At 70.3% G+C, this 461,373-nt stretch carries 385 protein-coding genes, 16 tRNA genes, 1 other RNA gene, 4 pseudogenes and 2 riboswitches (1 of these 408 running past the window's edge); of the genes and pseudogenes, 220 read left to right on the top strand and 186 right to left on the bottom strand.

The features are described 5' to 3' along the window. Positions 1-170: 170 nt before the first annotated feature. Complete coding sequence (locus PSQ21_RS15040; protein ID WP_274031012.1) at positions 171-728, bottom strand: MarR family winged helix-turn-helix transcriptional regulator; 558 nt, start codon at positions 726-728, stop codon at positions 171-173. 166 nt (positions 729-894) lie between these two features. On the opposite strand from PSQ21_RS15040, the gene PSQ21_RS15045 reads away from it, so the two are divergent. Next, positions 895-2,277, top strand: a complete 1,383-nt coding sequence (locus PSQ21_RS15045) for an MFS transporter (RefSeq protein WP_274035784.1) — start codon at positions 895-897, stop codon at positions 2,275-2,277. A 23-nt stretch (positions 2,278-2,300) separates the two neighbouring features. On the opposite strand, the gene PSQ21_RS15050 is transcribed toward PSQ21_RS15045, so the two are convergent. Continuing rightward, entirely contained in the window at positions 2,301-4,052 is a 1,752-nt protein-coding gene (locus PSQ21_RS15050; RefSeq protein ID WP_274031013.1) for an ATP-binding SpoIIE family protein phosphatase, read from the bottom strand. A gap of 411 nt (positions 4,053-4,463) precedes the next feature. Beyond that, entirely contained in the window at positions 4,464-5,834 is a 1,371-nt protein-coding gene (locus PSQ21_RS15055; RefSeq protein ID WP_443334422.1) for an NAD(P)/FAD-dependent oxidoreductase, read from the bottom strand. Positions 5,835-6,258: 424 nt separating this feature from the next. Between PSQ21_RS15055 and PSQ21_RS15060 the strand changes: the two genes are divergently transcribed. Next, positions 6,259-7,203 (top strand): TetR/AcrR family transcriptional regulator, encoded by a 945-nt coding sequence (locus PSQ21_RS15060; protein WP_443334392.1) that lies wholly within the window; start codon positions 6,259-6,261, stop codon positions 7,201-7,203. Between the two features lie 525 nt (positions 7,204-7,728). Continuing rightward, positions 7,729-9,729: a sigma-70 family RNA polymerase sigma factor gene (locus tag PSQ21_RS15065; protein ID WP_274031015.1), complete on the top strand. Its 2,001-nt coding sequence runs from the start codon at positions 7,729-7,731 to the stop codon at positions 9,727-9,729. A gap of 131 nt (positions 9,730-9,860) precedes the next feature. Here the strand turns inward: PSQ21_RS15065 and PSQ21_RS15070 are convergent, their stop codons facing one another. Beyond that, positions 9,861-11,972 carry an asparagine synthase-related protein gene (locus PSQ21_RS15070; RefSeq protein ID WP_274031016.1) on the bottom strand — a complete coding sequence of 704 codons (2,112 nt, stop codon included), beginning with the start codon at positions 11,970-11,972 and terminating at the stop codon, positions 9,861-9,863. An 874-nt stretch (positions 11,973-12,846) separates the two neighbouring features. On the opposite strand from PSQ21_RS15070, the gene PSQ21_RS15075 reads away from it, so the two are divergent. The 4 genes from PSQ21_RS15075 to PSQ21_RS15090 all read left to right on the top strand — a co-directional run bounded on the left by PSQ21_RS15075 (position 12,847) and on the right by PSQ21_RS15090 (position 18,314). Next, the gene (locus PSQ21_RS15075; protein WP_274031017.1) at positions 12,847-14,436 is read left to right on the top strand and encodes a sporulation protein; all 1,590 of its coding nucleotides are present in this window, start codon (positions 12,847-12,849) and stop codon (positions 14,434-14,436) included. Positions 14,437-14,559: 123 nt separating this feature from the next. Next, positions 14,560-15,816, top strand: coding sequence for an L-2-hydroxyglutarate oxidase (gene lhgO, locus PSQ21_RS15080; RefSeq protein WP_274031018.1), 1,257 nt, complete (start codon positions 14,560-14,562; stop codon positions 15,814-15,816). Continuing rightward, positions 15,809-16,726 carry a tRNA (guanosine(46)-N7)-methyltransferase TrmB gene (trmB, locus tag PSQ21_RS15085; protein WP_274031019.1) on the top strand — a complete coding sequence of 306 codons (918 nt, stop codon included), beginning with the start codon at positions 15,809-15,811 and terminating at the stop codon, positions 16,724-16,726. Before lhgO ends, trmB begins: the two co-directional genes overlap by 8 nt. Before the next feature lie 73 nt (positions 16,727-16,799). Then, positions 16,800-18,314, top strand: a complete 1,515-nt coding sequence (locus PSQ21_RS15090) for a PrsW family intramembrane metalloprotease (protein ID WP_274031020.1) — start codon at positions 16,800-16,802, stop codon at positions 18,312-18,314. A 216-nt stretch (positions 18,315-18,530) separates the two neighbouring features. On the opposite strand, the gene PSQ21_RS15095 is transcribed toward PSQ21_RS15090, so the two are convergent. From PSQ21_RS15095 to PSQ21_RS15115, 5 genes are all read right to left on the bottom strand, one after another. After that, entirely contained in the window at positions 18,531-19,562 is a 1,032-nt protein-coding gene (locus PSQ21_RS15095) for a M23 family metallopeptidase (protein WP_274031021.1), read from the bottom strand. An 11-nt stretch (positions 19,563-19,573) separates the two neighbouring features. Then, positions 19,574-19,726: riboswitch (cyclic di-AMP (ydaO/yuaA leader) on the bottom strand. A 282-nt stretch (positions 19,727-20,008) separates the two neighbouring features. Then, positions 20,009-21,229: a PP2C family protein-serine/threonine phosphatase gene (locus tag PSQ21_RS15100; protein ID WP_274031022.1), complete on the bottom strand. Its 1,221-nt coding sequence runs from the start codon at positions 21,227-21,229 to the stop codon at positions 20,009-20,011. A 141-nt stretch (positions 21,230-21,370) separates the two neighbouring features. Further along, on the bottom strand, positions 21,371-22,117 hold the full coding sequence (locus PSQ21_RS15105) for a MerR family transcriptional regulator (RefSeq protein ID WP_274031023.1): 747 nt from the start codon (positions 22,115-22,117) through the stop codon (positions 21,371-21,373). A gap of 108 nt (positions 22,118-22,225) precedes the next feature. After that, positions 22,226-22,299 (bottom strand) — tRNA-Met (locus PSQ21_RS15110). A 597-nt stretch (positions 22,300-22,896) separates the two neighbouring features. Next, entirely contained in the window at positions 22,897-23,499 is a 603-nt protein-coding gene (locus tag PSQ21_RS15115; RefSeq protein WP_274031024.1) for a hypothetical protein, read from the bottom strand. 974 nt (positions 23,500-24,473) lie between these two features. On the opposite strand from PSQ21_RS15115, the pseudogene PSQ21_RS15120 reads away from it, so the two are divergent. Continuing rightward, positions 24,474-25,275: pseudogene (locus PSQ21_RS15120) on the top strand (IS5 family transposase). A 42-nt stretch (positions 25,276-25,317) separates the two neighbouring features. Here PSQ21_RS15120 and PSQ21_RS15125 read toward each other — a convergent pair. Beyond that, on the bottom strand, positions 25,318-25,890 hold the full coding sequence (locus PSQ21_RS15125) for a hypothetical protein (protein WP_274031025.1): 573 nt from the start codon (positions 25,888-25,890) through the stop codon (positions 25,318-25,320). A gap of 529 nt (positions 25,891-26,419) precedes the next feature. Here PSQ21_RS15125 and PSQ21_RS15130 point away from each other — a divergent pair. Continuing rightward, positions 26,420-26,833: a hypothetical protein gene (locus PSQ21_RS15130; protein ID WP_274031026.1), complete on the top strand. Its 414-nt coding sequence runs from the start codon at positions 26,420-26,422 to the stop codon at positions 26,831-26,833. Here PSQ21_RS15130 and PSQ21_RS15135 read toward each other — a convergent pair. Further along, complete coding sequence (locus tag PSQ21_RS15135) at positions 26,814-28,466, bottom strand: Shedu anti-phage system protein SduA domain-containing protein (protein ID WP_274031027.1); 1,653 nt, start codon at positions 28,464-28,466, stop codon at positions 26,814-26,816. The genes PSQ21_RS15130 and PSQ21_RS15135 overlap by 20 nt on opposite strands. A gap of 259 nt (positions 28,467-28,725) precedes the next feature. On the opposite strand from PSQ21_RS15135, the gene PSQ21_RS15140 reads away from it, so the two are divergent. The 4 genes and pseudogenes from PSQ21_RS15140 (at position 28,726) to PSQ21_RS15155 (ending at position 31,683) form a co-directional block, all read left to right on the top strand. Further along, complete coding sequence (locus PSQ21_RS15140) at positions 28,726-29,436, top strand: HAD-IA family hydrolase (protein WP_274031028.1); 711 nt, start codon at positions 28,726-28,728, stop codon at positions 29,434-29,436. 119 nt (positions 29,437-29,555) lie between these two features. Beyond that, positions 29,556-29,846 carry a hypothetical protein gene (locus PSQ21_RS15145; protein ID WP_274031029.1) on the top strand — a complete coding sequence of 97 codons (291 nt, stop codon included), beginning with the start codon at positions 29,556-29,558 and terminating at the stop codon, positions 29,844-29,846. Beyond that, positions 29,843-31,104 (top strand): annotated as a pseudogene (locus PSQ21_RS15150) (site-specific integrase). Before PSQ21_RS15145 ends, PSQ21_RS15150 begins: the two are co-directional and overlap by 4 nt. 81 nt (positions 31,105-31,185) lie before the next feature. Beyond that, complete coding sequence (locus tag PSQ21_RS15155; RefSeq protein ID WP_234307071.1) at positions 31,186-31,683, top strand: hypothetical protein; 498 nt, start codon at positions 31,186-31,188, stop codon at positions 31,681-31,683. Positions 31,684-31,830: 147 nt separating this feature from the next. Here PSQ21_RS15155 and PSQ21_RS15160 read toward each other — a convergent pair whose 3' ends face one another. From PSQ21_RS15160 to PSQ21_RS15190, 7 genes are all read right to left on the bottom strand, one after another. Next, positions 31,831-33,822, bottom strand: a complete 1,992-nt coding sequence (locus PSQ21_RS15160; protein WP_274031030.1) for an ATP-dependent nuclease — start codon at positions 33,820-33,822, stop codon at positions 31,831-31,833. 250 nt (positions 33,823-34,072) lie between these two features. Continuing rightward, positions 34,073-34,146, bottom strand: a tRNA-Lys gene (locus tag PSQ21_RS15165). A gap of 229 nt (positions 34,147-34,375) precedes the next feature. Continuing rightward, a complete protein-coding gene (locus tag PSQ21_RS15170; protein WP_274031031.1) occupies positions 34,376-36,730 on the bottom strand; it encodes a DEAD/DEAH box helicase in 2,355 nt (784 codons plus the stop codon). Positions 36,731-36,970: 240 nt separating this feature from the next. Next, positions 36,971-37,546, bottom strand: a complete 576-nt coding sequence (locus PSQ21_RS15175) for a hypothetical protein (RefSeq protein ID WP_274031032.1) — start codon at positions 37,544-37,546, stop codon at positions 36,971-36,973. 228 nt (positions 37,547-37,774) lie between these two features. Beyond that, positions 37,775-38,149, bottom strand: coding sequence for a fluoride efflux transporter FluC (locus PSQ21_RS15180; RefSeq protein WP_274031033.1), 375 nt, complete (start codon positions 38,147-38,149; stop codon positions 37,775-37,777). Beyond that, positions 38,146-38,637, bottom strand: coding sequence for a FluC/FEX family fluoride channel (locus PSQ21_RS15185; RefSeq protein ID WP_274031034.1), 492 nt, complete (start codon positions 38,635-38,637; stop codon positions 38,146-38,148). The genes PSQ21_RS15180 and PSQ21_RS15185 overlap by 4 nt, the downstream gene beginning before the upstream one ends. Beyond that, entirely contained in the window at positions 38,634-38,984 is a 351-nt protein-coding gene (locus tag PSQ21_RS15190; protein WP_030298144.1) for a metallopeptidase family protein, read from the bottom strand. The genes PSQ21_RS15185 and PSQ21_RS15190 overlap by 4 nt, the downstream gene beginning before the upstream one ends. 112 nt (positions 38,985-39,096) lie before the next feature. Here PSQ21_RS15190 and PSQ21_RS15195 point away from each other — a divergent pair, with 112 nt between their 5' ends. The 4 genes from PSQ21_RS15195 to PSQ21_RS15210 all read left to right on the top strand — a co-directional run bounded on the left by PSQ21_RS15195 (position 39,097) and on the right by PSQ21_RS15210 (position 41,092). Continuing rightward, positions 39,097-40,728: a metallophosphoesterase family protein gene (locus tag PSQ21_RS15195; protein WP_274031035.1), complete on the top strand. Its 1,632-nt coding sequence runs from the start codon at positions 39,097-39,099 to the stop codon at positions 40,726-40,728. Positions 40,729-40,808: 80 nt separating this feature from the next. Then, positions 40,809-40,881 (top strand) — tRNA-Glu (locus tag PSQ21_RS15200). A gap of 38 nt (positions 40,882-40,919) precedes the next feature. Beyond that, a tRNA-Asp gene (locus PSQ21_RS15205) sits at positions 40,920-40,994 on the top strand. A gap of 21 nt (positions 40,995-41,015) precedes the next feature. Continuing rightward, positions 41,016-41,092: transfer RNA gene (locus tag PSQ21_RS15210), tRNA-Phe, on the top strand. A 178-nt stretch (positions 41,093-41,270) separates the two neighbouring features. Here PSQ21_RS15210 and PSQ21_RS15215 read toward each other — a convergent pair. From PSQ21_RS15215 to PSQ21_RS15230, 4 genes are all read right to left on the bottom strand, one after another. Then, on the bottom strand, positions 41,271-41,762 hold the full coding sequence (locus PSQ21_RS15215) for a hypothetical protein (RefSeq protein WP_274031036.1): 492 nt from the start codon (positions 41,760-41,762) through the stop codon (positions 41,271-41,273). Positions 41,763-41,912: 150 nt separating this feature from the next. Then, positions 41,913-42,803, bottom strand: a complete 891-nt coding sequence (locus PSQ21_RS15220) for a cytochrome c biogenesis CcdA family protein (RefSeq protein WP_274031037.1) — start codon at positions 42,801-42,803, stop codon at positions 41,913-41,915. Then, entirely contained in the window at positions 42,800-43,630 is an 831-nt protein-coding gene (locus PSQ21_RS15225) for a DsbA family protein (RefSeq protein WP_274031038.1), read from the bottom strand. The genes PSQ21_RS15220 and PSQ21_RS15225 overlap by 4 nt, the downstream gene beginning before the upstream one ends. Positions 43,631-43,687: 57 nt before the next feature. Then, the gene (locus tag PSQ21_RS15230) at positions 43,688-44,197 is read right to left on the bottom strand and encodes a hypothetical protein (RefSeq protein WP_274031039.1); all 510 of its coding nucleotides are present in this window, start codon (positions 44,195-44,197) and stop codon (positions 43,688-43,690) included. 131 nt (positions 44,198-44,328) lie between these two features. Here PSQ21_RS15230 and hrpA point away from each other — a divergent pair, with 131 nt between their 5' ends. From hrpA to PSQ21_RS15245, 3 genes are all read left to right on the top strand, one after another. Beyond that, positions 44,329-48,261 (top strand): ATP-dependent RNA helicase HrpA, encoded by a 3,933-nt coding sequence (hrpA, locus tag PSQ21_RS15235; RefSeq protein WP_274031040.1) that lies wholly within the window; start codon positions 44,329-44,331, stop codon positions 48,259-48,261. Positions 48,262-48,388: 127 nt separating this feature from the next. Next, positions 48,389-48,463 (top strand) — tRNA-Asp (locus PSQ21_RS15240). Positions 48,464-48,615: 152 nt separating this feature from the next. Continuing rightward, positions 48,616-48,924 carry a DUF6274 family protein gene (locus tag PSQ21_RS15245; RefSeq protein ID WP_274031041.1) on the top strand — a complete coding sequence of 103 codons (309 nt, stop codon included), beginning with the start codon at positions 48,616-48,618 and terminating at the stop codon, positions 48,922-48,924. A gap of 697 nt (positions 48,925-49,621) precedes the next feature. On the opposite strand, the gene bldC is transcribed toward PSQ21_RS15245, so the two are convergent. Together bldC and PSQ21_RS15255 are read right to left on the bottom strand one after the other, a co-directional pair. After that, on the bottom strand, positions 49,622-49,828 hold the full coding sequence (gene bldC / locus PSQ21_RS15250) for a developmental transcriptional regulator BldC (RefSeq protein ID WP_003949541.1): 207 nt from the start codon (positions 49,826-49,828) through the stop codon (positions 49,622-49,624). A 678-nt stretch (positions 49,829-50,506) separates the two neighbouring features. Continuing rightward, positions 50,507-51,352 carry a hypothetical protein gene (locus tag PSQ21_RS15255; protein ID WP_274031049.1) on the bottom strand — a complete coding sequence of 282 codons (846 nt, stop codon included), beginning with the start codon at positions 51,350-51,352 and terminating at the stop codon, positions 50,507-50,509. A gap of 174 nt (positions 51,353-51,526) precedes the next feature. On the opposite strand from PSQ21_RS15255, the gene PSQ21_RS15260 reads away from it, so the two are divergent. Together PSQ21_RS15260 and PSQ21_RS15265 are read left to right on the top strand one after the other, a co-directional pair. Then, positions 51,527-52,609 (top strand): Leu/Phe/Val dehydrogenase, encoded by a 1,083-nt coding sequence (locus PSQ21_RS15260; protein WP_274031050.1) that lies wholly within the window; start codon positions 51,527-51,529, stop codon positions 52,607-52,609. A 291-nt stretch (positions 52,610-52,900) separates the two neighbouring features. Continuing rightward, the gene (locus tag PSQ21_RS15265; RefSeq protein ID WP_007447468.1) at positions 52,901-53,158 is read left to right on the top strand and encodes a DUF3073 domain-containing protein; all 258 of its coding nucleotides are present in this window, start codon (positions 52,901-52,903) and stop codon (positions 53,156-53,158) included. A 129-nt stretch (positions 53,159-53,287) separates the two neighbouring features. Here the strand turns inward: PSQ21_RS15265 and purM are convergent, their stop codons facing one another. The 9 genes from purM to purS all read right to left on the bottom strand — a co-directional run bounded on the left by purM (position 53,288) and on the right by purS (position 62,816). Further along, positions 53,288-54,361, bottom strand: a complete 1,074-nt coding sequence (gene purM, locus PSQ21_RS15270; protein WP_274031051.1) for a phosphoribosylformylglycinamidine cyclo-ligase — start codon at positions 54,359-54,361, stop codon at positions 53,288-53,290. A 60-nt stretch (positions 54,362-54,421) separates the two neighbouring features. Next, entirely contained in the window at positions 54,422-55,948 is a 1,527-nt protein-coding gene (gene purF, locus PSQ21_RS15275; protein ID WP_274031052.1) for an amidophosphoribosyltransferase, read from the bottom strand. Between the two features lie 331 nt (positions 55,949-56,279). Next, positions 56,280-57,140, bottom strand: a complete 861-nt coding sequence (locus PSQ21_RS15280; protein WP_274031053.1) for an META domain-containing protein — start codon at positions 57,138-57,140, stop codon at positions 56,280-56,282. Between the two features lie 108 nt (positions 57,141-57,248). After that, positions 57,249-58,052 carry a maleylpyruvate isomerase family mycothiol-dependent enzyme gene (locus PSQ21_RS15285; protein WP_274031055.1) on the bottom strand — a complete coding sequence of 268 codons (804 nt, stop codon included), beginning with the start codon at positions 58,050-58,052 and terminating at the stop codon, positions 57,249-57,251. Between the two features lie 36 nt (positions 58,053-58,088). Next, positions 58,089-58,988 carry a M23 family metallopeptidase gene (locus PSQ21_RS15290; protein WP_274031056.1) on the bottom strand — a complete coding sequence of 300 codons (900 nt, stop codon included), beginning with the start codon at positions 58,986-58,988 and terminating at the stop codon, positions 58,089-58,091. Between the two features lie 36 nt (positions 58,989-59,024). Further along, complete coding sequence (locus tag PSQ21_RS15295; protein ID WP_274031057.1) at positions 59,025-59,531, bottom strand: ArsR/SmtB family transcription factor; 507 nt, start codon at positions 59,529-59,531, stop codon at positions 59,025-59,027. Between the two features lie 110 nt (positions 59,532-59,641). Continuing rightward, complete coding sequence (gene purL, locus PSQ21_RS15300) at positions 59,642-61,891, bottom strand: phosphoribosylformylglycinamidine synthase subunit PurL (protein ID WP_274031058.1); 2,250 nt, start codon at positions 61,889-61,891, stop codon at positions 59,642-59,644. Beyond that, on the bottom strand, positions 61,888-62,568 hold the full coding sequence (gene purQ, locus PSQ21_RS15305) for a phosphoribosylformylglycinamidine synthase subunit PurQ (protein ID WP_274031059.1): 681 nt from the start codon (positions 62,566-62,568) through the stop codon (positions 61,888-61,890). The genes purL and purQ overlap by 4 nt, the downstream gene beginning before the upstream one ends. Beyond that, positions 62,565-62,816 carry a phosphoribosylformylglycinamidine synthase subunit PurS gene (purS, locus tag PSQ21_RS15310; protein WP_274031060.1) on the bottom strand — a complete coding sequence of 84 codons (252 nt, stop codon included), beginning with the start codon at positions 62,814-62,816 and terminating at the stop codon, positions 62,565-62,567. Before purS ends, purQ begins: the two co-directional genes overlap by 4 nt. 422 nt (positions 62,817-63,238) lie before the next feature. On the opposite strand from purS, the gene PSQ21_RS15315 reads away from it, so the two are divergent. The 8 genes from PSQ21_RS15315 (at position 63,239) to PSQ21_RS15350 (ending at position 68,138) form a co-directional block, all read left to right on the top strand. Beyond that, a complete protein-coding gene (locus PSQ21_RS15315; RefSeq protein ID WP_026290384.1) occupies positions 63,239-63,574 on the top strand; it encodes a histone-like nucleoid-structuring protein Lsr2 in 336 nt (111 codons plus the stop codon). A 268-nt stretch (positions 63,575-63,842) separates the two neighbouring features. Then, a tRNA-Gly gene (locus tag PSQ21_RS15320) sits at positions 63,843-63,914 on the top strand. Between the two features lie 79 nt (positions 63,915-63,993). After that, positions 63,994-64,066: transfer RNA gene (locus PSQ21_RS15325), tRNA-Gly, on the top strand. A gap of 167 nt (positions 64,067-64,233) precedes the next feature. Next, positions 64,234-65,259, top strand: coding sequence for an ABC transporter ATP-binding protein (locus PSQ21_RS15330; protein ID WP_274031061.1), 1,026 nt, complete (start codon positions 64,234-64,236; stop codon positions 65,257-65,259). Next, positions 65,256-66,077 (top strand): ABC transporter permease, encoded by an 822-nt coding sequence (locus PSQ21_RS15335; RefSeq protein WP_274031062.1) that lies wholly within the window; start codon positions 65,256-65,258, stop codon positions 66,075-66,077. The genes PSQ21_RS15330 and PSQ21_RS15335 overlap by 4 nt, the downstream gene beginning before the upstream one ends. A 1-nt stretch (position 66,078) precedes the next feature. Further along, positions 66,079-67,425 (top strand): sensor histidine kinase, encoded by a 1,347-nt coding sequence (locus PSQ21_RS15340; RefSeq protein WP_274031063.1) that lies wholly within the window; start codon positions 66,079-66,081, stop codon positions 67,423-67,425. After that, on the top strand, positions 67,422-68,042 hold the full coding sequence (locus PSQ21_RS15345) for a response regulator transcription factor (RefSeq protein WP_007447446.1): 621 nt from the start codon (positions 67,422-67,424) through the stop codon (positions 68,040-68,042). Before PSQ21_RS15340 ends, PSQ21_RS15345 begins: the two co-directional genes overlap by 4 nt. Before the next feature lie 23 nt (positions 68,043-68,065). After that, positions 68,066-68,138 (top strand) — tRNA-Gly (locus PSQ21_RS15350). 56 nt (positions 68,139-68,194) lie between these two features. Here PSQ21_RS15350 and PSQ21_RS15355 read toward each other — a convergent pair. The 6 genes from PSQ21_RS15355 to ffs form a co-directional block, all read right to left on the bottom strand. Continuing rightward, a complete protein-coding gene (locus PSQ21_RS15355) occupies positions 68,195-69,109 on the bottom strand; it encodes a phosphoribosylaminoimidazolesuccinocarboxamide synthase (protein ID WP_274031064.1) in 915 nt (304 codons plus the stop codon). 127 nt (positions 69,110-69,236) lie between these two features. Then, positions 69,237-70,691, bottom strand: a complete 1,455-nt coding sequence (locus PSQ21_RS15360; RefSeq protein WP_274031065.1) for a N,N-dimethylformamidase beta subunit family domain-containing protein — start codon at positions 70,689-70,691, stop codon at positions 69,237-69,239. A 247-nt stretch (positions 70,692-70,938) separates the two neighbouring features. Beyond that, on the bottom strand, positions 70,939-72,678 hold the full coding sequence (locus PSQ21_RS15365; RefSeq protein WP_274031066.1) for a hypothetical protein: 1,740 nt from the start codon (positions 72,676-72,678) through the stop codon (positions 70,939-70,941). 497 nt (positions 72,679-73,175) lie between these two features. Further along, on the bottom strand, positions 73,176-74,426 hold the full coding sequence (purD, locus tag PSQ21_RS15370) for a phosphoribosylamine--glycine ligase (protein ID WP_274031068.1): 1,251 nt from the start codon (positions 74,424-74,426) through the stop codon (positions 73,176-73,178). Positions 74,427-74,603: 177 nt separating this feature from the next. Next, positions 74,604-76,838 (bottom strand): DNA polymerase III subunit gamma and tau, encoded by a 2,235-nt coding sequence (locus PSQ21_RS15375; RefSeq protein ID WP_274031069.1) that lies wholly within the window; start codon positions 76,836-76,838, stop codon positions 74,604-74,606. 77 nt (positions 76,839-76,915) lie between these two features. Further along, positions 76,916-77,012: signal recognition particle sRNA small type (ffs, locus tag PSQ21_RS15380), an RNA gene on the bottom strand. A gap of 144 nt (positions 77,013-77,156) precedes the next feature. On the opposite strand from ffs, the gene PSQ21_RS15385 reads away from it, so the two are divergent. Further along, positions 77,157-77,244, top strand: a tRNA-Ser gene (locus PSQ21_RS15385). Between the two features lie 288 nt (positions 77,245-77,532). On the opposite strand, the gene PSQ21_RS15390 is transcribed toward PSQ21_RS15385, so the two are convergent. Continuing rightward, positions 77,533-77,829, bottom strand: coding sequence for a hypothetical protein (locus PSQ21_RS15390; protein WP_274031070.1), 297 nt, complete (start codon positions 77,827-77,829; stop codon positions 77,533-77,535). A gap of 171 nt (positions 77,830-78,000) precedes the next feature. On the opposite strand from PSQ21_RS15390, the gene PSQ21_RS15395 reads away from it, so the two are divergent. The 3 genes from PSQ21_RS15395 (at position 78,001) to PSQ21_RS15405 (ending at position 81,981) form a co-directional block, all read left to right on the top strand. Beyond that, positions 78,001-80,703, top strand: a complete 2,703-nt coding sequence (locus PSQ21_RS15395; RefSeq protein WP_274031071.1) for a helix-turn-helix domain-containing protein — start codon at positions 78,001-78,003, stop codon at positions 80,701-80,703. Positions 80,704-80,845: 142 nt separating this feature from the next. Beyond that, positions 80,846-81,322 (top strand): hypothetical protein, encoded by a 477-nt coding sequence (locus PSQ21_RS15400; RefSeq protein WP_274031072.1) that lies wholly within the window; start codon positions 80,846-80,848, stop codon positions 81,320-81,322. Beyond that, a complete protein-coding gene (locus PSQ21_RS15405; RefSeq protein ID WP_274031073.1) occupies positions 81,319-81,981 on the top strand; it encodes a hypothetical protein in 663 nt (220 codons plus the stop codon). Before PSQ21_RS15400 ends, PSQ21_RS15405 begins: the two co-directional genes overlap by 4 nt. 96 nt (positions 81,982-82,077) lie before the next feature. Here the strand turns inward: PSQ21_RS15405 and PSQ21_RS15410 are convergent, their stop codons facing one another. The 3 genes from PSQ21_RS15410 to PSQ21_RS15420 form a co-directional block, all read right to left on the bottom strand. Further along, positions 82,078-83,844 (bottom strand): tyrosine-type recombinase/integrase, encoded by a 1,767-nt coding sequence (locus PSQ21_RS15410; RefSeq protein ID WP_274031074.1) that lies wholly within the window; start codon positions 83,842-83,844, stop codon positions 82,078-82,080. Further along, positions 83,841-84,137 (bottom strand): helix-turn-helix domain-containing protein, encoded by a 297-nt coding sequence (locus PSQ21_RS15415; protein ID WP_274031075.1) that lies wholly within the window; start codon positions 84,135-84,137, stop codon positions 83,841-83,843. Before PSQ21_RS15415 ends, PSQ21_RS15410 begins: the two co-directional genes overlap by 4 nt. Before the next feature lie 163 nt (positions 84,138-84,300). Beyond that, positions 84,301-84,795, bottom strand: a complete 495-nt coding sequence (locus PSQ21_RS15420) for a helix-turn-helix transcriptional regulator (RefSeq protein WP_274035788.1) — start codon at positions 84,793-84,795, stop codon at positions 84,301-84,303. A gap of 322 nt (positions 84,796-85,117) precedes the next feature. Between PSQ21_RS15420 and PSQ21_RS15425 the strand changes: the two genes are divergently transcribed. From PSQ21_RS15425 to PSQ21_RS15455, 7 genes are all read left to right on the top strand, one after another. Further along, positions 85,118-86,638 (top strand): DnaB-like helicase N-terminal domain-containing protein, encoded by a 1,521-nt coding sequence (locus tag PSQ21_RS15425; protein ID WP_274031076.1) that lies wholly within the window; start codon positions 85,118-85,120, stop codon positions 86,636-86,638. A gap of 250 nt (positions 86,639-86,888) precedes the next feature. Beyond that, positions 86,889-88,250, top strand: a complete 1,362-nt coding sequence (locus PSQ21_RS15430; protein WP_274031077.1) for a hypothetical protein — start codon at positions 86,889-86,891, stop codon at positions 88,248-88,250. A gap of 323 nt (positions 88,251-88,573) precedes the next feature. Continuing rightward, positions 88,574-88,915, top strand: a complete 342-nt coding sequence (locus tag PSQ21_RS15435) for a plasmid mobilization relaxosome protein MobC (protein ID WP_274031078.1) — start codon at positions 88,574-88,576, stop codon at positions 88,913-88,915. Continuing rightward, the gene (locus PSQ21_RS15440) at positions 88,912-90,630 is read left to right on the top strand and encodes a relaxase/mobilization nuclease domain-containing protein (RefSeq protein ID WP_274031079.1); all 1,719 of its coding nucleotides are present in this window, start codon (positions 88,912-88,914) and stop codon (positions 90,628-90,630) included. Before PSQ21_RS15435 ends, PSQ21_RS15440 begins: the two co-directional genes overlap by 4 nt. Before the next feature lie 108 nt (positions 90,631-90,738). Further along, complete coding sequence (locus tag PSQ21_RS15445; protein WP_274031080.1) at positions 90,739-91,104, top strand: hypothetical protein; 366 nt, start codon at positions 90,739-90,741, stop codon at positions 91,102-91,104. 296 nt (positions 91,105-91,400) lie between these two features. Then, the gene (locus PSQ21_RS15450) at positions 91,401-92,012 is read left to right on the top strand and encodes a hypothetical protein (RefSeq protein WP_274031081.1); all 612 of its coding nucleotides are present in this window, start codon (positions 91,401-91,403) and stop codon (positions 92,010-92,012) included. Positions 92,013-92,109: 97 nt separating this feature from the next. Continuing rightward, a complete protein-coding gene (locus PSQ21_RS15455; protein ID WP_274031082.1) occupies positions 92,110-94,731 on the top strand; it encodes a valine--tRNA ligase in 2,622 nt (873 codons plus the stop codon). Positions 94,732-94,809: 78 nt separating this feature from the next. Here PSQ21_RS15455 and PSQ21_RS15460 read toward each other — a convergent pair whose 3' ends face one another. Genes PSQ21_RS15460 through PSQ21_RS15470 form a run of 3 tightly spaced genes read right to left on the bottom strand, consistent with a single transcriptional unit; the run spans position 94,810 to position 97,838 of the window. Then, positions 94,810-95,727: a glycosyltransferase family 2 protein gene (locus PSQ21_RS15460; RefSeq protein WP_274035789.1), complete on the bottom strand. Its 918-nt coding sequence runs from the start codon at positions 95,725-95,727 to the stop codon at positions 94,810-94,812. 5 nt (positions 95,728-95,732) lie between these two features. After that, on the bottom strand, positions 95,733-96,449 hold the full coding sequence (locus PSQ21_RS15465) for a class I SAM-dependent methyltransferase (RefSeq protein WP_274031083.1): 717 nt from the start codon (positions 96,447-96,449) through the stop codon (positions 95,733-95,735). Between the two features lie 42 nt (positions 96,450-96,491). Further along, complete coding sequence (locus tag PSQ21_RS15470) at positions 96,492-97,838, bottom strand: hypothetical protein (RefSeq protein WP_274031084.1); 1,347 nt, start codon at positions 97,836-97,838, stop codon at positions 96,492-96,494. Between the two features lie 445 nt (positions 97,839-98,283). On the opposite strand from PSQ21_RS15470, the gene PSQ21_RS15475 reads away from it, so the two are divergent. The 3 genes from PSQ21_RS15475 (at position 98,284) to PSQ21_RS15485 (ending at position 101,837) form a co-directional block, all read left to right on the top strand. Beyond that, a complete protein-coding gene (locus tag PSQ21_RS15475) occupies positions 98,284-99,057 on the top strand; it encodes an aminotransferase class IV family protein (RefSeq protein ID WP_274031085.1) in 774 nt (257 codons plus the stop codon). A 65-nt stretch (positions 99,058-99,122) separates the two neighbouring features. Beyond that, positions 99,123-100,064, top strand: a complete 942-nt coding sequence (locus tag PSQ21_RS15480) for an SUMF1/EgtB/PvdO family nonheme iron enzyme (RefSeq protein ID WP_274031086.1) — start codon at positions 99,123-99,125, stop codon at positions 100,062-100,064. Between the two features lie 471 nt (positions 100,065-100,535). After that, a complete protein-coding gene (locus PSQ21_RS15485; RefSeq protein ID WP_274031087.1) occupies positions 100,536-101,837 on the top strand; it encodes a hypothetical protein in 1,302 nt (433 codons plus the stop codon). Here PSQ21_RS15485 and PSQ21_RS15490 read toward each other — a convergent pair. The 4 genes from PSQ21_RS15490 to PSQ21_RS15505 form a co-directional block, all read right to left on the bottom strand. Beyond that, a complete protein-coding gene (locus PSQ21_RS15490; protein WP_274031088.1) occupies positions 101,767-102,609 on the bottom strand; it encodes a PE-PGRS family protein in 843 nt (280 codons plus the stop codon). The two genes, PSQ21_RS15485 and PSQ21_RS15490, sit on opposite strands and share 71 nt — an antisense overlap. A 249-nt stretch (positions 102,610-102,858) precedes the next feature. Then, complete coding sequence (locus PSQ21_RS15495; RefSeq protein ID WP_274031089.1) at positions 102,859-103,701, bottom strand: Eco29kI family restriction endonuclease; 843 nt, start codon at positions 103,699-103,701, stop codon at positions 102,859-102,861. Positions 103,702-103,819: 118 nt separating this feature from the next. After that, the gene (locus tag PSQ21_RS15500) at positions 103,820-104,614 is read right to left on the bottom strand and encodes a very short patch repair endonuclease (RefSeq protein ID WP_274031090.1); all 795 of its coding nucleotides are present in this window, start codon (positions 104,612-104,614) and stop codon (positions 103,820-103,822) included. Further along, the gene (locus tag PSQ21_RS15505; RefSeq protein ID WP_274031092.1) at positions 104,611-105,924 is read right to left on the bottom strand and encodes a DNA cytosine methyltransferase; all 1,314 of its coding nucleotides are present in this window, start codon (positions 105,922-105,924) and stop codon (positions 104,611-104,613) included. Before PSQ21_RS15505 ends, PSQ21_RS15500 begins: the two co-directional genes overlap by 4 nt. 116 nt (positions 105,925-106,040) lie before the next feature. Here PSQ21_RS15505 and PSQ21_RS15510 point away from each other — a divergent pair, with 116 nt between their 5' ends. Together PSQ21_RS15510 and PSQ21_RS15515 are read left to right on the top strand one after the other, a co-directional pair. Then, a complete protein-coding gene (locus tag PSQ21_RS15510; RefSeq protein WP_051874432.1) occupies positions 106,041-106,880 on the top strand; it encodes a GIY-YIG nuclease family protein in 840 nt (279 codons plus the stop codon). Between the two features lie 83 nt (positions 106,881-106,963). Beyond that, on the top strand, positions 106,964-107,152 hold the full coding sequence (locus PSQ21_RS15515; RefSeq protein WP_274031093.1) for an AbrB/MazE/SpoVT family DNA-binding domain-containing protein: 189 nt from the start codon (positions 106,964-106,966) through the stop codon (positions 107,150-107,152). A 1,501-nt stretch (positions 107,153-108,653) separates the two neighbouring features. On the opposite strand, the gene PSQ21_RS15520 is transcribed toward PSQ21_RS15515, so the two are convergent. From PSQ21_RS15520 to PSQ21_RS15555, 8 genes are all read right to left on the bottom strand, one after another. Next, positions 108,654-108,803 (bottom strand): hypothetical protein, encoded by a 150-nt coding sequence (locus PSQ21_RS15520; protein ID WP_274031094.1) that lies wholly within the window; start codon positions 108,801-108,803, stop codon positions 108,654-108,656. 206 nt (positions 108,804-109,009) lie between these two features. After that, the gene (locus PSQ21_RS15525) at positions 109,010-111,073 is read right to left on the bottom strand and encodes a hypothetical protein (RefSeq protein WP_274031095.1); all 2,064 of its coding nucleotides are present in this window, start codon (positions 111,071-111,073) and stop codon (positions 109,010-109,012) included. An 889-nt stretch (positions 111,074-111,962) separates the two neighbouring features. Further along, on the bottom strand, positions 111,963-112,250 hold the full coding sequence (locus PSQ21_RS15530; protein WP_274031096.1) for a helix-turn-helix transcriptional regulator: 288 nt from the start codon (positions 112,248-112,250) through the stop codon (positions 111,963-111,965). Then, on the bottom strand, positions 112,247-112,891 hold the full coding sequence (locus PSQ21_RS15535) for a hypothetical protein (protein ID WP_274031097.1): 645 nt from the start codon (positions 112,889-112,891) through the stop codon (positions 112,247-112,249). The genes PSQ21_RS15530 and PSQ21_RS15535 overlap by 4 nt, the downstream gene beginning before the upstream one ends. Before the next feature lie 119 nt (positions 112,892-113,010). Beyond that, complete coding sequence (locus tag PSQ21_RS15540) at positions 113,011-114,336, bottom strand: hypothetical protein (protein ID WP_274031098.1); 1,326 nt, start codon at positions 114,334-114,336, stop codon at positions 113,011-113,013. Continuing rightward, the gene (locus tag PSQ21_RS15545; RefSeq protein WP_274031099.1) at positions 114,333-116,339 is read right to left on the bottom strand and encodes a hypothetical protein; all 2,007 of its coding nucleotides are present in this window, start codon (positions 116,337-116,339) and stop codon (positions 114,333-114,335) included. The genes PSQ21_RS15540 and PSQ21_RS15545 overlap by 4 nt, the downstream gene beginning before the upstream one ends. After that, positions 116,336-117,148, bottom strand: coding sequence for a toll/interleukin-1 receptor domain-containing protein (locus PSQ21_RS15550; RefSeq protein WP_274031100.1), 813 nt, complete (start codon positions 117,146-117,148; stop codon positions 116,336-116,338). The genes PSQ21_RS15545 and PSQ21_RS15550 overlap by 4 nt, the downstream gene beginning before the upstream one ends. A gap of 169 nt (positions 117,149-117,317) precedes the next feature. Further along, positions 117,318-118,541, bottom strand: coding sequence for a helix-turn-helix domain-containing protein (locus tag PSQ21_RS15555; protein WP_274031101.1), 1,224 nt, complete (start codon positions 118,539-118,541; stop codon positions 117,318-117,320). Positions 118,542-118,818: 277 nt separating this feature from the next. Here PSQ21_RS15555 and PSQ21_RS15560 point away from each other — a divergent pair, with 277 nt between their 5' ends. Beyond that, positions 118,819-119,727, top strand: coding sequence for a hypothetical protein (locus PSQ21_RS15560; protein WP_274031102.1), 909 nt, complete (start codon positions 118,819-118,821; stop codon positions 119,725-119,727). A gap of 340 nt (positions 119,728-120,067) precedes the next feature. Here the strand turns inward: PSQ21_RS15560 and PSQ21_RS15565 are convergent, their stop codons facing one another. Both PSQ21_RS15565 and PSQ21_RS15570 read right to left on the bottom strand, forming a co-directional pair. Next, on the bottom strand, positions 120,068-121,234 hold the full coding sequence (locus PSQ21_RS15565; RefSeq protein ID WP_274031103.1) for a serine hydrolase domain-containing protein: 1,167 nt from the start codon (positions 121,232-121,234) through the stop codon (positions 120,068-120,070). A gap of 53 nt (positions 121,235-121,287) precedes the next feature. Beyond that, a complete protein-coding gene (locus PSQ21_RS15570; protein WP_274031104.1) occupies positions 121,288-122,481 on the bottom strand; it encodes a serine hydrolase domain-containing protein in 1,194 nt (397 codons plus the stop codon). Between the two features lie 140 nt (positions 122,482-122,621). Here PSQ21_RS15570 and PSQ21_RS15575 point away from each other — a divergent pair, with 140 nt between their 5' ends. Together PSQ21_RS15575 and PSQ21_RS15580 are read left to right on the top strand one after the other, a co-directional pair. After that, a complete protein-coding gene (locus tag PSQ21_RS15575; RefSeq protein WP_274031105.1) occupies positions 122,622-123,863 on the top strand; it encodes a sensor histidine kinase in 1,242 nt (413 codons plus the stop codon). Further along, complete coding sequence (locus tag PSQ21_RS15580) at positions 123,860-124,567, top strand: response regulator (protein WP_274031106.1); 708 nt, start codon at positions 123,860-123,862, stop codon at positions 124,565-124,567. The genes PSQ21_RS15575 and PSQ21_RS15580 overlap by 4 nt, the downstream gene beginning before the upstream one ends. 79 nt (positions 124,568-124,646) lie before the next feature. On the opposite strand, the gene PSQ21_RS15585 is transcribed toward PSQ21_RS15580, so the two are convergent. Both PSQ21_RS15585 and PSQ21_RS15590 read right to left on the bottom strand, forming a co-directional pair. After that, complete coding sequence (locus PSQ21_RS15585; protein ID WP_274031107.1) at positions 124,647-126,059, bottom strand: tetratricopeptide repeat protein; 1,413 nt, start codon at positions 126,057-126,059, stop codon at positions 124,647-124,649. 168 nt (positions 126,060-126,227) lie between these two features. Further along, positions 126,228-126,722, bottom strand: coding sequence for a hypothetical protein (locus tag PSQ21_RS15590; protein WP_274031108.1), 495 nt, complete (start codon positions 126,720-126,722; stop codon positions 126,228-126,230). Positions 126,723-127,133: 411 nt separating this feature from the next. Between PSQ21_RS15590 and PSQ21_RS15595 the strand changes: the two genes are divergently transcribed. Then, positions 127,134-131,102, top strand: a complete 3,969-nt coding sequence (locus tag PSQ21_RS15595; RefSeq protein WP_274031109.1) for an nSTAND1 domain-containing NTPase — start codon at positions 127,134-127,136, stop codon at positions 131,100-131,102. 59 nt (positions 131,103-131,161) lie between these two features. Here PSQ21_RS15595 and PSQ21_RS15600 read toward each other — a convergent pair whose 3' ends face one another. Next, positions 131,162-132,103, bottom strand: coding sequence for a hypothetical protein (locus tag PSQ21_RS15600; protein WP_274031110.1), 942 nt, complete (start codon positions 132,101-132,103; stop codon positions 131,162-131,164). 429 nt (positions 132,104-132,532) lie between these two features. Here PSQ21_RS15600 and PSQ21_RS15605 point away from each other — a divergent pair, with 429 nt between their 5' ends. From PSQ21_RS15605 to PSQ21_RS15655, 11 genes are all read left to right on the top strand, one after another. Next, a complete protein-coding gene (locus PSQ21_RS15605) occupies positions 132,533-134,344 on the top strand; it encodes a lysyl oxidase family protein (protein WP_274031111.1) in 1,812 nt (603 codons plus the stop codon). 421 nt (positions 134,345-134,765) lie between these two features. Then, complete coding sequence (locus PSQ21_RS15610) at positions 134,766-135,488, top strand: Crp/Fnr family transcriptional regulator (protein WP_274031112.1); 723 nt, start codon at positions 134,766-134,768, stop codon at positions 135,486-135,488. A 96-nt stretch (positions 135,489-135,584) separates the two neighbouring features. Further along, entirely contained in the window at positions 135,585-136,457 is an 873-nt protein-coding gene (locus tag PSQ21_RS15615; protein WP_274031113.1) for a hypothetical protein, read from the top strand. 2 nt (positions 136,458-136,459) lie between these two features. Beyond that, on the top strand, positions 136,460-139,228 hold the full coding sequence (locus PSQ21_RS15620; protein WP_274031114.1) for a hypothetical protein: 2,769 nt from the start codon (positions 136,460-136,462) through the stop codon (positions 139,226-139,228). Further along, on the top strand, positions 139,221-140,303 hold the full coding sequence (locus PSQ21_RS15625; protein ID WP_274031115.1) for a hypothetical protein: 1,083 nt from the start codon (positions 139,221-139,223) through the stop codon (positions 140,301-140,303). Before PSQ21_RS15620 ends, PSQ21_RS15625 begins: the two co-directional genes overlap by 8 nt. Next, positions 140,300-140,851 (top strand): Pycsar system effector family protein, encoded by a 552-nt coding sequence (locus PSQ21_RS15630; RefSeq protein ID WP_274031116.1) that lies wholly within the window; start codon positions 140,300-140,302, stop codon positions 140,849-140,851. Before PSQ21_RS15625 ends, PSQ21_RS15630 begins: the two co-directional genes overlap by 4 nt. A gap of 125 nt (positions 140,852-140,976) precedes the next feature. Beyond that, on the top strand, positions 140,977-143,253 hold the full coding sequence (locus tag PSQ21_RS15635) for a VWA domain-containing protein (protein WP_274031117.1): 2,277 nt from the start codon (positions 140,977-140,979) through the stop codon (positions 143,251-143,253). Between the two features lie 132 nt (positions 143,254-143,385). After that, a complete protein-coding gene (locus PSQ21_RS15640; RefSeq protein ID WP_274031118.1) occupies positions 143,386-147,315 on the top strand; it encodes a tubulin-like doman-containing protein in 3,930 nt (1,309 codons plus the stop codon). Next, positions 147,312-149,966, top strand: coding sequence for a hypothetical protein (locus tag PSQ21_RS15645; protein ID WP_274031119.1), 2,655 nt, complete (start codon positions 147,312-147,314; stop codon positions 149,964-149,966). Before PSQ21_RS15640 ends, PSQ21_RS15645 begins: the two co-directional genes overlap by 4 nt. After that, complete coding sequence (locus PSQ21_RS15650; protein ID WP_274031120.1) at positions 149,963-152,017, top strand: hypothetical protein; 2,055 nt, start codon at positions 149,963-149,965, stop codon at positions 152,015-152,017. Before PSQ21_RS15645 ends, PSQ21_RS15650 begins: the two co-directional genes overlap by 4 nt. Then, positions 152,014-154,149 carry a hypothetical protein gene (locus PSQ21_RS15655; RefSeq protein WP_274031121.1) on the top strand — a complete coding sequence of 712 codons (2,136 nt, stop codon included), beginning with the start codon at positions 152,014-152,016 and terminating at the stop codon, positions 154,147-154,149. Before PSQ21_RS15650 ends, PSQ21_RS15655 begins: the two co-directional genes overlap by 4 nt. Positions 154,150-154,276: 127 nt before the next feature. Here the strand turns inward: PSQ21_RS15655 and PSQ21_RS15660 are convergent, their stop codons facing one another. Together PSQ21_RS15660 and cobN are read right to left on the bottom strand one after the other, a co-directional pair. Continuing rightward, positions 154,277-155,449, bottom strand: coding sequence for a hypothetical protein (locus PSQ21_RS15660; RefSeq protein ID WP_274031122.1), 1,173 nt, complete (start codon positions 155,447-155,449; stop codon positions 154,277-154,279). A gap of 63 nt (positions 155,450-155,512) precedes the next feature. Next, entirely contained in the window at positions 155,513-159,118 is a 3,606-nt protein-coding gene (cobN, locus tag PSQ21_RS15665; RefSeq protein ID WP_274031123.1) for a cobaltochelatase subunit CobN, read from the bottom strand. Between the two features lie 92 nt (positions 159,119-159,210). Next, positions 159,211-159,290, bottom strand: a riboswitch (cobalamin riboswitch). Positions 159,291-159,592: 302 nt separating this feature from the next. On the opposite strand from cobN, the gene PSQ21_RS15670 reads away from it, so the two are divergent. From PSQ21_RS15670 to PSQ21_RS15680, 3 genes are read left to right on the top strand one after another with little or no spacing between them, the layout of a single operon-like run. Further along, on the top strand, positions 159,593-161,014 hold the full coding sequence (locus PSQ21_RS15670; protein ID WP_274031124.1) for a cobalamin biosynthesis protein CobG: 1,422 nt from the start codon (positions 159,593-159,595) through the stop codon (positions 161,012-161,014). Positions 161,015-161,070: 56 nt separating this feature from the next. Then, positions 161,071-161,700 carry a precorrin-8X methylmutase gene (locus PSQ21_RS15675; RefSeq protein ID WP_274031125.1) on the top strand — a complete coding sequence of 210 codons (630 nt, stop codon included), beginning with the start codon at positions 161,071-161,073 and terminating at the stop codon, positions 161,698-161,700. Next, on the top strand, positions 161,697-163,238 hold the full coding sequence (locus tag PSQ21_RS15680) for a precorrin-2 C(20)-methyltransferase (RefSeq protein ID WP_274031128.1): 1,542 nt from the start codon (positions 161,697-161,699) through the stop codon (positions 163,236-163,238). Before PSQ21_RS15675 ends, PSQ21_RS15680 begins: the two co-directional genes overlap by 4 nt. A gap of 12 nt (positions 163,239-163,250) precedes the next feature. Here PSQ21_RS15680 and PSQ21_RS15685 read toward each other — a convergent pair whose 3' ends face one another. Beyond that, positions 163,251-164,003, bottom strand: coding sequence for a cobalt-precorrin-6A reductase (locus PSQ21_RS15685; RefSeq protein ID WP_274031129.1), 753 nt, complete (start codon positions 164,001-164,003; stop codon positions 163,251-163,253). Positions 164,004-164,020: 17 nt separating this feature from the next. Between PSQ21_RS15685 and PSQ21_RS15690 the strand changes: the two genes are divergently transcribed. From PSQ21_RS15690 to PSQ21_RS15700, 3 genes are all read left to right on the top strand, one after another. Continuing rightward, positions 164,021-165,142 (top strand): cobalt-precorrin-5B (C(1))-methyltransferase, encoded by a 1,122-nt coding sequence (locus tag PSQ21_RS15690; RefSeq protein WP_274031130.1) that lies wholly within the window; start codon positions 164,021-164,023, stop codon positions 165,140-165,142. 184 nt (positions 165,143-165,326) lie between these two features. Continuing rightward, positions 165,327-166,550: an AAA family ATPase gene (locus PSQ21_RS15695; protein WP_274031131.1), complete on the top strand. Its 1,224-nt coding sequence runs from the start codon at positions 165,327-165,329 to the stop codon at positions 166,548-166,550. Continuing rightward, the gene (locus PSQ21_RS15700) at positions 166,547-167,221 is read left to right on the top strand and encodes a hypothetical protein (protein WP_274031132.1); all 675 of its coding nucleotides are present in this window, start codon (positions 166,547-166,549) and stop codon (positions 167,219-167,221) included. Before PSQ21_RS15695 ends, PSQ21_RS15700 begins: the two co-directional genes overlap by 4 nt. 137 nt (positions 167,222-167,358) lie before the next feature. Here the strand turns inward: PSQ21_RS15700 and PSQ21_RS15705 are convergent, their stop codons facing one another. The 3 genes from PSQ21_RS15705 to PSQ21_RS15715 form a co-directional block, all read right to left on the bottom strand. After that, on the bottom strand, positions 167,359-167,724 hold the full coding sequence (locus tag PSQ21_RS15705; RefSeq protein ID WP_274031133.1) for a hypothetical protein: 366 nt from the start codon (positions 167,722-167,724) through the stop codon (positions 167,359-167,361). Between the two features lie 259 nt (positions 167,725-167,983). Then, a complete protein-coding gene (locus PSQ21_RS15710) occupies positions 167,984-169,063 on the bottom strand; it encodes a hypothetical protein (RefSeq protein WP_274031135.1) in 1,080 nt (359 codons plus the stop codon). Between the two features lie 396 nt (positions 169,064-169,459). After that, positions 169,460-169,918, bottom strand: coding sequence for an NUDIX hydrolase (locus tag PSQ21_RS15715; protein WP_274035790.1), 459 nt, complete (start codon positions 169,916-169,918; stop codon positions 169,460-169,462). Between the two features lie 18 nt (positions 169,919-169,936). Between PSQ21_RS15715 and PSQ21_RS15720 the strand changes: the two genes are divergently transcribed. The 5 genes from PSQ21_RS15720 (at position 169,937) to PSQ21_RS15740 (ending at position 173,541) form a co-directional block, all read left to right on the top strand. Continuing rightward, a complete protein-coding gene (locus PSQ21_RS15720) occupies positions 169,937-170,716 on the top strand; it encodes a GntR family transcriptional regulator (RefSeq protein WP_274031137.1) in 780 nt (259 codons plus the stop codon). Positions 170,717-171,047: 331 nt separating this feature from the next. Next, positions 171,048-171,374, top strand: a complete 327-nt coding sequence (locus tag PSQ21_RS15725) for a hypothetical protein (protein ID WP_274031139.1) — start codon at positions 171,048-171,050, stop codon at positions 171,372-171,374. After that, complete coding sequence (locus PSQ21_RS15730) at positions 171,362-172,480, top strand: radical SAM protein (protein ID WP_274031140.1); 1,119 nt, start codon at positions 171,362-171,364, stop codon at positions 172,478-172,480. Before PSQ21_RS15725 ends, PSQ21_RS15730 begins: the two co-directional genes overlap by 13 nt. Beyond that, positions 172,477-172,614 carry a hypothetical protein gene (locus tag PSQ21_RS15735; protein WP_185299620.1) on the top strand — a complete coding sequence of 46 codons (138 nt, stop codon included), beginning with the start codon at positions 172,477-172,479 and terminating at the stop codon, positions 172,612-172,614. The genes PSQ21_RS15730 and PSQ21_RS15735 overlap by 4 nt, the downstream gene beginning before the upstream one ends. Before the next feature lie 105 nt (positions 172,615-172,719). Beyond that, positions 172,720-173,541, top strand: a complete 822-nt coding sequence (locus PSQ21_RS15740) for an aminoglycoside phosphotransferase (RefSeq protein WP_274031141.1) — start codon at positions 172,720-172,722, stop codon at positions 173,539-173,541. A gap of 119 nt (positions 173,542-173,660) precedes the next feature. Here PSQ21_RS15740 and PSQ21_RS15745 read toward each other — a convergent pair whose 3' ends face one another. Both PSQ21_RS15745 and PSQ21_RS15750 read right to left on the bottom strand, forming a co-directional pair. Continuing rightward, positions 173,661-174,146: a hypothetical protein gene (locus PSQ21_RS15745; protein WP_274035791.1), complete on the bottom strand. Its 486-nt coding sequence runs from the start codon at positions 174,144-174,146 to the stop codon at positions 173,661-173,663. A 207-nt stretch (positions 174,147-174,353) separates the two neighbouring features. Continuing rightward, positions 174,354-174,998, bottom strand: coding sequence for a dihydrofolate reductase family protein (locus tag PSQ21_RS15750; RefSeq protein WP_274031142.1), 645 nt, complete (start codon positions 174,996-174,998; stop codon positions 174,354-174,356). 145 nt (positions 174,999-175,143) lie between these two features. Between PSQ21_RS15750 and PSQ21_RS15755 the strand changes: the two genes are divergently transcribed. The 4 genes from PSQ21_RS15755 to PSQ21_RS15770 all read left to right on the top strand — a co-directional run bounded on the left by PSQ21_RS15755 (position 175,144) and on the right by PSQ21_RS15770 (position 178,394). Next, positions 175,144-175,698, top strand: coding sequence for a flavoprotein (locus tag PSQ21_RS15755; RefSeq protein ID WP_274031143.1), 555 nt, complete (start codon positions 175,144-175,146; stop codon positions 175,696-175,698). A gap of 257 nt (positions 175,699-175,955) precedes the next feature. Beyond that, positions 175,956-176,426: a cation:proton antiporter regulatory subunit gene (locus PSQ21_RS15760; protein ID WP_274031144.1), complete on the top strand. Its 471-nt coding sequence runs from the start codon at positions 175,956-175,958 to the stop codon at positions 176,424-176,426. Positions 176,427-176,428: 2 nt separating this feature from the next. After that, a complete protein-coding gene (locus PSQ21_RS15765; RefSeq protein ID WP_274031145.1) occupies positions 176,429-177,748 on the top strand; it encodes a cation:proton antiporter in 1,320 nt (439 codons plus the stop codon). Positions 177,749-177,938: 190 nt separating this feature from the next. After that, positions 177,939-178,394: a tellurite resistance TerB family protein gene (locus PSQ21_RS15770; protein WP_274031146.1), complete on the top strand. Its 456-nt coding sequence runs from the start codon at positions 177,939-177,941 to the stop codon at positions 178,392-178,394. A 212-nt stretch (positions 178,395-178,606) separates the two neighbouring features. Here the strand turns inward: PSQ21_RS15770 and PSQ21_RS15775 are convergent, their stop codons facing one another. Next, a complete protein-coding gene (locus PSQ21_RS15775; RefSeq protein WP_274031147.1) occupies positions 178,607-179,680 on the bottom strand; it encodes a PucR family transcriptional regulator in 1,074 nt (357 codons plus the stop codon). A 449-nt stretch (positions 179,681-180,129) separates the two neighbouring features. Here PSQ21_RS15775 and PSQ21_RS15780 point away from each other — a divergent pair, with 449 nt between their 5' ends. From PSQ21_RS15780 to PSQ21_RS15795, 4 genes are all read left to right on the top strand, one after another. Beyond that, a complete protein-coding gene (locus PSQ21_RS15780; RefSeq protein WP_274031148.1) occupies positions 180,130-180,816 on the top strand; it encodes a hypothetical protein in 687 nt (228 codons plus the stop codon). 191 nt (positions 180,817-181,007) lie between these two features. Next, positions 181,008-183,146 (top strand): flotillin family protein, encoded by a 2,139-nt coding sequence (locus PSQ21_RS15785; protein WP_274031149.1) that lies wholly within the window; start codon positions 181,008-181,010, stop codon positions 183,144-183,146. Between the two features lie 399 nt (positions 183,147-183,545). Further along, the gene (locus tag PSQ21_RS15790; protein ID WP_274031150.1) at positions 183,546-188,624 is read left to right on the top strand and encodes a DNA repair ATPase; all 5,079 of its coding nucleotides are present in this window, start codon (positions 183,546-183,548) and stop codon (positions 188,622-188,624) included. 29 nt (positions 188,625-188,653) lie between these two features. Next, complete coding sequence (locus PSQ21_RS15795) at positions 188,654-190,687, top strand: NAD-binding protein (protein ID WP_274031151.1); 2,034 nt, start codon at positions 188,654-188,656, stop codon at positions 190,685-190,687. A 119-nt stretch (positions 190,688-190,806) separates the two neighbouring features. Here the strand turns inward: PSQ21_RS15795 and trpS are convergent, their stop codons facing one another. Further along, positions 190,807-191,880: a tryptophan--tRNA ligase gene (trpS, locus tag PSQ21_RS15800; protein WP_274031152.1), complete on the bottom strand. Its 1,074-nt coding sequence runs from the start codon at positions 191,878-191,880 to the stop codon at positions 190,807-190,809. A gap of 242 nt (positions 191,881-192,122) precedes the next feature. Beyond that, the gene (locus PSQ21_RS15805; RefSeq protein ID WP_176739478.1) at positions 192,123-192,263 is read right to left on the bottom strand and encodes a DUF6126 family protein; all 141 of its coding nucleotides are present in this window, start codon (positions 192,261-192,263) and stop codon (positions 192,123-192,125) included. Positions 192,264-192,437: 174 nt separating this feature from the next. Between PSQ21_RS15805 and PSQ21_RS15810 the strand changes: the two genes are divergently transcribed. From PSQ21_RS15810 to PSQ21_RS15825, 4 genes are all read left to right on the top strand, one after another. Continuing rightward, the gene (locus tag PSQ21_RS15810; RefSeq protein ID WP_274031153.1) at positions 192,438-193,628 is read left to right on the top strand and encodes an LLM class flavin-dependent oxidoreductase; all 1,191 of its coding nucleotides are present in this window, start codon (positions 192,438-192,440) and stop codon (positions 193,626-193,628) included. A 5-nt stretch (positions 193,629-193,633) separates the two neighbouring features. Beyond that, positions 193,634-194,293 (top strand): FMN reductase, encoded by a 660-nt coding sequence (locus PSQ21_RS15815; protein WP_274031154.1) that lies wholly within the window; start codon positions 193,634-193,636, stop codon positions 194,291-194,293. Between the two features lie 144 nt (positions 194,294-194,437). After that, positions 194,438-194,860 carry a universal stress protein gene (locus PSQ21_RS15820; protein WP_274031155.1) on the top strand — a complete coding sequence of 141 codons (423 nt, stop codon included), beginning with the start codon at positions 194,438-194,440 and terminating at the stop codon, positions 194,858-194,860. Positions 194,861-195,099: 239 nt separating this feature from the next. Further along, a complete protein-coding gene (locus tag PSQ21_RS15825; RefSeq protein ID WP_274031156.1) occupies positions 195,100-198,828 on the top strand; it encodes an AAA family ATPase in 3,729 nt (1,242 codons plus the stop codon). 169 nt (positions 198,829-198,997) lie between these two features. Here the strand turns inward: PSQ21_RS15825 and PSQ21_RS15830 are convergent, their stop codons facing one another. The 5 genes from PSQ21_RS15830 to PSQ21_RS15850 form a co-directional block, all read right to left on the bottom strand. Next, positions 198,998-200,281 carry a MerR family DNA-binding transcriptional regulator gene (locus PSQ21_RS15830; protein WP_274031157.1) on the bottom strand — a complete coding sequence of 428 codons (1,284 nt, stop codon included), beginning with the start codon at positions 200,279-200,281 and terminating at the stop codon, positions 198,998-199,000. A gap of 127 nt (positions 200,282-200,408) precedes the next feature. Beyond that, positions 200,409-201,266, bottom strand: a complete 858-nt coding sequence (locus tag PSQ21_RS15835) for an ABC transporter permease (RefSeq protein ID WP_274031158.1) — start codon at positions 201,264-201,266, stop codon at positions 200,409-200,411. Further along, positions 201,263-202,234, bottom strand: a complete 972-nt coding sequence (locus PSQ21_RS15840; RefSeq protein ID WP_274031160.1) for an ATP-binding cassette domain-containing protein — start codon at positions 202,232-202,234, stop codon at positions 201,263-201,265. Before PSQ21_RS15840 ends, PSQ21_RS15835 begins: the two co-directional genes overlap by 4 nt. 58 nt (positions 202,235-202,292) lie before the next feature. Continuing rightward, positions 202,293-202,901 carry an NADPH-dependent FMN reductase gene (locus PSQ21_RS15845; RefSeq protein WP_274031161.1) on the bottom strand — a complete coding sequence of 203 codons (609 nt, stop codon included), beginning with the start codon at positions 202,899-202,901 and terminating at the stop codon, positions 202,293-202,295. 234 nt (positions 202,902-203,135) lie between these two features. After that, positions 203,136-203,543 (bottom strand): hypothetical protein, encoded by a 408-nt coding sequence (locus PSQ21_RS15850; RefSeq protein WP_274031162.1) that lies wholly within the window; start codon positions 203,541-203,543, stop codon positions 203,136-203,138. A gap of 131 nt (positions 203,544-203,674) precedes the next feature. Here PSQ21_RS15850 and PSQ21_RS15855 point away from each other — a divergent pair, with 131 nt between their 5' ends. Next, the gene (locus PSQ21_RS15855) at positions 203,675-204,613 is read left to right on the top strand and encodes a hypothetical protein (protein WP_274031163.1); all 939 of its coding nucleotides are present in this window, start codon (positions 203,675-203,677) and stop codon (positions 204,611-204,613) included. A 215-nt stretch (positions 204,614-204,828) separates the two neighbouring features. Here the strand turns inward: PSQ21_RS15855 and PSQ21_RS15860 are convergent, their stop codons facing one another. Then, entirely contained in the window at positions 204,829-205,230 is a 402-nt protein-coding gene (locus PSQ21_RS15860; RefSeq protein WP_274031164.1) for an RNA-binding S4 domain-containing protein, read from the bottom strand. Between the two features lie 61 nt (positions 205,231-205,291). Next, on the bottom strand, positions 205,292-207,361 hold the full coding sequence (locus PSQ21_RS15865) for a PhoX family protein (protein WP_274031165.1): 2,070 nt from the start codon (positions 207,359-207,361) through the stop codon (positions 205,292-205,294). A gap of 293 nt (positions 207,362-207,654) precedes the next feature. On the opposite strand from PSQ21_RS15865, the gene PSQ21_RS15870 reads away from it, so the two are divergent. Beyond that, complete coding sequence (locus PSQ21_RS15870) at positions 207,655-209,379, top strand: VWA domain-containing protein (RefSeq protein ID WP_274031166.1); 1,725 nt, start codon at positions 207,655-207,657, stop codon at positions 209,377-209,379. Here PSQ21_RS15870 and PSQ21_RS15875 read toward each other — a convergent pair. Both PSQ21_RS15875 and PSQ21_RS15880 read right to left on the bottom strand, forming a co-directional pair. Beyond that, the gene (locus tag PSQ21_RS15875; protein ID WP_274031168.1) at positions 209,313-210,626 is read right to left on the bottom strand and encodes a sensor histidine kinase; all 1,314 of its coding nucleotides are present in this window, start codon (positions 210,624-210,626) and stop codon (positions 209,313-209,315) included. The genes PSQ21_RS15870 and PSQ21_RS15875 overlap by 67 nt on opposite strands. After that, positions 210,623-211,276, bottom strand: a complete 654-nt coding sequence (locus tag PSQ21_RS15880; RefSeq protein WP_274035793.1) for a response regulator transcription factor — start codon at positions 211,274-211,276, stop codon at positions 210,623-210,625. Before PSQ21_RS15880 ends, PSQ21_RS15875 begins: the two co-directional genes overlap by 4 nt. Before the next feature lie 181 nt (positions 211,277-211,457). On the opposite strand from PSQ21_RS15880, the gene metG reads away from it, so the two are divergent. Beyond that, the gene (metG, locus tag PSQ21_RS15885) at positions 211,458-213,071 is read left to right on the top strand and encodes a methionine--tRNA ligase (RefSeq protein ID WP_274031169.1); all 1,614 of its coding nucleotides are present in this window, start codon (positions 211,458-211,460) and stop codon (positions 213,069-213,071) included. Positions 213,072-213,141: 70 nt separating this feature from the next. On the opposite strand, the gene PSQ21_RS15890 is transcribed toward metG, so the two are convergent. The 3 genes from PSQ21_RS15890 to aspS form a co-directional block, all read right to left on the bottom strand. Beyond that, positions 213,142-213,723, bottom strand: coding sequence for a Uma2 family endonuclease (locus tag PSQ21_RS15890; RefSeq protein WP_274031170.1), 582 nt, complete (start codon positions 213,721-213,723; stop codon positions 213,142-213,144). A 97-nt stretch (positions 213,724-213,820) separates the two neighbouring features. Continuing rightward, a complete protein-coding gene (locus PSQ21_RS15895) occupies positions 213,821-214,612 on the bottom strand; it encodes a hypothetical protein (protein WP_274031171.1) in 792 nt (263 codons plus the stop codon). Between the two features lie 264 nt (positions 214,613-214,876). Next, positions 214,877-216,676 carry an aspartate--tRNA ligase gene (aspS, locus tag PSQ21_RS15900; protein WP_274031172.1) on the bottom strand — a complete coding sequence of 600 codons (1,800 nt, stop codon included), beginning with the start codon at positions 216,674-216,676 and terminating at the stop codon, positions 214,877-214,879. Between the two features lie 194 nt (positions 216,677-216,870). Here aspS and PSQ21_RS15905 point away from each other — a divergent pair, with 194 nt between their 5' ends. Next, a complete protein-coding gene (locus tag PSQ21_RS15905; RefSeq protein ID WP_274031173.1) occupies positions 216,871-219,081 on the top strand; it encodes an ATP-binding SpoIIE family protein phosphatase in 2,211 nt (736 codons plus the stop codon). A gap of 92 nt (positions 219,082-219,173) precedes the next feature. Here PSQ21_RS15905 and PSQ21_RS15910 read toward each other — a convergent pair whose 3' ends face one another. Both PSQ21_RS15910 and PSQ21_RS15915 read right to left on the bottom strand, forming a co-directional pair. Next, entirely contained in the window at positions 219,174-220,325 is a 1,152-nt protein-coding gene (locus tag PSQ21_RS15910; protein ID WP_274031175.1) for an AI-2E family transporter, read from the bottom strand. 91 nt (positions 220,326-220,416) lie between these two features. Further along, a pseudogene (locus PSQ21_RS15915) lies at positions 220,417-221,160 on the bottom strand (pirin family protein); the annotation flags it as partial. Between the two features lie 25 nt (positions 221,161-221,185). On the opposite strand from PSQ21_RS15915, the gene PSQ21_RS15920 reads away from it, so the two are divergent. From PSQ21_RS15920 to PSQ21_RS16145, 48 genes are all read left to right on the top strand, one after another. Beyond that, on the top strand, positions 221,186-223,003 hold the full coding sequence (locus PSQ21_RS15920; protein WP_274031176.1) for a recombinase family protein: 1,818 nt from the start codon (positions 221,186-221,188) through the stop codon (positions 223,001-223,003). Between the two features lie 380 nt (positions 223,004-223,383). After that, a tRNA-Lys gene (locus PSQ21_RS15925) sits at positions 223,384-223,456 on the top strand. Positions 223,457-224,208: 752 nt separating this feature from the next. Then, positions 224,209-224,358 carry an HNH endonuclease gene (locus PSQ21_RS37875; protein ID WP_443334423.1) on the top strand — a complete coding sequence of 50 codons (150 nt, stop codon included), beginning with the start codon at positions 224,209-224,211 and terminating at the stop codon, positions 224,356-224,358. Positions 224,359-224,600: 242 nt separating this feature from the next. Continuing rightward, positions 224,601-224,987, top strand: a complete 387-nt coding sequence (locus PSQ21_RS15930) for a phage terminase small subunit P27 family (protein WP_274031178.1) — start codon at positions 224,601-224,603, stop codon at positions 224,985-224,987. Between the two features lie 90 nt (positions 224,988-225,077). Further along, positions 225,078-226,643: a terminase large subunit domain-containing protein gene (locus PSQ21_RS15935; protein ID WP_274031179.1), complete on the top strand. Its 1,566-nt coding sequence runs from the start codon at positions 225,078-225,080 to the stop codon at positions 226,641-226,643. Positions 226,644-226,689: 46 nt separating this feature from the next. Next, positions 226,690-228,054, top strand: a complete 1,365-nt coding sequence (locus tag PSQ21_RS15940; protein ID WP_274035794.1) for a phage portal protein — start codon at positions 226,690-226,692, stop codon at positions 228,052-228,054. Next, the gene (locus tag PSQ21_RS15945) at positions 228,038-228,682 is read left to right on the top strand and encodes an HK97 family phage prohead protease (RefSeq protein WP_274031180.1); all 645 of its coding nucleotides are present in this window, start codon (positions 228,038-228,040) and stop codon (positions 228,680-228,682) included. Before PSQ21_RS15940 ends, PSQ21_RS15945 begins: the two co-directional genes overlap by 17 nt. A 10-nt stretch (positions 228,683-228,692) precedes the next feature. Beyond that, complete coding sequence (locus PSQ21_RS15950) at positions 228,693-229,871, top strand: phage major capsid protein (RefSeq protein WP_274031181.1); 1,179 nt, start codon at positions 228,693-228,695, stop codon at positions 229,869-229,871. Positions 229,872-229,954: 83 nt separating this feature from the next. Further along, positions 229,955-230,323 (top strand): hypothetical protein, encoded by a 369-nt coding sequence (locus PSQ21_RS15955; protein ID WP_274031182.1) that lies wholly within the window; start codon positions 229,955-229,957, stop codon positions 230,321-230,323. Positions 230,324-230,332: 9 nt separating this feature from the next. Next, positions 230,333-230,770: a hypothetical protein gene (locus PSQ21_RS15960; protein ID WP_274031184.1), complete on the top strand. Its 438-nt coding sequence runs from the start codon at positions 230,333-230,335 to the stop codon at positions 230,768-230,770. Between the two features lie 14 nt (positions 230,771-230,784). After that, positions 230,785-231,768: a phage tail tube protein gene (locus PSQ21_RS15965; RefSeq protein ID WP_274031185.1), complete on the top strand. Its 984-nt coding sequence runs from the start codon at positions 230,785-230,787 to the stop codon at positions 231,766-231,768. Between the two features lie 59 nt (positions 231,769-231,827). Then, complete coding sequence (locus tag PSQ21_RS15970) at positions 231,828-232,199, top strand: hypothetical protein (RefSeq protein ID WP_274031186.1); 372 nt, start codon at positions 231,828-231,830, stop codon at positions 232,197-232,199. Between the two features lies 1 nt (position 232,200). Further along, entirely contained in the window at positions 232,201-232,482 is a 282-nt protein-coding gene (locus tag PSQ21_RS15975) for a hypothetical protein (RefSeq protein ID WP_274031187.1), read from the top strand. A gap of 210 nt (positions 232,483-232,692) precedes the next feature. Further along, complete coding sequence (locus PSQ21_RS15980) at positions 232,693-234,882, top strand: phage tail tape measure protein (RefSeq protein ID WP_274031189.1); 2,190 nt, start codon at positions 232,693-232,695, stop codon at positions 234,880-234,882. Between the two features lie 80 nt (positions 234,883-234,962). Next, the gene (locus tag PSQ21_RS15985; RefSeq protein ID WP_274031190.1) at positions 234,963-235,769 is read left to right on the top strand and encodes a phage distal tail protein; all 807 of its coding nucleotides are present in this window, start codon (positions 234,963-234,965) and stop codon (positions 235,767-235,769) included. Positions 235,770-235,814: 45 nt separating this feature from the next. Continuing rightward, complete coding sequence (locus PSQ21_RS15990; protein WP_274031191.1) at positions 235,815-236,870, top strand: hypothetical protein; 1,056 nt, start codon at positions 235,815-235,817, stop codon at positions 236,868-236,870. Further along, on the top strand, positions 236,854-237,465 hold the full coding sequence (locus PSQ21_RS15995; RefSeq protein ID WP_274031192.1) for a hypothetical protein: 612 nt from the start codon (positions 236,854-236,856) through the stop codon (positions 237,463-237,465). Before PSQ21_RS15990 ends, PSQ21_RS15995 begins: the two co-directional genes overlap by 17 nt. Beyond that, positions 237,465-237,761 (top strand): hypothetical protein, encoded by a 297-nt coding sequence (locus PSQ21_RS16000; RefSeq protein ID WP_274031193.1) that lies wholly within the window; start codon positions 237,465-237,467, stop codon positions 237,759-237,761. The genes PSQ21_RS15995 and PSQ21_RS16000 overlap by 1 nt, the downstream gene beginning before the upstream one ends. Beyond that, positions 237,745-239,781 carry a hypothetical protein gene (locus PSQ21_RS16005; protein WP_274031194.1) on the top strand — a complete coding sequence of 679 codons (2,037 nt, stop codon included), beginning with the start codon at positions 237,745-237,747 and terminating at the stop codon, positions 239,779-239,781. Before PSQ21_RS16000 ends, PSQ21_RS16005 begins: the two co-directional genes overlap by 17 nt. 80 nt (positions 239,782-239,861) lie before the next feature. After that, positions 239,862-240,671, top strand: coding sequence for a peptidoglycan-binding protein (locus PSQ21_RS16010; RefSeq protein WP_274031195.1), 810 nt, complete (start codon positions 239,862-239,864; stop codon positions 240,669-240,671). 243 nt (positions 240,672-240,914) lie between these two features. Beyond that, positions 240,915-241,505 carry a deoxynucleotide monophosphate kinase family protein gene (locus PSQ21_RS16015; protein WP_274031196.1) on the top strand — a complete coding sequence of 197 codons (591 nt, stop codon included), beginning with the start codon at positions 240,915-240,917 and terminating at the stop codon, positions 241,503-241,505. 132 nt (positions 241,506-241,637) lie between these two features. Next, positions 241,638-243,347, top strand: coding sequence for a hypothetical protein (locus tag PSQ21_RS16020; protein WP_274031197.1), 1,710 nt, complete (start codon positions 241,638-241,640; stop codon positions 243,345-243,347). Positions 243,348-243,417: 70 nt separating this feature from the next. Beyond that, positions 243,418-243,645 (top strand): hypothetical protein, encoded by a 228-nt coding sequence (locus tag PSQ21_RS16025; RefSeq protein ID WP_274031198.1) that lies wholly within the window; start codon positions 243,418-243,420, stop codon positions 243,643-243,645. Then, positions 243,642-244,157, top strand: coding sequence for a hypothetical protein (locus PSQ21_RS16030; RefSeq protein ID WP_274031199.1), 516 nt, complete (start codon positions 243,642-243,644; stop codon positions 244,155-244,157). Before PSQ21_RS16025 ends, PSQ21_RS16030 begins: the two co-directional genes overlap by 4 nt. A 12-nt stretch (positions 244,158-244,169) precedes the next feature. Beyond that, positions 244,170-244,349: a hypothetical protein gene (locus PSQ21_RS16035; RefSeq protein WP_274031200.1), complete on the top strand. Its 180-nt coding sequence runs from the start codon at positions 244,170-244,172 to the stop codon at positions 244,347-244,349. A gap of 318 nt (positions 244,350-244,667) precedes the next feature. Next, positions 244,668-245,459 carry a hypothetical protein gene (locus tag PSQ21_RS16040; RefSeq protein ID WP_274031201.1) on the top strand — a complete coding sequence of 264 codons (792 nt, stop codon included), beginning with the start codon at positions 244,668-244,670 and terminating at the stop codon, positions 245,457-245,459. Beyond that, positions 245,459-245,710: a hypothetical protein gene (locus tag PSQ21_RS16045; RefSeq protein ID WP_274031202.1), complete on the top strand. Its 252-nt coding sequence runs from the start codon at positions 245,459-245,461 to the stop codon at positions 245,708-245,710. Before PSQ21_RS16040 ends, PSQ21_RS16045 begins: the two co-directional genes overlap by 1 nt. 247 nt (positions 245,711-245,957) lie before the next feature. Further along, positions 245,958-246,176 (top strand): hypothetical protein, encoded by a 219-nt coding sequence (locus PSQ21_RS16050; protein ID WP_274031203.1) that lies wholly within the window; start codon positions 245,958-245,960, stop codon positions 246,174-246,176. A gap of 175 nt (positions 246,177-246,351) precedes the next feature. Then, complete coding sequence (locus PSQ21_RS16055) at positions 246,352-247,086, top strand: recombination directionality factor (protein WP_274031204.1); 735 nt, start codon at positions 246,352-246,354, stop codon at positions 247,084-247,086. Between the two features lie 181 nt (positions 247,087-247,267). Next, positions 247,268-247,558, top strand: a complete 291-nt coding sequence (locus PSQ21_RS16060; protein WP_274031205.1) for a hypothetical protein — start codon at positions 247,268-247,270, stop codon at positions 247,556-247,558. A 440-nt stretch (positions 247,559-247,998) separates the two neighbouring features. Next, positions 247,999-248,175, top strand: coding sequence for an HNH endonuclease (locus PSQ21_RS37880; protein ID WP_443334393.1), 177 nt, complete (start codon positions 247,999-248,001; stop codon positions 248,173-248,175). 202 nt (positions 248,176-248,377) lie between these two features. Continuing rightward, positions 248,378-250,798: a phage/plasmid primase, P4 family gene (locus PSQ21_RS16065; protein ID WP_274031206.1), complete on the top strand. Its 2,421-nt coding sequence runs from the start codon at positions 248,378-248,380 to the stop codon at positions 250,796-250,798. Between the two features lie 98 nt (positions 250,799-250,896). Then, positions 250,897-251,397 carry a DNA cytosine methyltransferase gene (locus tag PSQ21_RS16070; protein ID WP_274031207.1) on the top strand — a complete coding sequence of 167 codons (501 nt, stop codon included), beginning with the start codon at positions 250,897-250,899 and terminating at the stop codon, positions 251,395-251,397. 61 nt (positions 251,398-251,458) lie between these two features. Continuing rightward, a complete protein-coding gene (locus tag PSQ21_RS16075; protein WP_274031208.1) occupies positions 251,459-251,950 on the top strand; it encodes a DNA (cytosine-5-)-methyltransferase in 492 nt (163 codons plus the stop codon). Between the two features lie 237 nt (positions 251,951-252,187). Next, complete coding sequence (locus PSQ21_RS16080) at positions 252,188-254,062, top strand: DNA polymerase (RefSeq protein ID WP_274031209.1); 1,875 nt, start codon at positions 252,188-252,190, stop codon at positions 254,060-254,062. Positions 254,063-254,524: 462 nt separating this feature from the next. Further along, on the top strand, positions 254,525-255,706 hold the full coding sequence (locus PSQ21_RS16085) for a sigma-70 family RNA polymerase sigma factor (protein WP_274031210.1): 1,182 nt from the start codon (positions 254,525-254,527) through the stop codon (positions 255,704-255,706). Positions 255,707-255,797: 91 nt separating this feature from the next. Continuing rightward, on the top strand, positions 255,798-255,971 hold the full coding sequence (locus PSQ21_RS16090; protein WP_274031211.1) for a hypothetical protein: 174 nt from the start codon (positions 255,798-255,800) through the stop codon (positions 255,969-255,971). 124 nt (positions 255,972-256,095) lie between these two features. After that, positions 256,096-256,167 (top strand) — tRNA-Ser (locus PSQ21_RS16095). Between the two features lie 35 nt (positions 256,168-256,202). Next, the gene (locus PSQ21_RS16100) at positions 256,203-256,601 is read left to right on the top strand and encodes a hypothetical protein (RefSeq protein WP_274031212.1); all 399 of its coding nucleotides are present in this window, start codon (positions 256,203-256,205) and stop codon (positions 256,599-256,601) included. Then, positions 256,598-257,002, top strand: a complete 405-nt coding sequence (locus tag PSQ21_RS16105; protein WP_274031213.1) for a hypothetical protein — start codon at positions 256,598-256,600, stop codon at positions 257,000-257,002. The genes PSQ21_RS16100 and PSQ21_RS16105 overlap by 4 nt, the downstream gene beginning before the upstream one ends. A gap of 226 nt (positions 257,003-257,228) precedes the next feature. Next, positions 257,229-257,501, top strand: a complete 273-nt coding sequence (locus tag PSQ21_RS16110) for a hypothetical protein (protein ID WP_274031214.1) — start codon at positions 257,229-257,231, stop codon at positions 257,499-257,501. Between the two features lie 283 nt (positions 257,502-257,784). Next, the gene (locus PSQ21_RS16115) at positions 257,785-258,060 is read left to right on the top strand and encodes a hypothetical protein (protein WP_274031215.1); all 276 of its coding nucleotides are present in this window, start codon (positions 257,785-257,787) and stop codon (positions 258,058-258,060) included. 71 nt (positions 258,061-258,131) lie between these two features. Next, positions 258,132-258,350: a hypothetical protein gene (locus PSQ21_RS16120; protein ID WP_274031216.1), complete on the top strand. Its 219-nt coding sequence runs from the start codon at positions 258,132-258,134 to the stop codon at positions 258,348-258,350. 847 nt (positions 258,351-259,197) lie between these two features. Next, positions 259,198-259,848: a hypothetical protein gene (locus PSQ21_RS16125; RefSeq protein ID WP_274031217.1), complete on the top strand. Its 651-nt coding sequence runs from the start codon at positions 259,198-259,200 to the stop codon at positions 259,846-259,848. Between the two features lie 66 nt (positions 259,849-259,914). After that, positions 259,915-260,694, top strand: a complete 780-nt coding sequence (locus PSQ21_RS16130) for a hypothetical protein (RefSeq protein ID WP_274031219.1) — start codon at positions 259,915-259,917, stop codon at positions 260,692-260,694. An 88-nt stretch (positions 260,695-260,782) separates the two neighbouring features. Next, positions 260,783-261,043 (top strand): hypothetical protein, encoded by a 261-nt coding sequence (locus PSQ21_RS16135; protein ID WP_274031220.1) that lies wholly within the window; start codon positions 260,783-260,785, stop codon positions 261,041-261,043. Positions 261,044-261,439: 396 nt separating this feature from the next. After that, the gene (locus tag PSQ21_RS16140; protein WP_274031221.1) at positions 261,440-261,700 is read left to right on the top strand and encodes a hypothetical protein; all 261 of its coding nucleotides are present in this window, start codon (positions 261,440-261,442) and stop codon (positions 261,698-261,700) included. Positions 261,701-262,037: 337 nt separating this feature from the next. Beyond that, positions 262,038-262,343 carry a hypothetical protein gene (locus PSQ21_RS16145; protein ID WP_274031222.1) on the top strand — a complete coding sequence of 102 codons (306 nt, stop codon included), beginning with the start codon at positions 262,038-262,040 and terminating at the stop codon, positions 262,341-262,343. Positions 262,344-262,690: 347 nt separating this feature from the next. Here PSQ21_RS16145 and PSQ21_RS16150 read toward each other — a convergent pair. Beyond that, positions 262,691-262,924, bottom strand: a pseudogene (locus PSQ21_RS16150) (pirin family protein); the annotation flags it as partial. 200 nt (positions 262,925-263,124) lie between these two features. Next, positions 263,125-263,592, bottom strand: coding sequence for an SseB family protein (locus PSQ21_RS16155; protein ID WP_097867155.1), 468 nt, complete (start codon positions 263,590-263,592; stop codon positions 263,125-263,127). A gap of 167 nt (positions 263,593-263,759) precedes the next feature. Between PSQ21_RS16155 and PSQ21_RS16160 the strand changes: the two genes are divergently transcribed. From PSQ21_RS16160 to PSQ21_RS16185, 6 genes are all read left to right on the top strand, one after another. Further along, positions 263,760-265,586: an acyl-CoA dehydrogenase gene (locus PSQ21_RS16160; RefSeq protein WP_274031223.1), complete on the top strand. Its 1,827-nt coding sequence runs from the start codon at positions 263,760-263,762 to the stop codon at positions 265,584-265,586. 120 nt (positions 265,587-265,706) lie between these two features. After that, complete coding sequence (locus PSQ21_RS16165) at positions 265,707-266,321, top strand: Uma2 family endonuclease (RefSeq protein ID WP_274031224.1); 615 nt, start codon at positions 265,707-265,709, stop codon at positions 266,319-266,321. 60 nt (positions 266,322-266,381) lie between these two features. Beyond that, positions 266,382-267,680, top strand: coding sequence for a M18 family aminopeptidase (locus PSQ21_RS16170; protein WP_274031225.1), 1,299 nt, complete (start codon positions 266,382-266,384; stop codon positions 267,678-267,680). Between the two features lie 101 nt (positions 267,681-267,781). Continuing rightward, the gene (locus tag PSQ21_RS16175; protein ID WP_274031226.1) at positions 267,782-268,003 is read left to right on the top strand and encodes a DUF6458 family protein; all 222 of its coding nucleotides are present in this window, start codon (positions 267,782-267,784) and stop codon (positions 268,001-268,003) included. Positions 268,004-268,238: 235 nt separating this feature from the next. Continuing rightward, positions 268,239-270,974 (top strand): AfsR/SARP family transcriptional regulator, encoded by a 2,736-nt coding sequence (locus tag PSQ21_RS16180; protein ID WP_274031227.1) that lies wholly within the window; start codon positions 268,239-268,241, stop codon positions 270,972-270,974. Positions 270,975-271,138: 164 nt separating this feature from the next. Beyond that, positions 271,139-271,855: a DUF4232 domain-containing protein gene (locus PSQ21_RS16185; protein ID WP_274031229.1), complete on the top strand. Its 717-nt coding sequence runs from the start codon at positions 271,139-271,141 to the stop codon at positions 271,853-271,855. Between the two features lie 114 nt (positions 271,856-271,969). On the opposite strand, the gene PSQ21_RS16190 is transcribed toward PSQ21_RS16185, so the two are convergent. Beyond that, complete coding sequence (locus PSQ21_RS16190) at positions 271,970-273,787, bottom strand: NHL domain-containing thioredoxin family protein (protein WP_274031230.1); 1,818 nt, start codon at positions 273,785-273,787, stop codon at positions 271,970-271,972. Positions 273,788-273,851: 64 nt separating this feature from the next. Between PSQ21_RS16190 and PSQ21_RS16195 the strand changes: the two genes are divergently transcribed. Beyond that, positions 273,852-274,343: an LURP-one-related/scramblase family protein gene (locus PSQ21_RS16195; protein WP_274031231.1), complete on the top strand. Its 492-nt coding sequence runs from the start codon at positions 273,852-273,854 to the stop codon at positions 274,341-274,343. Positions 274,344-274,501: 158 nt separating this feature from the next. On the opposite strand, the gene PSQ21_RS16200 is transcribed toward PSQ21_RS16195, so the two are convergent. Continuing rightward, a complete protein-coding gene (locus tag PSQ21_RS16200) occupies positions 274,502-275,293 on the bottom strand; it encodes a carbon-nitrogen family hydrolase (protein WP_274031232.1) in 792 nt (263 codons plus the stop codon). A gap of 221 nt (positions 275,294-275,514) precedes the next feature. Here PSQ21_RS16200 and PSQ21_RS16205 point away from each other — a divergent pair, with 221 nt between their 5' ends. Next, the gene (locus PSQ21_RS16205; RefSeq protein WP_274031233.1) at positions 275,515-276,339 is read left to right on the top strand and encodes a maleylpyruvate isomerase family mycothiol-dependent enzyme; all 825 of its coding nucleotides are present in this window, start codon (positions 275,515-275,517) and stop codon (positions 276,337-276,339) included. A gap of 106 nt (positions 276,340-276,445) precedes the next feature. On the opposite strand, the gene PSQ21_RS16210 is transcribed toward PSQ21_RS16205, so the two are convergent. Further along, positions 276,446-277,753: an MFS transporter gene (locus PSQ21_RS16210; RefSeq protein WP_274031234.1), complete on the bottom strand. Its 1,308-nt coding sequence runs from the start codon at positions 277,751-277,753 to the stop codon at positions 276,446-276,448. Then, entirely contained in the window at positions 277,750-278,433 is a 684-nt protein-coding gene (locus PSQ21_RS16215; protein ID WP_274031235.1) for a GntR family transcriptional regulator, read from the bottom strand. The genes PSQ21_RS16210 and PSQ21_RS16215 overlap by 4 nt, the downstream gene beginning before the upstream one ends. Before the next feature lie 28 nt (positions 278,434-278,461). Here PSQ21_RS16215 and PSQ21_RS16220 point away from each other — a divergent pair, with 28 nt between their 5' ends. From PSQ21_RS16220 to PSQ21_RS16240, 5 genes are all read left to right on the top strand, one after another. Next, a complete protein-coding gene (locus tag PSQ21_RS16220) occupies positions 278,462-279,844 on the top strand; it encodes an AAA family ATPase (RefSeq protein ID WP_274031236.1) in 1,383 nt (460 codons plus the stop codon). Between the two features lie 4 nt (positions 279,845-279,848). Beyond that, a complete protein-coding gene (locus tag PSQ21_RS16225; protein WP_274031237.1) occupies positions 279,849-280,322 on the top strand; it encodes a hypothetical protein in 474 nt (157 codons plus the stop codon). A 94-nt stretch (positions 280,323-280,416) separates the two neighbouring features. Further along, positions 280,417-280,752 carry an ArsR/SmtB family transcription factor gene (locus PSQ21_RS16230; protein ID WP_274031238.1) on the top strand — a complete coding sequence of 112 codons (336 nt, stop codon included), beginning with the start codon at positions 280,417-280,419 and terminating at the stop codon, positions 280,750-280,752. Beyond that, positions 280,752-281,426 (top strand): cation transporter, encoded by a 675-nt coding sequence (locus PSQ21_RS16235; RefSeq protein WP_274031239.1) that lies wholly within the window; start codon positions 280,752-280,754, stop codon positions 281,424-281,426. Before PSQ21_RS16230 ends, PSQ21_RS16235 begins: the two co-directional genes overlap by 1 nt. Positions 281,427-281,510: 84 nt before the next feature. Then, entirely contained in the window at positions 281,511-282,410 is a 900-nt protein-coding gene (locus PSQ21_RS16240; protein ID WP_274031240.1) for a D-alanyl-D-alanine carboxypeptidase family protein, read from the top strand. A gap of 76 nt (positions 282,411-282,486) precedes the next feature. On the opposite strand, the gene PSQ21_RS16245 is transcribed toward PSQ21_RS16240, so the two are convergent. Together PSQ21_RS16245 and PSQ21_RS16250 are read right to left on the bottom strand one after the other, a co-directional pair. Beyond that, positions 282,487-282,678, bottom strand: a complete 192-nt coding sequence (locus PSQ21_RS16245) for a DUF397 domain-containing protein (protein ID WP_274031241.1) — start codon at positions 282,676-282,678, stop codon at positions 282,487-282,489. 5 nt (positions 282,679-282,683) lie between these two features. Next, complete coding sequence (locus PSQ21_RS16250) at positions 282,684-283,565, bottom strand: helix-turn-helix domain-containing protein (protein ID WP_274031242.1); 882 nt, start codon at positions 283,563-283,565, stop codon at positions 282,684-282,686. A gap of 258 nt (positions 283,566-283,823) precedes the next feature. Here PSQ21_RS16250 and PSQ21_RS16255 point away from each other — a divergent pair, with 258 nt between their 5' ends. Beyond that, positions 283,824-284,252: an ATP-binding protein gene (locus PSQ21_RS16255; RefSeq protein ID WP_274031243.1), complete on the top strand. Its 429-nt coding sequence runs from the start codon at positions 283,824-283,826 to the stop codon at positions 284,250-284,252. 59 nt (positions 284,253-284,311) lie between these two features. Here the strand turns inward: PSQ21_RS16255 and PSQ21_RS16260 are convergent, their stop codons facing one another. The 3 genes from PSQ21_RS16260 to pdhA (PSQ21_RS16270) are packed head-to-tail and all read right to left on the bottom strand — an operon-like array spanning position 284,312 to position 287,915. Continuing rightward, positions 284,312-285,760 carry a dihydrolipoamide acetyltransferase family protein gene (locus PSQ21_RS16260; RefSeq protein WP_274031244.1) on the bottom strand — a complete coding sequence of 483 codons (1,449 nt, stop codon included), beginning with the start codon at positions 285,758-285,760 and terminating at the stop codon, positions 284,312-284,314. Positions 285,761-285,771: 11 nt separating this feature from the next. After that, positions 285,772-286,752: an alpha-ketoacid dehydrogenase subunit beta gene (locus tag PSQ21_RS16265; protein WP_007447173.1), complete on the bottom strand. Its 981-nt coding sequence runs from the start codon at positions 286,750-286,752 to the stop codon at positions 285,772-285,774. 2 nt (positions 286,753-286,754) lie between these two features. Continuing rightward, a complete protein-coding gene (pdhA, locus tag PSQ21_RS16270) occupies positions 286,755-287,915 on the bottom strand; it encodes a pyruvate dehydrogenase (acetyl-transferring) E1 component subunit alpha (protein ID WP_274031245.1) in 1,161 nt (386 codons plus the stop codon). A 347-nt stretch (positions 287,916-288,262) separates the two neighbouring features. Between pdhA (PSQ21_RS16270) and PSQ21_RS16275 the strand changes: the two genes are divergently transcribed. The 3 genes from PSQ21_RS16275 to PSQ21_RS16285 all read left to right on the top strand — a co-directional run bounded on the left by PSQ21_RS16275 (position 288,263) and on the right by PSQ21_RS16285 (position 290,819). Beyond that, positions 288,263-288,922, top strand: coding sequence for a response regulator (locus PSQ21_RS16275; RefSeq protein ID WP_274031246.1), 660 nt, complete (start codon positions 288,263-288,265; stop codon positions 288,920-288,922). A gap of 90 nt (positions 288,923-289,012) precedes the next feature. Further along, entirely contained in the window at positions 289,013-289,489 is a 477-nt protein-coding gene (locus tag PSQ21_RS16280) for a pyridoxamine 5'-phosphate oxidase family protein (RefSeq protein ID WP_274031247.1), read from the top strand. 298 nt (positions 289,490-289,787) lie between these two features. Next, positions 289,788-290,819 carry a phosphotransferase gene (locus tag PSQ21_RS16285; protein ID WP_274035796.1) on the top strand — a complete coding sequence of 344 codons (1,032 nt, stop codon included), beginning with the start codon at positions 289,788-289,790 and terminating at the stop codon, positions 290,817-290,819. A 77-nt stretch (positions 290,820-290,896) separates the two neighbouring features. Here the strand turns inward: PSQ21_RS16285 and PSQ21_RS16290 are convergent, their stop codons facing one another. Next, a complete protein-coding gene (locus tag PSQ21_RS16290) occupies positions 290,897-292,486 on the bottom strand; it encodes a protein kinase domain-containing protein (protein ID WP_274031248.1) in 1,590 nt (529 codons plus the stop codon). Positions 292,487-292,823: 337 nt separating this feature from the next. Between PSQ21_RS16290 and PSQ21_RS16295 the strand changes: the two genes are divergently transcribed. The 6 genes from PSQ21_RS16295 to PSQ21_RS16320 all read left to right on the top strand — a co-directional run bounded on the left by PSQ21_RS16295 (position 292,824) and on the right by PSQ21_RS16320 (position 300,672). Beyond that, positions 292,824-294,467 (top strand): protein kinase domain-containing protein, encoded by a 1,644-nt coding sequence (locus PSQ21_RS16295; RefSeq protein WP_274031249.1) that lies wholly within the window; start codon positions 292,824-292,826, stop codon positions 294,465-294,467. Positions 294,468-294,726: 259 nt separating this feature from the next. Beyond that, positions 294,727-295,440, top strand: coding sequence for a hypothetical protein (locus PSQ21_RS16300; protein WP_274031250.1), 714 nt, complete (start codon positions 294,727-294,729; stop codon positions 295,438-295,440). 81 nt (positions 295,441-295,521) lie between these two features. Further along, the gene (locus PSQ21_RS16305; RefSeq protein WP_274031251.1) at positions 295,522-296,148 is read left to right on the top strand and encodes a PadR family transcriptional regulator; all 627 of its coding nucleotides are present in this window, start codon (positions 295,522-295,524) and stop codon (positions 296,146-296,148) included. 230 nt (positions 296,149-296,378) lie between these two features. Next, entirely contained in the window at positions 296,379-297,161 is a 783-nt protein-coding gene (locus PSQ21_RS16310; RefSeq protein WP_274031253.1) for an ABC transporter ATP-binding protein, read from the top strand. Next, entirely contained in the window at positions 297,158-300,013 is a 2,856-nt protein-coding gene (locus PSQ21_RS16315) for an FtsX-like permease family protein (protein WP_274031254.1), read from the top strand. Before PSQ21_RS16310 ends, PSQ21_RS16315 begins: the two co-directional genes overlap by 4 nt. Before the next feature lie 110 nt (positions 300,014-300,123). Then, on the top strand, positions 300,124-300,672 hold the full coding sequence (locus PSQ21_RS16320) for a bacterial proteasome activator family protein (RefSeq protein ID WP_274031255.1): 549 nt from the start codon (positions 300,124-300,126) through the stop codon (positions 300,670-300,672). A gap of 113 nt (positions 300,673-300,785) precedes the next feature. Here PSQ21_RS16320 and PSQ21_RS16325 read toward each other — a convergent pair whose 3' ends face one another. The 7 genes from PSQ21_RS16325 to pdhA (PSQ21_RS16355) all read right to left on the bottom strand — a co-directional run bounded on the left by PSQ21_RS16325 (position 300,786) and on the right by pdhA (PSQ21_RS16355) (position 309,470). After that, on the bottom strand, positions 300,786-301,778 hold the full coding sequence (locus PSQ21_RS16325; RefSeq protein WP_274031256.1) for an NAD(P)H-quinone oxidoreductase: 993 nt from the start codon (positions 301,776-301,778) through the stop codon (positions 300,786-300,788). A 31-nt stretch (positions 301,779-301,809) separates the two neighbouring features. Then, positions 301,810-302,946, bottom strand: a complete 1,137-nt coding sequence (locus tag PSQ21_RS16330) for a potassium channel family protein (RefSeq protein WP_274031257.1) — start codon at positions 302,944-302,946, stop codon at positions 301,810-301,812. Next, positions 302,904-304,481 (bottom strand): molybdopterin molybdotransferase MoeA, encoded by a 1,578-nt coding sequence (locus tag PSQ21_RS16335; protein WP_397989289.1) that lies wholly within the window; start codon positions 304,479-304,481, stop codon positions 302,904-302,906. Before PSQ21_RS16335 ends, PSQ21_RS16330 begins: the two co-directional genes overlap by 43 nt. 143 nt (positions 304,482-304,624) lie before the next feature. Further along, a complete protein-coding gene (locus PSQ21_RS16340) occupies positions 304,625-305,593 on the bottom strand; it encodes a DUF6457 domain-containing protein (protein WP_274031258.1) in 969 nt (322 codons plus the stop codon). Positions 305,594-305,692: 99 nt separating this feature from the next. Continuing rightward, positions 305,693-307,282 (bottom strand): dihydrolipoamide acetyltransferase family protein, encoded by a 1,590-nt coding sequence (locus PSQ21_RS16345; protein WP_274031259.1) that lies wholly within the window; start codon positions 307,280-307,282, stop codon positions 305,693-305,695. Then, positions 307,282-308,313, bottom strand: a complete 1,032-nt coding sequence (locus tag PSQ21_RS16350) for an alpha-ketoacid dehydrogenase subunit beta (RefSeq protein ID WP_274031260.1) — start codon at positions 308,311-308,313, stop codon at positions 307,282-307,284. The genes PSQ21_RS16345 and PSQ21_RS16350 overlap by 1 nt, the downstream gene beginning before the upstream one ends. Next, complete coding sequence (gene pdhA, locus PSQ21_RS16355) at positions 308,310-309,470, bottom strand: pyruvate dehydrogenase (acetyl-transferring) E1 component subunit alpha (RefSeq protein WP_274031261.1); 1,161 nt, start codon at positions 309,468-309,470, stop codon at positions 308,310-308,312. The genes PSQ21_RS16350 and pdhA (PSQ21_RS16355) overlap by 4 nt, the downstream gene beginning before the upstream one ends. A gap of 239 nt (positions 309,471-309,709) precedes the next feature. Between pdhA (PSQ21_RS16355) and PSQ21_RS16360 the strand changes: the two genes are divergently transcribed. Further along, positions 309,710-310,297 (top strand): Lrp/AsnC family transcriptional regulator, encoded by a 588-nt coding sequence (locus tag PSQ21_RS16360; RefSeq protein WP_397989401.1) that lies wholly within the window; start codon positions 309,710-309,712, stop codon positions 310,295-310,297. A gap of 76 nt (positions 310,298-310,373) precedes the next feature. Here the strand turns inward: PSQ21_RS16360 and PSQ21_RS16365 are convergent, their stop codons facing one another. Next, positions 310,374-310,970, bottom strand: a complete 597-nt coding sequence (locus tag PSQ21_RS16365) for a TetR/AcrR family transcriptional regulator (RefSeq protein ID WP_097868890.1) — start codon at positions 310,968-310,970, stop codon at positions 310,374-310,376. 156 nt (positions 310,971-311,126) lie between these two features. Here PSQ21_RS16365 and paaN point away from each other — a divergent pair, with 156 nt between their 5' ends. Next, positions 311,127-312,827: a phenylacetic acid degradation protein PaaN gene (gene paaN, locus PSQ21_RS16370; RefSeq protein WP_274031264.1), complete on the top strand. Its 1,701-nt coding sequence runs from the start codon at positions 311,127-311,129 to the stop codon at positions 312,825-312,827. Positions 312,828-312,991: 164 nt separating this feature from the next. Here the strand turns inward: paaN and PSQ21_RS16375 are convergent, their stop codons facing one another. From PSQ21_RS16375 to PSQ21_RS16385, 3 genes are read right to left on the bottom strand one after another with little or no spacing between them, the layout of a single operon-like run. Beyond that, positions 312,992-313,759 carry a TrmH family RNA methyltransferase gene (locus PSQ21_RS16375; RefSeq protein ID WP_274031265.1) on the bottom strand — a complete coding sequence of 256 codons (768 nt, stop codon included), beginning with the start codon at positions 313,757-313,759 and terminating at the stop codon, positions 312,992-312,994. Then, the gene (locus PSQ21_RS16380) at positions 313,756-315,117 is read right to left on the bottom strand and encodes an HTTM domain-containing protein (RefSeq protein ID WP_274031266.1); all 1,362 of its coding nucleotides are present in this window, start codon (positions 315,115-315,117) and stop codon (positions 313,756-313,758) included. Before PSQ21_RS16380 ends, PSQ21_RS16375 begins: the two co-directional genes overlap by 4 nt. Then, positions 315,114-315,935 (bottom strand): DUF5819 family protein, encoded by an 822-nt coding sequence (locus PSQ21_RS16385; RefSeq protein WP_397989290.1) that lies wholly within the window; start codon positions 315,933-315,935, stop codon positions 315,114-315,116. Before PSQ21_RS16385 ends, PSQ21_RS16380 begins: the two co-directional genes overlap by 4 nt. Positions 315,936-316,050: 115 nt before the next feature. Between PSQ21_RS16385 and paaA the strand changes: the two genes are divergently transcribed. The 5 genes from paaA to PSQ21_RS16410 are packed head-to-tail and all read left to right on the top strand — an operon-like array spanning position 316,051 to position 319,695. Further along, the gene (gene paaA / locus PSQ21_RS16390; protein WP_274031268.1) at positions 316,051-317,145 is read left to right on the top strand and encodes a 1,2-phenylacetyl-CoA epoxidase subunit PaaA; all 1,095 of its coding nucleotides are present in this window, start codon (positions 316,051-316,053) and stop codon (positions 317,143-317,145) included. Continuing rightward, positions 317,142-317,432 (top strand): 1,2-phenylacetyl-CoA epoxidase subunit PaaB, encoded by a 291-nt coding sequence (paaB, locus tag PSQ21_RS16395; protein ID WP_007447213.1) that lies wholly within the window; start codon positions 317,142-317,144, stop codon positions 317,430-317,432. The genes paaA and paaB overlap by 4 nt, the downstream gene beginning before the upstream one ends. Beyond that, the gene (gene paaC, locus PSQ21_RS16400) at positions 317,429-318,145 is read left to right on the top strand and encodes a 1,2-phenylacetyl-CoA epoxidase subunit PaaC (RefSeq protein WP_274031270.1); all 717 of its coding nucleotides are present in this window, start codon (positions 317,429-317,431) and stop codon (positions 318,143-318,145) included. The genes paaB and paaC overlap by 4 nt, the downstream gene beginning before the upstream one ends. After that, entirely contained in the window at positions 318,139-318,636 is a 498-nt protein-coding gene (gene paaD, locus PSQ21_RS16405) for a 1,2-phenylacetyl-CoA epoxidase subunit PaaD (RefSeq protein ID WP_274031271.1), read from the top strand. Before paaC ends, paaD begins: the two co-directional genes overlap by 7 nt. Then, positions 318,637-319,695, top strand: a complete 1,059-nt coding sequence (locus PSQ21_RS16410; protein ID WP_274031272.1) for a 2Fe-2S iron-sulfur cluster-binding protein — start codon at positions 318,637-318,639, stop codon at positions 319,693-319,695. 288 nt (positions 319,696-319,983) lie between these two features. On the opposite strand, the gene PSQ21_RS16420 is transcribed toward PSQ21_RS16410, so the two are convergent. The 6 genes from PSQ21_RS16420 to PSQ21_RS16445 form a co-directional block, all read right to left on the bottom strand. Beyond that, positions 319,984-320,328, bottom strand: a complete 345-nt coding sequence (locus tag PSQ21_RS16420) for a rhodanese-like domain-containing protein (protein WP_097868899.1) — start codon at positions 320,326-320,328, stop codon at positions 319,984-319,986. Positions 320,329-320,413: 85 nt separating this feature from the next. Beyond that, complete coding sequence (locus PSQ21_RS16425) at positions 320,414-321,397, bottom strand: J domain-containing protein (RefSeq protein ID WP_274031273.1); 984 nt, start codon at positions 321,395-321,397, stop codon at positions 320,414-320,416. A 125-nt stretch (positions 321,398-321,522) separates the two neighbouring features. After that, entirely contained in the window at positions 321,523-322,821 is a 1,299-nt protein-coding gene (locus PSQ21_RS16430; protein WP_397989402.1) for a DUF2252 domain-containing protein, read from the bottom strand. A 469-nt stretch (positions 322,822-323,290) separates the two neighbouring features. After that, the gene (locus PSQ21_RS16435; protein ID WP_274031275.1) at positions 323,291-323,656 is read right to left on the bottom strand and encodes a winged helix-turn-helix transcriptional regulator; all 366 of its coding nucleotides are present in this window, start codon (positions 323,654-323,656) and stop codon (positions 323,291-323,293) included. 163 nt (positions 323,657-323,819) lie between these two features. Then, positions 323,820-324,650 carry a ScbR family autoregulator-binding transcription factor gene (locus tag PSQ21_RS16440; protein ID WP_274031276.1) on the bottom strand — a complete coding sequence of 277 codons (831 nt, stop codon included), beginning with the start codon at positions 324,648-324,650 and terminating at the stop codon, positions 323,820-323,822. Between the two features lie 880 nt (positions 324,651-325,530). Then, a tRNA-Leu gene (locus PSQ21_RS16445) sits at positions 325,531-325,613 on the bottom strand. A 315-nt stretch (positions 325,614-325,928) separates the two neighbouring features. Here PSQ21_RS16445 and PSQ21_RS16450 point away from each other — a divergent pair. From PSQ21_RS16450 to pknB, 6 genes are all read left to right on the top strand, one after another. Next, positions 325,929-326,771 (top strand): FhaA domain-containing protein, encoded by an 843-nt coding sequence (locus PSQ21_RS16450; protein WP_274031277.1) that lies wholly within the window; start codon positions 325,929-325,931, stop codon positions 326,769-326,771. Between the two features lie 10 nt (positions 326,772-326,781). Further along, the gene (locus tag PSQ21_RS16455) at positions 326,782-327,297 is read left to right on the top strand and encodes an FHA domain-containing protein FhaB/FipA (protein WP_030701387.1); all 516 of its coding nucleotides are present in this window, start codon (positions 326,782-326,784) and stop codon (positions 327,295-327,297) included. Between the two features lie 135 nt (positions 327,298-327,432). After that, complete coding sequence (locus PSQ21_RS16460; RefSeq protein WP_274031278.1) at positions 327,433-328,932, top strand: PP2C family protein-serine/threonine phosphatase; 1,500 nt, start codon at positions 327,433-327,435, stop codon at positions 328,930-328,932. Between the two features lie 22 nt (positions 328,933-328,954). Beyond that, positions 328,955-330,355 carry an FtsW/RodA/SpoVE family cell cycle protein gene (locus PSQ21_RS16465; RefSeq protein ID WP_274031279.1) on the top strand — a complete coding sequence of 467 codons (1,401 nt, stop codon included), beginning with the start codon at positions 328,955-328,957 and terminating at the stop codon, positions 330,353-330,355. Continuing rightward, a complete protein-coding gene (locus PSQ21_RS16470) occupies positions 330,352-331,809 on the top strand; it encodes a peptidoglycan D,D-transpeptidase FtsI family protein (protein WP_274031280.1) in 1,458 nt (485 codons plus the stop codon). The genes PSQ21_RS16465 and PSQ21_RS16470 overlap by 4 nt, the downstream gene beginning before the upstream one ends. 171 nt (positions 331,810-331,980) lie before the next feature. Continuing rightward, positions 331,981-333,984 (top strand): Stk1 family PASTA domain-containing Ser/Thr kinase, encoded by a 2,004-nt coding sequence (gene pknB / locus PSQ21_RS16475; RefSeq protein ID WP_274031281.1) that lies wholly within the window; start codon positions 331,981-331,983, stop codon positions 333,982-333,984. Between the two features lie 230 nt (positions 333,985-334,214). Here pknB and PSQ21_RS16480 read toward each other — a convergent pair whose 3' ends face one another. The 5 genes from PSQ21_RS16480 to PSQ21_RS16500 form a co-directional block, all read right to left on the bottom strand. Next, positions 334,215-334,949 (bottom strand): class E sortase, encoded by a 735-nt coding sequence (locus tag PSQ21_RS16480; protein WP_274031282.1) that lies wholly within the window; start codon positions 334,947-334,949, stop codon positions 334,215-334,217. A 25-nt stretch (positions 334,950-334,974) separates the two neighbouring features. Next, positions 334,975-336,432 carry a class E sortase gene (locus PSQ21_RS16485; RefSeq protein WP_274031283.1) on the bottom strand — a complete coding sequence of 486 codons (1,458 nt, stop codon included), beginning with the start codon at positions 336,430-336,432 and terminating at the stop codon, positions 334,975-334,977. Continuing rightward, complete coding sequence (locus PSQ21_RS16490) at positions 336,429-337,067, bottom strand: aminodeoxychorismate/anthranilate synthase component II (RefSeq protein ID WP_274031284.1); 639 nt, start codon at positions 337,065-337,067, stop codon at positions 336,429-336,431. The genes PSQ21_RS16485 and PSQ21_RS16490 overlap by 4 nt, the downstream gene beginning before the upstream one ends. After that, a complete protein-coding gene (locus PSQ21_RS16495) occupies positions 337,064-337,252 on the bottom strand; it encodes a hypothetical protein (protein WP_003967905.1) in 189 nt (62 codons plus the stop codon). Before PSQ21_RS16495 ends, PSQ21_RS16490 begins: the two co-directional genes overlap by 4 nt. Before the next feature lie 133 nt (positions 337,253-337,385). Next, on the bottom strand, positions 337,386-338,153 hold the full coding sequence (locus PSQ21_RS16500) for a DUF881 domain-containing protein (protein WP_274031285.1): 768 nt from the start codon (positions 338,151-338,153) through the stop codon (positions 337,386-337,388). A gap of 142 nt (positions 338,154-338,295) precedes the next feature. Between PSQ21_RS16500 and crgA the strand changes: the two genes are divergently transcribed. Beyond that, on the top strand, positions 338,296-338,550 hold the full coding sequence (gene crgA, locus PSQ21_RS16505; protein WP_097865620.1) for a cell division protein CrgA: 255 nt from the start codon (positions 338,296-338,298) through the stop codon (positions 338,548-338,550). 270 nt (positions 338,551-338,820) lie between these two features. On the opposite strand, the gene PSQ21_RS16510 is transcribed toward crgA, so the two are convergent. Together PSQ21_RS16510 and PSQ21_RS16515 are read right to left on the bottom strand one after the other, a co-directional pair. Next, a complete protein-coding gene (locus tag PSQ21_RS16510; RefSeq protein ID WP_274031286.1) occupies positions 338,821-339,723 on the bottom strand; it encodes a rhomboid family intramembrane serine protease in 903 nt (300 codons plus the stop codon). Positions 339,724-339,890: 167 nt separating this feature from the next. Then, the gene (locus PSQ21_RS16515; protein ID WP_274031287.1) at positions 339,891-340,418 is read right to left on the bottom strand and encodes a peptidylprolyl isomerase; all 528 of its coding nucleotides are present in this window, start codon (positions 340,416-340,418) and stop codon (positions 339,891-339,893) included. A 280-nt stretch (positions 340,419-340,698) separates the two neighbouring features. On the opposite strand from PSQ21_RS16515, the gene PSQ21_RS16520 reads away from it, so the two are divergent. Next, a complete protein-coding gene (locus PSQ21_RS16520; protein WP_274031288.1) occupies positions 340,699-341,424 on the top strand; it encodes a DUF5324 family protein in 726 nt (241 codons plus the stop codon). A 148-nt stretch (positions 341,425-341,572) separates the two neighbouring features. Here the strand turns inward: PSQ21_RS16520 and PSQ21_RS16525 are convergent, their stop codons facing one another. Then, a complete protein-coding gene (locus tag PSQ21_RS16525; RefSeq protein ID WP_274031289.1) occupies positions 341,573-342,157 on the bottom strand; it encodes a TerD family protein in 585 nt (194 codons plus the stop codon). A gap of 208 nt (positions 342,158-342,365) precedes the next feature. Next, positions 342,366-342,438, bottom strand: a tRNA-Ala gene (locus PSQ21_RS16530). A gap of 178 nt (positions 342,439-342,616) precedes the next feature. Here PSQ21_RS16530 and PSQ21_RS16535 point away from each other — a divergent pair. Both PSQ21_RS16535 and PSQ21_RS16540 read left to right on the top strand, forming a co-directional pair. Then, positions 342,617-343,165, top strand: coding sequence for a helix-turn-helix domain-containing protein (locus PSQ21_RS16535; protein ID WP_274031290.1), 549 nt, complete (start codon positions 342,617-342,619; stop codon positions 343,163-343,165). 139 nt (positions 343,166-343,304) lie between these two features. Continuing rightward, positions 343,305-344,723 (top strand): serine/threonine protein kinase, encoded by a 1,419-nt coding sequence (locus PSQ21_RS16540; RefSeq protein WP_274031291.1) that lies wholly within the window; start codon positions 343,305-343,307, stop codon positions 344,721-344,723. A 17-nt stretch (positions 344,724-344,740) separates the two neighbouring features. Here PSQ21_RS16540 and PSQ21_RS16545 read toward each other — a convergent pair whose 3' ends face one another. Both PSQ21_RS16545 and PSQ21_RS16550 read right to left on the bottom strand, forming a co-directional pair. Then, on the bottom strand, positions 344,741-346,090 hold the full coding sequence (locus PSQ21_RS16545) for a hypothetical protein (RefSeq protein WP_274031292.1): 1,350 nt from the start codon (positions 346,088-346,090) through the stop codon (positions 344,741-344,743). 338 nt (positions 346,091-346,428) lie between these two features. After that, positions 346,429-346,563 (bottom strand): DLW-39 family protein, encoded by a 135-nt coding sequence (locus PSQ21_RS16550; protein WP_003958712.1) that lies wholly within the window; start codon positions 346,561-346,563, stop codon positions 346,429-346,431. A gap of 291 nt (positions 346,564-346,854) precedes the next feature. On the opposite strand from PSQ21_RS16550, the gene PSQ21_RS16555 reads away from it, so the two are divergent. Further along, positions 346,855-347,223, top strand: coding sequence for a DUF6344 domain-containing protein (locus tag PSQ21_RS16555; RefSeq protein ID WP_274031294.1), 369 nt, complete (start codon positions 346,855-346,857; stop codon positions 347,221-347,223). 190 nt (positions 347,224-347,413) lie between these two features. Here the strand turns inward: PSQ21_RS16555 and PSQ21_RS16560 are convergent, their stop codons facing one another. After that, complete coding sequence (locus PSQ21_RS16560) at positions 347,414-348,181, bottom strand: SDR family oxidoreductase (RefSeq protein WP_274031295.1); 768 nt, start codon at positions 348,179-348,181, stop codon at positions 347,414-347,416. A gap of 173 nt (positions 348,182-348,354) precedes the next feature. Here PSQ21_RS16560 and PSQ21_RS16565 point away from each other — a divergent pair, with 173 nt between their 5' ends. Beyond that, positions 348,355-349,302: an RNA polymerase sigma-70 factor gene (locus PSQ21_RS16565; protein ID WP_274031296.1), complete on the top strand. Its 948-nt coding sequence runs from the start codon at positions 348,355-348,357 to the stop codon at positions 349,300-349,302. A gap of 137 nt (positions 349,303-349,439) precedes the next feature. Here the strand turns inward: PSQ21_RS16565 and PSQ21_RS16570 are convergent. The 9 genes from PSQ21_RS16570 to dnaA form a co-directional block, all read right to left on the bottom strand. Further along, positions 349,440-349,513 (bottom strand) — tRNA-Ile (locus PSQ21_RS16570). 71 nt (positions 349,514-349,584) lie between these two features. Beyond that, positions 349,585-350,208 (bottom strand): DUF3566 domain-containing protein, encoded by a 624-nt coding sequence (locus PSQ21_RS16575; RefSeq protein WP_274031297.1) that lies wholly within the window; start codon positions 350,206-350,208, stop codon positions 349,585-349,587. 93 nt (positions 350,209-350,301) lie between these two features. Then, on the bottom strand, positions 350,302-352,941 hold the full coding sequence (gene gyrA / locus PSQ21_RS16580) for a DNA gyrase subunit A (protein ID WP_274031298.1): 2,640 nt from the start codon (positions 352,939-352,941) through the stop codon (positions 350,302-350,304). A gap of 47 nt (positions 352,942-352,988) precedes the next feature. After that, positions 352,989-355,058: a DNA topoisomerase (ATP-hydrolyzing) subunit B gene (gene gyrB / locus PSQ21_RS16585; RefSeq protein ID WP_274031299.1), complete on the bottom strand. Its 2,070-nt coding sequence runs from the start codon at positions 355,056-355,058 to the stop codon at positions 352,989-352,991. Positions 355,059-355,494: 436 nt separating this feature from the next. Beyond that, positions 355,495-355,998, bottom strand: a complete 504-nt coding sequence (locus PSQ21_RS16590) for a DUF721 domain-containing protein (RefSeq protein WP_337961698.1) — start codon at positions 355,996-355,998, stop codon at positions 355,495-355,497. Positions 355,999-356,195: 197 nt separating this feature from the next. Then, positions 356,196-357,326 carry a DNA replication/repair protein RecF gene (recF, locus tag PSQ21_RS16595; protein ID WP_274031301.1) on the bottom strand — a complete coding sequence of 377 codons (1,131 nt, stop codon included), beginning with the start codon at positions 357,324-357,326 and terminating at the stop codon, positions 356,196-356,198. Between the two features lie 67 nt (positions 357,327-357,393). Continuing rightward, on the bottom strand, positions 357,394-358,278 hold the full coding sequence (gnd, locus tag PSQ21_RS16600) for a phosphogluconate dehydrogenase (NAD(+)-dependent, decarboxylating) (protein WP_274031302.1): 885 nt from the start codon (positions 358,276-358,278) through the stop codon (positions 357,394-357,396). Between the two features lie 161 nt (positions 358,279-358,439). Then, positions 358,440-359,570, bottom strand: coding sequence for a DNA polymerase III subunit beta (gene dnaN / locus PSQ21_RS16605; protein ID WP_030115122.1), 1,131 nt, complete (start codon positions 359,568-359,570; stop codon positions 358,440-358,442). A gap of 1,027 nt (positions 359,571-360,597) precedes the next feature. Continuing rightward, positions 360,598-362,490 (bottom strand): chromosomal replication initiator protein DnaA, encoded by a 1,893-nt coding sequence (dnaA, locus tag PSQ21_RS16610; RefSeq protein ID WP_274031303.1) that lies wholly within the window; start codon positions 362,488-362,490, stop codon positions 360,598-360,600. 388 nt (positions 362,491-362,878) lie between these two features. Between dnaA and rpmH the strand changes: the two genes are divergently transcribed. The 9 genes from rpmH to PSQ21_RS16655 all read left to right on the top strand — a co-directional run bounded on the left by rpmH (position 362,879) and on the right by PSQ21_RS16655 (position 369,805). After that, the gene (rpmH, locus tag PSQ21_RS16615) at positions 362,879-363,016 is read left to right on the top strand and encodes a 50S ribosomal protein L34 (RefSeq protein ID WP_003967884.1); all 138 of its coding nucleotides are present in this window, start codon (positions 362,879-362,881) and stop codon (positions 363,014-363,016) included. Positions 363,017-363,037: 21 nt separating this feature from the next. After that, complete coding sequence (rnpA, locus tag PSQ21_RS16620; protein ID WP_274031304.1) at positions 363,038-363,409, top strand: ribonuclease P protein component; 372 nt, start codon at positions 363,038-363,040, stop codon at positions 363,407-363,409. Continuing rightward, positions 363,406-363,765 (top strand): membrane protein insertion efficiency factor YidD, encoded by a 360-nt coding sequence (gene yidD / locus PSQ21_RS16625; protein WP_006125986.1) that lies wholly within the window; start codon positions 363,406-363,408, stop codon positions 363,763-363,765. The genes rnpA and yidD overlap by 4 nt, the downstream gene beginning before the upstream one ends. Before the next feature lie 3 nt (positions 363,766-363,768). Then, the gene (gene yidC, locus PSQ21_RS16630; protein WP_274031305.1) at positions 363,769-365,034 is read left to right on the top strand and encodes a membrane protein insertase YidC; all 1,266 of its coding nucleotides are present in this window, start codon (positions 363,769-363,771) and stop codon (positions 365,032-365,034) included. A 14-nt stretch (positions 365,035-365,048) separates the two neighbouring features. Continuing rightward, entirely contained in the window at positions 365,049-365,564 is a 516-nt protein-coding gene (locus PSQ21_RS16635; protein WP_097865601.1) for a Jag family protein, read from the top strand. A 109-nt stretch (positions 365,565-365,673) separates the two neighbouring features. Next, entirely contained in the window at positions 365,674-366,390 is a 717-nt protein-coding gene (gene rsmG, locus PSQ21_RS16640) for a 16S rRNA (guanine(527)-N(7))-methyltransferase RsmG (RefSeq protein WP_274031306.1), read from the top strand. Positions 366,391-366,717: 327 nt separating this feature from the next. Continuing rightward, positions 366,718-367,794, top strand: coding sequence for a ParA family protein (locus PSQ21_RS16645; protein WP_012380081.1), 1,077 nt, complete (start codon positions 366,718-366,720; stop codon positions 367,792-367,794). Continuing rightward, positions 367,791-368,885 carry a ParB/RepB/Spo0J family partition protein gene (locus PSQ21_RS16650; protein ID WP_274031307.1) on the top strand — a complete coding sequence of 365 codons (1,095 nt, stop codon included), beginning with the start codon at positions 367,791-367,793 and terminating at the stop codon, positions 368,883-368,885. The genes PSQ21_RS16645 and PSQ21_RS16650 overlap by 4 nt, the downstream gene beginning before the upstream one ends. A gap of 302 nt (positions 368,886-369,187) precedes the next feature. Further along, the gene (locus PSQ21_RS16655; RefSeq protein WP_274031308.1) at positions 369,188-369,805 is read left to right on the top strand and encodes a GNAT family N-acetyltransferase; all 618 of its coding nucleotides are present in this window, start codon (positions 369,188-369,190) and stop codon (positions 369,803-369,805) included. 95 nt (positions 369,806-369,900) lie between these two features. Here the strand turns inward: PSQ21_RS16655 and trxA are convergent, their stop codons facing one another. The 7 genes from trxA to PSQ21_RS16690 all read right to left on the bottom strand — a co-directional run bounded on the left by trxA (position 369,901) and on the right by PSQ21_RS16690 (position 379,589). Continuing rightward, positions 369,901-370,233, bottom strand: coding sequence for a thioredoxin (gene trxA / locus PSQ21_RS16660; RefSeq protein ID WP_274031309.1), 333 nt, complete (start codon positions 370,231-370,233; stop codon positions 369,901-369,903). A 46-nt stretch (positions 370,234-370,279) separates the two neighbouring features. After that, the gene (trxB, locus tag PSQ21_RS16665) at positions 370,280-371,251 is read right to left on the bottom strand and encodes a thioredoxin-disulfide reductase (RefSeq protein WP_274031311.1); all 972 of its coding nucleotides are present in this window, start codon (positions 371,249-371,251) and stop codon (positions 370,280-370,282) included. Between the two features lie 126 nt (positions 371,252-371,377). After that, the gene (locus PSQ21_RS16670) at positions 371,378-372,346 is read right to left on the bottom strand and encodes an anti-sigma factor family protein (protein WP_274031312.1); all 969 of its coding nucleotides are present in this window, start codon (positions 372,344-372,346) and stop codon (positions 371,378-371,380) included. Continuing rightward, positions 372,343-373,059, bottom strand: coding sequence for an RNA polymerase sigma factor SigM (gene sigM, locus PSQ21_RS16675; RefSeq protein WP_274031313.1), 717 nt, complete (start codon positions 373,057-373,059; stop codon positions 372,343-372,345). Before sigM ends, PSQ21_RS16670 begins: the two co-directional genes overlap by 4 nt. A 162-nt stretch (positions 373,060-373,221) precedes the next feature. Continuing rightward, the gene (locus PSQ21_RS16680; protein WP_274031314.1) at positions 373,222-374,952 is read right to left on the bottom strand and encodes a protein kinase family protein; all 1,731 of its coding nucleotides are present in this window, start codon (positions 374,950-374,952) and stop codon (positions 373,222-373,224) included. Between the two features lie 129 nt (positions 374,953-375,081). Next, positions 375,082-377,244, bottom strand: a complete 2,163-nt coding sequence (gene murJ / locus PSQ21_RS16685) for a murein biosynthesis integral membrane protein MurJ (RefSeq protein ID WP_274031315.1) — start codon at positions 377,242-377,244, stop codon at positions 375,082-375,084. Between the two features lie 50 nt (positions 377,245-377,294). Continuing rightward, on the bottom strand, positions 377,295-379,589 hold the full coding sequence (locus PSQ21_RS16690; protein WP_274031316.1) for a DUF6049 family protein: 2,295 nt from the start codon (positions 379,587-379,589) through the stop codon (positions 377,295-377,297). Positions 379,590-379,769: 180 nt separating this feature from the next. On the opposite strand from PSQ21_RS16690, the gene PSQ21_RS16695 reads away from it, so the two are divergent. Next, positions 379,770-381,212 carry a CCA tRNA nucleotidyltransferase gene (locus tag PSQ21_RS16695; protein WP_274031317.1) on the top strand — a complete coding sequence of 481 codons (1,443 nt, stop codon included), beginning with the start codon at positions 379,770-379,772 and terminating at the stop codon, positions 381,210-381,212. Between the two features lie 106 nt (positions 381,213-381,318). On the opposite strand, the gene PSQ21_RS16700 is transcribed toward PSQ21_RS16695, so the two are convergent. From PSQ21_RS16700 to PSQ21_RS16710, 3 genes are all read right to left on the bottom strand, one after another. Continuing rightward, positions 381,319-382,587: an MFS transporter gene (locus PSQ21_RS16700; RefSeq protein WP_274031318.1), complete on the bottom strand. Its 1,269-nt coding sequence runs from the start codon at positions 382,585-382,587 to the stop codon at positions 381,319-381,321. A gap of 127 nt (positions 382,588-382,714) precedes the next feature. After that, positions 382,715-383,797, bottom strand: a complete 1,083-nt coding sequence (locus PSQ21_RS16705) for an inositol-3-phosphate synthase (protein ID WP_274031319.1) — start codon at positions 383,795-383,797, stop codon at positions 382,715-382,717. A gap of 59 nt (positions 383,798-383,856) precedes the next feature. Continuing rightward, positions 383,857-384,564, bottom strand: a complete 708-nt coding sequence (locus tag PSQ21_RS16710; protein WP_274031320.1) for a PadR family transcriptional regulator — start codon at positions 384,562-384,564, stop codon at positions 383,857-383,859. A 400-nt stretch (positions 384,565-384,964) separates the two neighbouring features. On the opposite strand from PSQ21_RS16710, the gene PSQ21_RS16715 reads away from it, so the two are divergent. Together PSQ21_RS16715 and PSQ21_RS16720 are read left to right on the top strand one after the other, a co-directional pair. Further along, positions 384,965-387,682: a transglycosylase domain-containing protein gene (locus PSQ21_RS16715; protein WP_274031321.1), complete on the top strand. Its 2,718-nt coding sequence runs from the start codon at positions 384,965-384,967 to the stop codon at positions 387,680-387,682. 169 nt (positions 387,683-387,851) lie between these two features. Next, positions 387,852-389,366: a glycosyltransferase family 87 protein gene (locus PSQ21_RS16720; RefSeq protein ID WP_274031322.1), complete on the top strand. Its 1,515-nt coding sequence runs from the start codon at positions 387,852-387,854 to the stop codon at positions 389,364-389,366. A gap of 41 nt (positions 389,367-389,407) precedes the next feature. On the opposite strand, the gene PSQ21_RS16725 is transcribed toward PSQ21_RS16720, so the two are convergent. The 3 genes from PSQ21_RS16725 to PSQ21_RS16735 all read right to left on the bottom strand — a co-directional run bounded on the left by PSQ21_RS16725 (position 389,408) and on the right by PSQ21_RS16735 (position 392,161). Beyond that, the gene (locus PSQ21_RS16725) at positions 389,408-390,439 is read right to left on the bottom strand and encodes an alanine racemase (protein WP_003967862.1); all 1,032 of its coding nucleotides are present in this window, start codon (positions 390,437-390,439) and stop codon (positions 389,408-389,410) included. A gap of 90 nt (positions 390,440-390,529) precedes the next feature. Continuing rightward, the gene (locus tag PSQ21_RS16730) at positions 390,530-391,648 is read right to left on the bottom strand and encodes a lipid II:glycine glycyltransferase FemX (protein WP_097865582.1); all 1,119 of its coding nucleotides are present in this window, start codon (positions 391,646-391,648) and stop codon (positions 390,530-390,532) included. Between the two features lie 171 nt (positions 391,649-391,819). Beyond that, on the bottom strand, positions 391,820-392,161 hold the full coding sequence (locus tag PSQ21_RS16735; protein ID WP_274031323.1) for a hypothetical protein: 342 nt from the start codon (positions 392,159-392,161) through the stop codon (positions 391,820-391,822). A 331-nt stretch (positions 392,162-392,492) separates the two neighbouring features. Between PSQ21_RS16735 and rpsF the strand changes: the two genes are divergently transcribed. From rpsF to rplI, 4 genes are all read left to right on the top strand, one after another. Continuing rightward, entirely contained in the window at positions 392,493-392,783 is a 291-nt protein-coding gene (gene rpsF, locus PSQ21_RS16740; RefSeq protein ID WP_018957345.1) for a 30S ribosomal protein S6, read from the top strand. A 74-nt stretch (positions 392,784-392,857) separates the two neighbouring features. Continuing rightward, positions 392,858-393,475, top strand: coding sequence for a single-stranded DNA-binding protein (locus tag PSQ21_RS16745; RefSeq protein WP_274031324.1), 618 nt, complete (start codon positions 392,858-392,860; stop codon positions 393,473-393,475). A 43-nt stretch (positions 393,476-393,518) separates the two neighbouring features. Beyond that, positions 393,519-393,755 carry a 30S ribosomal protein S18 gene (gene rpsR / locus PSQ21_RS16750; protein WP_003967857.1) on the top strand — a complete coding sequence of 79 codons (237 nt, stop codon included), beginning with the start codon at positions 393,519-393,521 and terminating at the stop codon, positions 393,753-393,755. Between the two features lie 18 nt (positions 393,756-393,773). Then, positions 393,774-394,220 (top strand): 50S ribosomal protein L9, encoded by a 447-nt coding sequence (gene rplI / locus PSQ21_RS16755; RefSeq protein ID WP_003967856.1) that lies wholly within the window; start codon positions 393,774-393,776, stop codon positions 394,218-394,220. A gap of 129 nt (positions 394,221-394,349) precedes the next feature. Here the strand turns inward: rplI and PSQ21_RS16760 are convergent, their stop codons facing one another. Then, positions 394,350-395,687 (bottom strand): MATE family efflux transporter, encoded by a 1,338-nt coding sequence (locus PSQ21_RS16760; protein ID WP_274031325.1) that lies wholly within the window; start codon positions 395,685-395,687, stop codon positions 394,350-394,352. 458 nt (positions 395,688-396,145) lie between these two features. Here PSQ21_RS16760 and dnaB point away from each other — a divergent pair, with 458 nt between their 5' ends. After that, a complete protein-coding gene (dnaB, locus tag PSQ21_RS16765; protein WP_026290418.1) occupies positions 396,146-397,621 on the top strand; it encodes a replicative DNA helicase in 1,476 nt (491 codons plus the stop codon). 44 nt (positions 397,622-397,665) lie between these two features. On the opposite strand, the gene PSQ21_RS16770 is transcribed toward dnaB, so the two are convergent. Beyond that, a complete protein-coding gene (locus tag PSQ21_RS16770; RefSeq protein ID WP_274035799.1) occupies positions 397,666-398,400 on the bottom strand; it encodes a dienelactone hydrolase family protein in 735 nt (244 codons plus the stop codon). A 227-nt stretch (positions 398,401-398,627) separates the two neighbouring features. Then, positions 398,628-399,203: a TetR/AcrR family transcriptional regulator gene (locus PSQ21_RS16775; RefSeq protein ID WP_274031326.1), complete on the bottom strand. Its 576-nt coding sequence runs from the start codon at positions 399,201-399,203 to the stop codon at positions 398,628-398,630. A gap of 156 nt (positions 399,204-399,359) precedes the next feature. Between PSQ21_RS16775 and PSQ21_RS16780 the strand changes: the two genes are divergently transcribed. Both PSQ21_RS16780 and PSQ21_RS16785 read left to right on the top strand, forming a co-directional pair. Then, on the top strand, positions 399,360-399,944 hold the full coding sequence (locus PSQ21_RS16780; RefSeq protein WP_274031327.1) for a dihydrofolate reductase family protein: 585 nt from the start codon (positions 399,360-399,362) through the stop codon (positions 399,942-399,944). A gap of 51 nt (positions 399,945-399,995) precedes the next feature. Next, complete coding sequence (locus PSQ21_RS16785; RefSeq protein ID WP_274031328.1) at positions 399,996-401,372, top strand: serine hydrolase domain-containing protein; 1,377 nt, start codon at positions 399,996-399,998, stop codon at positions 401,370-401,372. Between the two features lie 56 nt (positions 401,373-401,428). On the opposite strand, the gene PSQ21_RS16790 is transcribed toward PSQ21_RS16785, so the two are convergent. Then, positions 401,429-401,881, bottom strand: a complete 453-nt coding sequence (locus PSQ21_RS16790; RefSeq protein ID WP_274031329.1) for a GNAT family N-acetyltransferase — start codon at positions 401,879-401,881, stop codon at positions 401,429-401,431. A gap of 134 nt (positions 401,882-402,015) precedes the next feature. After that, positions 402,016-402,474 (bottom strand): MarR family winged helix-turn-helix transcriptional regulator, encoded by a 459-nt coding sequence (locus tag PSQ21_RS16795; protein WP_097865574.1) that lies wholly within the window; start codon positions 402,472-402,474, stop codon positions 402,016-402,018. A 140-nt stretch (positions 402,475-402,614) separates the two neighbouring features. On the opposite strand from PSQ21_RS16795, the gene PSQ21_RS16800 reads away from it, so the two are divergent. Beyond that, positions 402,615-403,826: an MFS transporter gene (locus PSQ21_RS16800; protein ID WP_274031331.1), complete on the top strand. Its 1,212-nt coding sequence runs from the start codon at positions 402,615-402,617 to the stop codon at positions 403,824-403,826. 78 nt (positions 403,827-403,904) lie between these two features. Here the strand turns inward: PSQ21_RS16800 and PSQ21_RS16805 are convergent, their stop codons facing one another. The 5 genes from PSQ21_RS16805 to PSQ21_RS16825 form a co-directional block, all read right to left on the bottom strand. Beyond that, positions 403,905-404,828 (bottom strand): GNAT family N-acetyltransferase, encoded by a 924-nt coding sequence (locus PSQ21_RS16805; RefSeq protein ID WP_274031332.1) that lies wholly within the window; start codon positions 404,826-404,828, stop codon positions 403,905-403,907. Between the two features lie 4 nt (positions 404,829-404,832). Beyond that, the gene (locus PSQ21_RS16810; protein WP_274031334.1) at positions 404,833-405,360 is read right to left on the bottom strand and encodes a DUF2269 domain-containing protein; all 528 of its coding nucleotides are present in this window, start codon (positions 405,358-405,360) and stop codon (positions 404,833-404,835) included. 118 nt (positions 405,361-405,478) lie between these two features. Continuing rightward, positions 405,479-405,958, bottom strand: a complete 480-nt coding sequence (locus tag PSQ21_RS16815) for an NUDIX domain-containing protein (protein ID WP_274031335.1) — start codon at positions 405,956-405,958, stop codon at positions 405,479-405,481. Positions 405,959-406,002: 44 nt separating this feature from the next. Further along, a complete protein-coding gene (locus tag PSQ21_RS16820; protein ID WP_274031336.1) occupies positions 406,003-407,127 on the bottom strand; it encodes a cystathionine gamma-lyase in 1,125 nt (374 codons plus the stop codon). A gap of 105 nt (positions 407,128-407,232) precedes the next feature. Then, positions 407,233-407,610: a phage holin family protein gene (locus tag PSQ21_RS16825; RefSeq protein WP_007453829.1), complete on the bottom strand. Its 378-nt coding sequence runs from the start codon at positions 407,608-407,610 to the stop codon at positions 407,233-407,235. 87 nt (positions 407,611-407,697) lie between these two features. On the opposite strand from PSQ21_RS16825, the gene PSQ21_RS16830 reads away from it, so the two are divergent. From PSQ21_RS16830 to PSQ21_RS16845, 4 genes are all read left to right on the top strand, one after another. Further along, entirely contained in the window at positions 407,698-408,015 is a 318-nt protein-coding gene (locus tag PSQ21_RS16830) for a cupin domain-containing protein (RefSeq protein ID WP_274031338.1), read from the top strand. A 153-nt stretch (positions 408,016-408,168) separates the two neighbouring features. Continuing rightward, positions 408,169-408,381, top strand: coding sequence for a DUF5326 family protein (locus PSQ21_RS16835; protein WP_097865633.1), 213 nt, complete (start codon positions 408,169-408,171; stop codon positions 408,379-408,381). A 426-nt stretch (positions 408,382-408,807) separates the two neighbouring features. After that, entirely contained in the window at positions 408,808-409,584 is a 777-nt protein-coding gene (locus PSQ21_RS16840) for an IclR family transcriptional regulator (protein ID WP_274031339.1), read from the top strand. A 101-nt stretch (positions 409,585-409,685) separates the two neighbouring features. Next, positions 409,686-410,123 (top strand): SsgA family sporulation/cell division regulator, encoded by a 438-nt coding sequence (locus PSQ21_RS16845; RefSeq protein ID WP_024263706.1) that lies wholly within the window; start codon positions 409,686-409,688, stop codon positions 410,121-410,123. Positions 410,124-410,147: 24 nt separating this feature from the next. On the opposite strand, the gene PSQ21_RS16850 is transcribed toward PSQ21_RS16845, so the two are convergent. Further along, positions 410,148-411,494 carry a YibE/F family protein gene (locus PSQ21_RS16850; RefSeq protein ID WP_274031340.1) on the bottom strand — a complete coding sequence of 449 codons (1,347 nt, stop codon included), beginning with the start codon at positions 411,492-411,494 and terminating at the stop codon, positions 410,148-410,150. Positions 411,495-411,690: 196 nt separating this feature from the next. On the opposite strand from PSQ21_RS16850, the gene thiC reads away from it, so the two are divergent. Together thiC and PSQ21_RS16860 are read left to right on the top strand one after the other, a co-directional pair. Then, positions 411,691-413,511: a phosphomethylpyrimidine synthase ThiC gene (gene thiC, locus PSQ21_RS16855; protein ID WP_097865565.1), complete on the top strand. Its 1,821-nt coding sequence runs from the start codon at positions 411,691-411,693 to the stop codon at positions 413,509-413,511. Positions 413,512-413,795: 284 nt separating this feature from the next. Beyond that, on the top strand, positions 413,796-414,152 hold the full coding sequence (locus PSQ21_RS16860; protein WP_274031341.1) for a DUF805 domain-containing protein: 357 nt from the start codon (positions 413,796-413,798) through the stop codon (positions 414,150-414,152). Positions 414,153-414,249: 97 nt separating this feature from the next. On the opposite strand, the gene PSQ21_RS16865 is transcribed toward PSQ21_RS16860, so the two are convergent. From PSQ21_RS16865 to PSQ21_RS16875, 3 genes are all read right to left on the bottom strand, one after another. Beyond that, positions 414,250-415,080 (bottom strand): hypothetical protein, encoded by an 831-nt coding sequence (locus PSQ21_RS16865; protein ID WP_274031342.1) that lies wholly within the window; start codon positions 415,078-415,080, stop codon positions 414,250-414,252. A gap of 203 nt (positions 415,081-415,283) precedes the next feature. Next, a complete protein-coding gene (locus PSQ21_RS16870) occupies positions 415,284-416,444 on the bottom strand; it encodes a metallophosphoesterase (protein ID WP_274031343.1) in 1,161 nt (386 codons plus the stop codon). Between the two features lie 174 nt (positions 416,445-416,618). After that, entirely contained in the window at positions 416,619-417,731 is a 1,113-nt protein-coding gene (locus PSQ21_RS16875) for a LacI family DNA-binding transcriptional regulator (protein ID WP_097865632.1), read from the bottom strand. A 404-nt stretch (positions 417,732-418,135) separates the two neighbouring features. Between PSQ21_RS16875 and hisC the strand changes: the two genes are divergently transcribed. The 5 genes from hisC to PSQ21_RS16900 all read left to right on the top strand — a co-directional run bounded on the left by hisC (position 418,136) and on the right by PSQ21_RS16900 (position 427,422). Continuing rightward, positions 418,136-419,215 carry a histidinol-phosphate transaminase gene (gene hisC, locus PSQ21_RS16880; protein ID WP_274031344.1) on the top strand — a complete coding sequence of 360 codons (1,080 nt, stop codon included), beginning with the start codon at positions 418,136-418,138 and terminating at the stop codon, positions 419,213-419,215. Between the two features lie 257 nt (positions 419,216-419,472). Then, on the top strand, positions 419,473-420,984 hold the full coding sequence (locus tag PSQ21_RS16885; protein ID WP_274031345.1) for a cytochrome ubiquinol oxidase subunit I: 1,512 nt from the start codon (positions 419,473-419,475) through the stop codon (positions 420,982-420,984). Between the two features lie 16 nt (positions 420,985-421,000). Continuing rightward, entirely contained in the window at positions 421,001-422,002 is a 1,002-nt protein-coding gene (gene cydB / locus PSQ21_RS16890; RefSeq protein WP_274031347.1) for a cytochrome d ubiquinol oxidase subunit II, read from the top strand. An 87-nt stretch (positions 422,003-422,089) separates the two neighbouring features. After that, positions 422,090-425,617: a thiol reductant ABC exporter subunit CydD gene (gene cydD, locus PSQ21_RS16895; protein ID WP_274031348.1), complete on the top strand. Its 3,528-nt coding sequence runs from the start codon at positions 422,090-422,092 to the stop codon at positions 425,615-425,617. Positions 425,618-425,715: 98 nt separating this feature from the next. Continuing rightward, on the top strand, positions 425,716-427,422 hold the full coding sequence (locus PSQ21_RS16900; protein ID WP_274031350.1) for a sensor histidine kinase: 1,707 nt from the start codon (positions 425,716-425,718) through the stop codon (positions 427,420-427,422). A gap of 119 nt (positions 427,423-427,541) precedes the next feature. On the opposite strand, the gene PSQ21_RS16905 is transcribed toward PSQ21_RS16900, so the two are convergent. Beyond that, the gene (locus PSQ21_RS16905; protein WP_274031351.1) at positions 427,542-428,399 is read right to left on the bottom strand and encodes an HAD family hydrolase; all 858 of its coding nucleotides are present in this window, start codon (positions 428,397-428,399) and stop codon (positions 427,542-427,544) included. 148 nt (positions 428,400-428,547) lie between these two features. Here PSQ21_RS16905 and PSQ21_RS16910 point away from each other — a divergent pair, with 148 nt between their 5' ends. Continuing rightward, a complete protein-coding gene (locus PSQ21_RS16910) occupies positions 428,548-429,450 on the top strand; it encodes an LLM class flavin-dependent oxidoreductase (RefSeq protein WP_274031352.1) in 903 nt (300 codons plus the stop codon). Positions 429,451-429,478: 28 nt separating this feature from the next. On the opposite strand, the gene PSQ21_RS16915 is transcribed toward PSQ21_RS16910, so the two are convergent. From PSQ21_RS16915 to PSQ21_RS16930, 4 genes are all read right to left on the bottom strand, one after another. Continuing rightward, the gene (locus PSQ21_RS16915) at positions 429,479-430,033 is read right to left on the bottom strand and encodes an RNA 2'-phosphotransferase (protein ID WP_274031353.1); all 555 of its coding nucleotides are present in this window, start codon (positions 430,031-430,033) and stop codon (positions 429,479-429,481) included. 248 nt (positions 430,034-430,281) lie between these two features. Next, positions 430,282-431,220 carry a MerR family transcriptional regulator gene (locus PSQ21_RS16920; RefSeq protein ID WP_274031354.1) on the bottom strand — a complete coding sequence of 313 codons (939 nt, stop codon included), beginning with the start codon at positions 431,218-431,220 and terminating at the stop codon, positions 430,282-430,284. Beyond that, positions 431,217-432,989 carry an SDR family oxidoreductase gene (locus PSQ21_RS16925; protein ID WP_274031355.1) on the bottom strand — a complete coding sequence of 591 codons (1,773 nt, stop codon included), beginning with the start codon at positions 432,987-432,989 and terminating at the stop codon, positions 431,217-431,219. Before PSQ21_RS16925 ends, PSQ21_RS16920 begins: the two co-directional genes overlap by 4 nt. After that, positions 432,986-433,372 carry a M24 family metallopeptidase gene (locus tag PSQ21_RS16930; protein WP_274031356.1) on the bottom strand — a complete coding sequence of 129 codons (387 nt, stop codon included), beginning with the start codon at positions 433,370-433,372 and terminating at the stop codon, positions 432,986-432,988. The genes PSQ21_RS16925 and PSQ21_RS16930 overlap by 4 nt, the downstream gene beginning before the upstream one ends. Before the next feature lie 370 nt (positions 433,373-433,742). Here PSQ21_RS16930 and PSQ21_RS16935 point away from each other — a divergent pair, with 370 nt between their 5' ends. From PSQ21_RS16935 to PSQ21_RS16955, 5 genes are all read left to right on the top strand, one after another. Further along, positions 433,743-434,738, top strand: coding sequence for an ABC transporter ATP-binding protein (locus PSQ21_RS16935; RefSeq protein ID WP_274035800.1), 996 nt, complete (start codon positions 433,743-433,745; stop codon positions 434,736-434,738). Beyond that, positions 434,728-435,636, top strand: a complete 909-nt coding sequence (locus PSQ21_RS16940; RefSeq protein WP_274031357.1) for an ABC transporter permease subunit — start codon at positions 434,728-434,730, stop codon at positions 435,634-435,636. The genes PSQ21_RS16935 and PSQ21_RS16940 overlap by 11 nt, the downstream gene beginning before the upstream one ends. Next, the gene (locus PSQ21_RS16945; RefSeq protein WP_274031358.1) at positions 435,633-436,544 is read left to right on the top strand and encodes an ABC transporter ATP-binding protein; all 912 of its coding nucleotides are present in this window, start codon (positions 435,633-435,635) and stop codon (positions 436,542-436,544) included. The genes PSQ21_RS16940 and PSQ21_RS16945 overlap by 4 nt, the downstream gene beginning before the upstream one ends. 30 nt (positions 436,545-436,574) lie before the next feature. Beyond that, positions 436,575-437,294, top strand: a complete 720-nt coding sequence (locus PSQ21_RS16950) for an ABC transporter permease (protein WP_274031359.1) — start codon at positions 436,575-436,577, stop codon at positions 437,292-437,294. A 317-nt stretch (positions 437,295-437,611) separates the two neighbouring features. Then, the gene (locus tag PSQ21_RS16955) at positions 437,612-438,304 is read left to right on the top strand and encodes a hypothetical protein (protein WP_274031360.1); all 693 of its coding nucleotides are present in this window, start codon (positions 437,612-437,614) and stop codon (positions 438,302-438,304) included. Between the two features lie 63 nt (positions 438,305-438,367). On the opposite strand, the gene PSQ21_RS16960 is transcribed toward PSQ21_RS16955, so the two are convergent. The 9 genes from PSQ21_RS16960 to PSQ21_RS17000 all read right to left on the bottom strand — a co-directional run bounded on the left by PSQ21_RS16960 (position 438,368) and on the right by PSQ21_RS17000 (position 448,445). Next, a complete protein-coding gene (locus PSQ21_RS16960; RefSeq protein WP_274031361.1) occupies positions 438,368-439,183 on the bottom strand; it encodes an HAD family hydrolase in 816 nt (271 codons plus the stop codon). Further along, on the bottom strand, positions 439,180-440,457 hold the full coding sequence (gene serS, locus PSQ21_RS16965; RefSeq protein ID WP_274031362.1) for a serine--tRNA ligase: 1,278 nt from the start codon (positions 440,455-440,457) through the stop codon (positions 439,180-439,182). The genes PSQ21_RS16960 and serS overlap by 4 nt, the downstream gene beginning before the upstream one ends. 701 nt (positions 440,458-441,158) lie before the next feature. Beyond that, positions 441,159-442,094 carry a prephenate dehydratase gene (gene pheA / locus PSQ21_RS16970; RefSeq protein WP_274031363.1) on the bottom strand — a complete coding sequence of 312 codons (936 nt, stop codon included), beginning with the start codon at positions 442,092-442,094 and terminating at the stop codon, positions 441,159-441,161. Between the two features lie 106 nt (positions 442,095-442,200). Beyond that, the gene (efeB, locus tag PSQ21_RS16975; protein ID WP_274031364.1) at positions 442,201-443,571 is read right to left on the bottom strand and encodes an iron uptake transporter deferrochelatase/peroxidase subunit; all 1,371 of its coding nucleotides are present in this window, start codon (positions 443,569-443,571) and stop codon (positions 442,201-442,203) included. Between the two features lie 5 nt (positions 443,572-443,576). After that, a complete protein-coding gene (locus PSQ21_RS16980) occupies positions 443,577-445,523 on the bottom strand; it encodes a copper resistance CopC/CopD family protein (protein ID WP_274031365.1) in 1,947 nt (648 codons plus the stop codon). A gap of 12 nt (positions 445,524-445,535) precedes the next feature. Then, positions 445,536-445,985 carry a copper chaperone PCu(A)C gene (locus PSQ21_RS16985; RefSeq protein ID WP_274031366.1) on the bottom strand — a complete coding sequence of 150 codons (450 nt, stop codon included), beginning with the start codon at positions 445,983-445,985 and terminating at the stop codon, positions 445,536-445,538. Further along, positions 445,982-446,641 carry an SCO family protein gene (locus tag PSQ21_RS16990; protein ID WP_274031367.1) on the bottom strand — a complete coding sequence of 220 codons (660 nt, stop codon included), beginning with the start codon at positions 446,639-446,641 and terminating at the stop codon, positions 445,982-445,984. Before PSQ21_RS16990 ends, PSQ21_RS16985 begins: the two co-directional genes overlap by 4 nt. 45 nt (positions 446,642-446,686) lie before the next feature. Beyond that, entirely contained in the window at positions 446,687-447,433 is a 747-nt protein-coding gene (locus PSQ21_RS16995) for a YcnI family copper-binding membrane protein (protein WP_274031368.1), read from the bottom strand. A gap of 151 nt (positions 447,434-447,584) precedes the next feature. After that, entirely contained in the window at positions 447,585-448,445 is an 861-nt protein-coding gene (locus tag PSQ21_RS17000; RefSeq protein WP_274031369.1) for a hypothetical protein, read from the bottom strand. Positions 448,446-448,737: 292 nt separating this feature from the next. On the opposite strand from PSQ21_RS17000, the gene PSQ21_RS17005 reads away from it, so the two are divergent. Next, positions 448,738-449,256, top strand: coding sequence for an ATP-binding protein (locus PSQ21_RS17005; protein ID WP_274031370.1), 519 nt, complete (start codon positions 448,738-448,740; stop codon positions 449,254-449,256). A gap of 36 nt (positions 449,257-449,292) precedes the next feature. Here PSQ21_RS17005 and PSQ21_RS17010 read toward each other — a convergent pair whose 3' ends face one another. Together PSQ21_RS17010 and PSQ21_RS17015 are read right to left on the bottom strand one after the other, a co-directional pair. Then, a complete protein-coding gene (locus PSQ21_RS17010) occupies positions 449,293-450,771 on the bottom strand; it encodes an aminopeptidase P family protein (protein WP_274031371.1) in 1,479 nt (492 codons plus the stop codon). A 176-nt stretch (positions 450,772-450,947) separates the two neighbouring features. After that, the gene (locus PSQ21_RS17015; RefSeq protein WP_274031372.1) at positions 450,948-452,435 is read right to left on the bottom strand and encodes a PP2C family protein-serine/threonine phosphatase; all 1,488 of its coding nucleotides are present in this window, start codon (positions 452,433-452,435) and stop codon (positions 450,948-450,950) included. Between the two features lie 621 nt (positions 452,436-453,056). On the opposite strand from PSQ21_RS17015, the gene PSQ21_RS17020 reads away from it, so the two are divergent. Then, the gene (locus PSQ21_RS17020) at positions 453,057-453,800 is read left to right on the top strand and encodes a bifunctional DNA primase/polymerase (protein WP_274031373.1); all 744 of its coding nucleotides are present in this window, start codon (positions 453,057-453,059) and stop codon (positions 453,798-453,800) included. A gap of 467 nt (positions 453,801-454,267) precedes the next feature. Here PSQ21_RS17020 and PSQ21_RS17025 read toward each other — a convergent pair whose 3' ends face one another. The 3 genes from PSQ21_RS17025 to PSQ21_RS17035 all read right to left on the bottom strand — a co-directional run bounded on the left by PSQ21_RS17025 (position 454,268) and on the right by PSQ21_RS17035 (position 457,019). After that, a complete protein-coding gene (locus tag PSQ21_RS17025; RefSeq protein ID WP_274031374.1) occupies positions 454,268-455,233 on the bottom strand; it encodes a DUF5926 family protein in 966 nt (321 codons plus the stop codon). Between the two features lie 127 nt (positions 455,234-455,360). Further along, positions 455,361-456,107 (bottom strand): ATP-binding protein, encoded by a 747-nt coding sequence (locus PSQ21_RS17030; protein ID WP_274031375.1) that lies wholly within the window; start codon positions 456,105-456,107, stop codon positions 455,361-455,363. An 84-nt stretch (positions 456,108-456,191) separates the two neighbouring features. Next, entirely contained in the window at positions 456,192-457,019 is an 828-nt protein-coding gene (locus PSQ21_RS17035; protein WP_397989293.1) for a glycerophosphodiester phosphodiesterase, read from the bottom strand. Between the two features lie 210 nt (positions 457,020-457,229). Between PSQ21_RS17035 and PSQ21_RS17040 the strand changes: the two genes are divergently transcribed. Continuing rightward, positions 457,230-458,948 (top strand): S1C family serine protease, encoded by a 1,719-nt coding sequence (locus tag PSQ21_RS17040; protein WP_274031376.1) that lies wholly within the window; start codon positions 457,230-457,232, stop codon positions 458,946-458,948. 86 nt (positions 458,949-459,034) lie between these two features. Then, positions 459,035-459,124 (top strand) — tRNA-Ser (locus tag PSQ21_RS17045). 136 nt (positions 459,125-459,260) lie between these two features. On the opposite strand, the gene PSQ21_RS17050 is transcribed toward PSQ21_RS17045, so the two are convergent. Next, positions 459,261-460,517 (bottom strand): tyrosine-type recombinase/integrase, encoded by a 1,257-nt coding sequence (locus tag PSQ21_RS17050; protein WP_274031377.1) that lies wholly within the window; start codon positions 460,515-460,517, stop codon positions 459,261-459,263. After that, positions 460,514-460,900: a GntR family transcriptional regulator gene (locus tag PSQ21_RS17055; protein ID WP_337961699.1), complete on the bottom strand. Its 387-nt coding sequence runs from the start codon at positions 460,898-460,900 to the stop codon at positions 460,514-460,516. The genes PSQ21_RS17050 and PSQ21_RS17055 overlap by 4 nt, the downstream gene beginning before the upstream one ends. A 300-nt stretch (positions 460,901-461,200) precedes the next feature. Here PSQ21_RS17055 and PSQ21_RS17060 point away from each other — a divergent pair, with 300 nt between their 5' ends. Next, on the top strand, positions 461,201-461,373 hold the 5' end (the start) of the coding sequence (locus PSQ21_RS17060; protein ID WP_274031378.1) for an NACHT domain-containing protein. It continues 3,646 nt past the right edge of the window; the window shows 173 of its 3,819 coding nt (coding positions 1-173); it begins with the start codon at positions 461,201-461,203; its stop codon lies off the right edge, out of view.

The raw sequence follows: 461,373 nt of genomic DNA on the forward strand, positions 1-461,373 counted from the left end.
CCGAAATCATCCCGAGTGGGAGATCGTGCTGAAGTTTGGTTGCCGCGTTCGCGGCGGGATCGCTGCCGCAGGACCGTTCCGGCTCCGTGACAACTCGGAGAACTTTACGGATCCACCAGGGGTGTGTCAACCCTCCCCCGGTGGCCTCCGCAAGGCCGCCGACCTGGCCTTCAGTCCAGGTCGGTGAGCCGGCCGCCGGCGTCCGGCTGGGCGTGTTCCACACGGCGCAGGAGGCGGACCAGCAGTTCGCCGAGGACGCCGCGTTCGTCGCCGGACAGGTCCTGGAGGAGGTCCTCCTCGAAGTCGGTCGCCATGCGCATCGCCTCGAGCCACTTCGTACGGCCCTCGTCGGTCAGCTCGACGATGACGCGTACCCGGTTGTTCTCGTCGCGGTCGCGGGTGACCAGGCCCTCGCCGGCCATCCGGTCGACGCGGTGGGTCATGGCGGCCGGGGTGAGACCGAGACGCTTCGCCAGTTCGCCGGGGCCCAGGCGGTAGGGGGCGCCCGACAGGACCAGGGTCTTGAGGACCTCCCATTCGGCGTTGCTGATGCCGAGTGCGGCGACCTGCCTGCCGTACGCGACGTTCATCCGGCGGTTAAGACGGCCCAGCGCGGAGACGACCTGTTCGACCTGGGGGTCGAGGTCGCGGAACTCGCGCTGGTAGGCGGCGATCTGTTCGTCGAGGCTCGGCTCGCTGGGGCCGGGCTCCTCGGGGCTCTCAGACATGGCGGGCAGTATGGCACGCCCCCACCCTCGTTGAAGTCCTTCAGTCTGAAGTTTTCACCTTCTAACTTTAGTGCTAAAGTCTTCGAGTCTGATTTCTTCGTGTCAGGTCTCGATGCTCCGCGCTCGAGGCCTCGAGTTCTTGAGGTAGGTGAGTGTGACCAGGGAGATGGGCGCAGCGCTGCGGCGGATCCAGCTGGGCAGCGCGCTGAGCGCGTTCGGGCTCGGGTTCACCGTTCCGTATCTGTACGTCTACGTGGCGCAGGTACGGGATCTGGGCGCCGGGACGGCGGGGGTCGTCCTGGCCGCCTTCGCGATGGCGGCGCTGGCCGTTCTGCCGTTCACCGGGCGGGCCATCGACCGGCGGGGCCCGTTGCCCGTGCTGGTGGTGGCCTCCGTTCTGGCCTCTGTCGGTGCGGTGGCCCTGGGGTTCGCGAGCAGTGTTCCGGCCGCCGTGCTGTCCGCCGCCGTGCTGGGCGCGGGTACCGCCGTCATGCAGCCGGCCCTCGCCACGATGCTCGTGTGGTGTTCCAGCACCGCGACCCGGACGCGGGCCTTCGCCACGCAGTTCTTCCTGCAGAACCTGGGGCTCGGTCTCGGCGGGCTCGTCGGCGGGCAGCTGGTGGACGTGAGCCGTCCGGCGAGCTTCACGATGCTCTTCCTGATCGAGGCCGTGATGTTCGTGGTGCTCGGCGTCGTGGTGACTACGGTGCGGATGCCTCGTCCGGCTTCGCTCGGCGGGACCCGCCCGGGGGACGGGTCCGCCGCCGAGGGCGGGCTGCGGACACTGCTCTCGCACCGGGCCATGGTGCAGCTGTGCGTGCTGGGGTTCGTGCTGTTCTTCGCCTGCTACGGGCAGTTCGAGTCCGGCCTGGCCGCGTACGGCACGGAGGCCGCCGGGATCGAGCCGTCCACCCTCGGTTTCGCGCTGGCCGCCAACACCGCGGTCATCGTCGTGGCGCAGTTCGTCGTGCTGCGGCTCGTGGAGCGGCGGCGACGCAGCCGGGTCATCGCCGCGGTCGGCCTGATCTGGGCGTTCGCCTGGATCGTGGCGGGGTACGCGGGGCTGGGCCACGGCAGCCAGGCCATGGCGACGGCCGCGTTCATCTCGACGTACGCGCTGTTCGGGCTCGGTGAGGCGATGCTGTCGCCGACCGTCGCCCCGCTGGTCGCCGATCTGGCGCCGGAGTCGATGGTCGGGCAGTACAACTCGGCGTTCGCCCTGTGCAAGCAGCTCGCGCTCGCGGTCGGTCCGGCCGTCGGCGGGCCGATGGGGGCGTCGCTGCACGGCCCGTACATCGTGACCTTCGTGCTGTTCTCGCTGGGCATCACGGTGCTCGCGCTGCGGCTGGGCCGTCGGCTCACCCCCGTGCAGGACCAGCCGTCGCTCGCCGGCGCTCCGTCCCGGGTGGTGGCGGTGTCACTGCCCGAGCGCGGGGAAGGCGCGGAGACCGGGGCCACCGGGCCCGGGGCTCCCTCGGCCTCCACCACGGCCGCTTTCACGGCCTCCGCCACGACCTCCACCACGGCCTCCGCTTCCGCCGGTCACTGAGCGGGCGCCGGGGAGCGCCCTGCTCACCGCGGCAGGGCGAACTCGCACCAGACCGCCTTGCCGCCGCCCGGCGTACGTCGGCTGCCCCACGAGGTGGCGATCGAGGCGATGATCGAGATGCCGCGTCCCGCCTCGTCCGCCGGTTCGGCCTGGCGGCGGCGCGGCAGGTGGTCGTCGCCGTCGGTGACCTCGATGATCAGCCGGCGGTCCGTACGCCGCAGTCCCAGGCGCATCGGCGGGGTGCCGTGCTGGAGGGAGTTCGCGACCAGTTCGCTGGTGGCGAGGACGCCCAGGTCGCGGAGTTCGACGGGGAAGCGCCACGAGGTCAGGACCCCGGTGGCGAATGCGCGGGCGCGCGGGGCGGCCTCGATGCCGCCGAGGAGTTCGAGCGCGGCGTTGTGGAACAGCTCCGCGTTCGCTCCCGTACGGGCGGGGTGCTGCACCACCAGGACCGCCACGTCGTCGTCGTGCTCGGCGGTCACGCCGAGGGAGCGGATCAGCCGGTCGCAGACCACCTGCGGTGTTCCCTTGGCGCCCGCGAGGGCGCGGGCCAGTGAGGCGACGCCCTCGTCGATGTCCTCGCTGCGCCGTTCGACCAGGCCGTCCGTATAGAGGACCGCCGTGGAGCCGGGCGGCAGCGCGATGGTGCCCGAGGTGTGGACCCAGCCGCCGGTGCCGAGCGGGGGGCCGGTGGGCTCGGCGGCGCGGTGGACGGTGCCGTCCTCGTCGCGGACGAGGATCGGGAGGTGCCCGGCGGAGGCGTAGACGAGCTGCCCCTCGTTCGGATCATGGACGGCGTAGACGCAGGTCGCGATCTGGTTGGCGTCGATCTCGGCGGCGAGGCCGTCGAGCAGCTGGATCACCTCGTGCGGCGGGAGGTCGAGCCGGGCGTAGGCGCGGACGGCGGTGCGGAGCTGGCCCATCACGGCGGCGGCCCGGACCCCGCGGCCCATCACGTCGCCGATGACCAGGGCGGTGCGGCCCGCGCCGAGGGTGATGACGTCGTACCAGTCGCCGCCCACCGCGGCGTCGGTTCCGCCGGGCTGGTAGGTGGCGGCGATGCGGAGGTCGTCGGGCTGTTCCAGCTCCTGCGGGAGCAGGGAGCGCTGGAGGGTGACGGCCGTTTCGCGGTGGCGGCGCTCGCTGGTGCGCAGGCGTTCGGCGGCTTCGGCGTGGTCGGTGACGTCGGCGGCGTACACGAGGACGCCGCCTTCTCCCTTGCCGTCTCCTCTGTCCCCTCCTCTGCCGTCTCCCCTGTCTCCTCTTTCTCCCCTCTCTTCCTCGTGCTCCGTGCGGCCCCAGGCGGCGACCGGGGTGCAGGTCACGGTGTACGAACCGCCCTCGGCGGTCCTGCGGGACTTGACCGTACGGGCGGTGCCGCTGCGCAGGACCTGGTCGAGCAGCGGTACCACGCTGAGCTGGGCGAGCTCGGGCATCGCCTCGGCCGCGGGAACACCGGACGGGCGGGGGCCGAACGCGGCCTCGTACGCGTCGTTGACGTACGCGATCCGGTGGTCCGGGCCGTGCAGCAGCGCGACGGGGGCGGGGAGCCGGCCGAGGATTTCGCGGGCGGAGAGGTCGTCGAGGGCGGGCCCGGGGAGCGCCTCCGTCGAGGCGGGGGCGGAAGGCGCCGGGGAGGCGTCGTCCGGCAGGGCGGGCGTGCCGTCCGCCCCGGCGTGTCCGGCTCGGGCCGGCGGCACGGAACTACGATCGTCCCGCGCGGCGGCTCGGCGCTGTGTTCCGGGAAGGCGGGCGCTCCAACGCGTGAAGTTCACGGTATTTCTGGCCTCGTGTGTCGGTCTGGTCCGCTCGGGCGGGCTGCTTCTTCTGCCGTGTTCGGGAGCACCGGGGGCCGTGCCCCCGGGATGGCGCAGCCGGGCCTCGTCGTGCGGTCGGTGCGTCGCTGCTGGTCACTGTTGGTCACTGCCGACCGGGTCACTCTGTGCAGGTGTGGGCCCACCTATGGTCACACGTCCAGTGTGACCGACCGTACTGACAGTTGCCGCCCGGCCGCCGCTCCGACCCTCGATCGGTCGGGTGCCGGACTCGGTCGGATGTGCGGTCGGAGGCTGGGCCGGCTGCCCGGTCGGGGCCGTGCCGGTCGCCCCGTCAGTTGCCCGGGCGTTGCCCGTCAGTTGTCCGCCCGTCAGCTGTCGGTCGTCCGTCAGTTGCCCGTCGGTTGTCCGTCAGTTGTCCGTGCGGCGGTCGTCCGGGGTTTCTCCGGGACCCTTCGGGCGGCGGGCGGGGCCGGGGAGCCCCGGGGTGCCGGAGCCGCCTCCCGCCGCGAGTTCGAACTCGGCGCGGGGGTGCTCCAGCGAACCGAGGGAGACGATCTCGCGTTTGAAGAGTCCGGCCAGGGTCCATTCGGCAAGGACGCGCGCCTTCCGGTTGAACGTCGGGACCCGGCTGAGGTGGTACGTACGGTGCATCAGCCAGGCCGGGTAGCCCTTGAGCTTGCGGCCGTAGACGTGGGCGACGCCCTTGTGCAGGCCGAGGGAGGCGACCGATCCGGCGTACGCGTGCCGGTACTCCCTGAGCGGCCGGCCGTCGACCGAGGCGAGGACGTTGTCGGCGAGGACCTTCGCCTGGCGCACCGCGTGCTGGGCGTTGGGTGCGGTCTCGCGGCCCGGTTCGGAGGCCGTCAGGTCGGGTACGGCCGCGGCGTCGCCGGCGGCCCAGGCGTGCGGCGTGTCCTCGACGCCGAGGGTGGCGGTGCAGCGGATCCGGCCGCGCTCGGTGAGGGGCAGGTCGGTGGCGGCCAGCAGGGGGGCCGGTTTGACGCCCGCGGTCCACACGAGGGTGCGGGTCGGGAAGCGGGAGCCGTCGCTGAGGACGGCGACGCGGTCCTCGCAGGTGTCGAGCCGGGTGTCGAGACGTACGTCGATGTTCCGGCCGCGCAGCTCCCCGATGGCGTACGTGCCCATGGCATCGCCGACCTCGGGGAGGATGCGTCCGGAGGCCTCGACCAGGATCCATTTCAGGTCGGCCGGCTTGATGTTGTGGTAGTACCGCGCCGTGTAGCGGGCCATGTCCTCCAGTTCGGCCAGCGCCTCCACACCCGCGTAGCCGCCGCCGACGAAGACGAAGGTGAGAGCGGCGTCGCGGATCGCGGGGTCGCGGGTCGCGGAGGCGATGTCCATCTGCTCGATGACGTGGTTGCGCAGCCCGATGGCCTCCTCGACGGTCTTGAAACCGATGCCGAATTCGGCGAGGCCGGGGACGGGCAAGGTGCGCGAGACGGACCCGGGGGCGATGACGATCTCGTCGTAGGCGATCTCCAGCGCTCCGGTGCCGTCCTCGCCGGTGGCGAGGGTGGTGACGGTCGCGGTCCGTTTGGCGTGGTCGACGCGCTGGGCCTCGCCGATGACGATCGTGCAGGCGTTCAGGACGCGGCGCAGCGGCACGACCACATGGCGCGGCGAGATCGAGCCGGCCGCCGCTTCGGGGAGGAAGGGCTGGTAGGTCATGTACGGCTCGGGCGTGACGACCACGATCTCGGCGTCGCCGCTCTTCAGTCTCTGCTTCAACTTCCGTTGAAGACGCAGCGCTGTGTACATCCCGACGTAGCCACCGCCGACGACGAGAATGCGCACACCTGGCCGGGTGCCGGGGGTCGTCCCCCGGGAATCTGGAGCCATCACCACCCCATGACGCAACGGAGTCAGGGGTTTGTCCACAGGCCCGGCAAATTGTGTGACTGGAGGTTCCCCCACGGCACGCGGGGCGCGTGGGAGGCGAGGGGCGACAGCCGCGCAGGTCAGGCACTACGTCCGGGGTGAGCGGAGGGGTGATGTTCCGGCGTCGATCGGATCCTGGTCCGATCGGGGGGCGCCCCATGCGGAACTAGCCCCTTCTGAATTGACGCGGGCTCAACTATGTTCGTAACCCGTCGGGGTGTCGGGTGCGGATTTCGTTGTGCTCCGCTCCCCGGCTGAAACGGCGGGAAGTCTCCGGGGGGAGACGTCATAACCGGGGGAAGTTATGCATATTCAGGATACGCATGGCCAGGCTGCGCTCTCGCGCGCGTCCGAGGACCAGGGACGCCTCGGCTCCGTGGGAGCGCTCGGCGTCATGAGCTCGGCGGACGCCGTTCGTTCCGCGGCGGCGGTGAGTGCCGCGGCGATGGGTTCGGCCGCTGCCGGACACGCCCCGAGCGGGGCGACGACGTCGGGAACGGCGACGGTGGCAGCGGCGGGGACCGCGAGCGCGCCGCGCTCGGCTCCGTTGCGCGTCGACGCACAGCGCAATCTGGAGCACGTACTGCGGGCGGCGCGCGAGGTGTTCGGGGAGCTGGGTTACGGCGCTCCGATGGAGGATGTGGCGCGTCGCGCGCGCGTCGGCGTGGGCACCGTCTACCGGCGGTTCCCGAGCAAGGACGTGCTGGTGCGCCGGATAGCCGAGGAGGAGACCTCCCGGCTGACCGAGCAGGCGCGTACGGCGCTGGGGCAGGAGGAGAAGCCCTGGTCGGCCCTCTCCCGCTTCCTGCGTACGTCCGTGGCTTCGGGCGCGGGCAGGCTGCTGCCGCCGCACGTGCTGCGGGTCGGGGTCGACGGGGAGGAGCCGGACGCGCCGGCGGCTTCCGGGGCGGCCTCGACTCCGGGCGCGGTGGACGAGACCCGCGTGCCGCAGCAGCGGCAGGGCGTGGGCCAGGAGGACTTCCGCACCGTCGGCCGGCGCTCCGGCGGCGCCGACGGGCTGGACGGCCTCGGTGAGGACACCGGTGCGGTCGAGCTGCTGGAGGTCGTGGGGCGGCTGGTGGACCGGGCGCGGGACTCCGGTGAGCTGCGCCGGGATGTGACGGTGGCCGATGTGCTGCTGGTCATCGCGACGGCGGCTCCTTCGCTGCCGGACGCCGCTCAGCAGGCGGCGGCTTCGGCCCGGTTGCTGGAGATCCTGCTGGAGGGTCTGCGGTCGCGTCCGGCGTGACGTCCGGGGCCGCGGGCCCCACCCGTCCCGCATCGGTCGTCCGGTGCCGACCGTCCCGCACACCGGGTCGTCCGGTGCCGTCTGTCCCGCACACCGGGCATCCGGTGCCATCCGTCCAACACATCGGTCGTCCCGGTGCCGGCCGTCCCGCACATCGGGTCGTCCGGTGCCGGCCGTCCCGCACACCGGGTCGTCCGGTGCCGGCCGTCCGGTGTCGCTCATCGGACGAGGGCGCGCGGCTCCGGTGCGGACGGCCTGGCGCGGCGCGCGGACTGCGGGACGCGGGGGCGCGGACGGCCGGGAGCGGGGCGCGGACGGCGGGCACGCGCGGCCGGAGAGGGCGGGCGGGGGCGGTTCGGGGGACGAATCAGCGGAGACTCATTCCCCGAAAGTAGGGCCTCTAGTACCCGCATTCGAGAGAACGCCCCGGATGAGTGGTTGGCGAGGCTGAGGGGCCAGCGCGATTGAGCCATGTGGCAGTCTTGGCCGGTATTCGGGTCCGAGGGTGTAACGGGGGCTTCCGCGATGAGCGGTAACGAGCAGCAGGAAGAGCCGCTCGGCGAGATCGCAGCGGCCGACAGGGACACGAAAGCGGACGGGCTGTCCGCCGGGCAGGTGCCGGCCCAGGCTGTGCGCGGCCCGTCGGAAGGTGCGGCCGAGGGCGGCACCGTCCTGCCCGGCCCGTGGCCCGCCGTCGCCGACGAGGACGCCACCGGGCCGGTCGGTGCGCACGCGGTTCCGCAGCAGCGCGCGGGCCGCGGCGGGGCTCCCGAGCTCGGGCTGTCCGACGCCCGGCTGATCGAGGACATGCGCGCCGGCGACGACCGGGCCTACGAGGAGCTGTTCCTGCGGCATTCGGGCGCCGTCCTGCGCTACGCCCGCAGCTGCTGCCGGGACGCGCACACCGCCGACGACCTGACGGCCGAGGTGTTCGCACGCACGCTCCAGGCCGTACGGGGCGGAAAAGGGCCGACCGAAGCGGTCCGGGCCTATCTGATGACCGCCGTCCGCCATGTCGCCGCCGCTTGGACGAAGAGCGCGAAGCGTGAGCATCTGGTCGACGACTTCGCGGTGTTCGCCGCACAGGCCTCCCGTTCCTCCGAGCTCTCCGACGACGGCACCCTCGACCTCGGCGCCGACGTGCTGGCGATGCGCGAGGCCGATCAGACGATGGCGATGCAGGCGTTCCGGAGCCTTCCCGAACGCTGGCAGGCGGTCCTGTGGCACACCACGGTGGAGGAGGAGTCGCCGAGCGAGATCGCCCCGTTGTTCGGCCTCACCGCCAACGCCACCGCCGTCCTGGCCAGTCGCGCCCGCGAAGGGCTCAAGCAGGCCTACCTCCAGGCCCACGTCAGCCAGGCGCTCACGACCGGCGGGGACTGCGCGCGGTACGCCGACCGGCTCGGCGCCCACGCCCGGGGCGGCCTGCGGACCCGGGCCGAGCGCGGGCTGCGCAAGCACCTCGACGCCTGCGCCAGGTGCCGGGTGGCCGCGGGCGAGCTGGACCAGGTGAACGCCGGGATTCCGGCGCTGCTGCCCGTCGCGGTCATCGGATGGTTCGCCGCCGGGTATTCACTCAAGGCCGCGGGCATCGTGGCCGGTGGCGCGGCCGGGGCCGCAGGCGCGGGAGCCGCCGCGGCGGCCACCGGGTCCGGTTCCGCCGGTGGGGCCGCCGGGGGCGCGGCGGGCTCCGAGGCGCTCGGCGCGCCCGCCAAGGCCGGGATCGCCGCCGCCGTGGTGGTGGCCGCCGCGGCCGGTCTGGTGTGGGCGCTCGTCGGCGACGAGCGGCCGAAGACGGAGCCCAGGCCGGTCGCCAAACCGCCGGTCGTGGCGCCCGCTGTGCCCACGCCGCCTACCCCTCCGTCCCCGAAGCCGCCACCGAAGCCGAAGCCGGCGCCTCCGGCCGCACCCGCGCCGCCCGCGCCCGTGGCCCCGGCGCCGAGCCCGCCGCCGTCCCCGAAGTCGACTCCGCCGCCGAAACCCACGCCCTCCCCCGAGCCGCCGCCGAAGCCCGCGCCCCCGGCGCCGAGCCCGCCGCCGTCCCCGAGGCCGACTCCGCCGCCGAAGCCCACGCCGCCCCCGCCCGCCCCGGAGGTGTACCAGGTCAGCGAACTGGCGTACTCCGTGTTCGGCGACAGGAGCGAGCCGGAGGTCGTGATGGGGCAGAGCAGTTGGGTCTGGCAGCGGTCGAACGTGTCCATCGCCTCCACCCGTTACGCACACGGCGTGACCGTGCACGCCCGCTCCTCGGTCACCATCCAGCTGAACCGCCCGTGCACGAGCTATCAGGCCATGGTCGGGGTGGACGACCTGACCATGGGGCTCGGCGCGGTGCGCTTCTCCGTGTTCGACGGGGACGGGGCCCGGCTCTGGCGCTCCCCGGTGATGGAGGGCGGCGATCCCGCCGTCCCCGTGAGCGTGAACATCGCCGGCCAGTCCTCGATCCGCCTCGTGGTGGAGCCGGAGACGCCGTTCGGTGGGGTGGCCCTGGCCGACTGGGCGGACTCCCGGATCAGCTGCGCCTGAGCCGTACGCGCGCCCGGGCCGGGCTTCCCGGCGACGCCCTCCGGCCAGAACGGGAGCGTGCGCCGGTCAGGACGGGAGCGTGTATCGGTCAGGACAGGACCGTCCGCCGGTCAGGACGGAACGTGTTTCGGTCAGGACTGGAGCGTGCGCCGAGCGGGCATCACACCGCCCGCGACCGCGCGCTGGCGCGGAGCGGCCGTACCCGTCCAGCAGGTGCCGCGCCGGGCCAGCAGGCGGCGCAGCCACAGTTCGGTGGAGGCCAGGTCGGCCAAGCCGTCCAGGGGCAGCGGCTCGCCCTCGGAGGCGGCTCGCAGGGCCTTGCGGACCACCCGGGCCTCGACCAGGCCCGCGTCGGCCAGCAGCGGGGCGTCGAAAAGGGCCATCAGGTCGGGCAGCGCGAGGCGCAGGCCGGTGCGGGTGACAGCGGTGGAGGTGGCCTGGGAGGGCGTGCCCCAGCCGGGCGGCAGATCGTGGATGCCCGCCCCGCCGAGCACCCGGCGCAGGATCGCGGCCCGTGCGCCGGGCTGGACCCGGAGGGACTCGGGCAGGGCACGGGCCGCCCGGACCACCTGGTTGTCGAGGAACGGGGCGTGCAGGCGCTGGCTGCGGATCTCCGCGGCCTGTTCCAGGATCCGGTGGTCGGCGGCCCCACGGGCGAGGGCGGCGCGCGCCCGGGCCTCCCCCGGGCGCTGCACGGAGGCGGGCCGGATCGCGGCCTCCTGGAGACGAACCGATACTTCGGCCAGCGCCTCCCCCGTCAGCCAGCGCGCCGCCGGACCCGGGCGCGACCAGGCGAGGGCGGCGAGCGAGGCGTCGGCGGGGGTCGCGAGGTCGGGGGCGTAACGGTTGGCGTCGGGGAGGAGCCCGGCGGCGGACTCCAGGCCGGTGCGGTACGACGTACGGGCCAGGCGGCGGGCGGCGCGGTAGACCGTCAGCGGGACGAACAGCGAGTGCGCGGTAGGGCCTTCGGCCTTGGTCAGGGCGGCGACGGGGCGCAGGAGGTGGCGTCTGCGCCGGTCCATCAGGAGGTCGGCGAGGCGGGCCGGGTGGGCGTCCAGGACCTGTCGGGCCCCGTGTCCGACGAGGTGGTCGGCGCTGCCCGCGGACAGCCGGCGGCGGTGGCGTTCGGCGAGGACGAGGGAGGGGGCCGGTTCGTCGGTGAGCGCGCCGGTGCCCAACGAGGCGTACGGCAGGGCCTCTTCGCCGGCCGCGACGACCACGTGGTGCAGGCGCGGGTTGGCGGCGATGGCGCGGGCCCGCTCCAGCTCGTCCTCGTCGCCCCGGGTGGTGAGGTCGTTGAAGGTGACGGCGAGCAGCCGCTCCCCCGCGCCGGTGCCGTGGCCGAGGAGGGTGCCGGGGAGCCCGGGCAGTCCGGAGGCGAGCAGGGCGAGGGTGGCGGACGCGCTGCCGCCGGAGAGGTCGGCGCCGATGCCCGCCACGGGGCCGCCCCGGGCCGCGCGCCGGTCGGCGGGGCCCATGCCGGGGACGGGCCCCGGGTCCGGGGGCTGGGTTTCCGGCGCGTGGCGCGGGGCCGTGAGCCGGGCGCGTACGGCTTCGACGAGCGCGTCCCGTACGCCCTCCACGGCGTGCACCGGGTCGGCCTGGGGTGCGGCGACGGCGAGCGAGGCGACGGCCTCGTACCCGGTGATCTCCCGCGAGCCCTCCCGGAGGATGAGCGCGTGGCCCGGCGGGACCCGCTTCACGCCCACGTAGGGTGTGCCGTCGCCGAGGGCCTCGGGGGTCTCCGGGCAGGCGAGCAGGGCGGCGAGGTGCCCGATGTCGAGCTGGGCCTCGATGAGGTCGGCGAGCGGCAGGGCGGCGGTGGCGAAGGCGGTGCCGTTGGCCCAGGGGGTGTGGAAGACGGGCCGGGCGCCGGCCAGGTCGCCCGCGACGGTGATGCGGCGGCCGATCTGCACGACGGCGGTGTAACTGCCGGGCCAGGCGGTGAGATGGCGCATCGCGCCACCGCGTGCGGCGAGCAGCCCGACGCGCAGTTGCTCGTCGGTGGCGCCGCAGCAGCCGAGGACCGCGAGGCGGGCGGTGGGCGCCCCTTCGGGGGTCGCGACGCCGATGACGCGGATCTCGTCGGGCCGCCAGTCGCCGACCGCCCACAGCGGATCCGGGTCTCCCCACAGGAGTTGGGAGCCCACGGGGTGAACCGTGCGCCCCTCTCCGCCGTTTCCGACGGCGCCGACCGTGCCGAAGCTCGCGGCGATACTGCTCCATCCCACCAACCAACGCATCGCCGCCTCCACAGGCTGTGGACAAACGGCGCAGTTGACGAGCGAAACGCCGCTGCGGGACATGCTGCCACGACAATGCCGCACGAGAGGGTGTACGGGCAGCGCACGCCGGAAGAGCATGCGCCCCTGGCACAGGCCCGGCGTGATCTTCACCGCGACGACAACAACGGAACTGCCGGTTCCGGAAGTTCCGGAAGTTCCGGGAACTCTGGGGGCGGGGCCGTCCGGTCTCCGCGCCGCACCGGCCCGCCCCCGCGGAAGGGAGGGAGGGCCGGTGCCGCCCGGAAACAGCGCCGATATCCGGCCATAGGAGGACCATTGGCCAGACCTTCACCGGACCGTCGCTATTCGGCCATTCTCTCGAAGCGCCACCCTGCGCGCATGTCGCGCCGCGCCCCCCTGGCGGACCCTTCCACGCACAGTCCGGGAGGTGGGCCTCACCTCCCGGACCGGTCCACCGCCCGCGGGGAATGGAGCGGCGGATTCCCCCAGCCCACTGAGTCCAGTGCAGCGGGCCGACCCACGCAGGTCCCAGACAAGCCTTCCGGCCATCGCCGGGCCAGAGCGCACGGCCGGGCGCACGGCCACACGCCGGGAGCACGCCGCACCCCGGTCCGCGCGCCGCCGCACGGGAGGCCCGGACCGCCCGCACGGACAACAATCCCGCCATCCGGACGTCTGCCCCTTAACGGTAGGGATAGGGAGAACTACGCTGTGTTTACTGGTGTTCTCGGCAGGGGGGCATATTCCTCGGGGCTCGGCCACATGCGTGTGCAGGCGGAGTACGGAGGTTCGAACCTGGGGAGTCATCGGTACGAATGCCGCGCGCCGTCCCCGGTGACGCGGCGGCCGTCTGTGTGTCGAGGGGTGGCGCATGTCCAGGGAGCAACGCGGGCCGAACGAGAAGCTCGGCACGGTTCTCGCCCTCGCGGGAATCAGTAACGCCGGGCTCGCCCGGCGGGTCAACGACCTCGGAGCACAGCGCGGTCTGACACTTCGCTACGACAAGACCTCGGTGGCCCGGTGGGTCGCCAAGGGAATGGTGCCGCAGGGCGCGGCGCCGCATCTCATCGCCGCGGCGATCGGGGCCAAGCTCGGCCGGCCCGTCCCGCTGCACGAGATCGGCCTCGCCGACGCGGATCCGGCCCCGGAGGTCGGCCTCGCCTTCCCCCGGGACGTGGGCGAGGCGGTCCGGTCGGCGACCGAGCTGTACCGCCTGGACCTGGCCGGGCGGCGGGGCGGCGGTGGGATCTGGCAGTCCCTGGCGGGATCGTTCTCGGTGAGCGCCTACGCGACACCCGCGTCGCGCTGGCTGATAACCCCCGCCGATCCGTCGGTGGCCCGGGACCCGACGGCGGCGCAGGCAGCGATCCTCGGGGCGCGTGGCGGCGGATCCGAGAGCCCTCGCGGGGCCGGCCCCCGCGGCCCCGGGGCCGCGCCGGATGCCCGGGGCGCACACATCCTCCACACCGGCGGCTCCACCCCCGGCGTGGCGGGCTCCGTTCCGCTCCAGCCCGGCCCGGACGCCGTGGCGGACGCCTCACCGCTGCGGGTCGGGCACAGCGACGTGACGAAGCTGCGCGAGGCGGCGCAGGACGCCCGGCGCTGGGACTCCAAGTACGGCGGCGGCGACTGGCGCTCCTCCATGGTTCCCGAGTGTTTACGCGTCGATGCCGCACCGCTGCTCCTCGGCTCGTACACCGACGAGGTCGGCCGGGCCCTGTTCGGCGCGTCGGCCGAGCTGACCCGGCTGGCCGGCTGGATGGCCTTCGACACCGGCCAGCAGGAAGCCGCCCAGCGCTACTACATCCAGGCGCTGCGCCTGGCCCGGGCCGCCGCCGACGTCCCGCTCGGCGGCTATGTCCTCGCCTCGATGTCCCTCCAGGCGACCTACCGGGGCTTCGCCGACGAGGGGGTCGACCTCGCCCAGGCGGCCGTCGAGCGCAACCGCGGTCTCGCCACCGCCCGCACCATGAGCTTCTTCCGGCTGGTGGAGGCCCGTGCCCACGCGAAGGCCGGCGACGCACCGGCCGCGGGGGCCGCGCTCAAGGGCGCGGAGAGCTGGCTGGAGCGGTCCCGGGCGGGCGATTCGGACCCGTCGTGGCTCGGCTTCTACGGCTACGACCGGTTCGCCGCCGACGCCGCCGAGTGCTACCGGGACCTGAAGGCCCCCCGCCAGGTGCGGCGCTTCACCGAGCAGGCGCTGTCCCGGCCGACCGAGGAGTTCGTCCGCAGCCACGGGCTGCGGCTCGTCGTGTCCGCCGTCGCCGAGCTGGAGTCGGGCAATCTGGACGCGGCCTGCGCGGCGGGCACCCGGGCGGTGGAGGTCGCCGGCCGGATCTCCTCGGCCCGCACCACGGAGTACGTGCGCGATCTGCTCCACCGCCTGGAGCCGTACGGGGACGAGCCCCGCGTCGCGGAGCTGCGGGAACGGGCCCGCCCGCTGCTGGTCACCCCGGGCTGAACCGGGCCGCGCACCGCGCCCGGCAGGAGGCCCGCCGGGCGCGGTGTGCGCCACACCCTGCCCGGCTCGGGTTTGAGCCGGTTGTCAGTGGGCCAGTGCACTATCGGGGTGGGAGGTGGCGTGATGATGACGCACGCGGCGTACGACTGCGATGTGCTGGTGATCGGCGGCGGGATCGTCGGTCTGTCGACCGCGTATGCGCTTCTACGGTCCGCGCCGGGCACACGGGTCACGGTCCTGGAGAAGGAGGGCGGCCCCGCCCGCCACCAGACCGGCCGCAACAGCGGCGTGATCCACAGCGGCATCTACTACCGCCCCGGTTCCCTCAAGGCCCGGTACGCGCTGCGCGGCTCCGCCGAGCTGGCGGACTTCTGCGCCGAGCACTCCATCGCCCACGCCACCACCGGCAAGCTGATCATCGCCACCGAACGCTCCGAGCTGCCCCGGCTGCACGGCCTGGTGCAGCGCGGCCGCGAGCACGGACTGCCCGTGCGGGAGCTGGGCCCCGCCCAGATCGCGGAGTACGAGCCGGAGGTCCAGGGCCTGGCGGCGATCCGGGTCGGCACGACCGGCGTCTGCGACTTCACCGCCGTGGCCACCCGCTTCGCGACCGAGATCACCGCGGCGGGCGGCATCGTGCGGTACGGCGCGGAGGTCACCGCGATAGACCGGCGACCCTGGGGCGTCGCGGTGCGCACGGCGGACGGCCTGGTCGTGCGGGCCAGGGTGCTGGTCAACTGCGCGGGCCTCCACTGCGACCGGGTGGCCCGCCTCGCCGGGGACGACCCGGGAGTGCGGATCGTGCCGTTCCGGGGCGAGTACTACACGCTGGCCCGCCCCGAGCTGGTGCGCGGCCTGGTCTACCCGGTGCCGGACCCGGCCTTCCCCTTCCTGGGCGTCCACCTCACCCGGGGCGTCGACGGCTCCGTCCACGTCGGGCCGAACGCGGTCCCCGCCCTGGCCCGCGAGGGATACACCTGGCCCCGGGTCCGCCCCGCCGAACTGCTGTCCACGCTGAGCTGGCCGGGCACCTGGCAGATCGCCCGCAGACACTGGCGGTACGGGGCGGGCGAGGTGCACCGCTCGCTGTCCCGGTCCGCCTTCACCCGGGCCGTCCAGCGGCTGCTGCCCGCCGTCACCGAGGACGACCTGCGCCCGTCGCCCGCCGGGGTCCGGGCCCAGGCGGTGCTGAAGGACGGCACGCTGGTCGACGACTTCCTGATCCGCGAGGCCCCGCACACCGTGCACGTGCTCAACGCCCCGTCGCCCGCCGCGACGGCGTGTCTGCCCATCGGACGGGAGGTGGCGCGGCGCGCGCTGCGCCGGGCTCGGGAGACGGGGTGGAAGCCGCCCGCCGTAGAATCCGGTCATTGTGTCTGAGCAGCCCCTGAACCCCACCCCCGCCGCGGCCCCCGACGACGCCCCCGACACGGCGCCCACCGGCTCCACACCGGCCGGCCCCACACCGGCCGGCCCCACGGCAGCCGATGTCGTGGCAGCCGATGGAGCGTCCGACGAAGCCGCCGCACTGCGGGCCGCCTCCTTCGAGCGCGCGCGCCGGCTGCGCCAGGAGCCCCGCTTCCCCGGCGGCCCCGCCGCCGATCCCGCCGGCTCGCACCACGAGCGCCGGATCCGCAGCTTCCAGCCGCGCCGCAGCCGGGTCACGACCGGCCAGCAGGACGCCCTGGAGCGGCTGTGGCCGAAGTGGGGCCTGGACATCGACGGACAGCGCGTCCTGGACCTGACCGACCTGTTCGACGGTCTGCCCGTCGTCCTGGAGATCGGCTTCGGCATGGGCGAGGCCACCGCGCAGATGGCGGCCGACGACCCGGGCACCGGCATCCTCGCGGTCGACGTCCACACCCCCGGCCAGGGCAATCTGCTGGGCCTCGCGGACAAGGCGGGCTCGACCAACGTACGGGTGGCCAACGGCGACGCGGTCATCCTGCTGCGCGAGATGCTGGCCCCGGAGTCGCTCGACGGACTGCGGGTCTACTTCCCCGACCCGTGGCCCAAGGCCCGGCACCACAAGCGCCGCCTGATCCAGCCCGAGTTCCTGGACCTGGTGGCCCCGGTGCTGAAGCCCGGAGCGATCGTCCACTGCGCGACCGACTGGGAGCCGTACGCCGAGCAGATGCTGGAGGTCCTCACCGCGCACCCCCGCTTCGAGAACACCGCGGCCGACGGCGGGTACGCCCCGCGTCCCGCGTTCCGGCCGCTCACCCGCTTCGAGGGACAGGGCCTGGACAAGGGGCACGTCGTCCACGACCTGCTGTTCGCCCGGGTCTGACACACCGTGTGCGGCCGCGTGCCGGCCACACGCGCCGTCGCCGGGTGTCGGTGCTCCTCGTTAGGGTCGAGAGGTGTCCGACCCCTCCGTGCAGCATCAGCAGGCGCGCCCCGCCGTCCCGGTCCTCCATGAGCGGCGGCCCGAGGAGGTCCTGGGCGCCGCGCCGGAGGGCGGCCGAGCGCGCTACCGGCCGCGCCGCGTCGGCATGGTGTGGCGCAGCAAGGTGTTCCGCGCCGGGGCCGTGATCGTCGCGCTCGTGCTGTGCGGGCTGGTGATCCTCGCCCTCGTCCGCGAACAGACCGGCCCGGAGGGGTTCCTGGTCGGTCTCGGCCTGGCGGTGCTGCCGGTCCCTCTGCTGATGGCGGCGTTCCGCTGGCTGGACCGGGTCGAGCCGGGCCCCTGGCGCAATCTGATCTTCTCGTTCGCCTGGGGCGCGTGCGCCGCCGCGCTCGTGGCGATCATCGCCAACTCGTTCGCGACCCGCTGGATAGCCACCGCCACGGCCGACCCGGCGAGCGCCGACACCCTGGGGGCGACGGTGATCGCCCCCGTGGTCGAGGAGAGCGCGAAGGCGGCGGCCGTGCTGCTGATCTTCCTGTTCCGCAGACGGGAGTTCAGCGGGGTGGTGGACGGCGTCGTCGTCGCCGGCTTCACCGCGACGGGCTTCGCGTTCACCGAGAACATCCTCTATCTGGGCAACGCCTTCGGCGAGGACCAGCAACTGGGCAGCTCCGGGCTGGCCTCGGTGACGGCCGGGACGTTCTTCGTGCGGATCGTGATGTCGCCGTTCGCGCACCCCCTGTTCACGGTCCTCACCGGCCTCGGCTTCGGCTTCGCGGCCGTCAGCGCCCGCCGCCACCGGGCCCGGCGCATCGCCCTGCCGCTGGTGGGGCTGCTGCTGGCAATGGGTCTGCACGCCCTGTGGAACGGCTCCTCGGCCTTCGGCCCGTACGGCTTCTACGCGGTGTACGGCATCGTCATGGTCCCGGCGCTCGGCCTGGTGACCTGGCTGGCGATCTGGACGCGCCAGCGGGAGCTGCGCACCCTGGCGGCCGAGCTGCCCGCCTATGCGGCGGCCGGCTGGCTCACCCCCGCCGAGCCGTCGGCGCTCTCCTCCATGCGGGCCCGGGGCATGGCCCGCGACCTGGCCCGCCACTGGCAGCAGGACCGGACCCGGGGCCGGGCGGCGGCCCGCGCGGTCGCGGAGTACGAGTCGTTCGCGACCTCCCTGGCGGGCCTGCGCCGCCGGGCCCGCCACGGCGCGGTGGGCCCGGACTTCGGCGCGCGGGAGCGGGAGTTGCTGCACCACCTCTGGCAACGCCGGGAGATCGCGGCCCCGGCCCTCGCCCACGCGGCCCGCCTGACGGCGCGCACGGCCGCCCACCACGCTCGCCCCACGCCGAGGGCGTACGGAAACGGACAGGCCGCCGGGTACGGGTACGGATACGGGTACAGCGGCCCCGGACCCGCGCCCGGATACGGACAGGCGCACGGACACACATCCGGACCCGGCCCCGGCGCCTACCCGCCGCCCCAGCCGTACGGCAGCGCACCGCACAGCCACCGACGCCCACCGGCGCAGCCATAGCCGTAGCCGCGGTGTCGGCGGACGACGGGTCCGCCCGGGGCGGCCTGCCCCGTCCCGCGGAGACGCGACGGGCCGGTGCGGGAATGCCGCTCCGCCGCCGCCCTGCGCGACCTCCCGCCCCCGGACGGACCGGCAGCCCTGACGTCGGGGGGTGTGCGTCAGGGCTGCCGGGGTTCCGGGGCGGCGACGGAGAACGTCAGCCGCGGGGCGGGGAGGTCAGACGTTGATGCCCTTGCTGGCCAGCCAGGCCATCGGGTCCATCGCGGAACCGCCCGCGGTGCGGACCTCCAGGTGGAGGTGGACGCCGGTCACGTTGCCGCTGTCGCCCATGCGGCCGATGGTCTGGCCGGTGGTGACCTTCTGGCCGACGGAGACCTCGATCGAGGACTGGTGGGCGTACCAGATCTCCGTGCCGTCCTCGAGTTCGAGGACCGTGCGGTAGCCGTACGAGCCGGAGTAGCCGGCCGACGTGATCGTGCCGCTGTGCACGGCCTTGAGCGGCGCACCGGCCGACCCGGCGAAGTCGAGGCCGGTGTGCTGGCCCGAGGACCAGAGCGCGCCGGACTGACCGTAGGTCGAGGTGATCGTGTACGAGAAGGTGGGGAGGGAGAAGCTGGCGGCGAGCTTGGCGAGCCGCTCGGCCTCCTTCTTCTTCTTCGCCGCTTCCTCCGCCGCCTTCTTCTTCGCGGCGGCCTCGGCCTCGGCCTCGTCCTGCTGCTTCTTGGCCTCGGCGGCGGCGGTCTCGGCCGCTGCCTTCTCGGCGGCGGCCTTGGCCTCGGCGTCCGCGCTGGCCTGCTGCTGCTCGGCCTGCTGAAGGATCCGGGCGCGCAGCGCCTCGCCGGCGCCGGTGCCCTGCTCCGCCTCGGCGGTGGTGAGGCCGGCGGTGGTGAGCGGGGCGGACGCGGCGACCGGGACGGTCTCCGCGTCGTCGGACATCAAGGACCCGACGCCGGGGAGGGACTTGGCGTCGGGGAGGTTGTCCGCGATGGAATCGGGAAGAGAGATGGAGACCGGCGCCTTGTCCTGCGCGGTGGCCATGCCGCCCGCACCGACGGCCGCTATGACACCGACCCCGAGGACGGTGGAGCTACGGGCCAGACCACGCTGCTTGGCTACGCGGTGCTTGCCGCGCACGGGTCGGATGGACTCCGCGGTGGGGTTCCATTCCTCCCAGGTGCGCTCCTCGCCACCGAAGGTGTCGGCACCGAAGGGTGACGGGGCCTCAGGGGCAGGCTTGTTGGACGCCACGTGGGCGCACTCCTTTCCTTCCTTCTCGCCTACCGGGTTAGCTGACGGGTTCGGAGCAGGAAGGTCTCCTACGGGCCCCTCCGTCTCTCACGAGACGCAGGCGTCCGATTCACCCCATGTAGGTGGTTCCCCGGTTCCCTTGCGGAATTCGGCGCTCGCGCGCGGCGCCGCCTCTGACGACGGCTGTGACGACCGCGCTGCGTTATCGAACGTTAATAGACGGACGGGCCCGATTCCAAGCTGTTCCTGTTGATCATTAACGGACACGGCAGGGATGTACGGGGCACAAGCGGGCGGAATCGGGCGACTTGACCGTCGCTCAGCCACATCACTTTTTCTGACGGTGTGTCAAATGTTATGCGGAGCGATGCCCTTCGGTCACGCACCGTGTCATTGCCCCGCGGACGCTCTGCCGCCCGCCGTCCTGCCGTCCTGCCGTCGCCCCGTCATCGGTCGGCGTCGTCGCCCCGGCCCACGATCTTCACCGTCGTCCGGCGGACGGGCTGCCCCTCCGCCGGACGGCCGACCGCGATGAGCGCCATGTCGTCCGTGGTCCGCCCGCCGGTGTGCAGCCGTACGTCGTCCGTCAGCGCCGACAGCAGTTCCTCCGGGCCCGGGAAGATCCGGCCGCGCAGCCGGGCCGCCGGATCGTAGAAGACCCCGTTCGCGTCCCGGGCCTCGGACAGGCCGTCCGTGAAGGCGAGGAGCGTCGCCCCGGCGGGCATCACCCACGCGTCGGCCCGGTCCGGCCACACCCCCAGGTCCATCCCCAGCGGCAGCGCGGGCACCGAGGGCGCCAGCACCTCCAGGGCGCCGTCGGCGTGCAGCAGGATCGGCTCGGGGTGACCACGGTTGACGATGCGCAGCGAGTCCGAACCGGGCGGGATCTCGGCCAGCACGGCGGTGATGAACCCCTCCATGGCGTCCAGCCCGTACCGCCGCGTCCCCTCCCGGGCCAGCGCCCGCTCCAGCCGCTGCGCGACCCCCTCCAGCGAACGCTCCTGCTCGGCCGCCTCCCGGAACGCCCCGATGATCACCGCCACCGCCTCGACGGCGCCCAGGCCCTTGCCGCGGACGTCGCCGACCACCAGACGTACGCCGTAGGGGGTGTCCGCGACGGCGAACAGGTCGCCGCCCACGAACTCGTCCGCCTGTGCCGCCTCGTACCGCGCGGCCACCTGGAGCCCGCCGATCCGCTCGGCCGGGGTCGGCAGCACGGCCCGCATGGCGGTCTCCGCGATGACCCGGGCCGAGGCCAGCTGCTCGCTGCCGCGCCGCACGACGCCGTTGATGACGAGGGCCAGCACCGAGGCCGTGAGCACCGTGATCAGCTCGATGACCGGGACCACCTGCGTGGACGTCCCGTCGGACAGCCGCATCGCGATGACGGAAAGGACCGCGGCGATCCCCGTACGGACGGTCCGGGACCGCGAGAAGAACGGCGCGGCGATCAGCGGGGCCGCGACGAACAGGGGAACGGCGGTGAAGTTGGGCGGAGTCAGCGCGTCGAGCACCAGCCCGCCGAGGATCAGCAGGGCGGGCAGCATCCGGACGAGCCGCCCGGTGCGCCGCCCGTCGGACGTCAGTTCGCCCTCCCGGGACCCGAACACCGCTCGGCCCACGGCCTCGGCGCCCCCCGCCGCGCTGCTACGCCGTCTCTCGGCCATCCCCACCTGTGCGCTCCTGCCCGGTCCACCCACGGCTGCGGACGGTACCGCGCCCCGCCCGGGCTTCCCGGAGCCGCGCCGAGCGGCTGCTCAGCATCGGCCGGATAGGGGGAAGGCGGACGGCGGTCCGGCCTTCCGTGGTCAGTCGGAGAGCCGGTGTTCCGCGTATACCGTCAGTGCGTCCCGTACGAAGGCGGCGGTGCCGTCCCCGTAGCGATCGTAGTTCTTTCCGAAGCGGGGATCGGCGACATACATCTCGCCGAGGCCGATCACGTACGAACGGCTGGGCTTCTTGGCCGACGACAGCCACGCGCAGTGCCGTCGCGCGAGGTCCTGCGCCTCGGCCCCGTCGGCGGCGAGCCCGGCCTCCCTCGCCCGGCCCCAGTCCCGTGCGATGGCCTCGTGCTCCTCCTGGAAGGCCTTCCGCCGCTCGGGCCCGAGCGAACGCCACCAGCGGTCGCCCTCCTCGTACGCGTCCCGGCCCCAGCGCTCGGTGACCTCCTGCTCGTGGGCGGTGTGGTCGAAGCCGTCGAACACTTCGTCAGCCATGAGTTCCATCCCCTCTCGCGTCTTGTGGAGAGTGGTCCGCACCGAGGCGATCTGCCGCCCGATGCGCGCCTGCTCCTGTTCGAGCAGCCGCAGATGCGCCCGCAGCGCCACCTCCGTGTCCCGCTGCCCCGCGAGCACGTCCTTGATGGCGGGCAGCGAGAGACCGAGCTCCCGCAGCAGCAGGATGCGCTGCAGCCGGACGAGGGCGTCCTGGTCGTAGTAGCGGTAGCCGTTGCTCCCGATCCGGCTCGGCGTGAGGAGACCGAGGTCCCCGTAGTGCCGGAGGGTGCGGCTCGTGGTGCCGGCCTGTCTGGCGATTTCCTGAATGGACCACTCCATGCCGGAAACGCTAGATCTTTACGCTGCGTCAAGGTCAAGCCGCATCAGCACGACGCCGGAAAACGACGCGGGCCCGGCACGCTGTGCGTGCCGGGCCCGGATCTTCAGTAGCGGGGACAGGATTTGAACCTGCGACCTCTGGGTTATGAGCCCAGCGAGCTACCGAGCTGCTCCACCCCGCGTCGGTAAACACCACTCTACGGCATTCCCGGCGCGCCTCCGACCAATTGCGGCGGGGGCCGCCTCTCGCCCGCGGTGAGCACCGCCGAAAGGGCCGGCTGTGAGCGCCTGCCGTGAGCGCCTGCCGTGAGCGCCCCCGCACAGCGAGACGCCCCGGCCCGCCGGAGCAAACCGAGGCGTCTCGTGTCGGGCCGCGGGAGGTTCCCTCGCCCGGTGACCGGTAGGCCGTGTGGGACTCGAACCCACAACCAACGGATTAAAAGTCCTGGTCAAGACCGGGTGAGTGGTACCGGGCGGTACTGCTCTATCCGGGAGCGCCTGGTCAGACAGGATGAACGGTGCCGCACGATCCGGGCGGAACCGGGTTGTGCCGGAACGTCCGCTCACGCATCGCTCACGCACTGAGGGCGCGGCGCTCCACCGTCGACGTTGGCCCTGAGCGGCACCCCATCGGATGAATCCAGCGTGTGGAGTCCGGCTATCTCACCGAATCGCGCCGGTATCGTCAGCTGCAACCGGTCTGCGGAGGCGATGATGCCCGCGAGACCGTAGTCCGGTCCCTGAACTTGCTCCCGTATGACTGTCAAAACGACCTACGGCTACGGTGTCCCACCACCGCCGGGAAGCACACCAAGGGTGTCGCGGACGAGAGCAACGCGGGTGGCCGCCCCGTTCTGTCCGTAGGTGAACAAGAAGACCGCAGCGAACACAGCAGCGAAGACAGCGAGCCCAAACCATGCAGGCAACAAGGGACCAACCAGGCGTACCGTGACGGCGGTAACCGCGGCGGCGAGCGCCAGGCTGCCGAGCACGACCACGGCAAGACGGCGGCCGTCGACGCGGTCTCGCCCAGGGTCTTCGCCGAGCTGATCCTCTGGCAGCAGCGCCAGGTATCGACCATGAGCGCATGCCTGCATGATATGTAGAGCGGCGGCGGCGAGGTCTTTCGGTGCATCAGGTTTACCTGCGGTGAGCTGTTCGACCAGACCGAATAGCGCGTCGGCTACCCGTCGCGTGTGCGGCTCCATCACGCCCCGAAGACGGATACGCATGGCGCGGTCGAGACCTCGGTTGGTCGCAAACCCGAGGGTAAACGAGCCAGTATTGGTATTCATCGTCACGTTCGCCTGTCGACTGTGAGGCGCCATGTCAGCCGCGCAACGGCCGGTCACGACGACCGCCTCGGCAAGAGCCGCGCCCATGCGATGCGCGTCTCTCAGCCAGCGAGCGCGTTGTGGACCCGCTTCAGCACCAGTCAAGGCCGAGGCGGCGAAGAGGAGCCCGAGGCCGACGGACACCGGAGCGTCCGCTCTGGAATATCTGAATGCACACCAACGCGCTGTCCACCGACGGCGAAGCCACCACACCGTAAGGATGCCGTGCAAGCCGACGACGACTCCGACAGCGCCCGCCCTGTCGGACGCGGTGGCATCCGGTGATGAGTTGAGCCAGTGTGGAGCCGAAGGACCGGTGACGTACCACGCCAACAGCGCAGAAGAAACGAGACACAGGAAAGCGCCCACCGCTTCGCGGGCATAGTCCCGCAGGGCTGAGGGAGGCAACTGTGCGGCGGCTATCGCTCGCCAATCGACCGCGTCCGTATCGAAGCCCAGACGCGTGCAGGCGTGCCGCGAGGCGTAGAGCATGTGGCCAACTGAGGACTCTCGACGGCTCAGCGCCCTGCGACGTAGCTCAGCCGTGCTAGACGGTAAGTGGACCACAACGCGCTGGCACAGATTTCGGTGCGAGCAGTCGTAGTAGGCGCACAAGTTTCGCACGTAGACCCGATTGGCCTCGCGAACCCGCCTGCTTCGAAGCCCCAGGGTCCATGCCCACGGAGTGCCCGCCCGCACGGGCTCGCCTGTCGCTATGGAAGCCGTACGAGCGCGCAGATACCGCACTGTGAGGACCGGGATCCAAAAACTGACGACCACGATCGGAAGGGAGACCAGCCCCCGTAAGAATGCGACGATCACGATTCCCCTTAATAGTCACGTGAGCGGCAAGGTAGCGAAAGCCAAGCCGGGTGCCAACGGCACCCGGCTCGCACGAACCACAGTGATTGACGAGTGAAGCGTGCACCTGCTCACGGTGCTTGGCTTTCGTCTACAGCCCATAAGGGCAAGCCGGTTGACCTAGACGGTGTCTCGATTGGTGCTGGCTCGTTGCTCCCGGCATGGACATAGTTCTGCGTCTGGTGCCGGACAGGCTGTGGGAGATCTTCCAGGATGTGGCGCCGGAGCCTCCGGTACGCGCCCAAGGCGGAGGCCGCCGGCGATGTGATGATCGTGCGGTGTTGGCCGCGATCATCTTCGTCGCCACGTCGGGCTGCACCTGGCGGCAAGTGCCACCAGTCTTCGGAGCTTCCTGGCAGACGATCCACCGCCGCTTCACCGATTGGTCCGCGGCGAGGGTCTGGGCAAAGTTGCACCGTGTGGTCCTTGACCAGCTCGGCAGGAACGGTGAGCTGGACTGGTCGCGCTGCGCGATCGACTCGGCCAGCGTCCGAGCGGTCAAAGGGGGCCTCTGACCGGACCGAATCCGACCGATCGTGGCAAGCTCGGATTGAAGATGCACGTCATCTGTGACCGCAACGGGCTGCCGATCTCGGTGGGTATCTCCGGCGCCAACCTCCATGACAGCCAGGCTCTGGTCCCGCTGATGCGCGGTATCCCGCCGATCCGCTCCCGCTTCGGGCCCCGGCGTCGCCGCCCGGCCAAGCTCCATGCTGACAAGGGATACGATCTGACCACCTACGCGGATGGCTTCGGCGTCGGCAGATCGTGCCGCGCATTGCCCGCCGCGGCATCGAACCCTCCGACCGTCTCGGCCGACACCGCTGGGTGGTCGAGAGGACGATGTCCTGGCTGAACGGCTGCCGCCGACTGCACCGACGCTACGAGCGGAAGGCCGAGCATTTCCTAGCTTTCGTTGGCATTGCCAGCGCCCTCATCTGCTTCCGCCGACTCATCCGATGAGAGTGGCTGCCTTCCGCGGCTCGGCGCCGGAAGCTCCGCGGCCTACTGGTGACGCCAGACTTCTGCAGGAGTGATGTCCCAGGAGGTACCAGCGATCTCTCCTGTGTTGAAGAACGATGCCCAGCTCACGACCGCATCGCCCGCGCGCTGCCCGCCTCGATCGAACTCGAAGTCGGGCCAGCAAAGGTCCCCCGAGAGGCAATACATGATGCCGAGGCCACGTTCAACAGCGCATGCTTCCATCTCCGAGTCCAGCTCCGAGGGCACACGGCCGATCAGGCGGATCCCCTCGCAGATGACCTGGGGACCGCGGAGCCCATCAACAAGCACACAAGTCAAGCCCACGCCCTCGACGAAGTAGGACTTCACTGCAGGTCGATGCGTGTCGGACCCCGCCCTGGCAAACTCCACGCGCCACTGAGCCCGCTGCGGATTCCACCGCTCAATCTCGCGCTCCTCGGCAGTGAAGCCATGTCCGGCCATGATCGCTACTGCTTCACGTTGATCGGCTCCGAAGGCCAGGGGACCAACCAACTGACGGGGAACATACCCCCACTGCTCTCGCTTCGAGTCCTCGAGCACCGCCCAGCCGTTCATGTCCATGTCCATGTCCATTGGCTCATGATCGTCTACTCGGCGCTGCCGACACAATCCGGCCGAGAAAGCAAGGAAGCACACGGGTTCATCCTCCCCACTCCCGTCTTTTCTCAGCCAATCAAGACGACGTCCTAATCACCACAGATCGAAGGCCCTTGGGGCCTTCGAGCAGGCCGGTTGGAGCGGGCTAGGCGCACGGTGAAGGACAGGGGTAGTCAACACGTGGAGGTGCGGGATCGTTCTGGCAACTCGCGGTGGATCCGGCGAACCGGGGGATTGGGCAGCGACTTCTGGCCTTTGTGGAGAAACGTGTCGTCGCGCTCGGCCTTACGCAGATTGTGTTCGGCACGTCGGCCACGGCGTTCAACTTGGTTTGCTGGTATCGCAGGTTCGGCTACATGCTAGTCGGGTCCTGGCAGTGGGACGTGACGAACTACTAGAGCGTCGTGCTTATGAAGGAGCTGGGGCTGGCGGACGCGATGGATGACGCGGCTGGCCGGTGCCGTACGCGACGGCACCTGCCAGCCCCGCGCTCCTGACCGAGGGTATGGACAGCGTCCTGAACGGCGACGCTGAGGGCTTCGTCGAGCGCCTCGGCTCGGCGCCCGCCGGCGCTGGCGACGGGCCCTTGCCGCCGGCTCCGCCCCCGACCGCACGGGCGGCCGGGGTGAGGATGCGGCTTGCGCCGATATCGGCGTCGTGGGGGTTGCGGGTGAGTGCGGCAGCCAGGAGCGCCTTGCCGTCGTGCTCGGTGCCGAGGATGGCAATGGCGCGGGTAGTCGCGGCCAGCGACTTCCTGGACCGTGGCGAGGGTGGGCCGCAGGAGGTCGGTGCCGCACACGTTCTCGACGTCCTGGAGGATCGCGGCGAGACGACCGAGGCCGATGTCGATGCTCTGATAGGAGCACAGAAGACCTCCTACTGTCGGATCAAGAAATTTTCTACGACTCTGGCACAGTGAGATCAATCGACCGCTGAGCATTTTCGATCAATTGATCATAGGTTGTCACAGTGACCCGAGAGCGATCGGAATTGTAGGTACGCATAACCTCGTCCACTTCTCGCCTTGTAACGTCAGCCCCCACGAAATTCGTGTGCCCAATTACAACTGTCATGGAGGCACGACGACAGTCGATTCCCAAATCTGCGAGAATCTGAGAACGATGCTCGTCGAGCTCGCGCAGGTAGTTGTTAGCCTGACAGATTGCTTGATGCACTTCCGGGCCCGGAATAAGATGGCTTCGGTGGCTAGTCGCGAGTTTCTTGATGTTGGCCTTCTTCAACTCGACTCCGTGCAAAGTTCCATCAGGGCGGACCAGCGCCAAGTCAAGCTGATCTCGCAGTGTCAGATTACGTCGAACCGTGCCGGGATCGAATTCGCTACCGAAGATCCAGGTCATGCGTTGGATAATCTTCTGAAGGTCAGTTTCCTTGGTTTTCGAATCCTCCACCGCCGCCCTCAGCTCATTCAAATCATCCTGCCTTCGAGTTCGTTGCAGAATTATTGCAAGCAGCTGCGTCTCAGGAACACTCCCTAGTGACGTTGCAAGCCCCGACTCTCCCTCCAGCAGGTCTAGCAACCGACGGATCTCTCCGCCAACCCGGGCATCACTGGAAGGGTGGAGACCCAAAGTAATCCTCGGAGCATTTCGAAAAATTTCTTCATCGATCACATCGAAAGAAATCCCACTGAGCTGACGAAGCCTCAATACCGGCTCCCTAATGACTCTCACATTCGCCTTATCCCATCGACGGGACCGCTCACCGACAGCGACCCATTCTTGAATAGGTCGCTTCGAATCGATGGCGAATTCCCCGATGTAGAGGCACTCAGAATTTCGAGAAATGAATACCCTAAGCGGCGTTCCGCGACGCACATGCGCCAATGCTGCTAGGTTCTCCATTGAAGGGTCGTAGCCATCCTGCCCCTGCCCAGGCGCCAGAAGGACGGAACCGTCACTCTGCAGGAATCGGCAGCTTTCCTGGTTCTCAGGACCTGCCTCTAGGAAAAGAAAGGCGTTTGGGGTCCTCCCACTGGAGGAAGCCTTGACCAGATGATTTCCGCCGTACACCGAATGCAGCTCTCCCCGCCTCACCACGGAACCTGATGAGATGTTCCACATGGACGGCCAAGGATTAGGATTCTGAATTTCACTGGAGAATTTATTAAACTCCATCCACTCGGAATCCGAGAAATCAACCTCTCTAAGGTCATGCACCACACCTTTAGATCGCACAGCCTTTACGATTTGCTGGAATCCAGAATCCTTTAGACACTGCTCAGAAATCGGAGAAGAGAGAAGCAATTTATGGAAATCTAGGGTCACCCTCACGGGGTTCACCTCGGACTTCCCCTCGCGGCGCACACGCATCTGATGCAGGTAGAGTTCGGTTTGATTTAGAGAAAGCTTTTTGCTGACTTCACCAAGGGCAACGAGGCCGCCGCCTCGCCCTCCGCGCCAGAGAAATACCGCATCGCCCACTTCGGCGTCGGCCCTGGAAACTGCAGAGATGGTCATATCCAACTTTTCTGCCCCTCGGGCCACGGCATACGCAGCTGACTTGTTTTCGGCAGTCAAGATCCAGTACTTCATGCGCTTCTCCACTCCGTCGTGTTCAGCTCTATCTTCCCAGTCAGCACTGACAGTCGAGCGCTAGACCCACTTCTCTGGTGCGCGAGATCAGGAAAGAAGTTGCACGCTCGGCCAGATCACCAGGTGGTTGACCTCATGGACCAGCCGGAACATGTAGGAGGCCAAGGCCAGTTAGGGTTTCCTCACGCCTTCGGCCACGTGAAACGCTGTAGCGTCGCCAAGAGAACGCAACAGCGATGAGTGAAGGGAAGGTCGTCGGATGCCGCACGGAGCCGAAGCCGCCGACAATCGAGGCCTGATCCTCGACTTCGCCGGAGTGCTCACCGCCAGCCCCGTCGATGTCCACCGAGCCTGGTGCGTCTCCGAAGGACTAGCCCCCGGAGCATGGCGCAGCACTCTCAACGATCACCCTGAAGGCCGTCGTCTCTACGCAGCGTTGGAGATCGGCGAGATAGGGCAAGCCGAGTGGAACCAGAGCACGGCCCCGCTTCTCGGTGAGCGCATCGATCCCGTGAACCTTATGGGGCGAGCCTGGGCCAAGGTGCCTGTGGCTAGTCGTATGGTCGCGCTTGCTCGCGCCGCGCGGGCGTCCGGTCATCGGCTCGCGTTGCTTTCCAACAGCTTCGGCCTCGATCCGTTCAACCCGTACGAACACGTCGGCATCTGGGACCTGTTCGACGTACACGTGGTGTCCGAGCTCGTGGGGCTGGCCAAGCCCGACCCCGCCATCTATCAGCTCACTCTCGAACTCATCGGCGTCCCAGCCGAGCAGTGCGTCTTCGTGGATGATCACGCGGTCAACCTCCCGCCGGCTGCCGAGCTGGGCATCACCACCGTCCACGCGACCGACGAGGACACCTCGGTGGCCGAGCTGGAGGCGCTCCTCGGCGTCCCACAGCAGAAACGTGCCGCCGGGCGGGCGGGGACCTTCGGGCCCCCGCCCGCCCGGCGTTTCCGTATCCCCGCCTGATCTACCCCGTCGGCTACGTCGACGAAGTCCGCCAACTCCCCTACGAAGACCGGCAACCGGCCTGGGGCGCGCTCCAGTGGTTCACCGGCAACGAATCTGCCGAAGACGCCACCGACCACATGCTCGACCACTTCCTCGCCCACGACCTCGAACTCCGCTCGGCCCTGGCCGCCGTGGAAAGCGAGGACTACGAACGCTGGAAGGTCAGGACCGCCCCCAACCGCGTACAGCGGGAGGCAGCCGAGCGCGCACTGGCCCGGTACGCCGACCAAGCCGCCAATGCCAAGTACGAACTGGGCCGCCACCGCGACGCCATCCGTGAGGCCGGCGGCACCCCGCCCCATCTGCCCTCCCCGCTCGCCGACATCGACTCGCCCGACACCGACCCCACCGAGGAGAACGATCTTTGAAGGGTTCCACCCACCGCCGCTGCTACTGCCGAGACCCCCACACCGGCAAGCCGCTCGGCAAGAAGTGTTCCAAGCTCACCAGCCGCAAGCACGGCTCATACTCCATACGCCAGGAACTCTCACCCCGCGAAGACGGCACCCGCCGCTCCTTCAGCCGCGCCGGCTACGACTCCCTCAAGACCGCCCAGGCCGACCTCGACCACGTCCGCGCGCTCCTCGCCCTGGCCGACACGGACGATCCCGACAGCCTCCAGCGCCTCGTCACGCTCCTGGAGGAGGTCGGGGACGAGAGGCGCCCCTGCCCGACGTCGAGGAGACACGGCGGCGTCTAAGGGCCGGGCTCGGGCTACGGGGCAGCCTCACGGTCGGCGAGTGGCTGGATGCCTGGTTCGCGTCGAAGAAGCGCCGCAGGACCACCCTCAACGGGTACGCGTCGCACATCCGCGTCCACCTGAAGCCCCGTATCGGGCACATTCGCCTGGACCGGCTCAACGTCGGTCACCTCGTGGAGATGTTCGACGGGATAGCCGACGACAACGAGGTGATCGCCGCCGAGAACCAGGCCCGCCGCGAGCAGATCGCCCGGTGCAAGCCGAGCCGTCCTGGCCGCCCGGTCACCGCCGAACGGGCCAAGCTGGCGGAGATGAAGCCGTTCCGGAAGATCACCGGCCCGGCGACCAGGCAGGCCGTACGCCGCACCCTCCGCGCGGCCCTGAACTCCGCCATCGCCCAGCAGCTCATCACGTTCAACCCGGCTGCCCACGTCGAGATCGTCGTCGACGGCTGGGACCCGTACGAGTCCGAGCCGAAGACCGACGGCAGCGCCGGCACGATCGCTCTCGACAGCGTGAACGTGGCCGTCCTGCGCGCGCACAGGAAGCGCCAGACACGAGAGCGGAAGAAGGCGGGTGCCGCCTGGCAGGAGACCGGAAAGATCTTCACCAAGGAGGATGGCTCCTGGCTCCACCCGGAAACAGTCTCAGAGACCTTCCGCCGCCTCCTCGCCACCACCGACCTCCCGCCCATCACCCTGCGGGACCTCCGCCACGTGGCGGCGACGCTCACCCACGGGGCCGGCGGCGACATCCACACGATCAAGGAGACCCTCCGCCACTCCACGATCACCCTGACCTCGGACACGTACACGAGCCTGTTGCCCGAGGTCGACCTAGCGGTGGCCGAGGCAGCTGCCGCGCTCATTCCTCGCCAACGGCAACACCGGCGCGCTGCGGGTGGAGTTGAGAAACCCGAGCGGTGAAGCATCTTCAGCCTCAATAGATCGGGCTTTCTTTCGCTGTTCTCCCTCCCCGCAGCCGCCCCGCACTCCATCCTCGATTCCATGGGACGAAACAGCCAGCGCCGCCGAAGCGCACGTGCAGCACGGACAGCACTAGACGCCAGGCCAGATCTCTCCGAGATCTCCCGTGTCCGCGCCCAGAAGCTCCTGCGCGCGGACATCGCCACGTGGATGCAGAACCCTTCGAAAGGGCCAGGAGGCTCCTTCATCGAAGGGGAACGCCCTTCGGACCCCACCATGGTCTGGGCCATCCTGATGGCCTGGCTCGTCGGAGCAAAGGAGCAGATCAGCGAGGACCAGGCCAGGGACGCCGTCGAGTGGGTTTCCGACAGCTTGGGGATCCAACACGATGATCTTCTCCAGGCGGCGGGCTTCATCGGCCACCCGGATGCGCCCAGCCTGACTCTCAACCAAGCAGTGGACCACTACGGCGACCCGATCGCCTTCACTCTGTACATGGTCTTGCTATGCGGCGGCCTAGTTGCCACGGTCGGCGATGCTGATCCGGAATGGCTCAAGCAGTTCGACCTGGTCTCCTGAACTTGGTTGGTCCTTGCTGGGGGCGAACCCGTATTCCTCCTCACGCACCACTCCGCACACGGTGCTCATCACAAGACGACGGACGAACGGTGACGCTCGTGCGCGGGATAGACGCGGCACGGAGAACAGGTCTGGGCAGTTCTGCACTCACACGACCATGGCTGTCCTGCCCAGGCTCATGACGTTCTCCAGCATGGCGTGGAGAAGGAACGGCGGTTCCGTCGCAACAGTGCGTGTCGTCTCCAGGTAGGTCGCCGCGTTCTTTCCATCGACGGCCTCGTCCGAGCGCACCAGATCCCTCCTGCGCAGGTCCCAAGCCGGCCAGTGCTGACTGAGGTAAGTCTCCAGGTTGTCCTCAAAAACCGTGTACCGAGCAGTGGACTCATCCGAAGGCTGAGGGACAGGCGGGCTCCCGAGGTACCGCAGGAGATCGGCGTTCTTCTCACGAGTCCGCCGCGCATCCCGCTCGTACTTAAGCTCCTTATCCCGCCGCTGCTCCGGGAGCAAGTGTACCGTCGACTGCCGCTTACGCTCCTCGGTACCGGAATCCCCGTCAAACACCATGTAGCACGGAACACCCAGCGTCCTGAAAAGGACATCGGAAATCATCAGGTTGTCCTTGCCAGTCACCTCGATAACGCAGATACCGTCCGCGCCTAGGTTGATCCCAGCACGCTCCGCGCAGCCCACGATTACTCCCTCATCCCCCCTCCCCTCAACCAGCACCACCGCGTGGGCAAAGAAACCCTCAGCAAATACCCCTGCCAGCCTCCCGACCGTCCGACTCTTGACAGTGTTCGCATCGATGAAGCCCTCCAGGACACGGCACAGCTCATCCTGAGATGCCTGGCGGATCTCGGTGACGGGATGGGCCTCACCCACTGCACGACGCAGACGGCGGATTTGGTGGTAACCCGTCGGGTCGAGGAAAACGGGGCTATGCGTGGCGTACATGACCTGAGTGCGCCCCTCGGGAGATGCGGCAACCAGCTCGCGCAGCACCTTCGCAAAGGTGCGTGCCTGCGGCGGATGCTGGAAGAGCTCGGGCTCCTCGATTGCCAAGCACAACGTCCGGGCATCGCCCTCAGGTCGTCGACGATCAGCCAGGTACTTCAGTGCGGCGATGATCAAAGCTCGCTGGAAACCATGCCCTTGCCGGTGGACTGAGGTCTCTGCTGCGCCGTCGCGAATGCTTACCTGGAAAGTGGTCCGAGCCGGCTTCGGTGCGTGGACCGTGGGAGTCACCACCACCTGACGCCCCGTGGTGAACTTCGCGACCTCGGAGGACAGCGCGGCTGAGATGTCATTCAGCACCGGTCCGTACACCTTCGTGTGTACCTCCTGCCGTGCGAGGTGGGCACTCTCCTCAATCTCGCCAAGCCGCTCGTTCGCCTCTGTCCGATCCACGGCGTGGTCCAGAATGCGGCCGAGCGCTGTGGTCTTCTGATCGTCCGCCTCCTCGTACGCCCGAAGGTCCGCGGAGACGAAAACGAAGTCGATCAGCTGGCCGAGCTTGCTCTGCCCAGCGAAGCCAAAGAAGTGCGTGTCCTCGATCTCCGACTCGGTGAGCTGCTCCCGATGTGCAAGCTCCCAAGTCTTCATGGCCTCAAGTGCTTTGTCCTTGCTTCCGACCTTCGGCAGATTCAGGCTGGCATCTCCCTCGCGCAGCTCGTCGTACGCCTTGCGGAGGTCGGTAGCTTTCTCGAACTTCCTCACCTCCTCGAACGGGCGGTATGCGAGCGCCTTTCCCGTGATCTTGTCCTCGCCGTTCTGCCAGGTCCGCCAAACGCTCACGCTCTCGGCCTCGTCAGGTGCGTAGCGCCCGAGGACCTCCCGGTCGTAGGCAGTGAGCCCATCGAACTCCACCTCGACGACAATGCGACCGCCCTTCGCCGCAGAGTGGACGTCGTCGTCACTCAGCGAGAGCGACCTTTCGCCGTTGAAGAACCAATCCAGTGCGCGTAGCACGGTGGACTTGCCGACACCGGTCGGCCCGATGAAGGAGGTGATCTCTTCGAAGGAAACATCCACGTTGTGCAGACAGCAAAAGTTCTCGATGCGCGCGCGCTTGATCTTCACGATCGTCCTGAGCATGAGGTGCCGGATGGGGCGAGTGATCCCCAAGGTGATGATCGTCACGCTAGCAGCCGACTCGATACGAGATGAGAGGTTTTCCGGAATCCGGCCTGCTGCCCGAGAACAGCAACGCAACCCGCCGCCGATCCGGTATCGGGAGTTCGCGAAGCCGCGCCCGTCGCGCCTCCTGCCAGTCCATCCGCTCACGCATCGCTCACGCATGAGGCCGGAAACGACGAAGCGCCCCGGCCGGCCGAAGCCGGTCGAGGCGCTAAGTAGCAGGTCAGAGGAGGTTTCCTCGCGCTGCTGTCGGTAGGCCGTGTGGGACTCGAACCCACAACCAACGGATTAAAAGTCCGCTGCTCTGACCAATTGAGCTAACGGCCCTCGACGGATCACCCCCCGAGCATAGCCCGCCCGGTCCCGGCAGCCGATCCGGTATCGGTGTCGGGCCCGTCGCAAGCCGCTTGCGGGCCCGTCTCGGGCTCCGGGAGGCGGGCTCCCCGGGGCCGGGAACAGCAACAGGGCCCGTACGTCACCGAGTCGGTTCGGTGGCGTACGGGCCCTGCCGGTCTGTCAGGCGGACCTGCTCGGCCGGGTGCCGGCCGGGCGGGGGTCAGCCGTTGCGCTTCCAGCGCGGCTTGTCGTCGCGGCGGCCGAAGGAGCCGGTGTTGGTGCCGGTGTTGGCGCCACGGTGGTCGTCGCGGCGGCCGGTCGGGCGGTCGCTGCCGCCGGAGCGGAAGCCGCCGGAGGGGCGGTCGTCACGACGGTCGCGGTTGAACGGGCGGTCACTGCCGCCGGAGCGGAAACCACCGGAGGGGCGGTCGTCACGGCGGTCGCGGTTGAACGACGGACGGTCGTTGTCCCGACGCTCGAACGAACGGCCACCACGGTCATCGCGACGGTCACCGCCACCGGAGCGGAAGCCACCCGAAGGACGCTCGTCACGACGGTCGCGGTTGAACGACGGACGGTCGTTGTCCCGACGCTCGAACGAACGGCCACCACGGTCATCGCGACGGTCACCGCCACCGGAGCGGAAGCCACCCGAAGGACGCTCGTCACGACGGTCGCGGTTGAACGACGGACGGTCGTTGTCCCGACGCTCGAACGAACGGCCACCACGGTCGTCCCGACGGTCACCGCCACCGGAGCGGAAGCCACCCGAAGGACGCTCGTCACGACGGTCGTTGCCGCCGCGGTAGCCGCCACGGTCACCACCGCGGTTGTCGCGGCGCTCGTAGTTGCCCCGCTCGTCGCGGCGGTCGTCGCGGGCGGCCGGCTGCTCCGGCACGGAGACGGCTGCCACGAGGGCGGCCTCGGCCTCGGCGGCGACCTCGGCCACCGCGGCCTCGGGGTCGTCGCCCCGCTCGCGTGCGGCGCGGGCGACCAGGCGGTCGGCCTCCTCGCGCAGCTCGACGGCGCGGCGCTGGACGCGCTCCAGCTGCTTCGTCAGGTCGGCGGCCTCGCGCTCGGCCTGCTTGGCGGCGTTGTTCGCGGAGTCGGCCTGGACCTCGGTGAGCGAACGGGCGCCGGTGATCTCGGCGACCTCCGGCTCGAAGACGCCCGCGCCCTGGACGATGTGGCGCGAGGCGTCGACGCCCGCGTCCTCCATAAGGCGGAAGATCTGGCGGCGCTGGTGCGGAAGCGCCAGGGAGACGACGACACCGGACTTGCCGGCGCGGGCGGTACGGCCCGAGCGGTGCAGGTAGTCCTTGTGGTCACCGGCCGGGTCCACGTTCAGGACCAGGTCGATGCCGTCGACGTGGATGCCGCGGGCGGCGACGTCGGTCGCGACGAGCGCGTTGACGTAACCCTTCTTGAAGTCCTCCAGGACCCGCGTACGGGCGCCCTGGGTCATGCCGCCGTGCAGCGCGTCGGCCTTCACGCCGGACTCGATGAGCTGCTCGGCGATGCGGTCGGCGCCCAGCTGGGTGCGGACGAAGATGATCGTGCGGCCCTTGCGGGCGGCGATGGCGGCCGTGACCGGCGCCTTGTCCTTCGGCTTCACGACGAGCACGTGGTGCGACATGGTCGTGACGTTGCCCTGGGCGCTGTCGACCTCGTGCGTGACCGGGTTGGAGAGGTAACGCTTGACCAGCGTGCCGATCTCGTTCTCCATGGTGGCGGAGAAGAGCATCCGCTGACCGCCGCCGGGGATCTGGTCGAGCAGCTCGGTGACCTCGGGCAGGAAGCCCAGGTCGGACATCTGGTCGGCCTCGTCGAGGACGGCGACCTGGACGCTCGCCAGGGAGCAGGCGCCGCGGTTGATGATGTCGCGCAGCCGGCCCGGGGTGGCGACGAGGACGTCGACACCGCGCTCCAGCGCGTAGATCTGGTTGCCCATCGACGTACCGCCGCAGACGACCTTCATCTTGAGTCCGAGCACGTCGCCGTAGGGCTGCAGCGCGTCCGCGACCTGCATCGCGAGCTCACGGGTCGGGGTGAGGATGATGCCGCGCGGCTTCTTCTTCTCGGTGGTGCCACCGGAGAGCGAGGCCAGCAGCGGCAGACCGAAGGAGAGCGTCTTGCCGGAGCCCGTACGGCCACGGCCGAGGATGTCCTTGCCGGCCAGGGCGTCCGGGATGGTCGCCGCCTGGATCGGGAAGGGGGCGGTCACACCGTTCTGCGCGAGCTTGCGGACGATGCCCTCGGGCAGACCCAGGTCGCCGAAGGTGATGGTCGGCTCGGCGTCGGCCTCGGCGACGGGCTCCTCGGCGGAGGCCGCGGTCTCCTCGGCGGGGGCGGCGGTCTTCTCGGCGGGAGCACCGGCCTGTACGTCGGTCTGTGCGTCGGTCTGTGCGTCGGTCTGTGCGTCGGTGATGAAGTCCGCGACGGACTTCTCGGCGACGACCGTCTTCTCGGCGACGACGGTCTGCTCGGCGGCCGGGGCGGTGGCGCCGGCGGGGGCCTCGGTCACAGCGGCCTCGACGAGCTCGGCCAGCTCGGCGTTGTCGATGTTCTCGGGCATGACGGTGTGGTCAGAACTGGAAATTGACATGCGAAATGCGAAACCTTCCGGAGTCTCGGCACGCGCCCATAACTCCGTGATTCGCAATTTCGACCGCCTCAATGCGGTCCAGCCACGGCAAGGGAGAGTACGCGCCACACGGCGCTCTTCTGTGTCGGCGCCGGGCAATGGGATCAAACGATCTACCACCATACGCACTCTCACCCACCTTGCGCAAACCGGCCCCCGAGGACCCTCCGGCTAAACCGGCCCCACCTGCGGTGATGCCTCCGGGGTCCGCAGTGGCCGGACGGCCTCCGGTCCGCTCATCGCATGAGCCCGCAGCTGCGCGGCGGGCGAGGCCGAGGGGGGCGGCTCCGACGGATCGGTGGGCTCCGGCTCGGGTTCCGGGTCCGGGTCGGGCGTCGGTGGTGCCGGCGGCTCCGGGGTGGCCGGCGGCGGCTCCCCCGGCCCCGGTGTCGAGGGCGTCGGCGAGGGCGGCGGGCCGCCCCGGGTGGCCCCGGGCGTGGCCGGTTCCGGGCGTGGGTCCTCGGGGGTGACCGACGGCACACCACCGGAGGCGTCCGGGCTCGGGCTGCTCCCGGGCGCGGCCCGGTCCGAGTGGGGGTGGGCGCCCCCGACGCGCCCGCCGGTCCGCCCGGAGCCGGGAACCGTGTCCCCGGCCGGATCGGCGGCGGAGCCCTTCGGGCCGGCGGACCGCGAGGGCCCCGGCCGCCCGGCGTCGTCGTCCTCGCCGACGCTCATACAGCCGGTGGACGCGGCGATCGTCAGCGCGGTGACGGCTGCCCAGCGGGCAGGGGCGGGCAACTGGCGCACGAGTGGCACCTCCGGGGCGAGGGGGCGGAGAGCGGGGGCGACGGGCGGGAGCGGAGAGCGCGGCGCCGGGGCGAAGCGGGAACAGGTGCGAGCGGTACGGCGTCGCACCGTGCCCAACTCCCCCGACCCCGCCGGAGACACGCCCGAAACGCCACCCGCCCGCGCGACGACCGGCGAAACAGCCCCGAGCACCACGCCGGCCGCCTCCCGGCTCGCCCGGGACCAGCGCTACCCCCCGAACCCACCCGTCAGTTCCGCCCCCAGGAACACCGCGCCCAGGCCCGCCAGCAGTGAGGCGAGGACATGGGCCGCGGCCAGGAACGCCCGGCCCGTCTCGGCCAGGCGGAGGGTCTCGTACGAGAACGTCGAGTACGTCGTCAGCGCCCCGCACAGGCCCGTCGCCAGCAGCGCGTGCGCCGGGGAGGACACCGCGGCGCCGGTCAGCAGCCCGAGCAGCAGGCTGCCCGCCGTGTTCGCCGTGAAGGTGCCCCACGGGAAGACGTACGGGACGCCCGGCCCCTGGTGCGCCTGCACCGCCCGGTCCGTCAGATAGCGCAGCGGCGCGCCCACCGCCCCGCCGATCGCCACCAGCAGCCAGTTCACGCGGCCCGCCCCTCACCCCGGGAGCCCCGGGAGCCCCGGGAGCGCCGCGAACCCCGGTCCAGCCAGGTCCTTGTCCCCGCGGCCGCCGCCCACACCGCCCCGAGCGCCGCCACCGCCGTCGCCGCCGCGTACGCCAGGGCGGTCAGCGCCTCCTGACGCACGAGCAGGTCCGAGACGCCGGCCGCGTACGTCGAGAAGGTCGTGAAGCCGCCGAGCACGCCGACGCCGAGGAAAGGCCGCACCAGGGGGTGGGTCACCCGGCCCCGCTCGACGGTCAGCACCATCAGGACGCCGATGAGGGCGCAGCCACCCACGTTGACGGCGAAGACCGTCCACGGGAAGCCACGCGCGCCGGGCCACAGCACCAGGGCCCCGTAGCGGGCGAGCGCGCCGAGCGCGCCGCCGGCCGCGACCGCCGCCAGCACCCGGCCCTGCGGTGCGGCGGGAGGGCCGGGCTCCGGCAGCTCCCGCGGGGCCCGCTCGCTCACCCGTAGCCCAGGGCGTGCAGCCGCTCGTCGTCGATGCCGAAGTGGTGGGCGATCTCGTGGACCACGGTGATCTCGGTCTCCGCGACGACGTCCTCCCGCGTCTCGCACATCCGCAGCGTCGGCCCCCGGTAGATCGTGATCCGGTCGGGCAGCACCCCGGCGTACCACTCGCCCCGGTCGGTGAGCGGGGTGCCCTCGTAGAGCCCGAGCAGGTCGGGGTCGCCGGGGTCCGGTTCGTCCTCGACGAACACCGCCACGTTGTCCATCAGCCGCGTCAGCTCCGGCGGAATCCGGTCCAGAGCCTGGCTCACCAGCTCCTCGAACTGTTCGCGCGTCATCTCCAGCACCCGGCCATTGTCCCGTACGGGGGCCGGGTGCGGGCAGATGGCGGCCCGCCCGGACTCATGACCGCCTCCGCCGTCCGGCATGGCGGAGGCCGTACCGGGGCATACGGGCCCAATGGTCCGCGCCCCGTTCCGTGCCGCAGCCGACCGCGTCCGGCACCGCCTCACCCAGATCGTCCGCCCGAAGCCCCGGGGGCGCACCCCGGCCGGCTCCGGCACCGCGGCCCCCGGCGACCTGACGGGTCCCGCCCGCCGCCCGTACCTCCGCGCCCTCGGCATGCTCGCCGTCGTCGTGCTGGGGGCCTGGCTGGGCCTGCTCGCCGTGGGCTCCATCCGTACTCCGGTCGGCCCCATGGACACCAACATGACGCTGCGCCCCTCCCTGACCGGCGGCAGCAAGATCAACGTGTCCCCGCTCGGCGCCCTGGAGCTGGACTCGCACATCGCGCCGCTGAGGCTCGACGTGGACGTGGACCGCCTCGACCCCGAACGCTCCCAGGCCCTGGTCGACCGGCCGGAACGGTTCGCCGGCCTCCAGGACGAGGTCACCCGGGACGTCGCCGCCGGCACCCGGGAGCTGGCCGTGCGCTCCTGTGTCGCCGTCGTCTCCGGCGCGACCGCGCTCGGCCTCGTCGTCTACCGCCGCCCCCGGCGCGCCCTGGCCGCCGGCGGGCTCGCCCTCACCCTGCTGGCCGCGTCCGGCGTCAGCGCGTACGCCACCTGGAACCCGAAGTCCGTCCTGGAGCCGAAGTTCTCCGGGCTGCTCTCCAGCGCCCCGTCCCTGGTCGGCGACGCCCGCTCCATCGTCACCGAGTTCGACATCTACCAGCAGGAGCTGGCCCGCCTGGTCACCAACGTCACCAAGCTGTACGACGCGACCTCCACGCTCCCCGTCTACCAGCCCGACCCGGGCACCATCCGGGTCCTGCACGTCTCCGACATCCATCTCAACCCGGCGGCCTGGCACATCATCGCCTCGCTCGTGGAGCAGTACGAGATCGACGTCATCATCGACTCCGGCGACACGATGGACCACGGCTCCGCCCCCGAGAACGGCTTCCTCGACCCGATCCGCGACCTCGGCGCGCCTTACGTCTGGGTGCGCGGCAACCACGACTCGCCCGTCACCCAGGCGTATCTGGCGAAGTTCAAGAACGTGAGCGTCCTCGACGACGGCGGCGCGGTGAACGTCGGCGGGCTGCGGATCGCGGGCACCGGCGACGTCTCCTTCACCCCGGACCGGACCGCCCCGGTCGGCGGCAAGGAGGCGGCCCAGCTCGAAGGGGCGCGGCTGGCCTCCGCGCTGCGCGACCAGGAGCGCGCGGGCACGCCGGTCGACATCGCCGTCGCCCACGACCCGAACACCGCCCGGGAGACCGACGGCACGGTCCCGCTGGTGCTGTCGGGCCACCTGCACCGCCGGATCAACGAGCAGCTGAAGCTCGGCACGCGGCTGAAGGTGGAGGGCTCCACGGGCGGCGGCGGGCTGCGCGCCGTACAGAACGAGAAGCCCGAGAAGGTGCACGCCTCGGTGCTCTACATGGACCGCTCCACCCGCCGGCTCCAGGCCTGGGACGAGATCACGCTGGGCGGTCTCGGACTGACGACCGCCGAGGTCAGCCGCCATCTTCCGGAGGAGAACCTGAAGAAGGACGCCCCCCTCTCCCCCACCCCGTCGCCCACCACCTCGTCCACCTCCTCGCCCTCCCCGGACCGCTCCCCGACTCGCGCGACGCCCTCGCCGTAAACCGTTTTGGCGATAGCTCCACCCATCCCATATGCTTCTCACGTCCCCGACGCGCTGCAAAGCGAACAGGCGGGCCAATAGCCCTCATCGTCTAGTGGCCCAGGACGCCGCCCTTTCAAGGCGGTAGCACGGGTTCGAATCCCGTTGGGGGCACGTTTCACCCTGTGCGAGACTTGTTTCGCACATTGCTTGGTCCTGTGGAGCAGTTTGGAGTGCTCGCCACCCTGTCAAGGTGGAGGCCGCGGGTTCAAATCCCGTCAGGACCGCTGCAGCCCCAGCGGCTGCGTGGCTGGGTAGCTCAGTTGGTACGAGCGATCGCCTGAAAAGCGATAGGTCGCCGGTTCGATCCCGGCCCCAGCCACCACGGAAAGCGCCTCAGACGGATTTCTCGTCTGGGGCGCTTCTCATGTGCTGGGGAGGCTCGGGGCGACGTCGGGGACGGCCGAGGAGCTGAAGAGCACCGCACGGGACACGCCGGCGACGCGAGCCCTCCGAAAAGGGCACCATGTCCGCCGGCGGCCCGGCGTCGCCCACGGGCGGGATCAGCTAGCGAGCTGGGCCTGGTAGTGGGCTGCTACCGGGCCCAGCTCCGTCAGCCACTGGATCAGCTTCTGCTGCTTCTTCGCGTTGATCACGCACTCCACGAACCAGCCGTTCGGATGGATCAGGCCGACCCGCAGGAAGGTGCCCCGGGCCGTGTAGTGGAGCTGGGTGATCTGCTGCCAGGGGTAGTCGGTGACGTGGCCGCCGATGTCGAAGGAGACGCCCTGGTCGTCGATGACCAGGGCGTTGCTCTTGTCGAAGGCCACGAACTCCGGGGCGAGGGGAGCCGCCTGACCCCCGTACGGCGGCGGAGCCTGGCTCCCGTACGGCTGGGGCGCCTGGCCACCGTACGGAGTCGGAGCCTGGCCACCGTACGGCTGGGGCGTGTGGCTCCCGTACGGCGGAGGAGCCTGGCCACCGTACGGCGGCGGAGCGTACGGAGGCCGCGGCGGGAAATCTCCTGGCGGCGGGCCGAAGCCGGGGGTCGACATGGGCCCATTGTGCGCGAGCGCCCCAGGCTCCGAGGAGAGCGGGGCGCTCCGCCGAGGACGCGGCGAGCGCCGACTCCGCCCCGGAGGCTCCCGATGGACGCGAAGGCCCCGCGCCCCGCCCGGTGCGCGGGGCGCGGGGCCTTCGCCGTGTCACGCCTTCTCGGGCTCCTCGGTCCTCTCGGTCTTCTCGGGCTCCTCGGTCGTCTCCGCCGATGCGTCCGTGCCGCGCCGGCGCAGGGCACGGGCGCCCAGGACCAGCAGCGCCACGAGCACCGCCGCTCCCAGCAGCACCCCGTCCGGCACCCGTTCGCCCAGGTTCTGCGCCCACTGCTCGACCGCGAACGAGTCGTCGACACCCAGCAGGCCGGGCAGCGCGGTCGTCCCGTCGTACACGAGGAACAGCGTGCCGAGCCCGATGAAGAACAGCCCCGACAGCAGCGACGTGGTGTGCAGCTCGAACCGGCCGAGCCGGACGGCACGGCCGCGCAGCCAGGTCCGGCGGCCGAGGTCGAAGCGTTCCCAGAGCAGGGCCAGCACGAAGAGCGGTACGGCCATCCCGAGCGCGTAGACCGCCAGCAGCAGCCCCCCGTAGACCGGGCTGCCGCTGACCGCCGCGACGGTCAGGACGCTGCCGAGGATCGGGCCCGCGCAGAATCCGGCCAGGCCGTAGACCGCGCCCAGGGCGTAGACGGAGAACGCCGTGGTGGGGCGGATCCGGCCGCTGAGGGCCGCGATCCGCCGGGACGCGAAGCCGAGGCCGACGATCTGCGCGACGCCGAGCACGATGATCAGCCAGCCCGCGCCCATGACGAGGGCGTCGCGGTGACCGTAGAACAGCCGTCCCGCGTAGCTGCCGGCCGCGCCGAGCGGGACGAGGGTCGTGGCGAGCCCGGCGTAGAAGATGCCGGTGCGGGCCAGGAGCCGGGAGGTGGAGTCGATGGAGTACGCGAAGAAGGCCGGCAGCAGCAGCGCGCTGCACGGACTGATCAGGGCGAGCAGCCCGCCGAGGAAGGCCGCGAAGTAGCCGATGTCCGCCGTCACTTGGCGGCTTCCCCTGCGTCGTTGCCCGCGTTGCCGGTGCCCTTCCCGGCGGTCTTCGCCTGCTCGGCGGCGGCCTCGATGGCCTGCTCGAACGTCTCGTCCGGCTGCGCTCCCGCGATCGGACGGCCGTTGATCAGGAACGACGGGGTGGACGTCGCGCCGATGCTGTACGCCTGCTCCCGGTCCTTCGCGACGGCGTCCCGGGCGGGCTTGCCGTCGAGGTCCTTCATGAAGCGGTTCAGGTCCTTCACCCCGGCCTCTTCGGCGAGCGCCTCGACCCGGTCCTTGCCGAACCCCTTCTCCTTCGCCCCTTCGGCGTAGGCGGCGCTGTGGAACTCCCAGAAGCGGTCCTGCTGCCCGGCGGCCCAGGCGCCGCGCGCGGCGTTCTCGGACTCCTCGCCGAAGATCGGGAAGTTGCGCCACTCGATGCGCAGCGTGCCGTTCTTCACGTACTTCTCGATCAGCTCCGGTTCGGTGTCCCGGGCGAACTTGCCGCAGTAGCCGCACTTGAAGTCGGCGTACTCGATCAGGACGACCGGGGCGTCGGCGCGGCCGATGGCCAGCTTGTCGTTCGCGTCCCGGCGGGCGAGCTTCGCCAGCTCCGGGTAGACGCCCTCGTTCGGGTCGGCGGAGACCTCGGCGGCCGGGGCGGCGGAGGTGTCCGGGGCGGTGTCGTCGGGGGCGGTGGCCCGGTACGACGCGAAGCCGAGGAGACCGGCGGCGACGACGATCACCGCGCCGTAGACCAGGGGCTTGCGGGAGGAGGACTTCGGGCCCGTGGAGGCGGGCTTCTCGGGCGTGGAGACGGGCTTCTTGGGCGTGGTCATGCGGCACTCCGTGCTGAGGATGCGGGAGGGGAAGGGCGCGGATCGGGCATGGCCCTCCTACACGCGCAGCACGGAGAGTTCCACGGGGGTCGGGGTGTGCGTGGCCGGGGCGCGGGCCCGCGCCCCCGGCGGCGGCTCGGCCGGCAGCACGACCGTCGCGGCGGGCAGCCCCCACGGGGCGAGGCCGGGCGGCTGGTCGTACCCGGACCGGGCGCGGGAGGGGACGGCGGGCTCGCCGTCGTGATCGCGGAGCTTCCCGCAGCCGGGGACCCGGGTGCCCGCGTCGGCGTCTTCGGCCATCGGGGCCAGGGCCGGGGCTTGAGTCTGGGCCGAGGTCGCGTCCGGGACCTGGGCCGAGGTCGCGTCCGGGACCTGGGCCGAGGTCGGGTCCAGGGCCTGGGCCGGCGCGGCCGAAGCCGTCGGCGCGGCGGCGAAAGGCGCGGCAACCATCGGCGCGGTGCCTCCGGAAGCGACTGTCGGGGGCACCGCCGTCGCCACCGGCCCGCACAGCAGTCCCACGACGACCGTGAGCAGCGCCGCCAGGCTCCACCACTGCGTACGGGACACGGGACCTGGCCTTTCTCGCGCTGGGACGGTGGCAAAGGGTTCGACTGCCCGAAATGGTACGTGCCGCGTGACGCAGCCCGCGCGAAATGAGGTCGCCACTCCGTGGGCCCGGGTGAGATCCTGGGGGCCGTATGTCTACTTCCTTCGCCGATCTCCAGTCCCAGCTCGGACAGCTCTCGCTCCGTGACGCGAACCGGCTCGGCCGGCGCCTCGAAGGAGCGCGCCGCATCCGCAAGCCCGAGGCCCGCCAGTCCGTGCTGGACGAGATCGCGGCCGAGGCGGGAAAGGCGGCCGACCGGCTCGCGGCGCGCGCGGCCCGGCTGCCCGCCCTGTCGTACCCGGAAGAGCTGCCCGTCAGCCAGAAGAAGGACGAGATCCTGGAGGCGATACGCGACCACCAGGTCGTGATCGTCGCCGGCGAGACCGGGTCCGGGAAGACCACGCAGATCCCCAAGATCTGTATGGAGCTGGGGCGCGGCGTCCGGGGCATGATCGGGCACACCCAGCCCCGCCGGATCGCCGCCCGCACGGTCGCTGAGCGCGTCGCGGACGAGCTGAGCACGCCGCTGGGCGAGACGGTCGGCTGGAAGGTCCGTTTCACCGACCAGGTGAACCCGGAGTCGACGTATCTGAAGCTGATGACGGACGGCATCCTGCTCGCCGAGATCCAGACGGACCGCGAGCTGCTGGCGTACGACACGATCATCATCGACGAGGCCCACGAGCGGTCCCTCAACATCGACTTCCTGCTCGGCTATCTGGCCAGGCTGCTGCCCCGCCGCCCCGATCTGAAGGTCGTCATCACCTCGGCGACCATCGACCCGGAGCGGTTCGCGCGCCACTTCGGCGAGGCACCGATCGTGGAGGTCAGCGGTCGGACGTATCCGGTGGAGGTGCGATATCGCCCCCTGCTCGAAGACGAGAGCGAGGACTCCGACCGCGACCAGATCACCGCGATCTGCGACGCCGTCGACGAGCTGGGCCACGAGGCCCCGGGCGACGTCCTGGTCTTCCTCTCCGGCGAGCGCGAGATCCGGGACACGGCGGACGCGCTGAACAAGCGGAACCTCAGACACACCGAGGTGCTCCCCCTCTACGCGCGCCTCTCGCACGCCGAGCAGCACCGCGTCTTCCAGCGCCACACGGGACGCCGCATCGTCCTGGCGACCAACGTGGCCGAGACCTCGCTGACGGTCCCCGGCATCAAGTACGTGATCGACCCGGGCAACGCCCGTATCTCCCGCTACAGCCACCGCACCAAGGTCCAGCGGCTGCCGATCGAGCGGATCTCGCAGGCCAGCGCCAACCAGCGCAAGGGCCGCTGCGGCCGTACGTCGGACGGCATCTGCATCCGGCTGTACTCCGAGGACGACTTCGTCACCCGGCCGGAGTTCACCGACCCGGAGATCCTGCGGACCAACCTGGCCTCCGTCATCCTCCAGATGACCGCCGCCGGGCTCGGCGACATCGAGAAGTTCCCCTTCATCGACCCGCCGGACCACCGCAACATCCGCGACGGGGTCCAGCTGCTCCAGGAGCTGGGCGCGCTCGACCCGGGCGAGAAGGATCCGAAGAAGCGGCTCACCCCCCTCGGCCGCAAGCTCTCCCAGCTGCCTGTCGACCCGCGTCTGGCCCGCATGGTCATCGAGGCCGACCGCAACGGCTGCGTCCGCGAGGTCATGGTCATCGCCGCCGCGCTCTCCATCCAGGACCCGCGCGAGCGGCCCGCGGAGAAGCAGACGCAGGCCGACCAGAACCACGCCCGGTTCAAGGACGAGACCTCCGACTTCCTGGCGTACCTGAACCTCTGGGCCTACGTCCGCGAGCAGCAGAGGGAGCGTGGCTCGTCCTCGTTCCGCCGGATGTGCAAACAGGAGTACCTGAACTTCCTGCGCATCCGCGAATGGCAGGACATCTACGCGCAGCTGCGTACGGTCGCCAAGCAGATGGGCATCACCGTCGAGGAGCCCAAGGCGGAGGGGTCCGTCCCCGAGCAGGCGGTGCACACCTCGCTGCTGGCCGGGCTGCTGTCGCACATCGGGCTGAAGGACACCGAGAAGAACGAGTACCTGGGCGCGCGCAGCGCCAAGTTCGCGATCTTCCCCGGGTCGGCGCTGTTCAAGAAGCAGCCCCGGTTCGTGATGTCGGCGGAGCTGGTGGAGACCTCCCGGCTGTGGGCGCGGGTCAACGCCAAGGTCGAGCCCGAATGGATCGAACCGCTCGCCGGGCATCTGCTGAAGCGCACCTACAGCGAGCCGCACTGGGAGAAGGACCAGGCCGCGGTGATGGCGTTCGAACGGGTCACCCTTTACGGGGTACCGATCGTCGCTCAGCGCAAGGTCAATTTCGGCCGTATCGACCAGGAGGCCTCGCGGGATCTGTTCATCCGCAACGCCCTGGTGGAGGGCGACTGGCGCACCCACCACCAGTTCTTCCATGACAATCGCAAACTCCTCGGCGAGGTAGAGGAGTTGGAGCACCGCGCCCGCCGCCGCGACATCCTCGTGGACGACGAGACGCTGTTCGACTTCTACGACCAGCGGATTCCCGAGCACATCGTGTCCGGGGCGCACTTCGACTCCTGGTGGAAGAACAAGAAGCGCGAGGAGCCGGACGCGCTCGACTTCGAGCGCTCCATGCTCATCAACGAGAAGGCCGGGGCCGTCACCAAGGACGACTACCCGGACTCCTGGCGGCAGGGGAAGCTCAAGTTCAAGGTGACGTACCAGTTCGAGCCCGGCGCGGACGCGGACGGCGTGACCGTCCACGTACCGCTCCAGGTGCTCAACCAGGTCACCTCCGAGGGCTTCGACTGGCAGATCCCGGGGCTGCGCGAGGAGGTCGTCACCGAGCTGATCCGCTCGCTGCCGAAGCCGATCCGCCGGCACTACGTCCCCGCGCCGAACTACGCCGACGCGTTCCTCGACCGGGCGGTCCCGCTCCAGGAGCCGCTGCCGTTCACCCTGGCGCGGGAGCTCCAGCGGATGGTCGGCGTGCCGGTCACGGCCGACGACTTCGACCTCTCCCGGGTCCCGGACCATCTGAAGATCACGTTCCGGATCGTCGACGAGCGGCGGCGCAAGGTCGCCGAGGACAAGGACCTGGAGGCGCTGAAGCTCCGGCTGCGGCCGAAGGCCCGGCAGGCGCTCTCCAAGGCGGCCGCGGCGACCGCGGGGCCGTCCGGCGAGTCCATCGAGCGGTCCGGCCTCACCGACTGGACGATCGGCACCCTGGACAAGGTCTTCGAGACACGTCGTGCCGGTCAGCCGGTCAAGGCCTATCCGGCCCTCGTCGACCAGGGCGGCACCGTCGCCGTACGGCTCTTCGACACCGAGGCCGAGCAGCAGCAGGCGATGTGGCGCGGCACCCGGCGGCTGATCATGCTGAACATCCCGGTGAACCCGGCGAAGTTCGCCTCGGACCGGCTCTCCAACCAGCAGAAGCTGGCCCTGTCCCGTAATCCGCACGGTTCGGTCCAGGCGCTCTTCGAGGACTGCGCCACCGCGGCGGCCGACCGGCTGATCGCCGCGCACGGCGGACCGGCGTGGGACGAGAAGGCGTTCCGGACGCTGTACGACAAGGTGCGCGCCGATCTGGTGGACCTGACCGTCCGCACGATCGACCAGGTGCAGCAGATCCTGGCCGCCTGGCAGGCCTGCGAGCGCCGGCTGAAGTCGACGAACAGCCTGACGCTGGTGGCCAACGTCACCGATGTACGCGAGCAGCTGGCCCGTCTCGTACCGCCCGGTTTCGTTACGGCCACCGGACTGCGCCGGCTGCCGGACCTGATGCGCTATCTCGTGGCGGCCGACCGGCGGCTCCAGCAGATGCCGACGGCCGTGCAGCGGGACACCACGCGGATGGCGAAGGTCCACGAGATGCAGGACGAGTACGCCTGGCTGCTCGAACAGTTCCCGCAGGGCAGGCCGGTGCCGCAGGAGGCGCTGGACGTCCGCTGGATGATCGAGGAGCTGCGGGTCAGCTACTTCGCCCACGCGCTGGGCACCGCGTTCCCCGTCTCGGACAAGCGGATCGTGAAGGCGATCGACGCCCTCGCGCCCTGACACGGCGGCTTCGGCGGGCCCCGGGAGACCGTGACGGAGTCACCACCAGGAGTGAAGTCGACCTGGGCCTCCCACCTCCTGTACAGTCTGGTTTCGCAGCAAGCCGCAAGGCAAGCGGCGAAAACCTGGTCCTGTGGAGCAGTTTGGAGTGCTCGCCACCCTGTCAAGGTGGAGGCCGCGGGTTCAAATCCCGTCAGGACCGCAGTAGAAGAAAGCCCGGATCGTTTCGATCCGGGCTTTCTCGCGTCTTGACGGCGGCATCTGCCAGGGGTACCTCGTAGAGCAGGGGCCGTCCCTGTTCCCTCGGCGCTTCTCACGGCGGGGGACGGCCGGGCTCACCGGGAGGTGGCTCGTATGTCCGCGCCCACAGCACGACAGCCCGGAGCACGACATGAGACCCGCGCGCTCCTGCGGGCCCACCTGGCGGCCGCTTCCGCCTATCGCCACCTCACCCGGCACTGCGCGGTCTGCCACCGCCTCCTGCGGCTCGCCATGGAGCCCGGGGGAGACGGGGAGCGGAGAGCGTCCGGGGACCCCTCCGGGGCCCGTCGGGACGCCGTGCGGCCGGGCGGGGCCGGGGAGGGGGACGGGACCGGCGGCCGGGGCGAGGAGGAGGGCCGGGGCGAGGGGCGGGCCGGGGCCGAAAGACCTGCCGCGACATGACCATCGGCCGGATGCTTCCGCGTCCGGACAGTGGCACGCTCGGAGTTGGCAAGCATCGCGCGGTGTGACGGTAGTCACCGAAGGAGTTTTCCGACCGGGGGATTTTACACCTCCCCTACAACTGATGAATTTAATATGTGCAATTGCACGAGGCTGGCAGGTGTCCGAGGACCGTTCCGTCCGGGGCTGTCCCACCACGTCCCCACCATGTCCGGGACGCTCTCCCCCACTCCCGCACAGACCCGCTCACAGACCCACGAAGGCCACCCGGAGCCATCGTGGGGCCGGGCCCGCAGAACGCCTCCTCGGGCCGGCCGCCGGCGGGGCGCCGGAGAGCCTTCCGGGGCCCCGAAGCCGACCGACCGCCCGGTTCTGGGCCCGGTCGGCCCGAAAGGGCCGGGAACGGGCCCGGGAGCGGCCCGGAAGGGCCGTTGGGGGACCTCCGGCGGCCGTCCGGGGCACCCTTCCGGGCAAGGGCCGTCCGGGGCGCCCTCCGGGCAGGACACAAAAAAGATCGCGCTGGACCCGGCGGAGTCCAGCGCGATCGATACGACGGCACCCGTGGAACACAGGTATGACGCCCGTTGGGGCAGGCGTCCGTCGAGTGGAGCTATGGGTGGGCGGCTGAGGTTGGGGGACCTTGCAGCTGCCCGGGTTGTGATGCTGTGCTGCTGTGCTGCCGCGAGACAGGGGTGTGTCAGGCCTCGCTGCGCTGCTGCGGAATACCCGCAAGCAGTGCGCGGACCTCGGCCTCGCGGTACCGGCGATGTCCACCGAGCGTGCGGATGGACGTGAGCTTGCCAGCCTTGGCCCAACGGGTGACCGTCTTCGGGTCCACGCGGAACATCGTGGCAACCTCAGCCGGGGTCAGCAGCGGCTCGGCATCAGGGGTGCGAGCGGTCATGAGCGGCCTCCTCGGGAGAACCGAACCTTCTCGGTTCTTTCCTCTAAATTCTGCACCTTGACCCACGTTGCCCGGAATGGCGGACGCGGGCCGAGTCGGTTATAGGACGAACGGCTTGTCCTCGGCACTACAACTACACCATCCGCCCAGCCACGTCGGCCAAACCGATGGAATTGCCCTCCCAGGTGTTCATCAGCGACGGAAGCCGATGGACCATGCCATAGCGGACAGTCACACCCCAGTGACGATCAGTCACAGAGCGATCAGGAGTCCGCCAGACCACCCATAGAGTGCAATGTCGAGCATCCCGCCCTTACTTGGGCAGAAGGAGCCCTCCCCGGACTCCTTGTCCTATTTTGGCACGAGGAGTAGGGATAGGCGCAAGGGCCCTGTAAGTGCTGTCCATCACGCTTGAGGCAAAGGCCCGGTTCAGGACGTAGGTCCCGGACCCGGCGGAACACACTTCCGCCTCATCCATCACACGGACCGCACAGGGCACAGGTTCACGACCCGTCAATTGTTTGTCGAGCCCCTCTTCGTCGCCCTCCGTCGAGGCGACCCGGCCTCCTCCTCCTTCCGTACGCTCCGGCCTCGCGGCCGGTCCGCCGGCCCCTCGGCCGTCCTGGATGAAGGATGCCCCGGTTCCGTCACCTTGATGCCGCTGTGGGTCTTTTCACGTCAATTGGTGAACTGGAGGTCCCGGACCGCCCGCCAACGCTCCGCGAGGCGCGCGTACGCCTCCCCCGCGCCCTCGCTGTCGCCGTCCCGCAGCGCGGCGAGCCCCTCCGCCACATCCGCCGCCGAGCGGTCCCCGGCGAGCCTCTCCGCCGGCAACGCGTGCACGAGGCCCCCGTAGTCCAGCTCGACCAGGGAGCGCGGATGGAACTCCTCCAGCCAGCGCCCCACGTCCACCAGCCCCTCGGTCAGCGGGCCCTCGGAAACGTGTCCGCGCAGCGTCCGCAGCGCCCGCGCCAGCCGCCGCCGGGCCTCGACCATCGGGGTGCGGTAGCGCAGTACGGGCCCCGACCCCTCGCCGTCCGCCGCCGCGTACTCCCGCTCCTCGTCGCGGAAGAGGACGAACCAGCGCACCGGGACCTGCCACACCGTGGTGCGGATCCAGGGCCTCGCGTCCGGGTGGAGCCGCTGCCAGCGCTCGTGGTCCGCCGCGGCCTGGCCGCGCACCACCGCCGGCAGCACGACGTCGAGCACGTTGGCCGGAAACATTCCCCCGAGTTCCTCCAGGGCCAGCCAGCCCCGCAGCCTGGTGCGCCACGGGCAGACGCACACCACCCCGTCCAGCTCCGTCACGAACGCGTCGCCGCTCTCGTGCACGGGCACCCCCACCGGCGGCGTCGACGCCAAGTCGGCCAGCGAACGACGCAGTTCGTCCTGGGCCGTGGGGAGCTGCTCACGTTGCGCGTAGCGCGCCCAGTGGCCGCGCTCGGGCTCCGCGAAGGCGACGAGCGGCTCGTAGATCCGGAGGTAGGACGCGTAAGGGACGAGCACCGAAGACACCACCGACATGGAGCGCATCGTGTCACGGCGGATCACCCCCAGGGGGTGATCCTTCGCGCGGGGGCAGATCCGAGCCGCCGGAGGACTTACGCTCTTGCCCATCGGACCGGCCGTGCCGGTCGGTCCGGGGCCCTCCCCACCCCTAGGAGGGCCTCCGCCGCTTCGTACTTGGGAGTCACCACAGTGACCGATGTGACTGACGGCGTCCTGCACACCCTGTTCCACTCGGATCAGGGGGGTCACGAGCAAGTAGTGATCTGCCAGGACCGTGCCACCGGCCTCAAGGCCGTCATCGCCCTCCACTCCACCGCCCTGGGCCCGGCCCTCGGCGGCACCCGCTTCTACCCGTACGCCTCCGAGGCGGACGCCGTCGCCGACGCGCTGAACCTGTCGCGCGGGATGTCGTACAAGAACGCCCTGGCCGGTCTCGACCACGGTGGCGGCAAGGCCGTCATCATCGGCGACCCGGAGAAGATCAAGAGCGAGGAACTCCTCCTCGCCTACGGCCGGTTCGTCGCCTCGCTCGGCGGCCGCTACGTGACCGCCTGCGACGTCGGCACCTACGTCGCCGACATGGACGTCGTCGCCCGGGAGTGCCGCTGGACCACCGGCCGCTCCCCCGAGAACGGCGGCGCGGGCGACTCCTCGGTGCTCACCGCGTTCGGCGTCTTCCAGGGCATGCGGGCCTCGGCCCAGCACCTGTGGGGCGACCCGACACTGCGCGGCCGCAAGGTCGGCGTCGCCGGGGTCGGCAAGGTGGGCCACCACCTCGTCGAGCACCTGCTCGCCGACGGCGCCGAGGTCGTGATCACCGACGTCCGCGAGGAGTCGCTGCGCCGGATCACCGATGCACACCCCGAGGTCACCGTGGCGGCGGACACCGACGCGCTGATCCGCACCGAGGGCCTGGACGTCTACGCGCCGTGCGCGCTCGGCGGCGCGCTCGACGACGACACCGTCCCCGTGCTCACCGCGAAGGTGGTGTGCGGCGCGGCCAACAACCAGCTGGCGCACCCGGGCGTGGAGAAGGACCTGGCCGACCGGTCGGTTCTCTACGCCCCCGACTACGTGGTCAACGCCGGTGGCGTGATCCAGGTGGCCGACGAGCTGCACGGGTTCGACTTCGACCGGTGCAAGGCGAAGGCGGCGAGGATCTTCGACACCACGCTGGAAATATTCGCACGTGCGAAGGCGGATGGGATTCCGCCGGCCGCGGCGGCCGACCGGCTCGCCGAGCAGCGGATGGCGGAGGCGCACGCCCGCTGACGGGGCGGCCCTCGGCCACCCCGTACGACCCGCCGACCGGCGAGACAAGACTCACGCCGGTCGGCGGGTCGTACCTCCACAAGAGGTTAAAATCGCAGTTGACCAGGGAGGACGGGGCTCCTCACTGGCCCTGTGCCGGGACCGGAATGCGGGCGGCGTACCGTATGGCCACGGAAGCAGGTACCGTTAAAGCTCTACAGGCACGGTCTCTCTGCCGAGAGTCCGTCCTGAAACATGAACGCGTGTCAAGACTCTGGGGCCGTCGAGCCCCGTCACCGAGGGGGTCGAGCCATGGGGCGCGGCCGGGCAAAGGCCAAGCAGACCAAGGTCGCCCGCCAGCTGAAGTACAGCAGCGGCGGGACTGACCTGTCGCGTCTGGCCAATGAGCTGGGCGCATCGCCTTCGAGTCAGCCACCGAACGCAGAGCCGTTCGAGGACGACGACGAGGAAGATGACCCGTACGCACAGTACGCGGATCGCTACAACCAGGACGATGACGAGGATCAGGACGATCAGTCCGGTCCGTCGTCACAGCGCCGCGGCGCTTGACCTCGCGCTGACACATCAACCCGGTCCGGGCCTGCCCCGGGCCGGGTTCTGTGTGTCCCGATCCGGTCTTCGCCGTGGCCCCGTGGTGCGCCGGGGCGGGCCGCCCGGCGCACCACGGCGTGACGCTGTCTACCGGGCGTAGTCGCCGGTCAGCTCGGCGCCCGTGGCGCGGTCACCGCGCTCGGTGATCTCTCCGGCGACCCAGGAGTCGACCCCGCGGTCGGCCAGCGTCGTCAGTGCGGCGTCCACCGAGTCGGCCGGGACGATCGCGATCATGCCGACGCCCATGTTGAGCGTCTTCTCCAGCTCCAGCCGCTCGACCTGACCGGCCTTGCCGACCAGGTCGAAGACGGCTCCGGGCGTCCACGTGGAGCGGTCCACGGTGGCGTGCAGGCCGTCCGGGATCACCCGGGCCAGGTTGTTCGCCAGGCCGCCGCCGGTGACGTGGCTGAAGCCGTGCACCTCGGTCGTACGGGTGAGGGCCAGGCAGTCCAGGGAGTAGATCCGGGTGGGCTCCAGGAGCTCCTCGCCGAGCGTACGGCCGAACTCCTCGACCTCGCGGTCCAGGGACCAGCCGGCCCGGTCGAAGACCACGTGGCGGACGAGCGAGTACCCGTTCGAGTGAAGACCGGAGGACGCCATGGCGATGACCGCGTCACCCGTGCGGATACGGTCCGGGCCGAGCAGGCGGTCGGCCTCGACCACGCCCGTACCGGCTCCGGCGACGTCGAAGTCGTCCGGGCCGAGGAGACCCGGGTGCTCGGCCGTCTCGCCGCCGACCAGGGAGCAGCCCGCCAGGACGCAGCCTTCGGCGATGCCCTTCACGATGGCCGCGACACGCTCGGGGTGCACCTTGCCGACGCAGATGTAGTCGGTCATGAACAGGGGCTCGGCGCCGCAGACGACGAGGTCGTCCACGACCATGCCGACGAGGTCGTGGCCGATGGTGTCGTACACGCCCATCTTCCGCGCCAGGTCCACCTTGGTGCCGACGCCGTCCGTGGCGGAGGCGAGGAGCGGGCGCTCGTAGCGCTTCAGCGCCGAGGCGTCGAAGAGCCCGGCGAAGCCGCCGAGTCCGCCGAGTCCGGCGACCTCGGGGCGCTGGGTCTTCTTCACCCACTCCTTCATCAGCTCGACGGCACGGTCACCGGCTTCGATGTCGACGCCGGCCGCCGCGTAGGAAGCACCTGTTGTCTCAGACATGGCCTGGGATCTTTCGTGTGGAGATACGGGGCTGGTGGGGGATGCGGCGGCGCGTCCGGGTCACGGACGGCGCAGCGCGTCGGCCGCGGCGGTCGCCGCCGGGCCCGCCGCCAGCTCGGTCTCCAGCAGCTGCTTGCCGAGCAGCTCCGGGTCCGGGAGATCCATCGGGTATTCGCCGTCGAAGCAGGCGCGGCAGAGGTTCGGCTTGGGAATCGTCGTCGCCTCGATCATCGCGTCGATCGAGATGTACGAGAGGGAGTCGGCACCCATGGAGGTGCAGATCTCGTCGACGGTCATGCCGTTGGCGATCAGCTCGGCGCGGGTCGCGAAGTCGATCCCGAAGAAGCAGGGCCACTTCACCGGCGGCGAGGAGATCCGGATGTGGATCTCGGCGGCACCGGCCTCGCGGAGCATCCGGACCAGGGCGCGCTGGGTGTTGCCGCGGACGATCGAGTCGTCGACGACCACCAGGCGCTTGCCCTTGATGACTTCCTTCAGCGGATTCAGCTTGAGCCGGATGCCGAGCTGGCGGATGGTCTGCGAGGGCTGGATGAAGGTCCTGCCGACGTAGGCGTTCTTCACCAGTCCGGCGCCGAACGGGATGCCGCTGGCCTCCGCGTACCCGATCGCGGCGGGGGTGCCGGATTCCGGCGTCGCTATGACGAGGTCCGCCTCGACGGGGGCCTCGGCGGCCAGCTTGCGCCCCATCTCCACCCGGGAGAGGTAGACGTTGCGCCCGGCGATGTCGGTGTCGGGACGGGCCAGGTAGACGTACTCGAAGACACAGCCCTTGGGCTTCGCTTCTGCGAATCGAGTGGTGCGCAGACCGTTCTCGTCGATGGCGACGAGCTCGCCCGGCTCGATCTCGCGTACGTAGCTGGCACCGCAGATGTCGAGCGCGGCGGACTCGGATGCGACCACCCAGCCGCGCTCCAGCCGGCCGAGCACCAGCGGGCGGATGCCCTGCGGGTCGCGGGCGGCGTAGAGCGTGTGCTCGTCCATGAAGACGAGGGAGAACGCGCCCTTGACGTCGGGGAGCACCTTGGAGGCGGCTTCCTCGATGGTGAGCGGCTTGTCGTTCTCGTCGCGCTGTCCGGCGAGCAGCGCGGTCACCAGGTCGGTGTCGTTGGTCGCGGCGACCTGGGTGGCGCGGCCGTCCTTGCGCGGGAGGTCGGCGACCATCTCCGCGAGCTGGGCGGTGTTGACCAGGTTCCCGTTGTGACCGAGGGCGATCGAGCCGTGCGCGGTGGCACGGAACGTCGGCTGCGCGTTCTCCCACACCGAGGCACCGGTGGTGGAGTAGCGGGCATGACCGACCGCGATATGGCCCTGGAGAGAACCCAGAGACGTTTCGTCGAAGACCTGCGAGACCAGTCCCATGTCCTTGAAGACCAGGATCTGGGACCCGTTGCTCACTGCGATGCCCGCGGATTCCTGTCCGCGGTGCTGCAGGGCATACAGTCCGAAATAGGTGAGCTTGGCGACCTCTTCACCCGGAGCCCAGACACCGAAGACGCCACAAGCGTCCTGGGGGCCTTTCTCTCCGGGGAGCAGGTCGTGGTTGAGTCGTCCATCACCACGGGGCACGGCACCGAGTGTAGGCGAGATCGACCACTGGTCCGAATTGGGGACCGGTGGGCAAACCGACGGCGGCGCATGGGGAACGGGCCCGCCCGCCGCCCGGGGAGGGCGATTCGCGGGACTTCGGCCCGTGACGCTGTGTGACTGCCGCGCGGACGGGGAGGGCTCCACGAGGCGAACGCGGCGCTCACTTCCGGGCCCGGAGCCTGGTTACCGACAGGTAGGGGCCGGTGGGGGCGGCCGGGCGGCCGTGGCGCTCGGTGAACCCGCCCGATCGCCGCCCCGGCCCCTGGCCGAACGCTCGTTTCGTGGTGAGCCTCACACCGAGGGGCGGGGTTCAGCCGTGCTGGGAGCTGTTCCCGGCCCCGGCGGATGCGGCCGTGGCGCCGACGCCCTTGCCGTCGGCGGCGGTGAGCGTGAGGGCCTTGCCCTTGATCGTGTACGTGACCTTGCCGTCCAGGGCGGCGAGCACGGCGCGTTCCGTCTCCATCTCGGCCTCCGGGCACATCTTGCGGGTGCCGGTCACCGGCCCGAACGTGATCGTGGAGCCCTTGACCGTCGCCTGGCCGCGGAAGGAGTTGCAGCCGGAGTGGCCCTGCACGGCGCCGTCCTCGGAGAAGGTCAGATAGGGCGCCCTCTCCTTGGGCAGGTCCGCCGGTACGGTCGTGGCCGTCTCGCCGCTGAGCAACGTGGTCACGGCCCAGCGGGTGCCGACCAGATCGGCGGGCTTCTCCTCGCTGAGTGCCATCGAGTCGCCGCCTTCGGTGGTGAGGGTCAGTTTGTCGCCGGAGAGCTTCGCGGTGTGCTCGCCGCCCATGGCGTCGATGGCGGCCTTCTCGAACTTCTCGATGTTCTCCTCGCACGCCATCTGCGTGGTCACGGGCTTGCCCAGGGTGATCCGGTCACCCTGCACCCGGGCGTCCACGCTGATGTGGTTGCAGCCGAAGTGGGCCGTGGCCCGGCCCTTCGGGTCGATCTCCAGCCGGGCCCCTTCCGGGGCCTCGGTCTTCTTCCCGCCGACGGTCACGGAGTCGACGCTCCACGCCACCCCGGTGACGGGGACGTCGCTCTGCACGCTGTCGCCACCGCCACCGCCACCGCCACCGCCGCCGGAGCCGGAACCCGACTCCGTACCGCAGGCGGCGAGGGTGAGGAGGGCCAGGACACCGACGCTGAGGGCCATACGTTGTGTGTGCATGGCGATGTGACGGAACGAGGGGCGGATCCGGTTCCGCCCGCTCCGCTTCGGCCGTACGGAACCGGGGTGCCGCCTCCCGGAAACGCCCCGGCCGCCGGGCGGCCCCGCTCAGCCCATCAACGGCAGCAGCGCGGCCAGGTCGGCGCGCTCCCCACTGGCGCTGACCTCGGCGTCCTCCACGGCCCGCGCCCACTCCGTACGCCCGGTGGCGAGCCGGATCCAGGTCAGCGGGGAGGTCTCCACGACGTTGGGCGGGGTGCCCCGGGTGTGCTTGGGCCCGCCGATGCACTGGACCACCGCGAACGGCGGGACCCGCACCTCCACCGAGCCGCCCGGCGCCCGGTCCGCGAGGGCGTCGGCCAGCAGCCGGGTGCAGGCGGCCAGGGCCTGCCGGTCGTAGGGGATCTCCAGCCCGAGCGCCTCGTTCAGGTCGTCCGTGTGGACGACCAGCTCGACGGTCCGGGAGGCCAGATAGTCGCTCAGCCGCATGGAGCCGACCCGGACGGACAGCAGCCGTTCCCCCGTGCCGGTGGCCGGGACGGAACCGGTGAACCCCGCTTCAGCCTCCGCGAACAGCGTGGCGAGATCGGGCTCCCCGGCCGCCACCTCCTCGACGCCCTCGGCGATACCGGCGGCGTACGCGGCGGTGACCGACGGCCACTCCAGCAGGGCGACCTGGGGCTTGGGGCCTGGCGGCTCCGGCAGGGCCAGGGCCCGGGTGACGCTGCTCAGCCCGATCGCGATGTGCACGGCGAGCTCGCGCACCGCCCAGTCGCCGAGCCGGGTCGGCCGGTCGAGCTGATCCGGCGTCAACGCGGCGACGGCGTCGCGGACATGGGCGAACTGGGCGAGGACCGCCGTCCGGGTCCTGAGGTGATCGTAGGCGCGCGGGCGCTTCTTGGCCGGGGGCATGGGCCGAGACTAACCGGCGCCACTGACATCGCCCGGTCAGGCCTTCGCGACCTGGTCCCGGCCCCGCTCCTCGGCCGGCTCACCGACCGGCTCACCGACCGGCTCACCGACCGTGAACGTCTCGCCGTTCGCGGGCACTCCGAGGCCTCGCCAGGTGAACGGGACGCCCCGGGCGTTGTCCAGGTCCGGGCCGTCCATCAGCTGGAAGTGGAGGTGGGGTTCGGTGGTGTTGCCGGAGTTGCCGCACCGCGCGATCGGCTGCCCTGCCCGGACGGTGTCCCCGGCCTTCACCCGGATCGAGCCGCGCCGGGCGTGCGCGTAGGCGGCGTACGTACCGTCGCCGAGGTCGAGGATCACGTGGTTGCCGACGATCCGGTGCACGCCGAGGATCGACCGGACGGTGCCCTCGACGAGCATCAGATAGGCGAGCGCGGGCAGTGAGCTGCGGCTCAGATGGTCGCGCTGGCCGTCGCTCGCCTGCACGACCGTGGCGTCGGCCACCGCGAGCAGCGGGGCGCCGAAGGCCGGGAAGGCGCGGTTGCGGCGGAAGAACGGCCAGACCCAACCGAACGCCGGCCGGGCCGGTGGCTCGCCCTCCCCCGTCTCCGGGTCGGCCACGATGTCGATCGCGTACGTCTGCCCGTAGACGTGCGTCCCATGGCTCGGCACCTTGTCCGCCGGGCTGTTCAGCGCCTTCCAGCGGCCGGTGACCGGCGGATCGACCTCCACCGGGGACCTCGGCTCGCCCTGCGGTGCCGCGGCCCTGGTCTGCCCTGCCGTCGTCGCCACCATGAGGGCGAGGACGACCGCCGCGGGCAGGAAGGTCGTCGCCCAGCCCGGCCCTGGCAGATCCGTGAAGAACTCGCCGATCATCAGCGCGAACAGGACCAGCCAGGACAGCCGCATGGCGATCTGGACGGCGGTGCGGACGGACATGTCTCCCCCAGGGCTTCGTGTCTTCTCGTCGTCAGGTCAGGGCCGCGCCGCCGTCAGCACCACCAGCAGCGGTACGACCCGGGTGGGCGGCACCTCGTACCTGCCGCGGCCCGCCGCGTGCAGCCAGCCCGCGCCGGTCAGCTGGCGCAGGTGGTGGTAGATCTGGCCGGTGGTGCCCAACGCGTCGAGCGCGGCCAGTTCGGCGGTCGTCCTCAGACCGCCGAGGATCTCGCGGAGCAGGCGCAGCCGGACCGGGTGGCCCAGCGCGGCGAACGAATCGGCGGCGTCCGCCCAGTCCCCGTCGAACAGGGCCTCGGTGAGGGCGCCGTACTGCCACTCGTAACTCTCTCCGGTGGGCAGCCGGACCGCGCCCGTGTAGAGCACTCCCCCGTCGGCTGCGGCCTCCCCGACCTCGGTGAGCTGCTGTTTCAGCCCGTCCAGCGCCCAGAAGTCGCCGTCGCCCAGGCGGGGGGACCCGGGGTCCTGCCGCTCCAGGGCCGTGAGCCGCCTCTCCAGCTCGGCGACCCGCTGCTCCAGCTCCATGACACCAACCTTACGTAATTACGTAATCTCTGACAAGGGGTGGGGAAAGGCCGAAGCCCCCGCCCGGAGGACCCGGGCGGGGGCTTCGAAAACGCCGGTCGGCGCGCGGCTCAGGCGAGCAGTGCGGGGATCGTCGCCTCGTGCGCCGTACGGAGCTCGCTCAGCGGGATGCTGAACTCGCCCTGGATCTCGATCTCCTCGCCGTCCACGACACCGATGCGGGTGACGGGCAGACCGCGCGCGCCGCACATGTCGGTGAAGCGGAGCTCCTCGCTGCGCGGGATCGAGACGACCGCGCGCCCCGCCGACTCGGAGAAGAGGAACGTGAACGCGTCCAGGCCGTCCGGCACGACCAGCCGGGCGCCCTTCCCGCCGCGCAGGCAGGACTCGGTGACGGCCTGGATCAGGCCGCCGTCGCTCAGGTCGTGCGCGGCGTCGATCATGCCGTCGCGGGAGGCCGAGATCAGGATCTCGGCGAGCAGCTTCTCGCGGCCGAGGTCCACCTTCGGGGGCAGGCCGCCCAGGTGCTGGTGGACGACCTCGGACCAGGCCGAGCCGCCGAACTCCTCGCGGGTGTCGCCCAGCAGGTAGAGGAGCTGGCCCTCCTCCGCGAAGGCGACCGGCGTACGCCGGTTGACGTCGTCGATCACGCCGAGCACGGCCACGACCGGCGTCGGGTGGATCGCCGTCTCACCGGTCTGGTTGTACAGCGAGACGTTGCCGCCGGTGACCGGGGTGCCCAGCTCCAGGCAGCCGTCCGCGAGACCGCGGGTGGCCTCGGCGAACTGCCACATGACGTCCGGGTCCTCGGGCGAGCCGAAGTTCAGGCAGTTGGAGATCGCCAGCGGCTTCGCGCCCGACGCGGCGACGTTGCGGTACGACTCCGCCAGCGCGAGCTGCGCACCGGCGTACGGGTCGAGCTTGGCGTACCGGCCGTTGCCGTCGGTCGCCATGGCCACACCCAGGTTCGACTCGGCGTCGATGCGGACCATGCCCGCGTCCTCGGGCATCGCCAGCACGGTGTTGCCCTGGACGAAGCGGTCGTACTGGTCGGTGATCCAGGACTTGGAGGCCTGGTTCGGGGAGGCGACCAGCTTCAGGACCTGCTCGCGCAGCTCGGCGGCGTCCTTCGGCCGGGCGAGCTCGCCGGCGTCGTCGGCCTGGAGCGCGTCCTGCCAGGACGGCCGGGCGAACGGACGGTGGTAGACCGGGCCTTCGTGCGCGACGGTGCGCGGCGGCACGTCCACGATCTGCTCGCCGTGCCAGAAGATCTCCAGCTGGGAGCCCTCGGTCACCTCACCGATGACGGTGGCGATGACGTCCCACTTCTCGCAGATCTCCAGGAAACGGTCCACGTGCTGCGGCTCGACGATCGCGCACATGCGCTCCTGCGACTCGCTCATGAGGATTTCCTCGGGCGAGAGGGAGGAGTCGCGCAGCGGCACGGTGTCCAGCTCGACGCGCATCCCGCCGGAACCGGCGGAGGCCAGCTCGGAGGTGGCGCAGGAGAGCCCGGCGCCACCGAGGTCCTGGATGCCGTCGACGAGCTTCTCGCCGAAGATCTCCAGGGTGCACTCGATGAGGAGCTTCTCCTGGAACGGGTCGCCGACCTGGACGGCGGGGCGCTTGGCCGGGCCGGTGGACTCGAAGGTCTCCGAGGCCAGCACGGAGACGCCGCCGATGCCGTCGCCGCCGGTGCGGGCGCCGTAGAGGATCACCTTGTTGCCGGCGCCGGAGGCCTTGGCGAGGTGGATGTCCTCGTGCTTCATCACGCCGATGCAGCCGGCGTTGACCAGCGGGTTGCCCTGGTAGCAGGCGTCGAAGACGACCTCGCCGCCGATGTTGGGCAGGCCCAGGCAGTTGCCGTAGCCGCCGATGCCCGCGACGACGCCCGGCAGGACGCGCTTGGTGTCGGGGTGGTCGGCCGCGCCGAAGCGCAGCGGGTCCACGACCGCGATCGGGCGGGCGCCCATGGCGAGGATGTCGCGGACGATGCCGCCGATGCCCGTGGCCGCGCCCTGGTAGGGCTCGATGTACGAGGGGTGGTTGTGCGACTCGACCTTGAAGGTGACCGCGTACCCCTGGCCGACGTCGACGACGCCGGCGTTCTCGCCGATGCCGACGAGCATGGCGTCGTTGGCGGGGACCTTCTCGCCGAACTGCTTGAGGTGGACCTTGCTGCTCTTGTAGGAGCAGTGCTCCGACCACATCACGGAGTACATGGCGAGCTCGGCGCCGGTGGGACGGCGGCCCAGGATCTCGCGGATCCGGGCGTACTCGTCCTCCTTGAGGCCGAGCTCCTTCCAGGGCTGCTCGGCGTCCGGGGTCTCGGCCGCGTGCTTGACCGTATCCAGGCTCATGCGTTGACCAGCTTCTTGATGATCGAGGTGAAGAAACCGAGGCCGTCGGTGCGGCCGGTGCCGATGAGCGGCTCCACGGCGTGCTCCGGGTGCGGCATCAGGCCGACGATGTTGCCCGCGGCGTTGGTGATGCCCGCGATGTCGCGGAGCGAGCCGTTGGGGTTGCCGTCCAGGTAGCGGAAGGCGACGCGCCCCTCGGCCTCCAGCTCGTCGAGCGTGCGCTCGTCGGCGGTGTACCGGCCGTCCATGTTCTTGAGCGGGACGCTGATCTCCTGACCGCCGCTGTAGTCCGAGGTCCAGGCGGTCTCCGCGTTCTCCACCCGCAGCTTCTGGTCGCGGCAGATGAAGTGGAGGTGGTTGTTGCGCAGCATCGCGCCGGGCAGCAGGTGCGCCTCGGTCAGGATCTGGAAACCGTTGCAGATGCCGAGGACCGGCAGACCGGCCTTCGCCTGCTCGATGAGGGTTTCCATGACCGGCGAGAAGCGGGAAATCGCGCCGGCACGGAGGTAGTCCCCGTAGGAGAAACCGCCCGCCAGAACGACCGCGTCGACCTGGTGCAGGTCCTTGTCGCGGTGCCACAGCGATACGGGCTCGGCGCCCGCGATCCGGACGGCGCGCAGGGCGTCCTGATCGTCGAGGGTGCCGGGAAAAGTGACGACGCCGATACGGGTGGTCACTTCTCCTCCTCCACCTTCACGACGAAGTCCTCGATGACGGTGTTGGCGAGGAACGTCTCGGCCAGCTCGTTAATACGGGCGAGGGCGGCGTCGTCGACCGGCCCCTCGACCTCCAGCTCGAAACGCTTTCCCTGACGAACGTCCGCGATTGACTCGAAGCCGAGACGGGGCAGTGCGCGCTGCACCGCCTGTCCCTGCGGGTCGAGGATCTCGGGCTTGAGCATGACGTCGACTACGACGCGTGCCACTGGCACTCCCGGTGTGGTGGTGTGGTGCGGCTGTCTCTCCGGGGGGTTCCCCAGACCCCCGCGGGTCCACTCAGCGTACCTGGCCAAAATTTCTACGCGGGTAGATATCGGGCGGGACGGACAGGGCGGAGGCCCTGCGCGGATCACGCCGGGATATCGGCCGCGACACCGTGCGGGAAAAGGTCTGGGAAAAATCGCGCCAGGATTGCACACGGATTGCACACGGACACGCGGGTGCAATTGGCCGGGCTTCACAATGCGGCACCCGCCGCTGTACAAATGATTACCGGGGAAAGCAACATTGCTCCGGGAACAACGGAACAGTCGACACCTCGTCGATCCGCATCCGCCCGCCTGGCAGCCGGAAGGCCGGCATCCGCGCACGCGACACGCGCCGGTGCCGTAGGAAAGGACCGATATCCGTGGCTCAGCGCGTAGTGGTGACGCTCTCCGACGACATCGACGGGGGAGCAGCGGCGGAAACGGTGACCTTCGCCCTGGACGGGAAGACGTACGAGATCGATCTCAATCCCGCCAACGCGAAGAAACTGCGGAAGACCCTGGCTCCTTACGTTGCCGCCGGTCGAAAGCAGACAAATGCCAGCAAGCATGGCAGGACGCCCACGACCTACCACCACACCTCCCTCGCCCCGGACCCGGCGGCCGTCCGCGCCTGGGCCCGCTCGCACCGGATGGAGGTGCCGGCCCGGGGCCGCATTCCGAAGAAGGTCTACGAGGCGTTCGACGCGGCGAGTTGATCCGTGACGGGCCCGGGCGCCGACGGGTTGAGCCGTGGCGGCTCCCGGGCGTCCGGCCCGTCAGGCGTCCGCGACCCCGGGGCCGGAACGCCCCCGCCCCGGGCAGCCGGACGCTCCGTCAGGCGGCCCCGGACGCCCCGCCGGCCGGGCCCCGGGGGCCCGTTCCGCGAGGCCCTCGGGGAGCCGACTTGCGCGACACCCCCGCAGGTCGGCTAGAGTCTGGAGCACGCCGAGGGGCGAGGCCGCAAAGCCGAATCCCACGCAGCGTGCGGGTGTAGTTCAGTAGTAGAACATCCCCCTTCCAGGGGGAAGGCGCAGTGTGCAATTCCTGTCACCCGCTCTGCACGACTCTTCGGACCACTTCGTTGGATCAGGTAGAGTAGTGCTCGCTCCACCGGTGAAAGCCGAGTGGCTGCACTGCGGACGTAGCTCAGTTGGTAGAGCGCAACCTTGCCAAGGTTGAGGTCGCCAGTTCGAACCTGGTCGTCCGCTCAGCATCAAAGGCCCTGACCTTCTCGGTCAGGGCCTTTGTCGTACTCCCGCCTCTCTCATCCCCTGCGGCCTCATGCGTCCGTCCCCTGCGCCCTCATGAGGTTTGTCATGAGCAGTGGTGACAGCGCGCACTGCTCATGGACCGGTTGCGGCGGAAACCTTGAGGCATGACCAGCGACGACATTCTCAGCGACCACGTGGACGGTCCCGTGATCGAGGCGCACGAGGTGCGCCGGCGTTACGCCGGCGGCTTCGAGGCCGTGTCCGGGATCTCCTTCTCCGTGGCCCGCGGCGAACTGTTCGCCCTGCTCGGGACGAACGGCGCGGGCAAGACCTCCACCGTGGAGCTCCTCGAAGGCCTGGCCCCGCCGACCGACGGCACGGTCCGGGTCCTCGGCCACGACCCGTACCGCGAACGCGCCGCCGTACGCCCCCGTACCGGGGTGATGCTCCAGGAAGGCGGCTTCCCCTCCGACCTCACGGTCATGGAGACCGTCCGCATGTGGTCGGCGTGCACCACCGGCGCACGCCCCGCCGGCGAGGCCCTGGAGATGGTCGGCCTGTCCCTCCGGGCGGACGTACGGGTCAAGCAGCTGTCCGGCGGCGAGAAGCGCCGCCTCGACCTGGCGCTCGCCCTCACGTCCCGGCCCGAGGTGCTCTTCCTCGACGAGCCGACGACCGGACTGGACGCCGAGGGCCGGCAGGAGACCTGGGAGCTCGTCCGGGCGCTGCGGGACAACGGCACAACCGTGCTGCTGACCACGCACTACCTGGAGGAGGCCGAGGCGCTCGCGGACCGCCTGGCGATCATGCATCAGGGGAGGATCGTGACGACCGGGACCATCGCCGAGGTGACCGCGCGGCAGCCCGCCAGGATCCGGTTCGTCCTGCCCGAGGCCGTGCCGGCGGCGCGGCTCCCGCTCTCGCTGCGGGCCGCGGCGGAGGGGTCCCGGATCGAGATCCGCACCCCCGCCCTCCAGGAGTCCCTGCACGAACTCCTGGAGTGGGCCCGGGAGTCCGGCGTACGGCTGCACGGCCTCGACGCCCGCTCCGCCTCCCTGGAGGAGGCGTTCCTCGACATCGCGAAGACCCGGCACGCGCCCCGGGACCAGGACCCGCGCCAGGTCCCGGACCGCGCCCCTCGCTCCGGCGGCCCCGGCGGCACGGAGAGCACGAAGAAGGTGACGGCATGACGACCACCACGACCCCCGCCCTCGACCGGACGCCCGCCGCCTCCCCCACGCGCGCGGCGGCCGTGGCCCGGCGGCTGACCGCCCTCGGCCGCGCCGAGCTGATCCTCCTGCTGCGCAACCGGACCGCGATCGTCGTGGCCCTGCTGCTGCCGCTCGTGATGATCTTCGCGATCCGGTCCTCGCTCGAACAGGTCGACCTCGGCGGCACCGGGCTCACCGTCGCCGGCGCCACCCTGACCGGCGGCATCGGCATGGTGCTCGTCCAGGTCGTCTACATGAACCTCGTCTCCGCGTACGTCGCCCGGCGCGAGGAACTCGTCCTGAAGCGGCTGCGCACCGGCGAGATCTCCGACCGCGAGATCCTGGTCGGCACGGCGCTGCCGTCCGTCGCGCTGGCTCTCGCCCAGTGCGTGCTGCTGATGGTGGCCGGCGCGATCGCCTTCGATCTGAGCGCCCCGCACCGCCCCGACCTCCTGCTGGCCGGACTGCTGCTGAGCTTCGTCCTGATGTCCGCCCTGGCCGCGGCGACCACCGCGATCACCCGGACCGTACAGACCTCGCAGCTCACCACCCTGCCGCTGTACTTCGCCTCGCTCTTCGGCTCCGGACTGTTCGTCCCGCTGGCGGTGTTCCCGGACAGGCTGGCCTCCGTACTGGAGCTGCTGCCGATGACCGGCGTGATGACGCTGATCCGGCACGGCTGGCTCGGCGGCGCGGAGGGCGGCGACCTGTTCACGGCCGGGGTGACCGCGCTGGCCTGGACCGCTTTCGGCGTGTTTGCTGTGCGACGGTGGTTCCGCTGGGATCCGCGCGGCTGACATGAAGGGACTGAGGGGCGTGATCGGTCGGGTACGGGGCTGGCGGCGCGACTGGCACGAGCGCAGCAAACTCCAGCGCATCGACCTCTACACACGGGTGACGCTCTCCTCGATCACCTGGCTCTTCGCGGTGTCCTGGGGGCTGGTGCCGCTCGCCGAGACCCTGGACCAGGGAGCGGTGGCCATCGCCCTGGGAGCAGGGTTCCTCGTCGTCAACATCGCCCAGTCCGTGCTGAGCACCCGCAACCTGTTGCCCGCCTTCGACGCCTACCGGGGCCTGGCGCCGTTTCCTCCCGGGCGGCTGCGCTTGCCCGCCGCTCTCCAGGTGGCGATGACCGCCCTCGTGGTGGCCCTCGCGGCGGTGGGAGGCGTGCGGGACGAGGGGCTCGTGCTGCTGGTGCTGGACCTGCCGGTGGCGTTCGCCATCCCGTACGTCCTGATCGTGCCGGTCCGGCGGTTCCTGCTCCACGCCGCCGCCTTCTCGGTGGCCGGCACGGCCCTCCTGGCGGCCGTGGGCGTGCCGGGCGGGCAGTTGTTCGGGGCGGTCGTCTCGCTGACCGTCGTCACCCTGCTGGTGCTCGTGTCGGCCCGGCCGAGCGCCTGGAGCCTGTCGGTGATGTGGCAGGCGGAGGAGGCACGGGACATGCAGGCCCGGCTGGCGGTGGCGGAGGAGCGGCTGCGGTTCGGCCGGGACATGCACGACGTGCTGGGGCGGAACCTATCGGTGATCGCCCTGAAGAGCGAGCTGGCCGTGGAGCTGGCCCAGCGCGGGAACCCCGCGGCGATGGACCAGATGGTCGAGGTGCAGCGGATCGCCCGCGCCTCCCAGCAGGAGGTCCGCGATGTCGTACGCGGCTACCGGGAGGCCGACCTGCCCACCGAACTCATGGGCGCACAGGGCGTGTTGCGGGCCGCCGGTATCACCTGCACGGTCGAGGGCGCGGACGGCCCGGCCGGCATCGGGGCTCCCGCAGCCGTCCAGGGCGCGCTCGGCTGGGTGGTACGCGAGACCGCGACGAACGTCCTGCGCCACGGCGACCCGCGCCACTGCTGGATCCGGCTCGCGCGGACGCGGGACGCGGTGGTCCTGGAGGTCGAGAACGACGGGGCCGGCGCCACCCGCCCGCTCGGCGGCGCGGACGACGGCGGCGGTTCGGGCCTGGCGGGGCTTCGGGTACGGCTCGGCGCGCTGGGCGGGTCGCTCACCGCCTCGGCCGTCGGGGACGATCTCTTCCGGGTGACGGCGACCGTGCCGCTCACGGCGTCCCGCCCGGACGTGAACGGCCACCCCGCACCGCCGCCCCCCAGCCCCTCGCCCGCCCCTTCCGCCCTCCCGGAGGAACGATGACCACCGCGCAGCCCCTGCGGGTCCTGCTGGCCGACGACGAGCACCTGATCCGGGGCGCGCTGGCCGCGCTGCTCGCCCTGGAAGAGGACCTCGTCGTGGTCGCGGAGGCGGCGAGCGGCCCCGAGGCCCTGGCGATGGCTCTGGCGCACCGGCCCGACGTCGCCGTCCTGGACCTCCAGATGCCGGGCGCGGACGGTGTGAAGGTCGCCACATCGCTGCGGGCCGAGCTGCCCCACTGCCGCACCATGATCGTGACCAGTCACGGCCGCCCCGGGCACCTCAAGCGGGCCCTGGCCGCCGGCGTCCGGGGGTTCGTCCCGAAGACCGTCAGCGCCCGGCGGCTGGCGGAGATCATCCGTACCGTCCACGCCGGGAACCGTTACGTGGATCCCGAGTTGGCGGCCGACGCCATCTCCGCCGGCGACTCCCCGCTGACCGCCCGGGAGGCCGAGGTCCTCGAACTGGCGGCGGACGGGGCGCCGGTCGCGGAGATCGCGGAGCGGGCTTCCCTGTCCCAGGGGACCGTACGGAACTACCTGTCATCGGCCGCCACCAAGATCGGCGCGGAGAACCGGCACACGGCGGTGCGTCTCGCACGCGAGCGGGGTTGGGTATAGTAGGCATCGCGCTTCGGCGCACTGCGGACGTAGCTCAGTTGGTAGAGCGCAACCTTGCCAAGGTTGAGGTCGCCAGTTCGAACCTGGTCGTCCGCTCCGGATGGGAAAGCCCCGGTCCTCTCGGACCGGGGCTTTCCGCGTATCCCTGGCGGCTACGACCAGTTGGTGCCGGTGAGCACCTCGTACGCCTCGATGTACTTGGCGCGGGTCGCCGCCACGATCTCCTGCGGCAGCGCCGGGGGCGGCTGCTCGCTCGCACGGTCCCAGCCGGAGGCCGGCGAGGTCAGCCAGTCGCGCACGAACTGCTTGTCGTAGCTGGGCTGCGCCCGGCCGGGCTGCCAGGTGGCGGCGGGCCAGAAGCGCGAGGAGTCCGGGGTCAGCACCTCGTCGGCGATGATCAGCCGCTCGGTCCCGTCCTCGGTGGTCTCGAAGCCGAACTCGAACTTGGTGTCGGCCAGGATGATCCCGCGCTCGTGCGCGATGTCCCGGGCCCGGCGGTAGACGTCGAGCGTCGTGCGCCGCAGCACGGCGGCCGTCTCCACGCCGACCTCCCGGGCGACGGCCTCGTAACTGACGTTCTCGTCGTGATCGCCGACGGCCGCCTTGGTGGCCGGGGTGAAGATCGGTCCGGGCAGCTCGGACCCGTTGACCAGGCCCTCGGGCAGACCGATGCCGCAGACCGTACGGCTGGCGTCGTACTCGACGAGCCCGGAGCCGGTCAGATAGCCGCGGGCCACGCACTCGACCTCGACCATGCGCAGGGACTTGCAGACGAGGGTGCGGCCCGCCCAGTCGGCCGGGGCGCCCGGGGGCAGCTCGGTGGAGATGACGTGGTTGGGGACCAGGTCGGCGAGCTGGTCGAACCACCAGAGCGAGAGCCGGGTGAGGACGCGGCCCTTGTCGGGGATCTCGGTGGGCAGGACCCAGTCGTACGCGGAGATACGGTCGCTGGCGACCATGACGAGGTCGCCCGCCTCGTTCCGGTACAGGTCACGCACCTTGCCGGTGTGCAGGTGGGTGAGGCCCGGAACCTGAACGGGCTCGGGCTTTTCTACAAAACCGGACACGGTGCCTCCGCGTAGATTGATCCAGGAGCGGTTCCGATTGTCCCGTACGGATGTCCCGCGGCGCGCGCCGGGCCCGGCGGGGCGTCGGTCGCGTTCGTGAATCCGGCCGGTCGCGTTCCTCGAACGGTCAGTCGCGCTTGCAGATGCGGTCGAGGAGGTTGGCCGTGGCCCGCTGGATCCGGGGGTCGGTGTGCCCGGGGCGGTCCAGGGCCGGGGACCAGGCGAAGGTGCCGGAGGCGAAGACGAGTGCGCCGGAGGGGGACTGGTAGAGCGAGGTCTCCTGGTGCCGGGTGGCGCCCTCGGAGTCCTCGTACGGGGAGTGGGCGAGCAGGATCCGGTTGTCGTGCTCGGGCAGGGTGGTGCGCGGGAAGTAGCGGTCGGCCTCACCGGCGACCAGGCCCGGGATCTCGTCGCCCTCGACCGCGCCCGTGGAGTCCCAGAGCCAGTGCTCGGCGTTGCGCACGACGAGCGGGCGGGGATCGGGCACCCGGCCCGCGTACTGGATGCCCAGGAGCTGTTGCTCGGGCCGGTCCACCTCGCGCCACAGGGCGGACTTCCCGGGCCCCCGGCGCTTGCGGCAGGTCAGCAGCCGGTCCGCCTCGCCGGAGGCCGACGGGGCGAGGCCCACCTGCCAGTACATGGTGTTGGCGGAGAGGAAGACGAGCGACGTGCCGGAGTCCCGGGCGCGCTCGGCGGCCCGGCGCATCGGCAGCGTCCAGTACTCGTCGTGGCCGGGGAAGACCAGGCCCCGGTAGCGGCTGGGGTCGACGCGGCCCGCGTGCAGGTCGCGGGCGTCGGCGTAGGCGAGGTCGTAGCCGTACCGCTCGGCCCAGCGGATGAAGTCGTACGCGTGCCCCACGTGCAGCGGCAGGCCGGCCCCGGCGTACGGGCGGTCGAAGGAGATCGTGACGGCGGCGTCCTCCTCGCCGAGCAGCCGCCCCCGCTCGTCCCACGCGTGGTAGAGGCTGGCACCGGTACGGCCGTCCTCCGGGTAGAGGTTGTACGCCTGCCAGGTGATGTCGGGCAGCAGGAGCAGCAGGTCGGCGGGGTGGTCATGGCGCACGGTGAAGGGGATGTGCGAGCGGTAGCCGTCGGCGGTGGTCAGGACGGCCACGTACGCGCCGACCGACCAGTAGCTCGGGATCTGGAGCCGCCAGGACATCCACCAGTGGTGGCAGGAGACCGTCCGGTCGGCGGCGAGCGGCGGGGGCTGGACGATGCCGGAGAGCCGCGGGCTGGTGGTGATCTTGGCCGCGCCGTCGCCGCCGTAATGACCGATCCGGTAGACGTCGACGGAGAACTGCTGGGGCGGGTCCACGGTGATGTGGAAGTCGATGGCCTCGCCGGGGGCCGCCGCGCCGGGCGAGACGAAGCCCTTGATCTGGCGGTGCACATCGTCGGCGGTACGGGTGCCGCCGCCGGTGGAACGGGCGAGGTCGGCGTACCAGGGGACCACCTGGCCGGTGTCGTCGAAGTAGTTCTCGCTGCCGCGCAGCCAGGGCAGCGGGCCCTGCCCGAACGGATCGCTGACCGCGTGCGCGAGGGCGCCCGACTCCCACCGTCGAATCTGCTCCGCCCCCATGCCGCGCCCCTCCCTCTGATCCCCGGACAACTCCGGGTGATCCCCCGGACAGCTCCGGGTGATCCCCGGACAACTCTGGTGCGCCGAATGTCAGCGCCGGTCCCCAGCACATCACATAACGCACGCGGTTCGTCACCCTTCGTCGCGAATTGACGGGGGCGGAGAACAGCCGGGCCGGGTCGGTGACACCTGTCGAACCTGGTCATCCCAGCGAACGGAGCTCGTCGTCGGACCGCCGGGCGGGTGGTCAGACCAGCCGGACGGGCTTGTCGGAGCGCACTCCCACCTCGGCCAGCCAGGACAGCAGCGGATCCGGATCGCCGTCCTCGACGAGGCTGAGGACGGGAGTCGCGAGGTCCGCCCGGCGCTCGCCGCCGACGAGCAGCGCCGGGCCGTCCAGCCAGTCCAGGCCGGGGGCCGCGCCGGCCGTGTCCACGGCCGCGCAGCAGACCATGGCCGCGACGTGGTCGGCGAGCAGCTCAGTGCCCGTACGAGGCGGCTGGAGCGGGAAGAGGGGCAGCGGGCCCGGCCCCCAGAGGTCGAGGAGGTCGTCGGCGGCGCCGGACCCCGGGCCGCCGTGCCCCGGGGCCCCGGCATCCTCTCGGGCGACGGCGGCGCCGATGCCCGCCGCCAGTTCCTCGCCCGGGCCGCCGGGTCCGCCGGCACCGGACAGATGCTCCATGACCCGGGCCAGGGTGGGGACGGCGGGATCGGTGGGGGAGGTGGGGGCGGGAGAGTCGGTGGGGTCGGCGGGATCGGTGGGGTCGGGGGCGGAAGCGCGCGGGATGCCCAAGGTGTCCAGGACCCGGTGCAGCCGCGCCGCCTCCGTACGCCACTTCCGGTCGACGACCTCGTCGGGATACTGCTGCCAGTCCACGGGCGCCCAGCCCGGGCCGCTCTCGGCGGGGCCGCCGTGGAAGAGCCGGGCGGCGAGCAGGGACGCCGCCTCGTCGGCGACCCCGGGCTCCTCCAGCAGGTCGCACGCGGGCCGCTCGCCGAGGCGCAGGGCGAAGCCTTCGGCCAGCCGGTCCCGGCGGGAGAGCTCGGTGAGCGCGGAGACGACCCCGGCGTCCAGCCGGGAGGGCCAGCGGCCCATCCGCCAGGCGGGCAGCGCCACCCGGGTCAGCAGCCGGTCCCAGCCGGCATAGGCGAGGCCGACCTGCTCCTGGGCGGCGATCCGCAGCCCGTGGTCGACCGTCTGGGCCCGCATGGAGGCGGCGGCCGCCACACAGCGCTCCATCTCGGCGGCGTGGTCCCGGCAGGCCCGCAGCAGCAGCCGGGAGACCCAGCCGGTGAAGGCGAGCGGCGCCCCGCGCACCGCGCCCCGGCCGGGGGCGGAGGCATCGGCGATCGAGGCGTCCAGACCGCGTACGAAGCGGCGGGCGGCGGCTATGTCGGGGTGCGCGGACGGGCCGGTGCCCGCCACCACGGGGGCGAGGACCGCGCGGAGCTCGGCGACCCGCATCCACCACAGGAACGGCGAGCCGATGACCAGAACGGGGGCGGCGTCCCCGCCCCCGCCACCCGCCTCGGGCCCCGGAGCCCCCGGGGCCCCCACGCCCTTCCGCAGCGCGCGGTGCGTCCGGTCCTCCAGCCAGCTGTCGCAGTCCGGGGTCAGCGCTATGGCCGAGGGCGCGGGCACGTCGAGCCGGTCGGCCAGGTCCCGGACCAGACGGTAGAGGTCGGGGGCCCCCTCCTCCGGCACGGCGACGGTCGGGCTCATGGCGGGCCGCGCGCGGGCCACCGAGACGGCGACCAGGACGGTCACCAGCAGCACGACGACCGCGACGCCCAGAACCGTCCAGCGCACGGCGTCCCAGGCCGGACCGGCCAGGTGCCCCCGCGCGCCCGCCGCGAACAGCACGACGGCGACGGCCGCGGGCAGGATCGCCACGGCCAGTGCCCTGCTGCGGATCCGCAGCAGGGAGAGCGCTCGGGCCTGTGCGGCCCGCGCACCCAGCTCCTCACCCACATCGATACCGGACACGGCCGGACGTCACCCCCTCTGCCCCTCGACGGTGTTGGTCACTCCCCCACTGTGGCACCCGTCACCGACATCGCAATGCCGGTGGGCCAAGTGCCCGAACACTTGCGCCGCACCCTAGTTGGGGCCCCGGCAACCGTCATCCGGATGGCCCAGTCGTCACCCGATGGAATGGCTTTGGGCAAAGCTGCTGACGTGTTCGCGTCCATAGGCAAGCGCACCGGCCGGGGTGCCCGGGCAAGGAGCAGCCCCTCGCGCCCGCCCCCGTACGCCGGTGGCGTACGGGGGCGGGCGGAGGGGCTGCGGTGCTCTGGTCCACGGTCCCTCGGGCCTGCGCGGCCCGCGGTCTGCCGAGCGCCCCCGGCCTGCGGAACCCTGACGGCGGGACGGCGACCAGCAGGCCCCTGATGACCAGCAGGCCCCTGACGGCGGGACGTCACGGGGCGCATGGGCACACAGGCGCATGGGCGCATGGGCGCCACGCACGGGCGCCACGGGTCTCAGTCCTGCGAGGCCTTCAGGGCGATGTCCGTACGGTGCTGGGATCCGTCCAGGCGGATTCGGCCGAGCGCGGTGTAGGCCCGCTCCCGGGCCGCCGTGAGGTCCTTGCCGGTCGCGGTCACCGAGAGCACCCGCCCGCCCGCGCTGAGCACCGTGTCACCCTCGGCGCGAGTCCCGGCGTGCAGGACGTACGCGTCGGGGGCATCCTGCGCCGCCACGTCCGCGAGCCCGTCGATCGGGTCGCCGGTGCGCGGGGTGTCCGGGTAGTTGTGCGAGGCGATGACCACGGTGACCGCGGCGTCGTCGCGCCAGTTCAGCGGGGGGAGGACGTCGAGGGTGCCGTTGGCGGAGGCCAGCAGGACACCGGCCAGCGGGGTCTGCAGCCGGGCCAGGACGACCTGGGTCTCCGGGTCGCCGAAGCGGGCGTTGAACTCGATGACCCGGACGCCGCGCGAGGTGATCGCGAGGCCCGCGTAGAGCAGCCCGGAGAAGGGCGTGCCCCGTCGGCGCAGCTCGTCGACGGTCGGCTGGAGGACGGTTTCGAGGACCTCGTCGACCAGCTTGGGGTCGGCCCACGGGAGCGGGGAGTAGGCGCCCATGCCACCGGTGTTCGGGCCCTCGTCGCCGTCGAGGGCGCGCTTGAAGTCCTGGGCGGGCTGGAGCGGCACCACGGTGGTGCCGTCGGTGATCGCGAAGAGGCTGACCTCGGGGCCGTCGAGGAACTCCTCGATGACCACGCGGTCGCAGGACAGCGCGTGGGCGCGGGCCACGTCCACGTCCTCGGTGACGACGACGCCCTTGCCCGCCGCGAGGCCGTCGTCCTTGACGACGTACGGGGCGCCGAAGGCGTCGAGGGCCTCGTCGATCTCGGCGGGGGTGGTGCAGACGTAGCTGCGGGCGGTGGGGACCCCGGCGCCGGCCATGACGTCCTTGGCGAACGCCTTGGAGCCCTCCAGCTTCGCGGCCTCGCCGGAGGGGCCGAAGCAGGGGATGCCGGCCGCGCGCACGGCGTCGGCGACCCCGGCGACGAGCGGCGCCTCCGGGCCGACGACCACCAGCCCGGCGCCCAGCTCGGTCGCGAGGCGCGCGACGGCGTCACCGTCGAGCGCGTCGACCGGGTGCAGTTCGGCCACCTCTGCGATGCCGGCGTTGCCGGGGGCGCAGTACAGAGCGGTGACATCGGGGTCGAGGGACAGAGAGCGGCACAGGGCGTGTTCGCGGGCGCCGCCGCCGATGACGAGGACCTTCACGGGGTGCAGCCTATCCGCCGGGCACGAGGAGCCCCGACGGCCGCCGGTCCGTGGACAGGCGGCCTCCTGTTCTCCGCCACCACCGCATCACTGCTCGCCCCTCCTCCTCACTGCTCGCGGCCCCTGCTCGCTGCTCGCCTCCCCTCCTCACTGCTCGTCACTGCTCGTCTCTGCTCGTCACTGCTCGTTGGTGAACTCCTCCACGACCGTGGCGCCCAGCTCGCGGACGATCAGCTCGTGGCCGGAGAGGGCGGAGTCGATGAGATCCGGATCGTCGGCCTCCGGGGTGTCGTCCTCGGGGGCGACGGGCCGCGGCGGCTCCGTCCCGTACGCGCTGTGGGAGTCCTCGGGGGCGGGCTCGGCATCCCGGCGCTGCGGCGGCGCGGAGGCGGGCGGCTGCTGCGGGGGCGGCGGAGGCTGCGGGGGCTGCCCCTGCGACGAGGGCATGGACTGCTGCGGGGCGGAGTGCTGGGGCCGGGGCTCGTACGCGACCGGGGCGGCGGGGGCTGCCGGGGCGGGCTGGTACTGCGGGGCGGGGCGTCCGGCGCCCATGCCGGGGCCCGGGGGTGACCCGCCGCCACCGGAGGTGTCGACGACCGCTTCGATGCGCCATTGGGCGTTGAACCGTTCGGCGAGGGCCTGCTTGAGGATCTCCTCGCTGCCACTGCTCGCGAAGTTGTCCCGGGCTCCCGCGTTGAGGAAGCCGATCCGGAGCGTGGTCCCGTCGAACCCGGCGACCTGGGCGTTCTGGCTGAGCAGGATCCAGGTGAAGCGGCGGCGGCTCTTGACCGCCTCCAGGATGTCGGGCCACATGTTCCGCACCTGGGCGGCGCCCTGGGCCATGCTCTGACCGCCCTCGGGTGCGGCCGGCGCGACGGGGGCCGCCGGGGCGGCGGCGGGCGGCGGGGAGGCGGCGGGGGCCGGGCCGCTGCCGGGGGCGGACGCGGTGGGCCAGCCTCCGGGGCGACGGGCCTGGTCCGGGCCGGCCGCGGCGGGCCAGGACCCGGGGCGCTGGGCGGGCTCGGCAGTCGGGGGGGCCTCGGCGGGAGCCTGCGGGGCGGGCTCGGCGGCCTGCGGTGGGTAGGCGGGGGGCGTCGCGGGTGCGGGAGCGGCGGGGGGCGCCTCGCCCCGTACGGCGGCACGGGCCGCGTCCGGACCCGCGGCCTGGGGGACGTAGGCCTGGGGGGCGTGGGCGTCGGGGCCCGGTGCGTACCCCATCGGCGCCGCGGCGAACCCGGCGGCCGCCGCGGCCGAGGCCCCGCGCTCCAGCCGGTCGAGGCGGGCCTGGAGCGACCGCTCGTCGTCGTAGGCGGCGGGCAGCAGGACCCGGGCGCAGATCAGCTCCACCTGGAGGCGCGGCGAGGTGGCTCCGCGCATCTCGGTGAGCCCGTCGTTGACCAGGTCGGCGGCGCGGCTCAGCTCGGCGGCGCCGAAGACGGAGGCCTGGGCCTGCATCCGCTCGACCACGTCGGCGGGTGCGTCGATGAGGCCCTTCTCCCCCGCATCCGGCACGGCGGCGAGGATGACCAGATCGCGCAGCCGCTCCAGCAGGTCGGCCACGAACCGACGCGGATCGTTGCCGCCCTCGATGACCCGGTCCACGACCTCGAAGGCGGCGGCCCCGTCGCCGGCGGCGAAGGCGTCGACGATCGAGTCGAGCAGGGAGCCGTCGGTGTACCCGAGGAGCGAGGTGGCCATGGCATACGTCACACCGTCGTCGCCCGCGCCGGCCAGCAACTGGTCCATGACGGACATCGAGTCACGCACGGACCCGGCCCCGGCGCGCACGACGAGCGGGAGGACGCCGTCCTCGACGGGGCTGTTCTCCCGCCCGCAGACATCGGCGAGATAGCTGCGGAGGGTGCCCGGGGGCACGAGCCGGAACGGATAGTGGTGCGTACGCGACCGGATCGTCCCGATGACCTTCTCGGGCTCGGTCGTCGCGAAGATGAACTTGAGGTGCTCCGGCGGCTCCTCGACCACCTTCAGCAGGGCGTTGAAGCCCGCCGGGGTGACCATGTGCGCCTCGTCGATGATGTAGATCTTGTAACGACTGGAGGCGGGCCCGAAGAACGCCTTCTCGCGCAGATCACGGGCGTCGTCCACGCCACCGTGCGAGGCGGCGTCGATCTCGATCACATCGATGGAACCCGGCCCGTTGCGCGCGAGGTCCCGGCAGGACTGGCACTCCCCGCACGGGGTCGGCGTGGGCCCCTGCTCGCAGTTCAGACAGCGGGCGAGGATGCGCGCGCTGGTCGTCTTTCCACAGCCGCGCGGCCCGCTGAACAGGTACGCGTGATTGACCCGGTTGTTCCGCAGGGCCTGCTGGAGCGGGTCAGTGACATGCTCCTGACCGATGACCTCGGCGAACGACTCGGGGCGGTAGCGGCGGTACAGCGCAAGGGACGACACACCTACGAGGTTATCGGGGCCCACCGACAACGGAACCCACGTCACCCGAGCGCCCGCCCACCAGGCCCCCCGGGAACGCAAAGGGCCCCCCACGCACCCGCCAGAGCCGACCTACCCTTGCTGCCTTCCGGCCCTGGGGGAGTTCAGTCAGATAGCGCCACGTGAGGGGCTGACGCCCACCTTAGCGGATCCCCACCCCCTCCGGTCCACCCGCCCTCCCCACCGAACGACGGCCGAGCCACCCCCCGACCCCCTCTCCGGACGATCTTCGGCGAACGTGTTCGCGAGCACCCTCCAACGTCTTGTATTGTTTGCGGCGGAGGATTCGCCTAGTGGCCTAGGGCGCACGCTTGGAAAGCGTGTTGGGGGCAACCCCTCACGAGTTCGAATCTCGTATCCTCCGCCACGGCTGACCAGCCGAAACGAAGGTCCCGACCGCACTGCGGCCGGGACCTTCGTCGTTGTGTGGTTGCAGTTTTGGTTGCAGTTCCCAGCGTGGACGCCCGTGGACCTGGACGGACGGGCTTCGCCCCGAAATCCGGCAGACGTCACCTTGCTGGGTGTCGAGCCCGGTTCTCCTCCGAGCGGCACCTCAGCAGCTCGCCGCAGCAGTCACGGCGGCGGCGTGCTGGCACCTCCTACATAGGCGCCCGACGAGCCGGGCCCCGGCTGTCTACCTGTGATCATTCCAGCTTCACGAGCCGATCCAGCTGATGTGCTGGGCGGCCCACCAGAGCACGGCCACCACCGCCAGGCTGCCCGCCGCCTTGGCCACGCCACTCAGGAACGCCAGCGCCACCAACCGCCGCACGCGACGAGCCCCCTCCGGAGAGATCTTGCCCCCGAGCACCTTCGCCACCGGGCGGATGACCACGCACACCAGCACAAGACTGCCGACCAGTGCGGCCACCAGGAAGGGAGACGGCCCCACCCTCTGGAACACCACGGCCCCGGTCAGCACCTCCATGAGAATCCCAGTGAAATCCTTCATATCCTTCCCCTTCTCTGTGCCGTGAACGGGAATGACGATCCCGTCCGGAGAGGAAGGGGTGTGGTGTTCGCGAACGGAGCGCGAACACCACACCCGTGCACCGGGACTGCCCGGTTGGAAGGTGGGTTGCCGCGGCCACGGCACAGCTCGACCGCCTGGCAGGATGTACGGGTGACCACACCGTCAGTGCCGGCCGATGCGTTCCAGGAGTTCGGTGGCCTTCTTCGGCAGCTGCGCGAGGAGGCGGGGCTGACGGTGCGCGACCTGCACGACGTGCTCGACGTGAGCATCTCGACGATCTCCAAGACGCAGAACGGAGGCCACGCCACGCCTCCGGATTTCTACATGGTCAAAAAATGGGTCACGGCGTGCCAGGACCGTGCAGGAGCCAGCGGCAGGACTCTGTCCGTCTCGGTGGACATCAAGTGGTGGCGCAAGCAACACGGACAGCTTGAGCGGTTACATGAGCAGCTCAGCTCTCAGCGTCGGGAGGCCGCCCGATCAGGTCTGGCTGGAAACGCGCGGCTGCCGGTGCGGCAGTGGGACCCTCTCCGACTCGGTGTCCGCCGGGCCATCACCGTCGCCCCAACCGATTTCGGCCGACCGTGCAGCCCTGCGGAAGGGGCACTTCGAGTGCCTGTCAGCGGGGACCTGCCACTGCTCCCTCCGTACGTGGAGCGCAGCCACGACCGCCGGCTGCGAGCCCTCCTGGCCCGCTCCTCCGCGAACACCTGCGTGGTGGTGACCGGGAACTCGTCGAGCGGCACGACCCGCACCATGTGGGAAGCGGCAATTAAGTGCTGCGCCGACTGGACGTTGATCCACCCGAACAGCGCGGCCGATCTCGCGCACCTCAGCACCGCGCACATCGGCCCAAACACCGTGGTGTGGCTGGACGAGCTCCACTCGTACCTCCTTGACTCCGCAGCCGGGTCCGCAGCCGCGCGGGCGCTGGGCGAGCTCATGGAGGCACCAGGCCCATACCTGATCATCGGATCCATGTGGCCGCGCCACTGGGACGAGCTCATGCGTCGACCAGCAGAAGGTGCTGACCATCATCGGCCGGCCCGGCAGTTCCTCGAGAATCACGTCGAGGAAATCGCTGTTCCCGACTCCTTCGCCCAGGACTCGGCCGCACAGGAGCTGCTGCGGCGCCGTGCCGCGCGCGACCCCAGGCTGTCCATCGCCTATGAGACAGCAGGTCAACAGTGGCGAATCACCCAGGTGCTGTCCGGTGGCCGCCAACTCGTGAGCCGGTACGAGCGAGGCGATGACCGACACGGTACGGCGGTCATCTCCGTGGCCATGGACGCGCGGAGGCTAGGAGTCCACGGCCCCTACACCCCCGCTTTCCTCCGCACCGCCGTCGACGGCTACCTTCCCGACGGTTCCCTGCGTGTCGGAGGCAAAGACTGGTTTGAGCACGCGCTGTCGTACGCCAGCGAGGAAGTCAACGGCGTCGCGCCTCTCACCCCCGTGCGCCACACCCCCGGCATCGGCGAAGCCGAGGGGTACGTCCTCCATGAATACCTCGCACAGCACGGTGAGCGGACGCGGCAACACCTACGCATCCCGGCTTCCCTGTGGAGCGCGCTCAGTTCGGAAGACAATGTCGGTTTTGCGCCTGGCAGCATCGACTTGACTGCCCATGTCAATGATCCAGAGACGCTTCACCGCCTGGGGGCCATTGCGCGCACCCGGATGCTGTACGGGTTTGCCGAGCAGTTCCTACGGCGAGCAGCCGTGGCGGGGGCTACGGCCGCATACCTGGAGCTGGCCGACCTCCTCACCGACCAGGAGCGGCACGACGAGAGCGACCAGGTACTGCAGCTGGCTGTTCCCACTCAACCGTATGCCCACGTCTACCGTGCTCGTCGGTTCTCCCGGCAAGGGCGCGTTGACGACGCCGTGGCCGCCTACTCCGCAGGAGCCGACGCATGCGACAGCACCTTCGGAATCGGAACGGGCATCCACTCGCGTCTCGAGATGGCGGAGATGCTCAGCCGCCACGATCGCGTGGAGGAGGCGATCGCCATGTGGCAAGCGGCCAGCGACGCCGGACTTCTCATCGACCGCACACAATTCGCTAGCCTTCTTGCCAGGCACGGAAGGCTCCCGATGGCCGTCGCCGAACTGCGCAAGGACATCGATGCCGGATCCCGGCTCGCCCGCAGCAACCTGGTCCATCTTCTCGCCAGGCACAGGATGATCGACGAGGCCCTGACCGAGCTTCGTGCCGCAAGCTCCGAAGACCTCAACTGCGACGCCACCCATGTTGCGCGGCTGCTGATCCGGCAGGGGAACAAGGACGAGGCGGTTACGGAACTGCGCGCTGCGGCCGACCGCGGCGACCTCATTGCTCGACGCGAGCTCGGACGCATCCTCGAACAGGACGGGCGAACCGCCGAAGCCCTGCGCGAATACCGTCTGGCCGCCCAATCGGGCTCCGTGCCCGCGCGCGACGATCTGATCCGCCTCCTGAAAGCCCGCGGGGAGCATGAGGCGGCCCATGCCGAACTGCAGGCGGCAATCGACAGCCTGCAAGCTTCGGCCGATGCTGGTGACTCCTGGGCACGGACCCAACGCGGCTTCATGTACGCGCAGATGGGAGACGTTGACCAAGCAGTCATTGAGATGCGCATCGCCGCCGACAGCGGTGATGCACAGTCTCGGTGGGCCCTCGCACAACTGCTGGAGATCCACGGGCAAGGTGAGAACGCCGTCACCGAAGCTGTGACAGCTGGTCAAGTGGGACTCCTCAACATCCGGGACCAGTTCGTCCGGATGCTCAACCAGCAAGGCAAGGGTGACCTCGCCCGACAAGCCAGTCTCTATGGTCTACTCCCCGACGGGACAGTGGCCCGACCAGCCTGAGCAATAGCGGCGCCAGTGGGCGGCAGCGTGAGCCGCTGGCTCACCATCGAGGCCGCCCGGCACCGACGGTGAGGGTGAGCGGAAGCACCACTGTCAGAGGCCCGCCCTACAGTCCTGCCTAGAACACCAAGGGAGGGGCAGCGTGCCTGTCGACGGAAGTGATCAGTTCGCAGACCTCATGGCGTATCTCGCAGAGAGGCTGCCGGATCTCGCCGACCAGCTGAGGCAGGAGGTCCGGCAGGGGCGAGTCGCTTCCGAACAGCGGCTCAAGCAGGTGGGGGAGTATCAGGCGCGCGCCAGCCGGCTGGCGGCGGCTGATCTTCCGCCCCTCGGGAAGGCGGACATCGCCGTGCTCCCGTACACCGACGACGAGAGCATCGAGCTCGCTCGGATGGCCGTGCTCACCCTTGCCGAGACCATGTACGCGTCCCGCAAAGCAGTGCTGGACATCGCTTCAAGGCAGGAGATGGGGCTGACCGTAAAGTTCGGTGATCCGGAGCTGGAGACGCCCTCGTCTCTCGACCTCAAGGCCGAGACCGAGCACGCGCGGGCCGCGCTGGCGACCGTCCGCGCGCTGCTGTCCGAGGGAACGGACGTGTCCGTGGGAGCGATCCAGTGAACAAGCCCAGCCTGGTGCAGGCCATCGAGCAGGCGATCGGCGTCTTGGAGCCCCTCTATCGCGGCCAGGCAGATGAGTCGGACCTGTACGAGGCATCCTTGCTCGTCGTGTGCCTCGACGCCGCAAGGAGTGCGGGCGGAACCACACTCCTCACGCAGGACGGCACGAACCCAGCCGCCACGCTGCGGTTCCGCCGGTCCCCCGGCAACCTGTGGTCCGGCGATTTCACCCGCGCGGTGGTGAGATTCCCGGACACGCAGAAGAAGCTGGAGATCCACCTGGGCGTATACGTTGCAGCGACCACGTCGAAGGTGGCGCACGAATGCGACGTCGCCGTACTGGACCACCAGGAGGCCGAGCGGAGCCGCCGAGCCATGGTCCATCCCCGGGGCAAGGGGCTCGTCGCCGCGATCGAGGCAAAGCACTACGGCACCTCGCCTGGCCTCGGGATCGGCCGCGGATTCTTGGGACTGGCGCAGGAGCTGGGCGGGAAGAAGTGCTCACTGGTCTTCCCGTCGCAGAGCTCCACTACTCTCGGCGCTCTGATCGCCAGGAGGGACAGCGAGGCGTACCCCCAGCTGCTCCCCGGCACGACGGCCGCTGACCGGCTTCGCGCCAAGCTCGACCAGGCCATCCGTAATTGGAAGAACCAGCTGTAGCGACACGGAGTCGGTCTCCACGCGGTGGAGGGCGCCAGCGGAGTTCCCGCTGGCGCCCTCCACCGCCGCGTGGCGTCCCGACGGAGGCGTCCGCCATCACCAGTCGTCGGTGTCGCCGTACTTCCCCGGGTTTCGGGCGCGGTCCACAGCCTGTGCACACGCTTCGGCGAAGGCAGCCTCTACGGCGTCCTTGTCCGTGCCTCGCACCTGGGCCTCGACCTCCTGGCCCGTCCCGGGTCGTCGGGCCGTGCGCCAGGCAGAGGCGCGGTCGGTGTAGCGGTCGGTCTCAAATGCCCAGGCCGGCACCGACCACTGCTCCGGGACCTCGGTCGCCGCGCGTTCCCCGCCAGGAAGGAACAGGGCTCGGGCGTGGAAGACCACGGCCCGCTCCGGTACACGGTCGCGGATCGCGCTTGCACCGCCCGGGCCCTGCTGTTCCCAGCGCCAGCGGTCCCATTCCTCGATCTCGGCAGGGTGGTCGGGCCAGTCCTCGCTCCACCGTGCGACGACCTCGTCGGCGTGGTCGCGGTGGAAGAAGGGAACACGCCGCTCGCCAAGGCGGGCGACGTGAACCACCAGCTCGGCGGGGACGGGGCTCTGGCCTGCCTCCGGCGCAGCGCTACGCGCAGGCTGGTCCGTGCCCCACAGGAGGCCGCCGACCTTGGCGGCGGTGTCCTTGAGGACGCGGCTGGTCAGGTGCTGGTAGCGGCGGCGCATCCGGGCGGACTTGCCAGGTTCCCAGCCCATGATCGAGTCGACGACCGCGTCGGGAACGCCGAGGATGAGCAACACGGTCGCCGCCGTGTGGCGAGCGTCGTGGAGGCGGGCATCGCGGACGCCGGCGGCCTTCAGCAGCTCCTTCCACTTGTGGTAGTCGGTGTTCGGGTTCAGGGGCTCGCCGGTGGGCGAGGTGAACACGTATCCCTTCTCCGTCCACAGGTCGCGGGCAAGGGCGCGCTCGCGCGCCTGCTCCTCCTTGTGCTGGCGCAGGAGCTGAAGGAGTTCGTCGGGGACGCCGATGGGGCGCTGGCCGGCGCGGGACTTGGCGTTCTTCGTCTCGCGCCGGGTGTTGATCTTCTGGGGGCAGTAGCCGGGCTTGCGTCCGCAGCGGTCGCCGCAGCCGTGCTTGTAGCGGGGCCGCAGCCGGCCACGCCGTACGCGGATAACGCCGAGGTCGAAGTCGACGTCGTCCCACTGCATGCCGAGGACCTCGCCCTGCCGCAGGCCCAGGGCCAGGGCGATGACCCAACGGGCGGTGTTGCGGTGCTTGCCCGCTTCGGCGAGCAGGCGCTGGACCTCCTCGACCGAGTACGGCTCGACCTCCTCCTCTTCCAGGCGCGGGGCCTTGGCGATCGTGGCCGGGTTGACGGTGAGATGGGCACGACGGACCGCTTCGTTGAGGGCGGTGCGTACGGTGCGGTGAACCTGGTGGGCGGTGCCTGCCGCGCTGCCGGAGTCCTGCATCTTCTTGTAGAAGCGCTCCAGGTGCTCGGGTTGGAGCTTCTCCAGGCGGTGGGCGCCGAGGCCGGGGATGAGGTGGTGGTTCACAGCGACGCGGTAGCCGTCGATGGTGTTCTCCGAGACGTGCGCGGCGGCGATGTTCTCCACCCAGTGCGTCAGCCACGTCTCCAGCGTCCAGCTCTGGCCGACCTTGCGGACGGCGCCCTTGTCGCGCTGCCGTTCCATCTCGCGGACGACCTTGGTGACCTCGGGGCGGGTCTTGCGGCTGACGTGGCGCCGATCAGGGGTGCCGTCGTCCTTGACCCCGGCGGTAACGTAACCGTGCCAACGACCGTCCTTGCCCTGGAAGATCGAGGAGCCGCCGTTGGGCTGGCGGGACTTCGGTGCGGAGGCTCGCGTCACGCGGCGGCCCCGAAGTCGGACGCCGACAGACGGCGGGCCAGGAAGTCGTTCACCGCCTCCGCTGGAATGCGGCGCAAGCTTCCGATCTTGACGGAGGCGATCTCGCCGGAGGAGACGTACTCGTACAGCTTGGTGCGGCCGATGCCGATCCGGCGGGCGGCCTCGGCGACGGTCAGGGCGACCAGGGTCGTGTCGCCGGCGGGTCGCCGCTCGGCCATCAGGGTGCGCAGGGCGTCTTCGGGGACGTCCAGGAGCTGGGCTATCTGGGAAATGGGCAGCGCGGGCTGCGGCATGGGGACACTCCTCGCGCCGGCATATCGGCGTCACGGGAGCGGCAACTCCCGTCGGCCTGGCCGGTGGTGTCGTTCAGGGATGGATGGTTGGTCGTCGGCGACGGAGGTCGCCACGTGTGGTGCTTCTCGGCGTTCGTAGCGCCGCGGGAGGGGCAGTGGCCGGCTATTCGCCGGCGGGTGGCTGCCCCTGGTTTCGCAGGTGGGCCTGGGACGGGTGCATGCTTCTCATCAACGCTCGCTCCTCGAGCCGGAGAAGTTCGTCGACCTGTCCTCTCTGCTCGGGTCCCATGTCCCCGTATGCGTTGAGTTCCATGTCGATCTCGTGCAGGTGCATCTGGTTCCGGTCGATCGCCGCTCGCAGCTGGTGGTACTCCCGCGTCATCTGGACGTACTCGTGGGCGAGCTGGCGAATGCGGGGCGTGGCCAGCTCGCCCGGCGGTCCAGTCAGGTCCTGCATGGTGAGGTCGAAGACCTTGCAGAAGCCGAGCGCCTCGTCGAGGTTGACCCTGCGACGGGGCTTGCCGCTCTCGATGCGCCAGATCGCCGACTGATTGATCGGATGGCCGACGGCGGCCATCTCCTCGGCGAGCTTCACCGTGCTCCAACCGCGGACCTCGCGCTCCAGCTTGATGCGGGCAGCGACGTGCTCCTCCGGCATCGGACGACCGGGGCCGGCGCGCTCCGTACCTTCCTCACCGCTCACTCGCACCTCCCTTCACGCAACAACGGGTCCACTTGGGCCAGCATCCACAACTAAACATCATTGCGGAGTGAAATGCAAGGCGTTGCGCTGCCGAAAATCTCGGCTATGGTCGTAGTCCGCCGTACAGCGGTGGACGGATCCGCACACGCAAGCGGCCCCGGTGCTACGAACACCGGGGCCGAAGTAGAGGCTCCACCGCACAACCATCCATCCCTGAACGATCGAAACCGGAGGCCGGGGTTGCCGCCCCGTAATGGCCTGCCGGGTGAGGAGCTCTATGCCTCAGGGTACGACCCTGCCGCCCCAGACGCCATCCCGCTTTGACGAGGGCCCCATGCCGATGGAGCCTCCATACAACATGGACGCCGAGTGCGCGGTCCTCGGCGCCTGCATGCACAAAGCCGACATCATCGACGCGGTCCGGCCCATCCTCGGGGACGACGCCTTCTACCGGCCCGCGCACGAGACGATCTGGCGCGCGCTCCTCACCCAGCACCGCGAGGACAAACCGACCGACCCGATCGTCATCACCGAACTGCTCCGACAGCAAGGCGACCTGCAACGCGTGGGTGGCCCCTCGTACGTGTCCCAGCTCGCCAACGTGCCCTACGGCACCGGCAGCGCGGAGTACCACGCGGAGATCGTCCGCGCGAAAGCCGACCTGCGCCGCCTGGTGACCTCCGCCGTACGCACCCTCCAGCGGGCCCAGGAGCCCGGCGCGGATCCCGAGGCGATCCGCAGCGACCTCGAAGCGGAGGTACGTGCCGAACGCGAGCGCGCGCTCGCCTCGGGACAAGGGCGGCTGTTCCGCTTCGCCACCGATGGGTGGTCGTTCGTCAAGGAGAGCGGTGCGGACACCGAGCCCCTGTGGGGCACGCGCGAGAAGACCCTCTGGGCCTCCGGGGAGAGCCTGATGATCGTCGGCGCTCCGGGCGTCGGCAAGACCACCCTGGCCCACCAGGTGATCTTCGCCCGCCTCGGGTTGCAGGAGACCGTCCTGGAGATGCCCGTCGCCCCCAGCAGGCGCGTGCTCTACCTCGCGATGGACCGCCCCCAGCAGATCGCCAAGGCCATGGCCCGCCGCGTCTTCCCCACCGACGAGAAGATCCTGCGCGAGCGGCTCATGGTCTGGGAGGGCCCGCTGCCCGCCACACTCGACAAGGAGCCCGACCTCCTCGCTGACCTCGCCGCCGCCCACCAGGCCGACACCATCGTGATCGACAGCCTCAAGGATGCGGTCAGCACGATGGTCGACGACAGCCTCGCGGTCGCCTTCCACAACGCCCGCATGCGCGCCATTCGCAACGGTGTGGAGATCATGGAGCTGCACCACCAGCGCAAGGCCACCGCCGACGCACCGCGCGGCCAGCGCCCCAGCCTCGACCAGGTCTACGGCTCCACCTGGTTCACCTCCGGCGCGGGCAGCGTCCTGTTCGTCACCGGCCGGGCAGGCGACCCCGCGGTCACCCTGCACCACCTCAAGACCTCCACCGGTGAGGTCGGCCCCCTGGACGTCACCCACGACCACGTGCGCGGCACCACCACCGTCGACCCCACCAAGGACCCCGCCGCCCTGCTGCGCAACGCCCCCAACGGGCTGAGCGCACGCGAACTGGCGACCATCCTCATCGGCGGCGGCGCCCCCGAACGTGCCGACATCGAGAAGGCACGACGCCACCTCGGCAGCCTCGTCGACAGCGGCCTGGCCACCAAGGCCGACGGCATGGCCGGAGGGGCCGGAGGGGGCCAGCAGGCCCGCTACTACGCCTCCGCCCGCCACCTCACCGCCGTCGGCTGAGCCCCGCACCGACACCTGAAAGCGTTCACGCGACCGTACACGCGGCCCTCGCGCCCGCAGACCGCCGTGAACCGCTCACAGCGCACACGCTCACCGCAAAACCGCAGGTAGAGCGATCACGCGACCGTCCACGCCGTACACACACCCAAGCGATCACGCGCGGGGCCCCCTTTAGAAGGGGGCCCACGTGTACGCCCCCATCCGTGAACGCCGTGATCGCCTCCTCAATCTCCCCGGAGTAGCCCCGTACATGCCCCCTGCCATAACCGACGTGCTCGCCACCGCTTCGCTCCCGTTCACCGATAGTCCGCTCCTGCCCGTGGCCGTCCTGGCCGTCGCCGCCGGCGCACTGCTCGGGGGCCTGAAGGCGCGAAGCAGCCAACACGGCACCCTCGATCGGCAGCGGCGTCTCTCGGCCGCCGTCGTCACAGCGACCGTGGCGGCGATCGTGTGCACCGCCTACAGCGCGGATACGAGCTGGCGGTTCGCCGCCCACTACCTCGACATGCGCAACACGACCGAGCGCACCGCGATGTTCGCTGCCGCCGAGCTCGCCCTGTTCTCGATGGCCCTGATGGCCCGCCAGAACCTGCACGGGCCGAGGCAGGCAGCCGGCCTGCCCGGGGTCCTGGTCTGGGTGATCACGGCCATGCAGACCATCCCCGCCTACGCCGAGGCCGGCCCGGTCGGCGGCACCGTGCGTGCCTTCACCGGACCGGTGATGGCCGCCGTGCTGTGGCACCTGGCCATGGGTATTGAGTTGCGCCAGCGGACCCCCGACGCCGCATCCCGCGGGCTCGCCGCCGTCCTCACACGGCAGGCCCGCGAGCGGCTGCTCGCCCGCCTGGGGATCGTCCAGCAGGACCAGGGCGCCGCCGAGATCATCCGAGACCGGGCCATGCACCGGGCCGTCGCCCTGGCCGCCCGCCTCGCCGAGATGACGCCCGAGCAGCGGACGGGATGGGCGGGCCGACGCGCCGTGCGCCGCCTGTCCAAGGCCCTCGCCCGCTCCGGCATCGACGCCGACTCGCTCCGCAACGAGCAGCTGATGCGCCAGCTCGCCACCCGACGCCAAGCAGCCGCCCTGGCCACCATCGAACTGCCCGGGCGCTGGACCCTGCCCGCCGGGCAGCACGCAGCACAGCCCGACCACTCCCGGGCGGACGCCAACGGGCGGGCGGACGGCGACGGGCGGGCAGAGGGCCGAGCCCGCCCGCATCCATCAGATCCGGGCGACGAGGAACCTCACCCGGGCGCCCGCCCGCGATCCGCCCGCCCGGATCCCACTGCCCGCTCCGGCCCGGAATCGACAGCCCGCCCGAATCGGTCAGCCCGGCCACAAGCGGCGACTCCGCCGCCCACGGGCAGCGGCTCGCAACCCCCACCCGCTAAGCGCCGCACGCCGAAGCCGAAGCGGGCCGGCGGCAAACCGCGCGCCACCGACGACATCCTGCGCGCCTACGCCCACCGGCTCCTTGACGAGCACGGCAGCCTGTCCCGCGACCTCCTGGAGGACACCGTGCGCGGAGACGGATACACGGTCGCCAGCGACGCTGCCGGCGTCATCGCCCGCGAGGTCAAGGCCGAACTGAATGCCTCCCGCCGCGGCTGACGGCCACTCCGCCCAGCCACTCACCCCACAACCCGAGACGGAGACCCATGCACGACCCGCAGCACCCACCCGCCACATCCCAGCAGCAGCCGCCCATGACCCCAGCATCAGGCGGAGCAAGTTGTCCCGGGAGCAATGCTCCCGGAGTTCCCGCCCCAGGGGTGGCGGGAGCGTCCCGGCGCCGGGGGGCGCCGGACCGGCAGGCTGCGGCCGAGGGCGGACCGCAGCCTGGAGGGGGACGGCAGGCCGAGTCCCCTTCGCGGCGGCGTCAGCGTGCCCGCCAACCGAAGCTCCGCAAGCGCCTGCACCAGCCCAGCTGCCGCATGAACGATGCCGAGTACAAGCGCTTCACCGACGCAGCCGCCCAGTGCCAGATGACCAACGCCGCCTTCCTCGCCTACGCCGTCGACAAGGCTGCCCTCGACCTGACCCGCACCGCCGCCGAGATCGCCACCGAACGGGAAGTCATCGGCGAGCTGTTCGCCGCGCGCCGGCACCTGGGTCGCATCCACGGCCTGTTCAACCAGGTCGCCAAGGCCCTCAACTCCGGCGCCGACGCACCCCACCTCAACGCCACCGCCCAGGCCGTCCTGAACGCGGCTCGCCGCATGGAAGACGCCACCGACGCCCTACTCGCCCACCGGGACGGTGGTACCGCCTCGTGATCCCCCGTATTCACAAGCGCGGCAGCGAGACGATCGGGCTGATCCGCTACCTGTACGGCCCCGGCTCCCATGAGGAGCACACCGACCCCCATCTAGTGGCCGCCTTCGACCCGCTCACCCCCGACCCGGGCCGCGACCCGCAGGCCACCTACGGGCAGCTGCAGCGGCTGCTCGACCAGCCTGTCAACGCCCTGCCCGCCGGCCGACGGCCCAAGAAGCACGTGTGGCACCTGTCCGTACGCGCCAGCCCGGACGACCCAGTCCTGTCCGACGACGACTGGGCCGCCATCGCCCGCCGCATGGTCGCCGCCACCGGTATCGCCCCCGACGGCGACGATGCCGCCTGCCGGTGGGCGGCCGTCCGCCACGCCGACGACCACATCCACATCATCGCCACGCTGGTCCGCGAGGACGGCCGACGGCCCCGTCTGCACAACGAGGCTCGCCGTGCCCAGGCCGAGGCCCGCCTCATCGAAGCGGACTACGGCCTGCGCCGGGTCAGTCCGGGCGATGGCACCGCCGCGAAGCGGCCCACCAGCGCCGAACGCCACAAGGCCGACCGCCGTGGCAAGCAGCGCACCCCGCGCGAGGAACTGCGCGAGGCGGTCCGCCTCTCGGCGGCCGGTGCGGCGAGCGAGGAGGAGTTCTTCGACCGCCTCGCTGCGGCCGACCTGCTCATCCGGCGACGCGTCGCGCCATCGGGCGACACCCTCGGCTACACCGTCGCCCTCCCCGGTGACCGCAACGCCAAGGGCGAGCCCGTCTTCTACTCCGGCTCCAAGCTCGCCCCGGACCTCTCCCTGCCCCGCATCCGCGACCGCTGGACCAAGACCTCGGACGACCCCGCCCAGGAACCAGCCCAGCCGTCGGTGACCGGGCCCGCCTCCGCACGCCGACGCGCCAGCGCCGCCGCCTGGCAGGCCCTGCTCATCATCGACCACGGCGACGACGGCGTCATCGCCGCGCAGATCGCCGCCGCCGGAGAAGTCCTGGACGCCCTCGCCCAGACCTCCGCCGCCCACACCCGCCACGAACTCCAGGCCGCCGCCACCGCGTTCGAACGAGCCTCCCGCTCCCACGTCCGCGCCGCACGCGGCCACGACCACGCCCTGCGCCAAGCCGCCCGCAACCTCGTCCACAGCGGCCCGGCCCTCGGCCGAGGCGAGGACGGCGCCACCGCCGCGATGGCCATCGACATGCTGATCTTCCTGATCACCGCCGCCGCACACTGGCACGCCAAGAAGCAGCACGCCCAGCAGGACGAGGCCGCCCACCGAGCCGCCGAACACCTGCGCGCCGCCTACCAGGCCGCCGCCGAGTACCCCATGGCCATGCTCAACCACCGGGGCCGGCGCCTGGCTCCAGCCTGGCAACGCCACCACTCCGCCGCCGTACGCCATGCCCTGCCCGAGCTGGCCGACCGGATCCTCGCCGAACCCGGCTGGCCGGCCCTCGCAGCCACCCTCGCCGAGGTCCAGGCAGCCGGTCACAGTCCCGCCACCCTGCTCGCCCAGGCAGCCGCACGACGGGAGCTGGGCACGGCGGAACGCGTGAGCGATGTGCTCGTGTGGCGACTGCGGCGGATGGCCGACCTCCCAGCTGCCCCCGACAGCTCCCAGGGCCTGCGCACCCGGGGCATGTACGCGGTCACCTCACCGAAACAGGCAGCGCAAACCGGCACCAGGCTCGCGAATAGTTCGCCGCGGCGACGCTGACCGCAAAACCGAGCCGCGGAACATAGCAGACAATTCCCGGTTAGGTAAACCGGGAATTCTCCGCAACATAGAACACGCCCCCAGCCCACCCCTCCAAGGAGAATCCGTATGCCCCAGCCCGAAATCCGCCCCCACGTCATGGCCCTGCTGTTCGACACGAACTTCAACCGACCCCCGGGCACCCGCACCTTCCGCCACCTCGACGGACGCCCTTTCACCGACGAGGCACAGGCCCTCGCCGATGACGCCACCCTCGAAGAGCTCCAGGCCGCCGGCGTCCATGTCCACAACCCCGAGGCTGGAGCCGAGGCCCAAACAGCCGCGCACGAAATGGCCGAGCTTCTGTTCAAGTACGTCATCCCGCACCGTGAAGCCCTCATCCCCTTCATGACGCACGAGGACATGCTCGAGTACGGCCGACTGGAAACCGTCGTCGCTGCGGGCGCCGGCAGCCTCCGCCGGTACAAGGACTGAGCGCAGAGGCACGGTCCTTGCCACAAAACCCCGACGGCCGGTGGTCGGGAGTGCTCCCCGCCACCGGCCGCGACCCGTCGTCCACCGGACGGCCGCAAAGTCAGACCGCGAGAGTCGGTAGCCGGCGCACAGAATCCTTCCGCGCCAGCGACAGCCCAGTGGTGCATCCGACAGATCGAACATGCGATTAGAGCGGTTCCTGGGACCGAGCACACTCACACGGCAACCGACTAACGTACGGGCCGAATCGCCCCCACAAAGCTCGCACGACATCACACCTGAACAGGAACAGCCACATGCCAGTACGCCCCGAGCTGCCAGAGATCTTGAACCGGGCCGATTTCGGTGGTCTCGCCAAGCGGGAGCCGAAGAGCGTCGCGAAGATGGCCAGCCGTGGCCTCCTGGCCGAACCGACCCACCAGCACCAGGGCAAGCCCATCTGGGAGAAGTCGGTGGCCATGGACTGGTTCCGCGCACTGCACGACCACGCGGTCGTCGTTCCGGGCAACGAGCTGGCCTTCGCCGAGCTGCGGGACCACGGCATCTACATGTGCCCCGCGACCAGCAACCACCTGAGCCTGGCCCGGCCACGATTTCTGGTCATGTACACCCCTGGCGGCGGCGGTCGCGTATTCGAGGTCACGGCCGTCGAGACCGTCAAGCAAGAGCTTCCCGGAACCCGGGCCACGACTCCCGAGACCGTGGAGATCACGCGCACGAGGGAAAGCGAGGATCGGACCACGTACCCGTGGACGATCTTCTTCCTCTCCGAGGTGGGCAGCGTCGAGATGATCACTCCCGTCATCCAGCAGGGACGCTATGTGACCATCCACGATGTCCAGCAGGCCATGGAGTCGGGCAAGCTCCTGGTGCCACCGCTCGACAATGCGTTCCCCGTTCGACAGTGAATCACCTGCCGGAGGCGGTAAAGGGAGTAATCGGGCCCCGGTGACGCCAGCAAAAGCCAGGCGAGAGTAGCCGGGGCACGCCCTTAGAATGGCCGTCGTGACCGACAACACTCAGCAGCAGACAGCGCCCACCACCGAACTGCCGACCCAGTACACGCCGGCCGAGGTAGAGGGGCCGCTGTACGAGCGCTGGGTAGAGCGCGGCTACTTCGAGGCGGACGCGAAGAGCGAGAAGCCGGCGTACACCATCGTCATCCCGCCGCCCAACGTCACCGGCTCGCTCCACCTGGGCCACGCCTTCGAGCACACGCTGATCGACGCCCTCACCCGCCGCAAGCGCATGCAGGGCTTCGAGACGCTGTGGCAGCCGGGCATGGACCACGCCGGCATCGCCACCCAGAACGTCGTCGAGCGCGAGCTCGCCAAGGAGGGCAAGTCCCGCCACGACCTGGGCCGCGAAGCCTTCGTCGAGCGCGTCTGGGAGTGGAAGGCCGAGTCCGGCGGCCAGATCGCCGGCCAGATGCGCCGCCTCGGCGAGGGCCTGGCCTGGAGCCGGGACCGCTTCACCATGGACGAGGGCCTGTCCCGGGCCGTCCAGACCGTCTTCAAGAAGATGTTCGACGACGGCCTGATCTACCGCGCCGAGCGCATCATCAACTGGTGCCCGCGCTGTCTGACGGCCATCTCCGACATCGAGGTCGACTACCAGGACGACGACGGCGAGCTCGTCTCCATGAAGTACGGCGAGGGTGACGACACCATCGTCGTCGCCACGACCCGCGCCGAGACGATGCTCGGCGACACCGCCGTCGCCGTCCACCCCGACGACGAGCGCTACGCCCACCTCATCGGCAAGCAGATCAAGCTGCCGCTGACCGACCGCACGATCCCGGTCGTCGCCGACACGCACGTCGACCCCGAGTTCGGCACCGGCGCCGTCAAGGTGACCCCGGCGCACGACCCGAACGACTTCGCCATCGGCCAGCGCCACAACCTCGAATCCATCGAGGTCCTCGACGAGCGCGGCATCATCACCACCCACGGCCCCTTCCAGGGCCTGGACCGCTTCGAGGCCCGCTCCGCCATCGTCGCCGCCCTGCGCGCCGAGGGCCGGATCGTCGCCGAGAAGCGCCCGTACGTCCACTCCGTGGGCCACTGCTCGCGCTGCAAGACGACGCTGGAACCGCGTCTGTCCCTGCAGTGGTGGGTCAAGGTCGAGACGCTGGCCAAGGCCGCCGGTGACGCGGTCCGCGACGGTCGGGTCAACATCCACCCGGCCGACATGTCGCAGCGCTACTTCGACTGGGTCGACAACCTCAACGACTGGTGCATCTCGCGCCAGCTGTGGTGGGGCCACCGCATCCCGGTCTGGCACGGTCCGAACGGCGAGCTGGTCTGCGTCGGCCCCGACGACGAGGCGCCCACGGGTGAGGGGTGGACGCAGGACACCGACGTCCTCGACACGTGGTTCTCGTCCGGCCTGTGGCCGTTCTCCACGCTCGGCTGGCCGGAGCAGACGCCGGACCTGGAGAAGTTCTACCCGAACTCCGTCCTGGTCACCGGCTACGACCTGATGTTCTTCTGGGTCGCCCGGATGATGATGTTCGGCCTGTACGCGATGGACGGCCAGCCGCCGTTCCACACGATCGCGTTCCACGGCATGGTCCGCGACGAGTTCGGCAAGAAGATGTCGAAGTCGTTCGGGAACACGGTCAACCCGCTGGACTGGATGGACAAGTACGGCTCCGACGCCCTGCGGTTCACCCTGGCCAAGGGCGCCAACCCGGGCGTCGACGTCCCGATCGGCGAGGACTGGGTCCAGGCGTCCCGGAACTTCGCCAACAAGATCTGGAACGCCACCCGCTTCGCGATGATGAACGGCGCGACGGTCGAGGGCCCGCTGCCGGACGCCTCCGCGATGTCGGCGACGGACCGCTGGATCCTGTCCCGCCTGAACAAGGTCGTCGCCGAGGCGGACGCCTACTACGACGACTACCAGTTCGCGAAGCTCGCCGACGCGCTCTACCACTTCGCGTGGGACGAGGTCTTCGACTGGTACGTCGAGCTGTCGAAGACGACGTTCTTCGAGGGCGGCGAGCAGGCCAAGGTCTCGGCCCGCGTCCTGGGCGAGGTCCTCGACGTCACCCTGCGGTTGCTCCACCCGATCGTCCCGTTCGTCACGGACACCCTGTGGACCACGCTGACGGGCCGCGAGTCGGTCGTCATCGCCGAGTGGCCGAAGGACTCCGGCTTCCGCGACGAGGCCGCAGAGAAGGAGATCGAGCTGGTCCAGCGGGTCGTCACCGAGGTCCGCCGCTTCCGCTCCGACCAGGGCCTCCAGCCCGGCCAGAAGGTCCCGGCCCGCTTGGAGCTGGCCGACACCGCGCTCGCCCCGCACGAGGCGGCCATCCGTCAGGTGCTGCGCCTCCAGCCGGAGGGCGAGGGCTTCTCCGCCACCGCCTCCCTGCCGGTCGCCGGCGCCACCGTCGCACTCGACCTGTCGGGCACGATCGACGTGGCCGCCGAGCGCAAGCGCCTCGCCAAGGACCTGGCCGCCGCCGAGAAGGAGAAGGCTCAGGCCGAGGGCAAGCTCGGCAACGAGGCGTTCCTGGCGAAGGCCCCCGACAACGTCGTGGACAAGATCAAGGGCCGTCTCGCCAAGGCGGACGAGGACATCGCCCGCATCCAGGCACAGCTGGACAAGCTGCCGCCGCAGTAGGCACCGGAACACGCCCGAAGGGGGCCCAGACCGTCTGGTCTGGGCCCCCTTCGGGCTCTTCGGTCTCCGGCGCTGGCCCTACGGAATCCCCAGCGCCTCGTACGGGCTCGACAGAGAGAACTCGCGCTGCTGCGCGACGATCTGGGCCTGGTGGAGATCGAACTGCGCCATGTACAGAAGGTCGTCGAGGCGTGTCGGCTTCTGTTCCAGCACGTCGAAGGCGATCTCGGCGGCGCTGTCGTTTCGCTCCAGCCGGTCTCGGAAGAAGTCGAGGTTCTTCTCCACGACGAGGCGAGTCATGTCGAGTTCCGAGACTTCCGCATCGGACACTCGGTCGACTCGCGAGTGCACCCGGTACTCGTAGAACGGGCCGGCGACGCAGTGGATGGTGTTGGCCGCCCCTCGCCTGTACCGACTGGCCAGCAGGTTGACGGCGAAGGCCCAGTCTCCCCACTTGAGCACCCTCGGGTCGTACAGGCCGCATTCCAGGGCGTCAGCCCTGCGGCAGACGATCGACGTCGGAACGTGATGCTTGCGCACCACGAGGTCCTCGCGACAGGGGTACGAGGAGATCGTGAAGCCCTCGAAGGCACCGAACATCCACGACATCGTGTGCACGAACGCCGTGTCGGGGTCGGACTCGAGGATCGCTACCGCCCTGTCCGGGTAGGACCCGGCCGCCAGGAGGAACGGCTCGGTGGCCAGCCGGTCATCGGCATCCACCTGCATCACGTACTCCAGCCGCGCGGCCGCCAGGCCGGCGTTCCTGGCCGCGTGGTGCCCTTGGCGCTGCTCGAGGCGGACGACGCGTACGCCGGGCAGCTTGGCGCAGGTGTCGATGGCCTTCCGGGTCGTGTCGTCGTCCGACCCGTCGTCCACGATCACCACCTCGTACGGACGCCGAAGCGGCTGCTCGACGACCGACTCCACCGCCTCGACGAGGTAGTCGCCGGCGTTGTGGCAAGGGATGACGAAGCTGATGCCTCCATGGCCCATGGTCGTCACGAGGCTTCCCGTCCCTTCATGGTCGCGGTGCCGGCCGAAACGCGGCACCTCCGCACCGCGGTGACGGTCGCACGAGTCGCTTCGAAATAGGTGCGCCGCGAGCGCGTGTCCTGCTCGGCGTGGTCGTCCCAGCTCACGGTCACGTCCCAGCCCTCGTAGATCCGCTCCACCGCGCGGCTGAGGTTCTCCGGCGTGTACCGGGCCTCGCCCTCGATGTGGATCTGACTGCCCTGGGCGTCCGTCCGGGAGATCCCGGTGAAGACCTCCAGGTAGTGCACGTTGACCGATCGGGAGCTCTGTACGGCCTGGGTGAGCACGGCTTCGACGTCGCATTGGGACAGGTAGTGGAGCACGTCCTTGGCGACGAGCAGGCCGAAGTTCTCCTCGACCACGTACTGCTCGATGAGGGACTCCACCACCGTGACGCGCTCCGCCAGGTTCTCGTGCGGCGAGAGTCGCCGGAGCAGCGGTTCGGCCGGGGCCTGGTCCACCGCGACGACGGTGAAGCCGGCCTTCGCCAGGGCGATGGTGTAGGCCCCGGCGCCGTATCCGAGGTCGAGAGCGCGACGCGGGATGTCGGCGGGGAGGGACGTCAGCAGGGCGCGGAACCGCGCCGAGACGGGCGCATGCAGCTGCTCTCCGGTGCTTCGACCGTTCCGTAACGCGTCCGCGTAGAAGGCGTGGAGGGACGCCTTCGAGTGCTGTACGGGCAAGGGGCACCGCCTGGGGCTGGAGGGATGAGCGAGGGGAGGCATCTAGAAGTCGGCGATCTCGACGGGCCGACCGGGCGTGAGCAGAGAGGTCGCCAGGGCTTCGGTGACCTGCATCGGCAGCAGGTGCGCGGCGAGCGAGCTCCGGTTCTCGGTTCCCCGAAGCCAGTTCTCCATGAGCTGCCGGTTGCTGTCGCTGTGGAACAGCCCGTCGAACGTCCTAACCGACGTGTACTGCTCGTCCGGCAACAGGGAGGCGTTCGCCCTGGTGGTCAGCCGGGCGAAGGCGTCGATCCTGTCCGCGTTCTGTCCGCGGGGCACGTCGTAGCAGTGGACGTGCGCGGAGTAGAGGGTCGACAGCTGCGCTTCGAGGTCGACACTGGAGGTGCGGCCGTTCTTGTTGTAGACGTCGTCCGGGAGGTCACGCCAGCTGCGGACGGACGGCGTCGTCTGCTCGAAGGACAGCGTCCCGATGGTCAGGGTCCGCTCCGACTCGACGTCTACCAGGCGGAACGTGGCCGTGATGTCCGTCTCGCCGAAGGCGTTCTCCAGGATCGCGGAGTGCGGCCAGCGGGGGTGTCCGTCCTCGAACCGGCTGGCGGCCGGCTTCGGGATCCGGAGGTGCTGATCGGCGGGGAAGGCTCCGAAGGAGCTGACTTCGAGCCGGAAGCGGCGGTCGGGGAACACGAGCTTGTTGAGGGACAGGCACTGCACGGCGAGGTCCACGTAGTGGTAGGCGCCGTGCATCATCATCCCGTAGCCGTACCGGTAGGGGTGATCGTCCCGCGTCTCGTACTCGTGCTGGAGGTTCCACACACCGCCGGCGGCGCGCAGGTGGAACGAGGTGACGGGGGCCTGCCAGTCCCGCACCCGCTCTTCGAGCGAGCGCAGCACCTCCCCGTTGTAGATGCGGTGGTACCGGCTCAGCGTCATCACGGAATGCTTGGCACCCGTACGACCGGCCTGAGCGATCAGCTCCCGCATGACCTCGGTGATGCGGGACGGCGCGAACCGGCCATCCGCCATGGGCGCCAGGACCGGCTTCTCCACCAGGGAGTCGATCCCGTTCTCGACGCAGAAGCGCAGGTACGCCTCGTGCGCCTGTACCTCGGTCGCGATGTACACCTTCGTCGGCAGCTCGGGCAGGCGGAGGCGCCGTAATGCGGCTCTGATCAGCTCGGGCTGCTTCTGCTGCGCGGTCACGCCACGGCCCGACTCCGGGAGGTAGACGACCTCCCGGGGCTTCAAGTCGACGCCCTGGATGCGCTCCTCGATCGTCGGCCGCTCCGACTCCAGGTCGATGACGGAGTACGAGTCGAGGTGGCCCGCCTCGATGGCTTCCTTGATGCAGGGCAAGTACTTGTTGGCGACGATCTCGTCGAAGCCGACCACGACGAGGTTGTGCCGGCGCGTGGCGGGTCGGGGACCGGGAGCAGCAGCTCGTCCCCTGGGCTCCTCGATAGAGCGGAGGGTCGGCTGCATAGGGATCGGCGTCGATGTCGCCCGAGGCGTTCGAGAGTCGGTTCTCATCCGCGTTGCTCCCACTCGTGCTGTGACTGTTCGGAGCTGTTCCGAAGCAGATCGGACGTTGGTGGCCTTGGCCGTGATCGCCTTCTTCTGAAGATCGCGAAGGTGGCGTACTAGCCGGAGACGGAGCTGTCCTCCCCGGCGCCAGCGAGGAGGCGGCGGGGGCTCGTGTTCACACCACAAGGCTGCTGTCTGGGCCGCCCCGTCGGAACGTCCTCCCACCGCCCCAGGACCGAACTTTCACCGAACTTAGGCGCCCTACCAGGCCGTTCATAGCCGAGAGGCGTGAACCAGGTGGCACGCTGGCCGCATGGCAGAACTCAACGGAGAACCGGTCGAGCCGGCCCAGCTTCAGAACCTGGCCCTGACCAACTACGGCCACTTCACCTCCATGCGAGTGGACGACGGGCGCGTACGTGGCCTGTCCCTGCACATGGAGCGACTTCAGCGCGACTGCCGAACGCTCTTCGGCACTGACATCGACCCGCAGCGCGTACGCGAGCTGGCCAGGCGTGCCGCTCCCTCCACCGGATCCACCACGGTCCGCGTCACCGTCTTCGACCCCAGCCTCGACCTCGGCCACCCGGACAAGGCCGACGACCCGCACATCCTGGTGACCTCCCGGCCGGCGGGCGCCCTCCCTCTGCCGCCGCTCAAGGTGCAGTCCACGACCTACGTACGCGACGTACCGAGCGTCAAGAGCGTCGGCCTCTTCGCGACCCTGCACCACCGCCGTCAGGCACAGCTGAACGGATTCGACGACGCCCTCTTCGTCGATCAGGAGCACGTGATCTCGGAGGGAGGCACCTGGAACATCGGCTTCTTCGACGGAAGCCGCGTGATCTGGCCGAACGCCGACTGCCTCGTCGGCGTGACCATGGACCTGCTGAAGGCCGCCCATGACCACGAAACCCGCTCGGTCCGCCTGGACGACCTGACGAACATGCGGGCCGCATTCGCGACCAACGCGGCGATCGGCGTCCGCGCCGTCAGCGCGATCGACGGAATCGAGCTGCCCGAATCGCACGCGATCATCGACACGCTCCGCAAGGAGTACATGGAGATCGAGGGCGACTTGTTGTAACGCTCCGAAGCCGGGCTCCCACTGGCTAGGCTGGACAGGACCGTCCAGCAACAAGGAGTCCTGGGGTGGCGACAGTTGAGCGATGGTCCGGACTGGAGGTCCGGGCCTTACGCGAGGCATCGCGGATGAGTACGGAGGAGTTCGCGGCACGCCTCGGTGTCAGCGATCGCATGGTGTCCAAGTGGGAATCGCGCAAGGACACGATCCGGCTCAGGCAGGTGAACCAAGCGGCTCTGGACACACTTCTCGCCGGCTCCGCCCCCGACGTCCACGAGCGGTTCGCGAGCCTCGCCCGCTCGCTGGGCACGGTGCTCCCCACGCAGGAAACCCCAAGCCCAGGGCCCCAGCCTCAGCAGCACCAGGTCCGCCATCCTCGCGACGGCAAGAAGATGGCCTTGGTCGAGGCCGGCACGTTCCTGTGCGGCGAGAAGAACGAGCCTGTCTGGCTCCCGTCCTTCTACATCGACGTCTTCCCGGTCACCAACAACGACTACGCGCGGTTCGTGGCCGCCACCGGCCACGAACCGCCCCAGCACTGGCACCGCGGCAAGTGCCCGGAGGCCATCCTCGATCACCCGGTGGTCTTCGTGACCTGGCACGACGCCTCGGCGTACGCGGCGTGGGCGGGGAAGGAACTGCCGACCGCCCAGCAGTGGGAGAAGGCGGCCCGTGGCACGCGCGGCGATGCATACCCGTGGGGCAGCAACGCCACCCCGGCCAAGTGCAACTCCCGCGAGAGCGGAATCGGCTCCACGACCCCGGTGAGCCGCTACCACAGCGGAGTCTCCCCGTACGGCGTCTACGACCTCTGCGGCAACACGTGGGAGTGGTGCTCGACCCGCTCCGAGCCTGGCCGCTACGAGCTCAAGGCCGGCGCCTGGACCAGCCCCTTCGCCCGCGCCACCCCAGCCGTCTTCAACGACGCCTCCACGGAGATGCTCGACGACGACACCGGGTTCCGCTGCGCGATTCCTGCGACAGCGGTGGAGATGCTGCTCGGCACCTAACGCTCAGGCAGTTGACGGTCGGGAATGTCAGCGTTCCGCTTGTGAGCGCTCGGTGGGGCCGGTACGACGGTCCCCATGTACCGATGGTCGCCGCTCAACGATCGACAGTTAGCCATGCTCACCCGGATCAAAGCGGGAACGGATCCCGTTACCTCCGGGAGCCCGGAACTCGCCGTCACCGCCCGTGCTCTCAAGAGTCGGGGGCTCATCACCATGCCCAAGCACGGCGGGAGGTGGCAGGCGGAGATCACCGATGACGGTCGCTTCTACCTGGAACACGGCCACCACCCGGACCGGCCCGAGCCAGCTCCTCGCAAGCAACGACCGGTGGCTGCCGAGCCGAAGCCGGAGGCTGCGGCACCTCCCCGAGAGCGGGTGACACCCCCGCCTGCGGCAAAGCCGGCGCCAGCGCGCCCTGCGAAGCCGCCCCGGCAGTCACCGGCGGAAATCGGCGCGGCTTTGATCGCGGAGGTGCAGAAGGCCGGCCGGTTCCTCCGGATCCCGGATCCGGACGCCGAGGAGCGGGCCCGCTATCGCCGGGCGTTCGACGCCGCGCGGCAGTGTGCCCCGGACGGCTTCCACCTGAAGTACAGCGGGCGGGCAAAGGGAGACTTCTTCCTCGGACTACTCCGAGTGACGGGCGAGGACGACACCGAGTGGAACCGGATCCGCCTGGCGCGCAGCCGTGTGATCACCGACGTCGAGGACGTGATCGCTGCGGTCACCGCGGACCACAGCGCCTTCGAGATCTCGGACGAGGTCCTCCCACGGGTGCTTACCTTCCTTCGGCTCCTCGCCGAGCAGGCCCTCGCGCGGCACGGCGATATCGCGGTGTCGAAGAAGCGCAGGCAGGTGCGACCGCTTCTCACGGTCCACGGCAGGACGTACGAGATCAGCTTCAAGGAACGGCAGAAACAGGTCCGGTACGTGCCCACGCAGCCGGGCCGACGGACGTACGACTGGCAGCGGGTCACCCCGGCCCACCGGCTCGAACCGTCCGGCGAGCTGGAGCTGCAGGTGGCCCAGCAATCGGGGTACAGCTACGGCTACCGCTACGGCTGGACGAAGGAATGGTCCGACACCGCCAAAAAGCCGTTGGAGGAGCAGATCGACGCCGTCCTCCGTGCGCTGAAGGCCCGCGCGGAGGAAGAGGAGCAGGCCCGGCTGGCGCGGGAGGCGGAACAACAGCGTCAGCGTGAGGAACGGGAGCGGCAGGAGGAGGAACGCCGCCTGCGAGAGGCAAAGGAAGAAGAGGCGCACCGTCGGCGGAAAGCGGAGAAGAAGGAGCGTACGCGGCGAGAATGGGAAGCGGCGGTCGGCGTCGCGACGATCAAGGCAGTGGACGCCGTACGGGTTGACCGATTCGGCACCGCCCTGGCGCATTGGCGGGCCGCAGGGGAGATGCGGGCCTTCTGCGCCGCGCTCGACGAGGCCGCCTCCGCCTCGAACAACGCCCACGAAGCCGAGCGGCTTCGCGAGTGGTCAGCGTGGGGGAAAGCGGAGGCTGACCGGCTCGACCCGACCGTGGCCGGCAGGAGCCTGACCGGCCACAGCCTCCACGCGGAACCCACGGACGACCAGCTAAGGCCCTTCCTCGACGGCTGGCACCCGCAGCGGCCAGAGAAGGAGAAGCCCCCGAAGCAGGAAGAACCCACGGCGGAGGCCGAACCGCCCAAGCCGGAGCCGGAGCGGTGGCGCGGCTTCACCGACGAACGTCTGGACCAAGGCTGGAGATATGGACCCCAAGGTCGCGCTCAATGGTGGAGGCGATGACGCCGTGCCCACGGTCACGTAGGGCCTTCACCGACTTCTCCACGAGCTTCCCGAGCCGGACAACCTCCTCGCGCAGGGCGACCAGCTCGTCGTAACGCTCGGCCTTGTCCTGACCACACCACTCCCGGACGGTCCGCAGAACGGCCGCTTCCGCGTCCAGCTTGCGGTCGTCCCGGCGGCTGTACGAGTACCAGGAGGACTGCGTGCGCTCCTGATCAATGGCCTGTTGCCTGCGGTCCACCTCCGGAAGGATGTCCTCGGCAAGGCGGACGGCCACGACGCGCGCGATGCGCTCAGTGACCGGCCACCCCGCCAGGCCGAGGCCGTCGCGGTTCTCGTAGACCATCGGGTCGCTTCGCAGCTCCGCAGCATCCATCCCGACCAGCCGGGCCCCCTCTTCGAGGCGGCTCAGTTCCAGGATCCCGGCGTCCGAGACACCTCGGCGCAGTCGCAGCTTGCTCCTCGGACGGACGAATCCGAGGACCATCCGCGCGGCCTCGATGTCTGCGCTCCCACGCACCTCCCGCGACGCCACGGCCAGCGCGAGCTCACTTGAATCGTCCGCACGAAACGCTTCAACGTCCTCCCAGCGCGCCACAAGACAGCTTGGGTTGACCCACTCCTGCAGCCCCGCGTCATCGCCTTCGAGGAACCGGATGTGAAGCCAACCAGTCCTGCCACGCCCACCCACACGCACGATCTCGACCCTGCGAACCGTGCTGCCCAGTTCCTTGGGCCTCGCTCGGAAGCCCCAGTGCTGACCCAACTCCATGTGTCCATTGAGCCAGGTCTCCTGCCCGCACGATGCGGACATCACCGAAACAAGGCTGATGGAACTGCGCCGCAGGTCGTGAGGAAGCCAGTCCGCTTGCCGAGCTGCACGAGCAGGAAGCCTTGCAAGCTAACGGCTCGGTCCGGCGAGGCATGGCCATGGGGATTCATCGGGGAGCAGGCCCGACCGACCGCTACGAAGCACTGCGCCAAGGAGCGGAAAGCCCCGCCGGAATCGGACCCTCAAAATTCATCCCTCGAGAGTGTCAAGAACAGCTTCCTCTACAGTTTTCTGCTCTGGAATGCCACTCGACTTCCATTCGATATCACCAAGGTCGACCCCGAATCGAAAATTTTCTTCCAGGAACACATCCTCACGGAACACCAGAACAGGCTTAGGCCCCTTTCCCGGACCTTTAGCTTCCTTCCAGATGATCTCCGCAGGGCGATTCCGGAATTCTTTCAGCTTCGCATCACGCTGGTCACCCGCATCCATCAGCGAGATTTCGATGCCATCCAGGATGAGCTCCTCCATTTCGACACCGCTGTAACTGCGGTTACAGAGAAGCCCGGCCGCCCGCTTCCGCCCCGGATGGATAGAGTCCCAGACCGAGCGAGCATTCCTCCGCCCCTGACCTGGAGGGTTCCCCCCGAATCCGGTCATCACGGTATTCCAGAGGACCGGACTGTAGGCGCGCAGAAGGGCCCGTTCGCCCAAGACGATCCAGATATCATCGAGGGTCAGGCACCTAACATCGAAGTCCGAAGCCTGGAGATTGGAAGGCTCTTTGATGCTTCTGCGGTGATCGATTATCCGGTCGAACAGTTTCCGTTGAGTCAGGTTCGGCGGATCTCCGTAGCTACTATCACCAGCCGAAGCCTTCCCCACGTAAATGGGGATATCGGTACCCTTCAGGCCCTTGTAGATCGCAAGGTCGCCCTTGTAGTAGAGCGCATAGAGCCCGGCACCTGGGAACGGCTCTACCTGGTCCAGTGGCACCCGTGGACGACCGTCCATCTCCTCCCGGAGATTACGGCCGAGCAAGTCAAGGCCCAACGGATTGAACTGTGGGGATGCGGGGCTGGGAGCCATGGGCGGGATCCTACCCACGAGCGGAGACGCCCCGACCTCCAGGGACCGACAACCTGTCAGATTCGGGCCCTACGCCGAGCGCCGCTGATCCGGGCAAGCTGTGCACAATAGGCGCGTATCACCCCGATTCGGGATGACTTACCGGCGAGCCTCGCACGGCTCCTATCACCCTCGCGGCTGCCGCGTCAGCGTCCTCGTGCTCCCAGATACGGACGACTGTCCAGCCCGCCTCTCGCAGGAGGCGATCCGTCTCCGCGTCCCTGATTCGGTTGCCCTCGATCTTGCTTCGCCAGAACTCGGCGTTCTTGTGTGACTCCCGAAGGTGGTCCGGGCAGCCGTGCCAAAAGCAGCCGTCGACGAACACCGCGACCTTGGGCCCAGAAAAAATCAGATCGGCGGTGCGGCGCAAGGTGGGCAGCGGACGTGCCGCCACCCGATAGCGAAGCCCCTGTTTGTGCAGCAGGGAACGGAGCCTCAGCTCGGGTCGGGTGTCCTTGCTCCGATTGGCCCGCATCACCGCGCGTACGGACGGCGAGGAAGCCCAGGAGCCTTCCGCCGGCGGTTCCTCGGTGAGAAGGCCCTTCTCCCAGGCCATCTTCCAGCCCTCGGCGAGGTTCGCGGCCCGGGTCTCGTGCTCGACCTGTCCGAGGTAGCGGGCCGGAGACTTGCCGCCATCGGACCAGCGCAGGTACGCGCGGATGCGTCGCGTGTCGGGAAGCACCTTCAACTCCACCGACGCCCGGGCGAACCGCCCCTCGCCAAGATCCACAGAGCGCCTGTGGCGACCACCCGCAGCCCGGTCCTGTTCGGCCGCGATGACAGCCCGGGTCCTACCAGCCCGCCCTTTCCACGCCCGGTCCGGCGGCGAGTCGTGCTTCCAGCCGCTCTGCGCCCTGCTGGTGGGCCCGGTCACTTCTGTCGCTCCTCCGCCTCGTCCAGGACGGTGGCGACCGCCTTCGCGAAGACCTCGCCAAGGGCAACGGGTACGGCATTGCCGAGCTGGCGCATCTTCTCCCCCCGGGGGCCCTTGAGCTCCCACGTGTCGGGGAACGTCATGACGCGCGCGGTTTCGCGGACCGTCATGTACCTGTACTTGTACCGGACGCCGCCCTGAGCGGCCTTGTCGGCCACCAGCTCGTCCAGGAGCATGACCGACTCGCCGCCGGGCACACCGTGAACGCCGGCCTTGACCGTCTTCGCCGGGCGGTCGAGTTCGTTGGGGGTGTGCCCGTCGTAGATCCGGGCACCGGGCCAGCCGATGTGTTCCGTGAACCCGCCGAGGAAGTGCTCGGTGCGGTCCAGCCACTCGTCCGGCACATCCGGCAGGGGCTTGTTGTCGCCGATGCCGGCGATCGCGTCACGCAGGGTGTACCAGGGGAGCAGGCCGTCGTCCATCGGCATGGTCTTCGGGAGCCGGGCCATGACCCACTCGCGCACGTGGGTGGGCACATTCGAGTGCCGCTCCCAGTAGCTCCCGTCCTCCATGGACCGAAGCAGAGCAGACTCGGAGTGCGTCGGCTTCACGAGCTCCTTGAACAGCTCAAGGTCGACGTTCAGGTCGCGACGGAAAGCAACAATGATCACGCGGTTGCGGATCTGGGGCACCCCGTAGTCGGCAGCGTTCACCGGCATCATGACGATGTCGTACCGCTTCTTGGGGTCGTCCGGCTCCTTCTCCCGCCGCTCCAGCAGGTACTCGTAGTGCTGCTCCCAGGTACGGTCGCCTCGCTCCTCGAAGGGCAGCTCCAGCTCGCGCTGGATGTAGTCGAAGTAGCGGCGGAACGAGGGCCTGAGCAGGCCGCGCACGTTCTCGCAGATCACGGCCTTCGGCTGGATCTGTTGGACGGCCTTGAACATCTGGGGAAACATGTTCCGCTTGTCCTCGTCGCCCTTGGCGACGCCGCCGAGGCTGAACGGCTGGCAGGGAGGACCTCCGGCGAGCACGTCCACCTGGCCCGCCAGATAGTCCATGTCGAGCTCTTGGACATCGCCCGCGACGAGGGGCACCTTCTCGCCAGGCCCGGGGGCTCGGGTCGGCTTCTGGCCGTCGGGCAGCCGCTGGGCCCCGTTGGCCTCCAGGGTCTCGCATGCCCGCTTGGCGAACTCGTTGAAGAGCAGGGGGCGGAATCCGGCGCGGTGGACAGCCATGGCCAGACCGCCAGCGCCAGCGAAGAGCTCGACGCCCGTGCGGTCCTTCTTTGATCCTTCTTGCAGTTCAGCCATTCCAAAAGCATACCGCGGAGTTGTAGATCTTCAAGCCATTTCGAGGTGAAGGTTCGGCCACGTGTGCAGGCCACCGATAGGGTTTCCGGGATCATGTCGACCAAGGGAGTGGACGAATGGTGCCGGTGGTGGGCTCCGAGGACGGAACGCAGTACCACAAGGACTTCACCCTGAGCATCACCAAGGCGCTCGGCGACCAGTTGGCGTACGCGCTGAAGAAGCTTGGCCGGGCGCCTCTCTCCGAAGAGAGCATCGCGCGACTCAAAGAGAAGCCCGGGGTCTACCAGCTCTACCTGAACGGGAAGTTCGTCTACGTCGGCAAGGCCGACAAGTCGCTGCCGGCCCGCCTCGGCAACCATCTGCGCAAGATCTCTGGGCGTCGCAACATCTCCCTGGATGAGATGGCCTTCTCGTGTCTGTACGTGGCGGAGGACTTCTCCGCCCTCGCCCCCGAGCAGCTGCTCATCACACACCACAAGGGACAGGGCGACATCCCCTGGAACAACAACGGCTTCGGCAACAAGGATCCGGGCCGTCAGCGAGACAGCACGGTCCTTAAGCGGAATCACTTCGATGTCCTGTTTCCCATTGACCTGGACCGGCCGATCGAGGGTCTGCAGGCTGGCGAGACGACGCTGCATGAACTCCTAGAAGCGATCAAGGCCGGCCTCCCGTACATCTTCAGGTATGGAAAGTCGGCGGAGTTCAAGGCTCGAAGCGTTCACGTGCCATCGGCCGCGATGACCGCCGACGAGGTCTTCCAGCTGATCTCGGCGGAGATACCGGACAAGTGGCAGGTCGCCGCCCTCATGGGTTACGTGATCATGTACGACGACAGTCCCAATACGTACAGGAGCGCGTGGCGGTACTACCGCCACGGCGAGCGCATCAGCGCCGTGCCTGAGGCGGACCCGGCGGGGGTTGTCGAAGCCGAGCCACCGTCGATGGATGACTGACCCAGCTGACACAGACCAGCACCGCAGTCAGCAGTCGAAGCGGCGGGCGTAGATCGCGAAAGTTCCGGTGCCACACTGCCGGGATGATCAGGGAACCTGCCGAGACCACCGTCTCCGAAGCCGGCATCGTCGAGATCCCCTTGGGGGTACTCGCGGAGGCCGGACTGTCGCCAGGAGTAGCCGTCGTCGTGTACAGCGACGGAGATGGGCGCATCGTGGTCCGTCGGAAGGAAGACGCGATCCGCGACCTGCTGGAGAACGGTTCGCTGTGATCCAACGGTGGCCGCGTGGTTGCAGTTCTGGTTGCATTCACCCTCGTCCGCCCCCGTCCGGACGAGGCCGCCTCGATCGCTCCGCCGCAGGTCAGGACGGGTACGGCCCCCGCCGGACCCCCGTACGAACATTTGGAAAGCGTGTTGGGGGCAACCCCTCACGAGTTCGAATCTCGTATCCTCCGCCATTGCTCTCACCGGGCAATACGTCGAAGGGCCCCACCGCTTGCGGTGGGGCCCTTCGACGTATGGAGTCTCAGTTGGCCTCGCGTCCGGATAGGTGACCCGTCCGTCACGGTGGCCACCCGGAAAAAACGGTGCAACCGCCGGGCAGCACGAAGGTGGACCAACGCCGCAAACTCCTCCCCCGATGTCGACATCACCTGGAAGTACCTGCTCGTCGGGGAGCAGGACGTCGAGGACGCACAAGAGCCCTGAGGACTCTCGAAGGGCTTCGGCCGGTAGTCGGCCAAGCTGACTGGCCACTTCGCACTGGCTCGGTCGCCAGACAGGAGTGCGCATCTGATGGACTGTGGTGGGACCCCATGTTCGTGGGGGGGGCACAGGCCCTTCAGCCAGCTAGATCGCCGTATTCCCCAGGATTCTGAGCCCGGCCGACAGCCTGTGCACATGTCTCCACGAAGCCGTGCGCGGCTGCCGCCAGGTTCGCTGCTGGAACCATGGGCCTCGACCACCCGCCCCGGCGACGCACAGTGTGCCAACGCACCGGGAGGCCGGTGTAGAGGTCGGCCTCGAACTCCCAAGCCGGGACGGACCACAGCTCGGGGTAGCCGGTGTTCACGCAGTGCCCGCCAGCCAGGAACAGCGCTTGAGCGTGGTGACCGGCGCGACGGTCAGGTATCTGATCACGTACAGCCATCGCATTCTCTGGGCTGTGGTGCTTCCACTTCTCCCTGTCCCGCTCCTCCACCTCGGAAGAGGGTTCGTGGTGATCGGCACCCCACTGAGTGGTGACTGCCTCCGCGAGCCAGCGGTGGGCGAAAGCCACGAGGCGCTCACCGAGCCGGGCAACGTACACGATCTGTTCGGCCGGAGCGGTGGTGTTGCTCGCACCAGCGGCGAAGCTCTCCGGGGTCGACGTGGACTGAGCGGTTCCGTCCCCCAGAGCAAGCCGCCGAACTTGTCGGCGGTGTCCTTGAGGACGCGGCTGGTCAGGTGCAGGTAGCGCCGGCGCATCCGGGCGAACATGCCGGGCTCCCAGCCCGTGATGGCGCCGACCTTGGCCACCGCTCAGTTCCGACGCTCCGAACCAAGGGACCAAAGGACCAAAGGACCAAGAGAGCATCGGCATCCTCAAGGAAGCTTGCGGCACCGACACCTAGTCCGGCGTCGGCCCAGCCGTCGAGACCGTGATCACGAACGACCATGCTGAATTGGCACTGCCCCATGGACGCTGGCAGAGCGGTGCAAGCGCTTCAAGGACGGACCGATAGGGCTCGTCTGCTGGTCCTGGCACGTCGCCAGGACCAGCAGGTGTTCGTCAACGGCCGGAGATGCGCGGGAGCGCCTTGTTCCGCATGGGGCCAGCGGCGATACCGACGCGGCCTTCGATCCGGCGGACTGTCTCGATCGGCGTGGCGTCATCCAGCGGAATGACATACACGGTCGTCCAGTCGAGGGTTCTGTTCACGCCCCTGAGGTGCTGGGCAATCCGCCGATGGACGCCGACGATGGTTGAACCGACGTAGAGGATCCTTCCTGACCAGGCACACACAACGTAGACCGCCTTACGAGGGCGGACCGGGATGTCGGCTGCACACGGGTAGGGGCCGGAAGGCCCGTCGCGGTGCAGCTGGTCTCCTGCGTACGCGGCGAGAGAGGCAAGTCGCTGAGGCCTCATGAAGCGGTCTCAACGGCGTCGGAATCCTCTTCCTCCCACGCCTCGACGGCACCGTCCGGGTCTTCCAGGAACTCCGCCGTCCAACTGTCGTCACGCCGGGCCGTGGCTCGACCGCCCTTGCGGTTTCGGCGCTTCCAGGTTCGGCCCCAGAAAACTAGATCCTCGGTAGCATCGTCCAGAATGCCCTTCCACTCACTAACGTGATTCAGGTCAACACCGACCGTTTCGACGTGGTCGGCCCCATCCGCAGCCTTCACCGCCCGCAGGGCAGCCATGGCCTCCTCGACGCTCCGCACGGCAGATCCGAGTACTGCAGCAGCGTCGCGCAGCGCGTCATCCGGAGTGTTCGTGGAAGAGGGGCGCGTCGGCGAACCGGCCTTGGGGAACGTCGAGCGCAGGTAGACGTCGTTGAGGGTCTGGTCCTGTGCCCGGTCCTCGGTGAGACGGATGGTGCCATCCTCGTTCACAGCCCGGAGGCCACGACGCCCATCGCTGTGGTCAACGATGGCTCGGTGGAGCTGGTGGATCCCAAGACGCGACGAGAGCATGGTGTCAATGACCTCGCCGGGCCGCCGGCGATCGTCCGCATTGGGATTGTTGTTGGTACCACGGTCGGCCCACAAGGACAGCGTCGCGATAAGAGGGTAGGCGGCTCGTGCGGCGAGTTCCAGACGCGACCCTCCGGGGGTACCTGCGGGATCGTCCTCGAACTCGTCCAGGGCGTCAGCCAGTACGTCATCGGCGGAACGGTGCGTAGGGTTGAAGTGGTTGTCGCGCACCGACACGAAGCCGTGTTGCATGTAGCGGCGGATACGGTCTGGGCTGGTGCCCTCACCCGCCACCGACCTCACGATGAGTGCCACGGCCAGCTTGACTCGGAAGTTCTTCGTGATCCGCTTGCGCGTCGACTGGCGGGTTACAGCATCGCGAATCGCGTCACGCACAGCCTGGTCATCACGAGTGAACAGAGCGATGATCTCCGCTGCCCGGATTGCCGGGTCAGTGGGCAGATGGGCCTTCTCCGCTTCCGAACGGCTGATCGCACCAGCGAGCCATCGACGACGCAGGGGCGTGAGGATGCGCCGGTCCTCCATGACGGTCAGCGCCTCGTCCGCGAGGGATTCCAACTCAGGGCCCTCGCCCCACTCCTTCGGGGCGTCGACGTGACGGAGGGCCACCAGGGACTTCACTGCCGACGAGAACCGGTCGGGCCCGCCCGGGAGGGGCTTGTATCCGACCAGAATCAACGCCGGCATCGTTTCGCAACGCAGCGCCTCAGACTGCTTGACCGTAGGCCCCTGCTCGAGAGCGGTGTTCAGTTCCTTGATCCTGGACCGCATGGAGGCATCAGCCTCTGCCTTCACCACCATGTCGACGCTGTTGCCATCGCCCAGAATGTCGTGTGCGGCGGTGGTACGCGACGAACCCTCTGCAGTGGTCACCGCCCACAGGTCGGGGATGTCCTCGGCGGTGTGGATGTAGCGGTTGGCTACCAGCCATACCTCAGTGAGCACCCCCTGATTGCGGATCGAGTACCGCCAGTCGTTCGCGTCCAGCACCGCCCGTGCCGCAAGCGCCGAAGCCCACGTCATGTGCTCGGCCGACTCGACTGTGACTTCGAGGTGCGGCGTGGTACCGGTGCTGGTGGGGTCATCGACTGGGGCGAACCGCGACTCCTCGTCCGTGCCCGGTTCCACCGCCACCGGGTGGCGCCTGGCGTCGCCGATACGCGGGTTTCGGATGTCTGGCAGCGTACGCCGTGTCCACACGCGCGCCCGGACTGCGAGAAGGATGCCACCGGTGATCGCCAGTTCCGTGGGGATCTCGATCGAGCGGCGAAGCTCGGCCGGGTCCACGACGGCGTTGGCGATGGAGAAGGCAGCGTCTGAATGGATACCAAAAGCGTCCACGAGCTTCTCGGCAGCCTTGCGACGGGCAGCGATCGGCGCCAGCTCAGGAAGCCTGTTCACCGGCCGCGGCGGAACATGGTCGTGAATCGCGGATGTCTCTTCGAAGATCGCGGTCATGATGTGGTCGCCCTCCTGGGCGTACTCAGGCACGCCGAAAGGGCACGGAACGAAGAACCACAGGCGTCCGCATACTCCCGGGGTGCCACACGGATGTGGACCATGCCCGGGAGTCAGACAGCAATTGCCGTCAGGCGCATCCCCTCAGATTTGATCAGAGCAAGCCCTGACGTGATCTTCGGCGGCAACATGATGCTCGACAGGGCCTGCGGCGTGAGGAAGCATGCCTCCACGTTGCCTACCCCGAGGTGACCTCAGAGCGACCCTGCTTCGCTTCATGCGTCGCAGGCGACACGGACGCTACCACATGGCTGTCAACTAGCCTGGCTTGAACGGAAATCACTCGCCCGGCCAAGAAGACGAGCCCCCAGCCACCGCACGGGAGGGCGGACGCCGTCGGCGTACGGCTTGATGGTCGGCGGTCGCGGTGGTGGTCCTCACCGCCGTGATGGCAGGCGTCCTGCTGTGACCCCGTGGCGACGCCCCTTCCGGAAACGCCTCGTCGAAGGTCAGAGCCTTGCACCGGCCCCCGGAAACCAGCGCCTCGCCCCCGCCCCGGCGCCCGCCGGATACTGGCTGAAGGAGGCCCCTCAAGGTCTCATCGACCCGACCGGGCCGGCGGACCTGATGATCGACGTCGCCACGCTCGCCGGCGCTGCCCCGCTCCGGCACGGGCGTGAGGCCGTGGAGGCCCAGAGCCGCGACAACCGGACTACAAGCGAGCACGGATGGACGAAGCGACCTTCCAGGGACAGCGTGCGGGACACTGGGAATTCACGTTCGAGGGCCCTGTACGCGATTTCCGCGCGGCGGAACTGGCGTTCACCGGCACCGACGGGGAGCCGGCCGCCGGAGTAGCGGTGCAGGCCGGGCCGGGGTGGTGCACGTCCCTTACCGTGCACCACCCCGGCCCCTCCCCTGCTCAATACCAGGTGTCGGACCGAGCACGTGCGATGCGCGCACCCGTTTCGAAATCGTCGTAGTGCACGCGCACGTCCTGGATTCCGAGAGTCCGCATCAGGTCAGCCATCCGCACGACGTACCGACGCCCGATTCTCCTTACGGGACAGGGGAATTCACCGTTTCTCGCCCGCTTGTACGCCGTACTCAGACTCAGGCTCAGCGCGTCCGCCGCCATGCGCATCCCCATCTCCGCCGGAAGCCCGAACACAGCGGAGAAGGCGACCGACTCATCACGATGGCGCTTCATCGGTCGGCCCCCCACATCCCGAACAGGCCCAACTGCCCTCTCACTGAGGTCTGGACGCTTGGGCCCGCTCGGCGGCGACCACGCTGACGAACCTGGCGCACATGGTCCAGCAAGCCCAGTCGGTACGCCAGCGAGCCCAGGCGTTCTCCCTGTGCCTGCTGAGCGAGAGGCCTGGACATCCTCTCGACGCGTACGACTTCATCGCCCGCGATCGTCAACGGATCGGACCATTCCGGCTCCTGCACGGTTCCCCACTCCCCCACCGGGGTCTCCTCCGGACTGCGGCGGCCCGTCCGCCAGCCGGCGGCGAAGGCCGCATCGACCAGGTACTGCTCAGCGAGCGATGTGTCTGCCCGGCCAAGGGTTTGTACGCCCTCCAGCATTCCTTGCAGCAAGGCGGAACACACGTCGGCGTGCTCGGCCCCGGTACGGCGGGAAAGCGAGTACGCAGCTCCTCTCAAGCGGGGTGCGAGCAGCCACACGGCGACAAGCGTCCAACTCCGTCCGCCCTCACCCTCGTCCTCGCCCTCCGAATCCTGCCGGATGTGGCCGGCAATGTGCCGCCAGTGAGCGATCCGGTCGGGGTGGCCCGGTGCTGCTCGGAGGGCCTGGGAGCGCAGATCGTCCAGTGAGATACCCACTCGACCGCAGTGCGGCTCCGTGGGTGGGCCCGAACCACTGCACAGCGGCTGCATCTGGTCGTACCGCTGCTCCACGGACCTGCAGATGCGGGTGAAGACATCGGGGACCGGGCACGGGCTCATCGCTCGCCCCCGGGCCACTCCGGGCCGGGGCCGCTCTGTGCCCATGCGCCGGGGTCGAACTGACGGGTGGGACCGTTCACTTCGGCGGCGATGCCTTCCGATTCCGTCGACCGGCTCTCGGTGCTCGACGGTTCCGCCGCGTCGGCCGGGTGGTCGGCAGCGTCTGCGCCGCGTGGGGGCGGCGGCCAGGAGGCGGGTGTGGCCGGAGGCGGATCCTCCGTAACGGTCTCCGAGGATTCGGCAGGAGGGCGTCCGCCCTCGTGGTCGCTCCGGCGCATGTGCCTGCGGATGTTCTCCGCGGCCTCCGGCCGGCCCGCCGCGTCCGACGTACGTGCGAGGCGGTCCAGGAACACCCTCGTCTCGTCCGACCCCTCGGTGAACCCCTCGCTGTCCAGCCAGGCGGCCAGGAGATCCGCTGGAGGTTCCTGTCCCGCTGCCGAACGGGTCGGGCCATGGCACGGCAGGGTCTGCCCGGCGCCCGGATCCGGGTGGTCGAACCCGCTCATGGGCTCGCCTTCCACCGGCTCCCCGCGGCCCCGGAGCAGATCCCGGTACTCCTCGGGGATCTCCTCGTCGTTGGCGGCGGCGGACAGGACCGTCAGAGGAGCGATCATGTCCACCGCACGCTCGATCTGGTCCTCGTGGCGGGCCATCCACCAGACCACCGCGTTGCCGGGGCTCCGTAGAGCATCCTCCCCCAGGTATTCTCTGAGGTTGCGTTCGTGCTGTCGTCGGCTCTCCCAACTGCCCATGGTCTTGCGCAGCCCGTCCATCTCTTCCAGGTGCTCCCTGTCCCTGGGCCGCAGGACCAGCCGGATGTCCGTGGCAAAGGCCTCCACCAGCCCCGAACTGTCGAGGCCCGATGCTCCCAGCATTCCCTCCAGCGAACGCTCCAGGAACGTGCACCGGCCGGGGTTCTCGGTCAGCGTCATGCTCTCCACACGTTGCAGAACGGACGTCGCGGCCAGGGCTGCCGGGTTGCCGTGCGACGAGGGAACGAACCTCCCGGCGGGCCGCCACCAGACGGAGGCGGAGAACAGGAAGGGGCAGTCCTCAACGGCGCTCTGGACAGGCACCACCACGATCGACGTCTCCTGGTAAGGGACTTCGGCCGGAGCCTGGGGAACGGACTCGTCCAGGTCCGGGGCCGTGGCACGTGTGCCCTCCGCACGCGACACCCGCATATCGATCAGCAGAGCCCCGGCGATGAGCGCAGGCAGGAGGAACCACACCCAGAGCGGACGGCCGAGCGTGACTCCGACCGCCAGGGCGGTGGCAACGATTCCGCCGGACATGAGGCGCGTGATGTGCTGGGTACTCATGGTCCTCCCTTTGTCCCTCGCGCACCCGAAGCGGAGGTGAGGCCTCCGACTCCTTGTGCGCGATCGATCTCCCGGCAGAACCGGTCGGCGGTCCGCGCGCGGTCGTCGCGCTGGGCCCGGAGCCCCTCAGGCATGTCGACGGGCTCCGAGTCGGCCCAGTCGCACGTCGTCACATAGAGCTGGTTCAACAGGTCCCGATCGCCGTAGGCAGCCAGCAGCAACGCGTTCAGGACCTCCTCCCCCGCCTGCCGAAGCGTCAGGGCGGCGAGCCAGCGCTGCACCGGCGGGGACCAGGCGCGCGCCGGCTTCCCCGCCAGCACGGCCCGCCATGCGAAGACGAACGCCTTCCAGGGCGGGTGGACGCGCAGTTCGGCAGGGTCGAGCAGCGCCAGAAGAACCTCCAGGCCGCCGTCCGCCGGTCCCGCTCGCGGCAGAAGGCGGTGCACCAGCCGCCCGTACAGCCGGCGGTTGCCGCGCGCCAGCTCCAGGAGGGCGGAGCGGGCTGCCGCCTTGATGCCTTCGGGGTTCTCGTGCCGCAGCGCGAGATGCCTGAGCCGGACCATGGCCTGCTCCGGATGGGTGACGGCCATCACCTGCCGGCACACGACCGTCAGCACTCGCGCGAGATCGGGCGCTAAGCGCGCCGTCGTCACCCACTGGTAGACGTGCGAGCGGAACCGCGACCCGTACCGTTCGTGGCTGAGGCCCAGTTCGAGTGCCGCCGCGGCCTCGGCCCGCAGACGGCCCTCTGCCGAGGTGTGGGTCCATCTCTCGATGAGCAGGTGCAGATCATCGGGTCGATCGGTCATCAGGGCCTGTTCCGCGAATCGGGCGACCAGACGCGCGCGGTCCTCCGCCCCGAGGCCGGGAAGCTCCATGCATTCGCCCACCCAGTCCCGGAAGTCCGCGCGAAGGTCGGGAAAGTTCTCCCAGAAGTGCCGTCTGACCGCATCGTCGTAAGCGAGCCTGACGAACCGCACCCGCCCGTCGTCCTCCCGGGCCAGGGACAACTCCTCGAACTGTTCGCCCAGACCCGCCCGGGCCAGTCTGGGCGTTTCGTCCTGAGGATGCCCCAGGACGCCCAGGAGGCTGTGCGCGGCGCTCAGCACCGTGTCCGCCGGTCCGCCACTCGTCATGCTCGCCGCGAGCAGCAGTGCTCGTTCCTCTGCGCCTCGGTGCTGTCGCAGGTCTCCGGCCACCTGCTGCGACCAGTTGGTCGCGGCGGCCACGGATTCGTCCCGCCAGTGCTCGAAATTCGTGCCGCGGCCGGCCCGGTCCCGAGCCTGGACCACCAGGCCCGCCAAGCGGTCCAGCTCCCGCATGGGAGCGGTCCCGAACAAATGGGGCAGGTCGCCATGGTCCAGCTGCTCGTGCTCGAACCTCACGCCTCGCACCCTCAGATGGCGGCTGAAGACCGCCCGCCCGTTCGGCCGTTCCAGGTGCACGGCCAAAGGGGCGAGTTCCGCATCGAGCATCCATTCCAGGCCGGACGGAGTCACGGCGACCAGCCGGGCACCGCTCTCCTCGACCAGCGCGCGGTACGACATGAGCGTGCGCTGAGCGGTCGGGTAGTCACTATCGCCGATGCTCGACAGGTCCAGCAGATAGCGGTCGTCCGGCGACGGGTCCGGGGGCTCCTCCTCCCTGGCCGTGGGCAATTCCTCGATGCGGCTGCCCGGCACCGACGCCTCCACCAACAGCATGGTCGCCGTGGAGCGTCGGCCGATCCCGGGCGGGCCTTCCAGGAGCACCACCGCACCGGGCCGCGCCAGCCGGTCGGCCGCCCGGGCGTATCCGCCCGGCCATACGAAGCACTTGGCGAGCCGCCGCCGGTGCTCGCGTACGATCTCCCGCCGATCGACCCCGGCCCTGACCAGAGGTTCTCGGGGGCCGATCGAGTAGTAGTAGGTGTTGTTCTGGTCACCGCCACCGCTGTGTACCGGTCCCTGCGGGTCGCTGATCGACGTGCCACCCGTGCCACCCGTGCCACCCGTGCCGGTCAACGTTCCTCGTCCACAGGTCGCCCGTTCCGGTCCGCCCTCTGCCGGACTTCCCCGTGGTTCTCGCCCACGTACTGCACGTTGCCTCCGTCGCCGGAGATGCGCGGGCCCAGGTACTGCTCACGCGCCTGATAAAGGTGCCCGCTCCCGGTGTGGACCGGGCCCTGGGGCTCGCTGACGAAGGTTCCGGAAAAGTCCCCGTTGAGATTGCCGATCCCGCCGCTCTGGCGGTGCTTGATCACCCTGGCCTGCATCCGGGCGTCTCCAGCCCCGTCCCTGTCGGTACCGCGGTCGTCGTCCGACGGTGCCGAACGGGTCCGGTAGCCGTTGCTCCGCGCGGCGCTTCCCAGTTCGGGCAGCAGTTCCACGAGGTCGTCGGCCAGCCCCGTCAGGTCAGCGTCCGCGTTGCGGTGGCTGAGCCGCCGGTACTGGCAGGAAGCCAGGGCTTCGATGTCGCCGGGAAGGTCGTCGGTGCGCAGCCTCTTCGCGCCACCGACCAGCAGAGGGATGACCACGGCCCCGGTTTCGAGCGCTTCCCGGATCTCCCGCCGGGTCCAGTCGTCCTCGTCCTCCAGAGGGCTCCGGCCGCCGGGGGCTCCCGGCTCCAGCCAGCGGGGCCCCATGACGGCCAACAGCACGCTGCTGCGTCGGACCGCGGTGAGCAGTTCCTGGGGGAACCGGCTTCCCAACCGGATGGACTTGCTCGCCCGGAAGACATTGCCATTGCCGAATACCCTGGAGAGTTCCCTTTCCACGAGTGTGGCAGTGGCTTCCTCGTCGTTGGTCCGGTAATTCACAAAGATCAAAGGCATGCGGAATTCCATTTCTGTGTGATGTTCCCATGCGCGACGGAAAGGCAAAGTGATGCCAGTGGGATACCGAAGGCCGGAGCCGAAGGGCCCGATCCGGAGAAACTCCCCGGTATGACGAAAAGCGGCCGAATTGCCGTGCTGCCGAGACTCCTGTGGCCGGAAACAGCCCTCAGTGACCAGCGCCGAGTACGTTGGCAAGTGCGGGCCGGAGCCCGCGCACCGCCGGGTTTCCACGGAACCGTGACCATTCACGGTCCAGCCGACGCACGTCCGTACGGACAGTGGCCGAGGGAACGACGCTCATGAAGGCCAGCAGTTCGCGGGCTGCTTCGCAGGAACGCTCGATCTCACCCGCCGCGGCGAGCGCCAGCGCGTGCCGGAGACCGTACCGGGCGCGGGTGTTCAGGGCATGGGGTGCGATGCGCCGGCACTGGCGCTCCAGCACGTCGGCAGCCTGCCGGGGGCGGCCCAGATCGTAGAGGCACCACCCCTCCACCATCGAGACCGGGTCCTTGAGCTGGGTGGTGCCGAGCACCGGACCATCCGATGGGTCCACGGCCGCCGCCAGGAGATCGCGTGCCCGTTCCAGCGCTCTTCCACAAGCCCTTTCGTCGCCGGCGAGGGCATGGCCCTGAGCCTCGCGCTGGGCTGCCAGACCTCTGACTCTGGGGGGCGCGGCGCTGCGCTGAGCCTGTCGGGCGAGCGCGATCGTCCGGGGCGCATCCCCGTCGTAGTAGGTGACGAGCGCACGGCGGACCAGCGCGTAGTCCGCCAGATTCCTGTCCCCTCCGGCCTGCGCCAGCTCCACGGCCTCAGCCGTGGCGCGCAGCGCGGTGATCTCGTCCCCGTTCTCCTGGGCCATCCACCCGATGTACTCGGCGAAACGGGAGGCCGTGACGAGCAGGCCGGCCCGGGAGGACCCCGTGGTGCGGGAGGCCAGCGCCGTGACGGTGGAGGTCTGCGACCGGAGAACGGGCAGCATCGCGGCGGGCGCAAGGCTCTGGCCCAACCTCTTCATCTGGTGCAGTTGTTCCTGGAAGAGGGCGCCCGGCGGCAGGTCCTGGTCGCCGACATGACCGGTCCCGCCTCCGTCCGCCATGCGGGCGGCGAGCAGGGAGCCCACCCCTGTGAGGATCACGCGGCGGCGCGCGGGCCTCGGCCTGCTTCCGGCCGACTGATCCTCCGCGGAGAACAGTCGGCGCAACCGTCCACCGGCATTGAAATAGGCGTCACAGCACTGGGCCAGACTCATCGTGGGGGGATTCATACCCCGCTCGATCTTGGAAAGATGCCCGGTGCTGTAGGTCGTGACTTCAGCCAGCTGCTTGAGCGTCATTCCGGCGTCCTCACGCAGCCGACGCAGCTCCGCACCGAAACGTAACGGGACGTCCATACTTCCACCTTTCCAGCATCCTGTACGGCCGAATTACCCCTCGACCGCCTCCTGAAGGAGATTCTGGCACGGTCGCCCGTCGTTCAGCCGCGTAAAGCGAAGTTTCATGTTTCCTCCTTCTGTTCGGGCACGGGAAACCAGTGCGCAGCCCATGGCCCCGTACTGTGACTGCGTCCCCGCAATCAGGCGTTCGACATGCAGGGATCCTTCTGACGCCGATTCCGCGCCCCAGCCCTTCAGAGATACGAAATATCAGGTTCCGCATCGCACGATTTCCGTGATCACCCCTGTCGGCCGCACCGGTACGACACGGAACAGACCAACTGGGAAGGCGACGCCCCGACAGTCGGAGCGACCGAGCTGGCTTCCATGCTGCGTTCCGTGGCCCGGCAGGAGCCTCAACGGTTCGTTCAACTGGCACTCACATTCGACGAGACAGTTCCGGCTCCTGCCTTACTCCCCGGACACCGCCCTCGACCTGGCGGAACGCCTCTTCACCGACGTACGCGTCGACCTCCACGAGGCCCGGACCACCCACTGGCTGCTCACCCGGGTCCTGATCCGCGACACCCGGCGCTTCGCACCGGAACTCCTCCGTGCGCTCGCCGGCCCGGAGGGAGCCGCCCGGCACGCCGGAGCAAGCTGGGCGGTCCTGAGCATGAAGGGGCGCTTGATCCCCGGGCTGCCCACCGACCCGGCCGGGCTCGCGACGGCGGCACGCCAGGGCGCCGCCGAGGTGGCCGCTGAGGACCCCGCGTATGGCACATCATTGCTTCAGGGCATGTTGCATGACAGCGATGCGGCGGTACGCACAGCGGCGGCATGCGCGATGACCGACGTGATGTCGCTGTCGCCCGCTGCCGCTGACGGCCTTATCGGCGCATTCCTCGGCAGTCCCGCCCTTGCTGAGCACCCCGAGACGCTGGCCCGTGCTCTCGCCAAATCGGCCGCCCGGCTGCCCTCCCGGGCGATCGAGGCATGCCAGGCGCTGGCAGCGGTCTCCGAGCGGGACGCCAGAGAGGGGCGACGCGGATACGCGCTGACCCAACGGCATCTGATCGAGGCGGTACTCCGCCTGTACCGGCAGGGGGATACAGAGGTCCGCGCGCAGTGCCTCGACATCATCGACGCCCTTTATCGCACCGGCGCCCACGGACTGACCGCCGCGCTCTCGGGAGAGCGCTGACAGTTCTCCGGGGCCCTGGGACACCTCAGAAGTCGAACACCGCCTCAGGGCGCGCTGACTCGATCGACGAGTTGGCACGGGTCAGCAGCAGCCGTGCCGCAAGAGGCGGCTCCGTGGTTGCGGTCTTGGTTGCGTTCACCGACGTTCGGCACCATCCCCGGTGCCAACCCGGGCCCTGCACCGCTACATGCTCCGGCCGGGTGTGCGGGACCCGGGTTCCGCGGGTTTTCGGCGGGGATCCGGGCGGGGGGCGGCAGGGTGTGGAAGGCCCGGGCCCGCGCGGGCCCGACCGGGATGACGGTCGGGCCCTTCGGCGTTCTCGGTACGGCCTCGGCCGGGTTCAGCGGCACAGGGCGGTGTCCACCGCGCGTTCGAGAGTTCTGCGGGCCGTCTCGCCGGTGAGCTGCTCGGTGACCGTGATGGTGGCGGCGCGGCCGTCGTCGGTGACGCCGCCGCGGGTCTCGTAGCCCGGGAAGCTGCCGCCGTGGCCCCAGGAGAGGCCGCCGCACGGCAGTGGTCTGCTGACGAGTCCCAGCCCGTAGCGGGCGCCCGGGCCGAAGGTCGCTTCGGCCGGGACCGTGGAGCGCATCCGGGCGAGTTGGGCCGCGGGCAGCAGGCGGCCGGTCAGGAGCGCCCCGAAGAAGCGGTTGAGGTCGGAGCCGGTGGAGATCATCTGTCCTGCCGCCCAGGCCCAGGAAGGGTCCATCTCCGTGATGTCGCGCAGTGGCGTGTCCGCCGACTCCTGGTAGTAGCCGTGCGGATGGGGCCCTCGGATGCCGGCGTCGCCGGGGGCGGGGAAGTAGGTGTGGCGCAGCCCGAGGCGCTTGATGACGCGCCGGTCGATCTCGTCGGCGAGCGGGCGGCCGGTGACCTTCTGGACGATCAGGCCGGCGAGCACGTAGTTGGTGTTGCTGTACTTCCAGCGCTTCCCGGGTGCGAAGTCCGCCGGGTGCCGGAGTGCGGTGGCGAGCAGTTCACGGGGGGCGTAGTAGCGGACGTCGTCCCCGAGGCGGCTGGTGTACTCGGGGAGTCCGCTGGTCTGCTGGAGGAGGTGGCGGACGGTGATGCGGCGCCCGTCGATCCTCTTCCCCCGGACCAGGCCGGGGAGGTAGGTGTCGACGGAGGCGTCGAGGCTCAGCCGTCGCTCCGCGACGAGCTGGAGTACGACGACCGCGACGAAGGTCTTGGTGTTGCTGCCGATCCGCACCTGCCCGTCGACGGGTACCGGCGCGCCTGTGGCCAGGTCACCGGTCCCCGCGGTGTAGGTCCGGTAGCGGCCGCCGGGGCCCTTGACGCTCGCCAGCGCGGCGGGCGGCCCGCCGTCGCGCACCAGGGCGTTCAGGCTCTGCTGGACGGTGTCCGGCCCGGCGGCCGAGGCGGCGGGCGGGGCCAGGGCTCCCAGCGTCATGACACCGATGGCCACCGCGGCTGCGGCGGGCAGGAGCTGTCGCCGCGTGCCGTGTCGCCGGCCGGGCGGCCGGAACAGGTGCCGTTCCTGTCCACGCATGAGTCGACTCCTGGGGGGCCGGTGGTGGTCGTTCGGGTCGCCGGTGGCGTGATTCAGCCGCACAGGGCCCTGCTCACGGCGTCGCTGACGTGCCGTGCGGCCGTCTCGTCCGTCGGGATGCTGGTGACGGCGACGTTGGCGGCGCGGCCGTCCTCGGTGACGCCGCCCCGGGTCTCGTACCCCGCGATGTCGCCGCCGTGGCCCCAGTAGACGCCGCCGCAGGGCAGGGGCCTGCTCGTGAGCCCCAGCCCGTAGCGGAGGCCGGAGGTCCCGGCGGGGACGGTGGTGCGCATCTCGGCGAGCTGGGCCGCCGGGAGGAGTCGGCCGGCGAGGAGCGCGGTGAAGAAGCGGTTGAGGTCGGAGTTGGTGGAGATCAACTGGCCTGCGGCCCAGCCCGCGGAAGGGTCCATCTCCGTGAAGTCGCGCAGCGGTCCGTCCGCCGGGCTGCGGTGGTAGCCCCGGGGGTGCGGCCCCCGGACGGTCATCTCGCCGGGGGCGGGGAAGTACGTGTGGCGCAGCCCGACGCGCTGGATGACGCGCCGGTCCATCTCCTCGGCGAGCGGGCGGCCGGTGACCTTCTGGACGATCAGGCCGGCCAGGACGTAGTTGGTGTTGCTGTATCCCCAGGTCTTCCCCGGTTCCGCGTCGGCAGGGTGTTCCAGGGCGAGGTCGAGCAGCTCGCGGGGCTCGAAGTACCGGTTCCTGATCTCGGTGTCGTCGAGGTGGATGCCGTACTCGGGGAGTCCGCTGGTGTGCTGGAGGAGGTGGCGGACGGTGATGCGGCTCCCGTCGATGCCCTTCCCGCGGACGAGGCCCGGCAGGTAGGTGTCGACGGACGCGTCGAGGTCGATCTTTCCCTCGCCGACGAGCTGCAGCACCACGACCGCCGTGAACGCCTTGGTGTTGCTGCCGATCCGCACCCGGCCGTCCCTGGGCACCTTCGCGCCGGTGGCCAGGTCGCCGACCCCCGCGGTGTAGGTGCGGGTGCGGCCGTCGCGGTCCTGGACGCTCGCCAGCGCGGCGGGCATCCCGTCGTCGCGCACCAGCGTGTTCAGGGCCCGCTGCACGGCGTCCGGCCTGGCGGCAGCAGCAGCGGCCGGGGCGGCGGGATCGGCGGTGGCGGGCGGGGCGAGGACGCCCAGCGTCATGACGCCGACGGCCACCGCGGCGGCGGCCGACCAGCCCCGTCGCCGCCGGCCGTCCCGCCGGGTCGAGGAACGGAGGTTCTGTCCTGTCCGAACACGCATGATGCAACTCCTGGAACGTCGTTTCGTCGAGGCACGATCGTTGCTTCCGGGGCCCTTCGACCGCATCGCGGGAAAGCGGGAGAAGTCGCTCCCCCGATCGGGGGAGGCCGCAGGGGGGCCGCCCGGCGATACTGGCGATCATGAACAGGGGAATTCGGCTGCTGCTGCGCGGCTCCACGTACTCGGGTGTGCTGTTCGCCTATTGCGGTGCGTTGGCGAGCCTTCCGCTGCTGCCTCTCGCTCTGTTGCCGGCGCTGTCGTGGCGATCCGCACCCGAGAGCGTGCAGGTCTTCGTGGTGCTGCTGGTCTGGGCGGCACTGGTCGGCGTGGTCGGACTGGCGCGTCCGGTGCGGCGGGCGCTGGTCGTGTCCGCCCGCCGGCTGCTGCGGGTGTCGCTGCCGAACCCGGCTGCCGTCCGCCCGGCCTCCGGTCCGCTCGGCCTCGACCGCTGGCGGACCCCGCTCTGGCTGGTGCTGCACGCGGCCGTCGGGTGGACGGGGGCGCTGGCGAGCGGGGTGCTGTTCATCATGGGCCTCTCCCTGCCCATGAACTGGCTCGGCGGCGAGGTGCGGGCGAGCCTGTTCGGCACGTCGGTCCGGGTGTCGGGCGGGTGGAGCTGGGTGGTGGCCGCCGCGTGCGTGCTGCTGGCGGTGGCCATCTGCGTACTGGTCACGAAAACCCTGCGGTGGTCGGCGCCCCGGCTGCTGGGGCCGTCGGCGGCCGAACGGCTCGCGCTGGCCGCGGAGCGGGAGCTGCTGCTGGCCGAACGCAACCGGATCGCCCACGAGTTGCACGACTCGATCGGGCACACGCTGACGGCCGCCACCATCCAGGCGGCGGTCGCCGGCGAGGTGCTCTCCAGCGACCCGGCCGCGGCGCGGGCCGCCATGCGCAGCATCGAGGACTCGACGAGGGCCGCGTTGGAGGACCTGGACTACGCGCTCGGAGTGCTGCGCGAGGAGGAGTCGGGTACGGCGCCGACCCGGACCCTGGCGGACCTCCCCGAGCTGCTGGAACGCCTGCGGCACACGGGGGCGGTGGTGGAACCGGAGCTGTCGGGTGACCTGGCGCGGGTGCGGGGGACGCTCTCCCGGGCGGCGTACAGGATCCTTCAGGAGGGGCTGACGAACGCGCTGCGCCACGGCGCGGGCGGCCCCATCGAGGTCCGGGTGGCGGCCGGACCGGACGGGCTGGACCTCGCTGTGGTCAACCGGACCGGAGCGCGGACGGGGCCGGATCCGGGCTCCTTCTCGACATCCGGCCACGGCTTGCCCGGACTGGCCGAGCGCGTCCGGCTGCTGCACGGCGAGTTCGGGTCCGGCCCGGACGGAACGGGGCACTGGCGGCTCGCCGTCCGGCTGCCGGCACGGACGTCGGCGTGAGCGGATCCGGGACGGACGGGGGCACGGCCCTCCCCGCGGAAGCCGGCCCGGCCGTCACCCTCCTGATCGCGGACGACGACGAGGTGACCCGCAGCGGTCTGAGCATGCTGCTCGCCGCACAGCCGGGAATCTCGGTGCTCGGCGAGGCCGCCGACGGCATCGAGGCGGTCGACCGTGCGCTGAGCCTGCGGCCGGACGTGGTCCTGATGGACGTGCGTATGCCGCGTCGCAACGGGATCGACGCCACGCGCCATCTGCTGGCCGAGGCGGCCGACCCGCCGAAGGTCGTGGTGATCACCACCTTCGAGAACGACGGCTACGTCACCGCCGCCCTCGGCGCGGGCGCCAGCGGCTTCGTCCTCAAACGACTCCCGGTCCGCCGGATCGCCGAGGCGGTCCGGGTGGTGGCGGCCGGCGAGGCGGTTCTCTTTCCGGCCGCACTGGGCCGCATGGTCGCCGCCCGCCCGCTGGACTCCGCGGCGGCCCTGCCGCAGGCCGCCCTGACCGGCCGGGAGGAGGAGGTACTGCGCCTGATGGCCACCGGGCTCTCCAACCCGGAGATCGCGGAGTCCCTCACGGTGAGCCTGGAGACGGTCAAGACCCACGTCGGGAACGTGCTGACCAAGCTCGGCGCGCAGAACCGGACCCATGCGGTGGTCATCGCCTACGAGTCCGGCCTGGTGGTCCCGCGCTTCGCCGAATGACCGGCTGCCCGTGCCGACCGGGAGGGGCCTGGGGTCTGCCGTTTCGCGGCCCCGGACGTGGCCCCGGCCCCGGCCCCGGTCAGCGCGTGACGACCGGCCGGAAGGCGTCCCGTATGCCGGACTTGGTGGTGGAGACGAACTGGTCGCCCGGCCCGTAGTCGTACGTGCCGTAGTACTCGTAGCGCAGCACGGCCGGGCAGCTCTTGCCGCCGATCTGCACCGAGCGCGGATCGACGCGCTTGCCGGTGCGCAGCTCGTAGACCTTCAGCGGGACCTTCACCTTGTGGAAGGTGACCCGGTGGGGGAAGTGCTTGAACTTGTTGTTCTTGTAGGAGCAGGACTCGACGGCGGCGCCGTTCTTCGCCGTGTCCGCGCAGACCACGAGCGCCGCCTCGACGGGGTCATCGGTGCGCCAGCCGGCGGGAAGCTTGCCGGTGTAGTCGGTGTCGCCGAGGAACAACGCGCGGTTGGTCCCCTTGCGGGGCGGCGGGGCGGCGCTGTACTTGGCGGGTTTGTCGCAGTAGCCGGATCCCGCGCTGTAGGTGGCGCCGATCAGAGTGCGCACCTCGTCGAGTTCGATGGCCAGGCCGGCCTTCTTCACGCCGCTGCGCGCCTTGCCGGTGAGCGGCTCGTCCGGGTACGCGTCGAGGAGTCGCTGGTAGTGCGCGCGTGCCTGCTTCCATTTCCCCTCGCCCATCAGGGCGTCGCCGCATCCGGCCAGCGCGGCGGGTTCCGTACGCGTCGCGGCGTCGGCCGACCGGTCCAGGACGTCACGGGTGGGCTCGCGGTCGCGGAGCCAGCCGGCCGTCTCGGCGGTATCACAGGCGTCCTCGGCGGGCAGGGTGTCGAGGAAGGTGTCCAGGGTCGTCTGGACGACCCTCTCGTGGCCGGGCTCCGTCAGGACCCGGGCGAGAACGCCGAAGCCCCGCTCCAGCTCCTCGACGTCCCCGACCTGCCCGGCGTCGTACAGCGTGGACGCGGCGCGCTCCAGCCGCCGGCAGGTCTCCACCACCGCGTCGCCGGGCTCGACCAGCGTCGCTCCCACCACGCGGTGTCCGGACCGCACCTCGCTCTGCGCGGCGACTGCCTCCTCGCAGTCACCGGCCTCGCGGGCATCGTCCACCCGGTTCCCGATGCCGTGTGCGCCAACGCGCAGCACCACGGCGGTCAGCACGACCGCGACCGTGACCACGAGAGCGCCGTAGCGCTGCACCCGCCGTACGACGTGCTCACGTCGCCGGGTCAGGAACCAGCCGTGGGCGACGCCCGCCACCCACCACAGGAGCAGCAGAACCTCGCACCAGGTCGCGGCGGTCGAGGCGGCGAGGCTGAGAAGCGTGACGCTGCCGAGTGCGGCGACCGCGGCCGACCGCCGGTGCCCCAGCAGCAGGTACCCGATGCCGAGCAGGGAGGCATTGCCGATCGCGGCCGCCACGGCGTCACACGGGGCTCCGGTCGCGGTCGCGGTCGGCTCGGGCGGCCGGGGCGGCACCAGCGACTCCGATGGCTCCGGTGACTCCAGTGGCTCCGGTGACCCCGGTGACTCCAGTGGCTCCGGTGACCCCGGTGACTCCGGTGACTCCAGTGGCTCCGGTGACATCGGTGACTCGTCGGGTCGCCGGTACGGGTCGTGTTCGTCCGTCGAGTGATCCATGGGTCGTTATCCCCGAGGTGTCGTGGGTGCCGGGCCGCGTACGGAGAACCAGCGGTGCGCGGTCCCACCGAGCAGCACCCACAGGGCCGCCGCGTCGATACCGAAGACCAGCAGCACCGGGAGACTGGGCGCTCCGGAGAGCAGTGAGCCGAGGAAGCCGATGAGCGTCGAGCACGCCACCAGGGCCAGACAGGCGGCCAGCACCGCGCGGGTCCACGGCCGGCGCCTGCCGCTCAGGGCGACGCAGGCGGCCTGAAGCGCCGCCAGACCCCAGCAGAACAGCGCCACGAACCACGCCATGCCCATCGGCAGGATCAGGTCCTGCCCGTGCTCCTGCTTGTTGTAGTTCTCGTCAAGGACCACCCAGCCGCCCAAGGCGGTGCCCACCGCGTGCGCGGCGACGACCACGAGCACGAAGACGAGGGCCCCGGGGATCCGGCCAGGCAGGCCGGACGGGTCGGACGGCTCGGACGGGCCTCGCTGGGGGGAGAAGTTCCGCATGGGAGTCACCTCACGCTTTCGTGTCCGGCGGGTCGTGGACCCGGGTCCGGCCGGCTTCGTGGACCGCACGCGTCGCGCGGTGGCGGCCGTTGTCGCCGGCCGGGCGGGGGCCCGAGCCCTCCCCCGATCGCCCGGGCTCGGGCCGCGCGGCGTGGCCGGTCCGGGCCGCCCTTCTCGGCAATTCCAACGCCGTACGCCGTTGTTCGGCAGCCCCTGCCCCGGCCCCGAACAACCCGGCGGCGCGAACCGGCCGCGGCCGATCGTGAAGATCAGGTGAACACCCGTGCCCAGCCTGCGGATACCCAGCAGTACAGCTGCGGCCGTACCCCCGGCTGCCTACCCTGAGCGCCCGGACGGCCGCACCGGGTGATGTCCTGGTGGAGACCCACGTACCGAGGGCGGGGCAGGCGGATGTCGGGACACCAAGGACCGGGACGCACCGAGGGCGAGCTGGATCCGGAGGCGGGTCCGGTGCCGCGGTTCGCCGCCGGACTGCGGGCGCTGCGCGAGGCGGCGGGCAAGCCCACGTACCGGGCGATGGCTCACGGGGCACGGTACGGGGTGACCACCCTGTCGCAGGCGGCGGCCGGGAAGCAGTTACCCACCCGGGCGGTGACGCTCGCCTATGTGGAGGCGTGCGGCGGGGACGTGGCCGAGTGGGAGCGGCGCTGGCGCGAGGCGTCGGCAGAGCTGGCCGCCGAGGCGTCCGGTGGCGAGACCTCCCGGCCTCCGTACCGCGGCCTGACGCGGTACGAACCGGGCGACGCCGAAATCTTCTTCGGCCGCGACCGGCTCGTGGAGCGGCTGACCGCACTGACCCGCGAGCACCGCCTCACCGCCGTCTTCGGCCCCTCCGGCAGCGGCAAGTCCTCGCTGTTGCGCGCCGGTCTGATCCCTCGGCTGCGCACCCCGCCCGAGGGCGCGGGCGGTGGGGGCGGCGGGACCGCTCCGGCGGCCGTGCGGATCCTCACGCCCGGCTCCGCCCCGCTGCGCACGCACGCCGACCGGCTCGTGCCCGTGCCCGACACCGACGCCGACACCTGGCTGATCGTCGACCAGTTCGAGGAGCTGTACACCCTCGGCGCCGACCCGGCCGGCCGGGACGCCTTCATCGACCGCCTCGTCACCGCCACCGACGTCGGCAGCCGGCTGCGCGTCGTCATCGCGGTGCGGGCCGACTTCCTCGGCCGCTGCGCCGAACACCCCGGCCTCACCGCCGCGTTGCAGGGCGCCACGCTGCTCACCGGTCCGATGAGCCGCGCGGAGCTGCGGGAGACCATCGTGCGCCCGGCCGCGGCGGAGGGGCTGATCGTCGAACGCTCCCTGACCGACCGTCTCCTGGACGAGGTCGAGGGCGCCCCGGGCGGGCTGCCGATGATGTCGCACGCCCTGCTGGAGACCTGGCGCCACCGCAGCGGCCGGGTCCTGACGGAGGCCGCGTACGAGGCGGCCGGCGGACTGCGCGGTGCCGTCGTCCGCACGGCCGAGCAGGTGTACCGCGAACTCACGCCGTCGCAGGCCGAGGTGGCCCGCCATGTGCTGCTCCGGCTCGTCGCGCCCGGCGACGGGGCGGCGGACACGCGCCGCCCCACCGAGCACGCGGAGCTCGACTTCGGCAGCCCCGCCGACACCCGGGTGGCGCTGGAACGCCTGGTCCACGCACGGCTCATCACCTTCGACGACGGCACGGTCGACCTCGCCCACGAAGCGCTCATCACCGCCTGGCCCCGGTTGCGCGCATGGATAGACGCCGAACGCGACCGGCTGCGCGTCCACCGCGCGCTCTCCGAGGCGGCACGCACCTGGCAGGCGCTCGGCCGGGAGAGCGCCGCGCTGTACGCGGGCTCCCGCCTGGACGCCGCTCGCGACGCGTTCCCGCAGGACGCCGCCCGGCCCGGCGGCGCCACGGCGAGAGCTCGGCGGGCCGTGAAGAGCCTGAGGGGCAGGGAGAGCCCGAGGGAGGGGGAGAGCCGGGGCGACGGGGAGGGCCGGGGCGACGGGGAGAGTCGGCGAGGTCTCGAACTCACGCCGTCGGAGCGGCAGTTCCTCACGGCCTCGCTCCGCCGTCAGCACCGCACCGCGCGGCTGCGCCGTACGGTCGTGGCCCTGCTCGCCGCACTCGGGCTGCTCGCCACCGGCACCGCCGTCGTCGCCCTCCGGGCGCGCGCCACCGCGCAGACCGAGCGGGACGACGCCGTCTTCGGCCGCCTCACCACCGAAGCCGACAGCCTCCGCGAGATCAGCGCCGGGCTGGCCGGCCGCCTCGACGTCGCCGCGCACGGCATACGCTCCACCCCGGACACCCGGACCCGCCTGGCCTCGGACGCGGGCCGGACGCTGGCCACCCGGCTGCCCGGTCACGCCGGTCTCGCCAGCTCCGTCGCGTACGCGCCCGACGGCCGCACCCTCGCCAGTGGCGGCCACGACGGCACGGTCCGGCTGTGGGACACCGCCGCGCGGCCCGGGTCCGCGGGCCCGGCCGGGGGCCTGGGAAAGCCGTTGGGGAAACCGCTGCGATTCCGTACGGGCCCGGTCGGCGCGGTCGCGTTCGCGCCGTCGCACGGAGACCTGCTGGCGGTCACCGGCAAGGGCGGCGGCGTCCAGTTGTGGGACGTACACGACCGGGAGCGGCCCCGTTCCGTCGGACGGCCGCTGGTGAGCCACGACGGGAAGAACATCGTCTCGGTCGCGTTCGCCCCCGACGGCCGGACGCTGGCCACCGCCGGAGACGATGGGACCGTACGGCTGTGGGACCTGAGCGCCCCGGACCGGCCCACGCCGCTCGGCGGACCCGTCAAGGCCGACGGGTCCGAGGAAGGCAGCGTCCGCGCCGTCGCGTTCGCCCCGGACGGGGGCGTCCTGGCCACGGCGGGCTTCGACGGTTCCGTACGGATGTGGCGGTTCGACCGGGACGACGGGATCGAGCCGCTCGGTACGCCGCTGCGCGAACACACCGCCTCCGTCTGGGCGGTGGCCTTCTCCCCGGACGGCCGGACGCTCGCCACGGCCGGCTTCGACGACACCGTACGGCTATGGGACGTGACCGAGCCGGGGCGCCCGCGGCCGCTGGGCGATCCGCTCACCGAGCACACCGCGCCCGTTCTGTCGGTGGCCTTCAGCTCCGACGGCCGCACCCTGGTGAGCGCGGGCGAGGACGACGCGCCGATCCTGTGGAACGTGGCCAATCCCGCCTATCCGCAGCAGCTCGGGGAGCCGCTGGCCGGCCACGCGGGAGCCGTGTGGGAGGTGGCCTTCGGCCCCGACGGCCGTACCCTCGCCAGCGTCGGCGCCGACCGCGGCGTCCGCCTCTGGCACCGGCCGCCGACCGTCCTCTCGGACTTCACCAACCCGGTGTCCGGCATCGCCCACAGCCCCGACGGCCTGCTGCTCGCCGCCGCCAGCACCGACGACGCGCTGATCCGTCTGTGGGACGTCGACGAGCCGGGCCGCCCGCGCCGGATCCCGCGGATGCTCACCGGCCACGAGGACCAGGTACTGAGTGTCGCGTTCGCCCCGGACAGCCGTACGGTGGCCGGCGGCGCACTGGACGGCTCCGTACGGCTGTGGGACGTTTCCGCGCCCGAACGCCCGGTCCCGCTGGGCGGACCGCTGAGGGCGCACGACGAAGGCGTCAACACCGTCGCGTTCACCCGGGACGGCCGCACGTTGGCCACCGGCGGCGAGGACGGCACGGTGCGGCTGTGGGACGTACGCCGACCGGGCCGTGTACGGCCGATCGGCGCACCGCTGCGCGGCCACGGGGACGCCGTCCGCTCCCTCGCCTTCACCCGGGACGGGAGGACGCTGGCCACCGGCGGCGAGGACGGCACGGTGCGGCTGTGGCACGTGAGCGACCCGGCACGGGCGCGGGCCGCCGGCGAAGCTCTCGGCGGGGACGACGAGTCGGTCAACGCGGTCGCCTTCGCCCCGGACGGGAGGACGCTGGCCACCGGCGGCGAGGACCGCGCGGTGCGGCTGTGGGACGTACGCCGACCGGACCGTGCCCGGCAGATCGGGGAAGAGCTGGGCGGGCACCGCGGGCCGGTCAGGGCGGTGGCCTACTCACCGGACGGGAAGACCCTGGCCACCGGCGGCAGCGACCACACGGTCCGGCTGTGGGACGTGGCGGAGCCGGCCCGTGCCGAGCCCGCCGGCGGGGAACTCACCGGTCACCTCGACACCGTCACGTCCGTCGCGTTCGGCCCGGAGGGCGACACCCTCGTCTCCGCCGGCTACGACCTGACGGCCCGGGTATGGCTCCTGGACACGCACCGCGCCGCGCAGTACGTCTGCGACCACACCGGCGGAGTCCTCACGCGCGCCGAATGGGAGGAGCGTTTGCCGCGACTCGGATACCGGACGGTGTGCGAGACCACGTGAAGCCTGTCGCCCCCTCGCCGTACGCCCGCACCGTCTGCCCCCGGCCCTGCCCCCGGGGTTCAAGGAGTGCTGAACTTCAGGACAGCGCCGTCCTGGTTGTGCGCCACGACGACCGCCTTCAGCTCGTCACCGAACCCGGCCTCGCCGCCCACGCCACCCAGCTGCATCACGGTGCCCGCCGTCCGGAAGGTGACGGATTCGTCGGCCACGATGACATGCACGCTCACCCCGTTCGCCGTGATGTGCGCCGTGGAGGTCACCAGCACCTCGCACGCCCCGTCCGAGCAGGCGTCGGTGTTCTTGCCGTCGGCCGCCTCGGGCAGCGGGCCGGTGGGGTCGGGCGCGGGTGAGTCCGCTCCCTCGTCGGCCCCGCCGGGCGCTCCGCGCTCCCCGGGCTCCCCGGGCTCCCCGGGCTCCCGGCCGGCGGCGCACTGCTTCGCCCGCTCGTGCGCGGCCGCGAGCCGCGGGTCCTTCTCCGTCAGTTCCGGCAGGCCCGGCTCGGGCGGGGTCAGGGACCGTACGAGCTTGTCGACCCCTGCCGCACTGCCCTCGGCGTCGTCCATCGCCGCGGCCGGGGAGACCTCGTCGAGTTCGGGCAGGACAGCCGCCAGCTTCTTCAGCCAGGCGGCGAGCAGCCGGTCAGCCGCGGGAATGCCCGACCGGCTGAGCTTCCTCAGGTCGCGGTCCACGCTCTCCACCGCGTTCGGCGTCCGGGAGAGGTAGCTCATGGCGAGCAGTTGGCCCGACGGGCCGGGCTCCCGCGGGCTCCGGATCTCCCGCAGATCCGCCTCGCTGTCCTTCCGGAGATCCTCGATCGCGGTCGTCGACTCGCACAGGCCGCCGACCCACCGCACCAGCTCCTCGGACGGCGGCCGTACCGGCGCCGGGCCGGCCGTCCCCTTGTCCGACGCGCCTGCCTCGCCGTCCGCTCCGCCCCCGCAACCGCCGACGGCCAGCACCAGCCCCGCGGCCACCATGGCGACGCGTCCCCTCGTGAACATCCCGACGACCCCTCTCCGTGCTGTGACTCGGTCTTCGCAGGCCGGACCCCGGCACCGCAGGACCAGTTCAGCGCGGCACAGTTTGTTCGGTCACCCCTCCGCGGCCGTGAACAAATTCCCCGGACTCCCGGCACGACCCTGCGCCGTACGGAACGAGCCGGTCCGCTGCCCGGGCCCTGGCCGAAAGACGCGCGGGGGCGGCGTCCGGCAGAGCCGCTGCGCGGAAGCGGTAGCGAGGGTCCCCGGCGGGCTCCGGCACGGCGGACCGGGCGGACCTTTTCGGACAACTGTGGGCCGTCCGGGTGAGTGCAGACAACCTGCGGGGCCCGCTCCGCTTCTCACAGGCCGGACACAGCGTCGCCACAGGTGAGTTGGGGCCGTGCTGCTCGTCCACGTTCCGCACGCACCCGGAAGCCGGAAGTACGAGGAATGATGACCAGATCCCCGCAGGGCCGCACCAACCGCCTGACCCGCCCCTCGATCGCCGTCGCCGCGGCCGTCGCCGTGACCGCGGGCGTCGTCGCCGCCGCGCCCGACGCCAAGACGGCGGAGCCGACGCCGAAGCTCAGCCTGATCGCCGCCACCACCTCGGTGACGCTCGACTCGTGGAAGGAGGATCCCGGCGTCTACCTGGATCTCGGGACGTACCTCACCTCCGAGAACGGCGCCTTCGAGCTCAAGGTGACGCGGAAGTCCTACAAGGCCCCGGTCGTCGTCTCGCAGGTGTTCCGGAACGGGAAGAAGACCACGGCCAAGGCGCTTCCCGCCGGGCTCGTGAAGGACTTCTCCGGGCTGCCGGACTTCGCGCAGATCACGCTCACCGACGCGGCGGGCAAAACGGTGCTCAGCCAGACCGAGGCGTTCTGCCCCAACAACGCCTCCGGGCGCGTCCGGCCGGACGCTCCCGCCAACTCGAAGTATCCGCAGAGCTGTCCGGTGAACCCCTTCACCCTCGGCTCGGTCTGGGGCGTGGAGAACGGCTGGGCGTCCAACACCTACGCCGGTTACTACTCCAAGCCGGTCCAGCTGGCCGCCGGCACGTACACCGCGAAGATCAACGTGACCAAGAAGTACCGCGACCTCTTCGGCATCGCCGACGAGACCCGCACCGTCAAGGTGACGGTGCGGGAGCGCAGTTGGGAGGAGCCGCCCCCGGTTCCCGCCGGCAGCCGCAGCGCCGCCTCCGCGCACGCGGGCCACGGAGGACACGAGGGGCACGAAAGCGCAGGACACGGAGGGCACGAAGGGCACGGGAAGGCCGCCGCGCCCTCCGCCGCGGCCGGGCACGGCGCGCACGGCGCCCCGGCCCGTGCTGAGGCCCCCGCCACCCGGACGACCGGCGCCGCCCCCACGTTCAACGTCGGCCACGGGCCCTACCCGCCCGCTCCGCCCGCCCTGCCCTGGGCGCTGAAGAAGGAGTCGCTCCAGCGGCAGTCCTTCTCGGCGGCCAGGGTCGGCGACCGTTCCGGGCAGACCGACGGGTCGCGGCAGGCGCCGGGGGCCAAGCCCAACGCGAAGCGGCCCACCGGCAAGGCGACCGTGCCCGACGTGCCCAAGCCGGACCTGCGCTCGCTGCCCGCGTACGGCATCACCGTCAGCGACGGGTACCAGGAAGTGCCCGGCAAGGACTACCTCGCCTTCAGCGCCAACGTGTGGAACGCGGGCCCGGCCAAGCTGGTCGTGGACGGCTTCCGCTCCCCGGGCAAGGAGCTGATGGACGCGTACCAGTACTTCTACGACGCCGACGGCAAGCAGGTCGGCTACACCCCGACCGGCACCATGGAGTGGGACCCGCGCCCCGGCCACGAGCACTGGCACTTCACGGACTTCGCCAGCTACCGGCTGCTGAAGGCCGACAAGAAGGAGTCGGTGCGCAGCGGCAAGGAGGCGTTCTGCCTGGCCAACACCGACGCCGTCGACTACACGGTGAAGAACGCCAACTGGCACCCGGACAACACCGACCTGTCCACCGCGTGCGGCCAGGAGAACTCGATCTCCGTCCGCGAGGTGCTCGACGTCGGCTCCGGTGACACCTACACCCAGGACCTGCCCGGCCAGTCCTTCGACATCACGGACCTGCCGAACGGCACGTACTACATCCAGGTCCTCGCCAACCCGGAGAACCGGCTCAAGGAGACCAACCACAACAACAACAGCGCGCTGCGCAAGGTCGTCCTCGGGGGGAAGAAGGGCGCCCGCACCGTGAAGGTCCCCGCCCACCACCTGGTGGACGCCAACTAGTTCTCAGCGGTGGCGTGTTGACGCGCTCCGCTCCGTACGTTCCGCCGGCCCCGGGAGGTGTTCCCCGGGGCCGGCGGCATGCCTGGGCCCAAACCCGAGTTCTCGCCAACTCGCCCGTGCAGCCGTAACCCCGGCCCCGCCCCACCGCGGCTCCGCAGCCGCGCCCCCCGCTCCGCGACGACTCCGCCGGTCAAGGGCATGGCCAGGCGCACCCACCGTGCCCGGGGCACCACGGAGGGCTTCCCTCCGCGCCACGGATGCGGGGAGGGCGCTCTCGGCGGACACCACCGCCGACCAGGCAACGCATGGGTTACTCATGCGTAGCGCAGGTGTGGCGCAATTCACTCCCCTCAGGGGGTAGTTCTGGAAACATCTACGCCAACGAGATCGGGCCATACAAACCGCCGCGGGGGGAGTGGCCATGGGGCTGCTCGGCGATGAGCTGGCGTTCGGGCGGGCTCTGACCGCCCCGGAGTACGAGAGCGTCATGGCCCTGGGGCACCGCAAGGAGTACCCGGCCGACACCCCGCTGCTGACCGAGGGCGAGAGGACCGGCCATGTGGTGATCGTGCTGCGCGGCTGGGTGACCGTCTCCCACAGCACCGACCGCGGCGCCACCCGGCTCATACTGGGGTTACGGGGGCCCGGCGAACTGCTGGGCGAAATGGCCGCGTTGGACAACCATCCGCGCAGTGCCACCGTACGGGCCCTCGGGACCGTCGAGGCGACCGTCATCGGCGGCGACGCGTTCCGCCGGTTCCTCGCGACCCACCCCCGGGTCAGCGGCCTGGTGATCCGGCAGCTGACCTTCCGGCTGCGCAGCGCCGACCAGGAGCGCTCCGCCCTCGCCTCCCTGACCGTCCTCCAGCGCCTGGCGAGCCGGCTCACCGAACTCTCCCGGACCGCCCCCACCGGCCCCTACGCGCCGTCCGCACCCGCACCCGGGGCCGGGACCGGTCCCACCGGCGCCGTCGTCCATCTCGCCCAGGACGAACTGGCCGCCACCGTCGGGGCGACCCGGGAGGCGGTCGCCAAGGCACTGCGGCTGCTGCGCACCCAGCAGATCGTGCGCACCGGGACGCGCATGGTGGAGATCCTCGACCCCGCGCTGCTCGCTCTCCTCGCGGAGGGACACCGGGATTAAGGAAGAGCCCCGCCGTGTGTAAACGGCTACAGACGGCCTTCGTCCCGGGCCGGAAGCTGTACGGGACGGCGAGATCGGAGAGAACGGGGGCACGGGGTGGAGTACGACGCGTTGGATGCCGGTGAGGCACGCTACGAGCTGGTCATCAGCGTGGACGCCAGACGTTCGGGGCAGTACAGCGACGCGGACAAGCCGCGGATGCGGGAGCGGATCTACCGGGTTCTGGAGACCGCGTTCGCCCAGGCCGGGGTGGGCCGGGGCGCCGTCCACACGGAGGACCGCGGGGACGGCGTGCTGGTGTCGGTCCCGGGCCGGATCGCGGTGACGCGGCTGCTCGGTCTGTGGATGGTGGAGGTCCACGAGAACCTGCGTGAGGAGAACCGCTCCCTCCTCGTGCCGCTCGGGCTGCGGGTGGCCATGCACGTCGGTCCCGTACGCCACGACAGCCGGGGCATCAGCGGGCGTGCGGTCGACCTGACCTGCCGGCTCGCCGACTCCTCCGTCGCCCGGCAGCTGCTGGACCGCGAACGGGCCGATCTGGTGCTCGTCGCCTCCGACTCGCTCTACGTCGACGTGGTCTCCGCCGGGGGCAAGTTCATCGAGCCCGAGCGTTTCTCCCCGGCACGGCTGGCCCTGAAGGAGGGGGAGGTCTCCGCCTGGTTCCACCTGCCGGGACGGCCCGCGCCGGACATCGGACCGGCCGGCCCGGAGGAGCCGGCCGCCCCGGACGAGCCGAGCGGCCCGGTCGGCGGGCCGGACACCGCTCCGTCCGCCGCCGCTCCGTCCGCCGCCGCCGCTCCGGAACGCGCACGCGACGAGGACGACGAAGAGGGCGACGGGGGCGACGGTGACAGGGGGGCGCCTGCCCGCTACACCGCCCAGGGCGATCTGTCCGTCCACCAGCACAACGTCTACCAGCAGCCCGTGCACATCGGCCGCGTCACCGGCGACAGCCCCCGGAAGGACTGAGCATGGCCAACGAAGCAGTGGCCGAGCGCCCCGCCGAGCCCGCCGCCCCGAAGGCGAAGGACGACCGCTCCCCCGAGGCCCCGCCGCGCGGCGGGGAGCGGGAGGACCCCAAGGCCAAGGCCAAGGACGCCCCGGACGGCCCGGACGCGCCCGGCTCCGCCGACGACGCCGCCTCGTCCGGCTCCGCCGACGACGAGGCCGCCGAGCGGGAGAAGGAGCGCGAACGCGCCGCGGACCGTTTCAAGGACCGGACCCGCGACCCGCTCGCCGAGGAGCAGGGGGAGGAGGAGCCGACCGACGCCGCCGCCGCCACGCGCGCCCGGCGGTCCGGGCAGAAGCTCCTCGCCAGCGGCCGGGACCTCATCGGCTTCGACCGCTCCGACGTCGGCCAGCTCCACATCGGCGACATCAACATCGGCCTCGACGCCCGGCGTTCCGGCCTCACGATGCGCGACGGCCCGGTCCCCGAGGAGGAGCTGCTGCGCATCCGCCGGACCCACATCGAGCCGGAGGGGTACGTACGGCTGCGCCGGGCGCTGGTGGCCCGCCGGCTGCTGGTGCTGGGCGGGGCCCCCGGCACCGGCCGCGTCAGCACGGCGCTGGCGCTGCTGGAGGAGGTCACCCGCGACGACGGCGAGGGCGGGCAGAACAGCGAGCGGGTGCGCCGCGCCGACCCCGAGCGAGGGGTACGGGGGCTGGCCGCGCAGGTGGGCGGCGGGGAGGGCGGCCACCCGCGCGGCACCGGGTATCTGCTGGAGCCCGCCCTGGACCGGCCGGGCACCCTGCCGCCCGACGGGATGGACCTGGACCAGCTGGCCTCGGCGCTGGCCGAGCAGGGCTCGTACGCGGTGGTCGTGGTGAGCGTCGGCTCGGCGGCCAACCCGCTGCTGGCCGGGCGGTACGGGGCGATCTGCCCGCCCGCCCCCACCCATGAACTGGTCGCCGTCCGGCTGCGCCAGCGGCTGGAGGAGGAACACGGCGACCCGGTCCGGGGTGGGGGCGGGGGCAGCGCCCGGGACGGGGACCGGGACCGGGGTCGGAACGGCCGCCAAGGCCGCGCCCGGGACTGGGACGGGGACCGGGACCGGGACCGGGACCGGGACCGGGACCGGGACCGCAGCCAGGACGGAGGCCGGGACGGGGACGGGGACCGGGACAGCAACCAAGGCCCCGCCCGGGACGGGGACCGGGCTCCGGACCGCGACCGCAGCCAGGGCGGGGCCCACGACCGGGGCCGGGCCGGGGCCGGGTCGCTCGACCGGCTGCTGGAGCGCGCGGCGGAGCTCCGCGAGGACCCCGAGGTCATCGAGGCGGTGGGCCTCGACGACCTGCGGCCCGCCGAAGCCGAGCTGTTCGCCTCACTGCTGGCCGGGCATCTCCTGGGCTCCGTCGGCCGTGCGGAGCTGCTGTCCGGCTGCCGCGGTCTCGCGGCCGTCCAGGCGTACGAGTGGTTCGCCGGTGTGGACCGGGCCCTGGCCGTCCCGCCGCCCGGCGACGGGCGGGCGCCCGTGCGCTCCGGGACCGCCGCCCTGTTCCACCCGGTGGCGTTCCGGATCGCGCTCGCGGTCCTCGGCGGCGCCTCGCACAGCGCGGTGTCCGCCGCCGCCCACCTGCTGACCTGGGAACTGTCCGTACAGAGCGATCCGGACAGCACCCCCGCCCGCCCCCTGTTCTGCGACGACCCGGAGTCCGACCTGGCGCTCTCGCGCGCCCGGCCGGACAGCGGGGCCGTCGACGTGGCGGGCGCCGAGGTGACGGGGCGGCTGATCTTCTACCGGGGGACCGCGCTGCCCGCCGCCGTGCTCGCCGAGCTCTGGGACCGGCACTTCCCCGTCCGTGCCCCGGTCGTCCGCTGGCTGCGGCTGCTCGCCGACGACCCCCGGCCCCAGGTGTCGATGCGCGCCGCGGTGGCCGCCGGGGAGCTGTCCGTACGGGACTTCGAGCACGGGTACGCGGAGCTGATCCGGCCGCTCGCCGAAGCACCCACGCCCCGCCGCAGGGTCTTCGCCGCCACCGCGCTGGACCAGGCCGCAGGCCACGCCTCGCACCGCCGGGCGGTGCGCAAGGTCGTCGACAACTGGTCGCGGCACGGCACCCCGGCCCTGCGCTGGACGGCGGCCATGGCGCTGGGCTACGGCCGGTGCGCCGACTCGATGGACGACACCCTCGACGCACTGGCCGGGATCGGGATCCGCGACGACGGGGAGCAGCTGGCCGTGGCCTCGTGGAACGTGGTCCGGCTGCTGACGCTCCCGGAGAGCACCACCGTGCTGCGGCGTCTTGCCGACTGGACCGGGCACCGCCGCGAGGAGTACCAGGACCTCGCGCTGGTGAGCATCGTCCGGCTGGCGCTGACCGATGTGGACGAGGTCCTCGACGACGAGCCGGGCACCCCGCTGGGCGACCGGGGGGACTGGCCGCTGCTGCTCGCGCTGGCCGCGACCCGGCCCGAACTGACCGGGAAGCTGGCCGACCTGTTCTGGACGGCGCTCAACACCGCACGCTCCCGGGACGTGGCGCTCGACGCCCTGGAGACCCTGTTGCGCTCCGCCTCGCGCAAGGACGGCCGTGCGTGGACGCGGGAGGGGCTGGCCGCGCTGCTGCCCGCCCTGATCGCCGAGGAGCAGGACCGGCGGCGGCTGGACTGGCTGCTGCGCCGAATGATGAGGGATCAGGACAAGCCGCTCGCCGAGGAACGGGCGCTCGCCCTGTGGCGGCTCGCTGGGCCCGCGCCGCAACGGCGGTCGGAGGAGGAGGGAAGTCATGGCTGAGAAGAACGGCGGGGCGGAGAAAAGGGCGGCGGAGAAAGGGGCGGGCCCCTCGCGGCCCGCGGGCCCGTTCCTGCGGGAGTACACGCCGACGGGCCCGTTCCGGCAGGGCGGCGCGCGCACCACGTCGGTGCTGTTCTACCGGCGGGGCTACAGCGTGGCCGGCGTGTCCGGCATCGACCACTACGGCAAGCCGCCGCTGGCCTGGCGGCCGCACACCATCTGCGAGATCGCCACCGGCACCTTCGTCACCACCCTGCGGATGGAGCTGCCCGCGTCCGGCGGCACGACGTTCTTCAAGGCGGAGGTGGACATCCAGTGGACCGTCGAGGACCCGCACCTGGTGGCGGTGCAGGTGGTCACCGACATCGCCCGGAGCCTCACCGCGCCGATCCTGGAGCGGCTGCGGGAGATCTCCGCCCAGTACCCGGTGCACCAGGCGGAGCAGGCCAACGCCGAGATCACCCGGACGTGCGTCTCCGGCCGGTGGGACGACCTCGGCACCGGCCTCGGCCTGCGGGTGCGGCTGTTCGTACGGCTGCGGGTGGACGACCGGACGATCGGCCACACGGAGAAGGTCCGTACCCAGCGGAGCGAAGCCGAGCTGGCGCGGATGCGGCAGGAGAACTATCTGAGGATGCTGCGGGGCGGTGAGCTGGAGCAGCTCAGCCACATGCTGGCCGCTGACCCCAAGGAGGCCAACAACTTCCTGGAGAAGATCCGCCAGGAGGGCCGGCAGGACGAGAAGGACCGCGTCGACCGGCTCTTCTCCATGATCGCCGAAGGCCGGATCCACTCCGACGAGATCGAGACCCAGGTGCTCGACGACCTCAGCAGGCAGCACCTCGGCATCCAGGGCGCCATCGGCACCCGGCCCGCCCGCCGCGCCCCCCGGGAGCTGGCGCCCGCCCGAGAGGAGCCGTTCACCCCCGACTGGGTGGCGGACCAGCCTCCCGTGCGGCAGCCCCGACCGCCTGTCCAGGACGCCGAACCCGGACCGCCCGCGCCGCGCGACCGCGACCGCGACCGGGTCCGTGACCGCGACGACGGCTGGGGCTGGGCGGAGGGCGACGGATGAGCGCCGACGGGACCACACGGACTTCCCCCGCCCCGGCCGGGCCGGTGCCGGACGGGGGTCAGCACGGGCCGGACAGGGCGGGGGAACGCATCGCGGAACGGCTCCTGGTCACCGTCCGGGAGGACCTCGGCAGGGCCGACTCCAAGGCCGCCGTACTGCTCTCGGGGGCGCTCGCCCTGCCCGCCTTCCTCATCGGGCGGCACGGCTCGCCCGACTGGCGGGGCCCCGGCGACCTGGCGCTGGTCGTCGCGGGCGTGCTGTGGGTGGTCGCGGTGGCCGCCCTGGTCCGCGCGCTCCTGCCGCGTACGGGCACGGTCCGCGACCAGGAAGGGGTGACCTACTTCGGGGACCTGCTGGCCCCGTTCGACTACGACGTGCTGACCGCCCGGATCAACGAGGCCGGCCGCGACCCGGTCGGCTGGCTGCTCGTCCAGGCCGTGGACGTCAGCGCCATCCTGTCCGCCAAGTACCGGGCGATCCGCTGGGCGGTCGCCACACTCGCCCCGGCGGCCGCGCTGGCTCTCGCCTGGAGCCTGGCCGCGCGCTGACCGCCCCGCACGGAGGTGCCGCGTCCAGGGGCACCTCACCGACGGGAGCACGCACGAGCAATCGCACCGCAGCGGTGCTTCACGACACCACGCAGACACGGCAACGACAGTAAAAGGGGACGGTCGTGCGGAATGACCGAAGAAGAGGCCCGGCCGGCACCGGCCGGGCCGGGCGGGCGGCGCTGGCCGTCCTGGCCGGTGCGGCCCTGCTCGCCTCCCTGACGGCGCCGGCCGCCGCCGATCCGGAGCCGCTGGCGGCCGCCGCGCCCGCCTTCGCCTCCGTCAACTACGCGGTGGCCGTGGACCAGTCCGCGAGCCTCGCGCCCGCGGACATCAAGGCGGAGAAGGCGGCGGCCGCCCGGATCGCGCTCGGCGACGTCTCGGCGACCTCCCACATCAGCGTGTTCGGCTTCGCCGCCGCCGAGTCGGCCGACCAGCGGGCGGTGGACCCCGTGTGCCCCCGTACCCGACTGGACGCGGCGGGACGGGAGTCGGTCGGGGGCTGCGTGGAGAAGCTGCGCGGCCGGAAGAAGAGCGAGGGCACGGGGACGGACTTCCCGAGCGCGATCCGTCAGGGCGTGCACGAGCTGACCTCGGGCACCGACCCGTCGGCCCCCCGCGTGCTGTTCCTGCTCACCGACGGGGAGATGGACGTCACCGGCAGCCCCCAGTACGGCGACCCGGCGCACCGCGAGGCCGAGGGGAAGCGGCAGCTGGAGCTGGAGCTGAAGAACGCCGCCGCCAAGAACGTACAGATCTGGCCGCTCGGCTTCGGTCCCGACCCGGACAAGGAGCAGCTCGACAAGATCGCCGCGGGCGGCTTCCAGAAGGGCTGCGTCGACCTGCCGTCCGCCCGCCCCACCGCCCGCAAGGTCTCCGGGGCCAAGGACGTGGGGCGGGCGCTGGAGAAGATCTTCGCCGCCGCGCACTGCCTGCGCTACGAGGCCGGTCCGAGCAAGCGCCCGCCCGCCACCCTGCCCGTCACCATCTCGCCGCTGGCGACCGTGGGGAGCATCGTCGTCGACAAGGGCTCCCCCGAGGTGACCGTCACCTACACCGACCCGCTCGGCAACAAGGTGCCCACCACGGGGAAGTTCAAGGACTCCACCTTCGAACTCGCGGGCGGCGGCGGCACCGTGGAGGCGCTGAAGATCATCGACCCGGTGCCCGGCCGGTGGAAGGTCGATGTGAAGGCCCCCGAGGGCCACCGCTCGCTGCCCGTCGGTGTCAGCGTCCTGTGGCAGGGCGAGCTGCGCGGCTCCATCACGATGGACCCGCCCTCCCCGCAGGCCGGGGAGAAGGCGACCGTCACCATGCGGCTCCAGACCCGCGAGGGCTACGAGATCAAGGACCCGGACGACTACGCCGGTCTGAAGGTCAGCAGCAGCCTCACCGGCGACGGCTTCGCCCCGCTGCCGCTGCGGCTCACCGACGACGGGAAGGGGGCCGACCCCACCGGGAGCGACGGCTCGTTCAGCGGTACGGTCACCGTCCCGAAGAGCGCCGACGGCGCCCTGAAGGTCACCGGCACCCTCACCGCCTCCGGGCTCAGCGCCGACACCCGCAGCGAGGGCGGCCAGGTGGCGCCCGGGGCCCTGCCCGTCACCACGGCGCTCGGCCCGGTCCGCGGCGACGGCCACCCCGGGGAGACGGTCACCGCGAACCTCTCCGTCACCAACACCACGGACGCCCCGCACACGCTGAAGCTGTCCCTCGCGGACGTCCGGGCCGGGCTGCTCACCGTGAGCCCCGCCGAGATCGTGGTGAAGCCCGGCGCTTCCTCCACCCATGAGATCAGGCTCGGGATCGGACCGGAGAAGTCCTTCGACGGGCGGCTCGACGACGGCCCCCTCGGCATCGGCGGCACCGTCACCGTCCAGGACGCCACCGACGGCGACCGCACCCTGGTGCGCACCCCGCTGTCCGTCCAGGTCACCCCCGAACCCAGTCTGCTGGACCGGTACTGGTGGGTGCTGGTCGGCGCCGTCGCGCTGATCGTCGTCGGCGTCCTGGCGGGGCTGGCCTGGCTCCGGCAGCGGCGGGGCCGCCGCGACCCGCACGGGCTGACGCTCCACCTGCTCTCCGAGGACGGCGACGTGCTCGGCGTCCACACCGCCGGACACGGCCAGAAGCAGTGGTACGCGTTCGACATCGCCGAGGCGCACAGCAACCCGCGCATCGAACGGCGCACCAACGGCCGGTACGCCGTGCAACGCAGCCCCGAGGGCGGCGCGGTGCTGCGCAAGAACGGTGGCCGCACCCGGGAGCGTCTCACGGCGACCGGGCGGGTCGGACTCACCGACCGGCTGAGCCTCGCCCTCGGCGCGGACTCCGTACGCGCCACCGCCCCCGGGCGGCCCGACCCGGTGGCCCCGGCCGGCGGGAACGACGACTACCTGTGAGGCGCGCGCCGCCCGCCACCCGGCGGGCGGCGCGCGAGGCCCCGGCGGGCCGAACGGCCGCGAGCCCCGCGGCCGTTCGGTGCCGCCCATGGACGAACCGGCCCCACCCCGGCCGGAAGCGGGAGGAACCCCATGAAGATCTTCCAGCCGATGCTCTTCGTCGGCCTGGGCGGGACCGGCGGCCTCGTCGGCGCCGAACTGGAACGCAAACTGCGCGTGGACCTGTGCGGGCCCGACGGCACCGCCCTCCAGCACATCGGCGGCCTCGCCCCCTACCAGCTGCCCGACTGCCTGCAGTTCGTGTACGCGGACTTCAGCGAGTCCGACCTCCAGCGGCTGCCCCAGTTCAACGTGGACTCCTCGCTGCGCGCGGCCTACGCCCGCACCTCGCGGGCCACCCACAACCTCCTGCCGAACTTCGACAGTTCGCCGGAGGTGACGCAGATGCTGCGGGCCGGCCTGCGCGAGGAGGTCGCGGGCTGGCTGCCCCCGCGCGAGGGCGAGCCGCGCGTCACGCCGCTGCACAACGGCGCGGGCCAGCTCCCCACGGTGGGCCGCGCCGCGCTCTTCGCCACCCTGCGGCACTCCCTCCAGCCGGTCCTCGAACCCCTCCTCCAAGCCATCGACGCCATCGCCAAGTCCGCGGGCGAGCTGAGCGAACTGGGCGGCGGCCGGGTCACCGGCTGCGATGTCTTCGTCGCGTTCTCCGTCGCCGGCGGCACCGGCGCCGGGATCTTCCTGGACTATCTCCACCTGATCAACCAGGCGTTCAAGATGCGCCGCTTCAACGGCGTGAAGATCTACCCCCTGGTCGTCATGCCGTCCTCGTTCTCCGCCTCCACCGGTGGCGGGCGCGAGGCGGAGCTGAACGCCGCCCGCTCACTCGTCGACCTGTTCCGGCTGGTCGACGGGCAGAACGCGCCGACCGCCGGCGCGGAGATTGGCGAACTCGACCAGGAGACCGGCCTCGGCATCCGCTACCCGGGCACCACCCCGGTCCGGCTGCGCACCGGGATCCTGCCGACCGCGTTCCTCTTCAGCCCGACCGCGGGCATCCGCCAGGACGACCTGCGCCGCTCCATCGTGTCGCTGGTGATGTCGCTGATCGGCACCGAACTGGGCGACAGCCGCTCCCAGGGCCGGCCCATGGCCGGCGACGACGACTTCCAGACCTTCGCCGCGAGCTTCATCAACCGGGGCGTGCACCGCAGCGCCCTCTCCCCCACCGGCATCGGCAGGCAAGGGGTCTCCACCAGCCTGGTCGCCTCGATGACCGCGCCGATGGACCAGCTGGCCGACCTGGTGGCCGGGCGCCTGCTGCGGGTCGCGGTCACCGAACTGGCGGAGCGCCCGCGCAACCCGGTGAAGGACGACACCGTGCGGCTGGTCCGGCAGCTGTTCGCGGACTCCCAGCTCGAAGAGCTGTGGGAGCGCAAGCAGTTGCCCGTCGAGGACCCGCAGCCGCTGCCGCGCGGCGGCAAGGCGATCGAGGAGGCGCTCAACAACCGGCTCGGGGACATGCAGCGCCTGCTGTCCGAGCTCCAGTCCATCGCCGACCGGCAGGCCGCCGCGATGGCCGCCCGGTTCAGCCCGCGCCCGGCGATCGAGAAGCTCCTCCAGAGCGTCGACCCGTTCCTCGCCGAACGTCTCGTCCGGGGCGTCCCGGACAGCGAGGACGAGATCACCCGGCTCGGGTTCCTCGGCATGCTCACCGCCCGCGCCCGCTCCCCGAAGCGGCCCCCGGGCGTCACCGACCAGCCGCCCAAGACCCCCCGGATCAAGGGCAGCATCGCCGGGCTGGCCCCGGCCCGGTGGGGCGACGACGACGTACGGGTCGTCCTCCAGGCCCAGGACAGCTGGTACCGCTGGCGCAGCCGGGCCGTGTGGCACGAGGCCTGGCGGGAGCAGCAGCAGCGCTGGCAGTCGCACGCGGACACGGCGGGCACCGACCTGGCGCGGCTGGTGAAGGCCTTCCGTAAACACGCCCACCAGGAACCCAAGTCCTCCCAGCAGAAGGGCCTGGAGCTGTACGCGGAGCGCACCGGCATCTCCTACCTCCTGCCGCCGCAGCGCAGCCTGAACCACTTCTACGAGGACGTCGTGGCCCGGCTCGTGCGCGGCGAGGGCCTCCGCGAGAGCGACGACGAGGCGTCGCTGCTGCTGCGGCTCATCGACGGGGACACCTGGCGGGAGGTGCACGCCCGGAGCCACCGCGAACCCGACGGGGCGGTCGGAGCCGTCAAGGCGCGGCTGGAGGGGCGGATCACCCGGCTCTTCGCCGAGAGCGGCGCGCAGTTGGAGGAGCGGCCCCTGCTGCCGTCGATGAGCACCCTGCTGGCGGCCGCCTCCGGTGACGCGGACGCCACCGACCAGGTCAGCAAGGAGGCGCTCGACCTGTTCAGCCGCAAGCTCGCCGCTCTGCTGCCGGTCGGTTTCACCCCGGAGGGCACCGGGCCGCTGCGGGTCCTGGTCACCCACCCGCGGGTCCAGGCGGCGGAGGAGGTGCAGGAGCACCTCTCCAAGGCGCTGCGGCTGCCGTCCGACGCGAAGAACTCCGTCGAGTACCGGGGCGTGGAGAGCGACTCGATCACCGTGGTCCTCTTCCGCAGCGAGATGAGCCTCACCCAGGTGCCCGAGGCCCGCAAGGTGCTGCGCCAGTGGGCCAGGGCCAAGGACGACGAACAGGCCCACGACGTGCTGCGCTGGCGCCAGCGTCTCGGTTTCGAGGACGACTGGATGGTGAGCAGCGAGGAGGACCGGCGCACGATCCTGCACCGGCTGCTGTGCTGCATGTGGAACGGCCAGGTCGACATCCTGGACGGCGACCCCTCCTCGCCCTCCCGGGTGCGGCTGCGGCTGTTCGCGGAGAAGGGGGCGGGCGTCCCGGGCGTACGGCTGCGGCTCGGGGACTTCCCCGGCGGTATCTCCAGCTGGTCGGAGCTGCTGCGCTCCTACGAACGCTGGACCGTGCTGGACGACGAGCGGACCGTGGAGGACTACTGCGGCAAGCTGATGAGCGCCCAGCCCCTCGGGGTCGGGCGGGCGGGCACCGAACCGGACCCGATGTTCGTCGAGCTGGTCGAGCGGATCGCCCCGCGCCAGCTGGAGCTCCTGACGGAGCGCCGGGAGCTCGGCGGCCGGCGCGTGGACGGCTGGATCCGGCCGCTGTGGGAGTTCTGGGCGGAGACCCTGCCCGCCGCGCTGGACATGGAGTTCGGCGACCAGAAGGCGATTCAGCCCACGCTGCGCACGCTGCTGGAGTACGCGCGCGGGGGCGTCCCGATGACGCCCCCCGCCCGGCCCGCGCCGGAGCGCCGGCGCGTCGTGGCGGACGACGAGGACTGGGGCACCTCGGCCCCGAGCACCGGCGAACGCCTGGGCGACGACACCCTGCCCGGTCCGCGCTCGGCTCCCGCCCCGGCCCCGTACGGCACGGAGGAGCGGTACGCCGGCGCGGACCGGCACACGGACACCCGGCACGGGGGCGCCCGGCACGGGGCGGACCGGCACACGGACACCTGGCACACGGAGGAGCGGCACGGGCGGGACGCCTCACGCGAGGACCGGCCGGTCCGTCGCGCGGAACGCCGGGACGAGCGGTTCACGTCCGAACGGCCCCGCGACGAACGGTTCACGTCCGAACGGCCCCGCGACGAGCGGTTCGCGGCCGAGCGGCCCCGCGACGAACGGTTCACCGACTCGTACCCGGAGTCGCGGGCGGGTGACGCCCGGTTCGCCGCCACCCCCGGCGAGGCCTGGCCGGGAGACGACCGGCACACCGGGGGCGAGCCCGACGGCGCACGGGACGTCCGCGCCCGGGACGTCGACGGCAGGGACTTCGACGACAGGGACTTCGACAGCAGGAGCTTCGACGGCAGGGGCTTCGACGGCAGGAGCGTCGGCGCCCGTGGCACCGGTGGCAGGGACGACGGCGACGCCGACGGGTTCGGCGAACAGGACAGGCCACCGCTCCGCCCTCCGGCCGAGGGCGGCTGGGACGCCGACAGCTGGGGCACGGACGACGAGGGCGGCGCCGGGCGCCGGAACGGGGGCCCGCAGTGACCTCTCCCGAGGACACCACCGCCGTGGTCCGTCTCGACCTGCGCGCCGGGGCCGCGGCCCTGGCCACCTCGCAGGCCGTGCGCGACCAGGTGGCCGAGCAGCTGGGCCGGGCCGGACTGCCGGAACCGGACTACCCGTTGTTCCTGGTCACCGACACCCCGGCCGGGCTGACCGACCACCAGCTCCAGTACGAACTGCTCTCCGGCTACCGGGCGGTGGGCGAGACCCGGATCCTGGTGCTGCTGGTGGGCAGCTCCCCCGGTTCGTACGCCGGCGGGGAGGAGGCGTACCTCCCCGACCGCCGGCTGGTGCGGCCCACGACCCTGCGGGCCGCCACGACCGGCCTGGTGTGGGCCGGTGATCTGCGGTCCGCCCGTAACGCCCTGGACCGGCCGGAGCCGGACGACCCCGCGGCGCTGGCCGTCCTGGTGGACCTCCTGTCGGTCCCGGACGTCTTCGTCCGGGTCCTGGAGAGCCTGCGGAAGCTGCCCGACTCCGTCGCCGCGCCCGGGGTACGGCTGCTGGAGCAGGACCTGCCGACGGAGGTCAGGGACCGGGCCTGGCGGGACGCGCTGACCCGGTTCGCGGGTGAGGACACCGGGACGGGCGACCCGGTCGACATCACCCCGGACGCCCGGCTGCCCGAACCGCTGCGCGCCCTCGTGACGGGGCGGGACCGCCGGAGCCACGGGCACCGGCGGCCGGACGACGTGGCGGACCGCGCGCACCGGACGTGCGCGGAGTCCCTGGACCGCGCGGACCGGGACCTCGTCGCGCTGCGGTCCTTCCCCGGCCTGCTACACCCGGCCCGGCGCGAGGCCCTGGAGGCGGACCTGCACCAGGCCCGCGAGGATCTGGACGGGTTCCGCGCCCTGGTGGAACGGGCCCTCCGGGTCGGCGGCGGCGCCGCTCCCACCGCGGAGGCCGCCGCCCGGCTCGGCGCGCTCGGACTGCGGGTGCCGACGGCCGACAGCGCCGGGGAACGCGTCGGCGAGGGACTCCGCGAACTGGCGGGCACGCTCCTCGGTGACGGGCTCACCCTGCGTTCGGTGGCCCAGCACTTCACCGCGCTGGCCGGGCGGGTCGAGCCGGTGCCGGGCACCGCGCTGCTGCACCGGCTCGCCGACCACTCCGAGGAGTCGGTGACCCGTGGCTCCGCCACCGAGTACGCCGCACCGCCCCGCACCCCGGGCACGGTGCTGCTCATGGCGGGCGCGGCCGGGCTGCTGGGCGGCCTGTGGCAGTGGCCCGCCGTCCTGGCGGCGCTGCTGGTGCCGGTGCTGTTCGTGGTCGTCGCGCTGCTGGGCGCGAACCGGCTGCGCACGGGCCGGCGCGCCGCCCGGTGGACGATGGGCCCGCGGGTCGCCGCCGTCGCCGGCGCGGTGGCCGGGGCGGCGGTCGCGTACGCCGCCGACCCGCCGCTCTGGCTCGGCGGGTCCGGGCTGCTGGCCGGTCTCGGCCTCACCGCCGAGGCGGTCCGCAGGCTCTGGCGGGACGCCGCCGACTCCTGGGCCGCCGGGCGCGGCACGACGGCGCTGCGCACCGCGCTGGACGGGCTCGACGCCCTGCTGGCGGAGCTGGTCCGCGAGCACTGGGCGGCGGAGGAGCGGCTGTACTGCGCGGACGCCGCGCGTTCGGTGGCCGGGATGCTGCGGGCGACCGCGACCGCCGCCGACGCCCAGGCCGCACCGGAGCCCCTCGCCCCGGCCGGGGCGGGCGGTTCCGGCCCGTACGGGAACGACGGCTGGCTCGACGGGCCCTCCGCGCTGGAGACCCCGGAGCCCGACGCCGCCGACGGGGGCGCGGACGACGGCGACTGGGCCGCCGCCTACGCCTGGGACAACACCCGGGACCGGGACAGCGACCCGTACGACGACCGGGGCAGCGACCCGTACGACGACCGGGACGGCGGAGCCCCCGGGCCGTACGGCGCGTCTTCCCCGGCCCCGTATCCCGCCGGACCTGACGACGCCCCGTGGGGGAGCGGCGAGAGCGACCGCGCGCCCCGCTGGCTCGACCGGGAGACCGGCGAGGGCGGGCCGGACCTGGTCGCCACCCTCGCCGGGGACCTCCGCAACACCGCGATGGCCGCCATGGCCCCCTACTGGGGCGCCGTGGAGCGCGGCCAGGCCGGGGCGCTCGCGCTCTCGCGGACCGAGGAGCGGGTCCGCGAACTGCTGTCCGCCGCCCGCCACCACCTGTGGCGCTACGGGGTGCTGGCCCCGCCGCCGTACCCGGCCGACCACCGGGCACACACCACGGCCGCCGGGCTGCTGGGCACCGATTCGCTGCGGGTCGCCGAGCTGGTGGGCCGGGAGGCGGACCGGGGGGCCGTCGTCCAGCTGTCCTCGCCGGAACAGGGGGCCCTCCTCAGCCGCGACCCGGAGGCCGCCCTGTGGATCCGGTTCGCCCCGGGCACCCTCCAGGGCGAGATCGAGGCCGCCTGGCGCAAGAGCGGTTCGCCGCCGGCCGAGGAGGCCCTGTGGACCTCCTCCGGGCGGTACGCGGGGCTGATCCGGCTCACCCCGCTGCGGATGGGCGTGGTCGACACGGTCCTGCCCCGGCAGAGCACCGGCGGCGGTCCCCGGACCGGCGCCGACCACGCCGAGCCCACCGTCCGCGCCGAGTTCAGGGAGGACGACCGGTGGTGAGCACCACCCCGCTGGGCAGTCCCGCGCCATCGGGGGCCCCGCGCCCCCACCTCGTCTTCGCCGACCCCACCGGGCGGCGGCGCACCACCCCGGCCCGCTTCGGCCCGGACTCACGGCGGGATCCGGCGCTGCCCCAGCGCATCCGCAACGGGCTGCTCGACGACCGGGGGCAGCGGTGCGTCCAGGTGTTCCTGTCGGCAGCCGACGCCGCCAACCCGGCGGCCCGCGCCCTGCTGGACACCGAGGCGGGCACCGCCCTGCGCCTGGACCGGACCCTGGAGAACACCCCGCACGCGTATCTGTTCCCCTCCGTCATCGGCTACGAGCTGGACACCGCCGAGCCGTTCCTGCTGTACGCCGCCCCGCGCGGCATCCCCGTCGGGCGGACCCATGTGATGTCCGCGAGCGACCAGCGGGTGTTCGCCCGGGACCTGACGCTGGCGCTGTGCCTGCTGGACGGCCAGGGTCTCGTGGCGCGCGGGATCTCGCCCGCGACCGTGTTCTGGGACGGTACGTCGGTGCAGTTCTGGGGCCTGGAGAGCGTCGACCGCGCCGGGCGGCCCCGGACGCCGTGGGGCCGGGCCCCGTTCGCCTCGCCCGAGCAGCACCGGGGCGAGGGCCTCGTCGACCCCCGGGACGCGGTGTGGAGCGCCGCCCAGGTGCTCTACCAGCTCGTGACCGGCCGACCCGGCCCGGCCGACCGGGCCCCCGCCGACCTCGACCGGCACCGGGTGCTCGCCGGGACACTGCCCCGCGCGTTCGCCCCCACGGCGGCCGGACGCCCCACGCCCGCGGCCCTGTTGGAGCTGCTGGCCCCCGAGGAGGCGCGGCGGCTGGGGCCCGCGACCCCGCCGGACGGCTCCCGCCCGCATCAGGAGGCGTTCGACCGGGCCATCGACGCCAAGCGGCGGGCGCCCGCTCCCGCCGAGGACCCGGCGGACGGGCCGCCCGAGGACCGGGCCCCCGGGGAGGTGCTCTGCCCGTACTGCCTGGAGGGCATCCAACTCGACCTGAACAGACTGTTCGTGACGGACGACCAGATGCAGTACCGGCCCCTGGACCTCTCCCGTATCGGCAACCCGGTACGGCGCGAGGACGTGATGCGGGGCGCGGTCCAGCAGTGCACGGCAGACCCGGACTTCCCCGAGCACCACATCCCGGTGCCCTACCTCACCCATGGCCGCCCGCTGACCGTCGCCATGATCGGCCAGTCCAGCACCGGGAAGAGCCACCTGCTGACCCAGATGATCGCCGAGATCACCGACGGCGGCCTGGACCGGTACGGGGTGGGCTGGCAGTCCGTCAACCCGGAACAGCACGCCCGCTTCGTCCGGGAGCGGGTGCAGCCGCTGCGCAGCGGCAAGGTGCTCGACCACACGAGCGGGGTCGGCCTGGACGGCTTCGCGCGGTTCGTCGAGTCGCTGCTGCTCACCGACGCGCGCGGGCGGGTGCGCCCGGTCGCCTTCTTCGACCTGGGCGGCGAGGACCTCGTCCGCACCGACGGGGCGCTGCGCTTCCTGCTCGGCATCGACGCCCTGGTCTTCGTCGTCGACCCGGCGCTCGCGCTGCCGCTGCCGCAGCTCGACGGGGTGCGCGAGCGCTGGGGCACCGAGGTGGACCGGGACGGTGACGCGGCGTTCGGCACGGTCCTCGACCGGCTGCCGCGCCGGGGCCCCTATCTGGAGACCCCGGCGGCGATGGTGCTCGGCAAGTCCGACCTGCTCCGGTTCCAGCCGCCGGTCGACCGCTGGCTGGGCGAGCCGCCGCCCGCCGCGATCGGCCCGGACCAGTTCCGGGAGGAGAGCGGGGACGTCTACGCGCTGCTGCGGCAGTACGCCGGACAGGCCTGGCTGCGGCCCTTCGACGCGTTCCGCCGCTGCACCCTGCACATCGCGTCCGCCACCGGGGGCCAGGAGAGCCAGGGCCGCTACCCGGCGGGCGCGGGGCCGCGCCGGGTGCTGGAACCCCTGGTGTCGCTGCTGGCGATGCACGGGATCATCGAGGCGCCCGGGGGCGCCACATCATTCGGCGTGGGAAGGGAACCGCAGTGAACGACGCCCTCGATTGGCACGAGGAGAGCGGCCCGGGCGGCCGGCTCGACCAGGTGGTCTTCCGCTGGGACGGGAACCAGGGCCGCTCCAATGCGGGGATGGCGGCGGTGGCGCACTCCTGCTCCGCCGAGCGCGCGGAGTCGCTCCGCCGCGAACTCGGCGGGCTGCTCTGGGTGCCGGGCCCCGGCTCGGCACCCCGCCCGAGCAGCGTCCGGGTCTCCTCCCAGGCCGCCGGGACCGTGCTCCTCCAGCGGTGGCCCACCCTGGACCGGGGCGGCCGGCCCAGCATGGCCTGCCACGCGGTGTTCGGCGACCCGGACACCCTGACGCCGCGCCGGTGCCTGGGTCTCGGCGGCACCGCCTGGAGCGAACAAGCCGTCGCCGAGACGGCCGCCGGGGGCCTGCCGACGCTGGACGGGGCCCGGTTGCGGGCGGCGGCGGCCGAGCAGCTGCGCGACATGTTCGACAAACTCCCCGCGGTGAAGAAGCCGTTGATGGTGGTGACCGCCGAGTGGCTGCGCGACCCGTCCCGGCGGCTCTCGCTCCTCGCCGAGGAGCACGAGCTGCCCGGCTGGCCGCGCCGGAACTACGCCCCCCTGGTCTACCTGGGGCTGCTGTCGGTGTTCGGCGACTGGTTCGGCACGGAGTGGAGCTACGCCACGTACGACACGGTGGACACCCATTCCTTGCGCCTGACCTGTGTGCCCGAGTGGTCGTCCCAGGCGGCGGGCACCCGGTCGCTGGCCCGCATCCGGCTGCGGCTGCCCGCCCCCGCCGAGGGGGACGTCGAGATGGCAGCGGCGAAGGAGATGGTCGAGTACGTGCTCGACCGCCCCGACGCACCTCCGGGTGTGCCCCATCTGACCGGTGAACTCCTCTCCGGGGCCCGCCTGCCCCGGCAGGAACGGCGCGCGGCCCTGCGCCGCATGCTGGACGCCCGCCACGCCCCCGCACCGGAGGAGAGCCGCCACCACCGCGTACGCGAGGAGGACCGGTACGGGCGCGGGGGCCGGGAGGAGGACCGGTACGCGATCGAACCCCGGCGGGAAGACCCGTACGCGATCGACGAGCGCCGGGAATCGCAGGGGGACCGGCACGAGCGCAGGGGCCGGGAGGAGGACCGGTACGCGGTCGAACCCCGGCGGGAAGACCCGTACGCGATCGAACCCCGGCGCGAAGACCCGTACGCGATCGGCCCCCGGCGCGAAGACCCGTACGAACGCCGGGAACCCCAGGTGAACCGTTACGAGCACCAGGACGGGGAGACGCGCCACGAGCGGGAACTCCACCGGCTGCACCAGGAGTTGCTGGTCCACCAGCGCGTCGACGCCGCCCAGACCGCACGGCTGGCCGCCCGGCTCCGGGACCTCCGGGACACCGCGCTGCTGACCCTCCTGCGCGCCGACGGGCTGCCGTGGGCCTCCCGCGATCTCGTCCTGGCCGAACTGGCCGACGAGGGGCGACAGCGGACCCGCGACGAAGCGACCGCACACGCGCTCTGCACCGAAGTGCTGCGGCACAACCTCTACTTCCGGCCCGGCCGGCCCGAGGCGGACAGTCCGTCCGTCCCGGAGATGCGGGAGCGTGCGGCCGATCTCTTCTCCTGGGCCGTCGCCCCGCTCGTACGGGACCCGCACCAGGCCCCCGATCTCCGGCCGCTGTTCAACATCGTCCTCAAGGACGGTCGCGACACGGGTATGGAGTGGCTGCGCCGCCTCCTGGTCACGCCCCCGGGCGGCCGGGCCCCCGACCTGCCCCCGCAGGTGTGGCAGCAGATCGTGCAGGACCTTCTCGCCCGCCCCGCGCCCGTCGTCGCACCGGCTTCCGCACCGGCCCAGGCACCGGCACGGTCCCAGGAACCCGCGCCGCCCGCCGCCGTGCCGGCCCCCTCCGAGCCGCCGGTGCCCCTCCCGCTCTCGTACACATCTGCGTCGGCCGCCGCCCCTCCACCGAGGAAAGCACCGACTCCGACGCCGATCCGTCCCGCGCCGACGCCGATCCGTCCCGCGCCTGCGCCGCAGGACGGAGACTCCCAGGAGCTAGGTCTCCTCTACCAAACCTGGTTCGTGGCCACCATCGCCGGGATCCTCGGAGCGTTCATCATCGGCGTCCTCCTGAAGATCCTTATCTGACCGCCGTCCGGTGGCGCGGCCCCCTGCCGCCCGAGGAAGTCCGTGCTGCGGGGCGGCCGGCCGGCGGCCCCGTACCGGAACGGGCGCGCAGGCACGGTGGAGACGGGCCCGCCCCGGCGGCCCCGCGTCAGCCCGCCTTCTCCTTCTCCCCCACCGGCCGCCGGTCCACGACCCGGGCCGTCGCGTCCGCGTCCAGGTGGGCGGTGCCCTCCTCACCACTCACCGTGACCCGGACCCGGGGGCCCTCTCCCGTGCCCGCTCCGGGCGTCACGTCGATGCGCCAGCTCTTCGGTTCGCGTACGCCCAGGGTCGTGCGGGCCTCGTGGACCAGTGTGGGGAACAGCTCGTACGGGAGCATCTGGACGTGCATCGTCCCGGCGGCCGGGCGGGCGGCGTCGCCACGGATCCTCATGTGACGTTCCTCGATGGTGATCGCGGTGACCTCCGAGGTCCCCACGCGGGCCTCCAGCTCCGTGGCCGTCTCCCGCATCCGCCCGAGGACCAGCAGCGAGGAGGAGGGCCCGGAGACGGTGGTGGACGAGGTGAACGTCCGGGAGGAGGAGGCGGACGCCGTGGCGGAGGGCTGATTCGCCGAGGACCCCGTGTCGTCGTCGGACGTGAACAGCTCGCCCCGGAAGAGGAGCACCAGCAGCGCCGCACCCGCCAGGAAGGTGAAGAGCACCAGCAGGCACCAGGAGCCCTCGCTCAGCCCCGGCTTCTCCACCAGCGTGGACTCGGGCGCGGAGTCGATCTCCGCCTCCTCGGCCCGGCGGCTCCACTCCGGGGCCGGGCGGGTGACGATCCGCACCTCCCAGGGCTCGTCCGGGCGGTACTCCACCACGGCGATGGAGCGCGGCCGGTAGACAGGGATGTCGACCAGGTTGATGTGCTGGGTGGTGTTCACGCGGTACGCCGGTCTGCCGTCCTCCGGCTCCGGCGCCACGGTCAGCCGGAAATCCACCGGTACGTCGGCCGATTCACCGCTCGTCGCCCGCAGGTCCTCGATCCGGGCGAGGGCGGTCCTGGCGGCCGGCGGCTCGACGGTCCCCGGGCGCCGGCGCCCCGCGACGAAGCCGATCAGGATGAGGAGGACCAGGACTCCGCCGCCGGAGAGGAAGACCGGGACCCGCTCCAGGATCACGCCGACCACGAGGGCCGCGACCGCCGCCCCGGCCGCCCCCGAGGTGACCGTCAGACGCAGCCCGGCGAAAATCCCGCCCAGGACCGAACGGCCGTGCACAGCCTGCGCGTTGATCTCAGCGGCGTCCTGCTCCGCCGCCCCCTGCCCCGTTGTCCCCATGACCGTGATTGTGCCGGTCGGGGACGATCCGGGGCAGGGGGCGGCGTATAAAATACGACGAGATCAGTCCTCGCCCTCCAGGTTCCCCTCCGTCTCCAGGTACACCTGGCGCAGCGCGTCCAGCACCGCCGGGTCGGGCTTGGCCCACATGCCGCGCGACTCGGCCTCCAGCAGGCGTTCGGCGATGCCGTGCAGGGCCCAGGGGTTGGCCTCCTGGAGGAACTGCCGGTTCTCCGGGTCCAGGACGTACGTCTCGGTGAGCTTGTCGTACATCCAGTCGGCGACGACGCCGGTCGTGGCGTCGTACCCGAAGAGGTAGTCGACGGTGGCCGCCAGCTCGAACGCGCCCTTGTAGCCGTGGCGGCGCATCGCCTCGATCCACTTCGGGTTGACGACCCGGGCGCGGAAGACGCGGGACGTCTCCTCGACGAGCGTGCGCGTGCGGACGGTCTCGGGGCGGGTGGAATCCCCGATGTACGCCTCGGGGGCCTTGCCCTTCAGCGCGCGCACGGTGGCCACCATGCCGCCGTGGTACTGGAAGTAGTCGTCGGAGTCCGCGATGTCGTGCTCGCGGGTGTCGGTGTTCTTCGCGGCGACCTCGATGCGCTTGTAGGCGCTCTCCATCTCCTCGCGCGCCGGGCGGCCGTCCAGCTCGCGGCCGTAGGCGTAGCCGCCCCAGACCGTGTAGACCTCGGCGAGGTCGGCGTCGGTGCGCCAGTCGCGGGAGTCGATGAGCTGGAGGAGGCCCGCGCCGTAGGTACCGGGGCGGGAGCCGAAGATCCGCGTGGTGGCGCGGCGTTCGTCGCCGTGCTCGGCCAGGTCGGCCTGGGTGTGCGCCCGTACGTGGTTCTGCTCGGCGGGCTCGTCCAGCGAGGCGGCCAGCCGTACGGCGTCGTCGAGCAGCCCGACCGTGTGCGGGAACGCGTCGCGGAAGAAGCCCGAGATGCGCAGCGTCACGTCGATACGGGGGCGGCCCAGCTCCTCGTACGGGATGGGCTCCAGGCCGGTCACGCGGCGCGAGGCGTCGTCCCAGACGGGGCGGATGCCGAGCAGCGCGAAGGCTTCGGCGATGTCGTCGCCCGCCGTGCGCATCGCGCTGGTGCCCCAGAGGGAGAGGCCGACGGAGGTGGGCCAGGCGCCGTTGTCGGTGCGGTAGCGGGTGAGGAGCGAGTCGGCCAGCGCCTGACCGGTCTCCCAGGCCAGCTTGGAGGGGACGGCCTTGGGGTCGACGGAGTAGAAGTTGCGCCCGGTCGGCAGGACGTTGACGAGCCCGCGCAGCGGTGACCCGGACGGCCCGGCGGGGACGAAGCCGCCGTTCAACGCGTGGACGGCGTGGGTGAGTTCGTCGGTCGTGGCCGCCATGCGCGGGACGACCTCGGTGGCGGCGAAGGTGAGGATGTCGGCGACCGCTTCCGGCAGCCCGGCGGCGACGGACGCCACGGCGGCCGGGTCCCAGTCGGCGTCGTCCATCGCCTGGACGAGCGCGCGGGCCTGCTCCTCGACCGCGTCCGCGTCCGTGCGGGTGGCGGCCGACTCATCGAGGCCGAGCGCCTCGCGGAGCCCCGGGAGGGACGCCGTGCCGCCCCAGATCTGGCGGGCGCGCAGCACGGCGAGGACCAGGTTGACCCGGTCGTTCCCGGCGGGCGGGTTGCCCAGCACGTGCAGGCCGTCGCGGATCTGGACGTCCTTGATCTCGCAGAGCCAGCCGTCGAGATGCATGATGAAGTCGTCGAAGCCCTCGTCCTCCGGCCGGTCCTCCAGGCCGAGGTCGTGGTCGAGCTTCGCGGCCTGGATCAGCGTCCAGATCTGCGCGCGGATCGCGGGCAGCTTCGCCGGGTCCATGGCGGCGATCTGGGCGTGCTCGTCGAGGAGTTGTTCCAGCCGGGCGATGTCGCCGTAGCTGTCGGCACGGGCCATCGGCGGCACGAGGTGGTCGATCAGCGTGGCGTGGACGCGGCGCTTGGCCTGCGTGCCCTCGCCCGGGTCGTTGACCAGGAACGGGTAGACGAGCGGGAGATCGCCGAGGGCCGCGTCCGGACCGCAGGCGGCGGAGAGGCCCGCGTTCTTGCCGGGCAGCCACTCCAGGTTCCCGTGCTTGCCGAGGTGGATCATCGCGTCGGCGCCGAAGCCGTTGTCGTCGGCGGAGGCGGCGATCCAGCGGTAGGCGGCCAGGTAGTGGTGCGAGGGCGGCAGATCGGGGTCGTGGTAGATCGCGATCGGGTTCTCGCCGAAGCCGCGCGGCGGCTGGATGAGGATGAGGAGGTTGCCGCGCCGCAGCGCCGCGAGGACGATGTCGCCCTCCGGGTTGGCGGACCGGTCGACGAACATCTCGCCGGGGGCCGGGCCCCAGTGCCGCTCGACCGCGAGGCGCAGCTCCTCGGGGAGGGTGGCGAACCAGCGGCGGTAGTCGGCGGCCGGGATACGGACCGGGTTCCTGGCCAACTGCTCCTCGGTCAGCCACTCCTGGTCGTGGCCGCCCGCCTCGATCAGCGCGTAGATCAGCTCGTCGCCGTCGCCGGAGACCAGCCCCGGGATGTCGGCCTCCGGGCCGAAGTCGTACCCCTCGGCGCGCAGCCGCCGCAGCAGCGCCACGGCGCTGGCGGGGGTGTCCAGCCCGACCGCGTTGCCGATCCGGGAGTGCTTGGTCGGGTAGGCGGAGAGGACGAGCGCGATGCGCTTCTCCGCGTTCGGGATGTTCCGCAGCTTCGCGTGCCGTACGGCGATCCCGGCGACCCGGGCCGCGCGCTCGGCGTCGGCGACGTACGCCGGGAGTCCGTCCTCGTCGATCTCCTTGAAGGAGAAGGGGACGGTGATCAGCCGGCCGTCGAACTCCGGCACCGCGATCTGGGTGGCCGCGTCCAGCGGGGAGACGCCCTCGTCGTTCTCCTCCCAGGCGCTGCGCGGGCTGGTGAGGCAGAGCGCCTGGAGGACCGGCACGTCCAGCCCGGTGAGCGCGCCCGCGTCCCACGACTCGTCGTCGCCGCCGGCCGAGGCCTCGGCGGGCTTGGTGCCGCCCGCCGCGAGGACGGTGGTCACGATGGCGTCGGCGGCGCGGAGCGCGTCGATCAGCTCGGCCTCGGGCGTACGGAGGGAGGCGACGTACAGCGGGAGGGGCCGGGCCCCGGCGTCCTCCACGGCGGTGCACAGCGCGTCGATGAACGCGGTGTTCCCGCTCATGTGGTGGGCGCGGTAGTAGAGAACGGCGACCGTCGGCGCGCCCTCGGCCACCTCACGGGCCTCCCGCTCCAGCGGCCCCCACGCGGGGGCCGGGGCGGGCGGCTCGAAGCCGTGACCGGTCAGCAGCACGGTGTCGGAGAGGAACCGGGCCAGCTGCTCCAGGTTGGCGGGCCCGCCGTGCGCCAGGTAGGCGTGCGCCTCGGCCGCGATGCCGATCGGCACGGTGGAGGCGGCCATCAACTGGGCGTCGGGGGCCTGTTCACCGGTCAGCACGACGACGGGGCGGCCGGTGGCCAGCACAGCGTCCAGGCCCTCCTGCCAGGCCCGTACCCCGCCGAGGAGCCGTACGACGACGAGGTCGACGCCGTCCAGCAGGTCCGGGAGTCCGTCGAGGTCGACGCGGGAGGGGTTGGCGTACCGGTAGCTGACGGGTCCCTCGGAAGCGCGGGCGCTCAGGAGGTCGGTGTCGGACGTCGACAGGAGCAGGATCATGCTGCGTCAGGCCTTCCTCGGGGTGTCCACGCCCCGGGCGGTGTCGGAGGGTCTCCCCACGTCCGGCTCGGAAACCGGGCGCTCGGGGAAGGGAGTTCCTGACTCGCCCGGCCGGTGGTGGCGGCCGTGCTCACAGTGGCGGGACCGCGCCGGAATCTCACCGGGCTTCCTCCCCTGTCGCCGTCTGGCGATGGCGGCCTGAACGGACCACCGCCTGCATCCTAAGCGGCGGGGGCGGGATGGGGCAGGGGGCGGGGGTGCGGTGGTGATCACGGGCAGCGGATCACGGCGTCGCTCAGCACCTCACGGCCCCCGGACCGCCTGCCTCCGGCCTCCGGCCCCAACGCCGGTCGGCCTCCCGCCCCGCAGACCGGCCCGCCTCCCCTCCCCTCCCCTCCCCTCCCCCCGGACCGGTCCGCCTCCTGTCCCGCAGGTCACAGGAGCGAGCCCGTCGACGGGACCGGCCCGGTCGGTATGCTCGCCGCCATGCCCGATTCCGCCCCCCCGCCCCTTTCCCCGGGCGGCGCATCCCCCCGCGACGGCGGCGACGCCTGCCCGGGAACGCTGCGGCTGCACCGGGCCGACGACGGTGCGCTGGCCCGGGTGCGCGTCCCCGGCGGGGTGCTGAGCCCGGACCGGGCGGACGCGCTGCTCGCGGTGGCCGGCCGGTTCGGGGACGGTGAGCTGCATCTCACCTCGCGGGGCAACGTACAGCTGCGCGGCCTCGACGCGGAGTGCGGCGGCGGGCCGGCCGAACTGCTCGGCGCCGCCGGGCTGCTGCCGTCCGCCGCGCACGAGCGGGCCCGCAACATCGTGGCCTCGCCGCTCGCCGGACTCGACGGATCGCCCTCCGTCAGCGGCTGGTTGTCCCGGCTGGACGGCCTGGTGTGCGGCTCGGCCGCCGCCGCCGCGCTCTCCGGCCGCTTCCTCTTCGCCCTGGACTCCGGCCGCGGCGACACGGACGCGCTGGGCGCGGACGTGACCCTGATAGCGGAGGGCGGCGACTGCCTGCTGCGGGTCGGGGCCGCCGACGAGGTGTTCCGCCTGCCCGCGGCGGACGGCCCGCGCGCCGCGCTGCTGGCCGCCGAGACGTTCCTGCTCGCCGCCCGGGCCTCCGGCGCGTGGCGGGTGAAGGACCTGCCCGACGACGTGCGCGCCGCGCTGGTCCGCGCCACCGGGGCGGCGGCGGGCCCGGCCGTTCACCGCCCCCGTCCGCGTACGGCGAAGGGTCCGGCCCCGGGCCTCGTCACCGCGCCGGACAACGGCACGACCGTGACGGCGATCAGCGTCGGCGTACCGCTGGGCCGGCTCGCCCCCGCCCAGTGGCGGCTGCTCACCGATACGGCCCGGCGGTACGGGAACGAGCTGCGGCTCACCCCGTGGCGCGGGATCGTCCTCCCCGGCCCCTTCGGAGAGACCGGGCAAACCGAACAGACCGAGCAGACCGGGCAGACCGAGCAGACCGAGGAAACCGGGCAGACCGAGCAGACCAGGGAAACCGGTCAGAACGGTCAGATCGGGCGGAACGGGCGGACAACTCCATCCGAGCACGCCACCGAGGCGCTCGACGCCCTGGCGGCGGCCGGGCTCATCACCGGCCCGGACTCCCCGTGGACCGGCGTCAGCGCCTGCATCGGCCACCCCGGCTGCGCGAAGTCGCTGTCCGACGTGCGGGCCGAAGCGGGGGCCGCTGTCGGACCCGTCGGGCGGCTCCCTGTGTACTGGTCCGGGTGCGAACGCCGCTGCGGCCACCCCCACGGGGAGTGGATCGACGTGGTCGTCACGCCCGACGGACACCGGATCTCGCACGTACGGGGCGAACACCGTGACCCCCGGCCGGTGGCCGGGAACGACCCGGCGGCACTCGCCGCGGCGGTGGCCGAGGCCCGCTCCTGAGCACGCTCCCCCAGCTTCCCATCCCTCCCCGACCGGCAGAAGAAAGCGACAGCACTGTGCACCAGTACGAGAAGGACGGACCGGCGATCTACCGCCAGTCCTTCGCCACCATCCGCGCGGAGGCGGATCTGTCCGGGCTGCCCGCCGACGTGAGCCAGGTCGCCGTCCGGATGATCCACGCCTGCGGCATGGTCGACCTCGTGACTGACCTCGCCTTCTCACCGAACGCCGTGGCCGACGCCCGCGCGGCCCTGCGCTCCGGGGCGCCGATCCTCTGCGACGTGGCGATGGTGGCCAGCGGCGTCACCCGCAAGCGGCTGCCCGCCGGCAACGACGTGGTGTGCACGCTGTCCGACCCGTCCGTGCCGGAGCTGGCCGCGAAGATGGGGACCACGCGCAGCGCGGCGGCCCTGGAGCTGTGGCGGGACCGGATGGAGGGGGCGGTGGTCGCGGTCGGCAACGCCCCGACCGCTCTGTTCCGCCTGCTGGAGATGGTCGAGGAGGGCGCCCCGCGCCCGGCCGCCGTCATCGGCGTCCCGGTCGGCTTCATCGGCGCGGCCGAGTCCAAGGAGGCCCTGGCCGAGCACGCTTCGGGCCTGGAGCACCTGATCGTGCGCGGCCGGCGCGGCGGCAGCGCGATAGCGGCGGCGGCGCTCAACGCCATCGCGAGCGAGGAAGAGTTGTGACCTCTCCAGTGAACGGGACCAAGAGCGACGGTGCCGGCCCCGGCCGGCTCTACGGCGTCGGGCTCGGCCCCGGCGACCCGAACCTGATGACCCTGCGGGCCGTCCAGGCCATCGGCGAGGCCGATGTCGTCGCGTACCACAGCGCCCGGCACGGCCGCTCGATCGCCCGGTCCATCGCGGCGGCGCACCTGCGGCCCGACCACATCGAGGAGGCCCTGGTCTACCCCGTCACGACGGAGACCACGGACCACCCGGGCGGCTACCGGGGCGCGTTGGAGGAGTTCTACGAGAAGGCCGCGGCCCGTCTCGCGGCGCATCTGGACGCGGGCCTGACCGTCGCGGTGCTCGCCGAGGGCGACCCGATGTTCTACGGCTCGTACATGCACATGCACAAGCGCCTGGCCGACCGGTACCCGACCGAGGTCGTCCCGGGCGTGACGTCCGTCAGCGCGGCGGCGGCCCGGCTCGGCACCCCTCTCGTCGAGGGCGAGGAGATCCTCACGATCCTGCCCGGCACGCTGCCGGAGGAGGAGCTGACGGCCCGTCTCGCCGCCACGGACACGGCGGTGGTGATGAAGCTGGGGCGTACGTTCCCGGCGGTGCGCGGGGCGTTCGAGGCGTCGGGGCGGCTGGCGGAGGCGCGGTACGTGGAGCGGGCCACGATGGCCGGGGAGCGCACGGGCGACCTGGCGGACATCGACCCGGCGTCCGTCCCGTACTTCTCGGTCGCGGTCCTGCCGAGCCGCGTGGACGCGCCGCGCCCTTCCGGACGGACGGCCGGCGGCGAGGTCGTGGTGGTCGGCACCGGCCCGGCGGGCCCGCTGTGGCTGACGCCCGAGACGCGCGGGGCACTCGCCGCCGCCGACGACGTGGTCGGCTATACGACCTACCTGGACCGGGTGCCGGTCCGCCCCGGCCAGGCGCGGCACGGGTCGGACAACAAGGTGGAGTCGGAGCGCGCCGAGTTCGCCCTGGACCTGGCCCGGCGGGGCCACCGCGTCGCGGTGGTCTCCGGCGGCGACCCCGGGGTCTTCGCGATGGCGACGGCGGTGCTGGAGGTGGCCTCGCAGGAGGCGTACGCGGAGATCCCCGTACGGGTTCTGCCCGGGGTCACCGCGGCCAACGCGGCGGCGGCCCGCGCGGGTGCGCCGCTGGGCCACGACTACGCCACGCTCTCCCTCTCGGACCGGCTGAAGCCGTGGGAGGTCATCGCGGAGCGCCTGCGCGCGGCAGCCTCGGCGGACCTGGTGCTGGCCCTGTACAACCCGGGCTCCAAGTCCCGTACGTGGCAGGTCGGCAAGGCCCGCGACCTGCTCCTGGAGTACCGCTCGCCGGACACCCCGGTGGTGCTGGGCCGTGACGTGGGCGGTCCGGCGGAGAGCGTGCGGACGGTACGGCTGGCGGACCTGGACCCGGCGGAGGTGGACATGCGGACGCTGCTGATCGTGGGCTCGTCGCAGACCCGGTGGGTGCGAAGGGGCGGCTCCGACGCCGACCGGTCCATCGTGTGGACGCCCCGCCGCTACCCGGAGGCGTAGAGACACCGGGTCTCAGAGCCGACGCACCCACTCCACGGCCTCGTCGGGCGTACGGGCCACCGGTACCCCTTCCGGTACCGGTGGCCGCCGGACGACGACGACGGGAATCCCGGCTTCCCGGGCGGCGGTGAGCTTGGGGGCGGTGGCGTCCCCGCCGCTGTCCTTGGTGACGAGCACATCGACGCGATGACGGCGGAGCAGCTCCCGCTCGCCCCGGAGGTCGAACGGCCCCCGGTCGAGGAGAACCTCCGTCCGGGCCGGGCAGGGCGGCTCGGGAGCGTCGACGGACCGCACGAGGAACCACAGGTCGTCCAGGCCGGCGAAGGCGGCGAGCCCCATCCGCCCGGTGGTGAGGAAGACCCGCTCACCGAGTGCGGGCAGCAGCTCGGCGGCCTCGGCGAGCGACCCGACGGCGTGCCAGCGGTCACCGTCCTGGGCGACCCAGCCGGGGCGGCGGAGGGCGAGGAGGGGAACATGGGCCTGTGCGGCGGCCTCGGCCGCGTTCCGGCTCATGGTCGCGGCGAAGGGGTGGGTGGCATCGACGAGGGCGTCCACACCGTGTTCACTGATCCAGGCGGCGAGCCCCTCGGGCCCCCCGAACCCGCCGACGCGCACGTCACCGGGCGGCAGCCGGGGAGCGGAGACGCGCCCGGCGAGCGAGGTGGTGACCCGGACCCCCGGCTCGGAGGCGACCAGGTGCTCGGCCAGTCGGCGCGCCTCGGTCGTACCCCCCAGAACAAGAACACGCACAGGCTGCACAGGCATCGGAACGGACTCTTCTCTTGAACGCTGAGGCGCGGGGCGGTCGCAGTGCCCAACTCAAACACACCGGCCTGCGCCCCGGCTGGACGACCGGGGCCTGTGCGACGGCGGCGACGACGGCCGCGTACACGGCACTGCTGACGGGCGACTTCCCGGACCCGGTGACCATCACCCTGCCGAAGGGGCAGACACCGGCGTTCGCGCTGGCGGTGGAGGAGCTGACCGCCGGGCCCGGTGGGGCGGTGGCGATGGCCGGAGTGGTGAAGGACGCGGGCGACGACCCGGACGTCACGCACGGGGCGCTGGTCCGGTCGACCGTACGGAGACTGCCGCCGGGCTCCGGCGTGGTGTTCCGGGCGGGCCCGGGCGTGGGCACGGTCACCCTTCCCGGCCTGCCCCTGGAGGTCGGCGAGCCCGCGGTGAACCCGGTCCCGCGCCAACTGATGCGCGAGCACGTGGAGCGGGTGGCGGCGGAGCACGGCGGGACGGGGGACGTGGAGATCACGGTCTCGGTCGATCACGGCGAGGAGATCGCCCGCTCGACGTGGAACGGACGCCTCGGCATCCTGGGCGGCCTGTCGATCCTGGGCACCACGGGAGTCGTCGTCCCCTACTCCTGCTCGGCGTGGATCGACTCGATCCGCCGGGGCGTGGACGTGGCGAGGGCGGCGGGGCTGACCCATGTGGCGGGCTGCACGGGCTCGACGTCGGAGAAGACGGTGGTGGCGGAGTACGGCCTGCCGGACATCGCGCTGCTGGACATGGGGGACTTCGCGGGCGCGGTACTGAAGTACGTACGCCGTCACCCGGTCGCCCGCCTCACGGTATGCGGCGGCTTCGCCAAGCTCTCCAAGCTGGCGGCGGGCCACCTGGACCTCCACTCGGCCCGCTCCCAGGTCGACAAGTCCTTCCTGGCCGACCTGGCCCGGACGGGCGGCGCGAACGAGGAGCTGGCCACCCGCATCGCCACCGCCAACACGGGCCTGGAGGCCCTGCGCCTCTGCGAGGCGGCGGGGGTCCCGCTGGGAGACCTGGTGGCCGCCCGCGCCCGCGACGAAGCCCTGTCGGTCCTGCGGGGCGCGCCGGTGGAGGTCGACGTGATCTGCGTCGACCGGGCGGGGGTGGTGGTGGGGCGGGGGTAGGGCGGCGGAGCAACGGGCTCGCACACATCGCACGATCGAACCCACACATCGCACCATCGAGGACGTGTCAGCCGCACGGTCTACGCTGCACAGAGGCTGTCGCAGCCCGCACGCATCAGGCTGGACGCTGTTTGCTCAGGGCACGTGCGCCACCCGGCGATCTGCTACCCGATAGGTTCATCCCATGTCCGGCCGTCTTCTGGAACTACATGTCGAGAATTTTCGCAGCCTTCGTGATGTGACGATCCCTCTCGGACCGCTCACCGTCCTGGTGGGCCCCAACGGTGTGGGCAAGTCGAACGTACTCAAGGTGTTCGACTTCCTTGCCGCGATCATCCGGACCGACCTGCAGCCGGCGCTCGACGAGCGCGGCGGATTCGACGAAGTAGCCTTCTGGGGTGGCGAGAAACCGCCCACCTCCCTGGCGATTCGCCTCACAGCGGACTGGACCACGCATGCGAGCGCGAAAGCTCCGGACGAGTATTCGCTGACCATTCGCAGGCGTTCCCTGCCTGGCCGCAGCGGTTCCTACACCTTGTCACGCCAGGAGAGTTTCCGGTTCAAGCGGACTCAGGGCCGGGGCCGTCGGATCACGATTTCCGGCGATGCGGCCCGCGTCGTGGACGAGAGGGCCGGTCGTGAGTCCGACGGAGGCAAGTTCGGTATCCAACGGCTGAGCAGCGGCCTGTCCACCCTGCCTCGGCTGGGACGGTCGGACGGTGGGGAGGAAGTGACGAGGGTCGCGGAGCGCCTGTCGTCCTTCAGGGTCTTCGACGTGGACGTCACTGCCGCTCGACAGCCCACCCGCACCCACTCGATCAATGCCGGCCGTCTGGAGCCGCACGCGAGGAACCTCGCGGCGTTCCTGATCCAGCTCAGCACCGACGAGGAACGCTGGGGGCATCTGACGCACGATGCCCGCCGCATTCTTCCGCAGCTGGACGCCATCGAGTTCGAGCAGGTCGGGGGCTTCGCCGATCGCCTCGCGGTGGTGCTTCGCGAACGCGGCCTGCGCCGGCCCACGCCCCTGGCCGACGCCTCATTCGGAACAGTACGGCTTCTGGGTCTCCTGGCCATGCTCTACGACCCACAGCCCCCCGCCCTCACATGTGTCGAAGAGATCGACCACGGCCTGCACCCCCAAGCCCTCGAACTCATTGTGGAACGGATGAGGGAAGCCTCGGCGCGAACGCAGTTCATCGTGGCAACGCACTCCCCCGCACTCGTCGACCGACTGGAGCCTCACGAATTCATCGTGTGTGACCGGGACGAGGACGGAGCGTCCATCATTCCCGCCCTGACAACGACCGAGATCCAGACGATCGTCGCGGAGACCGGTGACCAGCCACTCGGCGAGCTGTGGTTCTCCGGCGTGCTGGGGGGCGACCTGACAGAGGACGAGCTGTGAGTCGCAGGCGGATATCGAAGCCGTCCGTCCGGGGCATCGTCGTGCTTGCGGGCGAGAGCGCGAACGACCGCCGTATGCTCGCCGCGTTCATCAAGGCAGCCCATCCGGCCCTTGCCGCCGCCGTCACCCTCACCGAGATCACCGACCCCGTACGCCTGCGGAAGAAGTCGGGCGCTGAACTGGCCACAGCAGCGAACACCCTGGTCAGCAAGGCGCGCGGCAAGGCCCGCTTGAAAGCCGGCGAGTTCGTCGGGATCGCCGTTCACGAAGACATGGATGCCTGCCCCGGCCCTGCTTACGACGCCGCGCGCAAGTCGGTCTCGGCCGCGCTGGGCAAGGCGGCCGGCGACTCCTCATCCGTGTACGCGCTGGCCGCCGCCGAGTCCGAAGCCTGGCTCCTCCTCTTTCCCGAGGCGTTCACGCTTCACCGGGCTTCCTGGAAGATTCCGACGGCGTGGAAGGGCAAGGACAGCGGGCGTCGCCAGAATCCGAAAGAAGACCTCGAAGGTCTTCTCACGAGCCCTCGCTTCAGGGAGAGCGACGGGCCGGAGATCGTGTCCGCAGCGCTGGCACAAGGATTGCTCACCGAGCCCAAGGGGACGAATCGCTCCTACCAGGAGTTCATCGCGGACGTCAGCGACTGGAAGATCCCCCGTCCGCCCGGTCGCTGACGTTGCCCTGTCCCGGGAGCGCTCCGTCCGGCCTGCCTCTCCGTCGGCCTTCTCGCCGCACGCGTACCGTCAGGGCAGGCCCTCGGCCAAGCACGGACACGGACCGGACCTGACGCCGAACACCGAAACCGGTCGGTTCAGGGCTGGCTCTTCTCGATGGCGTCAAAGATGTCGGCATCGGTCTCCTGCTGCCAGACCGGAAGGTCGGGCCAGTCCGCGACGTAGCCCGGCTTGGGATCATCGAAGTGCTTGAACATCTGGGCCGTCCAGCACAGCGCGACGAAGCGACCACGCTGTTCACGCGAAAGCCGGGAAACATGCCCGCCGCTGATCTCGACGAACTGGCGCACCTGCTCGTACACAGCCCCGGCCTCCTCGCGTTCCCACTGCGGGGTGCCCTCCCACGGGGTGACGTAACCGGCCTTCGGCTCACCAGGGAAATGGCGACGCACTCCCGCGATCCAGGCTTCCCGGAACAGTCGTGCACCCTCGGTCTGCGGCATGCCATTCCCTCTCGTCACGGTGTACCCGGCGCGGCGATGTCCGCCCCCCGCTCCGCCACACGGAGGTCACGGCTCAGGGGACCGAACTCGCCGTACAGCTTTCGGAGTCTACGGACGATGTATCCGGATCCGGAGGACCGCGCACGGGCAACGACCTCCTTGATCGCAGGCCCCCGCAGGCCGTCCGCACTCCGCCCGAATGCGTGATCCGCCCACGGGTTCCCGCCGGTTACGGCCCACTCGGTTGCGGCAGAGCCCACTACAGAGAACCGGACCCCCCGGGCACCCCCGCAGCAGCAGCCGTAGCAAGCCGTCCCCGCCACCCGTCCGGGTCGCGCCCGGCCTCCACGGCGGCGGCAGCGTCGTCGGCGAGGTCGACGCCGAGGTCCGCGGCCCGGCGCTCGGCCCAGCGGGCCCAGGCGGCGGCCTGCTGGCAGTCGGGGCACTCGGTCTCCCCGGCCATGGAACGGAAGACGTGCTCGGTCCCGGGCCCGGTGCAGGTGACGAGGGGCGCGACGTACCGGGCGGCGGGCGGGGGCGGGGGGTTCGAGGGCGGACGCTGCGGCTCGGCGTCGGGGCGTGCGGGGATGGCGGCTTCGGGCAGTTTCTGCTCCAGCCGGTGCCGCAGGAACCCCACGGCGCACCGCACTCCGTCGTGCGGCAGGTTGCTGCTCAGCACCTGCCGCAGTTCGCCGCCGGAGACCCCGCGCCGCAGCCACTCCACCGTCTGCGCGATGAGCGAACGAGCCTCGGCGACACCGAGGCGGAGACCACGGCTCACGTCCCGGAGCGACAACAACACCCGCTCGGCCTCCGCCTCTTCAGCCGTCAGCGGTGCCACAGGCACTTCCGCGTCCGCGCCCGGGGTTTCGGTGGGTGGGTGGGGAAAGTTCTTCTCCCGTTCTTCGTCCACCGGTAGTTGATGACCGGCCGTCCGGGGCCCCGGCTGACCGACGGTCGGAAACCGCGCACTCGGAGACGAGGCGACACCGACACCGACGCCGATGCCCGCGTCGCACCACAGCGCCAGGACCTCCCCCTCGGCCATCGGCACGTTGGCGAACACCTGCTGGGTGACCCAACGCCCACGCTCCCCGCAGACCCGCCGCTCATGCACGAACCCGCACAGGACCAACTGCTCCTTGGCCCGCTGGAACGCCCGCCCCTTGATACCCAGATTCCGGGCATGCTCGGACAACGCCAGATCCGTGGCACCGTCCGGCAACCCCTGAACGTAAAGAATCAGAACCTTCGCGTCACTGCACAGACGCGGATGACGCACGACATCGTGCGAAGCCTTCGTGTAGCGCCGAGACGGCGCGATAGCATGCCAAAGCATCCCGGTGGGACCTGTATTTCCACTCGTTGGGTGAAGGCCCTCGGCACGGTGCTCGAACACCACCGGGGGCCGCCCCATGTGCGGGAACACACAGAGCGTGATGACGCGATCACGGTACCGCAGTCGTGAAGGCATGCGGACCAAAAGACGGAACACCCCACCCGACCAGGTGACTTACTGACTCCGTGGGCGCATGCGCGACGACGGCCACACACCCGGAACGGGAGCATCGGCCCTCAGCCGGCCGATGCGGGTCGGGGTGGGCCGGTTGATGACCGCGTGCGGAATGCCCGTGAGGAATCCCGGAGAATCACGCCTGGATGTTCCAGGTCCTTGGCAGAGGGCTCGCCTCGTTCGCCCCTGCGGGCCGCCGAAGCGATAAGGCCGGCTCATGAATCACGAGAGCTTTCGGCCGTCATGGGTACGCACGCGGGGCGCACCGTCCAGCAGGGCATCGGTGACCCGGACCGCGTAGACCTCGGCCATGCGGCTGGCCACCTCATCGGGGGTGAACCACTCGACTGCCGCTGACTCGTCCGACAGTTGCTCGTTGCCACCCTCGACACGGCAGCGGAAAACCAGGGCGACGATGCCTCGGGCAGTGTTCTTGTAGACGCCGGTCAGGCGGTCCACCCTGATCTTGACGCCGGTCTCCTCGTAGACCTCACGTCGGACGCCGTCCTCGGGGGCCTCGGTCAGTTCGAGCACCCCACCGGGCGGCTCCCAGGTTCCGTTGTCCGCCCGCTTGATCGTGAGCACCCTGCCGTCCTCCCGGACGACCACCCCGGCTACGGAGACGGAGTGGAGCGGCGTTGACGGGGTTTCCTGACGGATGTTACTCATGTACATGAGAATAGGAGACTCAGAAGGACTATGGCGAGTAGCGATGTGACCTCTTCGGCCAAGGCGAAGTATCTCCAGATTGCCGACGACCTTGCCGCGCAGATTCGGTCCGGCGCTCTGGGAGCCGGGGCTGCCGTACCGAGCGAGACGGCCCTCATGGAGCGGTACGGCGTCGCCTCGGGCACCGTACGCAAGGCGGTGGCCGAGCTACGGGCGACGCAGTTGATCGAAACCCACCACGGCCGGGGTTCGTTCGTCCGGTCCCGGCCGCCCGTGCAGCGCAAGTCCTCCGACCGGTTCCGCCGCACGCACCGGAAGGCGGGTAAGGCGGCTTACCTCGCGGAAGCCGAACAGAGCGGTGACAAGCCGTCCGTGACAGTCCTCTTCATCGGCCCCACCGAGGCACCGCAGGAGATCGCCGAGCGGCTGGGCGTTCCCGCCGGTTCCCAGGTCCTCGCCCGCAAGCGCCGCTACTTCAGGGAGGGCGTGCCCACGGAAGAGGCCACCTCCTACCTCCCGTGGGACGTGGCGAAGGACATCCCGGAGATGTTCGCCGAGAATCCCGGCGGCGGCGGGATCTACGCCCGCCTCGAAGACCACGGCCACACTCTCGCGGAGTTCACGGAGACCGTACGGGCACGCCTCGCGACGAAGGCCGAGGCGACCGCACTCGCACTGAGCCCGGGCTCTCCCGTGATCCACCTGGTCCGGAACGCGGAAACCAAGGCCGGACGGGTCGTGGAGGTGTGCGACACCGTCATGGCCGCCGACCAGTTCGTGCTGGACTACCGCTTCCCCGCAGCTGATTGATCCGACATCAGGAGATCGTCCCGCGAGCAGGCATCGCCGCCGACCGCTTGACTCATGTACAGGAGTGCTGCATTCTCTCAAGAGACACTCATGTACATGAGTGACGGAGATGCTCTCTTCTACATGAGGTGCTCATGCCGCCGTTCAAGGTTGCCGAAGTACGGATGACGCTGCGGGTCTCACGCGACTCTGGCCGGACGTGGGGGCCCCTCACCGAGGTACGCGTGGGTGACAACCCGGTACCCGCCGACAACTCCGGCGTATTCCCGCCCTGCACATGCGGGCAGTGCACGGAGCGGACCTCCATCGACCGCCTGCGGATGGTGTCGTGATGCGGTGCGTTCACTGGCGCCGGGTGCCGCTGGAGCTGGCGCGGGAGGCTCGGCAGCAGGCCCCGGCCGGATGCGTCGACAGGGCTGCCCAGTGCCAGCTGTCGGTCCATGAGGGCGACGAGCACTACGGCCTCCTGGCCGAACTCGACACGTACGGCACCGCCCTCTGGCTCCGCTGGCGCGGGGCTTACGTGGACCTGGTCGTACTGCGGGACTGCCCGGTGGCAGGGCCGGGTCCCGACGGTGACGGCTGCTGTCTGTTCGTCGGCCACACCGAGCAGCACACCTGGAGAGACGCCTCGGAGGAGGCCCTGTGCACCAGTTGATCGCGACCCCGTACAACGGAACGTTCCTGATCGCCCGCCCCGGCTCCAAGGGCGGCATGCGTATCCCCCGAGTGCTGTACGAAGAACTGGCCTCGTCTGCCGAGAGCACCAGCCCTCTGCCCAGTTGGCTCCTCGCCCACGCACGTACGGCCTGGGGCCTGGACCTGGCCGACGCGGTGATGCGCGACTCCGTTCGCGTACGCCCTGAGACCCGTCTCGGTTACGGCCGGGCCACGTACGAAATCAACAAGGGCTGCAACTTCAACTGCGAGCACTGCTACCTCGCGGAGCGGAGGTTCGAGGGGCTGCCCTGGCCGGACAAGGCCCGGCTCCTGCGCCTGCTGCGGGATGCCGGGGTGCTGTGGCTCCAGTTCACCGGCGGTGAACCCCTGATCGACCGGGACTTCGTGGACGCGTACGCGCTCGCCCATCGGTCCGGGATGCTGATCGAGATCCTGACCAACGGCTCCCGGCTCCACCGCCCCGAGATTATCGAGCTCCTGCGCGACCTGCCGCCGCACAAGGTGACCGTCTCCCTCTATGGGGCGACCCCCGACAGTTTCGACTCGCTCACCCGGAAGCCGGGAGCGTTCAAGCTGGTCGAGAAGGGGCTTGTCGCGGCACGCGAGGCCGACATCGCGCTGGAACTGGCGCTGATCATCACCCGGCACAACGCCCATGAGCTGGACGCCATGCGGGCCCTCGCCGAACGGTACGGGGCGAGCCGTCAGGAGTACGGAACGATCTCCCCCACGTACACGGGCACGCCCGAACCCCTCGCCGCGCAGGCCCCTGGCTTCCTGGACAAGAGCAGCGTCTTCAAGGGCTGCCCCGCCGGCCACACCTTCTTCCACGTCGACCCGCACGGTCTGGCGACCATGTGCAAGGTCGGCCGCGAGAATCCCATCGACCTCATGACCGAGGGCCTTGACGGACTCCTCCGTCTGCCCGGCATCGCCGATGCCCAGATGCTTCGCACCGGTGGCTGCGGCGGCTGTCAGCTCTCCGGCACCTGCCGGGTCTGCCGACCGCTTGCCAAGGCGTACCAGGAGGCGAAGGCATCACTGAACACCTACTGCCAACACGGAAGCGAGGAAGCGTCATGACCGCTGTCATGGTGGAGATCGGCCCCCGGCCGCCGGCCACGGAGGAGCCCGAGGGGGTGGTCCTCCTGGACGACCTGGAGGTGCTGGCCGAGGGCGCAATCCCGGGCTGCAACGACGACAACCCCTACCGGTAGACAACCGGCCGGAAAGAACCGCGGGGGCCTCGGGACGTTCTTCCACCCGAAGCCCCCGCACCACCGCGCACCCACCTGCCCGCACCCGAGGAAGAGTGAAGCCCCATGGCGACCGTCCGCATCGGCCTCGACCGGCTGCCGTCCGCTGCCCGCGCCGCCGTCGAAGAGCACACCGGCCCCCTTTTCGCGGTCAAGGAGACGGACGGGGGTTTCAACAGCGAGATCGCGGCCCGCGTCACCTCCGCCACGGGCACCTGGCACATCAAGGGCCTGCGCACCGACCACCCCCGCGCCTGGACCCAGCGCCGGGAGGCCGCCGTCGCCCCTTTCCTCACCAGCCTGGCCCCCGCCCTCCGCTGGCGCGTCGAGACCGCCGGATGGGACCTCCTCGGGTTCGAAGCCCTCGACGGCCACCACGCCGACTACGCCCCCGGCTCCCCCGACCTCCCCGAAGTCGCCGCCCTCCTGCGCCGCCTCGGCGAGACCCCCTGCCCCGGCATCGAACTGCGCCACGCCGGACAACGCCTGGCGCACTACGCCGCCCACCCCGACGACCTCCGCTTCTTCGCCGGAAGCCATCTCCTGCACACCGACCTGAACAACACCAACGTCCTCGTCGACGAACACGCCCCCCGGGGCGATCGAGCCCGCCTGGTCGACTGGGCCTGGGCAACCCGCGGAGCGGCCTGGCTCGACGCCGGTTACTGGGTCATCTGGCTCATCGCCTCCGGCCACACCCCCGCGTCCGCCGAGCAGTGGGCCGCCGAGATCCCCGCCTGGCACACCGCCCCCGCCGAGGGCATCACCGCCTTCGCCACCGCCAACACCGCGCTCTGGTCAGAGATCAGCACAGCCGACCCCGGCCCGTGGACCCTGCGTCTCGCGACCGCCGCCACCGCCTGGCACGCACACCGCAGAGCCGGATGAACCGCGCCTCCACTCGCGTGAGCCGAAGGAGTGCCGTCCCAGGGGCCGGGGTCGATCTCGGTGATGTCCGCGTGCGCCGGGCCGGCGGGGGCCGGAGCGCCAGTCCTCGCCCGCCCCTCCTACTCCGCCCCCGACTCCACCTGCGTCATCGCCTCCGTGATCATGCGGGTCGCGAAGTTCTGGTCGTCCGTCATGCGGTTGATGTGTTCGGCGAGCAGGAACGCCGTCGCCTCCAGCGGGGTCAGTTCCGCGTCCGTCCAGTCTCCGTACTGCTTGCGCCACAGGGTGGGGCTCAGGCCGGTGGCGGCCGCGATGGCCATGCCCGCCATCGTGGGTACGGCCTCGGGCGGGACGCTTTTCGGCAGCATCTTCAGGGAGGTGACGAGGGTCGGGACCACGTATTCGACGACATCCTTCCCGTGCGCCTCGTGGGCCTCCCGGAGCCACTTCATGTACAGGTAGATGAGCGTGCATGTCCCGTCCAGCACGTCGTCGACGCCTTCCGGGCCCAGCGACGAGAGCAGTTGCTGGGTCAGTTGCTCCTGCTCGGGGTCGGTCCCGCTCTCGTCCGCGTGGACGGTCCTGATCCGGGAGTCGATCAGCATCAGCGCCGCGCCCACATCGCCGGCGGGAGCGTGTCGAGGTTCGAAAGGCGACACGGCGGAAGTCCTTTTCGGGGAGGCTGCGGTGGGCAGCGTGCGGGATCCGGGGCGCACTTCGTACCTCTGCGCACTCGGACGACTACGCAGATGAGTCTCCACGATCCCCGGCGGCCTCGCCCCGCACTTCGTGGATTCGGCCGCCCCTCGCCGTCACTTCCGCCAGAACAGGTGGTGCGTCATGCCGCTCGGGCTCGGAACGACGTCCATGTGGTACCGGTCGAGCAGTTCGTCGGGCGACTCCCACAGACGCAGGCCGGTGCCCAGCTCCACCGGCGCGACCGCCACGTGCAGGGTGTCGACCAGGCCGGCGTCGAGGAACTCACGGATCGTGGTCACTCCGCCGCCGAGCCGCACGTCCTTGCCTTCCGCCGCTTCCCGCGCCCGGTCGAGGACCGTCGCCGGGTCGCCGTCGACGAAGTGGAACGTGGTGTCCGACAGCGTGAACGACGGGCGCTCGTGGTGGGTCATCACGAACACCGGTGTGTGGAACGGGGGTTCCTCGCCCCACCAGCCCTGCCACTCGTGGTTCTCCCAAGGGCCGCGCTGGGGGCCGAACTTGTTGCGGCCCATGATCTCGGCGCCGATGTTGTGCGCGAAGTCCCGCGTGAAGTAGTCGTCCAGGCCCCGGCTCCCGCCCGGCTCCGCGCGGTTCGGCCAGCTCGCCGTCGCCCCGGCCCAGGAGAAGAGCCGCCCGGGGTCGACATGACCGAACGGCCGCTCAAGCGACTGCTCCTCCCCGGCGGCGATGCCGTCGCCGGAGACGGTGAAGTTCTGGACTTTCAGCAGCTGAGTCACGCGTTTCCCCTGCTTCTGTGCGGTCAACGACGGTGGTGGGACCCCACGGAGAGGGAAAACTCATCGGTCGGGGGGCGGAGACCACCTCGCGTCTCCTCACCACCCCATCACACCGCCCGCGCTTCAGCGATCCAGGAGAGTCCTCGTGAGCGATCAGTCCGGCCGCCAGGCCCGTAAACCGTTCCTGTACGTCGTCGTCTGCGCGGCCGGGGTCGCCCGTGACGTCGACCGGCTGTTCGCCGCCGCGCGGGACGCCGGGTGGGAGGTGGGCGTCATCGCCACCCCGCAAGGGCTCGGGTTCCTCGACGTGGCGGCCGTCGAGGCGCGGACCGGATACCCGGTCCGCTCCGCCTGGCGCTCCCCCGGAGACCCCCGCCCGCTGCCGGACCCGGATGCCATCGCCGTCGCGCCCGCCACGTTCAACACCATCAACAAGTGGGCGGCCGGGATCTCGGACACCCTGGCCCTCGGCATCCTCTGCGAGGCGTACGGGCTCGGCGTCCCCACCGCCGTCCTCCCGGCCGTGAACTCCGCCCTCGCCGCGCACCCGGCGTACGTCGAGAGCCTGCGGCGGCTGCGCGGCATGGGCGTCCTCGTCAGCACCCGCACACCGCACACGCCCACGTCCGGTGACACGGCACCCTTCCCGTGGGAGGACGCCCTGGAGCTGCTCGCGCCCGTGCTCCCCGCGCGGACCTGACCGTACGCGGGGGAGGGGCCCGGGCGGCTCCGGCTCGCCCCCCGTACACGAACACCCGTACACGAGCACCCTGGGGCAGTTTTCGGCCAGGACCGTGAGGCCGGTCCTGGCAGGAACGCACGAGGGTGCCTGGTCACATCGCCCCGTACGGCCGCCGGCCGGAGCCCTCTGACGGATTTTCGCCACCCGATAAGGTAATGGCCGGATAAAAAGGCCACCAAGTGCGCGCGCACCGCCGCACGTCTCGGGAGGAAGCCATGGGAACCCGCCGCACGTCACTGCCCGGAGTGGGAGCTCAGTACGACTTCACCACCGAGACGGGCCAGCACATCTCGGTCGTCGTCCACCACGACGGTCGCCGGTTCATCGGGTTCTACCAACAGGACGACCCTGATGCGTGCCAACTCTCCGTCCCCCTGACGACGTCCGAGGCCACCGCGCTCGCGCACCTCATCGACGCCGCGCCCATCGACGCCGTACGGACCAAGGGCATCGACCTCGTCACCGAGCACATCCCGCTCGGGGCCCGCTCCCCGTACGGCGGGCGGCTGCTCGGGGAGACGCGGGCACGGACACGGACCGGGGCGTCCATCGTGGCGGTGCTGCGCACCCACAGCGCGCACCCGTCCCCGGAACCGGATTTTCGACTGGCCATCGGGGACACACTCGTCGCCGTCGGTACGCGTGAGGGCGTCGACGCGCTCTCCGAGATCATTGCGGAGGGCTGACCGTGCATGACACGACCGCGTTGTTGGTGGAGCTGGGAGCCGTCATCCTCGGGCTGGGGCTCGTGGGACGGATCGCCGGGCGGATAGGCCTCTCCCCGATCCCGCTCTACCTCCTCGCCGGGCTGGCGTTCGGACACGGAGGGCTGATTCCGCTCAAGGCCAGCGAAGAGTTCACCATGGTGGGCGCCGAGATCGGCGTCATCCTGCTGCTTCTCCTGCTGGGGCTCGAATACAGCGCGTCCGAGCTGGTCACCAGCCTCAAGACGCAGTACCCGTCCGGCGCCGTGGACTTCGTGCTCAACGCGACGCCCGGCGCCGTCGCCGCCCTGGTCCTCGGCTGGGGGCCGGCGGGCGCCGTCGCGCTCGCCGGTGTCACCTGGATCTCGTCATCCGGGGTGATCGCGAAGGTCATGACAGATCTCGGCCGCCTCGGCAACCGCGAGACCCCGGTCATCCTCGGCGTCCTCGTCATGGAGGACCTGGCGATGGCGGTGTACCTGCCGCTGCTCACCGCCATGCTCGCCGGGGTCAGCCTGGCCGGCGGCAGCCTCGCGCTGGTGATCGCGCTCGGGGCCGTCGGACTCGTCCTCTACCTGGCGCTCCGCCACGGCCGCCTGATCAGCCGCGCGGTCTCCTCCGACAACCCGGAGATGCTGCTGCTGGTCGTCCTCGGCCTCACCGTCCTGGTCGCCGGTGTCGCCCAGCAGCTCCAGGTGTCCGCGGCCGTCGGCGCGTTCCTCGTCGGCATCGCGCTCTCCGGCGAGGTCGCCGAGGGTGCCCGGAAGCTGCTCACCCCGCTGCGGGACCTGTTCGCCGCCGTGTTCTTCGTCTTCTTCGGGCTCTCCACGAACCCGGCCGACATACCGCCAGTGCTGCTGCCCGCGGCCCTGCTGGCCATCGTCACCACCCTCACCAAGATCGCCACCGGCTGGTACGCCGCCCGGCGCGCCGGCATCGGCTCGCGCGGCCGCTGGCGGGCGGGCGGCACCCTCGTGGCACGCGGCGAGTTCTCCATCGTCATCGCCGGTCTGGCCGTGGCCACCGAGCCCCGTATCGGCCCCGTCGCCACCGCGTACGTCCTGATCCTCGTCATCATCGGCCCGCTCACCGCCCGGTGGACGCAGCCCGTCGTGGCGAGGATCGAAGCCCGCCGCGGCGGCGGCAAGGGCCCGGGCACGGGCACGGTCGCGGGCACGGACGCGGGCCCGGGCACGGACGCGGGCCTCGCGGAGAAGGAACCCGTCGCGAAGTCCGCTCCCGAGCGCCGGCTGCTGTCGCACGACGACCTCACCCCCGAACCGGCGGGCGAGACGCGCGAGTAGCCGCCCCCGCCCCGCCCTGCTCTGCCGCTGCCGCCCCGGCCGCACACCCCCTCCGCCGAAGCCCCCGGACACCCGCGTCGTGTCCGGGGGCTTCGGCATGGGAGGTGCCCACCATCAACATCTACACGACTGTAGAGTTGCACCGGTTCCGGTTCGGTTCCGGATTCGCACCGCAACGTAGGGAGACGTCATGGCTCTGTGGGATCGCATCAAGGAATCCGCGTCGTCGATGCAGACGCAGCTGGAGGCGAAGAAGCACGAGCTGAAGTCGGGGTCGTTCCGGGACGCGAGCATGGCCATGTGCGCTCTCGTCGCCGCCGCCGACGGTTCCATCGACCCGTCGGAACGCCAGCGCGTCGCGACGCTCATCTCGACCAACGACGTCCTGCGGAACTTCCCCGCGGACGACCTTCAGCGCCGCTTCAACGCCTACGTCGACCAGCTCACCACCGACTTCGCGTTCGGCAAGGTCAGCGTGGTCCAGGAGATCGCCAAGGCGAAGAAGAAGCCGGCCGAGGCCCGTGCCGTCATCCAGATCGGCATCGTCATCGGCGGCGCCGACGGCGACTTCGACGCATCCGAGCAGGCCGTCGTGCGGGAGGCGTGCTTCGCGCTCGACCTGCCGCCGCACGAGTTCGACCTGTAGGGCGCACCCACCAGGACCGCCGGTGCGGTCGCGCGGTCCGGCCGACCACCGGTCCGCGTCCCCGTCCCCACCGGCAGGCCGGGGGTACGTCACCCCCCTGAGCGCACCCCCGGCCACCCCCTGCCCTCCCGCCGCTCCGGCAGACGGCCGTCTCAGCCCCTCGGCCGGCCAGTCCAGCAGGTCTCAGCCCCTCGGCCGGCCAGTCCAGCAGGTCACAGCTCCTTGGCCGGCCAGTCCAGCAGCCGGGCCCCGATGACCGCCGTCTGCAGGCTGTAGCGGTGCACCGGGTCCGAAGGGTCCGAGCCGGTCAACTGGTGGATGCGCTCCAGGCGGTACGTCAGCGCCCGTACGCTCAGCGCCAGCCGGCGCGCGGTCTCGGCGGCGACACAGCCCGCGTCGAAGTAGACCGCCAGCGTGTTCAGCAGCGGTTCCGCGCCGCCCCTCGCCTTCTGGAGCGGCCCCAGCGCACTGCGCACCAGATCGGCCATCGCCTGCTGGTCCCGGGTCAGCACCGGGTAGACCATGAGGTCCGAGGCGTACAGGACGGGGTCGTCCATCCCCATCCGGTCCGCCAGGTCGAGCGCCTGGAGCGCCTCGTCGTACGAGTGGACCACCCCGCCGGGACCCTTGTGCGGGCGGCCGACCGCGACCTGGCCGCCGTCCGTCGCCGCGTGCGCCTGCTTGGCGAAGTAGCGCAGGACGTCCGGCTGGCTGCCCGGCGCGATGCAGACGATCCGGCCGTCCTTCGTCGTCAGCAGGATCTTGCGGCCGCCGAACCGCGCCAGCAGCGCCGCCTCCACACTGCGCGGCACCACGTCCGTCTCCGTGTACGCCTCCGGGCCCGACGCCACCGCCACCGCGTGCGCCCGGGAGAGCCGCAGGCCGAAGCGGGTCGCCCGCTCCGCGAGCCGCACCAGATCGCTGCGCCCGTAGAGCAGGTCGTCGATGAACTCCCGGCGCGCCGCCTCCTCCCGCCGCACGGTGAGCCGCTGGGCACGCTCGAACCCCTCGGCGAACGCGTCGACCGCCTGCTCCACGGCGGCCAGGACCGCGTCGGTTGCGGCGGGGGAGTTTCCGGCAGCCGCACGTGGCCAGGCCTCACGGGTCTGCGCCAGATGCATCGTCACCAGAGCGCGCAGCTGATGGCCCGCGTCCGCCGCCGCACGGCCCAACGCACGGCGCGCTTCCAGCTCGTCACGCGTCAGACGTCGGCCAGTGAGGGCGACTTCGCCCAGGATGTGGGCATAATCGCCCAGCATTTCCTCGGGAATCGTCAGCTCGGCCACGCGATCTCCTTCAGCCCTGCAACAGTCTGGTCATTTCCCCAACGCACATCGGGCGGTGCCGGTGCCCGGCACTAGCGAAGCGTGAAGATTGCCGGGATCCGGCAATGCGATGTGCGGGCCCAGGATGTCACGATCAGGTCAGCAACAACACGGGGGAAATACACGGGGGAAGCACGGGGGAGCACGGGGGAAGGGGGGCGCAGGCCCCTCCCGGGCCCCGGATCCCGCACCGTCCACGGAGATCGGGGGCGATGCGGAATCCGGGAGCCGGGATCCGACGGGGGGAGTCCCGAGGGGGACGCTCCGGCCACCGCGGCAGGTTCCGACAACGCCGCGAGCGCCGGGCCCCGCCCGCCCGCCGACCGGCCGCTCACCGCCCCCGTACCGGATCACACGGACGCGCACCGCCTCACCAGGGCCCGTGCGCAGAACCGCAGGGGGCGGGACCGATGGACGAATTCCTGAGCGCGGCACTCGCGTTCCCCGCCGTCATCTTCGGCGCCGCGCTGGTGGTCGTCGTCTGCTTCTGGCTGCTGGTGCTCGCCGGGGCCGCCGGCCACGACTCCTTCGACGGGGACCTCGACACCGGCCCGGCAGGTCTCGGCGGTGTCCCGGTCTCCGTCTCCGTCTCCCTGCTGGTCGTCTTCGCCTGGTGCGGCAGCCTGACCGGCACGGTCCTGCTGCGCCGCGGCGAGACCGGCGGCGCCACCCGCGCCGTCCTCTCCGTCGCCGTCCTCGCCGGGGCGCTGGTCCTCTCCTGGGCGGCCGTCCGCCTCCTCGTCCGCCGCTTCCGCCGGCACTTCCCGGCGGAACCGCCGCCATCGCGGCTGGACTTCGTCGGGAGCCTCTGCACGATCCGCACCGGCTCCGTCACCGCGACGTTCGGCCAGGCCGAGGTCGTGTCGCCCGACGGTTCGACGGCCATCGTGCAGGTCCGCACGGCCGGGCCGTTCGCGTCCGCCTCCCGGCTCTCCGGGCCGGCCACCGAGGAAGCCCCGCTCGTCATGGGCGGCTCCGGACTCCTCTACGCGTACGACGAGGACGGCGAGTTCTTCTGGGTCTCGCCCTACGACACGGCGCTCGATCCGGGCCCGGCCACCAGACCGCGCCAACTGCCGGGCGGGGCGCACGGCTGACCGGACGGACCACCGGGCCACCGGGACACCAGGCCCACCGGGCCACCGGACACCCCGACACCCGGACACCCGGATTTCCGGCCGCCGGGAACCACCGCCGCAGACCGGCCACCCGGCCGTCACCGTGACGACCGGCCACCCCTACTTCGCTTGTGCCACTTCCGTACCGACAAGCCGCCAAGGACTCTTCAATGGATGCCATCTCCTTGGGCATCGGCGTGCTCATCGCCGTTGTCCTGCTCATCGTCATCGCCATCGCCTTCGTCGTCACCCGGCTGTTCCGCAAGGTCGAGCAGGGCAAGGCGCTGATCATCTCCAAGACCAAGAAGGTGGACGTCACCTTCACCGGCGCGGTCGTCCTGCCCGTGCTCCACAAGGCCGAGACGATGGACATCTCGGTGAAGACGATCGAGATCCGCCGCGCCGGGCGCGAGGGCCTGATCTGCCAGGACAACATCCGCGCCGACATCCAGATCACCTTCTTCGTCCGGGTCAACAAGACCGTCGAGGACGTCATCAAGGTCGCGCAGTCCATCGGTACGGGCCGGGCCAGCGACAAGGTCGCCATCCAGGAGTTCTTCGCCGCCAAGTTCTCCGAGGCGCTCAAGACCGTCGGCAAGCAGCTCGACTTCGTCGACCTGTACACCAAGCGCGAGGAGTTCCGGGACCGGATCATCCAGGTCATCGGCACCGACCTGAACGGCTACCACCTCGACGACGCCGCGATCGACTTCCTTGAGCAGACCCCGATGGCCCAGCTCGACGGGGCCAACATCCTGGACGCCCAGGGCATCCGGAAGATCACCGAACTGACCGCGATCGAGCACGTGCGCACCAACGAGTTCCAGCGCACCGAGCAGAAGGAGATCACGCGGCAGGACGTCGACGCCCGCGAGACGATCCTGGAACTGGAGCGCCGGCAGGCCGAGGCGGAGATCAAGCAGCGCCGCGAGGTGGAGGTCCTGCGGGCCCGCGAGGAGGCTGCCACCGCCCGGGTGCAGGAGGAGGAGCGGCTCGGTTCGCAGAGCGCGTTCATCAAGACCGAGGAGCAGCTCGGCATCCAGCGCGAGAACCAGGCGCGGGAGATCGCCGTCGCCCAGAAGAACCGTGAGCGCGTCATCGCCGTCGAGAGCGAGCGCATCGAGAAGGACCGGATGCTGGAGGTCATCGGGCGCGAGCGCGAGACCGAGCTGAACCGGATCGCCGCCACGAAGGAGGTCGAGGCCGAGCGCCGCGAGGTCGCCGACGTCATCCGGGAGCGGATCGCGGTGGACCGCACGGTCGCGGAGCAGGAGGAGTCGATCCTCACCCTGCGCGCCGTCGAGGACGCCGAGCGGTCCCGCAGGTCGGTCATCATCGCGGCCGAGGCGGAGGCCCAGGAGAAGCTGGTCAAGGACATCAAGGCGGCCGAGGCGGCGGAGGCGGCGTCCACGCACCTGGCGGCCGAGCAGCTCACGCTCGCCGAGGCCCGGCTCAAGACCGCGGACCTCGACGCGCAGGCCAAGCTGCGGCTCGCCGAGGGCATCCAGGCCGAGACGGCCGCTTCCGGGCTCGCCGCCGTACAGGTGCGGGACGCGGAGGCCGACGTCATCGAGAAGGCCGGTCTCGCGGAGGCCGGGGCGACGGAGGCGCGGCTGAAGGCCGAGGCGGAGGGCGCGCGGCTCAAGGCGCTCGCCACGGCGGAGGGCACCGCGGCCCAGGCGACCGCCGACGCGGCGGTCATCGGCGAGAAGCTGAAGGCGGAGGCCGCGGGGCTGACGGAGAAGGCGGCCGCGATGGCGGCGCTGGACGAGGCCTCGCGTGGGCACGAGGAGTACCGGCTGCGGCTGGAGGCGGACAAGGAGATCCGGCTGGCCGGCCTCGAAGTGCAGCGGCAGGTCGCCGAGGCGCAGGCGACGGTCCTGGCGACGGGCCTGGAGAACGCCGACATCGACATCGTCGGCGGCGACTCCGTCTTCTTCGACCGGATCGTCTCGTCGATCTCGCTCGGCAAGGCGGTGGACGGGTTCGTGGAGAACTCGGGGACCGCGCAGACGTTGGCCGGGCCGTGGCTGGACGGGTCGTCCTCGTTCACGGACGACCTCACACGGGTACTGGGCTCGGTCTCCACGGGGGATGTGCAGAACCTGACGGTGTCGGCGCTGCTGATGCGGCTCATGGGGCCGGGCTCGTCGGGGGCGGCGTCCGGGCAGATGGGGCAGCTGCTGGCGGCGGCGAAGGACCTGGGTCTCGCGGATCTGCCGGTGTCGTCGCTGACCGGCGGCGCGAAGGCCGCTCCCGCGGGCGGGGCGGTGTCCCGGAACGGGGCGGAGCCCACGCCGGTCGGGTAGCACGCTGACGGCCGGCCGGGAACCAGTCCGGCGGGGGCCGGCGCCAGTCCGGCGGGGTCGGCGCCAGTCCGGCGGGCCCGGCGCCCACCCAGCCCGTCCGGCGTTTGAGGACGGAACCCTCGGCCGGGAGGGGCCGGCGGTCTGCGTGTGCGTCCCACGGGGGTGGGCGCACCAGGACCTGCCTGCCCCGCACGCGAGGAGACCGGCCCCCCGGCCCGGCAGCACCGGCCCGGCCAGGTAGCACCGGCCCGGCCCGGTAACACCAGGCCCGGCCCGGCCACCAGGCCCGCCAGGGAGTGCCGACCCGGCCCGGCAGCACCGGGCCGCCCAGGCAACACCAGGCCGCCCAGGCAGCGCCGGGCCGGCTGAAGACGATGGAACACGTAGGGAGCCGTACGCATGGACAGCGACACCACCGCCACCTCCACCGCGCCGCAGGACACGCAGAGCGGCACGGGCGATGTGGACGCCGGCGCCTACGAGGTGCTGCGGCGCCGGCTCTCGGCACAGGCCGGGGAGCTGGTGCGACGGGCCGAGGCCCTCAACGTGCGGCGGACCGAGGAGTTCGGGTCGACCGGGCTGCGGCTGCTGGCCACCGAGCAGGTGCGCACCGAGCGGGCCTCCGTGCCGCGTGACCTCGTCGCGGTGGGCGGGCAGCTGCTCTTCGGTTTCGAGCGCGGGCCGGGCGCGCGCGGCGAGGCCGGTGTCGAGGACGTCCTCCTCGTACGGGACTGCGCGCCGGAGGAGGGCGCTCCCGGAGCGGAGAGCGCCCTCCTCGAAGATGAGGCTTTCCGGCGCGAGTTCTCCTCGCTCCACCGCTACTTCCGCGACGCCCGCCTGCTGCGGCTGCGCCGCGTCGACGGCAGGCTCCTCGCCGTCTTCCGGACCGGGGAGAACGCCGAGGACATCCGCGTGCTGCGCTGGGCGCTCGGGCCGGACGGCTCTCCGGGGGCGTTCCTCGACGCGCAGGGCGAGCGCGACCACGTCTTCCCGCCCTCCCACGACTTCGACTGGACGGTCGCCGGGCGGGACGCCCACGTTCCCGGGCGGCACCCGCACATCGCCATCGGCAAGGGCGGCGGGCTCTACGTCGACACGCTCGGCGGCACCCTCACCGTCAAGGTCACCGACGACACCGAGTCCCCGGACGGGATCTACGAGGAGCCCGTCGACGAGCCGTTGCAGTCGCTGGCCGACGCCGACGTCGAGTACGCGGAGGTCGGGCCGCTGGTGCTGCTGCGCGTGCGTCCGTACAAGGAGGACACCTGGCGGCACCTGGTCTTCAACTCGCTGCTCGCCACCGTCCAGCGGCTCGACGGCATCGGCCCGTCGTGCCACCGGCTCCCCGAGGACCAGGGGATCATCTTCCCCGGCGGCTACTACCTCACCACCGGCACCGCGAAGACCTTCGACACGGCGGAGGAACTGGCCGAACCGGTCTTCGAGGGCGCGGTCCGCTCGCCCAACGGGGAGGACGTGCTCTACGTCTTCCGCTCGCGCGACGGGCTGCGCAGCCTCCTCCTCCCCTACAACCTGATCCGCCAGGAGGTCGCCACCCCGCTCACCGGGCGCGGGCACGCGCTGCTGGACGACGGGACGCTGATCCTGCTCCGGGACACCCCGGACGGGCCCGCGCGCGTGCACCCCCTGCAGCGCTGGCAGACGCCGTACGTCTCCGACACCTACGCCGCCGCCCGCCCCGTCGGCACCGGCCCGCTCGCCCGGACCGGCAACGCCGACCTGGTGCGCGGGATCTCCGACTGCCTCGCCCTGGCCCACGGTGTACGGGACATGACGCCGACGACCGCCGTGTACGGGCGGCTCGCCGCCGACTGCGCCCGCGCCCAGGATCGTTACCACTGGCTGGCCGACCCCGAACTGGGCTCTCTCGCCGAGCCGTTGGGAGAGCTACGGGCCACCGCACAGCAGGTGCTGGCCGAGTTCACCGCCGTACAGGAGCTGACCCGGCGGGCCGCCGACGCGCTGGAGGAGACCGCCGCCCGCATCACCGCGCTGGTGCGCCGGGTGCGCGGCGAGGTGCCCGGGTCCGCGTCCGCGTGGGTCGAGCGGCTGACCGAACTGCGCCAGGTCCACGGTCACTTGGCGACGGTCGGCGACATGCGGTACGCCGATGTCGAGCGCGTCGCGGAGCTGTCGGCCCGGACCGAGGACGACATCGCCTCGGCGGCTCAGCGGGCCGTCTCCTTCCTCGCCCGCGAGGACGCGTTCGACGGCTACCACGAGGACATCGCGGGGCTCGTGGCCGACGCGGGTGCGCTGGAGACCGTCCGGGACGCGTCCGCCGTGACCGACCGGCTGTCCGCGATGACGGAGGGGCTGGCCACCGTCACGGACGTGGTCGCCGGTCTCGACATCGGCGACGCCACCGTACGTACGTCGATCCTGGAGCGGATCGCCGAGGTGCTGGGCGGGGCGAACCGGGCCCGCGCCACGCTCGACGCGCGCCGCCGGGAGCTGCTGTCGAAGGAGGGGCGGGCCGAGTTCGCCGCCGAGTTCGCGCTGCTCGGGCAGGCCGTCACGGGCGCGCTGGCCGCCGCCGGCACCCCGGAGACGTGCGACGACCAACTGGCGCGGCTGCTGCTCCAGTTGGAGAACCTGGAGTCGCGGTTCGCGGAGTTCGACGACTTCCTCGCCGAGCTGGCCGAGCGCCGCACCGAGGTGTACGAGGCGTTCTCGGCGCGCAAGCAGACCCTCCAGGACGAGCGGGCGCGGCGCGCGGAGCGGCTGGCCGGGTCGGCGGGCCGGGTGCTGGAGACCATCGCCCGGCGGGTGGCCTCGCTGGAGGACCTCGACGCCGTCCACACCTACTTCGCCTCCGACCCGATGGTCGCCAAGGTCCGCCGCACGGCCGAGGAGCTGCGCGAACTGGGCGATCCCGTCCGGGCGGAGGAGCTGGACGGGCGGCTGAAGGCGGCCCGCCAGGAGGCGGGCCGCGCCCTGCGCGACCGCACCGAGCTGTACGCGGACGGCGGGTCCGTGATCAGGCTGGGCCGCCACCGGTTCGCCGTGAACACCCAGCCGTTCGACCTGACGCTCGTACCCGCCGGGGACAGCCTCGCCTTCGCCCTGACCGGGACGGACTACCGGGCCCCGGTCACCGACCCGGCGTTCGCGGAGGCCCGGCCGTACTGGGAGCAGCTGCTCCCCTCCGAGAACGCCTCCGTCTACCGTGCCGAGCACCTCGCCGCCCGCCTCCTCGACGAGCACGGGGCCCGGCGCCTCGCCGCACTCACCGACTCCGAACTGGCCCGGCTGGTGCGGGAGTCGGCCGCAGAGGCATACGACGAGGGGTACACGCGGGGCGTCCACGACGAGGACGCCACCGCGATCCTGACCGCGCTGCTGCGCCTGCACGCGGACGCGGGACTGCTGCGCCACGAGCCGGCCGTCCGCGCGGCGGCCCAGCTCTTCTGGGCGTACGGGGCCGACGAGGCGCTGCGCGCCTCCTGGACGAGGCGCGCGGTGTCCCTGGCGCGCGCCCGCGACACCTTCGGGCTCGCCCCGGCCATCGACGCCCTCCAGGAGGAGTGGGCGGCGGCGATCGGCTCCCCGTCCCCGTCGGCGCCGGGTCACGCCGTCGCCGCGTACCTCTTCGAGGAGCTGACTACCGGGCCCGCCGGATTCGTCGTGGGCTCCTCGGTCCGCGCCTTCCTGGACGCCTTCCACCGGGAGGCCGGCCCCGACGCGTACGGCGACGATCTCGCGGCCCTCGGCGACGACCGGGCCGCCCGGCAGCAGCTCGTGGAGGGCTGGCTCGCCCCGTACGCCGAGACGGCGGCGGCCGGCGGCGGAATTGGCCTCGACGGCGGCGACCTGGCGGAGGCCGTGGCGGTGGAGCTCTGCCCGGAGCTGGAGCGGTACGCCTGCGACGCTCCGCTCACCGAGCGCCTGGAGGGCCTCCTCGGCGACCACCCGCGCATCGCGGACGGCGGGGCCCTCACCGTACGGATCGACGAACTCCTCGCCCGTACCGCTGAGTTCCGTACCCGCACCGTGCCCGGCTTCCGCGCCTACCAGCGGCTGCGCACCTCCCTGGTGACCGCCGAGCGCGGGCGGCTGCGGCTGGACGACCACCGGCCGCGCGTGATGTCGGCGTTCGTCCGCAACCGGCTGCTCGACGAGGTGTATCTGCCGCTGATCGGCGACAGCCTGGCCAAGCAGCTCGGCACCGCCGACGCCGACCGGCGCACCGATTCACAAGGGCTGCTGCTGCTCGTCTCGCCGCCCGGCTACGGCAAGACGACGCTCATGGAGTACGTCGCGGACCGGCTCGGCATGGTGCTCGTCAAGATCAGCGGGCCCAACCTGGGCCACGACGTGACCTCGCTCGACCCGGACCGGGCCCCGAGCGCCACCGCCCGGCAGGAGATCGAGAAGATCAACTTCGCGCTGGAGGCGGGCAACAACACGCTCCTCTACCTCGACGACATCCAGCACACCTCGCCCGAACTGCTCCAGAAGTTCATCCCGCTGTGCGACGCCACCCGGCGTATCGAGGGTGTGCGGGACGGCGAGCCGCGCAGCTACGACCTGCGCGGCAAGCGGTTCGCGGTGTGCATGGCGGGCAACCCGTACACCGAGTCCGGCGAGCAGTTCCGGATCCCCGACATGCTCGCCAACCGGGCCGACGTCTGGAACCTCGGCGAGGTCCTCAGCGGCCGGGACGACGTCTTCGCGCTGAGCTTCGTGGAGAACGCCCTGACCGCCAACCCGGTCCTCGCCCCGCTGGCCGCCCGGTCCCGGGAGGACCTGGCGCTGCTGGTGCGGCTGGCGGGCGGCAGCGACCCGGCGGCCCGCGCGGAGCACCTGGAACACCCTTACAGTGCTGCCGAGTTGGACCGCGTCCTGGCCGTGCTGCGCCATCTGCTCACCGCCCGGGACACCGTGCTCGCGGTGAACGCGGCGTACATCGCGTCGGCCGCGCGGACGGATGCCACGCGCACCGAGCCGCCGTTCCGGCTCCAGGGCTCCTACCGCAACATGAACAAGATCGCCGAGCGGATCGTGCCCGTCATGAACGACGAGGAGCTGTCCGCCGTCGTCGACGACCACTACGCGGGCGAGGCCCAGACGCTCACCACGGGGGCCGAGGCCAACCTCCTCAAGCTGGCCGCCCTGCGCGGGACGCTCACCGCCGAACAGGCCGAGCGGTGGGCGGCGATCACCGCGTCCTACGTCCGTACGCAGGCGCTCGGCGGACCGGACGGCGACCCGATGACCCGGGCCGTGGCCGCGCTCGGTCTGCTCGCGGACCGCATCGCGGCGGTCGAGACCGCGATCCAGCGCGCGGCGGACCCCCGGCACCTGCTGGCGGGCCCTGCGGGGCCTGCGGGGTCGGTGGGACCTGCGGGGCCTGCGGAGCTGGCGGGGCCGACGGCCTCGGCGAACCCGCCCGGCGCGGTGAACCACCAGGTCACGCCCGACCGTCGTGCGAAGATCACCAGCACTCCACACTGATCGGGAAGACCAGCCGGAAGGATCACGGCATGCTGGGTTTCGTGCCTCCACTTCCTCAGCAACCGGGACGCCCGCCGTCCACCGGCCACATGATCGTCTGCGGTGACGACGCCCTGGCGCGCCGGCTCGCCGTGGAGCTGCGCTACGTCTACGGGGAACGGGTCACCCTGCTCCTGCCCCCGGGCCGGGACGCGAACAGCCCCGAGACGCCGCTGACCCAACGGGGAAGGGCGGCGGCCCTGTTCGGCCGGATGTCGGCGGCGATGAACCGCGCGGGCAGCGGCACCGGAACGGCCGGCGGCGGCAACAGCGGCACCGGCAGCGGCACCAGCAGCAGCGACACCAACGCCGGAGTCGAGGCCGTCCGCATCATGGAGGCGCCCGAACCCTCCGACGACGTACTGGAGGAGGCGGGCGTCGACCGGGCCGCCGCCCTCGCGCTCGTCTACGACGACGACGAGCGCAACATCCGCGCCGCCCTGACCGCCCGCCGCCTCAACCCCCGTCTGCGGCTGGTCATCCGGCTCTACAACCGCAAGCTCGGGCTCCACCTGGAGGAGCTGCTCGACCAGGCGGCGGCCGTCGCCATGCCCGGCATCGACCCGGCGCTGCTGGACGCCTCCACCACCGTCCTGTCCGACGCCGACACCGCCGCCCCGGCCCTCGCCGCCACCGCGCTCACCGGCAGCAGCAAGGTCATCCAGGCGGAGGGCCTGCTCCTGCGCGCCGCCGAACGCCCCCCGCCCCGCCCCGGCGAGGCGGCCGACCCCGGCCTGTGCACCCTCGCCCTGCTCTCCTCCACCACCAACGACCCGGCGGGCGCCGAGGGTTCGGACAGCAGTGGCGACGAGGCCCCCCAACTGCTGCCCGACGAGAGCGCCGTCGCCGCCGCGACCGGCCGGGGCACGGTGGTCCTCGAAACGGTCAGCCGGGCCGACCCGGACCGTCCGGCCACCCGCATGGGCGGCAGGGGCGCCCCGCTCTCGCAGGTCTTCTCCCGCAGGCTCCGCTGGTCGGCCCTCGGCGTCGCGGCCTCCGTGGTCGCCCTGGTGATCGCCTCGGTCGTGACCACCAAGGACAGCGTGGTGCACTCCACCTACCTGACGCTGCTCGACCTGCTGTCGATGGGCGACCCGGCCGAGGGCGGAGGGGACGCCCGGCAGATCATCCAGCTCCTCTCCGGCGTCGCCGGCCTTCTCCTGCTCCCCCTGCTGGTCGCCGCCGTCCTGGAGGCGTTCGGCACCCTGCGCACCGCGTCCTCGCTGCGCCGCCCACCGCGCGGTCTGTCGGGGCACGTGGTGCTGCTGGGGCTGGGAAAGATCGGTACGCGGGTCCTCGTACGGCTCCGCGAGCTCGACATCCCCGTGGTCGTCGTCGAGGAGGACCCCGAGGCGCGGGGCATCCCGCTGGCCCGCTCGATGCACGTGCCGACCGTCATCGGCGACGTCACCCAGGAAGGCGTCCTCGAAGCGGCCAAGATCTATCGCGCCCGCGCCCTCCTCGCACTCACCAGCATCGACACGACGAACCTGGAGGCGGCGCTGTACGCCCGCTCGGTGAAGCCGGACCTGAGGGTCGCACTGCGGCTGTACGACGACGAGTTCGCGACCGCCGTCTACCGCACCCTGCGCACCGCGCACCCCCAGGCCCTGACCCGCTCGCGCTCGGTCTCCCATCTCGCCGCGCCGGCGTTCGCGGGCGCCATGATGGGCCGCCAGGTCCTCGGCGCGATCCCGGTCGAGCGCAAGGTGATGCTGTTCGCCGCCCTGGAGGTCGCGGGGCACCCGCAGTTGGAGGGCCGCACGGTCGAGCAGGCGTTCCGGGCGGGGGCCTGGCGGGTCCTGGCCATCGACGCCACCCCGCCCGCCGACCGCAACCCCGACCTCGCCGCCCCGCTGCCGTTCGACCCGGAGGGCGACGTGGCGCCGCCGCCCTCCGGCCTGGTCTGGGACCTGCACCCCGGCTACGTCCTGCGCGCCCAGGACCGGGTGGTGATCGCCGCCACCCGCCGGGGCCTCGCGGAGCTGCTGCGGCGGCAGCGGGCGGTGGTGCCCAGGCAGTAGCGCCTGGGCACCACCGGGAGCCTGGGGCCGGGGGGCGTCGAGCCGGTAGCGGGCGTCGAGGCGGTCGGGGCGGGTGCCACCCGGCACCCGGCACCCGTCGCCTTGCACCCGGTGCCCGTCTACCTGAACGCGCCCATCGCCTCCCGCACCTCGTCCAGCGTGGCCTCCGCCAGTGCGTTCGCCCGCTCGTTGCCCGCGCGGAGCACCGACCGCACGTACGTCAGGTCCTTCGCGTACTCCGCCCGCCGGGCGCGGAAGGGGGCCAGGTGGCTGTTGACCGCGTCGGTCACCTTCCGCTTGAGGACAGCGGCTCCGCCGTCGCCGATCTCCGCCGCGACCTCGTGCGGGTCCCGCTCCAGGCAGAGGGCGGCCAGCAGCACCAGGGAGGAGACGTTGGGGCGGGCGTCGGGGTCGTAGGTGATGTGCCGGTCGGCGTCCGTGGTCGCGCCCTTGATGAGGCGGGCCGTCTCGTCGGCGGTGGCGCCGAGCGGGACGGAGTTGGCCCGGCTCTTGCTCATCTTCGTGCCGTCCGTGCCGAGCAGCAGCGGCGCGGCGGAGAGCATGATGTCCGGTTCCTGGAAGACGTCGCCGTACCGCTCGTTGAAGCGGCGGGCGATCGTCCGGGTGACTTCCAGGTGCGGCGCCTGGTCCCGGCCGACCGGAACCAGGTTTCCCTTGCAGGACAGGATGTCGGCGGCCTGGTGGACCGGGTAGGTGAGCATCAGTCCGCTGACCGTGGACTGCCTGGAGTGCGCGATCTCGTCCTTGACCGTGGGGTTGCGGTTCAGCTCCGCGACGGAGACGAGGCTGAGGAAGGGCAGCATGAGCTGGTTGAGCGCGGGGACGGCGCTGTGGCAGAAGACGGTGGACCGGGCGGGGTCGATACCGAGGGCCAGGTAGTCCAGGAGCAGCCCGTCGGTGTACTCCCCCAGCCGCTCCGCGGTGTCCCGGTCGGTGATCACCTGGTAGTCGGGGATGAGGACGATGACGTCCACGCCGAGGTTCTGGAGGCGGACCCTGTTGAGCAGGGAGCCGAAGTAGTGGCCGAGGTGGAGGGGGCCGGTGGGGCGGTCCCCGGTGAGGACCCGGAAGCTGCCGGGGTCCTGGGCGATGCGGCGCTCCAGCTCGGTGCTGGGGAGTTCGGCGCCGTGATGGTCGGCGGGTGCGGTCGGGGCCGGTGCGGTGCTGGTCATGGGATCGGGTCTCTCCTCGCGTGGATGATGCGTGGAGGACGGCCCCGCCGGTGAGCGCCGTTGCGCTCCGTCTCCGTGTCCGCGCCGTACGAGGGCAGCGAAAAGGGCCGTCCATGTCGAACGGCCCTGGTTCCGTGCAGATGCTGTGGCCGCTCCTATGAGGAGCGCCACCAGTTTCGGCACAGGACAGAGGTCATGGGCCGAGTGTAGCGGCCACAGGCCGGGCGTGGAGGAGGCCCGCGTTACTTCGGGGCGTGCCCGCCCACGTAGAAGAGGAGCCAGATGAACCCGGCGAACAAGTGCGTCGCGAAGACGTAGACGAAGACGCGCAGGAACACTCCGCGCGCTTTCCACTCCTCGCTGTCACTCGTCCGTTTGTTCACCGTTTCAGAGTACGTGCGATCCGTAAGGGTGTCCGTCCGCGTGGAATAGGACGGTGGGGGGCCTCGTTGTAGGGTGTAGTTCAACGTTCAACCAAATCTCGGCCGAGGTTTCCGTACTCCGGAACCGATACCCGGAATCCTGACCTCCGGCCGGCACTCAGGAAGGCGGACGCCATGCAGTTCGGGATCTTCACCGTCGGGGACGTCACGACCGACCCGACCACCGGCCGGACCCCCACCGAGAACGAGCGCATCAAGGCGACCCTGGCCATCGCGCAGAAGGCCGAGGAGGTCGGCCTGGACGTCTTCGCGACCGGTGAGCACCACAACCCGCCGTTCGTCCCGTCCTCCCCGACGACCACCCTCGGCTACATCGCCGCCCGCACCGAGAACCTGATCCTCTCCACGTCCACGACGCTGATCACCACCAACGACCCGGTGAAGATCTCCGAGGACTACGCCACCCTCCAGCACCTCGCGGACGGCCGCGTCGACCTGATGATGGGCCGGGGCAACACCGGGCCGGTCTACCCGTGGTTCGGCAAGGACATCCGCCAGGGCATCCCGATGGCCATCGAGAACTACGCCCTGCTGCACAAGCTGTGGCGCGAGGACGTCGTGGACTGGGAGGGGAAGTTCCGTACGCCGCTCCAGTCCTTCACCGCCACCCCGCGCCCGCTGGACGGCGTCCCGCCGTTCGTCTGGCACGGCTCCATCCGCTCCCCGGAGATCGCCGAGCAGGCCGCGTACTACGGCGACGGCTTCTTCCACAACAACATCTTCTGGCCCATGGAGCACACCAGGAAGATGGTGGACCTCTACCGGCGCCGCTACGCCCACTACGGGCACGGCACCGCCGAACAGGCCATCGTCGGGCTGGGCGGCCAGGTGTTCATGCGGAAGAACTCGCAGGACGCGGTACGGGAGTTCCGCCCGTACTTCGACAACGCGCCGGTCTACGGCCACGGCCCGTCCCTGGAGGACTTCACCCGCGAGACCCCGCTGACCGTGGGCTCCCCGCAGGAGGTCATCGAGCGGACGCTGACGTTCCGGGACGCGGTCGGCGACTACCAGCGCCAGCTGTTCCTGATGGACCACGCGGGGCTCCCGCTGAAGACGGTCCTGGAGCAGCTCGACCTCCTCGGCGAGGAAGTCGTACCGGTGCTGCGCAAGGAGTTCGCCAACCTGCGGCCGGCCGGAGTGCCCCAGTCCGCACCCGTCCACCCGGCGGTCGCCGCGGCCCGCGCCACCCGCACCACGGGCACCACGGGCACCCTGGGCACCACTGACACCCCTAGCACCACCGGCACCACCGGCACCACCGGCACCACCGGCACCACCGGCACCACTGAGAAGGAGGCCTGACCTCGATGTTCGCCACCCCTCCCCTGCGCATCGTCGCCGTCTCGGCCGGGCTCAGCCAGCCGTCCTCCACCCGGCTGCTGGCCGACCGGCTGGCCGCCGCCACCCGCGAGCGTCTCGCGGCCGAGCAGGACCGGAACATCGAGGTCCGCGTCATCGAGGTGCGCGACCTCGCCGTGGACATCGCCCGCCACCTGCTCAGCGGCTTCCCTTCGGCCGCGCTGCGGGAAGCGCTCGACGCGGTGACGGAGGCCGACGGGCTGATCGCCGTGACGCCGGTGTTCACCGCCTCCTACAGCGGTCTGTTCAAGTCGTTCTTCGACCTGATCGACAACACCGCGCTGACCGGCAAGCCCGTCGTGCTCGCCGCGACGGGCGGCACGGCCCGGCACTCGCTGGTCCTGGAGCACGCGCTGCGCCCGCTCTTCGCCTACCTGCGGGCCGTCACCGTGCCCACCTCCGTCTACGCGGCCTCGGAGGACTGGGGCTCCGCGGGCGACGAGTACACCGACGGCCTGCCGTCCCGGATCCGGCGCGCGGGCGGCGAGCTGGCCTCCGCCGTCCTGGGCCGTACGGCCTCCGGGGCCTCCCGGGCCCCGGCCCCGGACGACGGGGAGGACGCGGTCGTCCCGTTCGAGCAGCAGCTCGCGGACCTGCGGCTGGACTGACACCGTGGAGGCGGTTCGCCCCGGCACGCCTCTATTTGTCCGATGTGATTACAGTGAGATCAAACGCTGTACAAGCGGGACGGAAAGGGACCGCGCCGTCCCGACCTACTGAGCTGTACGAGCCGTACCGAGCTGGAGGCAGATATGGGCAGGATCGTCGTGGGCGTGGACGGCTCCGACTCCTCGATCAAGGCACTGCACTGGGCCGTGCGCCAGGCCGGGCTGACCGGTGCCACGGTGGAGGCCGTGAACAGCTGGGAGTACCCCGCCACCAGCTGGGCGTCGATGATGCCGGGCATGCCGGAGGACTTCGACCCGCAGGCCCTGGCCACCGTCTCCCTCACCGAGGCGCTGGAGGAGGCCCTCGGCGCCGAGGGAGCCGCGGCGGTCAGCAAGGTCGTGGTCATCGGCAATCCGGCCCAGGCCCTGCTGGACCGCGCCCAGGGCGCGGAGTTGCTCGTCGTGGGAGCCCGCGGCCACACCGGTCTGAAAGCCACCCTTCTCGGCTCGGTCAGCCTCCATGTCACCCAGCACGCGCCGTGCCCGGTGACGGTCGTGCGCGACTGAACCGTCGTACGCGGCCGGCGCCCCGTCCGCAGGCCCGCTCCCGTCCGCACGGCTGACGGGAGCGGGGGCGGGCGCGGTGGCTCGCTAGGTGGCTCGACGGTGCGCGACGACCGCCGACGCGACCGCCTGGGCGACCGCCTCGGCGGCACCCCCGACGGCACCCCTCGGCGGTACCCCCGACGGCGCCTCTAGGCGGTAAACGGAAGGCCGTTGTCAGTGGGTACTCCTATCGTGTGGTCATGACCCCTGCTCTCTTCGGGCGCGACCACCCCGCAGGCGTACTCCGCTCGGAGATCGCCCGGGCCACGGACAGCCACGGCGGTCTCGTGCTGGTCACCGGCGAGGCCGGGATCGGCAAGAGCACGCTCGTCACCGATGCCGCGCACGAGGCACGGCGGCGCGGGGCTCTGGTGGTCGGAGGTTCCTGCTGGGACTCGGACAACACCCCTGGCTACTGGCCCTGGGTCCAGATCCTGCGCGGTCTGCGCCGGTCCGCCACCGCGGCCGAATGGGCAGCGGCCCAGGAGGCGTCGGACGGCCGGCTCGCCGTGCTCCTGGGCGATCCGGTCAGGGTCGCCCAGGGCGGTGTGGACGGGCCGGGACCCAGCGCGCCATCGGCCCCGGGGGCCGCCGGAGGCCCGGGTTCCGACCGGGCGCGGAGCGGCGAGCCCGGCCCGGAAGCGGCCACGAGCCTCCCGGGCGGCGGTCCGCCGGAGGGGGCCGAGGCCTTCGGTCTCTTCGACGCGGTGACCACGGCCCTCGTCACGGTCTCCCAGAGCCGGCCGCTGGTGGTCGTTCTCGACGATCTGCACAGCTCCGACCCGGCCTCGCTGCGCCTGCTCGAATTCGCCGCCCAGCACGCCTGGTTCGAGCGGCTGCTGCTGATCGGCACCTACCGGGACGTCGAGGTGGAGGCGCCGGGGCACCCGCTCCAGCAGCTGATCCTCCCCCTGGTCTCGCGCGCCGCCGCGACCCTCACGCTGACCGGCCTCGGCCGGGACGAGGTGGGAGCGCTGATGACGGTGACGACGGGCCGCGAGCCCGCACCGCCGCTGGTCGACGAGGTCCACCGGCGCACCGGCGGCAACCCCTTCTTCGTCGAGCAGACGGCCCGGCTCTGGCACAGCGGGAGCCCTGTCTCCACCATTCCGCCCGGCGTGCGGGAAGCGGTCCGGCAGCGGCTCGCCCTGCTGCCCGAGCCGGTCGTCTCCCTGCTGACCAGTGCCGCCCTGCTCGGCCGGGAGTTCCGCCGGCAGGTCCTGGCCGTGGTGCACGGTTCACCGGTCCCCCACGTGGACCGGCTGCTGGAGCCGGCCGTCGTCGCCCGTGTCGTCGTCCCCCGCCCGTCCGGGCAGTACGCCTTCGCCCACGACCTGCTGCGCGAGACGCTGTACGCCTCGCTGGACGACGCCGAGGCCCGTGAACGCCATGCCGCCGCCGTACGGTCCCTGGACGCGCACGGCGGCCTCGGCGACGCGGTGCGGCCCGGCGCCCTCGCCCGGCACGCCCACCTCGCGGGCAGTGCGCTGGACCGCGACCGCCGGATCGACCTGCTGCTGACGGCCGCCCGGGACGCCGCGGCCCGCCTGGCCGACGAGGAGGCGGTCGGCCACTACCGGCGCGCCCTCGCGGTGGCGTCGGGTGAGTCGAGTGAGTCGGGCGAGCCAGGAGGCCCGGGGGAATCCGCAGGGCCCAGGGGGCCAGGCGGAGTCCCGGCATGCGGGCCGGGAGCTGCATACGGGCCGGGCTCGGCAGACGGGACGGGAGAGGCCGGCAGGACAGGAGAGGCAGACGGGACGGGAGAGGCCGGTGCGGAGGGCCGGGGGCCGGACCTCCGGCGTGCCGCGCTGATCGGTCTCGACCTCTCCGGCCAGCTCCGGCACGCGGGGGAGACGGCCGAGGCGCAGCGTCTGCTGGACCGGTCGGTCGCCCTGGCCCGGGAGCTGGACGAACCGGAACTGCTGGCCCGGGTGGCGATCACCCTCCACCGCGACCGTTCCCTGGGCGGCCACGACGTGCCCACGATGGGACTCCTCGCCGAGGCCCACCGCAGGCTCACCGGCAAGGAGGGCCAGGAAAGCCTCTCCGACGACCGGCTCGCCCAGGAGCTGGCCATCCACATCATGGCGCTGGCCCGGAGCGGCTCGGACGACGAGGCGCTCGCCTTCTCGCTCTGGGCACGCCACGACTCCGTGTGGGGCCTCGGCTCGGCGGTGGAGCGGCTCGGGCTGACCGACGAGATGACCGTTGTCGGCCGGCGCTCCCAGAACCAGGACATGGAGCTGCACGCGACGTCCATGCGCTGGGTGGCGCTGCTGGAGCTGGGCGACCCGGCCTTCATCGACCAGTTCCGGGCGTTCGTCCGGCTCGCCGAGCAGACCGGGCTGCCCCGGTTCGCCCTGGGAGTCGCCGTGGACACCAGTCTGATCGCCTCGCTTCAGGGCCGGTTCGCCGAGGCGTCCACCGCGCTGGAGGACGACGCACTCGACCCCGAGAGCGATGAGCACGTGGCCTTCGGCTTCATGGGGCACCACCTGCGCTGGGCGTTGCATCTGCTCCAGGGGCACTTCGCCGAGGCCGAGGAGGTCCTCGGCGCGCTTCCGGGCGCCGGGTATCCCTATCCCGGGCTGCTGGAGGCGGTCACCGCCGTGGAGCAGGGCGACGCCACGCCCGGTCTGCGCCTGATCGCCGAACAGGCGGACCGCCCCGCCCCCTACCCTCGGGCGTTCATGCCGCTGTGGCTCCGGCTGCTGGCCCAGACGGCCGCGCTCACGGGCGACCCACGGCTCATCACCCGCGCGGAGGACGAGCTGACGCCCTACACGGGCCAGTGGATCGTCTCGCTGTACGGGTGCGACATCGGCGGCCCCGTCGACCTCTGGCTCGGCATGCTCGCCGCCGCCCGCGACGACCAGGACGCGGCGGTGGCGGCCCTCACCGAGGCCGCCGCCTCTTCGGACCGTCTCGGCGCCCGCCCCTGGGCCGTACGCGCCCGGCTGTGCCTGGCCCGTTCTCTGATCGCCCGCGTCGACGCGACCGGCGGCGACGCGGTGGACGACGGGACGGCCCGTACTGGCGTGGCCGGTGCTGGGACAGCCCGTGCCGGGAGCGCCGATGCCGGTGACGCCGGGCAGGCCCGTCGGCTGCTCGGCGAAGTGGAGCGGGAGGCGGGCGAGTTGGCCCTGGCCCACGTGGAGACCGGGGCCGCGGCCCTCCGCGCGGCCCCGCCCGTCACCGCTGCCCCTGCCCCTACCGCGAGCGACGCCCCCGCCGCCCCCCGCCTCGCCTCCGGCCCACCCGGTCCCTCCGTCTCGCCGGCCCGGGGCTCGTCTCCCGACCGGGGCAAGGCAGGCGCACCGGCGTGGTCATCGGCAGCGGCAGAGACAGCGTCCGGACCATCGGCGGGGCCCCGGGCCGTGCCGTCCGCCGAGTTCCGGCGGAACGGGCCGGTGTGGCAGCTGCGCTGGGACGGGGTGACCGTGCACGTCCCGGACGCCAAGGGCCTGCGGGACCTGCACAGCCTGCTGGGACTGCCCGGCGCCGACGTCCCGGCCGTCCGGCTCCTCGCGCCCGAGGGCGGGGACCTCGTCGTCGCCGCCGGGCAGCTCGGCGGCGATCCGGTGCTCGACGAGGAGGCCAAGCGACGCTACAAGGAACACCTGGACCGGCTGGACGCCGAGATCGACCGGGCCGCCGCCCTGGACGACACCCGCAGCGTCGAGAAGTACGACCGGGAGCGGCAGGCCCTCCTCGACCAGCTCCGCACCGCGGCCGGACTCGGCGGCCGAACCCGCCGGCTGGGCGACCAGACCGAGCGGGCCCGCAAGACGGTCACCGCCCGGATCCGCGACACCCTGCGCAAGCTGGACACCCTGCACCCCGCACTGGCGGCCCACCTGAAGGCCTCCGTGACCACCGGAACCACCTGCGCCTACCGCCCCGAACAAACCCCCGACTGGCACCTCTGACCCGCCCCCTCGGCCCCCGGAACACCCGCCCCTTGGCCCGGTCTGCCGGGGCGCCAGTCGGGCCCAGCGGCCCGGGCGCCCGGCCGCCCGGCTCCGCCGTTCTCCGCGCACCCCGGGCGCCCGGCCGGCCCCGTACCCGCCGCGCGGCCCCGTACCCGCCCCGGTGCCGCTACTCCTCGGCGACGACATCGGCGACGACACAGGCCACGTTGTCCGGTCCGCCCGCCTCGCGGGCCAGCCCGACCAACCGGCGCACGGCCTCCTCCGGGTCCTCCGCCGCGATGACCGCCGCCCTCAGCTCCGCCTCGTCCACCACGGTGGACAGCCCGTCCGAGCAGAGCAGATAGCGGTCCCCGGCCATGGCCTCGCGCAAGCGGACGTCGGGGCGGCACGCCACGGCCGCCGGGGCAGGCCGCGCCTCCCCGACCAGCGCTTTCAGCAAGAGCGCACGCCCCGGGTGGGAAGCGGCCTCCTCCCGGCTCAGCGAACCGTCGTCGATCATCGACTGGACCAGGCTGTGGTCATGAGTGATCCGGAACAGCTCCCCGCCCCGCAGCAGATAGGCCCGCGAGTCCCCGATGTGCACGAGCCCGAGCCGCGATCCGGTCCACAGCATCGCGGTGAGCGTGGTCCCCGAACCGTCCGGGGCCGCACAGGGCGCGACCGCGTCCCGTACCGCCCGCGAAGCGGAATCCGCCGTGTCCTCCAGAGCGTTCAGCAGATCCGCGGCGGACAGCGCACCGTCCCGGGCGCCCCACGCGGAGGGCTTGAGCGCCTCGATCGCCGCAGCGCTCGCCTCGGCCCCGCCCTCCCCGAAGCCGTCGGCGACCGCCAGCAGCCCGGGCCCCGCGAACGCCGCGTCCTGGTTCGTCGTACGCACTTCCCCGGCATCGGTCAGCGCGGCGCACCGGATCGCGAGCGGCACCGCCCCCGGTCCGCCCGGCAACCCCGGACCCGGGCTCCCCCACCCGCTCGGGCCCCCCGTGCACTCCGCGCCGCCCGCCTTCCCCGCGTTCCCCGTGCTTCCGGTACCGCCTGTGCTTCCCGTACTGCCTGTGCTTCCCGGTATCCGCGACATGGCCCTGCCCTCCGCTGACAGATGGTCGACGAGGTACATCGCGAGATCCCGCCGGGCCGCCGTCTCGGCCTCCACCCGCGCCCAGTAGGCCCGGATCTCCACGGCCGCGGCGCCCGCGTCGAGCGCGACCACCCGGCCGATCCGGCTCAGAGGCATGCCGATCCTGCGCAGCCACGCCACCAGCCGGGCCCCCTCCGCCTGCGCCGGGTCGTAGTACCGGTAACCGTTCACCGGATCGACCAGGGCGGGTCGGAGCAGACCCAGCTCGTCGTAGCGCCGGAGCGCCTTGGCGGAGAGCCGGGACAACCGGGCGAACTCCCCGATCGTCACCAGCTCTCCGCTCGCGGCGTCCACCGCGCGGCCTTCGCGTCCCACCCCGTACCTCCTCGTACCGGGCGCCTTCCGCCCGGCCCCACCGATGCTGGGGCTTCCCCTGCGGGGAAGGTCAAGGATGCACGGCGGATACGTCCGCGGCCCCCACGCGGGCAGGCCCGCCCGCAGGTCACTTCCGGTTGTAGAGCCGCATCGTCACCGCGCCGAAGACCACCAGAAGCACCCCGGTCCAGCCCAGCGTCCAGGCGATGTCGGAGGCCGGCCAATTGCCCGCCATCAACTCACGCACGGCCGTGGCGAGGTGGGTGACCGGGCTGTTGTTCACGAAGGCCTGAAGCCAGCCCGGCATCGTCTTCGGGTCGACGAAGACATTACTGAGGAACGTCAGCGGGAAGATCACCATCATGCTGACGCCCATCACCGACTTCTCGGAGCGCAGCAGCAACCCGAACATCGTCCAGATCCAGGAGAACGCGAACGAGAACAGGACCAGCAGGGCGACACCGGCCAGCACGCCGAGCACACCGCCGCCCGGACGGAATCCGATGATCATGCCGATGGCGAGCATCACCACCGAGGCCAGCAGATACCGCAGAACGTCGCCGAGCAGATAGCCGACCATCGGAGCGGGCCGCCAGATCGGCAGCGTACGGAACCGGTCGAAGACGCCCTTGGCGATGTCCGTGTTCACCGCGATGCCCGTGTACATCGTGATCATCACGACGCTCATCACCATGATGCCGGGCAGCAGGAACTGGATGTACTCCTCCGTGGAGCCGGCCAGCGCCCCTCCGAAGAGGTACGTGTACATCAGGACCAGCATGATCGGGAAAGCCGTCACATCGAAGAGCTGTTCCGGCACATGCTTGATCTTCAGCATGGCGCGCCAGCCGAAGGTCATCGATGCCGACAGGGCACTGGGCCTCGGCGGGCGCTCCTGGCCCACCAGGATCGCCGAGAGGCGTTCCTTGTCCGGCGCGGCGAGCGCGACGCCCTCCAGCTCCGTCTTGGCGGTCGCGGTGCTCATGCCGCCACTCCCTTCTTGTCCGTGAGTGCGAGGAAGACCTCGTCGAGGCTGGGCTGTCCCAGCGAGAAGTTGTCGACCGTGATGCCGCAGCGGGCCAGCTCGGCCAGGGCCCGTCCGGCCTGCTCGGCGGCCCCCTGCTCGGTGCTCTGCCCGTCGACCCGGGCGGTCAGGGCCACCGGGTCCGCGTCCAGCTGGACCTCCACGTCCAGCGCGAGTGCCAGCACCCGCTGCGCCTCGGCCCGCTGAGCGCCGTCCCGGAGCCGCAGATGGACGGTGCCCGCCCCGACGGAGGCCTTGAGCTCGCCCTTGGTTCCCTCGGCGATGACCCTGCCGTGGTCGATCACCGCGATACGGGAGGCCAGCTGGTCGGCCTCGTCCAGATACTGGGTGGTCAGCAGCACCGTGGTGCCGTGGGCGACGACCGCCCGCACGATGTCCCACACCTGGTTGCGGCTGCGGGGGTCGAGTCCGGTGGTCGGCTCGTCCAGGAACAGCACGTCCGGGGTGTTGAGGATGGACGCGGCGATGTCGATGCGCCGCCGCATGCCTCCCGAGTAGTTCTTCACCTGCTTGCCCGCCGCCTCGCTCAGCCCGAACCCTTCGAGCAGCTCGGCCGCCCGGTCGCGGGCCGCGGGCTTGGAGTGCCCGAGCAGCCGGCCGAGCAGGACGAGGTTCTCCACCCCGGTCAGGTCCTCGTCCACCGAGGCGTACTGCCCGGTCAGGCTGACCCGGCTGCGGACCGCGTCGGCGTCCTTCACCACGTCCTTGCCGAACACCCTGGCCGTGCCGCCGTCGGGGCGCAGCAGGGTCGCGAGCATACGGACGGCGGTGGTCTTCCCGGCGCCGTTGGGCCCGAGGACGCCGTAGACGGTGCCGGTGGGGACGGCGAGGTCGATGCCGTCCACCGCACGGTTGTCACCGAAGACCTTCACCAGCCCCGTGGTCTCGATGGCCAGTTCTGTGCTCATGATCCATTCCTTGTGGGTCGTCGGTCGGGAGTCTGCGATCCGCGCGGATTCCGGGAGCTCATGAGACGTACGGGCGGATGGCGCGCGCCTCGCGCAGTGCCCAGCCCCACCAGCCGAGCTGGTCGAGCATGAGCCCCATGGACCGGTCCCGGCCGGTGTCGTCGGAGGGCCCCTCCAGCGGCTGCCGGAGGAAGTCGAGCGCGACCCCGTTTCTCAGGGTCACCGTGTGCAGCTCGGTGAAGACCGAACGCAGCTGCTCCACGGCGTACAGCCCGGCGGAACCGTGCCCGTAGCTCACGAAGGCGACCGGCTTGGTCTGCCACTCCTCGTAGGCGAAGTCGATGGCCTGCTTCAGGGAGGCGGGGAACGAGCGGTTGTACTCCGGGGTGACCACGACGAAGGCCTCGGCCCTGGCGATCTCCTCGGTGAACTCCGTCATCTGCTCGGTCGCCCGTCCCGGATAGTGCACGGGGAAGTCGTAGTCGGCGAGATCCAGCACGGCGAGGTCCAGCTCGCTCCGGTGCTGGGCCCGCTCCACGAACCAGCGGCCGACCGCGTCGCCGATACGGCCCTCGCGGGTGCTGCCGATGATCACCGCGACACGCAGGGGAAGGCCGCTTCCCGCGTCCGCTTCCCGGCCCCCGCCGGCACTCTCGTCCGTCGTCATCACTCGATCCTCCTCCCGCGACCTCCGCCGCCCCCCGGGCTTCCCGGGCCTCCCCGGGTCTCCCGGCTTCCGGGCCCTCTCGTCCGGCCCCGGCCGTTCCGCTCCCTCACCTCAGGGGCGCCAGACGCGGAGACGCGACCGCCAGATTGAATCTGGCGGTCGCGCACCCGGCCGGAGACGCCGGAAACCCGATGCCGGAGCCGCCCTACGCCGGCCCCGGACATCGGACGGGCTTCAGGCCTCCCGCGTGTAGAAGACGTAGAACGAGACGCAGAAAACGCCCGCACCGACCACCAGCCCCAGAACGGTCGACCTCAGCACGCTGGTGTCGGTGAGGCTCACCAGGAAGCCGATCGCGCACGCGGTCAGCGCGCCGTACACGGCTGCCCGCAGCTCGCGCGGCAGCGAGCGCTGGACCCGGCCCACCGCGAAGCAGAGAACCGCCAGAGCGGCACCGGAGACGAGCCCGAGCAGCACCTGCCCACCGGTGCTGGGGCCGCCGTCGCGACGGATGAACGCCGCGTAGAACCCGTAGGCCACGCCGAGCACCAGGGGCAGCGCCCAGGCGAGCGAGGTGTGATGGCGGGTCCGCGCATGGGCGCGGGAACCGCTTCGGCCGGGCATGGCTGCGTGTGTGGCCATCGCGGACAGCTCCTTCCGTCGCCCCCGTCGCACGCCCCCGCTCCTCCAGAGCACACCCGACCGCGCCGCCCGGCAACTCGAATGGCGTACGGCCCGGAGCGGCCCGGCCGCGTACGGGATTCCCTGGAGGAGTGCGGACCTCCCTCTCGGCGACCTCGACCTCGGCGGCCTCGGCCTTCTCGGCGACCACCGCGGTCTTCTCGGCGGTCCTGCTCGTTCTGCTCGCCGTCCTCGTGCCGTTGAGTGCGCTCTCCGCCTGGGTCGACCTGGAGATCGACGACACCGACCGGTACGTCGCCGCTGTGTCGCCGCTCTCCTCCGACCCGGCGGTACAGAGCACCGTCGCGGACCTGGTCACCGAGGAGGCGATGCGACAGGTCGACCTCGGCCCGCTCCAGGACACGGTCCGGGAGTTCCTGCACGAGACCGTGCGGTCGTTCACCACCACCGAGGCCTTCCGGAACGCGTGGGACGCCGCGAACCGGTCCGCCCACAAAGCGGTGGCAGCCGCCCTGGACGGCGACAGCGGGGAGGCTGTGACGATCGATCTGGCCCCGGTGATCGACCAGGTCAAACAGGACCTGGTGCGCGACGGAGTGCCGTTCGCGGACCAGATCCCGGTCGAGCGGACGGAGATCACCGTGCTCGGCCCCGGTCAGGCCGACGAGCTCAGGAGTTCGTTCCGGTGGCTGCGCTACTGCAGCATCTGGCCGGCCGTCGCCACTCTGGTGTTCCTCGTCCTGGTGGTCGGGATCGCGACCGTACGGCGCGGGCTGCGGGCCGGGCTGTGGGCCACCGCGACCGTGGGAGCCGGGTTCGTGCTCGGCGCGATCGTGCTCCGGGTGCTGGTCGCGGTCGGCCGTGGCCGGGTGCTGGAGGAGGCGCCGGACAGCGACCGGGACGCGGCCGCCGCGGTGGTCGACGCCCTGACCGCCTCGCTGCGGACCACGGTGTGGGCGGTGCTGGCGGTCGGTGCGGTCCTGCTCGTGGGGGCGGTGGTGGCCCGGATGCTCCTGCGGGGCAGGCGGTCCACGGTCGACGGCCGCCCCGCCGACGGAGTGGATCGGTAGCCGACGGGGTGGAGGGGGATCAGAGCTGACCACCGCCCCAGGGAGCTGACCACAGCCCCAGGGCGGGACAGAGGCTCCCCGCTCGGTGTTTCACGTGAAACACAGAGCGGGGAGCAGCACGCCCGAAAGCGGCACGTCCGAGAGCCGCCCGTCCGGGAGCCGCCCGTCCGGGAGCCGCCCGTCCGGGAGCCGTACAGCCGGGCCGCGCCGTGGCCTCAGCTCTCCGGCGGGCGCCCCTGAAGACGTTCCATCTCCCGGCGGTCGCGCTTGGTCGGACGGCCTGCGCCCCGGTCCCGTACCGGGACCTGGACCGCGAGCTCGCGGGGCGGCGGGGGCGGGCTGTTGTCGACGAAGCACTCCACGGCCACCGGCGGACCGACCCGCTTCTTCACGATCTTCGAGACGACGACCACCCGGTCCCGCCCCGCGTGCCGGAGCCGCACCTCGTCGCCGACGCGTACGGCCTGCGCGGGCTTGGCCCGCTCGCCGCCGACCTTCACATGTCCTGCCCGGCAGGCGGCGGCCGCCTGGGCACGGGTCTTCGTCAGCCGGACCGACCAGATCCACACGTCGACCCGGACGCTTCCCTCCGCCTGCGGCGTGTCACCGGAAACCATGCCTCGACTCTAGTCCGGACCGGGCCGCGGGCGGGAGGCGTTGAGCCCCCGCCCGCGGGCCTCACACGCCGATGTCGCGCCCGTCCTTGCGCCAGACGGCGACGACGGAGGGGCGGACGATCTTGCCCGGACCGTCGGGCCAGATGCTCGCCGGCTTCTCCACCGAGGCTCCGTCGATCTCACCCGGGTGCTGGACCGCGACCAGGACACGACGGTCCTGGATGACGGGGCCGCAGGTCTCGGCCCCGGCCGGGACGGTCAGGAACTGCTTCAGCTCGCCACGCCGCTCACCCTGCGTCGCCACGCCGAACAGGCCGTCGTGGGAGTCAAGCTTGTTGCCGTCCGTGGAGATCCACAGGTTGCCGTGGGCGTCGAACGCCACGTTGTCCGGGCAGGAGATGGGGCTGACGTTCTCCTTGGGGAAGCCGGCGAAGTACGTCGACGGGTCGTCCGGGTCGCCCGCCACGAGGAACAGGCGCCAGGCGAATCCGTCACTCGTCGGGTCGTCCCAGTTCTCCGCCAGCTCCAGGACCTGCCCGTGCTTGTTGTTGTTGCGCGGGTTGGCCTCGTCCGCACCGGCCTTGCCCGCCTTGCCGCGGTCCGTGTTGTTGGTGAGCGCCACGTACACCCGGCCGGTGCGCGGCGAGGGCTCGACGTCCTCGGGGCGGTCCATCTTGGTCGCGCCGACCTTGTCACCGGCGAGCCGCGTGTAGACGTACACCTCGTCCGCGGTCATGCCGGGCACGTGCGACGTGGTGCCGGTGGCCAGCGGGATCCAGACGCCGCTGCCGTCGAACTCGCCGTCGTTGGGCAGCTTTCCGGTGCCGTCGATCTCGGTGACCGGTGAGTCGCCGGTCAGCTTGGCGACATACAGGGTGCCCTCGTCCAGCAGCGTCAGGTTGTGCTCGCGGGCGGCCCGCGAGTTGCCCTTCTTCATCCGCTTGCTGGAGACGAACTTGTAGAGGTAGTCGAACTTCTCGTCGTCGCCCATGTAGACGACCGGGCGTCCGTCGGAGGTCAGCCGGGGCTCGGCCGCCTCGTGCTTGAACCGGCCCAGCGCGGTCCGCTTGCGCGGGGTGGAGTCCGGGTCGTACGGGTCGAGTTCGACGACCCAGCCGAAGCGGTTGGCCTCGTTGGGCTCCTGCGCCAGGTCGAACCGCCGGTCGAACCGCTCCCACTTGCGCTCGGTTGCGCCGGTGCCGATCCCGTACCGCTTGTGCATGTCGGTGGTGCCGTGGGCGAAGTACTGGTTGAAGTTCTCCTCGCCGTGCAGCGTGGTGCCCCACGGAGTGGTGCCGCCCGCGCAGTTGTTGAGGGTGCCGAGCACCTTGCGGCCGGACCGGTCCGCCGACGTGCGCAGCAGGGCGCTCCCCGCGGCCGGGCCCGTCATGCGGAACTCGCTGGTCGCGGTCAGACGGCGGTTCAGCGGGTGCCGGTTGACCGGCCCGAGCCTGCCGGTGCGGTGCTCCTCCTGGACGACGACCACGGAGAGTCCGTGTGCCGCCCAGGCGATCTCCACCTGCTCACGGGTCGGGTTGGCCGGATCGTAACCGCGGAACATGAGGATCTCGTCCGTGTACTCATGGTTCGCGACCATGACCTGCCGGCCGCGCTCGCCGCGCAGCGGGAGCAGGGAGAGGAAGTCGTTGTTGTAACCGAACTGGCCGGCCTGGGCCTTCGCCGTCTGCTTGTCCGGGTCGAAGGCGGGCGCGCCGCGCAGGATCGGCTCGCCCCAGCGGATCACCACGTTCTGGGCGTACCCGTCGGGGATGGTGACCTTGTCGTCCTTGTTGGGCGCGACCGGCGAGAACCGCAGGCCCCGCGCGCCGGACGGGGCCGGTTTGTGGGGGTGGCCGGGCTTGTGCCCGTGTCCGGCGAGCGCGGCGGCCTCGGCCTGCGGGGCGCTCGGGCCGGTCAGCGCCGCGGTACCGGCGGCGGTGGCGACGGTGACCACGGCGGCGGCGCGCATCATCGAGCGGCGCGACACGGCACCGGCGATGATGTCGCCGGCGTACTCGTTGTCGCTGTTGTTGGGCGTCTCCTTGAAGCAGGCGTCCCCGCAGCGGAAGCGGCAGGTCAGCGCGGAACGCCCACCGGGATGCGAGCTGATGAACGGCAGCAGGTTGCGCACGTGGATTCCCTCCGTCTGGTGTCGTGCGTGACGGTATGTGTGCCTCCACGCGGTCCGAGGGACTCCCGGTGAACGGCGGGTGAAGTCCGGGCCACCGCTGTTTCCTTGGGGGCCGGAGGCGGACACCGTCGCGGACTCGGTCCGGGAACGGTTTCGGCTCGGTTGACGCAGGGGTGGGCCGCACCGTCGAACGGCCGGATCCGGCCGCTAACCTTACGTATCCGTCCTGGCCAGGGAGGAATTCACCCAGGTCGGACATTCACCGCACCCAACTCATGCGAAAGGCCTCGCCCATGGGCATTCGGAGCTTGCTGCGTAAGGTGTTCGGCCGCACGGAGCAGGACGAGCCGACCACGGCCACCGTCCCGCCCCAGGCCGAGCGCACTCAGCCCAAGGAGCCGGAGCCGGAGACCACTTCGGCGGCCGAGCCCGCGGCGGAGCCGAAGGCGTCGATCCCGGCCCCGGCCTCGCCCTCGTCCCCCGCCTCGTCCGCCGCCGAGACGCCGTCCGCCGCGTCCACGGCTTCCCCCGCCGACTCCACGGAGCGTGACGACTCGCGGGCCGCCGACCTCGTGGCGGAGGCCTTCGACAAGGCGGCCGCCGCACCTGCGTCGCCGACCGTCCCCGCGCAGAAGTCGAGCCCGGAAGACGTTTCGAAGGCGGAGAAGCCCGAGGAGCCGGTGACCGCCGAGGAAGCCGCCGCCCAGCCCGAGGAGCCGACGGCATCCGTCGAGCCCGTCGAGCCTGTCGAGCCCAAGAAGCCGGTGGCGGCCGAGGAACCCGCCCAGGCCGAGGAGCCCGTCAAGGCCGAGCAACCCGCCCAGGCCGAGGCACCTGTCACGGCCGAGGAGCCCGTCACGGCCGAGCAGCCCGAGTCGACGCCGGAGCCCGCCGCCGCGTCGGAGCCCGAGTCGACGCCGGAGCCGATCACGATCGACCTCGACCTCGACGAGACCCCGGAACCCGCACCGGAGCCGAAGGCCGAGCCGGCACCGGAACCGGCAGCGGCAGCGGTGGCGGAAGCGGTGGCGGAAGCGGAAGCCGCCCCCGAAGCAGCGGAGATCGCCGCCCCTGATGCCGCCGAGGCACCCGGGACGCCCGAGGAGGCACCCAAGGCCAAGGCTTCAGCGGCACCGGAACCGGCAGCCGCAGAGACATCGGAGACCACAGAGACGCCGGAGACCGCAGAGACGCCTGCCGTCGCGGAGACCCCGGCGGCCCCTGCCGCCCCGGAGCCCGCCGCCGCGTCGGAACCGGCCGCCGCCGCGTCGGAACCGGCCGCCACCGCGCCCGAGCCCGCCGTCACCGCACCGGAGGCCGCCCCCGGCAAGCCCGCAACCGCGCTCGCGCGGGTCAAGTCGCGTGCTCCGCAGCTCGTCACCCCGTACAAGGCGGCGCAGACAGCGCTCAAGGAGCACGGGCTGACCGGGCTCCGCGCCCGCGTCTATCTGGTGCTCGACCGCTCCGGCTCGATGCGGCCGTTCTACAAGGACGGCAGCGCCCAGCATCTGGGCGACCGGACGCTCGCGCTCGCCGCGCACCTGGACGAGGACGCCACCGTGCAGGTCGTCTTCTTCTCGACGGAGATCGACGGCACCGGCGCCATCGAGCTCTCCGGCCACGAGGGCCGCGTCGACGAGCTGCACGCGGGCCTCGGCCGACTGGGCCGGACGCACTACGAACGTGCGGTCGAGGAGGTCGTCGGGCACTACGAGACGACGAAGGCCACCGGCCCGGCTCTCGTGATCTTCCAGACGGACGGCCCGCCGGACGCCAGGCAGGCCGCCCGGCAGGCCCTCACGGACGCGGCGCGGCTGCCGCTGTTCTTCCAGTTCGTCGCCTTCGGCGAGCAGGACGCGAAGGGCTTCGACTTCCTGCGGAAGCTCGACGCCCCGAACACCGGCTTCTTCCACGCCGGACCGGCGCCCCGCGAGATCGCGGACGCCGACCTCTACCGCGAGATCCTCGCCGGGCTGCCGGCCTGGACCGCCGCGCGCGCGGCCGGCTCCGACGCCTGATCGACCGGCAGCCGTACGGTCACGGCGAGACCGCCGCCCTCCGGGCCCGGTATCGCCGTGACCGTGCCGCCGTGGGCCACCGCGATCGACCGGACGATCGACAGCCCGAGGCCCGACCCCGGGCCCATCCGGTCCCGGCCCTCGCCCCGCCGGAACGGTTCGAAGAACCCCGCGATATCGGCCTCGGAGACCACCGGTCCGGTGTTGCGCACCAGCAGGGCCCCCTCCCCGGTCAGCGAGACCTCCACCGAGCCGCCCGGCACGTTGTACGTGACCGCGTTGGCCAGCAGGTTCGCCACCAGCTGGGCGAGCAGCAGCCGGTTGCCGCGCACGGAACAGGCGGCCACCGCGACGTTCACGGCCGGTCCGCCGCCCGGCCCCCGGCCGCCCTCCGGACCGCCTCCCGCTCCCCGGCCGTCAGGGCCACCGCTCGCGCCCCGTACCGCCGGATGGCGGGCCGCCTCCTCCCTGACCACGTGGTCGAGCCGGACCGCCTCGCGCTCGTCCGCTGCCAGCCCCCGTTCGCTGCGGGCCAGCACGAGGAGCCCTTCGATGAGCCGCTCACTGCGCCGGTTGGTGTCCAGCAGGGTCTGCCGGGTGGTCACGAGGTCCTCGGGGGACGGGTCGTCCAGGCCGATCTGGATCGCGGCGCGCTGGGTGGCCAGCGGGGTCCTCAGCTCGTGCGAGGCGTTCGCGATGAATCTCTGCTGGCTGTCGAACGCCTTCTCCAGCCGGGCCAGCAGGGCGTCCAGCGTCTCGCCCAGCTCCTTGAGCTCGTCGTCGGGGCCGGTGGGCGCCATGCGCTCGTGGAGGGTGTGCGCGGAGAGCCGGCGGGCCTTCTCGGTCATGTCGTGGATGGGGCGCAGCACCCGCCCGGCGGTCCACCAGCCCACCGCGACCGCGCAGCCCGTCATCACGAGCAGAGCGGCGGCCGACCAGTACAGGAGCTGTTGCCCCGCCGCGTTGCTGACGTTGTCGGTGAGGTCGTAGACGGTGGGCGGCCCCAGGTGCCGACGGGAGATCAGCGGGCCGTTCACCGCGTAGCCGGGCTGGGCGACCGCGGCGGACGAGGCGATGGAGCGGGCCTCGGTCTCCGTGCCCGCGCGGGAGGCCAGGTTGACGGTGGCCAGCAGGGCGGTGCCGAGCACCAGGAAGACACCGCCGTAGGCGAGGGCGATCCGGGTCCTGATCGTCGAGTGGGGCAGCTTCGAGGCGTCCACCAGGCGCCGGAGGGACGGCCGCCTCACAGGGCGTACCCGACGCCCTGCACGGTGCGGATCAGCGCGGGCTCGCCGAGCTTGGCGCGGAGCTTGCTCATACAGACGCGCACGGCCCCGGTGAACGGGTCGGCGTTGGCGTCCCAGGCCCGCTCCAGCAGCTCCTCCGCGCTGACCGTGCCGCCGTCGGCCTCCAGGAGCAGTTGCAGCACGGTGAACTCCTTGGGCGAGAGGTCCAGCTCCCGGCCGTCACGGACCGCTGAGCGCCGTACGGTGTCGAGCCGGATGCCGTGCCGCTCCAGCTGGGGCGGCACGGGTCTGGCGCTGCGTCGGCGCAGGGCACGTACCCGGGAGACCAGCTCGGGGAACTCGAACGGCTTGGCCACGTAGTCGTCGGCCCCCAGGTCGAGCCCGGCGACCCGCTCCTCCATGGTGCCCGAGGCGGTGAGCATCAGGATCCGGGTGCGGGAGCCGGAGGCGACCAGCCGGCGGGCCACGTCGTCGCCGTGCACCCGGGGGAGGTCGCGGTCGAGCACGACGACGTCGTAGTCGTACAGGCCGAGGTAGGCGAGGGCCGCGTCTCCGCTGTACACCGTGTCGACCGCGAAGCCGGCCCGGCGCAGTCCGGTGGCGACCAGTTCCGCGAGGATCTCCTCGTCCTCGGCGACCAGTACCCGCATGGTGATGTCCCCTGCCTCGTGCACGCTTGTCCGCTCCCTCCCAGGATGCGACTTTCCTACGGGAACCATTACGGGAACGGATGTTTCGCAAAGCTCTCCACCGGAGGCCGTCGCTCCGCCCGCGCGGGGCCCGCGTTTATCGATGTGAGTGGATCTTGATCTGGCCGTTAGGATTTCGACCATGGCGGCCACTGGATCCGAGAAGCAGGGGGCGACGGCGTACTACGTCTCGACCCCCATCTACTACGTCAACGACGCTCCTCACCTGGGCCACGCCTACACGACCGTCGCAGGCGACGTGCTCACGCGCTGGCATCGCCAGCGCGGCGAGAAGGTGTGGTACCTCACCGGCACGGACGAGCACGGTCAGAAGATCATGCGCACGGCCGAGGCGAACGACGTCACTCCGCAGGCCTGGTGCGACAAGCTCGTCGAGGAGGCGTGGAAGCCCCTCTGGGAGCACCTCAACATCGCCAACGACGACTTCATCCGGACGACGGAGAAGCGGCACACCGACCGTGTGCAGGAGTTCGTGCAGGACCTGTACGACAAGGGTGAGATCTACAAGGGCGGATACGAGGGCCCTTACTGCGTGGGGTGCGAGGAGTACAAGCTCCCCGGCGATCTGATCGACGGCGAGGGCGAGTTCGCCGGGCAGAAGCTCTGCCCGATCCACAAGAAGCCGGTGGAGCTCCTCAAGGAGGAGAACTACTTCTTCAAGCTGAGCGAGTACGGCCCGAAGCTGCTGGAGTTCTACGCGGCGAACCCCGGCTTCATCCAGCCCGAGTCGGCGCGCAACGAGGTCGTGAACTTCGTCGAGCAGGGTCTCCAGGACCTGTCGATCTCGCGCTCGACCTTCGACTGGGGCGTCCCGGTTCCGTGGGACGACAAGCACGTCATCTACGTGTGGGTCGACGCGCTGCTCAACTACGCGACGGCCGTGGGCTACGGCGCGAACCAGGAGAAGTTCGACGGTACGTTCCCGGCGGACGTGCACCTGATCGGCAAGGACATCCTCCGCTTCCACTCGGTGATCTGGCCCGCGATGCTGATGGCGCAGGGCCTGCCGCTGCCCGGCAAGGTCGTCGCCAACGGCTGGCTGATGGTCGGCGGCGAGAAGATGTCCAAGTCCAACCTGACCGGCATCAAGCCGCAGGACCTGACCTCGCACTTCGGCGTGGACGCGTACCGCTGGTACTTCCTGCGGGCCATCGCGTACGGCAGCGACGGGTCGTTCTCGTGGGAGGACTTCACCGCCCGCTACACCTCCGAGCTGGCCAACGACTACGGCAACCTCGCCTCGCGGGTCGCGGCGATGGTCGGCAAGTACTTCGGCGGTGCGCTGCCGGAGGCGACGGCCGCGGGTGAAGCCGAGCGTGCGGTACGGGAAGGCCTGGCGAAGGCCGTGGCGACCGCCGACCGGAAGATCGGTGAGGAGCTGGACTTCCAGTCCGGCATCCTGGCGGTCTTCGACTTCGTGAAGCAGGTCAACGGCTACATCACGGAGCAGGAGCCGTGGAAGGTGGCCAAGGACACCAGCCCGGAGGGCCAGGCCCGCCTGGCCTCCATTCTGTACACGGCCGCCGAGTCCCTGCGCGGGGTCGCGGTCCTGCTCAACCCGGTGATGCCGGAGACCTCGCAGAAGCTCTGGGAGTCCCTGGGCGCCGAGGAGTCCCTGGGCGCGCTGGCCGACCAGCGGGTCCAGGACGCCGGCACCTGGGGCGTACTGCCCGCGGGCGCGACGGTGACGAAGGGCGCGGTGCTGTTCCCGCGCCTGGAGGAGAAGCCGGCGTAGCGCGTTGTCACGCACGATGAGCCCGGGACCGTGGACAACGGTCCCGGGCTCATCGCGTTCCGGCTTCGGGTCAGCGCGTCCAGTTCTTGAGCGGCTCGGTGTCCAGCTCGATCCCGACCGGGCCGGGGAGGGTGACGGTCTTGCCGTACGGCACGGTGACGACCTGCTCGTAGCGGACGCCGTCGGGCTCCGAGTGGACCTTCACCTCGCAGCTGTCCCGGTCGATCAGCAGATAGACGGGGATACCGGTCTCGGCGTACGCGCGCGGCTTCTCGACGCGGACGCGGCGGTCGGTGTCCTCGTCGTACGAGGTGACCTCGACGACCATGAGGACGTCATCGGGGCTGGCCCATTCGCCATGGCCGACGAAGGCGTCAATCGGAGCCAGGCTCGCATCGGGACGGGCGTTGCCCTTGCGGTAGGACTCGATGCGAATGCCTTGCTCACCGAAGAGCCACCGGCTCGGATCCGACTGCATGCAGATCTGCGTCAGCCAGGCGACGATCCGCCCGTGGTCCCCGTCCGGCACAGCCTTGACCCCCAGTTTCCCGTTCACGAACTCCAGCCTCAGTGCCTCCTCAGCACGTATGGCGCTACGGGCCAGCTCTTCGAAGACGTCCTGCGTCAGGACGCGGTCCTCGACCACGCTCACAACGACCTCCTCCTGCACCGGGCCACCGGGTCACTTGTACCGGGGAACACCCTCAGCGTACGGGCAAGGGCCCCTGCCCGTACGTCCGATCAGCGCCTCACCGCCCCAGCCTCTCCGCGTCCCCCATCACGATCACCGGGTGCATCGCCGGGTCCAGCGTGCGCAGCAGCTCCTCCATACGTGCCTCCGGGATGGAGACACAGCCCTGGGTCGGGCCGCCGTGGTCGACGTGGACCCAGATGCCGCCGCCGCGTTCGAGGCCGAGCGGGCGGGTGCGGTCCAGTGGGCTGACGCCCGCCGTGCGGTTGTAGTTGATGGCGACGACGTAGTCGAAGGAGCCCTCCAGCGGTTCTCCGAAGAAGCCCTCGCCGTCCACCGCGAACCGGGGGTGCTCGTCGTACGGCAGAAGCGCCCCGGGGTCGGGGAGCCGGCCACCCGCGTCGGTGAGCGGGTAGACGCCCGCGGGGGACTTCAGGTCGCCCGCCACATGGTGGTCGGTCCAGCCCTCCATACCGTTGTGCGCGGGCCAGGGCCCCGCGACCGGCTGCCAGCCCTTCGCCGGGGTCTCGCGGTGGTACAGGACAGCGCTCGACTGGTTGGAGTCGGCCGCCTCGCCGGTCACGACGAACACCTGCCGGGTCTCGGCGGGGATCCGGGCCTGGGTCTTTGGCCCCAGGCCGGGGATACCGGCGGGGCTCGGCGTGGGCTCCGGGCTGGGTGACGCCCCGCGTACGGAGGCGTCGCCCGACTCCGGGCCCGCGGCGCCCAGCCCCGGAACTCCTGCGGGAGCCTTCGCGGGAGCGGCGCCCAAGGAGCAGCCGGTGAGCAGCAGGGCCAGGACGAGGAGCGGTGCGGCGAGCAGGGCGGGCGGGCGGCGCGGGACGGACACGGTGGCGGGCTCCTCGGGTGGCGGCGGGCGACGCGACAAGGCGGGGCGCGAGAGGGGTGTCTCGGTGCCAGTCCTTGCCGGGCCCGGCCCGGCCGAACCCGATCCGGGGCCATCCGGCTGTACCGCGTAGCCCTGACCGCGTAACCCCGCTGCTCACCGGCTTTCCGCCACGTGCGACGAAACAGCCCCCGATCGAGTGATCGGGGGCTGTTTCACGTGAAACATCCGCAGAACGGGAGGAGCCGCGGGGGCCGCTTCCCGGAACTACTTCTCCGTGGGCTTCTCCGAAGCGCCCGCGCCCTTCGCGGCAACCGGCTTGCGCAGCTGGATGTTCAGCTCGCGCAGGCGGCTCTCGTCCAGCTCCGTCGGAGCGCCCATCATCAGGTCCTGGGCGTTGCCGTTGAGCGGGAAGGCGATCGTCTCGCGGATGTTCGGCTCGTCGGCGAGCAGCATCACGATGCGGTCGACGCCCGGGGCGATGCCACCGTGCGGCGGGGCGCCGAGACGGAACGCGCGGAGCATGCCCGCGAACTCGTGCTCGACGGTCTCACGGTCGTAGCCGGCGATCTCGAAGGCCTTGAGCATCAGCTCGGGCTCGTGGTTACGGATGGCGCCCGAGGACAGCTCGATGCCGTTGCAGACGATGTCGTACTGCCAGGCGAGGATGTCCAGCGGGTCCTTCTCCTCCAGGTCGGCGAGGCCGCCCTGGGGCATCGAGAAGGGGTTGTGCGAGAAGTCGACCTTCCCGGTCTCCTCGTCCTTCTCGTACATCGGGAAGTCGACGATCCAGCAGAACCGGAAGACGCCCTCCTCGAAGTGGCCGGCGCGCTTGGCGGCCTCGACCCGGACCGCCGACATGATCTTGGAGACCTCGTCGAACTCGCCCGCGCCGAAGAAGACGGCGTGACCCGGGACCAACGAGAGGCGCTCGGTGAGCGTCTTGACGTCGGTCTCGGTGAGGAACTTGGCGATCGGTCCGGCCAGCGCCCCGTCCTCACCCACGCGCACCCAGGCCAGGCCCTTGGCGCCGTGCTCGACGGCGTACTCGCCGAGGCCGTCGAAGAACTTCCGGGACTGGCCCGCGGTGTCCGGGACCGGCAGCGCGCGGACGTGCTTGCCCGCGAACGCCTTGAACCCGGAGTCGGCGAAGACGTCCGAGATGTCGACGAGCTCCAGCTTGGCGCGCAGGTCCGGCTTGTCGTTGCCGTACTTCAGCATCGACTCGCGGAACGGGATGCGCGGGAACGGCGAGGTGACCTCGCGGCCGTTGCCGAACTCGGTGAAGAGCTCGGTCATCAGCTTCTCGATCGGCTGGAAGACGTCCTCCTGCTCGACGAAGGACATCTCGACGTCGAGCTGGTAGAACTCGCCCGGGGAGCGGTCCGCGCGGGCGTCCTCGTCGCGGAAGCAGGGCGCGATCTGGAAGTAGCGGTCGAAGCCCGAGATCATCAGCAGCTGCTTGAACTGCTGCGGGGCCTGCGGCAGCGCGTAGAACTTGCCGGGGTTCAGCCGGGACGGGACGACGAAGTCACGGGCGCCCTCGGGGGAGGTCGCGGTGAGGATCGGGGTCGCCATCTCGTTGAATCCGAGGGCCACCATCTTGGAGCGGATGGAGGCGATCACGGCCGAGCGCAGCATGATGTTGCGGTGCATGCGCTCGCGGCGCAGGTCGAGGAAGCGGTACTCCAGGCGCCGCTCCTCGTTGACGCCGTCCTCGGTGTTGATCGTGAAGGGCAGCGGGCCGGCCTCGCCGAGCACCTCGACCTCGGTGACCTCGATCTCGATCTCGCCGGTGGGCAGCTCCGGGTTGACGTTGTCGGCGCCGCGCGCGGAGACCTTGCCGTCGATCCGGACGACGGTCTCCTTGGTGAGCTTCGCCAGCGCCTCGTTGCCGGGGGTACCGGGGCGGGCGACGAGCTGCACCAGACCGTAGTGGTCGCGCAGATCGATGAAGAGGATGCCACCCAGGTCTCGGCGATTGTGCAGCCAGCCGCTCAGCCGGACGTCGGTGCCGACGTCAGAGGCGCGGAGCTCGCCGCAGGTGTGGGACCTGTACCGATGCATCGTCGTTCATCCAGTCTTCGCGGTTCGGGGGTGCCCGGCGGATCAGGGCCCCTGGGAGTGGATCGAGCGTCCCCAGGCTACCGCCCGGGGACGGGACGCTTCATTTCCATTGACGCGGCGGCCCCGGCCGGATGCCGGAGCAGGCGGCGGACCCTCGGTGGCGTCCGCCGAGCACATCTTCCTAAAGTGGGGCAATGCGCACCGAGGAAGTCCTGGCCGCGATCGCGACGGGCCTGTGGCGCTGGGACAACGCAGCCGGCACGGTCACGCTCGACGCGGAGGCGGCCCGGCTGCTGGGGCTGCCCGCCGAGCCCGGCAGCTACCGGGAGTCCACCGTGCGCTCCTGTTTCCACCCGGTCGACTGGAACGAGATCTACGCGGTGGTGAACCTCGCGGTCACCGAGGGCACCCTCGCCGAGGCGCGGCTGCGGATCGTGGACGAGCGCGGCCGGGTCCTCCGTACCGTGCGCAGCCGCTCCAAGCCGGTCGTCCCGCCGGGCCGGGACATCGGGAGTTACGTGCTCTACGGCACGCTCCAGGAGGTCGCCGAGCCGCAGCCCGGCTCCACCGACGCCGCCCACACGCCGATCACCGGGGACTGGCGGCGGTCCCGGGAAGCGTTCCTGCTGGACGCCGGCCGGGCGCTGGCCGAGGCCCGGTCCACCGCGGAGGTGCTGCGGGTCGCCGGATCGCTCTCCATGCCGGGCTTCTCCCCGGACGGTCTCGCGGTGTTCGGTTCCGCCGGGGAGCGGCTGACGATCATCGGGCAGCACGGGCACAACGCGGGGGACGAGGAGCCCTTCACCGACATGCCCCTGGAGACCGACTACCCGGCCGCCGAGGTCGTCCGCACCGGCCGCGCGATCTACCTCCCCTCCCCCGACGAGTACCACCGCCGCTACCCGGCCACCTGGCCGCTCGCCCGGCGCTTCGGACGACAGTCCTGGGCCTATCTGCCCCTGGTGTCCTCCGGCCGCACGATGGGCGCCTGGATGGCGGCGTTCCGGCATCCGGTGGCGTTCACCCCGGACGAGCGCGCGGTGCTCTCGACGGTCGCCCGCATGCTCGCCCAGGCCCTGGCCCGTGCCGGGGTGGCCGAGACGGAACGCGAGCTGTCGCTCGGACTCCAGCGCTCGATGATGCCGACCCTGGGCCCGGAGATCCCCGGCATGACGGTGGCCGCGCGGTACGTGCCGACCGGCGGCGGGCTCCAGGTGGGCGGCGACTGGTACGACATGATCCCGCTGCCCAACGGCCGCATCGCCCTGGTCATCGGCGACGTCCAGGGCCACGACGTGCGGGCCGCCGGGCTGATGGGCCAGCTCCGCATCGCCCTGCGCGCCTACGCCTCCGAGGGGCACCGCCCGGACGCCGTGCTCGCCCGGGCCTCGCGCTTCCTGTCCGGGCTCACCGACGCGTACGAGAGCGTCGAGGGCGACGCGGATCCCGCGACGCCGCGCTTCGCGACCTGCCTGTACGCGGAGGTGGACCCGGAGGCCGGAACCCTGGACATCGCCCGCGCGGGCCACCCGGACCCGGTGGTGATCAGCGCCGACGGGACCGCGGTGATCCGGCAGACGGCCGGCGGGCTGCCGCTCGGGATCGAGACGGACTCCGACTACCCCACCACCCGGGTGGTCCTGGAGCCCGGCGAGACGATCATGCTGTGCACGGACGGCCTCATCGAGACCGGCGGGCACGACATGGCCACCGGCTGGTCCCGGCTGCGCCCGGTCCTGGAAGAGCCCGCCGACGACCTGGAACAGCTGGCCGACGCCCTGGTCCAGGCCGTGCACGGGCCGACCTCGCACTACACGACGGGGCCACTCGCGGACCGGCGGGAGGACGACATCGCGGTCCTGGTGCTGCGGCGGGAGAGCACCCCCGCCCGGAAGACGCCGCCGCGCCGCAGCGTCATGACCATCGCGCAGGCCGAACCCGAGCGGATCTCGGTCGGCCGGCAGCTCGTGCGCGAACTGCTGCACGACTGGAGCGATCCCGAACAGGTCGACTCGGCGGTCCTGATGCTCTCCGAGATGGCCACCAACGTGCTCGTCCACACGGACGGGGACGCGCTGATGGTGGCGGAGGTCTCCGGCGAACGGGGGGAGCGGCGGCTGCGCGTCGAGGTCGCCGACGCCAGCGACGAACTGCCGCACAAGAGGCGGCCGGGCGAGATGGCGTCCAGCGGGCGGGGCCTGGTGCTGATGGAGATGCTGGCGGACGCGTGGGGGGTGGATCCGCGCGGGGCGGGGAAGTCGATCTGGTTCGAGCTGTACGAATCGGGCGAGCCGGATGAGCCGAACGAGTCGGATGAGTCGGATGAGTCGGATGAGTCGGACGAGCCGTCGGATGGGTTGGACAGGCCGGGGGAGCCGGGGGAGTTCGCGGAGGCCGCGTCCTGAGCCGCGCCCCTCGTGCTCCTGATCCTCGCGGCCGTGGCCCCGCGCCCCTGGCCTCCGGACCGCCCGGGCCCGACCCCGTAGCGGTTCCGTCCTCAAACGCCGGCCGGGCCGGATCCACCGCCGGGCGGGCCGACTCCTCCCGAGGCCGGGCCGGATCCGCCGCCGGGCGGGCCGGTGCCTCCCGGGGCCGCCGGGCCGGGCCGTGCCTCGTACCCCCTTCGCAGCTCGCCCAGGACCCCGAAGGCCGCCGCGCACAGGGGCACGGCCAGCAGCATGCCGAGCAGGCCCGCCACGCTCGCCCCCGCCGTCAGCGCGATCATGATCATGGCGGGGTGCATCTGGACCGTACGGCTCTGGATCATCGGCTGGAGCACATGGCCCTCCAGCACCTGGACCGCGAGGACCACCCCCAGGGCCCACAGGGCGATCACGAACCCCCGGTCGGCCAGCGCCACCAGCACCGCCACCGCGCCGGAGAGAAACGCCCCGAGGTACGGGATGTACGCGCCGACGAACACGAGCGCGCCGAGCCCCACCGCCCCGGGAACATCCAGGATCAGCAGGCCCACCGTGATGCACACGGCGTCGATCAGGGCGATGAACGTGGTGCCGCGCATGAAGCCCTCGACGGCCTCGAACGCCCGGCGGCCCATGGCCTCCACCTGCTCCCCAGTACCGCGCGGGGCCACCGAATGGGCCAGGTTCACCGCCCGGTCCGAATCGCGCAGGAAGAAGAAGGTCAGCAGCAGGGCCAGCACACTGGTCGCCACCAGCGAACCGACCAGGCTGAGGCCGCTGAGCAGACCGCCCGCCGCGCTCGCCCCGAACTTCTCGAACAGGCTCTTCGCGTTGTCGGCCAGGTCGTCGACGTCCGTGGCCCCGGCGATGTCCAGATGGTCCACGACCCACTGACCAGCGTCCTTCAGCGAGTCGACGATCTGGGCACCGGAGTCGACGAGGGCGGTGACGACGATGTATCCGGCGCCGCCGACCACCGCGACGAGGGCCGCGCAGGTCAGCCCCGCGGCCAGCGACCGGTTGAGCCTGCGGGCGATGAGCCACCGGTGGACGGGCCCGAGCAGCGCGGTGCCGAGCAGGGCGAGCAGCACCGGGGTGACCGCGGTCTTGAGGACGACGACCAGCCAGATCGCGACGGCGGCGACGCCCACGACGAGCAGGACGACACCGCACCAGGCAGCCGCGCGGCGGGCGCTCTCGGGAAGGAGGGGCTGGGGTGCGGGCACCCTCCCACCCGATCACGGTGCGTGGCGCACGGCCCGTCCGCCGCCCCCGTACGGGTGACGGCGAGTCACCTGACGGAAGCGGCGGGAGGCGTCACATGCCGTGGACCGCGGGGACCGTACCCAGGCGGCCGGCCTGGAAGTCCTCGAAGGCCTGCCTCAGCTCGGCCTGACTGTTCATCACGAACGGTCCGTAGTGCGCCATCGGCTCCCGGATCGGGCGGCCTCCGAGGAGGACGACCTCCAGGTCCGGGGTGTTGCCGTCCTGCCGCTCGTCCGCGCGGACGGTCAGCGAGCCGCCGGCGCCGAACACCGCGGTCTGGCCCATCGCGACGGGGCGGCGCTCCGCGCCGACCGTGCCGCGTCCGGCCAGGACGTAGGCGAGGCCGTTGAAGTCCTCGCGCCACGGCAGGGTCACCTCGGCGCCGGGCCGGACGGTGGCGTGGATCATCGTGATCGGGGTGTGGGTGATGCCGGGGCCCTCGTGGCCGTCGAGTTCACCGGCGATGACGCGGAGCAGCGCGCCGCCGTCGGGGGAGGCGAGCAGCTGGACCTCGCCGCCGCGGATGTCCTGGTAGCGCGGGGCCATCATCTTGTCGGCCTTGGGCAGGTTCACCCAGAGCTGGAGGCCGTGGAAGAGCCCGCCGGACATGACGAGCGACTCCGGCGGGGCCTCGATGTGCAGCAGGCCCGACCCGGCGGTCATCCACTGGGTGTCGCCGTTCTCGATGGTGCCGCCGCCACCGTTGGAGTCCTGGTGGATGAAGGACCCGTCGATCAGGTACGTGACCGTCTCGAAGCCGCGGTGCGGGTGCCAGGGGGTGCCCTTCACTTCCCCCAGTTGGGGGCGTAGGATCTCCCCCATGACAACAGGAGTCGTGACCGGCGTGGACACGTATGCAGCGGCGTATGACCGGCAATCGGCAGAACGCGAAAACCGAAGCGCAGCAAGCCCAGCGACCCAGCGTAGCGCCAACGAAGACAAGGCGGATGCCGTTCGGGGCGAAGTCGAGCGCGACGGCGGACAGTTCCGGTTCATAGGCCATTTCTCCGAAGCCCCGGGAACGTCCGCCTTCGGTACCGCTGAGCGCCCCCACTTCGAGCGCCTGTTGAACGAATGCCGCGCCGGTCGCGTAAACATGATCATCGTTTACGACGTGTCCCGCTTCTCACGCCTTGACGTCATGGACGCAATTCCCATCGTGACGGAATTGCTGGGACTGGGCGTAACCATCGTGTCCGTTACGGAAGGCATCTTCCGCAAGGGCAACGTCATGGACCTTATCCACCTGATCATGAGGCTTGATCAGGCGCATAAGGAATCGTCCACCAAATCGAAGAAGATTCACGACACGAAGAACCTTCACCGCGAATTGGGCGGGTACGTAGGCGGAAAGCCGCCTTACGGTTTCAAGTTCGTTTCCGTGCCCGTCGAGATCACGCGGAACGGCAAAACGTCCGTGATCGTGATTCAGAAACTCGCCCACGACGACACCCCGACTTCCGGCCCCTTCGAGAATGAGCCGGACACGATTCGTTGGTGGTGGCGCGAAATCAAGGCGCATCGCGACCTTCCCTTTACCCAGGGAGCAAAAGCCAGCATTCACCCGGGCAGTCTGACCGGTCTGTGCAAGCGAATGCACGTCGATGGAGTCCCTACCCGGGGCGAGACAATCGGGAAGCGGACAGCGGCTAGCATCTGGGACGCTGCCGTTGTTAAGCGGATTCTGTCCGACCCGCGCATTGCTGGATTCGCCGCTGAAGTCCTGTACAAGAAAAAGCCCGATGGGACACCGACCACCAAGGTTGCGGGATACCGAATCCAGCGCGACCCGGTAACGCTCCGGCCCGTCATGCTCGAATGTGGCCCGATCATCCCGCCGGCTGAGTGGCACGAACTTCAGGAATGGCTACAGGGCAGGGGACGCGGCAAGGGGCTCAGCCGTGGGAAATCGGTACTGTCCGCCATGGAACGGCTTTACTGCGAGTGCACGAACACGATGACGTCGAAGAAGGAAGAGAACTCCGTCAAGGACTCTTACCGCTGCCGTCGCCGTAAGGCGCTTCCCGGTCAGCACGAAGGCGACTGCACCATTTCCATGGCAGCGCTGGACAAGCACGTTGCCGACAAGGTCTTTGCCCGCATCAAGACCGCTGAGGGCGACGAAGAAACCTTGGCGATGCTGTGGGAAGCGACACGACGCTTCGGGAAGCTCACAGAAGCCCCTGAGACGTCCGGTGAGCGTGCTTCCCTTGTGGCGGAGCGCGCCGACGCTGCCCAGGCGCTAGAAGAGCTGTACGAAGACCGTGCGGCCGGTTCCTACGGCGGACCCATCGGCCGGAAGCACTTCCGCAAGGCTGAGGCAGCGGCAACGCTCCGGCTACAGGGTGCCGAAGAGCGCCTGACGGAGCTGGAAGCCAACGACGCCCCCGTGTTGCCCATCCGGCAATGGGTGCCCGAAGACCCGAACCTTGACCCGACCGGCAAGGGCTCTTGGTGGCACGCTGCCACGGTCGAAGACAAGCGCGTCTTCGTGGAACTGTTCGTTGACCGGATCACGGTCATCAAGGCCCCGACCGGCAAGGGTGCGGGAACTCCCGTTGAGGACCGCGTGACGATCACGTTCGCGACTCCCCCGAAGGACGAAGACGAAGACGCCACCGAGGACGAAGCGGCGTAACGCACAGCGGGAAGGGTCGAGCCGGCTGAGGTTCGGCCCTTTTTCTGCCTTCATAATCGTTAGTTAGTCTAAGTAATAGTGACTCCGTCACGTCAGCGCCCAGGGGCAAGCCGTCTGACCAGCAAGTTGCGACGCTGTGACGTAGTGATCCATTTTCTTGAAACACATAAGAAAACTCTAAGGGCAACCCAGAATCGACAACACTTCGTCACAGCGTCGCACGCCCGGTTCGCTGCTCAGAAGTCACCGACTCCCTTCATATAAGTAGGAGGGTGTTTCCGCACCGCGCATCTAGTCGCGAAACGCAACGGCGGTCAGAGTGCGCACCCTTCGGCCGGTCGCCCCCCTACTTCTCTCCTAGGGTTGAGCGTCCGGCGCAAGCTTCTGTAGCTCAGTTGGTAGAGCGGCCGGCTCTTAACCGGCTTGTCGTTGGTTCGAGTCCAACCGGAAGCACGTCAGGAACGGCACGACTTGCGTATTGTGGTCGGGTGCCCGTGGCAGGGGTGATGTGGTTCGCCTGCCTTCATGGCGATACGGAGTACCGACTATGGCGTGGTCGGTTGCGCGTGAGCGTATGCAGGGATCTTCGGATGCCTGACCGGTTCGAATCCGGACTATCGCACAGGGGCGCGTACGGCGTTGATCGTGGCGGCGCGCTCGACCACTTGAAAGGGGCTGGGCCCATGAGCGGGTACACGTGGGCTTGGCTGGGTTGGCTGGGCGCGTTCGTTGCCATTGAGGGTAAGGCGCTCTTCAACAAGTCCCCTGGGGACACGCTGAGCGAGCACGTGTGGCGTTGGTTCGCTACTGCCCAGGGTTCTACCGGTACGCCTAGCGGCTGGGTCCGCATACGGCGTTTCAGCCTTCTCGCCTTCATGGGTTGGCTCACTGTGCACTTCCTGACTGGGGGCCGTTTCTAACCTACTCGCGTGAGTAGCCTGGATCGGCTCGAAGGGTAGGGGGGTGCCTGCCTGGGGCGCGCCCCCTTGAGATAGGGGGGGGTGCCCATGCGTACACGTTGCCTTGATTGCCGGGGGTGGGCTACCCACAACGGGCGTTGCGCGCTGCACCACTCGAACTACAACGCACAGCGCAGTGTGAAGAGCCACGCTAAGCGGCGTGCTGCCATCGCACGGGGGAACAACGCTGCGGCTAAGCTTCGGCGCGCTGTGCGTAAGGCTGTGGGTGCTGAGTGCCGCATGTGCATGGGCTTCTTCCTGCCTAGTCAGTTGGATATCGACCACATCAAGCCCCTTGCATTGGGTGGCGAAGATGTTGAATCGAATGTCCAGGCTCTTTGCAAGCGTTGCCACAAGACGAAGACCGCAATGGATTTCGGAAAGCGCCCGTTCTAGGGGGAATGCGGTCCGAAAGTTCGGAAACTTTCCCTACAGCGATCCCGGCCCCAGCTCGGAAAACGCGCGCTAGGTGTGACGCCGGACCCCGGCCCCCCAGCGACCACGACCCTTGATACCACTGGGCAATCGGCACTTCGGCACGCTGAGAATGGGTCAGTTAACGACCTGTTAAGGGGGTGCTAATGAGCCGCGCGAAGTCCCCAGACATGCGAACCGGGAATGCGAATACCGCCGCTTCCGTGGACGCTGCCCCCATCGTGTATGAGGGTCGAGCGCCCCGGGTGCCTGCCCATTTGAAGGCCACGGGCAAGGACGTTTGGCGCAATGTCTGGTCAGCCGGCATGGGTGCCTACTCCCCCGAAACTGACCGGAACGTAATCCTTCGGTACTGCGAACTTCATGACCGACGCGCTGACCTACTCGCGCTTGTCGACGCTGACGGCTTCATGTCTGAGGGGTACAACGGTCAGCCCGTTGCACACCCGATGCTCCGCTATGTCGAGTCGACGGAGAAGGAACTCCGCTCGATTGAAACGGCGATTGGCTTCACGCCTGAGTCGCGCTTGCGCCTGGGCATCGTTGCCGCTGAGGCCCGGAAGGTGTCCGCCGGTCCGGAAGATTTCTGAGTGTGGCGTAACAGTGGCAAGCGCACGGGGTTTCAGACCCCGGGGCATGGGTTCGACTCCCGTCACTCAGACTGAAAGGGGGGATGACCGGTGACAGGAATTGATCCGGTCATCGCTCGCCACATCCCCGCTGACGCCCCGTTTCCTTCTGAGGGTTACCGGGTGGCGAAGTGGATTGAAGAGTTTTGCTACCTGACTGGGAGCTTCGCCGGCCAACCGTTCCGGCTTCTCCCGTGGCAGCGTCAGCTACTCATTGACTCGTACGAACTGACGCAAGACACCTTCGGGCGTTGGCGTCGAAAGCACCGCACGGTTGTTGTGTGCGTGGCGCGCAAGAACGGCAAGAGCACGATTGCCGCTGCCATCATGCTCTATCACCTTGTGGCCGATCGGGGCGACGCTCAGCGGCAGATCATCGCCGCTGCGAATGACCGCAATCAGGCGCGCATGGTCTTCGACTCCGCGAAGCAAATGGTTAACGCGTCTCCGAAGCTGAGCGCGGTATGCACCGTTCAGCGCGACGTGATCCGGTTCAAGGACAACACTTACCGGGTCGTGTCTGCGGACGCCGGACGTCAGCAAGGTCTCAACCCTTCCGCTGTGAGTCTGGACGAATACGCGTTCTCGAAGAACTCCGACTTGTTCGACGCGCTGACGCTGGGTTCCGCCGCGCGTAACCAACCGATGTTTCTGATCATTTCGACCGCTGGGCCTGATCCGGACGGACCCTTCGCCGCGCTGTGTGAGCAAGGTGAGCGGGTCAACTCCGGTGAGGCTGACGACCCGACGTTGTTCTATCGGTCGTGGGGCCCGAAGCTGGGTCAGACCGTGGATCACCTCGACCCCGAAGTGTGGGCGGCGTGCAATCCGTCGTACGAGATTTTGAACCCAGATGACTTCAAGGCGGCAGCGCAGCGGAGCACGGAAGCTAGCTTCCGCATCTACCGACTGAGTCAGTTCGTCCGTGGCGCGTCCACGTGGCTTCCGCATGGGCTTTGGGATTCTCTCGTCTCGACGGACGACCCGCTTGAGCCTGGGGACGAAGTTGTCTTGGGCTTCGATGGGTCCTGGAAGGGCGACAGCACGGCCCTAGTCGCTTGTCGCGTACGGGACTTGAAGGTGTCCGTCCTGGGCCACTGGGAAGCGCCGGCCGACGATGTGCATTGGCGTGTCCCCATGGCGGACGTCCGCGATTCGCTTCACGTCGCGCTCGACACGTACCGGGTCCGGAACCTTGTTGCCGACCCGTACCGCTGGGAAGAGACGCTAGACAACCTTGAGGCTGACGGCTTCCCGGTTGAGGCGTTTCCCACCAACTCCCTGAAGCGCATGATCCCAGCGACCCAGGCGATTTACGACGCCTGCCGCGATGGCCGGTTGTGCCACGACGGGAATCCGGCGCTAGCTCGCCACATCGGAAATGCCGTTCTGAAGGAAGACAAGAACGGCGCGCGAGTAACGAAGGAATACGCCGCAAGCCGTCGAAAGATTGACCTTGCTATCGCGATGATCCTTGCTGTTCACGGCGCGATCATGTGGCGCGAAGACAACGGGGCCCACGTCGATACGGCGATTCTCGCCACGTGGGAAGGCGACGACGGGCACGTGTTCACGTCCGGTCTGCCCGACGCTGACGCCTACTTCTCTGACATCTGATTCCAGTCCACTCACGTGAGTGGGCTGCACCCTCGAAGGGGGCACTATGGGTTTTTGGTCTGCTCTCTTCGGGGGTGGGAACTCTCCGGCGCTCGACGCTGCGGAGTCCCGGGCGTGGGAGCCGTACGACCCGACCTTGTACAGCTTTGGGTCAGCGGCGGCGTCAGGTGAGCGTGTAACGCCCCATGAGGCTCTTCAGGTGTCTGCGGTCTTCGGGTGTGTCCGTCTGCTCTCAGAAACGATTGCAACCCTTCCGCTGACGTCGTACAGCAAGAGGGGCGGAGCGCGTCGAGAGATCACGTCGCCTGATTGGCTGGACTACCCGAACGCCGAACCGGGTGGGATGGGTCGGATTGACATTCTGTCCCAGACGGTTCTTTCCCTTCTCCTTCAGGGCAACGCCTTCATAGCCGTGCGCTGGGCCGGCCCGAACATCGCGGGTCTTGATGTGTTGGACCCAACGAAGATTCACGTTCACATGGTCATGGTGGACGGAATGCGTCGCAAGGTTTTTGAGGCGTACGACATTGACGACGACGGCAACGAAGTGTTGCTTGGGTGGTTCACGCCGCGCGACGTCCTTCACATTCCCGGAATGATGTTGCCTGGTGACTTCGTCGGGTGCTCGCCCATTACCTACGCGCGTGAGTCCATCGGGCTTGCCCTTGCGGCTCAGAAGTACGGCAGCAAGTTTTTCGCGAACGGTGCGATGCCGGGCGCGATCGTTGAGGTTCCGGGCACCATGTCCGAAGAGGGGCTTGCCCGCGCGCGTGAGGCTTGGCGCGCTGCCAACTCCGGCGTTGACAACGCTCACAGGGTGGCGCTGCTGACTGAAGGCGCGAAGTTCTCGAAGGTGGCTATGAGCCCCGACGAAGCCCAGTTCCTTGAGACTCGTCAGTTTCAGGTGCCAGAGATTGCACGCATCTTCGGCGTTCCGCCGCACCTGATCAGCGACGCCACGAACTCAACTTCGTGGGGCTCCGGCCTTGCTGAGCAGAATATTGCCTTCACGATGTTCAGCCTTCGTCCGTGGCTTGAGCGTATCGAGTCGGGTTTTAACCGACTGCTTTTCGCTGAGACAGCGGACCGCATGAAGTTCGTGAAGTTCAACTTGGACGAGATCAAGCGCGGGGCTCCGAAGGAACGAATGGAGCTTTGGAGCCTGGGCCTTCAGAACGGCATTTACTCGATTGACGAAGTGCGTGCGGCTGAAGATATGCCCCCGCTCCCCGACGGGTTGGGCGAGTCGTACCGGGTGCCCATGAATCTCAGTGAAGTCACTGACGAACCTGAGCCGGCCCCCACTCCCCCAGCCATTGAAGCCCCGGTATCTGAACCGGGCGAAGAGCCGGATAACGCCGAAGGCGACCCGGACGATAAGGGGGAAACCGAGGATGACGACGACGCGTGAACTGCGCGTTGCCGTTGGAGCACTCGAAGAGCGCGCGTCTGATGACGGGCGCATTTCTATGCGCGGGTACGCCTACCGGTTCAACGAACTGAGTCAGGATCTCGGCGGATTCCGGGAGCGCATTGTTCCTGGGGCGGGTGCTCCGTCGCTACGTCAGAACGACGTATACGCAACTTTCAACCACAACGCTTCGGCACTGCTAGGGCGTACTTCGTCCGGCACGCTGCGGGTTGGTGAAGACCGCGAAGGCGGCTTCTATGAGATCGATCTACCGGATACGACGGTTGGTCGTGACGTCGCTGAGCTTCTGAAGCGTGGCGACCTGAAGGGTTCTTCCTTCACCTTCCGCGTGCTTGACGGCGGGCAGCGTCGAGCGGCTGAGGATGACCCGGAAACGGGCCTTCCCGTCCGTGAGATCACTGCCATGGATGTATCAGAGCTGGGCCCGGTTACCAACCCTGCCTATCTCACAACTCAGGCTTCTCTTCGCTCGATCGAAGAGGCGCTGTGTATCGGGGAGTTCGCGCCCCCGGCTTCTGACGAAGCGCGCGATTCCCAGCCGGCGAGCGACGACGCCCCGGTTTCTCACCCTGACGCGCGTGCCCTTGTCCGCGCTCTTTCCCAGTAAGGGGCTCCACATGGACGCAACTACTCTGTCCGCGAACTTTGAGGCGCGCGAGAAGGCCACTGCTGAGCTTCGCAAGCTTGCTGACGACTTCGCGGGTAAGGACATGACCGCTGACGCGCGGCAGACCGAAGAGCGTCTGCTTACTGCGGTTGCCGACTTTGACGGCCGGATCAAGCGCGGCATTGAGGCGATCAAGGCGACCGACGCTGTCACTTCGCTTCTCGCTGGTCTTCAGGGCTCCGGCTCCGGCGTTCAGCGTTCGGCGGACGTAGACGACGCCGACACCCTTCGGTCCGGCAATCTGGGTGAGTCGCGCGCGTTCGAGTTCGCGCCTGAGAAGCGCGACGGCACGAAGGCGGGTAACCCTAACGTCCTGTCGCGCACCCTTTACGGTCAGCTCATTGCCCAGGCTGTTGAGCGCTCCGCGATTATGCGTGGCGGCGCGACGACCTTCACCACGTCGGACGCCAACCCGATGGACTTCACGGTCATCACGGGGCGGTCTACCGCCGCAATTGTCGGGGAGGGTCAGGAGGTTCCGGAGTCCTACCCGACCACGATCCAGCGGAGCATGGGCGGCTTCAAGTACGGTCACGCTGCGGTCGTCTCGTACGAATTCGCGACTGATCAGGTTCTCGACCTTATCGGCTTCCTTGTCTCGGACGCGGGTCCGGCGATCGGTGACGGTATGGCACGTCACTTCCTGACCGGCACCGGTACGGGTCAGCCGCGCGGCATCCTCACCGACGCTTCGCCGGCCAACGCGACCTTCGCCCTGACCGACACGGACAGCAAGGTTTCCGACGCGCTGATTGACCTGTTCCACGAAGTCCCGTCTTCGTACCGCAAGAACGCGAAGTACGTTGTCAACGACCTTCGCGCGGCTCAGATGCGCAAGCTGAAGGACTCGAACGGTCAGTACCTTTGGCAGTCGGGTCTGACGGTCGGTGCTCCGGATTCCTTCAACGGCAAGATCGTTGAGAGCGACGACGGTATGCCCGTTGACAAGATCCTGTTTGCCGACCTGAGCAAGTACCGGGTCCGCTTCGCTGGGTCGCTCCGCGTGGACCGTTCCACTGACGTCAAGTTCTCCACTGACGAGATCGTTTACCGGTTCCTTCAGCGCGCGGACGGGCTTCTTGTTGACACCCGTGGCGCGAAGGTTCTGACCGTTGGTCCGGGTGCCTGATCCTTCCTAGGTGACTGGGGCTCAGCCTGCTTACGCGAGTAGGTTGAGCCCCTTCCCCTGGGCCTCTTGGAAGGGGGCGCAGCGTGGCGTACGCGACTCTTGAAGAGCTTCGCGCGCTTGACGGGCTGGATGACGCCCAGCTCTTTTCTGACGAACTTCTGTCAGACGCAATTGACTTCAGCGTGGAAACCGTCGAAGTGTACTGCGGCCGGAAGTGGGACACGGCAGAGAACCCGACGCCGGAAGTTATCCGTTGGTGCGTGCGCACTCTCGCGCGGCAATACGTGCTCGACCACATGTCGCGCATTCCCGATCGGGCACTTCAGGTGCAGTCGGAATTCGGTTCCATTCAGCTCGCCCAGGCGGGGGGCAACTGGCGTCCGACGTCGCTGCCCGAAGTCAACGCGAAGTTGAATCTGTACCGGGCCAGGCTCCCGTTCATCTTCATGTAAGGGGCGGGCGTGGCACTCATTTTTGACGCGAAGGTGCGACTGTTCGACGCGCTGAAGGTTGTGATTCCGGGCGACGTCCAATGCACCTTCGCGGAAACGGGAGACACCTCCCGACGCAAGACCGTATGGCTAGGGGCAACGGTTGATGACGACCTTGCCCCCGTGGCGATGCGCGCCGGAGCGAAGCCGACGAACGTAACCGGCTACGTGGAAGCGCACGCCGTAGTCACAACCCCGGGCAACCCGATTGACGCTGAGCGCGCCGTGTACGGCATTCGCGACTACGTCAAGGAAGCGTGCGCAGCGATGAACGCTGACCTTGCTTCGGTGCCTGGGCTTCTCGACGTGCGGCCGGAGTCGGCTTCCGTCGAGTCAACCGAAACCACTGACGGCGCTTACTCGGCGCTGACTGTTCGCGTCCGTGTTCGTGGGCGCGTCTACCAATAGAAGGGGGCGCACGCATGGCGCTTGACGCAAGCATTGGCATTGGGCAGGAAGACGCTTACGGAGTTCTGTCCGCTGTCGTTGAGGGATACGAGGGTCAGGCGGATTCATGGAAGACAACCCGCGAGTTCATTGAGTCGGTTGGCTTCCGCGCGGGTATGCAGACGGCGCGCGCTGACCGCCGGAACATCGTCAATATGGGCGGTGAGGGGGAGGTCGAAGTCGATGTTCTCGACGCCGGAGCCGCGTCCCTCCTGAAGTCGGCTTTCGACAAGGCCACTGTCACCGATTCGGCCGGCGTCCGAACCACGGTCTTCGAGACTTCCGACGTTTCTGAGGCTCCGTCATTCTCGGCTCAGATGGTTCGCCCGGGTACCGATGGCAGCAAGGTTGCTTACAAGCATCTGGGTTGTGTCGCTACTGAGTGGAGCCTTACCGCTGAGGTCGAAGAGGCTGTCAAGCTCAACGTCAGCTTTGACTTTCAGGACGTCACGCACACTTCGGTTGCGGGTCAGATCGTCGCTCCCGTGTACCCGGTTGAGGCGTACCCGTACGACTGGACTCGTACCGGGGTTGTTCTGTCCCGGGACGGCAGCGCGGTTGCGTTCGACGCCACGTCGCTTGAGCTGACTGGCGAGCTGGGCATGAAGACCGACCGGCGCTTTCTTCGCGCGAACGAATTGAAGAAGAAGCCGATTCGGAACGCTGTCCCGACGTACGAAGGCAACCTTGAGGGCGAGTTCAGCGCCGCGTCCCTGGGACTGTATGAGGCGTTCATTGCTGGTGAGCTGTGCGCGCTGAAGGTGACCTTCGCGGGTGTTCTTCCCGGTACGTCGCTCACCGTTGAGTGCCCCGCGATTCAGTTCACGGGTGAGTCTCCCGAAGCGGCTACCGACGAAGTCACCGTTCACAATCTCCCCTTCCGCGTGCTCGACCCGGGCGACGGTACCGCCGCTGTGAAGCTGACGTACGTCGAGCCTGGTACGCCGGTAGAGCCGTAGTGGCGCAGCGGTCCGCGTACACGGTTCGTGTCGATGGACTGAGGGAGTTTCAGCGCAACGTGCGTTCGCTGAGGGACAAGGAATTGAACAAGGCAGTTCGTGAAGCCAACAAGGCTTCCGGGGAAATCCTTGTCCCTCAGGCGAAGCACGAAAGTCCGGACGGGAAGCGCGACGCGAAGTCGTCGAAGAAGTACCGTCCGGGCAAGCTGGATAAGTCCATCAAGGTCACGGCGTCCGCGAAGGGCGCTGTCATTAAGGCCGGCTCAGCGGCACGTGTGCCCTATGCCGCCGCTATTCACTTCGGTTTCCGGAAGCGAAACATTCGCCCGAACCGATTCCTTTTCCGCGCTATGGCGCGACGCTCCGACCAAGTTGCCGCCACGTATGAGCGGCGAATCCACGCGGTCGTTCAGAGATTCTTGGAGAGTTGATATGCCCGCGAAGAAGCCCGCTTTCGTTCCCCCGACCGACTTCACGCTTGACCTGAAGCTTGAGTCTCTGACCATTGACGAGATCGACGCCATTGAGGAGATTACGGGTCAGCCGCTCGACGCGCTGAACAAGCCTGGTTCGCGGCGCGCTCCGATGCTCAAGGCGATGGCGTTCGTGGTCATGAAGCGGAAGCACCCGGAATTCTCCATTGAGGACGCTGGGGCGCTCCGTATCAACCTGAAGGGCAAGGGCAAGGCGGACCCTACCGCGACCAACGCGTAATTGCTTGCGCACGTCTGATCGGCCACTTCAAGGGGCTTACGTGGTCAGACGTGCGCAGCATGGAACTTCGCGATTTCAACGCGTTGGTTGAGCAGATGACGGAAGACGTCGAGGCAGAGCGCAAGGAAGTTCAGCGCGCCGGACGTGGCAGGGGCGGCAACGCTCAGGGTGGGGAACGGCGTACGCCGGTCATGACTTAAGGGCGGCGCTGTGGCACGACCTATTCAGGTAACGATTTTGGGCGACGCCGACCAACTGTCGCAGACGCTTGACCAAGCGTCCGAAGAGGTCAGCGCGTTCGGTGAGCACGCGAAGGGGCTTGCTCTTGCTGCGGGTGGCGCTATCGCTATCGGCATCGGTGCGGGCATCGCGTCGGCCCTTGAGAAGGAAGTGGGCAACGACCTACTTGCCGCCCAGTTGGGTGCGTCGCCGGCTGAGGCTAAGAAGCTTGGCGAAGCGGCCGGAGCCGTGTACAGCGACGGGTACGGCGAATCTGTGGCTGACGCCAATGAGGCGCTTAAGGGACTGTGGCAGCAAGGTCTAGTTCCGGCGGGTGCCACTGCCGACGAAATGGCGCACATTTCGAAACAGGCTATGGACGTCGCTACCGTCCTGGGTGACGAAGTCGGTCCGACGTCTGCCGCTGTCGGCCAGATGTTGAAGACGGGCCTTGCGAAGAACGCGACTGAGGCTTTTGACATTCTCGTCAAGGGCACCCAGGAAGGCGCGAACAAGAGCGAAGACCTCTTGGACACGTTCAACGAATACGGTGTCCAGTTCAAGGGGCTGGGGCTCGACGGTAAGACCGCAATGGGCTTGCTGTCTCAGGGTCTTCAGGGTGGCGCGCGTGACGCTGACCTTGTTGCCGACTCGCTGAAGGAATTCGGGCTTATCGTCCGCGCGGGTGGCGAAGAAGTGGACGCGTCATATAAGGCCATTGGCCTGAGCGGCAAGGACATGACGAAGGCCATTGCTGAAGGTGGTCCGGCGGCAGCGAAGGCGCTTGATCAGACGCTTGATGGACTCCGTAAGGTCAAGGACCCGGCGGAGCGCTCAGCCCTAGCGGTGAAGCTTTTCGGTACCCAGGCTGAGGACATGCAAGACGCGCTCTTCTCGCTCGACCCCTCGAAGGCTGTTGAGTCGCTGGGCAAGGTGGACGGCGCGGCGAAGGCGGCAGGCGACACCATGCACGACAACGCCGCCACGAAGGTGAAGCAATTCACCCGGGCACTTACGGGCTTCGCTACTGACGTCCTGGGGACGCTGGTCATTCCGGCCGTTACGGCGGTTGCCGGGAAGCTCAGCACGGTCGGTTCTGCCTTCGCGGCTACGGCTGGGTTCATCAGTCAGCACAGCGGCATTTTCGGCACCATCGCGGGACTGATTACCGTGATCCTGCTGCCCGCGCTAGTCGCCTGGGGAGTGACGGCAACGACGTCAGCGATAGCCAACGTGACGGCGTGGATTACGTCCGCCACGACGTCCACCACTTCGGCAGCAACTCAGGTGCTCGCACACTGGGCAGTCGTGGGCGGGTGGATCAAGTCGGCAGCGACGGCGGTTGCCAATGCGGCGATCGTGGTAGCCGGCTGGGTACTCATGGGCGCTCAGTCGCTTTTGCAGGCGGCGCGAATGGCGGCAGCGTGGCTTATCGCCATGGGGCCGGTCGGTTGGGTGATCGCTGGGATTGTGGCGCTTGTCGTCATCATCGTCGCCAACTGGGACACCATCAAGGAAAAGACGCTCGCCGCGTTCCAGTGGGTTTGGGACTGGGTCAAGAAAATCTTCGGGTGGCTGAAGGATCTCTTCCTGAATTTCACCGGTCCGGGCCTGATCATCAAGCATTGGGACAAGATCGTCAGCGCCACACGAAGCGCGTTCAACTGGGTGAAGAACCTAGCGAAGAACGCACTTGACGCCGTGGTCAGTTTCGTCATGGGCCTTCCGGGACGCCTCCTTTCTGCTGGGTCTCGACTGCTGAGCGCCGGTAAGGCAATCGGCGGTTACGTGATCAACGGCATCAAGAACGGGCTTTCCAAGCTGGGCGGTTTCGCGCAATCGTTGGGAGCCACCGTTACCCGCGCGGTGAAGGGTGCGATCAACGGGGTTATCAGCCTGATGAACTGGGCGATCCCGAACCGGTTGGGCATGGGGCCGCTGAGCATCGACATTCCCGATAACCCAATCCCGAAGATTCGTGCCATGGGTGGACCGGCTAGCGGTCGGGTGCGTGTCGGTGAGCGCGGGCCGGAAGAGGTCGTGTTGCCGACCGGTTCAACGGTCATCCCGAACCATCGGCTTGGCTCCGGCGGGGGCGTCACGGTCAACGTTCAGACCAATGCGGACCCGTTCGCTATCGGCCGTGAAGTGGCCTGGGCGCTCCGCACAAGTCCCGCGTAATCCAGCCTACTCGCGTAAGTAGGTAAGCGCCCCTCAGTGATGATGCTGGGGGGCGCTTCCATGTCTAAGGAGGTTGCCCGGTGGCTGAGTTGAGCGACTGGACGTGTGAGTACAACGGCGTTGTCATGGGCTTGCCGGAGTCTGCTATATCCATCGTCGGGGTTGATGGGCTTCTGTCCGCCCCGGAGATCCGTACGTCTGACCTTGTCCTTGTCCAGCGGAACGGGCTTTGGCCTGGGCGCGACTACATGAACGGGCGCACGGTCACGCTGACGCTTGAGGTCTACGGCTCGACGCGCGAAGAGTACACAGCGGCCCTCAATGCCCTTCAGGCGGCGTTTCAGCCCTGCACCGATGAACTCCCCTTCCGGTTCCGTTTCCCGGGCGCAGCGGGCGACCAGACAGCTTTCGTCATGGCGCGTGTGCGTCGGCGTAGCGCTCCGCTGGACCTGAGCTTCGCTTACCGCACCTGCAACATGGTCGTCGAGCTTTTCGCGACGTCTCCGTTTATCGAGGGGGACGCGCCGCGCACCATCCCCGTGCGGTCAGCCGGCCCCGACGATCCGGGCTTCACGCCAATCAGCCGGTTCACTCAGTACGGGACGTTCAACGCGCGCCCAGCGGTCGAGATTCACGGGGCGACTTCCCCGACGCTGACCGACGAAGCAACGGGTGAGTTCTTCGGCGTGAACTACACGGGCACGGTCCGTGTCGACTCCCAGGCGCAGACGGTTACCGATGGGGCAGGCGCGTCTATCGCTGGGCTGATCAAGCCGGGTTCGACGTGGCCGGAGTTCGCCCCGGGTGACCATCGCTTGAAGCTGACCACTGGGAACGCGAACCTTCAGGCAACGGCCGTTGTGTCGTGGGTAGACAGGTGGGTTTGATGACGCGACGTCACCGACTCCCTTCGTGTAAGTAGGGGGTGCGCCTTGTCTGAGTTTCAGGTTTTGCAGGTAGACGTGAAGACCGGCAACGTTGTAACGGCGTTGCCGGTTACGGGAATTGGCTACACGGAGACGTTGAACGCCGCCGGGACGTGCTCCGTTGGTGTACCGCTCGACGCTGCCAATCCGGCCACGTTGGAGCCTGGGCGTTCGGGCCTTGTGGTCACGCGTGACGACGTCCCCGTGTGGGGCGGACCGGTCTGGACGGCTTCCGCTGACCTTGCCGCCGGAGTGCTCACGCTGAACGCCGCTGGGTGGCACAGCTACTACGCCGCCCGGTACTTGAACGCCGCGAAGGGGTACAAGGGCAGCAAGGATCAGGCTCAGCTTCTTCGGGACTGGATCGGGTACGCGAACACGAACGACGGAATCGGCACGGTCGTCACGGGGCTCACGAACACGGGGCGTACGCGTTCCCGCACGTGGGCTTTCTCGGAGTTCAAGAACATCGCTGAGGCGGTCAACGAACTTGCCGACGAAGACGGCGGATTCGATTTCCGGTACGAAACGTTCTGGGCGAACACAGCGCGCACCCGGGTGGGTAACCGGCTCATGAAGTCGGCGCGCGTTTCGCTCGCCTTCCCGTCGCTGACTCATGGCGTGAACGCGAACGTGACAGCAGTCTCTTACGACGGGAGCCGGCTAGCGACGCGCGCCTATGCCTTCGGGGCGGATCTCGGTACGGGCGTCAAGCCTTTCGCTTCGTCGGTCAACGCGCTCGACACACCGACGCTGCAACAGGTCGTCACGTACGCGGACCTTCGGTCAACGGCGGAGCTGCTACCGAAAGCCGGAGCCCTGGGCGCTGTCGGTCGTCAGGTGATTGCGATTCCTTCGGTTGAGCTTTACCCGGGTGTGTACAGCCCCGGGACGCACATGTTGGGCGCGCACGGAACGGTGAATGTCGATTCCGGCTATGTGCAGTTGCTCGAAGAGTTCGTGATCAGTGAGCGACAGATAGCCGTAGACGTGAATGGAACCGAGACGGCGACGCTGTCTCTGGCGAGTAAGGAAGTGTTTGTAAGTGGCGATTCAGGCTAATGCGCTGCCGCCTTCTCTTTTGGCTGAGCTGAATGAGATGAAGCGCCGGCTGACTGCCCTTGAGCGGAAACCGAAGTTGGGCAGCGTGAATGAGCGCCTGCCGTACGGGTCTTATCAGTCGCCTTCGGTTGAAGGCACGGTTGGGCCGAACTTCCGGCATCTGCTGGGCATCATCAATTCCACGGGGTTGAATCAGCCGGTCCTTCTTCTGGCGATCCCGTTTTCCCTTCCCGGGGGCGCAGACGGCGCGCGGCTCGACGTGTCCGTGACGTTGTGGATGACAGACATGATCACGGGCGGCAAGACGAAGGAAATCACGCTCGACAAGACGAGTGCGCCGGACGGATTTACGCGTCAGCTCACCTTCACGTGGCTTCACCCTCAGCCGATCGGCTTTGACGACGCCGAACAGTGGAAGGGCTTCGAGATCAACTACCGCGTCAACAAGCGCGTAACGGTCAACGGGATCAGCCACACGGTCGGTATCGGGGAACCCCAGCTCGCAACGGGGCTTCCGGCAGGTACGTACGTGGAAGAGTCCACGGACGGTAACCCGCGCATCGACGGACAACTGACGCCCGTTCCGGGGTCGTGATGGCTGACATTGTCGGCACGGCCGAAGTCGTGGGGGGCGCGTGCCTGTTCCTGTTGCTGGTCTACCGGCAGGTTCGGACCGGCGCGCGGGATGCGTGGCGGGAAGTAGCGGAGTCCCAGACAGCGCGTGCTGAGGCTCTTGACGCTCAGGTGCAGACACTCATTTCTGAGGTCCGTTCGCTGCGCCTTGAAAACGAAGCGCTCCGTATAGAGGTGGCGTCGCTGCGCAGAGAAAATTCTGAGCTTCGTGAGCACATTGACAACTTGATTGGGGGCGCACGTGGCGATTCCGAATGAGATTCCCACTGTCCGCGTAACGGGAACTTATCTGGGCTGGGACGGTCGAGCCCTTAAGGGCACGGTCACGTTTACCGGTCCGGGGCTTGTGACGTTCCCTGAGTCGGACCTTTTCATTGCCGGTCCGGTTGTCGCCACGCTTGACGAACTGGGCCGGATCGTGGACGCCAACGGCAACGTCGGTATCCGCCTTCCGGCCACTGACTCCCCCGACATGAACCCGTCCGCGTGGACGTACACGGTTAAGGAGAATCTGACCGGCGTCACGGGGGCGCGCACCTATTCCATGGTGCTGCCGAAAGACACGCTGAACAACACCGTAGACCTTGCGGACGTCGCGCCGGCTGACCCGTCAACTCCCAACTACGTTGCCGTTCCTGGACCTAGCGCCTATGAAGTGGCAGTGGCGGGCGGGTACACGGGCACCGAAGCGGAATGGGTCGCGTCCCTCGAAGGTCCCCAGGGCGTTCGGGGAGTGCGCGGCTCTCAGGTGTTCACCGGTTCCGCTGCCCCCACTTCGGCGCTGGGTATCGACGGCGACGTATACGCCCAGTACGAGACGACTACGGTCCTGGGGGTACCGTCCACCACGGTTACCAACTGGGCGCGTTCTGGGGGCGCTTGGGCCACCGTTGGCGGTCCGGTTCGCGGCTCCGCGATCTACGTGAACAACTCAACGGGTACCCCAGTCACGGGAACCCGTCCGGGGGATCTTCTCGTTCGGTCAGACAGCGGAGACCTGTTCCAGCGCGGCGCGTCGCTGTGGGAGTCGAAGGGCAACATCAAGGGCCCGAAGGGCGACAAGGGCGATAAGGGAGACACAGGGGCGACCGGTCCGGCGGGTGCAGACGGTACGGGCGCGGGAACGGTTACGGCTGTCAACACGGTCGCGCCCGACGCGAACGGCAACGTCACGCTTACTGCGGTGAACGTGGGCGCTCTCTCCACCACGGGGGACGCACAGCTTGCCGGAAGTCTCAACGTCGTTGCGGCCGGCGCGGCTACCGACGTCTTCAAGGCTTCCAGCGCTGACGGCTCCGCGTACACGAGCATCACGACCGGCGGAGCGCTTGTTACGAACGTGTCCGCTTCGTTCAACGGGCGTATGTGGGTGCGCGCGGACAGCGCGGGTACCGATCCGTTCCGGGTGACGCTTGCCGACAACACCGAAATCATGTCGGTCCGCAAAACGGGCAGCGTGCGGCTTCCGATGGGAAACCTGTACGCCGACAAGAACCTTCGCGTTGGCGGCGCTGCTAGCGCATCGGGCATGGGCAGCGCTGTCACGGGCGTTCTTGCCGTTGACCACGGGACCGGACCTAGCGCGGTGAACCCGAACGGCGTCAACGTGTACGCCGAAGGCGGTCAGCTCAAGGTGCAAGAGTCGAGCGGCGCTGTCTTCACGGTCGGTGCGACGTCGAGCGCGCCGAAGAACACGTGGACGCCTCAAGCACTGGGCTTTGAAGCGTGGTCGTGTGACCCGTACACAGTGGCGAACCCGGTTGCGAAGTACCTGACTCCGCAGCGGCTTTACTTCGTGGGGCTGAACATCACGGAGCTGACAACGGTCAACCGAATCGTTCTGTACGCGCGCGGCTATGGCGGCGTGACGTCGAACCGGTACCGGGCGGGTATCTACCGGGAGAACGGCGCGAAGGTTGTCGAGACTGGCGGCGTCGCGCTGACGATGGCTGGGCAGGAAGCCGGGTCCATGCCCGCACAGAAGACGAACCATATCGGCGCTGTTCCTGTGACGATCACTCAGACCGCGCTTACGCCTGGGCGCTACTGGGTTGCGTTCTCGCTTGTTACGGGTGGCACGACTGACTTCGCGTTCTTCCACGTTCAGAACGAGTCCCCCATCGCGACTGCCAACTTTTGGATGCCGGGTACGCCGTTCGCGCGGGCGTGGTTCACGGAAGGGCAGAACAACGCGGCACTTCCGACCACTGTGAGCCAGACAGCGGCGGGTGCACGCGCTGACCATGACATCCCGATTGCGGCACTGGCCTACGTCTAACTCAGCCTACCCACGTGAGTAGGTACGGCCCCGGAGCAACACGGTTCCGGGGCCTCTTTGATGCGCGAAAGGAAATCGTTTTGAGCATTCCGAAGCTTCTGTCTCTCGGCCACGCCGAAGTCGGATACCGCGAAGGTCGGGCAAACGGCCATTGGAACAACTTTCAGAAGTTCTCGCCGGCCGTGCCTGGGCTTGAGTGGTCGCAGAATCAGGCATGGTGCGCCACCTTCACTTCGTGGCTTGCGCTGAAGGCTGGTCTTGCTGACGCCTACCCGCGCACGGCTTCGTGTTGGACCGGAACGAATTGGTTCAAGAACAAGGGGCGCTTTTCGGCGTACCCGGCGGTCGGCGCTCAGGTGTTCTTCGGCAATGGCGGGGGCAGTCACACGGGCATCGTGTACGCCTATGACGCCAATTACGCATACACGATCGAGGGGAACACGAACGGCAACGGCAGCGCTGAGGGTGACGGCGTGTACCTGAAGAAGCGCGCGCGTCGGGATTCGTACCTGTACGGGTACGGCTACCCGGATGTTAAGGGTGGCAGTGTGAGCGCTGACCCGAACGCCGCGAAGTTCGGGTATAAGCACAAGGCGACCGGCAAGGTTGGCGATCTGGGCGGGAAGCCCGCGAAGCCGAAGGCGTACGAGCCGTTCCCGGGTGCGGCTTTCTTCAAGCGTGAGCCGAAGTCGGCAATCGTTACCGCCATGGGCAAGCGCCTTGTTGCGGTGAAGTGCTCCGCGTACAAGGTCGGTCCGGGCGCTCAGTGGTCGGACGCTGACAAGGCTTCGTACGCGAAGTGGCAGCGGAAGTGTGGGTTCACGGGTGCCGACGCTGACGGTTGGCCCGGTAAGTCATCGTGGGACAAGCTGAAGGTCCCGAAGGTCTAAGGGGTGCACATGGGAGATCACAGTAAGCCGGGTCGCCTGGGTGGCGTTCTGTCCTGGGCGAAGGCTCACCCGAAGATCGTCAGCGCGGTCGTGGTGGGCGTCGTGGGCGTCGTCTCGGCCGTGAAGCCGGAGTTCCCGGGCGCTGCCGTTGTGTCTGCCGTCCACGCTGTCCTAGGGGTTTAGCCGGCTCAGGGTCACCGACACCCTTCGTGGGAAACGTAAGCAACCTACGAAGGGTGTCGCGTGGCCTATTACAAGAGCATCGGGCTTATCGGTCCCGCCCAGTCGGGTAAGGACTCCATCGGGTCTCGGCTCCGGCAGCGTTACGGATATCAGCGTGTGGCGTTCGCGGACCCGCTCAAGGCGGCGGCGCTGAAGCTGAACCCGTGGGTGGACGCCGCCTCTGCCGTTCGGGGCCCCGTGCTCTGCCGTCGGCTCTCTGAGTTGGTGGATGAGTGGGGCTGGGACCGTTGCAAGACGGAATACCCGGAAGTGCGGCGCACCCTTCAGCACGTCGGACAGACCGTTCGGGAGCTTGACCCCGACTTCTGGGTACGTGCCGCCTTCCCTGCGATCGTTGCCGCGTCTCGTCTGGGGCTTCCGGTCGTTGTTACTGACGTGCGGTACGAGAACGAAGCCCAGGCGCTCACTGCCCGTGGCTTCGAGCTGATCCGGGTTACGCGGCCCGGTGCCGGACTGGCGGACGAGACCGGACGGCACAAGAGCGAAACCGAGTTGGCCAACTACCCGACAGCGCTGACGATTTCGAACGCTGGGACGCTGGGTGAGCTGAACGACATTGTTGACAGCTTGCTCGTTCCGCGCACGCGTTGACAATTCCTCCCCCTATCGACTGCCTTCGGGTGGCCGGTAGGGGGATTTTTTCGTTGTGGGCTTGCGCCGTGCCTACTCGCGTGAGTAGGTTGGTTCCTGCAAGACACCGACAGCGACGAAGGGCAAGGGATCATGGCTAGCTACACTGCACCCGCCGGATACACGGTCTTCAGCATGGGTGCGGGCAAGGTTGGCCACGCCGCAAAGGGCACCGACACGCACACGCCCTGTAAGCGTCCGATCACGAAGAGCATCAAGCTTCTTCACACGCCCTTCGTCACCTGCACCCAGTGCGTCAAGGCACTTGCCGCCAACAAGGAAGAGACGAACATGTCTGTAGCTAACAACGTGGTCAGCGTCCGGGGCGGCAAGGTCCACTACCGCGCCCAGTACCTTGGCGACCACGTGTTCCCCGCGTGCCGTACGGGTGCCATGACGAACAGCGGCACGAAGTACCGCACGGTTGCCGCCCCTGTCGACTGCACCACGTGCGCCCGTTACGACGCCGCGCACTTCGCTGAGTACCGCCCCGAAGTTGAAGCCGACCCGAAGGAAGACGCCATGCCCGCGAAGCCCGAAGCCGAGAAGACGACCGAAGCTGACACGTCCGGTGAAGACATGTCCGCTGTCGCCAACACGGACGTTGACGCGCTGATCAGTGAGGTTCACACGACCATTGACGAACTGAAGAAGCTCGACCCGACGTCAGAAGGTGCGCACGGCAAGGCTGTCGAGCTGAAGCAAGAGGCGGACGGCAAGATTCGGAAGCTTCCGGCCGCGAAGCGCAACACGCTGCGACAGGACGTACGGGCGGCGTTCAAGGTGGCGACCACGAAGCCGGAGCCGGCCCCCGCCCCTGAGCCGATCACGCCTACCGCAGTGCAGACGCGCGCCGAAGCCGACGCCGAAGCCGCCGCTGAGGACCCGCGCAAGTTCGAAGGCGTTGACAAGCTGATCAAGGACGGCGTCAAGGCGTTCAGCGAAGGTCTCGATCTGGGGCTGAGGCTGACGAACGTCGGTGACCGGTTGGCGCGCATCATCAATCAGATGCGCCTCAGCATCCCGAACCCGGACGCCGGGAACCTCCCCGACCTGATGTCGATTCGCAAGACGACGAAGAACGGTTCGAGCGCGATCTACAACGCCGTTCGCAAGGGGATTGCAGACGACGACGTTGACCGGATCGCCGCTCACAACTCGATGGTGCGCGCGTCTCAGAACAAGGCTTCCGACGTCCTTGTTGAGTACCTTGACAGCTTCGACACGATGCCGCTTGAAGAAGCACGCGCCACGATGGACGCGCGTTTCCCGGGTGCCACTGAGAAGCTGGACGAGAACGCGAAGCTCCGCGAAGAGCTGGACGAAGACGACGCGAAGCGGCCGGCTGAGCTTTCCCCGTCCGACGCAATCCGCGCGCTGTACGCCGATCACGGAATCATCCTTCCCCGCTACGGCCGTACGGAGCTTGCGCGCATCGACCGGCGCGTGAAGAAGCTCGAAGGCTTCACGAAGGAACTGGAGACGCTGAGCGAAACCGCGAACGCTCCCGCCGAAAAGGTCGAAGAGCTGGAAGGCGCGATCACTGAACTTCGGGAAGAGATTCCCGCCCAGTTCCTTGAGCCGGTGAAGGAGAAGACCGACGCCGAGAAGACCGCTGACGCCCTTGCCGCTGTGAAGGCAGCGATGGAGCGTGCGGGCAAGCGCGCGAAGAAGGTGAAGACCGCAAAGCAAAAGCAGAAGGTCAAGGCGGAGTCGTACGCGCTGATCCGTGCCTTCGTGGACGCCATGGGGCTTGACCTGAGCGCGCTTGTCCCGGCGGACGACGAAGACGACAACAAGTAACCGTCCGACACACTGAGCGACGCCCCCGGGAGTGACTGGCCTGGGGGCGTCGCTGTAAGGAGGTAGTCCCGTGGCAAAGCAGGAATACCCGGCACGGCTGGGCGACGTGTACGCCGGAGAGAGCGCGGCGACCAACAACCCGGACACGGTTGTCATCCGGGCGTACGTCAGCGACCGGAAAGACCTTGACCGGCCGGTTCTTGTCGAGCTGACCAGCAAGGGGGCGCGCGACGTTGCCGCCCGACTACTCGAAGAAGCCGACAAGGCGGAAGCCGCAGCGAAGGGGAGGCGGGCGTGAAGACGTACACAGCCGTTGAAGCGGTTATCACGGACGGCGAGACTCACGGCGTAGCGAAGAACTCAACCGAGCCGTACATGACGGAATGCGGTACCGGGGCCGGCTTCGAGCTGGAAGGGGTGGAACCCACGTGCGTTGACTGTCGTACCGCGCTGGGGCTCGACGGCGGAGCCACACCGAAGGCTGACCCCGTGGTTACGGTCGGGATGTGGCACGCCATGCAGGACGATGCGCAGCGGGCAGCACGCACCCAGGCGGGACGGCAGCGTGAGGAAACCCCGGCGGAGAACGAAGAGCGCATGGCTAAGGCTGAAGCGGCGCGCGTCCTGGGTATGGCATGGACGACCGTTTGGCGGCAGGCAAACCACATGAGCGCCGTTGAGTTCACGCGGTGGGCGAAAGACGGCGGCAACGTCCTGAGCGGCCCCGTTGTCGAAGCGGAGAAGCGCCGATACCGCAGCGTGCGCGGCCGGTACGAAGAGCGCAAAGCCCAGCTCGAAGCCGAAGGCTGAGGCGACCGGCCCATGTGGGAACGCATCGAAGCCGGGCTGTACCGCTACCGGAAGACACGTGAGCCGGCTGACGTGATCCGGGTCGGCCCCCGCAAGTGGGAAGCCAACTACCGCCACAACGGCACGCGCGACCAACGGTTCTTCAAGACAGCGCGCGAAGCCAAGCTTCACATCGAGCTGACGTGCCGCTAGATCGGCCCTGAGCGCCCCGCACAGCACCTAGAAGCCCCGCCGGGTCTCCAAGTACCGGCGGGGCTTCGTCACACCCTCACAGCGCCGGACAAGGGCTGAGCTGGGCTTTGTGATGCTGTGACGCTGTGACTCAAAATCAAGAACAACATAAGACTTCTCTAAGGCAACCCCAGCTCGACGCCACATCGTCACAGCGTCACCCGTTCCGCTGGTTCGGTCACCGACTCCCTTCAGGACAAGTAGGAGACTACGAAGGGAGCGACCTTGCCGAAGGTGCGCACTGTTTACCGTGGCGGAAGCCGCTTTTACGTCCACCCCGTGAACCGGGAAATCGTTCACCCGGGCGTGACGTCCATTCTGGGAATGCTGCCTAAGCAGAATTTCTTCGGCCCGTGGCAAGCGAAGATGGCAGCAGAACTTGCCGTCGACTCGATCGACTTCGTGTCGGATATGGCGCGTCGCGACCGTGACGGAGCCATCGACTATCTGAAGGGTGCCGCGCGCCGCTACACGAAGGTTCGCGCCGATCTGGGTAGCGAAGCCCATGATCTCTTCGAGCGCCTGATACGTGGTGAGTACGTGGGCAGGGTCCGGAGCGACCTTCAGCCCTACGTCGACCACTTCCGTGAGTTCCTTGAGGCAGTGAACCCGGAGTTTCTGGGTGCCGAAGATGTGGCGTGGTCGGACACGTACGGCTATGCCGGGTCTTTCGACGTCGTGATGATTGTGTGGCTCGACGCTGACGGCATCCCGACCCCGGACCGCTCCGGCACTCCGCATCTGATCATGGGTGACTGGAAGACGGGCAAGAACACGTACCCGGACGTTGCCCTTCAGCTCAGTGCGTACATGAACGCTGACTTCTTCCTTGACGCTGACGGCAACAAGCGGGACGTCCCGGAGTTCGAGGGTGCTGCCGTTCTTCACGTCACAGACGAGACATGGGCGTTCAAGCCGATCGAGACTGGGCCCGAAGTGTTCGCACAGTTCCTACACCTTCGCGCGACCTTCGATTGGGACCGCGACCTTTCCCGGAAGGTGATCGGAAAGCCCATTGCGCGGAAGGCGAAGGGCAAGATTGTGACCGGTACCCAGCGAAGGGCGCGATAGTGGCGAAGCGCTTTTTCCGCGTGCTTCCGGGGCGCTACCCGCTGCGGAAAAGCGAAGTGCGCGTCCAGTTCCGGGAGCGGCGTCGAATCGGCTCCGTACTCATTGACGAAGCGTGCGTCTGGGTGGACGACACCGACGATCCGAAGCGCGCCGTTGACGGCGTGAAGGGTGCCATCATCCGCCGGCTAGCACGTGACCTTGCCGTGCGCGATTTGCTGGGCGATACGCCTTACGACGAAGGGGCGCGCTGAGTTGCTTCAGGCCACCACTACCGGAATCCTCAAGGATTCGTACGCCCAGGGCGGCAGCATCGGCGTTTACATCACGCCCGTGTATTGCTCCGTGTCGCGCCCCATGACTGCTGAGCTGACGCCTGACGAAGCGCGCTTGCTGGGTCTCCGGCTCATCCGGCTTGCTGATCAGGCAGACGCACAGCGGACCTAGTCACCGACTCCCTTACCGGCAGATGTAAGCAACCCGCATGAAGGAGAGAACGCCTTGAAGAACGACCTTAAGACCCTGGGCACTGCGGCGCTTGTCGGCTTCGCGCTGATCTCGCTGGGGCTTGCTGTCTCCGCGTACTTCAGCATGATCGTTGTCGGCATGTGGCACGGTCACAACGACGCCGTGCCTGCCCTGGGCTTCGTTGACTGCCTGTACGGCGTTGGCCTCTTCTCCATCCTCACGGGTCTGGGCGCGTACGTGAAGCGCGACTAGCACCCCGGAGCCCCAATCCCCCACACCTGACCCCTCAGTGCCTCACACGGGCGCTGAGGGGTTTTCGTGCGTTCCGGCCCTACGTCACCGACTCCCTTACCGGTAATAGACAGCACAAGGGACGGACGGGCAGCGGCGAGTTCCTGCCCGTCCGCCTACTAAGGGAGTTACACGCATGGCGAAGCGGTCGATTTGGGCGGGCGACGAAGAGAACAAGCCGAAGAAGCGCGAGACGTACGCGGACGACACCGTTGGCCGGCTGCACTCCGGCTACTCGGAGAAGAACGAAAAGGGGAACCTTGTCCCCGTGGCGCTGAGTGAGTGGCGCTTTTCCACGGGTGAGAAGACCGTTGCTGACGCCGTTGCCCAGCTCTTCGGCGGTACCCCCGTTGAGGATGACGAGTCGACGTCTGAGAACTTCATCGACGTTTTCACGTCCAAGGATCGCATTCCCGTGATCCTTGAGGCGGACGGCATCGACTGGGACATGAAGCTCTGGTGGAACGGCAAGCTCAAGCACCACTGCGACGGCTTCGACTTCCTGTCGCACAAGGACGAAGACATGATCGGTCAGCCGTGCGGTTGCCCGACCCTCTTTGATGAGCGGAAGGCAGCGGCGAAGGAGGGCGACGCCCCGAACCCTGCGCAGACTGTCACGTTCCAGCTCGCTGACGACCCGGAGCTTGGCAAGTTCAAGTTCCAGACTGGTTCGTGGACGCTCTTCAAGGTCATTCACGAAGCCGAAGACGCCCTAGAGCGCATCGGCAAGGGTGGCCCGGTTCTCGCTTACCTTGAGCTTGAGCTTGTGGAGTACACGCCGAAGAAGGGCCCGATGCGGAACAAGCTTGTGTCGTATTACAAGCCCGTCATCAACGTCGCGAAGTCCTTCAACGACGCCGTTGCCGACTAGTGGCGCGTCTGGAACCCGCGTCCCGGGAAGCCTGGGCGCGCGTGATGCGTGGCGCTTCTGACGACGCCGTGAAGGTCCCCCTGTGGGAGTACCCGCCGGAAGCACGGGTTGCGATTCTCCGTGAGCGGCGCGTCAGGTTCGGCGTACAGACGGCAGACGACTTCGATCCGGAGTACCACTAGTGGGGCAGCGGGGAACGGTCACCGATTACGCGGGCGAAAGGCTGTACGTCGGTGACCTGATCAACTATGCGACCCGTTGCGGGAACGGCACACGTGCGGCTGACGCGGTTATTCGGGAAATCGAGATCCGGCGCTTCGAGGGGAAGCGAATTCCGTTCCTGAAGGTCCAGCCGACCGGCACCGAATCCCGCGACGGACTGACGGAGCGCAAGTCACTGCGCAAGGAATGGATAGGCACCGATCACGTGCGGCTTCTGAGAAGCAACGTGACCGGACAACGGAACGGCTGACACGACACACACACGCCCCGGGCGGAGCACTGCGCTTCGTACCGGGGCTTGTCGTCGTCTCAACCCACTCACGTGAGTAGGTAAGGGATGGAACGCAAGATCACGGTAGCCAATGCCCCCGCGCTGGGAGACCTTCGCGCCATGGGCAGGGGCGACACCGTATGGATTCACGCGAACGCCGAGACACGCAAGGACTGGGCGCGATACAGCGACGCTCTTGCCGCTGCGGTAACCCGTGGGGCTGACGTACGCCGACGCTGGGGGATTTGATGCGCCACGAACCGAAGTGCTCTTGTCAGCCGTGCCGGAACAAGCGCCGGAAGTCGTACATCAAGGACTACTACCGGAAGTTGCCGAAGGACAAGCGTCACACACTGAGTCAGAAGCGTCGAGCGACGGCGTACGGGGTCGAGCACGCCGAGTATTCCCGCACTGAGGTCATGCGCCGTTGGTCGTACCGCTGCGCCTACTGCGATGCACGGGCGGAGCACCTTGACCACGTTCACCCGCTCAGCAAGGGCGGCGCTGACGCCGAACACAACATGCTTCCGGCGTGCGCGAAGTGCAACCTGTCGAAGGGCGCGAAGACGCTTGCCCAGTGGGCGGAGTCGTTCTAGTGCCTGGGATGCTGCGCAACAGTCGTCACGTGGGCTACCGGACGTGCGACAGGTGCAAGAACTGTTACGACGGGAAGCGCGACACTCGGCTTTGGCGGAAGGCCACACGCAAGCGAGAAGAGCGGGCATGGCGACGCGCGCCGGCTGACTAGGTCACCGACTCCCTTACGGGTCCACGAGAGACAAACGAAAGGTGTCGACCGTGGACTTCGTGAGCTTGCTGGGCCGATTCAAGGACGTCAGCGAAGAGCCAGACGGCGGGTATCTGGCCGCGTGTCCGGCGCACAACGACTCGCGTCCGTCGCTCCGGATATGGCGGGGGGACGACGACAAGGTTCGCCTGTCGTGCCGCGCCGGATGCAAGACGGAGCGCGTGAAGGATGCCGCCGGGCTTGCCTGGGCTGACCTGTTCGACGTGACCGGCGACGGCATGACCGTGCCGAAGGAAAAGCCGAAGATGGTTGGTGCCGGGTCGGTTGCGGCGCTCCGCATGTGGTTGACGTCGCTGCCCCTGGGGGATGGCACGTACGCTGCTGACCGGTTCGGCATCAACCCAACTGAGGCTGAGCGCCTGGGACTTCGCTTCTCGGCTCCGTATACGGGTGACCGACTCGACTATGACGGGCCCGACTTCGTGTCGCTGAGCTTCGCGCGGTACCCCCGGCTTGTCGTGCCGCTGAACGGTTTCGACGGTGTGACCCGTGGCGCTCAGGGGCGTGACCTCAGCGGCAAGTGCCCGGGGCGTTGGCTGAGCCTGAGCAACCCGGAAGGGCAGCGCTGGGCCCCGTACGGCGTGTTCCGTGGCGAGTCCGGTTACGGGGTTATCCTGCTCACTGAGGGGCCCGGAGACGCGCTTACAGCGGTTTCGGTCGGGTACGACGCCGTTGCCGTTCGGGGCGCTTCTCTCGTCAACAACCCTGAGCTTGTGGCCGAGTTGGCCGAAGGGCTTCGCGGCTATCAGGTGATCGTGTGCGGTGACAGCGACACGGCCGGCCAGGGGTTCACGCTGCGCCTTTCCGAAGGGCTTGCCGCGCACGGCATCGACACGTACGCGCTGAACACCCAGGGCGACGACCTTACGGATTGGCGCGAGTCGAACCCGGCGGCGTTCCCATCCGCTCTTCACGCTGCGGTCAAGTCGGCTCGACCGGTCAAGGATCGCGTCCAGGTCGAGGCGGAGCACCGTAAGGCGGAAGTCGCGCACCGTACCGGCGCTGTCCAGGTGTCGAGTGATCAGGGCACCGAAGCGGCGCGCATCCTGGGCGAGTTGGTCAACACGTACGGCGAAGACGCTGACGCGATGAACGCCTATGCGTTGGTTGCGTGGACTGACGGCAGGATCAAGTACGCCCCGGGACTGGGGTACTTCGTGTGGGACGGTACGACGTGGATGAAGAGCGCTACGCGCGTGCGTCAGGAGATTCACGCCATGGGCGCGGCTCTTGTGCTCACCGGGTACACGAAGGAAGCGCGCGGCTTCACCATGACGTCGAAGATCAACAACCTTCTGGAAGAGCTGCGCAGCGTGCCCAGCGTGTACGTGGACGCTGAGGAATTCGACGCGAAGCCGTACCTGTTGAGCTTCACGAACGGCGTTGTGGACCTTCGCACGGGGAAGCTCCGCGCGCACGATAAAGCCGACATGCTGACCGTGACGCTGCCGATCGAATACGACCCCAACGCCCAGGCTCCGCGATGGGAACAGTTCATCACGGAGATTTTCCCGGGCAACGCCGATCTTGTGGATTACGTACAGCGGCTTGTCGGGTACGGCATTACCGGCAACACGAGTGAGCAGTGTTTTGCCGTTCTGTGGGGCAAGGGTGCCAACGGAAAATCGGTGTTCACGGAGACACTGACGGACGTGTTCGGCCGGATCACGAAGACGACCCCGTTCGCAACGTTTGAGGACAAGGCCGGCGGGGGCGGCATTCCGAACGACCTTGCGGCGCTCCGTGGTGCGCGTCTCGTCATGGCGTCCGAAGGCGAGTCGGGCAAGCCCATGTCGGAAGCCGTCCTGAAGCGCGTGACAGGCAAGGACAAGGTCACGGCAAGGTTTTTGCGCCAAGAGTTCTTCACCTTCTCCCCCACGTTCTTGATCATGCTTGCCACGAACCACAAGCCAAAATTCCGGTCGCAGGACGAAGGGCTTTGGCGACGCGTGAAATTGATCCCGTTCGCCCGGTACTTCGCGCCGGAAGAGCGGGATTACGACCTTGACAGGAAGCTTCGCGCTGAGGCTGCGGGCATCGTGGCATGGGCTGTTCGTGGCGCTGTCGAGTGGTACGCGAAGGGACTGAAGGACCCTGTCAGCATCTCAGCGGCTACGAAGGAGTACCGGGCGACGTCTGACGCGTTGGCGGGCTTCTTCCCGGGCGTGCTCGAAACGGCTGACGACTCCGCTGTGATGCCGGGCGCTGACGCCTACAACGCCTATCGCGATTGGTGCGAGGCTGAAGGGCTGAAGTCGACTGAGGTTTGGTCGCGGAAGGCGTTCTACGGAGCCATGGAAGAGCGCAACGTATCGAAGATGAAGACGCGTAGCGGGATCGCCCTTGTGGGCGTGCGGGTGGCTGACGCACCTGTTGCCGCTACCGGTCCGGGCATCTTCGCTAAGGACTGACCCGGAGCCCCAGCCTACTCACATGAGTGGGCTGGGGCTTTTCGCGTTGCGGAGCAAGTCACCGACTCCCTTCTAGGCAGACAAAGGGAGGATTCAAGGTGGCAATCCTAGAACTGTGCGCGGGATACGGCGGATTGGGCATAGCCGTTGAAGCGCTCACCGGAGACAAGGTCACGGTCGTCGCTGAGGTACACAAGGCGGCGTGCGAAGTCATGGCGTACCGATTCCCGGACGCGCCGAACATCGGTGACGTACAGCAAGCGCGCTGGGAAGACCTTCGCGGCGAAGTCGACACGATCACGGCGGGCTTCCCCTGCCAAGACATCAGCAACGCGGGCAAGCGAGAGGGAATCCAGGGTGAGCGCAGCGGGATTTGGTTCAACATCGCTGAAGGAATTCGGGTCATTCGACCCCGATACGTCTACCTGGAAAACGTTGGAGCGATCCGAAATCGGGGACAAGCGGCAGTGCTCAGTTCGCTTTCCGAAATCGGGTATGACGCGGTCTGGACAGCTATTCGAGCTAGTGACATCGGAGCCCCGCACGAAAGGCTCCGATGGTTCTGTGTTGCCACTCCTTCCGACCCCAACGGTTTCTGACGCCGATCGAGGACCGGACTACGCGAAGGCGGACCGACCCGGGGCGGGCGGGGACGACCTTGTGACGGCAGTGGCGAAGCTCTTCCCGCGCGACCGTGCCGACACGCTGTTCAAGACGCCTACGGCGAACCTTGGTTCCAACGGCTCCGCCCAGCACCCGGACAAGCGGAAGGCTGGGGGGCACGGCCCGACCCTCGAAGACGAAGTGTGTTTCCTGCTGAACGTGACGCCGGAAGACACGCTGCCGGACGACGGGCCGCATTCGCCGGCTGAGTGGTGGGGCCCGTTCGCGCGCGCTGTGTACCGATGGGAGACGATCCGGCAGACAGCGGCACCCGTACCCATCATCCGGGGCCCCAGGGGCGGCGTGAAGCTCTCTCCGGAGTTCGCTGAGTGGCTTATGGGGCTCGATCCCGGGTGGGTCACGGCGGTACCGGGGCTCACGCACAAAGAGAAGTTGGAGCGCATCGGCAACGGCGTTGTACCGCATCAAGCCTTCGCGGCGTTCCGGGAGTTGAAGGCGACGTTGGACGCACGGAACGGGGGCGCGTGATGGAGCACGAAGACGGGTGTGAGTGCGCCCCGTGCGGGACGTTGGTCATGGGCCCGTTTCCCGACTGGGAACCGACGCCCTTGCCGGACGGCGTGACGGGACGGTGTGTGTTCTGTAAGCGTGACGGGCAACTCGCCTACTACACGGCGTTGGGCATGTCCGTTGGGATGTGCTGTCAGCGGTAGATAGTCACCGACTCCCTTCGTGGCACTTGACAGCTACGAAGGGAGTCGCCCCGTGATCCATTACGGGCACAAGGTCAACGGTGAGCCGATCACGGTTTTCGTTCCGGAGACTGACGCTGATCTTCGCGCCTTCATGCACTGGGCGCGCAACAAACCGGAACTCGCGCTTGACACGGAAACCACGGGGCTCGACATCTACGCCCCGAATTACCGTCTGCGCACAGTGCAATTCGGCACCACGCATGAAGCATGGGTCATCCATTACGAACTGGGCGGGCGCTTCAAGGAAGCTGCCGATTACGTTCTCAAGCACTGCCCGCGCTTCCTGATTCACAACGCAATGTTTGACTGGCTTGTGTTGGACGCGCATTCGGGCGTGACCCTGGAATCTCTCGCGCCGCGAACCGTAGATACGAAGATCAAAGCAACTTTGATCGACCCGCGTCAGCCCCAGGAAGGCGGCATTGGGACCGGCCTCAAGCCCCTCAGCGCGTTCTACGTCGACCCGACTGCCCCAGACACCCAGGGCGATCTAACGGCGGTCTTCCGGTCGCTGGGGCTCACGAAAGCAACCGGCTTCGCGGGCATCGACCTTCGGCACCCGACTTACAACCTGTACGCCGGGCTTGACGTCATCTACACGGCACGGCTGAACCCTGCCCTTGACGCCGAACACAAGCGGCTGAGTATCCGCCCGACGTTGCTTGAGTACGAACACGAGATCGCCTACATGTGCGCGGTCATGCAGCGGGCCGGCCTAGTGCTCGACCTTGAGTATGTGGACACTCTCCGGCGGATGCTCCGCGAAGAAGAAGAGAAGTACGCGTACATAGCGGCGAGTTGGGGCGTCGACTCCGTCAACTCCGGCGCTCAGGTGTCGGAAGCGTTGCTTGCCATGGGCGAGACGCTGACACAGACAACTGACGGCGGAGCGCTGAAGGTTGACAAAGCCGTCTTGCTGCCGTTGGCGGACCTTGACCGGGACTGGGACCGTATCGGGGCGCGTGCGCCTAACCCGTTGGCCGAAGCCGTCCTTCGTGCGAAGCGCGCTGGGAAGTGGGTCACGTCGTACGCGGACAAGTTCGCGAACAACCACGACGCCAACGGGCGCATCCACCCGACTTTCAACACTCTTCAGGCGCGCACGGGGCGCATGTCGATTTCGGGTGACTTCGCGGCTCAAACGCTGCCGTCTTCGGACTGGATGATTCGCCGCGCAATCCTGGGCGACGAAGAAAACCACATCGTCGGGTCCGTCGACTTCCAGGCAATCGAAATGCGCGTGTTGGCTGCACTGGCCGACGTGAAGCGCATGAAGGCTGGATTCTGCGACCCGGACCCGGACCCGGCGCTGTACCCGGACGGCTTCGATATCCACATGTACACGGCACGGCTCATCAAGGGTGCCGCTGCCACGGGGCGGGATCGGAAGGTCTTCAAGGGGGCAGGCTTCGGCAAGGTCTACGGGGGCGGCGTCGCCACGATCGCTCGACAGACCGGAGCGACCGAAGCGGAGATTGCCCGTGCGGTTGCTGAGTATGACCGCGTGTTCCCGGAGATCAAGCGCGCGTCGTCGCGTTGGCAGCGGGAAGCGCGCAACACGGGGCTTGTCACTGTCTCCGTGACCGGTCGCCGGCTCCCGCTCGACCGACACCGTACGTATGCGGTCGTGAACTACCAGTGCCAGTCAGCGGCGCGTGACGTCCTGGGGCAAGCCATGCTCAACATGCGCGACGCCGGGCTTCTGGAGTACATGAAGCTCCCGATTCACGACGAGATCGTGTTCAGCGCACCGAAGGAGGACGCGCGAGACATTGCGCGCGAGTTCGAGCGTTGCATGACGATGGATCTCTTCGGCGTTCCGGTCACGGCGGAAGCGGAGCTTGGCGGGCGTTCCTGGGGCTCCCTGTACGGGGCCGACTTCTAAGCGGAACCGTCCGACGCTGCCCGCTGTTCGATAACGGGACAGTCACAGTTCAAGCCTACTAGCGTGAGTAGGTTGGCGCTCCATCTGACGGAGTACCTAAGCCCCGTTACCTGTATCGCGAAGGTAACGGGGCTCCGTGAATATGCCAGACCCGTACATCTGAAGGATGAGGCGACGTCACGCCTTCGATTTAGCTACAACCCGCGCAAGCTCGGCAGTGTCTCCCTGGGTACCACGTCGCCACCTAGTGACTACTCACGTGAGTAGTCACCTGTTACGTTCGTGTTGTTCGACGGACCGGAGCTGATCAGCCCCCGTCGGCAGAGTCGGTGACCTTCATCGGTTGCCCCCGCATGTTCGAACACATGCGGAACCCTGCCGTGACGCGCTGACGCCCCATGTCCGCACGCCCTAGGTCACCGACTCCCTTACCCGGAATCAAACGACCTAGGGAGTCACCCAGTGCTGTCTATCGCCACCATCAACGCCGCCCAGGACAACGACCTTGCCGCCCTTGCGGACGTCATCAAGGCCACGGAGTCCCGCGTAGAAGTCCTTGCGGGCAAGGCAGCGCGCCGGATGGCTCCGCACCGTGGTCCCCGCTTCGCTGACTACCGGGACGAATTCATTCAGGTGGGCCGCATTGCCGTCTGGGAAGCCCTGGCACGCTTCACCGACACCACGGTTGAGTCGTTCGAGCGATACGTCTACTCGACCATTGAAGGCACCCTGAAGGACGCGGTACGGGCTCAGCGCAACGGGAACGCCGGAGCCGACGAGAACGCCGTGAAGACCTTCGCCGCGATGCTCGAAGCCGCTGACGGAGACACGTACGAAGCTGCGAAGCTCGCCCAGACCCTCCCCCCGAAGGGCAAGCGCCTGAGCGCCGACCGTGCCGAAGCCGCCCGCATGGCGTGGCAGGGTGCCGTTTCGCTCGACCGGAAGGTGACGACCGGCGGCGTTGACGACGGAGAAAGCACGCTTGCCGACACGCTGAACCTTGCCGTTGAAATGGAAGACCTTGACGACGAAGTTCGCCCGAAGGTTGGTCGGGGCGCGCTGATCGAAGCCGCTCACGTGCTCGCCCGCTACGTTCCGATGCCTGCCGACGCCGACACCCGAGAAACCTTCTGTGACGCCCTTGAGGCGGCATCCACGGGCTTCACGACCCCGGCGGACGTTGACGCGCTCGAAGACGCCGTGAAGGTCCCCAGTGACCCGACTGAGCGCCGCTACGTGCTCGACGCCATGGCGGTCATCCGTTCCGCTGTCTCGACGGCAACGGAAGGCGCACTGACCGAAGACCTTCGGAACGTGTCTGACGACCGGATGGCGGACAGTGCCGAGAAGCACGGGCGGGTTAACGACTGTCTTGACTCCCTGGGGCAGGCTCAGCGCGACGTGTTGCGCCACTCCTTCGGCATCAAGGGTGTCACTGATTACGGCTGGGGCGACGGATGCGACATGGACGGCATCAGTGAGGCGCTGGGCATGACGCGGCAGAACGTCATGGGGAACCGCTCGAAGGGCCGTAAGGCATTCGCGAAGCGCTACGCCGCTGCGGTCAGCCTGTTCGACGTCGAGCACGCCCAGGCGCTCACCGAAGCCGCTGCCGCCATGACGACGTTTGCCGGACGCAAGTAGCCACCCAGGGGCGGAGCCAACGACCGGTTCCGCCCCTAGTCACCGACTCCCTTACTGGCAAACGAGAGACACGAACGAACGGAGAAGCACAGTGCAGACCTTCGCACTCACCAGCGGCCACACGGTCAACGTCGCACGGTCCGGCCGGCGGAACATGATCGAGTTCGTCACGCGCAACCCGGAAGGCGGCGTGATCAGCACTGTGCGCCGGACGTTCGCGGAATCGGTCCCGCTCATCAAGTCGCTTGCCTGCCGCACCCGCTGAAGGAGAAACACCCATGGCTCAGTTCGTGACCGACATGCTTCAGAACTTCTCACTCGTGTGCCTTTCGGTGGCGTTCGCCCTCAACGCCCGTCGCCGCTAGCACGAAGGGGCTCCGGCCCCGAACGCCCCGGTAGCTCAACGGCAGAGCGCGGATTGATCAACCGGGTTTGAGTGGGTTCGACTCCCACCCGGGGCACGCAAGAGCCAGCACACGACGAAGGAGAGAACGGCGTGAAGGTCTGGAGAGTTGGTCACAAGTCGGCGCTTGACAACGGCTTCCCATCCGGCCCGTACACCTGCAACGGCGTCTCAGGCGAGCACCATGAACGACTTTGGGGCATGTCGTGCGCTCACAGCTATTCAACGCACCCATCCCCCCAGGCTGACCCGTTGCTGCGGGACATCCGGTCGAACGAGCGCTGCGGGTTCGACTCACGCGAAGCGCTCAATGCGTGGTTCGACGGATGGGGCCACGTGCTAGCTGAATGCGACTTCGAAGTCTGGGCGTACGAAGTCCCCGACTGGGCGGTACGCGTCGGCAGGCACGGTCAAGCCGTCTTCGTCGCTGGGGAAGCCGTCGAGTTCAGCCGGCACGAATTCGCCCCTGAGCAACTGGAGCTATTCGCGTGACCCCTTACACGCTGGGCTTCCCGTTGAGTATGGCCGAATGGGAAACCCGCTTCTTTCTGAACGTCTTCACCAATCCCACTAAGGAGAGAAACACAATGCAGGTCACCAGCGAAACGAAGGCCGTCCTTAAGACCGAGGGAACCGGCCGCGTCATCGGCTTCGTGAAGTCGAACGAACCGGGCAAGATCAGCATTGCCGTACCGAATGACCGCGCTCTGATGATTCCGGCTCAGGCGCGTCAGCTTGCCGCATGGCTGGTCTCAGAGGCGGAAAAGGCGGAAAAGGTCATGACGACCGCCGCGCGCACGTCTGAGGGTTGGCGGACCGCTGAGGCGCGTCGACAGTCTGAGATCCGCGCGGCGCTCGACCGTGACCGTGTGGGTTACCGCCGTGCCTACTGAGCCGAAGTCGCCACGCAAGACAGCGTCACAGAAGCGCGCTGAGGGCATGGCGGAGCGACACGACGCGTGGAAGAGCGCACACGCGCTACTCCGGCCGCTCGACTGGGCTGAGGGGACGACGCCGCTCGACGTTCTGTCGCTCGCACAGTGGCTCTACGAAGACCCCACCTGACGACCTAGGGCCAGGCTACTCACGTGAGTAGCCTGGCCTGTTTGGAGAGTAGACGTGAGCTGTATCGAGTGTGGGCGCACGAACGTTCACAAGCTCGATTGCGGGCAACCTGCATCCAACCCGTTTCTGTCGCTCAGCCCGGCGGCAATCGACGTGCTTGACGACATGGTTGACGAGTGGGCCGACCTTGACCGACACGGCCAACTGAACGGCGGCTTCGGGTACGGGCCGAAGAAGACTGCGGCGCTGTCGCTCATCTACACCCTGGTACGCAACGCCCACAAGACACGCGTCGGGTACACCGACGTTGAGGAGAGTTCGAAGTGAAGAAGTCCACCACTGCCCTTGTCGCTACCGCTGCCCTTGCTGTTGGCGTGCTGACCGGATGCGCCGACAGCGACGACAACACGGAGTGTCAGACCTTCACGACGGTTGCCGCTGCCGCACCCGCCCCGCGTCCCGCACCTGCCCCCCGTCCGGCTCCGGCTCCGGCCCCGAAGTTCAACAAGCCGACCACGCCGAAGGCTCCGCAGCGGAACGCGACCCCGGGTCAGCCGGCTCAGCCCAACTCGCCCCGTACGACGACGAATTGTTGGGAGCGCGACGACCGATGATCAACGCCGTTCTTGTGGACCTTCCGGAGCACAACGCGCGCGTCCGGCGCATCAAGTCCGTGTTCAACGAAGCGTGTTGGGCGCTCGACGTCGAGCCGGAGTTCCTTGACGTCACGTCGTACGACAGCCGCGCCGGCCAAGTTGAGGTCGTGCCGACCGTGTACGTGTACGACGACGCCGACCCGTACGAAAACCCAATAGCGGAGCATCGGGGCGCGTTCACCGGTGAGCAGATCACGGCGCTTCTCGAACGGGGCTTGGCTCTCGTCTAGGTGTTGTGCCTACTCACGTGAGTAGGCTATTGTTCCTCACGTAAGCAAGAAACCGCCGAAGGGAACACACCGTGAACGTCGTGAAGCTCACCAGTGCCGAGAAGAACCAGACCGCTGAGATCAAGCTGAAGGACGAGACGCTTACCGTGCGCGTCCTCCTGAGCAACGGCGAAGAGCTGACCGGTTGGCAGTTCGACTACGCCGCCGAAGGCTTCGACGCGGGTTACGCCGCTGCCGCTGCCGCCTTCGAAGTCGACCGGTTCGAGCGCTACGGCTACGTACAGCACTGACCGAAGGGACTGCCCGATGCCGGAGATACGCGAACTGAAGTGCACGGCGCACGGCGCGAAGTGCGACGGAAACCCGAAGGAAGCGCACCTGTTCCGCTGGGTCAAGCTGTAAGCCCAGGACTGAGCCCCAGGCTACTCACATGAGTAGCCTGGGGTCTTCTGTGTTTGCTGACGCATCGTCAGCTAATTTTGCCTGGCATATGCCCTGGGTCCGGGAGTAGGGTCGTCCACACACCGATTCGCACAGCCGTTCGAATGGATGAGCCCCTAGGGCTGACCTCCTACCTACGGATGACCGGCCCCTCATCTTCACGAATGCTTTACAACACGACCCAGGAAGGATCAGAGTTCAACCATTCGCATCCGAACATTAGGAAGCACTCATTCCGCAGGGGGAAACCATGACTCACGCCGTCCCGTATGAACTCTCACTGTCTGTCTGGGTGCCTTCCGGCGCTGCCCGCGCATGGCTCCCTTGCCGGGTCCTGGGCGGGACTCTTACCGATGAACCGATCCAATCCTGTGGGGAGTTGAAGGCGGTCTTCCGGGCGCACGGCAAGTTGATTTCTCGGCTTCTCAGCGCTCCGACTGCACCCAAGTACGCCGGGTTCCGCATCGTTGGCAGGCGTAAAGACACTGGTGAGTTGGTCGCTGCGGTCGAGTGGGTGAGAAGCCCCGAAACAGGCGCACTTGTCCCTTTTCCATTGACATGGACCTCTTGCGAGTATGTCCACCCGCGTGTTCAACAGTTCGTTGCGTGAGCGTTACGGAATTTGGCCTTCCGCATACCCGTGCAACATGCACGATTGATTCACGGAAATCACACAAGCAAAATTATCGGGGACTCATGCCTACCAAGATCACTTTCATTGCCTCAACCGTTGCGTCCGCTGCAACAGCATTCGGAATCGGCGCTCTCGTCTTCACGTCACCGGACGCCCCGGAACTCGCCGTACCCCAGCAAGCGCCCATCGTCGCCACCACGCCCGACGCGACCGAAGCCGCGAAGCCGGTCCCCGCCACGTCCCCCAGCTCGACCACAACGCCGCTGACGCTGCCGCCCGTTGGGAAGCACGCGAAGCCCACGACAGTGCCGGAGAAGACCGCCCAGGCGGCACCGAAGGGCAAGCACGCGAAGCCGTCCGCGAAGCCGACCACTCAGCCGGCCGAAGCGGGAAGCAAAGGGTTGCTGAAGGATGCTGAGGGCGACGGCAAGATTTTGGATGACGTAACCAGCCTGGTCGTTCCGGGGCTTCCCGAAGTACCCGACGAATGGCTTCCGTTCCCGGACGAAGAAGGAAACCCCGGGCATGAGTCGCCCGATGCCGACTGGGGCGACCCGGGGCTCGTGTGCGACCCCGAACTTGCTGAGCGCCTGGGCGTCGAGCTGTCGCCCACATGCTCCCGTGACGACAACGACGGACCGGCGGACACGTGGACGCCCGAAGAGACGTGGGAAGCCCCGGGCGGTACGTGGGGCCCGTTCGTCGCCCTCTAACGGGCAAGTCACCGACTCCCTTACTGGCCCTCAGAAGAAGATCAACTTACTGAGGGAGTACGGAAGTTGGACACGAAGGCGATTGTCCGCACACGCAAGGTGCTGACGGCGGGACGATGGTTCCTGATCACGGGGCTTGTCTTCTACTCGCTCATGACGACGACACCCTTCGTCAGCGCGCACAGCGAATGGGCGTGGTCCGGCTGGGTCCTGGGCTTGATCGTGGACGCGGCGTTCATCATGGCTCTCAGCGCCGAAAGCACGTTGGCGAAGCACGGAGTGACGCACCTAGGTGCGTGGCCGGTCGCCTTCCGCTGGGTCACCGGTCTCAGCTCCGTCTTTCTGAACACGTGGCTGAGCGTGTCAGCGCGTGACTGGGTCGGCGTCGCTGTCCACTTGATCGCACCCGCCCTTGTCATGCTTCTCGCTGAGGTCGGCCCCGTGTACATGAAGGCCCTTGCCGACGCCGAGCACGAAGCGAACATGCTGACCCCGATCACGGGAGACAAGCCGACTGCCGCCCGCCGCCTGAGCGCCGCTGAGAAGGACGAAGAGCCTTCCCGGGTGTTCTTGGATGACGACTCGTTCCTTGACTACCTGAGCGCCCCGGAGAAGGCCCCTGAGCCGGACCGCGAAGCCGTGTTCAACCATCAGGTGCTCGACATGCCTGAGCCTGAGCCGGCCAACCCGCACGGCGCGCGCCTCAGCAACAAGGAAGCTAACGCGATCATCGAGCAAGGGTGGCGTCACAAGCTCGACGCCGTTGAGGTCGCTGCCGCCGCGTCGCGCCACCCTGCAACCGTCCGTAAGAAGTTCGCCCAGCTCGACGCTGAGCTGACCGTGTGACCCAGAGCCCCGTACTGACTGCCTTCGGGTGGCCGGTACGGGGCTTTTTCGCGTGCGCCAAACGTGACCGTGCCCTTACCCTCAGCGCATGAGCGAACTGAGCGACGGTACCCGGTTGAGTGATCATGAAATCCGCGAACGGCTTCGTGGGCATCAAGACGGCGGGGTGATCAGCGCACTCTTCGAGACAGGCGCGATCCGTCCGGGCATCGAAGCGGCGCTGAGCCTACGCATGGACGCGTTGGAAGACGAAGGCAAGCACGTCGACGCTGAGCGCCTGGGCGACGTGCTGACGTACGTGTGTGACGTCATGGACCGACCCCCCGTGCCGAACTGGGTCAACCGGTAGCCGCTACCACACGCCCCGTACTGACCGCAACTCCGGCGGTTGGTGCGGGGCTTCTCTGATTTCCTGAGTAATGCCGGGTCCTGTCCCCTGGCAGAGAAGCCCCACCCGTCGCCCCCGTTGCGGGTGGGGCTTCGTCATGACCCCGACTCGAAGGAGAAGCGCGCATGGCATGTCCGGCAACCCAGCAAGGGGGATCTTGCTCCGGATGCGAAGTCTGTGACGTGTCCCTATTTCTGCCGGCTCAAGACGTGTATCAAGGCCCTGGGGTGACGGGCAGCGACGAAGACCCGATCCCCCAGGGCAAGGATCACCCGCACTGAGCTGCCCCAGTCGAAGCCCCGTCCGTGCACACGTCGCTGACGGGGCTTCGTCGTACCCGCCGGATAGCCTGCCCCCATGCGAATTTCCTGGGTCATCGAAGACCACGGCGGAGACGAAGCCGTGACGGCAACCGTCGATAGCGCTGCCGAAGCGTTGGCCGCTGCGGTCCGTACAGCCTTCAGCGACGAAGACACGACGACGCTTGCACACATCATGTTCAACGTGGTCGCGCCGCTCAGAATGCAACTTGTGACCGACGGGCGGTTTGAAGTCGAACGTGGGCGCACGTGGGAAGCCCGTCAAGGGTCGATTCTCGTCACGCTCTCCCCCAACTGAGGGTGTGTCGCTACGGTGTCCCCATGCGTCGATACCGAGTGACACAACGTCCGCCGGAATGGCGGCAAGAGGTACGGCGACACGGCGAAGGCGTCACGCCGGTCGCACAACGACCCTGGGTAATCTTTGACGCCCAACTGAAGGGGTACTGCACCCTGCCGCCTGCCGACGAAGGCGCGAACGTGCTGCCGCTCGAATGGCACACGGCGGACGGCGCGCGGGCGTGGCTCATGCGCTGTTACCGAACATGGGGCAGGGTGCCGGTCATCGGGGGCGAATCCGTGCCGTACGACATCGCGCGTGAGCGGGTGGGGCAGTAATGCGGCGATACCGGGTCATGCCGCGCACGTTGATACGGCAGAAAAACGGAACGTGGCGTGCGCGTAAGCATCCGAAGTTCGTGATCTTTGATGAAATCCTGGGCGACTACTGTGCACTGCCCGGGAAGGACGGCAAGCCGGAAACGCTGCAATGGGACACCCGCGAAGGCGCGTACGAGTGGCTCGCAGTGTGCGCCGATCGCTGGAAAGAGTGGGAACACTCCACGCTGAGGGGGCGGGTACCGACCGGATGGCGGGGCTTCAAGGTCCCCGAATCGTCACCCTGGGCGGGATACACAACGCCCGTCACGCCGCACAACTGACCCAGGAAGCCCCGGACGTGCCTACACGGAGCGTTCCGGGGCTTCTCGCATTCGGATCACGACGCCGCCCGAACGGTGCTCCCAATCGCGCCCCTCACTGAGGGTCCGCCGGCCGTTTACCGTGATCTCTCGCCAAAGCGGGCTTCCGACGTTGGTCATGACTTCCGCGATGGCGTCGATTGGGTACGTCGAGCACAAGCCGCCAATCACGCCCAGGACCACGGAAGCGGCAGTGTCGGGACACGCAACCGTGCGGGTGCCACTGACACCCGTGATGCTGTACTCAAGGTGAAGCATGTGCGCATAGTCCCAGCTCAGAAGGGGTGAATGACAGTACGCCCCCAACTGGGGTAACCTTTCGGCTCCCCGGCGGCGTACTCCACCTCACCCATCTGGTCCATCATGATGAACGGGTCGAGGTGCCGGTAGTTGATGCCCGCGAACGCGCGGCGGACGGGGAAGCCCTCGCCCTCGAAACCGCTCGGCGCGGTCGTGACGGTGAGGACGGGACGGGCCACGGCGTCACCCGAAGCGGCCACCTTGGGCAGGGTCAGCGGGTTGTCGACGGTCACTGCGGGCATGGAAGCCACCTCCGGGCGAGTGTTCTGCGATCAATTTAGTTGAATGATGAACATCTCGCAAGGCGTCACGCATTCCCGGGCGGCCACGCCAGTGGCCCCACCCGTGATCACGGCAGCGAAAAGGGCCCGCGCCACTGTCGGCACGGACCCGCGTCCGAAACAACGAAACAGCAGGTCAACGACCCACCAGGACGTCACCCCTACCCGTACATACGACGCATCGCGAAGTCGACCATCTGCTCGACGGCCTTGGCGTCGAAGACCATCCGGTGATCACCCTCCATGTCCAGGACGAAGCCGTACCCCGTCGGCAGCAGGTCGATCACCTCGGCCCCGGTGATCACGAAGAACTTGGACTCCTTGCCCGCGTACAGCCGCAGCTCCTTGAGCGTGGTGAACATCGGGATCACCGGCTGCTGCGTGTTGTGCAGCGCCAGGAAACCCGGGTTGTCGCCACGCGGGCAGTAGACCTTCGACGTGGCGAAGATCTGCTGGAAGTCCTCGGCGGAGAGGGAGCCGGTGGTGAAGGCCCGAACCGCGTCGGCCAGGGAGGGCGGCGACGGTTCCGGATACAGCGGCTGCTCCCCGTAGCCGCCGCCCATCTGACCCATCTGGCCCATCTGACCCATCTGCTGCTGAGCACCAGGGTTCTGGTCGTAGCCGTACATGCTGCAAAGAGTAATCGGACACATCTGCGGCTTGAGGGGTTGCACCTTATTACTGACGGGTAGCATCATCGTAGGGGTCAGCTGATAGACCTACGCCCGCCTGTCGCCCGACCCGCATCACTCCCCGGGGCGCTGTGCGCCACTGCTATTGATTACGGAGCCTTCCCATGGGGCACTACAAGTCGAATCTCCGCGACATCGAGTTCAACCTCTTCGAGGTCCTCGGGCGCGACAAGGTGTACGGCACCGGTCCGTTCGGTGAGATGGACGTCGACACCGCGAAGAGCATCCTGGACGAGATCGCACGCCTCGCGGAGAACGAGCTCGCCGACTCCTACGCCGACGCCGACCGCAACCCGCCGGTCTTCGACCCGGAGACCAGGACCGCCCCGGTCCCGGCGAGCTTCAAGAAGTCGTACCAGGCCTTCATGGACTCCGAGTACTGGCGCCTGGGCCTCCCCGAGGAGATCGGCGGCACCACGTCGCCCCGCTCCCTGATCTGGGGCTACGCGGAGCTGCTGCTCGGCGCGAACCCGGCCGTGTGGATGTACTCCTCCGGCCCGGCCTTCGCCGGCATCCTCTTCGACGAGGGCAACGAGGAGCAGAAGAAGATCGCGGAGATCGCCGTCGAGAAGCAGTGGGGCTCGACGATGGTGCTGACCGAGCCGGACGCCGGCTCCGACGTCGGCGCCGGCCGGACGAAGGCCGTGCGGCAGGAGGACGGCTCCTGGCACATCGAGGGTGTGAAGCGCTTCATCACCTCGGGCGAGCACGACATGTCCGAGAACATCCTCCACTACGTGCTGGCCCGCCCCGAGGGCGCCGGCCCCGGCACCAAGGGCCTCTCGCTCTTCATGGTCCCGAAGTTCCACTTCGACTGGACCACCGGCGAGCTGGGCGAGCGCAACGGCGTGTACGCGACGAACGTCGAGCACAAGATGGGGCTCAAGGCCTCCAACACCTGCGAGATGACGTTCGGCGACCAGCACCCCGCCAAGGGCTGGCTGATCGGCGACAAGCACGACGGCATCCGCCAGATGTTCCGCATCATCGAGTTCGCCCGCATGATGGTCGGCACGAAGGCCATCGCCGCCCTCTCCGCGGGCTACCTGAACGCGCTGGAGTACGCCAAGGAGCGCGTCCAGGGTCCCGACCTGGCGAACTTCATGGACAAGTCGGCGCCCAAGGTCACCATCACGCACCACCCCGACGTGCGCCGCTCGCTCATGACGCAGAAGGCGTACGCCGAGGGCATGCGTTCCCTCGTGCTGTACACCGCATCCGTCCAGGACGCGATCCAGGAGCAGGAGGCCGCGGGCGAGGACGCCAAGGCGCTCAACGGCCTCAACGACCTGCTGCTGCCGATCGTGAAGGGCTACGGCTCCGAGAAGTCCTACGAGCAGCTCGCGCAGTCGCTCCAGACCTTCGGCGGCTCCGGCTACCTCCAGGAGTACCCGGTCGAGCAGTACATCCGGGACGCCAAGATCGACACCCTCTACGAGGGCACCACGGCAATCCAGGGCCAGGACTTCTTCTTCCGGAAGATCGTCCGCGACCAGGGCGCCTCCCTCAACACGCTCTCCGAGGAGATCAAGAAGTTCCTCTCGGAAGCCCAGGGCAACGAGGAGCTGGCCCCGGCGCTGGACTCGCTCGCCAAGGCCGCCGTGGACCTGGAGGCGATCGTCGGCACGATGATCACCGACCTCACCGCGACCGGCGAGGACGTCAAGAACATCTACAAGGTGGGCCTCAACACGACCCGCCTCCTGATGGCCTCCGGCGATGTCGTCGTCGGCTACCTGCTGCTCAAGGGCGCGGCCGTGGCGGCCGAGAAGCTGCCGACCGCCTCCGCCAAGGACGTCGCCTTCTACCAGGGCAAGATCGCCGCCGCGAAGTTCTTCGCCGCGAACGTCCTGCCGGGCGTCTCCACCGAGCGCGCGCTCGCCGAGTCGGTCGACAACTCGCTGATGGAGCTGGACGAGGCCGCGTTCTAGGAATCGCTCGCCTGTTTCGTCAACACGTGCCGCCATCCGGACTTCGTTCGGGTGGCGGCGCTGTCGTATCAGCTGGGTACGCTGAGTGCACGGGCCAGGACCCCTTCCATGGGAGGAACCATGACCGCCGAGGCACAGTCCGAAGCCTCGCAGCAGCGGCGCGCCAACCCCGGGTGGGCGGTCCCGCCACCGGACGGCTACACCGTGGACGATTTCTTCACGCTTGACGACCTCCCGCCGCACACAGAGCTGATCGACGGGAGCCTGGTTTTCGTCAGTCCGCAGCGGAAGTTCCACACGCTGGCGATGTATCTGCTGGAGCAGGGGCTGCGCCTCCATGTACCCGGGCACCTGCGTGTGCGTCGGGAGATGGCTGTCGTCCTGGGAAAGCGGAGTGTGCCCGAACCGGATCTGGTGGTGGTGTCGGCAGAAGCTGACGGCAATCAGCTCCAGACCCGCTACGAGGCCGCCGACGTCCTTCTCGCCGTGGAGGTCGTCTCCCCCGACTCCGAGGACCGCGACCGGGACACCAAGCCGCACAAGTACGCGGCGGCCGGCATCCAGCACTTCTGGCTCGTGGAAATGGTCGGCGACGGGCACCGCCCCATGGTCATCACCTACGAGCTGGACCCGGTCAACAAGACGTACGTCTCCACCGGCGTCCACCACGACCGGCTCAAGCTCTCCGCCCCGTACGACATCGACATCGACCTGACCTCGATCGACGAGCTGTAGGGCGACCGATCTCCCCGGTCACCGGATACCGAACCCCGAGTCCTCGTTACAGTGAAGAACATGAGTTCCCCTCTCCGGTTCGACCGCGCGCACACCGATGACCTGATGACCTTCCTGGCGGCCAGCCCGTCCCCGTACCACGCCGTGGCGAACGCCGCCTCGCGGCTGGAGGAGGCCGGCTTCCGGCAGGTCGAGGAGACCGCCGCCTGGGACGCGTCGGCCGGTGGGAAGTACGTGCTGCGCGGCGGGGCGATCATCGCCTGGTACGTGCCGGAGGGCGCGTCCGCGCACACCCCGTTCCGGATCGCGGGGGCGCACACCGACTCCCCGAACCTGCGGGTGAAGCCGCTGCCCGACACCGGGGCGCACGGCTGGCGCCAGATCGCCGTCGAGGTCTACGGCGGCACCCTGCTGAACACCTGGCTCGACCGGGACCTGGGCCTGGCCGGGCGGATCTCGCTGCGGGACGGCAGCCACCGGCTGGTCAACATCGACCGGGCGCTGCTGCGGGTGCCGCAGCTGGCCGTGCACCTGGACCGGTCGGCCAACACCGAGGGGCTCAAGCTCGACCGGCAGAAGCACATGCAGCCGATCTGGGGGCTCGGCGATGTCGAGGAGGGCGACCTGATCCGTTTCGTCGCCGAGGAGGCGGGTGTCGACGCCGCGGACGTCACCGGCTGGGACCTGATGCCGCACGCCATCGAGCCGCCCTCCTACCTGGGCCGGGACCGGGAGCTGGTGGCCGGGCCCCGGATGGACAACCTCCTCTCGGTGCACGCCGCGACCGCCGCGCTGGCCGCCGTCGCCGGGCAGGACGACGCCGACATCCCGTACATCCCGGTGCTCGCGGCCTTCGACCACGAGGAGAACGGCTCCCAGTCCGACACCGGGGCGGACGGGCCGCTGCTGGGATCGGTGCTGGAGCGCTCGGTGTTCGCGCGCGGCGGCACGTACGAGGACCGCGCCCGCGCCTTCGCCGGCACGGTCTGCCTCTCCTCCGACACCGGCCACGCCGTGCACCCCAACTACGCGGAGCGGCACGACCCGACGCACCACCCGGTCGCCAACGGCGGGCCGATCCTCAAGGTCAACGTCAACATGCGGTACGCCACCGACGGCAGCGGCCGTGCGGTGTTCGCCGCGGCCTGCGAGAAGGCGGGCGTGCCGTGGCAGAGCTTCGTGTCGAACAACGCGATGCCCTGCGGTACGACGATCGGGCCGATCACCGCGGCCCGGCACGGCATCCAGACCGTGGACATCGGCGTGGCGATCCTCTCGATGCACAGCGCGCGTGAGCTGTGCGGCGCCGACGACCCGTATCTGCTGGCGAACGCGCTCACCTCGTTCCTGGCGGGCTGACCCGCCCGCACAACCGCCCTCGCACACATGGTTGGTGCCGGGCCGGGTACGCGGTCCGTACACCGGCCCGGACTCACCGGGCGGTCGAGGAGGCGGAATTCATGGGACTCGGAGGATGCATTCTCCTGATCGGTGGGGGCGCGATCCTGGCGTTCGCCACCGACTGGCAGATGGACACCGTCAACGTCGACCTGGTCGGCTGGATCATGATGCTCGTCGGACTCGTGGGGGTCTTCGTCTACATGAGCATCGCGCGGCGCCGCCGTATGGTCGTGCCGCCCACCACCACCGTCGTCTCGGACGACGAACACCGCTACCACTGACGGTCCGCGCGACAACCGGGCCGCCTGGAACGAACGGTCCGCGGTGGGCGGCCGGTCCGCCCGGAACGAACGGTCCACGTGAGTGGCGGCCCGCGCGACGACCGGCCCGCGCAGAGGGCCGAACGCCGTCGCCGGGTCGGCCCGCTCTGCGCGGGGGCCTACGGAATCCCCGATATTCTGGGCCTGATGCCGCGCCCCCACCGTGGGTGCGTCCCGCCCGGAAGGGGAGCCGCCCGTGGAGTTCCGGCTGCTCGGCACGGTCTCCGTCGAAACGCTCACCGGGCCCCTGCCCCTGGGGCCGGCCAAACGGCGCAGTCTGCTCGCCGCTCTGCTGCTGTCCGCCAACACACCCGTCTCCATCGGGCGGTTGACGGACTGTCTGTGGGACGACGAGCCGCCGTCCCAGGCCCGCGGCGTCATCCAGGGGCACGTCTCCCGGCTGCGCGCCCTGCTGGCGGGCGCGGACGCGGAGGCGTACGGGGTGGAGCTCGCCACCGTCGGCGACGCCTACGTGCTGCGGGCCCCGGAGACACTGCTGGACTCGCAGCGGTTCGAGGAACTGCTGACGCTGGCACGGGAGCAGCGCGACCCCGCCGACGCCGTGCTGATGCTCAAGGAGGCCCTGTCCCTGTGGCAGGGCCCCGCGCTCAGCGGGGCGTTCGCCGGTCCGCCGCTCCGGGTGGCCGCGCACTCCCTGGAGGAATCGCGGCTGGCGACGGTCGAGCAGCTGTCCCGCGCCTACGGGGCGCTCGGGGAGCACCACCGGGCCGCCGCGCTGTTGACGGCGGAGACGGCGGCGCATCCGCTGCGCGAGTCGCTGGCCGCGGAGCTGATGCTGGCGCTGTTCCGGGCGGGGCGCCAGTCGGAGGCCCTGGACCGCTTCCACCGTACGAGGCGGCTCCTCGCCGACGAGCTGGGCATCGACCCGGGGCATGAGCTCGCCGACGCCTACGCGCTCATCCTGCGCGGCGCCCCGGGGCCGCCCGCGGGCGCCACCCCGCCGGAGGCCTCCGGGCCCTCACCCGCCGCCGTGCCGCCGCCCGCCGGGGAGCCGCACCCCGTCGACCTGCTGCCCCGCGCCCCCCGCGGCTTCCACGGGCGCGCCACCGAACTGGCCGCGCTCAGCCGGTCGGCGGCAGGAGAGGCGCCCGTCTGTCTGGTCACCGGTCCTGCCGGGGTCGGCAAGACGGCGCTGGCCCTCCAGTGGGCGCACCGCTCCCCCGCGCTCTTCCCTGACGGGCGGCTCTTCGCCGATCTGCGCGGGTTCAGCGCGGCCGGGGAACCCGCGCTCATCGACGTCCTGCGGGAGTTCCTGCTCGCGCTGGGCGTCTCCCCGCGCCGCGTTCCGGAGTCCGTGCCGGCCGCCGCCGCGCTGTTCCGCTCGCTGACCGCCCGGCGCAGGCTGCTGGTGGTCCTGGACAACGCGCGCGACTCCGCCACCGTCAGGACGCTGCTGCCGGGCGGCGCCGACTGCGTCACGCTGGTCACCAGCCGCCACCGGCTGGAGGGGCTCATCGCCTCGGACGCCGCCCGGCCGGTCCCGCTCGACACCCTGGAGACCGACGACGGCACGGCGCTGCTCGCCGGGGTGCTGGGGGAGGAGCGGGTCCTCGCCGAACCGGTGGCGGCCCGCCGGCTCTCCGAGCTGTGCGGCGGACTGCCGCTCGCCCTGCGCGTCACCGCGGCCCGCCTGGCGGGGCGGCCCCGCTGGACGCTGGCCGCGCTCGCCGGCGAGCTGGCCGACGAGCGCGGCCGGCTGGCGTATCTCGACGTGGACGACACCGGGGTGGCCGCCGCGCTGCGGCTCACCGTCCAGCATCTGCCGCCCGGGGCCGTCCACCAGCTGGCGCGGCTCGGCCACCATCCGGGCGGCCGTTACGACCCGTACGCGGCGGCCGCGCTCGCGGGGACGGACCCGGTCACCGCGAGGGCGGCGCTGGAGCAGCTGGCCGCCGCCCACCTCGTCACCGAGACCGCCCCCGGGCGCTGGGTCCTGCACGACCTGGTGCGCCTCTACGCCCGCAGCCTGGACCCGGCGTCCGCGCGCGAGGCCCTGATCGGGGTGCTCGACCACTGCATCGCCACCGCCCTGGCCGCCGCCGACACGGCGGAGCCCGGCGGCGAACCCTGCTTCGTGCTCCCGGAGGACTACCGCCGGCCCAGCGCCGTACGGGACTTCGCCGACCGTGCGGAGGCGATGCGCTGGCTGGCCACCGAGCGGGAGGACCTGGCGCTGACCGCCCTGGCGGCCCGGGAGGCGGGGCTCGACGACCGGGCCTGGCGGATCATCCTGCTCCAGTGGCCGCAGATGGTGTGGCGGGCACGGGACAGCTGGTCCCCGTTGCTGGAACTGGCCCTGGAGTCGGCTCGCGCCGAGAAGGACGCCTACGCGGAGTCGAGGGTGCTCGCGCTGCTGGGCTGGGTGCTGACGGAGGAGGGCCGCACCACCGAGGCCGCCGCCCTGCTGGAGCACTCGCCCGCGCTCGCCCGCGAGGCCGGCGACCCGCTCGGCGAGGCCACCGCGCTGATCAACCTGGCGATCGTCCAGGCCGAGCTGGGGTCCCTCCCGACCGCGGTGGAGAACTGCGCACGCGCCGTCGCACTGGCGCGCCGGGAGGGCGACCGGCACACGGAGATGCTCGCGCTCCAGCACCTCGCCCGGATGCACCTGACCGCGCACCGCCCCGAAGAGGCTCTCGCCTGCTCCCGGGCCGGGCTCGATCTCGGACCCGAGCACGAGGAGGCGGCGCGCCGTTCCCTGCTGCTGGCCGTCTGCGGCGAGGCCCACCTGGCCCTGGGCGAGGAGGAGGAAGGCGTACGGCTGCTGGACCGGGCCGCGCAGGAGGCGGAGCGGGCCGGGTACGACGAGGGGGCCGTACGGTCCCTGGCGGCGCTGCTGAGGGTGTCCGCGCGGGCGGATTTCCGGCGGCGGCACGACGAGGCGCTGCGGCGGATCGCCGAGGAGAGCTGAGCGGAGCGGCGTCCGGAGCGGCCCCGCCCGGCCCGACGTCAGCAGGACGTCAGCGGGACGGCAGCGATACGTGAGCGGCGGCGGGCAGAGTCGCTCCCGTAAGCCGCTCACGGGCGGACGTCTCGACCGGGCGTCCGCTCCACCGTCACCTCGGGGGAATCTCCATGCGCACCTTCCGCCACCGCACCACCGTCCTGGCCGCCGCGACCACGGCGGCCCTCGCTCTCACCCTCACCGCCTGCGGTGACGACGGCACCGGCACCCGGTCGGAGGGCCCGGCGGCGAGCGACTCCGCGACCGTCGCCGCGTCGGCCGCCGAATCCGGGAAGGCCGCCGACGACGCGGCGGAGACCGGCACCGCGGGATCCACCGGCAGCGGCAGCGGCACCGGGACCGCGCAGGCCGCGGGCACCACCAAGAGCTCCGCCGGCTCCGGCGGCACGTCCGCCAAGGCCGCCGCCCCCCTCTGCACGGCGAAGGGCCTGTCGATCACCGCCGAGCGCCAGGACGGCCCGCCCTACACCCACCTCACGCTGAGCGCGAAGAACACCTCCGGGGCCGGCTGCGAGATGAAGGAGTACCCGCACATCCACTTCCTGGACAACGCGCGGGGCATCGTCCCGCCCGTCGCCAAGAGCAAGCCGGAGACCCCGGTGATCCTGGAGCCCGGTCAGTCGGCCTATGTCGCGGTGCGCATGTCCGAGGGCGGCCGGAAGGAGAGCACCGAGACGGTGAAGGAGTTCACGGTCACGCTGAAGGCCAACGGCGGCGGCATGGCGGTCGTGCCGTCGCCCGCCCCCGAGGGCCTCTCCGTCAACCCGCAGAAGTGGGCCACGGGCTACTGGACCACGGAGCTGCGCAACGGCGCCGACGACTTCTAGGCGGAGCGGGCGGGCCACCCGAGGGCCCGTACCGACAGACGGCCGGCCGGGCCGTACCGAGGGCCCGTACCGACAGACGGCGGCCGGGCCGCCTGTCGGTCTCTCTCAGTCCCCTCAGCCCTGCTCGTCCATGCCCGCCAGCACCAGCGGCAGCCGGGGCGTTCCCTCCGCGGTCACACGGACGGGGACGCCCCAGTCCTGCTGGTGCACATGGCAGGCCGGGTACTCGTTGGCCGGGTCGTCGTCGCAGGACGCCGCCATCGCGGAGACGTGCAGCACGCCTTCGGTGACCCCGTCCGCGAGGACCAGGTCGCGCCCGAGGTCCGTCCCCGCGCCGGAGCCCTCCGCCAGCAGCTCGGGCGGGGTCGCGGAGACCAGCAGCCGGGTCGAGGGGCCGTAGCGGGTGTCCAGCTTCTGGCCCGCGGGCGCCTGGAAGACGACGTCGAGGCGGAGGGTGCCCGGGGCGATCTCGGTCGCGGCCCGCTGGGTGCGGTGCGCCTGACCGGCGACCCGGACCGCCTCCTCCGGCAGCCGGAGCCGGGTCAGCCGGTGGCGGGCCGACTCGACGACGACCAGATCGCCGTCGACCAGCACCGCGTCGCTGGGCTCGCGGACATCGGTGGCCAGGGTGGTGACCTCGCCGGAGGCCGGGTCGTACCGGCGCAGGGCGTGGTTGTACGTGTCGCTGATCGCGACCGACCCGTCGGGCAGGGCGGTCACGCCGAGCGGATGCTGGAGGAGCGCCTGGCCGGCGGCCCCGTCGCGGTGGCCGAAGTCGAAGAGCCCGGTGCCGACGGCGGTGCGGACGTGCTCGTCGCGGTCGACCCAGCGCAGCGCGGAGGTCTCCGAGTCGGCGACCCAGAGCCGCTCGCCGTCGGCGGAGACGGCGAGCCCGGACGGCTGGGCGAACCAGGCCTCGGCGGCCGGCCCGTCGACCAGGCCCTCGTTGGTGGTCCCGGCGGCGACGCGTACGGTCGCGCTCTGCGGGTCGTACGTCCACAGCTGGTGCACCCCCGCCATGGCGATCCACAGCCGGTCACCGAACCAGGCGATGTCCCACGGCGAGGAGAGGTCCACCTCGCGCGCCGGACCACTGGTCGCGGTCCCCTGCCACCACTGGCGGCCGGTCCCGGCGAGGGTGCTGGTCACTCCGGTCGTGAGGTCCAGGGCGCGGATGGCGTGGTTGACGGTGTCCGCGACGGCGATCCGGCCGTCGGGCAGCGCGGCGAGCCCCTGCGGTTCGCTGAACCGGGCCTCGTCCGGGCCGCCGTCGCTCAACCCTCGTTCGCCCGTGCCGAAGTGGCGGCGTACGGTCTCGCCGTCGGCGTCCAGCTCGACGAGGCGGTGCCGGGTGGTGTCGGAGACCAGGATTCCGCCGTCCGGCAGGAGCAGCGCCTTGCCGGGGAAGCGCAGATGCGTGGCGACGGGCTCGGGCGCGACGTAGGGGCCGTCACCGCGGTGCAGCGTGCCCTTGGCCCCGTGCTCGGCCTCCAGCTCCTCGACGAGCTTCTCGATGGCGTGCGCGTGGCCCTCGCCCGCGTGCTGGGCGACGACGTAGCCCTCGGGGTCGATCACGACGAGCGTCGGCCAGGCGCGTACGGCGTACTGCTTCCAGGTGGCCAGCTCGGGGTCGTCGAGGACGGGGTGGTGGACCTCGTAGCGCTCGACGGCGTCGACGACGGCCTGGTGCTCGGCCTCATGGACGAACTTGGGCGAGTGGACGCCGATGATCACCACGGTGTCGCGGTGCTTCTCCTCCAGCTCGCGCAGCTCGTCCAGGACATGCAGACAGTTCACACAGCAGAACGTCCAGAAGTCGAGGATGACGATGCGGCCTCGCAGGTCAGCGAGGGTGTACTGCCGGTCGCCTGTATTGAGCCAGCCGCCCTTGCCGATGAGTTCGGGGGCGCGGACGCGTGCACGTGATGCCATGCCACCAGTCAACACCGTGACCGCCTGCGCGCATTCCGCCGGACCCCGGGGGAACCTGTGACGCATGAGACTTCTCGTACGTGAGCGGCTGTTCGCCATCGGCGACGACTACTGGATCGAGGACGACGGGGGCCGCAAGGTCTTCCTGGTCGACGGCAAGGCGATGCGGCTGCGCGACACCTTCGAGCTGAAGGACGCCGACGGCCGGGTCCTGGTCGAACTGCGGCAGAAGCTGATCAGCCTGCGGGACACCATGCTCATCGAGCGGGGCGGCGAGGAGCTGGCCAAGGTCAAGCGCAAGCGGCTGTCGCTGCTCCGCAACCACTACCGGGTGACGCTGGTGGACGGCACGGAGCTGGACGTCAGCGGCAGGATCCTGGACCGCGAGTTCGCCATCGAGTACGACGGGGAACTGCTGGCCCAGGTCTCGCGCCGCTGGCTGACCCTCCGGGACACGTACGGCATCGATGTCGTCCGGGACGACGCCGACACCGCGCTGCTCGTCGCGGTGTCGATGTGCGTGATCGTGCTGGCGGACAAGGAGAACGAGGGCTGAAGCGCCCCGCCGCACGCGAGGGCCGTTGTTTCACGTGAAACGTCGCCGAAGGCCGCGAAGGCCGCCGGGCTGCCCTCTCAGCACCTCCCGGGCCCCCTCTCAGCACCTCCCGGCCCCCTCTCAGCGCCTCCGGGCCCTCGGAGCGCCTCCCAGCCCCCTCAGAGCGGCGGGGCAAGCCCCAGCCGCCGGTCCTTCAGCGCCGGGAACTGCTCCCGGGTCACCCGCACCTTGTCCGCGTCCAGCTCGACGGTCAGGACCTCTTCGTCCGCGCCTGCCTGGGCCAGCACCTCGCCCCAGGGGTCGACGACGATGCTGTGCCCGGCCTGCTGGATGTCGCCGTGGGTGCCGGCCGTTCCGACGGCCAGGACGTACGCCTGGTTCTCCACGGCACGGGCCTGCGCCAGGAGGGTCCAGTGGGAGCGCCGGCGCTCGGGCCAGCCCGCCGCGACGACCAGCGTCTCGGCGCCCGCGTCGACGAGCCCCCGGAACTGCTCGGGGAAGCGCAGGTCGTAACAGGTGGCGAGGCCCAGGGTGGTCTCCGGCAGGGGGACCGTCACCAACTCCTCGCCCGCGCCCATCATCACGGCCTCGCCCCGGTCGAAGCCGAAGCGGTGGATCTTGCGGTAGACGGCCGTGCGCTCGCCCTGCGGCGAGAAGACCAGGCTGGTGTTGTAAAGCGTGCCGTCGTCCGCCCGCTCGACGAAGGAACCGGCGTGCAGCCAGGCCCCGGCCTCGGCGGCGGCCTTCGCCATCACCTCGTGCGTCGGGCCCTCCAGGGGCTCGGCCTCCGCTTCGAACGCGGTGTAGGCGAACGCCCCGACCGGCCACAGTTCAGGAAGAACCACCAGGTCAGCACCGCGCTGGGCGACCACCATCGAGGCCGCCCGCACCCTGCGGGCATCGACGGATTCGTCCGGGTCAACTGCGATCTGGATGAGAGAGGCGCGCACACTACCACCGTCCTGGCATTCGAGCCGTCAACACGGGCCTACGATCGTCACACCAAAGCACTGCCGGGGTGCCTGCTCGCAGCGTAACTTGGACCCATCGCCGGTGGGTCCGGCGGTCGAACCTGCACGCAGCTCGCCGACAGCGCCGTCAGTGCCAGCCCACCCGCCAGCACTCCCTGCTCTCTCCAGCCCATGCACCGCAGAACCGCACGAGGGGTCCCGTGACCGTCCATCCCAGCCTCCAGCCCTACACCGACGCCGCGACCCACTCCATCGAGGCGATAGCCGAGCTGGTGAAGCCTCTCCCCGAGGGCGAGTGGAACCGCCGAACGCCCTGCCCGGGATGGTCGGTGCGCGACATCGTGTCGCACGTCATCGGCATGGAGTGCGAGATGCTCGGCGATCCCCGGCCGATCCACTCCCTCCCGCGCGACCTCTACCACGTGCAGAGCGACTTCGCCCGCTACATGGAGATGCAGGTCGACGTCCGGCGGCACCACACCTCCCCGGAGATCACCGCCGAGCTGGAGTACGTCCTCATCCGCCGGGCCCGCCAGATCCGCAACGAGTCGCGCAGCCCCGAGACCAAGGTGCGCGCGCCGCTGGGCGCCGAGCAGACCCTCGAAACAGCGCTGAACCTGCGGGCGTTCGACGTCTGGGTGCACGAGCAGGACCTGCGCGCCACGCTCGGGCAGCCCGGCAACCTGGACTCCCCCGGCGCCCTGATCACCCGGGACATGCTGCTCGCCGGGCTGCCGAAGGTGGTCGCCAAGAAGGCGGGCGCGCCCGCGAATTCGGCGGTCGTCTTCGACGTGCACGGGCCGGTGGAGTTCCTGCGGACGGTACGGGTCGACGCGGAGGGCCGCGGCTCGGTCGACGGCGCGCCCTCACTCGGCCCCGCGGTGACGCTGTCGCTGGACTGGGAGACGTACGTCCGGCTCGCCTGCGGCCGGGTCCGCCACACGGCCGTCGCCGACCGGATCAAGGTCGAGGGCGACCAGGAGCTGGCCACCGCGATCCTGGACAACTTCGCCGTGACCCCGTGACCCCGTGACCCCGCGTTCCATGACCCCGTAGAACCGTCCTCCGCCCCGGCGGCGCCCGTCCCGGACCATGGGCGACGGGCGCGCCGCCGAGCGGCGAAGGAGGCGGCTACGCCGGTACGTGCACGGCCTCGACGCGGCTCACCACGTGGTGCTCGCGTTCCCTGAGCGCCGCCCGGCGGCGCAGCCGCAGGATCTGGGTGACGCCGAGCGCCTCCAGGACGAAGACCGAGGCGAACGCGGCACGGTAGTTGTCGCCCGTGGCGTCCAGCAGGACCCCGACGGCGAACAGGGTGGTCATCGAGGCGATGAACCCGCCCATGTTGACGATCCCCGAGGCGGTGCCCTGGCGTTCGGGCGGATTGGCCGGCCGGGCGAAGTCGAAGCCGACCATCGAGGCCGGTCCGCAGGTACCGAGCACCACGCACAGGGCGACCAGCAGCCACATCGGCGTACGGTCGGCCGGGTAGAGGATCGCGGACGCCCAGAGCAGGGCCGTCATCGCCACCGTGCCCAGCGCGATGGGGATCCGTGCCTCGTGGTGGCGGGCGATGATCTGCCCGTAGACGAGCCCCACCACCATGTTGGACAGCACCACCAGGGTGAGCAGCGTGCCCGCCGTTCCCCGGCTCAGCCCCTGTGCCTCGACCAGGAACGGCATCCCCCACAGCAGCAGGAACACCATCGCGGGGAACTGGGTGGTGAAGTGCACCCACATCCCGAGCCGGGTCCCCGGCTCCCGCCAGGCGGCGGCGAGCTGCCGACGGACGTACGCGGCCCCGGCGTGCGCGGCGGGCGGCGGCTCGTGGCCCTCGGGGTGGTCCTTCAGGAACAGCAGGAGCGGCACCAGCACCACGACACCGGCCAGCGAGCTGCCGACGAACGTCGCGGTCCAGCCGTAGCTGTGCAGCGCCCGCGCGATGAACAGCGTCGAGACGAGGTTGCCCGCCATCCCGAACAACGCCGCGACCTGGCCGATCAGCGGTCCGCGCCGGGCCGGGAACCAGCGGCTGCCGAGCCGCAGCACGCTGATGAACGTCATCGCGTCGCCGCAGCCGAGCAACGCGCGGGCCGCCAGCGCCATGCCGTACGAGGGGGAGAGCGCGAAGCCGAGCTGTCCGACGGTGAACAGGACGGCCCCGATCGTGAGGACCTTCTTGGTGCCGAGCCGGTCGACCATCAGACCGACGGGTATCTGCATGCCCGCGTAGACGAGGAGCTGGAGGATCGAGAACGTGGACAGCGCGGAGGCGTTGACGTCGAACCGGTCGGCGGCGTCGAGTCCGGCGACGCCCAGGCTGGTACGGAAGATGATCGCGACGAAGTAGACGGCGACCCCGATGCCCCAGACCCAGGCGGCACTCCGGCCGCCGGGTGGATCACCGGGCAGGGAGAGCGTGGGGGCGGCCGAGCTCACCGGTCCTCCCCCCGCACCAGCACCCGCACCCGGCCGACATGGCGGCGCACGACCAGGGCCGCCCCGTCGGCGTCCCCGGCCCGGATCGCCTCCAGCAGCTCACCGTGCTCGGTGATGTTGGCCTCGATCCTGCCCGGGTGGGCCTCCATCACCGCGACACCCATCCGCAGCTGACGGTCGCGCAGCTGGTCGTAGAGGCGCGAGAGGATCTCGTTGCCGGCGTGCTTCACGATCTCGGCGTGGAAACAGCGGTCCTTGACGGCCACGGCGGCCAGATCGCCGTCCTCGGCCAACTGCCGCTGCTCATCCAGGAGCTGCTCCAGCCGGGCGATCAACTGCGCGGACGCGGGCACCGCCTTGCGCGCGGCGAACTCCTCGACCAGCAGCCGGGTCTCCACCACGTCCTTGATCTCCTGCGCGGAGACGGCGAGCACGAGGGCGCCCTTCTTCGGGTAGAGCTTGATCAGCCCCTCGACCTCCAGCCGCAGCAGCGCCTCGCGCACCGGCGTCCGGGAGACGCCGACCGCGTCCGCGAGATCCCCTTCGGTGAGCAGGGTCCCGCCCTCGTAGCGGCGGTCCAGGACGGCTTCCTTGATGTGGGTGTAGACGCGCTCGGCGGCGGGCGGGCGCTTGAGGGAGGCGGTCGGCGGCTGTACGGAGGCGGAGGGTGCGGCAGGCATGCGCACAGCATAGATACAACATGCACGCATGGCGGCCCCCGTCCGGATCCTGGACGCCGTCCGGCTGCCCGCGCCGGTCCCCTTGCGTTACGTTGAGCGGGTGACAGGTCACGCCATCGAAGAGGTACGTCTCACCGCGTTCAAGAGCTTCCACGGCGCGGTGCTTCCGCTGGCGCCTCTCACGGTCCTCATCGGGCGCAACAGCAGCGGAAAGTCGAACGCGCTGGACGGGCTGGAGGTCCTCTCCCGGCTGGCGCGCGGCGATGACATCACCGAGGCCCTGGAGAGCCGGCGCAGTGCGGCGGGTCCGGTGCGGGGCGGGCTGAGCGGGTGCGTGCCGCACGGCTCGGACCGGTTCTCGCTCGGCTGCACCGTCAGCACGGAGTACGGGCCCATCACGTTCGACGTGACGGTCCAGGTCGAGCCGGAAGTCCAGATCATCGAGGAACGGCTCACCGGTCCGACGACGAGCGGCACACGCCCTCTCCTCGTGAGCGGAGAGCCGATCCCGCACCGCGCGGACATCGACGCCTCCTGGCACAACGGGAAGCGGGGCCGGAACCCGAGCGCCCCCTTCCGGAGCACCCGCCTGCTGACCTCGCAGCTGCCTCTGCGCGTTCCCGGTCAGAGTGAGGGCGAGATCGACACCGTATGGGCGGCCGAGGCCCTGTTGACCGCACTCACCGGGGCCTTTCACCTCGACCCCGTACCGCATCTGATGCGGCAGTACGTACCGGCTCGTGATTTCCATCTGCGCAGGACGGCAGAGAACCTCTCCGCCGCGATCGGCAACATCAAGCGGCACGACCAGGAAACGTTCACGAGCCTCGTCGGCCTCCTCAGAGGCCTGGCCGATCACGACATCGAGCGGCTGGCCGTCACGAGGTCGGAACTGGGTGACGTCATGCTCGCACTCCACGAAGGGCCGTTGGGGCTCACCCCGGCCCGCGAGATGAGCGACGGCATGCTCAGGTTCCTGGCGGTCACGACGTCGCTGTTGACCGGTGGTGACGGGCTGGACCTGGGGCCCGCCCCGGACGAGGACATCGAACGGTCACTCACTCTGGTCATCGAAGAACTGGAGAACGGACTGCACCCGTCCCAGGCCGCGGAGGTGCTGCGCCTGGTACGGGGAGCGGCAACCGAGGGCACGACCCGGGTCCTCATCACCACCCACAGCCCCGCCCTGCTCTCCGCGCTCAGCGGCGACGACCACGAAGGGGTCATCGTCTGCTCCCGGGACCGGGAAACGGGCTCCAGCCTCCTGACTCGGCTCACCGAACTGGACGGCTACGCCACGGCAATGGGCGCGGGCCCGCTGGGCGACGTGGTGACCCACGGTCGGCTGGTCCGCGAAGAACGCGGCGAAGAGGACTACGCCGAGTTCGACCGACTTCTCGGGATCGGGTGAGGTCATGGCCCGGGGGGTGGAGTTCGTCGACACGTCGATCCTGTGCAATCTGCTGGATGTTCCCGGCAAGTGCCAGGACCGCAAGCAAGTGATCGCCGAGCTGAAGAGCAAGCGCGAACGTCGGGAGACCGACCTTCTGCTGCCGGTCACCGCCATCATCGAAACGGGCAACCACATCGCCCAGGTGTCCAACGGGCGGGCACGCCGCTCGTGCGCGGAACGGCTCTCCGGAGTCCTGACCACCGTCATCGAGGGGAAGGCTCCCTGGGCGCTCAACGAGGTCGAATGGGACGCGGCCCACCTCCGGGCGCTCGTGAACGGCGGCAGCACCGGGAGCAGCCTGATCGAGCACGCCTGCAACAAGCTCGGCTGCGGCGACCTCAACATCCTCATCGAGCGGGACCGGTATCTCGCCCGTACATCCGGAGTACGGGCCTCGATCTGGACGCTGGACGACCTCCTCTCTTCCTACGCCTGACCGAGAGCGTCCGGCTGTGCCGTGCATGAGCTCCGCTACCCGACTCCAACAGTTCACGCTTCCCTGAATTCACGTATCGCTGTACTGTCGTTCCATGCTGACCGCCGTTTCCGACATCGAGGTGCTCGCACGGTTCGGCCGCGCGCTCGCCGACCCGATCCGCTGCCGCCTGCTGCTCGCGCTCCGCGAGGCCCCCGCATACCCCTCCGACCTCGCCGAGGCCCTCGGCATCTCGCGCACCCGGCTCTCCAACCACCTGGCCTGTCTGCGCGACTGCGGCCTGGTCGTCACCGTGCCGGACGGCCGCCGGACGCGCTACGAGCTGGCCGACCGACGTCTCGGCAGCGCACTGGACGACCTGCGCTCCGCGGTGGTGGCCGTCGAGACCGACCGCACGTGCCCGGACGCGGAGACGGAGGACTGCTGCTGATGACCACGCTCTCCCTCGGCCCCTCCCCGGCCCGCCGGGACGCGCTCGCCCGCCGGATACGGCTGCTGGTCGCGGCCACCATCGCCTACAACGTCATCGAGGCGGCAGTCGCCCTCACCGCCGGAACGATCGCCTCCTCCAGCGCCCTGATCGGCTTCGGCCTGGACTCCGTCATCGAGGTCTCCTCCGCCGCCGCGATCGCCTGGCAGTTCTCCGCCCGCGAGCACGCGGTGCGCGAGAGCCGGGAGAGGACGGCTCTGCGGATCATCTCCGTATCGTTCTTCGCGCTCGCCGCGTACGTCGCCGTCGACGCGGCCCGGACGCTGGCCGGGACCGGCGAGGCCGAACCGTCCCCTCTCGGCATCGTCATCGCCGCGCTCTCGCTGGCGGTCATGCCGTTCCTCTCGGCCGCCCAGCGACGGGCGGGACGCGAGATCGGGTCCGCGTCCGCCGTCGCGGACTCGAAGCAGACCCTGCTGTGCACGTACCTCTCCGCCGTCCTGCTGGCCGGGCTGCTCCTCAACGCCACGCTCGGCTGGGCCTGGGCCGACCCGGTCGCCGCCCTCACCATCGCCGTCATCGCCGTCAAGGAAGGCCGCGAAGCCTGGCGGGGCAAGGGCTGCTGCGCGTCGGCGGTCCAAGGTCAAGCCTGCGCAAATTCACCCGATCAGTAACGCATCCATTGCCCCGTCTCAGGAGTCTCACCTCCGAGCGGCACCCTTATGTGGCCGCATATCAGGGGCATTTGGAGCGTTCAGTTGAATATCGGCATCAAGCGCATCAATCGCGTCACCGTCACGGCCACCGTGACGCTCACCGCCGGTGCGGTGCTCGCGGGCAGCGCCTTCGCCTCCACGGCGCACGCCGCCACGCCGCCGACTCCGAAGATCGTCGCCAAGGGCGGCTTCGTGATGAACAACGGCACGGGCAAGACCCTCTTCACCAAGTCCGCGGACACCCGGCGCGCCACGGGCTCCACCACCAAGATCATGACGGCGCTGGTGGTCCTGTCGCAGAAGAACGTGAACCTGAAGTCCAAGGTCACGGTCCAGAAGGCGTACAGCGACTACATCGTCAAGAAGAACGCCTCGTCCGCCCGGCTCATCGTCGGCGACAAGCCCACCGTCGGCCAGCTCCTCTACGGCCTGATGCTCCCCTCCGGCTGCGACGCCGCGTACGCCCTGGCCGACAAGTTCGGCTCCGGCAAGACCCGTGCGGCCCGCGTGAAGTCGTTCATCGGCAAGATGAACGCCACGGCGAAGAGCCTCAAGCTGAAGAACACCCGCTTCGACTCGTTCGACGGCATAGGGGGCGGCAACAACTACTCGACCCCCCGTGACCTGACGAAGATCGCCAGCAAGGCGATGAAGAACTCCACGTTCCGCTCGATCGTCAAGACCAAGTCGACGAAGCAGAAGGTGACCACGAAGAGCGGTGGCTACCGCTACATGTCGTGGAGCAACACCAACAAGATGCTCAGCAGCTACAGCGGCGCCGTCGGCGTCAAGACCGGCTCCGGCCCGACCGCCAAGTACTGCCTGGTCTTCGCCGCGACCCGGAAGGGCAAGACGGTGATCGGCACGGTGCTGACGTCGTCCTCCGAGAAGAACCGCACCGCCGACGCGAAGAAGCTGATGGACTACGGGTTCAAGAAGTAGCCCGCCCGCGCTGTACGAGGAGGGGGCCCGGCCCGCACGAGGTGTGCGGGCCGGGCCCCCTCGCCGTACCCACGGCCTACGGCTGCCGGCGGTGCAGGCCGGCGGTGAACGCGTCCCAGGCGGCGGGCGCGACGGTGAGGACAGGCCCCCCGAGGTGCTTGGAGTCGCGGACGGCGACGGTGCGGGGGAGGTTGCGGGCTACCTCGACGCACTCCTGGCCAGCGTTGCCGCCGCTGTAGCTGGACCTGACGAATTTGTACGCGGGCACGGGGCCTACAACTCCTTGAGAATGCCGTCGACCAGTCTGACCGAGTTGCGCTGCGCGAGACCCAGCCGCGTGATGCGGTCGAAGAGCCGGACATGATGCTCGGCATCAGTATCGCTCTCCAGCCAGAGCGTGCTCGACGTCGTATCCATGTGCACCACGTCGAGCGCTCCCGGATCGGCGAACGACACAATGGTGAAGGCACTCGTCATCCCTGGATGAGCACCCGCCAGGTAGGGCATGACCTGGAGCTTCACGTTCGGCTGCCGAGCCATGTCCAGCAAATGACCGAGCTGCTCCCTCATCACCTGTCTGCCTCCCACCAGTTGGCGCAGAGCACTTTCATGCACCACTGCCCATAGCTCAAGCGGACGTTCGCCGGTCAACCGCGCCTGCCGTGCCATCCGGGCTTCGACAAAGGGTTCGATCTCGTCAGGATCCTCCCAGGACCCGTTTCCCACCGCCAGCGCCCTGGCGTAATCAGGCGTCTGCAACAAGCCGGGCACGATGGCCAGCTGCCAGGTGCGCAAGCTGCTGGCGATGTCCTCCAACGCCACGTACTCGACCATGGATTCGAGCCCGGGGTACTGGTTCCACCAACCGCTCGCCTTGCGGCGCTCACGGTCGGCTTTGGCCAGAGCCAAAAGCCTGTCGACTGCGGCGCTGTCAGCCTCGCCGTACAGGTGGCACAGGGCCCGGATGTCCGGGTCCCGTATCGGTACGAGGCCTCGCTCGATCTTGGCCACCTTCGCCACCGACGCCGTCAGCGCGTCCGCAGCATGCGACTGGCGCATGTCCTGCGCTTCCCGCATCCGCAGCAACTCACCGCCGAGACGGCGCCCCAACACGGTAGAAACCGTCCGCCCTCGATCAGGACTGTTGCCTGCCACGTCTCATCCCCTCCGCCGAGTGGCCCAAGTCTGGGACCCCTCCCCTTCGAACACCAACTAGGGCAGAGAATTTTCTGCCCGCAGTTATTGCTGCACGAGGGATCACACCACTACCGTCAGTACTCCACCGCTCGCACAGCGGAACCAACTCGGCGGAAGTGCACCGCCCTGCCCTGCGCCGGAACCGAAGAATCACGGCCCTGCCCACCGCAGCAGCGACATCGCCACCGCCCACCCCCACCCCGGAGGCACGCACCCATGTCCGCAGCCCAGGAGACCCCCGTACCCGCCCCCGCCCCCGTCCTCCGCGAGGACCGCGTCGACTACACGCCCACCGCGCACAGCGTCGTCCTCAGCCGGCACCGCGCCGCTCGGCTCGTCCTCCAATGGGGGCACCCCGCCCTGGCCGGTGACGCGGCGCTCCTGGTCAGCGAGTTGGCGACCAACGCGTTGCTGCACGGGGCCATCCGGGGCCGGCTCTTCCGGGTCCGGCTCACCCTCACCGCTACCGCCCTCCGGATCGCCGTCAGCGATCCGCGCGGGGAGCGGCTGCCCAGCCTCCGGCGGCCCGACGCCGACGACTGTTACGGGCGCGGGCTCCTGATCGTCGCGCGGCTCGCCGACGACTGGGGCGTCGAGCCGCGCACGGTGGGGAAGACCGTGTACGCCGAACTCGCCGTGCGGTGAAGGCCGGACATGCCGGTGGGCCCGTACGGAGAAACGTACGGGCCCACCGGGAAAAGCAGCTACGCCCAGGTGATCAGGCGCTTCGGCTGCTCCAGGATCGCCGCCACATCGGCCAGCACCTTGGAGCCCAGCTCGCCGTCGACCAGGCGGTGGTCGAACGACAGCGCCAGTGTGGTGACCTGACGCGGCTTCACCTTGCCCTTGTGAACCCACGGCTGGAGCTTGATCGCGCCGACCGCCAGGATCGCGGACTCGCCCGGGTTGAGGATCGGCGTACCGGTGTCGACGCCGAAGACGCCGACGTTGGTGATGGTCACCGTGCCGCCCGCCATCGCCGCAGGGGACGTCTTGCCGTCCCGGGCCGTGGCGACCAGCTCGCCCAGGGCCGCCGCGAGCTGCGGCAGCGTCTTGTCGTGCGCGTCCTTGATGTTCGGCACGATCAGACCGCGCGGGGTGGCCGCCGCGATGCCCAGGTTGACGTAGTGCTTCTGCACGATCTCCTGGTTGGCCTCGTCCCAGGCGGCGTTGACCTCGGGGTTCCGCTTGATCGCCACGAGGAGGGCCTTGGCGATGATGAGGAGCGGGTTGACCCGCACCCCCGCCATGTCCTTGTCCTCCTTGAGCTCGGCCACGAGCTTCATCGTGCGCGTCACGTCGACCGTGACGAACTCGGTGACGTGCGGCGCGGTGAACGCGCTGCCCACCATCGCCTGCGCGATGGCCTTGCGGACGCCCTTGACCGGGATACGGGTCTCCCGGGCGGAGGCGGGGGCGTCGGCTGCCACCGGAGCCTCGGCGGTCACCGGTGCGGGCGCCGGCGTAACCGGGGCCGCCTCGGAGGCCACGGCCGGGGCCGCCGCCGCGTGGACGTCCTCGCGGGTGATGACGCCGTCCTTGCCCGTCGGCACCACCGTCGCGAGGTCGATGCCCAGGTCCTTGGCGAGCTTGCGGACCGGCGGCTTGGCGAGCGGACGGCCGCCGGCCGGAGCACCGGCCACGGGCGCGGGAGCGGGAGCGGCGGGTGCCGCGTGCCCGTTCAGCTCGGCCTGCACCGCCGCCGCGACGGCGGCGGCCTCCGGCGCGGCCGACGCCCCCTTGCGCGGGCGGCGCTTGGTGGAGGACTCGGCGACGCCGTAACCCACCAGGACCGGCGTACGCCCCTTCGGCTCGGCTTCCGCCTCGGGCTCCTCCACCGGCTCCTGGGCCGGAGCGCCGGCCGGGGCCGGGGCGTCGCCGCTGCCCGGGGCCACGTCGATCGCGATGATCACCTGGCCGACGTCGACGGTCGTGCCCTCGGGGAAGCGCAGCTCGTGCACCACCCCGTCGAACGGGATCGGCAGCTCGACGGCCGCCTTCGCGGTCTCGACCTCGCACACGACCTGGCCGTCGGTGACGGTGTCGCCGGGCTGGACGAACCACTTGAGGATCTCGGCCTCGGTCAGTCCTTCGCCCACGTCGGGCATCTTGAACTCACGGAAACGAGCAGACGTTTCGGTCATCGTCGTCACGAACCCTCTCCTCAGAACGCCAGCGAGCGGTCGACGGCGTCGAGCACCCGGTCCAGGCCGGGCAGATACTCGTCCTCCAGCCGGGCCGGCGGGTAGGGGACGTGGTAGCCGCCGACCCGCAGCACGGGGGCTTCGAGGTGGTAGAAGCAGCGCTCGGTGATCCGGGCGGCGATCTCCGCGCCGGAGCCGTAGAAGACGGGCGCCTCGTGGACGACCACGACCCGGCCGGTCTTCTCCGCCGACGTCTGGATGGCGTCGAAGTCGATCGGGGACATCGAGCGCAGGTCCAGGACCTCGATCGACTTGCCCTCCTCCTGGGCGGCGGCGGCCGCTTCCAGGCAGACCTTCACCATCGGCCCGTACGCGACCAGCGTGAGGTCGCTGCCCTCGCGGACGGTCACGGCCCTGTGCAGCGGTCCGGGGATGGACTCGGTGTCGACCTCGCCCTTGTCCCAGTAACGCCGCTTGGGCTCGAAGAAGATGATCGGGTCGTCGCTCTGGACGGCCTGCTGCATCATCCAGTAGGCGTCGCTCGCGTTGGACGGCGAGACCACCTTCAACCCCGCGACGTGCGCGAAGAGCGCCTCGGGGGACTCGCTGTGGTGCTCGACCGCGCCGATGCCGCCGCCGTACGGGATGCGCACGACGACCGGCAGCTTGATCTTGCCGAGCGCGCGGGCGTGCATCTTGGCGAGCTGCGTGACGATCTGGTCGTACGCGGGGAAGACGAAGCCGTCGAACTGGATCTCGACGATCGGGCGGTAGCCGCGCAGGGCCAGGCCGATCGCCGTGCCGACGATGCCGGACTCGGCGAGCGGGGTGTCGATCACCCGGTCCTCGCCGAAGTCCTTCTGGAGTCCGTCGGTGATGCGGAAGACGCCGCCGAGCTTGCCGACGTCCTCACCCATGATGAGGACCTTCGGGTCGTTGTCGAGGGCGAGGCGGAGCGACTCGTTGAGCGCTTTCGCGATGGACATCTTTTCCACGGCCATGGCTACTTGCCCTCCTCGGCGGAATCGGCGAACGACGCCTGGTAGGCGGCGAACTGGGCCCGCTCCTCGTCCACGAGGGAGCTGCCGTCGGCGTAACCGTGCTCGAACAGGGCCATCGGTTCCGGGTCGGGCATCGCGCGCACCGCTTCCCGCACCCGCTTGCCGAGGGTCTCGCTCTCGGCCTCCAGCTCGGTGAAGAACGCCTCGTCGGCGTGGCCGGACTTCTCCAGGTACGTGCGCAGCCGCAGGATCGGGTCCTTGGCCTCCCACGCGGCCCGCTCGTCGTCCGCCCGGTACTTCGTCGGGTCGTCGGAGGTGGTGTGGGCGCCCATCCGGTACGTGAACGCCTCGACGAGGGTCGGGCCCTCGCCCCGGCGCGCGCGCTCCAGCGCGGAGCGGGTGACGGCCAGGCAGGCGAGGACGTCGTTGCCGTCGACCCGGACGCCGGGGAAGCCGTAGCCCTGGGCGCGCTGGTAGAGCGGCACGCGGGTCTGGCGCTCGGTGGGCTCGGAGATGGCCCACTGGTTGTTCTGGCAGAAGAAGACGACCGGGGCGTTGTAGACCGCGGAGAAGGTGAACGACTCGGCGACGTCGCCCTGGCTGGAGGCGCCGTCACCGAAGTACGCGATCACGGCGGAGTCCGCGCCGTCCTTGGCGACGCCCATGGCGTAGCCGGTGGCGTGCAGCGTCTGCGAGCCGATGACGATCGTGTACAGGTGGAAGTTGTTGGTGCTCGGGTCCCAGCCGCCGTGGTTCACCCCGCGGAACATCCCGAGCAGGTTGGTCGGGTCGACGCCGCGGCACCAGGCGACCCCGTGCTCCCGGTAGGTCGGGAAGACGTAGTCGTCGTCGCGCAGGGCCCGGCCGCTGCCGATCTGGGCGGCCTCCTGACCGAGCAGCGAGGCCCACAGGCCCAGCTCGCCCTGGCGCTGGAGGGCGGTCGCCTCGGCGTCGAAGCGGCGGGTGAGGACCATGTCCCGGTACAGGCCGCGCAGCTCGTCGGCGCTCAGGTCGATGCTGTAGTCCGGGTGCTCGACGCGCTCGCCCTCGGGCGTCAGCAGCTGTACGAGCTGGGGATCGGAACTCTGCGGCTTCTTCGCGGCGCTGGTCCGCTTGCTGGCGCGTCGCGGTTTACGCGCGGCGGCAGTGCTCTCCACGGTCACGTGCGTGCTCCTCCGTCGGTCCGGCCCCCGGGGTCTGCCGGAAACCAGTGCGGCTCGCCTGAACCCGCGGCCGTGCACGGGGTGGGTGCCGGTCGGCCGGGATCAAGCGTGACAGGTGCCCCGGCGAGCGCCCTGTCATAGGCACGTTACCCAGTGCGTCGCAGAACTGCGAAACCCTATCTGACCTGCGATTTTGCTTGGATTTCCAAGTAAATCGAAAAAATCGCGAAGCTCTGCTGGTCAGGGCACTGGAAACAGCCTTGCAGGCCGCCGGAACAACGGCACGTTATCCCGCGGATCAGCGCCAGGGAAGAGCAGAGCGGAGACGAGTATGTGAGACTGCGATCGTGCGCGAAGATGGAAAAATCACGGTATTTCTGCTCGATGATCACGAGGTCGTCCGGCGTGGCGTCCATGAGTTGCTCTCCGTCGAGGCGGACATCGCGGTGGTCGGCGAGGCCGGTACGGCCGCGGACGCCCTGGCGCGGATCCCCGCGACGCGTCCCGACGTGGCGGTGCTCGACGTCCGGCTGCCGGACGGCAGCGGGGTGGAGGTGTGCCGGGAAATCCGTTCCCAGGACGAGAACATCAAATGCCTGATGCTCACCTCGTACGCCGATGACGAGGCGCTTTTCGACGCGATCATGGCTGGCGCGTCGGGATATGTGCTGAAGGCGATCCGCGGCAATGAACTGCTGAATGCCGTACGGGACGTGGCGGCCGGAAAATCCCTGCTGGACCCGGCGGCGACCGCCCGGGTGCTGGAGCGGCTGCGCGACGGCGGCAGCGGGAAGGGCGAGGACAAGCTCGCCGGCCTCACGGAACAGGAACGCAGGATCCTGGACCTGATCGGCGAGGGCCTGACCAACCGGGTCATCGGGGAGCGCCTGCACCTCGCCGAGAAGACCATCAAGAACTACGTCTCCAGCCTGCTGTCCAAGCTGGGCATGGAGCGCCGCTCGCAGGCGGCCGCGTACGTCGCGCGGCTCCAGGCCGAGCGCCGCTGAGCCGCCGCGCGCCGCAGGGGACTTTGGTCCCGTGCCACCCGGGGCAGGCGACTCTTACGCGGCCCCTACGGCCGGGGGACAGTGGAATCCATGTCCTTCGACGAACTCCCCGCGACCGGGACGATCCGGCGGGCTCCGGCCGGCACGATCGAGCGGACCGGGCCCCTCGAGACCGGGCGGGCCGAGCCCATCGAACTGCTCCGCCGCGTCCCGTACGGCCGCCTCGCGACCAGCATGCGGGCCCTGCCGTTCCTGACGGTGGCCCGGCACGTCGTGTGCGACGGCCGCATCCTGCTGCGGATGCACGGCGGCTTCGGCCACCACGAGGCGTGCGACGGGAGCGTCGTCGCGTACGGCGCGGACAACTACAACGACGCGGCCCGCGCGGGCGGCGGCGGCGACCTGTGGTCCGTGCAGTTCACCGGCCCCGCCGAGATCGTGCACCCCTGCCCCGAGCAGGAGCGACTGTTCGGCGCCCCGCCCGTCTCCGTCAACGGGGAGCCCTTCGCCCCGGCCTATCTCCGGGTCGATCCGCACTTCGTCACCGAACACACGCTGAACTTCTGAGGCGCCGCGGCATGGCGGGCCCCTGACAGCCTGGGTCCTCCAGCGCACCCCACCCCCGGGTACTTCAGCGCACCTTCGGGTCCCTCAGCGCGCCCTGGGTCCCTTCGCGCATCCCCGGGTCCCTCAGCGCACCCCGGGTCCCTTCGCGCATCCCGGGTCCCTCAACGCGCCTTCGGGGCCCTTTAGCGCACCTCCGGGTGTGACCGCAAGTCCGCCGAGCGGCCACGCAGAGTGATCTAACATCTGGTAAGTGCCGCGCTCATATGTCACTCGTCCACCTGTTCCCCCGGTCGGCGAGGTGCTGCGCCGTTACCCGAACGTGGGCGAGCCGCTCGCCTGCGAGCCGATCACCAAGGGCTTGCTGAACCACGGATACCGCGTCTCCACCACGAGCGGCTCCTACTTCCTCAAGCACCACCTCGACAAGAGGCATCTCGACGACGCCAGCGGGGAACGCGCCGCGATCGTGCGCCAGCACCGCGCCACCCAGCGCCTGCAGTCGCTCGGCGTGCCCGTCGTCCCGCCCCTGACGGACACCCGGGGCGACACCGTCACGGTGATCGGTGAACGGTGCTACGCGCTGCACCCCTGGGTCGACGGCCTCCACCGGGTCGGCTCCCAGCTGACCCTCTCCCAGTCGCGTCGGCTCGGAGCGCTCCTGGGGACCGTGCACACCGGCCTGGAACAGGTGATGGCGCCGCGCGACGGACCGCACCCGGGGAGCCCGCCCGCCCGGCCGGGGCACCGCAGCCCGGAGGCCGCCGACACCTTCGCGCTGATCGACGACCTGCTGGAAGCCGCGCGCGGGCGGGACGGCCGGGACTCCCCCCGCGACGCCTTCGACGAGCTCGCCGTGCACCGGCTCGTGGAGCGCCGCGCCCTGCTCGAACAGCACGCCCACCGTCGCCCGCCCACCCCGGACGGGCCCGCCACCGGCTGGGTGCACGGGGACTTCCACCCGCTGAACCTGCTCTACCGGGGCGCCGACCCGGTCGCGATCGTGGACTGGGACCGGCTGGGCGTGCAGCCACGCGCCGAGGAGGCGGTACGGGCGGCGGCGATCTTCTTCGTCCGCCCGGCCGGGGAGCTGGACCTCGCGAAGGTACGGGCGTACGCCCGCGCGTACCGGCGGGCCGCCGGGGCGGGGGCAGCGGAGCTGGCGGCCGCCGTGCACCGGGTGTGGTGGGAGCGGCTCAACGACTTCTGGATACTCCGCTGGCGCTATCGCCTCGACGACCGCAGGGCCGACCCGCAGTTCCCCGCGGTGTCGGCCCTGGCGGTGTGGTGGACGCGGGAGTACGAGGCGGTGTGCGCGGCCTTCACGGAGTGAGGCGGTTGCCACCACCGCGTGAGCCCGGCGCGCGCCACGAGGGCGCACGCCGGGCTCAGGGTCGGTGCGGTGGTGCGCTATCCCGCCGTAGCGCCGAGCACCGTCTCGCCGGGCGTGGTGCCCGTACCGCCGTCGTCGCCGGCCCCGCCGTCGTCACCGCCGGCGCCGCCCGGGGTGCCGGGGTCGGTGGCCGGGTCGGTGGGGCCACCGGTGGGCTCACCGCTGTTGCCCTCGTTGGTGTTGCCGTCCGAGGTGCCCGGGTCCGTGTCGGTCGGGTCCGGGGACGGGCTGAACGAAGGCTCGCTCGGGGTCGGGTCCGGGGTCCACGGCGGCGGGTTGGGCTGCGTCCGGCCGCCGGTGGAGGTGCCCGGATCCTCCGGCTCTTCGCTCTCCTCCTCCTCGGACGGCGTCTCCGAGGGCTTCTCCTTCTCGGACTGGCTGACCGAGGTGGACGGCTTGACCGGCTCCTTCTTCCCGCCGCCGTCCTGCGCGGCGTTGACGGCGAAGGCGACCCCCGCGCCGATCGCGACCAGCGCGAGCAGGACGAAGAGCCACATCTTGCCGCGCCCGCCGGAGCGCCGGCCGCCGCCGTCGTAGCCCCCGTCGTCCGGGTTGTACGGCGGCAGGATCGGGCCCTGCGAGGTGTCCCCGTGCATCGGGTGGCCCATCGCGCGGGTGGAGCCGGACATCCCGTGCGGCGGGGTCTGACCCCCCTCGTGCAGCGCGACCGGGCCGGTGTTCCACGTGCCCGTGTGGCCGCCCTGCACCTGGAGCATCTGCAGGCTGTACTGGACGAGCCCGCGCATCTCCTCGGCGCTCTGGAACCGGTCGTCCGGGTCCTTCGCCAGCGCGCGCATCGCCATCCCGTCCAGCTCCGGCGGCACCCCGTCCGAGACCTCGGACGGCGGCACCGGGATGTCCTGGACGTGCTGGTAGACCACCGAGAGCGGGGTCTCACCGGTGAACGGGGGCCGCAGCGCCAGCAGTTCGTAGAGCAGGCAGCCGGTGGCGTACAGGTCGGACCGGTGGTCGACGGCCTTGCCGAGCGCCTGCTCGGGGGAGAGGTACTGCGGGGTGCCCATGACCATGCCGGTCTGGGTCATCGTCGACTGCGCGCCGTGCAGCGCGCGGGCGATGCCGAAGTCCATCACCTTGACCGCGCCGGAGTCCGTGATGATCACGTTGGCGGGCTTGATGTCGCGGTGCACGATCCCGTGCTGGTGCGAGTACGCGAGGGCTTCGAGCACCCCCGAGACGATGATCAGCGCCTGCTCGGGCGGCGGGGCCTCCGCGGTCAGGAGCAGATCGCGGATGGTGCGGCCCTCGACCAGCTCCATCACGATGTAGGGGACGGTCTGGCCGCCCACGACGTCCTCGCCCGAGTCGTACACGGCGACGATCGCGTGGTGGTTGAGGCCCGCTACGGACTGTGCCTCGCGGGTGAAGCGCGCCTTGGAGACGGGGTCCTCGGCCAGGTCGGAACGGAGCAGCTTCACCGCGACCGTACGGCCCAGCCGGACGTCCTCCGCCGCGTAGACCTCTGCCATGCCGCCCCGGCCGAGCCGGTAGGTCATCCGGTAACGTCCGTCGCCGACCACGCCGCCGACACCCCAGGCGTCGGAGCCATCCGAAACTCCGCCGCCGTTTGCTTCGGAATCGGGTGCCATCAGTCCTCGCCGTCGTATCTGTCCGCGCGTCCGCGGGTTCTCACGGTGCTTTGCTGCATTGCAGCGTCACGCTACAGCCTCCGCCGGACACCACGGTTCCGCTGCGGCAGGATCATCGGACCGCCCCGCGCGTCCTGCACAGGAATGTGATGCGTTTCCTGTAACGCTTCCGAGACGCTTCTTGTGCGTAGGGTCACGGAACGGGCACTCGGCTTGACGTGTCGGACCCCTGCGGCAGACTTGGCGCGTAATCGCGTTGTACGGAACCGCGTCGCACGCAATCACGTCAGACAGATACACCGCGTGCGACCGCGCGCCGCCGAGGGGGATGCAAGTCATGAGCCAGGACGGCGCACAGGGCCGCTACGCGGGCGGAGCGGTGGCGGGCGGCCGCTACCAGCTGCGCGACCTGCTCGGCGAGGGCGGGATGGCGTCCGTATACCTGGCCTACGACTCCGCTCTGGACCGCCAGGTCGCGATCAAGACCCTGCACACCGAGCTCGGGCGCGAGCAGTCCTTCCGCGAGCGCTTCCGGCGTGAGGCGCAGGCCGTCGCCAAGCTCCAGCACACCAACATCGTCTCCGTCTTCGACACCGGCGAGGACGAGCTCGGCGGTGCGCTGATGCCGTACATCGTCATGGAGTACGTCGAGGGGCAGCCGCTCGGCTCGGTGCTGGCCGCCGACATCCGCAGCCACGGCGCGATGCCGGCCGACAAGGCCCTCAAGGTGACGGCGGACGTGCTCGCCGCGCTGGAGACCAGCCACGAGATGGGCCTGGTCCACCGGGACATCAAGCCCGGCAACGTGATGATGACCAAGCGCGGCATCGTCAAGGTGATGGACTTCGGCATCGCCCGCGCCATGCAGTCCGGTGTCACCTCGATGACGCAGACCGGCATGGTCGTCGGCACCCCGCAGTACCTCTCCCCCGAGCAGGCCCTCGGCCGCGGCGTCGACGCCCGGTCCGACCTGTATTCGGTCGGCATCATGCTCTTCCAGCTGCTCACCGGCCGGATCCCGTTCGACGCCGACTCGCCGCTGGCCATCGCGTACGCGCATGTGCAGGAGGAGCCGGTCGCGCCGTCCAGCATCAACCGGTCGGTCACCCCGGCGATGGACGCCCTCGTCGCCCGCGCGCTCAAGAAGAACCCGAACGAGCGCTTCCCCAGCGCCGCCGCGATGCGCGACGAGATCGCCCGCGTGCTGAACGCCACCGGCGGCCAGACCGGCGCCCCGATGATCGTGGCCGGCGGCGGGCCCGCCAACAGCGGCTCCGGCGTCGGCTCGGCGGTGTTCCCCCCGGTCGACCAGGGCGCTCAGGCGCCCCAGGGCGTCCAGACGCCGTACCAGCCGCACCCGCAGCAGCAGCCCCACCAGCCGGGCCCGTACAGCCAGCCGACCCCGGCGCCCACGCCGAGCTACGGCTACCCGCAGGCGGCCCAGGCCCAGGGCTATCCGGCCCCCGGCCCGCCGGCCCACCAGACCCCGCCGCCGTACCCGGTCGGCGCACAGCACTCGACGGCCGTGGGCACCACCGGCGGCGGCTCCAAGCGGAACATGCCGGTCGTCATCGGTTCGATCCTCGTCGCGCTGCTGGCCATCGGCGGCCTGATCACCGCGATCGCCCTCCAGGGCGGCAAGGACGACGAGGCGGGCAAGGACGGCGACCCGGGCACCGGCGAGGTGGAGGGGTACCGCCCGCCGGAGCGCAACCGGACGATGAAGGAGACGGAGTGCTCCGCCGCCTCCGAGGACTCCAACGACCCGGCGAAGGTCCGGGCGCCGAACTTCGTCTACAAGGACATCCTGTCCGCGAAGGCGTGCGCCGCCGCCGCGGGATGGACGATCAAGGAGATCGAGGAGAAGGGCAACACCTACGCCGAGGGCCAGGTCGTCGGCCAGTTCCCGTCCTCCGGCGCGGCTGTTTCCGAACGCGGCGCGCACTTCGAACTTCAGGTCTCCACCGGCAGGCCCTCCTGAGCACGGACCACTCAGTACAGATCACCACAGATCGACACGGACCGGCACGGACCGGCATGGAGCACCCAGCCGTCGCGTGAGGACGAGCGGCCGGCACCGACCGTCATGGGTGACGGGGAGACGTCCGAACGTGATCGTTGCGGGTCGTCGCGGATCGTTGCGGGTCCACAGATCTCCGTCCCGGACCGGTATCAGGGCCCGGTTTTCCGGATAACGCGTCCGGGATGCCGGATGAGGGGGCCCGTGTGACGCTGATCTCATGGCTCCAGGACTTCCGGCCGCATGGCCGTCGAGGTGTGCGGTCTGTCTGATGGCGGCGGCCGGAGCGGCGCTGGGGCCGCTGGGCGGCTCCGCCCACGGCGCACCGGCGCCCGACAGCCCGTCCCGCACCGCCACGCCCCCCGGGACATCGAGCCCCGCCGCCGCGGCACCCACCCGTCCCGCCGCGCCACGGCCCGGAACGTCGGGCTCCGCGTCCCCCTCGGCGCTCCCCACCGCCCTGCCCCTGTCGTCCGGCGCCCCGGCCCCCGGAGCGTCGGGAACCGGCCGGGACCCGTCCTCCCCGCCGGCGTCCGGGCCCGGGGCGCAGGCCCCCGCCGGGCCCGGGGCCGACTCACCGGAGCCCTCCTCCCCTTCCGCTTCCCCCGACGTGTCCGGGTCGACCGCCCCCCTGGCCGGGCGCGAGGCCGGGGCGGGCAAGGCGCGTCCCGGGCGTTCGCTGTCGCCGCTGGAGCCGGCGCGGGCCGAGGAGCCCGTCGCGGAGGACGGGCCCGAGGCCCCCCTCGCCGACCCCGTCGACCTGCCCGTCTCCACCCCGCCGCCCAGCGCCTTCGCCGATCCGGCGCCCCGGTCCGGGCAGGCTCTGGACGCCGCGTCGGTACGCCGGGTGCAGCAGGTCTCGCTCGGTACGGGCATCGCGCTGGTCGGGCTGGGGCTCGGCTTCCTCGCCTTCCGTATGCGACGGGCGAACTGAGCGTCGCACCCCCGGTCATCCCACGCCGAACCACGCCACCGAGACTTGCCAGGACGAACATACTCGGTATACATACTCAGTATGTCCATTCGCCACGGCCTGCTGGCCCTGCTGGAGCGGGGCCCCCGTTACGGGTCCCGGCTCCGCACCGAGTTCGAGTCGCGCACCGGCTCCACCTGGCCCCTGAACATCGGGCAGGTCTACACGACGCTCAGCCGTCTGGAGCGTGACGGCATGATCGTCCAGGAGGGCTCGGACGACGCCGGGCACGACCTCTACGCGATCACCGACGACGGCCGCGCCGAGCTGCGCAACTGGTTCGGGACGCCGGTGGACCGCACCAGTCCGCCCCGTGACGAACTGGCCATCAAGCTCGCCATGGCCGTGGGGGCGCCGGGCGTCGACATCCGGGACGTCATCCAGTCCCAGCGCCACCACACGCTCAAGGCCATGCAGGACTACACCCGGCTCAAGGCCCAGGCCCTGGCCGACGTCCCGGCCAACCGCGACGAGGTCGCCTGGCTGCTCGTCGTGGAGCAGCTCATCTTCCAGGCGGAGGCCGAGGCCCGTTGGCTCGACCACTGCGAGTCCCGGCTCGTCCGCCTCGCCGCGGCCGCCGCCACCGAGCCCGCCGCCGAGCCCGGCCCCGCGGCCACCCGCGGTCCGGCCCGCGCACTGGCCGGCCGCACACCACGGTCCAAGCGCTGACGCGCAAGCCCCACGGCTCGGGCGGGCGCCCGTCCCGGCAGCACCGCCCTCAGCACAAGCGGCGCCCGTTCGGTGCGCCGCCCACGGCACCGGCGGTGCCCGTCCCGGTACCGCCGCACCGCCGCTCCCTCGCACCGCCGCACCGCCGCACCGCCGCACCGCCCACAGCACAGGCGGCAGCGCTGCCGCTCCTGCCCGACCCACGTTGTTCCCAGGGGGAACCACCCGCCATGCCTTCATCCGCCACACCTCCGCCCCCGCCGTCCTCCGGGACGCCCGGCGGCAGCCCCGTACTCGAACTGCGGGCGCTGACCCGTACCCATGGCTCCGGCATCGCCGAGGTGCACGCCCTGCGCGGGGTCCAACTCGCCGTGTATCCGGGCGAACTGGTCGCCGTGATGGGCCCCTCCGGCTCCGGCAAGTCCACCCTGCTGACCCTGGCCGGCGGGCTCGACACCGCCACCAGCGGCCAGGTGGTCATCGAGGGCCAGGACACCGCCGCCCTCGGCCCCAAGGGGATGGCCGCGCTGCGCCGCCGCAGCGTCGGCTACGTCTTCCAGGACTACAACCTCATCCCCGCCCTGACCGCCGCCGAGAACATCGCGCTGCCCCGCGAACTCGACGGCGTCTCCGTGCGCAAGGCCCGCAAGGAGGCCCTCGCCGCGCTGGCCGAGCTGAAGCTGGAGGAGATCGCCGACCGCTTCCCCGACGAGATGTCCGGCGGCCAGCAGCAGCGCGTCGCCATCGCGCGCGCCCTCGTCGGCGACCGGCGCCTCGTGCTCGCCGACGAGCCGACCGGAGCGCTCGACTCCGAGACCGGCGAGTCCGTCCTCGCCCTGCTGCGTACCCGCTGCGACCAGGGCGCGGCCGGCGTCATGGTCACCCATGAGCCCCGGTACGCGGCCTGGGCCGACCGGGTCGTGTTCCTCCGGGACGGCTCGATCGTCGACCAGACGCTGACCACCGGGGCCGACTCCCTGCTCACCGCCGGAACCGCCGAGGCCGCCACGTGAGCCCCTTCTCCGGATGGCGCGCCGCCTTCCGCATAGCCCGGCGCGACGCCGTACGGGCCAAGGGCCGCAGTGCCCTGGTCGTCGCGATGATCGCTCTGCCGGTCCTCGGTGTGACCGCCGCCGACCTCACCTACCGCAGCGCCCTGCCCACCAAGGCCGAGGAGCTGACCGGTGAACTGGGGGCGGCCGACGCCCGGTTCTCCGCCACCAGCATGGGGCCGATGAAGCTCCAGCAGATGCCCGACGGCATCAACTGGTACCCGCCCGAGGGCACCCCGGACCCGACACCCGAGGAGCGGGAGCGGCCGGTCGACGTGGTCGCGACCTTCCCCGAGGGATCGCGGCACCTCACCGAGCGGAGCGTTCCGGCGTCGGTGACCACCCGCCACGGCATCACCGACACCGAGATCACCGAACTGCGCATCGCCGACCCGATGCTGCGCGGCCGCATCGAGCTGACCGACGGCGCGTACCCCCGGGCCAAGAACGAGATCGCGGCGACCGAGGACTTCATCGAGGCGTCCGGGCTCTCCATCGGCGACCGCGTCACCGTGCGCGGCCCCGACCAGTCCTACACGCTCACCGGTGCGGTAGAACTCCCCGCCGACCTGCGGGCGGACGAACTGTACGCGCTCCCGGGCTCGGTCATCGCTCCCTGGCAGAAGACCGCCGACGGCGACAAGGACATCCTGCCGCCCCAGGCGAGCGACCCGAAGTGGCTGGTCCAGGGCCCGCCCGGGGCGGGCGTGACCTGGCAGGACATCCTCGCCGCCAACGAGAAGGGCGTGGTGGTCAAGTCCCGCCAGGTCGTCCTCGATCCGCCGCCCGACTCCGAGGTCCCGATGGCCGGGACGGGCAACGCGTACGACACGGACACGGAGCTGACCGCGGCGGTCCTCACGGTGGCCGCCATGGCCGTCCTTGAGATCGTGCTGCTGGCCGGGCCGGCGTTCGCCGTCGGCGCCCGCCGCTCACGGCGGCAGCTGGGCCTGGTCGGCTCGTGCGGCGGCAGCCGGGGCCAGGTCCGGGCCGTGGTGCTCGCGGGCGGCGCGGTGCTCGGCGGGGTCGGCGCGGTGGCCGGCGTCGGCGCCGGGTTCGGCCTGACCGCCCTGTTCCGCCCGATGATCGAGGACTACGCGGGCAGCCGCTTCGGCGAACTGACCGTACGGCCCTGGGAGATCCTGGGCATCGGCCTGCTCGGCCTGGTCACCGGCGTCCTCGCCGCGCTCGCCCCGGCGATCGTCGCGGGCCGCCAGTCGGTCCTGGAATCGCTCACCGGCCGGCGCGGCACCCGCCGCGGCTCCCGCGTCCTGCCCGTCATCGGTGTCGTCGCGATCGCGGCCGGCGTCGCGATCGCGGTGTACGGCGGGGTGGCCGGCGACACCGCCTTCGTCGCCGGCGGATCCGTCCTCGCCGAACTGGGCGTCCTCGGCTGCATCCCGGTGATCGTGGGCTTCCTCGGCCGGCTCGGCCGGAGGCTCCCGCTGACGCCCCGCATCGCCCTGCGCGACGCGGCCCGCAACCGGGGCCGCACCGCACCCGCCGTCGCCGCCGTGATGGCGGCCGTCGCGGGCAGCATCGCCATCGCCACGTACACCAGCAGCCACGCCGCCGAGCAGGCGTACGACCACTCGCCCAACCTGACCCCGGGCACCGCCGCCCTGATGGACTCCGGCGTCGGTGACGCAACCGATCTGGCGCGCTCCCGGGCCGCCGTCGAGCAGAGCTTCCCGGTCAGCGGCGGGCGCGCCGACTTCGGCCGCGTCTGGGCCGGCAGCGACTGCTCGGTCTATTACGAGGAGGAGGACGGCTGCGGCACCCTCGAACTCGTCAAGCCCACCGGCAAGGGCCACTCCTGCCCGCTGAAGGGCAAGGGCGCCAAGGAGCTCGCCCTGCGGATCTCGGCCGACGAGCACAAGCGGCTGATGAACTCCCCGGCCTGCGTGGACGAGAGCTCCACCATGATCGCGTTCGGCACCGACGACGACAAGATCGTCATCGGGGGCCCGGACGTGCTCGACTCGTACGTGAAGCTGGAGGACCCGGCGGCGGCGAAGGCCCTGGCCGAGGGCACCCCCGTCCTGCTGAACTCGGCGTACGCGAAGAACGGCGAGGTCACCCTCAAGGCCACCCACACCTACAACGACCGCGACAAGAAGAACCGGGCCCTGCACCCCGGCAAGGCACGCACCACCACGGACCGGCTGAAGGTCCACGTCGCACCGGACCGCTACGCGGCGACGCCGGGCGTCCGGATGGTCCTGCCGAAGGAGACCGCGGAACGGCTCGGCCTGCACGTCGAGGACCACGGCAGCTTCTACACCCTCAGCCGTGACGCCACGGACGCCGAGACCCAGGCCGCCTACGCGGCGCTCCAACAGGCCGGGGACCGCGCATACCTGATGACGTCGAACGAGATGTTCCGGACGCAGGACGACACGATCCTGCTGATCCTCGCCCTCTTCGCCGGGGTGGTGACCCTGGGCGCGGCGGCCATCACGACCGGGCTGTCCAAGGCCGACGCGGAGGCCGACCTCACCACGCTCAGCGCGGTGGGCGCGCCCCCGGGCCTACGGCGCTCGCTCTCCGGCTTCCAGTGCCTGGTCGTGGCCCTGACCGGGGTGTTCCTGGGTACGGCGGCGGGGCTCGTGCCCGCGGTGGCCCTGCGGCTGACCGACCTGCGCGCGGCGCTGGCGGACATGCGGGAGAATCCGATGCAGTCGGCCTACACGCCGATCGTGATGCCGTGGGAGACCGTCGGGCTGCTGGCCCTGGTCGTCCCGGTCCTCGCCGGGCTCCTGGCCGCCGGCCTCACCAGCTCCCGGCTGACCCTGGCCCGGCGCGCGGGGTGACAGGGCCTTCCGGCGCTCCCGGAAGGCTTCCGGTGCCCCCGAAGACGGTGGATCATCCGTTTCCGGGGGCACCAACGTGGGGTACGGCACGTGTGCGAGACAATGGCGGCATGGAAATGCCGAGGAATGACCGGTCGCAGGAGCACCCGCAGGTCCTTGTCGTGGGCCAGGACGGAATGGCTATCGGCGGCGGTGCCAGTGACGACGAGTCGCGCGAGGTCCCGGTGACGGAAATGGTGGAACAGCCCGCGAAGGTCATGCGCATCGGCAGCATGATCAAGCAGCTTCTGGAGGAGGTCAGGGCGGCTCCTCTCGACGAGGCGAGCCGGGTCAGGCTCAAGGAGATCCACGCCAGCTCCGTGAAGGAGCTGGAGGACGGTCTGGCCCCCGAGCTGGTCGAGGAGCTGGAGCGGATCTCGCTGCCGTTCACCGAGGAGTCGGTGCCCTCCGAGGCCGAGCTGCGGATCGCCCAGGCACAGCTCGTGGGCTGGCTGGAGGGCCTCTTCCACGGCATCCAGACGGCGCTGTTCGCGCAGCAGATGGCGGCCCGCGCCCAGCTGGAGCAGATGCGCCGCGCCCTGCCGCCCGGCTCGGGCCACGAGGACGAGGAAGGCGGGGCGGACCCGCACGGCCCGATCCGTTCGGGCCCGTATCTGTAACCCCGTATCCGCCTCCTGAAGTCCGAGAACGGCCATGACGAGGGGCCCGGCACACACCGTGATGTGTGTGCCGGGCCCCTCGTCGTGGCGTTCACCGGTGACGGTTCACGGGGTCAGGTGCCGGCCGACGGCGCGAGAAGCAGCACCTTCCCGATGTGCGCGCTGGACTCCAGCACCCGGTGCGCCTCGGCGGCGTCCGGCATCGGCAGCGCCCGGTCCACCACCGGCCGGACCACCCCGCCGTCGATCAGCGGCCACACGTGCTCACGTACGGCGGCGACGATGGCGGCCTTCTCGTGGAGCGGGCGGCCCCGCAGCGAGGTCGCGGTGACGGCGGCCCGCTTGGTCAGCAGGGCGCCGAGATTCAGCTCGCCCTTGGCGCCGCCCTGGAGCCCGATGATCGCGAGGCGGCCGTTGACGGCGAGCGCCGCGACGTTCCGCTCCAGGTACTTGGCCCCGATGAGGTCCAGGATGACGTCGGCCCCCGCCCCCGCGGTGTTCTCCCGCAGCTCCTCGACGAAGTCCTGCTCGCGGTAGTTGATGAGGATGTCCGCCCCCAGCTCGGCGCATCGGGCGAGCTTCTCCGGGCTGCCCGCCGTGACCGCGACCCGGGCGCCGACCGCCTTCGCCAGCTGGATCGCCATCGTGCCGATGCCGCTGGAGCCGCCGTGGACGAGGAAGGTCTCGCCGGGGCGGAGGTGGGACACCATGAAGACGTTGGACCACACCGTCGCGGTGACTTCGGGGAGCGCCGCGGCCTCCACCAGGTCGACGCCCTCCGGTACGGGGAGGAGCTGCCCCGCCGGTACGGCGACCTTCTCCGCGTAGCCGCCGCCCGCCAGCAGCGCGCACACGGCGTCGCCGACCGCCCAGCCGGTCACCCCGGGACCGAGTGCGAGGACGCGGCCCGCACACTCCAGGCCGGGGTAGGGGGACGCACCGGGCGGCGGGTTGTAGAAGCCCTGCCGCTGGAGCACGTCGGCGCGGTTCACGGCGGAGGCGACGACCTCGACGAGGACCTCGCCGTCGCCGGGTACGGGATCGGGCACCTCGGCCCACACGAGCGCCTCGGGGCCGCCGGGTTCGGGAATCGTGATCGCATGCATGGCCGCGAGGCTACTCCGGCACGGCGTGCGTTCAGGGGCGCGGCGGCATCGAGTTCTTCGGCGCGGAGGTGGAGCTGGGGCTCTTCCGCACGATGGTGATGACCCGGTCCGTCAGCTGCAACGGGCTGGCCGCCGGGTCGTCGTAGCCGAGCAGCCGGTGCCCGCGCAGGACGCTGACGACGAGGTCGTCCGTCTCCCGTACGTTCTTGCCCACCTCGGCCTTTATGACCGGCCGTTCCACCAGGTCGAGACCGCTGCCCTGCTGGATCAGGTCCTCCATCACGGTGCCCGCGCTGGGGCTGAGGACGGAGAGCCCGAGCAGCCGCCCGGCGGCGCTGGCGCTGGTGATGACGGCGTCGGCACCGGACTGGCGCAACAGGGGAGCGTTCTCCTCCTCGCGCACCGCCGCCACGATCTTCGCCCCCCGGTTCAGCTGACGCGCGGTCAGGGCCACCAGGACGGCGGTGTCGTCGCGCTGGGTGGCGATGATGATCTGACGCGCCTTCTGGAGCTCGGCGCGCAACAGGACATCGCTGCGGGTGGCGTCACCGAGCACACCGGTGAAGCCTTCGGCGTTGGCGGCCTCGATCACTTTGGAAGCCGGATCGACGATGACGATCTGCTCCTTCCGCAGGCCGGTGGCGCAGAGGGTCAGGATCGCCGAGCGGCCCTTCGTACCGAAGCCGACGACGACGGTGTGGTCACGCAAGTTGGATCTCCAACGCTTCAGCCGGAAGTCCTCCCGGGTCCGTTCCGTGAGGACTTCCAGGGTGGTACCGACCAGGATGATCAGGAAGAGGACACGCAGCGGTGTCACGAGCACCACGTTGATCAGCCTGGCCCCGTCGCTGAACGGCGTGATGTCGCCGTACCCGGTGGTGGAGAGGGTGACCGTCGCGTAGTAGACCGCGTCGAGCAGATCGACCTTGCCGTCGGCGTTGTCGTTGTAGCCGTTGCGGTCGAGCCAGACGATCAGCACGGTCGCGGTCAGCACGAGCAGCGCCATCAGCAGACGCTTGGCGACCTGGCGGGCCGGGCCGACGACGACTCGGCGGGGGAGCATCACCCTGGTCGGCACGACCAGTTCCTCCGCTTGCCTGGCCATCGCATCGTGGCCGGGAAGTTTCACGTGAAACACCCTTCCGTCCACGGCGTCGCCGGGGCCCATGGGAGATCCAGAATCTCCACCTCGGTGCCGGACCGTACCCCGCCCGGCACCACCACGGCCAGCCCGTCCGCCGCGGCGATGCCCCGCAGCATGGCGGGCCCGTTGTAGCGCAGCGGAGCGACATGGTCCCGGCCGCCCGGGCGCCCCGCGCGGTGGACCACGGGGACGAGGCGGGTGTCGTGCGGATGCCCGTGCACCTCGGCGTGGACGAGAGCCCGGTACGCGTCCTGCGCGGGTCGGCCCGCAAGGCCCGCGAGCAGCGGCTCCGCGAGCGTCAGCAGACCCGAAACGGCCGCGAGCGGATTGCCGGGCAGCCCGACCAGATACGGCCCGTCCGGCGGACCCTGCGCCGGTCCGGCGGCCGGCAGCCGCGCCAGCAGCATGGGGTGGCCGGGGCGGACCGCGGCTCCGTCCACCAGCAGTACGGCCCCGAGAGCGTCGAGGACCGGGTGCACATGGTCCACCGGGCCGGAGGCGGTGCCGCCGGTGGTGACGATCAGGTCGGCGTCGGAGGCGGTGAGGGCGTCACGCAGCGCCCCGGCGTCGTCCCCGAGGCGGCGGGGCCCGGAGACCTCGGCGCCCAGGGCCCGTAGCCAGGGGCCGAGCATCGGGCCGAGGGCATCCCGGATCAGCCCGTCGCGCGGCAGGCCGGAGGCGAGCAGTTCGTCGCCGAGGACCAGGATGTCGACGCGCGGGCGGGGCACGACGGGCAGCGCGTCGTACCCGGCGGCCGCGGCCAGACCGAGCACGGCCGGGGTCACTACCGTCCCGGCCGGGACGAGCTGCTCGCCCGAACGGCACTCCTGGCCCCGGGGCCTGATGTCCTGCCCGGCGACCACGGGCCGACTGGCGTGCAGCAGCCCCCTGGCCTCGTCGGCGTGCGCGTGCTCGCTGCGGAGGACCGCCGTGGTGTCGGGCGGTACGCGGGCGCCGGTGGCGATCCGCACGGCGGTGCCGTCGGGCAGGGGGGTGGCCGGGCCGCGTCCGGCGAGGAGCCCCGCCCCGGCCTCGAACGCCCAGGGCCCCGGCCCGGCGACCGCCCAGCCGTCCATGGCCGAGGTGTCGAAGGACGGCAGATCGGTCAGCGCGCCGAGCGCCTCGGCCAGCACATGGCCCAGCGCTCGGTCGAGCGGCAGCCGGATCGTCGCGAGCGGACCGGCCCGCCCGGCGCGCGCCGCGACCGCCCGCGCCCGGTCCCAGGAGAGGGGCGGGGCCGGGGGTGGTGTCGGCGGCGGGGCGGAGGACGGGAAACGGCTTACGGGCCGGTCCTGCGAGGCGGGGGTTTCCGGCGGGGCCTCCGTGGGATCCCCCGAGTTGCCGCCGGGGCCGCCGTTCAGGCCCCCGCCGGGAGCGTCCCCTCTGGTGCCCGGACGCCGGCCCGACCCGCTGACCAGGGCAAGCGCCTGCTCGACGGCCCGCTCCTCCTCGTCGAGTGCGAGGTCGCTCCCGCGTCGGGCCGAGGCGGGATCGCGCGCGGGGACGCCGGAGCCGAACAGGTCGGGCACGGAGCCGAAGGCGTCGGTGGAGTCGGACACGGGGCGCGCGGGGTCATGAACGGGGCCGGTGGGTCCGGTGGGGCCGCGTAGAGGGCCGGTGGGGCCGGTGGGGTCATGTACCGGGCCGAGTGGGCCATGTACGGGCCCGGTGGGGTCGGTGGGGCCACTCCGGTCGGGGTCGGTCATGGCGTCCCGGTCCCCTCGCGGCCCCCGTCGGGCTTCGACCCGCCCGCCTCGTCGCCCCTCGTACCCGCCTCCGCTACGTCCTCCGCTTCCGCCCCCGGTCCCGGCGCCGCTTCCGCCGCCGCTTCCGCTTCCCAGCGCAGAGCCAGAGCGGTGGCCTTGCGAGCGGCCTCCGCCACCGCTGCCGCGGCCTCGTCGGGCCCCGCGCCGGCGCTCGCCCTGGCCGCCGCGTACCCGACCAGGAAGGTCGTGAGCGGTGCGGCGGGACGGGCGACTCCGTGCGCGGCGTCACGGGCGAGGTCGAGCAGGGCACCGGTATCGACGTCGAGTTCGATTCCCAGTTCGTTCTTGACCGAGGTGATCCATTCGTCCAGCACGGCCCCATGCTCTCTGATCCGGGCTCTGGCGGCGGCGATGTCGTCCCAAGTGTCGCAGTCGAACGCGGCGTCGGGGCCCGCGTCGACCCGGGCGAGATCCAGCTCCGCCGTCAGAAGCCGGAGGGGCAGACCGGCGAGGCTCCCGTACTCCGTGGCGACCAGGGCCAGCTCGCGGCGGAGCGGCTCGGCGCGGTAGACGGCCACCAGCGGCTGGTCACGCCCGTCGGGGTCGGTGCACAGGGCCCCTTCCCGGCCGGGTTCCCCGGCGGCGCCGAGCAACGCCGCGACCGTCCCGGGGCCGAGGAACGGAAGGTCGGCGGAGAGGACGAGAACGCGCTCCGCCGTAGTCAGCCGCAGCCCCGCCCCCAGCGCCGCCAACGGGCCGCCGCCCTCGGGCACTTCCCGGGTCCAGACGACCGGGCGCACGGTGGCACGGCGACCGCCCACCACGACGGTGCGTGCCGCGCCGTCGCACGCCGCGAGCACCCGGTCGAGCAGCGCCCGGCCGCCCACCCGGACTCCTGGCTTGTCGGCGCCGCCGAGCCGCTTCGCGGCCCCGCCGGCAAGGACGATCACGTCATAGGCGGTCATGCGTCGAGTATGGGCGGGGGCCCGGAGCGACGCCCCCGCCGGGGTGGCCGGAAGACCCGGTCCCGGAGGGGCGCGTCCGGCAGGACACCGGCCGATCGGCTACAGGGTGCGCAGCAGAACCGCCGGCTGCTCCACGCAGTCCGCCACGTACCGGAGGAAGCCGCCCGCCGTTCCGCCGTCGCACACCCGGTGGTCGAAGGTGAGGGACAGCTGGACGACCTGACGTACGGCCAGCTCGCCCTGGTGCACCCACGGCTTGGGCATGATCCGGCCGACGCCGAGCATCGCCGCTTCCGGGTGGTTGATGATCGGCGTCGAACCGTCGACCCCGAACACCCCGTAGTTGTTCAGCGTGAACGTGCCCCCGGTCAGCTGGGCCGGGCTCAGCTTCCCGGTCCGCGCCAGCTCGGTCAGCCGGGCGATCTCGGCCCCGATCGACTCGGCGTTACGGGTGTGCGCGTCCCGGACGACCGGAACGACGAGGCCCCGCTCGGTCTGGGCCGCGAACCCGAGGTGCACGCCGGGCAGTCGGACGATCTCCCGGGCCTCCTTGTCCACGGTGGAGTTGAGCTCGGGGAACCGGGCCAGCGCCGCCGTGCAGATCCTCGCCAGCAGGGCCAGGACCGACACCTTCGGCCCGGCGGACGGGCCCGTGGCGGCGTTCATCGCGGCCCTGACCGCCATCAGCTCGGTGGCGTCGGCGTCGACCCAGCAGGTGGCGTCCGGGATCTCGGTCCGGCTGCGCGTCAGCTTGTCGGCGACCGCTCGGCGCACCCCGCGCAGCGGAATCCGCTCGGCGGCCGGAGCAGCCGGGGAAACGGAAGCCTCGGCCGCGGAGGCCGGGGGAGCCGCGGTCGGAGCCTCGGGCACTCGGGCCGCGCGCGTCTTCGCCGCCGCGGCCTCCTCCGCCCGCCGGATCGCGCCGTCGACATCGGCGCGCAGGATCAGCCCGTCGGGGCCCGAACCCGCGAGCCGCCGCAGATCGATGTCGTGCTGCCGGGCCAGCCGGCGTACCAGCGGAGAGACCACCGGCACCGGCCCCTCGGACACCGGTGCTTCGGTCACCGGTCCTTCGGCCACCGGATCCCCGGAAGCTTCGGCCACCGGAGCACCGGGAGCTTCGGTCACCGGGGCTGCCGGCACCTGAGCTTCCGGCACCGCGGTCGCCGTCACCGGAGCTTCGGCCTTCAGAGCCCCGGACAGCGCCCGGTCGAGCCGGTCCGGCCGGATGCGCCGACGGCGTGCGGCCGGCGCACCCGTCCCGTACCCCACGAGCACGTTCCCCGAGCCGCCCGAGGACTCCGTGGCGGACGAACCTGACGGCGAGGAGGACGAAGAGAGCGAAGAGGACGTGGAGGACGTGGACGAACCGGAGGAGGCGGAGCCGTTCCGCGCGCCCGTCGGGCCCAGCGGGGCGGGGCCCGGGTTCTCCGGCCCGTCCGGGGCGCCGACGGCGACCGTCAGCAGCGGTGCGCCGACGGGGAGTTCCGTGCCCTCCTCGCCGAACCGCGCGGTCACCACGCCCCCGTAGGGGCAGGGCACCTCCACCATGGCCTTGGCCGTCTCGACCTCGACGACGGGCTGGTCGATGGCGACGACGTCGCCGACCTCCACCAGCCAGCGGACGATCTCCGCCTCGGTCAGTCCCTCACCGAGGTCCGGAAGCTTGAATTCGAGCACCTGGGCCATCAGCTGTCCGCCTCCCACTGCAACCGGGCCACCGCGTCCAGCACCCGGTCCACTCCCGGCAGATGGTGCCGCTCCAGCATGGGCGGCGGGTAGGGGATGTCGAACCCGGCCACCCGCAGCACCGGAGCCTCCAGATGGTGGAAGCACCGCTCGGTGATCCGGGCCGCGATCTCACCGCCGGGCCCGCCGAATCCGGGGGATTCATGGACGACGACCGCGCGCCCGGTGCGCCGCACCGACGCGGCCACCGTCTCGTCGTCGAACGGCACCAGCGAGCGCAGGTCCACCACTTCGAGGTCCCAGCCCTCGGCGACCGCCGCCTCGGCCGCCTCCATGCAGACCGGCAGAGAAGGCCCGTACGTGATCAGCGTGGCGCCGCGCCCGGAGCGGCGCACCACGGCCTTGCCGATCGGCTCGACCGGGGCGGGGGCCTCGGGCGACCAGTCGGCCTTGGACCAGTAGAGCCGCTTGGGCTCCAGGAAGATCACCGGGTCGTCCGAGGCGATCGACTCCCGCAGCAGCCCGTACGCGTCCTCCACCGTGGCCGGCGTGACGACGTGCAGGCCGGGGGTGGCCATGTAGTACGCCTCGGAGGAGTCGCTGTGGTGCTCGACCCCGCCGATCCCGCCGCCGTACGGCACCCGCACGGTGATGGGCAGCGGCATGGCCCCGCCGGTGCGGTTGCGCATCTTGGCGACATGACTCATCAGCTGCTCGAACGCCGGGTAGGCGAACGCGTCGAACTGCATCTCCACCACGGGCCGCAGCCCGTACATCGCCATGCCGACGGCCGCGCCGAGGATGCCGGCCTCGGCCAGCGGGGTGTCGGTGCAGCGGTCGTCGCCGAACTCCTTCGCCAGCCCGTCGGTGATCCGGAAGACCCCTCCGAGCGTGCCCACGTCCTCACCGAGCACATGAACGGTGGGGTCCTCGGCCATCGAGTCGCGGAGCGCGCGGCCGAGGGCCTGCGCCATCGTGGCCGGTTTGGCCTTCGTCCGACGGCCGTCGGCCGTCACTGCCGCGGTCGTCATCGTCCCGCCTCCGCGCCGTGCTCGTCGTGGTCCTGCTCGGCGTCCAGCTCGGCGCGCAGCCCGGCGGCCTGCTCCCGGAGCTGGCTGGTCTGCTCCGCGTAGACATGGGTGAACAGGTCCATCGGAGTCAGCTCCGGATCCGCGTTCATCCGGTCGCGCAGGGCGGCGGCCATATGTTCCGCGGCCTCCTTCGCCTGGGCGATGCCCTCATCGTCCAGCAGCCCGCGCCCCGTCAGCTCATGCTCCAGCAGCCGCACCGGGTCGTGCGCCTTCCAGGCCTCGACCTCACTGTCGACCCGGTAGCGGGTGGCGTCGTCGGCGTTCGTGTGGGCCTCCATGCGGTAGGTGACCGCCTCGACCAGGGTCGGGCCCTCCCCGCGCCGGGCCCGTGCCACAGCCTCGCTCAGCACCTGGTGCACGGCTGCGGCGTCGTTGCCGTCGACCAGGCGGCCCGGCATCCCGTATCCGACGGCCTTGTGGGCGAGGGAGGGGGCGGCGGTCTGCTTGGCCAGCGGCACCGAGATGGCGAAGCCGTTGTTCTGGACGAAGAAGACGACCGGGGCCTTCCAGACGGCCGCGAAGTTGAGCGCCTCGTGGAAGTCGCCCTCGCTGGTGCCGCCGTCGCCGACCATGGCGAGCGCCACCACGTCGTCGCCCTTGAGCCGGGCGGCGTGCGCCAGCCCCACGGCGTGCGGGAGCTGGGTGGCCAAGGGGGTGCACAGCGGGGCGATGCGGTGCTCGCGCGGGTCGTAGCCGGTGTGCCGGTCGCCCCGCAGCAGGGTCAGCGCCTCGACCGGGTCCAGGCCGCGCGCGACAGCGGCCAGCGTGTCGCGGTAGCTGGGGAAGAGCCAGTCGCGCTCCTCCAGGACCAGAGCGGCGGCGATCTCGCACGCCTCCTGGCCGGTGCTCGACGGGTAGACCGCCAGGCGGCCCTGCTTCGTCAGCGCGGTGGCCTGGGCGTTGTAGCGGCGCCCGCGGACCAGCTCGGCGTGGAGCCGGAGCAACAGCTCGGGGTCGACGTCGGCGACCGCGTCCGTACCGAGCACCCGGTAGGGCTCCGGGTCCGGGAGCAGCGGGGCGGGGTCGGTGATCGGCTTCCAGGCCGGGGGCGGCGTGGGCCGGTAGGCGGCCGCGCCGGGCAGCTCTTGGACCGTCATGAGAAGCACCTCCTGGCATCGAGGGAGATCGAGGGGTGGTCGATCGGGGTGTCGGCAGGGAGCGAGACGACGAGGGGTGGGAGAGGCACGGCTGTGGTGTGCCTCACCTACCGATTGTTCGGTCGCGGCGGCATTTTGGCTACAGGCGACGCCAGCCTGTGGACAAACGGTTCTCCACAGCCTGGGATGGAGACAGGTCGTCCACGACAGGGAGGCGCGGGCAGATGACAGCTGAACAAATGGCCGACGGGGACGAGGAGCCGCGCCCGGCCGCGCCCGCCCTCACGCCGCAGGCCGAGTCCGCGGTCGTACCGTCGGCCGCACCCGCGGGCCCGGCGGCGGAGCCCCCGGTTCCGCCCGCACGGCCGCTGGACGCCATCGACCGCGACATCCTGCGCATCCTCCAGACGGACGGCCGCGCCTCGATACGGTCCGTGGCCGAACGGGTCCACGTCTCGCGCGCCAACGCCTACGCCCGCATCAACCGGCTCGTCGAGGACGGCGTGATCCGCGGCTTCGGCGCCCGGGTCGACCACGAGCGGGCGGGCCAGGGGGCGTCCGCGTACATCACGCTCAAGATCGTGCAGAACTCCTGGCGCACGGTGCGCGAGCAGCTTCAGGCGCTGCCCGGGGCGACGCACATCGCCCTGGTCAGCGGCGACTTCGACGTACTGCTCCTGGTGCACACGCCGGACAACCGGGCGCTGCGCGAGCTGGTCCTCACCCGGATCCAGTCCATCCCCGAGGTGCTCTCGACGCGCACCCTGCTGGTGTTCGAGGAGACGGACCTCGGACCGCGCCCGGACCGGCCGGCCGAACTCGCCTGACCGCGATAGGGCGGCCGAGCTCGCCCGACCGCGAGGGGGGCGGCGGAAGTCGCCCGACCGCGAGGCGGGGACGGGCTCAGCGGCCGTTCGCCCGCATCCCCTCGAAAGCCAGCTGGACGACCGTGTCCGCGAGCTGCTCCTCCCCCGGGAAACCGCCCGGCTGTGGCCGGTACCACTCGACCAGCGAGTTCACCATGCCGAACAGCAGCCGGGTCGCCAGCCGTATGTCCACGTCCGCCCGGAGGTCGCCCTCGGCGACCGCGGCCTGGAGCAGCTCCGACACCCGCTGGTCGAACTCGCGGCGCCGCTCCAGCGCCCAGCGCTCCGTCTTCGTGTTCCCGCGCACGCGCAGCAGCAGAGTGACGTAGGGGACCTCGGCCATCAGCAGGTCGACCGTCCGGCGCGTGACGTACTCGACCCGCTCGACCGCGCGCCCGCGCTGCGCCCCCGGCTCGTCGAGGATGGCGAAGAGCCCGTCGAGCGCCCGGCTCACGGCCCGGCGCAGCAGCTCCTCCTTGCCCGCCACATGGTGGTAGATGGAGGACTTCGAGATGCCCGCCGCCCGCGAGAGGTGCTCCATGGAGGTGCCGTCGTAGCCGCGCTCGTTGAAGACACGGACGGCGACGGTGAGCAGGGTCTCCGGTGTGTACGTGTCCCGCTTGGCCGTGGTCATGTCCGCGATCCTCTCCCATGAGGGATCAGCCCCGCACAGGCGGGGACCATCGAAGTTGTCCACAGGTTCCCCGGGGCCCCTTGTCCCGACCGATCGTTCGGTTACTCTAACTCCGTCCGTACGTCCCCGCCCGGCTCGATGAGGAGTTGGTCCGCCATGGCCGCCGCGCTCACCCCCCAGCAGCTGTCCGAGACCCACCGGCCCACGCTCGACCAGGCCCTCGACGTGATCAGTACCCGCGCGTACTGGTCGCCGCACCCCGAGCACCCGAAGGCCTACGGGGAGGGCGGCGCCCCGGGCAGCCTCGGCGCGGCCGAGGGCAAGGCCGCCTTCGACGCCGTCCTGAACACCCGTCTCGACCTGGGACAGCCCGGCACCGACGGCTGGACCGGCGGCGAGGTCTCGCCGTACGGGCCGCGGCTCGGCGTCGAGTATCCGCACGCCGACCTGGACGTCCTGCTTCCGGCGATGAAAGCCGGCACGGGCGCCTGGCGGGCGGCGGGGCCGGAGATCCGGGCCCTGGTCTGTCTGGAGATCCTGTCGCGGATCAGCGCCCGCACCCACGAGCTGGCCCACGCCGTGATGCACACGAGCGGCCAGGCGTTCATGATGGCGTTCCAGGCGGGCGGCCCGCACGCCCAGGACCGTGGCCTGGAGGCCGTCGCGTACGCCTACCGGGAGCAGGTCCGCACCCCGGACACCGCCGACTGGTCCAAGCCGCAGGGCAAGCGCGATCCGCTGAAGCTGCACAAGTCGTTCATCACGTCCGGCCGCGGCGTCGCGCTGCTCATCGGCTGCAACACGTTCCCCACGTGGAACGGCTATCCCGGCCTCTTCGCCTCCCTCGCCACCGGCAACCCGGTGCTGGTCAAGCCGCACCCGCGCGCCGTGCTTCCGCTGGCCCTCACGGTGTCCATCGCCCGCGAGGTGCTGAGCGAGGCGGGCTTCGACCCGAATCTGGTCGCGCTGGCCGCCGAGAGGCCCGGCGAGGGCATCGCCAAGACCCTCGCGGTCCGCCCCGAGATCCGGATCATCGACTACACCGGCTCCACCGCCTTCGGCGACTGGCTGGAGGAGAACGCCCGCCAGGCCCAGGTCTACACGGAGAAGGCCGGCGTCAACACGATCGTCCTCGACTCCACCGACGACTACCGGGGCATGCTCGCCAACCTGGCGTTCTCGCTCTCGCTGTACAGCGGCCAGATGTGCACCACCCCGCAGAACCTGCTGATCCCCCGGGACGGCATCGCCACCGACGACGGCGCCAAGTCCTACGACGACGTGGTCGCCGACATCGCGGCCGCCGTCACCGGACTGCTCGGGGACGACGCCCGCGCGTCCGCGCTGCTCGGCGCGCTGGTCAATCCGGACGTCAGGGCCCGGGTGGAGGCGGCCGGTGAGCTGGGTGAGGTGGCCCTCCCCTCGCGGACGGTGGCGAACGCCGAGTTCCCCGACGCCGTCGTCCGTACGCCGGTCGTCGTGAAGCTCGACGGCACCAAGACCGACGACGGCGCGGCCTACCTCTCGGAGTGCTTCGGGCCGGTGTCCTTCGCCGTCGCCGTCGAGTCGACGCCCGCCGCCCTGGAGCTGCTCCGCCGCACGATCCGCGACAAGGGGGCGATGACGGTCGGCGCCTACACCACGTCCCCCGAGGTGGAGCGGGCCGTCGAGGACGTCTGCCTGGACGAGTCGGCCCAGCTCTCGCTCAACCTGACCGGTGGGGTCTACGTCAACCAGACCGCGGCCTTCTCCGACTTCCACGGCTCCGGCGGCAACCCCGCCGCGAACGCGGCGCTCTGCGACGGAGCCTTCGTCGCCAACCGCTTCCGCGTGGTGGAGGTGCGCCGCCAGGCGTGACTAAGGGCTGTCCCGCAATTCCCGGTGGATAAGCGCGCGGCGTCAGATGCGGTGCATCGCAAGGCGGAGGGACGTCCGCATACTGGATGTATGTGGACGTTCCGACAGCGCGGCGAGGTGCCGTAGCTGTCGTCGCGCGCCCGCCGGGAATTGCGGGACAGCCCTTAGCGGGTCTCTCGCGGATCCGGGATGTCGGCGTGGCGCTGCACCCACGCGTGCATCGCGATGGCCGCGGCGGCACCGGCGTTGATGGACCGGGTCGAGCCGAACTGCGCGATCGAGCACACCATGGTGGCGTGCTCACGCGCTTCCTCGGTCAGGCCCGGCCCCTCCTGCCCGAAGAGCAGGACGCAGCGGCGCGGCAGCTCGGTGCGCTCCAGCGGTACGGCGCCGGGAAGGTTGTCGATCCCGATGATCGGCAGCCCCTCGGCCGCCGCCCACGCGGTCAGTTCCGCCGTGTCGGGGTGGTGGCGCACATGCTGGTAGCGGTCGGTGACCATGGCACCGCGCCGGTTCCAGCGCCGGCGGCCCACGATGTGGATCTCCTTGGCCAGGAAGGCGTTGGCGGTCCGCACCACCGAGCCGATGTTGAAGTCGTGGCCCCAGTTCTCCACGGCCACATGGAAGTCGTGCCGCCGCAGGTCGAGATCGGCGACGATCGCCTCCCGCGTCCAGTAGCGGTACGCGTCACCGACGTTGCGCCGGTCGCCCTGGGCCAGCAGCTCGGGGTCGTAGCGCTCGCCCTCGGGCCAGGGCAGCGGGTGCGGCCCGACACCGATCGGCTGGCCGTAGCCGTCGTCGTACTGGAGGGGTTCCGCCGGGTGGGGCTCCGCCGGGGCGGAGCCCTCCGGGACGGCCGTCGGCCGGGCGGGGGCCGAGGGCCGGTCCGCCGCTGCCGGGGTCTGATGGGTTCTGCCGGTCTCACTGCTCACCCGACGAGCGTATGGCCCCCGCCGCCGCCCTGGAGCCGGGGCTCCTCCGTACCACCCCGGCCCTCTTTCGTCGGGCCTGACTCCGACGGGTCCGGAGAGCCGGGCGCTCCGGGCTCCCCCGGCGTACGCGACCGGCCCGGCAGCCCGGAGAGCAGCCGCCGTCTGCCGACCGTGACACGGGCTCCCAGCCACATCAGGAAGGCCGTCGGCAGGAACACCGCGTCGGCCGCGATCATCGCCATGGAGAAGAACGGCAGCCCCAGCAGCAGGGCGATCCCCGCGTGCTCGCAGATCATCGCGACCAGCAGGACGTTCTTGACCCGCCGGTTGAACAGCGTGAACGGAAAGGCGACCTGCACGATGACCGTGCCGTACGTCAGCACCAGCACCATCAGCCCGCTGGCGCCCAGAATCTCCGACAGGGCGGGCCACGGGGTGAAGTAGTCCAGGTTGAGCGGGTAGTAGAGCGCGGTGCCGTCCTGCCAGCGCGATCCCTGGATCTTGTACCAGCCGGCGGTCGCGTAGATCAGACAGACCTCGGCCATGATCACGGCGAGCGTGGCGTTGTGCGCGAGGTTGGCCAGCACATCGAGCAGGGTGCGCGGCTCACCGTGCGGCAGATAGCGGTTCACGGCCCACCAGGCGGCGGCGGAGAGCCAGATCGTCCACAGCAGAGCGGGGAGCCACCAGGTGCCGCCGAGCCCTCCCATCAGCGTGGCCGCCACGAGGACGGGGCCGAGGAGCACCCAGAGCACCGGGCCCACGATGTCCCGCGGGGGCGGCAGGCCCGCCGCGGCCCGCCGCGCGTCGCGCGCCGCTCGACGGGCGTCCAGCGACCAGACCTGGGCGCAGCGCGTCAGCACCAGGTAGATCGCCATGAGGTGGACGACGTTGTCGCCGCCGTCGCCCATGAAGATGCTGCGGTTCTGCACCGAGAGCACGCCGACCATGAAGAGGACGGACATGGTCCGGGTCCGCCAGCCGAGCAGCAGCGCCGCCGCGGACAGCAGCGTGAGGGCGTACACGGCCTCGAACCAGACCGTGCTGTCGGTCCACATCAGGACGGAGAAGGCCTCGTTGCCCTCCGTGAGCCGACGGGCCAGGTCCCAGTGCCACGGGCTGTCCGGGCCGTACAGCTCATGGCGGTTCGGCAGCTCGCGCAGCAGGAAGAAGAAGTAGGTGGCGGCGAAGCCGATCCGGACGACGGCGCTCTGGTACGGGCCGAGGGCCGAGGCGGTGACGCGCTGGAGGGCGCGGGCCGGGCCGCCGAGCGGGCCGCCGGAGCGGGGTACGGCCGGGCGGGGGCCCGATGGCCGCGGGGCCGCGTTCCGGGGGGCCGGGGGCGAGGGGACGGTCACTGGCTCTCCTCCACGCCGTGCGCCTCGTCCCGGTCCTGGCCCGCGTCACGCTCGGGAAGATCGTCCGGGGTCACGGTCCACCAGGGGAGTACGCGGTAGACGGGCCGGGTGCTGATCTTCTCGTCGCTCCACGGCGGCGGGGCGATGGAGCTGGTGGCGGAGCGGAGCTGGATACGCTCGATCGTGCCGCCGTAGTCGCGCTCGCTCAGCCGCAACATCGCGATGCGCCGCACATAGCTCTCGGAGAGATCCCCGCGCAGGCCGTTGGGGCGGTTCTCGCTGTCATGGGAATTGACGTAGAAGTCCCAGCCCCGGCGGAGCTCGTTCTGGTCCACATGGCTGGGGAAGAGGCTCCCGCGTATCCCTTTGCTGTCCTCGTACGTCAGGTTCATCCACCTGGTCGTGCGGCGGCCGTCGGCCCCCGCCACCTCGGCCCGCACGTGGACGGCGATGTTCTGCTGGAGCGGGTTGGGCGCGAAGAGCTTCCAGTTCTGCTCGAACTCCGGGTAGATCCAGCGGTCGATCGTCTTCCCGTGCTGTTTGGTCAGCGTGTTGGACGGGGCGACGTGCAGGAACACCATGACCACCTGCGTGCAGGCGAGCAGCGCGATCAGGGACAGCGCCAGGGCCGCGACCATCTGGTAGGGGAAGGAGAGCCCGGCTATGCCCCGGCCGGTGGCCGAGGGCTCCCCCACCGGCGGCGAGGGCGCCGGCGGTATCGCTTCGGGGGTGTCCCGCGCATCCGTCGGCCGGTTCAACGCCTGCGGCCAGACGCCCTTCCCCCCGTCCGCAGAGCTCCTGTCGTGGTCCGAATCCATCCCGCCCCGCTCACCGTCGATCACCACTCAGTTATCCACAGGGTTGACACCCTACGGGCCTCCGACTCACCATTGAAGCCAAGGAACCGAACGATCGGTCGGTAGGGAGCCCGGGATGGCGGCAGTGACTGCGGACCAGACGACGCAGAAGACGCTCGGCACGGAGGACGCGGTGGACGCGGACCGCGTCGCGGCCTTCGACGCGGTCGTGGCGGCGGACGAGCGGATCGAGCCGCGCGACTGGATGCCCGACGCCTACCGGGCGACGCTGATCCGCCAGATGGCCCAGCACGCCCACTCGGAGATCATCGGCATGCAGCCCGAGGCCAACTGGATCACCCGGGCGCCCTCGCTGCGGCGCAAGGCGATCCTCATGGCCAAGGTGCAGGACGAGGCAGGCCACGGCCTGTATCTCTACAGCGCCGCCGAGACCCTGGGCACCAGCCGCGAGGAGCTGCTCGACAAGCTCCACGCGGGCCGCCAGCGCTATTCGTCGATCTTCAACTACCCCACGCTGACCTGGGCCGACGTCGGTGCGATCGGCTGGCTGGTGGACGGGGCGGCGATCACCAACCAGGTGCCGCTCTGCCGCTGCTCCTACGGCCCCTACGCCCGTGCGATGGTCCGCATCTGCAAGGAGGAGTCCTTCCACCAGCGCCAGGGGTACGAGTTGCTGCTCGCCCTCAGCCGCGGCACCGAGGCCCAGCACGCCATGGCCCAGGACGCGGTGAACCGCTGGTGGTGGCCCTCCTTGATGATGTTCGGTCCGCCCGACGACGCCTCGTCGCACTCCGAGCAGTCCATGGCCTGGAAGATCAAGCGGCACTCCAACGACGAGCTGCGCCGGCGCTTCGTGGACATCTGCGTGCCCCAGGCCGAAGCGCTGGGCCTGGAGCTCCCCGACCCCGACATCCGGTGGAACGAGGAGCTCGGCCGGCACGACTTCGGCGCGATCGACTGGGCCGAGTTCCAGGCGGTCCTCAAGGGCAACGGCCCCTGCAACGAGCAGCGGATCACCCAGCGGCGCCGGGCACACGAGGAGGGCGCCTGGGTCCGGGACGCGGCAGCCGCGTACGCCGCCAAGCACGCCCCGACCCAGTCACCGGCCCAGGCAGCGCCCCAGGCACCGGCATCGGCATCGGCATCGGCATCGGCATCGGCATCGGCACAGCACAGCGCGCCCGCGCGCCACATGGAGGAGACGGCATGAGCAGCTCGACCGACTGGCCTCTGTGGGAGGTGTTCGTGCGCTCACGGCGCGGACTGTCCCACACCCATGCGGGCAGCCTGCACGCGCCGGACGCCGAGATGGCCCTGCGCAACGCCCGCGACCTCTACACGCGCCGCTCGGAAGGCGTCTCGATCTGGGTGGTCCCCTCCACCGGGATCACCGCCTCCTCCCCCGACGAGAAGGACTCCTTCTTCGAGCCGGCCGGCGACAAGCCCTACCGCCACCCGACCTTCTACGAGATCCCGGACGGGGTGAAGCACCTGTGAGCGCCGCACTCGCCCTCGGCGACGACGCGCTGGTGCTCTCGCACCGGCTGGGGGAGTGGGCCGGCCACGCCCCCGTCCTGGAGGAGGAGGTGGCCCTGGCCAACATCGCCCTCGACCTGCTGGGACAGGCCCGGGTGCTGCTCTCGCTCGTCGGCGACGAGGACGAGCTGGCCTACCTCCGCGAGGAGCGGGACTTCCGCAACCTCCAACTGGTCGAGCAGCCGAACGGGGACTTCGCGCACACCGTCGCCCGGCAGCTCTACTTCTCGGTCTACCAGCACCTGCTGTACGAGCGGCTGGCGGCCGGGGACAGCGAGTTCACCGGTCTCGCGGCCAAGGCCGTCAAGGAGGTGGCCTACCACCGCGACCACGCCGAGCAGTGGGTCCTGAGACTCGGCGACGGCACCGCGGAAAGTCACGACCGGATGCGGAGCGGGCTGGACGCGCTGTGGCGGTTCACCGGGGAGATGTTCCAGCCGGTCGAAGGGCTGGACACCCCGGAGTCCGGTGTCGACTGGAGTGCGCTGCGAAGCAGTTGGCTCGCCGCCGTCGCCGATGTCGTCGAGCGGGCCGGGCTGACCCTCCCGGCAGGCCCGCAGTCCGGGGGCTGGGCGGCCGGAGCGGGCCGACAGGGCCTGCACACCGAGCCGTTCGGCCGCATGATCGCCGAGATGCAGCACCTGCACCGCAGCCATCCGGGGGCGTCATGGTGACCGACACCCGGCTGGAGGCGGAGCTGCGCGCCCTCGCCGGCTCCGTGCCCGACCCCGAACTGCCGGTGCTGACCCTGGCCGAGCTCGGCGTTCTGCGGGACGTACGGATGGAGGGGCCGGGCCGGGTGACCGTGCGGCTCACCCCGACCTACACCGGCTGCCCGGCGATCGAGGCGATGTCCGCCGACATCGAGCGGGTGCTGCACGACCACGGCGTCCCGGACGTCTCCGTGGTCACGGTCCTGGCGCCGCCCTGGTCGACGGACGACATCAGCGCCGAGGGGCGCCGCAAGCTCGCCGAGTTCGGCATCGCCCCGCCGCGCGCCCAGGGCCCCGACGGCGGCCCCGTGCCGCTGACGCTCTCGGTGCGCTGCCCGCACTGCGGTTCCACGGACACGGAGCTGCTCAGCCGGTTCTCCTCCACGGCGTGCAAGGCCCTGCGCCGCTGCGTCGCCTGCCGCGAACCGTTCGACCACTTCAAGGAGTTGTAGATGTTCCATCCGCTCCGGGTCAGCGCGATCGAACGGATCACGGACGACGCGGTAGCCGTGACGCTCGCCGTGCCGGCCGAGCTGCGCGAGACCTTCCGCCACACCCCCGGCCAGCACCTGAACGTGCGCTACACCGTGGACGGCCAGGAGATCCGCCGTTCGTACTCGATCTGCGCACCGGCCACCGAGCAGCCCGGCGAACCGGTCCTGCGGGTGGGCATCCGCCGGGTCGACGGCGGGGCCTTCTCCACGTACGCCCTGAAGGAACTGGCCGTCGGGGACCGGGTGGAGGCCATGCCTCCGATGGGCCGCTTCGTCCTGGAGCCCCGTCCCGGTCTGTTCGCGGCGGTGGTCGGCGGCAGCGGTATCACCCCGGTGCTGTCCATGGCGGCCACCCTGCTCGACCGGGAGCCGAAGGCACGGTTCTGCCTGATCCGCAGCGACCGCACGGCGGCCTCGACGATGTTCCTCGACGAGGTGGCCGACCTCAAGGACCGGTATCCGGACCGCTTCCAGCTGGTCACCGCCCTCTCCCGGGAGGAACAGTCGGCCGGCCTCCCCTCCGGGCGGCTCGACGCCGAACGGCTCACCGGCCTGCTGCCCGCCGTGGTTCCGGTGGCAGAGGTGGACGGCTGGTTCCTGTGCGGGCCGCTCGGCCTCGTACGGGGCACGGAGAAGGCCCTGAAGACCCTCGGCGTCGACCGCTCCCGGGTCCACCAGGAGATCTTCCACGTCGACGAGGGCCCCACCGACGTGACGGTGGCCAAGGTCGCCGCCCCCTCCGACGCCGTGCTGACGGCCACCCTCCACGGCCGCTCGGGCAGCTGGCCCGTACAGGACAGCGAGTCCCTGCTGGAAACGGTGCTGCGAAGCCGCTCGGACGCTCCGTACGCCTGCAAGGGAGGGGTGTGCGGGACCTGCCGGGCGTTCCTCGTCTCCGGAGAGGTCCGGATGGACCGCAACTTCGCGCTGGAACCGGAGGAGACCGGGGCGGGCTTCGTGCTGGCCTGCCAGTCGCATCCCCTCACCCCGGAGGTGGAGCTGGACTTCGACCGCTGAGGCGCGCGTACACCTCCGCACCTCCACGCTGCTCCTCCGTCGAGAAGCTGTTCGATCTTGACGGCACGTCAGACCGTCAAGGGTCAGCGGGAGGTCGGGACAGTGGACTTCACCTTCACCGGGGCCGGGGTCCCGCTGCTGGAGAGCTGTGCGGTCGCGCTGGCGGTCCAGCGGTACGGCGGGAGCACGCTCACGGCGGAGCCGCTGCCCCGGGCCGGCCGGGGCGAACCGATCCTGACCGTCGGCGCCGACGGACGCAGCGGTCACGATCCCGCCGAGCGCGGAGGCTCAGAGGACGAAGGCGGGTGTTCCGTTGTCCGTGACCATCGGGCGTCCGGCGCCGTCCCAGGCCTGCATGCCGCCGTCGATGTTCACCGCGTCGATGCCCTGCTGGACCAGATACTGGGTGACCTGGGCCGACCGGCCGCCGACCCGGCACATCACATGCACGCGCCGACCGTCCCCGGCGGACTCGGTCAGCTCACCGAACCGGCCCACGAAGTCGCTCATCGGGATGTGCAGCGCACCCTCGACGTGACCGGCCGCCCACTCGTCGTTCTCACGGACGTCCAGGACGAAGCCGTCCGACGGCACCGCCGCGGCGTCCACCGAGGGCAGCGGGGCGAAATTCATGGGTCATGCCTTCTCTCGTGCGATCTTGGGCCTCGTACAGGGGAAACATGGGTCTCGTACCTACGCGGCAGAGTCACCCGGAACGCTACTGCACCATCGCCGCCAGCTCGGCCTCGCGCCGGGACACCTCGCCCAGCAGTTGCTCCGCGATGTCCTCCAGCAGCTGATCCGGGTCGTCCGGGGCCATCCGCAGCATCGAGCCGATCGCGCCCTCCTCCAGCTCCTTGGCGAGCACCGTCAGCAGCTCCTTGCGGCGGCTGAGCCACTCCAGCCGGGCGTAGAGCTCCTCGCTCTCGCTCAGCGGGGTCAGAGGCCGCACCGGACCGGCCGCCCACTCCGCCGCGAGTTCCTGGAGGAGGTCGACATCGCCGCGCCCGTAGGCGGCGTTCACCCGGGCGATGAACTCGTCCCGGCGCTGCCGTTCCGGCTCGTCCTGGGCGAGGTCCGGGTGCGACTTGCGGGCCAGCTCCCGGTAGAGCTTGCGGGCCTCCTCGCTCGGCCTGACCCGCTTCGGCGGCCGGACCGGCTGTTCGGTGAGCATGGCCGCGGCCTCGGGGGACAGCCCGTCGGTGTCCATCCAGTCGTGGAACAGCTCGTCGACCCCGGGCATCGGCATGACGACCGCCCGCGCCTCCCGCGCCTTGCGCTCGTCCTCCGGATCCCCGGTCCGGGCGGCCCGCGCCTCCGCGATCAGCGCGTCCAGCTCGTCGAGGCGGGTGTACATCGGGCCGAGCTTCTGGTGGTGCAGCCGGGAGAAGTTCTCGACCTCCACCCGGAAGGTCTCCACCGCGATCTCGAACTCGATCAGCGCCTGCTCGGCGACCTGCACCGCCCTGGCCAGCCGTGCCTCGGGGCGCGGCGCGGCGTCCGCGGGGCCGGCGTCCGCGGGGCCGATGGGCTCCCCGGCAGCGGCGCCCGCGGCACCGGAAGCGTCCGGCGTCACCGGAGCGTCCTGCGCCCCCGGGGCATCCCCCGCTTCGTGGGCGGGCGGGGGCGCGTCCGGCCGGTCGTTGTCCTGCCGGTCTTCATCGTTCCGGGTGGTCGGCACCCCGGCGGCTTCGTGGGTCACCCGTCCAGCGTATGGCCACGGCCCGGGGGCGCGGCACACACGGTGGGCCCCAACCCGGGGCCCCACCCCCTCACGAACAGGGCCCGAGCCCCACTCGGGCCCGGCCCCACCGCCTCACGGGCCCGTCATATACCGAACTCGGCGGCCAGCCGGCCCGCCTTGATCGCCCGCACCAGCTCGGCGTGATCCGCTTCCGTACGGTCGGCGTACGTCACCGCGAACGCGGCCACGGCCGTGTCGAGCTCGTCGTTCTTGCCGCAGTAGCCCGCCAGCAGGCGGGGGTCGGCGCTGTGCGCGTGCGCCCGCGCGAGCAGCGCGCCGGTCATCCGCCCGTAGTCGTCCACCTGGTCGGCGGCGAGCGCGGCGGGGTCCACACTGCCCTTGCGGTTCCGGAACTGCCGGACCTGGAACTGCCTGCCGTCGACGTCCGTCCAGCCGAGCAGGATGTCGCTGACGACCTGCATCCGCTTCTGCCCGAGCACCACCCGGCGGCCCTCGTGTGCCACCTCCGGCACGTCGAAACCGACCGCGGGCAGATGGGGGGCGAGCACGGAAGGGCGCGCCTCCTTCACCTGAAGGACCAGCGGCTCACCCCGGTGATCGAGCAGCAGCACCACGTAGGACCGGGTTCCCACACTGCCGGTGCCGACCACCCGGAACGCCACGTCGTGGATCGTGTACCGGGCCAGCAGCGGCACCCGGTCCTCGGAGACGGTGGAAAGATAGCCGCCCAGTCCGGCGGCCACGACCGCGGCCTCGGCGTCCGGCACCCGGCGCAGCACGGGCCGGGCGTCGACGAAGCGGCGGCCGCCGTCGGGGCACTCCTCGGTGGAGCGGGCGGCGAAACGGGCGCTGGTGTTGTTGCGGGCCTTCTCCGAGACCCGCTCCAGGGTGCCGACCAGGTCACGCGCGTCCGCGTGCGAGACGAGCTCCTCGTCCGCGATCGCGTTCCAGGCGTCGAGGGCGGGCAGCCGGGCCAGGAGCCGCATCGTGCGCCGGTAGGCGCCGACGGCGTCGTGCGCGCCCCGGCGGCAGGTGTCCTCGTCGGCGCCGGCGGCCCGGCCGGCGAGCACCAGGGAGGTGGCGAGCCGCTTGAGGTCCCACTCCCACGGCCCGAAGACGGTCTCGTCGAAGTCGTTCAGATCGATGACCAGACTGCCCCGGGCATCGCCGTAGAGGCCGAAGTTGGCCGCGTGCGCGTCGCCGCAGAGCTGGGCGCCCACCCCGGTGACCGGGCTGCCCGTCAGGTCGTGGGCCATCAGCCCGGCCGCACCCCGGAGGAAGGCGAACGGCGTCGCCGCCATCCGGCCCACCCGTATCGGCGTCAGGCCCGGCACGCGGCCCCGGTTCGACTCCTCGACCGCCCGCACGGCGTCCGGCCGCCCCGACGGCAGGACCAGTGAGGCGTGCGAGGACCGCGGCACCCGGTCGCGGAGCGCCTTCCCCGCCGCCTTCGGTGAGCTCGCGGCACCACGCCGGGCGAACCCGGGCACGACCGGAATACGCGGATCCCCGCCCGCGGTTCCCGCCGCCCCCGCGATCCGCCGCTCCGGCATCGTCGCCTCGGTTCCGCTCATGGAGCGTCGCCTCCCCCACCCTCGTACCGCTTCCGGGCTGCCCGGCTGTCGAACCGGTCAGCGGCCCTGTCCACCAGCGACCGAGCACGACGGTACCGCCGATGTCCAGCGACCGCGCGGGCCCGCTGGACGGGCGAAGGGGGTCCGCTGGACGGGCGCCGGGGGAGCACGGCGACGGCCGTGGTGCGCACGGAACCGGCCGCGACAGGGCTGCGCTTCAAACGGGCCGCGACAGGGGTACGCCCACGACCGGCCTCGACAGGGGTACGCCCGGGGCCGACCCCGACACGGGTACGTCCGGACCGGCCGGACGAGGTCAGCGGCCGTCCTCGGAACCGGCCGCGTCGTCCCGCGCCAGATAGGTGTCCGCCCACCGCCCCAGCTCGTTGAGCGCGGGCTCCATCGCGGTGCCCGCCTCGGTGAGCCGGTACGCGACGCGGAGCGGCGGTCCCTCGTCGACCTCACGGATCACCAGGCCTGCCGCGCCGAGTTCGGTCAGCCGGTCCGAGAGCATGCGCTCACTGATTCCGGGAATCGCCCGTCGCAGCTCGGCGAAGTGCACCGGTCGCTGGAGCAGCACCGAGACGATCTGGCCGGTCCAACGCTTGCCGAACAGCGCGAAGACGCGACTGATCCCCCCGTCGACCCGCCGACAGGCCGCCCGCTCGCCCTGATCCGCCATGTCCTCAGCGTACTTCGCCACCGTGAATGACTTACTAAAAGTAAGCAGCACGGGGGTAAACGCCGACGTGACCGCGGAGCCTCCAGCGGCTCGGCGGCACCACCGCGTGTTGAGCACGGCCAATCGGACGTTTCACGTGAAACACAGCACGCCCGCGGGCGGATCAGGCGACGAACCCTCCGGCGGCGACCCTGGCGCCTGCGGGCTCCTCGTCGCCCTCGTCGCCGGCGCCCCCGGCTCGCGGACCACGGCCGGAGCCGCCGCCTCTCAGGCCGGACCCGCCCGACCGGGGACCCGAATCGGCCGCGGTATCGGAGCCCGCACCCTTGGCTTCCGCGGCGATCCTGGCCTCCTGCTCTTCACGCTCCGCCCTCTCGCGCGCCTGGGCCGCCAGGTCGACCCGTCCCTCCGGCTTGATGTGGGCGATGACGCCGGGGTGAGCGATCGACGGCAGGATGTGGCGCCACATCTCCGCCACCTGCTCGCGCAGATCGGCCCGACCGGAGTCGGCCTCCGAGACCAGCTGAATACCGGTGAACGAAGCGACGATGATTTTGGCTGACACCATCGGGTCGATCTGCGGGAAGACCTCGCCGCGCTCCTGGCCCAGTTCCAGCATCCGGGCCGTCGCATCGATCCAGTCGCCCCACGGGTGCGGTCCACCGAGGAAGACGCCCTCGATGGAGAGCCTGGTACCGGCCCGGGCCATCGAGTTGTGGCGCAGAGCGAAAGCGAACTGCTGGCCACCGTCGACCAAGGACTGCAGCGGCGATCCATCCTGCTCGAACTCGACCGTGGAGGTCTGCTCGTCCATGATCGCCTGCGCGATGGCCTCCTTGGAGGCGAAGTGGAAGTACAAGGCCCCCTTGGTGACCTTGGCGCGGCGGAGAATCTCCGAGATGGCGGCACGCTCGTAGCCGTAGTCGTCGAAGACACTCGCCGCGGCATCCACGATCGACCGCCACGTCTGGACTGCGCGAGCCTGCTTCGCCATTTCCTGCCTCCGGGACGTTCTGTGCGCTCAGCCCTTCACCGCCGAGTCGCCGTCGATCCAACCTCTGCGGCCAGCGTATGCAAGTGCGCCGTTGCACCGGCCATCGGTCTGTCCGGAAACCGTGCCCACACCCGGTGCGTCACCGCCCACGGGCACCCGCCGCGTCCGCCTCACCCGCCTGTCCGTACCCCGCCCGCCCAGCAACCACACGGGCCGAGGAGAACGCGGAGAAGGAGGAACACCACGGATACCGGGCATCGAACCATGGAACAACGAAGAACCCCCGCTTCGAAGAGATCCGGAGCGGGGGTTCTGCCGAACCAGACCCGACAGTCGCGAGCGACCGAGAACACGTGAGGGAACCCAGCTGTCCGCATACGGCTGAGCCTTCTGGAGGCTACACGGGAGTAACCCCGTCTCCCGGACATCCCGGCCCGGCCCCTCGTCCGTGGCCCAGCACGTACGGAGGAGGCGGGCGTCCAGGCGTCCGCGTCGAGGACGGCCGCGGTGGCGGCGACCACGGCGCGGAGCTGTTGCCCCGTGACGTCAGCGCTGGGCGGGCCGCGGAGCCGCAGGACGACCGAAATGCGTCGCTGCCACCGACGGCGACCAGCGAGAGCCCTTCGCACCCCAGAACACGCGGGTACGGATCAACCGGTACAGGTGGGGCCTGTATATCGGCACAGGAGGGGTCCATATATACGACGGGCACCCATAAGCACCCGTGCCACGCCGTGCCACACCGACCGTCCCGGCCCGCCCCGGCCCACCGGGCACCGCACACCGCCGACCAGCGGGAAAAAGCGAAATGGTCGGCATCGTGATCACGATGCCGACCATTTCGTCGGTTCTACCAGGACACCTTCTACGGTGTCCGTCGTGCGCGAGGGGGGATTTGAACCCCCACGTCCCTAAGGACACTGGCACCTGAAGCCAGCGCGTCTGCCGTTCCGCCACTCGCGCATGAGTGGTGTTTCCAGACTCTCTCACCGTGTGGTGCGAGCGCCTGGCGACATCCGGAAGATTAGCACGCTGAACAGGGTGGAATCACATCCGTTGTTTCGCCGACTCCGGGAGGGGAAGCGGGAACCCCGAACCATCGCCCCCACTCCTCCAGAGTGCGTCCCGGGTGCGGGACACTGGGAGGAGGTCACCTCTACGATCCGTGTGAGGGGTGACACTCATCCACAGGCCAGACAAGGGGAACCAGCCGATTTCCCGACGCGTGGATACGATCAGTAAGCAGTACAGGGACGATGACAACGGAGGAGGTGCCCCGTGGGGGTCATGAAGCGTTTCGAGCAGCGCCTCGAGGGGCTGGTCAACGGCACCTTCGCCAAGGTCTTCAAGTCCGAGGTACAGCCCGTCGAGATCGCCGGCGCCCTCCAGCGGGAGTGCGACAACAACGCGACGATCTGGAACCGTGAGCGGACCGTCGTCCCCAACGACTTCATCGTCGAGCTCAGCACGCCCGACTACGAGCGGCTCAGCCCGTACTCCGGCCAGTTGGGCGACGAGCTCTCCGGCCTGGTGCGCGACTACGCCAAACAGCAGCGCTACACCTTCATGGGACCGATCAAGGTCCACCTGGAGAAGGCCGACGACCTCGACACCGGGCTCTACCGGGTCCGCAGCCGCACTCTGGCATCGAGTACGTCACAGCAGGACCCCTCTGCCCAGCCCCAGCAGCCCGCGGCCCCGCGGGCTCCCGGCGGCTACGGCTACCCCCCGAGCGCCGCTCCGCCGATGCCCGCGGCCCCGCCGCCCGGCGCCGGGCGGCCCACGGCCCCCACGAACGACCGGCGCCCGCAACCCGCGCCCGGCCCCCTGCCGGACGCCCGGACACGGCGCTGGATCGAGATCAACGGCACCCGCCATCAGATCTCCCGCCCGACGTTGGTGATGGGACGATCCACCGACGCCGACGTGCGGATCGACGATCCCGGCGTATCGCGCCGGCACTGTGAGATCCGGACCGGAACGCCCTCGACGATCCAGGATCTCGGGTCTACCAACGGCATCGTGGTAGACGGGCAGCACACCACCCGCGCTACGCTCCGCGACGGCTCGCGGATCGTCGTGGGCAGCACCACCATCGTTTACCGGCAAGCCGAAGGGTGAAGCGGGGGCAATGTCAGAGCTGACCCTTACGGTCATGCGGCTAGGTTTCCTGGCTGTTCTGTGGCTGTTCGTCATCGTGGCCGTACAGGTCATCCGCAGCGACCTGTTCGGAACGCGCGTCACGCAGCGCGGCTCACGCCGCACTGCCGCCGACGCGCGCCCCCAACAGGGCCGCCAACAACAAGCAGCGCCGCCCCAGCAGCGCCAGCAGCCCGGCCGGCAGCGCCGCGGGGCACCAACAAAGCTGGTCGTGTCCGAAGGCACGCTCACGGGCACCACGGTCGCGCTCCAGGGCCAGACCATCACCCTGGGCCGGGCCCACGATTCAACGATCGTGCTGGACGACGACTACGCGTCCAGCAGGCATGCCAGGATCTACCCGGACCGTGACGGCCAGTGGATCGTCGAGGATCTCGGGTCCACCAACGGCACGTATCTGGAACGGACCCGGCTCACCACCCCGACACCAGTTCCGCTGGGCGCGCCGATCCGTATCGGCAAGACCGTCATCGAGCTGCGGAAGTAGTACGACAATGAGCGAGCGGAGCGAGCGAGCCGCGGCGGTCCCGACGTCGGACGCTGCCCGGTTCCCGACCGGAGGGTGGGCAGTGTGGCTCGAGACAGGCTGTACCCCGAGTCAGCATCGACTGGGCAGGTGCGCATGAGTCTGTCGCTGCGCTTCGCCGCCGGGTCGCACAAGGGCATGATCCGGGAGGGCAATGAGGACTCCGGCTATGCCGGTCCCCGGCTCCTCGCCATCGCCGACGGCATGGGCGGTCAGGCGGCCGGTGAGGTCGCCAGCTCCGAGGTGATCTCCACGCTCGTCCCGCTCGACGACGACGTACCGGGATCCGATCTTCTGACCTCGCTCGGCACCGCCGTGCAGCAGGCCAACGACCAGCTGCGGGTCATGGTCGAGGAGGACCCCCAGCTGGAGGGCATGGGCACCACGCTCACCGCCCTGCTCTGGACCGGCCGGCGCCTGGGCCTGGTGCACGTCGGCGACTCCCGCGCGTATCTGCTGCGCGACGGCGTCCTGACGCAGATCACCCAGGACCACACCTGGGTGCAGCGTCTCGTCGACGAGGGCCGGATCACCGAGGAGGAGGCCACCACCCACCCGCAGCGCTCCCTGCTGATGCGGGCGCTGGGAAGCGGCGACCATGTCGAACCGGACCTCTCCATCCGCGAGGTCCGCGCCGGCGACCGCTATCTGATCTGCTCGGACGGTCTCTCCGGCGTTGTCTCGCACCAGACGATGGAAGAGACCCTCGCCAGCTACCAGGGCCCGGCGGAGACCATCCAGGAGCTGATCCAGCTCGCCCTGCGCGGCGGCGGCCCGGACAACATCACCTGCATCGTGGCCGACGTCCTGGACGTCGACAACAACGACAGCCTGGCCGGGCAGCTCAGCGACACCCCGGTCGTCGTCGGCGCGGTCGCGGAGAACCAGGCCCAGCTGGGCGACGGCGGGGCCATGCAGACGCCCGCCGGCCGCGCGGCCGGCCTCGGCCGCCCCGTGCCCCCGCCCGCCGGCGGCTTCGGCCCGCCCGGCAGCGGCGACGCCGCTTACGGGGGCATGCCGGACGGCTCCTACGACGCCTATACGGACGAGGACTTCGCCAAACCGGGCGGCGGCCGTAAATGGCTGAAGCGTTCCGTCTTCATCGTGCTCGCACTGGCCGTGATCGGCGGCGGTCTGTACGGCGGCTACCGCTGGACGCAGACGCAGTACTACGTCGGCACGCAGGACGGACACGTCGCGCTGTTCCAGGGCATCAGCCAGGACCTCGCCTGGGTCTCGCTCTCGAAGGTCGAGAAGAACCACCCCGAGATCGAGCTCAAGTACCTGCCGCCGTACCAGCGCAAGCAGGTCGAGGCGACGATCGCCGAGGGCAACATCACCGACGCCCGCGAGAAGGTCGCCGAACTCGCCGCCCAGGCCTCCGCCTGCAAGAAGGACGCGCAGCGCCGAGCCGCCGACGCCGAGAACCAGGCCCGTAAGGGCGAGGGCGAGGCCGGCGGCACCGCCGGGGCCCCCGCCGCCAGGACTTCCGCCACGTCCTCCGCCAAGGAGACCAAGCCGACCAGCGCTCCCACTCCCGGCCCCAGCCTCTCGGAGGAAGAGAAGAAGCTGGTCCCGCAGTGCGGTAAGCAGTAAGCCGTAGGGGGCCTTCAGCACCATGAGCGTTGTCACCAACACCACCACCATCGGCGCGATCGACGCACCGAGCCGCCGCAACACCGAACTGGCGCTCGTCGTCTTCGCCGTCGCCATCTCGGTGTTCGCCTACGCCAACGTGGGCCTCGCCCTCAACGGTGAGCTGCCCTCGGGCATGCTCGGATACGGGGCGGGCCTCGCCCTGCTCGGCGGCGTCGGCCACCTCGTGGTGCGCAGATTCGCCAAGTACGCCGACCCGCTGCTGCTGCCCCTGGCCACCCTGCTCAACGGACTGGGACTGGCGCTGATCTGGCGCCTGGACCAGTCCGAACGCTTCCAGGCCCTGGACACCTTCGTACCCGCCGCCTCGAAACAGCTGCTGTTCTCCGCCATCGGCGTGGGAATGCTGGTCGCGGTCCTGGTCGTCCTCAAGGACCACCGCATCCTGCAGCGCTACACGTACATCTCCATGGTCGTGGCGCTGTTCCTGCTGATCCTGCCGATGTTCTTCCCCGCCGTGAACGGCGCCAAGATCTGGATCAGGATCCCGGGTGTCGGAACGCTCCAGCCCGGCGAGTTCGCCAAGATCATCATCACCGTGTTCTTCTCGGGCTACCTGATGGTCAAGCGCGACGCGCTGGCCCTGGCCAGCCGCCGCTTCATGGGTCTCTACCTGCCCCGCGGCCGCGACCTCGGTCCGATCCTCGCCATCTGGGCGATGTCGATCCTGATCCTCGTCTTCGAGACCGACCTCGGCACCTCGCTGCTCTTCTTCGGCATGTTCGTCGTCATGCTCTACGTGGCGACCGAGCGCACCAGCTGGATCATCTTCGGTCTACTGATGTCGGCGGTCGGCGCGGTCAGCGTCGCCACATTCGAACCGCACGTCCAGCAGCGCGTCACCGCCTGGCTCGACCCGTTCGCGGGCTGGAACAAGGTGGCCGCGAGCGAGCAGATGGCGAAGTCCCTGATGGCCTTCGGATCCGGTGGCACCCTCGGGACCGGGCTCGGGCAGGGCAACTCCGACCTGATCGGCTTCGCGGCCAACTCCGACTTCATCCTCGCCACAGTCGGTGAGGAGCTCGGGCTCGCCGGGATGATGGCCGTGCTCCTCGTCTACGGCCTGATCGTCGAGCGTGGCGTACGCACCGCGCTGGCGGCCCGCGACCCGTTCGGCAAGCTGCTCGCGATCGGCCTCTCCGGCTCGTTCGCCATCCAGGTGTTCGTCGTCGCCGGCGGTGTGATGGGCCTCATCCCGCTCACCGGTATGACGATGCCGTTCCTGGCGGCAGGTGGTTCCTCCGTGCTCGCCAACTGGGCCCTGATCGCCATTCTGATCAGAATCAGCGATACCGCCCGTCGCCCGGCGCCTGCTCCCTCTCCGTCCACCGACGCCGAGATGACACAAGTGGTCCGCCCGTGAACAAGCCCCTGCGCCGGATCGCGATCTTCTGCGGCATCCTCGTCCTCGCCCTCCTCATCCGGGACAACTGGCTCCAGTACGTCCGCGCCGACGAGCTGACCAGCCACAAGTACAACCGCCGCGTCGAGATCGAGCGGTACGCCCACGAGCGCGGCGACATCATCGTCGACGGCAAGGCGATCACCGGTTCCGTCGAGACCGAGGACAGCGACTTCCGGTACAAGCGGGTCTGGAAGAACGGCCCCCTGTGGGCCCCGGTGACCGGCTACTCCTCGCAGGCCTTCGACTCCTCGCAGCTGGAGAACCTGGAAGACGGCATCCTCACCGGCAACGACGACCAGCTGTTCTTCGACCGGACGCTGTCGATGTTCACCGGGGAGAAGAAGCGCGGCGGCAACATCGTCACCACGCTGAACGGCGACGCCCAGAAGGCCGCCTTCAAGGGGCTCGGCGAGAAGAAGGGCGCTGTGGTCGCCCTCGACCCGAAGAGCGGCGCCATCCTCGCCCTCGCCAGCACCCCGTCCTACGACCCCTCGGTCTTCGCCGGCAACTCGCTCAAGGACTCGGACAACCGGCAGAAGCTCCTCAAGGACGAGGACAAGCCGATGCTCAACCGGGCCTTGCGCGAGACCTACCCCCCGGGCTCCACGTTCAAGGTCGTCACCGCCGCCGCCGCCCTGGAGAACGGGCTCTACGACGACATCGACGCCAAGACGGACTCGCCGCTGCCCTGGACGCTGCCGCAGTCCACCACGCCGCTCAAGAACGAGGGCAACATCCCCTGCGAGAACGCCACGCTGCGCGAGGCCCTGCGGGTGTCGTGCAACACCGTCTTCGGGAAGATGAGCGACGACCTCGGCAACAAGAAGATGATCGAGCAGACGGACAGGTTCGGCTTCAACAAGGAAGTCTTCACGCCCGTCCGCGCCGACGCGAGCATCTACCCCGAGGACAACAGGCCGCAGAACGCGATGGCCGGCATCGGCCAGGCGTCCAACCGGACCACCCCTCTCCAGATGGCCATGGTCGCCTCCGCGATCGCCAACGACGGCAAGCTGATGCAGCCGTACATGGTCGCCGAGCGGCAGGCGCCCAACCTGGACCCGGTCTACACGCACGAACCCGAAGAGCTCAGCCGCGCGCTCTCCGGTGAGAACGCCCAGAAGATCCAGCAGATGATGGAGACCGTCGTCAAGGACGGTACGGGAACCAACGCGCGGATCCCCGGCGTCACAGTGGGCGGCAAGACCGGTACGGCACAGCACGGTCTGAACAACAGCGAGAAGCCGTACGCCTGGTTCATCTCGTACGCGAAGACCGACGACGGCTCACCGGTCGCCGTCGCCGTCGTGGTCGAGGACGGCAACGCCAACCGGGACGACATCTCCGGTGGCGGGCTGGCCGCCCCCATCGCGCGCGACGTGATGAAGGCGGTCATCGACAGCAAGAAGTGAGACCTGTCACGGCGGCCGCCCGTCATACCGGACATCGGATACCGGTCGGATATCGGCTGCCGGGTGCGGGCTGATCACGTCACCCGTGCCCGGTAGCGTATGCGCGAACAGCGCACCGCCGCGGACCACACACGGGTGCGGTCGGGACTGACGGAGAGGGCTGGAACAGTTATGGAAGAGCCGCGTCGCCTCGGCGGCCGGTACGAGCTGGGCTCGGTGCTCGGCCGTGGTGGCATGGCCGAGGTCTACCTCGCGCACGACACCCGGCTCGGCCGCACCGTAGCTGTGAAGACGCTCCGGGCCGATCTGGCCCGTGACCCGTCGTTCCAGGCCCGGTTCCGCCGAGAGGCCCAGTCGGCCGCCTCGCTCAACCACCCCGCGATCGTCGCCGTCTACGACACCGGCGAGGACTACGTCGACGGGGTCTCCATCCCGTACATCGTGATGGAGTACGTCGACGGGTCGACGCTGAGGGAGCTGCTGCACTCCGGTCGCAGACTGCTCCCCGAGCGCACGCTGGAGATGACGGTCGGCATCCTCCAGGCCCTGGAGTACTCGCACCGCGCCCAGATCGTCCACCGCGACATCAAGCCGGCGAACGTCATGCTGACGCGCACCGGCCAGGTCAAGGTCATGGACTTCGGCATCGCCCGCGCCATGGGCGACTCCGGGATGACGATGACGCAGACCGCCGCGGTCATCGGCACCGCCCAGTACCTCTCCCCGGAGCAGGCCAAGGGCGAGCAGGTCGACGCGCGCTCCGACCTGTACTCCACCGGCTGCCTGCTGTACGAGCTGCTCGCGGTCCGGCCTCCGTTCGTCGGGGACTCCCCCGTCGCGGTGGCCTACCAGCACGTCCGGGAGGAGCCGCAGCCGCCGAGCAACTTCGACCCCGAGATCACGCCCGAGATGGACGCGATCGTGTTGAAGGCGCTCACCAAGGACCCGGACTACCGCTACCAGTCCGCCGACGAGATGCGCGCCGACATCGAGGCCTGCCTCGACGGCCAGCCGGTCGCGGCCACGGCGGCGATGGGCGCCGCCGGGTACGGGGGCTACGACGGCTACAACACCGACCAGCCCACCGCGGCCCTGCGCCCCACCGATCCGAACAACGCGCAGACCTCGATGCTGCCCCCGGTCAACCCGGACGACGGCGGCTACGGCTACGACGACCGCACGGGCCGCCGCCGCCAGCAGAAGAAGAGCAACACCTCGACGATCCTGCTGGTCGTCGCGGGCATCCTGGTGCTGATCGGCGCGATCCTGATCGGCCGGGTGATCTTCACCCCGACCAGCGACGACGGCCAGGTCAAGGCCCCGAACCTGGTGGGCTCCACGGTGCAGGAAGCGGAGAAACTCGCGTCCAGAACCGACGTCACCGTGAAGGTCGGCGCCGAGGAGCCGTGCGAGGACCAGGAGAAGGGCGAGATCTGCTCGCAGGATCCGGCGGTCGACGCTCTGATGGACAAGGACGGCACCGTCACGGTCGTCGTCTCCACCGGAGCGCCGAAGACCGAGGTTCCCAACGTCCTGGAGAAGTCCGAGGACGGCGCCCGCGAGGTCCTCGAGGAGAAGGGCTTCACGGTCAACGTCACCACACAGGAGTCCGAGAAGACCGAGGGCACCGTGATCGAGCAGGACCCCAAGGGCGGCGCGAAGGCCGAGGAGGGGGCCGAGATCACCATCACCGTGGCCATGCAGACGACCGACCCGATGCCCGACGTGCGGACCCGTCAGTACGACGCCGCCGTGGCCCAGCTCAACCAGCTCGGGTTCACCAACGTCTCACGGGCCGACGTGGACTCGGAGAAGCCGGCCGGAGAGGTCGTCGAGCAGACCCCCGCGGGCCCGAGCAAGCAGGCCAAGGACGTGCAGATCGTCCTGAAGGTCTCCAAGGGGCCGGCGCAGCCGGAGCAGGTCCAGATCCCCGGTGACATCGGCAACAGGCCGTACCAGGACGTGAAGGCCCAGCTCGAAGGGCTCGGCTTCGTGGTCGCTCTCTCCCAGGGCTCGGTCGACAAGCCGAACGCCAAGGTGATCACCAGCAGCCCGGCGCCGACGACCCAGGCGGACAAGGGCAGCACCGTCACCCTCGTGACCATCGAGGGCGGCGGGAACGGCGGAAACGGGAACGGCGGAGGCGGCCTCTTCGGAGGCATGGGCGACGACTGAGCCACCGCACCCGCACCCGGCACGGGAAGGGCCCCGGTCACCCTCATGGTGACCGGGGCCCTTCCCGTGTGCCTCCGAGCGCGAGCGGGTCTCCCGCGGGGCCTGCTCGACGACCTCTCCGGGCGGACTTCCCCGGGCGGCTTCTCCGGCCGGACTTCTCCGGGCGGCTTCTCCGGCCGGACTTCTCCGGGCGGCTTCTCCGGTGCGGCCTCTCCGGGCGGCTCAGCGCATCAGCGCAGTTCGACCGGCTTCGTGCGGTCCTTGTCGACCTTCTCCGTACGCTCCAGCTCGCCCCACACGATGTACCGGTACTTCGAGGTGTAGACCGGGGTGCAGGTCGTCAACGTGATGTAGCGGCCCGGCTCCTTGACGCCCGACTCCTCCGGGACCGGCTGGATCACGTCGACGTTGAACTTCGACGTCTCGGGGAGCGTCTTGTAGACCTTGTAGACGTACCAGGTGTCCTTGGTCTCGAAGACGACCGGATCACCGTTCTTCAGCTTGTGGATGTTGTGGAACTTCGCGCCGTGCCCGTCGCGGTGCGCGGCCAGCGCGAAGTTGCCCTCGTCGTCCCAGGGGAGGCCCGACTCGACCGGGTCCGTGTAGTAGCCCGCGATGCCGTTGTTGAGGGTCTCGGGGTCGGTGCCCTTCTTGACCAGCACCTCGCCGTTCTTCATGGCGGGCACGTGCAGGAAGCCGATGCCGTCCTTGGTGTCCAGGGCGCCCGGGCCCTCCGCCCATCTGCTGCGGACCGTGTCGCCCTGTTTGTCGGCCTCTCGGTCGGCGAGCACGTTGGTCCACCACAGGGAGTACGCGACGAACAGCGCGAGCACCAGGCCCGCGGTGATCAGCAGTTCGCCGAAGAGGCTGACGGCCGTCGCGACGGGGTGGCGGACCCGGCGGCGGGCCGGGGGCGGGGAGGTGGACGTGTCGGCCCGCTCGTCGTGCTCGGTCCTCGCTGCCACCGCACCGTCCCTGTCGTGAGGATGTTCAGCCGACGAGCGCGTCGGGCTTTCCCTGGCTGCGCGGCCGTTCCTCGACCATCTTGCCCCAGACGATCATCCGGTAGGTACTCGTGAATTCCGGGGTGCAGGTCGTCAGCGTGAGGTACCGGCCCGGCCCCTCGAACCCGGAGCCCGCCGGCACCGGCGCGATCACCGAGATGTTGGACGGCGAGGTCTGCGGGAGGATGCTGGCCATCTCGTACGTGTAGTACGCGTCCTGCGTCTCGACCACGATCGGGTCGCCGGGGTTGAGCTTGTTGATGTAGCGGAACGGTTCGCCGTGGGTGTTGCGGTGACCGGCCACGGAGAAGTTGCCCTGCTTGTCGGAGGGCATCGCCGTCTTGAGCCTGCCCTCGCCGTAATGGCCGATCATGCCCCGGTCGAGCACCTTCTCCTTGTCGATGCCCTCGGCGATCGGGGCGACCACGTCCAGCTTGGGGATGTGCATGATCGCGAAGCCCTGGCCGGGTTCGAACTCCCCGGGCTTCCGGTCGCCGTTGGCCCACTCGTCCTGGATCCGGTTGGTCTCCTTGCCGGCGATCTGCTCGGCCCTGATGTTGGTCCACCAGAGCTGGTAGGTGACGAACAGCAGCATCAGGACGCCCAGCGAGATGAACACCTCGCCGACCACCCGGCTGGCGACGACCGCCGGACTGTCCTTCGCGGCCTTCGCCGCGCGCCGGGCCTCCACCCGGGACATCGGAGCGGCCGGGACGGCCGGGGCTGCCTGCCCCGCGGCCGGTTCCGGGCGTCGGCGGCCGCGCCCCTTGGCCGCCCGCCGCCGCTCGGCCCGCCCGCCGGGGGGAGGGGGCCCGGGGCGGGCCTCGGGGTCGGGCCCCGGCTCGTCCGGAACGCGGCTGATGACTTCGGTGCGCGGTTCGGCCGACCCTCCGACGGCGGCGGCGATGACTTCGGTGCGCGGTTCGGCGGGGAGGTCCGGGGCCGGGGCCCGCTCCTCGGCCGGAACTCCGCCCGCAGACGGCTCCTGGGGCCCGTACCAGTCACGCTGGTACCCAGCGGGGTCGTACCACTCGTTCGGGGCTCCCTGGGGCTGCTGAGGCCCGCGGTGGGGCCCGTAACCGGCCTCGTGCGACGGCACCGCCGCGGGTACGTGCCCCGACACCGGCCCCGGTACGTGTCCGAGCACAGGCTCCGGTACGTGTCCGAGCACCGGCCCCGGCGCGTACTCCGGCGCTCCGGGGCCCGGTCCGGGCGCCGGAGCAATCACGGGCCCGGGTCCGCCCGCTCCGGGCCCGCCGGCTCCCGGTCCGCCCGGGCTGGTGTCCGCCCGGAACCACGGCGAGGCCTGCGCGCCGGGCAGCGGATCGTTGAGCGGGTCCGCGAGGCCGTCCACCGCCGCCACGAACGCGCCGTCGGCCCCGTACGCCCCTTGCGCGTAAGGGCCCTCCGGTCCGGCACCGTGCCCGGGGTGGCCTGCGGTCACGCGACGGCCTTGCCCACCACCGGCGCGAGCCCCGCCGACCGCGCGACGGCCCCCTGGTCCCCGCACTGTTCCAGCCAGTTGGCCAGCATCAAGTGTCCGTACTCGGTCAGCACCGACTCGGGGTGGAACTGCACGCCCTCCACCGCCCGGTCACGGTGGCGCAGCCCCATGATGATGCCGTCCGCCGTCCGGGCGGTGACCTCCAGCTCCGGGGGCAGCGCGCCCGGTTCGGCGGCGAGCGAGTGGTAGCGCGTCGCGGTGAAGGGGGACGGCAGCCCCGCGAAGACTCCCTGGCCCTCGTGGGCCACGGAGGAGGTCTTGCCGTGCAGCAGCTCGGGGGCCCGGTCGACGACACCGCCGTACGCGACCGCCATCGACTGCATCCCCAGGCAGACGCCGAAGACCGGGATGCCGGAGTCCGCGCAGTGGCGCACCATCTCGACGCAGACGCCGGCCTGCTCGGGCGTGCCGGGCCCCGGCGAGAGCAGGACGCCGTCGAAGCCGTCCCGCGCGTGGGCGGTGGTCACCTCGTCGTTGCGCAGCACCTCGCACTCGGCACCGAGCTGGTAGAGGTACTGAACGAGGTTGAAGACGAAACTGTCGTAGTTGTCCACGACGAGAATGCGTGCGCTCACTGGTCGGCTCCTGCTCCACCGGCGCTCTCGCCGTCGACGGTCACATCGCCGAACGGCAGCAGCGGCTCCGCCCAGGGGAACACGTACTGGAAAAGCGCGTAGACGACCGCCAGAACCAGCACGAGCGAGATGACACCCCGCACCCATGCGTTGCCCGGCAGATGCCGCCAGATCCAGCCGTACATGCTGACCCCTCCATTCGGTACCCGCACCAGACTAGAGGGCCGCGGCCGGGGAGGGGGTCGGCTGGGGAAAAGCCCGGGTCTTCCAAGGAGTGAGCCCGGACTGAGCCCCGACGGCGGCTGCCGCCGTCGGGGCTCAGTCCACAGGCTGTGCGTAGTGCAGATCCACCGTTCCCGAGTACCCGGGAAGAGTCTCCGCCTCGTTCTCGTCGACCTTCCAGCCCAGCCCGTACGCCTTCACGTACAGCAGGTAGTTCTGGATCGCGGTGGAGTCGTTGAGCGCCCGCTTGAGCTTGCCCGGGTCCCCGACGGCGGTGACCTTGTACGGCGGTGAGTAGACGCGGCCCTGGAGGATCAGCGTGTTGCCCACGCAGCGGACCGCGCTGGTGGAGATCAGCCGCTGGTCCATCACCTGGATCCCACGCGCCCCGCCCTGCCACAGCGCGTTCACCACGGCCTGCAGGTCCTGCTGGTGGATGACCAGGTCGTTGGGCTGGGGTTCGGGGTAACCGGGGTTGGCGGTGGCGTCGGGGGGCGCGTCGTTGAGGGTCACGCTGACGGAGTCGCCAGTGATCTTCGTGGTGCCGGCCGCCTTCTCCAGCGCCTTCAGGCGGGCGTCCTCGGCCTTGGTGGAGCCGTCGTCACGCTGGGCGAGGGCGTCGATGTCCGCGCGGGCGCCGGCGACCGAATCGTTCAGCTCGCCGTTCTTCTCGCTGCGCTCCCTGATCAGGTCGGAGAGCTTCAGCAGGGAGGAGTCGCTGCGCAGGTTGGTGCCCTTGGCGGTGTTGGCGCTGGTGACGAAGATCAGTCCGGCCAGGGCGAAGACCGCAGCGGTGAGCCCCCGGACCGCCCACGCGGAGGTGCGCCGGGCCGGGCCTTCCGGGGAGTCGGCAGAATTGCTCAACGTACCCTTATCTCATCAGGCGCCAGAGAAGCACTACGCTAACGGACGCTCGGGGGAGGCAGCACGCCCCCTGGCATCCCGCCCCCGGCGCCCGCCACAGATCCCTGCGCGGTCACGCAGCGCATCGACAGGAGAGTCCCTCGTGCCGAAGTCACGTATCCGCAAGAAGGCCGACTTCACGCCGCCCCCGGCGAAGCAGGCAACAACCATCAAGCTGACCAACCGCAGTTGGGTCGCTCCGGTGATGCTGGCCCTGTTCCTCATCGGGCTGGCCTGGATCGTGGTGTTCTACGTGACCGAAGGCGACCTGCCGGTCGATGCCCTGGGCAACTGGAACATCGTGGTCGGCTTCGGCTTCATCGCCGGCGGTTTCGCCGTGTCGACGCAGTGGAAGTGACGGACCCCCTCCGCACAAGCCTTGCCCTGAGTTACCCACAGAGTTATCCACAGTCGGGGGAAAAGGTCAGACGATCTGTGGATAACCTCCACTCATGTTGACGCCGGTGTGACCGCAGCCTCCCTCGTCGAGGGGGGCTGCACCCCGTTGTCCGGGCGGAAAGACCCAGCTCAGCGACGAGGGGAACGCATGTTCCTCTTGCCATGCACAAGATTCTCCGCACACTGTGGACAACTTCGGTCCATCTGGGGGTGGAGGGCCCCCTTCCGCTCAGGTGAGGGACATCGTGCGGACGACGATCATCCCGACCGTCGCCAGCAGGACAAGCGCACAGGTGGCGGTCTGCACCGCCGTACGCCGCTCGCGCGGGGCGTGGACCATGCCGATGGCGATGACGGCGCCCGCGATCAGACCGCCGACGTGCGCCTCCCAGGCGATGCCGCCCCAGGTGAAGGTGAAGACCATGTTGATCGCCAGCAGCACCAGCACCGGCCGCATGTCGTAGTTCATCCGGCGCATCAGCACGGCGGTGGCGCCGAACAGGCCGTAGACCGCGCCGGACGCCCCGAGCGAACCCTGGTTGGGCGCGGCGATCAGATAGGTCAGGGCGCTGCCCGCGAGACCGGACAGCAGATAGAGCGCGAGATAGCGGGAGCGGCCGAGCGCCGCCTCCAACTGTCCGCCGAGCCACCACAGCCCCAGCATGTTGAACCCGATGTGCACCACTTCCTGGTGCAGGAACATCGAGGTCACCAGGCGATACCACTGACCCTCGGCGACGCCTTCGACCGATCCCGGCGGCGGGCTCGGATCCCACGCCAGCCCGAGCAGCGTCAGATCTCCCACCAGCGCGGGACGGACGGAGACCAGGAGGAAGACGGCCAGGTTGATGCCGAGAAAGATCTTGGTGACCAGGCGCGGGTCGGCGGCCACCGCACCGCCCGCCAGCGTGCGCGGCCGGGAGGCGGCCGGGTGGTGCCCGGTGCCCGAGCCCTGGCGTACGCAGTCGGGGCACTGGAAGCCGACCGAGGCGCTGACCATGCACTCGGGGCAGACGGGCCGCTCGCAGCGCGTGCAGCTGATGCCCGTCTCGCGGTCGGGGTGGCGGTAGCAGGTCGGCGTCGGCACACCGCTTCCCGCGGCTGCGCGGTCTCCCGGCGGCTGCTGGTCCATCGGTCCTGGCCTGCCTCTCGGTCCTCGTCGCTCGGCGGCACGGACAGGGCCGCCCCGCTGGTCCGCTATGTATCAGTACGGACGGGCAGCGCGGTTGGTTCCCGCGAAAGATGTCCGGCGAGAGGTCTCCGGCGAGGTCTGCTGCCAGGCCTCTCGGGAAGCGATCGTCAGCGGGTCTCGACGACCACGGACTCGATCACCACATCCTGCAGAGGACGGTTGGTGCGCGGATTGGTCGGGGTGGCCGCGATGGCGTCGACGACCTTGCGCCCCGCCTCACCGGACACCTCGCCGAAGATGGTGTGCTTGCCGGTCAGCCAGGCGGTGGGGGACACGGTCAGGAAGAACTGCGAGCCGTTCGTCCCCGGGCCCGCGTTCGCCATGGCCAGCAGATACGGCTGGGTGAAGCCCAGCTCCGGGTGGAACTCGTCGGCGAACTGGTAGCCGGGGCCGCCGGTGCCGTTGCCCAGCGGATCGCCGCCCTGGATCATGAAACCGCTGATGACACGGTGGAAGACGGTGCCGTCGTACAGCCGGTCCGTGGTTTTCTCCCCGGTCTCCGGGTTGACCCACTCGCGCTGCCCGGTGGCCAGCTCGACGAAGTTCCGGACCGTCTTGGGGGCGTGGTTCGGCAGAAGCCGCAACGCGATGTCGCCCCGATTGGTCTTCAAGGTGGCGTAGAGCTGCTCGGCCACGGTCTGCCTTCCTTCGTCCTTCACCTGACGTCACACCCTTCGCGACGTCCGCCGATCCTCCCACGGGCCGGGAAATGTGCGGCCGGATGCCGGACGAAACGGCGCGTTCACCACCGAACCGTGGCATTGTCGTCGGCACACTTCACATGAACCGTTCTGGCCGCACACGGCGATCATGACCCGGATGCCCGTCCCGCATGCCGGGCTTGGACGCAACAGGCATGATTTCGAACTGGGCGGACAGGCGGAGTACCTACCCGCCACCAAGGAGGAGGATCTCGTGACCCGCATCGACAGCGTGCGCGCCGCAACCGACTCGGCGAAGGACAGCGCGCAGCACGCCGCGGAAGTGGTGGCGCCCTACGCCGACACGGCCAAGGAGCAGGCGGCCCGCTACGCGCACGAGGCGCGCGTACGGCTCGCGCCCAAGGTGACGAAGGCGGCCCAGCAGGCCCGTGTCCAGTACGCGTCCCATCTCGCACCGCGCCTCGATCAGGCCCGTACGCACGTGCCACCCAAGGTCGACGAGGCCGCGCATCGCGCCAAGGCGTCCACCCGCAGGGCCGCACGGAGCGCCGCCGACTACACCGCCCCCCGCATCGAGCACGCCCGGTCGGTGGCCCTGCCCGTCGCCGAGCAGGCTTCCGCCCGCAGCGCGGCCGCCCTGGCGGCGCTGCGCACCCAGGTGACGGCCAAGGAGATCCAGAAGCTGGCCAGGAAGCACCAGCGGCGGGCCAGGGCGGGCCGGGCCGCGAAGGGGTTCCTGGTACTGGGCGTCCTGGCCGGGGGCGCCTACGCCGCCTGGCGCTGGTGGGACAAGCAGGCCAACCCGGACTGGCTGGTCGAGCCGCCCGTCGCCACCGAGGTGGGCGACGAGCGATCGCCGCTCAGCTCGGTCGACGGCAGCGACCGGGCCGACCTCGACCCGGAGGTCCAGGCCAAGCAGGCCGAGGCCGAGGCCGAGTCGGGCGAGGGGGGCACCCCGGGCCTCGACGACCGGCCCTGACCGGGGCCGGCACCCGCCGCCCCGTGCGGCACCCCCCTGACAGAGACGAACGCGGCTGCGGTGACCGCCCGGGCGGTCACCGCAGCCGCGTTCGCTTCTGTCGCCCCGGATCGCCGTAAGACGGCGACGGAGCCCCGCCCCCCGGCGACTACCGGCTCACGGCGAAGCGCATCAGGGCCTGCTCGTCGCCCTGCTTGATCTTCCCGGTCTCGTTGATCACCTGGAGCTTCCAGCCCGCGCCCTCACGGATCGCCTTGGCCACGGCGACGCCGTTGTCCTGGGTGAGCATGCTCGGCCAGATGTCGGCGACCTGCTGGGTGCTGCCGCCCGTCGCGTCGTACACCTTGAAGCTGATGTTGCGCGCGTTGCTGAACGCGCTCCGCTTCTTGTACGCGGCGGCGATGAAGACGATCGACGTGATGTTCGAAGGAATCTTGGCGAACTCGACGGTCACCGTCTCGTCGTCACCGTCACCGTGCCCGGTCTGGTTGTCCCCGCTGTGCACCAGCGAGCCGTTGCCCAGCGGGTCCAGCGAGTCCAGACCTGCCAGCCGCACCGGGTCCCCGCCCTGCAGCGCGATGGCGATCAGGTCGAGGTCCGTGCCGGCCTTCTGCCGGATCTTCCCCATCAGGCCGCCGCTGCTCCCGACGGTGGGGTCCCAGGACGCCCCGATGGACAGGTGGGTCACCCCACCCAGGTCGGCCGGGCCGTCTTCCTTCGTCAACGTGATCATGCCTGAGTCCTTTTTGTGGCTCGACTGTTTACGTATGAAGTGTGCCTGGTGCCTCCGGTACACGGCCCCGGAGGAAGCGCGCCGGTTCCGGATCGTACGAGACCGGGGCCCGGCAGGCGTCCAGGCGCTCGGCGGTCCTCCGATGCGGGAAAAGACGAGAAAGACCCCTCTGATCCGCGTCACCGCAGTTCAGAGGGGTCTAGTGATGTGGAGCCTAGGAGATTCGAACTCCTGACATCTGCCTTGCAAAGGCAGCGCTCTACCAACTGAGCTAAGGCCCCGGGCCACAACGAACGAGGGCAACGCCCAGCACGTCCGTGCCAGGGCTACCGTCGCAGACCAGAGTACCGGGTGACCCCCGTAATCCTGCAAAAGGATAGGGACTCCCGGTGGCCGACCACGCTCCGTAAGATGCTCGCAAGGTTCGCAGCAGCGAAGCGGCAGCGATGGGGAGACGCCATGGACGCAGCGCAACAAGAGGCGACGGCAAGAGCCAGAGAGCTTCAACGCAGTTGGTACGGGGAGCCGTTGGGGGCGCTCTTCCGTCGACTGATCGATGATCTCGGCCTGAACCAGGCCCGGCTGGCCGCTGTTCTCGGGCTCTCCGCCCCGATGCTCTCCCAGTTGATGAGCGGCCAGCGGGCCAAGATCGGCAATCCCGCGGTGGTCCAGCGCGTCCAGGCCCTCCAGGAGCTGGCGAGCCAGGTGGCCGACGGCAGCGTCAGCGCGGGCGAGGCCACCGACCGCATGGAGGAGATCAAGAAGTCGCAGGGCGGGTCGGTCCTGACCGCCACCGGCCAGACCACCCCCACCGGCGGCGCTCCCACCGTCCGCCGTGTGGTGCGCGAGATCCAGTCCCTGCTGCGGTCGGTCGCGGCGGCCGGCGACATCATCGATGCCTCGGACGCCCTCGCCCCGACCCACCCGGAGCTGGCAGAGTTCCTCAAGGTGTACGGAGCCGGACGCACCGCGGACGCGGTCGCGCACTACGAGGGGCACCAGAGCTGACGGCTCCGGACCACGACGGACGACGGAGCCAGGGCACGCGCGCACCGCGCGGCGCCCTGGTGCCGGCAGGGGCACGGGGGCCGGCACGGGCCGCGGCGGACGCCGCGGCACCACGGGAACGGGGAGCGGGCGCAGCGCAATGGGTGAGGTCTTCGCCGGTCGGTACGAGCTGATCGATCCGGTCGGGCGGGGCGGGGTCGGCGCCGTCTGGCGCGCCTGGGACCACCGCCGCCGCAGGTACGTCGCGGCCAAGGTGCTCCAGCAGAGCGACGCGCACACGCTGCTGCGCTTCGTCCGCGAGCAGGCCCTGCGCATCGAGCACCCGCATGTCCTCGCCCCGGCCAGCTGGGCCGCCGACGACGACAAGGTCCTGTTCACCATGGACCTGGTGAGCGGCGGCTCGCTCGCCCATGTCATCGGCGACTACGGCCCGTTGCCCCCGCGCTTCGTCTGCCTGCTGCTGGACCAGCTGCTCTCCGGCCTCTCCACGGTGCACGCCGAAGGAGTGGTGCACCGCGACATCAAGCCCGCCAACATCCTGATGGAGGCGACCGGGACGGGCCGCCCGCATCTGCGCCTCTCCGACTTCGGCATCTCGATGCGCAAGGGCGAGCCCCGGCTGACCGAGACCAACTACGTCGTCGGCACGCCCGGTTACTTCGCCCCCGAGCAGATGATGGGCGCCGAGCCCGACTTCCCCGCGGACCTCTTCGCGGTCGGCCTGGTCGCGCTCTATCTCCTCCAGGGCCAGAAGCCCGACTCCCGGGCGCTGGTGGAGCACTTCGCCGCGCACGGCACCCCGAGCGCCCCCAACGGCATTCCCGAGCCGTTGTGGCAGGTTCTCGCCGGTCTGCTCCAGCCGGACCCGTATGCCCGGTTCCGGACCGCGACGGGGGCGCGCAAGGCCCTCACCGCGGCGGTCGAGATGCTGCCCGAACCCGGCCCGGACGACGAGCCGGTGGAGGTGTTCGACCAGATCGGGCCACTGCCGGCGGGATTCGGCCCCGACGGGCCCGTAGCGGCCCCCAGGCAGCCCGAGGAGCCCGCGCCCGCACCCGCGCCCGCACCCGCGCCCGCACCCGCCGCCGGGTCACCGCGGCCGGCCGTTCCGGGGCCCGGCCAACAGGCCGACGCACCGCCCCCCACGTCGATGTCGGAGACCGGGAGCTTCCACCTCGCGCCCCCGCCCGTAACCCCGCCCCCACAGCAACAGCCGTACCAGGGACCGGATATCCAGCAGCCGGGTGTCCAGGAACCGGGTCCCCAGCAGCCGCCGGCCGCCCCGCCCACCGTGGACACGCCGCCCCCGTACGCCGTCCGCGCGCCGGACGCCTCCCGGGCGCCGACCTCCGGCGTACCGCGCGAACCCCTCGCCACCCGCGCCTACACCGCCCAGGAGCCGCACCCACCGGTGCCGGCCCCGCCGGTTCAGCACGCCGCGCCTCACGTGCCCGGGCGCCGAACGCGTCCGGGGCCGCCCCCGAAGGTGGCGGTCCCGGTGCTGGTGGTGGCGCTGATCTGCTTCGCGGTCGGGATCTGGGCCCTGACCCAGATCTGACGCTCCCGCCGGTCCGACTACCGGCCCCACGGCGGCTGGTGGACCCCGCCGGCCGGCGAACCGACGGCCGGCGAACCGGAGGCCGTGGCCCCGGCGGCGCGGCGGCGGGCCAGCAGGGTCCAGAGACCCAGCCCGAGCACCAGCACGGACCCCGTGCCGATCCCGGCCGCGGCGACCACCGTCATCGGGCCGCTCTGCGCGGCCTCCCGGGCGGTCTTCCCCTTCCGGGCCACCTCCCGGTCCTGGTCGGTGACGCCGAAGACCCCGGCGTCGCCCTCGTACGGAGACGTCTCGGCGTCGTTCTTCACCTGGACCGCCAGCTCGAAGGGGATCGGCTCGTCGCCGTAGGACTCCTTGAGCTTCGGGCTGAGGGACACCGACAGGTAGTACCAGCCCGCGAAGCGCATGGTGCTGACCTGGGGCGAGGGGGCGAACCGGTTGCGGTAGGCCACCGGCGGCAGCGGCCTCAGCGACGCGGAAGCGGGCCCTCCGGAATACGAGAGCGTGGCGTCGGAGACATGCCCCTGGGCGGGGTTGTCCAGCGACAGGGTGAGCGCGTTGCCCACGAACTCCTTGTTGCCGCTCGTGGTGTTGGAGAGCTTGGCGGTGGCGTGGATCTGCTGTCCCCAGTCCACCGGCACCCGGTAGAAGCGGGTCTGCCCCGGGGCGACCGTGTCCTGCCAGCGGCCGTTCTCCAGACTGGTGGCCTCGGAGTACCCGGCCCCGCCGGACCGTTTCCGCTGCTCCCCGGTCAGCGGCTTCGCCGAGGCGGAGGGCCAGCTGTCGGGCCCTTCGGTCGGCATGGTCGCCGCGCTCTTCAACCGCGGCTCCTGAAGGAAGCGCAACTCCAGGTCCCAGGCGTCGGTGTTGGAGGCGTCCTTGCTCTCGCGCTCGACGAGGACGTCGTACTGGCCGCTCTCCTGGCAGATGGTGCTGCCTTCTTCGACGGTCCGGGAGACGTACGCGGCGATGGGACGCGCGTACCCGCCCGCGCCGAAGTTCGCCCGCGCCGAACCGCACCGGGTGTCGTCGGTCTCCCGGAGACTGACGTTGATGCCGTCGCCGTGGGCGACATCGCCACGGTCGCCGGGCACCGCGACCGCCGAGACATAGGCGGCGGAGACCTCGTCCAGCGTGACCCGGTAGTAGAGCTTCTCGCCCGGCCTGATCGTGCTGCGGTACGGGAGGCCCTCGTCGAGTTCGGACGCCTCGACGTTCGCCGTCGCACCCTGCACGTTCTTCGCGTCCGGGTCGAACGCGTACGCCCCGGGGCCGGTCGCGTACGCCTGCCCCGGCAGGGCCGCCGCCGCGCACACCGCCGCGACCACCGCGGCCACCACCCGGCCCCTGTTGCGCTGCCTCTTCACGCGCTTCCCCTCGTCGTCCCTCACGCGCCGGTGCCGTCGACCGCCCGGCCGCGATGCCGGTCCATCCTGCCCCGCCCACCCCGCCGGTGTCTCCGGCCCCTGCCGCATTGCCCCTTGTCCGCGCTACCGCCCTCGCCGACACCATCGGAGTTCACCAGAGCAATTCATGTATGTGCTCAAGCGAACTCACGAGGCCGAGGAACAGAGAGGTGCAGGTAGAGGGAGAGGTACGGGCGTCGCGCGCGCACGACAAAGGGCCCGCGCGCAGGCGAACGGGCCCCGAACAGCACGAAGCCCCGGCCGCTCAGCGACCGGGGCCCGTAACAGACTGTGCCGTCTCACACACCCGAACCTGCGGGCACGGAGTCGGTCGCCTCCGTCCACAGATCCTGCTCGGCGCGATCCGCCTGGATCTGGCGGTACACGAGGAGCCCGCCGATGGCGGCCAGTGCGACCAGGAGAAGCTTCTTCACCGCGCGACCTCGTCTTTCCTTGGCGTAAGGGCCTTCTGCCGCCGACTATACACACCGGCCGATACCGTTCGGTGACCTGCCCGGGACCCCGGAGCACCCCCTCGACGCCGTCCGGAACGACCTTCCCGCACCCTCTTCCGACCGCTCACGAGGGCCTGTCCACCCCGGTTGCACCATACGAGTGGTGTTCATCTGAAGATCGGCGCAGAGCGGGCGTCGCTCCTCGAAATCACGGCCCGGATCCACATGATCGGAGAAGTCAGCAACCGGACCGTCCGAAAGCGAGGGGCCATGAGCACCTTCCAGCCCAAGAACCTCTGGACCGCCTTCATCACCGCCTTCTTCGCCCTCCTGGCGTCGCTGGGCCTCGCCACCGCCACGGCGAGCGCCACGAACGCCGCAGCGCAGCCGAGCGCCACGACCCAGGAGCACACGGCCGCCACCGCGGCAACTCCGATCGCCCCCTCGGTCCGATGGACCCTTCCGCGTGACCGGGCCCTGCCACCCACGATGAAGCAGCGCATCCGCGCCGAGGCCCACGGCTCCTCCCCGGCCACCCGGCACCTGTCGCTCGACCCCGCGGAGACCGGCCGCACGACCGGCCCCGCCGACTCCCACCGCTCAGCCCCGGAAGGCGACTCCCCGGCGCCACCCCCCTGATCCCGGTGCCACCGCACTCCGGGGCCCCTGGTCCGGTTCACACCGGCCGGGGGCCCTTCTTCGTGCGGTCAGGGGCACGCACCTCACGCCCGGCGCCTTCCCGCGCGTCAGAGCCACCCACGCCTCCACGCCGAGGAAGACGACACCGTACTGGGCACGTCGCGCCTTCACGGCCCTCCGGCCGGCCGTGTCAGGGCTGGGCTGCCAGCCACTCCTGGAAGGTGGGGCCGTCGAGCCGGGCGTGCGGACCGGGCAGGAATCCGCCGGCCGCCGCGATCTCGGCATCGGGCATGCCGGAACCGTCGACCTCGACGACCTCGATGCCTCGGCGGGCGCCGAGAAGCCTGGCCGCCGCGGACATGGTCTCCCTGCGGGGCCCGGCGATCTCGGGAATCGGCGCTCCGGGGGCCTCCTCGGCGGGCGCGTCGGGGTCGGCGGCCAGCGCGACCAGCGTTTCGGCCACGGTGCGGCAGGCCACGAGCTGGGTGGGCAGGGCCGGGATGTGGGCGACGTCGCCCTGCTGCCAGTCCAGAAGCTGACCGACGAATTCATGGAACTGCGCGGCCCGCAGAATACGAGCGGGCAGCGGGCCGGAGAGGTGGACCCGCTCGTGCACCTGCTGTGCGGCGACGAACCCGGCCGTGGCCTTGTCGGCGCCGATGATGGATACGGCGACGATCCGGCCGACTCCCGCGACCCGGCCGGCCTCGTGCAGGTTACGGGTGGCGGTGCGGAAGAACTCCGTGGCGGCTTCCTGGTCGGAGGCGTGCCATGACGCGACGTCCACGATGACGTCGACCCCGGTGAGCGCCTCGGCCAGGCCCTCACCGGTGATGATGTCCACGCCGGTGGCGCGGGACATCCGCACCACCTGGTGCCCCCGTTCCCCGAGGACCTCCACGACGTGGCGTCCCAGCCGCCCGGTCGCCCCTGCCACTGCGAACTTTCGGGTGCTCATGTTCCCTGCCCTTCTGGCGCGGTGTCCTGACGAACACCGGACGCCGGCGCCCCGTCGCCCGTAACGATCGCGGCTGTGTGACATGGGCCACCGAGTGGACCGTGTTACCGAACGGCGGGGCCCGGCGTCCCATGCGTGGAGCGGAGTTGGGAAGCGACAGACGGGAGCCCGCCATGAGTGAGCGCAGCGAACGAACCACGGACCCGGCCGGGCCGCTCGACCGTGCCGGCCGGGCGGAGCCGGTGGACTCCGCCACCGAGGTGTTCGTCGCCCACCGCAATCTGCTGTTCACCGTCGCCTACGAGATGCTCGGCTCGGCCGCCGACGCCGAGGACGTCCTGCAGGAGACCTGGCTGCGCTGGGTGGGAGTCGACCGCGACACCGTGCGCGAGGAACGTGCCTATCTGGTACGGATCGCCACCCGGAAGGCGCTGGACCGGATGCGCGTGCTCGGCCGGCGCAGGGAGACCTACATCGGGCCGTGGCTGCCGGAACCGTTGCTGACCGCGCCGGACGTGGCCGAGGACGTCGAACTGGCCGAGAGCATCTCGATGGCGATGCTGCTGGTGCTCGAAACGCTCGCACCGGTCGAACGGGCGGTGTTCGTGCTGCGCGAGGTGTTCGAGCTCGACTACGACGACATCGCCGAGGCCGTCGGCAGGAGCCCGGCCGCGGTCCGCCAGCTCGCCTACCGGGCCCGGTCCCACGTCGCGGCACGCCGACCACGCGGAACGGCCTCCCCGGTCCAGACCCGAGCCGCCCTCCAGGCCTTCCAACGGGCGGTGGAAACCGGCGAGCTGCAGACCCTGCTCGACATCCTCGCGCCGGACGTCGTCGCCCTGAGCGACGGCGGCGGGGTCAGGCACGCCCTGCTGCGGCCCGTCGTGGGCGCCGACCAGGTGGCCCGCCTGCTGGCGGCCGGCTGGTGGAAGCGTGACGCCGAGAGGTCGGTCGAGCCGGCCCGGATCAACGGCGGCCCGGGACTGCTCGTCCGGGTCGACGGTGAGATCGACGGCGTGGTTGCCGTGCGGGTCGAGAACGGGCACGTCACCGGGGCCTACCACGTCCGCAATCCCGACAAGCTGTCACGTCTGACGCGGGAGACCGCCGTCAGCCGCTGAGCCGCCGGCCCCGCGGGACCCGGCGGGCGAACGTGAGGGAGAACCCGGCAGACGCTCTTCACCGAACAGGAGGGGAGAAACAGAGAGAGGGCGCTTCCCACCAGGGGGAAACGCCCTCTTCTCCTGCACTTCATCTGTGGGGCTAACAGGATTTGAACCTGTGGCCTCATCCTTATCAGGGATGCGCTCTAACCAACTGAGCTATAGCCCCGCCGCGCTGTCGCGCTGACTTCTGAAGATTAGCGCACGTCGGGGCCAGTCCCAAAATCGATACCCGGCGCGCTACTCGTCCTCGGCCAGCGTGAGCTCCACACCGCCCACGAAGCCCGCCGACAGGTTGTAGATGAAGGCGCCCAGCGTCGCCAGCGCGGTGGCCAGCACCACGTCGATCACGGCGATGACCGAGGTGAAGATGAGCACGCGCGGCAGCGACAGGAACGACTGCAGATCGAAGCCGTTGCTCTCGTTCGAGCCGGTGGCCTCGCTGATCGTGCCGCCGACGGTCTCGAAGACGCCCATGGCGTCCATGACCATCCACAGCACCGCCGACGCCACCACCGTGCAGATGCCCAGCGCGATCGACAGCAGGAAGCTGACCTTCATCACCGACCACGGGTCGGCCTTGGCCACCCGCAGACGGGCCTTGCGGGTACGCGGAGTGGTCCGCGCCCCCGTGCGCGGCTTGCGCGCCGCCTGAACGCCGCCCACGCCCTGCGCACCGCCCAACGTGCCGTCGGCCGGCTGCCCGGGGCGCGGTCGGCCGCCCTGGGTGCCGCCACCGGGCGCCTGGTACGCCTGGGGCGGGTGGTACGGCCCCGATGGCCCCGGTGCGGGCTCACGCTCGCCGGGCAGGGGCCCGGTCGCGTAACCCTCGTACTGGGGCTGAGGCCCTCGTGTGTCCGTCACAGTGCCCCCTTGGGAGTCCGTGGCAGGGCCACGGGCACCGTTCGCTCCAGCTCCGGAAGCGGCCGAACCGGCGCCCGTGGCTCCACTCACGCTCTACTCCTCGTGCTCCCCGGTCGAAGGCTCCGTGCCCTCGACAGTGCCCTCACTCACGCCCTCGGCGTGAACCTCGGCCATCTCGCCGTCGACGTCATCGGCCCCATCGACCTCTTCCGCCTCACGACCGGCCTCGGCGTTGCGCGCGATGCCGACGACGGCGTCGCGCTTGCCCAGATTGATCAGTTGGACGCCCATGGTGTCACGGCCCGTCTCCCTGACTTCATTGACTCGCGTACGAATCACACCACCGCCGAGCGTGATGGCGAGAATCTCGTCGGTCTCCTCGACCACCAGCGCACCGACGAGCGATCCGCGGTCCTCCACGATCTTGGCGGCCTTGATGCCGAGGCCGCCGCGACCCTGGACGCGGTACTCGTCGACGGGGGTCCGCTTCGCGTACCCGCCGTCGGTAGCGGTGAAGACGAACGTACCGGGCCGGACGACATTCATCGAGAGCAGTTCGTCGCCCTCGCGGAAACTCATCCCCTTGACACCCGAGGTGGCACGGCCCATGGGGCGCAGCGCGTCGTCCGTCGCGGTGAACCTGATCGACTGGGCCTTCCTGCTGATGAGCAGCAGGTCGTCCTCGGCCGACACCAGCTCGGCGCCGATCAGCTCGTCGTCGCCGCCGTCCGGCATCTCGCGCAGGTTGATCGCGATGACCCCGCCCGAGCGCGGCGAGTCGTAGTCCTTGAGCGCGGTCTTCTTCACGAGACCGCCCTTCGTCGCCAGGATCAGGTACGGCACGGCCTCGTAGTCGCGGATCGCGAGGATCTGGGCGATCTTCTCGTCCGGCTGGAAGGCCAGCAGGTTGGCGACGTGCTGGCCGCGCGCGTCCCGGCCGGCGTCCGGGAGCTCGTACGCCTTGGCCCGGTAGACCCGGCCCTTGTTCGTGAAGAACAGCAGCCAGTGGTGGGTCGTGGAGACGAAGAAGTGGTCGACGATGTCGTCTTCCCGCAGCTTCGTGCCGCGCACGCCCTTGCCGCCGCGCTTCTGCGAGCGGTAGTCGTCCGTCTTCGTGCGCTTCACATAACCGCTGCGGGAGATCGTGACGACGATGTCCTCCTCGGCGATCAGGTCCTCGATGGACATGTCACCGTCGAAGGGCACCAGCTGGGAACGCCGGTCGTCGCCGAACTTGTCGACGATCGCCGCCAGCTCCTCGCTGACGATCGTGCGCTGCTTGGCGGGCGACGCCAGGATCTCGTTGTACTCGTTGATCTTCGCCTGGAGCTCGTCGTGCTCGGCGGTGATCTTCTGGTGCTCCAGCGCGGCCAGGCGGCGCAGCTGCATTTCCAGGATCGCGTTCGCCTGGAGCTCGTCGATCTCCAGCAGGCCCATCAGGCCCTCGCGCGCGATCTCCACCGTGTTGGATCGCCGGATGAGGGCGATGACCTCGTCGATGGCGTTCAGGGCCTTGAGCAGGCCGCGCAGGATGTGCGCCCGCTCCTCGGCCTTGCGCAGCCGGAACCTGGTCCGCCGGACGATGACCTCGATCTGGTGCGTCACCCAGTGGCGGATGAACGCGTCGATCGACAGCGTGCGCGGCACCCCGTCGACGAGCGCCAGCATGTTCGCGCCGAAGTTCGTCTGGAGGTCGGTGTGCTTGTACAGGTTGTTCAGGACGACCTTGGCGACCGCGTCCCGCTTGAGGACGACGACCAGGCGCTGCCCCGTACGCGAGGAGGTCTCGTCGCGGACGTCCGCGATCCCGCCGACCTTGCCGTCCTTGACCAGGTCGGCGATCTTCTGCGCGAGGTTGTCGGGGTTGGTCTGGTACGGCAGCTCCGTGACGACCAGGCACTGGCGGCCCTGGATCTCCTCGACCGCGACGACCGCGCGCATCGTGATGGAGCCGCGCCCGGTGCGGTACGCCTCCTCGATGCCCTTGCGGCCCACGACCAGCGCGCCGGTGGGGAAGTCGGGGCCCTTGATGCGCTCGATCAGCGCGTCCAGCAGCTCCTCGTGCGAGGCCTCGGGGTGCTCCAGGTACCACTGGGCACCGGAGGCGACCTCACGGAGGTTGTGCGGCGGGATGTTGGTCGCCATGCCGACCGCGATGCCCGCGGAGCCGTTGACCAGCAGGTTCGGGAAGCGCGCCGGGAGGACCGTCGGCTCCTGGTTGCGGCCGTCGTAGTTGTCCTGGAAGTCGACGGTCTCCTCGTCGATGTCCCGGACCATCTCCATGGACAGCGGCATCATCTTGCACTCGGTGTACCGCATGGCGGCGGCCGGGTCGTTGCCCGGGGAACCGAAGTTGCCGTTGGAGTCCACCAGCGGCATGCGCATCGACCAGTGCTGCGCGAGGCGCACCAGGGCGTCGTAGATGGAGGAGTCGCCGTGCGGGTGGTACGTACCCATGACGTCGCCGACGACGCGGGCGCACTTGTAGAACCCCTTCTCGGGGCGGTACCCGCCGTCGTACATCGCGTACAGCACCCGGCGGTGGACGGGCTTGAGTCCGTCCCGTACGTCGGGCAGCGCACGCGAGACGATGACGGACATCGCGTAGTCGAGATAGGAGCGCTGCATCTCCGTCTCGAGCCCGACGGGCTCGACGCGCATGCCCACTCCGGGGACGATCTCCGCCTCGGGCATCACGGGTTCAGGTGTCACAGGGGTGTTCTCGTCGGCCATTGCTGGTCAAAGTCCTTTCGAGCTGCGGCGTCGCTGGTACGGCCGACTCAGATGTCGAGGAAGCGGACGTCCTTGGCGTTGCGCTGGATGAACGAGCGTCGCGCCTCGACGTCCTCGCCCATGAGCACCGAGAACAGGTCGTCGGCCTGCGCGGCGTCGTCCAGCGTCACCTGGCCGAGGACCCGGTGGTCGACGTCCATGGTCGTGATGCGCAGCTCTTCGGCGTTCATCTCGCCGAGGCCCTTGAAGCGCTGGATCGAGTCTTCCTTGATCCGCTTGCCGTTCTGCTTGCCGAGCGCCACCAGGGCGTCGCGCTCCCGGTCCGAGTAGGCGTACTCGAAGTCGTCCCGGCCCCACTTGATCTTGTAGAGCGGCGGGCGCGAGAGGTAGACGTTGCCCTGCTCCACCAGGGGCCGCATGAAGCGGAAGAGGAACGTCAGCAGCAGGGTGTTGATGTGCTGACCGTCGACGTCGGCGTCCGCCATCAGGATGATCTTGTGATAGCGGAGCTTCTCGAGGTCGAAGTCCTCGTGGACCCCGGTGCCGAACGCCGAGATCAGCGCCTGGACCTCGGTGTTCTGGAGGATCTTGTCGATCCGGGCCTTCTCGACGTTCAGGATCTTGCCTCGGATGGGCAGGATCGCCTGGTACATCGGGTTACGGCCGGATTTCGCCGAACCGCCGGCGGAGTCACCCTCGACGATGAAGATCTCGCACTTGGTGGGGTCGTTCGACTGGCAGTCGCTGAGCTTGCCCGGCAGCGAGGCGCTCTCCAGCAGCCCCTTGCGGCGGGTCAGGTCACGCGCCTTGCGGGCCGCCACGCGGGCGGTCGAGGCGGCGATGCCCTTGCGGATGATGTCGGCGGCCTCGTTGGGGTTCCGGTCGAACCAGTCCGTCAGCTGCTCGTGGACGACCTTCTGCACGAAGGTCTTGGCCTCCGTGTTGCCCAGCTTGGTCTTTGTCTGGCCCTCGAACTGCGGCTCGCCAAGCTTCACCGAGATGATCGCGGTGAGGCCCTCACGGACGTCCTCGCCGGTGAGGTTGTCGTCCTTCTCGCGCAGCAGCTTCTTGTCGCGCGCGTACCGGTTGACCAGCGAGGTCAGCGCCGCGCGGAAGCCCTCCTCGTGCGTACCGCCCTCGTGCGTGTGGATCGCGTTGGCGAAGGAGTAGACGCCTTCGGTGTACTGCGTGTTCCACTGCATGGCGATCTCGGCCGAGAGGAGACGGTCCTTGTCCTCGGCCTCGATGTCGATCACCGACTGGTGAATGACGTCGCCCTTGCGGGAGTTGAGGTACTTCACGAAATCGACGATGCCGTTTTCGTAGTGGTACGTGACCGTGCGGGCGGTCTCCTCCTCGGCGGGCTCGACCGCGTCCGCGCTGTCCGCGCCCGCCGTCGCCTTCGCCGACTCCCGCTCGTCGGTGAGCTTGAGGGTGAGGCCCTTGTTGAGGAACGCCATCTCCTGGAAGCGGCGCGAGAGGGTCTCGAAGCTGTACTCGGTGGTCTCGAAGATGTCCCCGTCGGCCCAGAAGGTGACCGTCGTGCCGGTCTCCTCGGTGGCCTCGTGCTTGGCCAGCGGGGCGGTCGGGACGCCGAGCTTGTAGTCCTGGGTCCAGCGGTGGCCGTCGGTCTTGACCTCGACGGCGACCCGGGTGGACAGGGCGTTGACGACGGAGACGCCGACGCCGTGCAGACCGCCGGAGACGGCGTATCCGCCGCCGCCGAACTTGCCGCCCGCGTGCAGGACGGTCAGCACGACCTCGACGGCCGGCTTCCCTTCGGACGGCACGATGCCGACCGGGATGCCCCGGCCGTTGTCGATCACACGCACCCCGCCGTCGGCGAGGATCGTGACGTCGATGGTGTCCGCGTGGCCCGCCATCGCCTCGTCGACCGAGTTGTCGACGACTTCCTGCACCAGGTGGTGCAGGCCGCGCTCACCGGTCGAGCCGATGTACATGCCAGGCCGCTTGCGGACCGCGTCCAGCCCTTCCAGCACGGTGATCGCGCTGGCGTCGTACGAGGCGGCGGCCTCGCCGTGCTCACCGACTGTGGACGGAATGTTCTCGTTGGGGTTGCCGGAATCGGCCACGAAGCGCCCTTTCTGGCACAGCACAGGCCGTTCTCCGGACAGGCGGGAGCGGCTGCGTCGTTCGGCTTGTATCGACGACTCCCGCCTCAGCGGCGGGATTACTCACCAGTCTACCGGTAGCACTGACACGAATGGTGGTTTGCCGGTACCTGAGTACGCATGTGCCGCCCTGAATGAGCGACTGACGACTCCCCATATTCAGGAAGGGGCCCCAAGAGGCCCTGACGGGCTTTGAGCGCTTCGGCCTGTCAACCTCTCGCTACGGTGAGGGACGCTCCGGCCGTACCGCCCGGTTTCCTCCCGTACGAACCCTGACGAACCCACCCACACGCCCGTCCAGTACACGACAATTTTACGCCAAAAGTGCAGCTCAGCGCGGTGAGCGAAGGTACGTACGGGATAGAGAAGGGGACTGGAACCCCGGCCGCGGGCGCACGGCGGCCCGGCCGCCCCCGACCCCTCACCCGTAGGTGTCGCCCGGCCCCTTGCTGCCGGGGGCCCGCAACGGCCCGAACCGGCGCTCCGGACCCCCCGGCCCGACCACCTTGATCATCCGTACGGTGCCCTGGCCCAGATCCGCGTTCAGCCGGGCCACCAGCTGCGGAGCCAGCAGCCGCAGCTGCGTCGCCCACGCCGTCGAGTCGCAGCTCACGGTCAGCACCCGGGCGTCCGGATCGTCGTCGTACCGCAGGGGTACGCAGTGGTTCGCCAGATCGTCGCCGACGATCTGCGGCCACCGCCCCACCACCCCGCCGACCGCCGCCGGCGTCTCCCAGCCCCGCTCGGTGATCAGCCGGTTGATCGCGGAGCCCAGCGGCTGCGGGTCCCGGCCGTCCGACCGTGCGCCCGAGCGCAGCCCGCCGCCGCGCCGGGCCTGCTTCTTCTGCTGCGCCGCCGCGCCCCGCGCCCTGGCCTGCTCCTTCGCCGCCCGCAACGCGACCCGGGCGAGATCCACCCCGGTCACCTCGGGCGGCTTCGACACCCCTGCCCCAGGAGACACCCCTGCCCCCGGGCCGGAGGAGGAAGCCCCGGAAGCGGCCGGATCCGGCAACGCGTCCCCCGGCCCGCCGGCCCCGCCCCCGTCTTTGGCGCGAGCCGCGCCCGTACCCGCGCGGGCGGCCGGTCCCCGTCGGCCCGCAGCCCCGCTCTCGCCCCGGCCGGTCATACGCGCTCCACCTCACCCGCGGTCACCGCGTACCGTGCCCCCGCCAGCCCGCCCGGGACGTCCTCGGCCACCGCGGCCGTCACGAGCACCTGCTCGCCCGGAGCCACCAGCTCCGCCAGCCGCTCACGGCGACGGGCGTCCAGCTCGGCGAAGACGTCGTCGAGCACCAGCACCGGCTCGTTGCCCTCGGAGCGCAGCAGCTCGTAACTGGCCAGCCGCAGCGCCAGCGCGTAGCTCCAGGACTCGCCGTGACTCGCGTACCCCTTCGCCGGCATCCCCCGCAGACCGAGCACCAGATCGTCGCGGTGCGGGCCGACCAGGGTCACGCCCCGCTCGATCTCCTGCTTGCGGACGCCCACGAGCGCCGCGATCAGCTGCTCGTACAGCTCCTCGCGGGTGCGCGCGGGACCCACGCCCTCACCGACCGAGCTGCGGTACTCCAGCGCCACCGGACCGCCGCCCGGCGCGACGTCCCCGTACGCCTTGTCGGCCAGCGGCTGGAGCGTGGCGATCAGATCGAGACGCTGCGCCAGCAGCTCGGCGCCCACCCGGCCCAGGTGCTGGTCCCAGACGTCGAGCGTGGACATGTCCATCGAGCGCCCACCGTGCCGGCGCGCCATCGCCGCGGACTTGAGGAGCGTGTTGCGCTGCTTCAGCACCCGCTCGTAGTCGGAGCGGACCCCGGCCATCCGGGGCGAACGTGCCGTGACCAGCTCGTCCAGGAACCGCCGCCGCTCGCCGGGGTCGCCCTTGACCAGGGCCAGGTCCTCCGGCGCGAACAGCACGGTCCGTACGATCCCGAGCACGTCACGCGGTCTGACCTGCGAGGACCGGTTGACACGGGCCCTGTTGGCGCGGCCCGGATTCAGCTCCAGCTCGACCAGCTGCGAACGCTCGCCCTGGGTGACCGCCGCGCGGATCACCGCCCGCTCCGCTCCCATCCGCACCAGCGGGGCGTCCGAGGAGACCCGGTGGCTGCCGAGGGTGGCGAGATAGCCGACGGCCTCGACGAGGTTGGTCTTGCCCTGCCCGTTGGGCCCCACGAACGCGGTGACGCCCGGGTCGAGAGGCACCTCGACCCGGGCGTACGAGCGGAAGTCGGCCAACGAGAGATGGGTGACGTGCATGGTGGCCGACCTCTCCCGTTGGTGCTTCGCAGGTTGTTGCGCTGCCGACGCGTCGCCGGCGGTCCGATCAGTTCTCGGACTTGGACTCGACCGCGTGCCCGCCGAACTGGTTGCGCAGCGCGGCGATCATCTTCATCTGCGGCGAGTCGTCCTGGCGCGAGGCGAACCGCGCGAACAGCGACGCCGTGATCGCGGGCAGCGGCACCGCGTTGTCGATCGCGGCCTCCACCGTCCAGCGGCCCTCGCCCGAGTCGGCGGCGAAGCCCCGGAGCTTCTCCAGGTGCTCGTCGTCGTCGAGCGCGTTGACCGCGAGGTCGAGCAGCCAGGAACGGATGACCGTGCCCTCCTGCCAGGAACGGAAGACCTCACGCACGTCGGTGACCGAGTCGACCTTCTCCAGCAGCTCCCAGCCCTCGGCGTAGGCCTGCATCATGGCGTACTCGATGCCGTTGTGGACCATCTTCGCGAAGTGGCCGGCGCCGACCTTGCCCGCGTGGACGGAACCGAAGTCGCCCTCGGGCTTCAGCGCGTCGAAGATCGGCTGGACCTTCGCCACGTTCTCGTCGGTGCCGCCGTACATCAGGGCGTAGCCGTTCTTCAGGCCCCAGACGCCGCCGGAAACACCGCAGTCGACGAAGCCGATGTCCTTGAGGCCCAGCTCGGCGGCGTGCTTCTCGTCGTCGGTCCACCGGGAGTTCCCGCCGTCGACGACGACGTCACCGGGCGAGAGCAGCTCGGCGAGCTCGTCGACCGTGGACTGGGTGGCGGCGCCTGCCGGGACCATGACCCAGACGACCCGCGGGCCCTTCAGCTTGCCCACAAGCTCTTCGAGACTGTGGACATCGGCGACATCCGGGTTGCGGTCGTAACCGATGACGGTGTGGCCTGCGCGGCGGATGCGCTCGCGCATGTTGCCGCCCATCTTGCCGAGGCCGACGAGACCGAGCTCCATCAGAGATTCCTTAAGCGTCGTGGCGATAAGCGTCGGGGCGTTTGCGCCCAGGACCGAGCCTACGCCCGGCGGGGGACAGCGCGGCGGGCCCGCTCCGCGCCGAGCGGGCCCGCCGGAAACTGCCGCGGATACGTCCCCCGATCAGCCGGGGGATGCCGGGATCAGCCGGAGAGGCGCACCGGCATGATCAGGTACTTGTACGCGTCGTCCGCCTCGGCGTCGACGGCCGGGCGGCCGCTGAGCAGGGCGGGCTTGGTGGACGTGGTGAACGAGAGCTGGGCGACCGGGGAGTCGATCGCGCTCAGACCGTCCAGCAGGAACGTCGGGTTGAAGGCGATCGAGATGTCGTCGCCCTCCAGCACCGCGTCCACGCGCTCCACAGCCTGTGCGTCATCGCTGGAGCCTGCTTCCAGGATGAGGACGCCCTGCTCGAAGCTGAGCCGTACGGGGGTGTTGCGCTCGGCGACCAGGGCCACACGCTTGACGGCCTCGACGAAGGGGGCCGTCTCGATCACCGCGACGGAGTTGAACTCGGTCGGGAAGAGCGTGCGGTACTTCGGCAGGTCGCCTTCCAGCAGGCGGGTGGTCGTACGCCGTCCGGCGCCCTCGAAGCCGATCAGGCCCTCGCCCGCGCCGGAGCCGGAGAGCGCCAGGGTGACCGTGTCGCCGCTGGTGAGCGCCTTGGCGGTGTCCAGGAGGGTCTTGGCGGGCACCAGGGCGACCGCCGAGGCGTCGGCGTTCTCCGGCTTCCACAGGAACTCGCGGACCGCGAAGCGGTAACGGTCGGTGGAGGCGAGCGTTACCGTGTCGCCCTCGATCTCGATCCGCACACCGGTGAGCACCGGCAGGGTGTCGTCGCGGCCGGCGGCGATGGCGACCTGGGCGGCGGCCGAGGCGAAGACCTCACCGGGGACGGTGCCCGTGGCGGTCGGCATCTGCGGCAGCGCGGGGTACTCCTCCACAGGCAGTGTGTGGAGCGTGAAGCGGGAGGAACCGCAGACGACCGTGGCCCGCACCCCGTCGGTGGAGATCTCCACCGGGCGGTTCGGCAGGGCGCGGCAGATGTCGGCGAGCAGCCGGCCGGAGACGAGCACCGTGCCGTCCTCGTCGACCTCCGCGTCCACGGAGACCCTGGCGGAGACCTCGTAGTCGAAGCTGGAGAAGCTGAGGGCTCCGTCCTCGGCCTTCAGCAGAAGGCCCGCGAGAACGGGCGCCGGCGGACGGGCCGGGAGGCTGCGGGCCACCCAGGCCACCGCCTCCGCGAGTACATCGCGCTCCACCCGGATCTTCACCGGAACCGCCTCCTGCTGTTGCTCGCTCGCCCTGCTGGCCTTCGTCGTCTGGACCGGAGCTCCCTGCCGAGGGCTGGGGAGGCTCCGGGGTCCAGTCTGACGTACGGCACCGACAGTCGTTGCTGCTCGGGGTCAAGTCGGGCCGAGAGCTTCGCGGCGGTCGACGGTCGAGTTGTACACAGGTCCCACTTCGAAGCTGATTCCTGGCTAACTCTGGGTGGTAGTAGTAGTAGGCCTTGTGGATACCGTGGATAACGTCGTTTGCGCAGGTCAGCGACTGTTTTTTGTCCACCGGTCCTGTGGGTGGCGCCCGTGGACAACCGGGGCTTTCTGTGGACGGGCGAAAGTTCTGCACACCCGATGCACAGGAGGGGGCCACTTCTCCCCAGGCCTGTCCCCAGCTTTACCCATGTTCCCCACAGCCCAACCGACCACCTTGGTGTGACGCCTTTCACTCCGGGCGGTGAGAGCGTGTGTTGCGTTGCCGAACAGTGGACAGGGGTGTGGAGAAGCAGGGGAAAGCTGGGGACAAGAGTCCTCAGCCTGTGGGCTGCCGGTGGACAACATCGACGACCCCCTGTGGACGAAAGTTCTGTCCACAGGCTGTGGATGAAGGTTGACCACAAATCCCCAGCCATGTGACCTGGCCTGATGGAGTATCGGCAGAGCGCCCTGTGGACGCAATATGGACAACTTCCCAGTCCCCAGGCTGTGGACGGAAGATTTCTCGCACATCTGTGGAGAAGGGGCTCTGAGCAGCCCGTATTCGAACAGCGCGGGTGCGACGGGGTGCTCGACGCGGACCTCGGAGAGCACGAGGAGCGCCCTCGGAGGGCCTGCGGAGCTCTGGGGAGGGACCTCGGGAGCCCTCGGCGGGCTCCGAAGAACGCTCGGTGGGCCCCGCAGGACTCTCGGTCGGCCCCGGAGAACGCGAAAGAGGCGCTTGCCGCGGACCGTGGTGGTCCGCGGCAAGCGCCCCCGGGAGCGCGATGGGAGAAGCCGGCGAGCGCGGCCGGAGAAGCCGGCGTCAGCCGTTCTTGATGCGGTTGGTCAGCTCGGTGACCTGGTTGTAGATGGAGCGGCGCTCCGCCATCAGCGCGCGGATCTTCCGGTCCGCGTGCATCACCGTCGTATGGTCGCGGCCGCCGAACTGCGCACCGATCTTCGGCAGCGACAGGTCGGTCAGCTCGCGACAGAGGTACATGGCGATCTGGCGCGCCGTCACCAGGACCCGGCTGCGCGAGGATCCGCAGAGGTCGTCCACGGTGAGGCCGAAGTAGTCGGCGGTCGCCGCCATGATGGCGGGCGCGGTGATCTCCGGCGCGGATTCCTCGCCACCCGGGATCAGGTCCTTGAGGACGATCTCGGTCAGCCCCAGGTCGACCGGCTGCCGGTTCAGTGAGGCGAAGGCGGTCACCCGGATCAGCGCGCCCTCCAGCTCACGGATGTTGCGCGAGATCCGCGAGGCGATGAACTCCAGGACCTCCGGCGGGGCGTTGAGCTGCTCCTGCACCGCCTTCTTACGGAGGATCGCGATCCGGGTCTCCAGCTCGGGCGGCTGGACATCGGTCGTCAGACCCCACTCGAAGCGGTTGCGCAGCCGGTCCTCCAGCGTTACCAGCTGCTTGGGCGGCCGGTCCGAGGAGAGCACGATCTGCTTGTTCGCGTTGTGCAGCGTGTTGAAGGTGTGGAAGAACTCCTCCTGCGTCGACTCCTTGCTCGCCAGGAACTGGATGTCGTCGACCAGCAGGATGTCCACGTCGCGGTAGCGCTTGCGGAAGGTGTCGCCCTTGCCGTCGCGGATCGAGTTGATGAACTCGTTGGTGAACTCCTCCGAGCTCACGTACCGCACCCGGGTCCCCGGGTAGAGGCTCCGCGCGTAGTGCCCGATGGCGTGCAGCAGGTGGGTCTTGCCGAGCCCCGACTCCCCGTAGATGAAAAGGGGGTTGTACGCCTTCGCGGGCGCCTCGGCGACGGCGACGGCCGCCGCGTGCGCGAAGCGGTTGGACGCCCCGATGACGAAGGTGTCGAAGAGGTACTTCGGGTTCAGCCGGGCGTGCGGTTCGCCGGGGCCCGGCGCGGGGGCCGGCTGGGCGCCCATCGGGCCGGGGACGGAGCCGCCGGTCCGCCCGGGGCCGTGACCACCCTGGCGGGGGCCCGGCTGCGGGTCCTGGCGGTCGGGACGCTGCTGTTCGTACCCCTGGCGCTCGGGAGGCTGCGACCGGTAGTCGTGCTGCGGCTGCTGGGGGCGCCCGGCGCCGTACGGCTCGCGCCACTGCTCCGGGGGCTGCTCCCGGTACGGCTCGTTCTCCCGCTCCCGGTACGACTCGCTCTCCCGGTACGACTCGCTCTCGCGGTACGGCTCGCCGGAGGGCTGCTCGCGGTCCTGGTACCCGCCGTGCCGCGGCTGCTGCCAGGAGAGGTCCTCCTGGGTGCGCGGCCAGGCGCCGGGTTCCGGGCGCTGCTGCTGGTAGTCGGGGTAGGCGGGCCGGGCCGTCGGCATGCCGTCGTCGGAGGGCCGGTGGCCGTATCCGTCGTACGCGTCGCCGCGCGGCGCCTCCTCACGCGGCTGCGCCGGGTAGCGGTGGCCCTGCTGGCTCTGGTGCGACTGGTGCATCGGGGGCGCCGGAGGGGACGGCGGGTCGCCCGCGGAGTCGTCGACGGTGATCGCGATCCGGATGGGGCGGCCGCATTCGCGGGTCAGCGTCTCGCTGATGAGCGGTGCGAGCCGGCCCTCCAGGACGCGCTTGCCCCATTCATTGGGGACGGCCAGCAGCGCGGTGTCGGCGACGAGTGCCAGGGGCTGGCAGCGCTCGATCCACTGCTTGTCCTTCGGCTCGATGCCCTGCTGACCCTCCCCGAGGAGTTGTTCCAGCACTCGCGGCCACACTGCGGCAAGATCGGCAGGTACGTCAGCCACAAGGCACGCTCTCTCGCATGTCCCCTGTCCCACGAATGTGTGGTTCTCGGGACGGGATGGGTCGGGTCGGGTGAGGCCCGGCAGTCGGGAAGGAAAAGAACCGGAGTTCAGCCACGGTAGTCAGGCCGACCCGCGCGGTTCAAGTTGTTGTCCACAGGCTGTGCACAATGAGGGGTCGCGCGAAGCCGGTTTGACCGGATGGCGTAGCCGCGCGTACCGTGACCAGGTCGAGTTGTCGATGGCTGCTGCCGCCTGCCTCCGATGGGCAAAGATCACGATCTGTGATTGTGAAGCGGTGCACTAAGGCGTTTACGCGAGTTCCTCGTGGGCGCACGGTGACAGCCAGGCGATGTCCCGCCAACACACGAATCATTTCTGGAGCCCCCGAGTGAGCAAGCGCACCTTCCAGCCGAACAACCGTCGTCGCGCCAAGACCCATGGCTTCCGGCTGCGCATGCGTACCCGTGCCGGCCGTGCGATTCTCGCGAACCGCCGTGGCAAGGGCCGCAGCAGCCTGTCCGCCTGATATCGCTTACAGGTCCATGACGTGCTGCCTACCGAGAATCGGCTGAGGCGGCGCGAGGACTTCGCGACCGCGGTACGACGAGGACGTCGAGCCGGACGTCCACTGCTCGTCGTCCATCTACGCAGCGGTGATACGGACCCGCACGTGACGGGGGAGACTGTTCCCCCACCGCGTGCGGGTTTCGTTGTCAGCAAGGCCGTGGGGGGTGCAGTCGTCCGTACCGCGGTGAAGCGGAAGCTTCGCCACCTGGTCCGCGACCGGCTGGCTCAGCTGCCCCCCGGTAGCCTTGTTGTCATACGGGCGCTGCCCGGTGCGGGCGACGCCGATCATGCACAGCTGGCCCGAGACCTGGACGCCGCTCTTCTGCGGCTGCTGGGAGGGGGCGCGCGATGAAGTACCCGCTGCTGGCTCTCATCAAGCTGTACCAGTGGACGATCAGTCCACTCCTCGGGCCTGTCTGCCGTTATTACCCGTCGTGTTCCCACTATGGATATACGTCGATCGACAGGCACGGTGCCATCAAGGGAACAGCGCTGACCGCCTGGCGCATCCTGCGGTGCAATCCGTGGTCACCCGGCGGTGTGGATCATGTTCCGCCCCGTAAGCGTCCGCGGTGGCACGAGCTGCTGCGCAATGCCCTGCGCGGTGAAAAGGGCGGGGAGTCCGCCGCTGATGTGCCGTCCGGGGGGTCGGTCTCCGAACCTCCGAGCCCGGCCGCAGAGACCTCGCCCAATGCTCAAGGAGCCTGATTAGTGGACACGATTGCCAGTCTGTTCAGCTTTATCACCACACCCGTCTCATGGGTCATCGTTCAGTTCCACAAGGTCTACGGGGCGCTCTTCGGCGACGACTCCGGCTGGGCCTGGGGCCTGTCGATCGTGTCCCTGGTGGTGCTGATCCGGATCTGCCTGATCCCGCTCTTCGTGAAGCAGATCAAGTCGACCCGCAACATGCAGGTGCTCCAGCCGAAGATGAAGGCGATCCAGGAGCGCTACAAGAACGACAAGCAGCGTCAGTCCGAAGAGATGATGAAGCTGTACAAGGAGACGGGCACCAACCCGCTCTCCTCGTGCCTTCCCATCCTGGCGCAGTCGCCGTTCTTCTTCGCCCTGTACCACGTGCTGTCGTCCATCGCCTCGGGCAAGAAGATCGGCGCGATCAACCAGGACCTGCTGGACAGCGCGCGTCAGGCGCACATCTTCGGCGCCCCGCTGGCCGCGAAGTTCACGGACAGCGTCGAGAAGGTCACCTCGCTCGACGCGTCCCTGACGGACGTCCGGATCGTCACCGCGATCATGATCGTGCTGATGTCGGCCTCGCAGTTCTTCACCCAGCGCCAGCTGATGACGAAGAACGTCGACCTGACGGTGAAGACCCCGTACATGCAGCAGCAGAAGATGCTGATGTACATCTTCCCGGTCATTTTCGCCGTGATGGGTATCAACTTCCCCGTCGGTGTCCTCGTCTACTGGCTGACCACCAACGTCTGGACCATGGGTCAGCAGATGTACGTGATCAACCAGAACCCGACGCCGGGCAGCAAGGCGCAGGACGCCTACCTCCAGCGGGTCCTCAAGAGCGTGACCTCCCACGGTGAGGTGCGCGGCCGCACCCGGCGCAAGATGGTCAAGGCGATCGTCGCCAAGGGTCCCGACCGCAACGACATCGAGCGCAAGTTCATCACCGGCCTCGGCAAGCTGGGTTTCGCGGCCCAGGAGGACGGCACCGTGCAGAAGAGTGAGACCGCCGCCGTCGACGCCGAGGGCAGCCAGGCGCCCAAGCGTCAGCAGCCCAAGCGCCAGACCAAGGCGAAGCGCCAGACGGCCGGTGCCACGGCCGGTGGAGCCAAGGACACGGAGCCCGCGGACGCCGTCTCCAAGACCTCCCTCGAGAAGCAGGACGCACCGAAGGACGACAAGCCGAAGTCGGCGGGCAAGCCCGCCTCCGGCTCCTCACGCCAAGCCAAGTCCGGACAGCGCAAGGGCCCGCAGCGGCCCAAGCACCCGTCCAAGAAGTAAGAAGGAGTCCATCCGTGACGGAAGGCACCACCTCCACGGCCGCCGCTGAGGCCGGCAGCGACACCCTGACCCGCCTGGAGCAGGAGGGCGAGATCGCGGCCGACTACCTCGAGGGACTGCTCGACATCGCCGACCTCGACGGCGACATCGACATGGACGTCGAGGCGGACCGGGCCGCGGTGTCGATCATCAGCGAATCGGCTCGCGACCTCCAGAAGCTTGTGGGCCGCGACGGTGAGGTCCTGGAGGCGCTCCAGGAGCTGACGCGGCTGGCCGTCCATCGGGAGACGGGCGACCGCAGCCGTCTGATGCTGGACATCGGTGGCTTCCGGGCCAAGAAGCGCGAGATCCTCGCGGCGCTGGGTGCCAAGGCCGCGGACGAGGTCAAGAGCTCGGGCGAGCCGGTGAAGCTGGACCCCATGACGCCGTTCGAGCGCAAGGTCGTGCACGACGCGATCGCCGCGGCCGGTCTCCGGAGCGAGTCGGAGGGCGAGGAGCCGCAGCGCTTCGTCGTCGTTCTCCCGGCCTGACCGGATCCTTGTACTGTCGGCCCCGTCTGTTCGCAGGCGGGGCCGATCTTTGTCAGCCCGATAGTCAGCCACCCACAGTGCGCTAGTGCGGAATGGAAGGACGGTTCCCGTGACGGAGGCAGCAGAGCTCCCCCAGGCACCTGCGGAGGCGCAGGCGGTGTTCGGAGAGCTCTTCCCGGAGGCTGTCCGGTACGCGGAGCTTCTCGCGGATGCCGGGGTCGAGCGAGGTCTGATCGGGCCGCGTGAGGTCCCCCGGCTGTGGGAGCGGCACCTGCTGAACTGCGCGGTGCTCTCCGAGGTCGTGCCCGAAGGCGTCACCGTCTGCGATGTGGGCTCCGGTGCTGGTCTGCCCGGCATCCCGCTGGCTCTGGTGCGTCCCGATCTCAAGATCACCCTGCTGGAGCCGCTGCTGCGGCGGACGAACTTCCTCCAGGAAGTCGTCGAACTGCTCGGCCTGGACCATGTGACGGTCGTGCGCGGCCGGGCCGAGGAGGTCCTCGGGAAGCTTCAGCCCGTTCACGTGGTGACCGCCCGTGCGGTGGCTCCTCTGGACCGGCTGGCGGGCTGGGGCGTGCCCCTGCTGAAGCCGTACGGGGAGATGCTGGCGCTCAAGGGCGACACCGCCGAGGAGGAGCTCAAGGGCGCCAGGGCCGCGCTCAGCAAGCTCGGTGTCCTGGAGACCGAGGTGCTCCAGGTCGGTGAGGGCTTGGTCGATCCGCTCTCCACCGTGGTCCGTGTAGTGGTGGGAGAGAGCCCGGGTGGTGTGAGGTTCGCCGCAAAGAAGGCCAAGGCCGCACGGACGGAGCGGACGCGCCGGCGCCGCTGAGGGGCACTGCGGGACGGTGTCGCCGTCCGTTCGCGAGCCCTGTCCCGTCGGTCGCGATGTGCGTTCTGGTGGGTCTTGGGCCGCTTAGCAGCTGTTCTACCGGAAAGTAGCGATACGTACCGCGTGCGGAGTGTCGTGGCCTGGTAGTTGCTTCGCGGGGGCATCGTGTTTCACGTGAAACGTCGCTCTCTGCTGCAGGGAATCATCGGCCGCGGTCGTGCGGCTGCCACGCCGCGCGACCGCAAGCCCGGACGGGTTGCCGAGTTGTCCACACGCACGGATTCATCCACAGAACAGCGGGCCTCGCTGGTTCACGACCCCGAAAGCATGGCAGGCTCTGTTCATTGCGAGCCTGAAGTCGAGGAGAGTGAATCCTTGCGGTCCGACGCCAACATCGCGGGACCGATGACCGACCCGGTCCCCGGTCCCCGAACCGAGTCCGTGGGTGAGGGTGTTTCACGTGAAACACCGCCGCCGATGGACGACACACCCATCGGCCGAGCCGCTCAGCTGGCGGTCGAGGCCCTCGGCCGCGCCGGCGAAGGGCTGCCCCGCCCTGATCGCACCCGCGTCATGGTGGTGGCCAACCAGAAGGGCGGCGTCGGGAAGACGACCACGACGGTCAACCTCGCCGCTTCCCTGGCCCTGCACGGTGCACGCGTTCTGGTGGTCGACCTCGACCCGCAGGGCAACGCCTCCACGGCTCTGGGCATCGATCACCACGCCGATGTTCCCTCGATCTACGATGTCCTGGTGGAGAGCCGCCCGCTCTCCGAGGTGGTCCAGCCCGTACCGGACGTAGAAGGCCTTTTCTGTGCCCCCGCCACCATCGATCTCGCCGGTGCGGAGATCGAGCTGGTCTCGCTGGTGGCACGGGAGAGCCGGCTCCAGCGGGCCATCCAGGCGTACGAGCAGCCGCTGGACTACATCCTCATCGACTGCCCGCCGTCGCTGGGTCTGCTGACGGTGAACGCGCTGGTGGCCGGGGCCGAGGTGCTGATCCCCATCCAGTGCGAGTACTACGCGTTGGAAGGCCTGGGCCAGCTCCTGCGGAACGTCGATCTGGTGCGGGGCCATCTGAATCCGGATCTGCACGTCTCGACGATCCTGTTGACGATGTACGACGGCCGGACGAGGCTCGCCTCGCAGGTCGCCGAGGAGGTTCGTACCCACTTCGGCAAGGAAGTGCTGCGGACGAGCATTCCGCGGTCGGTGCGCATCTCGGAGGCGCCGAGCTATGGGCAGACCGTGCTGACCTACGACCCGGGGTCCAGCGGTTCGCTCTCGTATCTGGAGGCCGCCCGGGAGATCGCCCTGCGGGGTGTCGGGGTGCACTACGAGGCTCAGCACGCCCACACGAGCAGTCAGAACAGCCAGCAGAACGTTTCGGAGGGCATGCAGTGAGTGAGCGTCGTAGAGGACTGGGGCGTGGGCTCGGTGCGCTGATCCCCGCCGCTCCCCAGGAGAAGCAGGTGCCGGCGCCCGGAGGCGGTACGGCATCGTCCGGCGCGGGCCCGGTTCTGACGGCGGAGCGCGGGGTGGCCGCTGCGAAGGTGACCGCCCTGCCGTCCGTCCCCGTGGTGCCGGAGCCGGCGTCCACTTCGGAGGGCCGTTCCGAGCAGGAAGCCGGGACGTCCGGCGCGTATTTCGCCGAGCTGCCGATCGCAACGATCACCCCGAACCCCCGCCAGCCCCGTGAGGTCTTCGACGAGGACGCCCTGGCTGAGCTGGTCGTCTCCATCAAGGAAGTCGGCCTTCTCCAGCCGGTCGTCGTCCGGCAGGTGGGCCCGGACAGCTACGAGCTCATCATGGGTGAGCGTCGGTGGAGGGCCTGCCGTGAAGCGGGCCTGGAGCGGATTCCCACCATCGTCCGCGCCACGGACGACGAGAAGCTGCTGCTGGACGCGCTGCTGGAGAACCTCCACCGGGCCCAGCTGAATCCGCTGGAAGAGGCCGCCGCGTACGACCAGCTGCTCAAGGACTTCAAGTGCACCCATGATCAACTGGCCGACCGGATCGGTCGCTCGCGTCCGCAGGTGACGAACACGCTGAGGCTCCTGCGGCTTTCGCCGCCGGTGCAGCGTCGGGTCGCCGCAGGCGTTCTTTCGGCGGGCCATGCCCGTGCGCTGTTGTCCGTGGACGACTCCGAGGAGCAGGACCGGCTGGCCCACCGCATCGTGGCCGAGGGGCTTTCGGTGCGTGCGGTCGAGGAGATCGTGACGCTCATGGGCTCGCACCCCACGAGCTCTGTGAAGCCCAAGGGCCCGAGGGCCGGTGGCCGTCTGTCCCCCGCTCTGACCGACCTGGCGACCCGTCTGTCCGACCGCTTCGAGACCCGGGTGAAGGTCGACCTGGGGCAGAAGAAGGGCAAGATCGTCGTCGAGTTTGCCTCGATGGAGGACCTGGACCGGATTCTCGGCAGTCTCGCCCCGGGTGAAGGCCGCGTGCTGGAGCGCGGGCTTGCCGAGACGTCCGAGGAGGACGACAAGGGCTGAGCAGCGGGAGCCGAGGAGGGCGGGCCGTGTGCCGGTGCATACCGGAACACGGCCCGCCCTTTGCTCTCTCTCGGTTTCCGCATCACCTCTGCGTGGATACGATGCGTTCTGGGACGGCGTATCCATGGTGATCGACCTCAGAGGAGGGCGGAGGCCTTGCGAGGAGTGAGCCGCGGTCGGCTCGTCACGGTCGGGCTGGGGCTGGGCGCTGTCGGGGGATTCGTCGGCAGTCTGTTCCATGAACGGAGCGCACTGGCAGCCGCACGTGGGGCGGCGGGCGAAGGAAGTGAGGGATCGCCGTCATGGGCCGTCGGCTGGCACCACTCACCCTGGACAACCTTCCGGATCTCCCCGGGCGTTGCCGTTCGTGCGTCTTCTGGGAGCTTGACCCGGTCAGCGGGGAAGCCGCGGTAAAGGCGGGCAAGCCGGAGCTGGAGAAGGAAGCCTGGGTCTCCGCGGTCCTCCTGGAGTGGGGGTCCTGCGGCCGGGTGGTCTATGTGGACGACGTGCCGGCGGGCTTCGTGCTCTACGCCCCGCCCGCGTACGTCCCCCGCTCGACCGCTTTCCCGACCAGTCCGGTCTCCCCCGACGCCGTCCAGCTCATCACCGGGCGGATCATTCCCGCATACCAGGGTCAGGGGCTGGGCCGGGTCATGGTGCAGACCGTGGCCAAGGACGTTCTGCGCCGGGGCTTCAAGGCGATCGAGGCGATCGGAGACGCGCGGTCCGGGCAGACCACCTGCGTACTCCCCGCGGACCACCTGCTGGCCGTCGGCTTCAAGACGGTGCGGCCGCATCCCGTGCACCCACGGCTGAGGCTGGATCTGCGGACGACGCTTTCCTGGAAGGAAGACGTGGAGATGGCGCTCGACCGGCTTCTGGGGGCGGTTCAGAAGGAACCGGTATTGCGGCCGCTGTGAGGACGGGCCCCTGTCGGCCGCACGGGAAACGGGCCCGCCCCTTCAAGGGACGGGCCCGTTTCACGTGAAACATTGCGCCGGACGCTGGAGCGCGGTTACGCGCTGATGAAGCCGTCGAGGTCGCGGAGGATCGCGGCCTTCGGCTTGGCGCCGACGATGGTCTTGGCGACCTCGCCGCCCTGGTACACATTCAGGGTGGGGATGGACATCACGCCGTACTTGGCGGCGGTGGCGGGGTTCTCGTCGATGTTGAGCTTGACGATCTGGATCTGGTCGCCGTGCTCTGCCGCGATCGCCTCCAGCGACGGGGCGATCTGGCGGCACGGGCCGCACCAGGCGGCCCAGAAGTCCACCAGGACGGGCTTGTCGCTCTTGAGGACGACCTCGTCGAAGGTGTCATCCGTAACGTGCTTCAGGGCGCCGGCCACGGCGGCCTCCTTGCTTTCTGGGGGGGTGAGGGTGTGATGCGGACGGTCAGACGGCCGGGGTCTTCTCCGGCTCGGCGGGCTCGGCGTCGGCCAGGGCCGCGAGGAAGCGCTCGGCGTCCAGGGCGGCGGAGCAGCCGGTGCCCGCTGCCGTGATGGCCTGCCGGTAGGTGTGGTCGACCACGTCTCCGGCGCCGAAGACGCCGGTGAGGTTGGTGCGGGTGGAGGGCGCCTCGACCTTCAGGTAACCCTCGTCGTCGAGCTCCAGCTGGCCCTTGAAGAGCTCGGTGCGCGGGTCATGGCCGACGGCGATGAACAGGCCGGTCACGGGGAGCTCGGACGTCTCGCCGGTCTTGGTGTTGCGCAGGGTCAGACCGGAGAGCTTCTGGTCGCCCTTGATCTCGGCGACCTCGCTGTCCCAGGCGAACTTGATCTTCGGGTCGGCGAAGGCGCGGTCCTGCATGGCCTTGGAGGCACGCAGGGTGTCACGGCGGTGGACGATCGTGACGGACTTGGCGAAGCGGGAGAGGAAGGTCGCCTCCTCCATCGCGGTGTCGCCGCCGCCGATCACGGCGATGTCGTGGTCCTTGAAGAAGAAGCCGTCGCAGGTGGCGCACCAGGAGACGCCGCGTCCGGAGAGGGCGTCCTCGTTGGGCAGTCCGAGCTTGCGGTGCTGGGAACCGGTCGTGACGATGACGGCCTTTGCGCGGTGGACGGTGCCCGCGGTGTCCGTGACGGTCTTGACCTCACCGGTGAGGTCGACCGCGACCACGTCGTCGGGGATCAGCTCGGCACCGAAGCGCTCGGCCTGGGCCCGCATGTTGTCCATGAGCTCGGGGCCCATGATGCCGTCCTGGAAGCCGGGGAAGTTCTCCACGTCGGTGGTGTTCATCAGCGCACCCCCGGCCGTGACGGCGCCCTCGAAGACCAACGGGTTCAGCGAGGCACGGGCGGTGTACAGCGCGGCGGTGTACCCGGCCGGTCCGGAGCCGATGATGATCACATTACGGACGTCGCTCACGGGTTTCTTCCTCGTTTCTGCAGACTGCCTAACTGCCTACGGGGTCGGTTCAACGACTCTCACCCCACCCAACGGATCCTACGGCTGATGCATTCCCGAACGGGCCGCGGCGGTCGCGGACGGCTTTCAGGGGCGGTCGTAGGTGCGGGTGAGCAGCAGCTGTCCGGTGGTCTCCGGGGCGGTGTCCACACAGGAGGCGGCCACGAGATAGGCCTGGACGCGTGAGGAGTCGCTCGGGTGCGGAAGGACGACGAGATAGGTGTCCGCTCCCTGGTACGTCCCCTCGTCGAGGGCGAGGGCGGGCGTGGTGCGGCCGGTGGCCTGCTGGACACAGGGAGGAACGACGACGGCAGGGGCCTGCAAGGGGCTCCTGGACGCCTCGGCGTCGGGAGTGAGGGCCTCACTCGTCGACTTGGTGTCCGCGCCCGGCGGCACCTTCTGGGCGCCTGGGCTCTTCTGGCCGGCCCCGCCGCCGAGGAGGTCCTGTACCCGGGATCCCAGCGTGCCGTCGGTATAGGTGTGCGCGCCGCTCTCCGCGGCGCTGACCCCACTGTCGGCCGCGGTCTTGGAGGCGTCGCCGGACGGGGCGATGGACTGGAGGAAGAAGACGCTCATGCCGATGACCGCAGCGCCGAACGCGGTGCCGAGGACCACAGCGCGCCGCCGTCGACGGCTGGGACGGCGGCCCGGCCCGGTGGCGGCGGAGGACCGGCCCGCGGGGCGGTCCTGGACGGAGGCGCCTCCGCTCCCGGGAGCGGACTTGCTCGTCGCACCGGCGGTTGTCGTGTCTTCGGCGGTCGTTGTTTCACGTGAAACAACGACCGACTCGTCCGTGGCGGGAGCGGTGGGTCGGATCTCCGCCGCGAGAGCCGCGTCGATGCGGGCGGAGACGTCCTCGGGCATCGGCTCGGGAGCTGGCATCGTTCCGAGCAGCTCTCGGATCTCTGTCAGGGAGTCCCGAATCTCTGAGCAGAGGTCGCACCCCGCTACATGCTGCCGGACTTCCGCAGTACGGGAAGGGGAGAGCAGCCCCTCGGTGAGATCGGAGATTTCGGAGATCTCCGGGTGCTGAGCCGTGTCGGCCGTGGAGGTCACGGGCGCCCACCTCCTCCCTTCGTAGCGGCAGGATCGCTTGTTCCTGAGTCTCTGGGTCCTGACGCAGGTGGGACGGATGCTCCGGGCGTCCGGTTCCTTCCGGCCAAGCCGTTCTCCCCGCCGGGGGTCCGCCCCCCGGTTCCCGCGCGCAGATGGCGGACCAGGGGGGCCAGTCTCGCCCTGCCCCGGGCACATCGGCTTTTCACCGTGCCGGTCGGCACCTCGAGGACGTCGGCTGCCTCCGCGACGGAGTAGCCCTGCATGTCGACCAGGACGAGGGCCGCCCGCTGCTCGGCGGGCAGCGTGGCCAGGGCTTCCTGGAGCTGGCGGTGGAGGTCCTGCCGCACGGCGGGGGCCTCGGCCGACTCGTGGGGTTCCAGGAGCTGATCGAGCCGTTCGGCGTCGTCCACGGGGGACGTCTTGCGGGAGGCGGCCTTGCGGACCCGGTCGAGGCAGGCGTTGACGGTGATCCGGTGCAGCCAGGTGGTCACCGCGGACTGGCCGCGGAAGGTGTGGGCGGCGCGGAAGGCGTTGACGAGGGCGTCCTGGACGGCGTCGGCCGCTTCTTCCCTGTCCCCCAGAGTGCGCAGCGCCACGGCCCAGAGCCGGTCGCGGTGGCGGCGTACGAGTTCACCGAAGGCGTCGGGGTCGCCCGCCACATGCTGGGCGAGCAGGTCCGAGTCGCTCGGTGCCTCTGGTGGAACGGAATCCACCGTGCTCCCCCTCCGAACCGGATCCGATGTCATATGTGGGCCGCGCCCGGCGAAGCGGGGCGACGGGGAGAAGCCTGCCGTCACGGGTGTGACGGGCGCAACCCTTGTCGCCGCGCGTGGCCGGTGGGCGCGTGGTCCGCCCCACAGTAACGGGGCGGTGGATCAGCCGAGGACGGAGATGTCGGTGATGCCGCCCCGGTAGCCGCCCGTGCCGTCCGAGGGGAGCTCCGTGATGTGGATCAGGACGTAGCGCGTGCGGATGGGCTCATCGAGCTTCTCCTGCAGCTTCGATCCCGCGATGGCCCGCTTGGTGATCGGCTGGTCGAAGTCGGCCGTCGCGGACGGGGACGAGGCGCTCGGGGAGGCGGCGAGCACGGTCGCGGTCTGCCCCTTCCGGTACAGGGAGACGTCGATGCCGGAGACGTTCCGCACCTTGCCGAGGTCGACGATGATCCCACTGCCCTGCTTGCGCTGTGGGAGGTTGCCGAAGTTGGCGAAGCCCTCGTACCGCGGGGTGACCCAGTGGGTTGCGGAGTTGCCGTCGATGGTGTTCGGCACATCCCGCTCCTTGATGCCGGAGCCGTCGGGCATGAACTCCGTGGCCCCCGCGATGTGCAGGGGTTCGGCGGATGGCGCGGGCTTTTTGTCCTTGTTCTTGTCGTCCTCGTTCGGTTCGGTGACGCCGGTGTCCTCGGAGCCCTTGGTGCGGTCGAGCAAGGCCTCCGCGAGCTGCCAGCTTCCGAGGCCCAGCGCGGCGATGAGGAGCGCCGAGACGGTCCACTTGAGCGCGCGGCCGGCACGACTCTGGAGCGGGGCCGGAGGGGCCGCCATCACGGGCTGGGCGACGGCGGACGGGTGGGAGGACGGGCGCCCGTACGTGCCCTGCTGATAGGTCGTGCGCTGGTACGCCGGCGGCGCGTTGAACGTGGGTTCCGGAGGGAGGATGCGCGGCATGGCCGCGACGGCCTTGGCCAGCTCGTCCGGGGTGGTGCAGGGCGGTTCCTGCCGGGAGGCGGTGGCGCCGTCGTTGGCGAGCGCCCGCATGGCGAGCTCGGAGAGGCCGCGGTGGATGCCGGCCCGGACCTGGTCCGGGGCGATGAGCCCCATGTTCTTGGGGAGCCCGGCGAGCCCGTGTGCGTCGCTTCCGTACGGCCAGCGGTGGGTCAGCGCCGCGTACAGGAGGGCGCCGATCGCCTCGGTGTCCGTCCGGAGGGGGTGTTCCGCGGTGATGCCGCGCAGGGCGGCGTTCACCGCGAGGCCGCGGATGCGGTACTGCCCGGTGGAGCTGCGCAGGACCGCGCCGGGGGTGAGGCGCAGATGGGACAGGCCCTCGCGGTGGGCGGCGGCCATCGCCTGGGAGAGCTGGCTGACGAGCTGGTAGGCGTCGTGGGCCTCCATCGGCCCGGTGGCCAGCAGAGCGGTGAGCTCGGTGGCGTCCGGCAGCCATTCGTGGACCACGTAGACGAGGTCGTTCTCCTCGACGGCGTCCAGGACCTGGACGAAGCGGGGGTCGCCGAGGAGGGCCGAGGAGCGGGCGGCGGCCAGCACCGAGCGGGCCCGCGGGTGGTCCGCGGGCAGCAGGTGCACGCCCACCGCCCGGCGGAGCTTCTCGTCGACAGCCCGCCAGCTGCTGAAGCCGTCCAGGCGGGTGACGCACTCCTCCAGGCGGTAGCGCCCGGCGAGTTTGTGACCGCTGTGCAGGTCGGGTGACGCCGGAACGGCCTCGGAACGCTCCCGCCCACCGTCCGTGTTCTCGGTGTCCTTGGGGCTCGCGCCCTTGGTGTCCTCGGCTTGCGCCGTCCCGTCGGTCGTGGCCTCGTCCGCCTTGGCGGCCAGCGGCTCGTCGCCGCTGTTGTCGGTCACGTCGACGGCAGCCGTGCTACGTTCCGCCACCGTCGTTCCTGCCTCCCCATCCGTTGCGCGATGCCAGCCAGCTCTGCACAGTCACGCCAATTGTGCCCACACTCCGGCGCTATGCACGACACGCGGAGTGCGGCGATGGTTGTGCGGGCGCGTACTCATTCAGCGTCCGAGCCGTCCACGGACCATGCCCACCAGGCCGTTGACCTCTTCGATGCGCATCTTCTTCGCCGCGACGAAGAAGATGCCGAGGAGGAGGACGCCGCCGCAGATCAGCGCGGCCAGCGAGCCGAGAGCACCGGTGCCGACCAGTTCCAGGATGCCGAATCCGGCGGCGCCGCCGACCAGTGCGGCGGGCACCGCGGCCATGCAGAGGCGGGCGTAGGTGCGCACGATGTGCGCGCCGTCCAGGTCGCCGCCCAGCCGGTCGCGCAGCCGGCGCCAGGCGACGCCGACGCCGATCGCGTAGGCCAGACCGTAGGAGAAGGCCATGCCGACGACGGCCCAGCGGGCGGGCAGGACGACGTAACAGAGCGCGGAGGCGGCGGCGTTGGCGGCGGCCACGATGACCGTGTTGTAGAAGGGGGTGCGGGTGTCCTCGTAGGCGTAGAACCCGCGGAGGACGACGTACTGCACGGAGTACGGGATCAGGCCGAGCGCGAACGCCATGAGGATGAAGCCCATGGAGCGGGCGGCCTCGATGCCGCTGGAGGCGTACAGCAGGGTGGCCATCGGCAGGCCGAGCGCCAGGAAGGCGAAGGCCACCGGGACGATCGCGACGGCCGAGGTGCGCAGTCCCTGCGAGATGTCGTCGCGGACCGCGCCGGGGTCGTTGTCGTGGGCGGCGCGGGAGATGCGGGGCAGCAGAGCGGCCATGACCGAGACGGTGATGATGGCCTGCGGCATGCCCCAGATCAGCTGGGCGTTGGAGTAGGCCAGGAACCCGGTGCCGTCGTGGCCCGAGGCCGCGCCGGCCGCCGTGGACAGCTGGGTGACGACCAGCACACCGGCCTGGTTGGCGAGGACGAAGAGCACGGTCCACTTGGCCAGCTTGACGGTCCTGCCCAGCCCGTGGCCCTTCCAGTCGAACCGGGGGCGGAAGCGGAAGCCCGTCTCGCGCAGGTAGGGGATCATCGCCAGGGACTGGACGACGAGGCCGAGCAGGGTGCCGATTCCCAGCAGCCGGACGCCCTCCGGCGGGATGGTGTCCACGCCCATCTGTGACTCACCGGATGTGCCGTAGACCCAGATGAACAGCCCGAACGTGATGATCATGACGATGTTGTTGAGGACCGGGGTCCACATCATCGCGCCGAACCTGCCGCGGGCGTTGAGAATCTGACCCATCACCACGTGCACGCCCATGAAGAAGATGGTCGGCAGGCAGTAGCGGGCGAAGGTGACGGCGACGCTGTTGGCGGCGACATCGTTCGCGATCGTGGGGGACAGCATGTGGATCAGCGTCGGGGCGGCGAACACCGCGACGGCGACGATCGCACCGAGCGTGACCATCACCAGCGTCAGCAGCCGGTTCGCGAAGGCCTCGCCGCCGTCCTCGTCGTTCTTCATGGCGCGAACGAGCTGCGGGACGAAGACCGAGTTCAGCCCGCCGCCGACGGTGAGGATGTAGATCATCGTCGGCAGGGTGTACGCGATGGTGAAGCTGTCGCCGAGCAGTACGGCGCCGAGTGCGGCGGTGATCACCAGGGACCGCACGAACCCGGTGAGCCGGGAGACGAGGGTGCCGGCGGCCATGACCGCGCTGGACTTGAGGATTCCGGAGACCTTGCCGCCGCCGCCCTGGGCGGGCGCGGGTGCGGGAGTCGGTTCGGGCTGGGGCGGTACGGGGGGCTTCCCCGACCCCTCCTGGTCCCGGAAGAGATGGGCGAAGGCGTCCGGTTCCTGCCGGTCGTCCGACGCCTGGGTGACGAGGGCGTCGACTCCGACGAACTGCGTGGTCGCCGGGCGGTCCCCGTACGGCAGGTGCCGGGAGGGCCCCGCCGGCTCGGGGGGCGGGGGCTGGGCCCAGATGCGCGGGTCGGGGGCGTACGGAGCGGGGGGCGGCTGCTGGTAGAGCGGCCCCGGCTCCTGGTACGTGCCGGGGGGCGGCGGCGGGTGCGCGGCGCGGTCGTAGAGTGCCTCGCCCACCGGGTCCTGGGCGGCCAGGTCCTGCGCCCGGTAGGGGTCGTCCTCGTAAGCGTGCTGGAGGTACGGGTCCGGCGGCACGGAGCCGTCCTGGCCGGCGCCCGGAGGAACCGGAGGCCCGCCCGGAGACGCAGCTCCGCCCGCGCCCTGCCCGCGGTCACCGTCGTACGGCGCGTTCATGGAAACCCCTACCTCATCGTCCCCGGCCGACCGGCCACGACAGACATCGCTCAACGGTCCACTTTCTCACCCGTTCCCGACGGGGCCCCGCTTTCCGGACCGGTGTCCGGAGTCGGGTCACTCGGCTGCTCGGGTCCGCCGCCGTTGCCGTCCGCCGTGTCGCTTGCCACAGCGCGCTTGCGGTGGCTGTACATCCTGACGCCCGCCAGCACCAGGAGCAGCAGACCACCGGCGAGGACGAGCAGCACGGTGGGCGTCACCTCGGAGACCTTCACGGTGAAGGTCATCTCCTCGCCGTACTGGGTGCCGTCCTCCGTGAACAGCCGGGCTGTCACCTGGGCGCGGCCGTTGGCGCTGGTCGCCGTGTCGAACTTCACCGACTGGCTGTGGCCCCCCGCGACGGTGACCGGCAGTTCGGCCGTGCTCCCGTCGTCGTTGAACTTGAGCCGGATGTTGTCCGAGGTCAGCTGGAGAACCAGCCGGTCCACGCCCTGCACCAGCTTGTTCTGCACGGTGACGGGGATCGTCGCGCTGCGCCCGGAGAGGGTGACGTCGGACTTCTCGATGAGCTGCACCTCGGAGGTGAGGCTCTGCAGATAGTCGCGGACCGCGTCCCGGTACTGCTGCGCGTCCAGGGGCTGTCCGCGCCAGGACGTCGACATCGAGCGGTTGACGGCGTTGCCGAAGGGCGTCACCACGCGCTCGGGCTGCGTCAGGATCGTCTCGAAGCTGTCGAGCGAGCCCTGGGTGGTGCGGATGTCCTGGAACGCCTGCGTGGGCAGTTCCTGGGCCCGGAGCTTCTTGGGGTACGCGGAGGCCCGGGGGACCTTGGCGGTGGCCCTCGGGTCGGGCTTCACCTCGGCGGCGGCGACGAGGTCGAGGGGCTGGGTCCAGCGGTTGCCCGCCAGGCCCTCCAGAGCGCGGGCCATCGTCTGGGCCTGTGCGGTGGTGGGCATCCGCGGCGGGGCCACGACGATGCTGCGCTCGTCGTCCGGCGCCTGCTCGGTCAGTGCGAGGGTGTGGGCGAGGAACTTCTGGACCGCGCGGGTGGCGGAGCCCGCCCTCGACATGTCGCCGTCGAACAAGGTCGACAGCCGCGCGTCCGCGACGACCGCGGTGGTGCCCCCGCCGATCGGCCGCGCCGCGGTCGGCGTGTACGGAAGTTTCGTGGTCTCCCGGAAGCTGTCGCTGCGGGCGATCACGTTGTGGGCCCCCGCCGAGGTCGCCACATCGACGATGGAGGAGTCCACGGCGCCGTTCACGGGCCAGGCGAAGTCGGTGGAGGGCTTCACATGGAGGATGGTCTCCACCGTGGTCGCGGCCACCGCGGAGGCGTTCTGCAGATGGCTGAGCGTTCCGGAGACGTTCTTGCCGCGGTGCGCGATGGAGGCCAGATCGGGGTCGGCGAACGGCAGCGCGACCACCTTGCCGTCCTCCACCACCTTCTCCAGCGCGGTGAGCCACTGCTTGGCGACTGCCTGGTTCTTGCCCGGGACGGTCGTGTCACCCGACTCGACCTCGTACTTCCCGGCCATCGCCGCGACGCTCGCCAGAAGGTCCGGGTCGACGACCCAGGTCACGGGGAGCCGGCTGCCCAGGGACACCAGCTGCTCCAGCCGGCCACCGGGTGCCAGTTCCTTGGCCAGGTCGTCGTCGGTGAACACGGGGGTCTGCTGTTCGTCCGAGCGGGTCTCCGCCGTGACGTGGGGAGAGGCGATCAGGGGCCAGAGGAAGGTGAGCTTCGTCCTGCTGTCGCTCGCCTCGGGCTGCCAGGGCAGGTACGAGCGCTCGATGCCCAGCACCCGCTCGTAGGGGGTGCTGGTCGTTCGGCCGGAGACCGAGACGCCGAGCCGGTAGACGCCCGGGTCGTCCAGGCCGAGCTTGTCGACGGGCACGGTGAGCGTGAAGTCCTGGCTGATCCCCTTGGCGAGCTTGGGGAACGTCACCGTGTACTTCTCCCCGACGGGGGCCGGGTCGACGCCCGGAACGTACGCGGAGCGCTTCGCGGCGTCGTCGACCTCGCCACGGCCGGAGAGCCGGGGGCCGACCCGCAGATCGACCTCGGCGCTGCTGATCGTCTCCTTGCCCCTGTTGGTGAGTGTTCCGGAGACGGTCAGGGTGTCGTCCTCCGCCGGAACGCTCGGGGAGAGCGTGTTCAGGGACACATCGACCGTACGGGAGCCGGTGGGGGCCTTGGCGGGCTCGGCGGCCGGAGCGGCACCGGTGGCCGGAACGGCCAGCAGACCGGCCAGCAGAGGTGCTCCGAGCACCGCTGCGGCCGTGCGCCGGAGCCACCGGCGGGCAGGAGAGGGACGCGTCCCCTGGAAGTCTGCCGCCTCGGCCACGCGCCTACCCGTCCCTCGTCGTCATCAGATGCTGTCGATCGTTCGGTCCTGCGTCCCCGCATGGTAACGAGGTGCGGCGGGCCGAAGTGCTGGGGTCCATCGCACATGATCGCGGGGGCCCCGCAGGGTCCCCGTAAACGATGACGCCCGGGCCGGTCCGTGCACGTACCCTTTTCTGTTGTGCCGAACGCCAACGAAGAGAACGCCAGTGCACTGAGCCAGGTGCAGCACCGCGCGGTGAGTGAACTGCTCCGGGTGTCCCCCGTCGCCGACGACCTCGCCCGTCGATTCCAGGAGGCCGGATTCGGCCTCGCGCTGGTCGGCGGCTCGGTCCGCGACGCACTGCTGGGCAGGCTCGGGAACGACTTGGACTTCACCACCGATGCCCGCCCCGAGGACGTGCTCAAGATCGTCCGCCCCTGGGCCGACTCGGTGTGGGAGGTCGGGATCGCCTTCGGCACCGTCGGTTCCCAGAAGGACGGCTACCAGATCGAGGTCACGACCTACCGGTCCGAGGCCTACGACCGGACCTCGCGCAAGCCGGAGGTCTCCTACGGCGACTCCATCGAGGACGACCTCGTACGCCGCGACTTCACGGTCAACGCGATGGCCGTGGCTCTGCCGGAGAAGGAGTTCGTCGACCCGTACGGAGGTCTCAAGGACCTCGCCGAGCGGGTGCTGCGCACCCCGGGCACGCCCGAGAACTCCTTCTCCGACGACCCGCTGCGGATGCTGCGCGCGGCCCGCTTCGCCGCGCAGCTCGACTTCGAGGTCGCCCCCGACGTCGTCACCGCCATGACGGAGATGGCCGCGCGGATCGGCATCGTCTCCGCCGAGCGGGTCCGCGACGAACTCAACAAGCTGCTGCTCTCTCAGCACCCGCGCAAGGGTCTGGGTCTCCTGGTCGACACGGGGCTGGCCGAGCAGGTGCTGCCGGAGCTGCCCGCACTGCGCCTGGAGAGTGACGAGCATCACCGCCACAAGGACGTCTACGAGCACTCGCTGATCGTCCTGGAGCAGGCCATCGGCTTGGAGGAGGACGGACCGGACCTCGTGCTGCGTCTGGCCGCGCTGCTCCATGACATCGGCAAACCGAGGACCCGCCGCTTCGAGAAGGACGGCAGGGTCTCCTTCCACCACCACGAGGTGGTGGGCGCGAAGATGACGAAGAAGCGCATGACCGAGCTCAAATACTCCAACGAGCTGGTCAAGGACGTGTCGAAACTGGTGGAGCTGCACCTGCGATTCCACGGGTACGGCGACGGAGAGTGGACCGACTCCGCGGTGCGCCGGTATGTGCGCGACGCCGGGCCGCTGCTCGAACGTCTCCACAAGCTGACCAGGTCGGACTGCACGACCCGGAACAAGCGCAAGGCGAACGCGCTCTCCCGCACCTATGACGGGCTGGAGGAGCGCATCGCCCTGCTGCAGGAGCAGGAGGAGCTCGACTCGATCCGCCCCGATCTGGACGGCAACGAGATCATGCGGATCCTCGGTGTCGGCCCCGGCCCGGTGATCGGCAAGGCGTACGGGTTCCTGCTGGAGCTGCGCCTGGAGCACGGGCCGATGGAGAGGGATGAAGCGGTGGCGGCGCTCAAGGAGTGGTGGGCGCGCCAGGACTGAGCCCGGCGGGGCGATGTTTCACGTGAAACATCAGCCGTTGGATGTGCCGAGGGGCGTTGTTTCACGTGAAACAACGCCCCTCGGCACATTCATGACCGGTTACCGGTCACCGGAGGGCGTCGGTGCGTCGTCGGCGGAACATCCCCGCCGCGACCACCGCGTACAGCACCGAGACGACCGTCACGACGGCGACTGATCTGCCGTCCGGCGGGAGCATCAGGGCCGCCACCCCTGCGGCGCTCACGAACGCGACGTTGAAGAGCACGTCGTAGAGCGCGAAGACCCGGCCGCGGAAGGAATCGTCGACCGAGGTCTGCACGACCGTGTCGGTCGCGATCTTCGACCCCTGGGTCACGACGCCGAGCACGAACGCGGCGATCAGCATCGGGGCGGGAGCGAAGGAGAGGCCCAGGGCGGGCGCCAGGACCGCTGCCGAGCCGGCGCAGCCCACGATCCACCCGTACCGGCCGAACTGCCCCACCGCCCATGGAGTGAGGACGGCGGCGACGAAGAACCCCGCGCCGGACACCCCGACCGCCAGACCGAGCAGGGCCAGTCCGTCGGACTCGGTGTCCGACCAGGCGTAGCGGCACAGCATGAGCACCATCACGGTGAGCGCGCCGTAACAGAAGCGGATCACGGTCATCGCGGCGAGTGCCCCGGCCGCATGTCTCCGCTGTGCCAGGTGGCGCAGCCCGGCGATGAGCCCGCGCGCGGTGACGGCCAGAGCGGCCCGCAGCCGCAGGGGCGTCCCGTCGGTATCCGGTCCCAGCAGAGCGCGGGGCAGGCTCAGGGACGCCAGCGCGGAGAGCAGGTAGAGCATCGACCCCAGCAGGACCACCGCCGCGTCGGACTCGTCGGCCACCAGTCGTACGACGAAAGCGAGGCCGCCTCCCGCGGTGGCCGCCAGGGTGCCCGCGGTGGGGGACAGGGAGTTGGCGACGACGAGACGGTCGGTGTCGACCACCCGGGGCAGGGCGGCGGAGAGACCGGCCAGCACGAAACGGTTGACGGCGGTGACGCACAGGGCCGAGACGTAGAAGAGCCAGTCGGGCACCGGGGCGAGCATCAGCAGGGCCGTGGAGCAGGCCAGAGCGGCCCGCAGAAGGTTCCCGTAGAGGAAGACCTGCCGCCGGGGCCAGCGGTCCAGCAGAACCCCCGCGAAGGGCCCGATCAGGGAGTAGGGCAGGAGAAGCACGGCCATCGCGGAAGCGATGGCGGCGGCCGACGTCTGCTTCTCGGGGGAGAAGACGACGTACGCGGCGAGGGCGACCTGGTAGACGCCGTCGGCGGACTGGGACAGCAGCCGCACGGTGAGCAGGCGGCGGAAGTTCCGCAGGCGCAGCAGGGTGCGCAGATCACGCGCGACAGACATGGGAGCAAGCGTCACACACGTAGGGGGTCCGCGGGCGGATTGCCCGGGGACCCCCTACGTGCGGCAGGAAGAGGTGAGCGTCTCCGCTCAGCGCTCCGGTGAGACTGTGTCAGCCGGGAAGGCCGGCTCAGCTCTCGGTGTCGCCGTTGATGAACTTCTCGACGTTCTCGCGCGCCTCGTCGTCGAAGTACTGCACCGGCGGGCTCTTCATGAAGTAGCTGGAAGCCGAGAGGATCGGGCCACCGATGCCGCGGTCCTTGGCGATCTTCGCCGCACGGACGGCGTCGATGATGACACCGGCCGAGTTCGGGGAGTCCCACACCTCGAGCTTGTACTCGAGGTTCAGCGGAACGTCGCCGAACGCGCGGCCCTCAAGGCGCACGTACGCCCACTTGCGGTCGTCCAGCCAGGCCACGTAGTCGGAGGGGCCGATGTGGACGTTGCCCGCACCGAGCTCACGGTCACGGATCTGCGAGGTGACGGCCTGCGTCTTGGAGATCTTCTTGGACTCCAGGCGCTCACGCTCGAGCATGTTCTTGAAGTCCATGTTGCCGCCGACGTTCAGCTGCATCGTGCGGTCGAGGATGACACCGCGGTCCTCGAAGAGCTTCGCCATCACGCGGTGCGTGATGGTGGCGCCCACCTGGGACTTGATGTCGTCGCCGACGATCGGGACACCGGCCTCGGTGAACTTGTCCGCCCACTCCTTGGTGCCGGCGATGAACACCGGGAGAGCGTTGACGAACGCGACCTTGGCGTCGATGGCGCACTGCGCGTAGAACTTCGCAGCGACCTCGGAACCGACGGGCAGGTAGCAGACGAGAACGTCGACCTGCTTGTCCTTGAGGACCTGGACGACGTCGACCGGGGCGTCCGCGGACTCCTCGATCGTCTCGCGGTAGTACTTGCCCAGGCCGTCGTGGGTGTGGCCGCGCTGGACGGTCACGCCCGTGTTCGGCACGTCCGCGATCTTGATGGTGTTGTTCTCGCTGGCGCCGATGGCGTCCGCGAGGTCGAGGCCGACCTTCTTCGCGTCGACGTCGAAGGCGGCGACGAACTCGACGTCACTGACGTGGTACTCGCCGAACTGGACGTGCATCAGACCGGGCACCTTGCCGGCCGGATCGGCGTCCTTGTAGTACTCGACGCCCTGCACCAGCGAGGCGGCGCAGTTGCCCACGCCTACGATGGCTACGCGAACCGAACCCATTCCGGTTGCTCCCTGTGTAATCGGTGTTTCCGATGAAGTCGCCGCGGAGTGCGATGACTTCACTTGGCGGTGTCGTCGGACGGATCCGGCCGGGTGTTGTCCCGATGCCGGGGCAGGCCGCCCGTCTCTCCAGGTGTGTCCTGCTGAGCAGAGCCCTCGGGCGAGGATCGTCTCTGATCCCGTCCCGACCGCTCGCTCTCGATGAGCTCGTTCAGCCAGCGCACTTCGCGCTCCACGGACTCCATGCCGTGACGCTGCAGCTCAAGTGTGTAGTCGTCGAGTCGTTCACGGGTGCGGGCGAGGGAGGCGCGCATCTTCTCCAGGCGCTCCTCCAGCCGGCTGCGGCGGCCTTCGAGCACCCGCATCCGCACCTCGCGTTCGGTCTGGCCGAAGAAGGCGAAGCGCGCTGCGAAGTGCTCGTCCTCCCAGGCATCCGGACCGGTGTGCGACAGCAGCTCCTCGAAGTGCTCCTTACCTTCTGCCGTCAAGCGGTAGACGATCTTCGCCCGGCGCCCTGTCAGTGAGGAGGAGGAAGCGGCCGAGCGTCCGGCGGCCGGCGTGGTGTCCGCCGGGGCACCGGCGGGCTCCTCGATCAACCAGCCGCTGGCGACCAGCGTCTTGAGGCAGGGATAGAGCGTTCCGTAGCTGAACGCACGGAAGATCCCCAGCGAGGTGTTGAGGCGTTTGCGCAGCTCATAGCCGTGCATCGGCGATTCGCGGAGCAGGCCGAGAACAGCGAACTCGAGGATGCCGGAGCGTCTGCTCACCGGTGTCTCCCCCTTCTCCCGCTGCCTCCGCCGGCACGGTCCACCGGAACCATCGGCGTACCTATGCCGTGCTGATGTATCGACTCGATACATCAGCACGATAGATCGGTCCGTCCTGTTCGACAAGGGTGACCTTCGTGAACGGCGTCACATCAACAATTCCCAGGGTTCGACTTGCGTTGTTTGGGGTGAAGTTCGGCGCTAGGCAGGTTTTGACCGTGCGTAGTCTGTGCGGCATGCAGACCACCGGGAACCGCGAGGCGCTTACGTGCGTCAGTCATCGCGGACTGCCGGATGTACTGCGGATGAGCCTTCCGCAGTGGCTTGTCCGTAATTCGGGGGGACCGGATCTCAACTGCCGCTTCCAGGCGCTCTCGCCTGCCCGAGGAGTAGTCGTTCCATGAGCGAGCACCGTCGCAAAACGCCTCAGCCACAAGGCGGCGGGCGTGCCGCGGCCAGACGCGCCGCCCAGCAGTCGACCGGACGCAGAGCAGTCCCGTCACGCAGAGCCACGTCGAGTTCACCTACCGAATCGTCGTCCGAGGCGCACGGCGGGGATCGCCCGTACGGCAGCCGCGCCGAGGCCCGTCGCGCGGCCCAGCGCGGCGGTGGCCGACGCCGCGGTGGCGGCGATCCCGTCGGCCCGGGAGGCCGGGGGCGCGACCACGGCGACACCGGCAAGAAGCGCTTCATCGACTACCCGCGCCACGGCAAGTACGGGTTCCGCCGCTGGGTGCCCTCGTGGAAGCTGGTGTCGGGGCTCTGTCTGGGCTTCCTCGGCGTGCTGATGGGCGTCGGGGGCGTCTCGTACGCCTTGGTCTCCAAGCCGAACATCAACGAAGCGGCCAGGGCGCAGAACAACGTCTACTACTGGGCCGACGGCACACAGATGGTGGCGACCGGAGGTTCGGTCAACCGCCAGGTCCTCAAGTACGAGCAGATCCCGGAGGAGATGCGCAACGCCGTCATCTCGGCCGAGAACAAGAGCTTCGAGACGGACAAGGGCATCGACCCGGTGGGCATCGGCCGCGCGCTGCTGAACATGGCCACCGGCGGTGAGACCCAGGGCGGCTCGACCATCACCCAGCAGTACGTGAAGAACTCCATGCTCACCCAGGACCAGACGCTCAAGCGGAAGTTCCAGGAACTTTTCATCACGCTCAAGGTCGCCGGTGAGGACAGCAAGGAAAAGGTGATGGCCGGCTACCTCAACGTCTCGTACTACGGGCGTGGGGCATCGGGGCTGCAGGCGGCGGCCCGCACCTACTACAACAAGGACGCCGGCGAACTGAACGCGAGCGAGTGCGCCTTCCTGGCCACGCTGCTCAAGGGTGCGAGCTACTACGACCCCGCAGGCGCCACCGACATCGACAAGAAGAACGCGACCAAGCAGAAGAACACCAAGCGGGCCAAAGAGCGGTGGGAGTGGATCCTTGACGAGCAGGTCAAGGACGGGCGCATGACGGCGGAGGAACGCGCCAAGTACAAGGAGTTCCCCATGCCGCTGCCGAAGAAGAAGGACGCCAAGCTGGGCGGCCAGACCGGCTACCTGGTGGAGCTCGCCAAGAAGTACTTCCTCGCCAACAACGATCGCCGCATCGACGCCAAGCAGCTCGAACTGGGCGGCTTCGAGATCCACACCACCTTCCAGAAGAAGAGGGTGGAGGAGCTCGAGGCAGCGGTGAACAAGGTCTACAAGGCCAAGATCCGGCCCGAGGAGCGCCCGAAGACGGACACGCACGTCGAGTTCGGCGGTGCGTCCGTGGACGCGAAGACCGGCGCCATCATCGCCACGTACGGCGGCCAGGACGCCACCACGCACTTCATGAACAACGCGGACGCCACCGGGGCCCAGGTCGGTTCCACATGGAAGCCGTTCGTACTGGCCGCGGCCATGCAGTACGGCGTGCGTGATCCTTCCGGCGGGAAGGAGCAGACCAACTCCCAGCGCACCCAGGTCTCGCCCGAGAGCGTCTACAACGGCGACAACAAGCTGGAGATCAGGGACTACACGGGCAAGACCTGGCTGAACGAGAACGACGAACCGTGGCGTCAGACCAATGACGGCGATCAGGACTACGGCGAGATCGACCTGCGGACGGCCATGGAGAAGTCCGCCAACTCCCCGTTCGTGCAGCTCGGCATGGACGTCGGTACGGACAAGGTCAAGGACGTCGCCGTCGCCTCCGGTCTGAAGGACGACGATTTCATGGCCGACGCGACCGTGCCCTCGTTCTCCATCGGCACCTCGTCGCCCAGCGCCATCCGCATGGCGGGCTCCTACGCCACCTTCGCCACGAGTGGCCAGCAGAACGACACGTACTCGGTGACCGAGGTGAAGCGGGAAGGCCTGACCGTCTTCAAGCACAAAAAGCGGCCCCAGCGCGCCTTCAGCCCGGTCATCGCCGACAACGTCACGGACGTGCTGAAGAACGTCGTGGAGAACGGAACAGGAAAGCCCGCCCGTCTGGAGGGCCGTGAGGCCGCGGGCAAGACCGGTACGACGGACGGCAACCGGTCCGCCTGGTTCGTCGGGTACACACCGCAGATCTCGACCGCCATCAGCATGTTCCGGTACGACGACGACGAGACGAACCAAGAGCGCGAGTTCTTGAAGATGTTCGGCACCGGTGGAGAGAAGAAGATCCACGGAGCCTCGTTCCCGGCCTCCATCTGGCACGACTACATGACCGGGGCGATGAAGGGCAAGAAGGCCATTTCCTTCCCGGAACCGAAGGACCTGGGCGATGTCGTGTGGGGCGGTGGCGCGAAGAGCCCCAGCCCGACGCCCAGTCCCACGCCTTCGCCGACGCCCTCCGAAGAGGAGAAGGAAGAGCCGCCGTCCCCGACGCCGACCCAGACCACCCCCAGTCCGACGCCGTCGCCGACCAGGAGCTGCAGCATCTGGGACCCGACCTGCCAGGAGGCCAACGGCGGGGCGAACGCCGGAGCGGATGGCGGAGGTGACAACTCCGGAGCCGACGCCGGGGGCGACAACACCGGAACCACCGACGGGGGCGACAACACCGGAACCACCGACGGCGGTGACAGCGGTGGCCCCCAGGGAGGGAACGGCAACCCCAACGGTGGCAACACCATCTGGGGCAACGGCGGATAGCCGGACCACGGGCCGGGCCTCTCAGAGGCCGGCCCACCGCAGCGGCGAGGGCCGCCGTACCCACCCGGGTACGGCGGCCCTCGCCGTGTTCCCCGCGGTGTGCGGCATCCCGGTCCGTATCCGTGTCCCCCGGGCGGTCCTTGCCCCGGGCACAGCCCCGTACGGCAGGATGTGCGGCATGCCAAGCCCCAGCGCAGAAGACACGAGCGTGCACCAGGAGCGGCCCCTCGTGCGGCCCACCGATCAGGACGAGGTCGCGGCGGCCGGCAGCGAGCTGTTCGGCGGCCGGGCGGGACGCTGGGCGCGGCTCGGCGACGGCCCGCTCACGCCCGTGCGTGTCGTCGCGCTGGTCATGATCGGGATGTTCGCCCTCGGTATGGTGCAGAAGATCCCCTGCTACGAATGGGCCTGGTTCCGCGGGGCCACCTCGCAGTACACGCACGCCTGCTACTCCGACATTCCGCACCTCTTCATGGGGCGCGGCTTCGCCGACGGTCTCGTACCGTACTTCGACCGGCTGAGCGGCGATATGCAGTACCTGGAGTACCCCGTGCTGACCGGGGTGTTCATGCAGGTGGCGTCCTGGCTGACGCTGACGCCGGACAGCGACCCCATCCAGCAGCGCGAGCAGATGTACTGGATGGTCAACGCGGGCATGCTGATGATCTGCGCGGTGGTCATCGCCGTGTGCACCGTCCGCACGCACCGCCGCCGCCCCTGGGACGGCCTCCTGGTCGCGCTGGCCCCCGCGTTCGTCCTCACCGCGACCATCAACTGGGACCTCCTGGCCGTGGCCCTGACGGCTGCGGCGATGCTCATGTGGTCACGGGGACGGGTGCTCGCGTTCGGCATCCTCATCGGCCTGGCGACCGCCGCCAAGCTCTACCCGGTCCTGCTGCTCGGCCCGCTCCTGGTGCTCTGCTGGCGGGCGGGCAGGCAGCGTGAGTTCGGGACGGCGCTGCTGGGCGCGGGAGCGGCCTGGCTGGTGGTGAATCTGCCGGTGATGATCTTCGCTCCGGAGGGATGGCGGAAGTTCTACACGTTCAGCCAGGAGCGGCCCATCGACTTCGGTTCGTTCTGGCTGATCATCACCCAGCGCACCGGCAAGCCCATCGACGTGGAGACGGTCAACACCGCGTCGGTCGTCCTGATGGTCGTGTTCTGCGCGGGCATCGCGGGCCTGGCGCTCTCCGCGGCCCGCCGGCCGCGCTTCGCCCAGCTGGCGTTCCTGGTGGTGGCCGCGTTCATTCTGACGAACAAGGTCTACTCACCGCAGTACGTGCTCTGGCTGATCCCGCTGGCCGTCCTGGCCCGGCCGCGCTGGCGCGACTTCCTCATCTGGCAGGCCTGCGAGGTCATGTACTTCCTCGGGATCTGGTTCTACCTCGCCTACACCAGTGGCGGGGACAAGCACCAGGGGCTGCCGCAGGAGGGCTACCAGGTCGCGATCGTCCTGCACCTGCTGGGCACGCTGTACCTGTGCGCGCTGATCGTCCGGGACATTCTGCGGCCGGAGAGGGACCCGGTGCGCGGGGACGGGGCGGACGACCCGTCGGGCGGTGTCCTCGACGGGGCTCCGGACGCGTTCGTGCTGGCGCCCGAGGCCCGTTCGTCCGGGAACAGGGCCCCGACGGTCACGGGACCTCAGGTGGAGTGGGGCGCGGCGCCCACCCGGGACGGCTGACCCGGGCCGGGCAGGGCCGTTCGGGGCCGCGCCCGGGCGGCTCAGCGGTCGACGAGCCGGTCGTACTGCGTGGTGGTGTGGCGCAGGTGGGCGACCAGCTCGTCACCGACCCGCGGCTCCTGGGCGTCCGAGGGCACGAACAGGATCGACACCTGCATGTGCGGCGGCTCGGCGAACCACCGCTGCTTGCCCGCCCAGACGAACGGCGACAGGTTGCGGTTGACCGTGGCCAGGCCCGCGCGGGCGACGCCCTTGGCCCGCGGCATCACGCCGTGCAGCGCCTTGGGCGCCTCCAGGCCGACCCCGTGGGACGTACCGCCGGCCACGACGACCAGCCAGCCGTCGGAGGCGGCCTTCTGCTGGCGGTAGCCGAACCGGTCGCCCTTGACGACGGGGGTGACGTCCAGGACGGCCCCCCGGTACTCGGTGGCCTCGTGGTCGCCCAGCCAGAGCCGGGTGCCGATACGGGCGCGGAAGCGGGTCTGCGGGAACTGCTGCTGGAGCCGGGCCAGCTCCTCGGCGCGCAGATGGCTGACGAACATGGTGTGCAGCGGCAGTCGGGCCGCGCGCAGCCGGTCCATCCAGCCGATGACCTCCTCGACGGCGTCGGAGCCGTCGGTGCGGTCCAGCGGCAGGTGCAGGGCGAAGCCTTCGAGCCGTACGTCCTCGATCGCCGCGTGCAGCTGGCCGAGCTCCTCCTCCTTGACGCCGTGGCGCTTCATCGAGCTCATGCACTCGATGACGACCCGGGCGCCCACCAGGGCGTGCACCCCGTCGACGGAGGAGACGGACCGGATGACGCGGTCCGGAAGCGGTACGGGTTCCTCACCACGCCGGAACGGGGTCAGGACAAGCAGGTCGCCGCTGAACCAGTCCTTGATCCGGGCCGCTTCGTAGGTCGTCCCGACGGCGAGGGTGTCGGATCCGAAGCGGATCGTCTCGTCGGCGAGGCGCTCATGGCCGAAGCCGTAACCATTGCCCTTGCAGACGGGTACGAGACCGGGGAACTGGTCGATCACGGACTTCTGGTGCGCCCGCCAGCGCGCGGTGTCGACGTAGAGGGAGAGCGCCATGGCCGGCCCGGAACCTTTCTGGTGGCTGCGGTGAATCAGGAACGAACGGTGTGTGCCGAGATGTGTGCGGCCCGGAGGGGGTGAAGCGGATCAGCGACGCGACATGTAGATGTCGAGCGCCTTGTGGAGCAGCTTGTTGAGCGGGAAGTCCCACTCGCCGACGTACTCGACGGCTTCGCCGCCGGTGCCGACCTTGAACTGGATCAGGCCGAAGAGGTGGTCGGTCTCGTCCAGCGAGTCGCTGATCCCGCGCAGGTCGTAGACGGTCGCGCCCATCGCGTAACTGTCGCGCAGCATGCGCCACTGCATCGCGTTCGACGGCCGGACCTCGCGGCCGATGTTGTCGGAGGCGCCGTAGGAGTACCAGACGTGTCCGCCGACGACGAGCATCGTGGCCGCGGAGAGGTTCACGCCGTTGTGCCGGGCGAAGTAGAGCCGCATCCGGTTGGGGTCCTCGGAGTTGAGGACGGTCCACATGCGCTGGAAGTACGAGAGCGGGCGCGGCCGGAAGTGGTCGCGCACGGCGGTGATCTCGTAGAGGCGCTGCCACTCGGCCAGGTCCTCGTAGCCGCCCTGGACGACCTCGACGCCGGCCTTGTCGGCCTTCTTGATGTTGCGGCGCCACAGCTGGTTGAAGCCCTTGAGGACGTCTTCGAGCGAGCGGTTGGCCAGCGGCACCTGGAAGACGTAGCGGGGCTGGACGTCACCGAATCCGGCGCCGCCGTCCTCGCCCTGCTGCCACCCCATCTTCCGCAGCCTGTCCGAGACCTCGAAGGCGCGCGGCTCGATGTGCGTGGCCTCGACGTCGCGCAGGCGCTTCACGTCCGGGTCCTGGATGCCGGACTTGATGGCGGCCGAGTCCCAGCGGCGGATGACCACCGGCGGGCCCATCTTCACGGAGAAGGCGCCCTGCTGCTTGAGGTGCGCGAGCATCGGCTGGAGCCAGTCGTCCAGGTTCGGCGCGTACCAGTTGATGACCGGGCCCTCGGGGAGGTACGCGAGGTAGCGCTTGATCTTGGGCAGCTGGCGGTACAGGACGAGGCCGGCGCCGACGATTTCGCCGTTCTTGTCGAACCAGCCCAGGTTCTCCGAACGCCATTCGGTCTTCACGTCAGCCCACGCCGGGACCTGGCAGTGACTGGCCGAGGGCAGGCTCTGGATGTACGCCAGATGCTGCTCTCGGCTGATGGTCCTCAGGGTCAGGCTCATGCGGGGCGCTCCTCGGCAGGTGTGTCCCCATCGGTCAGGGGCTCCGGCTCTCGCGCCGAAGCCTACTGTGACCGAGGGGTACCCGGCCTGGCCCCGGGGGCCGGGAACGCACCACGGCCCGGTGCGGGTGCCGGGGCACCCGCACCGGGCGTCCTTCGGCCGGCGCTCCGGTCAGGTGATCACGCCGCCGAAGAGGCCGCCGTGGGCCATGCCGAGGTAGAAGCCGACCGCGGAGGCCCCGATGCCCATGATCAGGCCGAACCGCTCCCAGGTGGTCTTCGAGATGTACTGGCCGTAGGCGCCGGTCAGAATCCCGACGAGACCCGCCCATGAGCTGATCAGGTGCAGATGGTGGAACATCGCCGTGACGAACGCGAGGATGCCGAGCACCCCGGTCACCACCATCAGGACGTCCTGGACGGGATGCGGTCTGCCGTCCGTCGCGAAGAGCGAACCGGTGGCACGGCGGCCGGTCGCGGACCGGGAGCCGGCGGGTCGGATGGTCTGTGCCATGGAGTACCTCCTGGCCGGACGGATGGGCGGTGGATCCGGCGCCCCGCGCACCGCGGCGGGTGTAGCGCCTCTCACACCGCATCTGTCTCGATTGTGCCCTCTGAGCTCCTGATTTCAACCGGAAGCCGGTCTACGGGTAGTCTGTACGGTCTGCACCGGTGTCTGCCCAGGCCAGCACGGCAAGCCTCTCCCCGAACCCCGTCTCCGGGATCGTTCGGGAGCGGATTGTCCGTACTGGGTGTTCTCCTCGGGAACGCCGTTGCAACACGCATCACGACCCTCCTGCCACGGAACGACCGTGGCCGCTGAGTCCAAAGGAGGTGGGTTCCACATGCGTCACTACGAGGTGATGGTCATCCTCGACCCCGATCTCGAGGAGCGAGCAGTCTCCCCGCTGATCGAGAACTTCCTCTCCGTCGTCCGTGAGGGCGACGGAAAGGTGGAGAAGGTCGACACCTGGGGCCGTCGTCGGCTCGCCTACGAGATCAAGAAGAAGCCCGAGGGCATCTACTCGGTCATCGACCTGCAGGCCGAGCCTGCGGTCGTCAAGGAGCTCGACCGCCAGATGAACCTGAACGAGTCGGTCCTCCGGACCAAGGTCCTCCGTCCCGAGATCCACTGAGCATCTAGCTCAGCGTTTTTCGGGTCCGAGTAGCAGCAAGCAGCCAGAAGCAATCCCCGCCGAGAGGTTCACCCATGGCAGGCGAGACCGTCATCACGGTCGTCGGCAATCTCGTCGACGACCCCGAGCTGCGCTTCACCCCGTCCGGTGCGGCGGTCGCGAAGTTCCGTGTCGCGTCCACTCCCCGCATCTTCGACCGGCAGACCAACGAGTGGAAGGACGGCGAAGGCCTGTTCCTCACCTGCTCGGTCTGGCGTCAGGCGGCGGAGAACGTCGCGGAGTCGCTTCAGCGAGGCATGCGCGTCGTCGTGCAGGGCCGGCTGAAGCAGCGGTCCTACGAGGACCGTGAGGGCGTCAAGCGCACGGTCTACGAGCTGGACGTCGAGGAAGTCGGCCCCAGCCTCAAGAACGCCACGGCCAAGGTCACCAAGACCACCGGTCGCGGTGGTCAGGGCGGCCAGGGTGGATACGGCGGCGGCCAGCAGGGCGGCGGCACCTGGGGCGGCGGTCCCGGTGGCGGTGGCCAGCAGGGCGGCGGCGGTGCACCCGCCGACGACCCGTGGGCGTCCGGCGCGCCGGCAGGCGGCCAGGGCGGCGGGGGGCAGCAGGGCGGCGGAGGCGGCTGGGGCGGAAGCTCCGGCGGCTCCGGCGGCGCCTCTGGCGGCGGCTACTCGGACGAGCCTCCCTTCTAGGGCTGCTCGTACCCCCACTTCTTGATCACACAGGAGAAACACCATGGCGAAGCCGCCTGTGCGCAAGCCTAAGAAGAAGGTCTGCGCGTTCTGCAAGGACAAGACCCAGTACGTGGACTACAAGGACACGAACATGCTGCGGAAGTTCATTTCCGACCGCGGCAAGATCCGTGCCCGCCGCGTCACCGGCAACTGCACGCAGCACCAGCGTGACGTCGCCACGGCTGTCAAGAACAGCCGTGAGATGGCGCTGCTGCCCTACACGTCCACCGCGCGATAAGGGAAGGGTGACAAGAGCATGAAGATCATCCTCACCCACGAGGTCTCCGGCCTCGGCACCGCCGGCGACGTCGTCGACGTCAAGGACGGGTACGCCCGTAACTACCTGGTTCCGCGTGGCTTCGCCATTCGCTGGACCAAGGGCGGCGAGAAGGACGTGGCGCAGATCCGCCGCGCCCGCAAGATCCACGAGATCGCGACGATCGAGCAGGCCAACGAGATCAAGGCCAAGCTCGAGGGCGTGAAGGTTCGTCTGGCTGTCCGCTCCGGCGACGCCGGCCGTCTCTTCGGCTCCGTGACCCCGGCCGACGTCGCTGCGGCGATCAAGGCTGCCGGTGGTCCCGACGTCGACAAGCGTCGCGTCGAGCTCGGCTCGCCGATCAAGACGCTCGGCGGACACCAGGTGTCCGTCCGTCTGCACCCCGAGGTCGCAGCGAAGCTCGGCGTCGAGGTCGTTGCTGCCTAAGCGCAGAGCTCAGCTGAGTCAGTGAAGGGCCGCACCCGTTGGGTGCGGCCCTTTCTGTCGTGGTGACGCGGATGTTTCACGTGAAACGGGCGGCCTGTTTCACGTGAAACAGGCCGCGAAGTGTACGAATCAGCGGGTGGCTCCGGTGACGATCCACCGGCCCGACCGGGCGCGCAGCCAGAGTGTGACGAGGCGGACGGTCATCATCAGTGTCATCGCCCACCAGAGCGCGGTGAGCCCGCCGCCGACGGAGGGCACCAGCAGTGCGACGGGCGCGAAGACGGCGAGCGTCACCAGCATCGCCCAGGCGAGATAGCGTCCGTCGCCGGCTCCCATCAGGACGCCGTCCAGGACGAAGACCACGCCGGCGATCGGCTGGGAGACCGCCACGACCAGGAGCGCGGGGAGCAGGGTGTCCTTCACCGAGGGGTCGCTGGTGAAGAGGGGGATGAACAGAGGCCGGGCGAGCACGATCAGTACGCCCAGCACGATGCCGCAGCCGATACCCCACTCGACCATGCGGCGGCAGGCCTCGCGCGCGCCCTTCTCGTCGCCCGCCCCCAGATAGCGGCCGATGATCGCCTGCCCGGCGATGGCGATGGCGTCGAGGGCGAAAGCGGTCAGACTCCAGAGGGAGAGGATGATCTGGTGCGCGGCGATGTCGACGTCTCCGAGCCGGGCGGCGACGGCGGTGGCGATCATCAGGACGGCCCGCAGGGACAGCGTCCGGATCAGCAGAGGTACGCCGGCGCGTGCGCTGGCCCTGATGCCGGCCGCGTCCGGGCGCAAGGAGGCGCCGTGCCTCCGGGCTCCGCGGATCACCACGACGAGATAGGTGACGGCCATACCGGCCTGGGCGATCACCGTTCCCCACGCGGATCCGGCGATGCCGAGCCCCGCACCGTAGACGAGGGTCACGTTGAGGGCGGCGTTCACCGTGAAACCGCCGATGGCGACGTACAGCGGGGTGCGGGTGTCCTGGAGGCCGCGCAGTACACCGGTGGCGGCGAGCACGACGAGCATGGCCGGGATACCGAGGATGGAGATCCTCAGGTACGTGACGGCGTATGGAGCCGCGGTGTCGGACGCGCCGAAGATGTCGACGAGCCAGGGGGCCGTCGGGACCGCGAGCGCGACGACGGCTGCTCCGAGCAGCAGGGCGAGCCAGATGCCGTCCATGCCCTGACGGATGGCGGCGGGGAGATCGCCCGCCCCCACGCGGCGGGCGACGGCGGCCGTGGTCGCGTAGGCGAGGAAGACGAAGATGCTCACGGCCATCATCAGCAGGGCTGCGGCGATGCCGAGGCCGGCCAGCTGCGGGGTGCCGAGGTGGCCGACCACGGCGCTGTCGACCATCACGAACAGGGGCTCGGCGACGAGTGCCCCGAACGCCGGGACGGCGAGGGCGATGATCTCGCGGTCATGCTGTCGGCGGCCGTTCTTCGGGGTCGCGGGGGCCTTGGTCATGGGGGCCAATCTAATCTTCCACAGGTAAGAGATGCAATCGATAAGCGACCCTTACTTTCGCCTCGGTGGGGCCCGCCCTCCCGCGCCGTTTGCAGTGATCTTGAAATGAGGGCGAAAGTTTTTCTCCCCCACAGTCAGTGGATGGAGAACATGCAGGTCAGAGTGGTTACGCCGCTGTCGCTATGAGTTTGTCCACAGTGCTGTCCCCCGGTCCGTGCACAGGTTCGGGAGGGTTCTCCACAGCATCTGGTCGGTCGTCCACATGCCCTGTGGATAACCAGATTGGCTGACGGTGCGGAGGGGCCTACCGTGGTGCGGCGCCCGCACTCCGTTCCGGCACCGGAATCCACCGAACCAGACGCGCCGGAAGTGGAGTCGGGCGACCTGTTTGTCGGTGCCGTGCCGTAAGAAAGAGTGGCACGGCTAGGTCCGCGATGCGGACGGGAGGAGGCGGCCCGGTGAGCATTCCCGAGCCTTTGGACGACCCCTGGACCGAGACCGGCCCCGGGGACCGTCTGCCCGTCTCCCGCCAGCGCCGCGGAGACCGCAAGGGGCGCGAGGACCGCCACGACCGCGGCTCGGACGAGGCCTGGGAAGGCGGCTCCCCCGGGTTCGAACGGGTGCCGCCCCAGGATCTCGACGCCGAGCAGTCCGTCCTCGGCGGCATGCTGCTGTCCAAGGACGCCATCGCGGACGTCGTGGAGATCATCAAGGGGCACGACTTCTACCGCCCCGCCCACGAGACCGTCTACACGGCGATCCTCGACCTCTACGCCAAGGGCGAGCCGGCCGACCCGATCACGGTCGCCGCCGAGCTGGTCAAGCGTGGCGAGATCACCAAGGTCGGCGGAGCACCGTATCTGCACACCCTGGTGCAGTCCGTGCCCACCGCGGCCAACGCCTCGTACTACGCGGAGATCGTCCACGAGCGGGCGGTGCTCCGGCGGCTGGTCGAGGCGGGCACGAAGATCACGCAGATGGGATACGCGGCCGACGGGGACGTCGACGAGATCGTCAACTCCGCGCAGGCCGAGATCTACGCGGTCACCGAGCAGCGCACCAGTGAGGACTATCTCCCCCTCGGCGACATCATGGAGGGCGCGCTCGACGAGATCGAGGCCATCGGCTCGCGGAGCGGCGAGATGACCGGGGTGCCGACGGGCTTCACGGACCTCGACGCCCTGACGAACGGCATGCACCCCGGCCAGATGATCGTCATCGCGGCCCGCCCCGCCATGGGCAAGTCCACACTGGCGCTGGACTTCGCCCGCGCCGCGTCGATCAAGAACAACCTGCCCAGCGTCATCTTCTCCCTCGAAATGGGGCGCAACGAGATCGCGATGCGCCTGCTGTCGGCCGAGGCACGGGTGGCCCTGCACCACATGCGGTCCGGCACCATGACGGACGAGGACTGGACGCGGCTCGCCCGCCGGATGCCCGAGGTCTCGGCCGCTCCGCTCTACATCGACGACTCCCCCAACCTGTCGATGATGGAGATCCGCGCGAAGTGCCGCCGGCTCAAGCAGCGCAACGACATCAAGCTCGTGATCATCGACTATCTGCAGCTGATGCAGGCCGGTGGATCGAAGCGGTCCGAGAGCCGTCAGCAGGAGGTCTCGGACATGTCCCGAAACCTCAAGCTGCTGGCCAAGGAGCTGGAGGTCCCGGTGATCGCGCTCTCGCAGCTGAACCGTGGTCCCGAGCAGCGCACGGACAAGAAGCCGATGGTGTCCGACCTGCGTGAGTCCGGTTCCATCGAGCAGGACGCCGACATGGTCATCCTGCTCCACCGCGAGGACGCGTACGAGAAGGAGTCACCGCGCGCGGGCGAGGCCGACATCATCGTCGGCAAGCACCGAAACGGCCCGACGGCCACCATCACCGTGGCGTTCCAGGGCCACTACTCCCGCTTCGTGGACATGGCCCAGACCTGACGGGCGCCCCTGTCGCGGGGCATCCGTCAGACGCGTTCCGGCTCTCAGCCGTGTGCCAGGGTGCGGGCGAGGAGGGGGAGCAGGCGGTCCCAGTGGCGCCGCAGCGCGGCCGGGTCGAAGGCGTCGGTGTCGGACATGGTGAAGCCGTGGACCGTGCCGGGGTAGATCTCGGACGTGTAGCCGATGCCCGCGGCGTCCAGGGGCCGGTTGAGTTCACCGAGTGCCTCGGGCGTGATGTCCGTGGCCGCGTGGCCGAAGTGGACCTCGGCGGTGAGACGGTTCAGGCTGTCGGGCCCGTCGACGGCGACAGGCGCGTGAAACGCGGCGAGTGCGGCCACCTGCCCCGGGTGGGCCGCGGCGGTGCGTGTCGCCAGGAGGCCGCCGATGCAGTAGCCGGTCACCGCGACCGGCCCGGTGCTCACCTCGGGCTGGGCCGTGAGGAATTTGAGGTACGCGTCGGCGTCCCGCAGGACGCGTTCGGCCGTGTGCGCCTCGATCAAGGGCATCAGCCGGCCGACGAGCGCGGCCCGGTCCTCTCCCGCGATGTGCTCGGGAAGGTCGATGAGCGGTGTCGGCCCGTTCCTGTAGAAGAAGTTGGGGACGAGCACGTAGTACCCGTGCCCGGCCAGTTCGCGGGCCATCTCTCGCAGTACGGGCCGGATGCCGAAGGCGTCCGCGTACATCAGCACCCCTGGATGCCGCTCGCCGTCGTCGGGGAAGGCGGCGAAGGCGTCCGCCGAGCCGTCCGTGGTGGGGATCTGCAGGGTCTTGGTGGGAATGGTGGATCGTCCTCGCTGTGGGAGTTCGCCGAGCAGGCGTCGGTGGCACCCACGCTTTCAGCGCGGGCGGACGCGCGCAAGGGGGCTGTGCCGCAGTGTGCTCGGTCGTGCCCGCCTCGCGGGACCTCGGCTTCGGCGGCCCGGGGCGTCATCTGCCGGCCCCGCACGGGCACTTCGGCGAGGCGCGGGGGTCCCTCCGTACGTGGTGAGCGTGCCGGGCGGTAGCACTAGGCGGTGGGGATGATCCGGCTGACGACCGCCTCGACCAGGTGGTCGAGGCCGTCGTCACCGAGCATGTCCGGGAGCGTGAAGTGCTCCAGGAGCACACCGGTCATGGCCAGGTAGAGGACCAGAAAGGCGTCGGGGTCGCCCGGGAGGCCTCGGTCGCGGTGGAAGGAGAGGCTTTCGTCGAAGCCGGCGCGCACGGTTCGGGTCAGCTGGGTGCGCAGGTCGGGCCGGCGGGTCGCCTCCAGGCGCAGTTCCAGCATGGCCAGGTAGCCGGTCCGGTCGTCGGTCATCCGCCGGATCAGCCAGTGCATCAGCTCGGCGACCAGCTTCCGGGAGGGGGCGGCAAGCATGATCTGTTCGACCTGCGCCGGATCCGGCGTCATCCGGCTGCTGATACGGGCGCCGGTCTGCATCAGGAGGTCGTCGCGGCTGCTGAAGTAGTTCGACGCGGTGCCCAGCGGCACGCCGGCCCGGGCGTCCACGGCGCGGAAGGTGAGCCCGCGGGCGCCTTCGTGCGCGAGGACGTCGACCGCCGCGTCCGTGAGCATGACCCTGCGTTCGGGGTTCTTCGCCATCAGCGTTCTCCCTGCCCGTCCGGCTCGGAAAAGCGGCTTGCACAACCACTACATGTGAAGCACTATACGTGACGTGGTTGAGGTGCGGCGCCGAGCGGTCATGGGGTCGCGCCACCGGGCCGTCCGGCCCGTGCCCATCGACGGAACGGGGAACTCATGCGCAAGCTCACCTACTTCATCGCCTGCTCGATCGACGGCTTCATCGGGGATTCCCAGGGCGACGCCTCGGCGATGATGGCCTTCGTCAGCGAGGAGTTCCTCGGTTTCCTGAAGTCGGAGTACCCGGAGACCATCTCGTCGGAGGGCCGCGACATCCTCGGGTTGCACGACGCCGAGAACCAGCGCTTCGACACCGTGGTCCAGGGGCGGCGGAGCTATCAGCTGGCGTTGGACGCGGACATCACCAGCCCGTACGGCCACCTCCGGGAGATCGTCGCCTCCCGGACGCTCACGGAGTCCCCGCACCCGAACGTCGAGCTGATCGGGGAGGACCCGGTTGCCCGGATCAGGGAGCTCAAGGCCGAGGACAGCGAGCTGGACATCTGGCTCTGCGGCGGATCCCAGCTGGCGGGGCAGCTGCTCGACGAGATCGACGAGCTCGTGATCAAGACCTACCCGGTGGTGTACGGGGTCGGCATGCCGATGTTCGGGTCCGGTTCCGGGGTCACCGAGTTCACCCTTGAGGGAGTGCGGACCTTCGAGAACGGCGCACTGGTCCGCACGTACGGCCGCAAGCGCTGAGCCGCGGAAAACGGTTCGTCATGGGGCGCTCCGTCGGGTAGGGGTTGGACCATGACTTCTCTCGGCGAAGACCTGCTTCCCTCTACCCGGCGCGCTCTGTTGCACCGCATCGCTGTCGCGCAGCGCGACGGCCGCGCACCGTCCCTCGTGGCCGCGGTGCGCCGGGAGGGCCGTACGGCCTGGAGCGGGGCGCGCACGTGCGTCGAGGGGCATGCTCCCGACGCCGATACGCAGTACCGGATCGGTTCGATCACCAAGACGTTCACAGCCGTTCTGGTTCTGAGGCTGAGGGACGAGGGCCTGATCGACCTGGACGATCCTTTGGAGAAGCACCTTCCTGGCACGGCCGCGGGCGGGGTGACCGTCTTCCAATTGCTGGGCCACAGTGCGGGGCTGGGTGCCGAAGCGCCCGCCCCCTGGTGGGAGCGGACGTCCGGCAGCCTGCGGCCCGAGATCGCCGACGTGCTGGGCGACCGGCCGCAGAGGCACCCGGCCGGTCATCGCCATCACTACTCCAACCCTGGGTACACCCTGCTCGGGTCGCTGGTGGAGGCGGTACGCGGGGTCTCCTGGGAGGAGGCGCTGCGGCGGGAGATCCTGGAGCCGCTGGGCATGCACCGCACGACCAGCGGGCCCGTGGCGCCGCACGCGGGCGGCTGGGCCGTCCACCCCTGGGCCGACGTCATGCTGAGCGAACCCGCCGAGGACCTCGGGATCATGGCGTCCGCCGGTCAGCTCTGGTCCACCGCGGCGGACCTGCTGCGGTTCGCCGGCTTCCTGACCGAGGGCGACGACCGGGTCCTGTCGGCCTCCTCCGTGCGGGAGATGCGGAGGCCCGCCGCACCGGCCGAGACGGGCGGCAGCGGTTACGGTCTCGGGCTCCAGCTCGTCGGAGGCGAAGAACGCGTGCTCTTCGGGCATTCCGGATCGCTTCCCGGATTCGTCGCCGGCCTCTGGATCAGCGAGGAGGACGACGTGGCCGCGGTCGTTCTCGCCAATGTCACCTCGGGGCTGCCCGCCGCGATGGTGGCCGCCGAGCTCCTGGGGATCGTGGCCGAGGCCGAGCCGCGGATCCCGGCGCCCTGGCGTCCGCTGCCCGAGGTCGACGACGAGCTGCTCGCGTTGACCGGGATCTGGCACTGGGGAACCCACCCGGTCACGTTGAGGCTCACCGAAGACCGGGGCCTGCAGCTCACGCCGCTGGGAGGCAAGGGGCGCGGTGCGGCCTTCACGTACGGTCCGGACGGCTCGTGGACGGGCCAGAACGACTACTACGCGGGGGAGACCCTGCGCGTCGTACGCAAGGACGATGGCTCGGTGGACCACCTCGACCTCGGCTCGTTCGTCTTCACCCGGGAGCCGTACGAGGCGGGAGCGGCCGTGCCCGGAGGTGTGGACGCGGAGGGCTGGCGGGGGCTCGGCGGCTGATCTTCCGGCGGGCGGCGGGTGGGTGTTTCACGTGAAACACCCACCTGTCCGTGCTTTCAGAGGGCCAGCTTGAAGCCCACATGGCTGGCGGTGAAGCCGAGCCGCTCGTAGAAACGGTGCGCGTCCTCGCGGGTGACATCCGAGGTCAGCTGCACCAACTGGCAGTTCTGGCGGCGGGATTCGTCTACCGCCCACTGGATGAGCTGGGTGCCGAGGCCGCTGCCGCGTTCGTCGCCATGGATGCGGACACCCTCGATGATCGAGCGGGTCGCGCCGCGGCGGGAGAGCCCCGGGACGACGGTCAGCTGCAGTGTGCCGACGACTCGGTCCTCGCGCACGGCGACGACCATGTGCTGGTTCGGGTCGTCGGCCAGTCGCCGGAACGCCTCCCGGTACGGGGTGAGGTCGTCCGGGGACTCGCGCTGTGCCCCGAGAGGGTCGTCGGCGAGCATCGCGACCACCGCGGGCAGGTCGTCCAGGACGGCGGGTCGTATGGCGAGATCACTCATGATCGGCATCCTAGGACGGCCTCAGAGGATGTCTCGCCGATCCGGGACCTTCAGGCCCGGTCCGTCAGGCCGAGACCGTCAGGCCGGGTCCGTCAGGCCGAGACCGTCAGGCGGGGTCCGTCAGGCGGGATCCGTCAGGCCGGGACCTTCAGCTCTTCGACCGCTCTGACCAGAGGAGCGAGCTCCGGGTTCTCCGCCGCCTCGTCCAGGGCCGCACGCAGAGCGTTGTCGTTCGTCGGCCGGGCGGCTTCCAGCAGCGTGAGCCCGGCCTCGGTGACGTCGGTGTAGATGCCCCGGCGGTCGGTGTCGCACAGGTAGCGGGTCAGCAGCCCACGGTCCTCGAGCCGGGTGACGAGCCGGGTGGTGGCGCTCTGGCTGAGGACGACGGCGTCGGCGACCTGCTTCATCTGGAGATGTCCGCCGGTGCCGTTGTGCTGCCGGCTCAACACGTCGAGCAGGGAGTACTCGCGTGCGCTGAGTCCGTGGCCGGCCTGGAGCGCTCGTTCGATCCGGGCCTCGATCTTCCCGTGGAGCAGCGAGAGGGCGCACCAGCTCTGGGCGATGGCGGTCAGGGCGGGGTCGGTCGCTGTCATGTCTCTCTCCTCCGTGACGGGAGCTGCGTGACTCCAGGGTAGGGGACGTCTGCAATAGCCCGCGCTTGCAATTAGCCAGCGTCTGCAATTATTGTGGACGCCCGTAAGGCGCAGACGCAATCTCAGGAAAGGTGACACCCATGCCGCTCGCGCTCCTCGCCCTCGCCATCGGGGCATTCGGGATCGGAACGACCGAGTTCGTGATCATGGGGTTGCTCCCCGAGGTCGCCGGTGACTTCCAGGTCTCCATCCCGACCGCAGGCTTCCTGGTGACCGGCTACGCGCTCGGTGTGGTCCTCGGCGCCCCGCTGATGACACTGCTCGGCACCCGTGTCACCCGTAAGCGCATGCTGATGCTCCTCATGGGGCTGTTCATCGTGGGCAACGTGGTGTCCGCGCTCGCCCCCGTCTTCGGCGTCATGCTCGCCGGACGCGTGATCGCCTCCCTCGCGCACGGCGCCTTCTTCGGCATCGGCTCGGTGGTCGCGGCCGATCTGGTCGCCCCGCAGAAGAAGGCCGGGGCCATCGCCATGATGTTCACCGGGCTCACCGTCGCCAACGTCGTCGGCGTTCCGCTCGGCACGTTCATCGGGCAGACCGCGGGCTGGCGGACCACGTTTCTCCTCGTCGCCGTTCTCGGCGTCGTGGGACTGCTCGGCGTCGCGAAGCTCGTGCCGGACCGGCCCGGGCCGGAAGGCGTGCGCATCCGCCACGAGCTGGCCGCGTTCCGCAACGTCCAGGTCCTGCTGGCGATGGCCATGACCGTCCTGGGCTTCGGCGGGGTCTTCGCCGCGATCACCTACATCACCCCGATGATGACCGAGGTCGCCGGCTACTCGGCCTCGTCCGTCACCTGGCTGCTCGTCCTCTTCGGCCTCGGCATGGTGGCGGGCAACCTGATCGGCGGCAGGTTCGCCGATCGCCATCTGATGCCCATGCTGTACGTCTCGCTCGGCGCGCTCGCCGTGGTCCTCGGCCTGTTCACCGTGACCGCCCACAACAAGATCTCCGCAGCCGTCACCGTCGTTCTGATCGGCGCGCTGGGTTTCGCGACCGTGCCTCCGCTGCAGAAGCGGGTCCTCGACCAGGCGGCGGGTGCGCCGACACTGGCCTCCGCGGTCAACATCGGTGCCTTCAACCTCGGCAACGCCCTCTCCGCATGGCTGGGCGGTCTCGTGATCGCGGCCGGCCTCGGCTACACCGCCCCCAACTGGGTCGGTGCCGCTCTCGCCGCGTCGGCCCTGGTCCTGGCGGTGTTCTCGAGCCTGCTGGAGCGCCGGGGGACCGGCAAGTACCGGATCGTCGCCGGGAGCGGTCCCGAACCGGCCGCCGTGGCGGCGACCCGGCACTGAGCCGGCCGTCGCCCCCGGGAGCCCGCATCGCGAGGCGTCCGCACCGTGCTCGTGGCGGTGCGGAGCGGACGCCTCGCGTCAGCCCGTCGCGAGAGTGAGCGGGGCGAACCTGCGGGCGGCGTCGCCGGGCAGGTCCGGGATGCCGTACGTCATCACCGTGGTCCCGGGGCGGGGCTCCAGCCCGCTTTCCACCAGCCAGCCGAGCAGTTCCTTGTGCCGGGCGTCGACATCGGCCCGCAGCGGCCGGTCCGTCGTGGCGGCCAGGGCCGCGACAAGGGCCTGCGCGGTGACCGTGTCCTGGGCGATCAGTGGCCCGACCACCTCGGTCTGCCCGCTCGGCCAGAGCGCCGCGTAGCCGATCAGCACGCCGTGCTCCTCGGCGACCTGGAGCCGGTCGGAGAAGACGGGGAGCCGGGCGAGCAGATGCGTCCGGTCGGCGCCGAACACGGGGAGGTCGAGCCGGACCAACGCCTGCACGTCGTCCGCCGCGGCCGGGCGCGTGGTCACGGACGAGCGAGAGGACGAGAGCGCGGCCGGGCGAGAGGCCGGGCGAGAGGCCGAAGGGGGTCCGTCAGGGGCGCCCGATCCGAAACGGCCGGCGACGCGTTCGGCCCGGCCCACGGCGGAGAAGCCGAGGTCCTCGTAGAGCGGCTGTCCCAGCTCGGTGGCGTACAGGGCGAGCGGGGTGTCCCCCACGGCCTCCATCACGTGCCGCATGAGCCGGCGGGCGAGCCCCCGCCGTGCGTAGCGCTCGGCCACGAGCAGCATGCCGACCGCGGTGAGGTCGGATCCGTACGGCATGGTCAGACAGGTGGCCGCCAGGCCCTTGCCGTCCGGGGCGTCGATCCCGTACCCGGTGCCGGCCGAGAGGAGCAGACTCCACCGGTGTTCGTCGCGCGGCCAGCCGCGGTCCTCGCAGAGATCGGCGCAGGGGACCAGGTCTCCCCGGTCCAGGCGTCGGATCGGCAGGTCGACGAGGGAGAGGGGTGATGGGCTGTGCATGGGGTCAGGCTGTCCGACGGGATGATCGCGCGTCCACCGATTTCGCGGAACTGGCCGAGACCCGCAGCCGCCTGCCGCGCCGGGTGAGCCCCCAGGGCTTGAGCACCGAGACCGCGGTGATGAAGAGATAGGTGGCCGTGGCCACCGACGGCGCGATCACGAGGTCGATGTCCACCGCTCCCTCGGCGACCGCGGCGTTGATGCCGGGGCGCAGGGAGAAGATCGACAGGCCCGCCGTCACCAGGGTCAGCCAGAACTTGGTCCACACCCAGCGGTGCCGGGCCAGGCCCCACGGAGTGCCCAGCGACAGCACCAAGCCGCTCACCAGGGCGAGCAGAGCCACGGGGGCCACCAGCCAGTCCCCGTAGATCTTCATGGACCGCATGGCGGCGTCCGCGGTGGCCGGATCCCCGGTGGTGAACGCGGCGACGCCGAGCGTCAGCAGGCCGACAGTCAGGCCGAGCCAGCTGACGGAGACGGCGACATGGGCGACGAGGATGCCTCGGCGTAGGGGGCGCTTGAGTGGTTTCACGTGAAACACGATGCCGAGCGGGGCTCCCCGGGGCGTCCGGCAGCGGGAGTATCCACGGGTACCCGCTGAGGAGTACGTCCCCCGGCAGGACCGGGGCGCCTGCCCGCCGCGGGGGGTGTCAGCCCAGGTCGGGGGCGTGCAGCGCCCGTACGCCTTCGATGTTGCCGTCGAGGTAGTGCCGCAGGGACAGCGGAACGAGGTGCACGGCCGCGATCCCGACCCGGCTGAACGGCACCCGGACGATCTCGTACTCCCCGGAGGGCTCGTCGATCTCCGGGCCGTGCCGCAGGGAGACGTCCATCGACGCCAGTCGGCAGACGAAGAAGTGCTGGACCTTCACTCCCGTCACACCACCGTCCGCGATGTGCTCCACGGTGTCGACGAAGCACGGGACCACGTCGACGATCTTGGCGCCCAGCTCCTCGGCGACCTCGCGGTGCAGTGCCTCGACGACGGTGGCGTCCTCCGGCTCGACCCCGCCGCCGGGCGTGAGCCAGTACGGATCGACTCCCGGCTTCGTGCGCTTGATGAGGATGAGGTCGTCGCCGTCGAGCAGGACGGCGCGTGCGGTGCGCTTGACCACAGGACGTTCGGTCATGGCAAGAGAGTGGCCCGTGGAGGGCCCTCTGAAACTCCCCCGGCCTACCGGACCGCCGTGTCCAGCGCCTGTTCGACATCGGCGAGCAGATCCTCGGGGTCCTCAGCGCCGACCGAGAAGCGGATGAAGCCCTCCGCCACGGCGTCGCCGCCCCAGCGGCCCCGGCGCTCCGCGGTGGACCGGACACCGCCGAAGCTCGTCGCGTCGTCGACCAGGCGCAGCGCGGACAGGAACTGCTCCGCGGTCTCCCGGTCGGCCAGCTCGAAGGACACCACGGATCCGAAGCGCCGCATCTGGCGCCCCGCGACCACGTGTGACGGGTCGGCGGGCAGCCCTGGATACCGCAGCCCGGTGACCTCCGTCCGCTTCGTCAGTGCCTCGGCGAGAGCGAGGGCGGTGGCGCACTGGCGGTCGATGCGCAGCGGGAGGGTGGCCAGCGAGCGGTGCGCGAGCCAGGCCTCCATCGGCCCCGGAATCGCCCCGACGACCTTGCGCCACCGTCGTACGTCCGCCGTCAGCCGGGGATCGCGGCAGGTCACGTGGCCGAGCAGGATGTCGCCGTGCCCGGTCATGCCCTTGGTGTCGCTGGCGACAGAGAAATCGGCGCCCAGCTCCAGCGGGCGCTGGCCGATCGGGGTGGCCAGGGTGTTGTCGACGGCGACCAGCGCGCCCGCCGCGTGCGCGGCCTCGACCAGTCGCCGGATGTCGCAGACGTCCAGGCCCGGGTTGGACGGGCTCTCGATCCAGAGCAGCTTCGCCCCGGTCAGCAGGGCCAGCTGGGCATCGCCGACGGTCGGGGCGGTCCGGACCTCGACCCCGTACGCCTCCAGTTGCTCCCGTACGAGCGGCAGCGCCTGGTAGCCGTCGTCGGGCAGGACCACGGTGTCGCCCGAGCGGACCTGGGAGAGCAGCACCGCGGTGATCGCCGCCATGCCCGAGGCGAACACGGTCGTGCCCACCTCCTCACCCGGGGCCTCCAGCTCACTGATGGCCCGCTCCAGGTGGGTCCAGGTCGGGTTGGTATCCCGGCCGTAGGTGTACGGACCCGTCGGTTCGCCGGAGAGGTGGTAGTGCGCGGCGAAGACCGGGCCGGGCAGGGTGGGTTCGAACTGCTCCGGTTCGGGAAGCCCGGCGCGTACCGCGCGCGTTCCGTCGCCCATGGTGCTCATGCCTGCTCCTCCGCTGTTCTCCCGGTGGTGGACCGGTGTCCCCGCACTCTTCCAGAGGCCCCCGGAGCGGCTGTCCCCGGAGGTCCGGAATCCCGGATGCCGGGATCAGTTCTCGTCGGGCAGGACGACATTGAGCGCCCAGGACACGACCGAGATGATCAGTCCGCCGAGCACCGCCGTCCAGAACCCCTCGACGTGGAAGCTGAGATCGAACACGCCGGCCAGCCAGGAGGTCAGCATCAGCATCAGGGCGTTGACCACCAGGGTGATCAACCCCAGCGTCAGAATGAACAAGGGGAACGTCAGCAGCTGGACCACCGGCTTCACCAGGAAGTTCACCAGGCCGAAGATCAGCGCGACCAGGATCAGGGTGAGGGCCTTGCGGCCCGTGCTGCCGCCCTCCAGCGTGATGTTGCCGATGAGCCAGATGGCAACGGCCAGCGCCCCCGCGTTGGCGATCGTCTTGACTACGAAATTCTTCATGTGTCTGATCGTGGCAGACAGGACCGGTGGTGGACACCGGCAGCACAGGCACAGCCGACAGCGTGGGTACAAGGGGCGGGACGGACCATGAAGGCATTCAGACTGGACGAGCTGGAGGCGGAGCGGGCCGCCAACGACGGCGCCTACCTGCAGTTCGTGCGGGAGCGCAATATGTCGGTCGGCCTGTACGCCCTGGACGCGGGAGAACTCGATCCGCAACAGCCGCACCGGCAGGACGAGGTCTACTTCGTCGTCAGCGGGCGGGCGTCGATCACGGTGGGCACGGAGACGACCCAGGTCGGCAGGGGAAGCGTCGTCTACGTGCCCGCGGGCGTGGCCCACAAGTTCCACCACATCACCGAGGACCTGAGAGTGATGGTCGTCTTCTCGCCGCCCGAGAGCTGAGCCACCTCCCCCGGGGAATCCGGGTGGGGGCCGCCCCGGGGATCCCTAGGGGTTCGATCAGGGGTCTTCAAGGGCTGCCCGGCCCCCGCGGAGGGCCTGGGCGCCTTTAGCATCGAGGCAAGGACCAGGAGAGTTGAGGTAGAGGAGATGGCCGTGCGGGAGATATTCGCGGGAATGCCCTGGTGGGTGAAGTGGATCGCGGTGCCCGTCGTTGCGATCTTCGTGTTCGGCGGCCTGATCGCCAGCGTGGTCGGCTTCGTGATCAGCCTGCTCTTCAAGGCGCTGGTCTTCGTCGTCCTGGTCGGCGGGCTGATCTTCGTCGTCCGCAAGTTCATGTCGTCCTCGTCCTCACGGGGCGACTGGTAGTCGACGGAACGCGGGCCGGCGCGGGGGCCGGCCCGTTCCGTCCGGGCCCGTTCGGATCGTTCGGATCGGGCCGGCGGGACCGTCCCCATCGGGCCCGCAGAGCGAGGCACGGTCAGCTCGGGCGCGGGAGGATTAGCCCAGCAGAGCTAAGTCCCGGAGGAAACCACCCGTCTGCCGCAGGCGGCCGATACAGTGACATATCACTGCCGCCATCCGGAATGTGACCTTCCGTCACCACATCGATCGCCTGATCGGTCCTGGGTACGACAGTCCGGTCGTTGGCCTTCGATCGCCGGCGCCCGGACCGGTCCTCGCCGGTCACGGGCCGGATCTCCGGTCCTCTCCGGCGCTCGGGATCGCGGCAGGCCCGTGGGGGCGGCCCCCATGGGAGGGCCGACGGCCCGTCACCATGCCTGGGGGTGGCCCTTGACCACGGCATCGAGCACCGCTGTCCCGACGTTGATCGGTTCGGTTCAGCGGGCGTTGAGGCTGCTGGAGGCTGTGGGCACCCATCGGGACGGGGCGCCCGCCAAGCAACTGGCACGTGAGGCGGGGCTTCCGCTCCCGACCGCGTACCACTTGCTGCGCACCCTCACCCACGAGGGGTATCTGCGCCGTGAGAACGGTGTCTTCCTCTTCGGCGCTGCCGCCGAGAACCTCACCGCCGCCCCCGGGGTCAGGGGCCGCCCACGCCCCGCCTCCGTCGCCGATTCCCTCGGACACTGGCGGGACGTCATCGGAGCCCCCGTGTACTGCGCCGTCTACTGCGACGGCGAGATCGACCTCATCGCGGTCGCGGACGCTCCCGACACCCCGGCGGTGGAGGAATGGGCCTCGTTCCGGGAGACCGCCCACGCGCACGCCATCGGTCAGTGTCTGCTCGCCCAACTCGACGAGAGGGCCCGCGAGGACCACCTCGACCGGCATCCCGTGCGCCCCCTCACCCGTTACTCAGTGCGAGATCGCGCCACGCTTCTGGAACGGTTGCGCACCCTCCGACGAGGTGAACCGGTCATCGAACGCCAGGAGTACGCACTGGGGACCGTGTGCGCCGCGATTCCCGTCACGGCCGGTGCCACCATTGCGGCGATGGCCATTTCCGTACCCCTGGACCGGGAAGATCAGTTGCTGCCCGCAGTCGAACAGCTACGTGGCGAAGTCGCCAGCCTCTTGCGTTCGTTCGTGTTCTCTATCAGTATCTGAAAAATCACTCCTTGTGATCTGCTATCGCGTGCACCACGATGGCGTCAATAGGGCCATGGGGGATCATTCCTGGCCAGTTTCATCTACTGCGGGGTTGAACGATGCGCGAGTCGGTTCAAGCAGAGGTCATGATGAGCTTCCTCGTCTCCGAGGAGCTCTCGTTCCGTATTCCGGTGGAGCTCCGGTACGAGGTCGGCGATCCGTACGCCATCCGGATGACGTTCCACTTGCCCGGCGATGCCCCTGTGACCTGGGCATTCGGCCGCGAACTGCTGCTGGACGGGCTCAACAGCCCGAGCGGCGACGGAGATGTGCACATCGGTCCGACCGAGCCCGAGGGCCTCGGCGATGTGCACATCCGGCTTCAGGTCGGCGCGGACCGTGCGCTGTTCCGGGCGGGGACGGCGCCGCTGGTGGCGTTTCTCGACCGGACGGACAAGCTCGTGCCGCTCGGTCAGGAACACACGCTGGGTGACTTCGACGGGAACCTGGAGGATGCGCTGGGCCGCATCCTCGCCGAGGAGCAGAACGCGGGCTGACCGGGCGCGCACTCCGATGCCCCGTCATCCTGTCTTACGACGACGGCCCCGACCCGTCCGCGCGGGTGCGGCCGTAGCCGCCTGTTCGCCGCCGGACCCCGGACGGTCCGCGGAGACGACCAGCGCGGCGAGGACCGTGGTCACCGGCACCGAGGCGACCAGACCGATCGAGCCGACCAGCGTGCGGACGATCTCCTCGGCGACCAGCTCGCTGTTGGCCACCGTCCCCACACTGCTCTGGGCGATGGAGAAGAGCAGCAGCAGCGGCAACGCCGCGCCCGCGTACGCCAGCACCAGGGTGTTGACCACCGAGGCGATGTGGTCCCTTCCGATGCGGATACCTGCCCGGTACAGACCCTTCCAACCCATCCGCGGGTCCGCCTGGTGCAGTTCCCAGACGGCGGAGGTCTGGGTGACCGTCACATCGTCGAGCACCCCGAGCGAACCGATGATGACGCCGGCCAGCAGCAGCCCGCTCATATCGATGTCCGGGTAGAGGCCGTGGATGAGGCCGGTGTTGTCGTCGGTGTTGCCGCTCAGGCTCGCCCAGCCGATGAACAGGGAGCCCAGCAGCCCGATCAGCAGCAGCGAGATCAGTGTGCCGACGACCGCGACCGACGTACGGGCCGTCACCCCGTGGCACAGATAGAGGGCCGCCAGCATGATCGCGCTGGCCCCGATCACCGCCACGACCAGCGGGTTCGAACCCTGCAGGATCGCCGGCAGGATGAACAGGGTCAGCACGGTGAACGACACGGCCAGCGCCACCAGCGCCATCACGCCGCGCATCCTGCCCACCAGGACCACCGCCAGCGCGAAGATCCCGGCCAGGACCGCCATCGGGATCTTCCGGTCCACGTCGGTCACGGAGTACTGGAGGTCGCGCGGCGCGTCGGGGGCGTACGCCACGACCACGCCCTGACCCTCCTTGAGCTGTCGGGGCGCGTCCGGCTGGACCACCTCGACGAACTTCCGGCCGGTGTCGTCGCCGCTGGTCACCTCGATGGTGGCCTTCGCGCACTCCCCCTCCTGTTCGTTGACGGCCTCCCGGCCCGAGGGCGTGGAGGTGTCGCCGGTCGGGGGCACCTGCGCGGCGTTGACGTCCGCGCAGTCGACCTTGACCACCTGGACGACCTTGCCGTCCTGGGTCTGCCGGTCGAATCCGACGCCGGTGCGCTCGTGGTCGGGCGCGCCGCCGGGCCAGAACGCGATCAGCCCGACGACGACCGCCGTCGCGAACGGGATCAGCACGGCGGCGATGACCTTGCGCAGGTGCCGGGAGACCGGAGCGGCCGGTCCGTGGCTGTGGGTGTGGCCGTGGGTGTGGCCCTGGGGCGGCTGGGGTGCGGGGTCGCTTTGGGGGGAGGTCACGGGGCGATCATCGCAAGAACACGAGGTCCCTCTGGTCAGCTCGCCGGAAAGGACGCTAGCGTGGAGGCACCTTTGCACACGCGGGAGCTCGGAGCACCGGGCTGAGAGGGCGCTGATCGCCGTACATCCGTACGGGAGACGCTGCGCCGACCGCCGAACCTGTTACCGGGTAATGCCGGCGTAGGGAGTAGGTCTCATGACCACAGCGGACGCACGCACGCCTGCCTCGAAACAGAACGACGGAACGCCGGACGGCACGACGCCGGGCGACGGGACGCGGAACGACGAGGCCGGGAAGTCCATCGGCTGGCACAAGGGGTACGTCCAGGGCTCGCGCCCGGACCTCCGGGTGCCGGTCCGACAGGTGCACCTCACCAACGGCAAGGACGTGACGCTGTACGACACGTCGGGGCCGTACACCGATCCCTCCATCGACACCGATGTCCGGCGGGGCCTCGCGCCCCTGCGGGAGAACTGGATCATCGCCCGCGGCGACACCGAGGAGTACGCGGGCCGGCCGGCCCGCCCCGAGGACGACGGGCTCAAGCACACCTCGCCGCGCGGCGGACTGCGCAACCTCGACGCCGTCTTCCCCGGCCGCCCGCGCCAGCCGCGCCGCAGCCGCGACGGACGTCCCGTCACCCAGCTCGCGTACGCCCGACGGGGGGAGATCACCCCGGAGATGGAGTACGTGGCGATCCGGGAGAACGTGGCGGCCGAGGTCGTCCGCGAGGAGATCGCTCAGGGCCGGGCGGTGCTGCCCGCCAACGTCAACCACCCCGAGATCGAGCCGATGATCATCGGTAAGCGGTTCCTGGTGAAGGTCAACGCCAACATCGGCAACTCGGCCGTCTCCTCCTCGATCGAGGAGGAGGTGGACAAGATGACCTGGGCGACGAAGTGGGGCGCCGACACGGTCATGGACCTGTCCACCGGCCGCAACATCCACACCACCCGTGAATGGGTGCTGCGCAACTCCCCCGTGCCGATCGGCACCGTCCCGCTCTACCAGGCCCTGGAGAAGGTCGACGGCCGGGCCGAGGAGCTGACCTGGGAGATCTACAAGGACACCGTCATCGAACAGGCCGAGCAGGGCGTGGACTACATGACGGTGCACGCCGGTGTGCGCCTGCCGTACGTCCCGCTGACGGCCCGTCGCAAGACCGGCATCGTCTCGCGCGGCGGCTCGATCATGGCGGCGTGGTGTCTCGCCCACCACAAGGAGTCGTTCCTCTACGAGCACTTCGAGGAGCTCTGCGAGATCCTCGCGACGTACGACGTCACCTACTCCCTGGGGGACGGGCTGCGTCCCGGTTCGATCGCTGACGCCAACGACGAGGCCCAGTTCGCCGAGCTGCGCACGCTGGGTGAGCTGAACACGATCGCCAAGCGGTTCGGCGTCCAGACCATGATCGAGGGCCCCGGGCATGTCCCGATGCACAAGATCAAGGAGAACATCGACCTCCAGCAGGAGATCTGCGAGGAGGCGCCGTTCTACACGCTCGGCCCGCTGACCACGGACGTGGCGCCCGCCTACGACCACATCACCTCCGGCATCGGCGCCGCGATGATCGCCTGGTGGGGCACGGCGATGCTCTGCTACGTCACGCCCAAGGAGCACCTGGGGCTGCCGAACCGGGACGACGTGAAGACGGGGGTCATCACCTACAAGATCGCCGCCCACGCGGCCGACCTGGCCAAGGGGCACCCGGGTGCGCAGGAGTGGGACGACGCGCTTTCCGACGCCCGGTTCGAGTTCCGCTGGGAGGACCAGTTCAACCTGGCCCTCGACCCGGACACGGCGCGGGAGTTCCATGACGAGACGCTGCCCGCCGAACCGGCGAAGACGGCGCACTTCTGCTCGATGTGCGGGCCGAAGTTCTGCTCGATGAAGATCTCCCAGGACATCCGGCGTCAGCACGGTGGTTCGCAGGAGGAGATCGAGGAGGGCATGGCCGCGAAGTCGAAGGAGTTCGCGGCCGCCGGCAACCGGGTCTATCTGCCCATCGCGGACTGACTCGCCCCTCGCTGATCGGCCCGCTCCCGGCCGCCGGACCGTCCTCGGCGGCCGGGAGCGGGCCGTCCCCTATGGGTGACTTGTGTTGCTTCGCCGGTTCGCTGGACTTTGGTGTGATTGATCGCCTTGTTAAGCGACAGTATGGACACAGTCGTGTGGCAGCTGTATGTACGTTTGGTCCCCAGCTCACCTGCGCTTGACCCTTTCCTTATCTGTGGCTTACTTTCCGGCTTGCTTGGCTTGAATTGGTGAGCCCTCGGAACGAGGGCCGGGGAGGGAACACAGTGAACTGGTACCTGGACGTACTCAAGAACTACGCAGGCTTCAGCGGACGCGCGCGCCGCAAGGAGTACTGGATGTTCGTGCTCTTCAACTTCATCATCGCCGTGGTGCTGTCGGTCCTCGGCGCGGCGATCAGCACGCAGATCCCGTACTACCTCTACCTCGCCGCGACCATCGTTCCGTCGCTGGCGGTCATGGTGCGCCGTCTGCACGACACCGGCCGCTCGGGCTGGTGGTTCTTCATCTCGTTCATCCCGCTGGTCGGCTTCATCATCCTGCTCGTCTTCCTCGCCTCGGAGGGCAAGCCGGAGACGAACCAGCACGGTGCCAACCCGAAGCTGGCTCCGCAGGGCATGTGATCCACCGCTCCGGTCCGTCCGGAGCATCCCCCGGGCCGGGCGCGGCACTCGCCGCCCCGGCCCGCGGCGTGTCCGCGTCGAGTGCGGGGCCCGGATCTCAGTCCGGGCGGTGTTCGGGTCCGCCGAAGTCCGGGCTCGTGAAGTCGGGGCTGGTGAAGGTCGGCCGGGGGCCGGCCGCCGGGCCGCCGTCCGGACCGGAGAAGTCCGGCCTGCTGTACCCGACCTTCGGGAGGCGGTCGGGCGAACGGTGCGGGGTCCGCGCGGCGGGCCCCGCGGTGGGGTCGGCCAGGGCGTCCCGGAGGAACGGGAGAATGCCACGCTCCAGCAGGGCGTGGCGCCACGCCTCCCTGGCCCGCGCGACGTCCTCGGGTAGCTCCTGCTCCTCGGTCTCCGCAGCCAGTGACGTCGCACCGTTGCGGAGCGCGGTGACGAGCAGCCCGACGGCCGCGACCAGGATCGCCGCGGCGGCGACCGCGGCGAAGAACCATCCGGCCGCGACCATCGAGCCGCCGAAGGCCACCAACGGGCTGACCGCCTTCAGGAGGTAGCCGACGACCAGGAAGATGACGGCCGCCGCGCCGGCCAGCAGCGGGGTCAGGACCGTGATGACCGCGCCTATGCCGGCGCCCGATCCGGCCGCCGTGCTCTGCGGTCCGTCCGTGCCCGTGCCGCCGTCGGCCCCCTCCGCGGTCGCCGCGCGGCGGAGTTCGCCCCGGGCCCTCACGTAGTGCTCGTACTCGGTGGCCGCGGCCGCGGTGATCAGGGCCGTGGCGCTGAGCGCCATGGTGCGCAGCTGTTCGGTGTTGAGCCGGTCCCCGACGCCTTCCAGGTCCGGGCGTTCATGAGCGTGGCGCAGTGCGTCGCCCAGGATCCGCTCGTACTCGGGTCCGTCCTCGGCCAGCAGGTGCGGAGCGCTTGTCATCTGCATCCCCCGATGCTCCGTCGGTGCCCGGCTGCCCGCGTGGACCGGGCGATCGGGCGGAAACGGAGGAGAGCCTGCCACTGATACGCCGATGGTAGAGCGCTCACGGCACGGGGTGACAGAGTGTTTCCAGAATTGGGCCCGGTGACGGGCCCGTCGATCGGCGAGGTCGGCGCGGGCGGAACCTGAATCGCCTTCCCCGCCGACGGTCAGTCATGCAGCGGGAGTTGGACCACCAACAGCTTTCCGGCCATGGTCACTCCGCCGTCCATGGCGATGGCGAGGTCGTCCGCGTACACGTGCGGGCCGTTGATCACGGGCCCCGCGCTGTCCTCGCCGTCCTCCGTGCCGACCTCGCCCAGGAGATACGGAATGGGGCTGTGACCATGGACGACGCGCTGTCCGCCGTACGTCGTCAGCAGCTCGCGCACCGCTTGGGCGCCGCCCTCGTCGCGGAAGGCGAACCGCTTGGTGAGCTTGCGGAAGAGGTCCCAGCACTCGTCGGCGTCATTGCGCGTGAGAATGGCCGTGATCGTGTCATTGACGTCCTCGATGGTGGACCCGTAGTCGAGGTAGGCCGTCGTGTCGGAGTGCATCAGCAGATGCCCGTCCTCCTCGACGACCGCGTCGAGCCGGGACATCCACTGGAGGTGGACGTCCTGGAGGCGCTCCATGTCGGTCTTCTGGCCGCCGTTGAGGAGCCAGGCGGCCTGGAAGGTGGCGGTGCCCGCCCCGGAGTTGACGGGGGTGTCGGCGAACCGCTTGGCGCCGATCAGCAGCAGCTCGTGGTTGCCCATCAGGGCCTTGCAGTAGCCGCCGGCCGCCGCCGCCTCGGCGGAGAGCCGCATGACGAGGTCGATGACCCCGATGCCGTCCGGTCCGCGGTCGGTGAAGTCGCCGAGGAACCACAGCCGGGCGTTGCCCGCGGCCCAGCGCCCGTCGGCGTCGATGAGGCCCTGTTCGCCGAGGGCGGTGAGCAGCTCGTCCAGGTAGCCGTGGACGTCGCCGACGACGAAGAGCGGGCCTCGGCTGTCCTCGGCCGCGGGGCTCGGCTCGGGAGCGGTCCGCACCTGGACCGTGTCACCGCGGCGGATGACCGGGAGGTCCCGCTCGGTCGGTGTGTAGCCCTCCGGCTGCCCGTCGCGCACGGCGGCGTTGCCGGGGTGCGGGGGGCGGGGCGGCGCGGGAGCGTGCGGCGGTACGGAGGCGTCCGGCGCCGGAGGGTTCGGTTCCGGCGCGTGCGGCGGCACCGGTGAGGGTGGTGCCGCCCGTGCCTGCGGTGGCACGGGCGTCTGCGCGTACGGCGGAACCCGGAAGTCACGCAACGTCGCCGTCCGCACCACGGGTTCCTGACCGGCCCCCTGAGTCATCGACCCCTCCACCACCGTCGCGCCGCCGTACACCTGACGGGCCCTGCCTGGTAGAGGTGGTCCGCGGTGTCGTGCGCCCATCATAGGAATGCGGATCGACCTGTGTGACGCACCAGGGGTGGTGAATCCGGGAGCACGCGCGGTTCACCGGTCGATTGGTCCGAAAAGAGATGATCAGTCCCCGCTGGGGGAGCGTGGCGCGCTGACCGTGGTGCGCGGTGGACGTCGTTGTGAGGAGGTCCGGACGATGAGCTCCGTCGGTATGACCTGCTCCACCGGCCCGTCGTGTTCGACTCCTTCGATGGCGTCGATGAGGAGCTGGACGACGGCCGTGCCGATGCGGCGGGGCTTGAGCGAGAGCGTGGTGATGGGCGGCTCGGTCGCCGCGTACACGGTGGACTCGCTGCAGCAGACCAGCAGCAGATCCTCGGGGACCCGCAGCCCGTACCGGCGTGCCGCCGCGAGGAGATCGGTCCCATTGGGGTCGAAGAGCCCGTAGACAGCGTCGGGGCGGTCCGGGCGGGCGAGCAGCCGGTCGGCGGCGACCGCCCCCGCGCAGGGGTCGTGGGCCGGGTAGGACTCGTAGACGGGGTCCTGGCCGACCCGCTCGCACCAGTGGAGGTAGGCGGTGGTGGACAGCCGGGTGTACGTGTCGGTGGTGTTGCCGGTCAGCAGGCCGATACGGCGGGCTCCGGCGGCGGCGAGATGGTCGAGGAGGTCGAGAACGGCCGCCCGGTGGTCGTTGTCGACCCAGGCGGTGACGGGGAGCGTCCCCGCCGGGCGGCCGTCCGAGACGACGGGCAGTCCCTGGCGGACGAGTTCGGTGACGACCGGGTCCTGGTCGGAGGGGTCGATGACGACGGTCCCGTCGAGCGCGACGTTCGACCAGACGTCGTGCCGGGAGGTGGCGGGGAGGATGACGAGGGCGTAGCCGCGGGCGAGCGCCGCGGAGGTCGCGGCTCTCGCCATCTCCGCGAAGTACGCGAATTCGGTGAAGGTGAAAGGTTCATTCCCGTACGTGGTCACGGTCAGGCCGATCAGGCCGGACTTGCCCGTACGGAGGGTTCGGGCCGCGGCGGACGGGCGGTAGCCCAGGCGCTCGGCGACCTCGCGGACATGGCTGCGGGTGGCGTCCGGGAGCCTGCCCTTGCCGTTGAGCGCGTCGGAGACGGTCGTGATCGAGACTCCGGCCGCGGCGGCCACATCACGGATCCCCGCCCGTCCTGGCCGGCCGCTGCGCCGGGGGGTCTCCGTCCGGCTCACCTGGTGCTTCCCTGCTGCTGTCATGGCGAGCCGATAGTAGGGCTCCGAGGGGTGGTCGGTCCGGTCGCATATGCACACGTTGACAGGCACGTTTCTGCAAGGTCACTACCCCTCAGAATCCTTATAAAGCAAGGGAGTTGATCGGTTCTGCTTATGTGTTTCAGGTACTGAAGGGCGACAGCCTGCTGAATGTGTGATGTCTCGAAGAGGTCTCAACTCACCACTTCGGGGGACGCGCGCCACGGCGCGAGCCACCGGCGCGCGCCGGATCGGGAAACACTCCCCCTGGGAGAGGCCGCGGACGGGCTCCGGGCGGGGCCCATTCCCGGGCACTGCGGTCGATTTCCCGCTCGGGCCATTCGCAGCGGGGCCCAATCCTCATAGGGTGTGCAGTATTGCTGTGAACGGACGGTCGAGGAGGACCTGCGGTGAGCGAGACGAGCCCCAAGTTGCGCGCCGAGCTGGACGGCGTTCCCGCCTATGTGCCGGGGAAGCCGGCGGCGGCCGGCGGACCGGTCGCGTACAAGCTGTCCTCCAACGAGAATCCCTATCCGCCGCTGCCGGGGGTCCTGGAGTCGGCGCTCGCCGCCGCGGGGAACTTCAACCGCTACCCGGACATGGCGTGCACCGGCCTGATGAACGAGCTGGCCGACCGTTTCGGTGTGCCCCTGGCGCATCTCGCCACCGGCACCGGGTCGGTCGGGGTGGCCCAGCAGCTGCTCCAGGCCACCTCCGGGCCCGGCGACGAGGTCATCTACGCCTGGCGGTCCTTCGAGGCGTACCCGATCATCACCCAGGTCAGCGGCGCGACCTCGGTGAAGGTCCCGCTGACCGACGGTGAGGTGCACGACCTCGACGCGATGGCGGACGCGATCACCGACCGCACCCGGCTGATCTTCGTCTGCAATCCCAACAACCCCACCGGCACGGTGGTGCGCCGGGCCGAGCTGGAACGGTTCCTGGACCGGGTGCCGAACGATGTGCTGGTGGTGCTCGACGAGGCGTACAGGGAGTTCATCCGCGACGCCGAGGTGCCGGACGGCATCGAGATCTACCGGGACCGGCCCAATGTGGCGGTGCTGCGGACCTTCTCCAAGGCGTACGGTCTGGCCGGGCTGCGGGTCGGCTTCGCGGTGGCCCACGAGCCGGTGGCCGCGGCGCTGCGCAAGACGGCCGTCCCCTTCGGGGTGAGCCAGCTCGCCCAGGACGCGGCGGTGGCCTCGCTCCGCGCGGAGGACGAGCTGCTGGGCCGGGTGGGCTCGCTGGTCGCCGAGCGCGCCCGGGTGAGCGCGGAGCTGGTGCGTCAGGGCTGGACGGTGCCGGAGTCGCACGCGAACTTCGTCTGGCTGCGGCTCGGCGAGCGCACCCTCGACTTCGCGCGGGCCTGTGAGCGGGCCGGTGTGGTCGTGCGGCCGTTCGCGGGCGAGGGGGTGCGGGTCTCCATCGGCGAGGACGAGGGCAACGACCTGTTCCTGAAGGCGGCGGAGGCGTTCCGCGCGGAGCTGTAGAACCCGCGCGCGCCTGTACGGCCGGGTGGCCCCGGACCTCGAACGTGAGGTCCGGGGCCCTTTGCATGGGTGGCGAGGGCCGGTTCCGGGGGTGGGGGCCGAAAAGGGGTACCCCCGACGAACGGCCCGAAAGCGTGTGCGCCATAATTGCTTGTGAATGTGAACGCGTTCACAAGCTCGCCTGCTTTCTCCCGTAATCGGGGGATCAAAGGGGCGTAGTGCCGGTATGACCACGGCGATGTAAGGAGACTGACGACGTGGACCTCGCTCTGGCGCCGGAGACCCTGGCGCGATGGCAGTTCGGCATCACCACCGTCTACCACTTCCTCTTCGTCCCCCTGACGATCTCGCTCGCCGCGCTCACCGCCGGCCTGCAGACCGCCTGGGTGCGGACGGAGAACGAGAAGTACCTCAGAGCGACGAAGTTCTGGGGCAAGCTGTTCCTGATCAACATCGCCATGGGCGTCGTCACGGGCATCGTCCAGGAGTTCCAGTTCGGCATGAACTGGTCCGACTACTCGCGCTTCGTCGGTGACGTCTTCGGTGCTCCGCTCGCCTTCGAGGCGCTGATCGCCTTCTTCTTCGAGTCCACCTTCATCGGCCTGTGGATCTTCGGCTGGGACAAGCTGCCGAAGAAGATCCACCTCGCCTGCATGTGGATGGTCTCGATCGGCACGATCCTCTCCGCGTACTTCATCCTGGCGGCCAACTCCTGGATGCAGCACCCGGTCGGCTACCGGATCAACGAGGAGCGCGGCCGCGCCGAGCTGACCGACTTCTGGCAGGTGCTCACCCAGGACACCGCGGTCACCCAGTTCTTCCACACCATCACGGCAGCCTTCCTGGTCGGCGGGGCCTTCATGGTCGGCATCGCCGCGTTCCACCTGGCACGCAAGAAGCACATCCCGGTGATGCGGACCTCGCTGCGCCTGGGGCTGATCACCGTCGTGGTCGCCGGCCTGCTCACCGCCGTCAGCGGCGACAGCCTGGCCAAGGTCATGTTCCGGCAGCAGCCGATGAAGATGGCCGCCGCCGAGGCCCTGTGGGACGGCCAGGAGCGGGCGCCGTTCTCGCTCTTCGCGTACGGGGACGTCAGCAAGGGCCACAACTCGGTCGAGATCTCGGTCCCCGGGGTGCTCTCCTTCCTCGCCAACAACGACCCGAACTCCTACGTCCCCGGCATCAACGACATCAACAAGAGCCTGGAGGAGAAGTACGGGCCCGGCGACTACCGCCCCAACATCCCGGTCGCGTTCTGGAGCTTCCGGTGGATGATCGGCTTCGGTATGGCCTCCTTCGGCCTCGGCCTCCTGGGTCTCTGGCTGACCCGGAGGAAGTTCCTGCTGCCACCGGCGCTGCGGACCGGTGAGGACGAGGTCCCGCATCTGGTCCTCTTCAAGAACAAGGCGCTGAGCCCGAGGCTCACCAAGCTCTACTGGGTCGTCGCGCTCTGGACGCTGCTCTTCCCGCTGATCGCCAACTCCTGGGGCTGGATCTTCACCGAGATGGGCCGCCAGCCGTGGGTCGTCTACGGAGTGCTCCAGACCCGCGCGGGGGTCTCCCCCGGCGTCTCGCAGGGCGAGGTGATCACCTCGATGGTCGTCTTCACCCTGCTGTACGCGGTGCTCGCCGTGATCGAGGTGAAGCTGCTCGTGAAGTACATCAAGGCCGGGCCGCCGGAACTCACCGAGAACGACCTGAACCCGCCCACGAAGATCGGCGGGCACGACGAAGAAGACGCCGACCGGCCCATGGCCTTCTCGTACTGAGCACAGGAGCTGAGAGATGGAACTCCACGACGTCTGGTTCGTGCTCATCGCCGTCCTCTGGACCGGCTACTTCTTCCTGGAGGGATTCGACTTCGGCATCGGGGTCCTCACCAGACTGCTGGCCCGCGACCGCAAGGAGCGGCGGGTCCTGATCAACACCATCGGGCCCGTCTGGGACGGCAACGAGGTCTGGCTGCTCAGCGCCGGCGGGGCGACCTTCGCCGCCTTCCCCGAGTGGTACGCCACGCTCTTCTCCGGCTTCTACCTGCCGCTGCTGATCATCCTGTTCTGCCTGATCGTGCGCGGTGTCGCCTTCGAGTACCGCGCCAAGCGGCCCGAGGAGCGGTGGCAGACGAACTGGGAGACCGCGATCTTCTGGACCTCCCTGATCCCCGCGGTGCTGTGGGGCGTGGCGTTCGGGAACATCGTGCGAGGCGTGAGGATCGACGCCGACATGGAGTACGTCGGCAATTTCTGGGACCTCCTCAACCCGTACGCGATCCTCGGCGGCCTCGTCACGCTCACCCTCTTCACCTTCCACGGGGCGGTGTTCGCCGGCCTCAAGACGGCGGGCGACATCCGGGTCCGGGCCCGCGCACTGGCGCTGAAGCTGGGGCCGGTCACCGCGGTGCTCGCAGGGGGCTTCCTGGTCTGGACGCAGGCGGACAACGGGGACGCCTGGAGCCTGGGAGCCCTGGTCGTGGCGGTGGTGGCACTCCTGGCCGCGATCGGGGCCATCGCCAAGGGCCGCGAGGGCTGGTCGTTCGCGTTCTCGGGCGTGACGATCGCGGCGGCGGTCGCGATGCTCTTCCTGACGCTCTTCCCGAACGTCATGCCGTCCTCGCTGAACGACGCCTGGAACCTCACGGTCACCAACGCCTCGTCCAGCCCGTACACGCTCAAGATCATGACCTGGTGCGCGGGCATCGCCACGCCCGTCGTGCTGCTCTACCAGGGCTGGACCTACTGGGTCTTCCGCAAGCGCATCGGCACCCAGCACATCGCCGACGCGCACTGAGCCCGGTGGGCTGCCGCGGGCCCCGCGAGGTCCGCGGCAGCTGACCGTCCCGCAGAGTCCACCGACCCCGCCGAGGGGATGTTTCACGTGAAACCGATCGATCCGCGTCTGCTCCACTACGCACGGGCCACCCGCCTCTTCCTGGCGGCCGTGGTGGCCCTCGGCCTGGTCGGCGCTCTGTTGGTGATCGCCCAGGCGATGCTCATCGCCGAGATCGTGGTGGGCGGTTTCGAGGGCGGACTCACGGTCACCGCGCTGCGCACCCCCCTTCTGCTGCTCGCCGCGGTCGCCCTCGGGCGAGCCCTCGTCGCCTGGCTCACCGAGCTGGCGGCCCACCGTGCCAGCGCTGCCGTCAAGTCCGAGCTGCGCGGCCGGCTCCTGGAGCGGGCCGCGCGGCTGGGCCCCGACTGGCTGAGCGGGCAGCGCACCGGTTCGCTCGTCGCCCTGGCGACCCGGGGCATCGACGCGCTCGACGACTACTTCGCCCGCTATCTCCCTCAGCTCGGACTCGCGGTCGTGGTGCCCGTGGCGGTGCTCGCCCGGATCGTCACCGAGGACTGGGTGTCGGCGGCGATCATCGTCGTCACGCTGCCGCTCATCCCGCTCTTCATGATCCTGATCGGCTGGGCGACCCAGACCCGGATGGACCGTCAGTGGCACCTGCTGTCCCGGCTCTCCGGGCACTTCCTGGACGTCGTCGCCGGGCTGCCGACCCTGAAGGTCTTCGGACGGGCCAAAGCCCAGGCCGAATCGATCCGCACGATCACCTCCGACTACCGCCGGGCCACCCTGCGCACCCTGCGGATCGCCTTCCTGTCCTCGTTCGCACTGGAGCTGCTGGCGACCCTGTCGGTGGCCCTCGTCGCCGTCACGATCGGCATGCGGCTCGTCCACGGCGAACTCGACCTCTACACCGGTCTGGTGGTCCTGATCCTGGCCCCGGAGGCGTATCTGCCGATCCGCCAGGTCGGAGCGCAGTACCACGCGGCGGCCGAGGGGCTCTCGGCGGCCGAGGAGATCTTCGCGGTCCTGGAGACCGAACCCCGGGCCTCGGGCGCCGAGGACGTCCCGGACACGCTGCGCCTGGAACTGGCGGGCGTGACCGTGCGCCACGAGGGCCGCACCGAACCCTCGGTGGACGCCGCGTCGCTCACCGTGGAGCCGGGGGAGACCGTCGCCCTGGTCGGCCCGAGCGGGGTCGGCAAGTCCACCCTGCTGAACGTGCTCCTCGGGTTCGCCGTACCCGACGAGGGGCACGTCCGGGTCGGGGGCCGGGACCTCGCGGACCTGGACCTCGAACGCTGGCGGAGCCGTATCGCCTGGGTCCCCCAGCGCCCCCACCTCTTCGCGGGCACGATCGCCGAGAACGTACGCCTCGCCCGGCCCGACGCCGACGACGAGGCGGTCCTCGCGGCGCTGCGGGAGGCGGGCGCGTACGACTTCGTCGCGGCGCTGCCCGACGGGACGCGGACGGCGCTGGGCGAGGACGGCGCCGGGCTCTCCGCGGGCCAGCGTCAGCGGCTCGCCCTCGCCCGGGCGTTCCTCGCCGACCGGCCGCTCCTGCTGCTGGACGAGCCGACCGCGAGCCTGGACGGCGAGAGCGAGGCGGGCATCGTCGACGCCGTACGGAGGCTGGCCGCCGGGCGGACCGTGCTGCTGGTCGTCCACCGCCCGGCCCTGCTGGCGGTCGCCGACCGCGTGGTGACGCTGGAGCCGCGTACGGGGGGCCCCGCGGAGCCGTACGCGAAGGCGCTCGCGAGCGCCGCCGCTCCGGGGCCCGCGGTACCCGAGCCCCTTGCCGGCGGTGAACTCCTGGACACCCGCCGGGCGGACGCCGCCGACCCCCTCGGGACGACGGGCAGCCGCTCCGGACGGGTGCTCGCGCGGGTCCGCGAGTCCGCCGGGGCGCAGCGCGGACGACTGACCCTGGCCCTGCTGCTCGGCAGCCTGGCGGTCGGGTCGGCCGTGGGGCTCATGGCGGTCTCCGGCTGGCTGATCTCCCGCGCCTCCGAAGAGCCGCCGGTCATGTACTTGATGATGGCGGTCACCGCGACCCGCGCCTTCGGGATCGGCCGGGCGGTCTTCCGCTACGCCGAGCGGCTCGTCTCGCACGACGCCGTCCTGAAGCTCCTCGCCGACCTGCGGGTCTCCGTCTACCGGGGACTCGAACGCATCGCCCCCGGGGGCCTGCGCACCACCAGGCGCGGGGATCTGCTGTCCCGGCTCGTCGCCGATGTGGACGCGCTCCAGGACTACTGGCTGCGCTGGCTGCTGCCCGTCGGCACCGCCGTCGTGGTGGGGACCGCGGCCGCCGGGTTCACCGGATGGCTGCTCCCGGAGGCGGGCGTGGTCCTGGCCCTCGGACTGCTGATCGCCGGGATCGGCGTCCCGCTCGTCAGCGGCGCCTGCGCCCGCCGCACGGAACGTCAGCTCGCTCCCGCCCGCGCCGCTCTGGCCACCCGGGTCACCGACCTCCTCGGTGGCACCGCAGAACTGACCGTCGCGGGCGCGCTGCCCGCCCGGCAGACGCGGCTGCGCGCGGCCGACACGCTGCTGACCCGGATCGCCTCGCGCGCCGCCGCCGCGACGGCGCTGGGTGGCGGGCTGTCCGCCCTGGTCTGCGGCCTCACCGTGGTGGCCGCCGCGACCGTCGCCGTCCCGGCCGTGCAGGACGGCCGGCTGTCCGGCGTCGCGCTCGCCGTGGTGGTGCTGACCCCGCTCGCCGCCTTCGAGGCCGTCGCCGGGCTGCCGCTCGCCGTGCAGTACCGGCAGCGCGTCGCCCGGAGCGCCGAGCGGGTGTTCGAGGTGCTGGACGCCCCCGTGCCCGTACGGGAGCCCGAGGACCCCGCCGAGGAGCCCGCGTCGCCCTTCCCGCTGGAGGTACGGGGGCTGAGCGCCCGCTACCCGGGGGCCCGGCACGACGCGCTGGCCTCGCTCGACCTGACGCTGACGCGAGGGCGGCGCATCGCGGTCGTGGGCCCCTCCGGCTCGGGCAAGACGACGCTCGCCCAGGTCCTGCTGCGTTTCCTGGACGCCTCGTCGGGGACGTACCGGCTGGGCGGCGTCGATGCGTCCGCGCTGGAATCGGAGACGGTCCGGCGCTGGGTCGGGCTGTGCGCCCAGGACGCGCACGTCTTCGACAGCACGATCCGCGAGAACCTGCGCCTGGCCCGGCCCGGCGCGACCGACGCCGAACTGCGCGACGCGCTCTCCCGGGCCCGGCTCCTGGACTGGGTGCTGGCCCTGCCGGAGGATCTCGACACCCCGGTGGGCGAGCACGGCGCGCGGCTCTCCGGCGGTCAGCGCCAGCGCCTCGCCCTGGCCCGCGCGCTGCTCGCGGACTTCCCCGTGCTCGTTCTGGACGAGCCGGCCGAGCACCTCGACCTCCCGACCGCCGACGCCCTCACCGCCGACCTGCTGGACGCGACCCGGGGACGTGCGACGGTACTGATCACCCACCGGCTGACCGGCCTCGACACGGTCGACGAGGTACTGGTGCTGGACGCGGGCAGCGTCGTACAGCGCGGCCCGTACGCCGAACTCGCCGCCGAGGACGGGCCGCTGCGACGCATGCTGGAGCGCGAGCGGGAGGCGGTCGGGGCGGGGGTCCGGTAGCGGCGGCACCGGGCCGGGCCCGGACGGCCGGTGCCTTCTGCGCCCGTCGAGTACATTCTCGACTTTCGCCCTCTATCGGTACTAACTAGGCTCAGGCCATGGCAGAGCCCGACCCGCAGGACTCCCTGGACGCCGCCACCCGGGCCACCCGCAGCCTCCAGGGTCTGTCCACCGAGCTGACCGCGCGGGTGCCGCAGCTCCTGGAGGCGATGCGTTCCGTCGGCGCCGGGCTGGAACTGCACTCCACCCTGGACCGGATCTGCGAGACGGCGGCCGAGCTGGCCCACGCCCGGTACGCCGCCATCGGCGTCGTCGACGAGCTGGGCGAGGGCCTGTCGGACTTCGTCACGTACGGCGTCCCGCAGGAGGTGGCCGAGGCGATCGGGCGGCGCCCCGACGGACACCGGGGTCTGCTCGGCGCGCTCATCCACGACCCCGCCCCGGTCCGGCTGGCCGACCTGTCCACCGATCCGCGGTCCGCGGGTTTCCCGCCGGAGCACCCCCGGATGCGGACCTTCCTGGGGGTGCCCATCCGGGTCCAGGGGGAGATCTTCGGCAACCTCTACCTCACCGAGAAGCGCCACGGCGCGGAGTTCAGCGACTACGACCTCCACATGGTCCGGGTGCTCGCCACGGAGGCCGGGATCGCCATCGGCAACGCCCGGTTGTACGAGGCGGCGCGGCAGCGGGAGCACTGGATCGACGGTTCGGTCGCGGTCACCACGGCGCTCCTGTCGGGCGGGGACGCCGACGAGGCGCTGTCCGTGGTCGCCGAACACGCCCGCCGGCTCGCCGACTCCGCCGCCGGGATCGTGCTGCTGCCCGCCGAGGAGGGCGGTCTGGAGATCGTCGCCGTGTCGTCCGACGACCCGGCGTCCTCGCTCGGCGTGATCATCCCGCCCCGGAGCACGGTGGTGACGAAGCTCCTGGCGGGCGAGGCGGTGTTCATCGACGACTCGGCCACCGACAACCGGATGGTCACCAGGCTGGCCGGCCGGTTCGGCCCCAGCATGATGCTGCCGCTCCACAGCGGCGGCCGGGTGCTCGGTGCGCTGGCCACCCCCCGGTCGCGGGGCGCGCGCCCGTTCACGGAGACCGAGCGGACGCTCGCCACGCAGTTCGCCTCCCAGGCGGCGCTCGCGCTGATGATGGCCGAGGCGCAGCGGGACCGGGAGCGTCTCGCGGTGTACGAGGACCGCGACCGGATCGCCCGCGACCTCCACGATCTGGTCATCCAGCGGCTGTTCGCCACCGGGATGATGCTGGAGAGCGCCCAGCGAGGGTCGGTGGTGCCCGAGGTGCGGACGGGGGTCGGGCGGGCTGTCGACGAGCTGGACGTGACGATCCAGGAGATCCGTACGGCCATCTTCGCGCTCCAGCAGGAACCTGCCGAAGTCCCGTCGGGGCTGCGCACCCGGGTGCTGCGGGAGATCAACATGGCGGCCGTCCCGCTCGGCTTCAAGCCCTCGCACCGCTTCCAGGGTCCGGTGGACTCGCTCGTCGGCGAACTGACCGGCAAGAACCTGGTCGCCGCGTTGCGCGAGGCCCTCTCCAACGCGTTCCGGCACGCGGGGGCGTCGCTGATCGATGTGGTCGTCGACGCGACGGTGGCCCTGCCGGACGGGCGGGGAGCGGTGCGGCTCTCGGTCGCCGACGACGGGGTGGGCATCCCGGAGGGCGGCCGCCGCAGCGGACTGCGCAACCTGGCCCGCCGGGCCGAGTCCCTGGGCGGTTCGAGCCGGATCGAACCGGGGATCGGGGAGGGCGGCGGCGGTACGACGGTGGTGTGGGAGGCGCCGCTGTGAGGGGCGGCCCGACGGGGCCCCGCCGGGCGGGTGGGGCCGGGCGCGCCGGGTTGTGCCGGGCGGGTCGGGCCCACGGTCCGGTGTGCTGGTGTGCTGGTGTGCTGGTGTGACGAAAGGTTTCAGCGGGTCTCTGCGCGAGCGGCGAGGATACGCTCGATGACGAGGGCCACCCCGTCCTCCTCGTTGGTCGTGGTCCGGCCCGAGGCGGCGGCCAGCGCGTCCGGGTGGGCGTTGCCCATCGCGAAGGAGGCGCCGGCCCAGCTGAGCATCTCGATATCGTTGGGCATGTCGCCGAAGGCGACCACCTCGGCGGGCGAGATACCGCGCTCGGCACAACAGGCGGCGAGCGTGGTGGCCTTGGAGACGCCGAGCCCGCTCACCTCCAGGAGCGCGGAGGGGCTGGAACGGGTGAAGGCGGCCCGGTCGCCGGCCGCCGTACGGGCCAGCGTGAGAAAGGCGTCGGGCGCCAGCTCGGTGTGGTGGGCCAGCAGCTTGAGCACGGGCGCGCCGGTGCCAGGGGCGTCCTCGTGCAGCAGTTTCTCGGCGACCGCCACCGTGGCGCCCGGGTCCAGGTGGAAGGGCGGGTAGGCCGGTTCGTAGTTGATGCCGGTGGTCATCTCGACGGCGAAGGAGGTGCCGGGGGCCGCCTCGCGCAGGGCGCCCACGACGTGCAGGGCGGCCGCGCGCTCCAGCGGCCGTACGGAGAGCAGCTCGCCGTCCGTCCGCAGGTCGGTGACCACGGCGCCGTTGGCGCAGATCGCCGTACCGTGGCTCTGGACGTGGTCCCGCACGACGTCCATCCAGCGGGCCGGCCTGCCGGTGACGAAGAAGACCTCGATCCCGGCCTCCTCGGCGGCCGCGAGGGCCGCGACCGTGCGCGCGGACAGCGTCTTGTCGTCGCGCAGCAGGGTGCCGTCGAGGTCGGTGGCGATCAGCCGGGTCACGGCGGGAAGAGGCGTATCGGTCACTGAGGTCACCGGGCCATTCTCGCCCACAAGGGTGCACGGGCGTGCGGAGGGGCGCACATCTGAGTGGGCAGGACCCTGATCTGCGGAAGATTCCCCTGGCATATGCCAAAGCCATCGGGCGGCCCTCACGCGTGCGCACGGTCGTAGGCTCAGGGACATGAGCCTCCGCCTGAGCACCGTGATTCTTCCCGTCCACCGCTGGCACGAGGGCGGTCGCGACCGCTGGCAGCGCGCGGAGGAACTGGGCTTCCACACCGCCTACACCTACGACCACCTGTCCTGGCGGACCTTCCGGGACGGCCCGTGGTTCGGGGCACTGCCCACGCTCACCGCCGCGGCGACGGCCACCGAACGCCTGCGGCTGGGCACCCTCGTGACCTCGCCGAACTTCCGCCACCCGGTCACGCTGGCCAAGGAGCTGATCTCCCTGGACGACATCTCGGGAGGCCGGATCACCCTCGGCATCGGCGCCGGGGGCAGCGGCTTCGACGCCACCGCCCTGGGGCAGGACGCCTGGACCCCGAGCGAACGCGCCGACCGCTTCGCCGAGTTCGTCCCGCTCCTGGACCGGCTGCTCACCGAGGACGCGGTGACCGAGCGCGGGAAGCACTACAGCGCGGAGGAGGCCCGCAACATCCCCGGCTGCGTCCAGCGGCCCCGGCTGCCCTTCGCGGTCGCCGCGACCGGGCCGCGGGGACTGAAGCTCGCCGCCCGCCACGGGCAGGCCTGGGTCACCACCGGCGACCCCAAGCTGTACGAGAACGGCACCCCGGAGGAGTCACGGGCCGCACTGCGGGCGCAGAACGAGAGGCTCACGGCGGCCTGCGCGGAGATCGGCCGGGACGCCTCCGAGCTGGACCGGGTCCTGCTCACCGGCTTCACACCGGACCGCAACGGCCCGCTGGAGTCCGTGGACGCGTTCGTCGATTTCGCGGGGCGCCACGCGGAGCTGGGCTTCACCGAGATCGTCGTCCACGCCCCGATCCCGGACTCGGACTTCGCCACCGACCCGAAGGTCTTCGAGCGCATCGCGACCGAGGCGCCCGCGCAGCTGGTGTAGCGGCGGGGCGGGGGCCCGGGGGTCTCTCTCAGCCGCGCAGGCGCAGGAACCGCGGAGGTACGGCGTCGGCCAGCCAGACCCCGTTGGCGCTGACCCGGAAGACATGGCCGGCGCGGTGCATCGCGCCGGCGTCCACGGTGAGGACGAGGGGACGGCCGCGGCGGGCGCCGACCCGGGTGGCCGTTTCCCGGTCGGAGGACAGGTGGACGTGGTGGCGGGCCATGGGGCGCAGGCCCTCGGCCCGGATCGCGTCCATCACCCGGGCGACCGTGCCGTGGTAGAGGTACGCGGGCGGTTCGGCCGGCGGCAGGTCCAGGTCGACGGCGACGGTGTGGCCCTGATTGGCGCGGATGCGGTCGCCCTCGGTGCCGCGCTCGACGGTGAAGCGCCGCTTGTCGTTGACGGCGACGACGTGGTCGAGCTCGGCGCGGGAGAAGCCGAACCCGTGCCGGGCCGCAGCGCGCAGTAGCTCCTCGACCGGGACCCAGCCGTTCTCGTCAAGGGTGAGGCCGATGCGTTCCGGCTGGTGCCGCAGATGCTTCGAAAGGTACTTGGACACCTTGACGGTGCGACGTTCGTCCATGGCGTCAGCGTGCCCGTGAGGGCTCTGCCGCGCATCCGCATTTCGGCTCGTCCCCTCGTCGGCTCGTCCCCTCGTCGGCTCGTAGCCTCTTCGGGTCGTAGCCTCTTCGGGTCGTCGGCTCGTCGGGTTTTCGTTCTTCCGCAGTTCTTCGGCTTTTTTTCCTCCGTCAGGTTTGATCCACAGCGAACTCGGGTTATCCACAAGCTATTTGGCGGTTCTGTGGACAACCCTCTTGCGGTTTAGGGGTTTTAGCCAATATTGCCCGCATTGGCGTGTGTTGCTGCGAGATCGTCCAACGTGCGGGCCTGCACTTCCCGTTCCGTGGCCGCCGCCACGAAGTCCGCCACGCGCTCCGCGCCAACCAGAGCCTCGACGGCCTGTGTTGTCCGGGCCGGGAGCAGCACGGGGCGGGTCGCGTCCTCGGCGATCGCCGTCTCATCCGCGCCGAGGTGATGATGCAGATGGCGCGTCGCGAACGTCCGCATGGCGCGGGCCAGTTCGGCGTCCACCGTCTGCTGTGCCAGCGGCCGGAGGCGCCGCACGAGCGACGCCGCCTCGACCGCGTCGGAGTCGGTGGGCGGTCGGTGGCCGAGATAGCGGGCGAAGACGTGCTCGGTGGTGAACTCCAGGAAACGGGAGGCGATGTGCTCCACCTGACCGCGAAGCTCTCTCAGGTGGCCCGAGATCGCGGACAGCGGGACCCCGGCTCCGTACAACTCGACCGCCACCGACAGCTCCTGCGGGCTGGGCACGAGGAATTCGTCGTCCCGGCCGGGCACCCGTTCCAGCACGCCGAGTTCCACCGCCTCGGCGATGGCCTCGTCGTCCTGCCGTCCGCCGAACCTCGCGTCCAGCTCCCGGCGGCTGATCCGGCCGGCCTCTTCGTCCGTCCACGGGCCGTGCACCTCCGCGACCAGACCGAGCACCCCGCCGAGCCCGCGTCCCGCGTCCCATGCCTCCAGCAACTCCTTGATGCTGGCCAGGGTGTAGCCCCGGTCGAGCAGGTCCGCGATCTGCCGCAGTCGGGCCAGATGGGTCTCGCGGTACACATTGGCCCGGCCGCGCCGCTCGGGCGTCGGGAGCAGCCCCCGGTCCTGATAGGCGCGGATCGTGCGCACCGTGGCCCCGCTGGCGTGGGCCAGGTCCTCGATCCGGTACTCGGCGGCCTGTGCCCCGGCCCCGGTCACAGCGGGGGCTTCAGCCGGGCGACGGAGCGCAGGGCCCCGGGGCTCAGCCGGGACAGCAGCCGCGCTCCGCGGGCCTCCGGGGTCACCGGCACCACCGCCTGGTTGCGCACGACGGCCCGCAGGATCGCGTCGGCGACCTTCGTAGGCGGGTAGTTGCGCCGGCCGTAGAGACGGATCGCCCGCTTCCGCAGCCGCTTCTCCTCCGCCGCGTCGGCCCCCGCGAAGCGCGCGGTGGCGGTGATGTTGGTGTTGACGATGCCGGGGCATATCGCGCTCACCCCGATCGACTTCTCCGCCAGCTCGGCCCGCAGGCATTCGCTGAGCATCAGCACGGCCGCCTTCGAGGTGCTGTAGGCGGGCAGTGCCCGGGAGGGCTGGAAGGCGGCCGCCGACGCCGTGTTGACGATGTGGCCGCCCTGGCCCCGGTCCGCCATCTGCTTGCCGAAGATCCGGCAGCCGTGGATGACCCCCCACAGATTGACGTCGAGGACCTTCTTCCACTCCTCGCTCGTGGTCTCCAGGAAGGAGCCGGCCAGCCCGATCCCGGCGTTGTTGACCAGGACGTCGACGATGCCGTATTCGGCGGCGACCCGGGCGGCGAGCTTCTCCATCGCGTCCTCGTCGCTGACGTCGACCGCCTCGCCCCAGGCCGCGGGAGCCCCGATCAGCCGCGCCAGCTCCGCGGTCCGGGCGGCCCCCTCCGCGTCCTGGTCCACGGCAACGACCCGGGCGCCCGCCTCGGCGAACGCGAACGCCGTGGCCCGCCCGATCCCGGAGGCCGCGCCCGTCACCAGGACCAGCTGACCGCCGAACCGCTGCGCATAGGGGCTCTGCGCCACCGTCTGCTGCGCGGGCGCACCCTCCCGCCCGGCGGACTCGTTCGCGGTGACGAACTCGTCGACCCAGGAGGCCAGCTGGTCCGGCCGGGTGCGGGGCACCCAGTGCTTGGCCGGAAGCGAGCGGCGCACCAGCGTGGGGACCCAGTCCTCCAGCCCGTCGTAGAGCCGCTCGGACAGGAAGGAGTCCCCGGTCGGCGTGATCAGCTGGACGGGTGCGTGGGCGAAGGCGTCCGCGCGGGGCCGGCTCAGCCGGGCGCGGACGTTGTCGCGGTAGAGCCACGCCCCGTGCGCCGCGTCGTCCGGGAGGGACGCGGTGGGGTAGTCGCCCGCGGGCACCTTCTCCATCCACTCCAGGATCCGGGGCCACCGCTTCCCGAGCGGGCCGCGCCAGGCGAGCTCCGGCAGGACCGGCGTGTGGAGCATGTACACGTACCAGGACTTCGCGCCCTGGCCGAGCAACTGGCCGACCCGGCGCGGGGTGGGGCGGCTCATCCGGCGCTTGATCCAGTGCCCGAAATGGTCCAGGGACGGCCCGGACATCGAGGTGAAGGAGGCGATCCTGCCCTCGGTCCGGCCGACCGTGACGAACTCCCAGGCCTGGACGGACCCCCAGTCGTGACCGACCACATGCACCGGCCGGTCCGGGCTGACGGCGTCGATCACGGCCAGGAAGTCGTCGGTCAGCTTCTCCAGGGTGAAGCCGCCGCGCAGCGGCTTCGGTGCGGTGGACGCGCCGTGCCCCCGCACGTCGTACAGCACCACGTGCCAGCGCTCGGCCAGCCGGACGGCGACGTCCGACCAGACCTCCTTGCTGTCCGGATAGCCGTGGACCAGCACCACGGTCGGCCGGCCGGCGTCGCCCAGCTCGGCGACGCACAGCTCGACGCCGCCCGTGACCACGCGTCGCTCACGTGCTCGGGACAGATTCACGCCGCCACCCTCTCCTCGGTCCAGCGCCGCACGTGCGGCAGATCGTCGTCCAGCCAGAAGGCGCTCTGCTCGGGATCCCTGGAGTCGGTGACGACCAGGATCTCCTCGAACTTCGCGCCCGTACCCGCAGCGGCACCCTGAACCCGGCGGAACGCGGTGCGGTCACCGAACCAGGCGAACGGGAGGTGGAACCAGTCGCGCACACCGCGCTCGCGCAGCCACGCGCGCTGCATCCGGGCCGCCCCGCGTTCGGTCACCCCCGATCGCAGCTGACCGGCGACCGCCTCCGCGCAGGCGCAGGCGTAGGCCAGGCGCTGGACTTCCCTGAACCCCCGCGGCTCCGGGACGCTTTCGTGCTGCACTGCCGAGATCATGCCGGTCATGCCACCGTCCGTTCCCTGCCGTGTGCGGTACGTGCCCGTAACGTGACACTGATGAATGTGACAATGTCCAGCGGTTGCGTCAAGGGGGTCTCGCCTCCTGTGGACAACCCATGTGTCCGCCCTGGGGAAAACTCCGGCCCTGCCGGACGGGACCCGGACGCCGCCGCCCCTGGGAACCCGGGCCCCGACCCTGGTGGACCCCGGTCGCGCCGTCCGCCCCCGAGTTCCCGTCTCGTCCTTCGCGGGGTCCCCTACGGGCGCGTACGCCTGGAGTCTGACGCGGATCCAGCCGTCAGGGCTGACGACCTCATCGGCCCGCGCCACTAACGTCATGTCCGTGACAGCCGTAATCGCTACCGAAGCCCTGAGCATGCGGTTCCCCCGGGTGACCGCGCTTGACCGGCTCACGTTGGACATCGGACCGGGTGTGACCGGTCTGGTGGGTTCCAACGGAGCCGGCAAGTCCACACTGATCAAGATCCTGCTGGGTCTCTCCCCCGCCACCGAAGGCCGGGCCGCAGTGCTCGGGCTCGATGTCGCGACCAGCGGCGCCGCCATCCGGGAGCGGGTGGGGTACATGCCCGAGCACGACTGCCTGCCGCCCGACGTCTCGGCGACCGAGTTCGTCGTGCACATGGCGCGCATGTCGGGTCTGCCGCCGACGGCGGCCCGCGAGCGCACGGCCGACACCCTGCGCCACGTCGGCCTCTACGAGGAGCGCTATCGCCCCATCGGCGGCTACTCGACCGGCATGAAGCAACGGGTGAAGCTGGCCCAGGCCCTCGTCCACGACCCCCGACTGGTCCTCCTCGACGAGCCGACCAACGGCCTGGACCCGGTCGGCCGTGACGAGATGCTCGGCCTGATCCGCCGGATCCACACCGACTTCGGCATCTCCGTGCTGGTGACCTCGCACCTCCTGGGCGAGCTGGAACGCACCTGCGACCACGTCGTCGTCATCGACGGCGGAACCCTTCTGCGCTCCAGCTCCACCAGCGACTTCACCCAGACCACCGCGACCCTCGCGGTCGAGGTGACCGACAGCGACACCCACCCCGACGGCACCGGCGCGCTGCGCAAGGTGCTCACCGACGCAGGGGTCACCCTCGTCGGCCACGACGGGATCGACACCGAGGGGCTGCCGGGCGCGGGCCACATCCTGCTGATCGAGGCGGCCGACGAGGACACGTACGACCTGGTCCGCGACAGCGTCGCCGGGCTCGGACTCGGCCTGGTCCGCATGGAACAGCGCCGCCACCACATCGCCGAGGTCTTCCGTACCGAACAGGGCGGGGCGCACGGCACCGCCGTCCCGGCCGCCACCGGGGCCGTACAGCAGAAGGGAAGCGGTCGCGATGAGCACTGAGACCGGGACCGCGGCCGGGCGCGACGCCTCCCGGATCCACAACATCGGCTACCGCTCCTACGACGGACCCCGGCTCGGCCGGGCCTACGCCCGCCGCTCCCTGTTCTCGCAGACGCTGCGGGGCTCCTTCGGACTGGGCCGCTCCGCCAAGTCCAAGGTGCTGCCCATGCTGCTGTTCGGCGTGATGGCGCTGGTCGCGGCGATCCTGGTGGCGGTCTCCATGGCCGCCCCGGACGCCAGCAAACTGGTGGTCGAGTACACCTCGTACGCGCTCTACCTCCAGGCCGTCATCGGCCTGTTCATCGCCGCCCAGGCACCGCAGGCGGTATCCAGGGACCTCCGTTTCAAGAGCGTCCCCCTGTACTTCTCGAGGCCGATCGAACGCGCCGACTACGTGACGGCGAAGTTCGCCGCCACCGCCACCGCGCTCTTCATCCTCACCGGCGCACCGCTGCTCATCCTCTATGTGGGCTCTCTGCTCGCGAAGTTCGACTTCGCCGATCAGACCATGTGGTTCGGCCAGGGACTGGTGTCGGTGGCGCTGCTGTCCGTGCTGTTCGCCGGTCTCGGCCTCGTGATGGCCGCCCTGACCCCGCGGCGCGGCTTCGGCGTCGCCGCGGTGATCGCCCTCCTGACCATCACCTACGGCGCCGTCTCCACGCTCCAGGCCATCGCCTGGGAGACCGGTTCGGAAGGGGCCGTGCAGTGGCTCGGCCTCTTCTCGCCGATCACGCTGATCGACGGGGTCCAGACCGCGTACCTCGGCGCGACCTCCGCCTTCCCCGGAGGGGAAGGCCCGGGGGCCGGGGCCGGTGTGGTCTACCTGATCGTTGTTCTCGCGCTCGTCGCCGGCTCGTACGCCGTCCTGATGCGCCGCTACCGGAGGGTCGGGCTGTGACCACCATCGAGATCGACCACACCTCCCGCTGGTTCGGCAACGTGGTCGCCGTCAACGACGTCTCCATGACCGTGGAGCCCGGCGTCACCGGACTCCTCGGCCCGAACGGCGCCGGAAAGTCCACCCTCATCAACATGATGGGCGGATTCCTCGCCCCGTCGACCGGGAAGGTCACGCTCGACGGCCGGCCGATCTGGCGCAACGAGGCCGTCTACAAGGAGATCGGCATCGTCCCGGAGCGGGAGGGGATGTACGACTTCCTCACCGGCAAGGAGTTCGTCGTCGCCAACGCCGAACTCCAGGGTCTGGGAGGCGCCGAAGCGCAGAAGGCGCTCGCCACGGTCCAGATGGAGTACGCGCAGGACCGCAAGATCTCCACGTACAGCAAAGGCATGCGCCAGCGCGTGAAGATGGCGTCCGCGCTGGTCCACGAGCCCTCGGTGCTGCTCCTGGACGAGCCGTTCAACGGGATGGACCCGCGCCAGCGGATGCAGCTGATGGAACTGCTGCGGCGGATGGGGGACGAGGGGCGCACGGTCCTGTTCTCCTCCCACATCCTCGAAGAGGTCGAGCAGCTGGCCTCGCACATCGAGGTGATCGTGGCGGGCCGTCACGCCGCGTCCGGTGACTTCCGGAAGATCCGCCGGCTGATGACGGACCGGCCGCACCGTTACCTGGTGCGCTCCAGTGACGACCGGGCCCTCGCCGCCGCACTCATCGCCGACCCGTCCACGGCGGGCATCGAGGTCGACGTGACCGAGAAGGCGTTGCGCATCCAGGCCGTCGACTTCGGGCGGTTCACCGAACTGCTGCCGAGGGTGGCCCGTGAGCAGGGCATTCGGCTGCTCACCGTCTCACCGTCCGACGAGTCCCTCGAATCGGTCTTTTCCTACCTCGTAGCGGCCTGAGTAGTGGCCTGAAAGGAGCTGTGCACCGTCATGTACGACCCCACAGTCGCCCGGCTCACCTACCGGGCCCTGCTCGGCCGGCGCCGGGCCGCCATCCTGTTCGTCCTGCCCGCACTGCTGCTGCTGATCGCCGCGGCCGTGCGCATGTTCGCCGGAACCGACGACCAGGTCGCCTCGGACGTCCTCGGCGGTTTCGCCATCGCCACGATGGTGCCGTTGATCGGCGTGATCGCGGGCACCGGCGCGATCGGCCCCGAGATCGACGACGGCTCGATCGTCTACCTGCTCGCCAAGCCGGTGAAACGACCCACGATCATCTTCACCAAGCTGATCGTGGCCATCGCGGTGACCATGGTGTTCTCGGCCCTGCCGACGCTTCTCGCGGGTCTGATCCTCAACGGCAACGGGCAGCAGGTCGCCGTCGCCTACACGATCGCGGCCCTGGTCGCCTCGATCGCGTACAGCGCCCTGTTCCTGCTGCTCGGCACGGTCAGCCGGCACGCGGTCGTCCTCGGCCTGGTCTACGCGCTGGTCTGGGAGGCGCTGTTCGGCAGCCTGGTGCCCGGCGCGCGGACGCTCAGCGTCCAGCAGTGGTCCCTGGCGGTCGCCCAGAAGGTCGCGGGCGACGGTGCGGTGACCTCGGATGTCGGCCTGCCGCTCGCCACGGTCCTGCTGGCCGCGGTCACGGTCGCCGCCACCTGGTACGCGGGCCAGAAGCTGCGGGCGCTGAAGCTGGCGGGCGAGGAGTGAGCCTTCCGGCCTGAGCCTTTCGGCCTGAGCCTTCGCGCGCGTCGACGGCCCCCGCCCTTTCGGACATGGGCGGGGGCCGTCGTATGAGCGGACAGATGTGCGCGTAACCGTACGTTTATCGGGTCGTTGGGCAGGCTGCGTGGAGGCAACTGGAATCCGTGGCGTCGTAGCGATCGTGAAATCGGGGAATGCCGGCACCGGGTGAGGCCCAGCCCACCGGACCGGTCATCGAGTGAGTGGCAACCGTGAGCGTCCTCCACCCCTGAAGCCCGGGGTGTGGGCCGTCCTCGTCATTCCCTCGTACGAAAGGCACACCCATGCCCACGGAAGTCGCCCTGCTCGAATCGCGCGCGCTGCGCGGGGAGCAGATGGGGCGCGTCGATGTCCTCGACAAGGTGAAGAGTCTGGTCATGCTCCCGGACGGAATTCACGTTCGCACAGAGGACGTGGCTCGCTACTTCGAAGTATCCACAGAGGTCGTGAAGAAGGTGACGCAGCGACATCGGGCGGAGGTCGAAGAGAACGGTCTCATCCTGCTGCGCGGCGCTGAGCTGCAGATCTTCCATAGGGACATGTTGTCCCTATGGAAGGAAGGGCGGGAAAGTTATCCACAGGCTGCCACGCGGCTGACCCTCTACACCCGCCGCACCGTCCTCAACATCGCCATGCTTCTTCGCGACAGCGACATCGCCCGATGTGTGCGTACGTACCTCCTCGACGCCGAGGAGTCGCTGCGCACGCAGTACGCCTCCCTCGACCGGCGCGTCACGCGCATCGAGAGCTGCCTCACCGGCGTCGGCAGTGCGCTGCAGGAGCTGGGGCCGGTGCTGGTGCGCATGTCGGAGCGGCTCGACAGTCTGGACCGCAAGGTGGAGCTGACGCACCAGGTGGTCGGGGCGATGAGCCTGCGGCTCACGGATGTGCGGCAGGACGTCGTGCGCCTGGACGGACGGCTGGACTCCTTCGCCCGGCAGCTGAAGGATCTGCGCCGCCGTAGCGGGCAGCGCTGAGACCGGCGGCCCGGGACCGTGGGAAACGGTGCCGGGCCGCTGTCGCGCTGTCAGATGGGCGGCCTACCGCACGGGCGCCGGGCGGAGCAGTTCCTCCAGCACCACCGCGATGCCGTCGTCCTCGTTGGACGCCGTGATCTCGTGGGCGACGGCCTTGAGGTCGTCGTGGGCGTTGGCCATGGCCACGCCGTGGTGGGCCCAGCCGAACATGGGGATGTCGTTCGGCATGTCGCCGAAGGCGATCGTGTCGGCCGCCTTCACGCCGAGCCGGCGGGCGGCCAGCGAGAGGCCGGTCGCCTTGCTCAGGCCCAGCGGCAGGATCTCGACCACACCGGCCCCGGCCATGACCACGTCGACCAGGCTGCCGACCGCCGCCCGCGCGGCGAAGGCCAGCGCGTCGTCGTCCAGCTCCGGGTGCTGTATGTAGACCTTGTTGAGGGGGGCGGTCCACATCTCGGTGGCGTCGTCCACGAAGAGGTACGGGAGCGGCCCCTCCTGCACCCGGTAGCCGGGGCCCACCAGCACCTCGCCGTCGAGTCCGTCGCGGCTAGCCGCCAGGTGCAGCGGGCCGACCTCCGCCTCGATCTTGGACAGCGCGAGTCCGGCGAGCTGCCTGTCCAGGGTCAGCGAGGTCAGCAGCTTGTGCTCGCCCGCGTGGTAGACCTGCGCGCCCTGACCGCAGACCGCGAGCCCCTCGTAACCGAGGTCGTCCAGGATGTGCCGGGTCCAGGGGACCGCACGTCCGGTGACGATGATGTGCGCGGCGCCGGCCGCCGTGGCGGCGGCCAGAGCCTCGCGGGTCCGCTCGGAGACCGTGTCGTCCCCGCGCAGCAGTGTGCCGTCGAGGTCGGTCGCGACGAGCTTGTAGGGGAAGGTCACTTGGCGACCGGTTCCAGGACCTCGCGCCCGCCCAGGTACGGGCGGAGCATCTCGGGCACCCGGACCGAACCGTCGGGGAGCTGGTGGTTCTCCAGGATCGCCACGATCGTGCGCGGTACGGCGCAGAGCGTGCCGTTCAGCGTGGCCAGCGGCTGGACCTTCTTGCCCTCGCGCATCCGGACGGACAGGCGGCGGGCCTGGAAGCCGTCGCAGTTCGACGCGGAGGTGAGCTCGCGGTACTTGCCCTGGGTCGGGATCCACGCCTCGCAGTCGAACTTCCGCGAGGCGGAGGAGCCGAGGTCACCGGTGGCGACGTCGATCACCTGGAAGGGCAGTTCGAGGGCGGTGAGCCACTGCTTCTCCCAGTCGAGGAGCCTGCGGTGCTCGGCCTCGGCGTCGGCCGGGTCGACGTACGAGAACATCTCGACCTTGTCGAACTGGTGGACGCGGAAGATGCCGCGGGTGTCCTTGCCGTACGTGCCGGCCTCGCGGCGGAAGCACGGGGAGAACCCGGCGTACCGCAGGGGCAGCTTGTCGGCGTCGATGATCTCGTCCATGTGGTACGCGGCGAGGGGGACCTCGGAGGTGCCGACCAGGTAGTAGTCGTCCTTCTCCAGGTGGTACACGTTCTCCGAGGCCTGGCCGAGGAAGCCGGTGCCCTCCATGGCGCGGGGGCGGACCAGCGCCGGGGTGAGCATCGGGATGAAGCCGGCCTCGGTGGCCTGGGCGATCGCCGCGTTGACGAGGGCGAGCTCCAGGAGCGCGCCGATGCCCGTGAGGTAGTAGAACCGCGAGCCGGAGACCTTGGCCCCGCGCTCCATGTCGATGGCGCCCAGCGCCTCGCCGATCTCCAGGTGGTCCTTGGGCTCGAAGCCCTCCGCGCCGAAGTCCCGGATGGTGCCGTGGGTCTCCAGGACGACGAAGTCCTCCTCGCCGCCGACCGGCACGTCCTCGTGGACGATGTTGCCGAGCTGGAGCAGGAGCCGCTTGGCGTCCGCGTCGGCCTCGTCCTGGGCGGCGTCGGCCGCCTTGACGTCGGCCTTGAGCTGTTCGGCCTTCTTGAGGAGCTCGGTGCGCTCCTCGGGGGTGGCCTTGGGGATCAGCTTGCCGAGGGACTTCTGTTCGGCGCGGAGTTCGTCGAAGCGGACGCCGGACGACCTGCGCAGCTCGTCGGCGGAGAGCAGGGCGTCGACGAGGTCGACGTCCTCTCCACGGGCGCGCTGGGAGGCGCGAACACGGTCGGGGTCCTCACGGAGCAGGCGAAGGTCAATCACCCCTCCAGGCTACCGGTGCGGTTCTCGCACTCGAACCGATATCACCGAGCGTGTCACTTTGACCGAATTGCCGGAATTGATATTCCTGAGGGGGGAATCGCTGACGGTGTGGAAGCCGGCGTCGACGCCTTGCCGGGGCGGGGCGGGGTGGGGCCGGGTGGGGCGAGGGGTCAATAACGGTGGTTAATTCCCCTGAACAGGGCAGAAGGTTCAGTCTTCCTTGACGTACCCGCCTTGGGTGGGGCGGGAGTTGGGGGCGCGTCGGGCGCCGTTGTCCACAGGGGTTTCGGGTCGGAATAGTTATCCACAGGCTGTGTGGAAGTTCTGTGGATGCTGGAGGGTGTAGTTCCGGAACTCGGGCGAAGCCCCGTGGAATCCCCGCCCAAACCCGTTCCACGTGCTCGTTCGGGTGGGAATTCCTCGCTTTAAAGTGTTGATCAAGGGAATGGGGGTGACTCGGGCGCCTCGTGCCGCCTGGTGCCTCTGTGGAAGGCTCTGAGGTGACTGGGTCGATTTGTCGACGATGTCGCATGAGGGTGTCGACTTGTCCCCAGGTCGAGAACCCTCCTGTGGATAACTCCCCGGAGTGCGTGACTATCTGTAGATCGCACCGCCGCGGAGCGCGCAAGGACACCACCCAGGGGCCTTCGCGCAAGGGCGCCGCCAGGGGCCTTCGCGCCGGGGCTTCTCCGGCCCTTCTGTCAGATCCGGCCGTCCTGGCTGCGCGCCAGCCAGTCGGCGGCTTCGATGAACGCCGCGTCCGACGTGCCCGCCCGCAGCGGCCGCACCTCGTCCGGGGAGACGCCCGCCCGCGGGTACGAGCCGAGGAACCGCACGTTCGGGCTGATCCGCTTCAGCCCCATCAGGGCCTCCCCGACCCGCCGGTCCGCGATGTGTCCCTCGGCGTCCACGGCGAAACAGTAGTTGCCGATGCCCTCGCCTGTCGGGCGGGACTGGATCAGCATCAGGTTGACGCCGCGCACCGCGAACTCCTGGAGCAGCTCCAGGAGGGCGCCGGGGTGGTCGTCGCCCAGCCGGATCACCACGGAGGTCTTGTCCGCGCCGGTCGGTGCGGAGGGCCGGGCGGGCCGGCCCACCAGGACGAAGCGCGTCTGGGCGTTCTCCGCGTCGTGGATCTCCGTCACCAGCGGTTCCAGGCCGTAGGTGGCGGCGGCGAACTCCCCGGCGAACGCGGCGTCGTACCGCCCCTCCTGGACCAGCCGGGCCCCGTCCGCGTTGGACGCCGCCGACTCCCAGAGGGCCCCCGGGAGGTGGGCCGCCATCCAGTTGCGGACCTGCGGCTGGGCGGCCGGGTGCGCGGTGACCGTCTTGACGTCCGACAGCTTGGTCCCGGGCCGTACCAGCAGCGCGAAGGTGATGGAGAGCAGCACCTCGCGGTAGATCATCAGCGGTTCCCCGCCGGCCAGCTCGTCCAGCGTCGCGGTGATGCCGCCCTCGACGGAGTTCTCGATCGGCACGAGCGCCGCCGCCGCCTCACCGCCGCGTACGGCGTCCAGGGCGGCCGGCACGGACACCATCGGGACGAGTTCCCGGGTGGCGGCCTCCGGGAGTGTGCGTAGAGCGACCTCGGTGAAGGTGCCTTCGGGACCGAGATAGGCGTACCGCGTGGCTGACATACGGTCACCCTAATGCGCCCCGCGACGCCTGCCGCGCTGTCTCAGAATACGGTCGGGCGGCTCCGGCGGCCTGTGCCCCGGGCATGCTCGCCGACCGCTCGGCCCCCTACGACTCCAGCAGCCGCTGTCCCACGTACTCGCCCTCCGCCGCCCCGCCCGGGACCGCGAACACCCCGCTCGCCTCGTGCCGGAGGAACGGCGACAGCGCGTCGCCCCGGTCGAGCTTGCGCTGCACCGGCACGAAACCGCGGAACGGGTCCGCCTGCCAGCAGATGAAGAGGAGCCCGGCGTCCGGAGTGCCGTCCTCCGCGATGCCGTCGTGGTACGAGAACGGGCGGCGCAGCATGGCGGCCCCGCCGTTCTTCTCGGGCGAGGAGATCCGGGCGTGGGCGTTGTCGGGGATCACGAGCCTGCCGTCCGGGCCTGCCTTGTCGAGGTCCATCTCCGTGGTCTCGGTCCCTCCGCTCAGCGGCGCCCCGTCCGCCTTGCGCCGCCCGATGACCCGCTCCTGGCGTTCCACCGGAAGCTTCTCCCAGTCGTCCAGGAGCATCCTGATCCGGCGGACGACGGCGTACGAACCGCCCTCCATCCACTCCTGCGGCTTCCCGGGGGAGGCGGGGACGAAGACGCGCCGGTCGAAGTCCTCGTCGTCCTGCTTCGGGTTTCCGGTCCCGTCGATCTGGCCCATCAGATTGCGGGCGGTCATCGGCCGGGCGGTCGCGCCGGGGGAGCGGTTGAAGCCGTTCATCTGCCACCGCACCCGTGCCGTGCCCGCGGCTTCCTTCTGGAGGGCCCGCAGCGCGTGGAAGGCGACCAGCGCGTCGTCCGCGCCGATCTGGACCCATAGATCGCCGTTCGACCGCTCGGCGTCGAGGGCGTCGGCGGAGAACGCGGGCAGCGGGTCGAGCGCCGCGGGCAGGCGGGCGGTGAGACCGGTGCGCGCGAAGAACGTACGACCGAAGCCGAAGGTGACGGTCAGAGACGACGGCCCGGCGTCCAGGGCGATCCCGGTGTCGTGCCCGGGGCCGTCCGGCCCGCCCGCCGCGGGGCGGCCCGCCATCAGCTCCTTCGCCACCGCGGACCAGCGCCGCAGCAGCGCGGCCGCCTCCTTGCGCCCGGCGCCCGCTGCCAGGTCGAAGGCGACGAGGTGGCCCCGGGCCTGAAGCGGAGTGGTGATCCCCGGTTGATGTTTCCCGTGAAACATCGCCTCGGTCGCCCCGACGGTCGTCAGCGCGGCCGTCTCCTCGGGGCGGGTGGCGGCGTACCCGGCGGCCCCGGCCCCGGCTCCCAGCACCAGCCCCGTGGCGCCCGCCGCACCCGCCGTGCCCAGCAGCCGCCGCCGCGATACGCCGGTACCGCCGGAGCGGTCGCGGCCCGCGGAGCCGGTGCGGTCGCGGCCCGCGGAGCCGGTGCGGTCGCCGCCCGGAGCGCCGGTGGGGGCGGTCGTGCCGGGGGTCTGCTTCTCGGTCTTGCTCACCGTGCTCAGCCGATCTTCGCGTTGTCGTCGATGGTGACCTGGTCGATGTCCGACGTCCGTACGGTCACGTCGACCTTCCAGTCCCCGGCCATCGGGATCTGTACGCCGCTCGCCGTCCAGTGCCCCTCGGCCAGCCGGTCCGGGACGACCGGCAGCGGGCCGATGTCCTTCGCTTTCAGGGTGAGGGCCAGCTTCAGCTCGGGGACGTCCATCGGCTCGCCGTCGCTGCCGTCGATCCACACATGCAGATCGTTGGATCCGGTGCGGCCGGGGTCGATGTCGATGCGGACGGTGCCCTTGCCGTTCTCGCCGCCGGTGTCGAACGGCATGCTCAGGTTGACCGGGACGCCGGCGGCGGGGGCGGTGGCCGCGGTGGCGCCGCCCGCGGCCTCCTCCTCGGTACGGCCCGGCTCGGTGGAGGTCAGCATGGTGGTGACGGCCAGCAGGACGACGGCGACGGCGGCTTCGGCCAGGACCGAGCGGCGCAGCCCGGAGCGCTCCGGGTCGGCGTCCCGTATCCGCTTCTTCTTGGTCGCGGTCAGGACGGCCCGCTGACGGGCCAGTTGTGCGGCGCGCTCGGGGGCGACCTCGTCGGAAGCCTCCGCCGACGCGGCCGGGGCGGTGCTCTCCGGCTCGGGCGCGGCGGCCTCCTCTTCCTCCTCGGCTCCGGAGGAGGCGACGGCGGTGTCCGTCAGCCGCCCCGTCCAGCGCCGGGAGAACCACGCGACGGCCAGCAGGACGGCGATCAGCGCCACCTTGAGGATCAGCAGCTGGCCGTAGCGCGTCCCGGTCAGCGCCGACCAGGAGCCGACCTGCCGCCAGGACTGGTAGATCCCGGTCGCGGCCAGGACCACGACACTGCCGAACGCGACCGCGGAGAAGCGCCGGACCGCGGCGCTCCCGATGTCCGGCGTCCGGTACAGCGCCACCAGGAGCGAGGCGAGCCCGCCGAGCCAGGCGGCGACGGCCAGCAGGTGAAGGACGTCCACCGGCATGGCGATGCTCGTCTGGATGCCGGTCGAGGCGTGTTCGGACATCGCCCAGGTGGCGGCGATGCCCGCCGCGACCACCCCGCCCCCGACGGCGAGGCCGAAGGTGAGGTCCTTCTTCTCCTGTTCGTCCTCGCGCCGGGCGTACGTGCCGAAGAGCACGGCGATGAACAGGGCGGCGGCCCCGAGCAGCAGCAGCCGGGAGACGAGGGCGGCGCCGGGCTTGGTGTCCAGGACGGACTGGAGGCCGGCGAGGTCGAAGGCGTCGGCGAACTTCCCGCTTCCGGTGTACGGGTTGCGCAGCAGCAGCATGACCAGGGTCGCCGCGGTCAGCGTGAGCCAGCCCCGCACCACGAGCCGCTGCATCGGCAGGGCGGTCGCGCCGCGCCGCCAGCAGACCAGGACGAACGCGCTGCCGCCGACGAGCAGGACGAATCCGCCGTACGCGGCGTAGCGCGCGATGTCGTAGACGACGCCGACCGGGCCGCCGCCCGCCTCCTGGGAGGGCAGGGCCACCGTGGTCTCGGACGGGGCGCCGATGGAGAACGTGAACGCGCCGGAGATCGGGTGGCTGTCGGCGGAGATCGCCTGCCAGGCCACCGTGTAGGTGCCGTCCGGCAGGCCGGAGTGGAGCGCGACGCCGTAGCGGACGGTGGAGCCCTCGGAGAGATCGCGCGGTTCGGCTTCGGTGTCGGCGCGCTTGCCGCTGGGGTCGAGGACCCGGATGGAGTCGTCGCCCACGGCGATGGCCTCGGAGAAGCTGAGGGTGACCTCCTTGGGCGCGGTGTCCACCACCGCCCCGTCCCGCGGGTCGCTCCCGGTGAGGGCGGCGTGCGCGGACGCCGGGCCCGCGCCGGCCAGCAGCAGCCCGAAGACCAGGCTGATCAGCGCGGCGAGAAGCGCGGCGACGGCGACGGGCCGTCGTATCGGGGACGGTCCGGTGTACGGGGCGGTGGCAGACATGGGTTCAGTCCCTCACTGCTTCTTCGGGTTGTGGGTGGTTTCCTTCACCGGCAGGTCGACCGTGATGGGGCCGGCCTTCTCGAAGTGCAGCTCGACGGGGACCTTCTCGCCCTGCTGGGGCTTCTGTTTGAGCTTCATGAACATGATGTGGTTGCCACCGCGTTCGAGATCGAGCTCGCCGTTCGCGGGCACCTCGAACGAGGAGACCTCGCGCATCTTCTGGTTCTTCGTCCTGTGGATCGTGACGTCGTCGGAGAGCGGACTGGTCACCGAGGTGAGCCGGTCCCCGGCGCCGCCGCTGTTCCGGACGACGAGGAACCCGGCGGCCATGTCGCTGACGGGCTGCGGCAGATACGCCCCGACGACCTTCAGGTCGGGCTTCGCGCTGTCCGACGAGCACCCGGCCAGCGTCAGCCCCGTGGTGAGGGCCAGGGCGCCGGCGAGGGCTGCGCGACGGTTCACGGAGCCTCCCCCTTGAGCAGCTTGGGGAGGTCCTTCGTGTACTCATCGGCGGTGGTGTCCTCGCCGTAGAGGACATACCCCTTGTCCGTCTTCGGGGAGAAGGCGATGACCTGGGCGCCGTGCATCGAGACGACGGTTCCGTCCTTCTCCTTCTTCGGCGCGTCGATACCGATGCCGATCTGCCGCGCCCCGGCCTGGATGGCCGGGAAGTCGCCGGTGAGGCCGGTGAAGGAGGGGTCCTGGGCGGAGAGCCACTTGCCGAGCGAGGCGGGGGTGTCGCGCTCGGGGTCGGTGGTGATGAAGACGACCTGGAGCTTCTCCTGGTCGGCCTTGGGCAGCTCCCGCTTGGCGAGGGAGATGTTGCTCATGGTCAGCGGGCAGACGTCGGGGCAGTTGGTGTAGCCGAAGTAGATGAGCGTCGGCTTGCCCTTGGTCGCCTCGCGGAGGTCGTACTCCTTGCCGTGGGTGTCGGTGAGGACGAGGTCCGGCTTGGTGAACGGCTGGTCGAGGACGGTCGCGGCCTTGTTCTTCGGCGCGGCGCTGACGTCGGCGATGGACGAGGACTCCGCCTTGTCGTCAGCGGTGCCGCAGGCGGAGAGGGCCAGTGCGGCCGCGGCGGCGAACGCCACGGCCGTCACTGCTTTTGTGTTGCGCATGGGGTGAGGTGTCCTGAACGTGGTGCGGGTGAGGGAACCGGCAGGTCAGGCCGAGCGGCGGCGTCCGGCGAGCACGCCGAACGCGATGCCACCGATGCCGATGACGATGCCGATGATGCCCAGGGTGCGGGCGGTGGTGTCGCTGGAGGAGGAGGACGCGGCGGTGCTGCTCCCCTTGGACGACGCGTCGGCGCCGGCGGCCTTCTGGCCGTCGGACTCCTTGGCGTCGTCGGCCGCGCCGCCGTGGTGGCCCTCGGCGGCGGCGGTCAGCTTCAGGACCGGGGCCGGGCTGGCGGGCTCCTCGCCGCCGGCCGTGGGCTCCTCGATCCAGCGGACGACTTCCTTGTTGTCGTACGTCTGGATCGCCTTGAAGACGAGCTGGTCGGCGTCCTCGGGGAGCGCGCCGACGGAGACCGGGAACTGCTGGAAGTAGCCGGGGGCGATCTCGCCCTCGTCCGCGGTCCAGGTCACCTTGGAGACGGCCTCGGTGATCTTCTTGCCGTGCACCTCAAGAGGCTTGTCGAGCTTGCTCTTGGCGATGTCGATCTTCCAGCCGGGGACGGCCTGCGGGGTGACGGACGACAGCGGGTGGTCGGCCGGGAAGTTGACTTCGAGCTTCACGGTCGAGGCCTGGTCGCGCTCGTTGGGGACCTTGAAGTTGAGCGTGGCGTATCCGCCCTTGGCGGCCTCGCCGACCGGCTGGACGCTGACGTGGGCGGCGGCCGGGCCGGCGATCAGCAGGACGGTGGACGCGGCGACGCCGCCGGCGAGGGCGATACGGGAAAGCTTCATGGCAGGAATCTCCACAGGGGAAACGGAACACGGTGGTCCGGCGCGCGGGTGCGCGGCGGCGTCACGACACCTCGTGGTCCGGTTCCGTGGGCGTGCGTGCACAGGGTCGACGTGCACGGACGGGCCCCGCGGGGGCGGTGGAGGCGTCGCGTCAGGCTGCGAGGGCGTACGGGGCCGGAGGCCCGCGCCTGATCACCAAGTGCTGCAGAGGGTCGCCGTCGGCCGGCACCGGCACCTCGTCGAAGTGACGCGGAACGCGCGGTCCGGCGGTGAGCTGCCCGCGCGCCCCGGCCCGCAGCGCGCGGACGAGGGCGAGCGCGGCCCGCAGGGACCGCAGCCGGGCCCCGGCCGCCAGGGCCTGGGCGCTGTGGGCGGAGAGCCGGGCCAGCCCGAAGAGGGCGATCTCGCCGCGCCGCAGCAGCCAGCCGGTGGCGAGCGCGACGAGGACGTGCGCCAGGAACATCGGCAGGCTCGGCAGCAGCGCGAACACCGCGGCGCAGACCTGCGCGATACCGGAGGCGCCGTCCGGGGACGCCGAAGCGACGGCCCCGGCCGTTCCGGCCCCGCCGTCCGCGAGATGACCGTGGGCGCCCGCGAGCGTCGACGGGTCGATGCCGGCGGAGGAGACGATGCGGTGGGCGTCGGACGCGTTCAGCTGCTCCGGTCCCGCACCGCAGACGAGACCGGCGGCGAACCGGATGAGCGGGTTGTCGCCGCCGGTCGGCGCGGCGGCCGGCGCACTGGCGTGGCTGCCGTACGCGAAGAGCACGTGCAGGAGGATCTGCCCGCCGGCCAGCGCGCCCACGATCGACGGAAGGGAACGTTCCCGTCCGGCGAGGACCGTGGCGACGGCGAGGACGGCGAGGAATCCGGCGAGCAGGGTCCACGCGGGGACGGCCGACCCGGCGGCGAACGTGTGTCCGGCCGCGGACAGCACGACGCAGGCCGCGGTGAACACCGCGGCCCTCATGAGCCGCAGACCGGCTCCGGCGTGTGCGAGAGGCGTGGACATGGCCGGGACATCATCGCACTGCACCCCCCTCCGCCGTACGGCAGGTCCGGAAGATCAGACTCCGTCCCCAACCGTGCTTGTTGCGTCTGTTCGCGGGGGATGTACGGACCGGGGGCCGCACCCCGGGCCACCGGACGGACGCCCGGTGACCTGGTGCCGGGCGGATCCATACACCGGGCGGTCGAACATCCGCATCCGCCGAATGAGGGCTCCTTCACCCGATCCGTGCTTACGAGGTGTCGAGTGCGGCAATACGTATCGATACGTCGAGCCGCAGCCAGGAGGCTGAAAGATGAGCATCTGGTGGTCTCTCCATTTGCGGCGCGAAGCTGCGAGCGTCCCGCTCGCCCGTCGTTTTCTGCTCGGCACCATGGAAACCGCAGGGGTGGATCCGGACATCTCGTTCGACCTGTCGCTCGCGCTCAGCGAGGCCTGTGCGAACGCCGTCGAACACGGCGGCGACCGCACGGCTCTCGGGGAGCCGGGGGATTCCGGGTACGGACGCCCCGCCGCGGACTCCGGGCAGTACCGGGTCACGGCCTATCTCGACGGCGAGAAATGCCGTATCGAGGTCAGCGACTCGGGGCCGGGCTTTCCCGCCCGGCGCGCGCTTCGCCCAGCCGCGCAATCCGAACAGCACCCGCAGCACCCGCTCCCCCCGGGGGACGCCGAAGCCGAGAGCGGCAGAGGCCTCGACCTCATCCAGCAGCTCTCGGACCACGTCCAGTTCGGCAACCGGCCGGGCCACGGCGCGGTGGTGCGCTTCGACAAGGTCCTGAAATGGCGCGAGGGCGCGCTGCTCACGGTCTAGTGAGCGGCGCGCCCTCCCGGGAGGTACGGCGGTGGGTCAGCCCTTCAGCCGCGCCATCCAGGCCTCGACCTCGTCCGCCTGGCGGGGCAGCGTGGCGGAGAGGTTCCGGTTGCCGTCCTCGGTGACGAGGATGTCGTCCTCGATCCGGACGCCGATGCCGCGGTACTCCTCCGGCACGGTCAGGTCGTCGGCCTGGAAGTACAGACCCGGCTCCACGGTCAGGCAGACACCCGGCTCCAGGACGCCGTCGACGTACGCCTCGGTGCGTGCGACGGCGCAGTCGTGGACGTCCATGCCGAGCATGTGGCCCGTGCCGTGGAGGGTCCAGCGGCGCTGGAGGCCGAGCTCCAGGACCTTGTCCACGTCCAGGTCGCCGAGCAGGCCCCACGCGATGAGCTTCTCGGCGAGCACGCGCTGCGAGGCGTCGTGGAAGTCGCGGAAGGTGGCGCCGGGCTTCACGGCGGCGATGCCCGCCTCCTGTGCCTCGTACACCGCGTCGTAGATCTTGCGCTGGAGCGGCGAGAACGTGCCGTTGATCGGCAGGGTGCGCGTCACGTCGGCGGTGTAGAGGTCATGGGTCTCCACGCCGGCGTCCAGGAGCAGCAGCTCGCCGGCGCGCACGTCGCCGTCGTTGCGGACCCAGTGCAGGGTGGTGGCGTGCGGACCGGCGGCGCAGATCGAGGCGTAGCCGATGTCGTTGCCCTCGATGCGGGCGCGCAGGAAGAACGTGCCCTCGATGAAGCGCTCGCTGGTCGCCTCGGCCTTGTCCAGGCTCCTCACGACGTCCTCGAAGCCGCGCGCGGTGGCGTCGCACGCCTTCTGCAGCTCGGCGATCTCGAAGGCGTCCTTCACCAGGCGGGCCTCGGAGAGGTAGACGCGCAGTTCCTCGTCGCGCTCGGCGGTCACCTTGTCGGTGAGGGCGGCCTCGATGCCGGCGTCGTGGCCGCGCACGTTACGGACCGGGCCGGTGGCCTCGGCCAGCGCGGCGGGCAGCTCGCGGACGTCCTTCGCGGGGATGTTCAGCAGCTGCTCGGCCTCGGAGAGGGAGTTGCGCCGGCCGACCCACAGCTCGCCCTGGCCGTCGAGCCAGAACTCGCCGTTCTCCCGGTTGGAGCGCGGCAGCAGGTACAGGGTCGCCTCGTGGCCGCCGCCCTTCGGCTCCAGGACGAGCACGCCGTCCTGGGTCCGGTCACCGGTGAGGTACGCGTACTCGGTGGAGGCGCGGAAGGCGTACTCGGTGTCGTTGGAGCGGGTCTTCAGGTGGCCCGCGGGGATGACCAGGCGCTCACCGGGGAAGCGGGCGGAGAGCGCGGCGCGCCGGGCGGCGGTGTGCTCGGCCTGGGCGATCGGCTGGAGATCGTGCAGCTCCGTGTCGGCCCAGCCCGACTTCATGTTCGCAGCGAGCTCGTCGGAGACGGCCGGGTAGAGGCCGTTCTTCCGCTGCTTGATCGCCTCCGCTGCTTCGTTCTCTTCGGTCTCCTGCTCCGGGGTCTCCGGGATGAGCTCCTCAGACACGATTTGTCTCTCCTTGTTACGACACTGAACCATCACCCATCGTACGGGCGTACGGAAGGGGGCCCAGGGCCGAAAGGCCTGTTACCGGGGTCGTCCGACGTGGGCGTTCACCACGCAGCGGGCGGTCGCCCGACGTGGGTGGCCGCTCGACGTGGGCGGTCAGTCGAAGTGGGCGGTCAGTCGAAGTGGGCGGCGAGGATCACGACGTCCTCGGAGGAGTCGCTCCGGTCGAGACCGTCGGGAAGCACCGTGCGCAGGACGTGGTCGGCGACGGCCGCCGGATCGTGCCGGTCCGACCTCGGTACGGAGGAGGCGGCGGAGTGCAGCCGGGCGAAGGCGCGGTCCATCGTGTCCCCGGTGCGGCGCAGCAGCCCGTCCGTGTAGAGCAGCACCGTTTCGCCTGGCGCCGGGCTGAACTCCACGCTCGGCGCCTCCCAGCAGGCGAGCATCCCCAGCGGCGCGGAGAGCGTGGTCTCGACGAACTCGCAGCGCCGCTCGCCGATCACCAGGGGCGGGGTGTGCCCGGCCCCGGCCAGCACGACCTTGCGGGCGGCGGGCTCGCAGTAGGCGAAGAGGGCTGTCGCGGTCCGCGCGGGTTCGGTGAGCCGCAGCAGCAGTTCCAGGTCGGAGAGGACGGCGACGGGGTCCTCGCCCTCCATCACGGCGTACGCCCGCAGGCTGGCGCGCAGCCGGCCCATGGCGGCCATGGCGCTCGGCCCGGACCCGCCCACGGAGCCGACGGCGAGGCCGAGCGTGCGGTCGGGCAGTGGCAGCGCGTCGTACCAGTCGCCGCCGCCCCGGGGGCCGGTGCGGTGCCGCGCGGCGAGCTGGACGCCGGGGATCCGGGGCAGCCGGCTGGGGAGCAGCTCCTCGGCGACGGCGGCGACGTCCGCGCGGGCGCGCTCCAGCTCGATCAGGCGGGCCAGGTGCTCGGTGGCGTAGCGCGCGTAGAGGCCGGCGAGGTGACGCTGCTTCTGCGCGGGCTCGGCCGGTTCGTCGTAGAGCCAGACGGCCGCGCCGAGGCGGCCGGCCGCCTCGGAGGCGAGCGGGAGGGCGTAGTCGGCGGCGTAGCCGAGCCGGGCGGCGACCTCGCGGTGCCGGGGGTCCAGGTCCTTCTCGGCGAGCAGATCGGGGCTGACGACCCCGCCGGCGGTGTCCGGCAGCCCGTCGAGGACGCGGCCGAGCGCGGTGGCCGAGCGCGGCACGGTCGCGATGTGGCCGAGCTCGGCGTGGCTGAGCCCGAGGCCGAGGGTGGCGAAGGGGCCTTCGCCGTTCGCCGGTTCCAGAACGAGAAGCCCGCGGCGGGCTCCGACGAGGGCGGCTCCGGCGTGCAGCAGCTCGTTCAGGGCATCGTCGAGCGTGTTCGTACCGGCCAGCCGTTCGGTGAGTTCGTGCAGCGTCGTGAGGTCCGAGACCCAGCCCGCGAGCCGGTCCTGGATGAAGGCTCCGGGCGGCCCCGGGATCTCCGTCAGGGGAGCGGAAGTGTGCGTTGAAACCGGAACTTCTGGATCGATTCCAGCCACTTTCGGCAGGTGTGGGGCGCTCATGGCAGCCAGCTTTCCGACCGGTGTGATTCGTCGAATAGCATCGCAAACCCCCATGTGATTCTGCGCCACTATCAATGCATCCACATGTACACGCACAAGTAACCCGATGTCCAGCATTGTCCCTTCGGGGGCCGGGCGATTCGTGCTCTCCCAGTGTCGGTTAACTTGGCCGAAATTTGCACCCTATGGATGCTATTTACGATCGACTGGGGCTGCTCAACAGGGGTACCTCCGGGGTCAAGTCGCCGGAGGAGCGTCATTCCGGGCATGCTGGGTACGTAGACGGTGATGCGCGGGTGCGGTGGTGATCGCTCAGGAACCCGGCAGCGGGTTCGGGCGTCCTTACCCGTGAACGTGACGCCCCGCCCCGGACGGCGGGGTTCGCACCAGGGACGGCAGGCGAGGCGCGGGCCGCCCTCGACCAGCGATCGCCGACCCGGCTCGACCCGCTCGGTTCGACACGTACGACTCTGCCAAGGCAGCACGACTCCGCTCCGTCAGTTCGGCCCGGTCCGGTTCGACTCCGCTCGACTCTGCTCGGTTCGGCTCTGTTCCACCCCAGATCGGTTCTATTCGGACCGGTTCCACTCGGCTCGGCTCGGCTCACGCTCGGTATCGACGGCACGCCCGTACCGCAGAACTGATGAGCACGTACGCACAGCGAAGAGATACGCACGTGGTGTCACACACGCGTGGTGTCATGTGGACTCGGCGTTCAACGGAAAGGAACGAGCGCTCATGCGCGAGATCCTCGGAAGGCGACGCAGGCTCCGGCTCCGGCGCAAGGAGGGGGCCGCCCGGCTCGACGCGGCCCTGACCTGCGCCACCGTATGGCAATGGCCCGTGCTCCCCGGCGTGGGGACGGCGCAGGCCACCCCGGACGGCGAGAGCGGCGGCCTCGGCTGCGCCTGCCCCGAACCCGACTGCGCCGTACCGGGCGCACACCCCTTCGACCCCGGCCTGCTGGCGGCCACCACGGACGAGCGCATGGTGCGCTGGTGGTGGACCCACCGCCCGACCGCCCCCGTGATGCTGGCGACCGGTGGCCACGCGCCCTGCGCGGTGAGCCTGCCCGCCGTGGCAGGCGCCAGAGCGCTGAGTGCCCTCGACGTCCTCGGCATGCGGCTCGGCCCCGTCGTGGCGACGCCCACCCGGTGGTCGCTGCTGGTGGCCCCGTACACGCTGGAACGGCTGGGCGAACTGCTGTACGCGAAGGACTGGGTGCCCAGCTCGCTCCGGTTCCACGGCGAGGGCGGCTACCTCGTCCTTCCGCCGTCCCGGACCGGTGTGGGCCAGGTCCGCTGGGAGCGGCCCCCTGCGCCGGTCAGGGCCTCCACCGCCGCCCCGGTGTCCGCCGGGCGGGCGGAGGGCGGGGCTCCCGCGGCAGCGGCGCCCTGGCTCCCGGACGTCGAAGCGGTCCTGGACGCCCTGGTCGAGGCGAGCACCGGCGCCCCGGGCGGCGGAAGCCGGCTCGCCCACTGACCCGGTCGCGGGAGATGCCGTCTTGGGTGGGCGGTCCGGTAGCCAGGACGAAATCGCCTGGCGGGCCGCCAGAAGGCCTGTGGATGACGCCTGTTGATGGGCTGTCCGGAGACGCATCCGCCCCTGCGGCTCCGCGCCGGGTCCGGAAGGGCGCTGCAAGTCAGGGGCCGACCGGACCGGCCGAAGGGGCGGCGCCCGGGATTCCGATGCGACGGACTCCGAAGCGGCGGGCGGGGTTTCAGGAGCGGTGCGGTCTCCGCGCCCGGGAGCGTCACAGGGCAGGCCACAGCCGTGAACGAGGACGCCCGGTCGCTGGCGACGGGGGATGCACCAGCGACCGGGCTTCTAGAACCGTAACAAGAGATCTGCCGTTCGCAAATTCGATCTCGCCTGTAGGGACGCCGATTTACTTACGAGTACGGCGAGTTGTGACGTGGGTCACCGGCTGCGGCCCTCGGTCGTCACTGTCAGCTGAGGGTCACCTGGCGGTTGGTGAGACCGCCCCGGGCGCGGCGTTCCTCGGCGGTGAGCGGGGCGTCGGACGCGAGCGCCGCCGCAAGTCGCTCGGCGAACTCGACGGCGGGCTTCTCGCACGCCTCGGCCCCCATCGAGCTGGGCAGGTCCCAGACGGGGACCACGAGCCCGTGCGCCCGGAACGATCCGACCAGGCGGGTCTCGTCGCCGAGCGAGGAGGTGCCGGCGGCGTGCAGCCGGGCGAGCGCGTCGAGGAGCTGCTCCTCGGGGTGCGGCATGACCCAGCGCAGGTGGTTCTTCTCCGGTGTCTCGCACCAGTACGCGGCGTCGACGCCGGACAGCAGCGTCGTCGGGATCGCGGCGGCGTTCGCGCGCTCCAGGGAGGCGGACACCTCCGGCGTGGCGTTCTCCGCGTCCGGCACCCAGAATTCGAACCCGGAGTGCACGTTCGGCTCGAAAGCGGCGTCCGGGGCGAGGAGATCCTGCAGGCGCGGACCGTCTGCCGGCACGCGGCGTGCGGTGACCGGGGAGCCGGGCTCGGCCTCCAGGGCGTGCTGGAGGGTGTCCGCGAGGTCGCGGCTGAGGTCGCCGGAGGAAGTGTCGTTCTGCAGGGCGAGCAGGACGGAACCGTCGTCGCGGCGCAGTGCCGGCCAGGCCATCGGCAGGACCGTCGCGAGCGTCACCGACGGAACTCCCTCGGGCAGCCCGTCCTTGAGGGTCAGTTCGACCGTGGCGGCGGGCACCAGCTCGCGCAGCGCGACCCAGTCGCACTCGCCCGCGAGTCCCTCGAAGGGGCGGTGCACGAGCTCGGTCACGGCCTGGGCGGCGGCGCGTCCGTGACACGCCTTGTAACGGCGGCCCGATCCGCACGGGCAGGGCTCACGGGCCCCGACGACCGGGATCTCACCGTCCTTGAGCTGCTGCTTCCCGGCCTTGGACTGAGGGCGCTTCTTGGCCATGGTGGGCATTCTCCCGATTGCGACAGTGCGGACTCGGCGCGAGCCTAGCCGCCCGGGGAGCCTCGCTCGTCCCCCGTACGGGCTCGGCCCGCCTCGTCCGCGCGCCGGGCCGAGGCCGTTCGTGCGCTCAGCCCACGTCGTCGAAGGCCTCGGAGAGATCCAGGCCCTCGAAACCGGTCAGCCCGCCGGTGCGGTGCGCGCTGATGCCGTGCGCATCGGTGCCGTTCGCACCGATGCCATGCGCTCTGGAGTCATTCGCGCTGATGCCGTGCGCGCCGGAGCCGTTCGCACTGATGCCGCGCGCGCCGGTGCCGCTCACGTCGGAGCCGTTGCCGCCGATGCCGGAAGGCTTCTTCGAGGAGACCAGGGCCCAGACGGTGACCTCGCCGGACGAGTCGTCCCGTACGCCCCATTCCTGGGCCAGGGCGCTGATGATGTTGAGGCCCCGGCCGCCGCGCGCCGTCACCGAGGGGGTGGCCGGAACCGGGCGGGTCGGGCCGCCGCCGTCCGTGACCTCCACGGTGAGCGCGCCGCCGGTGTCCACCCGCCAGGCGGCGCGGATGTCCCCGTCGCCGACGTCGGGGCGCCCCAGGGGTCTGCCGTGCCGACAGGCGTTGCTGAGGAGTTCGGAAAGGATCAGGACAGCGTCGTCGACGACCGCGTCGGACACCCCGTTGCCGCGCAACTGCTCACGCATCCGCCGCCGTGCCTGCCCCACGCCGGCAGGGCCATGAGGAATGGCCATGCTCGACGACGCGGGCACCTCTTGTGCCACCACCAACGCCACCCCCGAGACCTCCTTTGCCCCACGCCACGGGTTGGATGCCCCACTGAGCTGCACCGGAAACCGGCCAATGCGCTGCCAGTGACGCACTCGTAACGATCGAACGCGCACCGAGTGCGCCGGTGCACACCCCGTAACGGCCGAGGTCGGAGCCTTGGTGGACCCTCATACGTGCTAAATGCGGCCCAGTTGGGACAGAACCTGCTTCGGGCGGTTGGTGATGATCGCCTCGACGCCGAGTTCGGCGCACAGCGCGACGTCAGCAGGGTCGTTCACGGTCCACACGTGCACCCGGTGCCCCGCACGGTGCAGGCGATCGATGTATCCCGGATGGCTGCGCACGATCCGCATGCCCGGCCCCGCGATCCGGGCCCCGGCGGGCAGCCGCCCGTCGCGCGCCCGGGGCGAGACGAACTGCATCAGGTAGACCGTCGGCAGCGTGGGTGCGGCGGCCTGGACGCGATGGAGGGAGCGCGCGGAGAAGCTCATCACGCGGATGGGCGAGGGCCCGTCCGCGGGCGGGGCGGCCAGCCCGAAGCGCTTCAGGAGATGCAGCAGCCGCTCCTCGACCTGCCCGGCCCAGCGGGTGGGGTGCTTCGTCTCGATGGCCAGCTGCAGCGGCCGCCCGGTGGCCCGGACCTCGGTGAAGAGCTCCAGGAGCCGTTCCAGGGTGAGTACGGAGGTGAGCTCGCCCGGCACCGGATCCCAGTCGGGCGACTCCTCGCGGTCCTTCCAGGAGCCGAAGTCGAGAGCGGCGAGGTCGGCGAGCTCCAGCGCCGACACGGCGCCGCGCCCGTTGGACGTACGGTTCACCCGCCGGTCGTGGACGCAGACGAGGTGGCCGTCGGCGGTGAGCCGGACATCGCATTCCAGGCCGTCGGCACCGTCCTCGATCGCCTTGCGGTAGGCGGCGAGGGTGTGCTCGGGGGCGTCGTCGGAGGCCCCGCGGTGGGCGATGACCTGGATGGAGGTGTGCGCGCTGCGCTGCCGTGCGTGGGTCATCCGCGCCATGGTGTCACCGCCGCGGGGATGGCTGAGCACATGTCACCCTGGAGGTCCGTTTTGTCAGATGTAAAGATTGGTACGCGGATGCACAGGTCCTGCTTACAGTGGCCCGACGTGTTGTGGGAAAAGCTGACCGCAGACACGTGCACAGCGGATTTCTTGCCGAACGCCGACTGGATGCCGAGTGGAACCGAGGAGTAGAGAGCTGTGAGCACCGAGAACGAGGGCAACGAGGGCAACGCGGTACCGGCCGTGCCGTCCGCACCTCCCGGGCCGGCCGCCACTCCCGACCCGGCGACCGACGGCGCGACGCCGCCGGCCCCGGCGCAGGACGCCCCAGCGCGCGAGGCGGCGCACGAGCCCGCGCACGACACCGCGCGCCTGCCCGTGCACGACACCGGCGCAGCGGAGGCCGCCCCGCACTCCCCCGGAGCGGGGGGCCCGGCACCGGGCGCACCGGGAGCGCCGGCGCATGCCGAAGCTCCGCGCCACGACCCCACGCACCAGGGCGCCCCGTCCTCCTCGGGCGCTCCGGCCACGCCCGCGTACGCCCAGGCCCCCCACCCGGCGCCGTCCCAGCCGCCGCAGCACCCTCCGTACGGAACGGCGCCCGGATACGGAGCGGAGCCCGGGCTCCCCGCGGGCGCCGCGTCCTGGCCGCCGCCTCCGCCCGCCGTCCCGTCGTACGCCGACGGGGGCGCCGGTCACGCGTCCGGCGGCATCGGCAACGGCAGCGGTCACGGCCCGGTCTGGGGCGCTCCGGTCCCGCCCGGCTCCGAGTCCCCCGGCCGGAGGAGCGGCAAGGGCCGCGGCAGCGGCCTGGTGGCGGCCGTGGCCGTGGCGGCCCTCGTCGCGGGCGGCATCGGCGGAGCCCTCGGGTTCTGGGCGGCCGACCGGAACGACGAAGGCAACGGCGGCGGCTCGACCACCATCTCGGCGTCGGACACCCCGAGGGACCTGAAGCGCCCGGCGGGCACGGTGGCCGGGGTAGCGGCGAAGGCGCTCCCCAGCGTGGTCACCATCGACGCGCAGGGCGGCGGGGGCGAGGGCGGCACGGGCACGGGCTTCGTGTACGACAAGGAAGGCCACATCCTCACCAACAACCACGTGGTGGCGTCCGCCGCGGAGTCGTCCGGCGAACTGTCGGCGACCTTCTCCGACGGCAAGAAGTACGCAGCCGAGGTGGTCGGCCGCGCCCAGGGCTACGACGTGGCGGTGCTGAAGCTCAAGAACCCGCCCGCGGGCCTCGCCCCGTTGCCGCTGGGCAACTCGGAGGGTGTCGCGGTCGGCGACTCGACGATCGCGATCGGCGCGCCCTTCGGCCTCTCCAACACGGTCACCACGGGCATCATCAGCGCGAAGAACCGCCCGGTGGCGTCCGGGGACGGCTCCAGCAACAAGAACTCGTACATGAGCGCCCTCCAGACCGACGCGTCGATCAACCCGGGCAACTCCGGGGGCCCGCTGCTGGACGCGACGGGCGCGGTCATCGGCATCAACTCCGCGATCCAGTCGACCGGCGGGGGCCTCGGCCAGTCCCAGGCCGGCTCCATCGGGCTCGGCTTCGCGATCCCGATCAACCAGGCCAAGAACGTCGCCGTGCAGCTGATCAAGACCGGCAAGCCGGTCTACCCGGTGATCGGCGCGACGGTCACGATGGAGGAGAAGACGGGCGGCGCGGCCATCTCCGCCGAGGGCGCGGGCGGCACCCCCGCCGTCACCCCGAACGGCCCGGCGGCCGAGGCGGGCCTGAAGGCGGGCGACGTGATCACGAAGTTCGACGACACCGTGATCGACAGCGGCCCGACCCTGATCGGCGAGATCTGGACCCGCAAGCCGGGTGAGAAGGTGACCCTGACGTACGAGCGCGACGGCAAGACGGCCACGGCCGAAGTCACCCTGGGCCAGCGCGAGGGCGACAGCTGACCGGCTAGGCTGTCCCACGCGTCGAACCGGCCCCCCGTGGGCCTGACGGCCCATCGGCTTGCACAGCGACCGGACCGCAGACGCGGGGTGGGTTGCCCGAGCGGCCTAAGGGAACGGTCTTGAAAACCGTCGTGGCAGCGATGTCACCGTGGGTTCAAATCCCACACCCACCGCCAGGTGAGAGAAGTAGCAGGTCAGAGGGCGGGTCTCCGAAGTGGAGACCCGCCCTCTGCGCTCACTTTGTCTCACCCCACGCCCCTGATTCCCGGTGCCGACCAGGGCGTGTGGGCCATACGCGGGCCAGGATCGGCCCTAGTCCTCGGCGCGAAGCCCCAGCTCAACGAGCCGGTTGGCCGCAGCCGACCCGCCCTTGAGGAGCTTGGCGTAGAACCGGTAGAGCACCGCGAGGCTGTGGCCGGCGCGGTAGGCAGCCTCCACCGGGTCCATACCGGACTTGATCCACAGCGAGATCGCCGCATGCCGCAGGGAGTACGGGACCTCGGCCAACGCGGTCCGAAGCTCCTGCTCGCTGAGCACCGCCTTCCGCGCTTCGCTCCAGACCTCGGAGTACTCGTTCGACGTCAGACGACCGCCACGCACCGCCCGAAACAGCCGACCGTCCGGTGCAACGCCGAAGCGCGCGATGTGGGCGCGAACCATGCGCACGTAAATCGGCGGGACGGGAACGGCCCGTACAGCCTTACGCGCCCGGTGCTTCAGGCCGCGCTCGTCGTGGGACTTCCCGCTGTCGGTCCAACCGCCCCCGACCTCCGGGTGGCTCTCCGACACCAGCACTTCGCCCCACGCATCCGGCTCGCTCTCCGAAGGCAGGATGAAGTCCGACTCCTTGAGGGCCGCGGCTTCGCCGGGACGCGTCGCCACGTAGTACACAGCTCCGTAGAACGCCTCAAGTTCCTCACCACGTTCTCCCTGCGCGGCCACGGCGGCGAGCAGAGCGCGAGCGAGTCGAGGGCCGGGCACCCACCGGAAATCGACCTCGTCCGAGGTCTGCGGAGCGGCCCAGTCCACCGACAAGAACGGGTGACGGGTGAGCAGGGCCCGTTCCTCAACCGCATAGCGGAAGGCGTTGCTCAGCACCATGCGCTTCCGGTTGGCGGTGTTCTCCGCCGCAGGCTTGCCGCTCAGGAGCCGGGAAAGCGCTGTGAGCGCCGCGCGTACGTTCTCCGGCTTCGCGGCTTCGTCCACCCGCATCGAATGCTGTCCAAGCCACTCCAGTGCCTTTCGGACGTCGTCGGGAGGCTCTTGGGCGTCGGCGCGCGAGACGAGCTGATTCTTCTGCCCGTCCACGGCTCGGAAGGCCCACTGATACAGAGCGGCGCGGAGCACACGGGCATCGGGTCGGGTGCCGCTGCCCCTTGTGAAGACGGGCGTTACGACCGCGAGGGATTCCGCGATGCTCGCCCGATGCTTCGCCGCCGCCCCGGGCCACTTCATCAGTGCGTACGCCTTGGCGTGTTCGAACCAATGCGCCCACCGACGCGGCAACGGCTCCTCAAGCAGCTTCTCCGCAAGAGGATAGGCCCAAGCGGTCAATCCCGTGGCCGTCACGATCTCGAAGACTCCGTTCGCTCTGGCAGCGCCCGCACAGTGCGCTGCTTGCCTTGCCGGGCCTCGGACAAGAAGCCGGCGGATTCCAGCTTGGCCAGAGCCTTGCTCACGGTTGGGCGAGAGACCCCGAACCGGGAGCTGAGCTCTGTGGTGCTCGGGAAGGCTGCCCGTAGGGCAAGATCATCATCCAAAATCACGTCCGCCATACGCTCAGCCAAGGGGCGAGGATCGACGTCCTGCCCGGGCCGCACCACTCGCCACCGACCGCCAGGTACGGGCTTCGCGACCCCCTCCTTCCGAAGGACGCTGAAGGCTCGAAGTGCGACCCCGCGAGACACGCCATGGTTGCGCATCAACTCCGCGACTGACGGCAGTTCGGTCATCTCATGGTCAGCATCGATCTGCGCTCTCACAGCTGCGGCCACCTTCAGAAAGGTCCCCCGTGGGCTGGCTTGCTGGGACACCACCTGCACTCCCCCCTCGTGCTCACCGGTCACCTCAAGCCTCCCACGAACGTCTGCGCCGGGGCCTAGGCCACAAGCACAACCCGTAGGTGCAGGCCGCACACCACTGACACACGGGGTGCCCTACCTTCCGCTTGCCCTGGCTCCGCCACCGGTAACGCTCGGGCCGATTTGGCCAAACCAGCGCCTCAACGCCGTCTCTTGCGAGACTATCGTTGTGTGAATCGCTATGACCTGACCCGGATGGGCCCACACGAGTTCCAGCGTCTTGCCCAAGCACTGCTCCTCGCAGAGTTCGGCTCTCACATTCGGATCCATGGCATGGGGCCGGATGGCGGTCGGGATGCGAGCACGCGAAGCGATTTGCATGTTTCACCCACCAATCCGCCATG

The organism is Streptomyces sp. MMBL 11-1 (assembly GCF_028622875.1).
Taxonomy (GTDB): Bacteria; Actinomycetota; Actinomycetes; order Streptomycetales; family Streptomycetaceae; genus Streptomyces.

Bases quoted from the DNA above. Each gene is read 5' to 3' on its own strand.
- PSQ21_RS15640 (WP_274031118.1), top strand. From the start codon at position 143,386: ATGAAGATCTTCCAGCCGATGCTCTTCGTCGGCCTGGGCGGGACCGGC.
- PSQ21_RS15975 (WP_274031187.1), top strand. From the start codon at position 232,201: ATGCCCGCGAAGAAGCCCGCTTTCGTTCCCCCGACCGACTTCACGCTT.
- PSQ21_RS15420 (WP_274035788.1), bottom strand. From the start codon at position 84,795: ATGCCGGAGGAGCACGTCGCTGCCCGCATCAAGCTGGAGCGCGAGGTC.
- PSQ21_RS16645 (WP_012380081.1), top strand. From the start codon at position 366,718: ATGGCAGGCTCTGTTCATTGCGAGCCTGAAGTCGAGGAGAGTGAATCC.
- PSQ21_RS16255 (WP_274031243.1), top strand. From the start codon at position 283,824: ATGTCCGCAGCCCAGGAGACCCCCGTACCCGCCCCCGCCCCCGTCCTC.
- PSQ21_RS15950 (WP_274031181.1), top strand. From the start codon at position 228,693: ATGGACGCAACTACTCTGTCCGCGAACTTTGAGGCGCGCGAGAAGGCC.
- PSQ21_RS16735 (WP_274031323.1), bottom strand. From the start codon at position 392,161: ATGGCACAGACCATCCGACCCGCCGGCTCCCGGTCCGCGACCGGCCGC.
- PSQ21_RS15475 (WP_274031085.1), top strand. From the start codon at position 98,284: ATGGCAGAACTCAACGGAGAACCGGTCGAGCCGGCCCAGCTTCAGAAC.
- PSQ21_RS15710 (WP_274031135.1), bottom strand. From the start codon at position 169,063: ATGCTTTGGCATGCTATCGCGCCGTCTCGGCGCTACACGAAGGCTTCG.
- PSQ21_RS16160 (WP_274031223.1), top strand. From the start codon at position 263,760: ATGGGGCACTACAAGTCGAATCTCCGCGACATCGAGTTCAACCTCTTC.
- PSQ21_RS15745 (WP_274035791.1), bottom strand. From the start codon at position 174,146: ATGCTGATCGACTCCCGGATCAGGACCGTCCACGCGGACGAGAGCGGG.
- rpsR (WP_003967857.1), top strand. From the start codon at position 393,519: ATGGCGAAGCCGCCTGTGCGCAAGCCTAAGAAGAAGGTCTGCGCGTTC.
- PSQ21_RS15125 (WP_274031025.1), bottom strand. From the start codon at position 25,890: ATGGACATGGACATGGACATGAACGGCTGGGCGGTGCTCGAGGACTCG.
- PSQ21_RS16145 (WP_274031222.1), top strand. From the start codon at position 262,038: ATGCCGCGCACGTTGATACGGCAGAAAAACGGAACGTGGCGTGCGCGT.
- PSQ21_RS15810 (WP_274031153.1), top strand. From the start codon at position 192,438: ATGCAGTTCGGGATCTTCACCGTCGGGGACGTCACGACCGACCCGACC.
- PSQ21_RS16560 (WP_274031295.1), bottom strand. From the start codon at position 348,181: ATGAGCACCCGAAAGTTCGCAGTGGCAGGGGCGACCGGGCGGCTGGGA.
- PSQ21_RS16115 (WP_274031215.1), top strand. From the start codon at position 257,785: ATGATCAACGCCGTTCTTGTGGACCTTCCGGAGCACAACGCGCGCGTC.
- PSQ21_RS15760 (WP_274031144.1), top strand. From the start codon at position 175,956: ATGGGAACCCGCCGCACGTCACTGCCCGGAGTGGGAGCTCAGTACGAC.
- PSQ21_RS16825 (WP_007453829.1), bottom strand. From the start codon at position 407,610: ATGAAGAATTTCGTAGTCAAGACGATCGCCAACGCGGGGGCGCTGGCC.
- PSQ21_RS17000 (WP_274031369.1), bottom strand. From the start codon at position 448,445: ATGTCCACGCCTCTCGCACACGCCGGAGCCGGTCTGCGGCTCATGAGG.
- PSQ21_RS15295 (WP_274031057.1), bottom strand. From the start codon at position 59,531: ATGGAGCTGGAGCAGCGGGTCGCCGAGCTGGAGAGGCGGCTCACGGCC.
- PSQ21_RS15620 (WP_274031114.1), top strand. From the start codon at position 136,460: ATGGCCAACGAAGCAGTGGCCGAGCGCCCCGCCGAGCCCGCCGCCCCG.
- paaA (WP_274031268.1), top strand. From the start codon at position 316,051: ATGGCGGCAGTGACTGCGGACCAGACGACGCAGAAGACGCTCGGCACG.
- gnd (WP_274031302.1), bottom strand. From the start codon at position 358,278: ATGGAGCTCGGTCTCGTCGGCCTCGGCAAGATGGGCGGCAACATGCGC.
- PSQ21_RS16195 (WP_274031231.1), top strand. From the start codon at position 273,852: ATGAGACTTCTCGTACGTGAGCGGCTGTTCGCCATCGGCGACGACTAC.
- PSQ21_RS16510 (WP_274031286.1), bottom strand. From the start codon at position 339,723: ATGGACCAGCAGCCGCCGGGAGACCGCGCAGCCGCGGGAAGCGGTGTG.
- PSQ21_RS16655 (WP_274031308.1), top strand. From the start codon at position 369,188: ATGGGCCGTCGGCTGGCACCACTCACCCTGGACAACCTTCCGGATCTC.
- PSQ21_RS15610 (WP_274031112.1), top strand. From the start codon at position 134,766: ATGGGGCTGCTCGGCGATGAGCTGGCGTTCGGGCGGGCTCTGACCGCC.
- PSQ21_RS16565 (WP_274031296.1), top strand. From the start codon at position 348,355: ATGAGTGAGCGCAGCGAACGAACCACGGACCCGGCCGGGCCGCTCGAC.
- PSQ21_RS15660 (WP_274031122.1), bottom strand. From the start codon at position 155,449: ATGGGGACAACGGGGCAGGGGGCGGCGGAGCAGGACGCCGCTGAGATC.
- PSQ21_RS16350 (WP_274031260.1), bottom strand. From the start codon at position 308,313: ATGACGACCGCGGCAGTGACGGCCGACGGCCGTCGGACGAAGGCCAAA.
- PSQ21_RS15045 (WP_274035784.1), top strand. From the start codon at position 895: ATGGGCGCAGCGCTGCGGCGGATCCAGCTGGGCAGCGCGCTGAGCGCG.
- PSQ21_RS15075 (WP_274031017.1), top strand. From the start codon at position 12,847: ATGTCCAGGGAGCAACGCGGGCCGAACGAGAAGCTCGGCACGGTTCTC.
- PSQ21_RS16980 (WP_274031365.1), bottom strand. From the start codon at position 445,523: ATGTCTGCCACCGCCCCGTACACCGGACCGTCCCCGATACGACGGCCC.
- paaB (WP_007447213.1), top strand. From the start codon at position 317,142: ATGAGCAGCTCGACCGACTGGCCTCTGTGGGAGGTGTTCGTGCGCTCA.
- PSQ21_RS15495 (WP_274031089.1), bottom strand. From the start codon at position 103,701: ATGGCTCCCAGCCCCGCATCCCCACAGTTCAATCCGTTGGGCCTTGAC.
- PSQ21_RS16930 (WP_274031356.1), bottom strand. From the start codon at position 433,372: ATGACCGGCATGATCTCGGCAGTGCAGCACGAAAGCGTCCCGGAGCCG.
- PSQ21_RS16495 (WP_003967905.1), bottom strand. From the start codon at position 337,252: ATGTACGGCTGGATCTGGCGGCATCTGCCGGGCAACGCATGGGTGCGG.
- PSQ21_RS16780 (WP_274031327.1), top strand. From the start codon at position 399,360: ATGCGCAAGCTCACCTACTTCATCGCCTGCTCGATCGACGGCTTCATC.
- PSQ21_RS16170 (WP_274031225.1), top strand. From the start codon at position 266,382: ATGAGTTCCCCTCTCCGGTTCGACCGCGCGCACACCGATGACCTGATG.
- PSQ21_RS16055 (WP_274031204.1), top strand. From the start codon at position 246,352: ATGGCGAAGCGGTCGATTTGGGCGGGCGACGAAGAGAACAAGCCGAAG.
- PSQ21_RS16310 (WP_274031253.1), top strand. From the start codon at position 296,379: ATGCCTTCATCCGCCACACCTCCGCCCCCGCCGTCCTCCGGGACGCCC.
- recF (WP_274031301.1), bottom strand. From the start codon at position 357,326: ATGCACGTCACCCATCTCTCGTTGGCCGACTTCCGCTCGTACGCCCGG.
- PSQ21_RS15290 (WP_274031056.1), bottom strand. From the start codon at position 58,988: ATGTCCGTCCGCACCGCCGTCCAGATCGCCATGCGGCTGTCCTGGCTG.
- PSQ21_RS16265 (WP_007447173.1), bottom strand. From the start codon at position 286,752: ATGGCCGTGGAAAAGATGTCCATCGCGAAAGCGCTCAACGAGTCGCTC.
- PSQ21_RS16845 (WP_024263706.1), top strand. From the start codon at position 409,686: ATGCGCGAGTCGGTTCAAGCAGAGGTCATGATGAGCTTCCTCGTCTCC.
- cydB (WP_274031347.1), top strand. From the start codon at position 421,001: ATGGAACTCCACGACGTCTGGTTCGTGCTCATCGCCGTCCTCTGGACC.
- PSQ21_RS15490 (WP_274031088.1), bottom strand. From the start codon at position 102,609: ATGGAGTTGGGTCAGCACTGGGGCTTCCGAGCGAGGCCCAAGGAACTG.
- PSQ21_RS16365 (WP_097868890.1), bottom strand. From the start codon at position 310,970: ATGACCACGGCCAAGCGGGACACGTACACACCGGAGACCCTGCTCACC.
- PSQ21_RS16455 (WP_030701387.1), top strand. From the start codon at position 326,782: ATGTCAGAGCTGACCCTTACGGTCATGCGGCTAGGTTTCCTGGCTGTT.
- PSQ21_RS15550 (WP_274031100.1), bottom strand. From the start codon at position 117,148: ATGCCTTTGATCTTTGTGAATTACCGGACCAACGACGAGGAAGCCACT.
- PSQ21_RS15425 (WP_274031076.1), top strand. From the start codon at position 85,118: ATGCCTCAGGGTACGACCCTGCCGCCCCAGACGCCATCCCGCTTTGAC.
- PSQ21_RS15600 (WP_274031110.1), bottom strand. From the start codon at position 132,103: ATGTTCACGAGGGGACGCGTCGCCATGGTGGCCGCGGGGCTGGTGCTG.
- PSQ21_RS16995 (WP_274031368.1), bottom strand. From the start codon at position 447,433: ATGAAGCTTTCCCGTATCGCCCTCGCCGGCGGCGTCGCCGCGTCCACC.
- PSQ21_RS16805 (WP_274031332.1), bottom strand. From the start codon at position 404,828: ATGCACAGCCCATCACCCCTCTCCCTCGTCGACCTGCCGATCCGACGC.
- PSQ21_RS15965 (WP_274031185.1), top strand. From the start codon at position 230,785: ATGGCGCTTGACGCAAGCATTGGCATTGGGCAGGAAGACGCTTACGGA.
- PSQ21_RS16140 (WP_274031221.1), top strand. From the start codon at position 261,440: ATGCGAATTTCCTGGGTCATCGAAGACCACGGCGGAGACGAAGCCGTG.
- PSQ21_RS15330 (WP_274031061.1), top strand. From the start codon at position 64,234: ATGACCAGCGACGACATTCTCAGCGACCACGTGGACGGTCCCGTGATC.
- PSQ21_RS16190 (WP_274031230.1), bottom strand. From the start codon at position 273,787: ATGGCATCACGTGCACGCGTCCGCGCCCCCGAACTCATCGGCAAGGGC.
- PSQ21_RS37880 (WP_443334393.1), top strand. From the start codon at position 247,999: ATGCGCCGTTGGTCGTACCGCTGCGCCTACTGCGATGCACGGGCGGAG.
- PSQ21_RS16410 (WP_274031272.1), top strand. From the start codon at position 318,637: ATGTTCCATCCGCTCCGGGTCAGCGCGATCGAACGGATCACGGACGAC.
- PSQ21_RS17005 (WP_274031370.1), top strand. From the start codon at position 448,738: ATGAGCATCTGGTGGTCTCTCCATTTGCGGCGCGAAGCTGCGAGCGTC.
- PSQ21_RS15040 (WP_274031012.1), bottom strand. From the start codon at position 728: ATGTCTGAGAGCCCCGAGGAGCCCGGCCCCAGCGAGCCGAGCCTCGAC.
- PSQ21_RS15265 (WP_007447468.1), top strand. From the start codon at position 52,901: ATGGGGCGCGGCCGGGCAAAGGCCAAGCAGACCAAGGTCGCCCGCCAG.
- PSQ21_RS16555 (WP_274031294.1), top strand. From the start codon at position 346,855: ATGAGCACCTTCCAGCCCAAGAACCTCTGGACCGCCTTCATCACCGCC.
- PSQ21_RS15065 (WP_274031015.1), top strand. From the start codon at position 7,729: ATGAGCGGTAACGAGCAGCAGGAAGAGCCGCTCGGCGAGATCGCAGCG.
- PSQ21_RS16440 (WP_274031276.1), bottom strand. From the start codon at position 324,650: ATGGCGAAGCAGGCTCGCGCAGTCCAGACGTGGCGGTCGATCGTGGAT.
- PSQ21_RS15825 (WP_274031156.1), top strand. From the start codon at position 195,100: ATGACCCCTGCTCTCTTCGGGCGCGACCACCCCGCAGGCGTACTCCGC.
- PSQ21_RS15575 (WP_274031105.1), top strand. From the start codon at position 122,622: ATGAACAGGGGAATTCGGCTGCTGCTGCGCGGCTCCACGTACTCGGGT.
- PSQ21_RS15905 (WP_274031173.1), top strand. From the start codon at position 216,871: ATGCGCACCGAGGAAGTCCTGGCCGCGATCGCGACGGGCCTGTGGCGC.
- PSQ21_RS15920 (WP_274031176.1), top strand. From the start codon at position 221,186: ATGACAACAGGAGTCGTGACCGGCGTGGACACGTATGCAGCGGCGTAT.
- rpsF (WP_018957345.1), top strand. From the start codon at position 392,493: ATGCGTCACTACGAGGTGATGGTCATCCTCGACCCCGATCTCGAGGAG.
- PSQ21_RS15695 (WP_274031131.1), top strand. From the start codon at position 165,327: ATGTCCGGCCGTCTTCTGGAACTACATGTCGAGAATTTTCGCAGCCTT.
- PSQ21_RS15570 (WP_274031104.1), bottom strand. From the start codon at position 122,481: ATGCGTGTTCGGACAGGACAGAACCTCCGTTCCTCGACCCGGCGGGAC.
- PSQ21_RS15605 (WP_274031111.1), top strand. From the start codon at position 132,533: ATGATGACCAGATCCCCGCAGGGCCGCACCAACCGCCTGACCCGCCCC.
- PSQ21_RS15060 (WP_443334392.1), top strand. From the start codon at position 6,259: ATGCATATTCAGGATACGCATGGCCAGGCTGCGCTCTCGCGCGCGTCC.
- PSQ21_RS16705 (WP_274031319.1), bottom strand. From the start codon at position 383,797: ATGGGTTCGGTTCGCGTAGCCATCGTAGGCGTGGGCAACTGCGCCGCC.
- PSQ21_RS16385 (WP_397989290.1), bottom strand. From the start codon at position 315,935: ATGGATTCGGACCACGACAGGAGCTCTGCGGACGGGGGGAAGGGCGTC.
- PSQ21_RS16305 (WP_274031251.1), top strand. From the start codon at position 295,522: ATGTCCATTCGCCACGGCCTGCTGGCCCTGCTGGAGCGGGGCCCCCGT.
- paaD (WP_274031271.1), top strand. From the start codon at position 318,139: ATGGTGACCGACACCCGGCTGGAGGCGGAGCTGCGCGCCCTCGCCGGC.
- PSQ21_RS15515 (WP_274031093.1), top strand. From the start codon at position 106,964: ATGATCAGGGAACCTGCCGAGACCACCGTCTCCGAAGCCGGCATCGTC.
- PSQ21_RS15720 (WP_274031137.1), top strand. From the start codon at position 169,937: ATGGCGAGTAGCGATGTGACCTCTTCGGCCAAGGCGAAGTATCTCCAG.
- PSQ21_RS16910 (WP_274031352.1), top strand. From the start codon at position 428,548: ATGAGCCTCCGCCTGAGCACCGTGATTCTTCCCGTCCACCGCTGGCAC.
- PSQ21_RS16330 (WP_274031257.1), bottom strand. From the start codon at position 302,946: ATGGGCCCCGGCGACGCCGTGGACGGAAGGGTGTTTCACGTGAAACTT.
- PSQ21_RS15105 (WP_274031023.1), bottom strand. From the start codon at position 22,117: ATGGAGTGGTCCATTCAGGAAATCGCCAGACAGGCCGGCACCACGAGC.
- PSQ21_RS15820 (WP_274031155.1), top strand. From the start codon at position 194,438: ATGGGCAGGATCGTCGTGGGCGTGGACGGCTCCGACTCCTCGATCAAG.
- PSQ21_RS16295 (WP_274031249.1), top strand. From the start codon at position 292,824: ATGAGCCAGGACGGCGCACAGGGCCGCTACGCGGGCGGAGCGGTGGCG.
- PSQ21_RS16715 (WP_274031321.1), top strand. From the start codon at position 384,965: ATGAGCGAGCACCGTCGCAAAACGCCTCAGCCACAAGGCGGCGGGCGT.
- trpS (WP_274031152.1), bottom strand. From the start codon at position 191,880: ATGACCAGCACCGCACCGGCCCCGACCGCACCCGCCGACCATCACGGC.
- PSQ21_RS16525 (WP_274031289.1), bottom strand. From the start codon at position 342,157: ATGATCACGTTGACGAAGGAAGACGGCCCGGCCGACCTGGGTGGGGTG.
- PSQ21_RS15725 (WP_274031139.1), top strand. From the start codon at position 171,048: ATGCGGTGCGTTCACTGGCGCCGGGTGCCGCTGGAGCTGGCGCGGGAG.
- PSQ21_RS15070 (WP_274031016.1), bottom strand. From the start codon at position 11,972: ATGCGTTGGTTGGTGGGATGGAGCAGTATCGCCGCGAGCTTCGGCACG.
- PSQ21_RS15845 (WP_274031161.1), bottom strand. From the start codon at position 202,901: ATGACGACGGACGAGAGTGCCGGCGGGGGCCGGGAAGCGGACGCGGGA.
- PSQ21_RS15335 (WP_274031062.1), top strand. From the start codon at position 65,256: ATGACGACCACCACGACCCCCGCCCTCGACCGGACGCCCGCCGCCTCC.
- PSQ21_RS16955 (WP_274031360.1), top strand. From the start codon at position 437,612: ATGCCCACGGAAGTCGCCCTGCTCGAATCGCGCGCGCTGCGCGGGGAG.
- PSQ21_RS15785 (WP_274031149.1), top strand. From the start codon at position 181,008: ATGGATGCCATCTCCTTGGGCATCGGCGTGCTCATCGCCGTTGTCCTG.
- PSQ21_RS15590 (WP_274031108.1), bottom strand. From the start codon at position 126,722: ATGCGGAACTTCTCCCCCCAGCGAGGCCCGTCCGAGCCGTCCGACCCG.
- PSQ21_RS16790 (WP_274031329.1), bottom strand. From the start codon at position 401,881: ATGAGTGATCTCGCCATACGACCCGCCGTCCTGGACGACCTGCCCGCG.
- PSQ21_RS15100 (WP_274031022.1), bottom strand. From the start codon at position 21,229: ATGGCCGAGAGACGGCGTAGCAGCGCGGCGGGGGGCGCCGAGGCCGTG.
- PSQ21_RS15555 (WP_274031101.1), bottom strand. From the start codon at position 118,541: ATGGACGTCCCGTTACGTTTCGGTGCGGAGCTGCGTCGGCTGCGTGAG.
- PSQ21_RS15705 (WP_274031133.1), bottom strand. From the start codon at position 167,724: ATGCCGCAGACCGAGGGTGCACGACTGTTCCGGGAAGCCTGGATCGCG.
- PSQ21_RS15450 (WP_274031081.1), top strand. From the start codon at position 91,401: ATGCCAGTACGCCCCGAGCTGCCAGAGATCTTGAACCGGGCCGATTTC.
- PSQ21_RS16830 (WP_274031338.1), top strand. From the start codon at position 407,698: ATGAAGGCATTCAGACTGGACGAGCTGGAGGCGGAGCGGGCCGCCAAC.
- PSQ21_RS15215 (WP_274031036.1), bottom strand. From the start codon at position 41,762: ATGTCGACCCCCGGCTTCGGCCCGCCGCCAGGAGATTTCCCGCCGCGG.
- PSQ21_RS16730 (WP_097865582.1), bottom strand. From the start codon at position 391,648: ATGAGCCTGACCCTGAGGACCATCAGCCGAGAGCAGCATCTGGCGTAC.
- PSQ21_RS15345 (WP_007447446.1), top strand. From the start codon at position 67,422: ATGACCACCGCGCAGCCCCTGCGGGTCCTGCTGGCCGACGACGAGCAC.
- PSQ21_RS15510 (WP_051874432.1), top strand. From the start codon at position 106,041: ATGGTGCCGGTGGTGGGCTCCGAGGACGGAACGCAGTACCACAAGGAC.
- PSQ21_RS16915 (WP_274031353.1), bottom strand. From the start codon at position 430,033: ATGGACGAACGTCGCACCGTCAAGGTGTCCAAGTACCTTTCGAAGCAT.
- PSQ21_RS16950 (WP_274031359.1), top strand. From the start codon at position 436,575: ATGTACGACCCCACAGTCGCCCGGCTCACCTACCGGGCCCTGCTCGGC.
- PSQ21_RS15770 (WP_274031146.1), top strand. From the start codon at position 177,939: ATGGCTCTGTGGGATCGCATCAAGGAATCCGCGTCGTCGATGCAGACG.
- PSQ21_RS16720 (WP_274031322.1), top strand. From the start codon at position 387,852: ATGTGCGGCATGCCAAGCCCCAGCGCAGAAGACACGAGCGTGCACCAG.
- PSQ21_RS15170 (WP_274031031.1), bottom strand. From the start codon at position 36,730: ATGCCCGAGAACATCGACAACGCCGAGCTGGCCGAGCTCGTCGAGGCC.
- pheA (WP_274031363.1), bottom strand. From the start codon at position 442,094: ATGTCAGCCACGCGGTACGCCTATCTCGGTCCCGAAGGCACCTTCACC.
- PSQ21_RS15225 (WP_274031038.1), bottom strand. From the start codon at position 43,630: ATGACCACGCCCAAGAAGCCCGTCTCCACGCCCGAGAAGCCCGCCTCC.
- gyrA (WP_274031298.1), bottom strand. From the start codon at position 352,941: ATGGCCGACGAGAACACCCCTGTGACACCTGAACCCGTGATGCCCGAG.
- PSQ21_RS16760 (WP_274031325.1), bottom strand. From the start codon at position 395,687: ATGACCAAGGCCCCCGCGACCCCGAAGAACGGCCGCCGACAGCATGAC.
- murJ (WP_274031315.1), bottom strand. From the start codon at position 377,244: ATGAACGCGCCGTACGACGGTGACCGCGGGCAGGGCGCGGGCGGAGCT.
- PSQ21_RS15595 (WP_274031109.1), top strand. From the start codon at position 127,134: ATGTCGGGACACCAAGGACCGGGACGCACCGAGGGCGAGCTGGATCCG.
- PSQ21_RS16035 (WP_274031200.1), top strand. From the start codon at position 244,170: ATGTGGGAACGCATCGAAGCCGGGCTGTACCGCTACCGGAAGACACGT.
- PSQ21_RS16125 (WP_274031217.1), top strand. From the start codon at position 259,198: ATGCCTACCAAGATCACTTTCATTGCCTCAACCGTTGCGTCCGCTGCA.
- PSQ21_RS15625 (WP_274031115.1), top strand. From the start codon at position 139,221: ATGGCTGAGAAGAACGGCGGGGCGGAGAAAAGGGCGGCGGAGAAAGGG.
- PSQ21_RS15790 (WP_274031150.1), top strand. From the start codon at position 183,546: ATGGACAGCGACACCACCGCCACCTCCACCGCGCCGCAGGACACGCAG.
- PSQ21_RS15195 (WP_274031035.1), top strand. From the start codon at position 39,097: ATGGTCCGCGCCCCGTTCCGTGCCGCAGCCGACCGCGTCCGGCACCGC.
- PSQ21_RS16785 (WP_274031328.1), top strand. From the start codon at position 399,996: ATGACTTCTCTCGGCGAAGACCTGCTTCCCTCTACCCGGCGCGCTCTG.
- PSQ21_RS15850 (WP_274031162.1), bottom strand. From the start codon at position 203,543: ATGGCCACACACGCAGCCATGCCCGGCCGAAGCGGTTCCCGCGCCCAT.
- PSQ21_RS15135 (WP_274031027.1), bottom strand. From the start codon at position 28,466: ATGAAGTACTGGATCTTGACTGCCGAAAACAAGTCAGCTGCGTATGCC.
- metG (WP_274031169.1), top strand. From the start codon at position 211,458: ATGGCGGCCACTGGATCCGAGAAGCAGGGGGCGACGGCGTACTACGTC.
- PSQ21_RS15880 (WP_274035793.1), bottom strand. From the start codon at position 211,276: ATGCGGGTACTGGTCGCCGAGGACGAGGAGATCCTCGCGGAACTGGTC.
- PSQ21_RS16165 (WP_274031224.1), top strand. From the start codon at position 265,707: ATGACCGCCGAGGCACAGTCCGAAGCCTCGCAGCAGCGGCGCGCCAAC.
- hrpA (WP_274031040.1), top strand. From the start codon at position 44,329: ATGTCTACTTCCTTCGCCGATCTCCAGTCCCAGCTCGGACAGCTCTCG.
- PSQ21_RS16340 (WP_274031258.1), bottom strand. From the start codon at position 305,593: ATGACCGCCTATGACGTGATCGTCCTTGCCGGCGGGGCCGCGAAGCGG.
- PSQ21_RS15835 (WP_274031158.1), bottom strand. From the start codon at position 201,266: ATGAGCACCGCGACCGCCAAGACGGAGCTGGAGGGCGTCGCGCTCGCC.
- yidD (WP_006125986.1), top strand. From the start codon at position 363,406: ATGAAGTACCCGCTGCTGGCTCTCATCAAGCTGTACCAGTGGACGATC.
- PSQ21_RS15670 (WP_274031124.1), top strand. From the start codon at position 159,593: ATGCTCGCCGCCATGCCCGATTCCGCCCCCCCGCCCCTTTCCCCGGGC.
- bldC (WP_003949541.1), bottom strand. From the start codon at position 49,828: ATGACCGCTCGCACCCCTGATGCCGAGCCGCTGCTGACCCCGGCTGAG.
- PSQ21_RS16870 (WP_274031343.1), bottom strand. From the start codon at position 416,444: ATGACTCAGGGGGCCGGTCAGGAACCCGTGGTGCGGACGGCGACGTTG.
- PSQ21_RS16185 (WP_274031229.1), top strand. From the start codon at position 271,139: ATGCGCACCTTCCGCCACCGCACCACCGTCCTGGCCGCCGCGACCACG.
- PSQ21_RS16465 (WP_274031279.1), top strand. From the start codon at position 328,955: ATGAGCGTTGTCACCAACACCACCACCATCGGCGCGATCGACGCACCG.
- PSQ21_RS16360 (WP_397989401.1), top strand. From the start codon at position 309,710: ATGGCCGACGGGGACGAGGAGCCGCGCCCGGCCGCGCCCGCCCTCACG.
- PSQ21_RS15145 (WP_274031029.1), top strand. From the start codon at position 29,556: ATGCTCGACCACTTCCTCGCCCACGACCTCGAACTCCGCTCGGCCCTG.
- PSQ21_RS15285 (WP_274031055.1), bottom strand. From the start codon at position 58,052: ATGCCCCCGGCCAAGAAGCGCCCGCGCGCCTACGATCACCTCAGGACC.
- PSQ21_RS16325 (WP_274031256.1), bottom strand. From the start codon at position 301,778: ATGCATGCGATCACGATTCCCGAACCCGGCGGCCCCGAGGCGCTCGTG.
- PSQ21_RS15685 (WP_274031129.1), bottom strand. From the start codon at position 164,003: ATGCCTGTGCAGCCTGTGCGTGTTCTTGTTCTGGGGGGTACGACCGAG.
- PSQ21_RS15255 (WP_274031049.1), bottom strand. From the start codon at position 51,352: ATGTCGGTGGTGTCTTCGGTGCTCGTCCCTTACGCGTCCTACCTCCGG.
- PSQ21_RS16775 (WP_274031326.1), bottom strand. From the start codon at position 399,203: ATGGCGAAGAACCCCGAACGCAGGGTCATGCTCACGGACGCGGCGGTC.
- PSQ21_RS16230 (WP_274031238.1), top strand. From the start codon at position 280,417: ATGCTGACCGCCGTTTCCGACATCGAGGTGCTCGCACGGTTCGGCCGC.
- PSQ21_RS16300 (WP_274031250.1), top strand. From the start codon at position 294,727: ATGGCTCCAGGACTTCCGGCCGCATGGCCGTCGAGGTGTGCGGTCTGT.
- PSQ21_RS16460 (WP_274031278.1), top strand. From the start codon at position 327,433: ATGAGTCTGTCGCTGCGCTTCGCCGCCGGGTCGCACAAGGGCATGATC.
- PSQ21_RS16235 (WP_274031239.1), top strand. From the start codon at position 280,752: ATGACCACGCTCTCCCTCGGCCCCTCCCCGGCCCGCCGGGACGCGCTC.
- PSQ21_RS15565 (WP_274031103.1), bottom strand. From the start codon at position 121,234: ATGCGTGGACAGGAACGGCACCTGTTCCGGCCGCCCGGCCGGCGACAC.
- pdhA (WP_274031261.1), bottom strand. From the start codon at position 309,470: ATGACGGTCCAAGAGCTGCCCGGCGCGGCCGCCTACCGGCCCACGCCG.
- PSQ21_RS16940 (WP_274031357.1), top strand. From the start codon at position 434,728: ATGAGCACTGAGACCGGGACCGCGGCCGGGCGCGACGCCTCCCGGATC.
- PSQ21_RS16280 (WP_274031247.1), top strand. From the start codon at position 289,013: ATGTCCTTCGACGAACTCCCCGCGACCGGGACGATCCGGCGGGCTCCG.
- PSQ21_RS16155 (WP_097867155.1), bottom strand. From the start codon at position 263,592: ATGTACGGCTACGACCAGAACCCTGGTGCTCAGCAGCAGATGGGTCAG.
- PSQ21_RS15870 (WP_274031166.1), top strand. From the start codon at position 207,655: ATGGGCATTCGGAGCTTGCTGCGTAAGGTGTTCGGCCGCACGGAGCAG.
- PSQ21_RS16020 (WP_274031197.1), top strand. From the start codon at position 241,638: ATGGCTAGCTACACTGCACCCGCCGGATACACGGTCTTCAGCATGGGT.
- PSQ21_RS15945 (WP_274031180.1), top strand. From the start codon at position 228,038: ATGACGACGACGCGTGAACTGCGCGTTGCCGTTGGAGCACTCGAAGAG.
- PSQ21_RS15130 (WP_274031026.1), top strand. From the start codon at position 26,420: ATGGACAGCGTCCTGAACGGCGACGCTGAGGGCTTCGTCGAGCGCCTC.
- PSQ21_RS17015 (WP_274031372.1), bottom strand. From the start codon at position 452,435: ATGCTGGACATCGGGTTACTTGTGCGTGTACATGTGGATGCATTGATA.
- purM (WP_274031051.1), bottom strand. From the start codon at position 54,361: ATGTCTGAGACAACAGGTGCTTCCTACGCGGCGGCCGGCGTCGACATC.
- cobN (WP_274031123.1), bottom strand. From the start codon at position 159,118: ATGATCCTGCTCCTGTCGACGTCCGACACCGACCTCCTGAGCGCCCGC.
- PSQ21_RS16320 (WP_274031255.1), top strand. From the start codon at position 300,124: ATGGAAATGCCGAGGAATGACCGGTCGCAGGAGCACCCGCAGGTCCTT.
- PSQ21_RS15940 (WP_274035794.1), top strand. From the start codon at position 226,690: ATGGGTTTTTGGTCTGCTCTCTTCGGGGGTGGGAACTCTCCGGCGCTC.
- PSQ21_RS15795 (WP_274031151.1), top strand. From the start codon at position 188,654: ATGCTGGGTTTCGTGCCTCCACTTCCTCAGCAACCGGGACGCCCGCCG.
- PSQ21_RS16875 (WP_097865632.1), bottom strand. From the start codon at position 417,731: ATGACAGCAGCAGGGAAGCACCAGGTGAGCCGGACGGAGACCCCCCGG.
- PSQ21_RS15245 (WP_274031041.1), top strand. From the start codon at position 48,616: ATGTCCGCGCCCACAGCACGACAGCCCGGAGCACGACATGAGACCCGC.
- PSQ21_RS16000 (WP_274031193.1), top strand. From the start codon at position 237,465: ATGGCTGACATTGTCGGCACGGCCGAAGTCGTGGGGGGCGCGTGCCTG.
- PSQ21_RS16935 (WP_274035800.1), top strand. From the start codon at position 433,743: ATGCGGTTCCCCCGGGTGACCGCGCTTGACCGGCTCACGTTGGACATC.
- PSQ21_RS15460 (WP_274035789.1), bottom strand. From the start codon at position 95,727: ATGGGCCATGGAGGCATCAGCTTCGTCATCCCTTGCCACAACGCCGGC.
- lhgO (WP_274031018.1), top strand. From the start codon at position 14,560: ATGATGACGCACGCGGCGTACGACTGCGATGTGCTGGTGATCGGCGGC.
- PSQ21_RS17020 (WP_274031373.1), top strand. From the start codon at position 453,057: ATGCGCGAGATCCTCGGAAGGCGACGCAGGCTCCGGCTCCGGCGCAAG.
- aspS (WP_274031172.1), bottom strand. From the start codon at position 216,676: ATGCATCGGTACAGGTCCCACACCTGCGGCGAGCTCCGCGCCTCTGAC.
- PSQ21_RS16725 (WP_003967862.1), bottom strand. From the start codon at position 390,439: ATGGCGCTCTCCCTCTACGTCGACACCGCGCGCTGGCGGGCGCACCAG.
- PSQ21_RS15415 (WP_274031075.1), bottom strand. From the start codon at position 84,137: ATGCCGCAGCCCGCGCTGCCCATTTCCCAGATAGCCCAGCTCCTGGAC.
- PSQ21_RS16345 (WP_274031259.1), bottom strand. From the start codon at position 307,282: ATGGCCCAGGTGCTCGAATTCAAGCTTCCGGACCTCGGTGAGGGACTG.
- PSQ21_RS16745 (WP_274031324.1), top strand. From the start codon at position 392,858: ATGGCAGGCGAGACCGTCATCACGGTCGTCGGCAATCTCGTCGACGAC.
- PSQ21_RS15735 (WP_185299620.1), top strand. From the start codon at position 172,477: ATGACCGCTGTCATGGTGGAGATCGGCCCCCGGCCGCCGGCCACGGAG.
- PSQ21_RS15140 (WP_274031028.1), top strand. From the start codon at position 28,726: ATGCCGCACGGAGCCGAAGCCGCCGACAATCGAGGCCTGATCCTCGAC.
- rplI (WP_003967856.1), top strand. From the start codon at position 393,774: ATGAAGATCATCCTCACCCACGAGGTCTCCGGCCTCGGCACCGCCGGC.
- PSQ21_RS15840 (WP_274031160.1), bottom strand. From the start codon at position 202,234: ATGAGCACAGAACTGGCCATCGAGACCACGGGGCTGGTGAAGGTCTTC.
- PSQ21_RS15860 (WP_274031164.1), bottom strand. From the start codon at position 205,230: ATGGTTTCCGGTGACACGCCGCAGGCGGAGGGAAGCGTCCGGGTCGAC.
- PSQ21_RS16290 (WP_274031248.1), bottom strand. From the start codon at position 292,486: ATGGCACCCGATTCCGAAGCAAACGGCGGCGGAGTTTCGGATGGCTCC.
- PSQ21_RS16795 (WP_097865574.1), bottom strand. From the start codon at position 402,474: ATGACAGCGACCGACCCCGCCCTGACCGCCATCGCCCAGAGCTGGTGC.
- PSQ21_RS17055 (WP_337961699.1), bottom strand. From the start codon at position 460,900: ATGACCGAACTGCCGTCAGTCGCGGAGTTGATGCGCAACCATGGCGTG.
- PSQ21_RS15340 (WP_274031063.1), top strand. From the start codon at position 66,079: ATGAAGGGACTGAGGGGCGTGATCGGTCGGGTACGGGGCTGGCGGCGC.
- PSQ21_RS16815 (WP_274031335.1), bottom strand. From the start codon at position 405,958: ATGACCGAACGTCCTGTGGTCAAGCGCACCGCACGCGCCGTCCTGCTC.
- PSQ21_RS16220 (WP_274031236.1), top strand. From the start codon at position 278,462: ATGGCGGCCCCCGTCCGGATCCTGGACGCCGTCCGGCTGCCCGCGCCG.
- PSQ21_RS16700 (WP_274031318.1), bottom strand. From the start codon at position 382,587: ATGTCTGTCGCGCGTGATCTGCGCACCCTGCTGCGCCTGCGGAACTTC.
- PSQ21_RS16900 (WP_274031350.1), top strand. From the start codon at position 425,716: ATGGCAGAGCCCGACCCGCAGGACTCCCTGGACGCCGCCACCCGGGCC.
- PSQ21_RS15740 (WP_274031141.1), top strand. From the start codon at position 172,720: ATGGCGACCGTCCGCATCGGCCTCGACCGGCTGCCGTCCGCTGCCCGC.
- PSQ21_RS16435 (WP_274031275.1), bottom strand. From the start codon at position 323,656: ATGGCGGATCAGGGCGAGCGGGCGGCCTGTCGGCGGGTCGACGGGGGG.
- PSQ21_RS16420 (WP_097868899.1), bottom strand. From the start codon at position 320,328: ATGAATTTCGCCCCGCTGCCCTCGGTGGACGCCGCGGCGGTGCCGTCG.
- PSQ21_RS15780 (WP_274031148.1), top strand. From the start codon at position 180,130: ATGGACGAATTCCTGAGCGCGGCACTCGCGTTCCCCGCCGTCATCTTC.
- PSQ21_RS15630 (WP_274031116.1), top strand. From the start codon at position 140,300: ATGAGCGCCGACGGGACCACACGGACTTCCCCCGCCCCGGCCGGGCCG.
- PSQ21_RS15815 (WP_274031154.1), top strand. From the start codon at position 193,634: ATGTTCGCCACCCCTCCCCTGCGCATCGTCGCCGTCTCGGCCGGGCTC.
- purL (WP_274031058.1), bottom strand. From the start codon at position 61,891: ATGAGCCTGGATACGGTCAAGCACGCGGCCGAGACCCCGGACGCCGAG.
- PSQ21_RS15435 (WP_274031078.1), top strand. From the start codon at position 88,574: ATGAACGATGCCGAGTACAAGCGCTTCACCGACGCAGCCGCCCAGTGC.
- PSQ21_RS16800 (WP_274031331.1), top strand. From the start codon at position 402,615: ATGCCGCTCGCGCTCCTCGCCCTCGCCATCGGGGCATTCGGGATCGGA.
- PSQ21_RS15445 (WP_274031080.1), top strand. From the start codon at position 90,739: ATGCCCCAGCCCGAAATCCGCCCCCACGTCATGGCCCTGCTGTTCGAC.
- PSQ21_RS15115 (WP_274031024.1), bottom strand. From the start codon at position 23,499: ATGGGCGCGGCTCTTGCCGAGGCGGTCGTCGTGACCGGCCGTTGCGCG.
- PSQ21_RS15155 (WP_234307071.1), top strand. From the start codon at position 31,186: ATGGGACGAAACAGCCAGCGCCGCCGAAGCGCACGTGCAGCACGGACA.
- PSQ21_RS16990 (WP_274031367.1), bottom strand. From the start codon at position 446,641: ATGCGCAACACAAAAGCAGTGACGGCCGTGGCGTTCGCCGCCGCGGCC.
- PSQ21_RS15390 (WP_274031070.1), bottom strand. From the start codon at position 77,829: ATGAAGGATTTCACTGGGATTCTCATGGAGGTGCTGACCGGGGCCGTG.
- PSQ21_RS16535 (WP_274031290.1), top strand. From the start codon at position 342,617: ATGGACGCAGCGCAACAAGAGGCGACGGCAAGAGCCAGAGAGCTTCAA.
- PSQ21_RS16540 (WP_274031291.1), top strand. From the start codon at position 343,305: ATGGGTGAGGTCTTCGCCGGTCGGTACGAGCTGATCGATCCGGTCGGG.
- PSQ21_RS15540 (WP_274031098.1), bottom strand. From the start codon at position 114,336: ATGAGTACCCAGCACATCACGCGCCTCATGTCCGGCGGAATCGTTGCC.
- PSQ21_RS16225 (WP_274031237.1), top strand. From the start codon at position 279,849: ATGGCCCGGGGGGTGGAGTTCGTCGACACGTCGATCCTGTGCAATCTG.
- PSQ21_RS15360 (WP_274031065.1), bottom strand. From the start codon at position 70,691: ATGGGGGCGGAGCAGATTCGACGGTGGGAGTCGGGCGCCCTCGCGCAC.
- thiC (WP_097865565.1), top strand. From the start codon at position 411,691: ATGACCACAGCGGACGCACGCACGCCTGCCTCGAAACAGAACGACGGA.
- PSQ21_RS15280 (WP_274031053.1), bottom strand. From the start codon at position 57,140: ATGCACACACAACGTATGGCCCTCAGCGTCGGTGTCCTGGCCCTCCTC.
- PSQ21_RS17025 (WP_274031374.1), bottom strand. From the start codon at position 455,233: ATGGCCAAGAAGCGCCCTCAGTCCAAGGCCGGGAAGCAGCAGCTCAAG.
- PSQ21_RS16865 (WP_274031342.1), bottom strand. From the start codon at position 415,080: ATGCAGATGACAAGCGCTCCGCACCTGCTGGCCGAGGACGGACCCGAG.
- pknB (WP_274031281.1), top strand. From the start codon at position 331,981: ATGGAAGAGCCGCGTCGCCTCGGCGGCCGGTACGAGCTGGGCTCGGTG.
- PSQ21_RS16175 (WP_274031226.1), top strand. From the start codon at position 267,782: ATGGGACTCGGAGGATGCATTCTCCTGATCGGTGGGGGCGCGATCCTG.
- PSQ21_RS15530 (WP_274031096.1), bottom strand. From the start codon at position 112,250: ATGAAGCGCCATCGTGATGAGTCGGTCGCCTTCTCCGCTGTGTTCGGG.
- PSQ21_RS16215 (WP_274031235.1), bottom strand. From the start codon at position 278,433: ATGCCTGCCGCACCCTCCGCCTCCGTACAGCCGCCGACCGCCTCCCTC.
- PSQ21_RS15055 (WP_443334422.1), bottom strand. From the start codon at position 5,834: ATGTACACAGCGCTGCGTCTTCAACGGAAGTTGAAGCAGAGACTGAAG.
- PSQ21_RS15505 (WP_274031092.1), bottom strand. From the start codon at position 105,924: ATGGCTGAACTGCAAGAAGGATCAAAGAAGGACCGCACGGGCGTCGAG.
- PSQ21_RS37875 (WP_443334423.1), top strand. From the start codon at position 224,209: ATGGGCTTCTTCCTGCCTAGTCAGTTGGATATCGACCACATCAAGCCC.
- PSQ21_RS15430 (WP_274031077.1), top strand. From the start codon at position 86,889: ATGCCCCCTGCCATAACCGACGTGCTCGCCACCGCTTCGCTCCCGTTC.
- PSQ21_RS17035 (WP_397989293.1), bottom strand. From the start codon at position 457,019: ATGACCCACGCACGGCAGCGCAGCGCGCACACCTCCATCCAGGTCATC.
- PSQ21_RS16820 (WP_274031336.1), bottom strand. From the start codon at position 407,127: ATGAGCACCATGGGCGACGGAACGCGCGCGGTACGCGCCGGGCTTCCC.
- PSQ21_RS16135 (WP_274031220.1), top strand. From the start codon at position 260,783: ATGAGCGAACTGAGCGACGGTACCCGGTTGAGTGATCATGAAATCCGC.
- paaN (WP_274031264.1), top strand. From the start codon at position 311,127: ATGGCCGCCGCGCTCACCCCCCAGCAGCTGTCCGAGACCCACCGGCCC.